We start from the raw sequence: 461,373 nt of genomic DNA, 5'->3' as shown, positions 1-461,373 counted from the left end.
ATTCGCCCATTGCGCAACCCGCATACGGTGCCAGGTATTGCAGTGCAGCGGATTCAGACGCGGTTGCTACCACAACGATGGTGTTAGCCAGTGCGCCGTGCTCTTCCAGTTTACGTACCACGTTAGAAATGGTGGACGCTTTCTGACCGATAGCAACATAGATACATTTGATACCGGAATCGCGCTGGTTGATGATGGCATCGATAGCCAGTGCGGTTTTACCGGTCTGACGGTCACCGATGATCAATTCACGCTGACCACGACCGATTGGGATCATGGAGTCAACAGCTTTATAACCAGTCTGTACCGGCTGATCTACGGACTGACGTTCGATAACGCCCGGAGCGATAGCTTCTACAGCAGAGAAGCCGTCGTGATCCAGCGGACCTTTACCGTCGATTGGCGCACCCAGAGTGTTAACCACACGGCCCAGCAGGCCACGGCCAACCGGAACTTCCAGGATACGGCCAGTACACTTAACTTTCATGCCTTCGGCAAGGTCAGCGTACGGGCCCATAACAACCGCACCTACAGAGTCGTGCTCGAGGTTCAGTGCGATAGCGTAACGGTTACCCGGCAGGGAGATCATTTCACCCTGCATACAATCGGCCAGGCCGTGGATGCGGATAACACCGTCACTTACAGAAACAATAGTACCTTCGTTGTGAGCTTCACTCACAACATTGAACTGAGCAATGCGCTGCTTGATCAGTTCGCTGATTTCGGTGGAATTCAGTTGCATGCTCCAGTCCCCTTAAGACTGCAAGACGTCTGCAAGGCGCTCAAGACGACCGCGTACGCTGCCATCAATGACCATATCACCCGCTCGGATGATAACGCCTGCCATTACAGACTTATCGATTTTGCAATTCAGCTTAACTTTGCGTGACAGACGTTTTTCCATCGCAGCAGAAATTTTCGCGAGCTGTTGTTCACTCAGCGCGGCAGCGGAAATGACGTCTACCTCAGCGGTAGCCTCACTCACAGCACGCAGGTGAATAAACTGCTCCAGAACATCCGGGAGCGCGTTAAGACGACCATTTTCAGCCATAACCCGAATCAGGTTCTGACCGTTTTCGTCCAGTTGCTCACCACAAACTGCGATAAACGACCCGGCGAGCGTTTCTGGTGCCAGTGCACCAGACAGAAGCTCTGCCATCTGTTCGTTTTTGGTTACCTCGGCGGCAAACGCCAGCATGTCCTGCCAGCGTTCTACACTTTGGTGTTCGACGGCAAAGTCAAAAGCTGCTTTGGCGTAGGGGCGAGCTACCGTAATAAATTCAGACATCAGCCCCTCCCTCCTTACAGTTCAGCGACAAGTTTATCCACGATGTCGCTGTTAGCAGCTTCATCCACGGAACGTTCGATGATCTTCTCGGCGCCAGCAACAGCCAGGATAGCAACTTGCTTACGCAGCTCTTCACGGGCACGTTTACGCTCGGCTTCAATTTCCGCCTGCGCCTGAGCCACGATTTTAGTACGTTCCTGTTCTGCCTCAGCTTTAGCTTCGTCCAGAATCTGAGAGCGACGTTTGTTCGCCTGCTCGATGATTACCTGGGCTTCCGCTTTCGCTTTTTTCAGCTGGTCGGTCGCGCTGGCCTTTGCAAGGTCAAGGTCCTTGTGTGCTCGTTCTGCGGAAGCAAGACCGTCAGCAATTTCTTTTTGACGTTTTTCGATGGCAGCCATTAATGGCGGCCATACGTACTTCATGCAGAACAGAACGAACAGGACAAACGCGATGGCCTGGCCGAGGATTGTTGCGTTAAGATTCACAGCACAATGCCTCTATTTAGTTAACGTTCTGATATTGCTCTTTAAATAAAAGCAACGCTTACTACGCGACAGCGAACATCACGTACAGACCCAGACCTACAGCGATCATCGGGATAGCATCCACCAGACCCATAACGATAAAGAACTGAGTACGCAGCAGTGGAATCAGATCCGGTTGACGCGCTGCGCCTTCCAGGAATTTACCCCCGAGGATGCCGATACCGATCGCAGCACCGATTGCCGCCAGACCCATCATCACAGCGGCAGCCATGTACAGCAGATCCATATTCAGGTTTTCCATGACAGTCTCCAGTTTGTTTCAGTTAAAACGTAATAGTGTTGGTAAATTAATGTTCTTCAGACGCCATCGACAGATAGACGATCGTCAGAACCATGAAGATGAAGGCTTGCAGCGTAATAATCAGGATGTGGAAAATGGCCCACGGCACATTCAGGAACCACTGTGACCACCACGGCAACAGACCAGCAATCAGAATGAAAATCAGCTCACCCGCGTACATGTTACCGAACAGTCGCAAACCGAGTGAAACAGGTTTGGACAGCAGGCTTACCCCTTCAAGGATTAAGTTGACAGGAATGAACGCCCAGTGATTGAACGGCTGCAGCGTCAACTCTTTCGTGAAGCCGCCGATGCCTTTCATTTTGATGCTGTAGAACAGAATCAGGATAAATACGCCCAGTGCCATAGACAGCGTTACGTTCACGTCAGCAGACGGAACCACACGCAGAGCAGGCAGCCCCAGTACATGTTCAGCAATGTACGGCAGCAGATCGATAGGCAGTAAGTCCATCAGGTTCATCAGGAACACCCAGACAAAAATCGTCAGGGCCAGCGGAGCAATCAGCTTACTTTTGCCATGGTACATGTCTTTCACGCTACCATTAACAAAGCCGATTACCAGCTCAATCGCGGTCTGAAACTTACCTGGTACGCCGCTGGTTGCCTTTTTGGCTACGCTACGGAATAAAACCAGGAACAACAGACCCAGCACCACCGAGAAGAACATGGAGTCAATATTAATTGTCCAGAAGGTGGCTGGGGGGTTATGCGGATCCACCAGCGAGAATGTACGCAGGTCCAGCTGAAGGTTATTCAGGTGGTGTCCTATGTAATCCTGCGGCGTCATATTTTCTGAAGCCATGATGCCTTTTACCCTTTGTTGTTAATTACAGCCGGCGCCAGTATCTGAACCACCAGCACCAAAACCCACGTAACGATCAGCGGCAAGAATACCGCCTTTAAAACCGCCAACGCCACCACCAGTAACACCAACATTGCCAGAACTTTGAAAGCTTCGCCTAAAGCGAATGTCCAGGCTACCCGGCCTTTCGCTGGTGTATGCGCCTGGTGACGCCAGGCAAATATCATAAACAAAACGTTAGGCAGAAAGACTGCCAGGCCCCCGCTTAACGCAGAGACGCCCCAGAAGGGGTCTTTGAGGCTGAACAGCAATCCACTTGCTATCACCACCAGTAACTGAACGAGCAGAAGCTTCCGAGCAACGTTTCGACTCAAGAGCGACACAGACATCACGTTTTTCACTCCTGCTCCCTTCGAGGTATGCCGCGTGTCGTATAAAACTTTCTTTAAGGCTTAGAGTCAAGCATCAAAAAGCGGTCAAATTATACGGTGCGCCCCCGTGATTTCAAACAATAAGTAGCCAAAAGGTGAATAAATGTTTAAATATTTTTCCAGTGCATACAATTGCGACTTTTCTGCTAACCATGTCAGATCATGAAAAACTGTAAATAACGCGTAAACACTGGTGATAAAGCGTGCTTCAGATCACATATCGCGCATGTTCGCGCACAGCATATTTATTTACTTGGCAAATGATGCCATTGCAAGCTTCTGATATTTCAGTCTAAAAACAGATACTGTTTTCATAAATGACATTTACATAACAAAAACCAGCCATTGACATTCTTAATAATATTTTAACAGCAAGTTATGCTTCTTAGCGCCAATTTTTAGCCGGCTGATATTTTCACTAATGACTTATTTTCTGCTTATCAAAAAAAGCCACGTTACAGTATTGAATCAAAATCGTGAACGTGGCGTTAAATGTAACCAGTTATATCAGTAAAAAACCCGGTTGTTGTTAACAGTCAAACCGATTAATTTTTTATGATTTTTTTGATAAAAATTAAATTTTATTTGCTTTAATCACCACCAGATGACGTTCGCCATCCAGAGCCGGAACCTGAAGTTTAACCACTGATTCAACCTGATATTCTGCTGGTAGCAGGGCCATTTCATCTTCTGGCATTTGGCCTTTCAGCGCATAAAAACGACCTTGTTCACCAGGAAGATGATGGCACCAGCTCACCATATCGTTCAGAGAGGCAAAAGCACGGCTAATCACACCATCAAACGGTGGCTCTGACGGAAACTCTTCTACCCTACTCTGTACTGGCTCAATGTTCTCCAGTTTTAACTCATGTTGCACCTGACGAAGGAAGCGCACGCGTTTACCGAGGCTATCCAGCAACGTGAAGTGGGCCTCAGGACGCACAATAGAGAGTGGAATACCTGGCAGACCCGGTCCTGTACCGACATCGATAAAACGTTCACCTTGCAGATACGGTGCCACGACAATGCTGTCGAGAATATGGCGTACCAGCATCTCATTAGGATCGCGGACCGAAGTCAGGTTGTACGCCTTATTCCATTTATGCAGCATATTTACGTAGGCAATAAGCTGATTTTTCTGGTGATCGGTAAGCGAAATTCCTGCGTCTTTCAGCAGTGAAGAGAGTTTGTTGAGCACGGTGATTACCTGTTCTTGATGCGTTGCCCGGTAAGCGGGTGCTTACCAGGCATTTTTAATGCGTTATGCGCTACGACGCAGCATACCTTGTTTTTTCAGCCACACCAGCAGAATGGAGATGGCCGCAGGCGTGACGCCAGAAATACGCGAAGCCTGACCAATAGAGGCCGGTTTGTGATCGTTGAGTTTAGCGATCACTTCGTTAGACAGACCGGATACCTGGCGGTAATCCAGTGTCGCAGGCAGCAGTGTGTTCTCGTTACGCTGCTGTTTTTCGATCTCATCCTGTTGGCGCGCAATATAACCCTCATATTTAACCTGAATCTCAACCTGTTCCGCCGCCTGCTCGTCTGTCAACGCAGGGGCAAACGGCGTCAGCGAGGTTAATTTTTCATAGGTCATTTCCGGACGACGCAACAGATCTTCACCACTGGCTTCACGGGAAAGCGGCGCAGTCAGGTGAGCATTCACTTCGGCAGCAGCTTCCGCCGACGGGGTTACCCAAGTGGATTTCAGACGCTGACGCTCACGCTCGATATTTTCGAGTTTCTCGTTAAAGCGCGCCCAACGTTCATCGTCAACCAGCCCCAGCTCACGTCCGATTTCAGTCAGACGCAGGTCGGCGTTATCTTCGCGCAGCATCAGACGATATTCCGCACGAGAGGTAAACATACGATACGGTTCTTTAGTACCCAGTGTGCAGAGGTCATCTACCAGTACGCCGAGGTACGCCTGGGAGCGCGCCGGTGCCCAGCCTTCTTTGTCTGCAGACAGGCGAGCGGCGTTAAGACCGGCCAGCAAACCTTGCGCCGCCGCTTCTTCGTAACCTGTAGTGCCATTAATTTGACCGGCAAAGAACAGCCCCTGGATAAACTTGCTCTCCAGCGTAGGTTTCAGGTCACGCGGATCGAAGAAGTCATATTCAATGGCATAACCCGGACGCACGATCTTCGCGTTTTCCATCCCCTGCATGGAGCGGACGATTTGCATCTGCACATCGAACGGCAGGCTGGTGGAGATACCGTTCGGATAAATTTCGTTAGACGTTAACCCTTCTGGCTCAAGGAAGATCTGATGCTGGTTTCTGTCAGCAAAGCGCATGACTTTGTCTTCGATCGACGGACAGTAGCGTGGGCCGACACCTTCGATCACTCCGGCATACATCGGACTGCGATCGAGGTTACTGCGGATCACGTCATGCGTTTTTTCGTTGGTATGGGTGATGTAGCACGGCACCTGCTGTGGATGCTGGGCCGCATTGCCCATAAACGAGAACACCGGCATCGGGTTATCGCCATGCTGTTGTGCAAGGACGCTAAAGTCGATGGTACGCGCATCAATACGCGGCGGTGTCCCGGTTTTCAGACGACCAACACGCAGCGGAAGTTCACGTAAACGGCGCGAGAGCGGAATGGATGGAGGATCGCCAGCACGACCACCGCTGTAATTATCCAGACCGATATGAATCTTACCGTCAAGGAAAGTCCCGACAGTAAGAACGACAGCTTTGGCACGGAATTTCAGGCCCATTTGGGTAACAGCGCCGACCACGCGATCGTTTTCGACAATAAGATCTTCAACCGCCTGCTGGAAGATCATCAGGTTCGGTTGATTCTCCAAAGCAGTACGTACCGCTTGACGATAGAGCACGCGATCCGCCTGTGCCCGGGTAGCCCGAACCGCTGGCCCCTTGCTGGCGTTTAGTATCCTAAACTGAATACCTGCATGGTCGATCGCTTTTGCCATCAGACCGCCGAGTGCATCCACTTCTTTTACCAGATGTCCCTTCCCAATACCGCCGATCGCCGGGTTGCAGCTCATCTGCCCCAGAGTGTCGATATTGTGTGTCAAAAGCAGAGTCTGTTGACCCATACGCGCCGCGGCCATCGCTGCCTCGGTGCCTGCATGACCCCCGCCAATGATGATGACGTCAAAAGGATCCGGATAAAACATGGTGATTGCCTCGCATAACGCGGTATGAAAATGGATTGAAGCCCGGGCCGTGGATTCTACTCAACTTTGACGGCTTGAGAAAGACCTGGGAGCCTGAGTATTAAAAAGAAGATCTTTTTATTTAGAGATCTGTTCTATTGTGATCTCTTATTAGGATCGACCTGGTCTGTGGATAACAAGGATCTAGCTTTTTAGATCAATGACCTGCTGAGGATCATTAGCTGTGAATGATCGGTGATCCTGGTCAGTATAAGCTGGGATCAGAATGAGGAGTTATACACAACTCAAAAACTGAACAACAGTTGTTCTTTGGATAACTACCGGTTGATCCAAGCTTCCTACCAGAGTTATCCACAGTAGATCGCACGATCTGTATAGTTATTTGAGTAAATTAACCCACGATCCCAGCCATTCTTCTGCCGGATCTTCCGGAATGTCATGATCAAGGATGTTGATCTTCAGTGTTTCGCCAATCTGTTTCGCACCGGAATTTTTGAGTTCAGCATCGAGTTTATCGATAGCACCACAAAAAGTGTCGTATTCACGACTACCAATGCCGATTGCGCCAAAGCGTACCGCAGAAAGATCGGTTTTTTGTTCCAGCAATGCTTCATAGAAAGGAGAGAGGTTGTCCGGAATGTCTCCGGCACCGTGGGTAGAACTGATAACCAGCCAGATCCCAGAGGTAGATAACTCTTCTAACAACGGGCCGTGCAGCGTTTCGGTGGTAAAACCTGCCTCTTCCAGCTTTTCAGCCAGGTGTTCTGCCACATATTCGGCACCACCGAGGGTGCTGCCGCTGATAAGAGTAATATCTGCCATAAACCGCCACCTTTTTTAAGAGTGGCGTATTGTATGCTGTGAACGCTTTGGGATCTACCTGTGGAAAAGTATGGGATTAAAAAAGTCGATCATGGCTTGATAGTACGCATGATCGGGTTCTGCAGTACGATCAGAGTTTCAGTGGACTGAATTTCATCAATTGTTTGGATCTTGTTGATAAGTACATGCTGGAGAGCGTCGATCGAGCGGCACATTACCTTAATAAAGATGCTGTAGTGGCCGGTGGTGTAATAGGCTTCAGTTACTTCATCAAGGCTTTCCAGTTTTGCCAGCGCGGAAGGATAGTCTTTGGCGCTCTTCAATATAATGCCGATAAAGCAGCCTACGTCATAACCGAGCTGTTTCGGGCTAACATCAATCCGAGCACCAGTAATAATCCCTGCCTGCTTCATTTTCTCTACGCGAACGTGGATCGTTCCCGGACTGACGCCAAATTGTTTCGCCAGTTCGGCGTAAGCGGTACGCGCATTGCCCATTAATGCTTCCAGAATGCCGCGGTCCAGATTGTCGATTTGATAATTTTCCATAGATTTTTCTTATGAATATTAATGATTCAGTCTATTTTAGCCTTAATTTTTAATGAATCAAAAGTAAGCAAGGCTTTTTATTGAATGATTATTGCATGTGTGCCGGTTTTTGTTGCTTAATCATAAGCAACAGGACGCAGGAGTATAAAAAATGAAAACCGCTTACATTGCCAAACAACGTCAAATTAGCTTCGTGAAATCTCACTTTTCTCGTCAACTGGAAGAACGCTTAGGGCTGATTGAAGTCCAGGCGCCAATCCTTAGCCGTGTGGGGGATGGCACGCAGGATAACTTGTCGGGCTGTGAAAAAGCGGTGCAGGTAAAAGTGAAAGCGCTGCCTGACGCCCAGTTCGAAGTGGTTCATTCACTGGCGAAGTGGAAACGTCAGACATTAGGGCAACACGACTTCAGTGTGGGCGAAGGGCTTTACACGCACATGAAAGCCCTTCGCCCCGATGAAGACCGTCTTTCCCCGTTGCACTCGGTCTATGTTGATCAGTGGGATTGGGAACGCGTAATGGGCGACGGTGAGCGCCAATTCTCCACTCTGAAAAGCACGGTAGAGGCGATCTGGGCGGGAATTAAAGCGACCGAAGCCGCAGTTAGCAAAGAGTTTGGCTTGGCACCGTTCCTGCCGGATCAGATCCACTTTGTACATAGTCAGGAATTACTGTCCCGTTATCCGGATCTTGATGCCAAAGGGCGTGAGCGGGCGATTGCGAAAGATCTTGGCGCGGTATTCCTCGTCGGAATTGGCGGCAAGTTAAGCGATGGCCACCGCCACGACGTGCGCGCACCGGATTATGATGACTGGAGTACTCCTTCAGAGCTTGGATATGCGGGGTTGAACGGCGATATTCTGGTGTGGAACCCCGTACTGGAAGATGCGTTTGAGCTTTCTTCAATGGGTATCCGTGTGGATGCCGAGACGTTGAAACATCAACTGGCGCTGACCGGTGATGAAGATCGTCTGCAACTGGAGTGGCATCAGGCGCTGCTGCGCGGCGAAATGCCACAGACTATCGGCGGCGGTATCGGTCAGTCTCGTTTAACCATGTTGTTGCTGCAACTGCCACATATTGGGCAGGTTCAGTGCGGCGTATGGCCTGCGGCCGTTCGCGAGAGCGTCTCTTCTCTGTTGTAATGACTTATCGCCGCCAGCGTCTGAGCAGGCGGCTACGCATCCCGGTATCAAAGCGCCAGATATGATCGAAAATGCGCATGATGCCGGGTTTGCCGTGCGCCGACATCGCCACGGCATGAAAGCGATGCTGATGTACCCGCTGCAACTCTTTTACTTTACTCGTCACGTCGTCAGGCAACCGTTGGGCGATAAAATCAGAAATCACCACCGCATCGGCGTCAAACCATTCCCGGCTTTGCAAGCGCTCCATAATGGCGCGAAAACAACTGGCAAGATCGGTGCCGCCACGAAACTGCTGGCTTAAAAAACGGATCGCTTGCTCGATGCCTTGTGGGCCTGAAAGCTCATAACGGACGATCTCGGTGGAAAATAACATAATAAAGCAGCGCCTATTTTCAGCGAGGGCAATGCGCATCAAGGCCAGACAGAACGCTTTCGCGCACTGTTCATTAAAGCCGCCCATTGAGCCAGATGTATCTACGCAGACAATAAACGGCCCGTGCGGCTGTTCGTCATAATCTTTATGGACGACCGGACGTTCGATAACTTTTTCACGCCATGATTCACCGTGCAGGCGATAAGTGAGCAACTGTTTTTCCACCAGCCGACGGTAAAATTCATACTCCAGTTCAGTAATGCCCAGAGTCGCCAGTTCCGGCGGCAGAAGGCGTAAAATATCATCGCTTTGCTGCAAGCCATCAACCTGCTCAGGAACGGTCGCTGGTTCGCGTACCATTGTGCGGAAGGTTTCCATCTGCGCATCGTTGCGGGGGATCGATTTTGCTTCCCGTGAACGCCCTAACTGTTCTGCCAGACGTTTCAGCTCCGGCTGCTCGTTAAGAAATTCACCATATTTCACAATTAACTGATAGTCGCCGCGTTTGAGCTGACCGGCGCTCATATCCCACAGGCGACCGGCTGCGGTGTTGTTTTCCGCCAGAACCGGTTCAAGTTGACCGCTTAACGTCATGCGTTCCTGAACCTCGCTCAACAGTTGTTCACGTTCTTCTTCTAATAATTGTTGATTTAACGTCGTCGCTTGCACGATCAGACTTAAGCGCCAACGTTGGAGAAAAAGCGTGTGTAATGCTGGGGTGATCGTGCTGTTGGCATCAACCAACTGCCGGGCTTGTTCGGCCCATGGGGAATTTAGTCGATGCAGTAAGTCCAGGATCTGCGGTAACTGCACAATAAATTGCGGTGTGGAGAGAAGTTGGCTTTGCTGATAGCACATGACCTCTTCAGTGAGTTCCTGTGGGACGCGTGCATCTTTCAGCCGACTGCGCAGCGCCTCACGCCAGCGGGGAATATCATCAGTGATTGCCGCCTTCAGGCGTGGGAATTTTTCAAAGAAAACAGCCAGTTGTGGCGAGGCCAACAGCGTGATGATCATCTCTTCGATCAATCCCTCTTCGCTGACGGCCAGCATTACATTAAGCGTATCCAGTGTTAGCATTGTTGCGCCTGGCGAATCTGGGCACCGACATCCTGTAGGCTGGCTTCAATGCGACCTAACCAGTCGCTATGGATAAACAGACATTTTTGCTGTTCGCTGAATAAAACTTGTTGTTTACGCCAGTCACTTTCAAGCTCTTCCAGTTGTTGTTTTATTTCGCCAGGCAGGCCTTCTGCAGATGTGCCGGGGAGAGCCAGTGTCGTACCCTGCAAACTGACATCACGGACAACAAGATGTTGGGCGCTATCAACTTCCATATTCAGCTTCTGGGCAAAACCAATACCATTTAATTTGCCGCGAATTTCACCGCCTTTGTTCAGCCACTGTTCCAGTGCGCTACGCTCAAAAGCGATATGAACCACTTCCATATCATGCAGTTTTAATGGTTTTTGCAGCAGCAGGGTCAACGTGGAAGCGGTAACGTCGGCTGGAAGTTGATATTGTGGGCGACGGCTGAACATACCGCCCTGACGAATCACGGTAAAAGCCGTTTTATCGCTTTGTTGTTGCTGAAGTTGCAGGCGACGCTGCACAATCGCGCCCAGGCGAGTCAACATCCCTTGCTGTTGCCATGCGTGACCGGTCATCAATACATCAATTTGTTGTTGAATCAAATTCAGGCTTTGCGCGTCATACCACAGGCAATCTTTCAGCAAGATCAGATCAATCGGGGCAACCGCATTGCGACCGCTAAAAAAGGCGCTGGCCTGCAGTAAACGGATCGCTTTTTTCCAGCGGCGATCGGAAATATAGGGGGCATCCGGCAATTTATCCAGTTGTTGGCGCAGCATAAAAATCAGCTCAAATACATGATCGGGCAGCGTAATTTCACTAATCTCTTTCTGCCAGCGTTCATATTCCTCATCTGTAACCTGTAGAGAGGGAGGAACGGGATTGTCATTTTCATCCTGTTGGCTAGTCAACATGGAGCGGAAATTCGCTTTATCCTGCACTTTATCTAACCACAGACGAATCAGCATACGGTCATATAACGCTTCCAGGCTACTGTCTGCTTCCGGCAGTTCGTTGGAGGCCGCCACCAGCAAGCGCATAGGAATTTTTTCGACATGTGCACCGTTGCGGAAGTGGCGTTCATTAATAGCGGTCAGTAGGGTATTAAGAATCGCTGGCCCGGCTTTCCAGATCTCATCAAGAAAGACGATTTCTGCTTCCGGCAGGTAACCGGTGGTTAAACGCTCATAGCGGCCTTCATCTTTTAGCGCCTGAATGGAAAGCGGGCCAAAAACTTCTTCCGGGGTGGAGAAGCGGGTCATCAGATATTCAAACGCGCGAGCATTCTGAAAGGCGAATTTTAAACGCCGGGCAATCAGACTTTTGGCAATACCTGGCGGGCCGAGCAGGAATACGCTTTCGCCGCTTAATGCCGCTAACAAACACAAGCGGATGGCGTGGCTACGTTCATAAAGCCCCTTTTCCAGCGAACTGCTCAGGCGGGAAATTCTTTCCGCTAATAAATGAGGGTGAGCCATAATGAAGTGGCGTCCTTTCGTCAAAAGTTCTGCGTAAACTGCGAGTATAGACGTTTCTTGATGGTGGCAAAAATAGTCTCAAAGGAGGGCTATTTTTCTTTGAGCCAGGTTAATGTGACCGCATTTAGGAGTACGATTTTGCCGTTAATCGTGCATACTGAACGCTTTTTTGTGGGCCAAGGGACTACGCACACATTTCATATTTCAACGAAAGACTAGTCTATGAGCACTGATAATAAGCAATCGTTGCCCGCGATTACCCTCGCGGCGATTGGAGTTGTCTACGGCGATATTGGTACCAGCCCGTTATATACGCTTCGTGAATGTTTGTCCGGCCAGTTTGGTTTTGGCGTTGAACGCGATGCCGTGTTTGGCTTTTTATCGCTGATCTTCTGGCTGCTAATCTTTGTGGTTTCCATAAAATATCTCACCTTCGTGATGCGTGCAGATAACGCCGGTGAAGGGGGAATTCTGACGCTGATGTCGCTTGCCGGGCGCAATACGTCGGCGCGAACGACCTCAATTCTGGTGATTATGGGGCTAATAGGCGGCAGCTTTTTCTATGGTGAAGTTGTCATAACACCCGCCATTTCGGTAATGTCTGCCATCGAAGGTCTGGAAATCGTCGCCCCACAACTGGACACCTGGATTGTTCCCCTCTCAATCATCGTTCTCACGTTACTGTTTATGATTCAAAAACATGGCACTGCTATGGTCGGTAAGCTTTTTGCGCCGATTATGCTGACCTGGTTTTTGATTCTGGCAGCTCTTGGGTTACGTAGCATTATTGCCAATCCAGAAGTGTTGCATGCCTTAAACCCAATGTGGGCGGTGCATTTCTTCCTTGAATATAAAACCGTTTCCTTTATTGCGTTAGGCGCGGTGGTTCTGTCGATTACCGGTGTTGAGGCGCTGTACGCTGATATGGGGCACTTTGGTAAGTTCCCGATTCGCCTGGCATGGTTTACCGTCGTACTGCCTTCTTTAACCCTTAACTACTTCGGTCAGGGGGCGCTGCTGTTAAAGAACCCGGAAGCGATTAAAAACCCGTTTTTTCTGTTGGCACCGGACTGGGCGCTGATCCCGCTGCTGATCATCGCCGCACTGGCAACGGTCATTGCCTCGCAGGCGGTTATCTCTGGTGTCTTCTCATTGACGCGCCAGGCGGTACGTCTGGGCTATTTGTCTCCGATGCGCATTATTCACACTTCTGAAATGGAATCGGGGCAAATCTACATTCCATTTGTGAACTGGATGCTTTATGTCGCAGTCGTGATTGTGATAGTCAGCTTTGAGCACTCCAGTAACCTGGCGGCGGCATATGGGATTGCAGTTACCGGAACTATGGTACTGACGTCTATTCTTTCAACTACCGTGGCGCGCCAGAACTGGCACTGGAATAAGTATTTTGTTACGCTGATTCTGATTGCCTTCTTGTGTGTTGATATCCCACTGTTTACCGCTAACCTCGATAAACTGCTCTCCGGTGGCTGGTTGCCATTGAGCCTCGGTACGGTGATGTTTATCGTGATGACCACCTGGAAGAGTGAGCGTTTCCGCCTGCTGCGGCGGATGCATGAACATGGTAACTCTCTGGAGGCGATGATTGCTTCGCTGGAGAAATCACCGCCTGTTCGTGTGCCCGGAACTGCGGTGTATATGTCGCGCGCAATCAATGTCATTCCCTTTGCTCTAATGCATAACCTCAAACATAACAAGGTATTGCACGAGCGGGTTATTCTGTTAACTCTGCGTACTGAAGACGCGCCATATGTCCATAACGTCCGTCGGGTACAGATTGAACAACTGTCGCCTACTTTCTGGCGCGTGGTGGCAAGTTACGGCTGGCGGGAAACGCCAAACGTAGAAGAAGTTTTCCACCGCTGTGGTCTGGAAGGGTTAAGTTGTCGAATGATGGAAACGTCCTTCTTTATGTCACATGAATCACTGATCCTCGGCAAACGTCCGTGGTACTTACGTTTGCGCGGCAAGCTGTATTTGCTGTTGCAACGTAATGCGTTGCGCGCTCCGGATCAGTTTGAAATCCCACCAAACCGGGTTATCGAGTTGGGTACACAGGTCGAGATCTAACCCCAGACGCCTCCTTTCTCCATAAGGGGGCGTTTTTATTTTCATTGTTTGCTCTCGATATAAAACGTTTCGATGTTGATCACATTTCTGCAACGTCGCGATGGTTTTCCTTAATTAGACGGGATTAAACTGCGGGTCAGCGAAACGTTTCGCTGATGGAGAAAAAAATGAAAAAAGGCGCCGTTCTTAATTCAGGTATTTCGTCGGTGATCTCCCGCCTGGGGCATACCGATACGCTGGTGGTGTGTGATGCTGGTTTACCTATCCCCAAAAGTACAACGCGTATCGATATGGCATTAACCCAGGGCGTACCTTCTTTTATGCAGGTGCTGGGCGTCGTCACAAGTGAAATGCAGGTCGAGGCTGCCATTATCGCGGAAGAGATCAAACAACATAATCCGCAACTCCACGAAACGTTGCTCTCACATCTTGAGACGCTGCAAAAACACCAGGAAAATTTCATTGAAATTCGTTACATCACGCATGAACAATTCAAACAACAAACCGCAAACAGTCAGGCGGTAATTCGCAGCGGGGAGTGTTCCCCGTATGCGAATATCATTCTCTGTGCTGGCGTGACGTTCTGAGGCCGCCATGGAAGCATTACTACAGCTTAAAGGTATCGATAAAGCCTTCCCGGGCGTAAAAGCGCTTTCGGGAGCCGCGCTAAATGTCTATCCGGGTCGCGTGATGGCGCTGGTAGGTGAAAATGGCGCGGGTAAATCCACCATGATGAAAGTGCTTACCGGTATCTATACCCGTGATGCCGGTACGCTTTTATGGCTGGGCAAAGAAACGACGTTTACCGGGCCGAAATCTTCTCAGGAAGCTGGAATTGGCATTATCCACCAGGAACTGAATCTGATCCCGCAACTGACCATTGCGGAAAATATTTTCCTCGGCCGAGAGTTTGTGAATCGTTTTGGCAAAATTGACTGGAAAACCATGTATGCCGAAGCGGATAAATTGCTGGCTAAACTTAATCTGCGGTTTAAAAGCGACAAGCTGGTGGGCGATCTTTCCATCGGTGACCAGCAGATGGTTGAAATCGCGAAGGTATTAAGCTTTGAGTCGAAAGTTATCATTATGGATGAACCGACCGATGCGCTGACCGATACCGAAACCGAATCCCTGTTCCGCGTCATTCGCGAGCTGAAATTGCAAGGGCGCGGCGTTGTCTATATTTCCCACCGTATGAAAGAAATCTTCGAGATTTGTGATGACGTTACGGTTTTTCGTGACGGGCAATTTATTGCCGAGCGTGAAGTGGCATCACTAACCGAAGATTCGCTGATTGAGATGATGGTGGGCCGCAAACTGGAAGAACAATATCCACACCTGGAAAAAGCGCCGGGAGATATCCGTCTGAAAGTTGATAATCTCTGCGGACCTGGCGTTAACGATGTCTCTTTTACCCTACGTAAAGGTGAAATTCTCGGCGTCTCTGGTTTGATGGGCGCCGGCCGCACCGAACTGATGAAAGTGCTCTACGGCGCACTGCCGCGCACCAGCGGTTACGTCACTCTGGATGGGCATGAAGTTGTTACCCGTTCACCGCAGGATGGCCTGGCAAATGGCATTGTGTATATCTCCGAAGACCGCAAACGCGACGGTTTAGTGCTGGGCATGTCAGTAAAAGAGAACATGTCGCTAACTGCCCTGCGTTACTTCAGCCGTGCTGATGGCAGTCTGAAGCATGCCGATGAGCAACAGGCGGTGAGTGATTTTATTCGTCTGTTCAATGTGAAAACGCCGTCGATGGAACAGGCAATTGGTCTGCTTTCCGGTGGCAATCAGCAAAAAGTGGCGATTGCCCGCGGTCTGATGACGCGCCCGAAAGTGCTTATCCTTGATGAACCCACCCGTGGCGTGGATGTCGGTGCGAAAAAAGAGATTTATCAACTGATCAACCAGTTCAAAGCCGATGGTTTGAGCATCATTCTGGTGTCATCGGAAATGCCAGAAGTATTAGGCATGAGCGATCGCATCATCGTTATGCATGAAGGGCATCTCAGCGGGGAATTTACTCGTGAGCAGGCCACCCAGGAAGTGTTAATGGCTGCCGCTGTGGGCAAGCTTAATCGCGTGAATCAGGAGTAAAAAAATGACAACCCAGACTGTCTCTGGTCGCCGTTATTTCACGAAAGCGTGGCTGATGGAGCAGAAATCGCTTATCGCTCTGCTGGTGCTGATCGCGATTGTCTCGACGTTAAGTCCGAACTTTTTCACCGTTAATAACTTATTCAATATTCTCCAGCAAACCTCGGTTAACGCCATTATGGCGGTCGGCATGACGCTGGTGATCCTGACGTCGGGTATCGACCTGTCCGTCGGTTCTCTGCTGGCGCTAACTGGCGCAGTTGCTGCCTCCATCGTTGGCATTGAAGTTAACGCGTTGGTGGCTGTTGCTGCCGCACTGGCATTAGGAGCTGCAATTGGCGCGGTAACCGGGGTGATTGTAGCGAAAGGCCGCGTCCAGGCGTTTATCGCTACCCTGGTGATGATGCTTTTACTGCGTGGCGTGACGATGGTTTACACCAACGGTAGCCCGGTGAATACCGGCTTTACCGAGAACGCCGACCTGTTTGGCTGGTTTGGTATTGGTCGTCCGCTGGGCGTACCGACGCCTGTGTGGATCATGGGTATTGTCTTCCTCGCGGCCTGGTACATGCTGCATCACACGCGTCTGGGGCGTTACATCTACGCGCTGGGTGGCAACGAAGCGGCAACGCGTCTTTCTGGTATCAATGTCAATAGAATCAAAATCATCGTCTACTCTCTTTGTGGATTGCTGGCATCGCTGGCTGGGATCATTGAAGTAGCGCGTCTTTCCTCTGCGCAACCGACGGCGGGGACTGGCTACGAGCTGGATGCCATTGCCGCGGTGGTTCTGGGTGGTACGAGTCTGGCAGGCGGAAAAGGTCGCATTGTTGGGACATTGATCGGCGCATTAATTCTTGGCTTCCTTAATAATGGTTTGAATTTGTTAGGTGTTTCCTCCTATTACCAGATGATCGTCAAAGCGGTGGTGATTTTGCTGGCGGTGCTGGTAGACAACAAAAAGCAGTAATAACGACTACAGGACATCTTGAATATGAACATGAAAAAACTGGCTACCCTGGTTTCTGCTGTTGCGTTAAGCGCCACCGTCAGTGCGAATGCAATGGCAAAAGATACCATTGCGCTGGTGGTTTCCACGCTCAATAACCCGTTCTTTGTATCGCTGAAAGATGGCGCGCAGAAAGAGGCGGATAAACTCGGCTATAACCTGGTGGTGCTGGACTCCCAGAACAACCCGGCAAAAGAACTGGCGAATGTGCAGGACTTAACTGTTCGCGGCACCAAAATTCTGCTGATTAACCCGACCGACTCCGACGCGGTAGGTAACGCCGTGAAGATGGCCAACCAGGCGAACATCCCGGTAATCACTCTTGACCGCCAGGCAACGAAAGGCGACGTTGTTAGCCACATTGCTTCCGATAACGTACTGGGCGGCAAAATTGCCGGTGATTACATCGCGAAGAAAGCAGGTGAAGGGGCGAAAGTTATCGAATTGCAGGGCATCGCCGGTACATCCGCTGCTCGCGAACGTGGCGAAGGCTTCCAGCAGGCCGTTGCAGCTCACAAATTTAACGTTCTCGCCAGCCAGCCAGCAGACTTCGACCGTACCAAAGGTCTGAACGTGATGCAGAACTTGCTGACGGCGCACCCGGATGTGCAGGCTGTATTCGCGCAGAACGATGAAATGGCGCTGGGCGCACTGCGCGCTCTGCAAACTGCCGGTAAATCGGATGTGATGGTTGTCGGATTTGACGGTACGCCGGATGGCGAAAAAGCGGTTAATGATGGCAAACTAGCAGCGACTATCGCTCAGTTACCCGATCAGATTGGCGCGAAAGGCGTCGAAACCGCCGATAAAGTGCTGAAAGGCGAGAAAGTTCAGGCTAAGTATCCGGTTGATCTGAAACTGGTTGTTAAGCAGTAGTCTTTAATCAGGTTTTATAACCTGATGGTGGCATAAATACGGCATCGACAGATGAACGTGTAATATAAAGAAAAGCAGGGCACGCGCTACCCTAACCCGGTGGCGCATTTTATGGACATCCCGAATATGCAAAATGCAGGCAGCCTCGTTGTTCTTGGCAGCATTAATGCTGACCATATCCTTAATCTTCAATCTTTTCCTACTCCAGGCGAAACCGTAACCGGTAACCACTATCAGGTCGCATTCGGCGGTAAAGGCGCGAATCAGGCTGTGGCCGCAGGGCGTAGTGGCGCGAATATTGCGTTCATTGCCTGCACAGGGGATGACAGCATTGGTGAGAGTGTTCGTCAGCAACTCGCCACTGATAATATTGATATTTCTCCGGTCAGCGTGATCAAGGGCGAATCGACAGGCGTAGCGCTGATTTTTGTTAATGCCGAAGGCGAGAACGTTATCGGCATTCATGCCGGGGCTAACGCAGCCCTTTCCCCAACGCTGGTGGAAGCGCAACGTGAGCGTATTGCCAACGCGTCGGCATTATTAATGCAGTTGGAATCACCACTCGAAAGTGTGATGGCAGCGGCGAAAATCGCCCATCAAAATAAAACTATCGTTGCACTTAACCCGGCTCCGGCTCGTGAACTTCCTGACGAATTGCTGGCGCTGGTGGACATCATCACGCCAAACGAAACGGAAGCAGAAAAGCTCACCGGTATTCGTGTTGAAAATGATGAAGATGCGGCGAAAGCTGCGCAGATACTACATGAGAAAGGTATTCGTACTGTACTGATTACCTTAGGGAGCCGTGGCGTGTGGGCCAGTGTGAATGGCGAAGGTCAGCGCGTACCTGGATTCCGGGTTCAGGCTGTTGATACTATTGCTGCCGGAGATACTTTTAATGGCGCGTTAATCACGGCGTTGCTGGAAGAAAAAACATTGCCTGAGGCGATTCGTTTTGCCCATGCTGCCGCTGCGATTGCTGTGACACGTAAAGGTGCACAACCTTCCGTTCCCTGGCGTGAAGAGATCGATACCTTCTTAGACAGGCAGAGGTGACGCTTGGCTACAATGAAAGATGTTGCCCGTCTGGCGGGCGTTTCTACATCGACAGTTTCTCACGTCATCAATAAAGATCGCTTCGTCAGCGAAGCGATTACCGCCAAAGTTGAAGCGGCGATTAAAGAACTCAATTACGCGCCATCAGCTCTGGCACGTAGTCTCAAGCTTAATCAAACACATACTATTGGCATGTTGATCACTGCCAGTACCAATCCTTTCTATTCTGAACTGGTGCGTGGCGTTGAACGCAGTTGCTTTGAACGCGGTTATAGCCTTGTTCTCTGCAATACCGAAGGCGATGAGCAGCGAATGAATCGCAATCTGGAAACGTTGATGCAAAAACGTGTCGATGGTTTGCTATTACTCTGTACTGAAACACACCAGCCTTCGCGTGAGATCATGCAACGCTATCCAACAATTCCTACCGTGATGATGGACTGGGCGCCGTTCGATGGCGACAGCGATCTCATTCAGGATAACTCGTTTCTGGGGGGGGATTTAGCGACGCAATATCTGATCGACAAAGGCTATACCCGTATTGCCTGTATTACCGGCCCGCTGGATAAAACGCCTGCACGTTTGCGGCTGGAAGGTTACCGGGCGGCAATGGATCGTGCTGGACTGGAAGTTCCTGATGGCTATGAAGTGACAGGCGATTTTGAATTTAACGGCGGGTTTGACGCGATGCAGCAGTTATTATCGCATCCGTTACGTCCCCAGGCTGTGTTTACTGGAAATGACGCGATGGCGGTCGGTGTGTACCAGGCGTTATACCAGGCTGGGTTACATGTTCCGCAGGACATCGCGGTGATTGGTTATGACGATATTGAACTGGCACGTTATATGACGCCACCGCTCACCACAATTCATCAACCGAAAGATGAACTGGGAGAGCTGGCAATTGATGTACTTATCCACCGGATGGCTCAACCAACCTTACAGCAACAACGATTACAACTCACCCCGATTCTGATGGAGCGCGGTTCTGCTTAGATTTCAAGCAAAATATTGCCGCCGTTAACGTATAATTGATAATGGCCGATTGCATGGCAAGGGGTGAGCGATTGAGGCTATGAGCGATAGCGGGGAAGGAAGTATTCAGAATGGCGGCATCGAGAGTCTGCATAAAGAAGGTCATTGCCGCAATCCACAATAAACTCGCCATACCACGCTTTTTATCGCTCATTCAGTGTTTCGTTAGGCTGTCTCACTTCTCGAGGGGAAGTAGCAGTGCCTGACAAGCTTTGAAAGCTGCGTTGCCATCACTATGGATTATCGCATCAACGATCGCCTGGTGCTGATCCAGTTTTATTACAGTGTTGCTGGTTATCGATGTAAAGTAGGTGTGATAAACCGAATGAAATAACGAGGCGAAAGAGGTCAAAAACGGGTTAGCACTCATTTTATAAATGTGTTCATGCCAGGCCATATCAACCTCAACCCAACGTTCCCGGCGGAAATTTTCTTTTAATGCCACCATTTCGGCCATCAGCGTATTAAGATGTGCCTTCTGTTCTGCGGTGCCCATCGTTGCTGCCAGTAAGCAGGCTTGCGGTTCCAGACAGATACGCATAACCAGAAAATGATCAATAACTTGATGAAAGTTATCTTCCGTCATCCACCAGGTAAGCAACTCTTGATCAAGAAAGTTCCAGTTGGATTGCGGCATGACACGCGTACCAATTCGTGGACGTGGCAAAACCATTCCTTTTGCCGTTAACGTCTTGACCGCTTCGCGTACCGCAGTACGGCTCACTCCAAATTGCTCACCCAGCTCAATTTCACCAGGCAGAATGGTGCCGGGTGCGTATTCACCTTTTAAGATCCGTTGCGCCAGCTTCTCAGCTAGAACATACGAAAGGTTTTTCTGTGCAGCTAACTGTTGTGCGCTTAATGGCATACTCATCTTCCTTATTCTTTTTTTCATCCTTAGTATGCCACCAGGAAGTGTGATTGCGGTTGCAAAAACGGCAAATTGCTTGTTTTATGGCGCATTAACAGGTGTTTTGATGAAAAAACACGCATTCGGAAAATTATTTTAAATTTCCTCTTGTCAGGCCGGAATAACTCCCTATAATGCGCCACCACTGACACGGAACAACGGCAAACAAGCCGCCGGGTCAGCGGGGTTCTCCTGAGAACTTCGACAGAGAAAAGCGAAAAAATGCTTGACTCTGTAGCGGGAAAGCGTATTATGCACACCCCGCGCCGCTGAGAAAAAGCGAAGCGGCACTGCTCTTTAACAATTTATCAGACAATCTGTGTGGGCACTCGAAGATACGGATTCTTAACGTCGCAAGACGCTAAATGAATACCAAGTCTCAAGAGTGAACACGTAATTCATTACGAAGTTTAATTCTTTGAGCATCAAACTTTTAAATTGAAGAGTTTGATCATGGCTCAGATTGAACGCTGGCGGCAGGCCTAACACATGCAAGTCGAACGGTAACAGAAAGAAGCTTGCTTCTTTGCTGACGAGTGGCGGACGGGTGAGTAATGTCTGGGAAACTGCCCGATGGAGGGGGATAACTACTGGAAACGGTAGCTAATACCGCATAACGTCGCAAGACCAAAGAGGGGGACCTTCGGGCCTCTTGCCATCGGATGTGCCCAGATGGGATTAGCTAGTAGGCGGGGTAACGGCCCACCTAGGCGACGATCTCTAGCTGGTCTGAGAGGATGACCAGCCACACTGGAACTGAGACACGGTCCAGACTCCTACGGGAGGCAGCAGTGGGGAATATTGCACAATGGGCGCAAGCCTGATGCAGCCATGCCGCGTGTATGAAGAAGGCCTTCGGGTTGTAAAGTACTTTCAGCTGGGAGGAAGGGAGTAAAGTTAATACCTTTGCTCATTGACGTTACCCGCAGAAGAAGCACCGGCTAACTCCGTGCCAGCAGCCGCGGTAATACGGAGGGTGCAAGCGTTAATCGGAATTACTGGGCGTAAAGCGCACGCAGGCGGTTTGTTAAGTCAGATGTGAAATCCCCGGGCTCAACCTGGGAACTGCATCTGATACTGGCAAGCTTGAGTCTCGTAGAGGGGGGTAGAATTCCAGGTGTAGCGGTGAAATGCGTAGAGATCTGGAGGAATACCGGTGGCGAAGGCGGCCCCCTGGACGAAGACTGACGCTCAGGTGCGAAAGCGTGGGGAGCAAACAGGATTAGATACCCTGGTAGTCCACGCCGTAAACGATGTCGACTTGGAGGTTGTGCCCTTGAGGCGTGGCTTCCGGAGCTAACGCGTTAAGTCGACCGCCTGGGGAGTACGGCCGCAAGGTTAAAACTCAAATGAATTGACGGGGGCCCGCACAAGCGGTGGAGCATGTGGTTTAATTCGATGCAACGCGAAGAACCTTACCTGGTCTTGACATCCACAGAACATTCCAGAGATGGGATGGTGCCTTCGGGAACTGTGAGACAGGTGCTGCATGGCTGTCGTCAGCTCGTGTTGTGAAATGTTGGGTTAAGTCCCGCAACGAGCGCAACCCTTATCCTTTGTTGCCAGCGGTCCGGCCGGGAACTCAAAGGAGACTGCCAGTGATAAACTGGAGGAAGGTGGGGATGACGTCAAGTCATCATGGCCCTTACGACCAGGGCTACACACGTGCTACAATGGCGCATACAAAGAGAAGCGACCTCGCGAGAGCAAGCGGACCTCATAAAGTGCGTCGTAGTCCGGATTGGAGTCTGCAACTCGACTCCATGAAGTCGGAATCGCTAGTAATCGTGGATCAGAATGCCACGGTGAATACGTTCCCGGGCCTTGTACACACCGCCCGTCACACCATGGGAGTGGGTTGCAAAAGAAGTAGGTAGCTTAACCTTCGGGAGGGCGCTTACCACTTTGTGATTCATGACTGGGGTGAAGTCGTAACAAGGTAACCGTAGGGGAACCTGCGGTTGGATCACCTCCTTACCTTAAAGAAGCGTTCTTTGAAGTGCTCACACAGATTGTCTGATAGAAAGTGAAAAGCAAGGCGTCTTGCGAAGCAGACTGATACGTCCCCTTCGTCTAGAGGCCCAGGACACCGCCCTTTCACGGCGGTAACAGGGGTTCGAATCCCCTAGGGGACGCCACTTGCTGGTTTGTGAGTGAAAGTCGCCGGCCACTGTATCTCAAAACTCACTTACGAGTGATGTTTGAGATATTTGCTCTTTAAAAATCTGGATCAAGCTGAAAATTGAAACACTGAATAGTCGAAAGATTATTCGTGAGTCTCTCAAATTTTCGCAACACGATGATGGTTCGAAAGAAACATCTTCGGGTTGTGAGGTTAAGCGACTAAGCGTACACGGTGGATGCCCTGGCAGTCAGAGGCGATGAAGGACGTGCTAATCTGCGATAAGCGTCGGTAAGGTGATATGAACCGTTATAACCGGCGATTTCCGAATGGGGAAACCCAGTGTGATTCGTCACACTATCATTAACTGAATCCATAGGTTAATGAGGCGAACCGGGGGAACTGAAACATCTAAGTACCCCGAGGAAAAGAAATCAACCGAGATTCCCCCAGTAGCGGCGAGCGAACGGGGAGGAGCCCAGAGCCTGAATCAGTGTGTGTGTTAGTGGAAGCGTCTGGAAAGGCGTGCGATACAGGGTGACAGCCCCGTACACAAAAATGCACATGCTGTGAGCTCGATGAGTAGGGCGGGACACGTGGTATCCTGTCTGAATATGGGGGGACCATCCTCCAAGGCTAAATACTCCTGACTGACCGATAGTGAACCAGTACCGTGAGGGAAAGGCGAAAAGAACCCCGGCGAGGGGAGTGAAAAAGAACCTGAAACCGTGTACGTACAAGCAGTGGGAGCCTCTTTAATGGGGTGACTGCGTACCTTTTGTATAATGGGTCAGCGACTTATATTCTGTAGCAAGGTTAACCGAATAGGGGAGCCGAAGGGAAACCGAGTCTTAACTGGGCGTTAAGTTGCAGGGTATAGACCCGAAACCCGGTGATCTAGCCATGGGCAGGTTGAAGGTTGGGTAACACTAACTGGAGGACCGAACCGACTAATGTTGAAAAATTAGCGGATGACTTGTGGCTGGGGGTGAAAGGCCAATCAAACCGGGAGATAGCTGGTTCTCCCCGAAAGCTATTTAGGTAGCGCCTCGTGAATTCATCTCCGGGGGTAGAGCACTGTTTCGGCAAGGGGGTCATCCCGACTTACCAACCCGATGCAAACTGCGAATACCGGAGAATGTTATCACGGGAGACACACGGCGGGTGCTAACGTCCGTCGTGAAGAGGGAAACAACCCAGACCGCCAGCTAAGGTCCCAAAGTCATGGTTAAGTGGGAAACGATGTGGGAAGGCCCAGACAGCCAGGATGTTGGCTTAGAAGCAGCCATCATTTAAAGAAAGCGTAATAGCTCACTGGTCGAGTCGGCCTGCGCGGAAGATGTAACGGGGCTAAACCATGCACCGAAGCTGCGGCAGCGACACTATGTGTTGTTGGGTAGGGGAGCGTTCTGTAAGCCGTTGAAGGTGTGCTGTGAGGCATGCTGGAGGTATCAGAAGTGCGAATGCTGACATAAGTAACGATAAAGCGGGTGAAAAGCCCGCTCGCCGGAAGACCAAGGGTTCCTGTCCAACGTTAATCGGGGCAGGGTGAGTCGACCCCTAAGGCGAGGCCGAAAGGCGTAGTCGATGGGAAACAGGTTAATATTCCTGTACTTGGTGTTACTGCGAAGGGGGGACGGAGAAGGCTATGTTGGCCGGGCGACGGTTGTCCCGGTTTAAGCGTGTAGGCTGATTTTCCAGGCAAATCCGGAGAATCAAGGCTGAGGCGTGATGACGAGGCACTACGGTGCTGAAGCAACAAATGCCCTGCTTCCAGGAAAAGCCTCTAAGCATCAGGTAACATCAAATCGTACCCCAAACCGACACAGGTGGTCAGGTAGAGAATACCAAGGCGCTTGAGAGAACTCGGGTGAAGGAACTAGGCAAAATGGTGCCGTAACTTCGGGAGAAGGCACGCTGATATGTAGGTGAAGCGACTTGCTCGTGGAGCTGAAATCAGTCGAAGATACCAGCTGGCTGCAACTGTTTATTAAAAACACAGCACTGTGCAAACACGAAAGTGGACGTATACGGTGTGACGCCTGCCCGGTGCCGGAAGGTTAATTGATGGGGTCAGCCGCAAGGCGAAGCTCTTGATCGAAGCCCCGGTAAACGGCGGCCGTAACTATAACGGTCCTAAGGTAGCGAAATTCCTTGTCGGGTAAGTTCCGACCTGCACGAATGGCGTAATGATGGCCAGGCTGTCTCCACCCGAGACTCAGTGAAATTGAACTCGCTGTGAAGATGCAGTGTACCCGCGGCAAGACGGAAAGACCCCGTGAACCTTTACTATAGCTTGACACTGAACATTGAGCCTTGATGTGTAGGATAGGTGGGAGGCTTTGAAGTGTGGACGCCAGTCTGCATGGAGCCGACCTTGAAATACCACCCTTTAATGTTTGATGTTCTAACGTTGACCCGTGATCCGGGTTGCGGACAGTGTCTGGTGGGTAGTTTGACTGGGGCGGTCTCCTCCTAAAGAGTAACGGAGGAGCACGAAGGTTGGCTAATCCTGGTCGGACATCAGGAGGTTAGTGCAATGGCATAAGCCAGCTTGACTGCGAGCGTGACGGCGCGAGCAGGTGCGAAAGCAGGTCATAGTGATCCGGTGGTTCTGAATGGAAGGGCCATCGCTCAACGGATAAAAGGTACTCCGGGGATAACAGGCTGATACCGCCCAAGAGTTCATATCGACGGCGGTGTTTGGCACCTCGATGTCGGCTCATCACATCCTGGGGCTGAAGTAGGTCCCAAGGGTATGGCTGTTCGCCATTTAAAGTGGTACGCGAGCTGGGTTTAGAACGTCGTGAGACAGTTCGGTCCCTATCTGCCGTGGGCGCTGGAGAACTGAGGGGGGCTGCTCCTAGTACGAGAGGACCGGAGTGGACGCATCACTGGTGTTCGGGTTGTCATGCCAATGGCACTGCCCGGTAGCTAAATGCGGAAGAGATAAGTGCTGAAAGCATCTAAGCACGAAACTTGCCCCGAGATGAGTTCTCCCTGAGACTTTAAGTCTCCTGAAGGAACGTTGAAGACGACGACGTTGATAGGCCGGGTGTGTAAGCGCAGCGATGCGTTGAGCTAACCGGTACTAATGAACCGTGAGGCTTAACCTTACAACGCCGAAGATGTTTTGGCGGATGAGAGAAGATTTTCAGCCTGATACAGATTAGATTAGCCGGCGAAAGCGGGTTAATAAACAGAATTTGCCTGGCGGAGATAGCGCGGTGGTCCCACCTGACCCCATGCCGAACTCAGAAGTGAAACGCCGTAGCGCCGATGGTAGTGTGGGGTCTCCCCATGCGAGAGTAGGGAACTGCCAGGCATCAAATTTAGCAGTAAGCCGGTCATAAAACTGGTGGTTGTAAAAGAATTCGGTGGAGCGGTAGTTCAGTCGGTTAGAATACCTGCCTGTCACGCAGGGGGTCGCGGGTTCGAGTCCCGTCCGTTCCGCCACCCTAATTAGGGGCGTAGTTCAATTGGTAGAGCACCGGTCTCCAAAACCGGGTGTTGGGAGTTCGAGTCTCTCCGCCCCTGCCAGAAATCATCCTTAGCGAAAGCTAAGGATTTTTTTTTATCTGTAATAAACTCATCCAAAGTAAAACCTTCTTCCGGCATCCTTGCCAGCTATTTTAATTAATACACATCATCCAGAACGTTAATTTTCAATAGATCGCGAATCAACGCGTGTTTATCACTATTTTGCAGCCATATAGCATAGAGAGGACGTGAAAGCGTTGTGCTGTCGACAACAGTATGCAATCCGCCTTTTTTGCGAGCCCAACTTACTGGTAGCCAGGTACAACAATTAAGCATTGCAATCTGTTGCTGTGCCAGTTCGGCAGAACTGGTTGTCAGGATTGGAACTTCATCAGCACCGATTAAACCGGCCTCATGTTGTTGAAAATCTGGCCCCCATTCCAGTCGCAGATAGTTAAGATCTCCTTTTAATTTAGAAGGGGTGCTGGCATAAAGTGCCAAAGTAAAATGCCCCAGCAACTGGCTACTAAACTCGTCCATTTTGGGTGCTTCAGTGGTAATAAGAAGATCAAGCTGACGTTCATGCAGTTGTTTTACCAGTGACTGCCGTTGGGCGATCCGCGCTTCGAACTGCAACCCTGTGTGGGCATCCTGATTTTGATACAAACGTCCCAGCCACTGATTAAGCATACATTCCCACAACGAGGCGCTGGCACCGATGGAGAACTCATTATGTCGTGAGGTATGTGCCACTTCCTTACGGGCGGCCTGCCAGGTACTCATGAGCGTTTCTGCATAAGGCAGGAGCTTTTCTCCTGCAGCGGTCAAACGGATATTATTCCTGTGGCGGGTGAAAAGGTTCACACCCAGTTGATTTTCCAGTTGCCTGATCCGAAAACTCACAGCTGATTGGGTCAGATAGAGCGATTCAGCCGCTCGACCAAAGTGACGTGTTCGGCTAACTTCCAGGAAAGTTTTTAACAATTCCGTATCCACAGTGCTCTCCGCAAAATTATTTGTCGTTATGATTTAAATGTTTTGTTTTACACTCTGTCAAGCGTAACTAATACTCCGCGCCATAACTAGCTCGGTCAAAGAATTAGGAGCGTGCAGGATGGCGGAAAGCTTTACGACGACTAATCGATATTTCGACAATAAACATTATCCACGTGGGTTCTCTCGTCATGGTGATTTCACCATCAAAGAGGCACAACTGCTTGAACGTCATGGTTATGCCTTCAATGAGCTGGATCTCGGTAAACGCGAGCCGGTGACCGAAGAAGAGAAACTCTTCGTAGCAGTATGCCGTAGCGAACGTGAGCCAGTGACAGAAGCAGAACGCGTGTGGTCTAAATATATGACGCGTATCAAGCGTCCAAAACGTTTTCACACTCTTTCCGGCGGTAAACCGCAGGTCGAAGGTGCTGAAGACTACACCGATTCCGACGATTAATAAAAAAGGGCGAAATGCCCTTTTTTTATGCCAGTAGTTTTTGCAAATGGATTAACAAGCGGTCGATAGCTAACCGCCTCCTGCAGATGCGGGCGTGTGATGGTCTCAGACTGATCAATATCCGCAATGGTTCTTGATACTTTCAGTAACCGCTGCCAGGCACGAATAGATAATCCCAGATGGATCAGCGTTTCTTCCAGCCACTGTGCGTCTTCACTCTCAAGCTTGCAGAATTGTCGTATTTCTGGGCTATCCAGCCAGGCATTCAGTTTATTCTGCCGCTTAAATTGGCGCTCTCTGGCAGCTATTACGCGTTGTTTAACGGTGGCGCTGTTTTCCCCCAGAACTACCGCTTTACTCAGAATACCGGGCGGTGGGAGAGGGATCTCCAGTGAGAGATCAAAGCGGTCGAGAAAGGGACCTGAGAGTCGGTTGAGATAACGTAATGTTTGTTCTGGCGTACAGCGGTTATGGTTCCCCTGATAATGTCCGGTAGGGCTGGGATTCATCGCCGCGACAAGCTGGAAACGTGCCGGATAGGTTATTTTCGCTCGCGTGCGTGAAAGATGGATCTGGCCTGACTCTATGGGCTCCCACAAGGCATCCAATGTACGCCGTTCAAATTCAGGTAGCTCATCAAGAAAAAGCACGCCGTTATGCGCCAGCGAAATTTCACCAGGCCCGGGAATTGCACCACCGCCAACCATCGCAGTTAACGACGCACTGTGATGTGGTGAACGGAACGGGCGTTGCCGCCACTGTTTTTGTACCGATTCGGCATTTACCAGACTTAATATCGCAGCACTCTCCAGTGCCTCTTCATTACTTAAATCTGGCAACAGACCATTAATACGGCTGGCGAGCATTGTTTTACCCGTTCCCGGCGGCCCAATCAGTAAAAGGTTGTGCCCGCCAGCGGCGGTAATTTCCAGCCCTCGCTTTCCTTGCTCCTGACCGACAACATCACTGAGATCATGTTGTAATACCCAGGATTCCGCATCTGTTGGTTTTGGGCGTTCGAGAGCATGTTTACCTTCCAGAAATGCACAGACCGTTTGTAGATGATCGGCTATCAGGCATCCTTCACCGTTAATTAGCCCTACTTCCGCTTCATTGTCTTTCGCGACGATAATCTTTCTGCCCGACTTAATAGCTTCAGTTGCACTGGAGATTGCGCCGGGAACGCCACGCAAAGCGCCTGTAAGCGCCAGTTCCCCAACTAATTCATATTCATCCAACTTATTGGCTGTAAGCTGTTCAGAGGCAGCCAGCAACGCAATGGCGATAGGTAAATCATATCTTCCACCTTCTTTCGGTAGATCGGCAGGCGCAAGATTTATGGTGATTTTTTTCGACGGATATTCATATCCGCTATTGATAATGGCGCTACGCACGCGATCGCGTGCTTCTTTTACCGTTGTTTCTGGTAAGCCCACCATCGTTAATCCGGGTAGACCTTTACTGATATGTACCTCAACAGTGATCGGCGGAGCGTTTACTCCCAGCGCGGCACGGGTATGAACAATTGACAGTGACATAAGTCCTCCTTAAGTCACCATTATGAACATAAGAGATCGCTGCTGTAGCCTGCTAAATTGTGTTATTTAGCGGTAGATTCCTGTTTATTTATGCAAAGTGATTTGAGTTGTATTAGCGATGGATTAACGCTCGCAAAAATGAGGCGTGCAAGAATTAGTCTTTAAGAAAGGGCAAGAATTATACGGAAATTGAATTTTTTTCATTCACTATTTTTTATATAAAAAACAATGGTTTTTATATAAATTATTATATTTGTCATAAAAAGCGACCAAAAAATATCTTGTGCCATTCGCAAAATCTATGGTAACTCTTTAGGTATTCCTTCGAACAAGATGCAAGAAAAGACAAAATGACAGCCCTTCTACGAGTGATTAGCCTGGTCGTGATTAGCGTGGTGGTGATTATTATCCCACCGTGCGGGGCTGCACTTGGACGAGGAAAGGCTTAGAGATCAAGCCTTAACGAACTAAGACCCCCGCACCGAAAGGTCCGGGGGTTTTTTTTGACCTTAAAAACATAACCGAGAAGCAGACAATGAATAACAGCACAAAATTCTGTTTCTCAAGAGTCAGGACGGGGAACTAACTATGAATGGCGCACAGTGGGTGGTACATGCGTTGCGGGCACAGGGGGTGAATACCGTTTTTGGTTATCCGGGTGGCGCAATTATGCCGGTTTATGATGCATTGTATGACGGCGGCGTGGAGCACTTGTTGTGCCGACATGAGCAAGGGGCGGCAATGGCAGCTATCGGCTATGCTCGTGCTACCGGCAAAACCGGTGTATGCATTGCCACGTCTGGCCCTGGTGCAACCAATCTGATCACCGGACTGGCGGATGCGCTGTTAGATTCTGTTCCGGTTGTTGCCATCACCGGTCAGGTGTCCGCACCGTTTATCGGCACCGACGCATTTCAGGAAGTGGATGTACTGGGATTGTCGTTAGCCTGTACCAAACACAGCTTCCTGGTGCAGTCGCTGGAAGAATTACCGCGCATCATGGCGGAAGCGTTTGATGTCGCCAGCTCAGGTCGTCCCGGCCCGGTTCTGGTTGATATCCCAAAAGATATTCAGTTAGCCAGCGGCGATCTGGAACCGTGGTTCACCACCGTTGAAAACGAAGTGACTTTTCCACATGCAGAAGTTGAGCAAGCGCGACAGATGCTGACTAAAGCGCAAAAGCCGATGTTGTATGTCGGCGGCGGTGTCGGTATGGCGCAGGCTGTTCCTGCTCTGCGTGAGTTTCTCACGACCACAAAAATGCCTGTCACCTGTACGTTGAAAGGGCTGGGCGCAGTCGAGACGGATTATCCGTACTATCTGGGAATGTTGGGGATGCACGGCACCAAAGCGGCGAACTTCGCGGTACAGGAGTGTGATCTGCTGATCGCCGTGGGTGCACGTTTTGATGACCGGGTTACCGGCAAACTGAATACCTTCGCACCACATGCCTGCGTGATCCATATGGATATCGACCCAGCAGAAATGAACAAACTGCGTCAGGCGCATGTGGCATTACAGGGCGATTTGAATGCTTTGTTACCGGCATTACAGCAGTCGTTAAATATCAATGGCTGGCAGCAATATTGCGCACAACTGCGTGATGAACATGCTTGGCGCTACGATCACCCCGGAGAGGCTATCTACGCGCCGTTGTTGTTAAAACAACTGTCGGATCGTAAGGCTGCGGATTGTGTTGTGACCACGGATGTGGGACAGCATCAGATGTGGGCCGCGCAGCACATTGCCCATACTCGTCCGGAAAATTTCATCACATCCAGTGGGTTAGGCACCATGGGTTTCGGTTTACCAGCGGCGGTTGGCGCGCAAGTCGCGCGACCGAACGATACCGTTGTTTGTATCTCCGGTGACGGCTCTTTCATGATGAATGTGCAAGAGTTGGGCACCGTAAAACGCAAGCAATTACCGTTGAAAATCGTCTTACTCGATAACCAACGGTTAGGGATGGTTCGACAATGGCAGCAACTGTTTTTCCAGGAAAGATACAGCGAAACCACCCTTACCGATAACCCCGATTTCCTCATGTTAGCCAGAGCCTTCGGTATCCCTGGCCAACACATCACCCGTAAAGACCAGGTTGAAGCGGCACTCGACACCATGCTGAACAGTGATGGGCCATACCTGCTTCATGTCTCAATCGACGAACTTGAGAACGTCTGGCCACTGGTGCCGCCTGGTGCCAGTAATTCAGAAATGTTGGAGAAATTATCATGATGCAACATCAGGTTAATGTATCGGCTCGCTTCAATCCGGAAACCTTAGAACGTGTTTTACGCGTGGTGCGCCATCGTGGTTTCCATGTTTGCTCAATGAATATGGCTGCCGCCAGTGATGCACAAAATATAAATATCGAATTGACCGTTGCCAGCCCACGGTCGGTCGACTTACTGTTTAGTCAGTTAAATAAACTGGTGGACGTCGCACACGTTGCCATCTGCCAGAGCACAACAACATCACAACAAATCCGCGCCTGAGCGCAAAAGGAATATAAAAATGACCACGAAGAAAGCTGATTACATTTGGTTCAATGGGGAGATGGTTCGCTGGGAAGACGCGAAGGTGCATGTAATGTCGCACGCGCTGCACTATGGCACCTCGGTTTTTGAAGGTATCCGTTGCTACGACTCACATAAAGGACCGGTTGTATTCCGTCATCGTGAGCATATGCAGCGTCTGCATGACTCCGCAAAAATCTATCGCTTCCCGGTTTCACAGAGTATTGATGAGCTGATGGAAGCCTGCCGCGACGTAATCCGCAAAAATAATCTCACCAGTGCCTATATCCGTCCGCTGATTTTTGTCGGTGACGTTGGCATGGGCGTAAACCCGCCAGCGGGATACTCCACCGACGTGATTATCGCCGCTTTCCCGTGGGGAGCGTATCTGGGCGCAGAAGCGCTGGAGCAGGGGATTGATGCGATGGTTTCCTCCTGGAACCGCGCAGCACCAAACACCATCCCAACTGCGGCGAAAGCGGGTGGTAATTACCTCTCTTCCCTGCTGGTGGGTAGCGAAGCGCGCCGCCATGGCTATCAGGAAGGTATCGCGCTGGATGTGAATGGTTACATCTCTGAAGGTGCAGGCGAAAACCTGTTTGAAGTGAAAGATGGCGTGCTGTTCACCCCGCCGTTTACCTCATCCGCATTACCGGGCATTACCCGTGACGCCATCATCAAACTGGCGAAAGAGCTGGGAATTGAAGTGCGTGAGCAAGTTCTGTCGCGCGAATCACTCTATCTGGCAGATGAAGTCTTTATGTCCGGTACTGCGGCTGAAATCACGCCAGTGCGCAGTGTAGACGGTATTCAGGTAGGCGAAGGTCGTTGTGGCCCGGTTACCAAACGTATTCAGCAAGCCTTCTTTGGCCTCTTCACCGGCGAAACCGAAGATAAATGGGGCTGGTTGGATCAAGTTAATCAATAAATACAAAAATGGGATGGCACGCACCGTCCCATTTACGAGACAGACACTGGGAGTAAATAAAGTATGCCTAAGTACCGTTCCGCCACCACCACTCATGGCCGTAATATGGCGGGGGCTCGTGCGCTGTGGCGCGCCACCGGAATGACCGACGCCGATTTTGGCAAACCGATTATCGCGGTTGTGAACTCGTTCACCCAATTTGTACCGGGCCACGTCCATCTGCGCGATCTCGGTAAACTGGTCGCTGAACAAATTGAAGCGGCTGGCGGTGTTGCCAAAGAGTTCAACACCATTGCGGTGGATGATGGGATCGCCATGGGCCACGGGGGCATGCTTTATTCACTGCCATCTCGCGAACTGATCGCTGATTCCATTGAGTATATGGTGAACGCCCACTGCGCCGACGCGATGGTCTGTATCTCCAACTGCGACAAAATCACCCCAGGGATGCTGATGGCCTCCCTACGCCTGAATATTCCGGTGATCTTTGTTTCCGGTGGTCCGATGGAGGCCGGAAAAACCAAACTGTCCGATCAGATCATCAAACTTGATCTGGTTGATGCGATGATCCAGGGGGCAGATCCGAAAGTCTCTGACTCCCAGAGCGATCAGGTTGAGCGTTCAGCCTGCCCAACTTGCGGCTCCTGCTCCGGGATGTTCACCGCCAACTCGATGAACTGCCTGACCGAAGCGCTGGGCTTGTCGCAGCCGGGTAACGGCTCACTGCTGGCAACCCACGCTGACCGTAAGCAATTGTTCCTTAACGCCGGTAAACGCATTGTCGAGCTGACCAAACGTTACTACGAGCAAAACGATGAAAGCGCCCTGCCGCGTAATATTGCCAGCAAAGCGGCATTTGAAAACGCCATGACGCTGGATATCGCGATGGGCGGTTCCACTAACACCGTTCTCCATCTGCTGGCAGCGGCGCAGGAAGCAGAAATCGATTTCACGATGAGTGATATCGATAAACTTTCACGCAAAGTCCCGCAGTTGTGCAAAGTTGCGCCGAGCACTCAGAAATACCATATGGAAGATGTTCACCGTGCTGGTGGCGTTATCGGTATCCTCGGGGAACTGGATCGCGCGGGATTACTGAATCGCAATGTGAAAAACGTGCTCGGTCTGACGTTGCCGCAAACGCTGGAACACTACGACGTCATGTTGACCCAGGATGATGCGGTAAAAAATATGTTTCGTGCAGGTCCGGCGGGTATCCGTACCACCCAGGCGTTCTCGCAGGATTGCCGTTGGGACTCCCTCGATGACGACCGTGCTAACGGTTGTATCCGCTCACTGGAACACGCCTACAGCCAGGACGGTGGTCTGGCTGTACTTTACGGTAACTTCGCGGAAAACGGCTGTATTGTTAAAACAGCGGGCGTCGATGACAGCATCCTGAAATTTACCGGTCCGGCGAAAGTGTATGAAAGTCAGGACGACGCGGTAGAAGCGATCCTCGGTGGCAAAGTTGTGGCAGGCGACGTAGTCGTGATCCGCTACGAAGGGCCGAAAGGCGGTCCGGGGATGCAAGAAATGCTCTACCCAACCAGCTTCCTGAAATCGATGGGCCTCGGTAAAGCCTGTGCACTGATCACCGACGGTCGCTTCTCTGGCGGCACCTCTGGCCTTTCCATCGGTCACGTCTCACCGGAAGCGGCAAGTGGCGGCAGCATTGGCCTGATTGAAGACGGTGACCTGATCGCCATCGACATTCCGAACCGCAGCATTCAGTTACAAGTAAGTGATGCAGAACTGGCGGCACGTCGTGAAGCGCAGGAAGCCCGTGGTGATAAAGCCTGGACGCCGAAAAACCGTGAACGTCAGGTCTCCTTTGCTCTGCGCGCTTACGCCAGCCTGGCGACCAGTGCCGACAAAGGTGCGGTACGCGATAAATCGAAACTGGGGGGTTAATAATGGCAGACTCACTACCCCTGTCTGGCGCACCGGAAGGCGCTGAGTATTTACGGGCGGTGCTACGCGCGCCGGTCTATGAAGCGGCGCAGGTCACGCCGCTGCAGAAAATGGAAAAACTCTCGTCGCGTCTTGATAACGTCATTCTGGTAAAGCGCGAAGACCGCCAGCCAGTGCACAGCTTTAAGCTGCGCGGCGCATACGCCATGATGGCGGGCCTGACGGAAGAACAGAAAGCGCACGGCGTGATCACTGCTTCTGCGGGTAACCACGCGCAGGGCGTTGCGTTCTCCTCCGCACGATTAGGCGTGAAGGCGCTAATCGTCATGCCAACCGCCACCGCTGATATCAAAGTTGATGCGGTACGCGGCTTCGGCGGCGAAGTGTTGCTTCACGGTGCGAACTTTGATGAAGCAAAAGCCAAAGCGATTGAACTGTCGCAGCAGCAGGGCTTCACCTGGGTTCCGCCATTTGATCATCCGATGGTGATTGCCGGACAGGGCACGCTGGCGCTGGAATTGCTCCAGCAGGACGCCCATCTTGATCGCGTATTTGTGCCGGTCGGCGGCGGCGGTCTGGCGGCGGGGGTGGCGGTGCTGATCAAACAACTGATGCCGCAAATCAAAGTGATAGCCGTGGAAGCGGAAGATTCAGCCTGCCTGAAAGCGGCGCTGGATGCAGGTCATCCTGTTGACCTGCCGCGCGTAGGTTTGTTTGCTGAGGGGGTCGCGGTCAAGCGCATTGGTGACGAAACGTTCCGTCTGTGTCAGGAGTATCTCGACGACATCATCACCGTTGATAGCGATGCCATCTGTGCGGCGATGAAAGACCTGTTCGAAGATGTGCGCGCGGTGGCGGAGCCGTCTGGCGCGTTGGCGCTGGCGGGAATGAAAAAATATATCGCCCAGCACAACATTCGCGGTGAGCGCCTGGCGCATGTGCTCTCGGGAGCTAACGTCAATTTCCACGGCCTGCGCTACGTCTCGGAACGTTGCGAACTGGGTGAACAGCGCGAAGCATTGCTGGCGGTGACCATTCCGGAAGAAAAAGGCAGTTTCCTTAAATTTTGCCAGCTACTCGGTGGGCGCTCGGTCACAGAGTTCAACTATCGCTTTGCAGATGCCAAAAATGCCTGCATTTTTGTCGGCGTGCGCTTAAGCCGCGGCCTTGAGGAGCGCAAAGAAATTTTGCAGATGCTCAACGAAGGCGGCTACAGCGTGGTTGATCTCTCCGATGACGAAATGGCGAAGCTACATGTGCGCTATATGGTCGGCGGGCGTCCATCGCATCCGTTGCAGGAACGCCTCTACAGCTTCGAATTCCCGGAATCACCGGGCGCGCTGCTGCGCTTTCTTAACACGCTGGGTACGCACTGGAATATCTCTTTGTTCCACTATCGCAGTCATGGCACCGACTACGGGCGTGTACTGGCGGCGTTCGAACTTGGCGACCATGAACCGGATTTCGAAACCCGGCTGAATGAGCTGGGCTACGATTGTCACGACGAAACCAATAACCCGGCGTTCAGGTTCTTTTTGGCGGGTTAGGGAAAAATGCCTGATGGCGCTTCGCTTATCAGGCCTACCCACGCGTCAACGTTATTTGTGGTTGGGTAAAATCTTCCAGAACGCCTCAATCAGCGGCTCATGTAGCCGCTTTTTTTGTGCGCAAACGCCCAGTTCAAATGGTGTTTTCTCATCGCTGCGATCAAGAATCATCACACGGTTGCGTACAGGTTCAGGACTATTATCCAACACAACTTCCGGTAACAATGCCACGCCACAGCCTAGCGCCACCATCGATACCATCGCTTCATGCCCGCCGACCGTGGCGTAAATCATCGGGTTGCTGATTTTATTGCGTCGGAACCACAGTTCAATGCGGCGGCGCACTGGTCCCTGATCGGCCATGATAAACGGCACCGTCGACCAGTCCGGCTTCTCTACAGATACCTGATTACGAACCGGGCAGGGCAGCGCAGGTGCGATCAGCACTACCGCCAGATTCTCCAGCATCGAAAATGCCACTGCACCGGGTAACGTCTCTGGCTTACCGGCAATCGCCAAATCCGCTTCGTCGGTGACAACTTTTTCCATCGCATCCGCCGCATCACCGGTGGTGAGCTTGATCTCCACCGACGGGTGTTCCGCGCGGAAGCGATCAAGAATCGGCGGAAGATGGCTGTAAGCAGCGGTCACCGAGCAGAAAATATGTAACTCGCCAGAGAGCGACGGCCCTTGCTGGTCGATGGTGTGGCGCAGTTGCTGATATTGCAACAGCGTTTGCTGGGCGAAAACACGCAGCTCTTCGCCCGCTTCGGTCAGCGTTACCGTCCGGTTATCGCGTATAAATAGCGGTTGGCCGAGATCTTCTTCCAGGCGCTGAATCTGCCGTGAAAGTGTCGATGGGCTGACGTGCATCGCCCGCGCGCTGCGCCCAAAATGACGGCTTTCCGCCAGATGTAGAAACATTTTCAGATCGCGTAAATCCACAGGCACAGCCCTCGATTTTGACGTTGCAGAAATTGCAATGTGACGTTGTGAATATATCAATTTCCGCAATAAGTTTCCTGACATATAGTGAATTTAATCTCGCAAACGCGAACCGAACAATAAGAAGCACAACATCATGAGGAATCACCATGGCTAACTACTTCAATACACTGAATCTGCGCCAGCAACTGGCGCAGTTGGGTAAATGTCGCTTTATGGGCCGCGAAGAATTCGCTGACGGCGCGAGCTACCTTCAGGGTAAAAAAGTGGTCATCGTCGGTTGTGGTGCACAGGGCCTGAACCAGGGCCTGAACATGCGTGATTCTGGTCTGGACATCTCTTATGCCCTGCGTAAAGAGGCGATCGCTGAGAAACGCGCTTCCTGGCGTAAAGCGACCGAAAACGGTTTTAAAGTCGGCACTTACGAAGAGCTGATCCCGCAGGCGGATCTGGTGGTTAACCTGACGCCGGATAAGCAGCACTCCGACGTAGTGCGTTCTGTTCAGCCGCTGATGAAAGACGGTGCGGCGCTGGGTTACTCCCATGGCTTCAACATCGTAGAAGTGGGTGAGCAGATCCGTAAAGACATCACTGTGGTGATGGTTGCACCAAAATGCCCGGGCACTGAAGTGCGTGAAGAGTACAAACGTGGGTTTGGCGTACCGACGCTGATTGCCGTTCACCCGGAAAACGATCCGAAAGGCGAAGGTATGGCGATTGCCAAAGCCTGGGCTGCGGCTACCGGTGGTCACCGTGCGGGCGTGCTGGAATCCTCCTTCGTTGCGGAAGTGAAATCTGACCTGATGGGCGAACAAACCATACTGTGCGGTATGTTGCAGGCTGGTTCTCTGCTGTGCTTCGACAAGCTGGTGGAAGAAGGCACCGACCCGGCATATGCAGAAAAACTGATTCAGTTCGGTTGGGAAACCATCACCGAAGCTCTGAAGCAGGGTGGCATCACCCTGATGATGGACAGGCTCTCTAACCCGGCAAAACTGCGTGCTTATGCGCTCTCTGAACAACTGAAAGAGATCATGGCACCGCTGTTCCAGAAACATATGGACGACATCATCTCCGGCGAATTCTCCTCCGGCATGATGGCTGACTGGGCCAATGATGATAAGAAACTGCTGACCTGGCGTGAAGAGACCGGCAAAACCGCGTTCGAAACCGCGCCGCAGTTTGAAGGCAAAATCGGTGAGCAGGAGTACTTCGATAAAGGCGTACTGATGATCGCGATGGTAAAAGCAGGCGTTGAACTGGCGTTCGAAACCATGGTTGATTCCGGCATCATTGAAGAGTCGGCTTACTACGAATCACTGCACGAACTGCCGCTGATTGCCAACACCATCGCCCGTAAGCGTCTGTACGAAATGAACGTCGTTATCTCTGATACCGCCGAGTATGGTAACTACTTGTTCTCTTACGCCTGCGTGCCGCTGCTGAAACCGTTTATGGCAGAGCTGCAACCGGGCGATCTGGGTAAAGCTATTCCGGAAGGTGCCGTTGATAACGCGCAACTGCGTGATGTGAATGAAGCCATTCGCAGCCATGCTATCGAGCAGGTAGGTAAGAAACTGCGTGGCTATATGACGGATATGAAACGTATTGCGGTTGCAGGCTAAGCGGCTACATACGGTGCCGGATGGCGGCGTAAACGCCTTATCCGGCCTACAAAAAGTGCACGTTCTGTAGGCCTGATAAGCGCAGCGCCATCAGGCAAAAACCCGGTGTTCAAATGCACCGGGTTTTTTTGTTAGTTACGGTACAGCACCTTAATGATGTGATAGCCGAACTGGGTGTGCAGCGGGCCGGTTGGCTCCAGTACCGGACAAGAGAAAACCACTTTATCGAATGCCGGAACCATCTGACCCTGGCGGAACTCACCTAAATCACCGCCGCGTTTGCCTGACGGGCAAATGGAGTGCTTCTTCGCCAGCTTGCCGAAATCAGCGCCGTTCTTAATCTGTTCCAGAAGTTCCAGAGCCAGTTTCTCTTCTTTTACAAGGATATGCAGTGCTGCTGCCGTTTTTGCCATGATCGTGCCTTGAGTGGTATGGATGAGGCTGGCTATACTACCACGCTGTTATTTTCCCCTCCCGACTTTCATTGAGCGATTTTTCTATGCGTCTAAACCCCGGCCAACAACAAGCTGTCGAATTCGTTACCGGCCCCTGCCTGGTGCTGGCGGGCGCGGGTTCCGGTAAAACTCGTGTTATCACCAATAAAATCGCCCATCTGATCCGCGGTTGCGGTTACCAGACGCGACATATTGCAGCGGTGACCTTTACCAATAAGGCGGCACGCGAGATGAAAGAGCGTGTTGGGCAGACGCTGGGGCGCAAAGAGGCGCGTGGGTTGATGATCTCCACCTTCCATACATTAGGGCTGGATATCATCAAGCGCGAATATGCGGCGCTGGGAATGAAAGCGAACTTTTCGCTGTTTGACGATACCGATCAGATGGCGTTGCTCAAAGAGCTGACCGAGGGTCTGATTGAAGATGACAAAGTTCTCCTGCAACAGTTGATTTCGACCATCTCTAACTGGAAGAACGATCTGAAAACTCCGGCGCAGGCGGCGGCAGAGGCAAAGGGCGAGCGGGATCGTATTTTTGCCCATTGTTATGGACTGTATGATGCGCACCTGAAAGCGTGCAACGTTCTCGACTTCGATGACCTGATTTTGCTGCCAACGTTGTTGTTGCAACGCAATGAAGAAGTACGCGAACGCTGGCAGAACAAAATTCGCTACCTGCTGGTGGATGAGTATCAGGACACCAACACCAGCCAGTATGAACTGGTGAAACTGCTGGTGGGTAGCCGCGCGCGCTTTACCGTGGTGGGCGATGACGATCAGTCAATCTACTCATGGCGTGGTGCCCGTCCGCAAAATCTGGTGCTGTTGAGCCAGGATTTCCCGGCGTTGAAGGTGATTAAGCTGGAGCAGAACTACCGCTCTTCCGGACGTATTCTGAAAGCGGCCAACATCCTTATCGCTAATAACCCGCACGTCTTTGAAAAGCGCCTGTTCTCCGAACTGGGCTACGGCGCGGAGCTAAAAGTATTAAGCGCGAATAATGAAGAACATGAAGCCGAGCGCGTTACTGGCGAGCTGATTGCGCATCACTTCGTCAATAAAACACAGTACAAAGATTACGCCATTCTCTATCGCGGTAATCATCAGTCGCGAGTGTTTGAAAAATTCCTGATGCAAAACCGCATCCCGTACAAAATTTCCGGCGGTACTTCATTCTTCTCCCGCCCGGAAATCAAGGATTTGCTGGCTTATCTGCGTGTGCTGACTAACCTGGACGATGACAGTGCGTTCCTGCGTATCGTCAACACGCCGAAACGAGAGATTGGCCCGGCAACGCTGAAAAAGCTGGGCGAGTGGGCGATGACCCGCAATAAAAGTATGTTTACCGCCAGTTTTGATATGGGATTGAGTCAAACACTGAGTGGGCGTGGTTATGAAGCGTTGACTCGCTTTACTCATTGGCTGGCGGAAATCCAGCGTCTGGCGGAGCGGGAGCCGATTGCTGCGGTGCGCGATCTGATCCACGGCATGGATTATGAATCCTGGCTGTACGAAACATCGCCCAGCCCGAAAGCCGCCGAAATGCGCATGAAGAACGTCAACCAACTGTTTAGCTGGATGACGGAGATGCTGGAAGGCAGCGAACTGGATGAGCCGATGACGTTAACCCAGGTGGTGACGCGCTTTACTCTGCGCGACATGATGGAGCGAGGTGAAAGCGAGGAAGAACTGGATCAGGTGCAACTGATGACTCTCCACGCATCGAAAGGGCTGGAGTTTCCCTATGTTTTCATGGTCGGTATGGAAGAAGGATTTTTACCGCACCAGAGCAGCATCGATGAAGACAATATTGATGAGGAGCGGCGGCTGGCCTATGTAGGGATCACCCGCGCCCAGAAGGAATTGACCTTTACGCTGTGTAAAGAGCGTCGTCAGTACGGTGAACTGGTGCGCCCGGAGCCGAGTCGCTTCCTGTTAGAGTTACCGCAGGATGATCTGATTTGGGAGCAGGAGCGCAAAGTGGTCAGCGCGGAAGAACGGATGCAGAAAGGGCAAAGCCATCTGGCAAATCTGAAAGCGATGATGGCAGCAAAACGAGGGAAATAGTTAAGGGGCACGGAATTATCGCCGGACAGGATGCGTTAGCATCGCATCCGGCACATTACTCGTTAATATACTTCCAGCGGCCAATGAACATAACTCTGCCATTGGCTTTCTTGCTCGATAATCTCTTTACCCAGCGGATGTTGGGCTAACCACCCTTGCGGCAGCGTCAAGGTCAACTGTTCATGGCTGGCCTGTAATTGAATCTTCGGCACTAAATCGTCACGGCGACGGCTGGCAAAAATGATGGCCAGGCGCAGTAAACGACAGAGTTGTTCCGCAACGCGCGGAGGGACGGCATTTTGTTGATGCAGCGATGAGAGATCGACCGGATTAGTTTGGTTGAGCAACAGCGTCGCCAGCAGTTTTTTCTGCGCGGGAGTAAAACCGGGAAGATCCAGGTTTCGCACCAGATAAGCAGCATGTTGCGGCGCTTGTTTGAAATCAACGCTCAGGCCAATTTCATGAAGTTGACAGGCACTGATTAGCAAATCGCGGCTAATTGCTTCAAGATGCCATGCATTTTCCACCTGATCGAAGAAGTTAGCCGCAACGCTGGCTACGCGCTGTGCCTGATCGATATCGATCATAAAGCGGCGCTGAATATTACGCAGCGTACGGCTGCGAATATCCTGCTCGACGGCCAGATGTAACATGCCGTAAACCAGGCCTTCACGCAGTGCGCCGCCAGCCAGCGTCATACACTGAATATTCAGTTCGGTAAAAATAGCTATCAGGATCGCCAGACCACTCGGGAATACTAACGCGCGTTCCAGCGTCAGCCCGTCGATCTCCAGCTCCTCCAGCCGACCGCAATGAATGGCGCGCTGTTTCAGTTGTTGCAACTTTTCCAGGGTAATGCGTTCATCCATTCCCTGCGCCATCATGATTTCTTGCAAGGCCTGCACGGTGCCGGAAGCGCCAACGCACACTTTCCAGCCGTGATAACGCAATTCATCGGCAACCGGACGTAACACTTCGCGTGCCGCTTTTTCTGCGGCATCAAAATTTTCCTGCCCCAGATTACGATCGGCAAAATAGCGTTCCAGCCAGGTGACGCAGCCCATCGACAGACTGAACAGAGAGGTGGTTTGTGCACCCGTGCCGGTTACCAGTTCAGTACTGGCTCCCCCGATATCCACCACCAGGCGCTGATCGGCTCCACCGGTAGTGTGAGCAACGCCCTGATAAATCAGACGAGCTTCCTCTTCACCGCTGATCACCTGCACCGGACAACCAAGTATTTCCTGCGCTTTGGCAATAAAATCACCAGCGTTGACAGCAAGACGTAACGTCGCCGTAGCAACAACGCGAATTTGCGAAGGAGGGATATCTTGCAGACGTTCAGCAAACAGGCGCAGGCATTGCCAGCCGCGCTCCATTGCTTCATTAGACAGGGCATTTTCGCTGTTCAGACCAGCAGCCAGACGTACTTTGCGTTTAATTCGCGTCAGCGTCTGGATACTACCAGCCACCTCGCGCACAACCAGCATATGAAAACTATTCGAACCGAGATCAATGGCTGCATAAAGCGACGAGGTGGAACTCATACTCTTCATCCTTCAATCTGTCTCTGCGTTGGCTGTGTTCTTTCACCCGAATCACTTACTACAGTAAGCTCATCGGGATTCATTCTCTTGCCATCTTGATGCAGTTTGAATGATTTTGAGTATGACATTATTTATTTAACCTGAACGACGACGATTACGTGGAGCGCCTGTACGACGCGGACCGTTGCCTGTGCGTGGGCGCGTCAAGCGTAGCGGTTTTGGCAGATCGGTCATCAATGCGTCCGGATTGTATTTGCTTACCGGAATAGAATGACCAATATAGGTCTCAATGGCAGGCAAATTCAATGCATACTCTTCACACGCCAGGCTGATGGAATGACCACTTGCACCAGCGCGGCCAGTACGGCCGATACGGTGAACGTAATCTTCACAGTCATCGGGTAAATCGTAGTTAAAGACGTGGGTTACGGCCGGAATATGCAAACCACGTGCGGCTACGTCGGTGGCAACCAGAATATCCAGATCGCCACGGGTAAATTCATCAAGAATACGCAGACGTTTTTTCTGCGCCACATCGCCCGTCAACAGCCCGACACGATGACCATCTGCCGCCAGGTGACCCCAGATCTCTTCGCAACGATGTTTGGTGTTGGCGAAAATAATCGCTCTGTCTGGCCACTCTTCTTCGATCAGCGTTTGCAGCAAACGCATTTTTTCTTCGTTAGAAGGGTAGAAAAGCTCTTCTTTAATGCGGTGGCCCGTTTTCTGTTCCGGTTCCACTTCGATGTATTCGGCGTTATTCATCTGCTCGAACGCCAGTTCACGTACCCGGTACGAAAGCGTGGCGGAGAACAGCATGTTGAGGCGCTGATTTGCTGGCGGCATACGGCGAAACAGCCAGCGAATATCTTTAATAAAGCCCAGATCGTACATACGATCGGCTTCGTCCAGCACCACGACCTGAATAGCGCCAAGGTTAATGTGATTCTGTTTGGCGTAGTCGATTAAACGACCCGTGGTGCCAATCAGGATGTCAACGCCGCTTTCCAGCACTTTTAGCTGTTTGTCGTAGCCGTCGCCGCCATAAGCCAGGCCCAGCTTCAGACCGGTAGCTTGCGCCAGCGGCTCCGCGTCGGCGTGGATCTGCACGGCAAGTTCACGCGTCGGTGCCATAATTAAGGCACGTGGCTGGTTCACCTTGCGATCGGCAATGGTGGGATGAGAGAGAAGGTAATGAAACGTTGACGTCAGGAACGCCATCGTTTTCCCAGTACCGGTTTGCGCCTGCCCGGCTACGTCACGACCTTCCAGCGTTAGCGGAAGGGCCAGTGCCTGAATGGGCGTACAGTTATGAAACCCTTTTTTTTCAAGGGCTTCTACAACTTTCGGATGCAGGGCGAAGTCGGAAAACTTCTGTTCTGTTAAATGTGTTTTGCTCATAGTGTGATAGAATATCAGCTTACTATTGCTTTACGAAAGCGTATCCGGTGAAATAAAGTCAACCTTTAGTTGGTTAATGTTACACCAACAACGAAACCAACACGCCAGGCTTATTCCTGTGGAGTTATATATGAGCGATAAAATTATTCACCTGACTGACGACAGTTTTGATACGGATGTACTCAAAGCGGACGGGGCGATCCTCGTCGATTTCTGGGCAGAGTGGTGCGGTCCGTGCAAAATGATCGCCCCGATTCTGGATGAAATCGCTGACGAATATCAGGGTAAACTGACCGTTGCAAAACTGAACATCGATCAAAACCCTGGCACTGCGCCGAAATATGGCATCCGTGGTATCCCGACTCTGTTGCTGTTCAAAAACGGTGAAGTCGCGGCAACCAAAGTGGGTGCACTGTCCAAAGGTCAGTTGAAAGAGTTCCTCGACGCCAACCTGGCATAAGGGAACGTCATGTTCGGGTGCCCCGTCGCTAAAAACTGGACGCCCGGCGTGAGCCATGCTAACTTAATGTTGACTTCGTATTAAACTTACCTTATTAAGTTTGAATCTTGTAATATCCAACGCTTCCCGTTTTTATCTAATGCGAAGTGAACAGATTTCTAATCCGTCTTGTCGTTTCAGTTCTGCGTACTCTCCTGTGACCAGACAGCGAAAAGACATGAGTCGATGACCGTAAACAGGCATGGATGATCCTGCCATACCATTCACAACATTAAGTTCGAGATTTACCCCAAGTTTAAGAACTCACACCACTATGAATCTTACCGAATTAAAGAATACGCCGGTTTCTGAGCTGATCACTCTCGGCGAAAATATGGGGCTGGAAAATCTGGCCCGTATGCGTAAGCAGGACATTATTTTTGCCATCCTGAAGCAGCACGCAAAGAGTGGCGAAGATATCTTTGGTGATGGCGTACTGGAGATATTGCAGGATGGATTTGGTTTCCTCCGTTCCGCAGACAGCTCCTACCTCGCCGGTCCTGATGACATCTACGTTTCTCCCAGCCAAATCCGCCGTTTCAACCTCCGCACTGGTGATACCATCTCTGGTAAGATTCGCCCGCCGAAAGAAGGTGAACGCTATTTTGCGCTGCTGAAAGTTAATGAAGTTAACTTCGACAAACCTGAAAACGCTCGCAACAAAATCCTCTTTGAGAACTTAACCCCGCTGCACGCAAACTCTCGTCTGCGTATGGAACGTGGTAACGGTTCTACTGAAGATTTGACCGCACGCGTGCTGGATCTGGCTTCACCAATCGGGCGTGGCCAACGTGGTCTGATTGTGGCACCGCCTAAAGCGGGTAAAACCATGCTGCTGCAGAACATCGCCCAGAGCATTGCTTACAACCACCCAGACTGTGTGCTGATGGTTCTGCTGATCGACGAACGTCCGGAAGAAGTAACCGAGATGCAGCGTCTGGTTAAAGGTGAAGTTGTCGCTTCTACCTTCGACGAACCGGCATCTCGCCACGTTCAGGTTGCGGAAATGGTGATCGAGAAGGCAAAACGCCTGGTTGAGCACAAGAAAGACGTTATCATTCTGCTCGACTCCATCACCCGTCTGGCGCGCGCCTACAACACTGTTGTTCCTGCGTCTGGTAAAGTGCTGACCGGTGGTGTGGATGCTAACGCACTGCACCGTCCGAAACGATTCTTCGGTGCGGCGCGTAACGTAGAAGAGGGCGGCAGCCTGACCATCATCGCGACGGCGTTGATCGACACCGGTTCCAAAATGGACGAAGTTATCTACGAAGAGTTTAAAGGTACAGGTAACATGGAACTGCACCTTTCTCGTAAGATCGCAGAAAAACGCGTCTTCCCGGCTATCGACTACAACCGTTCCGGTACGCGTAAAGAAGAGTTGCTCACCACTCAGGAAGAGCTACAGAAAATGTGGATCCTGCGCAAAATCATTCACCCGATGGGCGAAATCGATGCAATGGAATTCCTCATTAATAAACTGGCAATGACCAAGACCAATGACGATTTCTTCGATATGATGAAACGTTCATAAATTTGTCTTATGCCAAAAACGCCACGTGTTTACGTGGCGTTTTGCTTTTATATCTGTAATCTTAGCGGCATGCCTGTGATAGTGGGAAAATTCCTGGTTATTGCGGGTATTTTATACAATTTTTATGGTGAATGATTAATTTTTGCACAGGGCTGATAGGTTCAGAAAGGAGTTTCCCTTCTGAATAAAGGTCTTCGTGGGTATACTTCTGCTAATAATTTTCTCTGAGAGCATGCATTGTGAATTTACTGACAGTGAGTACTGATCTCATCAGTATTTTTTTATTCACGACACTGTTTCTGTTTTTTGCCCGTAAGGTGGCAAAAAAAGTCGGTTTAGTGGATAAACCTAACTTCCGCAAACGTCACCAGGGATTGATACCGCTCGTTGGGGGGATTTCAGTTTTCGCAGGGATTTGCTTTACGTTCGGAATTGTTGATTACTACATTCCGCATGCAGCTCTCTACCTCGCCTGTGCGGGCGTCCTGGTGTTCATCGGCGCACTGGATGACCGTTTCGATATTAGTGTAAAAATCCGTGCCACCATACAGGCTGCTGTTGGCATCGTTATGATGGTGTTTGGCAAACTTTATCTCAGTAGCCTGGGCTATATTTTTGGCTCCTGGGAGATGGTGCTTGGGCCGTTTGGTTATTTCCTGACGCTGTTTGCCGTCTGGGCGGCAATTAATGCTTTCAACATGGTTGATGGCATTGATGGTCTGCTGGGTGGGTTGTCCTGCGTCTCGTTTGCGGCAATTGGCATGATTTTGTGGTTCGACGGGCAAACCAGCCTCGCTATCTGGTGCTTTGCGATGATCGCCGCCATCCTGCCATACATCATGCTCAACCTCGGTATTCTGGGGCGTCGCTACAAAGTGTTTATGGGCGATGCGGGCAGTACATTGATTGGTTTTACCGTAATCTGGATCCTGCTTGAAACTACTCAGGGCAAAACACATCCGATTAGCCCGGTGACTGCATTATGGATTATCGCTATTCCGCTGATGGATATGGTGGCGATTATGTATCGTCGCCTGCGTAAAGGCATGAGTCCATTCTCGCCTGATCGCCAGCATATTCATCATTTGATCATGCGTGCCGGTTTTACTTCTCGTCAGGCATTTGTGCTGATTACCCTTGCTGCTGCACTGCTTGCTTCCATTGGCGTACTGGCAGAATATTCTCATTTTGTCCCTGAATGGGTCATGCTGGTGCTCTTTTTGCTAGCATTCTTCCTCTATGGCTATTGCATTAAGCGCGCCTGGAAGGTTGCTCGCTTTATTAAGCGTGTGAAACGCCGACTGCGCAGAAATCGTGGTGGCAGCCCCAACTTAACCAAATAAACGAGGATGTAATGACGCAACCAATGCCTGGGAAACCAGCCGAAAATGCTGAAAATGAACTGGATATTCGTGGGTTGTTTCGTACCTTGTGGGCTGGGAAGCTGTGGATTGTTGGCATGGGGCTGGCGTTTGCGTTAATTGCGCTGGCGTATACATTTTTCGCCCGTCAGGAGTGGAGCGCGACGGCGATTACCGATCGTCCAACGGTCAATATGCTGGGCGGATACTACTCGCAGCAGCAGTTTCTACGTAACCTGGATGTTCGTTCGAACATGGCTTCTGCCGATCAACCATCGGTCATGGACGAAGCCTATAAAGAGTTTGTTATGCAACTGGCGTCGTGGGACACCCGCCGCGATTTCTGGTTGCAGACCGACTATTACAAACAGCGGATGGTTGGCAACAGCAAAGCAGATGCGGCTCTGCTGGATGAAATGATCAACAACATCCAGTTTATTCCCGGTGATTTCACCCGAGCGATCAACGATAACGTTAAATTGATTGCTGAAACTGCCCCCGATGCCAATAATCTGCTGCGTCAATATGTCGCATTCGCCAGTCAGCGCGCGGCCAGCCATCTGAATGATGAGCTGAAAGGTGCATGGGCAGCGCGCACTATCCAAATGAAAGCCCAGGTGAAGCGTCAGGAAGAAGTCGCGAAAGCGATCTACGACCGCCGGGTAAACAGCATTGAGCAGGCACTCAAAATCGCTGAGCAACATAATATCTCTCGCAGCGCGACAGATGTCCCGGCGGATGAATTGCCTGATTCAGAAATGTTTTTGTTGGGTCGCCCGATGCTGCAGGCGCGATTAGAAAATTTACAGGCCGTCGGCCCGGCCTTTGATCTCGACTATGATCAGAATCGGGCCATGTTAAACACCCTTAATGTTGGTCCAACCCTGGATCCGCGTTTTCAGACCTATCGCTATTTGCGTACACCGGAAGAACCGGTAAAACGCGATAGCCCACGCCGTGCCTTCCTGATGATTATGTGGGGCATTGTCGGGGGGCTGATCGGGGCTGGTGTCGCATTAACCCGCCGTTGCTCGAAATAGCAACACAGTTGCGGTGAGCACAAAGGCGCTCGCCGCTTATTCAAAGAGAATCGATGTGAAAGTACTGACTGTATTTGGTACGCGCCCGGAAGCCATCAAGATGGCGCCGTTGGTGCATGCGTTGGCAAAAGATCCTTTTTTTGAGGCTAAAGTTTGCGTCACTGCGCAGCATCGGGAGATGCTCGATCAGGTGCTGAAACTCTTTTCCATTGTACCTGACTACGATCTCAACATAATGCAGCCAGGACAGGGACTGACAGAGATAACCTGTCGAATTCTTGAGGGATTAAAACCTATTCTTGCCGAGTTCAAACCAGACGTTGTACTGGTACACGGCGATACCACCACGACGCTGGCCACCAGTCTGGCGGCGTTTTATCAGCGCATTCCTGTTGGTCACGTTGAGGCCGGGCTACGCACGGGCGATCTTTACTCGCCGTGGCCGGAAGAGGCTAACCGCACGCTGACCGGTCATCTGGCAATGTACCATTTCTCCCCAACTGAGACCTCACGGCAAAACCTGCTACGTGAAAACGTCGTTGATAGCCGAATCTTCATTACCGGCAATACAGTTATCGACGCTTTGTTGTGGGTGCGCGATCAAGTGATGAGCAGCGAGATGCTGCGTTCAGAACTGGCGGCAAATTACCCGTTTATCGACCCTGATAAGAAGATGATTCTGGTGACCGGTCACAGGCGTGAAAGCTTCGGTCGTGGCTTTGAGGAGATTTGCCATGCGCTGGCAGAAATAGCCACCACTCATCAGGACATCCAGATTGTTTATCCGGTACATCTCAACCCGAATGTCAGAGAACCGGTTAGTCGCATTCTGGGGCACGTAAAAAACGTCATTCTGATCGATCCCCAGGAGTATTTACCGTTTGTCTGGCTGATGAATCACGCATGGTTGATTTTGACCGACTCTGGCGGTATTCAGGAGGAAGCACCTTCGCTGGGTAAACCGGTGCTGGTGATGCGTGACACCACCGAGCGCCCGGAAGCTGTTACCGCTGGAACGGTGCGTCTGGTGGGGACGGATAAACAACGGATCGTTGAGGAAGTGACACGTCTTCTCAACGACGACAACGAATATCAAATGATGAGCCGCGCCCATAACCCCTATGGTGATGGTCAGGCATGCTCTCGCATTCTGGAAGCGTTAAAAAATAATCGGATATCACTATGAGTTTTGCGACCATTTCTGTCATCGGACTGGGTTACATTGGGCTGCCGACAGCCGCTGCGTTTGCCTCACGGCAAAAACAGGTGATTGGTGTCGATATCAACCAACAAACGGTTGATACTATCAATCGTGGCGAAATCCATATCGTCGAGCCTGATTTGGCGAGTGTAGTAAAAACTGCCGTAGAAGGTGGCTTTTTGCGAGCGAGCACAACGCCCGTTGAGGCTGATGCCTGGCTGATTGCTGTACCAACGCCGTTTAAAGGCGATCATGAGCCGGATATGGCTTACGTCGAATCGGCTGCCCGCTCCATTGCGCCAGTGCTGAAAAAAGGTGCGCTGGTGATCCTTGAGTCCACCTCTCCGGTGGGTTCAACCGAGAAAATGGCAGAATGGTTAGCAGAAATGCGTCCGGACCTGACTTTCCCGCAGCAGGTGGGCGAACAGGCCGACGTGAATATTGCCTATTGCCCGGAACGCGTGTTACCGGGGCAGGTGATGGTCGAGCTGATTAAAAATGACCGTGTAATAGGTGGCATGACACCGGTTTGCTCGGCGCGCGCCAGTGAACTGTACAAAATTTTCCTCGAAGGTGAGTGTGTTGTCACTAACTCCCGGACGGCGGAAATGTGTAAGCTCACCGAAAATAGCTTCCGCGATGTGAATATCGCGTTTGCTAACGAACTGTCGCTGATTTGCGCCGGGCAGGAAATTAACGTCTGGGAGCTGATTCGTCTGGCGAATCGCCACCCTCGCGTCAATATTCTTCAGCCAGGCCCGGGCGTGGGCGGCCACTGTATTGCCGTTGACCCGTGGTTTATCGTAGCGCAGAACCCGCAGCAGGCGCGGCTTATCCGTACTGCCAGGGAAGTGAACGATCACAAACCTTTTTGGGTAATTGATCAGGTGAAAGCGGCGGTTGCCGATTGCCTGGCCGCTACCGATAAACGCGCCAGCGAAGTGAAAATTGCCTGCTTTGGGCTGGCATTTAAACCGAATATTGATGACCTGCGCGAAAGCCCGGCGATGGAAATCGCTGAACTGATCGCCCAGTGGCATAACGGCGAGACGCTGGTCGTTGAACCGAACATTCACCAGTTGCCGAAAAAACTGGCCGGGCTTTGCACGCTGGCGCAGCTTGACGAAGCGCTGGCGACGGCAGACGTGCTGGTGATGTTGGTCGATCACAGTCAGTTCAAAGCCATCAGCGGCGATCATATTAAGCAGCAGTATGTCGTCGATACCAAAGGGGTCTGGCGCTGATGAGAAAGATTCTGGTGACAGGCGGTGCCGGATTTATTGGCTCGGCGCTGGTGCGTTATATCATCAACGAAACAAGTGATGCGGTGGTGGTGGTCGATAAATTGACCTACGCCGGAAACCTGATGTCGCTGGCATCGGTCACGCAGAGCGATCGCTTTGCCTTTGAGAAAGTTGATATCTGCGATCGGGCAGCGTTGGAACGCGTTTTTATCGAACATCAGCCCGACTGTGTGATGCATCTGGCGGCAGAAAGCCATGTTGACCGTTCTATCGATGGTCCGGCGGCGTTTATCGAAACCAACATTGTGGGGACTTACACACTGCTTGAAGCGGCGCGGGCTTACTGGAATACGCTGGTGGAAGATAAAAAATTGGCCTTTCGTTTCCATCATATCTCCACCGACGAAGTGTACGGCGACCTGCACTCTACGGATGATTTCTTCACCGAAACTACGCCGTATGCGCCGAGCAGCCCTTATTCCGCGTCGAAAGCCAGCAGCGACCATCTGGTGCGCGCTTGGCTGCGTACCTACGGTCTGCCGACACTTATCACCAACTGCTCGAATAACTACGGCCCTTACCATTTTCCGGAAAAACTGATCCCGTTGATGATACTCAACGCGCTGGCGGGTAAACCGCTGCCGGTATATGGCAACGGGCAGCAAATCCGTGACTGGTTGTATGTTGAAGATCATGCCCGCGCGCTGTACTGCGTGGTGACCACCGGTAAAGTCGGTGAAACGTATAATATTGGTGGCCATAACGAGCGCAAGAATCTCGATGTCGTGGAAACCATTTGTGAACTGTTGGAAGAACTGGCTCCGGATAAACCGCACGGCGTGGCGCACTATCGTGACCTGATCACCTTTGTCGCTGACCGCCCGGGGCATGATTTACGTTATGCCATTGATGCCACGAAAATTGCTCGTGAACTTGGCTGGCTGCCGCAGGAAACCTTTGAAAGCGGGATGCGCAAAACGGTGCGGTGGTATTTGGCTAATGAAAGCTGGTGGAAGCGGGTGCAGGACGGCAGTTATCAGGGTGAGCGTTTAGGTCTGAAAGGCTAATTTTCAGCGGAGGAAAACATGAAAGGTATTATCCTGGCGGGCGGTTCCGGTACACGATTGCATCCGATTACGCGCGGCGTGTCGAAGCAACTGTTGCCGATCTACGATAAGCCAATGATTTACTACCCGCTGTCGGTGCTGATGCTGGCCGGTATCCGCGAAATTCTCATCATCACCACGCCGGAAGATAAAGGTTATTTCCAACGCCTGCTGGGCGATGGTAGCGAATTCGGTATCCATCTGGAATATGCCGAACAGCCCAGCCCGGACGGTCTGGCGCAGGCATTTATCATCGGTGAAACTTTCCTCAACGGCGAGCCTTCTTGTCTGGTGCTGGGAGATAATATTTTCTTCGGCCAGGGCTTCAGTCCGAAGCTGCGCCATGTTGCGGCGCGCACTGAAGGGGCCACGATTTTTGGCTATCAGGTGATGGACCCGGAACGCTTTGGTGTGGTGGAGTTTGACGACAATTTCCGTGCTATCTCGCTGGAAGAAAAGCCAAAACAGCCGAAATCAAACTGGGCGGTGACCGGACTTTATTTCTACGACAGCAAAGTGGTGGAGTACGCCAAACAAGTTAAACCTTCGGAGCGTGGCGAGCTGGAGATTACCTCCATCAACCAGATGTATCTGGAGGCAGGTAACCTGACCGTTGAACTTCTCGGGCGCGGGTTTGCCTGGTTGGACACTGGTACTCACGATAGCCTGATTGAAGCCAGCACTTTTGTGCAGACGGTGGAAAAACGCCAGGGTTTTAAGATTGCCTGCCTGGAAGAGATTGCCTGGCGCAACGGCTGGCTCGATGACGAAGGTGTGAAGCGTGCAGCCAGTTCATTAACGAAAACTGGCTACGGTCAATATCTGCTGGAGTTACTCCGTGCCCGTCCGCGCCAGTATTGAGCCACTCACCTGGGAAAATGCCTTCTTTGGTGTTAATAGCGCCATCGTGTGTATTAACCCTGACGCGCCACTCCTGACACCAGACGCTTTAGCGCCGTGGTCACGGGTGCAGGCCAAAATAGTCGCATCAAATATCGGTGAACTGGATGCCCTGCAACAGTTGGGATTCTCACTGGTAGAAGGTGAAGTTGATTTGGCGCTACCCGTGACCAGAGCCAGTGATAGCGGCGCAGAAGTGGCACAAGAGACAGATATTCCAGTACTACGCCAGTTAGCGAGTGAGGCATTTGCGCAAAGCCGTTTTCGTGCACCGTGGTATGCGCCTGAAGCCAGTGGGCGCTTTTATGCGCAGTGGATTGAAAACGCCGTTCACGGCACCTTTGATCATCAATGTCTGATCTTACGCACGCCATCCGGCGATATTCGTGGCTATGTCTCTTTACGTGAGCTCAATGCGACAGACGTGCGTATTGGCCTGCTGGCAGGACGCGGTGCAGGTGCAGAGCTGATGCAAACGGCGCTAAACTGGGCGTATGCTCGCGGTAAAACAACATTGCGGGTGGCGACCCAGATGGGCAACACCGCCGCGCTTAAACGATACATAAAAAGTGGTGCAAATGTAGAAAGCACCGCGTACTGGTTATACAGGTGATCACATGATTCCATTTAACGCACCGCCGGTGGTGGGAACCGAACTCGATTATATGCAGTCGGCAATGGGTAGCGGCAAACTGTGTGGCGATGGTGGTTTTACCCGTCGCTGCCAGCAGTGGCTGGAGCAACGTTTTGGCAGCGCCAAAGCGCTGTTGACGCCGTCCTGCACCGCTTCTCTGGAGATGGCGGCGCTGTTGTTGGATATCCAGCCTAGCGATGAAGTGATCATGCCGAGTTATACCTTTGTCTCCACCGCCAACGCCTTCGTGCTGCGTGGAGCGAAAATCGTTTTTGTGGATGTTCGCCCGGACACTATGAACATCGACGAAACGCTGATTGAAGCGGCGATCACCGACAAAACGCGCGTTATCGTGCCGGTGCATTACGCGGGCGTGGCCTGTGAAATGGACACCATTATGGCGTTGGCGAAAAAACATAACCTGTTTGTGGTGGAAGATGCCGCTCAGGGTGTGATGTCCACTTACAAAGGGCGTGCGCTGGGAACCATTGGTCATATTGGCTGCTTTAGCTTCCATGAAACCAAAAACTACACCGCGGGTGGTGAAGGCGGCGCTACGTTGATTAATGATAAAAAATTGATTGAACGCGCCGAGATCATCCGTGAAAAAGGCACTAATCGTAGCCAGTTCTTCCGTGGTCAGGTGGATAAATACACCTGGCGCGATATCGGCTCCAGCTATTTGATGTCCGATCTGCAAGCCGCATATCTGTGGGCGCAACTGGAAGCAGCGGATCGTATCAACCAGCAGCGTCTGGCGCTGTGGCAAAACTATTACGATGCACTGGCACCACTGGCGAAAGCCGGGCGTATCGAACTGCCGTCGATTCCGGATAGCTGCGTGCAGAACGCGCATATGTTCTACATTAAGCTGCGTGATATTGATGACCGGAATGCGTTGATTAACTTCCTGAAAAAAGCAGAAATCATGGCGGTGTTCCATTACATTCCGCTGCACGCAAGCCCGGCGGGTGAACGGTTTGGTGAGTTCCACGGTGAAGATCGCTACACCACCAAAGAGAGCGAGCGCCTGCTGCGTCTGCCGCTGTTCTACAATCTGTCGCCCGTCAATCAACGCACGGTAATTGCGACCTTGCTGAACTACTTCTCCTGATATGTCGCTGGCGAAAGCGTCCTTATGGACGGCGGCCAGTACGCTGGTCAAGATTGGTGCCGGGTTACTGGTCGGTAAGCTGCTGGCGGTATCATTTGGTCCGGCAGGGCTGGGGCTGGCGGCTAACTTCCGTCAGTTGATTACCGTACTCGGCGTGCTTGCCGGGGCGGGCATTTTTAACGGCGTAACCAAATACGTTGCCCAGTATCATGATAATCCGCAGCAGCTACGTCGTGTGGTGGGTACATCATCAGCGATGGTGCTTGGTTTCTCCACGCTGATGGCGCTGATTTTTGTGCTGGCAGCCGCTCCGATCAGCCAGGGATTGTTCGGGAATACTGACTACCAGGGGCTGGTACGTTTAGTGGCGCTGGTGCAAATGGGTATCGCCTGGGGCAACCTGTTGCTGGCGCTGATGAAAGGCTTTCGCGATGCCGCGGGTAATGCGTTATCGCTGATTGTTGGCAGCCTGATTGGTGTTATCGCTTACTACGTCAGTTACCGTTTTGGTGGCTATGAAGGCGCGTTGCTTGGGCTGGCGCTGATTCCTGCGTTGGTGGTGATTCCGGCTGCCATCATGTTGATCAAACGTGGCGCTATCCCGTTAAGCTATCTGAAACCCAGTTGGGATAGCGGTCTGGCGGGGCAGTTGAGTAAGTTCACGTTAATGGCGCTGATTACTTCGGTGACCTTGCCCGTTGCTTACATCATGATGCGTAAGTTGCTGGCGGCGCAGTATAGCTGGGATGAGGTGGGGATCTGGCAAGGCGTAAGTAGTATTTCCGACGCCTACCTGCAATTCATTACCGCCTCTTTTAGCGTGTATTTACTGCCCACTCTGTCGCGGCTAACAGAAAAGCGCGATATCACCCGCGAAGTGGTGAAGTCGCTGAAATTCGTTCTACCGGCGGTGGCAGCGGCGAGTTTTACAGTCTGGTTGCTGCGTGACTTTGCCATCTGGCTACTTTTATCGAACAAATTTACCGCCATGCGCGATCTCTTTGCCTGGCAGTTGGTTGGCGATGTGTTAAAAGTGGGCGCTTATGTCTTTGGTTATCTGGTGATCGCCAAAGCGTCGCTCCGGTTTTATATTCTGGCGGAAGTCAGTCAGTTCACGTTGTTGATGGTATTTGCCCACTGGTTGATCCCCGCGCATGGCGCGCTGGGCGCGGCGCAGGCATATATGGCAACCTATATCGTCTATTTTTCTCTTTGTTGTGGCGTGTTTTTACTCTGGCGTAGGCGGGCATGACTGTACTGATTCACGTTTTGGGATCGGATATCCCTCACCATAACCAAACCGTTTTGCGGTTTTTCAACGACGCGCTGGCTGCGACAAGCGAGCACGCGCGTGAGTTTATGGTTGCAGGCAAGGACGACGGCTTAAGTGATAGCTGTCCGGCGCTCACTATCCGCTTTTTTGCAGACAAAAAATCACTGGCTGAAGCGGTTATCGCGAAAGCGAAAGCTAACCGTCAACAGCGGTTTTTCTTCCATGGCCAGTTCAATCCAAAACTATGGCTGGCGCTGCTTAGCGGCGGAATCAAGCCCAGCCAGTTTTACTGGCATATATGGGGCGCTGATTTGTATGAACTTTCCAGTGGCTTGAGATATAAGCTCTTTTATCCGCTGCGCCGCCTGGCACAAAAGCGAGTGGGCTGTGTATTTGCCACTCGGGGAGACTTGAGCTTTTTTGCCAGAACGCATCCAAAGGTGCGAGGCGAACTGATTTACTTCCCAACCCGGATGGATCCTTCTCTCAATACGATGGCTAACGATCGGCAACGTGAAGGGAAAATGACTATTCTGGTGGGGAACTCCGGCGATCGCAGTAATGAACACATCGCTGCCTTACGCGCTGTGCATCGGCAGTTTGGCGATACGGTGAAAGTGGTGGTGCCGATGGGATATCCGGCCAACAACGATGCGTATATCAACGAAGTTCGTCAGGCGGGGCTGGAATTATTCAGCGAAGAAAATCTGCAAATTCTGAGCGAAAAAATGGATTTTGACGCTTATCTGGCACTACTTCGCCAGTGCGATCTCGGCTACTTTATTTTTGCCCGTCAGCAAGGTATCGGTACGCTGTGCTTGTTGATTCAGGCTGGCATCCCCTGCGTACTTAATCGGGAAAACCCGTTCTGGCAGGATATGACGGAGCAACATTTGCCGGTGCTGTTTACCACTGACGATCTCAATGAGGATATTGTGCGTGAAGCGCAGCGCCAGTTGGCGTCGGTAGATAAAAACCACATTGCCTTCTTTAGTCCAAACTATCTGCAAGGCTGGCATCGGGCGCTGGCAATTGCCGCTGGGGAGGTCGCATGAGCCTGCTGCAATTCAGCGGCCTGTTTGTTGTCTGGCTGCTCTGTACGCTGTTTATCGCCACGCTGACCTGGTTTGAGTTTCGCCGCGTGCGGTTTAACTTCAATATCTTCTTTTCATTGCTTTTTTTGCTGACGTTTTTCTTCGGATTTCCGCTGACCAGCGTACTGGTATTCCGCTTTGATGTTGGTGTCGCGCCGCCAGAAATCTTGTTGCAGGCGTTGCTTTCTGCGGGCTGCTTTTACGCGGTTTATTACGTCACCTACAAAACCCGCTTACGCAAAAGTGTTGCCGATGCACCGCGCCGTCCAGTGTTTACCATGAATCGCGTGGAAACCAATCTTACCTGGTTTCTCCTGATGGGCATCGCGTTGGTCAGTGTCGGCATCTTCTTCATGCACAACGGCTTTTTGTTGTTCCGACTTAACTCCTACAGTCAGATCTTTTCCAGTGAAGTCTCCGGCGTGGCGTTAAAGCGCTTCTTTTACTTTTTTATCCCGGCGATGCTGGTGGTCTATTTTCTGCGCCAGGACAGCAAAGCATGGCTGTTTTTCCTCGTCAGTACCGTTGCCTTTGGATTGCTGACCTACATGATTGTCGGTGGCACTCGCGCCAATATCATTATCGCGTTCGCTATCTTCCTGTTTATCGGCATTATTCGCGGTTGGATTTCACTGTGGATGCTGGCAGCGGCAGGCGTGCTGGGGATTGTCGGTATGTTCTGGCTGGCGCTAAAACGCTACGGAATGAACGTGAGCGGTGATGAAGCTTTCTACACGTTTCTCTATCTCACCCGCGACACTTTCTCGCCGTGGGAGAATCTGGCGTTGCTATTGCAGAACTACGACAACATCGACTTCCAGGGGCTGGCACCGATTGTCCGTGATTTCTATGTCTTTATTCCTTCCTGGCTGTGGCCGGGTCGGCCCAGTATGGTGCTGAACTCCGCCAACTATTTCACCTGGGAAGTGCTGAATAATCACTCCGGGCTGGCTATCTCACCTACGCTTATCGGCTCACTGGTGGTGATGGGCGGTGTGTTGTTTATTCCGCTTGGGGCGATTGTGGTTGGCCTGATTATAAAATGGTTCGACTGGCTGTATGAGCTGGGCAACCGCGAAACCAATCGCTATAAGGCAGCGATTTTGCACAGTTTCTGCTTTGGGGCGATCTTCAATATGATCGTGCTGGCGCGCGAAGGACTGGATTCATTTGTCTCGCGGGTGGTCTTTTTTATCGTGGTCTTCGGTGCAAGCCTGATGATTGCAAAACTACTGTACTGGCTTTTTGATAGCGCCGGACTCATTCATAAACGAATAAAATCATCGCTCCGGACGCAGATTGAAGGATAACAATGAATAACAACACCACAGCACCGACCTATACGCTGCGTGGCTTACAGTTGATCGGTTGGCGTGATATGCAGCATGCCCTCGATTATCTGTTCGCTGATGGGCAGCTTAAGCAGGGAACGCTGGTTGCCATTAATGCCGAAAAAATGCTGACCATTGAAGATAACGCCGAGGTCAGGGCGTTAATTAACGCTGCCGAATTTAAATATGCCGATGGCATTAGCGTCGTGCGTTCGGTACGTAAAAAATATCCTCAGTCACAGGTTTCCCGCGTAGCTGGAGCCGATCTCTGGGAAGAGCTGATGGCTCGCGCAGGAAAAGAAGGGACGCCCGTTTTTCTTGTTGGCGGCAAACCTGAAGTACTGGCGCAGACCGAAACTAAACTGCGCGGCCAGTGGAATGTGAATATCGTTGGCAGCCAGGATGGTTATTTCAAACCCGAGCAGCGTCAGGCGCTGTTTGAGCGTATCCATGCCAGTGGCGCGCAAATCGTCACTGTCGCAATGGGATCGCCAAAACAGGAAATCTTCATGCGCGACTGCCGTCAGGTGCATCCTGATGCGCTTTATATGGGCATTGGCGGAACGTACGATGTTTTTACTGGCCATGTGAAACGCGCGCCGAAAATCTGGCAAAAACTGGGGTTGGAGTGGCTCTATCGCCTGCTTTCGCAGCCGAGTCGCATTAAGCGTCAGCTCCGTTTACTGCGCTATTTACGCTGGCATTACACCGGCAACCTCTGATTTTCCCTCTCTCGCTGGCGGCATAAGTGTTCACAATGTCGCCTGTTCTTCACCTTCCTGCTGTTTTATTACACAAAGCATTCAAATTTTTAATGCTTCATTTGCCATTTCTCCTGAATTACGAAAACATTCGCAACACTCGATGTACCCATAACGATAACCGGTAACACCGGAAAAACATGCAAACACAACACGAGGATTTATGGCAGATAACAAACCAGAGCTACAGCGTGGGCTGGAAGCTCGACATATCGAACTCATCGCCCTGGGGGGCACCATTGGCGTTGGTCTGTTTATGGGGGCCGCCAGCACCCTAAAATGGGCTGGGCCATCTGTATTGTTGGCCTATATCATCGCCGGGCTGTTCGTCTTTTTCATCATGCGCTCAATGGGCGAAATGTTATTCCTTGAGCCGGTTACCGGTTCGTTCGCCGTCTACGCACATCGTTATATGAGCCCGTTTTTTGGCTATCTCACTGCCTGGTCTTACTGGTTCATGTGGATGGCGGTGGGGATCTCGGAAATCACTGCCATTGGCGTCTACGTCCAGTTCTGGTTCCCGGAGATGGCACAGTGGATACCTGCATTGATCGCGGTGGCGCTGGTGGCGCTGGCGAATCTGGCGGCGGTCAGACTGTATGGTGAAATCGAGTTTTGGTTCGCGATGATCAAAGTCACCACGATCATCGTTATGATAGTCATTGGCCTGGGCGTGATTTTCTTTGGCTTTGGCAATGGCGGGCAGTCGATTGGTTTTGGCAATCTCACTGAGCACGGCGGTTTCTTTGCGGGTGGCTGGAAAGGGTTCCTGACGGCGCTGTGTATCGTGGTGGCGTCCTACCAGGGTGTGGAGCTGATTGGCATTACTGCCGGTGAAGCGAAAAATCCGCAGGTGACGTTGCGCAGTGCGGTAGGCAAAGTGCTGTGGCGAATCCTTATTTTCTACGTAGGCGCGATCTTCGTTATCGTCACCATCTTCCCGTGGAATGAAATTGGCAGCAATGGCAGCCCGTTTGTACTGACTTTCGCCAAAATTGGCATTACCGCAGCCGCGGGTATTATCAACTTTGTGGTACTGACGGCGGCGCTTTCTGGCTGTAACAGCGGTATGTACAGTTGCGGACGTATGCTTTATGCACTGGCGAAAAACCGTCAGTTACCGGCGGCGATGGCAAAAGTTTCTCGTCACGGCGTGCCGGTTGCGGGAGTAGCGGTATCCATTGCCATCCTGTTAATTGGCTCGTGCCTGAACTACATCATTCCCAATCCGCAGCGTGTGTTTGTTTACGTCTACAGCGCCAGCGTGCTGCCGGGGATGGTGCCGTGGTTTGTGATCCTGATAAGCCAACTGCGTTTTCGTCGTGCGCACAAAGCGGCGATTGCCAGCCATCCGTTCCGCTCCATTCTGTTCCCGTGGGCAAATTATGTGACAATGGCGTTCCTTATTTGCGTTTTGATCGGCATGTACTTTAATGAAGATACTCGTATGTCGCTGTTTGTCGGCATCATCTTCATGCTGGCGGTGACGGCGATTTACAAAGTTTTTGGGCTTAATCGCCACGGTAAAGCGCATAAACTGGAGGAATAAGCAGCAAAATGCGCAAAGCGTAACCAAACGCGCATTTTATTTAAAAAGGGACTAGACAGAGGGGTGGGAAGTCCGTATTATCCACTCCCGCAACGGCGCTAAGCGCCCGTAGCTCAGCTGGATAGAGCGCTGCCCTCCGGAGGCAGAGGTCTCAGGTTCGAATCCTGTCGGGCGCGCCATTTAGTCCCGGCGCTTGAGCTGCGGTGGTAGTAATACCGCGTAACAAGATTTGTAGTGGTGGCTATAGCTCAGTTGGTAGAGCCCTGGATTGTGATTCCAGTTGTCGTGGGTTCGAATCCCATTAGCCACCCCATTATTAGAAGTTGTGAAAATGCGAAGGTGGCGGAATTGGTAGACGCGCTAGCTTCAGGTGTTAGTGTCCTTACGGACGTGGGGGTTCAAGTCCCCCCCCTCGCACCACGACTTTAAAGAATTGAACTAAAAATTCAAAAAGCAGTATTTCGGCGAGTAGCGCAGCTTGGTAGCGCAACTGGTTTGGGACCAGTGGGTCGGAGGTTCGAATCCTCTCTCGCCGACCAATTTTGAACCCCGCTTCGGCGGGGTTTTTTGTTTTCTGTGTATTCCATCACTCTCCCTTCGCAATAAACGCCCGTAGTAACTCATTGCCACACGGTATGATTTCGCCCTTAACTTATTGAAGGACGATTTCAGGCAAGGAGCGACTATGCTGCAACAGGTTCCAACGCGTGCTTTTCATGTGATGGCGAAACCGAGCGGTTCCGATTGTAATCTGAACTGTGACTACTGTTTTTATCTCGAAAAACACTCTCTCTACCGCGAACATCCTGTCACACATATGGACGATGACACGCTGGAAGCGTATGTCCGCCACTATATCGCTGCCAGTGAACCACAAAACGAAGTTGCTTTTACCTGGCAAGGCGGAGAGCCAACACTGCCGGGGTTGGAATTTTACCGCCGCGCTGTGGCACTACAGGCAAAATATGGTGCAGGCAGGCGGGTAAGTAACAGCTTCCAGACTAACGGCGTGCTGCTGGATGACGAATGGTGTGCGTTTCTGGCAGAAAATCATTTTCTGGTTGGCTTATCGCTGGACGGCCCGGCAGAGATCCATAATCAATACCGCGTTACCAAAGGCGGCAGACCAACGCATAAACTGGTGATGCGCGCGCTTAAACTACTGCAAAAATATCACGTTGATTATAACGTTCTGGCGTGCGTCAATCGCACCAGCGTGCTGCAACCGTTGCAGGTCTATGAATTTTTGCGTGATGCGGGCGTTGAGTTCATCCAGTTTATTCCGGTGGTGGAACGTCTGGCAGATGAAACAGCAGCCCACGACGGACTGAAATTACGAGCGCCTGGCGATATTCAGGGGGAACTGACGGAATGGTCGGTGCGCCCGCAAGAGTTCGGTGAATTTCTGGTGACGATTTTCGATCACTGGATCAAACGCGACGTCGGTAAGATTTTCGTGATGAATATCGAATGGGCATTTGCCAATTTTGTCGGCGCGCCTGGCGCGGTTTGCCATCATCAGCCAACCTGCGGGCGTTCGGTGATTGTTGAGCACAACGGCGATGTTTACACCTGTGATCACTTTGTCTATCCGCAATATCGACTGGGGAATATGCTTCAGCAGACGATTGCAGAAATGGTAGATTCCCCGCAACAGCAGGCGTTTGGTGAAGATAAATTTAAGCAGTTACCGGCGCAGTGTCGCAGTTGCAACGTGTTAAAAGCGTGCTGGGGAGGTTGCCCGAAACACCGCTTTATGCTCGATGCCAGCGGCAAACCGGGGCTGAATTATTTGTGCATTGGTTATCAGTGTTATTTCCGCCATCTACCGCCATATCTTAAAGCAATGGCTGATTTGCTGGCGCACGGCCGCCCGGCCAGCGACATTATGCAGGCGCATTTGATGGTGGTGAATAAGTAAAAAGTGATTGATTGCCGGATGCGATGCTGACGCATCTTATCCGGCTTACAGAACGATGCAATATATTGAATTTTCAAGATTTTGTAGGCCGGATAAGGCGTTCGCGCCTCATCCGGCATGGGCAGCGCAACCCGATGTAGCGATAGCGCTGAATTAATCAGATTTAATCTGCGCGCGTGGCGGATATTTTTTCAGGATATCCATATACGCGTGCATTTCGGTCTGTAGAGGTACACCCATCGGAATATGCCGCACGCCGATGGAGTCGCTTTCCTGCGGATCGGTGTACAGGTTAAACACCGACGACCCCGCCGTTTGCATTACTGTGCCGGTGAATCCACCCTGATATCCGCTCTGGGTATAAGCGTAAGGTTGCTGAATCAGTACGTGATACTTGAACTCATCCATACGCACAGCAGAAAGTTTGCCGTTGAGGAAGTAGTGCTCGGCCTTACGGTTAGACTGACCATTTGTTCCGAGGAAGAAAGAGGTCTGGTCAACACCATCGATAAAGGTCGTTTTCGGCACTAAATTCGCCACTTTAGCCCCAGGATGCCCCGCCAGATCCAGCGCGGTTGGGAAGAGATCGGCCAGATCGACAATACCGTCGGATTTACGCGGTTGGATCATGCCTTTCCAGTACACGAAGGTGGGTACGCGAACGCCGCCCTCCCAGGTAGAACCTTTCGCGCCACGGAACGGTGTGCGACCGTGCGGTGGCACTTCGGCTTCCGGACCGTTATCGGAGGTAAAGACAATCAGCGTGTTATCAAGCTGACCATTTTTCTCCAGTGCTTTATAGAGATTAGCGAACACATCGTTCATTTCTACCATGCAGTCGCCGTAAGAGGTGCGTGCCGGAGAACTACCGGCATATTTGGCATTCGGGTAGTTATCGAAGTGGCAGCCGCGCGTACCGTAATACAAGAAGAATGGTTTATCGCTCTTCGCCATTTTGTCGAGGAACTTAACGCCATATTCCATCCAGCGTTGATCAAGATCTTCCATATACTTCGGCGTAATATCGGCAATGGCTTGCTGCTCACCGCCGCGCACCGCATGAACGTCATCTTTGCTGAACGGTAATTGCTTGATGTACTCAGAACGGTCCGGACTCAGGGCGACTTCCGGATTGACGTGAACATCGCGCCATTCGGTATACATATCAGACACCGAGTTAAAGCCACGGAAATCATCAAAGCCAACGTTTTGCGGCTGCGACTCTTTGTTTTCCCCCATGTGCCATTTACCGATGGCCTGGGTGACATAGCCTTGATCGTGCAGCAGTTGCGGTAGTGTCGTTAACCCTTGCAGACCGCCAGGTTGTCCGTACATCGGCGGCATCAAAATGCCGTGGTGGATGGAATACTGTCCAGTGAGGATCGTTGCGCGGGTTGGTGAAGAACTGGGTTGTGAATAAGCAGACGTCAAAATCAGCCCCTGGCTGGCAACGGCGTCAATATCTGGCGTTGGGTTACCCACCGCCACGCCGCCGCCGTTAAAGCCAACGTCCATCCAGCCCACATCGTCCAGCAAGAAAACAACCACGTTCGGTTTCTTACCGGTTTTTTTCTCAAGTTCTGCCAGTTTCTGCTGGGTTTCTTTATCCTGCGCCGGGTGCTGCATTACCGGCATCATATTATCGGCAATTTGGGTTGCCGGTTTAACCAGATATTGATTTGGGTGATCGTAACCAGAAAAACCTTCGCGCGCGGTAGCGGTTGACGGGGTATCTGCAGCGCTGGCCATTAATGGAAGAGCGGCGGCGACTGCGACCGCCAGTAGTTTGGGTGAAAACGAAATTTCCATGCAAAATGCTCCGGTTTCATGTCATCAAAATGATGGCGTAGTTAAGCATTGATAATTGAGGTCCCTCTCCCTGACAGGATGATTTCATAAATAATGATGATGAAAATAAATTATCTATTTATCTTAAGAATAAATTGAAATATCAGGAGAGCGTTTTCAATCCTACCCCCCGTGCATGCGATATGTAAGGCGTGTTTATTATATCGCGTTGATTATTGATGCTGTTTTTAGTTTTGTCTGTAATTAATATGCGTATCATTAATTGATTATATTTAATCATTCATATCACATATAAAAAAGCATCAGGCTAAGGGAAGGATTTACTCGGTAATTTATTAAATATGAAGAAAAAAGGGTTACAGATTTTTCTCATAACAAGTATTAGGGGATGTTATTACCCCATCCTCTGTGGCATAATAACTGAGTAGATGCTCATTCCATCTCTTATGTTCGCCTTAGTGCCTCATAAACTCAGGAATGACGCAGAGCCGTTTACGGTGCTTATCGTCCACTGACAGATGTCGCTTTTGCCTCATCAGACACCATGGACACAACGTTGAGTGAAGCACCCACTTGTTGTCATACAGACCTGTTTTAACGCCTGCTCCGTAATAAGAGCAGGCGTTTTTTTATCTATTCAGGAAAGGCCCGGAGGCTCTGCGCCTCCAGGTGAGAAAGGATTACTGCGGTGGGTTGTTCTGTAACGTCAGCATCAAACCGTCGCGGCGCATTGCAGCGGCTTCTTCCGGCTTGTGCAGTCTGTCCAGCACGTCAGCAAGCCATGCATAATCGTAGGCATCCGGGCGTTGTTTCAGCGCCGCGCGGAAGGCGAGAGATGCTTCCTGCCATTCGCCATGCTTCATCAGCGACTGACCCAATGTGCTCCACAACAGCGGGCGATCGCCCACGTTTTTAATCTGCTGGCGCAGCACCTTTTCCAGTTGTTCTGGATTATTGGTTTTCAGGCGTGGGATTGGTAGCAGCAGGCGATCGTCATACTGGCGTTTCAGGCCGTCGATGATAATTTGCTGGGCGGTGTCATGATCGTCACACTCAATAAGATGTTCTGCCATTGCCACCTGCAACGCCACCTGATGACGCGTTTTCCGGCTTTGATTTTTCCACCAGTTTCGCAAACCTTCACTACCGTCATCAGCACGAGCCTGATCCATCAGGCCAATCCATGCCTGTTGTTCCAGCATTGCGCGATGTTCTTCATCACCAACGTGAGCTTTTGCCATTGACGGGATGATGTCCAGCAGCGAACTCCACGCACCGGTGCGGATATAAGCTTGTTCCGCCAGACGCAGCACTTCAGGATGGCGTGGCGTGACTTCCAGCAACTTATCTACGCCGTGGCGTGCAGCATGATTTTCATTGCGTGCCAGTTGCAGGCGCACGCGGGCAATTTCTACCGGAATGGTGTCATTGCCTGCAAGTTCTGCTGCGCGTTCCAGATGCTGATTGGCGCGCGCTTCATCGCCGCGTTGTTGTGCGGCTTCAGCAGCCAGCAGGTAGTTCACTACCGGTTGTTCAGCGTGATCGGCATTTTTCGCCATCAGCTTTTCAACCTGCTGGTAATCACCTTCCGCCAGTTTCAGCAGCGCCTGTTCGGTCTGCTTACGTGCGCGGCGGCGTTTACGCCCGACAAACCAACCGCGGGTGTGCGCGCCGGTGCGGAAAATCCGTCGCAGTAGCCACTCGATAGCAAACAGCACCACCATTGCCAGTATAAAAATGATCGCCAGACCCGTGACGCTGGTTTCGATATTGTAGTTGTCGGTTTGAATCAGTACGTAACCCTGATGCCCGGCAATCATCGGACCAACCACGATCCCCGCAATAAGCAGAACAAAGAGTAACAACACTTTTAGCATGGTTATTCTCCTTGCGGCGCGGCTGCCGGAGTATCAGCTTGCGGTGCAGGTGCAGGTGCAGGTGCAGGTGCAGGTGCAGATTTAGCTTCCGTTGCTGGTGCTACAGGCTGTGCCAACAGATTACGCACGCGGGTTTGCATCAGCTTTTCCAGCATTGCCTGGCTTTGCAGGGTTTCCGGGAGATCCATCGAAATATTCTGCTGACTTAGCTGATCCACTTCGTCGAGAAACGCTTTGGTAGTGGCATCGTCAGTGTCGTAATAAGCACGTACCCAGGTAGAGACGTTTTCCAGCGCCTGGCGGTAGGTTTCTTCCTGATGACGCGGTACAGCTTGTGCTGCGACCAGCAGACGGGAACGAATATTTTCGCGCAGGTAGATATCTTGATTCGGCGCTAACAGGGGTACGGCGGTGTCATCACGACGCCGAATCGTAATGAAGTTATCCATAAAGTTCTGCCAGCTCTTTTGCAGATTGATACGCCATTCGCTGATGGAGCTGGAAAGCTCTTCACCATTGGAATCCATTGGTGAACCGTCACTGTCATTGTCGGCCAGACGCAGGTTATCTACCTGATTAGAAAGTTGATTCAACTTGAGGATGATACCGTCATAATCGACCTGTGATACCGCAGAAAGGCTGGCGATGTCATCGGTAATTGCCCGGCGAACGGTAATAAGACTTGGGTCATTCATATCGGCCAGGCTGGTATCTGCGCTTTTCAGTAGCGCAGCGGCGGTGGTGACGTCCTGATCGCTCCACAGCTTACGTCCGGCGAGCTTCACCAGAAAATCTGCCTGCGCCAGCAGCCAGGTTTTAGCATCGCTTCCGGAAATGGTGGCGACCTTTTGTTGAACTTCATCCAGTTGTTTTGCTAACGCTTCTTGCTGACGGTTTGCCTGCTCTAACTGCGTAGCCTGTTGTTTGATGATACCTTCCAGTTCTGCTTTTTGGCTCTCCTGGGCTTTTTGTAGCGCAGTGAGCTGGTTAGCGAGGACATCGCTGGTGGCCGTCTGATTGACGGCCTGTTGTTTACCCCAGCCATACAAACCGACACCTGCAGCCAGAGCAATAGCGATAGCCACCGCACTTAAAATCAGAGCAGTACTGTTATTACTCTTTTTTTCTACTGTGACAGATTGTGGCGTGGTGTCCACGGCCTCCCTGGTCTCTTCAACCACGGCGGAGGTTTTTTCTTGTTCCGTCATTATGGCTTCCTGTTATGAGAGTTATTGTAATGCCCGTAAAAGCGCATCGTTGTCAGCGTTATCAGCGACCTGAATGTCTTGCCAACCCAGTTCCCGGGCGAGTTTCGCCAGACGCTCGCTGACGACCAGTAGTCGACAGCGTAGTAACCAGTGCTCACGATACCATCGTGGAATCAGCGACCAGAGCTGTTGCAACATTTCACCGCTGGTAACAACGACCGTTGTCACTTCGCGGGACTGCCAGCGCATCGCTTCTTCTGCACCATCGTAATGAATGGCGCATCGTTGATAACATTCGCAAAAAGTAACTTCAGCCTCGCGTGCCGTCAGGGTTTCCCCAATCAGCTCACGACCGCCGTTGCCACGTAAAATTAGCGCACGTTTTCCCGCAATATTTTGTAATTCAGGTAATTGTAGCAAGACTTCGCTGATTTCCCGATCATGCGGATAACGAACTTCATGTCCGCTCACGGTATGCAGCGCCAGCGCCGTGGTACGGCCAATAGCGAAATAAGTGGGTAGGGTGGGCCACTTAAGACCTTGCTGATGTAGCTGTGACTGGGCAAAAGCAACGGCATGTTGCGAAAGGGCAAACAACAGATCGCTTTCGCTCAGCTCCGCCAGCCGGTCGGCAAGTTGTGGCAATTGCCGACCAGGGGAAAACTCAATCAGCGGAAAATGCCAGGCCACCTGCCCCAGTGTGCGCAGACGGCTCACTAACTCTTCTCCAGCGGGAGACGGGCGGGTGACCAGGATCCTCATGCCGGAGCGTCTCCGTTATAGACTTCAGCAAGGATTTCACGTGCGCCGTTATTCAATAGCTCTTCTGCCAGCGAAATGCCCATTTGCCCGGCATCTTGCGGCGCACCACGGCGTTCACCGCGAATAATCTGCGAACCGTCCGGTGCGCCGACCAGTGCACGCAGCCAGATTTCGCCATCAATAAGTTCGGCGTAGCTACCAATCGGCACCTGGCAACCGCCTTCAAGACGGGTATTCATGGCGCGTTCGGCGGTGACGCGCAGTGCAGTTTCGTGGTGATTGAGCGCGGCAAGAAGCTCGCGGGTGCGCGTATCATCAAGGCGGCATTCAATGCCCACCGCACCTTGTCCTACAGCCGGAAGAGAAACTTCTGGCGGCAGCGCGGCGCGAATGCGTGACTCCAGCCCTAAACGTTTTAAGCCAGCCACGGCAAGAATAATGGCATCGTATTCGCCATTATCCAGTTTACTCAGACGAGTACCGACATTGCCGCGCAGAGAACGGATAATGAGATCCGGACGGCGTTCAGCCAGTTGGCACTGACGGCGTAAGCTGGAAGTTCCGACGATGCTGCCCGCAGGTAACGCATCCAGACTGTCATAGTTATTGGAGACAAAGGCATCGCGAGGATCTTCACGCTCGCAAATGGTGACCAGCCCCAGACCTTGCGGAAATTCAACCGGCACATCTTTCATTGAATGTACGGCGATATCGGCACGGTTTTCCAGGAGCGCGACTTCCAGCTCTTTCACAAATAAGCCTTTCCCGCCTACCTTCGCCAGCGGCGTATCAAGAATCACATCGCCGCGCGTCACCATCGGCACCAGTTCAACCACCAGCCCTGGATGGCTCGCCATCAACTTGTCTTTGACATAATGTGCCTGCCAGAGTGCAAGTGGGCTTTGGCGTGTGGCAATTCTTAAAACATTGTCTAACATGCTTGTTACCGTCATTATCATCCATGGTCCATCCTAACATCCTTGCCGGAGCGATGTCAGTGTTGTGGTGAAACGTAGATGCCTGAGCAAAACGTAAAATATAGCCAGGCGGTGGATCCTGACAGGCGCTTCAAGCCGTCGTAATAAGGAATTTACAGAGAATAAACAGTGCTACACTTGTATGTAGCGCATCTTTCTTTACGGTCAACCAGCAAGGTGTTAAATTGATCACGTTTTAGACCATTTTTTCGTCGTGAAACTAAAAAAACCAGGCGCGGAAAGTGGTACGGTTACCTTTGACATACGAAATATCCCGAATGTCGCGTGTTTCCGTTGATGTTGCCGGAATCACAGACATGACGGGTAGCAAATCAGGCGATACGTCTTGTACCTCTATATTGAGACTCTGAAACAGAGACTGGATGCCATAAATCAATTGCGCGTGGATCGCGCGCTTGCTGCTATGGGGCCTGCATTCCAACAGGTCTACAGTCTGCTGCCGACATTGTTGCACTATCACCATCCGCTAATGCCGGGTTACCTTGATGGTAACGTTCCCAAGGGCATTTGCCTTTATACGCCTGATGAAACCCAACGCCACTACCTGAACGAACTGGAACTGTATCGTGGAATGTCAGTACAGGACCCGCCAAAAGGCGAGCTTCCAATTACTGGCGTATACACAATGGGCAGCACCTCGTCCATAGGGCAAAGTTGTTCCTCTGATCTGGATATCTGGGTCTGCCATCAATCGTGGCTGGATAGCGAAGAGCGTCAGTTACTGCAACGTAAATGCAGCTTGCTGGAAAGCTGGGCCGCCTCATTGGGGGTGGAAGTTAGCTTCTTCCTGATTGATGAAAACCGTTTCCGCCACAACGAAAGTGGCAGTCTGGGGGGCGAAGATTGTGGCTCCACCCAGCATATACTGCTACTTGATGAATTTTACCGTACCGCCGTGCGTCTCGCCGGTAAGCGTATTCTGTGGAATATGGTGCCGTGCGACGAAGAAGAGCATTACGATGATTATGTAATGACGCTTTACGCGCAGGGCGTACTGACGCCAAATGAATGGCTGGATCTCGGTGGTTTAAGCTCGCTTTCTGCTGAAGAGTACTTCGGTGCCAGCCTTTGGCAGCTCTACAAAAGTATCGACTCCCCGTACAAAGCGGTGCTGAAAACACTGCTGCTGGAAGCCTATTCCTGGGAATACCCTAATCCACGCCTGCTGGCGAAAGATATCAAACAGCGTTTGCACGACGGCGAGATAGTGTCATTTGGCCTCGATCCGTACTGCATGATGCTGGAGCGCGTTACCGAATATTTGACGGCGATTGAAGATTTCACCCGTCTGGATTTGGTGCGCCGCTGCTTTTATTTAAAAGTGTGCGAAAAATTAAGCCGCGAACGCACCTGCGTGGGCTGGCGTCGTGAAGTGTTAAGCCAACTGGTGAAAGAGTGGAGTTGGGACGAATCTCGCCTGACGATGCTGGATAACCGCGCTAACTGGAAGATTGATCAGGTGCGTGAAGCGCACAACGAACTGCTCGATGCGATGATGCAGAGTTACCGTAATCTGATCCGCTTTGCGCGTCGCAATAACCTTAGCGTTTCTGCCAGCCCGCAGGATATCGGTGTGCTGACGCGTAAACTGTACGCTGCGTTTGAAGCATTACCGGGGAAAGTGACGCTGGTAAACCCGCAGATTTCACCGGATCTTTCCGAGCCAAATCTGACCTTTATTTATGTACCGCCGGGGCGTGCTAATCGCTCTGGCTGGTATTTGTATAACCGTGCGCCGACAATTGAGTCGATCATCAGCCATCAACCGCTGGAATATAACCGTTACCTGAACAAATTGGTGGCGTGGGCATGGTTTAACGGACTGCTGACCTCGCGCACCCGTTTGTACATTAAAGGCAACGGCATTGTCGATCTGCCTAAGCTGCAAGAGATGGTGGCTGATGTGTCGCACCATTTCCCGTTGCGCTTACCTGCGCCGACACCGAAAGCGCTCTACAGTCCTTGTGAGATCCGCCATCTGGCGATTATCGTCAACCTGGAATATGACCCGACGACAGCGTTTCGTAATCAGGTAGTACATTTCGATTTCCGTAAGCTGGACGTCTTCAGCTTTGGCGAAGAGCAAAAATGTCTGGTGGGTAGTGTTGACCTGCTGTATCGCAACTCATGGAATGAAGTGCGCACGCTGCATTTCAACGGCGAGCAGTCGATGATTGAAGCCCTGAAAACCATCCTCGGCAAAATGCATCAGGACGCTGCCCCCCCTGATAGCGTGGAAGTGTTCTGTTATAGCCAGCATTTGCGCGGATTAATCCGTACTCGCGTGCAGCAACTGGTTTCTGAGTGCATTGAACTGCGTCTTTCCAGCACCCGCCAGGAAACCGGGCGCTTTAAAGCGTTGCGCGTTTCTGGCCAGACCTGGGGTTTGTTCTTCGAACGCCTGAATGTATCGGTACAGAAACTGGAAAATGCCATCGAGTTTTATGGCGCGATCTCGCATAACAAACTGCATGGTTTGTCAGTGCAGGTTGAGACTAATCACGTTAAATTACCGGCGGTGGTGGACGGCTTCGCCAGCGAAGGGATCATCCAGTTCTTCTTCGAAGAAACACACGATGAGAACGGCTTTAATATCTACATTCTCGACGAAAGTAACCGCGTTGAGGTGTATCACCACTGCGAGGGTAGCAAAGAGGAGTTGGTGCGTGATGTCAGTCGCTTCTACTCGTCATCGCACGATCGTTTCACTTACGGCTCCAGTTTCATCAACTTTAACCTGCCGCAGTTTTACCAGATTGTGAAGGTCGATGGTCGCGAACAGGTCATTCCGTTCCGTACCAAATCTATCGGTAACATGCCGCCTGCCAATCAGGACAACGACACGCCGCTGTTACAGCAATATTTTTCGTGATGGATGTGCCGGAAAGCGAGGCTTATCCGGCATGCCATCTTAATGGAAGCTTACCGCCTCTCCCGCCTGCTGCGTTGCAGCCTGCTCCAGCAAATCCCAGAAGGTTTCGCCGCTACGATCGCAAACCCACTCGTCGCCTTTCAGGTCAAAATGGTAGCCGCCCTGTTTGGTCGCCAGCCACACCTGGTGCAGCGGTTCCTGACGGTTGATAATGATTTTGCTGCCGTTTTCAAAGGTAATGGTCAGCACGCCGCCGTTGATTTCGCAGTCGATATCGCTGTCACCATCCCAGTCGTCCAGACGCTCTTCAATGGTCAGCCACAGTTGATCAGCCAGGCGATGAAATTCACTGTCGTTCATTGTTGTATCCTGTTTTTAAGTGATGGCGGCAGTATAGCGGCATGGTGTCAGGGCTTCAAAGTTTGCCCAATGTCTGGTGTTTTGCGACACTCTTTCTCTGTCTTCAAGATGATGATGTCATCATTGGATGAAAACATGTTCTGATTCAAATTACGTGTCTTTGCCGGACAGGGCGATGCGGTTCGATAAAGTTGGTTGCCGTTCCAGGTATAAACATAGCGATTGTCATAAGCGAAGCGTTCGGTGGTCTTCAATGATCCATCAATGGCAAAAATTTGAATATCGTCGCGTAAACGGGAAGAGCGCATAAAGTAGCCATGGTCTTCCCCGGCGTTAATTCGTTGGTTCAGGAAAGGTGCAGAAGAATCGAGCGTTAGGATTTCCAGTGTGTCCTCACCGAAAGGCGATAATTTCGCAACGTACAGATTATTTTTGTACTGCGCGATACGCTTGGTGATTGGATGAAATTCTTTTGGGTCAATATCGGGGAGTTTTTCCCATTGACTCCATTGCTGGTCTGTAGAGCGAAGCTTACGCCAGAGAATACCGGTTTCGTTGATGAGAAAAGAGCTTTCGCCATTGGAATATTGCGCAAGGTTAACGGATGAGTTATAGGAAATTCCCGTTGGAATAAACACGCCGTTCTCAAGAAGTCTGCCGTCAAGATTACCACTGCGGTAGTTTGCCCAATAGCCATATCCTGAATCTTCGGTTTTCCATTTCACCCGCACGGCTTTGGTATTGGGCGTTGGGTAGCGCCAGAGCTGTGAGCCATCGAATGTGTAAATATAACGATCGTTGTGCGCGTACCATTTCTTGTAGTGGGGGCTATCGCCAAGGTGAGCCTCACGTTCATCGGGAACACGATAATCCATCAGGATAAGCGGCCCGGAAGACTCGAATACCTGGAGTCCATCTTCTTCTTCACCATCAATTTGTAATTTGGTCAGTAAATAGCCGTGGGTTCTCCCTGCGTTAAAGCGTTTATCTATCACCAAATTAGGGTTATCCAGCGTGACGATATCCAGCCTGTTTTCACCAAATTCCGTTTTTTTGATGACGTACAGCTTGTCCTGATATTGCGCGACGGTTTTACTAAGAGGGTGAAATTGTTCTGGATCGAGACCGGGTAGTATTTCTTGCTGGCATTTTGGCCCTTTACGCCATGAAACGTTGTGTTCCTGTAAATTGAACGCTGCACAGTTCTTTGCCATATCTTTATCCAGATTACCCTGATTCAGTACATTCCGCTGCAGCCCGTTTTTATCACGCCAGGTCAAGAGTGAGCCGGGCATCCAGCGCACGACAGTGAATGTTTCCGGGTCGGCATCAAGCTGTTCACCATTGATTATAATTTTCGTGTGTGTACGGGCCAGCGTATCCCAGGGGCCGAACGGCACAGCAACGCAGGGGTTAAAAGCGGTGGAAAACTTTCCTCGCTGATCCCAGGTCTTTTGCGCCAGTACGCGGAAACTATCGGGATCTGCAAGGCGATGCCCATCGACATATAAGAAATTAGCGTCACGTAATATCAGCCCCAGAAAGTCAGGTTTCCAGGGGAAACGGAATTTCACCTGATGCAGCGTTTTAATATCTAAACTATTTTCTCCGCCATTGTCATCGGTGCGCTTGCCTTCGAAATAGAGACTGTTTTTATCTGCGGCAAAATCTCCCCATGCCTTGAATGAGGCGACATCAACGGGTGGTTTGTCTGGAGGGTTTTTCACAACTTCACCCGCGTAGAGAATATAGCGACCATCGCTATGCCAGGCGTAATGAGGATACCAGGCCTGTGCGCCCTCATAGAGGTAGTCAGTTGTTAGATCAGTCAGAGGTGGTTCTTTATTCCATTCGTCTTGTGTTGTTGGGTTTATTAATAAATTGGGTAAACGACGTAATCTTTTGTAATTTACGCTAGGAAGAGAAAGATTTGTTTCTTCATAAGGGCGCAAGTACACCACGCCTTTTTCCTGTTGCTGGTAAATATTATGTTCAGGCTCATCAAGCCGACATCCCCATGCTGACGATAAGAACAGCGAACAAGACAACAAACAAACCACATTGCGATAGTGCATAAAGCCATCCTGGCGCGAGGTGTCGATCACGAAACCACCAGCAAAACATAAATCCCTGCGTGTAAGCGTTATACTCGCAGCAATTCCTCACTTTTCAGACTTCATAAAGAGTCGCTAAACGCTTGCTTTTACGTCTTCTCCTGCGATGATAGAAAGCAGAAAGCGATGAACTTTACAGGCAATCCATAATGAAAAACGTGTTTAAGGCACTCACTGTATTACTGACTCTTTTCAGCCTGACGGGCTGCGGTCTGAAAGGTCCGCTCTATTTCCCGCCCGCAGATAAAAACGCGCCACCGCCGACCAAACCGGTAGATACGCAAACGCAATCCACGTTGCCGGATAAAAACGACCGCGCCACTGGCGATGGCCCATCTCAGGTGAATTACTAAAAGTCAGTTTCTGTACCCGCGTGAATGGAGTAGATAATGCAGTTCTCGAAAATGCATGGCCTTGGCAACGATTTTATGGTCGTCGACGCGGTAACGCAGAATGTCTTTTTTTCACCGGATCTGATTCGTCGTCTGGCGGATCGGCACCTGGGTGTGGGTTTTGATCAGCTATTGGTGGTCGAGCCGCCTTACGATCCAGAACTCGATTTCCACTATCGTATTTTTAATGCTGACGGTAGTGAAGTGGCGCAGTGCGGCAACGGCGCACGCTGCTTTGCCCGCTTTGTACGCCTGAAAGGGCTGACCAATAAGCGCGATATTCGCGTTAGCACCGCCAATGGTCGGATGGTGCTGACCGTCACCGATGATGATCTGGTGCGGGTAAATATGGGCGAACCAAATTTCGAACCTTCCGCCGTGCCGTTTCGCGCCAACAAAGCGGAAAAGACCTATATTATGCGCGCCGCCGAGCAGACAATCTTATGCGGTGTGGTGTCAATGGGTAATCCACACTGCGTGATTCAGGTCGATGATGTCGATACTGCGGCGGTAGAAACACTAGGCCCTGTTCTGGAAAACCACGAACGCTTCCCGGAACGTGCCAATATCGGTTTTATGCAAGTGGTTAAGCGCGAGCATATTCGTTTACGAGTCTATGAACGTGGGGCAGGAGAAACTCAGGCCTGTGGCAGCGGCGCGTGTGCGGCAGTAGCGGTAGGGATTCAGCAAGGTTTGCTGGCCGAAGAAGTACGTGTGGAACTCCCTGGCGGTCGCCTTGATATCGCCTGGAAAGGTCCGGGTCATCCGTTATATATGACGGGTCCGGCAGTACATGTTTACGACGGATTTATTCATCTATGAAGCAACCAGGGGAAGAACTACAGGAAACACTCACGGAGCTTGATGACCGAGCGGTTGTCGATTATCTGATTAAAAATCCTGAGTTTTTTATCCGCAATGCGCACGCAGTAGAGGCAATTCGGGTGCCGCATCCGGTACGTGGCACCGTTTCACTCGTCGAATGGCATATGGCCCGCGCGCGTAACCATATTCATGTTCTGGAAGAGAATATGGCGCTGTTGATGGAACAGGCTACCGCCAACGAAGGCCTGTTTTATCGCTTACTTTATCTGCAGCGCACTCTCACTGCTGCCAGCAGTCTCGACGATATGCTAATGCGCTTTCACCGTTGGGCACGCGATCTCGGTCTGGCGGGCGCGAGTCTGCGTCTGTTCCCGGATCGCTGGCGTTTAGGCGCGCCGTCGAACTATACCTATCTGGCATTGAGTCGTCAGGCTTTTGAACCACTGCGTATTCAGCGTCTGGGGCAGGAACAGCATTATCTGGGGCCGCTTAACGGGCCTGAACTGCTGGTGGTGCTGCCGGAAGCGAAAGCGGTGGGATCAGTAGCGATGTCGATGTTGGGAAGTGATGCTGATTTAGGTGTCGTACTGTTCACCAGCCGGGATGCCAGTCACTATCAACAAGGGCAAGGAACGCAGTTACTCCATGAAATTGCGCTGATGATGCCGGAGCTTCTGGAGCGTTGGATTGAACGCGTATGATCGATTTACATACCGATGTGGAACGCTATCTACGCTATCTGAGCGTGGAGCGTCAACTTAGCCCGATAACTCTGCTTAACTACCGACGCCAGCTTGAGGCGATCATCAATTTTGCCAGTGAAAACGACCTGCAAAGCTGGCAACAATGTGATGTGACGATGGTGCGTAATTTTGCTGTACGCAGTCGTCGTAAAGGGCTGGGAGCAGCAAGCCTCGCATTACGCCTCTCTGCGCTACGTAGCTTTTTTGACTGGCTGGTCAGCCAGAATGAACTCAAAGCCAACCCGGCGAAAGGTGTTTCGGCACCGAAAGCGGCACGCCATCTGCCAAAAAATATCGATGTCGATGATATGAATCGGCTGCTGGATATCGATATCAATGATCCCCTCGCCGTGCGCGACCGGGCAATGCTGGAAGTGATGTACGGTGCAGGTCTGCGTCTTTCCGAACTGGTGGGGCTGGACATCAAACACCTCGACCTGGAGTCCGGTGAAGTATGGGTGATGGGTAAAGGCAGCAAAGAACGTCGTTTGCCGATTGGTCGCAACGCGGTGGCGTGGATTGAGCACTGGCTTGATTTGCGTGACCTGTTTGGTTGCGAAGACGATGCGCTTTTCCTGTCGAAACAGGGGAAACGCATATCCGCGCGTAATGTGCAAAAACGCTTTGCCGAATGGGGCATAAAACAAGGGCTGAATAATCACGTTCACCCGCATAAATTACGTCACTCGTTCGCCACGCATATGCTGGAGTCGAGCGGCGATCTTCGTGGTGTGCAGGAGCTGCTGGGCCATGCCAACCTCTCCACCACGCAAATCTATACTCATCTTGATTTTCAACACCTTGCCTCGGTGTACGATGCGGCGCATCCACGCGCCAAACGGGGGAAATAATGCGTTTTTACCGGCCTTTGGGGCGCATCTCGGCGCTCACTTTTGACCTGGATGATACCCTTTACGATAACCGTCCGGTGATCCAACGTACCGAGCAAGAAGCACTTATCTTTGTGCAAAATTATCATCCGGCGCTGCGTAGCTTCCAGAATGAAGATCTGCAACGTCTGCGCCAGGCGGTACGGGAAGCGGAACCAGAGATTTATCATGATGTGACGCGCTGGCGTTTTCGTTCTATCGAACAAGCCATGCTCGACGCCGGGCTGAGTGCCGAAGAGGCCAGTGCAGGCGCACACGCGGCGATGATCAACTTTGCTAAATGGCGCAGCCGTATTGATGTGCCGCAGCAAACTCACGACACCTTAAAACAACTGGCGAAGAAATGGCCGCTGGTGGCGATCACCAACGGTAACGCCCAGCCTGAATTGTTTGGCCTGGGCGATTACTTTGAGTTCGTGCTGCGTGCTGGCCCGCACGGGCGCTCGAAACCGTTCAGCGATATGTACTTTCTGGCGGCAGAAAAACTCAATGTGCCGATCGGTGAGATCCTGCATGTTGGCGATGATCTCACCACCGACGTTGGTGGGGCAATTCGCAGCGGAATGCAGGCGTGCTGGATCAAACCGGAAAATGGCGATCTGATGCAAACCTGGGACAGCCGTTTACTGCCGCATCTGGAAATTTCCCGGTTGGCATCTCTGACCTCGCTGATATAATCAGCAACTCTGTATATATACCCAGCTTTTTGGCGGAGGGCGTTGCGCTTCTCCGCCCCAACATTTTTACGCGGCGGTGCCAATGGACGTTTCTTACCTGCTCGAAAGCCTTAATGACAAACAGCGCGAAGCGGTGGCCGCGCCACGCAGCAATCTTCTGGTGCTGGCGGGCGCGGGCAGTGGTAAGACGCGCGTTCTGGTGCATCGTATTGCGTGGCTGATGAGCGTGGAAAACTGCTCGCCGTACTCGATTATGGCGGTGACGTTTACCAACAAAGCGGCGGCGGAAATGCGCCATCGCATCGGGCAATTGATGGGCACCAGCCAGGGCGGCATGTGGGTTGGCACCTTCCACGGGCTGGCGCACCGCCTGCTGCGTGCGCACCATATGGACGCTAACCTACCGCAGGATTTCCAGATCCTCGATAGCGAAGACCAACTGCGCCTGCTCAAGCGTTTGATCAAAGCGATGAACCTCGACGAGAAGCAGTGGCCGCCGCGCCAGGCAATGTGGTACATCAACAGCCAGAAAGACGAAGGCCTGCGGGCGCATCATATTCAGAGCTACGGTAACCCGGTAGAGCAAACCTGGCAGAAGGTTTATCAGGCGTATCAGGAAGCGTGTGACCGCGCGGGCCTGGTGGACTTCGCTGAACTGCTGCTGCGCGCCCACGAACTGTGGCTTAACAAGCCGCATATCCTGCAACACTACCGCGAACGTTTTACCAATATCCTTGTGGACGAATTCCAGGATACCAACAACATTCAGTACGCGTGGATCCGCCTGCTGGCGGGGGATACCGGCAAAGTGATGATCGTCGGTGATGATGACCAGTCAATTTATGGCTGGCGCGGCGCGCAGGTCGAGAATATTCAGCGTTTCCTCAATGATTTCCCAGGTGCCGAAACTATTCGTCTGGAGCAGAACTATCGCTCCACCAGTAACATTCTGAGCGCCGCCAACGCCCTGATTGAAAACAACAATGGACGCTTAGGTAAAAAATTGTGGACCGATGGCGCGGACGGTGAGCCGATTTCCCTTTATTGTGCCTTTAACGAACTCGACGAAGCGCGTTTTGTGGTTAACCGCATCAAAACCTGGCAGGACAATGGCGGGGCGCTCGCTGAGTGCGCCATTCTCTACCGTAGCAACGCCCAGTCGCGTGTGCTGGAAGAGGCCTTATTGCAGGCCAGTATGCCGTACCGTATTTATGGCGGTATGCGCTTCTTCGAACGCCAGGAAATCAAAGATGCGCTCTCGTATCTGCGCCTGATTGCCAACCGTAACGATGACGCGGCATTTGAGCGCGTGGTGAATACGCCAACGCGGGGTATTGGTGATCGGACGCTGGACGTAGTTCGCCAGACATCGCGCGATCGCCAGCTAACTCTCTGGCAGGCGTGTCGTGAACTGTTACAGGAAAAAGCCCTCGCTGGGCGCGCTGCCAGCGCCTTGCAACGGTTTATGGAACTGATTGACGCCTTAGCGCAAGAAACTGCCGATATGCCGCTGCATGTACAGACTGACCGGGTAATTAAAGACTCTGGCCTGCGTACCATGTATGAACAGGAGAAAGGCGAAAAAGGCCAGACGCGTATTGAAAACTTAGAGGAACTGGTGACAGCAACGCGCCAGTTCAGCTACAACGAAGAAGATGAAGATTTAATGCCGCTGCAGGCTTTCCTCTCGCATGCGGCACTGGAAGCGGGTGAAGGGCAGGCGGATACCTGGCAGGATGCGGTGCAGTTGATGACTTTGCACTCAGCGAAAGGGCTGGAGTTCCCGCAGGTATTTATCGTCGGTATGGAAGAGGGAATGTTCCCCAGCCAGATGTCGCTGGATGAAGGTGGGCGTCTGGAAGAAGAACGTCGTCTGGCCTACGTTGGGGTAACCCGTGCGATGCAGAAACTGACGCTGACCTATGCGGAAACTCGCCGTCTGTATGGCAAAGAGGTTTACCATCGCCCGTCGCGCTTTATTGGTGAGCTGCCGGAAGAATGTGTGGAAGAGGTGCGATTACGCGCTACGGTGAGTCGTCCGGTCAGTCATCAGCGTATGGGTACGCCACTGGCTGATAACGACAGCGGTTACAAACTCGGCCAGCGTGTGCGCCATGCCAAGTTTGGTGAAGGGACTATCGTCAATATGGAAGGCAGCGGCGAGCATAGCCGCCTGCAGGTGGCGTTCCAGGGCCAGGGTATTAAATGGCTGGTGGCGGCTTACGCCCGGCTGGAGACGGTGTAATTTACGATTCCGTTGCCGGATGCGGTGCTGCGCACCTTATCCGGCCTACAAAATCATGCAGATTCAATAAATTGCAACGTCATGTAGGCCGGATAAGGCGTTTACGCCGCATCCGGCATCTGCACCATATTCAGTATCTGACATAAAACTATCCTTCTAACTTTTCCGCTCGACGGAAATCATGGTGACGAAGGGATAACGTTGCCAGGGGATCGCGCCGCCTTTCACATACATATGTGAGATAGTGCCATCAAGATAAAGCAACTGCCCGACATCCAGTTTCGCTTTGGCATAGCAGGCAAAATCATAAAAGTTTGTCGCCTGCTGACTGAGCAAAAATACTGCGTTACCTTGTTTATTAATCCCTACACCGTTACGGATTTTGCGCGACGCGACGTTGGGGTGAATACGCGAATTTATCACGCCATTCTCCAGCAACATCGGCCCTGACTGCACCGCAAACTGAATATCTTTACTGGCTTTAAATGCCTGCAGCGGAACGATAGCGGCTTTATCTCCCGCAACATAAAACACGCCGCCAGGACGAATAAAGAAATTACCTTCCCCCGAGGTGAGATTTAACGCTACCTTCTGTTGACCGTTTTCGATGTACAAACCGAGAGGCGCATAACCTTCATCATAAATACCTCCGTTCATCACCATCTGCACTTGCCCCAGGCTGTCAACATCAGCCAGCAGCGCATGAAATGTTCCCCACGCTTCGCCATTAGTTTTTTGCCAGTACATTTTCACCCGTTCTGTCTGGGGATTGACGGTATACGCTTGTACGGTCAGCGTCGGATCGGAGAGCGTGCAGTCATCAGCGGCAACAGCAAACAAGGGGAGTAAGGTGAGAGTGAGAAAAATCCGTTTGAGATTCAAGGTGATCATTCCTTTACCAATGAGTAGTCAATGCGCCATTATAGGTTCTGGATGTGGGATTTTTTTATCCTGTTAATGACCTTGACGAGTACCGAAAAGCGCGAAGTTCAACTATTGTTCTGTGGTGTTCCGTTGCGTGTTGACGGCAAAATTTTGCTGGCGTAACATGCGCGCACGATCACTCTAAGAGGACATTCGCCTTGGACACACCCAGTAGATACTGGCTCACTATCCTGTCATCCAGGATCAACTCCTAAGGCTATCCCCTTTTGCTGATAGCCTTAGCGGTTGTCAGCGACCTCAATTTTTCCCGTCGCGCTGAGTCAGGCTGTTTAATGGTCTGAAACCCAATATGTTTCTGTGTGCCCACCGAACTGTCCGATATTTTAAGCATTGGGAGTCCCGGTCATGCTGAGCGCATTTCAACTGGAAAATAACCGACTGACCCGGCTGGAAGTCGAAGAGTCACAACCCCTTGTCAATGCAGTATGGATTGATCTTGTCGAACCGGATGACGACGAGCGACTGCGCGTACAATCTGAACTTGGCCAGAGCCTGGCAACTCGCCCGGAACTGGAAGACATCGAAGCATCGGCACGTTTCTTTGAAGACGATGACGGCCTGCATATTCACTCCTTCTTCTTCTTTGAAGATGCGGAAGATCACGCCGGTAACTCCACCGTGGCATTTACCATCCGTGATGGCCGCCTGTTTACCCTGCGTGAGCGTGAGTTGCCTGCATTCCGTCTGTATCGTATGCGCGCCCGTAGCCAGTCGATGGTTGACGGTAACGCCTACGAGTTACTGCTGGATTTGTTCGAAACCAAAATTGAACAGTTGGCAGATGAAATTGAAAACATCTACAGCGATCTGGAGCAACTGAGCCGGGTGATTATGGAAGGGCGTCAGGGCGATGAGTACGACGAGGCGCTCTCCACGTTGGCAGAACTGGAAGATATCGGTTGGAAAGTTCGCCTGTGTCTGATGGATACCCAGCGTGCGCTCAACTTCCTGGTGCGCAAAGCGCGCTTACCGGGTGGGCAACTGGAGCAGGCGCGCGAGATCCTGCGAGATATCGAATCCCTGTTGCCACATAACGAGTCTCTGTTCCAGAAGGTGAACTTCCTGATGCAGGCGGCGATGGGCTTTATCAACATCGAGCAGAACCGCATCATCAAGATCTTCTCGGTGGTATCCGTTGTGTTCCTGCCGCCGACGCTGGTCGCTTCCAGCTACGGGATGAACTTCGAGTTTATGCCGGAACTGAAGTGGACTTTCGGCTACCCGGGCGCAATTATCTTTATGATCCTCGCGGGCCTGGCGCCGTATCTGTACTTTAAGCGGAAGAACTGGTTGTAAAAAACGAGAATGGTGGTTTAGCCAGGCTAAGCCACCGGTCATTCAAAGGCTCCAGGTATTTAATCCTTTTACCTCTTTCTCATAGAACCATTTATTCGTGTTAACAGCAACATAGGCTACTACAACAATTCCCAGAATGTTAACGCCAATTAATGCACCGACAAATAGAGATAAAATGCCAAGTAATAGAACTATAATCGCTTTTTTCCATAACCCGAGAACAAATAAATATATCCAGGAAAAGAAGAAAGCAATAAAATTCATTTGAATAGTTAATCGTTGTCTTATTTTTAATTCTTTATATGCTGTTTTATATTCAGGTGTTGCTCCCCAGAATCCAGGAAAACCATGTTTTTCATAAAAATTAAATCGAAATTTCCATTTTTCAGTTAATGAACCATCGTTCATATATTCCTTACTCATAAATACTCCCTTAACTATTGTTTTGATGAATCAGTAGGTGCAAGCATTAGCATACTGAAAGTGGAAAAGTAGCAAATTAAGAAAATCATCGAACCAGTGCCTGAACAGTCAAAATGTTCGGCAATCATTGTGATGAAAGAGACGATATAGACTGCTAATGTACCAAAAATATAAGTTTTTATATACGTGAACCCACTATCACGGAGTCGTTGGCAACTCATGTTGATGACGAGATAATGGAGTAAGAGAGTAGAGGCTATAACAAGAAAATTTGCTTCCACATTTGCAAAGAAGACAATAAGGAAGGTGCAAATTAGGTTTGTCAAAGTAAATGACAATATATAATGGCGTCTTGAAATCCTACCATCAGATGTTGGAATAAATACACGTAACATTAATTTTACATCCTTGTCTTAATCTCCTGCCAGCATGACAATATGCCCACTCTCGTGCAAGAGCAGGCATATTTTTTCAGAATATATTTATTTTTTATTTGGTCGTTCTACGCTGCGTATAAATCGCATCCATCACAAAAATCGCCAGCGCCACCCAAATAAAGGCAAATGTCACCATTTTATCGGCACCCGGTTTTTCACCATAAAACGTTACTGCCAGCAGGAACATTAGCGTCGGGCCAATATACTGGAAAAAGCCCAGAGTGGAGAGACGCAGGCGCGTGGCGGCGGCGGTAAAGCACAACAGCGGAACGGTGGTGACAACTCCAGCAGCGATCAGCAGTAAATTCAGCGACATTGGGTTTTGCCCCATATGGCTGGTAGAACTGTCAGCAATAGCAAACAGATAAATCGCCGCCACGGGCAGCAGCCACATGGTTTCGATTAACATGCCAGTTTGTGCTTCTACCGCTATCTTCTTACGCACCAGACCATAGAAGGCAAAGCTAAATGCCAGACCCAGCGCGATGATTGGCAGCGAACCAAAAGTCCAGAGCTGGACCAGCACACCACACACCGCCAGAATTACCGCCAGCCACTGCATCCGGCGGAACCGCTCACCGAGGAAAATCATTCCCAGCACAATGTTCACCAACGGGTTAATAAAGTAACCGAGACTCGCCTCCAGCATATGGTGATTGTTCACTGCCCAGATAAACAGTAGCCAGTTGCCACCAATCAGCACAGCAGAGACTGCCAGCATAAAGATTTTCTGTGGCGTCTGAATCAGGGTTTTTAAATAGGACCACTGGCGGCTGATGCTCATCAGCACCACCATAAAGAAAAACGACCAGATTACACGATGCGTCAGGATCTCATCAGCAGGTACGTAATAAATCAGCTTGAAGTACGCAGGAGCAATACCCCAAATAAAATAAGCGGCAAGAGCGAGTAATACGCCCTGCCGCGTTTGTTTGGTATCCATTGGAAAAACTCATTTTTAATTGTTAACGGCAGCTTACCTGCTCAGATTGCTGACAAAGTGCGCTTTGCCCATGCTGGATGCGGTGTTAACGCCTTATCTGGCCTACAAAATCATGCAAACTCAATATATTGCATTTCTCTGGTAGGCCTGATAAGCGTAGCGCATCAGGCAATTTGCGTTTGTTATCAGTCTCAGCAGTTTACCTGCTTTTAGATTTTCAACCCACCATATAGGTGGCGGTAGCACTGGCAATATAAAGTTGTTCTTCATTGTGCAGTTCAACGCGGGCGACGGCGACTTTATTACCCGCACGTAACAGGCTGCTGGTGGCTGTAAAACGCTCGCCTCTGCCTGGGCGCAGATAATCGACGCGAAGATCAATGGTTCCCATCCGCGATAACCGCTGGCGCAGTTCATCTTCACTGATGGTTTCGTGGCGGGTTAAGGTACTACCTACACATACCAGGCCAGCGGCGACATCCAGCGCCGACGCAATCACCCCGCCGTGCAAAATGCTTTGTGCCCAGTTACCAACCATCATTGGCTGATTGTTAAAGGCCAGTTGCGCAAATTCTTTCTCGTAACGCTCCAGTTCCATCCCCAATGCCCGATTAAACGGCATGTGATAAACAAACATCTCACCCACTAATTTCAGGGCTTTTTCGGCAGTCAGTACGGCAGACATATCATCCTTACACTTCAGTGGTTAATGAAATGTTGATTTTATGCTTCTTTGTTGTTGGTTTCTACTTTAGGAAGGGATAACTAACGGCAATTGAGTTAAGTATGTAAAATAGCCCGCAGAAAAAATATTCATCTAATCAATAATTCGTTACGGAGAACACGATCGATGCGGACTCTACTGGGCTGCTTGTTGCCGGTGTGTATGCTGCCGATAGTGGCAAATGCGCAAGAGGCAACGGTGAAAGATGTGCATGATGCGCCTGCAGTACGTGGCAGCATTATCGCCAATATGTTGCAGGAGCATGATAATCCTTTCACCCTTTATCCTTATGACACCAACTACATCATCTATACCCAGACCAGCGATCTGAATAAAGAAGCGATTGCCAGCTACGACTGGGCAGAAAACGCGCGTAAGGATGAAGTGAAATTCCAGTTGAGTCTGGCGTTTCCGCTGTGGCGGGGGATTTTGGGGCCAAACTCTGTACTGGGCGCTTCCTACACCCAGAAATCCTGGTGGCAGCTTTCTAATAGCGAAGAGTCATCGCCGTTTCGTGAAACCAACTATGAACCGCAATTGTTCCTCGGTTTTGCTACCGATTACCGTTTTGCAGGCTGGACACTGCGCGATGTGGAGATGGGCTACAACCATGACTCGAACGGGCGTTCTGACCCGACGTCCCGTAGCTGGAACCGCCTTTATACCCGCCTGATGGCAGAAAACGGTAACTGGCTGGTAGAAGTGAAGCCGTGGTATGTGGTGGGTAATACGGACGATAACCCGGATATCACCAAATATATGGGTTACTACCAGCTTAAAATCGGCTATCACCTCGGTGATGCGGTATTGAGCGCGAAAGGGCAGTATAACTGGAACACCGGTTACGGCGGCGCAGAGTTAGGCTTAAGTTACCCAATCACCAAACATGTGCGTCTTTATACTCAGGTCTACAGCGGTTACGGCGAATCACTTATCGACTATAACTTTAACCAGACCCGCGTCGGTGTGGGGGTTATGCTAAACGACCTGTTCTAATGCGAGTTGAGCGGCAGGCAAAACTGGAATCTTACTTCCAACGTTATCCATCCTGGCGCTAAAAGCATTGCAGTTTCTCGCTCAGGCGCTGAAAATAGCGCCTGTTTTTATTTCAGGCAATCGGGGTGAATGTGGCGCAGGCGGAAGTGTTGAATCTGGAGTCCGGAGCTAAACAGGTTTTACAAGAAACCTTTGGCTACCAACAGTTTCGCCCAGGCCAGGAAGAAATTATCGACACCGTACTTTCCGGTCGCGATTGCCTCGTCGTTATGCCAACCGGCGGCGGCAAATCTCTGTGTTATCAAATTCCTGCGTTGTTATTGAACGGCCTGACCGTTGTTGTTTCACCACTGATTTCGTTGATGAAAGACCAGGTGGATCAACTGCAAGCCAACGGTGTGGCGGCGGCGTGCCTTAACTCAACGCAAACCCGCGAGCAGCAGCTTGAAGTGATGACTGGCTGCCGTACCGGGCAAATTCGCCTGCTGTATATCGCACCAGAACGCCTGATGCTGGATAACTTCCTTGAGCATCTGGCGCACTGGAATCCTGTCTTATTAGCCGTTGATGAAGCGCACTGTATTTCCCAATGGGGACACGATTTCCGCCCGGAATATGCCGCGCTTGGTCAACTGCGCCAGCGTTTCCCGATGCTGCCATTTATGGCGCTGACAGCCACCGCCGACGACACCACGCGACAAGATATTGTGCGCCTGCTCGGGTTGAACGATCCGCTGATTCAAATCAGCAGTTTTGACCGCCCGAATATTCGCTACATGTTGATGGAGAAGTTCAAACCACTCGATCAACTGATGCGTTACGTGCAGGAACAGCGGGGTAAGTCCGGCATTATTTACTGTAACAGTCGGGCGAAAGTGGAAGACACCGCCGCGCGTCTGCAAAGCAAGGGGATTAGCGCAGCAGCGTATCACGCCGGACTGGAAAACGATGTCCGCGCCGATGTGCAGGAGAAATTCCAGCGCGATGATCTGCAAATTGTCGTGGCGACCGTGGCGTTTGGCATGGGCATCAACAAGCCTAACGTTCGCTTCGTGGTGCATTTTGATATTCCGCGCAACATTGAATCCTATTATCAGGAAACCGGTCGCGCCGGGCGTGATGGCCTGCCAGCGGAAGCGATGCTGTTTTACGATCCGGCCGATATGGCGTGGCTGCGTCGTTGTCTGGAAGAAAAGCCACAAGGGCAGTTGCAGGATATCGAGCGCCATAAACTCAATGCGATGGGCGCATTTGCCGAAGCGCAAACCTGTCGCCGTCTGGTGTTGCTGAACTATTTTGGCGAAGGTCGTCAGGAGCCGTGCGGTAACTGCGATATCTGCCTCGATCCGCCGAAACAATACGACGGTTCAACCGATGCGCAGATTGCGCTTTCCACCATTGGCCGGGTGAATCAGCGTTTTGGTATGGGCTATGTGGTGGAAGTGATTCGCGGTGCCAATAACCAGCGTATCCGCGACTACGGTCACGACAAACTGAAAGTCTATGGCATGGGGCGTGAGAAAAGCCATGAGCACTGGGTGAGCGTAATTCGCCAACTGATTCACCTCGGTCTGGTGACACAAAACATCGCCCAGCATTCTGCCCTACAACTGACAGAAGCCGCGCGCCCGGTGCTGCGTGGCGAATCCCCTCTGCAACTCGCCGTGCCGCGTATTGTGGCGCTTAAACCGAAGGTGATGCAGAAATCATTCGGCGGCAATTATGACCGCAAGCTGTTCGCTAAATTACGCAAACTGCGGAAGTCTATTGCTGATGAAAGCAATGTTCCGCCATATGTCGTGTTTAACGATGCAACGCTGATTGAGATGGCAGAGCAGATGCCGATCACCGCCAGCGAAATGTTGAGCGTTAACGGTGTCGGGATGCGTAAGCTGGAACGCTTTGGCAAACCGTTTATGACGCTGATCCGCGCGCATGTCGACGGTGACGACGAAGAGTAGTCATCGGCATAAAAAAGTGCCAGGATGAATATTCCGTAAACGTTTTCCCCACGAGTCAAATGTATGTTGATGTTATTCCTCACCGTTGCCATGGTGCATATTGTGGCGCTTATGAGTCCCGGTCCCGATTTCTTTTTTGTCTCTCAGACTGCCGTTAGTCGTTCCCGTAAAGAAGCGATGATGGGCGTGTTGGGTATTACCTGTGGTGTAATGGTTTGGGCAGGGATCGCGCTGCTTGGCTTGCATCTGATTATCGAAAAAATGGCCTGGCTGCATACGCTGATTATGGTTGGCGGTGGGCTGTATCTCTGCTGGATGGGTTACCAGATGCTGCGCGGCGCACTGAAAAAAGAGACGGTTTCCGCGCCTGCACCACAGGTGGAACTGGCGAAAAGTGGACGCAGTTTCCTGAAGGTTTGCTGACGAATCTCGCCAATCCTAAAGCGATTATCTACTTTGGTTCGGTGTTCTCGCTGTTTGTCGGTGATAACGTCGGCACCACCGCTCGTTGGGGCATTTTCGCGCTGATCATTATCGAAACGCTGGCGTGGTTTACCGTCGTTGCCAGCCTGTTTGCTTTGCCGAAGATGCGCCGTGGTTATCAGCGCCTGTCGAAGTGGATCGATGGTTTTGCCGGAGCGTTATTTGCCGGATTTGGCATACATTTGATTATTTCGCGTTGATACCTGACGCGTCATCAGAGTAAGTCGGATAAGGCGTTTCGCCGTATCCGACATGATTTTCAGGCATGTCTGGCCGATGCCAACAGTGCTCCCACCAGCATAAACAACGAGCCGAAAATCTTATTCAACGCCTTCATTTGTTTTGGCCCTTTAATCCAGAGTGCAATCCGTTGGGCGAGGGTGGCGTAACCGATCATCACAATAATATCGACCACAATGGTGGTGACGCCGAGCACGATATACTGCATCAGTTGTGGCTGCTGGGGCATGATGAATTGTGGAAATAGCGCCGCCAGAAACACAATACTTTTGGGATTAGTAAGATTCACAAACACGGCTCGCTGAAACAGATGACGGCGAGATTGGGTTGGGGACAGCGACTTGAGGTCGATAGCTCCGGCGGCGCGCCATTGCTGAATTCCCAGCCAAATCAGGTAGGCGGCACCTGCCCATTTTAATATTTCAAAAGCAATAACCGAGCGTGAAAATAGCGTACCCAAACCCACACCAACCAATACAATATGAATCGCCAGTCCGGTTTGCAGTCCAGCGATAGACGCTAACGCACCGCGATAACCGTGGTTAAGTGAGGTCGTCATGGTGTTGATTGCGCCAGAGCCTGGCGAGAGGCTTAAAATGATCGATGTCAGCAAGTAGGCGAACCACCATTCAAAGGTCATGGGAATCTCCCGGATAGTCTATTTTTGTGCCACAATACGCTACTGTCGCGGCGTTGTGTCAGACACGCTTAAAAAAACGATTTTACGTGGTTTAAGAGGCAGATTACCCGATGTTTCAGCAGCAAAAAGACTGGGAAACAAGAGAAAAAGCGTTTGCTGCTTTTACGATGGGGCCACTGACTGACTTCTGGCGTCAGCGGGACGAGGCAGAGTTTATTGGCGTGGATGATATTCCGGTGCGCTTTGTCCGTTTTTGCGCTCCGCAACATGACCGGGTAGTCGTCGTTTGTCCGGGGCGCATTGAGAGCTATGTAAAGTATGCCGAACTAGCCTATGACCTGTTCCATCTGGGGTTTGATGTGTTAATCATCGACCATCGAGGGCAGGGACGCTCCGGTCGTCTGTTAGCCGATCCGCATCTCGGACACGTGAACCAGTTTAATGATTATGTCGATGACCTGGCGGCATTCTGGCAACAAGAGATCCAGCCAGGCCCGTGGCGTAAACGCTATATACTGGCACATTCGATGGGCGGCGCGATCTCCACATTATTTCTGCAACGCCATCCAGGTGTATGTGACGCCATTGCGCTAACTGCACCAATGTTCGGTATTGTGATTCGTATGCCGTCATTTATGGCGCGGAAAATCCTTAACTGGGCTGAAGCGCACCCACGTTTTCGTGATGGCTATGCAATAGGCACCGGTCGCTGGCGCGCGCTGCCGTTTGCCATCAATGTACTGACCCACAGCAGACAGCGATATCGACGTAATTTACGTTTCTATGCTGATGACCCAACGATTCGCGTCGGTGGGCCGACCTACCATTGGGTACGCGAAAGTATTCTGGCTGGCGAACAGGTGTTAGCCGGTGCGGGTGATGACGCCACGCCAACGCTTCTCTTACAAGCTGAAGAGGAACGCGTGGTGGATAACCGCATGCACGACCGTTTTTGTGAACTCCGCGCCGCAGCGGGTCATCCTGTCGAAGGAGGACGGCCGTTGGTAATTAAAGGTGCGTACCACGAGATCCTTTTTGAAAAGGACGCAATGCGCTCAGTCGCGCTCCACGCTATCGTTGATTTTTTCAACAGGCATAACTCACCCAGCGGAAACCGCTCTACAGAGGTTTAAATTTCTTATGTATCAGGTTGTTGCGTCTGATTTAGATGGTACGTTACTTTCCCCCGACCATACGTTGTCCCCTTACGCCAAAGAAACGCTGAAATTGCTCACTGCGCGCGGTATCAACTTTGTGTTTGCGACCGGTCGCCACCACGTCGATGTGGGGCAAATTCGCGATAATCTGGAGATTAAGTCGTACATGATCACCTCCAATGGCGCGCGCGTTCACGACCTCGATGGCAATCTGATTTTTGCTCATAACCTGGATCATGACATTGCCAGCGATCTGTTTGGCGTGGTCAACGACAACCCGGACATCATTACTAACGTTTATCGTGATGATGAATGGTTTATGAACCGCCACCGCCCGGAAGAGATGCGCTTTTTTAAAGAAGCGGTATTCAAATATGCTCTGTATGAGCCGGGATTGCTGGAGCCGGAAGGCGTCAGCAAAGTATTCTTCACCTGCGATTCTCATGAAAAATTGTTACCACTTGAGCAAGCAATCAATGCTCGCTGGGGCGATCGCGTCAACGTCAGCTTCTCTACCTTAACCTGTCTGGAAGTGATGGCTGGCGGTGTTTCTAAAGGCCATGCGCTGGAAGCGGTGGCGAAGAAACTGGGTTACAGTCTGAAGGATTGCATTGCCTTTGGCGACGGGATGAACGACGCCGAAATGCTGTCGATGGCGGGGAAAGGTTGCATTATGGGCAGCGCGCACCAGCGTCTGAAAGATCTGCATCCGGAACTGGAAGTGATTGGTACTAACGCCGAAGACGCAGTGCCGCATTATCTGCGTAAACTCTATTTATCGTAATCGTTCTTTATTTGGTCAGTTGTCAACCTGATACTTCGCTACAATGGATACTCGTTAATCAAAGAGTTTTCCATTGTGGCGCTACTTATCATCACCACGATTCTGTGGGCCTTCTCCTTTAGCTTTTATGGCGAGTACCTTGCGGGGCACGTCGATAGCTATTTTGCGGTGCTGGTGCGCGTTGGCCTGGCGGCACTCGTTTTTCTGCCGTTCCTGCGTACCCGAGGCAATAGCCTGAAAACCATTGGCCTGTATATGCTGGTGGGCGCGATGCAGCTTGGCATTATGTATATGCTTAGTTTCCGTGCCTATCTTTACCTGACTGTCTCTGAACTGCTGTTATTTACCGTCCTGACGCCGCTCTACATCACGCTGATTTATGACATCATGAGTAAGCGCCGTCTGCGCTGGGGCTACGCTTTTAGCGCCTTGCTGGCAGTTATTGGTGCCGGGATTATTCGTTACGATCAGGTCACTGACCATTTCTGGACTGGCCTGCTGCTGGTGCAACTCTCCAATATCACTTTCGCGATTGGTATGGTGGGCTATAAACGCCTGATGGAAACCCGCCCGATGCCGCAGCATAACGCCTTTGCGTGGTTCTATCTCGGCGCGTTCCTGGTGGCGGTGATTGCATGGTTCTTGCTGGGCAATACGCAGAAAATGCCGGAAACTACGCTGCAATGGAGCATTCTGGTGTTTCTTGGCGTGGTGGCCTCCGGGATTGGTTACTTTATGTGGAACTACGGCGCGACTCAGGTGGACGCCGGAACGCTGGGTATTATGAATAATATTCATGTTCCGGCAGGGCTGCTGGTTAACCTGGCAATCTGGCACCAACAGCCGCACTGGCCAACGTTTATTACAGGCGCGCTGGTGATCCTGGCCTCACTGTGGGTGCATCGTAAGTGGGTCGCTCCGCGCTCTTCACAAACGGCAGATGATCGCAGGCGTGATTGCGCGTTGAGCGAATAAACGCTTCCGTAACCGGCTGACGCTGCTCGCCATCGCGAACGGCGGCGTACAGTCGGCTCCACAATCCTTCGCCAAGGGTTTTAGTCACTACCAAACCCTGGCGTTCAAAGCTCTCCACCACCCAATGCGGCAGGGCGGCAATACCCATCCGCGCGGCAACCATCTGAATCAACAATAAGGTGTTATCGACGCTTTTCAGTGACGGACTGACGCCTGCGGGCTGAAGAAAATGCCGCCAGACATCCAGTCGGCTACGCTGCACCGGATAAATTAACAGCGTCTCGCTGGCGAGATCTTCCGGCGTGATCCGCGTTTTCGCAGCCAGTGGATGGTCAGGTGCTAACACCAGACGCACTTCATAATCGAACATTGGCGAGTAATGCAGGCCACTGCGCGGCAGAATATCGGATGTCATCACCAGATCCAGCTCGCCCTGTTGCAACGCGGGCTGCGGGTCAAAGGTTACGCCCGATTTAAAATCCGTCTCGACCTGCGGCCAGTTCTTATGAAAGTTTTCTAACGCGGGCGTCAGCCACTGAATACAGCTATGACATTCGATGGCGATACGCAGGCGAGTCTGCTGCGGTTCATTGCAGGCTTGCAGTGCCTGACTGATTTGCGGCAGTACCTGGTTTGCCAGTTGTAACAGGATTTCTCCCTGCGGCGTAAAGCGTAGCGGCTGGCTTTTACGCACAAATAGCCGGAAGCCAAGACGTTGTTCCAGATCGCTAAACTGGTGAGACAGGGCGGATTGCGTCTGATGCAACGTCGCCGCAGCGGCTGCGAGCGAGCCGCAGTTCCGCAACGCTTGTAGCGTTTTCAGGTGTTTTACTTCGATCATGAAAGTCCTTCACTTCGGCATGAATAATTTGCGCTTGAGGAATATACAGTAACCGCCAATTATGGATGTGTAAACATCTGGACGTCTAAATACTAAAAATTCCATAAGGGGCATATAATGACAATTCTTAATCACACCCTCGGTTTTCCTCGCGTTGGCCTGCGTCGCGAGCTGAAAAAAGCACAAGAAAGTTATTGGGCGGGGAACTCCACGCGTGAAGAATTACTGGCGGTGGGGCGTGAATTGCGTGCCCGTCACTGGGATCAACAAAAGCAGGCCGGTATCGACTTGCTGCCGGTGGGCGACTTTGCCTGGTACGATCATGTTCTGACCACCAGCCTGTTGCTGGGTAACGTTCCGGCGCGTCATCAGAACAAAGATGGTTCTGTAGATATCGACACCCTTTTCCGTATTGGTCGTGGACGTGCGCCAACTGGCGAACCTGCGGCGGCGGCGGAAATGACCAAATGGTTTAACACCAACTATCACTACATGGTGCCGGAGTTCGTTAAAGGGCAGCAATTCAAACTGACCTGGACGCAGTTGCTGGATGAAGTGGATGAGGCGCAGGCGCGGGGCCACAAGGTGAAGCCTGTGCTACTGGGACCGGTCACCTACCTGTGGCTGGGCAAAGTGAAAGGTGAACAGTTTGATCGCCTGAGTCTGCTGAATGACATTCTGCCGGTTTATCAGCAAGTTCTGGCGGAACTGGCAAAACGTGGCATTGAGTGGGTACAGATCGACGAACCGGCGCTGGTACTGGAACTGCCGCAGGCGTGGCTGGACGCGTATAAACCTGCTTACGATGCACTGCAGGGGCAGGTGAAACTGCTGTTGACCACCTATTTTGAAGGCGTAACACCGAACCTCGACACGATTACTGCGCTGCCTGTTCAGGGTCTGCATGTCGACCTCGTACATGGCAAAGATGATGTAGCAGAACTACACAAGCGCCTGCCTTCTGACTGGCTGCTGTCTGCCGGACTGGTCAATGGTCGTAACGTCTGGCGCGCCGATCTCACCGAGAAATATGCGCAAATTAAGGACATTGTCGGTAAACGTGATTTATGGGTGGCATCTTCCTGCTCACTGCTTCATAGCCCTATCGACCTGAGCGTGGAAACGCGCCTTGATGCAGAAGTGAAAAGCTGGTTTGCCTTCGCCCTGCAAAAATGTCATGAACTGGCACTGCTACGCGATGCGTTGAACAGTGGTGACACGGCAGCTCTGGCAGAGTGGAGCGCACCGATTCAGGCGCGCCGTCACTCAACCCGCGTACATAATCCGGCGGTAGAAAAACGTCTGGCAGCCATTACCGCCCAGGACAGTCAGCGTGCGAATGTCTATGAAGTGCGTGCTGAAGCCCAGCGTGCGCGTTTTAAACTGCCCGCATGGCCGACCACCACGATTGGTTCCTTCCCGCAAACCACGGAAATTCGTACCCTGCGTCTGGATTTCAAAAAGGGCAATCTTGACGCCAACAACTACCGCACGGGTATTGCGGAACATATCAAGCAGACCATTGTTGAGCAGGAACGTTTGGGATTGGATGTGCTGGTGCACGGCGAAGCTGAACGTAACGACATGGTGGAATACTTTGGCGAGCATCTCGACGGTTTTGTCTTCACACAAAACGGTTGGGTACAGAGCTACGGTTCCCGCTGCGTTAAGCCGCCGATTGTCATTGGTGACGTTAGCCGTCCGGCGCCGATTACCGTTGAGTGGGCAAAGTATGCGCAATCGCTGACTGACAAACCGGTGAAAGGGATGCTGACGGGGCCGGTGACGATTCTCTGCTGGTCGTTCCCGCGTGAAGATGTCAGCCGTGAAACCATCGCTAAACAGATCGCTTTGGCGCTGCGTGATGAAGTGGCGGATCTGGAAGCCGCTGGAATTGGCATCATCCAGATTGACGAACCGGCACTGCGCGAAGGTTTACCGCTGCGTCGCAGCGACTGGGATGCCTATCTCCAGTGGGGCGTAGAGGCCTTCCGTATCAACGCCGCCGTGGCGAAGGATGAAACGCAAATTCACACCCACATGTGTTATTGCGAGTTCAACGACATCATGGATTCGATTGCGGCGCTGGACGCAGACGTCATTACCATTGAAACCTCGCGTTCCGACATGGAGTTGCTGGAGTCGTTTGAAGAGTTTGATTATCCGAATGAAATCGGTCCTGGCGTCTATGACATTCACTCGCCAAACGTACCGAGCGTGGAATGGATTGAATCCCTGCTGAAGAAAGCGGCACAACGTATTCCGGCAGAGCGCCTGTGGGTTAACCCGGACTGCGGCCTGAAAACGCGTGGTTGGCCAGAAACCCGCGCGGCACTGGCGAACATGGTGCAGGCGGCGCAGAACTTGCGTCGGGGGTGATGAGTATTAACGAGTCACTGTAAATTGCAGTACGATGATGGCTTCCAGCACTGGAAGCCATTTTGCTATATGTGCCTGGTATTAAGTGGATCTTCAGGAGCAGAAAATTAATTGCGGATTTCTTAAATACTCAATGCACCACTGACAGGCTTTGCCCATACCATCGGAACGAGCGGCAAGAAATAACTTGATGGCGTGTTTATGTTCGCGCATCGGCTTTTTCAGTAATTTATCGCTATTTAATAACGGCAATGCCAGATGATGTGGAATATAACCAATACCGACGTTTTGTTCTATTAAGGCGATTGCCGTAGTGAAGTCAGGAACAAAAATGGGTTTTTGTCCTTCCAGTAGCCAGGCTTGCATCGGGGGGAAATTAACGGAGGTATCGCGGATACAAACCGCCGGATAATGACGCAATTCACTGTTTTCTAATGGATGCCGCTTCGCTGCCAGTGGGTGGAGTGGGCTGACGACAAAATCCCATTCCATTTGTCCGACCGGTTCGCTAATGATGCCTTCACTGCTTGGCACTGCATGAGGAGCACCGTAGACCAGATCGGCACGCTTACTGTACAGCGCATCCCAGCAGCCGTTGTATACCTCAAGATCTACCGTCAGTGTTGTTGATGTGAATTGCCGTTCAAAATCTCGAATGAATGCCACCAGCAAATCACCAGGAATAATATTGTTCACCGCAATTGTCAGTTCACGTTCAATACCATCGTGAATCAGCACTGTGTTGCGCTTTAATGCTTCCAGGTCGCCCAGAATAGTTTTGCTATGTTCGATGAAGTAACTCCCGGCCGGAGATAATTCAATATAGCGTCCCTTACGAATGAACAGTTCAACGCTCAGACTCTCTTCCGCTTTCTTAATGGTGTAGCTGATGGCGGAAGGAACTTTATTTAACTGCTCGGCTGCGGTGGTAATGCTCTGGTGTCTGGCGACCAGATGAATAACACGAAGCGTTTCGTCTGAGATGAACATAAGGCTCCCTGGTCAGTGGTAAAGTGGCTGAATCACTCCAGATTCAGCCGTAATCATTGCTTGAGTATACCCAGGAATTAGCGGTGTTGACTTACCCGACTGAGAATCGCATACGCGATGCATGCCACCAGAATAGAGTCCACCGAAGGGATCGTCGTCAGGGTGAATAAGCCTTTTACCGTCATAAAGCCAACCGCAGCGCCTATGATCCAGGCTGCGAATGTCAGCACTTTAATCTGTGACTCCTGGGCTAATACTGACTCTTGATAGCCATTACGGCGATAAAGGAAAAAGTCAGCGATATAAATTCCGGCAACGGGTGGCGTGGCGATACCGAGGAACAGCAGAAACGGAATAAACCACGCCATAATATCCAGACTGCCTACGATGGCGGAAAGGATACCCAGCGCCACGGTAATCTGCCATTTTGGAAAGCGGGTAAGCAGCGTGGAAACCACCAGCGTGCCCTGGAACATATTGCCCGCGTTACCGGTGACGCAGGCGAAAATCAATAACAGCGCCGCGGGCAGAACCGCACCGAATACCGCCATTGCACCCAGTAAAGATCCCTGACCGCTAATGGCGCTCGGCGTTGCACCCGCCCAGTAGAGCAGAGGGTAGGCAACCAGAAACGTCACGCCTGAGGCAATCAGCGCATGTTTGCGGTTATGCACAAAGCTACCGAAATCAGGCAGTGTGGCAACCAGTACAATAATCGTACCAACAACGGTGGAAACGGCGACACCCGTATTCATCTCCACTATCGCTGCTGGTGCTGCTACTTCGGTATGGGTTGCCACATAGAGGATGTAACACAGCACCAGCGCGATAACTGGCACGGCAATCTGGGCAATTTTTCCCAGAACGGCAAAACCAAATGCCGTAGAGGCGACAAAAATGACACAACCAAGCGCCACTAACAGTGCCAGTGGAACTTCCAGCCCATGCTGGGCCAGTAAGTCATGTACCGAATGACCAAACATATTGGCGGTAACGGCAATCCAGCCGAACAGACTTATCGCCATCAAAATGTTAATGGCAATGGCCCCTTTTTCGCCAAACGAATATTTCACAATGCCATACGTTGGCAGGCGGGCTTTTTCTCCAACGCTAATGGTGATGGTAGAAAGTAAGGTCAGAATGACGCCGCCTAACAATACGACGCTAATTAAACTGCCGCTGGAAAGTTGATTGCCGAGGCTTGAGGATGACAACAGCACAGGTGTGACGGCAATACCCAGCAAAATCATGGCAATACGCAATCCTGATGCCGTATTCAGATTCTCTTCTTTTTTACGCATAGTATGTTCCCTTTATAAATGCGCGTTACACAGTATGAAAATGCCCGGTGTATTTGCGCCAGCTACCCAGTTCTGTAATTTCCCGTTGGCCTTCCGTCAGCCAGTTTTCTGCCAGTACGCCCAGCACTTCGCTACCATCGGCAAGTTTGATTTTGCCAATTGCCAGTCCAGCAGGTTCGCTCATTAATAGAGCGGCAAAACTGGCCAGTGGCAGTTGCCAAATTTCTACGTCGACGTGTGTTCCCCCTTCATTCACGCGAATCATTCCCGGATGGCGATCGTTAATACTCCACAACCGGTAATGGGCGTCAGTTCGGTCTTCACGGACAAAAATGCCGCCTGCTTTTTGCATATTTGGGTTGAGTTCCAGGCCGCGCATCAGCGTTCCGTTAACGGCTAAAAGTGTTGTAGTCATTGAGTTCTCCAGAGAATTAAAGGGTTATCCATGTGCCGCTCTGATGCGAAAGGGCTGCTTTTATGGTTTGCGGTGAAGTAATCAGGCCGCTGGCCTGTTTGCCTTGTTGCAGGCTGGTATTGATGAAATCAACAATGGCTTCCACTTTTGGTTGCATACTGCCGATACCAAATTGACCTTCCCGCAACAGCGTTTGTGCTTCGGCAACGCTGATAGCATCGAGCCACTGTTGTTGTGGTGTACCAAAGTTAATCGCCACTTTTTCTACACCGGTGGGGATCACCAGTAGATCCGCGGCCAACTGACTGGCGAGCAGCGCGGAGGCCAGATCTTTATCGATCACAGCTTCCACACCTTTCAGTTGTTGCCCGTCTCGCACCACCGGAATACCACCACCGCCGCAGGCAATGACCAGATATCCCTGGCGCACCAGATGAGCGATGGTGCCATGTTCAATAATTTCCAGTGGCGCAGGAGAGGGAACCGTACGCCGCCATCCGCGCCCGGCATCCTCCATCAGAGTCCAGCCGAGTTGTTGTTGGCGTTGTTGAGCCGTTACTTCATCGAGAAATGCGCCAATCGGTTTACTGGGGCTGGTGAAAGCATCGTCATGTGGGTTGACTCGCGTTTGTGTCACCAGCGCAATTACCGGTTTGTTTATGCCACGGCGAGCCAGTTCGTTATGCAGTGCCTTCTGGAACATGTAGCCAATAGCACCTTGTGTATCACCCACGGCGTAATCAAGCGGAACCGGAGAAACTTCGTTACTGGCAAGTTCTGAGCGGCGCAGAATAAAGCCCACCTGCGGCCCATTACCGTGGGTTAGCACCAGATCCCATCCGGCTTCAACCATATCAACGATATGCTGCACGCTTTCCATCACTGCAACATATTGATCGGGGATACTATTGTGCTGATCGTCTTGGATGAGCGCATTGCCGCCAACCGCGACAACAGCCAGAGGCTTAACCATGATGATTCTCCTTTGCGACGATCTCAGCCAGTGCACGTACAGCGGCGACAAAACAGGCCATTGGCGCAGTGGTGATCCCGGCACCAATTTGCCCGACCCCCGCTTGTTTGTGGGCGATACCCGTATTGATGACCGGTAAAATGCCGCGGTCGGTCACTTTACGCGCATCAATCCCTGCTGCGGTGGGGGCAAAATTGAGAGCCGGAAGTGTAAATGCGGGATTGCCGCCGAGGGTGATTGCCTGCATCCGGCGGCTGTTATTGGTGGCATCGGCAGGGGTGCCTCCCACAAATTTGACGATCGCCGGAGATGACGCCATCGCGAAGCCACCCACACCTGCGGTTTCGGTAATTGCGCTATCGCCCAGGTCAGCAGCGGCGTCGTCAACGCCAAATCCGGGGAAGAACAGACCTTCAACTGCATTGGCGGGAGCCTGGAACCAGCGATCGCCAGTACCGGAAAGCCGAATACCAAAATTCACCCCGTTACGCGCCATTACCGTAACCATTGAACTGAACGGTACATTGGCGGCGGCATCCATCATCGCTTTGCAGGCAGCCATCGACAGATTAAGGAAGAAGTGATCGTTACTGGTGATAAATGCCACGGCGCGCTGGATATGTTCTTGTGGAAGAGAGCTGGCCAGCAATGCCGGAAGAAGACGCTTAATCAGCAAACCGGTAGCAGCGGCATTGCGATTATGAACTTCATCCCCCATATGCAGCGCCTGCGCCATTAATGGCTTGAGTTCCAGCTCGCCGTGTTGTGCGATTGCTGCTTTCATTGCCGGAGCCAGCTCATCGCGCATCCAGGCCAGACGATTGAGAACTTCGTCGTTATTGGCACCAAAACGGAGAACCTTACCCAGACCTTCATTGAAATTGCTAAAAGTACGGTGGCCGTTGGTTTTGTTTTCTACCACCCATAACGGCATTGACGGGCTGATGATGCCTGCCATTGGGCCAACCGCGTGATAATGATGACAAGGGGCAAGGTCGATATCGCCTGCGGTTATCTGGTTTTCTGCATCTTGCTGGTTGGTGGCCCAACCTTCGTACAGCATGGCACCAATAATCGCTCCTTTTACCGGACCACACATCTCTTCCCAGGCAATCGGCGGACCAGAGTGCAAAATACGTTTTTGTTCAGCCATTGCTGGAATGGCCTCTTTAGCGAGCATGACATCCACCAGCACGGGTTGTGCTTCGAGATAACGTGTCATGGCGATTTGGTTGGCATTTTCTACCAGTGGATGACGTAGCAACGATGCCAGATCCAATCCAGCGTCAATATCGCCTTGTGCTGGTGGCTGCCAGTTGAGGGCAATTGCGCTTCCCCCGGCGTGTTGAATATTGTCAGCAAAACTGTGTAGTCCCGCGTTCACGACCTTCAAAGGCTGATTAAATAAGGTGTTCATGCGTTTAGCCCCTTTTTCTGCAACTGAGTCTGCGCAACGGTGCTGGCCCATAGCGCCGCCTGTGCATTACTGCCGGCGATGATGACGCCTGCGTTTTGTAGCGCACTTATCTGTTGGCTGCGTACTTGTGGATCAGCTTCTGTTCCGCAAACGTGCGCAATCAGCAACGGTGCGTTATTCATGTTGATGTGTGAAAGTTGCTCCAGTAATTCGCTGGCAGGCATAGCGGAAGCGCCATAACCAAGTACCAGGTCGAATAACACGACGGCAGTGTGTGAGTCGTTGAGTTCGTTGAGCAGACGTTGATTGCGCAGAGTCGGGTCGATCATTGGATGCGGTTTGCCACGGGTGAAATCATCGTCGCCCATATCGATCAGCGTGTGATCTTCGCTTTGCCAGATATTTGCCAGTGTGCGATTACCCGCAACTGGCGTATTGGAGGCTGCGCTGAATCCCTTTTGTTGGCAGATAAGTTGCGCTTCGTAACAGAAGGTTCCTCCGGCGAAAACTCCGCGTATCGCCTGGCGATGGGCTGACAGATGTTGGCTGGCGTGTTCTAACATTGCGAGATCGGCAGAGGAAACCTCTGTCTCAACAGCCGGAAGAGGCTGAGCATTTAGCAACGCCACGGCGATATCCGCAGCGCTGGCCAGCGTGGTGGCAGCGGTGATATTGGGGCGTGCCAGATCGTGCGGATTTGCACCGAGGAAATTCACTACCACGGGTTTTCCACAAGCCTCGGCACGCTCCAGAATATTTTGGGCAACGATGGGTGACGGCGGTTTTGAAATCAGCACAATCACGCGCGTTTCATCATCTTGCGCCAGTGCATCTAAAGCAAAGAGCATCGATATTCCACCAATCTCTTCATGGAGATCATGCCCACCTGTTCCCAGAGCCTGAGAAATGCCTGCTCCGAGCCGGTCGATTCGGCAAGTCACTTCCTGTAACCCGGTGCCGGATGCACCGATAACACCAATTGCTCCGCGTTTCACCACATTGGCGAAGCCTAACGGAATTCCGTTAACAATGGCGGTTCCACAGTCCGGCCCCATTACGATGCGCTGACGTTCCCGGGCTAGAGTTTTGATGGATTTTTCCTGCTTGATACTGACGTTATCGCTGAACATCATCACGTTCATTCCGAGGTTTAACGCTTTAATCGCTTCGGCGGCGGCGTAGTCTCCCGGTACAGAAATGAGTGCCAGGTTGGCTTCGGGTTCGGCTTCCAGTGCCATTTCCAGACTGACCTTTTCCGGTGTTTTAATGCCACTATCCGTTTCATCATCAGGCTTGCTGGTCAGACGTTGTTGGGCCAGCACCAGTGCTTCATTGCAAATCTCTTCTTCACCCATAACCGCGATCACTAAATCATTGGGGCTGGCGTTGATTTCGTCGCCCAGACCCGCATCGCGCAATTGTTCGAGATTATTGGGCGTTCCCATGACGACCGAGGCCTGTTGAATACCGGGCAACTTGCTGATTTGCGCGGAAATCTGCATCAGAGACACTGAGTCCTGATAAAGATTGCTGAAAACTTTATATTTAACTTTCATGCTGTTATGCCTGTTTCATTCCGCCCGATAGCAAAATTCGGGCAAAGCATCCCCGTGTAGCGCCATAAACGGGCTACGGGAGAAAAGGTTAAAATCAATTCATGGTGTTCAGGGTTCGAAAGCCATGCAGCATTCCTGCAAGGCAGTCCACTCCTGACGTTGCGCCAAATTGCATGACCCGTTCAGCATAAGATGTGATGGTCATTGCCGATGCGCCCCCAACCAGTTGTGCGAGTAACTGGCAAATCGGTTCTGAAAAATGTCCCTGAAGTGCACGCTCCAGATAATGACGACTAATATCCGTGGTGTTGTGTGCATGTTGGTTAATTGCCTGCTGCAACCGGTATTGATGATCGGCAAGTGGTGCAGGTAGTTGCCATAACCAGAGCGCCGCCAGATAGCCCAGCAAATAGTCATCACCATCGGGCGTTAAGCCTTTGCCAAAGCCGATCAGTTGTGGCACCTGGCGTTCCAGCGCATCTGGATGTTCCATAATCTCTAATCCATCGTGCATGAGGCTATCCGGCAGGTGCAATGTGCTTTGAACGTTATGCTCCAGACAAAATAAAAGCCGTTGCGATGCCATTGTTGGGTAGTGCTGTAAAACCAAAGGGAACGCCTCAAGTGTCAACATTCCCCCCACAAATGGCGGCTGCCAGAGTGTTGTGTTATGAAGCACCACGTAAAAGCGAGGTGTTTGTAGCAAGCCAGGGGTTAACTGAACAGGATCTGAACGGGCGATCTCTCTTCGCCAGTCCCAACGCTCAGGCAGGATGACTCTGGCGGCATCAGGGAGATTCAGATACGTTTGCGCACACAGCAGGGTGATGAATGTTCCCGCTTCTGAAGACAGTTTTACCGCATGCTTAAAAGCACTATGCAGACGTAAATTTTGCGTTTCATTCCGCGGAAAAAGATACCCCAACGACGATGCGCAAAGCGTAACCTGTACCATCGGTGTTAGCCTTCCAGACCTGCAATAATGGCTTTGGAATCAGTTACCCAACCGAAAATGGCACCTTGTGCTTTGATCATTTCCAGGGCGTATTTCTGGAATTCCGGGAAATAGGAGCCAACACAATCTTCCGGGATGATGCATTCATAGCCACGGTCATTTGCTTCGCGCACGGTGGTGGTTACGCAAACTTCGGTAGTCACACCACAAACAATCAGCGTCTTGATACCGTGGTTTTGCAAAATCAGATGTAAGTCGGTTTGATAAAAAGCGCCTTTGCCAGGTTTATCAATCACCGGTTCGCCTGCTACCGGGTACAGTTCAGGAATGATGTCATGACCTGCTTCACCTCTGACCAGAATGCGTCCCATCGGTCCTGGTTCACCAATAAAGGTTTTACCACCGCGTGTCAGTTTGGCTGGTGGGCAGTCGCTTAAGTCAGCGCGATGGCCTTCACGGGTATGAATAACCATAATTCCTTTCTGACGTGCGGCTGCCAGCACCTCTGTACATGGCGCGATAGCCGTGCGAACCAGTGAAACATCATTACCCAATGCCTCACCGAAGCCTCCTGCCTCGACAAAGTCACGCTGCATGTCGATCATGACCAGTGCAGTCGTACACGGATCAAAAGGTAATTCAAAGGGTTGGGCCTGAAAAATGGATTGCGTCATGGTAAATCTCCTGTCTGATGTTTAAACGATCCGGTTGTTCTGAGAGCGAGTATTCAGGAGAAAAGCGGTATAAAACAGGAAAAAAGTTTGCCGCACAGCAACGAAATTTTTGCATTCAGCAGGTGGTGTGATGACGAATGTGAAGGGGGTCAAATAGTGGCATACAGCAACAAATTTTTTGATGCTGTATGTTTTTGAGATTAAAAAAATCGTTGAAGTTGTGTGAGCTTAATCATCAGATTTAGCGGCAATGGCGTTACTTTTTAACACCATACTGCGTAAACCATTCCAGCATTCGCTGCCAGCCGTCTTGCGCAGACTCGGCATGATAGCTCGGGCGATAATCGGCGTTGAATGCATGTCCGGCATCCGGGTAAACGATAATCTCCGCTTTCGCGTTCGCTGCCCGCAGCGCCTGGCGCATGGTTTCAACGCTCTCCTGCGGAATGCTGTTATCCTGACCGCCGTACAACCCGAGAACCGGGGCATTAAGGTCAGTCGCGATATCAACAGGCTGTTTCGGTGAATTTAATGTTTTGTCGCCCGTCAGTTTGCCATACCACGCTACTGCCGCTTTCAGTTGCGGGTTATGCGCGGCATACAGCCAGGCGATTCGCCCACCCCAGCAAAATCCAGTGATCATTAAGCGATGCACATCACCGCCATTGCGTGACGCCCAACTGGCGACGTGATCGAGATCGGCAAGCACCTGTGAGTCAGGTACTTTTGCTACCAGACCACTTAATAGCGTCGGGATGTCGGTGAAATCATTCGGATCGCCTTCGCGGAAGTAAAGCTCTGGTGCGATAGCCAGATACCCCTCCAGCGCCAGACGGCGACAAATGTCGCGGATATGTTCATGCACACCAAAAATTTCCTGCACTACAATGACCACAGGTAGTGGGCCATCGCTCTGCTTTGGACGAGCATGATAAGCAGGCATGTTATCCCCTTGTGAAGGGATAGAGGTGAACCCTGCCACAATCGTATCGTCCGGGGTATGAACAATTGTTGAGGCGAGGGGTGATGCAGCAGGTGCAAATCCGGATTGTTGTGTTGTTGTCATGGGATTCTCCGTACCCTTATGAAAATTTTGCGCAATGTTAACTATAGTCAGCGTGCAACAATTCACATTGCCTCAAATGGCTCATCTTTTAAGCAGCCTTACTGACTTAAGAGTAAATTATGTGATTTAAGTCACCTTTGATGAGTAAATGTATGCAACACATTTGCATCATAGTGATGATTATCACGAAAAAATGTTAATCCCTTCGGTAAAGTATCTTTTTGCTTCTTCTGACTAAACCGATTCACAGAGGAGTTGTATATGTCCAAGTCTGATGTTTTTCATCTCGGCCTCACTAAAAACGATTTACAAGGGGCTACGCTAGCCATCGTTCCTGGCGACCCGGATCGTGTGGAAAAGATCGCCGCGCTAATGGATAAGCCGGTTAAACTGGCATCTCACCGCGAATTCACCACCTGGCGTGCAGAGCTGGATGGTAAACCTGTTATCGTTTGTTCTACCGGTATCGGTGGTCCGTCGACTTCTATTGCCGTTGAAGAACTGGCACAGCTTGGCATTCGCACTTTCCTGCGTATCGGTACGACTGGCGCTATTCAGCCGCATATTAATGTTGGTGATGTACTGGTTACTACGGCGTCTGTTCGTCTGGATGGCGCGAGCCTGCATTTCGCACCGCTGGAATTCCCGGCAGTGGCTGATTTCGAATGTACTACCGCGCTGGTTGAAGCAGCGAAGTCTATTGGTGCAACCACTCACGTGGGTGTGACTGCCTCTTCTGACACTTTCTACCCGGGCCAGGAACGTTACGACACTTATTCTGGCCGTGTAGTCCGTCACTTTAAAGGCTCTATGGAAGAGTGGCAGGCGATGGGCGTAATGAACTATGAGATGGAATCTGCAACTCTGCTGACCATGTGTGCAAGCCAGGGCCTGCGTGCCGGTATGGTAGCTGGCGTTATTGTTAACCGCACCCAGCAAGAGATCCCGAATGCTGAGACGATGAAACAAACCGAAAGCCATGTGGTGAAAATCGTGGTGGAAGCGGCGCGTCGTCTGCTGTAATTCTCTTCTCCTGTCTGAAGGCCGATACGTTCGGCCTTTTGTATTTTTGCGTAGCGCCTCGCAGGAAATGCCTTTCCAACTGGACGTTTGTACAGCACAATTCTATTTTGTGCGGGTAAGTTGTTGCGTCAGGAGGCTTTGTGGATTTCTCAATCATTGTTTATGCCATTATTGCACTGGTCAGTGTGGCCATCGGCTGGCTGTTTGCCAGTTATCAACATGCACAGCAAAAAGCCGAGCAACTAGCCGAACGTGAAGAGATGGTTGCGGAGTTAAGTGCGGCAAAACAACAAATTACCCAAAGTGAGCACTGGCGTGAAGAGTGTGAACTACTCAATAACGAAGTGCGCAGCCTGCAAAGTATTAACACCTCGCTGGAGGCCGATCTGCGTGAAGTGACCACGCGGATGGAGGCCGCACAGCAACATGCTGACGATAAAATTCGCCAGATGATCAACAGCGAACAGCGTTTAAGCGAGCAGTTTGAAAACCTCGCTAACCGTATTTTTGAACACAGCAATCGCCGGGTTGATGAACAAAATCGCCAGAGTCTGAACAGCCTTTTGTCGCCGCTGCGTGAACAACTGGATGGTTTTCGCCGTCAGGTTCAGGACAGTTTTGGTAAAGAAGCACAAGAACGCCATACCCTGACCCACGAAATTCGCAATCTCCAACAACTCAACGCCCAAATGGCCCAGGAAGCAATCAACCTGACACGGGCGCTAAAAGGCGACAATAAAACCCAGGGTAACTGGGGCGAAGTGGTATTAACGCGAGTACTGGAGGCTTCCGGGTTGCGTGAGGGGTATGAATATGAAACCCAGGTCAGCATCGAGAATGATGCCCGCTCGCGGATGCAACCAGATGTCATCGTGCGCTTACCACAGGGGAAAGATGTGGTTATCGACGCCAAAATGACGCTGGTCGCTTATGAACGCTACTTCAATGCGGAAGACGACTACACCCGCGAAAGCGCATTGCAGGAACATATCGCGTCGGTGCGTAACCATATCCGCTTGTTGGGGCGTAAAGATTATCAGCAGCTTCCGGGGTTAAGAACCCTGGATTACGTGCTGATGTTTATCCCCGTCGAACCGGCATTCTTACTGGCGCTGGACAGGCAGCCGGAGCTAATCACCGAAGCGTTGAAAAACAATATTATGCTGGTTAGCCCCACCACGCTGCTGGTGGCGTTGCGTACTATCGCCAACCTGTGGCGTTATGAGCATCAAAGCCGTAACGCCCAGCAAATCGCTGATCGTGCCAGCAAGCTGTACGACAAAATGCGCCTGTTTGTTGATGATATGTCTGCGATTGGTCAAAGTCTGGATAAAGCGCAGGATAACTATCGCCAGGCGATGAAAAAACTTTCTTCAGGTCGCGGAAATGTGCTGGCGCAGGCAGAAGCGTTTCGTGGTTTAGGGGTAGAAATTAAACGCGAGATTAATCCGGATTTGGCCGATCAGGCGGTAAGCCAGGACGAAGAGTACCGATTGCGGTCGGTTCCGGAGCAGCCGAATGGTGAAGCTTATCAACGTGATGATGAATATAATCAGCAATCGCGTTAGCCCATTAGGGGTAGCTAAGCCGGGTAGAAATCTAGGGCAACGACGCCCAATCTGTTACACTTCTGGAACAATTTTTTGATGAGCAGGCATTGAGATGGTGGATAAGTCACAAGAAACGACGCACTTTGGTTTTCAGACCGTCGCGAAGGAACAAAAAGCGGACATGGTCGCCCACGTTTTCCATTCCGTGGCATCGAAATACGATGTCATGAACGATTTGATGTCCTTTGGTATTCATCGTTTGTGGAAGCGATTCACGATCGATTGTAGCGGCGTACGCCGTGGGCAGACCGTGCTGGATCTGGCTGGCGGCACTGGCGATCTGACGGCGAAATTCTCCCGCCTGGTCGGTGAAACTGGCAAAGTGGTCCTCGCTGATATCAATGAATCCATGCTCAAAATGGGGCGCGAGAAGCTGCGTAATATCGGCGTGATTGGCAACGTTGAGTATGTTCAGGCAAATGCCGAGGCTCTACCGTTCCCGGATAACACCTTTGATTGCATCACCATTTCGTTTGGTCTGCGTAACGTCACTGACAAAGATAAAGCGCTGCGTTCGATGTATCGCGTGCTGAAACCCGGCGGTCGTCTGCTGGTGCTTGAGTTCTCGAAGCCGATTATCGAGCCGCTAAGCAAAGCTTATGACGCTTACTCCTTCCATGTGTTGCCGCGTATTGGCTCGCTGGTGGCGAATGACGCCGACAGCTACCGTTATCTGGCAGAATCCATCCGTATGCATCCCGATCAGGATACCCTGAAAGCCATGATGCAAGATGCCGGATTCGAAAGTGTCGATTATTACAACCTGACGGCTGGCGTTGTGGCGCTGCACCGTGGTTATAAGTTCTGACAGGAGTACGACTATGCCTTTTAAACCTTTAGTGACGGCAGGAATAGAAAGTCTGCTCAACACCTTCCTGTATCGCTCACCCGCGCTGAAAACTGCCCGCTCGCGTCTGTTGGGCAAAGTATTGCGCATAGAGGTAAAAGGCTTTTCGACCTCGCTGATTTTGGTATTTAGCGAACGTCAGGTCGATGTTCTGGGAGAATGGGCGGGTGATGCTGATTGCACCGTCATTGCTTATGCCAGCGTGTTACCGAAACTCCGCGATCGCCAGCAGCTTGCCGCGTTAATCCGCAGCGGCGAGCTGGAAGTGCAGGGCGATATTCAGGTAGTACAGAACTTCGTTGCGCTGGCAGATCTCGCGGAGTTTGACCCAGCGGAGCTGCTGGCTCCTTATACTGGTGATATCGCTGCCGAAGGCATCAGCAAAGCCCTGCGTGGTGGCGCGAAGTTCCTGCATCACGGTATTAAACGCCAGCAACGTTATGTGGCTGAAGCAATTACCGAAGAGTGGCGTATGGCGCCAGGTCCGCTTGAAGTGGCCTGGTTTGCGGAAGAGACAGCCGCCGTTGAACGTGCCGTTGATGCGCTAACCAAACGGCTGGAAAAACTGGAGGCAGTTTAATGACGCCAGGTGAAGTACGGCGCCTGTATTTCATCATTCGCACTTTTTTAAGCTACGGACTTGATGAACTGATTCCTAAAATGCGTATCACTTTGCCGCTGCGGTTATGGCGATACTCATTGTTCTGGATGCCGAATCGGCATAAAGATAAACCATTAGGCGAGCGGCTACGACTGGCGCTGCAAGAACTGGGTCCTGTATGGATCAAGTTTGGGCAGATGTTATCGACCCGCCGCGATCTTTTCCCGCCGAATATTGCCGACCAACTGGCGTTATTGCAGGACAAAGTCGCACCGTTTGATGGCAAACTGGCGAAAGCACAAATTGAAGCGGCGATGGGCGGCTTGCCGGTGGAAGCGTGGTTTGATGATTTTGACATTACGCCCCTGGCATCGGCTTCCGTTGCGCAGGTACATACTGCGCGGCTGAAATCGAATGGCAAAGAGGTGGTGATTAAAGTTATCCGCCCGGATATTTTGCCGGTTATTAAAGCGGACCTGAAACTTATTTATCGTCTCGCCCGCTGGGTGCCGCGCTTACTGCCGGATGGACGTCGTCTGCGCCCAACTGAAGTGGTTCGCGAGTACGAGAAAACGTTGATCGACGAACTGAATTTGTTGCGGGAATCCGCTAACGCAATCCAGTTGCGGCGCAATTTTGAAAACAGCCCGATGCTCTACATTCCGGAAGTTTACCCTGACTATTGCAGCGAAGGGATGATGGTGATGGAGCGCATCTACGGCATTCCGGTTTCTGATGTCGCGGCGCTGGAGAAAAACGGCACCAACATGAAATTGCTGGCGGAACGCGGCGTGCAGGTGTTTTTTACTCAGGTCTTCCGTGACAGTTTTTTCCATGCCGACATGCACCCAGGCAACATCTTCGTAAGCTTCGAACACCCGGAAAACCCGAAGTATATCGGTATTGATTGCGGGATTGTTGGCTCGCTAAACAAAGAAGATAAACGCTATCTGGCGGAAAACTTTATCGCCTTCTTTAACCGTGACTATCGCAAAGTGGCGGAGTTGCACGTTGATTCAGGCTGGGTGCCGCCAGATACCAACGTGGAAGATTTTGAATTTGCCATTCGTACCGTGTGCGAGCCTATCTTTGAAAAACCGCTGGCGGAAATTTCGTTTGGACATGTGCTGTTAAATCTGTTTAATACGGCGCGTCGATTCAACATGGAAGTGCAGCCGCAACTGGTGTTACTTCAGAAAACGTTGCTCTATATCGAAGGCGTTGGACGGCAACTTTATCCACAGCTCGATTTATGGAAAACTGCAAAACCCTTCCTTGAATCGTGGATTAAAGATCAGGTTGGTATTCCTGCGCTGGTGAGAGCCTTTAAGGAAAAAGCGCCGTTCTGGATCGAAAAAATGCCAGAACTGCCTGAATTGGTTTATGACAGTTTGCGCCAGGGCAAGTATTTACAGCACAGTGTTGATAAGATTGCGCGCGAGTTACAGTCGAATCATGTGCGTCAGGGACAATCCCGTTATTTTCTCGGAATTGGTGCGACATTAGTATTAAGTGGCACATTCTTGTTGGTCAGTCGACCTGAATTTGGGTTGATGCCCGCCTGGTTAATGGCGGGGGGGCTGAGCGCCTGGTTTGTCGGTTGGCGCAAAACACGCTGATTTTTTCATCGCTCAAGGCGGGCCGTGTAACGTATAATGCGGCCTTGTTTAATCATCATCTACCACAGAGGAACATGTATGGGTGGTATCAGTATTTGGCAGTTATTGATTATTGCCGTCATCGTTGTACTGCTTTTTGGCACCAAAAAGCTCGGCTCCATCGGTTCCGATCTTGGTGCGTCGATCAAAGGCTTTAAAAAAGCAATGAGCGATGATGAACCAAAGCAGGATAAAACCAGTCAGGATGCTGATTTTACTGCGAAAACTATCGTCGATAAGCAGGCGGATACGAACCAGGAACAGGCTAAAACAGAAGACGCGAAGCGCCACGATAAAGAGCAGGTGTAATCCGTGTTTGATATCGGTTTTAGCGAACTGCTATTGGTATTCATCATCGGCCTCGTCGTTCTGGGGCCGCAACGATTGCCTGTGGCGGTAAAAACGGTAGCGGGCTGGATTCGTGCGTTGCGTTCACTGGCGACAACGGTGCAGAACGAACTGACCCAGGAGTTAAAACTCCAGGAGTTTCAGGACAGCCTGAAAAAGGTTGAAAAGGCGAGTCTCACTAACCTGACGCCCGAACTGAAAGCGTCGATGGATGAACTGCGCCAGGCCGCGGAGTCGATGAAACGTTCCTACGTCGCAAACGATCCTGAAAAGGTGAGTGATGAAGCGCACACCATCCATAACCCGGTGGTGAAAGACAATGAGGCTGCGCATGAAGGCGTCACGCCTGCCGCTGCGGAAACTCAGGCCAGCTCGCCGGAACAGAAGCCAGAAGCCACGCCGGAGCCGGTGGTAAAACCTGCTGCGGATGCTGAACCGAAAACCGCTGCATCTTCCCCTTCATCGAGTGATAAACCGTAAACATGTCTGTAGAAGATACTCAACCGCTTATCACGCATCTGATTGAGCTGCGTAAGCGTCTGCTGAACTGCATTATCGCGGTGATCGTGATATTTCTGTGCCTGGTCTATTTCGCCAATGATATCTATCACCTGGTATCCGCGCCGTTGATCAAGCAGTTGCCGCAAGGTTCAACGATGATCGCCACCGACGTGGCCTCGCCGTTCTTTACGCCGATCAAGTTGACCTTTATGGTGTCGCTGATTCTGTCAGCGCCGGTGATTCTCTATCAGGTGTGGGCGTTTATCGCTCCCGCGCTGTATAAGCACGAACGTCGTCTGGTGGTGCCGTTGCTGGTTTCCAGCTCTTTGCTGTTTTATATCGGTATGGCGTTTGCCTATTTTGTGGTCTTCCCGCTGGCATTTGGCTTCCTTGCCAATACCGCGCCAGAAGGGGTACAGGTGTCCACCGACATCGCCAGCTACTTAAGCTTCGTTATGGCGTTGTTTATGGCGTTTGGCGTCTCCTTCGAAGTACCGGTGGCAATTGTGCTGCTGTGCTGGATGGGGATTACCTCTCCAGAAGACTTACGCAAAAAACGCCCGTATGTGCTGGTTGGCGCATTTGTTGTCGGGATGCTACTGACGCCGCCGGATGTCTTCTCGCAAACGCTGCTGGCGATCCCGATGTACTGCCTGTTTGAAATCGGTGTCTTCTTCTCACGCTTTTACGTTGGTAAAGGTCGAAACCGGGAAGAAGAAAACGACGCTGAAGCAGAAAGCGAAAAAACTGAAGAATAAATTCAACCGCCCGTCAGGGCGGTTGTCATATGGAGAGCAGGATGTTTGATATCGGCGTTAATTTGACCAGTTCGCAATTTGCGAAAGACCGCGATGATGTTGTGGCACGCGCTTTTGCCGCGGGTGTTGATGGGCTACTCATCACCGGCACTAACCTGCACGAAAGCCAACAGGCGCAAAAACTGGCGCGTCAGTATCTGCACTGTTGGTCAACGGCAGGCGTGCATCCTCACGACAGCAGCCAGTGGCAAGATGCAACAGAAGAAGTGCTTGTGGAGCTGGCCTCGCAGCCAGAAGTGGTGGCGATGGGTGAGTGTGGCCTCGACTTTAACCGCAACTTTTCTACGCCAGAAGAACAGGAACGTGCCTTTGTTGCCCAGTTGCGTATTGCCGCAGAATTAAACATGCCGGTGTTTATGCACTGTCGCGATGCCCATGAGCGGTTTATTACATTGCTGGAGCCGTGGCTGGATAAACTACCTGGCGCGGTGTTGCACTGTTTTACTGGCACACGCGAAGAGATGCAGGCATGTGTGGCGCGAGGCATTTATATTGGCATTACTGGTTGGGTTTGCGATGAACGACGCGGACTGGAACTGCGAGAACTGTTGCCGTTGATTCCGGCAGATAAACTACTGATTGAAACTGATGCACCGTATTTGCTCCCGCGCGATCTCACGCCGAAGCCATCCTCCCGGCGCAACGAGCCAGCCTGTTTGCCCCATATTTTGCAACGTATTGCGCACTGGCGTGGGGAAGATGCCGCATGGCTGGCTGCCACCACGGATGCCAATGTCAAAAAGTTATTTGGGATTGCGTTCTAGAGTTTGCGGAACTCGGTGTTCTTCACACTGTGCTTAATCTCTTTATTGATAAGATTAAGCAAGAGCATAGAGCGTGCCTCACCGTCGGGTTCGGTGAAAATGGCCTGAAAACCTTCGAAAGCACCTTCGGTAATAATCACCTTATCACCTGGATATGGCGTTGCCGGATCGACAATGTCTTTCGGTTTATACACCGATAACTGATGAATCACCGCCGATGGGACTATCGCTGGCGATGCGCCAAAACGGACAAAGTGGCTGACACCCCGAGTGGCGTTGATGGTGGTGGTATGAATCACTTCTGGATCAAATTCCACAAACAGGTAGTTGGGGAACAATGGCTCACTGACTGCAGTACGTTTGCCTCGTACGATTTTTTCCAGGGTGATCATCGGCGCCAGGCAATTAACCGCCTGTCTTTCGAGGTGTTCCTGGGCACGTTGGAGTTGCCCGCGCTTGCAGTACAGTAAATACCAGGATTGCATAATGACTCTTATCCGTTTAATCGGGGCGCAAGAATAGCAAAAGCGATGCGTTAAGTTAATTATATTCCCGGGTTTGCGTTATACCGCCTGAGTTCACGCTAATTTAACAAATTTACAGCATCGTAAAGATGAACGCCGTATAATGTGCGCAGATTAAGAGGCTACAATGGACGCCATGAAATATAACGATTTACGCGACTTCCTGACCTTGCTTGAACAGCAGGGTGAGCTAAAACGTATCACGCTCCCGGTGGATCCGCATCTGGAAATGACTGAAATAGCCGACCGCACATTGCGTGCCGGTGGACCTGCGCTGTTGTTTGAAAATCCTAAAGGTTATTCAATGCCGGTGCTGTGCAACCTGTTTGGTACGCCGAAACGTGTCGCTATGGGTATGGGGCAAGAGGATGTTTCGGCGTTGCGAGAAGTCGGTAAATTATTAGCGTTTCTGAAAGAACCGGAGCCGCCAAAAGGCTTTCGCGATCTGTTTGATAAGCTGCCGCAGTTTAAGCAGGTGTTGAACATGCCGACGAAACGGTTACGTGGTGCGCCCTGTCAGCAAAAAATTGTTTCTGGTGATGATGTCGATCTCAACCGCATTCCCATTATGACCTGCTGGCCGGAAGATGCTGCTCCGTTGATTACCTGGGGGTTGACGGTGACGCGGGGGCCGCACAAAGAGCGGCAAAATCTTGGCATTTATCGCCAGCAGTTGATTGGTAAAAACAAGCTGATTATGCGCTGGCTGTCGCACCGCGGCGGTGCGCTGGATTATCAGGAGTGGTGCGCGGCGCATCCGGGTGAACGTTTTCCGATCTCTGTTGCTCTGGGGGCTGATCCTGCGACGATTCTCGGCGCGGTGACGCCAGTGCCGGATACGTTGTCGGAATACGCCTTTGCCGGATTGTTACGTGGCACCAAAACCGAAGTGGTGAAGTGCATTTCTAATGACCTCGAAGTACCTGCCAGTGCAGAAATCGTGCTGGAAGGGTATATCGACCCGGGTGAGATGGCTGCAGAAGGCCCATATGGTGACCACACGGGTTACTATAATGAAGTTGATAGCTTCCCTGTCTTTACCGTAACGCACATTACCCAGCGTGAAGATGCGATTTACCACTCCACCTATACCGGTCGTCCGCCAGATGAACCTGCGGTGTTGGGCGTGGCGTTGAACGAAGTGTTCGTGCCGATTCTGCAAAAACAGTTCCCGGAAATTGTTGATTTTTATCTGCCGCCGGAAGGCTGCTCTTATCGACTGGCGGTAGTGACGATCAAAAAACAGTACGCTGGACACGCAAAGCGCGTCATGATGGGCGTCTGGTCGTTCTTACGTCAGTTTATGTACACTAAATTTGTGATCGTCTGCGATGATGATGTCAACGCACGCGACTGGAACGATGTGATTTGGGCGATTACTACCCGCATGGACCCGGCGCGGGATACGGTGCTGGTTGAAAATACGCCTATTGATTATCTGGACTTTGCCTCGCCTGTTTCCGGGCTGGGTTCAAAAATGGGGCTGGATGCCACGAATAAATGGCCAGGGGAAACCCAGCGTGAGTGGGGGCGTCCTATCAAAAAAGATCCGGATGTTGTCGCGCATATTGACGCAATCTGGGATGAACTGGCCATCTTTAACAACGGTAAAAGCGCCTGATGCGCGTTTGTTTTGCCCTATTTATTGATCCGACAGAGAAAGCGCATGACAACCTTAAGCTGTAAAGTGACCTCGGTAGAAGCTATCACGGATACCGTATACCGTGTTCGAATCGTGCCAGATGCGGCCTTTTCATTCCGTGCAGGTCAGTATTTGATGGTAGTGATGGACGAGCGCGATAAACGCCCATTTTCAATGGCCTCAACGCCTGATGAAAAAGGATTTATCGAGTTGCATATCGGTGCTTCTGAAATCAATCTTTACGCGAAAGCTGTCATGGACCGCATCCTTAAAGATCATCAAATCGTAGTCGATATCCCCCACGGTGAAGCCTGGCTGCGCGATGATGAAGAGCGTCCAATGATTCTTATTGCCGGCGGCACGGGCTTCTCTTATGTCCGTTCTATTTTGCTGACGGCGCTGGCGCGTAATCCCAATCGTAATATCACTATTTACTGGGGCGGGCGTGAGCAGCAACATCTGTACGATCTTTCTGAGCTTGAGGCGCTTTCGCTTAAGCATCCTGGTTTACAAGTGGTGCCGGTGGTTGAACAGCCGGAAGCGGGTTGGCGAGGGCGTACCGGTACGGTATTAACGGCGGTGTTGCAGGATCACGGTACGTTAGCAGAGCATGATATCTATATCGCTGGACGTTTTGAGATGGCGAAAATCGCCCGAGACCTGTTCTGCAATGAGCGTAATGCGCGGGAAGATCGCCTGTTTGGCGATGCGTTTGCGTTTATCTAAGGGTTAAAAAAACCCGCCCCTGACAGGCGGGAAAAACGGCAACTAAAGCTTTATTCAGTGGCATTACTCTATGTCGCGTCTTATCCGGCCTACAAAGAGTCCTGAACCGTAGGCCGGATAAGGCGTTCACGCCGCATCCGGCAAGTGTTTAAACCCGCTCAAACACCGTCGCAATGCCCTGACCCAGACCGATACACATCGTCGTCAGACCAAACTGGGCATCTTTGCGTTCCATCAGATTCAGCAGCGTGGTGCTGATACGCGCACCGGAACAGCCCAGCGGATGACCCAGTGCGATCGCGCCACCGTTGAGGTTGATCTTCTCGTCAATCTGCTCCATCAGCCCCAGATCTTTAATACACGGCAGGATCTGCGCGGCAAAGGCTTCATTCATTTCAAACACGCCGATATCGCTGGCAGAAAGCCCCGCTTTTTTCAGCGCCAGCTTCGAGGCCGGAACCGGGCCGTAACCCATAATCGACGGGTCACAACCGACAACCGCCATCGAACGCACGCGGGCGCGTGGCTTAAGACCTAATTCACGGGCGCGGCTTTCACTCATCACCAGCATGGCTGCAGCACCATCGGAAAGCGCAGAAGACGTGCCCGCCGTTACCGTACCGCTGACCGGATCGAACGCCGGACGTAGCGTGGCGAGGGCTTCCACGGTGGTTTCCGGGCGAATCACTTCGTCGTAATTAAACTGCTTCAGTACACCGTCGGCATCGTGACCACCTGTCGGGATGATTTCATTTTTAAATGCGCCCGACTGCGTGGCGGCCCAGGCACGAGCGTGTGACCGTGCGGCAAAGGCATCCTGCATTTCACGGCTGATACCGTGCATACGCGCCAGCATTTCTGCCGTTAAGCCCATCAGGCCCGCCGCTTTGGCAACATTGCGGCTAAGACCTGGGTGAAAATCGACACCGTGGCTCATTGGTACATGACCCATATGTTCCACACCGCCGACCAGACATGCCTGCGCATCGCCAGTCATGATCATTCGTGCCGCGTCGTGCAATGCCTGCATGGATGAACCACACAAGCGATTGACGGTAACCGCCGGGACGGAATGCGGCACTTCTGCCAACAGCGCCGCGTTACGGGCGATGTTGAAACCCTGCTCCAGCGTTTGCTGCACACAACCCCAGTAAATATCGTCGAGAGCCGCTGCTTCCAGCGCCGGATTACGCGCCAGTAGACTACGCATTAAATGAGCGGAGAGGTCTTCCGCGCGCACGTGACGAAAAGCACCGCCCTTCGAACGGCCCATCGGGGTGCGAATTGCATCGACAATGACAACCTGTTCCATTGTGACTCCTTAAGCCGTTTTCAGGTCGCCAACCGGACGGGCTGGCTCAACCGGGGGATAGTATGGTTCGTTATGGCGCGCTTTATTACGCAGACCTTCCGGCACTTCATACAGTGGGCCGAGGTGCTGATATTGCTGCGCCATATCGAGATATTTCGCGCTGCCGAGGGTGTCCAGCCAGCGGAACGCGCCGCCGTGGAACGGAGGGAAGCCCAGGCCGTAGACCAGCGCCATATCCGCTTCTGCCGGAGTGGCGATAATGCCTTCTTCCAGGCAGCGCACCACTTCGTTGACCATCGGGATCATCATGCGGGCGATAATCTCTTCCTCGCTGAAATCACGCTTTGGCTGGCTGACTTCTGCCAGCAGGCCGTCAACGGCGGAATCTTCTTCTTTCTTCGGCTTGCCTTTGCTGTCTTCTTTATAGCGCCAGAAACCGAGACAATTCTTCTGACCAAAGCGGTTGGCATCAAACAATGAATCGATGGCGTCGCGATAATCTTTTTGCATCCGCTGCGGGAAGCCCGCTGCCATCACTGCCTGGGCGTGATGCGCGGTATCAATCCCCACGACATCCAGCAGGTATGCCGGACCCATCGGCCAGCCAAACTGTTTTTCCATCACCTTGTCGATCTTGCGGAAATCCGCGCCGTCACGTAGTAACTGGCTGAAACCAGCGAAGTACGGGAACAGCACGCGGTTAACGAAGAAGCCCGGGCAGTCGTTAACTACGATCGGCGTCTTGCCCATCTTGCTTGCCCAGGCGACAACTTTTGCGATGGTTTCGTCGGAGCTTTTCTCACCGCGAATAATTTCTACCAACGGCATCCGGTGCACCGGGTTAAAGAAGTGCATCCCGCAGAAATTTTCCGGGCGTTCCAGCGCGTTGGCCAGTTCGCTGATAGGAATGGTTGAAGTGTTAGAAGCCAGCACGGTATCCGGACGTACTTTCTGCTCAGTTTCTGCCAGCACGGCTTTTTTCACTTTCGGGTTTTCAACAACCGCTTCTACCACAATATCCACGCGGTCAAACCCGGCGTAGTCGAGCGTTGGGTGAATCGTGGAGATCACGCCAGCCAGTTTCAGACCATCGATCTTGCCGCGCTCAAGCTGCTTGTTCAGCAGTTTCGCGGCTTCGGTCATGCCGAGGGTTAACGACTTGTCGTTGATATCTTTCATGACAACCGGCACGCCTTTCCACGCGGACTGGTAAGCAATGCCTCCCCCCATAATGCCCGCGCCCAGTACAGCGGCCTGTTTCGGTGTTTCAACGTCTTGGGTAAGTTTTTTCGCTTTGCCTTTTACATATTGATCGTTAAGGAAAATGCCGACCAGTGCGCGGGCTTCGTTGGTGTGCGCCAGCGGAACAAAGCTTTTGTTTTCTAGGTTTAAGGCTTCTTCACGACCAAAACGGGCGGCGGCTTCAATGGTTTTTACTGCGGTGATGGGGGCCGGGTAATGTTTCCCCGCTGTTTGTGCGACCATCCCTTTAGCGATGGTGAAGCTCATGGTGGCTTCAATCTTGCTAAGTTTCAGCGGTTCCAGCTTCGGCTGACGTTTCGCTTTCCAGTCGAGGTCGCCGTTAATGGCCTGGCGTAAAATTGCCATCGCGCCTTCAAGTAGTTTTTCTGCTTTGACTACGCCATCAACCAGACCGATTTTCAGCGCCTGTTCGGCCCCGACATCTTTACCGGCGGCAATGATTTCCAGCGCACTGTCAGCGCCCAGCATTCGTGGCATACGCACGGAGCCGCCAAAGCCCGGCATGATGCCAAGTTTGGTTTCCGGCAACCCGATACGCAGATCCGGCGTCGCCAGACGATAATCGGTCGCCAGCACGCATTCGCAGCCACCGCCCAGCGCGTAGCCGTTGACCGCGGCAATGGTCGGCACCGGCAGATCTTCCAGTCGATTAAACACGCTATTGGCAAAATGCAGCCACTGGCTTAACTGTTCTTCCGGAACGAGAAACAGCGATAAAAATTCGGTGATATCAGCACCGACGATAAAGGTTGCTTTGTTCGAACGCAGCAGCAGCCCTTTTAAATCTGATTGTTGTTCCAGCACGCCGATGGCCTCACCGAGGCTGGCGACGGTTGCAGTGTCGAGTTTATTAACTGAGCCTGGGGCATCGAACACCAGTTCGGCAATGCCATCTTCCAGCCAGTCAAGGTACAGGGTGTCGCCTTTGTAAAGCATGTCAGTCTCCTGAATCCGCAAGGTGATCTGGTCGTACCAGATGGCTTGAAGTGTGTGTTTTATGTTAAAAATATGCAAATAAAAGATTAAAGAAATGCCGTTCTGATCACGCTCGGCAGAAATCACGCTCTGTATGAACGTTGTGCTAAGATGCGGAGACTTAAGGTCAAAAAACAGAAGGGTAAAAAATGGAATCACTGGCCTCGCTTTATAAAAATCATATAGCTACCTTGCAAGAACGGACTCGCGATGCGCTGGCGCGCTTCAAGCTGGATGCATTACTTATTCACTCTGGCGAGCTGTTCAACGTTTTTCTCGACGATCATCCCTATCCGTTTAAAGTGAACCCGCAATTCAAAGCATGGGTGCCGGTAACTCAGGTGCCAAACTGCTGGTTGCTGGTGGATGGCGTGAACAAACCGAAACTGTGGTTTTATCTGCCGGTTGATTACTGGCACAACGTCGAACCGCTGCCGACCTCCTTCTGGACTGAAGATGTGGAAGTGATCGCGCTGCCGAAAGCTGATGGTATTGGTAGCCAACTGCCTGCCGCGCGCGGCAATATCGGTTATATTGGTCCGGTGCCGGAACGTGCGCTGCAACTGGGCATTGAGGCCAGCAACATCAACCCGAAAGGGGTCATTGACTACCTGCATTACTACCGTTCTTTCAAAACCGAGTACGAACTGACCTGTATGCGTGAAGCGCAGAAAATGGCGGTCAATGGTCATCGCGCGGCAGAAGAAGCCTTCCGTTCCGGTATGAGCGAGTTCGATATCAACATCGCCTACCTGACCGCGACCGGCCATCGTGATACCGACGTACCTTACAGCAACATTGTGGCGCTTAACGAACATGCTGCGGTGTTGCATTACACCAAACTGGATCATCAGGCGCCGGAAGAGATGCGCAGCTTCCTGCTGGACGCCGGGGCCGAATATAACGGCTATGCGGCTGACCTGACTCGTACCTGGTCGGCAAAAAGCGACAATGACTATGCGCAACTGGTGAAAGACGTTAATGATGAACAACTGGCGCTGATCGCCACCATGAAGGCGGGTGTCAGCTATGTGGATTACCACATCCAGTTCCATCAGCGCATCGCTAAACTGTTGCGTAAACACCAAATCATCACTGATATGAGTGAAGAAGCGATGGTCGAAAACGATCTTACCGGGCCGTTTATGCCGCACGGTATCGGGCATCCGCTTGGCCTGCAGGTGCATGACGTAGCCGGTTTTATGCAGGATGATAGTGGTACGCATCTCGCGGCACCGGCAAAATATCCGTACCTGCGCTGCACTCGTATTCTCCAGCCGGGGATGGTGTTAACCATTGAACCGGGTATCTACTTCATCGAATCGCTGCTGGCTCCGTGGCGTGAAGGGCAGTTCAGCAAACACTTCAACTGGCAGAAAATTGAAGCACTGAAACCGTTCGGCGGCATTCGTATCGAAGACAACGTGGTGATCCACGAAAATAACGTGGAAAACATGACCCGGGATTTGAAGCTGGCGTGATGGAAAGCTGGTTAATTCCTGTGGCACCGGTCACGGTCGTTGAAGAGATCAAAAAAAGCCGCTTCATTACGCTGTTGGCACATACCGATGGCGTCGAGGCGGCGAAAGCGTTTGTTGAATCAGTACGGGCAGAACACCCCGATGCTCGCCACCATTGCGTGGCGTGGGTGGCGGGGGCGCCTGACGATTCACAACAACTGGGCTTCTCCGATGACGGTGAACCGGCGGGAACGGCAGGTAAACCGATGCTCGCCCAACTGATGGGCAGCGGCGTCGGGGAAATTACCGCCGTGGTGGTGCGCTACTACGGCGGCATATTGCTGGGCACCGGTGGGTTAGTGAAAGCTTATGGCGGCGGAGTGAGTCAGGCACTGCGCCAGCTAACGACCCAACGCAAGACGCCATTAACCGAATATACTTTGCAATGTGAATATAGTCAGTTAACCGGTATTGAAGCGTTGCTGGGGCAGTGTGACGGCAAAGTTATTACCAGCGATTATCAGGCATTCGTTCTGCTGCGGGTGGCGCTTCCGGCGGCGAAAGTGGCTGAATTTTCCGCAAAGCTGGCGGATTTTAGCCGTGGTTCATTGCAATTGTTAGCGATTGAAGAATAATCCCCACTTCATTTTGCAGAACTAAGGAAGCGGCAGAGATGCATTTTCGCGCCATAACCCGAATCGTTGGACTACTGGTCATCTTATTTTCAGGGACCATGATTATCCCTGGGCTGGTAGCGCTCATCTACCGGGATGGGGCGGGCCGCGCATTTACCCAGACCTTTTTTGTCGCCCTCGCGATTGGCTCCATGCTGTGGTGGCCGAACCGTAAAGAGAAGGGCGAGCTGAAATCCCGCGAAGGGTTTCTGATTGTGGTGCTGTTCTGGACCGTGCTGGGTAGTGTCGGTGCGCTCCCTTTTATCTTCTCGGAAAGCCCGAACCTCACCATTACAGATGCGTTTTTTGAATCCTTCTCCGGTCTGACCACCACAGGCGCAACGACGCTGGTGGGGTTGGACTCACTCCCTCATGCCATCCTCTTTTATCGCCAGATGCTGCAATGGTTTGGCGGGATGGGGATCATCGTGTTAGCAGTCGCGATACTGCCTATTCTCGGTGTAGGTGGAATGCAGCTCTATCGCGCGGAAATGCCCGGCCCGCTGAAAGATAACAAAATGCGCCCGCGTATTGCGGAAACGGCAAAAACTTTGTGGTTGATTTATGTTCTGTTGACCGTCGCCTGTGCGCTGGCGCTGTGGTTTGCTGGAATGGATGCCTTTGATGCCATCGGTCATAGCTTTGCGACAATCGCTATTGGTGGTTTCTCGACACATGATGCTAGTGTTGGCTATTTCGATAGCCCGACCATTAACACTATTATTGCTATTTTCTTGCTGATCTCCGGCTGTAACTACGGTCTGCACTTCTCGCTGTTAAGTGGGCGTAGTCTGAAGGTTTACTGGCGCGATCCGGAATTTCGCATGTTTATCGGCGTACAGTTTACGCTGGTGGTTATTTGTACACTCGTACTGTGGTTTCATAATGTCTACAGTTCGGCGCTGATGACGATTAACCAGGCATTTTTCCAGGTGGTGTCGATGGCGACGACCGCCGGGTTTACGACCGACAGCATTGCCCGCTGGCCGCTCTTTTTGCCGGTACTGCTGTTGTGCTCTGCATTTATCGGTGGTTGCGCCGGGTCAACGGGCGGTGGCCTGAAAGTGATCCGCATTCTGCTGTTGTTCAAACAGGGGAACCGTGAGCTGAAACGTCTGGTGCATCCGAATGCTGTTTATAGCATTAAGCTAGGGAACCGCGCATTGCCGGAACGCATCCTTGAAGCCGTGTGGGGATTCTTCTCTGCTTATGCGTTAGTTTTTATTGTCAGTATGCTGGCGATTATCGCCACTGGTGTGGATGACTTTTCTGCCTTTGCGTCGGTTGTTGCGACATTGAATAACCTGGGGCCAGGGCTTGGTGTGGTTGCTGATAACTTTACCAGCATGAATCCGGTGGCTAAATGGATCCTGATTGCCAATATGCTATTTGGTCGTCTCGAGGTCTTTACATTGCTGGTGCTCTTTACCCCGACTTTCTGGCGTGAATGATGGAGTAATACGTGAAAACATTAATTCTTTTCTCAACAAGGGATGGACAAACGCGCGAGATTGCCTCGTATCTGGCTTCGGAATTGAAAGAACTGGGGAGCCAGGCGGATGTTGTCAACTTGCATCGCACCGAAGAACCAGAATGGGAAAACTACGACTGCGTGGTAATTGGTGCATCTATTCGCTACGGTCATTACCATTCTGCGTTCCAGGAGTTTGTCAAAACGCATGCCACACGCTTGAACTCCATGCCGAGCGCCTTTTACTCGGTGAACCTGGTGGCGCGCAAACCGGAGAAGCGTACTGTGCAGACCAACAGCTACGCGCGGAAGTTTTTGATGAATTCACAATGGCGTCCCGATCGCTGCGCGGTTATCGCTGGGGCGCTGCGTTATCCACGCTACCGTTGGTACGACCGCTTTATGATCAAGCTGATTATGAAGATGTCTGGCGGAGAAACGGATACGCGCAAAGAAGTTGTCTATACCGATTGGGAACAGGTAGCGAATTTTGCCCGAGAAATCGCCCATTTAACCAACAAACCGATGATGAAATAAGCACAAAGAATAAAAAACACGCATTCGGAAAATTATTTTAAATTTCCTCTTGTCAGGCCGGAATAACTCCCTATAATGCGCCACCACTGACACGGAACAACGGCAAATAAGCCGCCGGGTCAGCGGGGTTCTCCTGAGAACTTCGACAGAGAAAAGCGAAAAAATGCTTGACTCTGTAGCGGGAAAGCGTATTATGCACACCCCGCGCCGCTGAGAAAAAGCGAAGCGGCACTGCTCTTTAACAATTTATCAGACAATCTGTGTGGGCACTCGAAGATACGGATTCTTAACGTCGCAAGACGCTAAATGAATACCAAGTCTCAAGAGTGAACACGTAATTCATTACGAAGTTTAATTCTTTGAGCATCAAACTTTTAAATTGAAGAGTTTGATCATGGCTCAGATTGAACGCTGGCGGCAGGCCTAACACATGCAAGTCGAACGGTAACAGAAAGAAGCTTGCTTCTTTGCTGACGAGTGGCGGACGGGTGAGTAATGTCTGGGAAACTGCCCGATGGAGGGGGATAACTACTGGAAACGGTAGCTAATACCGCATAACGTCGCAAGACCAAAGAGGGGGACCTTCGGGCCTCTTGCCATCGGATGTGCCCAGATGGGATTAGCTAGTAGGCGGGGTAACGGCCCACCTAGGCGACGATCTCTAGCTGGTCTGAGAGGATGACCAGCCACACTGGAACTGAGACACGGTCCAGACTCCTACGGGAGGCAGCAGTGGGGAATATTGCACAATGGGCGCAAGCCTGATGCAGCCATGCCGCGTGTATGAAGAAGGCCTTCGGGTTGTAAAGTACTTTCAGCTGGGAGGAAGGGAGTAAAGTTAATACCTTTGCTCATTGACGTTACCCGCAGAAGAAGCACCGGCTAACTCCGTGCCAGCAGCCGCGGTAATACGGAGGGTGCAAGCGTTAATCGGAATTACTGGGCGTAAAGCGCACGCAGGCGGTTTGTTAAGTCAGATGTGAAATCCCCGGGCTCAACCTGGGAACTGCATCTGATACTGGCAAGCTTGAGTCTCGTAGAGGGGGGTAGAATTCCAGGTGTAGCGGTGAAATGCGTAGAGATCTGGAGGAATACCGGTGGCGAAGGCGGCCCCCTGGACGAAGACTGACGCTCAGGTGCGAAAGCGTGGGGAGCAAACAGGATTAGATACCCTGGTAGTCCACGCCGTAAACGATGTCGACTTGGAGGTTGTGCCCTTGAGGCGTGGCTTCCGGAGCTAACGCGTTAAGTCGACCGCCTGGGGAGTACGGCCGCAAGGTTAAAACTCAAATGAATTGACGGGGGCCCGCACAAGCGGTGGAGCATGTGGTTTAATTCGATGCAACGCGAAGAACCTTACCTGGTCTTGACATCCACAGAACATTCCAGAGATGGGATGGTGCCTTCGGGAACTGTGAGACAGGTGCTGCATGGCTGTCGTCAGCTCGTGTTGTGAAATGTTGGGTTAAGTCCCGCAACGAGCGCAACCCTTATCCTTTGTTGCCAGCGGTCCGGCCGGGAACTCAAAGGAGACTGCCAGTGATAAACTGGAGGAAGGTGGGGATGACGTCAAGTCATCATGGCCCTTACGACCAGGGCTACACACGTGCTACAATGGCGCATACAAAGAGAAGCGACCTCGCGAGAGCAAGCGGACCTCATAAAGTGCGTCGTAGTCCGGATTGGAGTCTGCAACTCGACTCCATGAAGTCGGAATCGCTAGTAATCGTGGATCAGAATGCCACGGTGAATACGTTCCCGGGCCTTGTACACACCGCCCGTCACACCATGGGAGTGGGTTGCAAAAGAAGTAGGTAGCTTAACCTTCGGGAGGGCGCTTACCACTTTGTGATTCATGACTGGGGTGAAGTCGTAACAAGGTAACCGTAGGGGAACCTGCGGTTGGATCACCTCCTTACCTTAAAGAAGCGTTCTTTGAAGTGCTCACACAGATTGTCTGATAGAAAGTGAAAAGCAAGGCGTCTTGCGAAGCAGACTGATACGTCCCCTTCGTCTAGAGGCCCAGGACACCGCCCTTTCACGGCGGTAACAGGGGTTCGAATCCCCTAGGGGACGCCACTTGCTGGTTTGTGAGTGAAAGTCGCCGGCCACTGTATCTCAAAACTCACTTACGAGTGATGTTTGAGATATTTGCTCTTTAAAAATCTGGATCAAGCTGAAAATTGAAACACTGAATAGTCGAAAGATTATTCGTGAGTCTCTCAAATTTTCGCAACACGATGATGGTTCGAAAGAAACATCTTCGGGTTGTGAGGTTAAGCGACTAAGCGTACACGGTGGATGCCCTGGCAGTCAGAGGCGATGAAGGACGTGCTAATCTGCGATAAGCGTCGGTAAGGTGATATGAACCGTTATAACCGGCGATTTCCGAATGGGGAAACCCAGTGTGATTCGTCACACTATCATTAACTGAATCCATAGGTTAATGAGGCGAACCGGGGGAACTGAAACATCTAAGTACCCCGAGGAAAAGAAATCAACCGAGATTCCCCCAGTAGCGGCGAGCGAACGGGGAGGAGCCCAGAGCCTGAATCAGTGTGTGTGTTAGTGGAAGCGTCTGGAAAGGCGTGCGATACAGGGTGACAGCCCCGTACACAAAAATGCACATGCTGTGAGCTCGATGAGTAGGGCGGGACACGTGGTATCCTGTCTGAATATGGGGGGACCATCCTCCAAGGCTAAATACTCCTGACTGACCGATAGTGAACCAGTACCGTGAGGGAAAGGCGAAAAGAACCCCGGCGAGGGGAGTGAAAAAGAACCTGAAACCGTGTACGTACAAGCAGTGGGAGCCTCTTTAATGGGGTGACTGCGTACCTTTTGTATAATGGGTCAGCGACTTATATTCTGTAGCAAGGTTAACCGAATAGGGGAGCCGAAGGGAAACCGAGTCTTAACTGGGCGTTAAGTTGCAGGGTATAGACCCGAAACCCGGTGATCTAGCCATGGGCAGGTTGAAGGTTGGGTAACACTAACTGGAGGACCGAACCGACTAATGTTGAAAAATTAGCGGATGACTTGTGGCTGGGGGTGAAAGGCCAATCAAACCGGGAGATAGCTGGTTCTCCCCGAAAGCTATTTAGGTAGCGCCTCGTGAATTCATCTCCGGGGGTAGAGCACTGTTTCGGCAAGGGGGTCATCCCGACTTACCAACCCGATGCAAACTGCGAATACCGGAGAATGTTATCACGGGAGACACACGGCGGGTGCTAACGTCCGTCGTGAAGAGGGAAACAACCCAGACCGCCAGCTAAGGTCCCAAAGTCATGGTTAAGTGGGAAACGATGTGGGAAGGCCCAGACAGCCAGGATGTTGGCTTAGAAGCAGCCATCATTTAAAGAAAGCGTAATAGCTCACTGGTCGAGTCGGCCTGCGCGGAAGATGTAACGGGGCTAAACCATGCACCGAAGCTGCGGCAGCGACACTATGTGTTGTTGGGTAGGGGAGCGTTCTGTAAGCCGTTGAAGGTGTGCTGTGAGGCATGCTGGAGGTATCAGAAGTGCGAATGCTGACATAAGTAACGATAAAGCGGGTGAAAAGCCCGCTCGCCGGAAGACCAAGGGTTCCTGTCCAACGTTAATCGGGGCAGGGTGAGTCGACCCCTAAGGCGAGGCCGAAAGGCGTAGTCGATGGGAAACAGGTTAATATTCCTGTACTTGGTGTTACTGCGAAGGGGGGACGGAGAAGGCTATGTTGGCCGGGCGACGGTTGTCCCGGTTTAAGCGTGTAGGCTGATTTTCCAGGCAAATCCGGAGAATCAAGGCTGAGGCGTGATGACGAGGCACTACGGTGCTGAAGCAACAAATGCCCTGCTTCCAGGAAAAGCCTCTAAGCATCAGGTAACATCAAATCGTACCCCAAACCGACACAGGTGGTCAGGTAGAGAATACCAAGGCGCTTGAGAGAACTCGGGTGAAGGAACTAGGCAAAATGGTGCCGTAACTTCGGGAGAAGGCACGCTGATATGTAGGTGAAGCGACTTGCTCGTGGAGCTGAAATCAGTCGAAGATACCAGCTGGCTGCAACTGTTTATTAAAAACACAGCACTGTGCAAACACGAAAGTGGACGTATACGGTGTGACGCCTGCCCGGTGCCGGAAGGTTAATTGATGGGGTCAGCCGCAAGGCGAAGCTCTTGATCGAAGCCCCGGTAAACGGCGGCCGTAACTATAACGGTCCTAAGGTAGCGAAATTCCTTGTCGGGTAAGTTCCGACCTGCACGAATGGCGTAATGATGGCCAGGCTGTCTCCACCCGAGACTCAGTGAAATTGAACTCGCTGTGAAGATGCAGTGTACCCGCGGCAAGACGGAAAGACCCCGTGAACCTTTACTATAGCTTGACACTGAACATTGAGCCTTGATGTGTAGGATAGGTGGGAGGCTTTGAAGTGTGGACGCCAGTCTGCATGGAGCCGACCTTGAAATACCACCCTTTAATGTTTGATGTTCTAACGTTGACCCGTGATCCGGGTTGCGGACAGTGTCTGGTGGGTAGTTTGACTGGGGCGGTCTCCTCCTAAAGAGTAACGGAGGAGCACGAAGGTTGGCTAATCCTGGTCGGACATCAGGAGGTTAGTGCAATGGCATAAGCCAGCTTGACTGCGAGCGTGACGGCGCGAGCAGGTGCGAAAGCAGGTCATAGTGATCCGGTGGTTCTGAATGGAAGGGCCATCGCTCAACGGATAAAAGGTACTCCGGGGATAACAGGCTGATACCGCCCAAGAGTTCATATCGACGGCGGTGTTTGGCACCTCGATGTCGGCTCATCACATCCTGGGGCTGAAGTAGGTCCCAAGGGTATGGCTGTTCGCCATTTAAAGTGGTACGCGAGCTGGGTTTAGAACGTCGTGAGACAGTTCGGTCCCTATCTGCCGTGGGCGCTGGAGAACTGAGGGGGGCTGCTCCTAGTACGAGAGGACCGGAGTGGACGCATCACTGGTGTTCGGGTTGTCATGCCAATGGCACTGCCCGGTAGCTAAATGCGGAAGAGATAAGTGCTGAAAGCATCTAAGCACGAAACTTGCCCCGAGATGAGTTCTCCCTGAGACTTTAAGTCTCCTGAAGGAACGTTGAAGACGACGACGTTGATAGGCCGGGTGTGTAAGCGCAGCGATGCGTTGAGCTAACCGGTACTAATGAACCGTGAGGCTTAACCTTACAACGCCGAAGATGTTTTGGCGGATGAGAGAAGATTTTCAGCCTGATACAGATTAGATTAGCCGGCGAAAGCGGGTTAATAAACAGAATTTGCCTGGCGGAGATAGCGCGGTGGTCCCACCTGACCCCATGCCGAACTCAGAAGTGAAACGCCGTAGCGCCGATGGTAGTGTGGGGTCTCCCCATGCGAGAGTAGGGAACTGCCAGGCATCAAATAAAGCGAAAGGCCATCCGTAAGGATGGCCTTTTTGCGCTGGTGCGGAAAAAGGCCGGATGCAACGTTTGCCACGTCTTATCCGACCTACTCCTGCTTATTCAGCCTGCTGACTCATCCACCCAACAACAAAATCAGCCAGCCCCTCAATATCATTAATGTCCAGTAACGCGACATCAACATTAAGCGGTATATCGCTGGCCACAGCAATGACATGCCTGTCTATCACCAACTCTTCCGGTCGATGTCCGGCCCCATCGCGAAACAGCACAATCTTCGCGATCTCTTCATGTTTGAACCCTTCAACCAGAATCAAATCCAGCTTTGAGTCATCCATCCGGCTTGCGAGAAAATGCAAATCCAGTTCTTCTGCGTCTGGGGTTTCTGTCATCAAAGCCCAACGCTGCTGGCTGGCAACGATGGTTTGTGCCGCTCCGGCCTTGCGTAGCTCATAGCTATCTTTGCCCGGCTTATCAACATCCATATCATGATGCGTATGCTTAATAAGACCCGGACGGATCCCTCGTGCGCACAATGCCGGAATAAGTTTTTTTAACAGTGTGGTTTTGCCGGTGCCACTCCATGCGGCAAAGGCGAGTAAAGGGATTATTGTCTTTCCTGCCATCGGGCAAGCTCCTCTGGCGTATTCACGTTAACAAATGCCTCTTTACGATCGCTGAAATCAACAGCATGACCGCCAGCAAGATTCATAAAGGCCATCACCCGGCGCTCTCCGGAATGCAGATATTCCTGCAATAATGGCTCAATAGTGCGATTTACCAGGGCAATAGTTGGATGATCCCGCTCGCCGTCATGGACCCACACTACAGATGCATCTTTTCGCTGATGATAAAGTCGGGAGGCTAAATCCTGGGGGATATAAGGCGTATCACACGGACAAAACAGAAACCACTCATCAGCTTCTTGCTGCATTACTGAAAGCATTCCCGCCAGAGGGCCTGGGTAATCTGCCAGTGAATCCTCAATTACTTTCAGACCGCTTAATCGGTAGATTTCCTGATGGCGATTGGCATTAACCACAACGTGAGATAACTGCGTCATTAGCGCGTCAGCGACATGCCGCCACAGCGGTTTGCCGTTTAATTCAAGTAATCCTTTATCTACGCCGCCCATGCGTCGGGCTTTACCGCCTGCCAGCACCACGCCTGTTATCGTCGTCATCAGATTCACCGATATCGCCTCTTTTATTGTGGGATTGACCCTGCTAACGTGTCTGTCTCAAGAGTAAGGAGCATCACTATGAAATGTAAACGTCTGAATGAAGTTATTGAACTCCTCCAGCCAGCCTGGCAAAAAGAGCCAGACCTTAACCTGCTGCAATTTTTGCAGAAATTGGCGAAAGAGTCAGGTTTTGACGGCGAACTGGCGGATTTGACGGATGATATTCTAATCTACCACCTGAAAATGCGCGATTCCGCAAAAGATGCGGTGATCCCGGGTTTGCAGAAAGATTATGAAGAAGATTTCAAAACGGCGCTGTTACGCGCACGTGGCGTAATTAAAGAGTAAAAGCTTGTAAGCGGCACCAACAAAATCATCGTGAAATGATATCTTTCATCATTCGTAATGTTTTCCGGATGATGGGATGAACAACAGCGCTTTTACTTTCCAGACACTACACCCGGACACCATCATGGACGCTCTGTTTGAGCAAGGGATCCGGGTGGATTCAGGTCTTACCCCACTTAACAGCTATGAAAACCGAGTCTATCAATTTCAGGACGAAGAGCGTCGACGCTTCGTCGTTAAATTTTATCGTCCTGAACGTTGGACAGCCGACCAAATCCTCGAAGAACATCAATTTGCGTTACAACTGGTAAACGACGAAGTTCCAGTCGCCGCGCCGTTAGCCTATAACGGTCAAACTTTATTGAATCATCAGGGATTTTATTACGCTGTTTTTCCAAGCGTCGGTGGTCGTCAATTCGAAGCCGACAATATTGATCAGATGGAAGCGGTGGGGCGCTATCTGGGGCGGATGCACCAGACGGGACATAAACAGCTTTTTATCCATCGTCCGACTATTGGCCTGAATGAATATCTTACTGAGCCACGTAAGCTGTTTGAGGACGCCACACTAATACCTTCCGGGTTGAAGACCGCATTCCTGAAAGCGACAGATCAACTGATTGCCGCTGTTACAGCGCATTGGCGGGAAGATTTCACCGTTCTGCGGCTACATGGAGACTGCCACGCTGGAAATATTCTTTGGCGCGATGGTCCGATGTTTGTCGATCTGGATGATGCGCGCAATGGCCCAGCGGTACAGGATCTGTGGATGTTACTCAATGGAGATAAAGCCGAGCAGCGGATGCAATTGGAAACTATTATTGAAGCTTATGAAGAATTTAGCGAGTTCGACACCGCTGAAATCGGACTGATTGAACCTTTACGCGCCATGCGTTTGGTTTATTATCTTGCCTGGCTGATGCGGCGTTGGGCTGATCCCGCGTTCCCGAAAAATTTCCCGTGGTTAACCGGGGAAGATTACTGGCTGCGACAGACGGCGACTTTTATAGAACAGGTAAAAGTTCTACAAGAACCCCCTTTACAATTAACACCTATGTATTAATCGGAGAGAGTAGACAATGAAAAAGATTTGGCTGGCGCTGGCTGGTTTGGTTTTAGCGTTTAGCGCATCGGCGGCGCAGTATGAAGATGGTAAACAGTACACCACCCTGGAAAAACCGGTTGCTGGCGCGCCGCAAGTGCTGGAGTTTTTCTCTTTCTTCTGCCCGCACTGCTATCAGTTTGAAGAAGTTCTGCATATTTCTGATAACGTGAAGAAAAAACTGCCGGAAGGCGTGAAGATGACCAAATACCACGTCAACTTCATGGGTGGAGACCTGGGCAAAGATCTGACTCAGGCTTGGGCAGTGGCGATGGCGCTGGGTGTAGAAGACAAAGTTACTGTTCCGCTGTTTGAAGGCGTACAGAAAACTCAGACTATTCGCTCTGCATCTGATATCCGCGATGTATTTATCAACGCAGGTATTAAAGGTGAAGAGTACGACGCGGCGTGGAACAGTTTTGTCGTTAAATCTCTGGTCGCACAGCAAGAAAAAGCGGCTGCAGATGTGCAATTGCGTGGCGTTCCGGCGATGTTTGTTAACGGTAAATATCAGTTGAACCCGCAGGGTATGGATACCAGCAATATGGATGTTTTTGTTCAGCAATATGCTGACACAGTGAAATATCTGTCTGAGAAAAAATAATTCATTGTGAATTACATAAGGCCCGTGAATACTCGCGGGCTTTTTTATTTTTAAATAAATATAAATACTTTCTGATAATGCGTCCAGTTGCTGGACATTATTTCATCATAAGTGGATATTCAAACTTTTGCTGTTTTATCAGGGAATATCTATATGATACGTAAGTCAGCTACGGGTGTAATTATTGCGTTAGCCGTTATCTGGAGTGGTGGTACATGGTACACTGGCACGCAAATTCAGCCGGGTGTCGAAAAATTTATTAAAGATTTTAACGATGGGAAAAAGAAAGGTAAACATGCCTACGAGATGACGGCAAGCTATGAAAACTTTGGAAAAGGTTTTTTTAATTCCCATTTTCAAATGCTAATTACATTTGATAACGGAGCTCCAGATCTCAATATCAAACCAGGCCAGAAAGTTGCATTTGATGTGGATGTTGAGCACGGCCCGTTGCCTATCACGATGTTAATGCATGGTAATGTCATCCCTGCTCTGGCGGCTGCAAAAGTGAAATTAGTGAATAATGAACTGACACAGTCGCTATTTATCGCTGCGAAAGATAAATCGCCCGTCGAAGCATCATTGCGATTCGCATTTGGTGGCTCATTCTCTACGATATTAGATGTTGCTCCTGCAGAGTATGGTCAGGTATCCTTTGGTGAAGGCCAGTTTACTTTTAGCGGCGATAATAGTTCATTGTCTAACCTGAATATTGAAGGAAAAGTCGAAGATATCACTCTGAACTTATCGCCGATGAATAAAGTAATAGCAAAAACCTTTACTGTGAACTCCCTGACAAGACTGGAAGGAAATAAATTTCCGATTGGTGAAAATGAGTCAAAATTTAATCAGGTCAGCATTATCAATCGTGGTGAAGAGGTTGCCAAAATTGATGCATTCATAGCCAGGACAACGCTTGAGCGTGTTAAAGATAAAGACTTTATCAATGCTAATCTGACTTATGGTATTGAGAAATTAACCAAAGGAAATCAGGCGCTAGGTAGTGGTCAATGGTCGCTGATTGCTGAATCTATCGACCCAACGGCAGTTCGTCAATTTATCATTCAGTACAATATTGCGATGAAGAAGCAGTATGCAGCACACCCTGAGTTAGCTAACGATCAAAATGCGCAAGAAGAAGTGAATGCTGCGTTGTTCAAAGAGTCTTTACCGCTATTACAAAAAAGTGAACCGGTTATTAAATTACCGATTAGTTGGAAAAATACAGTCGGAGAACTTAACGCTAATCTGGATATCAGTATTGCTGATCCTGCTAAATCATCATCGGCCACAAATAAAGATATTAAATCACTCAATTTTGACGTGACTTTACCGCTTAATGTCGTCACTGAAATATCAAAGCAAATTAATTTATCTGAAGGAATGGATGCTGAAAAAGCCCAGAGGCGGGCTGATAAACAAATTAGCGGAATGATGGCGTTAGGTAAGATGTTTCAGTTAATCACCATTGATAACAATATCGCCTCACTGCAACTGCGTTATATGCCAGGTAAAGTTGTTTTCAATGGGCAGGAGATGAGTGAAGAAGAATTTATGTCTCGTGCAGGGCGTTTTATTCATTAAAATGATGCCTCGCCTCTGCTAATTCAGAGGCGAGTAAAACTTACTTATTCTGATGCTGTGATGACATCAGAGATGTCAGAAGCCGGTCTTTTTCCTGCCACAGTGAGTTCAGCCACTGCTGAAAATGGCGTTTAAAACCTTTGTCATTGATATAGTCGCCATGCAACTCTTCAGCAATGGGCTGTAAATCCACATGCACGACAATTCGTGTCAGTTTGCCACTTAACATATCGAAGAATGGTTGGCGATTATTGTCCGGATAACACAGCGTAACGTTGAGTAATTTATCGAATTGTTTACCCAGCACATTCAGTGCCATCGCAATACCGGCAGCTTTTGGCGGCAGAAGATTTTGAAATGCCGAATGGGTTTTTTGATGTTTCTCTTGCGTGAAACGAGAGCCTTCAACAAAATTCACAATAGTGGTGGGATGCCGACGAAACTTCTCGCATGAGCGCCGAGTGGTTTCAACATCTTTACCACGCCGCTCCGGATGACGTAATAAATAAGCGCGGGAATAACGCTTCATAAACGGCATATCCAGTGCCCAACACGCCAGGCCAAGAAAAGGCACCCAGGCAAGTTGCTGTTTGAGGAAATATTTATTCATCGGAATGTGCTTACGAAACAGCACGCACAGTACGACAATATCTGCCCAGCTACGATGATTACAAATAAGTAGATACCAGTTCTTTTTACTTAACCCCTCCAGCCCGTGAACTTCCCATTGCAGGTGTGGGTTAAGGTGCAGCAAACACGCCAATCCTTCACACCAGCAATACATCATAAAATCACAAAAGCGTGAAACCTTTCGCCAAATTACTGGTACAGGTAACAACAGTTTTACGATCCCGGCAATGATGATCGGGACAGAACAAAAAATGGTGACCAAAATGGTCAATACGATACTCAGCAAAAGGGTTATCGTAGCGAGTATTCTCGTCATAATTAATTTATTCAAAAAGTTAGCCATAGACAGTGCGCGAAAGAAGCGCAAGGCGCAGATTTTAGCAGAAAACGATCCAAATAACGGATGATCCTTAAATAGAAAAATAAATCATATCTATCCACATTATAAAAAATCCCTTTTTCTCAATTGTTCGTTGAGGGGATATTTTTAACTTCATGAAAGTAAACGATAAATATTATGCTGTAAAAAGCATGAGAATAAATTAAAAGCGATGTAAATAATTTATGCACAAAGTTATCCACATGGGGATTAGCGAGCGATCCAGAAGATCTACAAAAGATTTTCACGAAAAGCGGTGAAAAACTCATGTTTTTATCCCGTCTGTGGCATCCTTTACCCATAATCTGATAAACAGGCACGGACATTATGGTTCAGATCCCCCAAAACCCACTTATCCTTGTAGATGGTTCATCTTATCTTTATCGCGCATATCACGCGTTTCCGCCGCTGACCAACAGCGCAGGCGAGCCGACCGGTGCGATGTATGGTGTCCTCAACATGCTGCGCAGTCTGATCTTGCAATATAAACCGACGCATGCAGCGGTGGTCTTTGACGCCAAGGGAAAAACCTTTCGTGATGAACTGTTTGAACATTACAAATCACATCGCCCGCCAATGCCGGATGATCTACGAGTGCAAATCGAGCCTCTGCATGCGATGGTTAAAGCGATGGGCTTGCCGCTGCTGGCCGTTTCTGGCGTAGAAGCAGACGATGTTATCGGCACTCTGGCACGCGAAGCAGAAAAAGCCGGTCGCCCGGTACTGATCAGCACCGGTGATAAAGATATGGCGCAACTGGTAACGCCAAATATCACTCTCATCAATACCATGACGAATACGATCCTTGGCCCGGAAGAGGTCGTGAATAAGTACGGTGTACCGCCGGAACTGATTATCGACTTCCTCGCGCTGATGGGCGACTCTTCAGATAACATCCCTGGCGTACCGGGCGTGGGTGAAAAAACCGCGCAGGCACTGCTGCAAGGTCTTGGTGGGCTGGATACGCTGTATGCTGAGCCGGAAAAAATTGCTGGCCTAAGCTTCCGCGGTGCGAAAACAATGGCGGCGAAGCTCGAGCAAAATAAAGAGGTAGCATATCTTTCTTACCAGTTAGCGACGATTAAAACTGATGTTGAGCTGGAGCTGACCTGTGAACAACTGGAAGTGCAGCAACCGGCGGCTGAAGAGTTGTTAGGGCTGTTTAAAAAGTATGAATTCAAACGCTGGGTTGCCGATGTTGAAGCAGGCAAGTGGTTACAGGCCAAAGGGGCGAAACCGGCCACAAAGTCGCAGGAAACCATTGTTGTCGACGAAATGCCGGAAGTGACTGCGACGGTGATTTCTTACGACAATTACGTCACCATCCTTGATGAAAATACGCTGAAAGAATGGATTACGAAGCTGGAAAAAGCGCCGGTATTTGCTTTTGACACCGAAACCGACAGCCTCGATAACGTCTCTGCCAACCTGGTGGGGCTATCTTTCGCCATCGAGCTAGGTGTGGCGGCGTATGTACCGGTTGCTCATGATTATCTCGATGCTCCCGACCAGATCTCTCGCGAGCGCGCCCTCGAACTGCTGAAACCACTGCTGGAAGATGAGAAGGCGCTGAAGGTTGGGCAAAATCTGAAATACGATCGCGGCATTCTGGCGAACTACGGTATTGAGCTGCGTGGAATTGCCTTTGATACCATGCTGGAGTCCTACATTCTCAACAGTGTTGCCGGGCGTCACGACATGGACAGCCTCGCGGACCGTTGGCTGAAGCACAAAACCATTACTTTTGAAGAGATTGCCGGTAAAGGTAAAAATCAACTGACTTTTAACCAGATTGCCCTGGAAGAGGCCGGACGCTATGCCGCCGAAGATGCGGATGTCACCTTGCAGTTGCATCTGAAAATGTGGCCGGATCTGCAAAAACAAAAAGGACCGTTGAACGTCTTTGAAAACATCGAAATGCCTTTGGTGCCGGTGCTTTCGCGCATTGAACGTAACGGTGTGAAGATCGATCCGAAAGTTCTGCACAATCATTCAGAAGAACTCACTCTGCGTCTCGCGGAGCTGGAAAAGAAAGCGCATGAAATTGCTGGTGAAGAATTTAATCTTTCTTCCACCAAGCAGTTACAAACCATTCTGTTTGAAAAACAGGGGATTAAACCGCTGAAGAAAACACCGGGTGGTGCGCCGTCAACGTCGGAAGAGGTGCTGGAAGAGCTGGCACTGGACTATCCATTGCCGAAAGTGATTCTGGAGTACCGCGGTCTGGCGAAGTTGAAATCGACTTACACCGACAAGCTGCCGCTGATGATCAACCCGAAAACCGGGCGCGTGCATACTTCTTATCACCAGGCGGTGACTGCGACAGGGCGCTTGTCGTCAACCGATCCTAACTTGCAAAACATTCCGGTGCGTAACGAGGAAGGTCGCCGTATCCGTCAGGCGTTTATTGCGCCAGAGGATTACGTGATTGTTTCTGCGGACTACTCGCAGATTGAACTGCGCATTATGGCGCATCTCTCACGTGATAAAGGCTTGCTGACCGCCTTCGCAGAAGGAAAAGATATCCACCGGGCAACGGCTGCAGAAGTGTTTGGTTTGTCACTGGAAACCGTCACCAGCGAACAACGTCGTAGCGCGAAAGCGATCAACTTTGGCCTGATTTACGGCATGAGTGCTTTCGGTCTGGCGCGCCAGTTGAACATTCCGCGTAAAGAAGCGCAGAAGTACATGGATCTCTACTTTGAACGCTATCCAGGCGTGTTGGAGTATATGGAACGCACCCGCGCCCAGGCGAAAGAACAGGGTTACGTTGAAACGCTGGACGGACGCCGCCTCTATTTGCCGGATATTAAGTCCAGCAATGGTGCGCGCCGTGCCGCGGCAGAACGTGCAGCAATTAACGCGCCAATGCAGGGCACCGCGGCCGATATCATCAAGCGGGCGATGATTGCCGTTGATGCGTGGCTCCAGGCCGAGCAACCGCGTGTGCGTATGATTATGCAGGTACACGATGAACTGGTGTTTGAAGTTCATAAAGATGATCTCGATGTGGTAGCGAAGAAAATCCATCAGTTGATGGAAAACTGTACCCGTCTGGATGTGCCGTTGCTGGTGGAAGTGGGAAGTGGCGAAAACTGGGATCAGGCGCACTAAGATTCGCCTGAGCAAGCCTTTTTTTCGTAAGTAAGCAACATAACTCGCCACATTTTGTGATGACTATTAGAAATTCCTATGCAACAACTGAAAAAAAATTACAAAAAGTGCTTTCTGAACTGAACAAAAAAGAGTAAAGTTACTCGCGTAGGGTACAGAGGTAAGATGTTCTATCTTTCAGACCTTTTACTTCACGTAATCGGATTTGGCTGAATTTTTTAGCCGCCCCAGTCAGTAATGACTGGGGCGTTTTTTATTGCACGAAAGAAAATATCTGTATTGTCTGATTCGCTACGCTTATCAGGTTTATTGTGAATAACAACTTATTGAATTTTCTTCACTTTAAAGGCCGGATAAGGCGTTTATACCGCATCCGGCACCAGCACAAGGGCAAGAAAATTATTCGCCGCTCTGCGCCTCTTCGACAGGCTGCATCTCGCTAAACCAGGTATCCAGCTTCTGACGCAGCTTATCCACACCTTGCTTCTTCAGAGAAGAGAATGTCTCTACCTGCACATCACCGTTAAACGCCAGCACCGCTTCACGCACCATATTCAATTGCGCTTTACGTGCACCGCTTGCCAGTTTGTCCGCTTTGGTCAGTAGCACCAACACGGCGATATTGCTGTCTACCGCCCACTCAATCATCTGCTGATCCAGATCTTTCAGCGGATGGCGAATATCCATCAGTACCACCAGGCCTTGCAGGCTCTGACGTTTTTCCAGGTATTCCCCTAATGCGCGCTGCCATTTACGCTTCATCTCTTCCGGAACTTCTGCGTAGCCATAGCCCGGCAAATCGACCAGACGTTTGCCGTCAGCCACTTCAAACAGGTTGATAAGCTGGGTGCGTCCTGGCGTTTTCGAGGTACGCGCCAGGCTTTTCTGGTTAGTCAGCGTGTTCAGCGCGCTGGATTTCCCTGCGTTGGAACGGCCTGCAAAAGCCACTTCGATTCCGGTATCGGAAGGTAAGTGGCGAATATCAGGCGCACTCATCACAAAATGCGTCTGTTGGTAATTCAAATTAGTCAAAGCGGTCGTCTCCATCAGTCAAAGCGTTGCGGCGATTATACCTGAACCACAATAAAAGACGGATTTTTCGGGGGAGTGGTGTAAGTAAAAACCATATGCTTTGTGAGACATTGCCGATCATTTTTATGCGAAATCGTAGAGAAAATTCTGCGATGCATGTCAAATAGGTCAAAGAAATCAGGTGATTAGTTTTATACAATAATCTGAAAATGAGTAAATACTGATGATAGTTTATTGTTTGTTTGGTGCAGAAGCGTAAAGTAGCACCCATAGAGCGAGGACGCTAACAGGAAGATGACTCAGGATGAGGGTCAGGAGCGCCAGGAGGCGAAGACAGAGGATTGTCAGGAAGACAAACGTCCGGAGACGTAATTAAACGGAAATGGAATCAACACGGAATGTTCTGGCTAATGGAAAAACAGGGTGTGTTGGCGGCCTGCAAGGATTGTAAGACCCGTTAAGGGTTATGAGTCAGGAAAAAAGGCGACAGAGTAATCTGTCGCCTTTTTTCTTTGCTTGCTTTCTGTTAGATTCCGCCGCAAATCTATACTGAATAAAACGGCTAAAAGACGAACTATTATGAAACCATCATCTTCAAACTCACGCAGCAAAGGTCACGCAAAAGCGCGTCGAAAAACACGCGAAGAGCTGGATCAGGAAGCTCGTGACCGCAAGCGTCAGAAAAAACGTCGTGGTCATGCGCCCGGCAGTCGTGCAGCGGGCGGTAGCGCTACATCGGGCAGTAAAGGCCAGAACGCACCGAAAGATCCACGCATTGGCAGTAAAACCCCTATTCCATTGGGTGTGACTGAAAAAGTCACCAAACAGCACAAACCGAAGAGTGAGAAACCTATGCTTTCACCGCAGGCGGAGTTGGAGTTACTGGAAACGGATGAGCGTCTGGATGCGCTGCTGGAACGTCTGGAAGCGGGCGAAACCCTGAGTGCCGAAGAGCAATCCTGGGTTGATGCTAAACTGGATCGAATTGATGAGCTGATGCAGAAACTCGGCCTCTCTTATGACGACGATGAAGAAGAGGAAGAAGACGAGAAGCAAGAAGACATGATGCGTCTGTTGCGAGGCAACTAACGGGTTGCCACTGTGGGCCTTCCCGTTCTGCTGATAACCCTTCCGGTTATATGTTATCTGGTGTGGTTATTCGTTAAACTACAGCGGTTGTCGCGGCGACAAAAGTGGCTGCGCAACCGGTTGATGACCCAAAACGGACATCAGCCGGTACGCCGTAGCCGCCAGAGACGCCATCGGAAGGAGTGAGCATGTCTGTACAGCAAATCGACTGGGACCTGGCCCTGATCCAGAAATATAACTATTCCGGGCCACGATACACCTCGTACCCGACCGCGCTGGAGTTTTCAGAAGACTTCGGTGAACAGGCGTTTTTACAAGCCGTGGCGCGCTACCCTGAGCGTCCCTTATCTCTCTACGTGCATATCCCGTTCTGCCACAAGCTTTGCTATTTCTGTGGCTGCAATAAAATTGTGACTCGCCAGCAGCATAAAGCCGACCAATACCTGGACGCGCTGGAGCAAGAAATCGTTCATCGTGCGCCACTGTTTGCCGGACGTAAAGTCAGCCAGTTGCACTGGGGTGGCGGTACGCCGACGTACCTGAACAAAGCGCAAATTAGCCGTCTGATGAATCTGTTGCGGGAAAACTTCCAGTTTAATACTGATGCGGAAATCTCGATCGAAGTTGATCCGCGTGAAATTGAACTGGATGTCCTCGATCATTTACGTGCCGAAGGCTTTAACCGCCTGAGCATGGGTGTGCAGGACTTCAACAAAGAAGTGCAACGTCTGGTCAACCGTGAGCAGGATGAAGAGTTCATCTTTGCTCTGCTTAACCATGCGCGTGAGATCGGCTTTACCTCCACCAACATTGACCTCATTTACGGCCTGCCGAAACAGACGCCGGAGAGTTTCGCTTTTACCCTGAAACGCGTGGCGGAACTGAACCCTGATCGTCTGAGCGTCTTTAACTACGCGCATCTGCCGACCATTTTTGCTGCTCAACGTAAAATCAAAGATGCTGACCTGCCGAGTCCGCAGCAAAAACTGGATATCCTGCAGGAAACCATCGCCTTCCTGACGCAATCGGGCTATCAGTTCATTGGTATGGATCACTTTGCCCGCCCGGATGATGAGCTGGCGGAGGCCCAGCGTGAAGGCGTGCTGCATCGCAACTTCCAGGGTTACACCACCCAGGGCGATACCGATCTGCTGGGAATGGGCGTCTCTGCCATCAGTATGATTGGCGATTGCTATGCGCAGAACCAGAAAGAGCTGAAGCGTTACTATCAGCAGGTAGATGAGCAAGGCAATGCGCTGTGGCGCGGTATTGCGTTAACGCGCGATGACTGTATTCGCCGTGATGTAATTAAGTCGCTGATCTGCAACTTCCGTCTGGATTACGCCCCCGTTGAACAGCAGTGGGATTTAAACTTCGCTGATTATTTTGCGGAAGACCTCAAGCTGCTCGCCCCATTAGCAAAAGACGGGCTGGTGGATGTCGATGAGAAGGGAATTCAGGTGACAGCGAAAGGTCGTTTGCTGATCCGCAACATTTGCATGTGCTTTGATACTTATTTGCGCCAGAAAGCGCGAATGCAGCAGTTCTCGCGGGTGATTTAGTTGAATGGCGCTTCGTTTACAACGGTGATAAACGAAAGCGCCATCAATTGACTGAGAACAAAACTGCCTGATGCGCTACGCTTATCAGGCCAACAAAACCTGTTTTTGTATGCTGGATAAAGCGTTCACGCCGCATCCGGCATGAACAACGAGTTTCAGCTAAACAGCCCAATCATCGCGGCACACAGCACGGCAGCAACGGCAGTTTGCGGCGCGTGGCTGCTAACTGCGCCACTCGATAGCAGATTAATTATTGATTCTAACATAATGACTCTCCCCGTTTTCCGGGCAAGATCATACTGAACTTATCGGAACAGTAAAGCGCAAAATAACAGCAATTTGCGCTCAATAATCAATCTTTACACAGCAAGCCTGAGTCACTCCATTCCCAACTCTTTTAACTTACGTGTCAGTGTGTTACGTCCCCAACCAAGCAGTCTCGCCGCTTCTTGTTTATGCCCCTGCGTATGTCGCAACGCGGTGGTCAGCAATGTCCGCTCCAGCTCAGGTTGCGCTTCAGAAAGTAAGTTTTGATGACCGGAACGCAGCGCCCGATCAGCCCATTGCGCTAACAGCGTTGCCCAACTGTCCGGCTGCATTGTGGAAGGGCTTTCCGCTACGGTTGATTCAAACAGTTCGCCAGGCAAATCCTGAATCAACACTTCCTGTCCGGCGGCCATCACCGTTAGCCAGCGGCAGGTATTTTCTAGCTGACGCACGTTCCCCGGCCATGCAAGACGCGTCAGGGCGGCTTCTGTCTCCGGGTGCAGTAACTTCGCTTCTACACCCAGCTCACGCGCGGCAACTTGCAGAAAATGACGTGCCAGACGGGGAATATCCTCCCGACGCTCGCGCAGTGGCGGCAGATGAACACGGATAACGTTCAGGCGGTGGAACAGATCCTCACGGAACTTGCCTTCCTGCACACGCAGTTCCAGGTTCTGGTGAGTCGCAGCGATAATACGCACATCCACTTTCACCGGTGCATAGCCGCCAACGCGGTAAAACTGACCGTCTGCCAGCACGCGCAGTAACCGTGTCTGCACATCCAGCGGCATATCGCCAATTTCATCAAGGAATAACGTGCCCCCATCGGCCTGTTCAAAACGGCCCTGACGAACGGTATTGGCACCGGTAAACGCGCCTTTCTCGTGACCAAACAGTTCTGATTCGATCAAATCTTTCGGGATAGCCGCCATATTCAGCGCGATAAACGGCGCTTTGGCGCGCGGGCTATGGCGATGCAGGGCATGAGCGACCAGCTCTTTACCTGTGCCGGATTCGCCATTGATCAACACGCTAATAGAAGAACGTGAGAGACGGCCAATAATACGGAACACATCCTGCATGGCAGGCGCTTCGCCAATAATATCGGTTGTTGGTCCGTTAAGCTGAATATTGCGCGGTTGCTGCTGTTCCTGGTAATGGCTGATGGCTCGCTCAACCAGCGCCACGGCTTCGTCGATATCAAACGGTTTGGGCAGATAATCAAACGCCCCTTGTTGATAGGCGCTAACGGCGGCATCCAGATCGGAATGTGCGGTCATAATGATGACCGGAAGCATCGGATGACGCTGTTTAATTTGCTTGAGCAACGCCAGCCCGTCCATTCCGGGCATACGGATATCTGAAAGCAGTACATCCGGCGTTTTGCTTGCCAGCGCCTCCAGCACTTCGGCACCGTTCTCAAATGCCGTGCAGGTTAAACCCGCTCCAGCGAGCGCACGTTCAAGCACCCAACGGATGGAACTATCGTCATCGACTACCCAGACTATCCCTCGTTGCATAAACGTCACCTTTATTTCCTGATAGGCAGGTAAACCGAGAACTCGGTATGACCCGGCCAACTGGTAAATTCAATTTTGCCTGAATGCTGATCAATCAAGTTACGGGCGATGGATAAACCAAGCCCGGTGCCGCCTTCGCGACCGCTGACCATCGGATAAAACAGCGTATCCTGCAAATGGGGCGGAATACCAGGCCCGTTATCTTCCACATCAATTCGTGCTGCCAGCCGATAGCGTTCGCCATGCAAGGTCAGTTGAAACGCGGTGCGGGTACGCAGAATAATTTCACCGCCCTCCGGCCCCAGCGCTTGTAACGCATTGCGCACAATATTCAGCAGTACTTGCTCAATCTGATCCGGATCGTGCGCCAGTTCTGGCAGGCTGGGGTCGTAATCACGAATCAACCGTACATTGTTCGGTAATTCCATCGACACCAGCGTCACCACGCGCTCTGCCACTTTGTGAATGCTTTCGGTGACGTGTGTGCCTGGTAGTTGCGGCCCCAACAGACGGTCGACCAGATTTCGCAGTCTGTCCGCCTGCTCGATAATCACTTTGGTATATTCCAGCAGAGACGGATCGGGCAACGCTTTGCTGAGTAACTGCGCCGCACCTCGTAAGCCGCCAAGTGGATTTTTGATCTCATGTGCCAGGCCGCGGACCAAATCGCGGGCAGCAACTTGCTGGGCGTGCTGTAGCTGTTCCTGGCTTAAGCGACGCTGGTTATCCATCGGTGTCATCTCCAGCAGGATCATGCCGTCCGGCATACGCTGGGCCGTCACAGAAAGAATATGCGAGCGCCCGTCAATCACCAGCGTCACTTCGTTATCGGTAAAACCTTGCCCCGCCTCCAGACTTTCTTGCATCAGACCGATATTTAGCGAGAAGTAGCTCAACAGTTCCGGTAACGGCGTACCAAACAATTTACGGGAACTTTGGGCGAGCAGTTGTTGCGCGGCGGGGTTGGCGTAATGGATCGCCAGGTTGTCGTCAATTAACAAAATACTGTTAATCAGAGAGTTGAGGATCTGCCCAGCATCGGGCTGCGTGCCTGTTGCCATAAAGCAGTCTCCTGAACAGGTTGCACCATTTTAGTGCATTATAGCTTTTTACGGATAAAAAGCGCGAAGCATCAGAGAAGTTACGGAGAAAAAAGCCCATGCAGAGATGGGCTGAAATTTCCACGGCAACTAAAACCCCGGCGTTTGTGCGCCGGGTATGACTACTTCAACTATTAGACGCTGTAATACAGCTCAAACTCTACCGGGTGCGGAGTCATACGTACGCGGTCATCTTCTTCGCGACGCAGAGCGATGTACGCATCGATCGCTTCATCAGTGAACACGCCACCGGCTTTCAGGAATTCGCGGTCCAGATCCAGCTCGTTCAGTGCTTCTTCCAGAGAGCCTGCAACCTGCGGGATCTCTTTCGCTTCTTCTGGCGGCAGGTCATACAGGTTTTTGTCCATTGCTTCGCCCGGGTGGATCTTGTTCTTGATGCCATCCAGACCCGCCATCAGCAGGGCAGCAAAGCACAGGTACGGGTTAGCTGCCGGGTCCGGGAAACGCACTTCGATACGACGCGCTTTCGGAGAAGATACCACCGGAATACGGATAGATGCAGACCGGTTACGCGCAGAGTAAGCCAGCATTACCGGTGCTTCGTAGCCCGGAACCAGTCGCTTGTAAGAGTTGGTGGTCGGGTTTGCCAGCGCGTTAATCGCTTTCGCGTGTTTGATTACACCGCCAATGTAGTACAACGCCTGCTCAGACAGACCAGCGTATTTGTCGCCCGCGAACAGGTTGACGCCGTTTTTAGACAGTGACATGTGGCAGTGCATACCGGAGCCGTTATCACCGAACATCGGTTTCGGCATAAAGGTCGCCGTTTTACCGAAACGATGCGCCACGTTGTGGACGACATATTTGTAGATCTGAATTTCGTCGGCTTTTTTGGTCATGGTATTGAAGCGGGTTGCCACTTCGTTCTGACCTGCGGTTGCCACTTCGTGGTGATGTGCTTCAACCACCAGGCCCATCTGTTCCATTACCAGACACATTTCAGAACGGATGTCCTGAGCAGAGTCTACCGGCGGAACCGGGAAGTAACCGCCTTTCACTGCAGGACGGTGACCTTTGTTACCACCTTCATATTGGGTGGAAGAGTTCCATGCGCCTTCGATATCGTCGATAGCGACGTGAGAACCGGAGATAGAAGAGCCGAAACGAATATCATCGAACAGGAAGAATTCTGGCTCTGGCCCGAACAGTACAGTGTCGGCAATGCCAGTGGAACGCAGGTAATCTTCAGCGCGCTTAGCAATAGAGCGAGGGTCACGGTCATAGCCTTGCAGAGTGCCTGGTTCGAGGATATCGCAACGGATAATCAGGGTAGAGTCCGCGAAGAACGGGTCAATCACTGCGGTGGATGCGTCTGGCATCAGCACCATGTCGGATTCGTTAATGCCTTTCCAGCCGCCAATCGAGGAGCCGTCAAACATTTTGCCTTCTTCGAAGAATTCAGCATTCACCTGATGAGCAGGGATAGTGACGTGCTGTTCTTTACCTTTGGTGTCGGTGAAGCGCAAATCAACAAACTTCACTTCGTGCTCGTTCAGCATCGTCAGTACGTGTTCAGCGGACATACTTTAACTCTCCTGGATTGGTCATTGTCGTCGTGGTAACGAAATCTGCAATTAATTGGGCCGTGTCGCCGTAAAAAAGATAAAGCGAAATCTGTGCCAACTTTTAAATTGCCCCTAAAAGGCGTTATCATGCTTACCTTCGTGCAAAAGGGCTGCACCATGATGCGAATGTTGCACCAATATAGTGCTTCAATGGAAACATTAAGCACCATGTTGGTGCAATGACCTTTGGATAACCCTTTTTATGCTCCGTGAAAGCGATCACAAAGGGACTCTGCAATACTTGTTTGCGGAGGATGTTTGTGATCCTGTTTTGTAGTGCGATTAATCCGTGTACAATAACGCGCTATTTCTAATGCCTGAGGCAAAGTTGTGATCGAAAAATTGCGTAACATCGCCATCATCGCGCACGTCGACCATGGTAAAACCACCCTGGTAGATAAGCTGCTCCAACAATCCGGTACGTTCGACTCTCGTGCCGAAACCCAAGAGCGCGTGATGGACTCCAACGATTTGGAGAAAGAGCGTGGGATTACCATCCTCGCGAAAAACACCGCTATCAAATGGAATGATTACCGTATCAACATCGTTGATACCCCGGGGCACGCCGACTTCGGTGGTGAAGTTGAACGTGTAATGTCCATGGTAGATTCAGTGCTGCTGGTGGTTGACGCATTTGACGGCCCGATGCCGCAAACGCGCTTCGTAACCAAAAAAGCGTTTGCTTACGGCCTGAAGCCGATTGTGGTAATCAACAAAGTTGACCGCCCTGGCGCGCGTCCTGACTGGGTTGTTGATCAGGTATTCGACCTGTTCGTTAACCTCGATGCGACCGACGAGCAACTGGACTTCCCGATCGTTTATGCTTCTGCGCTGAACGGTATCGCGGGTCTGGACCACGAAAATATGGCGGAAGACATGACCCCGCTGTATCAGGCGATTATCGACCACGTTCCTGCACCGGACGTAGACCTTGACGGTCCGTTCCAGATGCAGATTTCTCAGCTCGATTACAACAGCTATGTTGGTGTTATCGGCATTGGTCGCATCAAGCGCGGTAAAGTGAAGCCGAACCAGCAGGTTACTATCATCGATAGTGAAGGCAAAACCCGTAACGCGAAAGTTGGTAAAGTGCTGGGCCACCTTGGTCTGGAACGTATCGAAACCGATCTGGCGGAAGCTGGCGATATCGTGGCAATCACTGGCCTTGGTGAACTGAACATTTCTGACACCGTTTGCGACACGCAAAACGTTGAAGCGCTGCCGGCACTCTCCGTTGATGAGCCGACCGTTTCTATGTTCTTCTGCGTTAACACCTCTCCGTTCTGCGGTAAAGAAGGTAAGTTCGTAACGTCTCGTCAGATTCTGGATCGTCTGAACAAAGAACTGGTACACAACGTTGCGCTGCGCGTAGAAGAAACCGAAGACGCCGATGCGTTCCGCGTTTCTGGTCGTGGCGAACTGCACCTGTCTGTTCTTATCGAAAACATGCGTCGTGAAGGTTTCGAACTGGCGGTATCCCGTCCGAAAGTCATCTTCCGTGAAATCGACGGTCGTAAACAAGAGCCGTTCGAAAACGTGACTCTGGACGTTGAAGAACAGCATCAGGGTTCTGTAATGCAGGCGCTGGGCGAACGTAAAGGCGAGCTGAAAAACATGAATCCAGACGGTAAAGGCCGCGTACGTCTCGACTACGTGATCCCAAGCCGTGGTCTGATTGGCTTCCGTTCAGAGTTCATGACCATGACTTCCGGTACTGGTCTGCTGTACTCCACCTTCAGCCACTACGACGATGTGCGTCCGGGTGAAGTGGGTCAGCGTCAGAACGGCGTACTGATCTCTAACGGTCAGGGTAAAGCGGTAGCGTTCGCGCTGTTCGGTCTGCAGGATCGCGGTAAGCTGTTCCTCGGTCACGGTGCAGAAGTTTATGAAGGTCAGATTATCGGTATTCACAGCCGCTCTAACGACCTGACTGTAAACTGCCTGACCGGTAAGAAACTGACCAACATGCGTGCTTCCGGTACTGATGAAGCCGTTGTTCTGGTTCCGCCTATCCGCATGACTCTGGAACAAGCACTGGAGTTCATCGATGATGACGAACTGGTAGAAGTCACTCCGACCTCTATCCGTATTCGTAAACGTCACCTGACGGAAAACGATCGTCGCCGCGCTAACCGTGGTCCGAAAGAAGATTAATTTCTCTTTTTAGTCGTGAAAAACCTGCCAGCGATGGCAGGTTTTTTTGCTTTTGTAGGCCTGATAAGATGCGCCAGCATCGCATCAGGCATTATCTGAACCCCTGTGCATAAAGAAAATCCGCAATCGCGTCGGTGTTGTTGTGACCAATAACGCGACTGGCGCTGGCTTTTGTCAGCGAACTGCCATTGCCCATTGCGATACCTTTCCCAGCCATCTTCAACATCCCTGCATCATTATCGTTATCGCCAAACGCCATAATGTCCTCCAGAGCGATATTTTGCTGCTGTGCATACCAGGCCAGACTTTTGCTTTTATCGCACCCCGCCTGGGTAATATCCAGTTGATGATGCCAGGACCAACTACAGTTCAGCGATAATTCTTGCCGGGCAAATTCCTCTGCCTGGCGCAATAACGAGGCCTTGCGGTGTATCAGGCTAATCAGCAAAACAAAATCATCATACGTATAAATATGTGGCTGCAATGCCTGTTGTGAAAACCAGAGTCGTAGCTGTTCCACCTTGTGGATATCCAGCACCAGCGGATGCAATATTTGCCGCAGGTGCGGATGATAAAGATAACTGCCGTTACAGCAGATCATCGGCTCGGTTAATTGCAATTGTTGGTAATAAGGCAAGGCTTCGCTGTGCGAACGCCCGGTGGCGAGAATAATCTTCACGCCTGCCTGTTGCGCACTTTGCAGTGCCGAAACAGACGCTGGGAATATCATCTTCTTGCTGTTAAGCAATGTGCCATCTAAATCGAGCGCGATTAAACGGCAGATCATAAAGGGAAGATCCGAAAACAGCGTTCAGCGCCTAATTGTGAGAGGGCCGGAATATCGTGACGCAGATGATAAGCCAGATAACAGTGGCACTGTCGGGCCATACAGGCTGGAGATGAACATTGCTGCTGATATAAATTGCCGATTTTAATTTTGCTGATATTACAGGCGAAGAGATCACCATCAGCATTCATGAACACGCTCTTTTTGCCGCCCAGACAAAACTCGACATTAGCAGGCCAGAGGCTGGTTTCCAGATTATAAAGCGGGTCCAGCAACTGAAATTGTGCATTTATTTCGTCACTGGTGGGCTTTTTATCGCGCTCATTGGCGTTTAACCAGAAATAGATATCGGGAGGAAGATGCGTGCGTAACCACTGTAATGTGTCATAGTCGGTTACGCTGGCGACGGCACCTACGGAACAAACTATCCCCGCATCCTTAATTGCCAGTACCTGGTTACGGAAAACCTCTTTACTAACCTGGGAAGGGTGAAACGAACACCACAGCCGCAGTTTTTCCAAATTGCCCTGATGGTGCTGAAAAGTCGCAATTAACGTGGATAAGTTAAAAGAGGCGTTGGTCTGAATACCCACTGCCTGAACATGGGAATAACGGCTAATTTCTGCCATCGCCGCCATATAATAACGATAACGCAATGCTTCGCCGTAAGGCGTAATCAAAACAGTTAACGGCGAACCCAGAGCCGGTAAATGTTCAACCATGTGCCATAATGCCGCTGCATCCTGTTCTTTATCATTGCGGTCTTGTTTATGAAACGGACAATAGCCGCAGCGATAATTACACGATTTCATTTCGCCGCGATAAATCAGCGTCTGGATCTGCTTTAGCATCATCGTTTATGCATCTCCAGTCGGCGAACTTCCGGAGAAATAAACAGCGGGCCAAGCTTGTCTGAAAGCGCCAAACCCTGCGCGGTGAGTTGAATCCGATTATCCCGCTGGTGGCAGTAATTTTGTTTGATGAAATCTCCCAGCAAGGGAAAATCGCTTAATACCTGCGAAGAGAACTGGCGCTGATAATCACTTAACGAAAGTCCTTTATAGAAAAAGAGATTCTTGATAATAAAACGCCGCTTCATCTCTGCTTGTAAAAGCACATAGCCGTGGTTAATTTGGGTCTTATCTTGTCGGCCGATAAAATCCGCCACAATCTGCCGCGATGCAGGCTGGTTTTGTGACCACGGTGTGCAGTAATGTAAATTGCCAAGATAACTTCGCCCCCCCGCACCAAGCGCCAGCGAATTTTCAAAGCCACAACTTTCAGCCGTCGAATCATCACTGGATCGCACAAAACGGCGCATTGACGTTTGCGTATATCCCTCATGCAATAAGCGATCACGGGCCTCAATATAGAGGCTATACATATCCTGCTGGCGCGGCATGTTATACAGCGGGTACAGAAACAGTTCGTCAGGCTGATAATCTAATGCCTGATTAAGCGAAGCTATTAGACTTGCTGCCGTTTGACCAGGAATGCCGTAAATAATATCAATATTAATTATCGGGAAATTACCTGTACGCAGTAGCTTCAGCGCCCGATGGGCATTTTCAGCGCTATGGCGGCGGTGTAATGTGGCGAGTTCCAGATCGTTAAAACTCTGAATACCAATACTGACACGGTTTACCGCAAGCTGGCGCAACAACGCGACTTTTTCGGCGGTGGTATCGGAGGGTGATGTTTCTATCGCCTTAAAAATCTGCGCATCGACCTGTAATTCTTCAAACACCCTGCTAAACAACCACGACAGTTGCCCGACATTAAGCAACAGTGGAGTACCGCCGCCAATGGTAAAACTGGCCCAGTCTACAGGCGCAAGTTGCATTTGCCGGGCCTGGATAATAATCGCCTCAATGTAGTTGTCGATAAAGGCATTGTCTGCCCCCGTGCAGGTAAAAAGATTACAAAAACCGCAGCGGCTCTGGCAAAAAGGCATATGAATATAGAGATGTGTTTTATGCTCGTAAATACGCGACTTCACATCCGCAAAAGCAATATTGTTTAATTCCCGATAAGCGGTTTTATGCGGGTAACTGTACATATATTGCTGATAAATCGATTCATTATTCATGAGCTTTGACATCTAACACAAAGTGAAAATAGGGTACGGTATTCACAATCGGATGGTTAAAACTGTGAAAGTATTTACCGTCTTCTCCGTAGCAGGTGCCATGATCGGAACAGATAATAACTAACGTCTCCCGCCCGGTTTGCCGGAAGATGTCAAAAAGTTTTTCGATTCTCGCATCAATATAATGCAGGGCAGCGGCGTGAGTTTCTACCGTATCGCCAGGTTTGGCATTTTCAATATAAAAATGATTTGGATAATGAATGGTGTCGATATTGATATACATCATCAGCGGATGTTCAGCATTCACCTTTTTATTAATTAAAGTTAGCTGATTATCCATGCTCTCTTTTACCGTGCAGGAGAAATTCGGATACCAGTAACTCTCCTTAAACATCGCTGGGAAAACTTTCCCCATCCCTGAGCGGTTATTAAAAAAGGAGACGCCACCAACGCAGATAGTGCGGTAATCTTTGTTTTCCAGCCCTTTAATCCACGTCTCTTCGCTGAATGCGAACGCATTTTTTGGCCCTAAACGTCCTAAACCAATATCTTTGGGGAAAAAGAGCATTGAATGACCCGGTACAGCTTCCAACGGCTTAGGCATAAAACCAGAGAACATCGAATGATGTGAAGGCCAGGTAAAATTGCCAGAGGCTTCACACTTTATCCAGCGACCATAACGGTTAATGTTCGGCGTATTGCCTGCTTCTTGTTCCTGATAAGCGATATCAAAACGCAGAGAATCAAGCACCACAAACAGGACATTGGCTTCCCTGGCAATCAAATCATTCATATTGATTTCGCCATCGCAGGAATGGATTGCCGCGCGGGTATTTTCCGGTACTTCGTCAGTTACGTTATACTGATCCTACCCACGTAATGTGGACACGGCCCTAAGCGAGATTATGGTTTTCAAATTGTTCCGGGCTGAGACCGCCACAGGCACTGTGACGACGCCAGCGATTGTAATCACACTCGATATAATTAAACACCGTTGCCCGCATTATTTCCCGGCTGCTAAAGCGTTCCCCGTGGATACATTCCACCTTCAGCGAATGAAAGAAGCTTTCCACACAGGCATTGTCATAACAGTTGCCTTTCGCACTCATACTGCCACGCAGGTTGTGTCGCTTCAGCAGCGCCTGATAATCCCCTGAACAGTATTGACCACCACGGTCCGTATGAACAATGACGCTTTCCGGGCGTCTTCTCCGCCACAACGCCATTTGCAGTGCATCACAGGCCAGTTGTGCTGTCATTCGCGGTGACATCGACCAGCCAATAACGGCGCGTGACCACAGGTCGATGACTACTGCGAGATACAACCAGCCCTCATCGGTACGCAAGTACGTGATGTCACCCGCCCACTTCTGGTTCGGGCCGCTGGCGCTGAAGTCCTGCTCCAGCAGATTCTCCAATACGGGCAGGCCATGTGCACGGTAGCTGACCGGGCTGAACTTCCGGCCGGCTTTCGCCCGCAGCCCCTGACGACGCAGGCTGGCGGCAATGGTTTTAATATTGAACTCCGGCAGTTCGTCAGCAAGGCGGGGAGCACCGTATCGCTGCTTTGCCTCAAAGAATGCCTTATGAACAGCGGTATCGCAGGTGAGCCGAAACTGTTGGCGCAGGCTCATCTGGTGACGACGCCTGAGCCAGACATACCAGCCGCTGCGGGCAACCCGAAGTACACGACACATCGCTTTGATGCTGAACTCTGCCCGATGATTTTCGATGAAGACATACTTCATTTCAGGCGCTTCGCGAAGTATGTCGCGGCCTTTTGGAGGATGGCCAGTTCCTCAGCCTGCTCCGCCAGTTGTCGTTTAAGGCGGACATTTTCAGCGGCCAGTTCGCTTTCGCGCTCTGACGAACTCATTTGTTGCTGCTGTTTACTGCGCCAGGCATAAAGCTGAGATTCATACAGGCTGAGTTCACGGGCTGCGGCGGCCACACCGATGCGTTCAGCGAGTTTCAGGGCTTCGTTACGAAATTCAGGCGTATGTTGTTTACGGGGCTTCTTGCTGATTGATACTGGTTTTGTCATGAGTCACCTCTGGTTGAGAGTTTACTCACTTAGTCCTGTGTCCACTATTGGTGGGTAAGATCAATACATGGTGTTTTCTCATTACCTGAATCTGGCGTTGATAAATCATATTTTGTTCGCAGGTGTCCTGATAAATAAGATCGCCCTGTCCATTAATTTCGATAATATAGGGGGTTAAATTTTGTGTGAGTAATACGTCAAGCCCGGCAATGTGTATGTCCGGGTAGAGTTTCATGGCGTTGAGACAAAGCGAGTCAATTTCAGCCACTTTTTCTGCGGGTAAATTAAGATCGGCAAAACGGATAGCTTCATTTTGCAGATGCAAATTGGTGATCGGCTGTGATGATTTTCTGATAACCCGCCAGATGATTTCGCCATTAACATACACGATGCGTAAATCGTAGCTTTTATTGCCCACTCGGGCTTTTGCCAGCCAGCGTTCGATAATATTTTCTTGTTGTAAAATAGCATTCACAATCAACGTAATATCATCGCTGTTTTCATAGCGGATAATGTGTTTACTGTTCACCAGCGTGTTACCTGTAATCTGGATCGCACAATAAAGTACCTGACGGTTATCGCCGGGATGTAAACTTAGAGCCAGTACCCCGGCGGCACCTGATCCGAGATTCGGCTTAATAAACACGCGATAAATCTTCTCGCTGCGCATACAGGCGATCAGTTGATCGTAACTATGGACATTATCCGCTAATATCGGCGGTGTCGGGATCGCGTGTTCGATTAATCGTTGTTTACAGTGGCGCTTATCCAGAAAATGAATAATACTTTCTGGCGAGTTAATAAAACGTATTTCCTTTCTGGTAGCCATTTTTTGTAAAAAACTAATATAGTTTTGGCTAACCGTATTAATTAAGCCAATATCTGTTTCCTGATGTAAGGGGGGATCAATTTTTACCATGCCTTTATTTAAGGGCAGGGTAAGTGCTTGATCATGGCTCACTACGTTGATATGTTCCTGTAAGCGTGACGCTGCCTGGCAAAAATAAAATGTGCGTTTGCTTTCAGGATGACCAATTAGCGTAATCACGAAGAATTCCTTTTCTGTGATAAATAATGGGAGAGATGACTCTCTCCCAATAAATTTCATTTACTCGGTAAACATCGCATGCATATAAACTTCGTCATCATAGACTTCAGACGTTAGCGCTTCTGATAATTCGAGAGTACATGTCAGTGTTTTTTGCAGTTTTTTCTGCATATCTTCTGTCATGTAATGATGGTGCAAATCCAGCAGTTTCAGATGGCTAAGGCGATCGGCATGTTTGAGAAGATACTCCGCGCCTTCATTGGTGAGTGTGCCACAAGAGAGTGCCAGCACTTCCAGTTGCGGCAGAATGTCGCTCTCCAGCACGCGGCGGGTGATTTCGTTTTGTTCTTCGCTGTTCATCAGGCCAAGATGCATCAGGCTTGGGAAGAGGGATTTAGACGCCAGCTTCATCACGATATCTATCGACGCATCAAAACCATAATTTTCAATGCCAATATAAACGATAAGTGTTTTTAATGCGGGTAGGTGGGCGTTTTGCAATGACGCGAACACGCCGCACGGCGTACCGCCAGAGATAATTTCCAGGTGCTCCAGTTTATCGTGGGCGATTTCTCCCAGTTCCAGGCCCTGGGCACCTTTAATCGTCAACTTTTTCAGGTTCGGCAGCGCTGCATACAGACGAGAATAATCCCCTTGTTTTATCCACGAAATTTCACACTCTTCGCTTTCCATATCGCCAACAAACAGGGATTCAAGATGAGCAAAGCGTTCAGCATGTTCAACAAACATGTCGATTATCGGTTGGCAACTTTCCTCGTCCCAGCACTCCCCCCAACGTCCAATGACCAAAGAGCGAATTTTTGCCAGGTCTTCATCGGCTAAAATATTATTGATAAATTCTTCTTGTAGGATTTCATTATCCCAATCCATATAAAATTTCTTTTCCATTTTGCATTCCTGGTAGGTATATGAGGGAATGAAAAGTGTACTCTATTACTGAATGCTTTTAATAGTGGATAATATGAAAATAATTCAATCACGAAACCTATATATCATATTTAAATATTGGTGATATCAATGTTTAAATATATCGATTGGTTTTTCAATGGTTCGTTTTAGTAAAAAATAAGTATTTAACAATGAGTGATTGCCCGAATGGCTTTCGCCATTGGGCATTAATGGTAGTTTATATTTCAGGATACTTCTTGCTCGGCAACCACCAGTTCGACATTCTCTTCGCTTAATAACTGGCAGAAAGAATTGGGCGGTGGAGCATCAGTAAAAAATGCTCTGACATTTCGTGCATTGCCAATTGAAACGGCAGCAGACGCGGCAAACTTAGTATGATCTGCCACTAGCAATGTATTCCGCGCATGTTTAATCATCGTTCTCGCGACTAACGCTTCATTGACATCAAATTCCAGCAGGGTGCCATCATGCTCAATGGCACCAATACTGGTGATTAAATAGTCTGCGCGGAAACCTTCAATAAAATCCACAGCTCCGGGGCCGATGATCCCGCCGTTATGGGCGCGTAAAGTGCCTCCCGGCACCATCACTTCAATATCCTGATTCTTATAAAGAATCTGTGCCACACGTAGGCTGTTAGTGATAATGCGTAAATCACGGCGGTTGAGTAATGCCCTGGCAACGGCTTCGACCGTAGTACCGATGGTGATAAAGACGGTACAGCGTTCGGGAAGGTAATCAGCGACCGCCTCAGCGATCGCCCGTTTCTCGGCGGTGAGCGAAAGTTCCCGTTGCTCAAAAGCGGTATTCATGACGCTGGAGACGCGCCCAGCCCCTCCATGATGACGGGTGATCAACCCCTGCTCGCTTAGTTTTCGGATATCCCGGCGCACGGTTTGCGTTGAAACATCCAGCAGTTGTGCCAGTTCTTCAATATTCATATAACCGCGTTCTGCGATTAGATGAACGAGTTGGTCATGGCGTGGATTACCTGTCACTTCGATGATACTCATGAATACTCCCTTGCCCCTCCTCGGTAGATGTTTACCATTTTACGCATAAAGTGACAAAAATGATTCGGTTTGCTCACGATTAGGAATGCCAGCCCGACCGCCAGCCTGGGTACATTTCATCGCGGCAACCGCACTGGCAAAACGAATAGCCTCTTTTGTGGGCATTTTTTCTGCTAACGCTACCGCGAGTGCGCCGTGAAAAACATCGCCTGCTCCAGTGGTATCAACCACATTGACAGAAAATGCCTCCTGTTGACACAAATGATCATCTTCAATCCACAACGATCCTTCAGAACCCAGCGTGACATACACTTTACCTGCTGTTTGTGTGGCTGCCTGGTACAAGCCTTCTTCAGGTGACTGAAGGCCGGTCATGCGTTTCAGCCCTGGCGTTGAGAACACGGCGTGATCGGCAAGCGCGACAAGTGGAGAAATATCCTGCGGTGTCATATCGGCGTCTAAAAGCGTTGTCACGCCCGCAAGGCGCGCTTGCGAGAATGCTTTTTCAGTGCCGCTATGCCAGCGAACATCGGCCAGAACCAGATCATAACGAGAGAAATCGATCGCTTCTAACCATTCGGCATCTGTATCGAGATCGGGGCTTGGATAATTAACGATAATCCGTTCGCCATGCTGATCAACGAGGATCGCTGATTGCGACGAACGGGCATTAAGATATCGGCGGCAAAATGCCGTATTGACGCCCCAACTCTCAAGTTCTGCAAGTAAGGTATTTCCACAACTGTCATCGCCGACGCGACCAATGAAATCAACCTCCACGCCGAGTTTTGCTATTGCAACAGCGGCTGTTGCCGCCGGGCCACCACCAATCTCAAGATAATGATTTGCCTGATATTTCCCGCCGCCCTCTGGCAGACAGGGCAAAGAATAAATTCTGTCCTGAACAGTGATACCCACACATGCAATTCTGGTCATATTTGTCTTGTCCTGTTTAATTTTGTCGTCTTTGGTCAATTTAAATGACACAAATGATCAAATTAGTGATGCGTGTCGTGTTTTTGAACATAAATTACAAATATGCTCAAAAACAGACGAAAACGAATTTTCAATTGTCATTATTTTGTCAATGTCAGACAGGAGAGCGTTCATGGCAACCATTGCATTTCTCGGGCTGGGGCAGATGGGTAGCCCAATGGCTAACAATCTATTGCAAAAAGGGCATTTATTGCAGGTATTTGATGTCAATACACAGGCTGTCGATGCGCTAGTCACGCAGGGGGCCACTGCGGCACAAACCCCAGCGGAAGCGGCAGTAGGTGCTGAATTTATCATCACTATGCTTCCCAATGGTGACATTGTTCGGCAGGTGTTGTTGGGGGAAAAAGGTGTCTGTGAAACTGTTTCATCTGACGCGTTAGTGATTGATATGTCGACTATTCATCCCTTACAGACCGATGCATTAATACGGGAATTACAAGAAAAAGGCATCAGTATGATGGACGCCCCCGTGGGCAGAACGTCTGTGAATGCGATTGATGGCACATTGCTGATTTTAGCGGGTGGCACTGATGAGCAGATTGTGCGCGCACGCCCGATTCTCATGTGCATGGGTAATGAGCTGGTCGAAGCTGGCGGCCCGGGAATGGGGATCCGCGTGAAGCTAATTAACAACTATATGAGCATTGCGCTTAATGCGCTGTCCTCCGAAGCCGCTGTGTTATGTGAGTCACTGGGATTAAATCTTGATATCGCAATTAAGGTGATGAGTGGTACGGCAGCAGGGAAAGGGCATTTTACGACCACCTGGCCTGGCAAAGTGCTGAAAGGCGATCTTTCTCCCGCCTTCATGGTGGATCTGGCGTTGAAAGATCTGCGTATTGCTGTTGATGTCGCTCAGGAGACGGGGGTGCCGCTCAATATGGGGATTGCAGCAGAAAGTTATTACGCCGCAGCAAGTCAAGACGGTAAAGGGCGGCAGGACTGGAGCGCCCTGCTAAATCAGGTTCGTCAGCAGGCTGGTCTTTAATTTTATCTATTAACAGGAGTTTCTATGTCATCCCACTTCACCCCATTTACGCTGAAAGATATCTCCCGCCCAGGTGGTGGATTTGCCATGTTAGCTGTCGATCAGCGTGAAGCTATGCGTCTGATGTTTGCGGCAGCAGGACAGCCAAAACCCGTCTCCGACAGTGTACTCACCGATTTTAAAGTCGCCGCGACCCGCATCCTTTCTCCTTATGCTTCTGCCGTTCTGGCGGATAAACAATTCTGTCTTGATCAAATTGTCGAGCAGGGCGCTGTTGCTAATTCTTGCGGTCTGATTGTCGCTGCCGATCTTTTTATCCCAGGTAATGGCATCCCGGTTGATAGCGTTGAAATAGATATGTCCGTCGACCCGCATAAAGCCCGTGAAATGGGGGCGAAGGCGATGAAATTACTTGTGCTCTGGTGTGAAGATGAACCTGCAGAGGAACGTCTGGCAATGGTCGATAAGTTTGTTCGTCGCTGCCGTAGTGCCGGGCTGGTCAGCATTATTGAGCCTGTGGTGCGTCCACCTCGTCGTGGTTGGGACTTTGATCGTGAAAGCGCCATTGTTGCCGCCGCCGCAGAGCTTGGTGGAACAGAGGCTGATCTTTACAAAGCCGAGATGCCATTAGGAGGCAAAGGCGATGAAAAAACCTTACTTTCCGCCTGCCAGAAACTTAACGATCAGATGAAGATGCCGTGGGTAATTCTTTCTTCTGGCGTCGATGCCGATATTTTTGGACGCGCGGTAAGTATTGCGATGAAAAGCGGCGCGTCTGGCTTCCTGGCAGGACGAGCGGTTTGGGCGTCGGTTGTTGGTGCACAAGATCCACAAACTATGCTGCGCGATGTCTCCGTTCCACGCTTACAACGATTGGCTGAAATTGTCGATGAAGGTATCGCGCAACGCTAATTCCCTATGGATAACGATTCTGGAGAATAATGATGGATAAAATTACCCAGGTTTTATTTTCAGATATTGGGAAAGTCACCACTCAATATGTTGAAGCACCACACCAGCAACTTAAACCGCACGAAGTACGGATTGCGCCTGTGTTCTACGGGATATGCGGATCGGATCTGCATGTTTTGAAAGGCGGTCATCCGTTTGCCAAACCGCCAGTCGTTCCCGGTCATGAAATTGCAGCGCGTGTTACGGAAGTGGGTAGCGACGTCAAACATGTACAGCCGGGCGATCATGTGGTTGTCGATCCCATCATGGCTTGCATGGAATGCCGGGCCTGCAAAGCAGGGCGTTTTAATCTTTGTGAACCACCGCAGGTTGCCGGTTTTCGCGCGCCGGGCCTTGCTCGCTCACAACACATTGTTCCTGCGCGTAATTGCCATGTCGCACCAGCCTCTTTACCGCTAAAAGTGTTGGCCTTTGCCGAACCGGCAGCGTGTGCTCGTCACTGTGTTAACCGAATGCCGAAGGCTTCTCTGGAGAGCGTACTGGTGATTGGTGCTGGAACAATTGGCTTATCCATTGTGCAGGCACTGCGCATTATGGGGGCAGGAAAGATTACCGTGATTGAACCTGACGTGGCCAAACGTGCACTGGCGTTAAAATTGGGTGCTGCAGAGGTTTGGGCACCGGGAGAACTGGCCGCAGATGTGCGATTTACGGGAGCGATTGATGTCGTTGCAGCGCAGGCCACGCTTAATGATGCCTGTACCCGTGTGTATGCCGGAGGCACCGTTGTGTGTATGGGCGTACCGAGTGGGCCGCGTGAAATACCACTACCGATGATGCAACGTTTCGAGCGTGACTTGCTCAACTCTGGCATGTACATCCCTGAAGATTTCGATGCCGTTATCGAATGGCTGGCGGATGGGCGGTTTGATACCAGTGAGCTGGTTACCGATTTATTTGCCATTGATGACGCAGCGGCAGCATTCGAACGCGCGCAGCAAAATGACTCCATAAAAGTCATGCTGCAATTTGCGCCGGAATGATTTTCTAAATCTCTGTCTGGCGCTGCGCTATGTCAGCGCCACCCTACAACAATTAAAAAGGACACTGCGATGAGTCAAATCACCAGTCCTGCAATTTATTCAATTAGTCGTCCACAGGACGTAATTGATATTGTTAATAAGAACTCTGCGATCAACACCAGTATCGGCGTTATTTTTATTGCTTTGGGCGGCATATTGATTGATGCCTATCAGGCGGCGATGGTGGGGTTTGGTAATAAATATATTGCCGCTCAATTTGGTATTTCTCTTGGGCTTGCCGCAACCGTTAATGCTTCAGTATTAATCGCCGCATTAATAGGTGGTTTATTAGCGAATCGGGTCATCAACCGCTTTGGGCAAAAGCGAGCATTTATTATTGGCATGGGGTTATGCACCATCGGTGCTGCTGCGGTGGCTATTGCGCCCAGTATCTGGTGGGTGCTGGTGTGTCGCGTCATCATGGGCTTTGGCTTAGGCATCGACTTCCCTTTGGCAACCAATGCCGTGGCAGAGCTTCGTGGTTCAACGTCGAAGAAAACCGGAACGTCGGTCAATCTCTGGCAAATGGCCTGGTATGTTTCAACTACCGTTGTCTATCTGGTGCTTTTGCCTCTGCTTCTGTCTGGTATTGCTGAAGAACAGTTGTGGCGTTACGGAATATTCATCGGGGCTATTTTCGCAGTCATCTTCATGATTTTGCGTTACGTCTTTATCGGTGAATCCGCAATGTGGGCCGCACGCGTCGGGCGTTACCAGGAAGCGTGCGACATCCTGGGAAAACGTTACGGTGTTCAGGCTCGCGTTGCGACACCGGGTACAGCAGAAGCCAGATCCGCGGAAAAGGTAGAGAATAAATACAGAGGTGGATATGGCATCTTATTTAATGATCGTTACCGCAAACGCACCATCCTCGGCTGTGTCGTGGCAACCATGCAGGCGTGGCAATATAACGCTGTAGGTGTTTATCTTCCTCTTACCCTGGCGGGAATAATAAGTGGCGGGCTTACTGGCGCGTTGACGGGTTCTGCCGTCGTGAATGCCCTTTGTGGGGTAACCGGCGGGATGATCGGCTCGTTTATTCTCCAACGATTAGGCACCCGCCGACAGTCCATGTATGGATTTGCCGTTGTGACCTTAGCATTGCTGTCGTTAGGCGCACTGGCGACGACTAATCCCTGGCTGTCTTTAGGGTTGTTGGGATCAATTATTTTCTTCCATTCAGCGGGGCCTGGTGGGTTGGGCATGACCATTGCCACACTCTCATATCCTCCTGCTATTCGCCCTACTGGGGTGGGATTTGCCCGTGCGATTGCCGGGCTTATTTTCTGGCCGATGCTGTGGGGTGCGTTGAAAACTGAAGCGTTTTACTGGTTGGCAATTGTGCCATTCCTGGGATTCCTGACCTGCGTATTGATTAATTGGGAACCGTTGGGGGCGAATGTGGATGCCGAAGACGCGGAAGTTCTGGCGGAATTGAACAAATAAACATAACGCGTATCGGCATCAGGTCGATGCGCGTATTTATCAGACTGCCCACTTTGTAGTGGGTTATTTCCCAATTTCTCGCCGACCAGGAGAGGAAAATGATGTCTGAAACGTTACCTACACCGCAAGAAGGACTTTCCGGTAAAGCCATGAGACGTGTCGTAATGGGCAGTTTCGCGGGCGCGTTGATGGAATGGTATGACTTCTTTATTTTTGGCACGGCAGCAGGGCTGGTATTTGCTCCGCTTTTTTTCCCGAACAGCGATCCTTTTATAGGTCTTATAGCCGCCTTTGCTACCTTTGGTGTCGGTTTTTTGACTCGTCCCTTAGGTGGCATCGTCTTTGGCCATTTTGGCGATAAAATTGGGCGAAAAATAACGCTTATCTGGACACTGGCTATTGTCGGTTGCTCCACATTTTTGATTGGTTTTATTCCGACGTATCAGGAAATTGGGATCTGGGCACCGCTCATATTAATGGCGCTGCGCTTAATTCAGGGCTTTGGTCTTGGTGGCGAGTATGGCGGAGCGGCATTGATGACCATTGAATCTGCGCCCGAATCCCGGCGCGGTTTTTTAGGTTCGCTCCCACAAACGGCTGCATCAGTGGGGATTATGCTGGCAACCGGTATTTTTGCGCTCTGTAACCATTTACTGACTCAGGAACAGTTTCTCTCCTGGGGATGGCGTATTCCGTTCTGGCTTTCTGCGGTGATGTTGATCGTTGGGTTATTTATCCGCCTGCATACTGAGGAGACACTGGATTTTCAAAAGCAAAAAACGACGAATAATAAAGAAAAGTCCGTTCCTCCGTTGATTGAATTATTCAAAAAACATCCGCGAAATATTTTATTAGCGCTGGGCGCGAGGCTGGCAGAGAGTGTCTCCTCCAATATTATTAACGCCTTTGGTATCGTTTATATTTCCAGCCAATTAGCATTATCGCGAGATATTCCTCTGACGGGCATGTTGATTGCCTCGGCGATCGGTATTTTCAGTTGTCCGTTGGTCGGGTGGTTATCAGACCGTATAGGTCAAAAATGTCTGTATTTGTCAGGTGCGGGATTTTGTGTCCTGTTCGCGTTTCCTTTCTTCTTATTACTGGATAGTAAAAGTACGCTCATCATCTGGTGCAGTATGATCCTCGGCTATAACTTAGGCCCGACGATGATGTTTGCCGTGCAGCCGACACTTTTCACCCGCATGTTCGGCACCAAAGTACGATATACCGGTCTTTCTTTTGCCTATCAATTTTCCGCAATACTTGGCGGACTAAGCCCCCTTATCGCCTCAAGTTTGCTGGCGCTGGGAGGGGGAAAACCGTGGTATGTCGCTCTGTTTTTATTTGCTGTCTCAGTTCTTTCCTTTGTTTGCGTCTGGCTGATTGAGCCGACCGATGAACAAGAAACCGCTTCTTACCGCTACATCAGGGAACAATCTCATGAAAACTGAACGGAATAACGAGCATTATCTGGCGCTACAACAGGCGTTTGACGCGCCCTGGCCTGGGCCTGTGGGAGAGTCTGTGACGCTGGAAAAAGGCAGTATTCGCCTGCAGATTTATCCGCATGATGGTGCCAGGATCACCTCATTACAGGCATTTGGTTGTGAAGTATTACGCCAATGGCAGCCGCAACGCAGAGCTTTTCAGTACGGCTGTTTCCCAATGGTGCCGTGGGCAGGGCGATTGGGGAACGCGACGCTGAATGCTGGTGGGCAATGTTATTCTTTACCCGCCAATAAACCACCACATGCGTTACATGGTATGGCGTGCTATTCAACATGGGAAATTATCGCCAAAACAACAGATTCCCTGACTTTACGTATGCCTCTGGCTTCACCGTGGCCATGGCAAGGGGAAGTGATTCAGACTTTTTTGCTGGAGAACGATGCGCTGGTTTTACAACTGGAAATCCATTCACATGCCGATACATTCCCGGCCTCTGCGGGCTGGCATCCGTGGTTTGCGAAAAAGCTGGCTCCGCAAAGTACAGCGTCGTTGCAGGTGCTTTTTGATGCGGACTGGCAAGAAGAAGCGGGTAGTGATGAACTGCCAACAGGAAATCGCATCTCTCCTCAAGGCGGCCCCTGGGATGACTGTTTTGGTTTTTATGACGGGTTAAAGGTTAAGTTACTGTGGCCAGGTAAACTCGCGATGACCATGACTTCTTCAGCAAACAGTCTGGTTGTATTTGATAAACAGCCTGATGCCACCTGTGTTAACCCGCTTACTCAGGCACCTAACGCAATAAATCTAACGCCGGAATTTGTGACACCAGATAAGCCGCTGGTCATCGAAACCCGTTGGCAATTTACGCCTGAATCTTAACCATTCATCTAATGCGAAAAAGTCAGTGAAATTACTCTGCTTTTTCGCAATCAGCGTCACAAGATTACCCTTATTGCCACATAGCCAAACCCATCCTTTCCCGCTACAGTTAATTTCCTGTGGTGTGAAAGGAGGCAAAAATGCTCTATATCTTTGATTTAGGTAATGTGATTGTCGATATCGACTTTAACCGTGTGCTGGGAACCTGGAGCGATTTAACGCGTATTCCGCTGGCGTCGCTTAAGAAGAGTTTTCATATGGGTGAGGCGTTTCATCAGCATGAGCGTGGGGAAATTAGTGATGAAGAGTTCGCTGAGGCGCTGTGTCATGAGATGGCCTTACCGTTAAGTTACGAACAGTTCTCCCACGGCTGGCAGGCGGTGTTTGTCGCGCTACGCCCGGAAGTGATCGCCATTATGCATAAACTGCGTGAGCAGGGGCATCGCGTGGTGGTGCTTTCCAATACTAACCGCCTGCATACTACCTTTTGGCCAGAGGAATACCCGGAAATCCGTAGCGCTGCCGACCATATCTACTTGTCGCAAGATTTAGGTATGCGCAAACCGGAAGCGCGAATTTACCAGCATGTTTTGCGGGCAGAAGGTTTTTCACCAGACGAGACGGTCTTTTTCGACGATAACGCCGATAATATAGAAGGAGCTAATCAGCTAGGTATTACCAGCATTCTGGTGAAAGATAAAACCACCATCCCGGACTATTTCGCGAAGGTGTTATGCTAAAAACCATCCATGAAAAAGCCAGGCATCGTACCCGTCCGCTATGGGCCTGGCTGAAACTACTCTGGCAACGCATTAATGAGGACAACATGACAACCCTGGCAGGTAACCTTGCCTACGTGTCATTGCTCTCATTAGTGCCGCTGGTTGCCGTTGTTTTTGCACTTTTCGCCGCGTTTCCCATGTTTTCTGACGTCAGCATTCAGTTGCGTCATTTTATCTTCGCCAACTTTCTTCCTGCCACAGGCGATGTTATCCAGCAATATATCGAACAGTTTGTTGCCAACTCCAACAAGATGACCGCCGTCGGGGCGTGTGGTCTGATCGTCACGGCATTATTGTTGATGTACTCCATCGATAGCGCGCTGAATGCCATCTGGCGCAGTAAACGGGTTCGCCCCAAAATTTATTCGTTTGCTGTGTACTGGATGATCCTGACGCTGGGGCCGCTGCTGGCGGGGGCCAGTCTGGCGATCAGCTCCTATCTACTCTCCCTGCGCTGGGCGAGCGATCTCAATACTGTCATCGACAATGTGCTGCGTATTTTTCCGCTGTTGTTGTCGTGGATCTCCTTCTGGCTGCTGTACAGCATTGTTCCTACCATTCGCGTACCTAACCGCGACGCGATTGTCGGCGCGTTTGTCGCCGCACTCCTGTTCGAAGCAGGAAAGAAAGGTTTCGCGCTTTATATCACCATGTTCCCGTCATATCAGCTCATTTACGGTGTGCTGGCGGTGATCCCCATCCTCTTTGTCTGGGTCTACTGGACATGGTGTATCGTCTTGCTTGGTGCAGAAATTACTGTCACTCTCGGGGAATACCGCAAACTTAAACAAGCTGCTGAACAAGAAGAAGACGACGAACCATGATTGCATTAATTCAACGCGTAACCCGAGCCAGCGTCACCGTGGAGGGAGAAGTGACGGGCGAAATTGGCGCGGGACTTTTGGTGTTATTGGGTGTCGAAAAGGATGATGACGAACAGAAAGCAAACCGTCTGTGTGAGCGTGTGCTCGGCTATCGCATCTTTAGCGATGCTGAAGGCAAGATGAATCTCAACGTGCAACAGGCGGGCGGCAGTGTGCTGGTGGTTTCCCAGTTTACCCTTGCCGCAGATACCGAACGGGGGATGCGCCCCAGCTTCTCCAAAGGCGCTTCACCGGATCGCGCAGAGGCGTTATATGACTATTTCGTCGAACGCTGCCGTCAGCAGGAAATGAACACGCAAACAGGACGCTTCGCTGCCGATATGCAGGTATCGCTGGTCAATGATGGTCCCGTGACATTCTGGTTGCAGGTATGAGCCAGCTTCCAGGTGTGTCACGGGAAACAAGAGAGAGTATCGCTATGTATCACCTTCGGGTTCCACAAACAGAAGAAGAATTAGAGCGCTACTATCAATTCCGCTGGGAGATGTTGCGTAAACCCCTGCATCAACCGAAAGGTTCTGAACGCGACGCCTGGGATGCGATGGCGCATCACCAGATGGTCGTCGACGAGCAGGGTAATCTGGTGGCAGTAGGGCGGCTGTATATCAATGCCGATAACGAAGCCTCCATTCGCTTTATGGCCGTTCATCCCGACGTGCAGGACAAAGGCCTGGGCACGCTGATGGCGATGACCCTGGAGTCGGTAGCGCGTCAGGAAGGCGTTAAGCGCGTGACCTGTAGCGCCCGTGAAGACGCGGTGGAGTTTTTCGCTAAGCTGGGGTTTGTGAATCAGGGGGAGATCACCACCCCAACCACCACGCCGATTCGCCATTTTCTGATGATTAAACCCGTCGCTACTCTGGATGACATTTTGCATCGCGGCGACTGGTGCGCCCAGCTCCAGCAGGCGTGGTATGAACACATCCCGTTAAGCGAAAAAATGGGCGTGCGCATTCAGCAATATACCGGGCAAAAATTTATCACCACCATGCCGGAAACCGGCAATCAGAATCCGCACCACACGTTGTTTGCCGGGAGTTTATTCTCTCTGGCAACGCTCACCGGTTGGGGGCTTATCTGGCTGATGCTGCGCGAACGCCACCTCGGCGGAACGATTATTCTTGCCGATGCGCATATCCGCTACAGCAAGCCGATTAGCGGCAAACCTCATGCGGTGGCCGACCTCGGTGCGTTAAGCGGCGATCTCGACCGTCTGGCGCGCGGGCGTAAAGCGCGGGTGCAAATGCAGGTCGAAATCTTTGGCGACGATACGCCAGGCGCGGTGTTTGAAGGCACATATATCGTTCTGCCCGCGAAGCCATTTGGCCCGTATGAAGAGGGCGGGAACGAAGAAGAGTAGGGCGGCCGTTTTAATTAAATACCGGTTGGTGGCGGCACTGACCGGTCTGCGATGGGCGATAAATTTTATCTTAAGCCTGATGCGGTAAATACGCTGACTTTTTCGGGTACACTATCCTGATGATGTAAATGAAGACCCAGTCAAAAAACAAATATCCTTGAATATAATATATTCATAGCACCATAACTCGTCCTTATTATTTGTTGTCGCTTTTCTGTGGATGCGATCCGACCTAATTAAGAGTAATAAACAATCATGGGCGATGCTAAACGTAACCGGCTCATTTAAACCGTCTGGTCTGTTTCCTCCGGCTCTACAAAAATAATGTCCATCATTTTTAATGGACACTATCGTATGAAACACCGGACCTGGATCACTGAAGCTTTACGTCTTCACTTTGAAGAACATTTACCCCGGGTTGTGGCCGGGCGTCGCCTGGGTGTACCAAAATCAACAGTTTGTAGTATGTTCGTGCGCTTTCGGAGAGCTGGCCTTTCGTGGCCTTTGCCCGCAGGCATGTCGGAGCAGGAACTTGATGCCTGCCTTTACGGACAATTTTCCACGGTACCAGTCGTACGTCCTGAAAGCACCGTTATATCCGAAGCCCCCGTGGTAAAAAAACGTCCCCGGCGGCCCAACTTCCCTTATGAGTTTAAAATCGCCTTAGTGGAGCAGTCACTGCAGCCCGGAGCCTGTGTGGCGCAGATCGCCCGGGAAAACGGAATCAACGATAACCTGCTCTTCAACTGGCGCCATCAATACCGGAAAGGTGGCCTGCTGCCTTCCGGAAAAAATATGCCGGCACTGCTTCCCGTGACGTTAACGCCGGAGCCGGATAATAAAATCCCGGCCCCCGCACAGGAACCAGAGCAGATAAATACACCGTCCGACAGTCTGTGTTGTGAGCTGGTTCTGCCGGCCGGAACTCTCAGGCTTAAAGGTAAACTGACGCCGGCGTTATTACAGACACTTATCCGCGAAATAAAAGGGAGCAGCCACTGATGATATCTCTCCCTGCCGGTTCGCGTATCTGGCTGGTTGCAGGTATCACCGACATGCGGAATGGCTTTAACGGCCTGGCATCAAAAGTTCAGAACGTCCTGAAGGATGACCCGTTCTCCGGACACCTGTTCATCTTCCGCGGACGCCGGGGTGACCAGATAAAAGTGTTGTGGGCTGACAGTGACGGACTGTGCCTCTTCACCAAACGCCTGGAGCGGGGCCGCTTCGTCTGGCCAGTCACCCGTGACGGCAAGGTGCACCTTACTCCGGCTCAGTTATCCATGCTTCCTGAAGGTATCAACTGGAAGCACCCGAAACGAACGGAACGCGCTGGAATCCGCATATAACCCGTTGTAAAGTGAGGATATGGACACCTCACTTGCTCATGAGAACGCCCGCCTGCGGGCACTGTTGCAGACGCAACAGGACACCATCCGCCAGATGGCTGAATACAACCGCCTGCTCTCACAGCGGGTGGCGGCTTATGCTTCCGAAATCAACCGGCTGAAGGCGCTGGTTGCGAAACTGCAACGTATGCAGTTCGGTAAAAGCTCAGAAAAACTTCGTGCAAAAACCGAACGGCAGATACAGGAAGCTCAGGAGCGAATCAGCGCACTTCAGGAAGAAATGGCGGAAACGCTGGGTGAGCAATATGACCCGGTACTGCCATCCGCCCTGCGCCAGTCTTCAGCCCGTAAACCGTTACCGGCCTCACTTCCCCGTGAAACCCGGGTTATCCGGCCGGAAGAGGAATGCTGTCCTGCCTGTGGTGGTGAACTCAGTTCTCTGGGATGTGATGTGTCAGAGCAACTGGAGCTTATCAGCAGCGCCTTTAAGGTTATCGAAACACAACGTCCGAAACTGGCCTGTTGCCGGTGCGACCATATCGTGCAGGCACCAGTACCTTCAAAACCCATTGCACGCAGTTATGCCGGAGCGGGGCTTCTGGCCCATGTTGTCACCGGGAAATATGCAGACCATCTGCCGTTATACCGCCAGTCAGAAATATACCGTCGTCAGGGAGTGGAGCTGAGCCGTGCCACACTGGGGCGCTGGACCGGTGCCGTTGCTGAACTGCTGGAGCCGCTGTATGACGTCCTGCGCCAGTATGTGCTGATGCCCGGTAAAGTCCATGCCGATGATATCCCCGTCCCGGTCCAGGAGCCGGGCAGCGGTAAAACCCGGACAGCCCGGCTGTGGGTCTACGTCCGTGATGACCGCAACGCCGGTTCACAGATGCCCCCGGCGGTCTGGTTCGCGTACAGTCCGGACCGGAAAGGTATCCATCCACAAAATCACCTGGCCGGTTACAGCGGTGTGCTTCAGGCCGATGCTTACGGTGGTTACCGGGTGTTATACGAATCCGGCAGAATAACGGAAGCCGCGTGTATGGCTCATGCCCGGAGAAAAATCCACGATGTGCATGCAAGAGCGCCCACCGACATCACCACGGAAGCCCTGCAGCGTATCGGTGAACTGTATGCTATCGAGGCAGAGGTCCGGGGCTGTTCAGCAGAACAGCGTCTGGCGGCAAGAAAAGCCAGAGCCGCGCCACTGATGCAGTCACTGTATGACTGGATACAGCAACAGACGAAAACACTGTCGCGTCACTCAGATACGGCAAAAGCGTTCGCATACCTGCTGAAACAGTGGGATGCACTGAACGTGTACTGCAGTAATGGCTGGGTGGAAATCGACAACAACATCGCAGAGAACGCCTTACGGGGAGTGGCCGTAGGCCGGAAAAACTGGATGTTCGCGGGTTCCGACAGCGGTGGTGAACATGCGGCGGTGTTGTACTCGCTGATCGGCACATGCCGTCTGAACAATGTGGAGCCAGAAAAGTGGCTGCGTTACGTCATTGAACATATCCAGGACTGGCCGGCAAACCGGGTACGCGATCTGTTGCCCTGGAAAGTTGATCTGAGCTCTCAGTAAATATCAATACGGTTCTGACGAGCCGCTTACTGCTAAACGATTTTTTAATAATAATTAAAATAACTGTAACTGTTGCATTGTTTCTGGAAAGTGTCTCGCAAAAACAAAACCACATGCGGAAACCAGCTTTCGTTAATTAATTTTCCAGTGTAAGTTTCATACATTAATTAACAGTATATGTTAGGTGGTAACGATGGCGATGAATACGGTTTTTCTTCATTTGTCAGAAGAGGCAATTAAAAGACTGAACAAACTCAGGGGCTGGCGTAAAGTTTCACGATCTGCAATTTTACGCGAAGCGGTGGAGCAATATCTGGAGCGGCAGCAATTTCCGGTACGTAAGGCAAAGGGAGGCAGGCAAAAGGGGGAGGCGCCAGGTGTTGAAGAATCCGTGTAAGGTGCATGAGGAATGACAAAAAGACTTTTTCATTCTTGAATATAAAATCAAAAAGCCAGATGCCATTATTCTGGCAACGGCACAGATTTATGGCTGCGAACTGGTAACGCGAAATACGAGAGATTTTGCGGGAATAGCAGGTGTTGTCACACCCAATGAACTGTAATCCGGGCGACCTGTGCCCCCCGGAAAACGTCAGAGATTACTCCCCTTCACCCGGGAACAGGAACGGGTTGATGGAGCTGCGGGCGTAGCCTTCTTGCTCCATTCGCGCGTCCAGTACCAGAGAGGCGAGGTCATCCGCCACAGCTTCAACTTTTGGATCTTTTTCCTGATAAAGAATCTTCAGGTAAGTGCCGCAGTCATCACAGCTTTCGGCTTTAATTGCAGCCTGTTCGTCATCCAGCGACCAGTAGTGCAGTTTGCCGCTCTGTTCGCAGTTGCTGCATTTTACGCGCACCACGTGCCATTCGGTTTCGCACAGGTTGCAGTGCAGATAACGCAGGCCCTGAGTCGTGCCGATTTGCACCATGCTGGAAACCGGCATCGAACCACAAACCGGGCAGTACTGACGTTGTTCGCCATATTCTGCACGGGCTTTGCCAGGGATCAGATTAGCCATCTGTGCCCAATAGAGCGACAACGCGGCCCAGATAAACGGCGCTTTATCACTGCTGACTGACGAGAAATCAGAGGTAAACAGCGCGTTGGCCATATCTTCCAGTTCCTGGGTCGATGCCTTCTCCAGATTCTCAATCACAGCCAGCGCCGGACCGCTCATTTCAGGTTTCAGTTCAGCAATCAGCGCCATCAGCAGTTTTTGCCAGTGCTTATCACGCGGCAGTACGTGAATATCCAGCGGTGGCTTGCCCTGTGCGCTTGCTTCTTTAATGCGTGTGGTCAGATCCATCTCCAGCGGATGGTCGTACAGCACCACTTCCTGGGCGTGGGCGATAAGCGCAGCAAAGCGCAGGTAATCACCCAGCGGATTATTTTCTGCCAGCTCGCGCAGACGCTCGGCGCGGCGGTTGTATAAATTTTTGAGCCGAGGGAACAATAACGGCGGAATCATATCCGCCGTACGTTTCTCGCTCGAACCCAGCTCATCTTGCGGGATTATGCGAATACTCATTCAGCTTTCTTTTCCGTTGTCTTGCGGACTTCACGATACCAGCGTGGATGGTGTTTCTTCGCCCATGCGCTGGTAACCCATCCTTCCACCATGGCGGTAATCGTGCCTTTCACCCAAAGGGCGGCGTAGATATGCACCATGATAACCACAATTAACGCCACTGCGGCAAATGAATGCAGCATTAACGCGAATCGGATCACCGGGATTGAGAAAGCAGGCGCAAAATAAGGACGCCAGATAATCACACCGCTCACCAGCAGCAGGACCAGGAAAATAATTGCCGCCCAGAAAACGCATTTCTGACCGAAGTTATAACGCCCGGTGTCACCTACTTCCTCGTTGACGACGATCTTACGAATATTCTTCGCCCAAAAGATATCATCCCGATTGATTAGGTTGTGATGCCAGTAACGGAAAAACATGATGATGAACGAGGCAAACATAACCACGCCAACAAACGGGTGCAGAATTCGCGCCAGTTGCGGCGTGCCCATGATTTGCATCAACCAGTTGAAAGAGGGGAACAAAAATCCCATCCCGCTTACCGCCGCCAGGATGAAGCAGAAGGCGGTGATCCAGTGGTTGATACGTTCCGGTGCGGTGTAGCGCACGATGGTGTCACGTCGTTTCATTTGCGCTCCTCGTCTTTCTCTTCGTGCAGATTATTCTCTTCCTCATCCGCACGGTTCGGACCGACACCCACGTAGTGGAAGATACTGGCCGCAAAGGTAGCCGCAAAGCCAACAGCCGCGAGCGGTTTCCAGATGCCTTTCCAGAATTTTACGGTTTGGCTGATTTCCGGATTTTCCGGCAAGCCATGATACAGATTCGGCTTGTCAGCATGGTGCAACACATACATCACGTGTGTACCACCGACGCCAGCCGGATCGTACAGACCCGCATTGTCGTAACCGCGGGTTTTCAGCTCAGCCACGCGCTCGCTCGCCAGCGTTTTCATCGACTCTTTCGTACCGAAGTGAATCGCGCCTGTCGGGCAGGTCTTCACGCAGGCCGGTTCTTGCCCAACCACTACACGGTCTACGCACAGCGTGCATTTGTAGACGCGGTTGTCTTCCGGATTGAGGCGAGGAATATCGAATGGACAGCCCGCGATACAATAACCGCAGCCAATGCACTGCTCGGACTGGAAGTCGACGATACCGTTGGCATACTGAATAATTGCCCCTTCCGCCGGGCACGCTTTCAGGCAGCCTGGATCGGAACAGTGCATACAGCCGTCTTTGCGGATCAGCCATTCCAGTTTGTCGTTTTGCTCCACTTCCGAGAAGCGCATCACCGTCCACGATTTGGCACTTAAATCATTAGGGTTGTCATACACCCCAATGTTATTGCCGACGGTATCGCGAATGTCGTTCCACTCTGAACACGCCACCTGACAGGCTTTACAGCCGATACAGGTGGTGACGTCGATGAGTTTCGCCACTTCTTCCTGGAAATCCCGCGCCTGAGGGGCGGGGGTCAGACCGTTAGTCGCGGAACGACGAATGATATCTTGAGATTGGTAAGCCATATTTCGTCTCCGTACCCTTCATCTTTCAGCTTGCAGGTTCGCTGGCTTCCTTATTCATCCCGGTCACATAGTGTTTCTGCTCCCGGTCTTCATGGCGTTGCCAGCTCCCTGCAATCTGAAATCTATTAGGTATCCACCTTTTCCACATTCACGAGGAAGGATTTAAACTCCGGCGTCTGCGTGTTCGCATCACCGACGAATGGCGTCAACGTATTGGCAATAAAGCCTTTTTTCGCTACGCCTTCATAGCCCCAGTGAATCGGAATACCGATGGTATCGATATCTTTGCCGTTCGCTTTCAGCGTGCGAATACGTTTGGTCACCACTGCTTTGGCTTTGATATAGCCGCGGTTGGAGGAGACTTTCACGGTATCGCCCTGGGCAATGCCAAGTTTGTTCGCCAGCGACTCACCGATTTCCACAAACTGCTCTGGCTGCAAAATCGCGTTCAACAGCGCGTGTTTAGTCCAGTAGTGGAAATGCTCGGTCAGACGATAGGTGGTTCCGACATACGGGAACTTATCGGCTTTACCTAATGCTTCAGCGTCATATTTAAAGATACGCGCAGCCGGGTTTGAGATAACGTTTGGATGCAGCGGGTTAGTCCCCAGCGGCGTTTCAAACGGCTCGTAGTGTTCCGGGAACGGACCCTCCGCCATTTTATCGAGGGCAAACAGACGACCCATGCCTTCCTGCTGCATGATAAACGGCCCGACGCCGCTGCCCGGAGGCGCTGCGCTGTAGTCTGGAATATCCCAGCCGGTCCACTTGGTGCCGTCCCATTTCAGCAACTGACGCTTCGGATCCCACGGGTTACCCTGCGGGTCTGCGGAGGCGCGGTTATACAGAATGCGGCGGTTAAGCGGCCATGCCCATGCCCAGCCCAACGTGTTACCGAGGCCAGACGGATCGGCGTTATCACGACGCGCCATCTGGTTGCCTTCCGGCGTCCAGCTACCGGCGAAAATCCAGCAGCCACAGGAGGTTGTTCCGTCATCACGCAGTTGGGCAAACGAGCTAAGTTGTTGGCCTTTTTTAACAATGACCGCTCCGGTTGCCGGGTCGGTAATATCGGCCAGCGCCTTACCGTTGCTCTCCATCGCCACTTCTTCTGAAGATGGCTCATGCGGAATGGCGTAGTTCCAGGTCATGTTCAGCACCTGATCCGGATTTGCGCCGCCCTGTTCGGCATACATCTTGCGCAAGCGCAGGAAGATACCGGAAAGGATTTCGCCATCAGTCAGCGCAATCCCCGGGGCGTCCGCGCCTTTCCAGTGCCACTGCAACCAGCGACCGGAGTTAACGATAGAACCGTTTTCTTCCGCGAAGCAGGTCGATGGCAGACGGAACACTTCGGTCTGGATCTTCGAAGAATCGACTTCGTTCAGCTCACCGTGGTTCTGCCAGAAGTTAGAGGTTTCAGTGTTCAGCGGGTCGATGGTCACGAGGAACTTCAGTTTCGACAGACAACCGATCACTTTGTTTTTGTTCGGGAATGAGGCAACCGGGTTAAAGCCCTGGCAGATATAGCCATTGACCTTGCCCTCTTTCATCATCTCGAAGTATTGCAGGACGTCGTAGCCTTTATCCCACTTCGGCAACCAGTCAAAGCCCCAGCTATTTTCCGCCGTTGCTTTATCGCCAAAGAATGCTTTCATCATCGAGACGAAGAATTTCGGGTAGTTGCTCCAGTAGTTGACCTGACCTTCCAGCAGCGGTTTCGGCGTGCTGGCGGCGAGGTAGGTTTGCAAATCGGTTTGCTTCTCGCTCGGTAGCGTCATGTAACCCGGCAGGCTCTGCGACAGCAGCCCCAGATCCGTCAGTCCCTGAATGTTGGAGTGACCGCGCAGGGCGTTAACGCCACCGCCTGCCATCCCCATATTGCCGAGCAGCAACTGGATCATCGCCATCGTGCGGATGTTCTGTGCACCAACGGAGTGTTGCGTCCAGCCGAGCGCGTAGAGGAACGAGGCGGTTTTATCGTGAGCACTGGTTTCTGCGATGTATTCGCAGACTTTCAGGAACGCGTCTTTTGGCGTACCACAAATGTTTTCAACCACATCTGGCGTATAACGGGAAACGTGCTGTTTCAGCAGGTTCCATACGCAACGTGGGTGTTGCAACGTGGTATCGCGTTTGGCAAAGCCGTTTTCGTCCAGTTCATAAGTCCAGCTAGACTTATCGTACTTGCGTTTTTCCGCGTCGTAGCCGGTGAACAGGCCATCTTCAAAGCCGTAATCCTCACGCACGATCAGGCTGGCGTTGGTATAGGCTTCGGTGTATTCGCGGTTGAATTTTTCATTGTTCAGCAGGTACAGCAATACGCCTGACAGGAAAGCAATGTCAGTACCGGAACGAATAGGGGCATAGTAGTCAGCCACCGCTGCCGTACGCGTAAAGCGAGGATCGATCACAATCAGCTTCGCGCCGTTGTGAATTTTGGCTTCCATCGCCCAGCGGAATCCGACCGGGTGAGCTTCAGCGGCATTACCGCCCATCACCACAACAAGGTTGGCGTTCTTGATGTCGACCCAGTGGTTGGTCATCGCACCGCGACCAAATGTTGGAGCAAGACTTGCTACCGTTGGTCCGTGTCAGACACGCGCCTGGTTGTCGACCGCGAGCATACCCAGCGCGCGCGAGAATTTTTGCGTTAAATAGCCGGTTTCGTTACTCGACGCGGAAGCACACAGCATCCCGGTGGAGAGCCAGCGGTTAACAGTCACGCCTTCGGCGTTTTGCGCAATGTAGTTAGCATCGCGGTCTTCTTTCATCAGTTTGGCGATGCGATCAAACGCCTCTTCCCAACTGATTTGCTGCCATTTATCAGAACCAGGTGCACGGTATTCCGGGAACTTCAGACGGCTTTCGGAGTGGATGAAATCCACCAGGCCAGCGCCTTTCGGACAAAGCGCACCGCGGTTGACCGGGTGATCCGGGTCACCTTCGATATGGAAGATAGATGCTTTGGCGTTTTTTGCTCCGTCACCGAGGCTGTACATCAGTAGCCCACAACCAACAGAACAATAGGTGCAGGTATTACGGGTTTCGCGGGTGCGCAGCAGTTTATACTGCCTTGTCTCCGCGAGTGCTACGCTGGGTGCAAAACCCAGTGCCGCTGCCGTGGTGCCTGCCATACCGCCAGCGCAGATCTTAAAGAACTGCCTTCTGCTGACCTGCATGGATTGCTCCTTGTTTCGACATTGTCACGTCCCATTTACATTCGCTTGCTGCGCGTGCAGGGAGTGGGAGTTATTTTTCTTTGCGGAAGAGGCCGCAAAGGTCCAGAATTGGCTCAATTTCCCTCCATCCAGGAAGGGGTTGTAACAGAATACCATAATCTTGGTGTGTGTGTTCTTATCTGGTTAAGAGAAAGTGAAAAAAACACAGCAAAAAGAAATCAAAAATGTGACAAATATCACAGGGATGCGTCAAATTGAGTTATGGCGGCGTGATGATTTACAACATTCCCGGCTTGATGAAGTCGCGGAAGAAGTTCCCGTTGCGTTGGTCTACAACGGTATTTCGCATGTGGTGATGATGGCCTCGCCAAAAGACCTTGAGCTCTTTGCGCTCGGTTTTTCGCTTTCAGAAGGAATTATCGAAAACCCGCGTGATATCTTCGGTATGGACGTTGTTCCTTCCTGTAACGGTCTTGAAGTGCAAATCGAGCTTTCCAGCCGCCGCTTTATGGGGCTGAAAGAGTGCCGCCGGGCGCTGGCCGGGCGCACGGGCTGTGGTGTCTGTGGCGTAGAGCAACTTAATGACATTGGTAAACCGGTGCAGCCACTGCCGTTCACCCAGACCTTTGATCTCAACAAACTGGATGACGCATTACGTCATCTCAATGACTTCCAGCCCGTGGGGCAATTGACCGGTTGTACGCACGCCGCCGCCTGGATGCTGCCTTCTGGTGAACTGGTGGGCGGACATGAAGACGTGGGTCGCCATGTAGCGTTGGATAAACTGCTGGGTCGCCGGGCGCGGGAAGGCGAAAGCTGGCTGCAAGGTGCGGTGCTGGTTTCCAGTCGTGCCAGTTATGAAATGGTACAAAAGTCAGCGATGTGCGGCGTAGAGATTTTGTTTGCGGTGTCTGCCGCGACAACGCTGGCGGTGGAAGTTGCTGAGCGTTGTAACCTGACATTAGTGGGCTTTTGTAAGCCAGGCAGGGCAACGGTTTATACCCATCCTCAGCGTTTAATTCATCATTAAAAAATACCGCAATTCTGATTACGGGTTGCGGTTTTATTTTTTTATTAAATAATCCTCAACATATTATTCAGCATTTAAATATAATTACTATTTATTTGTAGTAAATATACTCGTTAACTCCGGCGGTTAAAGATATACTTCTTTCACGTTACGCGATGAATTAATGATATTATTTATATGGACGTTTTGAACTAATCATCGTATCAATAAATAAAGACGTGTAACTAATGAGTAAAGGGAAACAACAATTTTATTCCAGCATTAAAAACAGCAATAAGTATTACTGACAAAATGCAAAATATTTTTGTCGGATGCGGCGTAAACGCCTCATCCGACCTGTAAATCGTACAGATTTAATGAATTCCGTAGGCCTGATAAGCGCAGTGCATCAGGCAATTTCGTGTTTGTTGTCAACCTCAATGTATTTTCAATAGTGGGTGATGGATTATGAGTATTGAAAAATGAGTACATTACAGTTACCAGGCAGTTCATATTCAACAGAAGTTAATTTAAACGGCTTAATTGAGGTGCTCAGCAAGCATCTTTACTCCACACCTGTGGTTGCCGTGCGCGAACTGGTGCAGAACGGGCATGATGCAATTGTGCGTCGCAGGATTGAGCAACCTGATGCACCAAAGGACAATCTGATCCGTGTGGTAGCTGACGTGGCGAAGTCCACCATCACCATTAGCGATACCGGCGCAGGCCTGACGGAAAGTGAAATTCATGGCTTTCTGGCAACGGTTGGTGTGGGTTATACCCGAATGTTGCGCCAGCAGGATGACGATACGGGGCTCATTGGCATGTTCGGCCTCGGCTTTTTGTCGGCCTTTGTGCTGGCAAAAGAGGTCACGGTGTTGACCACATCCTGGCAAACGCCGGATCAGAGCTGGAAATACCACTCTACCGACGGGCAAAAATACACCGTTACCCCGCATCAAAACTCGGCTCCGGGTACGCAGGTCATTCTGACGCTCAAAGAAGAGTACAGCCATCTGGCGAGTAACAATTTGCTGAACCGCGTTCTTTCCCGCTACTGCATATTGCTGCACGAGCCGGTCTATGTGGGCGATACCAGCGAGCCGGTGAATAAACTCCAGCCGCCGTGGCGTGAAGTTGCCCCCGAAGGCGTAACCATGCACCGCGCGTTGGTGCAGCGTAAAAATCTCGCCTTTGCCGCCCAGTTTGAATCCTCCTTCGAACCGATTTGTACCATTCCGGTAGTACCGGCGGGGATGAGCGATGCCGTCGGGATTTTATGGATTCAGGATGGTGCAACTTATGGCACCAGCGATAACCGCAACCTGTCGTTGTTTTTGCGCGGCATGTTACTCGATGACGAAGCGCGTGAGCTGTTACCGCCCTGGGCCGGTTTTATTGGCGGTGTGATTGAATCATCGAAACTGACGCCGACGGCGAGCCGGGAAGATCTTCAGCGAGATGAAACCTGGGTTGCGGTGCAGGAGGCGTTAAAAGAGTCGCTGATCTCTGGTTTGTCCGATCTCGCACAAAACCAGCCAGAAATATGGCGACGGGTATTAATGCGCCATAACGAGGCGTTACTGGGTGCGGCATTGTGTGATGATCGTCTGTTTGATTTGCTGAAAGACCGTTTGCAGGTGCCAACCTCAAAAGGAGCGTTGCTGGCGAAAGATTTACGCATCAATAACAGCATTCATATTCTGTTAAGCCGCGACGGCGGTTTTGAAGAGATGTTGTTCCACATTCTGCAACGACCCGTTGCGCGTGGCGATCGCTATGCCGTGGTGCCATTTTTACGCCGTTGGGCGCTGTTATATCACTGCCGGATTATCGAAGTCGGTACGCAAACGGGTAATGAGCAGTTGTTCAGCCTGGCGGAGTTGCCCGAAGAGCAGGTTGCGTATCTGGAAGAGCAGCTCTGCGATGGTGAGCAATTAATTATTTCCCGCTTCGAACCGGCCGTTTTACCGTTAGTCGTCACGCCAGACCGGGAAGCGGAATTAAAACAAATTCTTGAGCAGGATGATGCCGATAAGCGCATCAGCACCGCGGCGTTAATGCTGGCGCGGCAATTTACCTCGCAAATCCAAAAGACCAAAACATCAAGTCTGTATATCAACCTTAATAATCCCTGCGTCATGCAACTGGTGACGGCATTACAACATCAACAGCAACCAGAGGCGGCATTACGATTATTAAAATCGCTAAAAGTGATTTTGTGTTCCAGCGGTAATAAAGAGCAGCAGTGGGATTTACACCAGGCACTGGAAGATTTTACTCAGGTTATTCCTGTTTTAATTAATCAAGGAAAATAAAATGGATACATGGGAGTGGTACAATAAATATAGTTAGGAGTTGCGCGATGCCGGGCAAGAATATATTCCGCAACTTATTGATGATTTTTCAGAAGGTGTTTTGCATCTGCAAATGGAAAAGTGCGATTCATTATTACCGGAAATGAAAGCACTTAATCAGGTGGCAAAAAATCCGTGGCTGGAAATATTTATCGGACACTGGGAAATGCGCCATCGTCTGACTAACCACGAAGAAGGCGAAAAAGTGCTGCCTGATGTGGTGGCGCTGTTTGAAAAAGCACATCGGGAAGAGGCGAAAGATTGCCCGCAATCTATCTGCGTTACGCAGGATTTATCCGCCTGCTACGAGAATATAGATGCCCCAGGCTGGGCTAATGAACGCATGGCGGTATGTGAAGAGACCATCGCGCGCATTGATCCGACCTGGAGCTGTTTTATGTGTTTATCCTGCGAATATGCCAGCGCACTGATGGATTCCAACAAAACAGAAGAGGCGTTGGTTTATATCGACAGGCAAATCGACGCGGTAAACGCAGCGGGGAGTGAATATTTAGAAGCGCTGCTGGCGACCCGTGCCGATATTTTGGTTGCCCTTCAGCGTTACGATGAAGCACGCAAATTGATTGATGAACTGGCAGAAGAAAATGATTACTGGGGACGCGACCGTATCAGTTATCAGTTGAAAAAACTGTACATCATGGCGTTATGCGGACAGGACGAAGAAGTCTGGAAGGAATTGCCGCGTTGGTCAGATCTGACTCCCTATTCATGGGGCATGTGGGTAAAGATTATTACCGTACTGCTTCCTCGCCATCCGCAGAGAAACCATTGGCAACTGGCGCGCATTATCCAACAAATGCTGGAGCATCGTTCGCAGGCTGGGGCGCACCGCAAAGTGGTTGATCTGGCAAAACTGCAAATCACCCTCGCGCTGGAACGTGAATCTGTCTGGGTTGCTAAAATGGCGATGAAACTGGCCCAGCGGCACATGCCGAAATTACGCGCGTTATTGGGTGTCGATCGTGAATTTCTCGAACTCAGCGAAAAAATCGCCGCCAAAGAGGCGGAGTTGCTTGCTCGCCCGATAGTGGAAGCATCTGAAAATAGCGATGAAGAAACGCAGCCAGACCCAGAAAAAGACGTAGAGGTATTCCGCCGTGCTTACCTGAACACGCCAGATGATACTGAATTGCTGGGCAAACTGGTCAATGCATTAAACGCCTGTAATGCGATCAATGAGTCGATCGAACTTTTGCAATGTTACGTTGAAAGTCATATTGAGGAAGATAACGGTCTCTGTTTCGACCTGCTGGATTTGTTGCTTAACCGTGGCGATCAGCAAACCATTGAGCACCTGGCGAAGCTGTATGAACAGGCGGGGCTGCTACATATGGCGCTGTGGTTCCGCGCGCGAGTGATCAACCAACAGGAAGACTGGAGTGAACTGGAGACAATTGGTCAACAATTGCTGGAAAACGCAAAAGGGCGCGAGTGGCCAGGCGTTTATCGTATGTGCTCCTGGGCGGCGCAAAAACAGGATGCCTGGGATCGGCAACTGGATTATTTACAGCAATTACAGCAGCTTTTGATTAGCCGTGAAGAAGATATTCGCAATCTCCAGTGGGATATCATGGCGACCGCCAGCATCTTACAACAATGGGATCTGGTGCGTGCTATTGCAGCCGAGCTGGAAATAGAACTTACGGAAGGCGAAGGTTTTATCGACGAAAAATGGGGGTTATTGAACATCCGTTTCCGGGAAAACTTCGAATACCGCTATTACTATGCCCAGCGGATTGGGCCGGTAACGGCAAGGATTATAGAGCCGACTTACCGGACCGATTTCCCGCAACATGTTGATGAAATTGTCGTTTTCGATGCGGAAATGTTGAATACCCGACCAGAAGACGAAGAAGAGCAGAAGAATTTCACTCCGCTCTATGGGTGCCTGCAAACCATTATCCCGACCGGGTACGGCGAGTCCTGGTTCTGCGAAGGTGTTATGCCTGGTGAAGAACAGTTTAATACCTTCCGTGAGGCGCTCCGTGAACGAAACTGGTACTACTGGAGCAACAGTAATGATGACTATACGTTAACGGACAGTCATCAGGGAGAAGATGCACAGCCGCTGTCTGCGTTCTACTTTGTCATCAGTGCACCGCGTTCAGTTTCTAAAGGTGATATCGATAAGAGCCTGAGTGAATTGACCGCTGACTGGGAACATCCGTTGTGCTGGTGGCGTCTTGCCAAAGAAGCCGGTGCGAATGAAGAGAAGCATGCTGCTATTTCTGAACGTTATGGGATGTAATCGGGGCTTAAATAATGGGGAGCAGGAAACTCCCCCTCCGCAACGGCTGAACTGTTAATTAAATTAAGTTCTGCGATTTATATATTAAATTGCAGAGCTTATTCATTCTGTGAATTATATGTGTTTATTTATAAACAAAACGCGTGTAGTGACATTTTATTTTTTTTATTTATTATATTTACTCTCTTATTTATCTATTTATAAGGCAATTAAATGAAAAGGAATTTATTATCTTCCGCTATTATAGTCGCTATAATGGCTCTCGGTATCACTGGCTGTGATGATAAAAAAGCCGAAACAGAAACTCCCCCGCCCGCCAATAGTCAACCTGCCACACCAGCTCCTGAAGCGAAACCTACAGAAGCCCCCGTTGCAAAAGCAGAAGCTAAACCTGAAACACCTGCGCAACCGGTGGTCGATGAACAAGCGGTTTTTAACGAAAAAATGGATATCTATATCAAGTGCTACAACAAGTTACAGCTCCCTGTGCAGAACAGTCTGGCACGTTACGCTGACTGGCTGAAAGATTTTAAACAGGGGCCTACCAGTAAAGAGAGAACTGTTTATGGCATCTACGGCATCAGTGAATCCAATCTCTCTGAGTGTGAAAAAGGCGTAAAAAGTGCTGTGGCGTTAACGCCTGCGCTGCAACCTATTGATGGCGTGGCGGTGGGTTATATCGATGCTGCCGTGGCGTTGGGTAATACTATTAACGAAATGGATAAATATTACACCCAGGAAAATTATAAAGACGATGCGTTTGCCAAAGGGAAAACGCTGCACCAGACATTCTTAAAAAATATTGAAGCCTTTGAGCCTGTAGCAGAATCTTATCATGCGGCAATTCAGGAAATTAATGATAAGCGCCAGCTTGCGGAACTGAAAAATATTGAACAAAGAGAAGGGAAAACATTCAACTACTACTCTCTGGCGGTCATGATTTCAGCGAAACAAATTAATAACCTGATATCGCAAGATAAGTTTGATGCCGAAGCGACAATGAAGAAAGTGACTGAACTTGAAACGCTGGTGGCGCAGGCCAAAGAAGCGGATAAAGGCGGCATGAATTTCTCGTTCATTAATTCGGCAGATCAATATCAGCTCGAGGCTAAAAAATATGTTCGCCGCGTCAGAGATAAAGTCCCGTACTCTGACTGGGATAAAGAGCAACTTCAGGATGCAAACTCAAGTTGGATGGTCGAAGACTCTTTCCCGAGAGCATTACGCGAGTACAACGAAATGGTTGATGACTATAATCGCCTGCGCTAAACATTTTTGATTTTGCTGATCAATGTAATGTCGGATACGGCAGTGGACATCAGCCTGACTGAGCCAGCGCAACAGACGAGTTGCTAATCGAAGTGGCGGTGTTGTGCGGATACGGAAGCATATCAATTCATCGTTCCGGGGCGATGAAGCCCCGGCGTGAGAGATTACTGCCCGTAATAAGCATTCGCCCCATGCTTACGCAGGTAGTGTTTATTCAGCAGTTCGTTTTGCATGGCAGGAAGCTGCGGCGCGAGCTGGCGTGAGAACAGTCCCATATAGGCGCATTCTTCCAGTACTACGGCATTATGCACCGCATCGGCGGCATTTTTTCCCCAGGCGAACGGGCCGTGAGAATGCACCAGCACCGCCGGAATTTGCGCTGGACTCCTGCCGCGTTCTTCGAAAGTTTCAATGATCACTTCGCCGGTCTGGTATTCATACTCGCCGTTGATCTCCTTTGCGGTCATCAGGCGCGTGCAGGGGATGGCACCATAGAAGTAATCGGCGTGCGTGGTGCCCCAGGCGGGGAGATCCAGCCCGGCCTGCGACCAGATAGTGGCGTGGCGCGAGTGGGTATGCACAATACCGCTGATTTCTGCATAGCGACGGTAGAGTGCCAGATGCGTTGGCGTGTCGGAAGAGGGCTTTTTGCTGCCTTCCACCACCTTACCGCTGGCTATTTCAATCACCACCATATCATCGGCGGTCATCACGTCGTACTCGACACCGGAAGGCTTGATCACCATCCATTGTCGCGTTTCGTCTACCGCGCTGACATTGCCCCAGGTGAACGTCACCAGATGATGAGCGGGAAGCGCCAGGTTCGCCGCCAGCACTTCGGCTTTTAGTTGCTCTAACATATAAATCCGGCCTCCTGCATACGTGCTTCAATCCAGCGCCGCGCCTGAATAATTTCCAGCACCGGCTCATTGGCTTTTTCTGTCCACATCTCAATCAGGAATGAACCGCGATAATTCAGTTCATGCAGCGTTTTAAAGATGCCAACGAAATCAACGCAGCCTTCGCCAAACGGCACATCACGAAACTGACCAGGGCTTTGCTCTGTGACTGGTTGAGTGTCTTTCAGGTGAATAGCCGCGATACGGTCAATCCCCAATTTCAGTTCAGCGGGAACATCATTGCCCCAGGCGCTAAGGTTGCCGACGTCCGGGTAGACGGTGAACCACGGCGAGGCGAGCATTTCATCCCATTTTTTCCACTTGCTGATGGAGTTCATAAACGCGGTGTCCATAATCTCCACCGCCAGCATCACTTGCGATGCCGCCGCCTGTTCAACCGCCCACGCCAGCCCTTCAGCAAACCGTTGCTGTGTGCCTTCGTCATGGTCTTCGTAATAGACGTCGTAGCCCGCCAGTTGAATGGTACGAATACCGAGATCGCGTGCCAGACGAATCGCTTTGCTCATGATCTCCCGTGCTCGCTGGCGTACCGCCTCGTCACGGCTGCCAAAAGGAAAACGGCGATGGGCAGAAAGGCACATTGATGGAATGGCAACGCCTGTTTCGATCATCGCGGTGACCAGCGAAGCCCTTTGTGCGGCGCTCCAGTCAAGGCGCGCCAGACGCTCATCAGTTTCATCCACCGACATTTCGACAAAATCAAAACCGCAGCTTTTTGTCAGCACCAACCGCTCTGGCCAGGAGAGATTTTTTGCCAGTGCTTTTTCATAAATACCTAACGGATGATTACGCACGCGCGCCTCCCCAGATAGTATCGATTTGCGCATGGAAATCGGCAGCAACCTGTGTCGGATTTGCTGCGCCCGTCAGCGCTCGCCCGGCAATAAACGCCTTCACGCGGATATCTTTAAATAGCGGCAGGTCGGCAGGGGTAATTCCGCCGGTAATAGAAAGTTCGAGGCCGATATCAGAAAGTGCCTTCATACGTGCCAGATCGGTCTCGCCCCACTGCTGCCCGCTGGCCTGCGCGTCGCGACCACGATGATAAATCGCTTGTCGCACGCCAATTCGATACCAGTCGCAGGCGTCGTCCAGCGTCCAGTTGCCGAATAGTTCAATCTGAATTTCACCGCCGTAGCGTTGCGCCATCGCATGGCCTTTTTCTACCGTGGCGAGCGGTGCGGCGCAGATAATGGTCATCCAGTTGGCTCCCGCGCTAAACGCCTGTTGAGCGAGCGTTTCACCGGCGTCGGCAACTTTCCAGTCAGCGACGATGATTTTGTTCGGGCACTGTTCACGCAAGGCTCTCACCGCGCCAAGCCCTTCGTTTAAGCAGAGAATGGTGCCCGCTTCGACGATATCGACGCTGTCTTTTAACAGCGTCACGTCGCGCTGTGCGGCTTCAAGCGATGAGTGGTCGAGGGCCAGTTGTAGAAAAGGTTGGCTCATAAATGATGCTCCTTGATATGGACGTGATAGCCCTGAATTGCGGCAATTAAATGTTGATAGCGTTGATATTTTTGTTGGTAATGCTGATGTGCGGTCATGTCCGGTAGCAGTGTGCGTACCGGATGCTGCAAGCTGCGCTGGGCTTCATTGAAATTGCGATAAACCCCCGTACCGACGCGGGCGGCAAGCGCCGCGCCAAAACATCCGGTTTCTTCTACCTGCGGCAGTTCAATGCGTAAGCCGCTGACATCTGCCAGCATTTGCATCCAGACATCAGAATGCGCAGGGCCACCAGTGACGCGAAGGGTATGCACATCGGTAAAACGTTCACGCATCCGGTTGAGATGCGTCATGTGACTGAACACCACACCTTCATAAATGGCCTGCAACAGATGTGCGCGGGTGTGTATCGCCTGCATACCGTAGAAACCGCTGGTCATCTCGAGTCCGGCGTTGCTGCCGTACAGGAATGGCAGAAAAAAGAGAGTGCCATTGGCTTTTGGCAAGCTGGCAACGGCCTGGTTGATTTCATCAAATGAGATTCCTCCCCACTGCGCGGTAAACCATTCGAGATTGCCGGAGGAGGTCGGGCTGGCTTCGTGAACGATGAACTCACCGTCGTTGACGTAGCGGCCATAGACATACGGATGCGCTTCGCCGTCACGCAGACCTGATGTAATACCGCTGGTCACCGCCCAGGTGCCCATCACTGCGTTGAGGGTAAATTCGTCGTCGATCCCGGCGCAGAGCGCGGTGGAAACCACATCAAACAGACCGCCGACAACGGGCGTACCCGCTTCCAGACCGGTCAATTCGGCTGTCTGAGCGGTGATTTCCCCGCAAATTTCGGCTGAACCGACAACAGGCGGCAGGGCGTGATTGATTTCACTGATCCCCAGCCAGTCGGTGAGGCGTGGGTCATATTGCCCGCTGCTCATGTTGTAGAGATTGGACTCCGAAATATTGCTCTCTTCGCAGCCTTTTACGCCGGTTAAACACCAGCGCAGGTAGTCATGTGTCATCATCACGCAGCCAATTTGTGCATAGCGTTCTGGTTCGTGCTCTTTCAGCCAACGTAGCAGCGACACAGGATGCCCGGTCCACAGCGTTTGTCGGGTCAGTGGGTAGAGCTTTTCCGGTACGTCTTCTTCCTGCCAGCGACGAACGATTGCCATCGCCCGGCGGTCAGAGGATAAAATGGCGTTACCGAGCGGGTTGTTATTTTTATCTAGTAGAAACAATCCCTTACCTTGTGCTGAAATGCCGATGCCGACAATTTGAGCACCACTGACACCGGTATTTGCAAGCAGATCGCGAATGACGGAAGTGCAGCATTGCCACAGTTCTGCCATATCGCGCTCTACCCAACCTGGCTGCGGGCTTAATGCGCACAGCGGCAGGCGCTGCACGCCCGCCTCCCGGCCTTCGCGGTCATACAGTCCGGCTTTTAGCCAGCTACCGCCACAATCTAACCCCAGCCAGTATTGCGTCATGGTTTATTGCACCTCATCCACGGCTTTCAGCAGATCAGCACCCTGCGGAACATCTTTAACAAACATGTCGCGGATCTGAGTACCCAGGGCGTCGCTAAAGGCTTTGCGGTCAAGATCGGTGATGACTTCTACACCGGCGTCTTTCATACCGTCGATGATTTTTTGCTGATCTTCAGCAACCAGTTTGCGCTGGTAGCTACCCGCTTCTTGCGCGGAGGAGACCAGAGCTTCCTGCATCTGCGGGCTTAAGCCATCAAACTTCGCTTTGTTGATCACCACCAGAAGCGGTGAATAAGCGTGATGTGTCAGAGAAAGGTGCTTTTGTACTTCGTAAAATTTTGCTGACCAGACGACGTTGATCGGATGCTCTTGCGCGTCGATGGTGCGAGTTTCCAGGCCGGTATAGACTTCAGCAAATGGCATCGGGATTGGGTTGGCACCGAACACTTTAAATGCGGCGATATTCATCGGGCTGTTGTTGGTGCGAATCTTCAGTCCTTTCAGGTCTGCAGGGGTTTTTACCGGCGCGCGAGAGTTAGTCACATCACGCCAGCCGTTTTCCCAGTACGCCAGTACTTTCAGTCCTTTGCCTTCGAGGGAGGCTTTCAACTCGTCGCCCACTTTGCCATCGAGGGTTTTATGCGCGTGGGCGGTATCGCGGAACAGGAAAGGTACATCCAGCAGGTTTATCACGGGTGAGAGTCCCGCAAAGTTATTCGAGCCGGACATCTCCATATCAATGGTGCCACCGCGCACACCACTGATCATCGCCTGTGCATTGCCGAGGGTACTGTCCGGGAACAGTTTTAATTTCAGCTCACCTTTGGTTTTCTCTTGCAATAATTCATTGAATTTTTTTGCCGCAATATGTTGCGAATCGGTTTGTGATGTTTCATAACCGAAACGTAATGATTGTGCCGCCAGAGAAGATGTACTGAATGTAGCCACTCCGGCAATTAATAAAGCGTAGGTTACAGAACGTAATTTCATAATATTTTCCTTTTAGCTCATCCATTTTAGTGGGGCGGTAATTAATTCTGGGATAAAAATAAATAATGCTAACAACATGAATAAAACCATGACGTAAGGCGCAACGCCTTTTACAGCATCGTCAAATTTAAGCTTCGCAACACCGCATATGACGTTAAGTACGTTACCAACCGGGGGCGTAATTAGCGAAATTGAGCAGTTAATAATAAACATAATGCCAAAATAGACAGGATCTATTCCCGCTTCTTTTACTAATGGCATTAATACCGGCGTAAGAATTAATACGGTAGGAGTTAAATCCATGACTGTACTGATCACCATAATGGCGAGCATAATTACGATGAATAATAAGCGAGGCGAGTCAACCAACGGTTGTAATAACTCCGATACCATCATCGGCAGTTCAGCAATGGTGATTAGCCATGCGGATACCGCTGCGGAAGCCACCAGGAACATCACCACGGAAGTGGTTTTCGCCGCGTTAACCAAAACATGGTAAAGCGTGGCGAACGTCATTTCGCGATAGACCACCACCGAGACAAACAAGGCGTAGAATGCCGCAACCGCGCCAGCTTCTGTTGGTGTGAATAATCCCGAACGGAAACCGCCAATAATAATTATTGGCAAAAAGAGTGCCCAAATACCGGAAACTAAAGATTGCCAGACTTCCCGCAGCGAGGCTTTCGGCTGGCAAGGCAGGTTTAGCCGTTTTGCCTGCCACCACCAGGTAATCATCAGCGTGATGCCCATCATGATGCCCGGCGCAATGCCAGCCATAAACAGTTTGCTGATGGATAACCCACTGGAGACACCGAAGATAATGAGTGGAATAGATGGCGGAATAATGGCCGCGATAATACCGCCCGATCCGATAAGCCCGGCGGCGCGGTTTACCGGATAGTTGGCCTGACGCATCATCGGTACCAACAGTGCCGCGACGGCAGCGGTATCGGCAACCGCAGAACCAGAAAGGCTTGCCATGATCATCGCAGCAAGAACGCCGACGTAACCCAGACCTCCCGGTCTGTGGCCTACCAGTTTCATCGGCAAGTCGACAATACGTTGCGACAGGCCGCCCGCGTTCATGATCTCACCCGCCAGTACAAAGAAGGGGATGGCTAACAGGGAGAAGCTGTCTGCACCATTGACCAGTGTTTGCGCCAGAATTTGCACATCAAAGATATCCATCCAGAACATCAATGAAATGCCACACAGTAATAATGCCCAGGCGATGGGAATACCAATGGCGATAGCCCCTAACAAACTGACAATAAATATAAGGATTGTCATCGTCAGGCTCCTTGTTGGTTTCGGCTGGGGGCACTTGTTAACTGCCGGTATAAATGGCGCAATTCCAGCAATGCGATAATCAGGCTAGTGGGGATTGCGGCGGCATACATTAAGCCAACAGGTACGCCGAGAATGGGCGATAAGTTACTCCAGTCTTGCGCTGTTTTTTCTATTGCCCCCCAGGCCAGGCCCAGGCAAAGCAATAAAATAAGCGTATGGGTTAGCAGCGAAACACGTTGTTGATTAGTGGGTGAGAGTTTTTCGACTAAGAAAGTAACCTGTACATGGCTGTTGTCCATAAACGCCACGATAGCGCCAATAAATGTTAACCAGACAAATAAAAGTCGGGATAATTCATCAATCGATAATATGCTTGTGTGAAATCCATATCGAAGAATTATATTAATAAAAATAATACAAGACAGTATTGCGATGATGACCGCAAGAATGCCTTCGAGCATCCGTTTCATAACGAGTCCTTCTTGTTATGTCATATGTTTTCATTAATTAATGTTGTAGGTATTCGTAATAATTATTGGAAACGACTAATTAGAGATTTAATGCGATATATGAGTGAAACGATTTAACGACATTCATTCATAGAGTGAATGCCGTTACGTAATATTTCGATACGGTGATGAACATCAGCAGTAGCATGGATTTCTAATAACTTGATGCCAGAAAATTGCAATGTTGATGGTTCTGCCACATTAAATAACTCGCTAACATGTTTTGTGGTCATCAGGCTTTGCGGGCAGAAAGGAGCGAATGGCGCGTGTAAGTCTTGCCATTCACCATATTCTCCGTTGAGTGTTGTTCCTGAGAACATCAGCGCACCGAGTTTCCCGGCCTGTTTTGCCATCAGGGCATGGGTAAGCGGTAATGTGGTATTGCGTCCTTCAATGGCCGAACGTGCCCAGTTGATACAGACGCTGATGTCATAATCAGCAATGACATCCAGAACATTTTCTAACGGCAAAAAACCTTTACGCGGAGCGGGGGAGGTCATGGCGTCGCAGTGTTCCAGCACCAGTTTGCACGGCCAGTCCCAGTTGGCGATTTCTTTCAACGAGCGGGCAAAAGCGTCTGTCGCTTGCATAACATTGGGATTGGTTGCTAATGGTGCAGCCTGGATCTCAAGTGCGAGCACTTTATTAGCCGGTAATGAGTTGATTTTATTGAACAGGTGGCGGTAGTACGCCACGCACGCCTTGCGTTGTTCTTCGTCGCTGGAGGCGAGACCAAAACCGTTGTTTTCGCTGCGGCGACGCATGGTTTCCATTACTGCGGTGACGACAAATTGCCAACTCTCTGGCGTATGACGGAGTAACCATTGATCGCCAAGAGGATGGAAATTTTCCAGGCAGGGTTGTTCCAGACCGCGAATATCAGGGGTCTCTGATAATTGTCGCCAGAATTCCTTCTCTTCCTCTTCACTTCTTTGGTGAAAAGAAGGTGCACAGGGATACGCGCCGATAATATAACCGGCATTATTCGCTTTCATTTTGTGCTCCAGTAATAACTTTTTTATAAAGCAGAGAGGGCTACTTTAACCACGATTTTCCGTATTGCCGCTGGGGCATTTTTATTACATGCCGGGCGGTGAACATCCTGCGGGAAGAAAATAGCGTAACTACCCGGTATCATTTCGATAAATGACTCATGCTCACTGTCGTGATAAAAAATAATATCGCGCTGTTCTAATAGATATTCGCTGACTTTATTATTTCCGGTATCAATGGCTACACCTATTTTCTCTTCGCCCCGCGCCAGGAACTGAATGTCCAAATAGCGACGATGAACTTCAGGGCGGTTTTCTACTGCTTCGCGAGTGGTTAAATCGATAATCTGCGCATAAATATTTTTACCGTCGATTTCAACAACGCCCGGTTCCAGAGCATTGAAATTGGTGGTGCGCAGAAAACCGAGTGCCTTTTCGATGGCAGCGGGTAAAAGGCACGGATTAGGCTGCGTGATATGTCCAAATATCATGGTCTGTCTCCTTATAACGCCTGGATTTTTGCCCACACGCTGTCATCAACCGTGATGCCGTTACGGCGGTTTTCTGCCAGCAGGGTGGTAAATTCGTGGCCTGGTAAACGAATTGCCTGGTTTTCGTCAGCACGCTCGGCGGTGGTAACGTAATCCATGATGCGTTGCAATTTGGCGTCGCGGGTGGTGCCGTCGATCAGTTTGTCCACTTCGATGGCGATGAAGATTTGTGAGATACCGTATTCGTCGCTGTTATCTTCGGTTACTTCGGCAACGGAGGCACCGTCGGAAAGCAGAGTGGCGATCATATCCAGCACAATCGACATACCGGACCCTTTCCAGTAACCCATCGGTAAAATGCGGCGATTTTTCTCGATTATGCCAGGTTCTTTAGTCAGATTGCCTTCATCGTCAAAGCCACCATCAACCGGTAACTGACGACCCGCCAGACGGTTAACCTCTAACATGCCGTAGGAGAACATCGACATATCGACCATGGTGATCGGCGTGGAAGGAATGGCGACGATTAATGGGTTGGTGCCAATACGACACTCTTTCGCACCCCACGGTGGCATCACCGCGATAGAGTTGGTCCAGCAGATGCCGATATAGCCTTTTTCCGCTGCCTGCCAGCCGTAGCTGCCTCCGCGCATCCAGTGGTTGGCATTGCGTAACGCTACCAGACCAATCCCATGATGTGCAGCCAGTTCAATGGCGCGATCCATCATCTTTTTCGCCGTCAGGTTACCGATTGAGCGCTGGGCATCCCACTGCTCAATTGCCCCAAGGCTGGTGATACGTTTGGCCCCGGCGTCAGGGATGATATCGCCATTATCCAGTTGTTGGATAAAACGCGGGAAACGGTTAACGCCGTGAGAATAAACGCCGGATTCGGTGGTACGGGCAAACATTTCTGCACAGGCATCGGCGGTTTCGCTGTCAACGCCGCGTGAAACTAATACCCGGTTAAAGGCTGCTTTTAACTGCTCAAATGTCACTTTCATCCCTGGTTTCCTTGTTTTTTTGAACGCTTTTTTAGCTTAAAATTCCACTATGCGAAATTTGATTTCAAATATATCGATCACTTTTTAACAAAGCAATCTGATTGATGATTTTCAAAAATCATAAAAATCAAAAAGTTATAATTTATCTGTTGAGATCGTGAACTGCGACACACTTTGCGCTACCATCAGGGCGCGCCAAAAAGGGGAGGTAAGCGATGGGAAAAAAAGAGCACGAGATAGCGCAGGATAAAGAGCGGCCTGCCGGAAGTCAGAGCTTGTTTCGGGGGTTGATGTTGATTGAGATCCTGAGCAACTACCCAAACGGTTGTCCGCTGGCGCATCTCTCGGAACTGGCTGGACTGAATAAAAGCACCGTCCATCGCTTATTGCAGGGGTTACAGTCCTGTGGCTATGTGACCACCGCGCCCGCAGCAGGCAGCTATCGCCTGACGACCAAATTTATTGCTGTCGGGCAAAAGGCGCTGTCATCGCTAAATATCATTCATATTGCTGCGCCGCATCTTGAGACGCTGAACATCGCCACCGGTGAAACGATTAACTTCTCCAGCCGCGAAGATGATCACGCGATCTTGATTTATAAACTCGAACCTACCACCGGTATGCTGCGAACCCGCGCCTATATCGGTCAGCATATGCCGCTCTACTGCTCTGCGATGGGTAAGATCTATATGGCATTTGGTCACCAGGATTACGTGAAATCGTATTGGGAAAGCCATCTGAATGAGATCCAGCCGCTAACCCGCAATACCATTATCGATTTGCCCGCGATGTTTGACGAACTGGCGCAGATTCGTGAAAGTGGAGTGGCGATGGACAGAGAAGAGAATGAACTCGGTGTTTCCTGTGTTGCTGCACCAGTATTTGATATTCACGGACGGGTGCCGTATGCCGTATCTATCTCTCTTTCTACGTCGCGTCTGAAACAGGTGGGGGAGAAGAATCTCCTGAAACCACTGCGTGAAACTGCCCAGGCTATCTCCAATGAGCTGGGATTTACCGTCCGGGAGCAGGGCGTGATCACATAATATCCGGGATAAGTGACAAAACTGTAACAATCCCTTTGTTGGATCAAAGCAATAATGGCGCGCTTTCTGGCACGCTGCGGTTTTAGTGCAAAGGAGTGATCATGAACCGGTTTATTATTGCGGATGCGACGAAATGTATCGGTTGCCGTACCTGTGAAGTGGCCTGCGCAGTGTCGCATCAGGAGAATCAGGATTGTGCTGCGTTGTCACCAGGCGAGTTTATTTCGCGTATTCGTGTCATCAAAGACCATACCTGTACCACGGCAGTAGCCTGTCATCAGTGTGAAGATGCGCCGTGCGCGAATGTCTGCCCTGTGGACGCGATTCGCCGCGAACATGGACATATCTTCGTGGAACAATCACGTTGTATTGGCTGTAAAAGCTGTATGCTGGCATGTCCGTTTGGTGCGATGGAAGTCGTTTCATCGCGCGCAAAGGCGAGGGCGATTAAGTGCGATCTCTGCTGGCATCGGGCGACGGGACCGGCTTGTGTTGAAGCCTGCCCGACACAGGCGTTGCAATGTATGGATGTCGAGAAAATCCAGCGTCAACGACTACAGCAGCAACCTGTTTGAGACGTTATTCCGGCGCTTCTCAACGCCGGAATAACGTATTAATCAGAGGGTTGGCAAAGCGCGCTTTGTTTATGCCGGATACAGCCTGAACACCTTACTCGGCCTACAAAATCACACAAATTCAATATGTTGTATAATTCGTGTGGGCCTGATAAGCGTAGCGAATCAGGCTATTTTGCGTTTGCCATCAGTCTCATTAATGGCTTTCAACCCAGGCGCGTTCAATCTCTTCCGCCAGAATCTTCACACCCGCCTCAATTTTTTCCGGTTCCGGCACGTAATTCATGCGCATACATTGATGCGTGTGTGGCCACGGTTTATCCAGCCCGGGGAAGAAATTATGCCCCGGCACCATCAGTACACCGCGCGCTTTCAGGCGCTGATAAAGCTGCTCGGTGGTAATCGGCAAATCCTTAAACCATAGCCAGAGGAAGATTGCCCCTTCAGGTTTATGAATCAGGCAGCGATCTTCCGGTAAATAGCGGCGAATGATGGCGATAGTTTCCTGAACACGCTGGTAGTAAAACGGTTTAATCACCGTTTCTGACAGGCGCAGCAGGTCGTTACGCTTAATCATTTCACACATCATTGCCGGGCCAATACCGCCAGGTGCGAGGCTGATAATGCCGTTCATATTGGTGATGGCGGTAATGATTTTTTCATTGGCGATGATAATGCCGCAGCGCGAACCCGGCAGACCCAGCTTGGAAAGGCTCATGCACAGCACGATATTCGGATTCTACAGCGGGCGCGCTTCGCTGAAGATGATGCCAGGGAACGGGACGCCATAAGCGTTATCAATCACCAGCGGAATGCCGTGCTGATTTGCCAGCGCATCTAGTTTCAGCAACTCTTCATCGGTTATTACATTGCCTGTTGGGTTCGTCGGTCGGGAGACGCAAATCATCCCCGTTTCTTCGCCAATGTGCAGATGCTCAAAATCGACGTGATATTTAAACTGACCTTCTGGCAGCAGTTCAATATTTGGGCGCGCAGAAACGAACAGATCTTCTTCCAGTCCGGCGTCCGCGTAGCCAATGTATTCCGGAGCCAGCGGGAACAGCACTTTTTTGATCCGTCCATCGGCACGGCGTCCGGCAAACAGATTAAATAAGTAGAAAAACGCGCTCTGGCTGCCATTTGTTAGTGCAATATTCTGTGGTTCGATATCCCAACTTAGTTTCTCACGTAGCATCCCGGCAAGTAGCGACAGTAGCTCCGTCTTTCCTTGTGGGCCGTCGTAATTGCACAGCGCATCCGTTGCTTTACCGCTTTCCAGCATGTCGGACAGCAGTGTCTGGAAGTAGTCCTGCATTTCCGGGATCTGCGCCGGGTTTCCGCCGCCGAGCATAATTGCGCCGGGTGTGCGTAAACCGTCGTTTAGATCTTCCATCAGCAGTGTAATGCCGGAGTGGCGGGTAAATTTGTCACCAAAAAGGGAGAATGTCATAGCGGGATATCATTCGAACTCTGAAGCAAGGAAAGTAACAATAACGCTACATTTGCCAGGGTGCAAATCGGGCTTCTGCAAGAGGTTGGCGTGTTATGCTGAGTTTTTTATTTATGCTGGCATTTTATACTAAAAGGTGGCTTCCCGGCATACTGCAAGCGGGAAGCCGGAAAAGTTACGGTTGCCCCGCCCAGACGACCATCACTTTATCGTCGCCGTATTCACGGACGAATCCATAACCTTGTTTCAGTGACAATGCGGTGTGTTTACCCGCACCAATGGCTGGATGCTGTGCGCGGAACTGGCCGATGCGTTGCCAGTGCGCAACGCTGGTGGCAGATTTACCGCTAACATCCTGCCTGTTCATATCCGAACGTGTGCCTTGCAGCGGATCAGAACCAGTGGCACCGAATGGACGCGAGGACTCATCGCCATAAAAGATTTGTACCGCACCTGGCGCCAGTAACAATAACTCTGCGGCTTTATCGCCCCCTTCGCGGAACAAGCGGGTATCGTGTGAGGAGAGGTAGCTCAGCACGTTGAAATCCTGTAGTTTCTCTGCCATTTGCTGCCAGGTCGTATCCATCTGCGCCAGGCAACCGACCGCTTTCGCTGCCTGCTCCTGATAATCGAAATTGATCATCGCGTCGAAGCCGTGGTGATAGTAGTCACTTTTCATCACGCCGTGACCCCAGGCTTCGCCAGTCATCCAGAAAGGATTGTCATCTAACGCTTTTCCAGGGTTAGCGCTCTTCCACTCTTTCAGGGCGGCGCTGGCCTGGGTTTTCAGTTGCTGCCAGGCTGGCAACTCAACATGTTTGGCGGTATCGACCCGAAAACCATCAATACCGTAGTCGTGAACCCATTGGCTTAACCAGTGGGTTAAATAATCGCGAGGGGTAAAGCCGTCGACAGATTTTGCGTGAGTATCCGGTTTGTTTTTATAGAACACCGGCAGACCAGAAGCAGTGGTAGATTCTGTTTTGATATCCGGCAAAAAGGCCAACGACATGGTGAGATCGTCGAATCCTGGATTGTCGTAATCACCGATATCCGTTCTGATCCAGTTTTTTCCCCACCATTTATCCCAGCCAGCTTTGTCGCTGAAATTAATGTAATCGTTGAAGCTATGCCAGGTTTGCCCGGCTGCGGGTTTCCAGTCGCTCCAGCGGTTGCCCAGCGTTTTTTGTAACTCGTCGCCGGAAAGATACAATGCGCCAAACTGATACTCCTGCATATCCGCCAGCGTGGCATAGCCGGTATGGTTCATCACCACATCAAAGAGAATACGGATACCTCGCTGGTGCGCGCCATCAACCAATGCTTGCAGATCGGCTTCGTTGCCCATATTGGCATCAAGATTCGTCCAGTCCTGGGTGTAGTAACCGTGGTAGGCATAATGTGGGAAATCGCCTTTTGTACCGCCGCCAACCCAGCCATGAATTTGCTCAAAGGGGGCGCTGATCCACAGGGCATTGACGCCCAGTTGCTGGAGATAATCCAGTCTGTTGGTCAGGCCACGTAAATCTCCGCCGTGAAAAGTACCAATTTCCTCCATGCCATCTTTATGACGACCATAGCTCTGGTCGTTGCTGGGATCACCGTTTTCGAAACGGTCTGTCAGCACAAAGTAAACCGTGGCGTTATGCCAGTTGAAGGGGGCGGACGTGTCGGTTTCTGCCCGTTCCAGCAGCAGCAAGCCATTACTGGTGGCGGCAGGTTGTAACGTTATTTGACCGTTCTTCACCGTCGCGATTTGTTGGCTGTAATAATCACGGATTACCGTACCTTCCGGGAAGGTAGCGCTGACATTAAGCGTCAATGGCTGTCCATCCCATTTTGGGCATTCATGGATCTGGTTTGCTATTGGTTCGGCAGTGTTTTGGATCGAAATCATCAATGTTGGCGTGCCGGAGCGGGTGTCTATTTGCAGCTTATATTCACCATCTCTGAACAATCGCCATTGTGGCGGTGTGTTGTTACAAGGTTGCAGAGAAAGCATCTGATTGAGTTTTATTGCATTCGCAGGCTGCCAGCATTGTTGATTAAAATTCAGCGTCAACGAACGCGTACCTTTGGTCAGCGGTGCGTGGCTGACAAATGTTCCTGTGCTCTCTTCAGTAAAGGTGGGAAATCCCTGAGAAGTCCAGCCAGCGGCAACGGCAAAGCCGGGAATGAGTGTCAGAAAACAGACGGCAAGTTTCATAACGGATGAGTCCTTGTTGCTGCGAATTTCACCAGTTTGCCAGTGATAATACTGGTAAAACTCCTCCCTGATGAGGATTGCGCCAGGATGAGACGAAAGGGGGAGTATTTCACCTGAGATTTAAGCTTATTTTTTGCGATAACCCCCACATTTTCTGCGATTTAGCACCAATCTGAACCATTACCGCGTGACATAGTTTCAGATTTGGACTATTCCTTGGGGTGCTCTTGGCCGCTATTTTTGATATGATTTGAGATTCAACTCTCAAATTTGGGAAAAATATTGCTCTAAATAATTCGAGTTGCAGGACAAAACACCGAGGGTGTTTTGAACAGCGTTTGCGCAGTACATGCAACTTGAACTATGACGAGTATAAGGTGTTTGAATGATTAAATCCGATCAGGAGACCTGATGATTTTGACTCCCATACGACGATATGGGGCGATGATTCTTATGTTACTCACTCTGGTGTTTTCGAGTGAGGTGTTAGCGAAGACGCATACAACAACAGCGAGTCAGAAGTCCCATTTAACTAAAGCTAGTAATAAACAGGTAAGCAGTAAACAAGAGTATTCTCGCAATAGTGCAAAGAGCAGTTCACTTCCTGATTTGCGAAAATACCCTTCCGGAACACCAAGAAAAAAAGCGTTTCTCCGGACCGTGATGCCCTATATTACCAGCCAAAATGCTGCCATTACGGCGGAACGTAACTGGCTGATTTCAAAACAATACCAGGGACAATGGTCACCTGCAGAGCGTGCGCGTTTGCAAGATATCGCCAAACGCTACAAGGTGAAGTGGTCTGGTAATACGCGAAAAATCCCGTGGAATACGCTGCTTGAACGTGTAGATATTATTCCTACCAGCATGGTGGCGACGATGGCTGCGGCAGAAAGCGGTTGGGGTACGTCAAAACTGGCGCGTAGCAACAACAACCTGTTCGGCATGAAATGCATGAAAGGGCGTTGCACCAATGCACCGGGTAAAGTGAAGGGATACTCACAATTTAGTTCTGTCAAAGAATCGGTGAGCGCCTATGTCACTAACCTGAATACGCACCCGGCTTACGCTTCGTTCCGTAAATCGCGCGCGCAATTGCGTAAAGCGGATCAGGAAGTTACCGCTACAGCGATGATTCATAAGCTGAAAGGTTATTCAACGAAAGGGCAGAGTTATAACAACTACCTGTTCGCGATGTACCAGGATAACCAGCGGTTAATCGCCGCACATATGTAATTGCATTCCTTTCAGCCTTATCCGACTTGTTGGTCGGATAAGGCTTTTGCTCTGCGTCAGGTGGCTGTGCAACATTGCCTGATGCGACGTTAACGCTTCTCATGATGCCTGACCGCTTTTTCACTCTCGCTACAGCATTACCTCGCTATTTACATCGCGATACTCTTTAGGCGTCGTGTCATACGCTTTTTTAAATACAGAGTAGAAATATTGCAGCGATGGATAACCGCACATTTGCGATATCTCGTTGATCGACAAGGTAGTAGAAATCAGCAGGCTGCGCGCTTTCTCCAGCTTCTCGGCATGAATCATGGCGTGAATGGTTTCACCCACCTCTTCTTTAAAACGCTTCTCAAGATTGGAGCGCGATATGCCAACTGCATCGAGTACCTGATCCACTTTTATGCCTTTGCAGGCGTGATTGCGGATGTAATGCATGGCCTGAATAACAGCGGGGTCGGTCAGCGAACGGTAATCCGTAGAGCGCCGTTCAATAACGCGTACAGGCGGAACCAGAATCCGCTGCAACGGCATCTTTTCTTTATCTAATAACCGATGCAGAAGTTTTGCCGCCTGATAGCCCATTTGCCGCGCGCCCTGGGCGACAGAAGAGAGGGCGACACGCGAAAGATAACGGGTCAGTTCTTCGTTATCGATGCCAATCACGCATAATTTTTCCGGTACGGGAATATGCAAATGCTCGCATACTTGCAGAATATGCCGCGCTCTGGCGTCAGTGACGGCAATAATCCCTGTTTGCGGTGGTAGCGTTTGTAGCCAGTCGGCCAGTCGGTTTTGCGCGTGCTGCCAGTTCTCTGGCGCGGTTTCCAGCCCCTGATAAACGACTCCGCGGTACTTTTCCTCAGCAACAAGCTGGCGAAACGCATATTCGCGTTCGGCTGCCCAACGTTTGCCGCTAGATTCCGGCAAACCGTAAAAAGCAAAGCGGTTAACGCCTTTCTCTTTTAAATGCAAAAATGCGCTTTCAACCAGCGCATAGTTATCGGTGGCAATGTAATGTACGGGTGGGTAACTTTCTGCCAGGTGATACGAACCACCAACTCCGACAATAGGGACGTCGACATCAGCCAGCGCCTGCTCGATTTGTGTATCATCGAAGTCGGCTATGACGCCATCTCCTAACCAGTCCTTGATTTTGTCAATGCGGGCGCGGAAATCTTCTTCAATGAAAATATCCCATTCCGATTGTGACGCCTGTAAATATTCCCCTACGCCTTCTACTACCTGACGATCATAGGCTTTATTAGCATTGAACAGTAATGTGATGCGGTGACGTTTAGTAAACATGGTTCTTTTCCTGCTGAATCATGCAAAAAACTCAAAACCGGCAATAAGTTACCGGCTTTGAGAAAATTTTTATCAAAATCAGGAACGGCGTTTGGTTGCGGAGTCCATCCATACTGCCAGCAACAGAATCGCACCTTTGACGATATACTGCCAGAAGGTTGGTACATCCATCATACTCATACCGTTATCCAGTGAAGCCATGATGAATGCCCCCATTACTGCTCCGGCAACACTCCCCACACCACCTGCCAGACTAGTACCGCCAATCACGCAGGCTGCAATCGCGTCCAGCTCAGCGATATTACCCGCAGAAGGTGAACCAGCGCCAAGCCGCGAACTAAGAATTAACCCGGCGATGGCCACCATCAAACCGTTGATAGCAAATACGGCAAGTTTGGTGCGTTCAACGTTAATTCCAGAGAGTCGCGCGGCTTCCAGATTGCCACCGATAGCGTAAATGCGTCTCCCAAAAGCTGTTCGTGTTGCCATAAACATTCCTCCGAGCAACAGCAACGTCAGCAGCAGAACAGGTGTGGGAACGCCACGGTAATCATTCAGCAGCCAGATTGCACCTAAAACGATAATGGCGGTTAATGCCTGGCGACCGACTACTGCTGTAGATGCCGGGGACTGCAAACCCAAAGCCTGACGGCGCATTCTTCCGCGCCACTGCCAGCCGACAAAAGCCATTAAGCCAAGCGCGCCGATGATGAAACCGGTGCTGGCTGGTAGATAGCTTTGCCCAATTTGTGACATCGCGGCGCTGGTGGGTGAAACGGTCGTACCATTGGTGATGCCAATAAGGATGCCGCGAAATGTCAACATGCCCGCCAGGGTGACAATAAAAGAAGGTACTTTGCGATAAGCTACCCACCAACCATTCCAGGCACCGAGAAGCAGCCCCAGTACTAACGTAACAATGATGGTGAGTGGCAGCGGCCAGCCTAACCAGACGTCACAGATAGCGGCGACGCCACCTAGCAACCCCATCATGGAACCGACCGAGAGGTCGATTTCAGCGGAAATAATGACGAACACCATCCCTACTGCGAGGATGCCAGTAATCGCGGTCTGACGGAGCAAGTTGGATACGTTACGGGCGCTTAAATAGGCACCGTCAGTAGTCCAGGTAAAGAACAGCATGATGGCGATGATTGCAGCAATCATCACGAAGACTTGTAAATTCAGTGATTTCAGCACAGAGAAGCCACCGGATGTCGGTACGGCTAATTTCACTTCAGACGGATTGCTTTTCGACATGATGTTCGCTCCTCAATGCGGCTTCCATCACCTGCTCCTGAGTCAGGTTATGATTTATCAGGTTGGCTTTTAATTTTCCTTCATGCATCACCAGTACACGATCGCTAAGACCAAGCACTTCAGGTAATTCAGAAGAGATGACAATAACGGCGATGCCTTGCTGGACGAGTTGGTTAATTAATTTGTAGATCTCGTATTTCGCGCCAATATCGATACCCCTGGTGGGTTCATCAAGAATGAGAATACGCGGGTTGAGCAACAGACAGCGTGCGAGGATCGCTTTTTGTTGATTGCCGCCGCTCAAACGTCCAATAGCAAGTTCCGGTGACGACGTTTTCACTTTGAGTTGCTGGATTGATTCCAGAATGCATTTTTGTTCTGCAGCATCATCAAGTTGGCTAATACCACTGGTAAATTTGTTGAGTGCGGCGAGGGTAATATTTTTGCCAACTGCCATTACCGGAACGATGCCATCGCGCTTTCTGTCTTCCGGCACCATCGCAATACCCTGAGCGATGGCTTGTTGGCAATTACGAATATCTACCTGTTCACCATCGATAAATATTTTCCCTTCCCACTGTCCGGGCCAGACGCCAAACAGACATTGGATGGTCTCGGTGCGCCCGGCGCCGACTAACCCTGTAATACCCAGTATTTCACCGCGTTTCAGAGAAAAAGAAACATCGTTAACCCGTTTAATATGACGATTAACCGGATGCCATGCCGTCAAGTGCTCAATGCGTAATATTTCATCACCAGTGGTATGTGGTTCGTTAGGGTAAAGTGCTGTTAATTCTCGCCCTACCATCATAGTGATAATATCGTCTTCGCTCATTCCGGTTGCATCGCGGGTTCCTATATGCAGACCATCGCGAATAACGCAAATCGTGTCGGAAATTGCTTTGACTTCGTTGAGTTTGTGCGAGATATAGATGCAGGCTATGCCGTGTTGTTGCAGATCGCGAATAATATCCAGTAAAACCGTAGTTTCCAGCTCGGTTAATGAGGCTGTCGGTTCATCGAGAATTAACAAACGTACCTGTTTATTTAGCGCCTTGGCAATTTCAACCAGTTGTTGTTGCCCAAGCCCTAAGTCGCCAACGCGGGTATCTGGTGAAATGGATAAACTGACTTGTGCTAATAGCTTCTGGCAGCGTAGCGTCATCAGGTCATAATCCATAATACCATTATGGGTTATTTCATTGCCCAGAAAGATATTTTCCAGCACGGTCAATTCTTTCACCAGCGCTAATTCCTGGTGAATGATGGCGATACCTTTTTGTTCGGTATCGCGAATATGGCTCGCCTGGATTACTTCACCTGCAAAAATAATTTCACCTTCATAACTACCAAAAGGATAAATTCCGCACAGCACTTTCATTAATGTTGATTTACCCGAACCGTTCTCACCACAGAGTGAGACGATTTCGCCAACGCTCAACCGCAAACTGACGTTATCAATTGCCTTCACCGTGCCAAAGGTTTTGGTAATGTTCTTCATTTCAAGTAGATAAGACATAACGACTCCACCTAAACCAATCAATTCACGCGGCATGGAGAGAAATCACACCCCCGGCCAGCGCCGGGGAGGTAACGCTTAAAGCTCGCTCTCTTTGTGGAATCCGTCTTTAATTACCGTATCCTTGATGTTGTTTTTATTCACATCGATAGGTGTCAGCAGGCGGGATGGAACATCTTTCAAGCCATTATTTAACGTAGTATCTGCTTTCGGTTCCTGACCATTGCCCAACTCAACGGCAATTTCTGCCGCGATATTTGCCAACAAAGTAATAGGTTTATACACCGTCATGGTTTGCGTTCCCGCGGCAATACGTTTAACTCCCGCGAGATCCGCATCCTGGCCGGAAATAGCCACTTTCCCTGATAAACCTTGCGCGCTTAATGCCTGAATTGCCCCACCGGCGGTAGCATCGTTTGAAGCGACAACTGCATCAATTTTGTTATTGTTAGCTGTCAGCGCGTTTTCCATAATTTTTAGCGCATTTTCTGGTAACCAGCCATCAACCCATTGGTCGCCAACGACTTTAATTTTTCCTGAATCAACATAGGGTTTTAATACTTTCATTTGCCCGGCGCGGAACAGTTTGGCGTTGTTATCGACCGGGGAGCCGCCCATTAGGAAATAATTTCCTTGCGGGACGATATCGACCAGGGCTTTTGCTTGCAGTTCACCGACTTTTTCGTTATCGAAAGAAATATAAAAATCGATATCCGCGTCGTTAATCATGCGATCGTAAGCTAATACTTTAATACCCTCTTGTTTGGCTTCTTTTACAACGTTACTTAATACCTGACCGTTATATGGAATAATGACGAGAACATCGACGCCCCGGTTAATCATGTTTTCAATCTGCGACATTTGGGTTTCTTCATTGCCATTTGCAGATTGCACGAATACTTTCGCACCGAGAGATTCCGCTTTTTTCACAAAGATATCACGATCTTTTTGCCAGCGCTCAAGACGGAGATCATCAATTGCCATTCCTATTTTGACTTCTTTGGCGTGCGCCGCGACGTTTGTAAGCAGGAGTGAGGTGCAAAGGGTGAGTAAAATATTCTTTATTTTCATGGTGTAGAGGCCTTCTTTTGTTAGAGGACAGCTTTAATAAGTAACAATCACCGCGATAAACGTAATCAATTTTTAGCAACTAAACAGGGGAAAACAATTACAGATTTTTATCTTTCGATTACGATTTTTGGTTTATTTCTTGATTTATGACAGAGATCTTACTTTTGTTGCTTAATTGTACTTGTTGCATTTTTCTCTTCGAGGAATTACCCAGTTTCATAATTCCATATTATTTTGCGAGCTAGCGCACACTTGTGAATTATCTCAATAGCAGTGTGAAATAACATAATTGAGCAACTGAAAGGGAGTGCCCAATATTACGACATCAACCATCACACGCGGCATTACCTGATTATGGAGTTCATTATGCAAGCCTATTTTGACCAGCTCGATCGCGTTCGTTACGAAGGTCCAAAATCCTCTAACCCGTTAGCATTCCGTCATTACAACCCCGACGAACTGGTGCTGGGCAAGCGTATGGAAGACCACTTGCGTTTTGCCGCCTGCTACTGGCATACCTTCTGCTGGAACGGAGCGGATATGTTTGGTGTAGGCGCGTTTAACCGTCCGTGGCAGCAACCTGGCGAGGCATTGGCACTGGCGAAGCATAAAGCTGATGTCGCATTCGAGTTCTTCCACAAATTACATGTGCCATTTTATTGCTTCCATGACGTGGATGTTTCTCCGGAAGGCGCGTCGTTAAAAGAGTACATCAATAACTTTGCGCAAATGGTTGATGTGCTGGCTGGCAAACAAGAAGAGAGCGGTGTGAAATTGTTGTGGGGAACCGCTAACTGCTTTACTCATCCTCGCTATGGCGCGGGCGCGGCGACGAATCCAGATCCCGAAGTCTTTAGCTGGGCGGCAACTCAGGTTGTTACCGCGATGGAAGCGACGCATAAGTTGGGCGGTGAAAACTATGTATTGTGGGGCGGTCGTGAAGGTTATGAAACTTTACTGAATACTGACCTGCGTCAGGAACGTGAACAGCTTGGTCGCTTTATGCAGATGGTTGTTGAACATAAACATAAAATAGGCTTCCAGGGCACATTACTTATCGAACCGAAACCGCAAGAGCCGACTAAACATCAATATGACTACGATGCCGCGACGGTCTATGGCTTCCTGAAACAGTTTGGTCTCGAAAAAGAAATTAAACTGAATATTGAAGCTAACCACGCGACGCTGGCGGGTCACTCTTTCCACCATGAAATTGCCACCGCCATTGCGCTTGGTCTGTTCGGCTCAGTCGATGCTAACCGCGGCGAAGCGCAGCTTGGCTGGGATACTGACCAGTTCCCGAACAGTGTGGAAGAGAACGCGCTGGTAATGTATGAAATCCTTAAAGCAGGCGGTTTCACGACCGGCGGTCTGAACTTTGATGCCAAAGTACGTCGTCAGAGTACTGATAAGTATGATCTGTTCTACGGTCATATTGGGGCGATGGATACGATGGCGTTGGCATTGAAAATTGCAGCACGCATGATTGAAGACGGCGAATTGGATAAACGCGTAGCGCAACGTTATTCCGGTTGGAATAGCGAACTGGGTCAGCAAATCCTGAAAGGCCAAATGTCACTGGTGGATTTAGCAAAATATGCTCAGGAACATAATCTGGCTCCGGTGCATCAGAGTGGACGCCAGGAGCAGTTGGAAAACCTGGTAAATCATTATCTGTTCGACAGATAACGGCTAATTGCGCAGTCTCAAGCCCGGTTATCGGTAGCGATACCGGGCATTTTTTTAAGGAACGATCGCTATGTATATCGGGATAGATCTTGGCACATCGGGCGTAAAAGTTATTTTGCTCAACGAGCAAGGTGAGGTGGTCGCTTCGCAAACGGAAAAACTGACCGTTTCGCGTCCGCATCCACTCTGGTCGGAGCAAGATCCGGAACAGTGGTGGCAGGTGACTGATCGCGCGATGAGAACCCTGGGTGAGCAGCATTCTCTGCGAGACGTTAAAGCATTGGGTATTGCCGGGCAAATGCACGGTGCAACTTTACTTGATGCTCAACAGCGGGTGCTACGTCCTGCCATTTTGTGGAACGACGGGCGCTGTGCAGAGGAGTGCGTTTTGCTGGAATCGCGAGTTCCGCAATCGCGGACGATTACCGGCAACCTTATGATGCCCGGATTTACTGCGCCTAAATTGCTGTGGGTTCAGCGGCATGAGCCGGAGATATTCCATCAAATCGACAAAGTATTATTACCGAAAGATTATTTGCGTCTGCGTATGACGGGGGAGTTTGTTAGTGATATGTCTGATGCGGCTGGCACCATGTGGTTGGATGTCGCAAAGCGAGATTGGAGTGATGTCATGCTGGAGGCTTGCCAGCTATCTCGTGATCAGATGCCAGCATTATACGAAGGCAGCGATATTACTGGCACTTTGCTACCCGAGGTTGCAAAAGCGTGGGGAATGGCGGCGGTGCCAGTTGTCGCGGGCGGCGGTGATAATGCGGCAGGTGCGATTGGTGTGGGTATGGTGGATGCCAACCAGGCAATGTTGTCGTTGGGAACTTCGGGGGTTTATTTTGCAGTAAGCGAAGGGTTCTTAAGCAAGCCGGAAAGTGCTGTACACAGCTTTTGTCATGCTTTACCGGAGCGTTGGCATTTAATGTCTGTAATGTTGAGTGCGGCATCGTGTCTGGACTGGGCGGTGAAATTAACCGGCATGGGTGATGTTCCCGCTTTAATTACTGCAGCGCAGCAGGCTAATGAGAGTGTCGATCCTGTCTGGTTTTTACCTTATCTTTCCGGCGAGCGTACGCCGCACAATAACCCACAGGCAAAGGGCGTTTTCTTCGGTCTGACCCATCAGCACGGCCCCGCGGAACTGGCGCGTGCCGTATTGGAAGGCGTGGGGTATGCGTTAGCCGATGGTATGGATGTCGTACATGCCTGCGGCATTCAACCGCAAAGTATTACATTGATTGGTGGTGGCGCACGTAGCGAGTACTGGCGCCAGATGCTGGCGGATATCAGTGGTCAGCAACTAGATTACCGCACAGGCGGCGATGTGGGGCCTGCATTGGGCGCAGCGAGGCTGGCTCAGATTGCGATGAATCCAGATAAATCACTCGCTGAACTGTTACCACAACTGCCGTTGGAACAGTCGCATCAGCCGGATGCACAACATTATGCTGCTTATCAGCCACGACGAGAAACTTTCCGTCGTCTCTATCAGCAACTTCTGCCGATGATGACATAATATTTTCCCCTGTCTTATGTGACGGGGGATAATTCACAACTATGTATATTTATAATTTATTAATTTTTTATATGAATTTATTCTGAAAATCATTTGTTAATGGTGTTTTTCAGTTTTGTCTTTTGTTGGTTACTCGTAATGTATCGCAGGTAGATATGGAGATCGTTATGAAAACCTCAAAGACTGTGGCAAAACTATTATTTGTTATCGGGGCGCTGGTTTATCTGATTGGACTATGGATCTCATGCCCATTGTTAAGCGGCAAAGGCTATTTTCTTGGCGTGTTAATGACGGGGACTTTTGGCAACTATGCCTATCTGCGCGCAGAAAAACTTGGGCAACTGGATGAATTCTTTATTCGTGTCTGCCAGTTAGTTGCGTTAATCACTATCGGTCTTTTGTTTATCGGTGTTTTAAATGCGCCCATTAACGCGTATGAGATGGTGATCTATCCGCTCGCCTTTTTCGTCTGCTTGTTTGGTCAAATGCGCTTGTTCCGCACGGTATGATCGACATAAAGCTCTTAATGATTCAGGAATGAAAGGAAATCTGTGATGGAAAACAAAATATCAACCTATTCTCCAGCATTCGGTATTGTGTCATGGATAGCTCTCGCAGGCGGTATCGTTACCTATCTGTTAGGGCTATGGAATGCAGAGATGCAGTTAAATGAAAAAGGGTATTATTTTGCCGTGTTGGTGTTAGGGCTGTTTTCGGCAGCTTCCTATCAAAAGACCGTTCGGGATAAATATGAAGGCATTCCTACTACGTCTATTTATTATATGACCTGCCTGGTGGTCTTTATCATCTCTGTCGCTTTACTGATGGTAGGTCTGTGGAATGCAACGTTATTACTTAGTGAAAAAGGTTTTTATGGATTGGCCTTCTTTTTAAGCTTGTTTGGTACGGTAGCGGTGCAGAAGAATATCCGTGATGCCGGAATCAACGCATCAAAAGAAACGATGACTGTGCAGGAAGAATATAGCGAATAACCCACGTAAGCCCGGTCACACTGACCGGGTTTTTACTTAACTCACTAATCTGTTTTTGTCGATTCGTTGCACCAGCACAGAAAGTAACAAACTTGCTGCCAGCGTCGCGCAAAAGATCCAAATAATATCCAGTATTGGCCAGTTTTTAAGCTCAATACCACCGGTACGCAGCGCATGGATAATCAACGCGTGGAATCCGTATATACCTAAAGAATGGCGGGATATCAGCCCAAGCCCGCGAATAGTGTGCGTATCCAGAGTATTTTTTACCAGAGTCAGTAACGCGATTGCGCAGATAAAAACCATCGGTCCACAGTAAAGATACCAGGTATCGGCAAAGTTTCCGCGCCACTGTAATTCATATAATGTCCCACGAGAGATAATAAATACTCCCGCTATAAACAGTGCGGCACTCATCCACGATAGAGATTTATGTTGTGTGTTCATCATCCCAATGGCGCGGCCCAGCATGCCATACAGGATGTAGTAAAAAGTATCGCCATTGATATATAAGTTAATTGGTAACCATTCAAAACCGTCGATCTTCTGGGGCACTGTGTTTGGGTTGGCGATGATGCCAATCACCACCATTAGCACCAGCAACATTTTACCGCTGATGTTTTTTACCTGAACCAGTGGCGAAACCAGATAAATCACCGCAATCGCGAAGAAAAACCATAAGTGATAAAACACCGGTTTTTGCAGCAGTTTTTTCAGCGATAACTCCACATTGATGGAGGTAAACAGCGCAATGTAGAGCAGTGCGACGACGCTATAAAACAGCAGACACAAGCCGATACGCAAGAAATGACGCGGTTGGGCGCTACGTTCGCCAAAAAAGAGATAGCCGGAAATCATGAAAAATAGCGGCACGCTGACACGAGAGGCCGAATTTAGAACATTCGCGATATCCCAGGTTACAGGGCTAACATTATGGGCATTGGTCACATACCAGGTAGTGGTATGAATCATCACCACCATTAAACAAGCTATCCCTCGCAGGTTATCAATCCAATAAATTTTGGGCTGCATCTGTGTCTCTGTATCTGGTTAAAAAAAGTCTGACCGATAAATCATTCGGCTGATGCACTGGAATAATCTGAGTTTGATCACTACATCTTAGAGATGCTTGAGAAAATTTATAAGATCCAGCCACTATACCGATATTAATAATAAGACTCACCTGCAAACCAGACGGTAATTTAACGATGATGAACTATTTCTTTCCGGCAATGACGCTCATTGTGTTAGTGGGATGTTCGGCACCACCACCCGAACAGAAAGCGCAACGGGTAAAGGTTGAACCGCTGCGTTCGTTGAATATGGAAATCTTGTGCAAGGATCAGGTGGCAAAACGTTATAACACTGGCGAGCAAAAAAACGACATCATCGCGTTTGAACAGTTCCAGGGGAGCTATGAAATGCGCGGTTATACCTTCAGGAAAGAACAGTTTGTCTGTTCTTTTGACGTGGATGGCCATTTTTTGCATCTTTCCATGCGTTAAGCGCAGCCTTTTTCCCGTTTCGTACTGTATATCTTCCATCCAGCGGGTATACTGATCCCTTCCTTTAAATCCACACGTATCCAGCACGAAATAATATGCAAAAGTTTGATACCAGGACCTTCCAGGGCTTGATCCTGACCTTACAGGATTACTGGGCTCGCCAGGGCTGCACCATTGTTCAACCATTGGACATGGAAGTCGGCGCGGGAACCTCTCACCCAATGACCTGTCTGCGCGCGCTGGGGCCAGAACCGATGGCGGCTGCTTATGTTCAGCCTTCTCGTCGCCCGACCGATGGTCGTTACGGCGAAAACCCCAACCGTTTACAGCACTACTATCAGTTCCAGGTGGTGATTAAGCCATCACCGGACAATATCCAGGAGCTGTACCTCGGTTCTCTGAAAGAGCTGGGCATGGATCCGACTATCCACGATATCCGTTTCGTGGAAGACAACTGGGAAAACCCGACGCTGGGTGCCTGGGGACTGGGCTGGGAAGTGTGGCTGAACGGCATGGAAGTAACGCAGTTCACTTACTTCCAGCAGGTTGGTGGTCTGGAGTGTAAACCGGTTACCGGTGAGGTCACCTACGGTCTGGAACGTCTGGCGATGTATATTCAGGGCGTAGATAGCGTTTATGACCTGGTCTGGTGCGACGGCCCGCTGGGTAAAACCACCTACGGTGACGTCTTCCATCAGAACGAAGTGGAGCAATCCACCTACAACTTCGAATACGCGGATGTGGACTTCCTGTTCACCTGCTTCGAGCAGTACGAGAAAGAAGCACAGCAATTGCTGGCGCTGGAAAATCCGCTGCCGTTGCCAGCCTACGAACGTATTCTGAAAGCCGCCCACAGCTTCAACCTGCTGGATGCGCGTAAAGCCATCTCTGTCACCGAGCGTCAGCGTTACATTCTGCGCATTCGCACCCTGACCAAAGCAGTGGCAGAAGCATACTATGCTTCCCGTGAAGCCCTCGGCTTCCCGATGTGCAACAAAGACAAGTAAGAGGCGGCCATGTCTGAGAAAACTTTTCTGGTGGAAATTGGCACTGAAGAGCTGCCACCAAAAGCACTGCGCAGCCTGGCAGAGTCCTTTGCTGCGAACTTTACTGCGGAGCTGGATAACGCCGGTCTCGCACACGGTACTGTTGAATGGTTTGCTGCTCCGCGTCGTCTGGCGCTGAAAGTGGCTAACCTTGCGGAAGCACAGCCTGATCGTGAAATCGAAAAACGTGGCCCGGCAATTGCCCAGGCATTTGACGCCGAAGGCAAACCGAGCAAAGCTGCAGAAGGTTGGGCGCGTGGTTGCGGGATCTCCGTTGACCAGGCTGAGCGTCTGACTACTGACAAAGGTGAATGGTTGCTGTATCGCGCTCACGTGAAGGGCGAAAGCACCGAAGCGCTGATACCGAACATGGTAGCTACTTCGCTTGCGAAATTGCCGATTCCGAAACTGATGCGCTGGGGCGCAAGCGACGTACACTTCGTGCGTCCAGTTCATACTGTGACTTTGCTGCTGGGCGATAAAGTCATTCCGGCAACCATTCTGGGTATTCAGTCCGATCGCGTGATTCGCGGCCACCGCTTTATGGGCGAGCCGGAAATTACTATCGATAATGCCGATCAATATCCGGAAATTCTGCGTGAGCGCGGTAAAGTCATCGCTGATTACGAAGAACGTAAGGCGAAGATTAAAGCCGATGCCGAAGAAGCCGCGCGTAAGATTGGCGGTAACGCTGACTTAAGCGAAAGCCTGCTGGAAGAAGTGGCTTCGCTGGTGGAATGGCCTGTCGTTCTGACTGCGAAATTTGAAGAGAAATTCCTCGCGGTGCCGTCTGAAGCACTGGTTTACACCATGAAAGGTGACCAGAAATACTTCCCGGTGTATGCGAATGACGGCAAATTGCTGCCGAACTTTATCTTCGTTGCCAACATCGAATCAAAAGATCCGCAGCAAATTATCTCCGGTAATGAAAAAGTCGTTCGCCCGCGTCTGGCGGATGCGGAGTTCTTCTTTAATACCGACCGTAAAAAACGTCTGGAAGATAACCTGCCGCGTCTGCAAACCGTGCTGTTCCAGCAACAATTAGGTACGCTGCGCGACAAGACTGACCGCATTCAGGCGCTGGCTGGCTGGATTGCTGAACAGATTGGTGCTGACGTCAACCACGCGACCCGTGCGGGGCTGCTGTCCAAGTGTGACCTGATGACCAATATGGTCTTCGAGTTCACTGACACTCAGGGCGTGATGGGTATGCACTACGCGCGCCACGATGGCGAAGCGGAAGATGTGGCTGTCGCGCTGAACGAGCAGTATCAGCCGCGCTTTGCTGGTGATTCTCTGCCGTCTAACCCGGTGGCCTGTGCGCTGGCGATCGCTGACAAGATGGATACTCTGGCTGGTATCTTCGGTATTGGTCAGCATCCGAAAGGCGATAAAGACCCGTTTGCGCTGCGTCGTGCGGCACTCGGCGTGTTGCGTATTATCGTCGAGAAGAACCTGAACCTCGATCTGCAAACGCTAACCGAAGAAGCGGTGCGTCTGTACGGCGATAAGCTGACCAACGCTAATGTGGTCGATGACGTTATCGACTTTATGCTTGGCCGTTTCCGTGCCTGGTATCAGGACGAAGGTTATACCGTCGACACCATCCAGGCCGTTCTGGCGCGCCGCCCAACTCGTCCGGCAGATTTCGATGCCCGTATGAAGGCCGTATCGCACTTCCGTACTCTGGAAGCAGCGGCAGCACTGGCGGCAGCGAATAAGCGTGTATCCAACATTCTGGCGAAATCTGACGAAGTCCTGAGCGATCGTGTGAACGCATCTACCCTGAAAGAGCCGGAAGAAATTAAGCTGGCGATGCAGGTGGTTGTACTGCGCGACAAGCTGGAGCCATACTTCGCTGAAGGTCGTTACCAGGATGCGCTGGTCGAACTGGCTGAACTGCGTGAACCGGTTGACGCCTTCTTCGATAAAGTGATGGTTATGGTTGATGATAAAGATCTGCGTATCAACCGTCTGACCATGCTGGAAAAACTGCGCGAATTGTTCCTGCGCGTTGCGGATATTTCGTTGTTGCAGTAATAACTCCTTTAATAAGAAGCCTGCCAGATTGGACTGCACCCCAAAAGTTGGACACCCAACTGATTAAGGTGCAGTTTTTTATGGCAAAGCCAAAATATTCTCTCGAAACCAGATTAGCTGTCGTTAATCATTATCTTGCCGGACACGATGGCGCACGTCGTACCGCTGAACGTTTTGGTGTTGAAGAAACACTTGTGCGACGCTGGGTAAGAGCCTGGCAACTCCACGGTATTGATGATATTACATGGAAAAATGACCGCCACTCTCCTGAGTTTCGACTGACGGTTGTTCTGAAGGCTCTGAGTGAAGAACTTACCATGCGCGAGGCCGCCGCACGGTTTAATATCTCAAATGAATCCGTGGTCCGGCACTGGGTGAAGGTTTACAAAGACACCGGTGAAGAAGGACTTCTGAACATAAAACCAGGTCGGAGCAAGGACATGACAAAACCTCAAAAAACACCTCCAATTACCGATGCAGAACTGGAAAAGTTATCTCCCGAAGAACTGCGGGCGGAACTCCGTTACCTTCGCGCAGAGAATGCCTATCTAAAAAAGCTGAAGGCCTTAGTTCAAAGCGAGAAAAACGGCAGAAAGCCCGGATAATCAGTGAGCTAAGGCTTAAGCATGCGCTCGGTGATCTTCTGCGTGCAGCGGGTATGTCCCGCAGTACGTGGTATCACAATATGAATGCCCTGAAGCGAGTGGACAGGCATGCCGGACTGAATGAACTGAGGAAGGCGATAGAGGACTATATCCATTATTATAACAACGAGCGGATCAGCCTGAAATTAAAAGGCCTGAGTCCGGTAGAATACCGAACCCAGACCCTGAAAGCCGCTTAACATGAACTGTCCAACTTTATGGGGTCAGTCCAAGACAAATAAAAAAATCCCCGCCAATTGGCAGTAATGCCGATCAGTTAAGGATCAGTTGACCGATCCAGTGGCTGTGTAAAGAATCCGGAAACGCTCACTCGTTTCCGGATTTTTTTATGCTCATTGGACAGGCCCTTGATTTGGTATCCCGTTACGATTCTCTGCGTAACCCACTGACTTCTCTGGGGGATTACCTCGACCCCGAACTCATCTCTCGTTGCCTTGCCGAATCAGGTACTGTAACGCTACGCAAGCGCCGTCTTCCCCTCGAAATGATGGTCTGGTGTATTGTTGGCATGGCGCTTGAGCGTAAAGAACCTCTTCACCAGATTGTGAATCGCCTGGACATCATGCTGCCGGGCAATCGCCCCTTCGTTGCCCCCAGTGCCGTTATTCAGGCCCGCCAGCGTCTGGGAAGTGAGGCTGTCCGCCGCGTGTTCACGAAAACAGCGCAGCTCTGGCATAACACCACGCCGCATCCGCACTGGTGCGGCCTGACCCTGCTGGCCATCGATGGTGTGTTCTGGCGCACACCGGATACACCAGAGAACGATGCAGCCTTCCCCCGCCAGACACATGCCGGGAACCCGGCGCTCTACCCGCAGGTCAAAATGGTCTGCCAGATGGAACTGACCAGCCATCTGCTGACGGCTGCAGCCTTCGGCACGATGAAGAACAGCGAAAATGAGCTTGCTGAGCAACTTATAGAACAAACCGGCGATAACACCCTGACGTTAATGGATAAAGGTTATTACTCACTGGGACTGTTAAATGCCTGGAGCCAGGCGGGAGAACACCGCCACTGGATGATCCCTCTCAGAAAGGGAGCGCAATATGAAGAGATCAGAAAACTGGGTAAAGGCGATCATCTGGTGAAGCTGAAAACCAGCCCGCAGGCACGAAAAAAGTGGCCGGGGCTGGGAAATGAGGTGACAGCCCGCCTGCTGACCGTGACGCGCAAAGGAAAAGTCTGCCATCTGCTGACGTCGATGACGGACGCCATGCGCTTCCCCGGAGGAGAAATGGCGGATCTGTACAGTCATCGCTGGGAAATCGAACTGGGATACAGGGAGATAAAACAGACGATGCAACTGAGCAGGCTGACGCTGAGAAGTAAAAAGCCGGAGCTTGTGGAGCAAGAGCTGTGGGGTGTCTTACTGGCTTATAATCTGGTGAAGATATCAGATGATTAAAATGGCAGAACATCTGAAAGGTTACTGGCCGAATCAACTGAGTTTCTCAGAATCATGCGGAATGGTGATGAGAATGCTGATGACATTGCAGGGCGCTTCACCGGGACGTATACCGGAGCTGATGCGCGATCTTGCAAGTATGGGACAACTTGTGAAATTACCGACAAGAAGGGAAAGAGCCTTCCCGAGAGTGGTAAAGGAGAGGCCCTGGAAATACCCCACAGCCCCGAAAAAGAGCCAGTCAGTTGCTTAACTGACTGGCATTACGCCAATTGGCAGGGATCTTAGATTCTGTGCTTTTAAGCAGAGATTACAGGCTGATTACGTTACCAGCTGCCGGGCCTTTAGCGCCGCTTTCGATGGTGAAGGACACTTTCTGACCTTCGTCCAGAGATTTGTAACCATCGTTCTGGATAGCAGAGAAGTGTACGAACACATCTTTAGAGCCATCGTCAGGAGTGATGAAGCCGAAGCCTTTGTCAGCGTTGAACCATTTTACGATACCAGTCATTTTACCGGACATAGTGTATTACCTTTAATAATTAATTGTGCCTTTCGGCGTTATGGCGTGCTTTACAGATTTTTGAAGCGTTAAAGGAAATGTGCACTACGAGGGGTATCAACGATAACTCTTGAAGGGACTTGCCTTACTACACTGCTTTAATGGTCTGTACGTCAAACCGTTGAGTGCATTAAGCCACGCATTGGGTGGTGATGCAACATTTATTTTTCAAATTTATGATTAATCGTTCAGAAAGCGGCCCTGTCAGCAGGACCGTCATCATCAAAAAAGGGAATAAAAACCTATTCCATCAACTGCTTACTTAATGCCGGGTTGGCTTGAATCAGGCGCATAAGTTTTAGTTCGGCACTGGAAGGCTTCACGCGTCTGGATTCCCATTCCTTTACCATGGCAACAGATACGCCCAAAACCCGGGCGAAATCATCAATTTTTAACCCTGTCCCTTTGCGTAATTGCTCAATTTCGGTACAAGGTGTTGGTCTGTGTGTCAGGGTAATTTTCTGTGTTTCATCTTTAAAAACAATCTGTTCCAGGCTACTCAACAACTCATGCATTGGATCTTTATATTCCATTGAAAACTCCTCAAATCACACTGCGGGATCGTGAATTTCATCGAAGCTTATTAAGAATAGTCGGGAAAACAGGCATAGCGGGGAGAAGTTAGACATGCTTTGAGTGTGATTCGATTCAGCCCGTCAGTCACCGTGACTTATAGTCACCTAACGATCTGATATATGCAGATATATCTCGTACTGGCCGTGATTTGTAAAGATTTCGAAAATCTGGCCTCCCAACGAGAAGGAAAGTCCTGGCAACAAAAACACAATGGCAATATCAATTTTTAACAATGAAACAACAAATTAACCTTACTTCATTTTCTCCATCATTTTCCCAGGAAGATTATACATAAAGGGTATCCTGTAGGCCTGTCCTGGACTATCCTTGTCTGCGTCAGACACGCGTGTGTCGTTGTGCGCTTTTTTTGGGTGAAAGGAGTAAGAAAATGGCGACAGGAAAGTCCTGCTCTCGCTGGTTTGCGCCTCTTGCGGCGTTATTAATGGTAGTTAGCCTGAGTGGGTGTTTTGATAAAGAAGGCGATCAGCGTAAAGCGTTTATCGACTTCCTGCAGAATACTGTGATGCGTAGCGGTGAACGTCTACCAACCCTGACTGCCGATCAGAAAAAACAATTTGGTCCTTTTGTCTCTGATTACGCGATCCTGTATGGCTATTCCCAACAGGTTAATCAGGCGATGGATTCCGGTCTGCGTCCGGTTGTAGACAGCGTTAACGCGATTCGTGTACCGCAGGATTACGTCACGCAAAGTGGTCCACTGCGTGAAATGAACGGTTCTCTGGGCGTACTGGCGCAACAATTGCAAAATGCGAAGTTGCAGGCAGATGCCGCGCACTCTGCGCTAAAACAAGCTGACGATCTGAAACCGGTCTTTGATCAGGCATTCACTAAAGTGGTGACTACTCCGGCCGATGCCTTGCAACCGCTGATTCCAGCGGCACAAACCTTCACGCAACAACTGGTGATGGTTGGAGACTACATTGCTCAGCAAGGTACTCAGGTGAGCTTTGTATCGAACGGCATTCAGTTCCCGACTTCCCAGCAGGCAAGTGAATATAACAAACTGATCGCGCCATTACCGGCACAGCATCAGGCGTTTAATCAGGCCTGGACCGCAGCAGTAACTGCAACCCAATAAACGGTAAAAGCCCGAGAAGTTATCGGGCTTTTATCTACGCAGTCGCGGCTTAGCCCGCGACGTGCGGATTCACACAGTTCTTCTCAACCTTCCCCAGCAACGCATTAATCAAATTATCCACGGCACAGGCAGCCATGCCATAACGCGTCTCATGAGTGGCCGAACCAATATGCGGTACTGCAACGACATTGGTCATTGATAGCAACGGTGAATCTACGGGCAATGGCTCTTGTTCGAAGACATCCAGCCCGGCGGCGTGAATTTCCCCTTTCTGTAATGCGGCAATCAGTGCATTTTCGTCAACTACCGGCCCACGCCCTGCATTAATGAAGATGGCGGAAGATTTCATTTTGGCGAATTGTTCAGCGCCAAACAGGTGATGAGTTTCTTCAGTTAGCGGCAGGATCAGGCAAACGAAATCTGATTCTTGTAACAATGTATCCAGATCACAGTAGCGGGCGTTAAAGCGTTCTTCAGCTTCTTTATGATGGCGACGAGCGTTATAAAGAATTGGCATGTTGAAGCCAAAGTGCGCACGTTGCGCCAGCGCCATTCCGATCCGTCCCATTCCGACAATCCCCAGTGTTTTATGGTGAACATCAGTGCCGTACCAGTCCGGGCCGATATTGGCGGTCCATTCGCCCGCTTTTACGCGCTCCGCGACTTCCACAACCCGACGCGCGGTACACAGCACCAGCGCCATCAGCGTATCGGCTACTGTTTCCGTTAATACGGTTGGCGTATGCATCAGCAGGATTTTCCGGGCATTAAGCGCATCGACATCGAAATTGTCATAGCCGACAGAGATAGTTGAAGTGGCACGCAGTTTCGGCATCTTTTCCAGCAACGTGGCATCAACATTCTCATTTGAACCCAGTAGACCTTCAGCTTCGGCAAAAATCGCCGCGTTTTGTTCGATGGTCTGTGGATTGAGATTTGCCACCTGGTGAACGATGAAATGCTCTTGCAGGCGTTGCAGTAAATCATCAGGTAAGGCTTTGTAGAGGATAACGGACGGCTTCATTCTTCTCTCCATTCACTGATAAGGCGATCACCTTAGCCTGAAAAATGAAGCAGGAAAACCGAAGAATGCCAGGTGATTTCTTCGTCACCTGGCATGACAGTGATTACAGCGGGCTTAACGTAATTTCTACGCGACGGTTTTGGGCTTTGCCTTCTGCGGTGCTGTTGCTGGCGATTGGGTTAGCCGGGCCAAGACCTTGGGTACGAATACGGCTGGCGTCCACGCCCTGGGTGATCAATGCGCTGGCAACGGAATCAGCACGCTGCTGGGACAGACGCATATTCAGGTCGTGACCACCAGTGCTGTCGGTGTAGCCAATCACGTTAACCGCCGTTTTTGGATACTCTTTCAGCACCATTGCAACGCCGGTCAGGGTGTTAGCACCTGCTGGTTTCAGGGTGGCGCTGCTGCTGTCAAAGGTCACGTTGTTCGGCATGTTGAGGATAATGTTATCTCCGCTGCGGGTTACGCTAACACCGGTGCCGCGCATTTTGTCACGCAGTTTCGCTTCCTGCACATCCATGTAATAACCAACACCGCCGCCCAGTGCCGCACCTGCCGCTGCGCCAATCAGCGCACCTTTACCGCGATCTTTCTTCGAAGAAGAGAGAGCGCCAATACCCGCACCAACGAGAGAGCCCAGACCTGCACCGATAGCAGATTTACCTGCTTCGCGTTCGCCGGTGTAAGGGTTAGTTGTACAACCAGATACCGCCAGAGCGCCGCTGACTACGGCAGCAATAAGATAAACACGTTTCTTCATTGTTAATCCTTAATAACCTTTTTATTCTTGGTCACGGGTTTCGTGGCGGGAGATTATGCCGTGTGAACATGAAGATTATTCCTGGGAATACTCGGAAATTTGTAAGTAATATTTAACTGCTCAATACATCTAACCTTTCAGGAGCCTTCGGTTTGGCCATCTCATCCTCACGTTATTCCGTTCTTACTGCCGCCCACTGGGGGCCCATGTTGGTTGAAACCGACGGTGAAACAGTCTTCAGCTCGCGTGGTGCGTTAGCCACAGAAATGGAAAATTCCTTGCAGAGCGCGGTTCGTGACCAGGTTCATAGCAACACGCGAGTGCAATTTCCGATGGTGCGCAAAGGTTTCCTCGCATCGCCAGAAAAACCACAAGGCGTTCGCGGGCAGGATGAATTTGTTCGTGTGAGTTGGGATGAGGCGCTGGATCTCATCCACCATCAGCATAAACGCATTCGTGAGGCTTATGGTCCGGCATCGATTTTTGCCGGTTCCTACGGTTGGCGTTCAAACGGTGTGCTGCATAAAGCGTCAACCTTGTTACAACGCTATATGGCGCTGGCAGGCGGTTATACCGGCCATCTGGGCGATTATTCAACCGGCGCGGCACAGGCGATCATGCCGTATGTCGTGGGTGGCAGCGAAGTCTATCAGCAGCAGACTAGCTGGCCGCTGGTGCTGGAAAATAGCGACGTGGTGGTGCTGTGGAGTGCTAACCCATTAAACACGCTGAAAATTGCGTGGAATGCGTCCGATGAGCAGGGACTTTCTTACTTTGCCGCACTGCGTGACAGCGGGAAAAAGCTGATCTGCATTGATCCAATGCGATCGGAAACCGTCGATTTCTTTGGCGATAAAATGGAATGGGTCTCTCCGCATATGGGGACTGATGTGGCGCTGATGCTGGGGATAGCTCACACGCTGGTGGAAAACGGCTGGCACGACGAGGCATTTCTGGCGCGTTGCACCACAGGTTATGACGTCTTCGCCTCTTATTTGTTGGGCGAGAGTGATGGCATTGCAAAAAATGCCGAATGGGCCGCGGAGATTTGCGGTGTTGGCGCAGAGAAAATCCGCGAGCTGGCAACTATTTTCCACCAAAATACCACTATGCTGATGGCTGGATGGGGAATGCAGCGCCAGCAGTTTGGTGAGCAAAAACACTGGATGATAGTCACGCTGGCGGCAATGTTAGGGCAAATCGGCACGCCCGGTGGCGGTTTTGGTCTTTCTTACCATTTTGCTAATGGCGGCAACCCGACCCGCCGCGCTGCGGTGCTGCCTTCCATGCAGGGCAGTTTGCCGGGTGGCACTGATGCGGTAGATAAAATCCCCGTAGCCCGCATTGTCGAAGCATTAGAAAACCCTGGCGGCGCTAACTTCACCCATCATCAGGATACTCATCGTCTGATTCGCGCCTGGCAAAAACCGGAGCTGGTGGTGATATCGGAATGTTTCTGGACGGCGGCGGCGAAACATGCCGATATCGTCCTCCCTGCGACTACGTCGTTTGAGCGTAACGATCTCACTATGACCGGCGATTACAGCAATCAACATCTGGTGCCGATGAAGCAAGTGGTGCCACCGCGTGGTGAAGCGCGTAATGATTTTGATGTTTTTGCTGAGTTAAGTGAGCGCTGGGAGAAGGGCGGCTATGCCCGGTTTACGGAAGGGAAGAGTGAGCTGCAATGGCTGGAAACGTTCTATAACGTTGCGCGGCAGCGTGGAGAAAATCAGCAGGTTGAAATACCGCCGTTTGACGAGTTCTGGGAAGCCAATCAGTTAATTGAGATGCCAGAAAATCCAGACAGCAAGCGGTTTATCCGTTTCGCGGATTTTCGCCGCGACCCGCAGGCACACCCATTAAAGACGACCAGTGGTAAGATTGAGATCTTCTCGCAGCGCATTGCGGATTACGGTTATCGGGATTGTCCAGGCCATCCGATGTGGCTGGAACCCAATGAGTGGTGGGGCAACGCCGAAGCAGAGCAGTTGCAGGTACTTTCAGCCCATCCGGCGCATCGCCTGCACAGTCAGTTGAATTACAGTTCACTTCGCGAATTGTATGCGGTGGCAAACCGTGAGCCTGTCACCATTCATCCTGACGATGCAAAGGCACGCGGCATACAAAATGGCGATACTGTTCGGTTGTGGAACTCGCGCGGGCAAATTCTTGCCGGAGCGGTGATTAGTGAAGGCATCAGGCCTGGTGTGATTTGCATTCACGAAGGGGCATGGCCAGATCTGGATTTTACTGCTGGCGGCATTTGTAAAAATGGCGCGGTGAATGTGCTGACCAAAGACTTCCCAAGCTCGCGGCTGGGTAATGGTTGTGCGGGTAACACGGCGCTGGCGTGGCTGGAAAAATACACGGGGCCTGAACTTAAACTTACGGCGTTTGATCCGCCTGCCAGTCCATAATCCAGGTAGGGAGTTGGGTTTCCTCCTGCCATGCGCAGTCGACAATTTGAAAACCCTGCGCATGGTAAAAACTTATTGCTGGCTGGTTTTTCTGGTAAACCTCCAGCAATAAATGAGGATGGCGCTGTTGCATATGTTGCATCAAAGCCTTACCGATACCGCGTCTGACAGCCTTCGGTGCGACAAACATTGCTGCCAGAAACCGCCCTTCCATAATGCTGGCAAAACCGAGAAATTCACCGTTTTCTTCCCATACCCAGTTTTGCGCGTTGGCAAGATATGCATCACGCACCAGCGGAATGCAGTCACGCCAGTAACTTTCTTCTATAAAGGGATGTCCCCAGGTTGTACTTTCCAGCCACAGTTCAAGGATTGCGGGCAGTTCCGAACGTTGTGCTTGTCTAATCATGCTTTATTCCCCGGATGGCAACAGCAGCCAACCACATGATCATTCACCAGCCCACATGCCTGCATAAAGGAGTAACAAATCGTTGATCCAACGAATTTAAAACCGCGTTTTTTCAATGCTTTAGAAAGCGCGTCGGAGGCGGGCGTTGATGTGGGGATTTCACTCAACGTTGTGGCTTGTGTCACCTGCGGCTGATGATTTACGAACGACCAGACAAAGTCGGCAAATGGTTCGCCGTTCTGTTCCATTTGCAGGTATGCGCGCGCATTGCCAATAATGGCCTGGATTTTCCCGCGATGGCGGATAATTCCGGCGTCCTGCACCAGCCTTTCAACATCCTCTTCCTGCATTGCAGCGACCTTCACGGGATCGAATTGATGAAAACAGGCGCGATAATTTTCACGTTTTTTGAGGACGGTAATCCAGGACAGCCCAGCTTGTTGCCCTTCAAGGCAGATCATTTCGAACAGTTTTTTACTGTCAGTTTCAGGCACGCCCCACTCTTCATCGTGGTAGGCAATATAAAGCGGGTCCTGACTCACCCAGCCGCAACGTTCCATACTTTCCCTCTCTATGCACCTGTTCGTAAAAATTTCACCTGCTTTTCTTGACGCACCGGCGAAAAAGTCAATATTTAATACAGGACTAATATGCCCGATATCCTTCATACAATGACAATAATAATGCCGAATTCGGCTCTTCCCTGGAGTCGTGTTAATGATCATAAAAAAATGCGGTGGTCGCTGGCCCCTAAGTCTGCTGGCGAGCGTGGTAATCAGTTCTTTTTTTCTCAACACCGCTTACGCCTGGCAACAAGAATATATCGTTGATACGCAGCCAGGACATACCACAGAGCGTTATACCTGGGATAGTGATCACCAACCTGATTACAACGATATTTTGTCGCAACGTATTCAAAGTAGCCAAAGGGCGCTGGGACTGGAAGTTAATCTGGCGGAAGAAACTCCCGCGGATGTAACCAGCAGCATGAGTATGGGCTGGAACTTCCCTTTATATGAACACGTTACAACAGGCCCGGTCGCCGCATTGCATTACGACGGAACGACCACTTCGATGTATAACGAGTTTGGCGACAGCACTGCAACACTGACCGATCCGTTATGGCATGCCAGCGTCAGTACGTTGGGTTGGCGTGTTGATTCCCGGCTTGGTGATTTCCGCCCTTGGGCGCAAATCAGCTATAACCAGCAATTTGGCGAGAATCTCTGGAAGGCTCAATCAGGTTTGAGCCGCATGACGGCGACAAATCAGAACGGCAACTGGCTTGATGTGACGGTGGGAGCCGATATGCTGCTTAACCAAAATATTGCCGCTTATGCTGCGTTATCCCAGGCAGAGAATAGCGCCAATGATAGTGATTATTTGTATACCATGGGGGTTAGTGCCAGGTTTTAACTTGTTTTTTACAATGCGGGATCGGTTATAACAATCATTGTATTGATAGTGGGTGCTAACTGACTTAATAATTATTGTTGTGAATGTTTGTCACGTCATTCATTCCTGAACTGAGGCATTTCATTCCGTTCTGATGGCATTTCATGCCGTTTTCCCCCTGGCATAAAATGCACTTCGTTATGGTTGTCAGCAGAGAATTTTCCTTTTTATTAATGCAGGAATACTGCCATGACACCTTCAAACTATCAGCGTACCCGCTGGCTGACACTCATTGGTACTATCATTACCCAGTTTGCATTGGGTTCGGTTTATACCTGGAGCCTGTTTAACGGCGCGCTTTCCGCCAAGCTGGATGCGCCGATAAGTCAGGTCGCTTTCTCCTTTGGCCTGTTGAGTCTGGGACTGGCTATCTCATCTTCTGTGGCTGGTAAGTTGCAGGAACGTTTTGGCGTAAAACGCGTCACTATGGCGTCCGGCATTTTACTGGGGCTGGGTTTCTTCCTTACCGCGCATTCCAACAGTCTGATGATGCTGTGGTTGAGCGCTGGTGTGCTGGTCGGTCTGGCAGATGGCGCGGGTTACCTGCTGACGCTCTCTAACTGCGTGAAGTGGTTCCCGGAGCGTAAAGGTTTGATCTCCGCGTTCGCCATTGGTTCCTATGGTTTGGGTAGCCTGGGATTCAAATTTATCGACTCGCATCTGCTGGAGACGGTCGGTCTGGAAAAAACCTTTCTGATTTGGGGCGCGATTGTGCTGGTGATGATTGTCTTTGGCGCAACCTTAATGAAAGACGCGCCGAAGCAGGAAGTCAAAACCCATAATGGCGTGGTGGAAAATGATTTCACTCTGGCAGAGTCGATGCGTAAACCGCAATACTGGATGCTGGCGGTGATGTTCCTGACTGCCTGTATGAGCGGTTTGTATGTCATTGGTGTGGCGAAAGATATCGCCCAGAGCCTGGCGCATCTTGATGCAGTATCAGCAGCTAACGCAGTGACGGTTATTTCTATTGCTAACCTTTCTGGTCGTCTGGTGCTGGGCATTCTGTCTGACAAAATTGCCCGTATTCGTGTCATCACCATTGGTCAGGTGATTTCGCTGGTGGGTATGGCAGCGCTGTTGTTTGCTCCACTCAATGCGCTGACATTCTTTGCGGCGATTGCCTGTGTGGCCTTTAACTTCGGTGGCACCATTACCGTCTTCCCGTCACTGGTTAGTGAGTTCTTCGGGCTTAATAACCTGGCGAAAAACTACGGTGTGATTTACCTCGGGTTTGGTATCGGTAGTATTTGCGGCTCGATTATCGCCTCACTGTTTGGCGGCTTCTATGTAACCTTCTACGTCATTTTCGCCTTGCTGATTCTTTCGCTGGCGCTTTCAACGACCATTCGCCAGCCTGAATTCAGAACGTTTCGTGAGGTACATGGTTAAGTTTAACGACGGGTTTCAGACTCGTCCTGAGATAGCGTGGCGTATTTTTTCATTGTGTATGAATCAAATGTATCGGCACAATTCAGGATGAGTCATTGATAAAATCGAGGGCCAGCTAGCTGGTCCTTTTAAGCGTTCAATTTACAAAAAGTATCCTTTCATACTTGTATTTTTGTAAATTTGTGCTTCATGTACACTCTTTCCCCACACTTTTTCCTTTTGCTGTGGTTTACTTGTCTGCGTGTGCAGATTTTCTTTATCTGACAACCTCCGCACTTTTCCCCTGCCTGGCCTGAAAAGCTATTATGCAGGGTGTTATCACCTGTTTTTCCAGGGTTTGTTTGCATGAGATATATCAAAACGATAACGCAGCAAAAGCTAAGCTTTTTGCTCGCTGTCTATATCGGTCTGTTTATGAATTGCGCAGTCTATTTCCGTCGGTTCGATGGTTATGCGCACAATTTTACTTTTCTTAATGGTGTATCGGCGGTTATCGAACTGGCCGGTACTGTCCTGGCTACCTTCTTCTTTTTACGCTTAATTTCACTCTTCGGCAGAACAGTCTGGAAAGTGTTGGCCTCGTTGCTGGTGCTGGTCTCTGCCGGAGCCAGCTACTACATGACATTTATGAACGTCATGATTGGCTATGGGATTGTCGCTTCGGTGATGACTACCGATATCGATTTGTCGAAAGAAGTAGTTGGCTGGTCGCTTATCGCATGGATTGTACTGGTGAGTATTATCCCGTTGATACTTATCTGGATGAACCGCTCACAAGACACCTTCTGGCGTCAGCTTTGTACACCGAAAACACGTTGGCGTAGTGCGCTTACCGTGCTGCTGGCGGGTCTACTGGTATGGGGACCTATCCGTCTGATGGACGTCGCTCAAAAGCGTGCAGACCGCATGGCTGGGGTGGATATGCCAAGTTATGGTGGGGTGCTGGCGAACTCGTATTTACCTTCGAACTGGCTTTCTGCGTTGGGACTGTACGCCTGGGCACAGGTGGATGAATCTTCAGATAATCGTTCGCTGATGAATCCGGCGAAAAAATTCACTTATACCCCGACGCAAAATCTCGACGACACCTATGTAATTTTTATTATTGGTGAAACCACGCGTTGGGATCATATGGGGATGCTGGGCTACGAGCGTGATACCACGCCGAAGCTGGCAAAAGAGAAAAATCTGGTGATGTACCGTGGTTATTCTTGTGATACCGCGACTAAATTATCACTACGCTGTATGTTTGTCCGCGAAGGCGGAACGGAAGATAACCCACAACGTACGCTCAAAGAGCAGAACGTATTCGCAGTTCTCAAGCAGTTAGGCTTTAGCTCGGATTTGTACGCCATGCAGAGCGAGATGTGGTTCTACAGCAATACCATGGCCGACAACATTGCCTATCGTGAGCAAATTGCGGCTGAGCCACGTAACCGCGGGAAAGCGGTGGACGATATGTTGCTGGTCAATGAAATCGAGCGTTCTCTGGAGAAAAAGCCAGAAGGCAAGCATCTGATTGTGCTGCATACCAAAGGGTCGCACTACAACTATACTCAGCGTTATCCCCGTCAGTTTGCCCAGTGGAAACCAGAGTGCTATGCAGTTGATCGTAAATGTCCACGAGCACCGATGATTAACTCATACGATAACTCTATAACCTACGTTGATCATTTTATCGACACAGTGATTGACAAATTCCGCGATAAGAAAGCTATTATTTTCTACGCGGCGGATCACGGTGAGTCGATTAACGAGCGCGAACACTTGCATGGTACACCACGCGAATATGCACCGCCGGAACAGTTCCGTGTACCGATGATGGTCTGGATGTCGGATAAATATCTGGAAAATCCGGCCAACGCGCAGGCATTTGCACAGTTGAAAAAAGAAGCGGAAATGAAAGTACCGCGCCGCCATGTAGAGCTGTACGATACCATCATGGGCTGTCTTGGTTATACTTCACCGGACGGTGGCATTAACGAAAACAACAACTGGTGTCATATCCCGCAGGCGAAGGACGTTGCGGCCAACTAAATGGTCTGCCGACTTTCTCACCGATCAAAAGGCATTTTGCTATTAAGGGATTGACGAGGGCGTATCTGCGCAGTAAGATGCGCCCCGCAATCGGTGATTGGCGCAGCCTGGTAGCGCACTTCGTTCGGGACGAAGGGGTCGGAGGTTCGAATCCTCTATCACCGACCAATTTAGAAAAACCAGCCTACGGGCTGGTTTTTTGCTTTCTGCGGTTTGAAGAGGATGAGAACCTCCGGGGGCAGAGAGGTTCGACTCAAGCGAAGCGAGAGAACGTTGCGCCAGCAACGACCCGCAGGGCAAGCCACGAAGTGGCGAGTAATCCTCTATCACCGACCAAATTCGAAAAGCCTGCTCAACGAGCAGGCTTTTTTGCATTTGTGCCCGCTCGAACTCAGGCCAGATAAGCCGCGCCAGCGTCGCATCAGGCAAATGTGTCAGCCCATTGTCGGATGCGGCGTAAACGCTTTATCCAATCTACACACCACGCATTTCACTGCCAAATTTGCGCCCCATATCTCACTATCCATTAACGGATTTGTGACATATTCCATTGTCTTTTTTTATATTTGCTTAAATCTTTTCTTGCGTTACTTATGGCTGGCGCTGGCATTTTCCGCTGTGCGCTTTAACGTTCGCGGTATTAATCGCTCAGATAACCACCATTCCATCAGATTTTTTTCATTATCTGCCTAAAACTTAATCACCAGTTGTTGCGAAATATTAAGGTGATTGTTCTGGTTATGTTGGCATAGCACAAATTTCTCTGCTGCAAATAGCCTTGCGAAGTTTTTTTAATCTTTGTTTGTGGAATCTCACCGTTGTTGTAAATCCCGGTTGGCTGTATTGACGTTTTCACATTCTGTTGACAGATTGTAGGTCATGAGGGGCATTTTATGGAGGATCCGCACTGTTACACTGATGTAAATAAGTACGGCATCCCCACCTCTTTACGTTGACCCGACCGGGCAAAAAACAAAAAAGGTCAGGCAGCGACAACCCACTGCAAAGGGTTAAAACAACAAACATCACAATTGGAGCAGAATAATGCGTATTTCCTTGAAAAAGTCAGGGATGCTGAAGCTTGGTCTCAGCCTGGTGGCTATGACCGTTGCAGCAAGTGTTCAGGCTAAAACTCTGGTTTATTGTTCAGAAGGTTCTCCGGAAGGGTTTAACCCGCAACTGTTTACCTCTGGCACCACCTATGACGCCTCTTCTGTACCGCTTTATAACCGCCTGGTTGAATTTAAAATCGGCACCACCGAAGTGATCCCCGGCCTCGCTGAAAAGTGGGAAGTCAGCGACGACGGTAAAACCTATACTTTCCATCTGCGTAAAGGTGTGAAGTGGCACGACAACAAAGAATTTAAACCGACGCGTGAACTGAACGCCGATGACGTGGTGTTCTCGTTCGATCGTCAGAAAAATGCGCAAAACCCGTACCATAAAGTTTCTGGCGGCAGCTACGAATACTTCGAAGGCATGGGCTTGCCGGAGCTGATCAGCGAAGTGAAAAAGGTGGATGACAACACCGTTCAGTTCGTGCTGACTCGCCCGGAAGCGCCGTTCCTGGCTGACCTGGCAATGGACTTCGCCTCTATTCTGTCAAAAGAATATGCTGACGCGATGATGAAAGCCGGTACGCCGGAAAAACTGGACCTCAACCCAATCGGCACCGGCCCGTTCCAGTTACAGCAGTATCAAAAAGATTCCCGTATTCGTTACAAAGCGTTTGATGGCTACTGGGGCACCAAACCGCAGATCGACACGCTGGTCTTCTCTATTACCCCTGACGCTTCCGTGCGTTACGCTAAGTTGCAGAAGAACGAATGCCAGGTGATGCCGTACCCGAACCCGGCAGATATCGCCCGCATGAAGCAGGATAAATCCATCAACCTGATGGAGATGCCGGGGCTGAACGTTGGCTACCTCTCGTATAACGTGCAGAAAAAACCACTGGATGACGTGAAAGTTCGCCAGGCATTGACCTACGCGGTGAACAAAGACGCGATCATCAAAGCGGTTTATCAGGGCGCTGGCGTGGCAGCAAAAAACCTGATCCCACCAACTATGTGGGGCTATAACGACGACGTTCAGGACTACACCTACGATCCAGAAAAGGCGAAAGCTTTGCTGAAAGAAGCGGGTCTGGAAAAAGGCTTCTCCATCGATCTGTGGGCAATGCCAGTACAACGTCCGTATAACCCGAATGCTCGTCGCATGGCAGAGATGATTCAGGCTGACTGGGCGAAAGTGGGCGTACAGGCCAAAATCGTCACTTACGAATGGGGTGAGTACCTCAAGCGTGCAAAAGATGGCGAGCACCAGACAGTAATGATGGGCTGGACTGGCGACAATGGGGACCCGGATAACTTCTTCGCCACCCTGTTTAGCTGCGCTGCTTCTGAACAAGGCTCTAACTACTCAAAATGGTGCTACAAACCGTTTGAAGATCTGATTCAACCGGCGCGTGCTACCGACGACCACAACAAACGTGTTGAACTGTATAAACAAGCGCAGGTGGTCATGCACGATCAGGCTCCGGCACTGATCATCGCTCACTCCACCGTGTTTGAACCGGTACGTAAAGAAGTTAAAGGCTATGTGGTTGATCCATTAGGCAAACATCACTTCGAAAACGTCTCTATTGAATAATTAAAAGCCATACGAGACTGATGACAAACGCAAAACTGCCTGATGCGCTCCGCTCATCAGGCCTACGAGAATTTTGCAATGCATTGAGTTTGCAAGATTTTGTAGGCCGGATAAGGCGTTAACGGCGCATCCGGCATGAACAAAGCGCACTTTGTCAACAATCTGTATACCCGGTGGCGCTGGCCTCTGCGCACAGCGCCATCCGGTAGCAATACTTCATTCCCTGTCCGATAAGGACAGGAATTGATTGGTGAGCAATGCAGACACGCAGTTCCAGGCTGTGCGTCACTACAGAGAATCCGGGTTATGTTGCAGTTTATTCTCCGACGTTTGGGACTCGTCATCCCCACGTTTATCGGTATTACCCTTCTCACTTTTGCTTTTGTCCACATGATCCCCGGCGATCCGGTGATGATCATGGCGGGCGAACGTGGGATCTCCCCAGAACGTCATGCACAACTGCTGGCTGAACTCGGCTTAGATAAACCGATGTGGCAGCAGTACCTCCACTACATTTGGGGCGTTATGCATGGCGATTTAGGCATTTCGATGAAAAGTCGCATCCCGGTGTGGGAAGAGTTCGTGCCGCGCTTCCAGGCCACGCTGGAACTTGGCGTCTGCGCGATGATTTTTGCGACCGCGGTCGGCATTCCGGTTGGTGTGCTGGCGGCAGTTAAACGGGGTTCCATTTTCGATCACACGGCGGTTGGTCTGGCGCTGACCGGCTATTCAATGCCGATCTTCTGGTGGGGCATGATGCTGATCATGCTGGTGTCAGTGCACTGGAACCTGACGCCGGTCTCCGGTCGCGTGAGCGACATGGTGTTCCTCGATGACGCTAATCCATTAACCGGTTTTATGTTGATCGACACCGCCATCTGGGGTGAAGACGGTAACTTTATCGACGCCGTCGCACATATGATCTTACCTGCGATGGTGCTGGGTACGATTCCGCTGGCGGTTATCGTTCGTATGACGCGCTCCTCGATGCTGGAAGTGCTGGGCGAAGACTATATCCGCACCGCTCGCGCCAAAGGCCTGACCCGCCTTAGGGTGATTATCGTCCATGCGCTGCGCAACGCCATGCTGCCGGTGGTGACCGTGATCGGCCTGCAGGTGGGCACGCTGCTGGCGGGGGCGATTCTGACCGAAACCATTTTCTCCTGGCCGGGTCTGGGGCGCTGGTTGATTGACGCGCTGCAACGCCGCGATTATCCGGTAGTGCAGGGGGGCGTATTGCTGGTGGCGACGATGATTATCCTCGTCAATCTGCTGGTCGATCTGCTGTACGGCGTGGTGAACCCGCGTATTCGTCATAAGAAGTAAGGGAACATCATGTCACAGGTTACTGAAAATAAAGTGATTACTGCACCGGTGCCGATGACCCCGTTACAGGAGTTCTGGCACTATTTTAAACGCAACAAAGGCGCAGTCGTCGGGCTTGTTTACGTGGTCATCGTGCTGTTTATCGCGATTTTTGCCAACTGGATTGCGCCGTATAACCCGGCGGAGCAGTTCCGCGATGCGCTGCTCGCCCCGCCAGCCTGGCAGGAAGGCGGCAGCATGGCGCATTTGCTCGGCACCGATGACGTCGGTCGCGATGTGATGTCGCGCCTGATGTATGGTGCCCGGCTGTCACTGCTGGTCGGTTGTCTGGTGGTGGTATTGTCGCTGATTATGGGCGTTATTCTCGGCTTGATCGCTGGTTACTTTGGCGGTCTGGTCGATAACATCATCATGCGCGTGGTCGATATCATGCTGGCGCTGCCAAGCCTGCTGCTGGCGCTGGTGCTGGTGGCTATCTTCGGCCCATCTATCGGCAACGCCGCGCTGGCATTAACCTTTGTCGCCCTGCCGCATTACGTCCGTTTGACGCGCGCTGCCGTGCTGGTGGAAGTGAACCGCGACTATGTGACGGCTTCCCGCGTGGCGGGGGCTGGGGCGCTGCGCCAGATGTTCGTCAATATTCTCCCTAACTGCCTTGCACCACTGATTGTTCAGGCGTCGCTCGGCTTCTCTAACGCCATTCTCGATATGGCTGCCCTCGGCTTCCTTGGCATGGGCGCGCAACCGCCAACGCCGGAATGGGGCACCATGCTCTCCGATGTATTGCAGTTCGCGCAAAGTGCCTGGTGGGTCGTGACCTTCCCGGGGCTGGCGATCCTGCTGACGGTGCTGGCATTTAACCTGATGGGTGACGGTCTGCGTGACGCGCTCGATCCCAAACTGAAGCAGTAAGAGGTTCGAGATGGCGTTATTAAATATAGATAAATTATCGGTGCATTTCGGTGATGAAAGCGCACCATTCCGCGCCGTAGACCGCATCAGCTACAGCGTGAAACAGGGCGAAGTGGTTGGCATTGTTGGCGAGTCTGGTTCTGGCAAATCGGTTAGTTCGCTGGCGATTATGGGGCTGATTGATTATCCCGGTCGCGTGATGGCAGAAAAGCTGGAATTTAACGGTCAGGATTTGCAGCGTATTTCGGAAAAAGAGCGCCGCAACCTGGTCGGTGCCGAAGTCGCGATGATCTTCCAGGACCCGATGACCAGTCTCAACCCGTGTTACACCGTTGGTTTCCAGATTATGGAAGCGATTAAGGTGCATCAGGGGGGTAACAAAAGCACCCGCCGTCAGCGAGCGATTGACCTGTTGAATCTGGTCGGCATCCCCGATCCGGCATCGCGTCTGGACGTTTACCCGCATCAACTTTCCGGCGGGATGAGCCAGCGTGTAATGATCGCGATGGCAATTGCCTGTCGGCCAAAACTGCTGATTGCCGATGAACCGACCACCGCGCTGGACGTGACCATTCAGGCGCAAATCATCGAACTGCTGCTGGAGTTACAGCAGAAAGAGAACATGGCGCTGGTATTGATTACGCATGACCTGGCGCTGGTGGCGGAAGCGGCGCATAAAATCATCGTGATGTATGCCGGTCAGGTGGTGGAAACGGGTGATGCCCACGCTATCTTCCGTGCGCCACGTCATCCATATACCCAGGCATTGTTGCGTGCGTTGCCGGAATTTGCCCAGGACAAAGAACGTCTGGCGTCGTTACCTGGTGTGGTTCCCGGAAAATACGACCGCCCGAACGGCTGCCTGCTTAATCCGCGCTGCCCCTATGCCACTGACAAATGCCGCGCTGAAGAGCCGGCGCTGAATATGCTCGCTGACGGGCGTCAGTCCAAATGCCATTACCCACTTGATGATGCCGGGAGGCCCACACTATGAGTACGCAAGAGGCCACCTCGCAACAGCCATTGTTGCAGGCTATCGACCTGAAAAAGCATTATCCGGTGAAGAAAGGTATGTTCGCGCCGGAACGTCTGGTGAAGGCGCTGGACGGCGTTTCGTTTACCCTTGAACGCGGCAAAACGCTGGCGGTGGTGGGAGAATCTGGCTGCGGTAAATCGACCCTCGGTCGGTTGCTGACGATGATCGAAACGCCGACCGGCGGCGAACTGTATTACCAGGGGCAGGATCTGCTCAAGCACGATCCGCAGGCGCAGAAACTGCGTCGGCAGAAAATCCAGATCGTCTTCCAGAACCCCTACGGTTCGCTGAATCCGCGTAAAAAAGTCGGGCAAATTCTCGAAGAGCCGCTGCTGATTAACACCAACTTAAGCAAAGAACAGCGTCGGGAAAAAGCCCTGTCGATGATGGCGAAAGTCGGCCTGAAAACCGAGCATTACGACCGCTATCCGCATATGTTCTCCGGCGGACAGCGTCAGCGCATCGCCATCGCCCGTGGGTTGATGCTTGACCCGGACGTGGTGATTGCCGACGAACCGGTTTCCGCGCTGGACGTCTCGGTGCGTGCGCAGGTGCTCAACCTGATGATGGACCTACAGCAAGAGCTGGGGCTTTCTTATGTCTTTATCTCGCACGACCTGTCGGTGGTGGAGCACATTGCCGATGAAGTGATGGTGATGTACCTGGGGCGCTGCGTGGAGAAGGGAACGAAGGAGCAAATCTTCAATAACCCGCGTCATCCGTACACTCAGGCGCTGCTCTCTGCGACGCCGCGCCTGAACCCGGACGATCGTCGCGAACGCATCAAGCTCACCGGTGAACTGCCAAGCCCACTGAATCCACCGCCGGGTTGCGCCTTCAACGCTCGCTGTCGTAGACGTTTCGGCCTCTGCACACAGTTGCAGCCGCAGCTAAAAGACTATGGCGGTCAACTGGTGGCCTGCTTTGCTGTTGATCAGGATGAAAATCCGCAGAAGCCAGTTGTATAACCCACCCGATGAGACCGGTTTTCATGCCGGTCTCATATCAAAAATAATCTTTTAGTGTTTTACATATCGAATACATGTCTTTTTTGACCCTTTTTGTGACTCAGGAGCATATCCAGGCTGTACTGCAATGCTATCGACATCGTCTGGGGCTGCTGTGAGCAGCCCCGTTGCTTTTACTCAATCAACTTCAACAGTGGCGACAAGCACAGCAAAATACCGTACAGCAGAATCAGCCAGGTTTTAAACCCGCGAAGTTTTTCCAGTTGTGCGACTTTATAGATCAGGAAAAACGGAATGAGGCACGACACAATGCCATATAACGGACTTCCTAACTGAAAGAACACCAGCACCGATACCCGAAATGAAACCCAAATGGTCAACGTAATGACGATAAAAGCGCAAATTGCCAGTGTCAGCATGCGTGAGTTAATTTTCTGGGTATCAATAATTCGGCTTAACAGATTGATAATAATGCCTTTAATGGCCTCGTGGAATCCAAGGTAAATGCCAAAGAAAGCGGTAAGTACAGCAAAGATATTCAACACCGTAGAGGTGATATGGATGATATGCCCGGGGATCACCTGAGCGGCCAACGCCAGTGCTGAGATATTTTGCTCAAACGCGGAAACCGCCTCTTCATGGCTAATCGAAAAGGTAAACGAAAAGGCAAAAAACAGAATTACTGCGATGAGCGTGATATAGCTAATCCGGTGAGTACGCAGTGCGAGTCGTGTTGCCAGTATTTTATTTGCTTCCCGTTTACGGTAGGCAATATTCATCGGGTTAAGCACCTGAATAAATACCGCAGAAAAGAAGCAAAAAGGAATCGTGAGCAGGACATCGCGGAAGAAGACAGAAGCCTCCGGAAAAGCGGTTATATTGGCGAAATTCCAGTGGGGGATCATTGCAAAACCGAACACCACAATAATGCCCACTTTGACCACTACCATTGGCCCGGAAATCTTAAACAACAACCGTTCTCCACCGGAAGCGATAGCGACCAGTATGGCGAAAATAGCCACTTTATAGACTAAAGATTGTGAAAGATCGGTATCAGTCAACCCGAAGGTTTTCAGATATGAAGCACTGTCGAAAACCACAGATAAGGAATAGATAAAAATTCCGTGGATAATCATCAAAAAGTAAATGACGCCGAGGAATATTCCCCAGTTCTTCCCCAGGTAATGACTGATAATATCGGTGTAGTCATTACAGGAGTCACTTTCAGAAAGTGTTTTTAAATAAATATCCTGTACTACCCAGGTTGCCGGATAAGCAATAATGGCTGCGGTGATAAATACCCAAATTCCCTTCAGCCCAATTTGTACTGGCATCAGCACCGTTCCGGCACCAATTGCCATTCCTATGCATAATAAAACCCAGCCGAAGTCGTATCGCGTAAATGGCAATTTCTGATCGCGTAGTTGTAATGTGTTGTCCTGCATAAAGTCCTGTCCAGAAAGAAGTCAGCCCCGCAAAGATGGTTATCCCCCGTTTCTCTTGCGCAACAGGCGGAGAAGTCGAATACGCAGTGTGCTAAGAATGAGGCAACAGATTCACCGGGGAGAATCGCGAGGAGGCGCAATTCTACAAAATTGCGCATTTCACTACCAGCCTGGTGTCAGATCGCGGGTAATGCGGACAGTGAAAATTCTGCAAACATGAAAATAAGCTGGAATGCATCGCGCAAAGTGAAAAACAGGCAGATGCCAGGGGCAGAAAGCGTCAGTAGAATCAGCGGCAAGCCGGAGGGTTCCGGTGAGGCGCAATGTTGCGGGGCTTTATCCCTGGTGGCATTGGTTGCTGGAAAGAGAAAACCCCCGCACGTTGCAGATATATACCTGACAACATCACGGGGGCCATTCTTGAACCCAAACAACTCAAGAATAGCCGCGAAACGTTGTCATTACAACACAGGCGGCTATATGACGCTCGCGCAGTTAGGCATGGCCTTCTGGCACGATTTAGCGGCTCCGGTCATTGCTGGCATTCTCGCCAGCCTGATCGTGAGCTGGCTGAATAAGCGGAAGTAACATGCCATGCGGGCGTCGGCTGCCGTAATGGCAATTTGCGCCCGGGCCAGGCCGCAGGGATAAAACTCTGCGGCCTTTTTCGTGAGAAAAATGCAACGGCTGCAAGCCGATAATATTCTGCGGAATGCGCAGCACAGAGTGAAAAATTGAGAGATTTCAGGACAGATACGCTGCCGTAGAATCAGCGGCAAGCCGGAGGGTTCCGGTGAGGCGCAATGTTGCGGGGGCTTTATCCCTGGTGGCATTGGTTGCTGGAAAGAGAAAACCCCCGCACGTTGTAGGTATATACCTGACAATATGACGGGGGCCATTCTTGACTCTAGCCCATTCAAGAATAGCCGCGAAACGTTGTCATTACAACACAGGCGGCTATATGACGCTCGCGCAGTTAGGCATGGCCTTCTGGCACGATTTAGCGGCTCCGGTCATTGCTGGCATTCTCGCCAGCCTGATCGTGAGCTGGCTGAATAAGCGGAAGTAACATGCCATGCGGGCGTCGGCTGCCGTAATGGCAATTTGCGCCCGGACCAGGCCGCAGGGATAAAACTCTGCGGCCTTTTTCGAGTTTACTGCGGGTATGGCACCCAATCACCACCGTTCAACCGAACATAAGGTTTGTTCTGGTATTGAATCACCACCGCGTTTGAATTCTCAGATACCGGCGCTGTTTGTGGCAATCCGCTGGTGAGTTTTTTCCAGTCAACATTGTCTTCGGTGAAAATTTTACCGTCGAGAACACGAACCACCAGGTCAGAAATTGCCAGGAAGCTGCTGGGTTGGTCGATAACAATCGGTGCGCCTTTATGCGGTGCCTTCATGCCGAAGAATTTTACGCCAACGGGGACATCAGTGATTGATGGGCTAGGGATATCACGCAGACCTGATACCTGCATTCTGTCACCTTTCAGCGCGCCGCCGTGCTCTGGCACGACGACGACCATCACTTTACGGTCCGATTTCTCCAGCTCGGTAAAGAAGGCGTCCAGTTCATCAAAGAACTTCTGCGCCCGCGCTTTGTAGTCTGCTGTTTTACTGACGCCCGGATAATGGTTGCCATCATGCAGTGGAAGCGTGTTGTAGAACGTGGCACTGCGGGTGTTTTTATCTTTTTCGGTTACGTCCAGCCAGCGGTTAAGCACGGCGGTATCGTCATAAACTGGCGAACCATCAAAGCCCAGTAAAATAACCGGCAGGTTCGTTTGATCCATCAATTCTGTCTGCATACCGCCATTTTCGCGCACTTCTTTCAGGAAGCCGCCGAACTGGCCGTTATGCCCCATCATCAAGTGCTGGGTGAAGCCCAGTTTTGACAAGTTATCGAACAGATAGCAGTCATTATTGGCTGGTTGATACAGATTGGTGTGCGAAGTCTGCCCACAACTGGTGCGCAGCAGACGAATTGCCGCCGGACCGCTGTATGAGGTGGCGGAGTTGAAGTTCTTGAACTCAATGTCAAAATGCGACCATAACGGATGCGACATTAACCCGGCAGCTTCAATGTCCGACCAGGAGAGTGAGCAGATGTTGATGACCAGCAATTCAAATGGCTGTGCATCAGCCGGAAGAGCAGATGGGAAGGTTGACTTACGTTTCGCTTCGGCGTTATAGAAATTACTCAGCCAGGCATTAAGGTTTGCGGTTGTCGGCGGCGCGGTTTGCGCAGGCATATCACCAACCACTGGCGTACCGCCTGCGGCAGCGACAGTTGCTGCTGCGTTGCCACCTGTCGTTGTCACCGTCGTGGTCGGTTGACCGGCTGGCCAGAGGGAGAAACTTGGACCCGCCAGGGTAAGTACGTTCAACCACACCAGAATGGCGACGACAAAAATGGTGACGCGAATCCATTGCGACAGGAATAACCAGGCCACTAACAATACAAAAATGGCTCCGATCATCTGCCAGTTAATAAAGCGAGTGACGAGGTCGATTAAATAATCGGTACTGAAACCGGCGACCTGCGAACCCTGACTCATGATGCTTTCCGGGCCAGGCAACCAGGTGTCGTGCCAGAACAATGCAAAACCGATTGGCAGGGCTATCCAGTGACGTAGACGGTGCAGGCTGTAGCGTGGAATCGGCATCAGCAGGAACGCGGCAAATACCAGGTTTAGTAGCGGATGGAAGTTAAGATAGCCCGCCCACAGCAGGCCGAACTTAACCAGAAAATAGAAGTTCCAGCCAGAAAGGCCGCGCCAGTATTGCCAGAGGGAAGAAGGCATAGCAGTGTTTTGGGTAAATTGAGTCATTTTTTGGTTGCCCTGGCTTTTTCCGCACGGCGTAATGTACCGGCCGGTTTTACATAACGAGGTTTAGCGAATAACAAACGCAAAGTGTCACGAATACGCCGCAGAGAATGTCGAGCCAGATAGCCCAGCGGGAAAAATATCAGTGCACAAACGATAATAATTTCAATGATATCGCTGATGGTCATCATGATGAACGCTCCACAGCATCATCCAGCAATCTCAGTGGTTCAGGTATGCGTCGCCAGTTGCGACCATCGTGTTCGGCATTAATGACTGGCGTGGAGCCTTGCGTTAAAGGCAGCGGCATACCCCATTGTTCCGGCGCTAACAGGCGCATTTGCACCAGCTCGGCGCTGATTTGGTCATCTTCAAACCAGACCATGCGGTTGGAGAAAATATCGCCAGTAGGCAGTGGGAAAATATGGTTCAACGCGGTATCCAGATCATTAATCCGGCAGAAAGAGAGAAACAGCACCAGTCGATTGCCACCAATCGTCATAATATCTCCGGTACGATTAGGGCGGCACAGCGTCAGTGCTTGCTCGACACGGATGCCAGGCACCGGGCGCAGAGCCACCAGAACGCCTTTACCGTGAGCAGGTAACAAGGTGTTATTCATCATGTTATTAACCGCATCACAGAACACATCCCACTTCTGAAACCCCCGCAGTTTAATCGGCTGAGTCATCGACAGCAGTGTGGTGATATCTTCCGGTACATAGCGACTGAACTTCTGCCCCTGCACGCTTTCAATCATCGTCAGACAGCGAGAGAGTGGAGCGTTCCATGGAATAACCATATTTGCGCCGCAGGCCAACAATAAACGCTCGTCGGTGGCGCGCAGGCTGGCGATATTTTCCCGCACGAGGATTTTCAATGCGCTGCCACGCTGGCGGCGCAGAGTATGAATACTGCGGGCCAGAGGTTCAATTTGTCCATTTTGCTGTAAAGAGAAAACGACCGTTGCTGCCTGAGCGGTACGGGCTTCATTGAACAAGGCTTCGTTATTGTCGAATAGCTTCCAGTGTTCCGATAGCGGTGGCGCGCCTTCCAGTACAGCAATATTACTGAGAATACGTTTTTCATCGCTGCGTGGTTGGATTTCTGCCTCTTCACGCTGAACTAACGCCCAGATGCCATTTTGATGCTGGACGGTCAGTTGCTGACGGGCGCTGACGCCTTTTTCGTTACACCAAAAGGCGATATCCAGCAGATGCTGATCACCCTGAAAACGTAAACTGGCGAGTCCAAAAAGCGAACGGTACTCCTCCAACAACAATGAAAATTGTTTATCGTTATTATTTCCAGGATTAATTACCAGCAGTGAACAATGGTTTAATCTACTCCACTTGTTCATTTTCTCCAGCCATAAGCGAAGCCGCTCGGCAGGAATGTTTTGCCATGCGTTATTTGCGCAAACAAGAATGAAAAGGTAATTTTGAGGATCAATAGAACACTGTAAATCACGTGGCAAATAGTATAGGCCCTTTTCATGATTTAGCATCGAAAATAATTTTATTTTTTCTGGTCCTTGAGAATCATCTAATTTGAAGTATTTGTCAGGATCGTTGTCCATGCTAATGACCGCGACTTTCGCGGTTTCGGCCTGAGATGCAATGGTTTGATTCACCAGACTGATAGCATCTTCATAGCGATCGACGTTAAACCACCAGGTGCCGCCTGCTGGCATATGTCGCAGCTCATCCCATAAGGATGAGATACCGATAGAGAATACAGGGTCCACAGTGTCCCTCAAGTCGCCATTTTGTCTGATTATCAGTTTACTAGCGAAAGCTAAGAAATAAACCTACCATTGAAATTAAAACTTATCAGATTTAGCATGTGAATCAATTTAGCAGGTCAGAAGCCTTGTGATATCAGCCTTTTCGTTTTTTAGTTTTTCTGTTGCGTAACGGAAAGCCAAAAAATGAGCGAACTTCTGTGCCACCGTTAGCAATAAAGCGGTGAAAGTGTCTTACTGTGTAATATGTTTATTTCATAGGGATCATCCATAATGAATAACAATGAACCCGATATTCTGCCTGATCCCGCGATAGGCTATATCTTCCAGAATGATATTTTGGCGCTAAAACAGGCTTTTTCACTGCCTGATATTAATTATGCCGATATTTCTCAACGCGAACAGTTGGCTGCAGCATTAAAACGCTGGCCGCTGTTGGCTGAGTTTGCGCAGCAGAAGTAGGGGAGTGGTAAATGGCCGTACTGGGATTGCAGGGGGTGCGGGGTGGCGTGGGTACTACAACCATCACTGCCGCGTTAGGCTGGTCATTGCAAATGTTAGGAGAAAATGTCCTGGTGGTCGATGCCTGCCCGGACAATTTGCTGCGCCTGTCATTTAACGTTGATTTTTCTCACCGTCAGGGCTGGGCAAGAGCCATGCTGGATGGTCAGGACTGGCGTGATGCCGGGCTACGTTATACCTCGCAGCTCGATCTGCTGCCCTTTGGTCAACTGACTCTCGAAGAACATGAAAATCCCCAACACTGGCAAACGCGATTGGGCGAGATTTGCACCGGTATTCAGCAACTGAAAGCTAGCGGGCGTTATCAATGGATTTTGATCGATTTACCACGCGACGCCTCGCAGATAACGCATCAGTTGCTGAGTCTGTGCGATCACACCCTGGCAATCGTTAAAGTGGATGCCAACTGTCATATTCGGCTGCATCAGCAGGTACTACCTGCTGGCGCGCATATTTTAATTAATGATTTTCGCGTAGGTAGCCAGGTTCAGGATGATATTTACCAACTATGGTTGCAAAGCCAGCGGCGCTTGTTGCCGATGTTGATCCATCGTGATGAAGCGATGGCTGAATGTCTGGCGGCAAAACAACCGTTGGGCGAATACCGTAGCGATGCGTTGGCGGCAGAAGAGATTCTAACGCTGGCGAACTGGTGTCTGTTGAACTATTCCGGGCTGAAAGCGTTAGCCGGGAGCGAATCATGAGTATTCTGACCCGGTGGTTGCTTATCCCGCCGGTCAACGCACGTCTTATCGGGCGTTATCGGGAATATCGTCGTCACGGCGCGTCGCCTTTTAGCGCGACGCTCGGCTGTTTTTGGCTGATTCTCGCCTGGGTATTTATTCCGCTGGAACATCCGCGCTGGCAGCGTATTCGAGCAGAACATAAAAACCTTTATCCGCATATCAACGCCGCGCGCCCGCGTCCGCTGGATCCGGTCCGCTATGTAATCCAGACCTGCTGGTTGTTAATCAGTGCTTCACGCAGAGAAACGGCGAAACCGCGCTGGCGTTCGTTTTCACGCTTGCAGAATATTCGTGGTCGTTATCATCAATGGATGGATGAGCTTCCGGCTCGCTTCAGTCATAACACGCAACATCTTGATGAGAAAAAAGAGCTGGGCCATATAAGCGCCGGAGCACGGCGCTTTATTCTTGGCATCATCGTGACGTTCTCGCTGATTCTGGCGCTGATTTGCGTCACCCAGCCGTTTAACCCACTGTCACAGTTTATCTTCCTGATGTTGCTGTGGGGTGTAGCGCTAATGGTGCGGCGTTTACCGGGACGCTTCTCTGCACTGATGCTGATTGTGCTGTCGCTCACCGTTTCGTGCCGTTATATCTGGTGGCGCTACACTTCCACGCTGAACTGGGACGATCCGATTAGCCTGGTGTGTGGCTTAATTCTGCTGTTCGCGGAAACTTACGCGTGGATTGTGCTGGTGCTTGGCTACTTCCAGGTGGTATGGCCGCTGAACCGTCAGCCAGTACCGCTGCCAAAAGATATGTCGCAATGGCCATCGGTGGATATTTTTGTGCCGACATACAACGAAGATCTTAGCGTGGTGAAAAATACGATTTACGCCTCGCTGGGTATCGACTGGCCGAAAGATAAACTCAATATCTGGATCCTCGACGATGGCGGCAGGGAAGAGTTTCGTCAGTTTGCACAAAATGTTGGGGTGAAATATATCGCCCGAACAACTCATGAACACGCTAAAGCCGGAAATATCAACAACGCACTGAAATATGCCAAAGGCGAGTTCGTGTCGATTTTTGACTGCGACCACGTACCGACGCGCTCGTTCCTGCAAATGACGATGGGCTGGTTCCTGAAAGAGAAGCAGTTGGCGATGATGCAGACACCGCACCATTTCTTCTCACCAGACCCATTTGAACGCAACCTGGGGCGTTTTCGTAAAACGCCGAATGAAGGCACGCTGTTCTACGGTCTGGTACAGGACGGTAACGATATGTGGGATGCCACCTTCTTCTGCGGTTCTTGTGCGGTGATTCGCCGTAAGCCGTTAGATGAGATCGGCGGCATTGCTGTCGAAACCGTGACTGAAGATGCGCATACATCTCTGCGTTTGCACCGTCGTGGCTACACCTCTGCGTATATGCGTATTCCGCAAGCGGCGGGGTTGGCGACCGAAAGCCTGTCGGCACATATCGGTCAGCGTATTCGCTGGGCGCGTGGGATGGTGCAAATCTTCCGTCTTGATAACCCGCTTACCGGTAAAGGGTTGAAGTTCGCGCAACGGCTGTGTTACGTCAACGCCATGTTCCACTTCTTGTCGGGCATTCCACGGCTGATCTTCCTGACCGCGCCGCTGGCGTTCCTGCTGCTTCATGCTTACATCATCTACGCACCCGCGTTGATGATCGCGTTGTTTGTGCTGCCGCACATGATCCATGCCAGCCTGACCAACTCGAAGATTCAGGGTAAATATCGCCACTCGTTCTGGAGTGAAATCTACGAAACAGTGCTGGCGTGGTATATCGCGCCGCCGACGCTGGTGGCGTTAATTAACCCGCATAAAGGCAAATTTAACGTCACCGCCAAAGGCGGCCTGGTGGAGGAAGAATATGTTGATTGGGTGATCTCGCGACCGTACATCTTCCTCGTCCTGCTCAACCTGTTTGGTGTCGCTGTTGGCATCTGGCGTTACTTCTACGGCCCGCCAACTGAAATGCTCACCGTGGTTGTCAGTATGGTGTGGGTGTTCTACAACCTGATTATTCTCGGCGGCGCGGTAGCGGTATCGGTTGAAAGTAAACAGGTACGGCGTTCGCATCGTGTAGAAATGACGATGCCAGCGGCCATTGCTCGCGAAGACGGCCACCTTTTCTCCTGCACTGTTCAGGACTTCTCTGACGGCGGTCTGGGGATCAAGATCAACGGTCAGGCGCAGATTCTGGAAGGACAGAAGGTGAACTTACTGCTCAAACGCGGTCAGCAGGAATATGTCTTCCCGACTCAGGTGGCGCGCGTGATGGGTAACGAAGTTGGGCTGCAATTGATGCCGCTTACTACCCAGCAACATATCGATTTTGTGCAGTGTACGTTTGCCCGTGCGGATACATGGGCGCTCTGGCAGGACAGCTACCCGGAAGATAAGCCGCTGGAAAGTCTGCGGGATATTCTGAAGCTCGGCTTCCGTGGCTACCGCCATCTGGCGGAGTTTGCGCCTTCTTCAGTGAAGGGCATTTTCCGCGCGCTGACTTCTCTGGTTTCCTGGGTTGTTTCGTTCATTCCGCGCCGCCCGGAGCGGAGCGAAACGGTACAACCATCGGATCAGGTTTTGGCTCAACAATGATGATAACGCGATGAAAAGAAAACTATTCTGGATTTGTGCAGTGGCAATGGGGATGAGTGCATTCCCTTCTTACATGACGCATGCGACGCCTGCAACGCAACCACTGATCAATGCTGAGCCAGCCGTACCTACTCAGGCGGAGCAGAGCCCGCAGGTGGGGCAGGTGATGCCGGGCGTGCAGGGAGCGGATGCGCCAGTCGTCGCGCAGAACGGCCCTTCACGGGATGTGAAGCTGACTTTTGCGCAAATCGCGCCGCCGCCGGGCAGCATGGTGCTGCGTGGCATCAACCCGAACGGCAGTATTGAGTTTGGTATGCGCAGCGACGAAGTGGTAACGAAGGCGATGCTTAACCTTGAATATACGCCGTCGCCGTCATTGCTGCCTGTCCAGTCGCAGTTAAAGGTTTATCTGAATGATGAACTGATGGGTGTGCTGCCAGTGACCAAAGAACAGTTGGGTAAAAAGACACTGGCGCAAATGCCGATTAATCCGCTGTTTATTACCGACTTCAACCGCGTGCGGCTGGAGTTTGTCGGTCATTATCAGGATGTGTGCGAAAACCCGGCCAGCACCACACTTTGGCTGGATGTCGGACGCAGTAGTGGGCTGGATCTGACGTATCAATCACTGAATGTGAAAAATGACCTGTCGCACTTCCCGATACCGTTCTTCGACCCACGCGATAACCGTACTAATACGCTCCCGATGGTCTTTGCCGGTGCGCCGGATGTGGGGCTGCAACAGGCTTCCGCCATTGTTGCCTCGTGGTTTGGTTCCCGTTCCGGCTGGCGTGGGCAGAACTTCCCGGTACTCTATAATCAACTTCCTGAGCGCAATGCCATTGTTTTTGCCACTAACGACAAACGCCCGGACTTCCTGCGCGATCATCCGGCAGTAAAAGCCCCGGTGATTGAGATGATCAACCATCCGGAAAATCCTTACGTCAAGCTGTTGGTGGTTTTTGGTCGTGACGACAAAGACCTGTTGCAGGCAGCGAAAGGTATCGCCCAGGGCAATATTCTGTTCCGCGGCGACAGCGTAGAAGTGAAAGAAGTCAAACCGCTGCTGCCACGTAAGCCGTACGATGCGCCGAACTGGGTGCGTACCGATCGTCCGGTCACCTTTGGCGAGCTGAAAACCTATGAAGAACAGTTACAGTCCAGCGGTCTGGAACCGGCAGCGATTAACGTCTCGCTAAACCTGCCGCCGGATCTCTATCTGATGCGTAGTACCGGTATCGATATGGATATCAACTATCGCTACACCACGCCGCCGGTGAAAGACAGTTCACGGATGGATATCAGCCTGAACAACCAGTTCCTGCAATCCTTCAATCTGAGTAGCAAACAGGAGGCAAATCGCCTGCTGCTGCGTATACCTGTGTTACAAGGCTTGTTGGATGGTAAAACCGATGTCTCGATTCCGGCGCTGAAACTGGGAGCCACCAACCAGTTACGCTTTGACTTTGAATACATGAACCCGATGCCGGGCGGTTCGGTGAATAACTGTATTACCTTCCAGCCGGTGCAGAATCACGCGGTGATTGGCGATGACTCCACCATCGACTTCTCGAAGTATTACCACTTTATACCGATGCCGGATTTGCGCGCGTTTGCTAACGCGGGCTTCCCGTTCAGCCGGATGGCGGATCTGTCGCAAACCATCACCGTGATGCCAAAAACGCCAAATGAAGCGCAGATGGAAACGCTGCTCAATACCGTTGGCTTTATTGGCGCACAGACGGGCTTCCCGGCGATTAACCTGACGGTGACCGATGACGGCAGCGCCATTCAGGGGAAAGACGCCGATATCATGATCATCGGCGGTATCCCTGAAAAACTGAAAGACGATAAGCAGATCGATATGTTGGTACAGGCCACAGAAAGCTGGGTGAAAACGCCGATGCGTCAGACGCCATTCCCGGGGATTGTGCCGGACGAAAACGACCGCGCGGCAGAAACCCAGTCAACGCTGACGTCTTCCGGCGCGATGGCGGCGGTGATTGGCTTCCAGTCACCGTATAACGACCAGCGCAGTGTGATTGCGCTGCTGGCGGACAGCCCTCGCGGTTATGAAATGCTTAACGATGCGGTGAACGACAGCGGCAAACGCGCCACCATGTTTGGCTCGGTAGCGGTGATCCGTGAATCTGGCGTAAACAGTTTGCGTGTCGGTGATATCTATTACGTCGGACATCTGCCGTGGTTCGAACGCTTGTGGTATGCACTGGCGAATCACCCGATTCTGCTGGCGGTGCTGGCGGCAATCAGCGTGGTGTTGCTGGCCTGGGTACTGTGGCGTCTGCTGCGTATCATCAGCCGTCGTCGTCTTAACCCGGATAATGAGTAATTGATGATGAATGTTTTGCGTAGTGGAATCGTGACGATGCTGCTGCTGGCTGCCTTTAGTGTTCAGGCTGCCTGCAGTTGGCCTGCCTGGGAGCAGTTCAAAAAGGATTACATCAGTCAGGAGGGGCGCGTCATTGACCCCAGTGATGCGCGCAAAATTACCACCTCCGAAGGGCAAAGTTACGGCATGTTCTTTGCCCTGGCGGCTAACGACCGTGCGGCTTTCGACAACCTTCTCGACTGGACGCAGAACAATCTCGCCCAGGGGTCATTAAAAGAACATTTGCCCGCCTGGCTATGGGGCAAGAAAGAGAACACGAAGTGGGAAGTGCTGGACAGTAACTCAGCCTCTGACGGCGATATCTGGATGGCCTGGTCACTGCTGGAAGCAGGACGATTGTGGAAAGAGCAACGCTATACCGACATCGGTAGCGCGTTGTTAAAACGCATTGCGCAAGAAGAAGTGGTGACGGTGCCAGGGTTGGGTTCCATGCTGTTACCGGGCAAAGTGGGCTTTGCTGAGGATAACACCTGGCGCTTTAACCCGAGTTACCTGCCTCCAACGCTGGCGCAGTATTTCACCCGCTTTGGCGCGCCGTGGACTACGCTGCGCGAAACCAATCAGCGCTTACTGCTGGAAACTGCACCGAAAGGTTTTTCACCAGACTGGGTACGCTATGAGAAAGACAAAGGTTGGCAGTTAAAGCCGGAGAAAACGTTGATCAGCAGTTACGACGCTATTCGCGTCTATATGTGGGTCGGCATGATGCCGGATAGCGATCCGCAAAAAGCGCGGATGCTCAACCGTTTTAAACCGATGGCAACATTTACCGAGAAAAATGGTTATCCACCGGAGAAAGTTGATGTCGCGACGGGGAAAGCGCAGGGTAAAGGGCCAGTCGGTTTTTCTGCGGCTATGTTGCCGTTTCTTCAGAACCGTGATGCGCAGGCTGTACAGCGCCAGCGCGTAGCCGATAACTTTCCTGGTAGCGATGCCTATTACAACTATGTGTTGACCCTGTTTGGACAAGGCTGGGATCAACACCGTTTTCGCTTCTCGACAAAGGGGGAGTTATTACCTGACTGGGGCCTGGAATGCGCAAATTCACACTAAATATCCTTACGCTTTCCCTCGGTCTGGCTATGATGCCGATGGTCGAGGCGGCACCAACCGCCCAGCAACAGTTGCTGGAGCAGGTTCGGGTGGGCGAAGCTACCCATCGTGAAGACCTGGTGCAGCAGTCGCTGTATCGTCTGGAGCTTATCGATCCGAATAACCCGGATGTGGTTGCTGCTCGTTTTCGTTCATTATTACGTCAGGGAGACACTGACGGGGCGCAAAAACAGCTCGACCGACTGTCGCAATTAGCGCCGAGTTCAAATGCGTATAAATCGTCGCGTACCATCATGCTGCTTTCCACGGCAGATGGCCGTCAGGCACTGCAACAGGCGCGTTTACAGGCCACCACGGGGCACGCAGAAGAAGCCGTGGCAGGTTACAACAAACTGTTTAACGGAGCGCCGCCGGAAGGTGATATTGCCGTCGAGTACTGGAGTACAGTGGCGAAAATTCCGGCGCGTCGTGGCGAAGCGATTAATCAGCTAAAACGCATCAATGCGGATACACCGGGCAATACGGGGTTGCAAAACAATTTGGCGTTATTGCTGTTTAGCAGCGATCGCCGTGACGAAGGTTTTGCCGTACTGGAACAGATGGCGAAATCCAACGCCGGGCGAGAGGGTGCCGCTAAAATCTGGTACGCACAGATAAAAGACATGCCTGTCAGTGATGCCAGCGTGCAGGCGCTGAAAAAATATCTCTCAATCTTTAGCGATGGCGATAGTGTGGCACTGGCGCAATCGCAACTGGCAGAACAACAAAAACAACTGGCCGATCCTAATTTCCGCGCTCGTGCGCAAGGTTTAGCCGCGGTGGATTCAGGCATGGCGGGTAAAGCTATTCCCGAACTGCAACAGGCGGTGCGCGCTAACCCGAAAGACAGTGAAGCTTTGGGTGCGCTGGGCCAGGCGTATTCCCAGAAAGGCGATCGCGCGAATGCGGTGGTGAATCTGGAAAAAGCCCTCGCGCTGGACCCGCACAGCAGCAACAATGACAAGTGGAACAGCCTGTTGAAAGTGAACCGCTACTGGCTGGCGATCCAGCAGGGTGATGCTGCGCTGAAAGCCAATAATCCAGAGCAGGCCGAACGGTTGTTCCGGCAGGCGCGCAGTGTTGATAACGCCGACAGCTATGCAGTGCTGGGACTGGGTGATGTGGCAATGGCGCGCAAAGATTACCCCGCCGCGGAACGTTATTATCAGCAGACGCTGCGCATGGACAGCAGCAACACCAACGCCGTGCGCGGACTGGCGAATATTTATCGCCAGCAGTCACCGGAAAAAGCCGAAGCGTTTATTGCCTCGCTCCCGGCCAGCCAGCGGCGCAGCGTTGATGACATCGAACGCAGCCTGCAAAACGATCGTCTGGCACAGCAGGCGGAGGCACTGGAAAATCAGGGCAAATGGGCGCAGGCGGCAGCGCTTCAGCGGCAACGGCTGGCGCTGGATCCCGGCAGTGTATGGATTACTTACCGGCTGTCGCAGGATCTCTGGCAGGCCGGGCAACGTAGCCAGGCCGATACCCTGATGCGCAATCTGGCACAGCAGAAACCAGACGATCCGGAGCAGGTTTACGCTTACGGGCTGTATCTCTCCGGTCACGATCAGGAGCGGGCGGCGCTGGCGCATATCAACAGCCTGCCGCGCGCGCAGTGGAACAGCAATATTCAGGAGCTGGTTAATCGGCTGCAAAGCGATCAGGTGCTGGAAACCGCTAACCGTCTGCGGGAAAGCGGCAAAGAGGCCGAAGCGGAAGCGATGCTGCGCCAGCAACCACCTTCCACGCGCATTGACCTCACGCTGGCCGACTGGGCGCAGCAACGGCGTGATTACACCGCCGCCCGCGCTGCGTATCAGAATGTCCTGACGCGCGAGCCGAATAACATCGATGCCATTCTTGGCCTGACGGAAGTGGATATTGCTGCAGGCGACAAAGCGGCAGCGCGCAGCCAACTGGCGAAACTGCCCGCCACCGATAACGCGTCGCTGAACACGCAACGGCGTGTGGCGCTGGTGCAGGCACAGCTTGGCGATACCGCGGCGGCGCAGCAGACGTTTAACAGGCTGATCCCACAGGCAAAATCTCAACCACCGTCGATGGAAAGCGCGATGGTTCTGCGCGATGGCGCGAGTTTTGAAGCGCAGGCAGGGGAACCGCAGCAGGCGCTGGAAACCTACAAAGACGCAATGGTCGCATCCGGTGTGGCGACAACGCGTCCGCAGGATAACGACACCTTTACCCGTCTGACCCGCAATGACGAGAAGGACGACTGGCTGAAACGCGGCGTGCGCAGCGATGCGGCGGACCTCTATCGTCAGCAGGATCTCAACGTCACCCTCGAACATGATTACTGGGGTTCGAGCGGTACTGGTGGCTATTCTGATCTGAAAGCGCACACCACCATGTTGCAGGTGGATGCGCCGTATTCCGACGGGCGAATGTTCTTCCGCAGTGATTTCGTCAATATGAACGTTGGCAGTTTCTCCGCCGACGCTGAGGGTAAATGGGATAACAACTGGGGCACCTGTACGTTACAGGATTGTAGCGGCAATCGCAGTCAGTCGGATTCCGGTGCCAGCGTTGCTGTCGGCTGGCGCAATGACGTCTGGAGCTGGGATATCGGCACCACGCCGATGGGCTTCAACGTGGTGGATGTCGTTGGTGGCATCAGTTACAGCGACGACGTGGGGCCGCTTGGTTACACCATTAACGCCCATCGTCGCCCCATCTCCAGTTCCTTGCTGGCCTTTGGCGGGCAAAAAGACTCCCCGGGCAACACCGGGAAAAAATGGGGCGGCGTGCGTGCTGATGGCGTGGGGCTAAGCCTGAGCTACGATAAAGGTGAAGCGAACGGCGTCTGGGCATCGCTTAGCGGCGACCAGTTAACCGGTAAAAATGTTGAAGATAACTGGCGCGTGCGCTGGATGACGGGCTATTACTATAAAGTTATCAACCAGAACAATCGCCGCGTCACCATTGGTCTGAACAATATGATCTGGCATTACGACAAAGACCTGAGTGGGTACTCACTCGGTCAGGGCGGTTACTACAGCCCGCAGGAATACCTGTCGTTTGCCGTACCGGTGATGTGGCGTGAGCGGACGGAAAACTGGTCGTGGGAGCTGGGGGCGTCTGGCTCGTGGTCGCATTCACGAACCAAAACCATGCCGCGTTATCCGCTGATGAACCTGATCCCGACTGACTGGAAAGACGATGCAGCCGGCCAGACCAACGACGGTGGCAGCAGTCAGGGCTTTGGCTACACGGCGCGGGCATTACTTGAACGCCGCGTCACATCCAACTGGTTTGTCGGTACGGCAATCGATATCCAGCAGGCGAAAGATTATGCGCCCAGCCATTTCCTGCTCTATGTACGGTATTCCGCCGCCGGATGGCAGGGCGACATGGATTTACCGCCGCAGCCGCTGATACCTTACGCCGACTGGTAAGTTTTCAGATAGCGCCTCTCTTAATGCCGCTGCGATCGGGTATACTCGGGCGGCAATCTGGGATTTCCGGGGGGAGACAATTTGCGCGTTAGTCGCTCGTTAACAATTAAGCAGATGGCAATGGTGGCGGCCGTTGTCATGGTATTCGTTTTTGTTTTTTGCACTGTTTTGCTGTTTCATCTGGTACAGCAGAACCGCTATAACACGGCTACGCAACTGGAAAGCATTGCTCGCTCTGTCCGCGAACCCTTATCTTCCGCCATTTTGAAAGGTGATATTCCGCAGGCGGAAGCTATTCTTGCCAGCATAAAACCGGCGGGTGTGGTCAGCCGCGCCGATGTTGTATTACCTAACCAGTTCCAGGCGCTACGTAAAAGTTTTATTCCAGAGCGCCCGGTGCCAGTGATGTTCACCCGATTGTTTGAGTTACCGGTACAAATCTCGCTGGGCGTCTACTCGCTGGAGCGTCCGGCCACCCCGCAGCCGATTGCCTATCTGGTGTTACAGGCAGATTCCTTCCGCATGTACAAGTTCGTGATGAGCACCGTCTCTACGTTAGTGACCATTTACTTACTTTTGTCACTCATCCTGACGGTGGCGATTAGCTGGTGCATTAACCGACTGATATTACATCCTTTACGTAATATTGCTCGCGAACTAAACGCCATTCCACCGCAAGAGATTGTTGGTCATCAACTGGCCTTGCCGCGTCTGCATCAGGACGACGAAATCGGTATGCTGGTGCGCAGTTACAACCTTAATCAGCAATTGTTGCAGCGCCATTATGAAGAACAGTGCGAAAACGCGATGCGCTTCCCGGTGTCGGATTTGCCAAACAAAGCCTTGCTGATGGAGATGCTGGAGCAGGTGGTTGCACGTAAACAAACCACCGCACTGATGATCATCACTTGTGAAACGCTGCGTGATACCGCAGGCGTGCTGAAAGAGGCGCAGCGGGAAATCCTGCTACTGACGCTGGTGGAGAAAATCAAATCTGTGCTGTCGCCACGCATGATCCTCGCACAGGTCAGCGGCTATGACTTCGCTGTTATCGCTAACGGCGTACAGGAGCCGTGGCACGCTATCACATTAGGTCAGCAAGTGCTTACTATCATGAGCGAGCGTTTGCCAATTGAACGTATTCAACTGCGTCCACACTGTAGCATTGGTGTGGCGATGTTCTATGGCGATCTTACTGCCGAACAACTTTATGGTCGTGCTATTTCAGCGGCGTTTACTGCTCGTCATAAAGGGAAGAATCAAATTCAGTTCTATGATCCGCAGCAGATGGAAGAAGCTCAACAGCGGCTGACGGAAGAGAGCGATATCCTTAATGCACTGGAAAATCATCAGTTTGCTATTTGGTTGCAGCCACAGGTGGAGATGACCAGTGGCAAATTAGTCAGTGCGGAAGTGTTGTTGCGTATCCAGCAACCGGATGGTAGTTGGGAATTGCCGGATGGGCTAATCGATCGAATTGAGTCCTGTGGACTGATGGTTACCGTTGGTCATTGGGTGCTGGAGGAGTCCTGTCGGCTGCTTGCCGCCTGGCAAGAGCGCGGCATTATGCTGCCGTTGTCGGTGAACCTCTCGGCGCTACAGCTTATGCACCCGAATATGGTGCCGGATATGCTGGAGTTGTTAACCCGCTATCGCATTCAGCCGGGAACGCTGATTCTGGAAGTGACAGAGAGTCGACGTATTGATGACCCGCAAGCGGCGGTGGCGATCCTCCGTCCGCTGCGAAATGCCGGAGTACAGGTGGCACTGGATGATTTCGGCATGGGTTACGCAGGGCTACGTCAGTTGCAGCATATGAAATCGTTGCCAATAGACGTGCTGAAAATCGACAAAATGTTCGTTGAAGGCTTGCCAGAAGATAGCAGCATGATTACCGCAATTATCATGCTGGCGCAAAGTCTGAACCTACAAATGATTGCCGAAGGCGTGGAGACTGAAGCGCAACGCGACTGGCTGGCAAAAGCGGGCGTGGGTATTGCCCAGGGCTTCCTTTTTGCACGGCCACTCCCCATTGAAATCTTCGAAGAGAGTTACCTGGAAGATAAATAACTACCCCAAACTGATTACAAAACTTTAAAAAGTGCTGGTTTGTGCGAGCCAGCTCAAACTTTTTAACCTTTTTGTTTCAATTATGATCCAGGTACATTTCTGTGATGTTGTCTGGGTGTTATTTGAAGGCCGCAGGTACACCATAACCTTACAAGACCTGTGGTTTTACTAAAGGACACCCTATGAAGACCTCTCTGTTTAAAAGCCTTTACTTTCAGGTCCTGACAGCGATAGCCATTGGTATTCTCCTTGGCCATTTCTATCCTGAAATAGGCGAGCAAATGAAACCGCTTGGCGACGGATTCGTTAAGCTCATTAAGATGATCATCGCTCCCGTCATCTTTTGTACTGTCGTAACTGGCATTGCGGGCATGGAAAGCATGAAGGCGGTCGGTCGTACCGGCGCTGTCGCACTGCTTTACTTTGAAGTTGTCAGTACCATCGCGCTGATTATTGGTCTTATCATCGTTAACGTCGTGCAGCCTGGTGCCGGAATGAACGTCGATCCGGCAAGTCTTGATGCGAAAGCGGTCGCGGTTTACGCCGCGCAGGCGAAAGATCAGGGCATTGTCGCCTTCATTATGGATGTCATCCCGGCGAGTGTTATTGGCGCATTTGCCAGCGGTAACATCCTGCAGGTGCTGTTGTTTGCCGTCCTGTTTGGTTTTGCGCTCCATCGTTTGGGTAGCAAAGGCCAACTGATTTTTAACGTTATCGAAAGTTTCTCGCAGGTCATCTTCGGCATTATCAATATGATCATGCGCCTGGCACCCATTGGTGCGTTTGGGGCGATGGCGTTTACTATCGGTAAATACGGCGTCGGCACACTGGTGCAACTGGGGCAGCTCATTATCTGCTTCTACATCACCTGTATCCTGTTTGTGGTGCTGGTACTGGGTTCAATCGCTAAAGCGACCGGTTTCAGTATCTTCAAATTTATCCGTTATATCCGTGAAGAATTGCTGATTGTTTTGGGGACGTCTTCTTCCGAGTCAGCGCTGCCGCGTATGCTCGACAAGATGGAGAAACTCGGTTGCCGGAAATCGGTGGTGTTTATCGCCCAGGCCACCAACAGTGAGATGGATATCGTCCACCAAATCACGCTGTTAGTTGTGTTGCTGCTTTCTTCCAAAGGGGCTGCAGGGGTAACGGGCAGTGGCTTTATCGTGCTGGCGGCGACGCTTTCAGCCGTGGGTCATTTACCGGTGGCTGGTCTGGCGCTGATCCTCGGCATCGACCGCTTTATGTCGGAAGCTCGTGCGCTGACTAATCTTGTCGGTAATGGTGTCGCAACTATCGTGGTAGCGAAGTGGGTTAAAGAACTGGACCACAAAAAACTGGATGATGTGCTGAATAATCGTGCGCCGGATGGCAAAACGCACGAATTATCCTCTTAATCTCACTACTTATGCCCGCACTCCCTTCCCCGAGTGCGGGTGTTTGCGCATAATTGACCCCTGTGCCCGAACTGACCCCCTGGGTGAGTTCGGGTTTATTTCACTTCCTCCGTGACATTTTCATGTTCTTGCGGTCTAACACGAAGTGTTTTTAACGTCATTCAGACTGACCGACAACGGGCAGTCTTTTATTACCAGGATAGTTGATCAGGGGTTCACATGCAGGGCACAAAAATTCGACTTTTAGCGGGCGGTTTGCTGGTGATGGCCACTGCTGGCTATGTGCAGGCAGATGCGCTCCAGCCTGATCCAGCATGGCAACAGGGGACGCTCTCCAACGGTTTACAGTGGCAAGTGCTGACCACGCCTCAGCGTCCCAGCGATCGTGTTGAAATTCGCCTGCTGGTTAATACCGGTTCGCTCGCTGAAAGTACACAACAGAGCGGTTACAGCCACGCTATTCCTCGTATTGCGCTAACGCAAAGCGGTGGCCTGGAAGCAGCACAGGCACGTTCATTGTGGCAACAGGGGATCGACCCTAAGCGTCCAATGCCGCCGGTGATCGTCTCTTATGACACCACGCTGTTTAATCTTAGTTTGCCAAATAACCGTAACGACCTGCTGAAAGAAGCGCTCTCTTATCTGGCGAATACGACCGGCAAGCTGACCATCACGCCAGAAACGGTAAACCATGCGTTGCAAAGCCAGGACATGGTGGCAACCTGGCCAGCCGACACCAAAGAAGGCTGGTGGCGCTATCGTTTGAAAGGATCTACCTTGCTAGGTCACGATCCTGCTGATTCGCTGAAACAACCCGTTGAGGCGGCGAAAATTAAAGATTTCTACCAGAAATGGTACACCCCAGATGCTATGACGCTGCTGGTGGTGGGTAATGTTGATGCGCGCTCGGTTGTCGACCAAATCAACAAAACCTTTGGCGAATTGAAAGGCAAACGTGAAACACCGGCACCAGTGCCGACGCTTTCTCCGCTGCACGCCGAAGCGGTAAGCATTATGACTGACGCAGTGCGTCAGGACCGGTTATCCATTATGTGGGATACGCCGTGGCAGCCGATTCGTGAGTCAGCGGCGCTCCTGCGCTACTGGCGTGCTGATCTGGCCCGTGAGGCGCTGTTCTGGCATGTTCAGCAAGCACTAAGCGCCAATAACAGCAAAGATATCGGCCTCGGTTTTGACTGCCGTGTGCTGTATCAGCGTGCGCAATGTGCCATCAACATCGAGTCGCCAAACGACAAACTGAACAGCAACCTGAATCTGGTTGCGCGTGAACTGGCGAAAGTTCGTGATAAAGGCCTGCCAGAAGAAGAGTTCAACGCTCTGGTTGCGCAAAAGAAACTGGAGTTACAGAAACTGTTTGCTGCTTATGCGCGAGCTGATACCGATATTCTGATGGGGCAGCGGATGCGTTCACTGCAAAATCAGGTCGTCGATATCGCGCCAGAGCAATATCAGAAACTGCGTCAGGATTTTCTTAACAGCCTGACGGTAGAAATGTTAAATCAGGATCTGCGTCAGCAGTTGTCGAACGACATGGCATTAATTCTGCTGCAGCCGAAAGGTGAGCCGGAATTTAACATGAAAGGATTGCAGGCCGCCTGGGATCAAATCATGGCACCATCTACTGCGGCTGCCGCCACATCTGTAGCCGCAGATGATGTGCATCCTGAAGTGACGGATATTCCACCCGCACAGTGATAAATAACCCGGCAGCCTTTCTTCTGGCTGCCGGGATTAACGGTGACGAATAAGTTACCGTGATATACCCGCAGATATTTTTCCTGGCACGGTGGTAGCGTGCGGATAATCATTGACGGCTGTGGTTTATGTAAAAGTAAGCAACCACACGTTTGTGAACGTAACGTGCTAAAGGGATATAAATGCGCTACAAAGCCACACTATTCTTGCTGATAATGATTCTCAGCTTAACGGGTCTCTATTCCTGCAACAAAAACTTCCTCTTGCTATGGGATGCGAATAATATTTATGTCAGTACAAGAGATAATATCGATAAAGACAAGATAAAAATAGAATTCGGTATCAGCGTCAACACGATCAACCGAGAAACGGATGCTGAATTATTTGCTGACAGAGCGAAGTATACAATTCTCTTCGGCGGTAACCTGAAAAACAGGATGATAAACGAGTACGGCGAAAATGATTTTCTAATTACCTTCGATGACCGCTGCTATTTATCATTTCGGCAATTTAAAACCAACCGTAGACATCAGCATGATTATTATTTTGACTTCTTTAACAATAATGGGAATGCCTTCGTCACGGTCGAAATTAAAGGCGAAAATCCACTTAAATTTACGCGTAGCATGAATGATATGCGTCAGCAGTTTTCGCTAACCTATAAAGATAGTACTTCTCATCTCTGCAAGGTTATTTCTTCAGTTCCTTCCTGAATACCGGTTCTGGGCAATCACGACCAAAATGTGCCGCCCAGTCAAAAGCTTTACCATTTTTCACGTAGCGTTGATAAATTAATGCTTCAGTTTCTGGATCAAGATATCTGACCCAACTTGCAGCATGGCATAACACGGCGGCCCATGCTTGGGTTTTGGGGTGAAGTAACCTGGCAGATTGTCCGGCCCATTCCGCAGCTTGCCAGCGGTAATGCAAAAAGTGATTATTTTTGTCAGGCACTGCATTAGCAACACGACGGTTTTCTTTCTCGCCTATCCAACTGCCATTATTAGTGTAGGTATAGGGTGTTGAATATGCGCCACTGGTAATAGCATAGTCGGGATACATTTCGTAGGCGATAAGTTCGATGCCATTATATCGTAATAATCTTGCAGCCTCGTATTGCGCCTGCGCGCGTTGCTTATCAGGGATATTTTTATTTTTTGCTATTGCCATTAAATCAGCCAGTTTTTGTGCGCCCTGGCGATGATCAGGAATATCAAACCAATTGATGGCCTTCTGATATTGACCATGACGTATTAATCGTCTACCTAATAGCGCACGTACTTTAACGTCCGTTGGAATAATATCTGGCGAAAGATAATAATCGTAACGGCTATTATTTAAATCTACAGGCTTTAAAGGGTGCCGAGGTGCTGGTACGTTTTTTTCAACAAACGTCTGTAACTCCGGCAAGGTTAAAACGTTTTCTGCAACCCAGGCTAAATCGGCCCAATAGAGATCTTTAGCCTGGTAAAACAATGCGGTGGCCTGAAGATAATCATCGCGTTTCAATGCCACAATCGCTTGCTCACTGGCAATACGGCAAGATGGGATGGTAACTTTATCACCATGATAATAAGGGCTTTCCGGGTTCATACTTCCCCAGACTTCATCGGTAGTGAACAGCGGGGCTGCGCGAGCATAGTGACGCGTTGCCAGTGGAATATCTCCGGCTCGTAATGCCAGTTTTGCTTTTAACCATTCGCTTAAGCCACTTTCTGGTGCATCCTGCAACAGCGTTTGTGCTAACGAATAATTTCCTGCCCGATACGCCAGTGCTGCCAGTCGATCGCTATAACTAAATCCTTTAACCCTGTGTTGACTTAGCAACTTAATTAAACGGTCGCGATGCGTCGGACAGGTATAATCTACAAGGTCTTTAGTACAGGCTTCACTGACATATCCCCAGTCTTGACGAATAAATAGCTCTGCGATTACCAGTTGCTGAACCAGTGGAGCATCAATAACCGACTCCAGCAGTGATAAATTTTTCTCCCTGGTTATATACAGCGAAATCATCCGTAGCGAAGTTTTCCCGGAGGGCGAACCCTGAGCCGCTTGTTGGGCATAAATTTTTACTGCCGCAGCTATATTGCCTTTTCTCAGATAATAATGCCCAAGCTGACCGAGACTGGCGAGAGAGAGCAGTTCAGGATCGGCTGCTCCACTACGGACTTCTTCAATGATTTGCAGATAACGCTGTACGGCCTGCTCAGCAATCTGCTGATTAAAACCACCTTTATTGATTATAAGATCGAGATCGTCGCCAGCGGCATCAAATCCCCCTCTTGCCAGACTATATAACGTAGCAAGCCGCCATTCCCCTTGCTCTGTTTTCGGCAAGGCCAATAGTTGCTGAAAGTATGGGCTATCGTATTTTCCCTGATGAAAATCCTGAGCTCCTGAATAATAAAGTCTCTGCGCATCAGATAATGGCGTCTGCAATTTTTGTGCGATTTCCAGTGTCCGATTTTGCGCAGGAGGCTCAGCATCATTATCTGAATCTGTCTTCATTGCCTCAACGGGCTGCCATATTGGTAAACCAGGATCGCGTTTAACCAATTGTTGTACTTCAAAGACAAAACTGCCATTTGGCATTTCCAGCAGTGCGTTATTGCGGTCAGTTAACAGATGATTGGGAATAAATGGTCCACAGGCATTAACGTTTGTGCTAATTAGTGAGAGCAATACAACAACGGAAAGCTGCGATATTTTAGGGGATAACATTAAACTCTCCTTGTAGTCTTTGATTGCAGCGCGCCCATCCCAGCGGGCTGCTTTCTCCGGCGCGCAGTTGCCTGGCGCTTATCCTTACAAAATGCAGGCTGGATGAGTGAGGTTGCACCTGATAGTGGCTGGCTCCATCAACGAATGGGCAATCGGCATTGGGCAGAATTACTTGTTTCGGCAACGGCGCATCAATTTTTCCGCTGTTTTTAATAGCCAGATCAAAAAGTTGCTCGTCTGCATGTTGAGTAATTATTAACGACCAGCGTGGCGTCAGTGGTTTATGCCGAATCACGGCTTCCAGCGTCGTTAGTGACCAGGCGCGACGATCGCCTGCTAACGGTAGCCGAAACCATACCAGGCCCTGTAATCCACGTGGCGGTTGCTGTTTTAAATATTGAATGAAATCGGCAAGTGTCTGCGGCGACACACTGAGTTCACGCATCTCCCCAGCAACATATAACGGAGCTTCGCTCTCAACGCGATTATCACTGGTGAGCGCGGAACCGTAAGCGGGCAATGCAATGAAAAAAGGATGCGTAGTTTGCCTGGCATATTGCTTTACCCAACGTTGCGCCAGGCTGGCATCGAACAAGCCTTTTTCGGGCGACAGCACGTTATGTACCTGCAAAACCGAAGTATCCGCAATGCGCAATAATCGTGCGAGATGTGGTGATTCAAGCCAGGTGGGCAGGGCGGTTACGCTAAGTTTTATATTTGTGGGAAGCGTCTGATGTAACGCACTAAGTAGTATCAGATAGTCCGGCAATTTTGCTGTTGGCGCGTCATAATCAATTTCCACGCCTGCCAGCGTAATTCCTGCCTTTTGCCACTCACGTTGGGTTTGTTGAATATGCTGGATAATTTGCTGGTTATTAAGCTGTGTAAGCTGACCGTCGAGTCTCGCAACCAGCCAGACCGGGCGACCATCTTGCTGAATAAGCGAAGTATTCACCGCAAAATGTCGGATTCCTTCCTGCGGATGAAATTGCATCCCGAGTATGCGCAGCGTAGAGAAAAGTGGGTGGCTTCGTTTTAATGCCTCGTTATGTTCTGCCGTCCAGATGCGTTGCCAGATATAGACTTGCTGATCAAAGCGAAGCGGCTGTGAGGGGGGAAATAAAATATGCAGCCCGTAACCCAGGCAGATCAGAAGAAGTGAAGCTGCAAAAATCCTTTTGCAAAATGGCATATTGTCACGGCATAAAGATTACCAACAGGACGATAGTGTACTGCCGAAACTATTAACGGAGAACGAATATCTGCCCGTTCTCCGCCAAAAACCATTACGCTGGCATCGCCTCACGCGGGATAATCGCGCCGCGATACTGAATCACGGTGCTGGCAGTCAAATGCCCGCGTTTTGCCGCTTCTTCTGCACTGCCGCCGGTAAGGCGTACCGCCAAATAACCGGCGCTGAAAGAGTCGCCCGCAGCGGTGGTATCGATCACTTTTTCTTTCGGCAGTTTTACTGCCGGAACGTCCACTAACCCTTCGCCCACAATGGACACCAGGCAAGAATCTGCGCCGCGTTTCACCACCACTTCTTTCACGCCCGCGTTATGGGTACGCGCAATGACGTCTTCCACCGGCTGTTGACCCCACAGCGCATCTTCATCATCCAGCGTCAGGAAAGCGATGTCCGTGCATTCCAGCATTTGCTGGTAGACCTGCTGCGTCTCTTCTTTGCTGGCCCACAGGCGTGGACGGTAGTTATTGTCGAAAATTACTTTCCCGCCATTGGCGCGGCATTCGCGCAGCAGAGAAAGCAGTTTTTCGCGACTGGTGGGGCTTAAGATCGCCAGGCTAATGCCGCTCAGATAGAGATAATCAAAATTCGCCAGTTCTGCACAAATCGCCGCCGATTGCTCGCTCTCCAGCCAGAATTTGGCCGCGGCTTCGTTACGCCAGTAGTAGAAAGTCCGTTCGCCGGTGCTGTCGGTTTCAATGTAATAAAGACCCGGCAGACGGTTTTCCATCCGTTGGGTCAGGGAAGTATCGACGTTCTCTCCGTGCCAGGCGTCCAGCATCTGCTGACTAAAACTGTCCGTTCCCAGCGCCGTTACGTAATGAACGGTTAATGCCGCAGGATCGACCTGACGAGCGATGTAGACGGAAGTGTTCAGGGTATCGCCGCCGAAACCGCGCTTAACGTCTGCGCCTTTCTCGGAAAGCTCAATCATGCATTCGCCAATCACGGCAATCTTTTTGGACATAGTCGTGAACCTGATCTGTAAAAAATTAGCGTTAGTTTGCGCTGCGGTGGTTTGTTGGTCAACTATATTAAAACACTGTTCCATTATTTTTTTGAGCCAGAACGTATTCCTGAGAAATTCCGTCGTTGCGCGGGCAAATTAACTCCTCTCTGGCGGTAAAGTTCTGCCGTAGCGCGCCGATAATATTTGTCGAGTCCGGCCAGTATCACTTTTAAACACAGGACATCTTCGATGATAAGGCAGGTTATCCAGCGAATAAGCAACCCTGAAGCAAGCATCGAGAGCTTGCAGGAACGGCGTTTTTGGTTGCAATGTGAGCGAGCTTACACCTGGCAGCCGATTTACCAGACTTCCGGGCGATTGATGGCCGTGGAGCTTTTAACGGTTGTCACGCATCCCGATAATCCTTTGCAACGACTGCCGCCAGATCGTTATTTTGCCGAAATCACCGTCAGGCATCGGATGGATGTGGTGAAAGAACAGATTGATTTACTAGCGAAAAAAGCCGCGTTCTTTGCTGAGCACGGTCTGCTGGCATCGGTTAATATTGATGGTCCTACACTTCTCGCCCTGCGTCAGCGGCCGGAGATTTTACGCCAGATTGACCGTCTTCCCTGGCTGCGTTTTGAACTGGTGGAACACATCCGCCTGCCGAAAGATTCAACGTTTGCCTCAATGTGCGAATTTGGCCCGCTGTGGCTGGATGATTTTGGCACCGGGATGGCAAACTTTTCTGCGCTAAGTGAAGTGCGTTATGACTACATCAAAATCGCTCGCGAGTTGTTTGTGATGCTGCGCCAGTCGCCGGAAGGGCGCACGCTCTTTTCCCAGCTTTTGCATTTGATGAACCGCTACTGCCGCGGCGTGATTGTCGAAGGTGTCGAGACTGAGGAAGAATGGGGCGATGTGCAAAATTCTCCCGCATTCGCTGCACAAGGCTGGTTTCTTTCGCGCCCTGCGCCGATAGAAACGCTGGATTCAGTGGCGCTGGCTCTGTAAGCCGCCTCATTTTTCGCCTGGCTGGACTATCTTTAGGACTGGCACAGGAAGAACATGAGGAAGCGAACTATGAGCAAGGTAGGCAAAATAACCGCTGCGATTTCAGGGGCTTTCTTGTTGTTGGTCGTCGTGGCGATCATTTTGATTGCGACTTTTGACTGGAATCGTCTCAAACCGACCATCAACCAGAAAGTCTCTGCGGAATTGAATCGCCCCTTCGCTATTCGTGGCGATCTGGGCGTGGTGTGGGAGCGGCAAAAACAAGAAACCGGCTGGCGTAGCTGGGTGCCGTGGCCTCATGTGCACGCAGAAGACATCATTCTCGGCAACCCGCCGGATATTCCCGAAGTAACGATGGTGCATTTGCCGCGCGTAGAAGCAACGCTGGCTCCGCTGGCGCTGCTGACCAAAACGGTCTGGTTGCCGTGGATCAAGCTGGAAAAGCCTGATGCGCGCCTGATTCGCCTCTCTGAAAAGAACAACAACTGGACGTTCAACCTCGGCAACGATGACAACAAAGACGCGAATGCAAAACCGTCGGCGTGGTCGTTTCGGCTGGATAATATTCTGTTCGATCAAGGGCGGATCGCTATTGATGACAAAGTAAGCAAAGCGGATCTGGAGATTTTTGTTGATCCGTTAGGCAAGCCGTTGCCGTTCAGCGAAGTGACCGGATCGAAAGGTAAAACGGATCAAGAAAAGGTGGGCGATTACGTTTTTGGCCTGAAAGCACAAGGGCGCTATAACGGCGAACCACTCATGGGGACGGGTAAAATTGGCGGTATGCTAGCGCTGCGTGGTGAAGGGACACCGTTTCCGGTACAGGCTGATTTTCGCTCCGGTAACACCCGTGTCGCTTTTGATGGCGTGGTGAATGACCCAATGAAAATGGGCGGCGTCGATTTACGGCTTAAATTTTCTGGCGATTCGCTGGGTGATCTCTACGAACTGACCGGCGTTCTGTTGCCCGATACGCCGCCGTTTGAAACCGATGGCCGACTGGTAGCGAAAATCGACACTGAAAAATCGTCGGTCTTTGATTATCGCGGCTTTAACGGGCGCATTGGTGATAGCGATATTCACGGTTCTCTGGTCTACACCACCGGCAAACCACGACCAAAACTGGAAGGTGACGTCGAGTCGCGGCAGTTACGGCTGGCAGATCTGGGGCCGTTGATTGGCGTTGATTCCGGGAAAGGTGCGGAAAAGTCGAAACGGTCTGAACAGAAGAAGGGCGAAAAGAATGTTCAGCCTGCGGGCAAAGTGCTGCCATATGACCGCTTCGAAACCGATAAATGGGATGCGATGGATGCCGATGTCCGTTTTAAAGGTCGGCGCATTGAGCATGGCAGCAGTCTGCCGATTAGCGATCTTTCTACCCATATCATCCTCAAAAACGCCGACCTGCGCCTGCAACCGCTGAAATTTGGCATGGCGGGCGGCAGTATTGCGGCGAACATTCATCTGGAAGGGGATAAAAAACCGATGCAGGGTCGGGCGGATATTCAGGCTCGTCGGATGAAACTGAAAGCGTTGATGCCGGATGTGGCGCTGATGCAGAAAACACTGGGTGAAATGAACGGCGATGCTGAACTGCGCGGTAGCGGCAACTCGGTGGCGGCGCTGCTGGGAAATAGTAATGGCAACCTGAAACTGTTGATGAATGACGGGCTGGTGAGCCGTAACCTGATGGAGATTGTCGGCTTGAACGTCGGTAACTACATTGTCGGTGCGATTTTTGGTGATGACGAGGTGCGGGTGAACTGCGCGGCGGCGAATCTGGATATTGCCAACGGCGTGGCGCGTCCGCAGATTTTTGCTTTCGATACTGAGAATGCGTTGATTAATGTTACCGGCACGGCAAGTTTTGCTTCGGAGCAACTGGATTTAACTGTCGATCCAGAGAGCAAAGGTATTCGGATTATCACGCTGCGTTCGCCGCTGTATGTCCGCGGAACGTTCAAAAATCCGCAGGCAGGGGTGAAAGCAGGGCCGTTGATTGCCCGTGGTGCTGTTGCGGCAGCACTGGCAACGCTGGTGACACCTGCGGCGGCATTACTGGCGTTGATATCACCTTCAGAAGATGAAGCTAATCAGTGCCGGATGATTTTGTCGCAGATGAAGAAGTGATGATAATTGCCGGATGTCTGGCATCCGGCAATTAAACAGATTTAGATTGTTGGCAAAGTGTGCTTTGTTCATGCCGGATGCGGCGTGAACGCCTTATCCGGCCTACTAATCCTTGCGAATTCAATACATTGTATGGAAATTCAGGCCTGATAAGCGTAGCGCATCAGGCTTTTCACTCTTATTACAACGACTGATGTCGCGTCTCATGCGTCAGCAGCAGAGCGATTAGCGTCAAGCCGGCCATCGCCGCCAGATATAACCCTACCGCACCTAACCCGTAGTGAGTCTGCAGCCAGGCCGCGATATACGGTGCAACGGAAGCCCCGAGAATCGACGATACGTTGTAAGAGAATGATGCTCCGGTGTAACGCACTTCCGTTGGGAACAGCTCTGGCAACAGCGCGCCCATTGGCCCGAAGGTCAGCCCCATCAGACTTAACCCCAGCAGCAGGAAGGCAAAAACCAGAATCGGGTTGCCAGAACCGAGCAGTGGGTTAAAGGCGAACAGTGCGAACAGGATGATCAGTGTGGTGATGATTACCATGCTTTTACGACGACCAAAGGCATCAGCCAGCAATCCGGCTACCGGCACCATCACGCCAAAACCGATTACTGCCATCATCAGCATCCACAGCACTTCATTGCGCGGCAGGCCAAGCCCGACTGGCGCGGCGGCGGTACTGAAGGTCATTGAATAGACGGTCATGATGTAAAACAGCGTATAGGTCGCCAGCATGATAAAGGTGCCGAGTACCGTAACGCGTACGTGTTTGGTCAGCAGCGTACCCAGCGGGATCTTCACCTGCTTTTTCGCTTTAGCGACTTTCTCAAACACCGGCGACTCATGCAGCGACACGCGAACATACAGGCCGATAATCACCAGCACCGCCGAGAAGATAAACGGCACGCGCCAGCCCCAGCTCATAAACTGCTCGTCGGTTAGCAGCCAGGAAAGCAGCAGGAAAGTGCCGTTGGCAAAGAAGAAGCCAATCGGTGCGCCCAACTGCGGGAAGGAGCCATACAGCGCACGTTTACGCGGCGGCGCATTTTCGGTCGCCAGCAGCGCTGCGCCGCCCCATTCACCGCCTAATCCCAGGCCCTGACCAAATCGAGCCAGCGCCAGCAGCAGCGGGGCGAAAATACCAATCGTTGCGTAGCCAGGCAGCAGGCCGATGACTACCGTCGAAATTCCCATCGTTAGCAAAGAGGCGACCAGCGTCGCTTTACGCCCAACGCGATCGCCAAAATGACCAAACACGGCAGAGCCGATGGGGCGCGCGACGAAAGCGATAGCGAAGGTCGCGAGCGACTGTAGTGTCGCCGCCGCCGGATCGCCCTGCGGGAAGAAGATATGCGGGAATACAATAACGGCCGCAGTGGCGTAAATGTAGAAGTCGAAAAACTCAATGGCCGTGCCAGTGAGGGAGGCGACAAGGACTTTATTACGCGAGTTGATCGGCGTGTATTCTTGCTCGTTGTCGAGTGTTGTGGCTGTTGCTTGCATAATCTTTTCTTATTTTTTGTCTAACGAATAGCCATATTACGCACAGCAAAAGTGATATTTCAATGTGTAACAAACCACGAAAACGACTAAAAACCAGGCAAAAAGGGGATAATGTTTAGGCTGGTGATTTTTCTTCTATGAAATTCTTCACATAATTTCATAAATAGTCGATAAAACTGGTTTTAGGTTAAATAAAAGTTACCAACTGGATTTATATGCTGAGCTTATGAGTTGGCATGAAATTGTTTGCTCCTGAAGCGATACTGAAGAGGCGCAGGGGGAAGAGTTTCAGGAGGTTATGTGCGCGTTATAGCCGGATGCGATGCTGGAGCATCTTACCCGGCCAGGGGGGAACCAGACCGAATAAATTCGTAGGTCGGATAAAGCGTTTGCGCCGCATCCGGCATATTTTAATGTTGTGTTTTACCCGGCATTCGCGGGTCATCTTTGTACTCGGCGGTGGCAATCCACGCCGCGCAAAACAGCGTCAGACGGGCGAAGAAGTAGAAAAATGCCATCAGCCCCAGCACGGAACCAAAGGCTGCGCCGGAGGGGGATTTCATCAGCGATGGCAGGGTGTAGGTCATCACAATTTTAATCACTTCAAAACCAATAGCTGCGATGAATGTCCCGCGAATTAGCGCCTTTTTCCGTGGGCGGTGACGCGGCAGCCGCCAGAAGATCCAGAAGAAAAGCAGATAGTTGGCGAAGATGGAAATCGCCAGGCCAATCAATCGCCACGTCGGTTTCAGCCACTCAATGCTATTAAGGTGTAATGCGCTAATAATCATTTGCTGCGCAGAACCGGCAACGGAGGTGATTGAGAGCGTCACAATCAGCGCAATCAACAAGCCAATCAGCGAAATAAAATCACGCAGATATTTAACCCAGAATTTTTCTTGATCTTGCGGCGAACGTTCCCAGACATCACGCGACTGGGCGCGAATCGCTTCACGTAAATTGCCCATCCAGTTGATGCCGGAATAAAGTGCCACCGCCAGGCCAACAAGACCTACGGTAGTACGCTGCTGAACAGCGGTGTTGATGGTGTTTTTCAACGTGGCGGCAAGCGTTGGATCGCTGATGTTTTGCAGAATTTTGTCGAAGATATCCTGTAACAGCATCGGATGCGAAGCCAGCACAAAACCCCCAGCAGCAAACGACACCATCAAAATCGGGATCATCGACAAAAACGAGAAATAGGTGATCGCTGCGCCAAACTGATTACCCAGTCGATCGTTAAAGCGTTCAGTCGCGCGAATCAGGTGCGCGATGATCGGTTGGCGTTGGACTTTTTCGGCGGTGGTGGTGACAGTTTCCAGCACCTGGCTGACTTTGCCGCCTTTATCGCTATTATCCAGATGCTTAATCGGCTCATGCTCCAGATCTTGGGTGGGACGTTTGATCTCGTTTTCCTGCGTCATCCGCTCTTTAGTCCTTCAGTCGTTGTCTGTCTTAAAAAGTATAGTCGGTCAGTCCAGGTGCTCTTTCATTACGCCTGCAACCCACTGCATAAACAGGTTTACACGGCGGGAAAGCTCCCGACGCTGAGGGTAAACCAGGGAAATGGAGAGTGGAGCGGCGCGATAGCTGGGCAACACTTCAATAAGCCGTCCGGCGCGCAGGGCTTCGCGCACGGCGATACGGGGGATCTGAATAATCCCCAGCCCCGCCAGACCGGCGGCGAGATAGGTTTCGCTACTGTTTACCGTCAACATGCCGCCGGACTTAAACCACTGGACGCCATGACCACTGGCAACCTCAAAACCCAATGGGTGCACGCCCAGATGTGGCGTGTAATGCACTACCGCGTGTGAAGTCAGATCGTCGGGATTTTGCGGATAACCAAAGCGCGTCAGATAGTGCGGACTGGCACAGTTGACCATCGTCAGTTTGCCGAGTGGACGGGTGATGAGTCCATCGTCGGGTAACGTACCTGTGCGAACCACACAATCAAAGCCATCATGAAGAATATCTACCTGACGGTCGCTGCTGCTTAATTCGAGTTCAATACCCGGATACTGATACAGAAAATCGGGTAACCGCGGCAGCAACAAATTTTTCGCCATTCCGACCGGGATATCGACGCGCAATTTACCGCTGATGCTGGTGGTATCCTGCAAAAACAGGCCGTCCAGTTCGTTGAGATTACTCAACACATCTTTCGCCCGTTGATAATAGGTCATACCATCCGGCGTCAGTTGTACCCGCCGCGTGGTACGCTGGAGGAGCTGGGTGCCAAGCTGGTTTTCCAGTGCCTGGATTTGACGCGAGACGCTACCTTTCGGCAGAGCAAAGAAATCTGCCGCGCGGGAAAAACTTTCCAGCTCCGCGACTTTGATGAACAACTGCATTGCGTGAATTTTATCCATTTCTTTGACCGATTGTTGTTCACAGCGAAACAGTAACGCGCATATCGCATTATTTATTGTTTTTTCTAACATCTAATGCATGATTTCACAACGGTGCAACGCAGAAAGTGAGGATATTTTAGAGAATAAAGGGTGGATTAGCGTTCCCTGAATAGAGAAATAACCAGCAGAAGGTCATAATTTTGACTCATTTCATAAAATGCACAAACAGCGTATTGCGGATTAGTGCGCAATCTAATCATTTTCTTTAACCGTAGACGTTATTAAAACGAGCGATAAATCTACTTTACTTGCCTGAATGCGGTGCAAAATATAAGGAATTCCTTAAGAATTTTTTAAATAGTGCCCTCGACATGTAATTTCGGGCATTTAGCTGTAACTATTTATATCGGTAACTATTTTCTACGTTTCATCTCTGTAGAATGGCCACCGCCAAATGGCGAATTCTTATTTTGTCTCTCGGGTAATACCCTTCCACTACTTAAGTCTTTTTAACGTATTCAGGTGGAGATTCAGTAATGCAAATAATCATGTTTGACAGGCAGTCAATATTTATTCATGGAATGAAAATCAGTTTACAACAGCGTATTCCGGGGGTAGGTATTCAGGGCGTCAGTCAGGCAGATGAGCTATGGCAAAAACTTGAAAGCTATCCCGAAGCCTTAGTGATGTTGGATGGCGATCAAGACGGTGAATTTTGCCAGTGGTTATTGCAAAAAACCGTGGTGCAATTTCCTGATATTAAAGTGTTAATCACGGCGACGGATTGCAACAAACGATGGTTGCAGGAGGTTATCCACTTTAATGTGATGGCCATTGTGCCGCGTGATTCAACCGTTGAGACGTTCGTATTGGCGGTAAATAGTGCGGTGATGGGCATGATGTTCCTGCCCGGCGACTGGCGAACAGCGCCGGAAAAAGAGTCGAAAGATCTCGCATCATTAAGCGCCCGCCAGCGGGAAATTTTAACCATGCTGGCGGCAGGCGAATCGAATAAAGAGATTGGCCGGGCGTTAAATATCAGCACCGGAACGGTAAAGGCGCATCTGGAATCGCTTTATCGACGTCTGGAAGTGAAAAACCGAACCCAGGCGGCAATGATGTTAAATATCTCCTCCTGAAGTAATGCCGATCAGTTAAGGATCAGTTGACCGATCCAGTGGCTGTGTAAGAATCCGGAAACGCTCACTCGTTTCCGGATTTTTTTATGCTCATTGGACAGGCCCTTGATTTGGTATCCCGTTACGATTCTCTGCGTAACCCACTGACTTCTCTGGGGGATTACCTCGACCCCGAACTCATCTCTCGTTGCCTTGCCGAATCAGGTACTGTAACGCTACGCAAGCGCCGTCTTCCCCTCGAAATGATGGTCTGGTGTATTGTTGGCATGGCGCTTGAGCGTAAAGAACCTCTTCACCAGATTGTGAATCGCCTGGACATCATACTACCGGGCAATCGCCCCTTCGTTGCCCCCAGTGCCGTTATTCAGGCCCGCCAGCGTCTGGGAAGTGAGGCTGTCCGCCGCGTGTTCACGAAAACAGCGCAGCTCTGGCATAACACCACGCCGCATCCGCACTGGTGCGGCCTGACCCTGCTGGCCATCGATGGTGTGTTCTGGCGCACACCGGATACACCAGAGAACGATGCAGCCTTCCCCCGCCAGACACATGCCGGGAACCCGGCGCTCTACCCGCAGGTCAAAATGGTCTGCCAGATGGAACTGACCAGCCATCTGCTGACGGCTGCAGCCTTCGGCACGATGAAGAACAGCGAAAATGAGCTTGCTGAGCAACTTATAGAACAAACCGGCGATAACACCCTGACGTTAATGGATAAAGGTTATTACTCACTGGGACTGTTAAATGCCTGGAGCCAGGCGGGAGAACACCGCCACTGGATGATCCCTCTCAGAAAGGGAGCGCAATATGAAGAGATCAGAAAACTGGGTAAAGGCGATCATCTGGTGAAGCTGAAAACCAGCCCGCAGGCACGAAAAAAGTGGCCGGGGCTGGGAAATGAGGTGACAGCCCGCCTGCTGACCGTGACGCGCAAAGGAAAAGTCTGCCATCTGCTGACGTCGATGACGGACGCCATGCGCTTCCCCGGAGGAGAAATGGCGGATCTGTACAGTCATCGCTGGGAAATCGAACTGGGATACAGGGAGATAAAACAGACGATGCAACTGAGCAGGCTGACGCTGAGAAGTAAAAAGCCGGAGCTTGTGGAGCAAGAGCTGTGGGGTGTCTTACTGGCTTATAATCTGGTGAGATATCAGATGATTAAAATGGCAGAACATCTGAAAGGTTACTGGCCGAATCAACTGAGTTTCTCAGAATCATGCGGAATGGTGATGAGAATGCTGATGACATTGCAGGGCGCTTCACCGGGACGTATACCGGAGCTGATGCGCGATCTTGCAAGTATGGGACAACTTGTGAAATTACCGACAAGAAGGGAAAGAGCCTTCCCGAGAGTGGTAAAGGAGAGGCCCTGGAAATCCCCCACAGCCCCGAAAAAGAGCCAGTCAGTTGCTTAACTGACTGGCATTACTCCTCCTGAAGAGGATAATTTTACAGCCAGCAGGATATTAGCGGCTGGCTGTAAAAAATATTACGGTTCGCCGTATAAACCAATTAAACGGCGTGCCACACCGTTGGTCCAGCCAAACCCGTCCTGTAACGGATATTCACCGCCGCCGCCTTCGCGGGAGATACCATCGGCAATATGGTATTTCTCGATCAGTTTGTGGTGTTCCTGGTAGAACTGATTTACCGTCTTCAGCCAGCTACGAGCGATCTCATCACCCAGATGGTCATCTCCGTACATTTTAAATCCCTGAATCGTCATCCATTGTAACGGTGCCCAGCCGTTGGGTTTATCCCACTGCTCACCGGTTTCATACTCGCTTGCCAGAATCCCGCCTGGTGTCAGTAAACGGCTTCGCACGGCATTTGCCAGACGATCGGCCTGTTCGTGGTTTGCCATGCCGACATATAACGGCACGATGGCCGCAGCGGAAAAGAGAGCCTGTTGTTCGCGCCGCCAGTCGTAATCGCGGTAGATTCCGTTTTCATCATCCCAGAGATAACGGTTTACCGCATCGCGGCGGGCGCTGGCTTTTTGGCGAAACAGCGCTTCTGTCTCTCTATCACCTTTCAGCGCCGAGATGTTGGCGATGGTACTCTCCAGTTTAAACAGGAAAGCGTTCAGGTCGATGGGGATGAACTGGGTGGTGCGAATACTCGCCAGACGACCCGCGTCACGCAGCCAGCGGGAGGAGTAATCCCAGCCAGAAGCCGCGCCCGCACGTAAATCGCGATACACTTCGTTGGGGGGGCGACCGGAATGTTTTGCGGTTTCTACGTCCTCAAGCCAGGATTCGTCGCGCGGTGTGTCACGGTCATCCCAGTAGCGGTTAAGCAGCGAACCGTCCGGCATCCTAACGACATGGCGATAGGCCTGATTGGGGATCAGCGATTCTGCACCGTCCATCCAGAAGGCATATTCCATTTTCAGATGATCAAGATAACGGCGTGCGCCGCGTACCCCATCTTCTTCAAACAGCTCCACCATCAGAGCGAAAACCGGTGGCTGTGAGCGGCTCAAATAGTAGGTGCGGTTGCCGTTGGGGATGTGGCCGTAGTTTTCGATCATCCAGGCGAAGTTATCGGCCATGCATTTCAGTAAATCTTCGCGTCCGCTTTCCGCCAGCCCCAGCATGGTGAAATAGGAATCCCAGTAGTAGGTTTCGCTAAAACGGCCTCCGGGGACAATGTACGACTGCGGCAGCGCCAGCAGAGAAGACCACGGGATGTGATCTTGCGGTTCGCGGGTTAACACTGGCCATAGCTGGTCGATATGCTCTTTTAGTGAGTTTTGTGGGTCCGATACATACTCGCTGGAGTAGACTTCCGGTAACCAGAAGTGATTTTCAACGAATCGGCGCAAGTCAAAATCACGGTGGCGGCGAACCTTACGGTAGCGGATTAATATATCCAGCGGGTCCATTTTCGGCGCACAATCGGGAAAGGTTTTACTGTCGGGGAAAATTTTTGCCGACTGAACATGTTCGAACAGTTCGAGATAGCGGTCAGCAGGCGTTAGCGCGTCAGAGGCAGGCAATCCCTCAATCATTTCGGGTTCTGGCTCTGCCTCGAGCATCTCATCCAGTTTTAATTCATACGGATCCAGCTCATAACAGAGATCGACTTCGATCGTCAGTTCGTCTGGATTAGGGGTTTGAATTTTCTGATTGAGCATAAGGATCCGACCTCCGAAATTCGTCGCTAATTATCGGGCTTTCCTTTAAGGGTAGTCATTCGTTCCGCCTGGTGGGCGACAAAGCGTGCGGTAGATCACGTTTATTAATGGAGAAAAAATATAACTCACTAATATTCAAAGAGAATATTATATATGTTGTTTCCCGTCATTCTTCACTTTCGGAATATTCATGTAATCTGTTGAGAAATCAGGATATGTCATTGTTGTTACGAATAAGAGTAGCGGCTACCTGTGTAACAATGCAGAAGGTCACCAACTTTTTTGTAATTAAAATAAAAATTAATAAAGAAATGCCAAAATATACATTTGTTTTAATAAGCTATAAATATAATATTATTAGCGATAACTGATTATATAAATAACGTTATTTCACTCTTAGGATTTTGTTATTTAAATTACACCGGCAACTCCTTGCGTCTATTACAGATAAATCCTACTTTTTTATTGCCTTCAAATAAATTTAAGGAGTTCGAAATGGATCAGAAGTTGTTAACGGATTTCCGCTCAGAACTACTAGATTCACGTTTTGGCGCAAAGGCAATTTCCACTATCGCGGAATCGAAACGTTTTCCGCTGCATGAAATACGCGATGACATCGCATTCCAGATTATCAATGATGAATTATTTCTCGACGGTAACGCCCGTCAGAATCTGGCGACTTTCTGCCAGACCTGGGACGATGAAAATGTCCATAAATTGATGGATTTGTCGATAAATAAAAACTGGATCGACAAAGAAGAATACCCGCAATCTGCAGCAATTGACCTGCGTTGCGTAAACATGGTTGCTGATCTGTGGCACGCGCCTGCGCCGAAAAACGGTCAGGCCGTTGGCACCAACACCATTGGTTCTTCCGAGGCCTGTATGCTCGGCGGGATGGCGATGAAATGGCGTTGGCGCAAGCGTATGGAAGCCGCAGGTAAACCGACCGATAAACCAAACCTGGTGTGCGGTCCGGTGCAAATCTGCTGGCATAAATTCGCCCGCTACTGGGATGTGGAATTGCGCGAGATCCCTATGCGCCCCAGTCAGTTGTTTATGGATCCGAAACGGATGATTGAGGCCTGCGACGAAAACACCATCGGCGTGGTGCCGACTTTCGGCGTGACCTACACCGGTAACTATGAGTTTCCGCAACCGCTGCACGATGCGCTGGATAAGTTCCAGGCCGACACCGGTATCGACATCGATATGCATATCGACGCTGCCAGCGGTGGCTTCCTGGCACCGTTCGTCGCCCCGGATATCGTCTGGGACTTCCGCCTGCCACGCGTGAAATCGATCAGTGCTTCTGGTCATAAATTTGGTCTGGCTCCGCTGGGCTGCGGCTGGGTTATCTGGCGTGACGAAGAAGCACTGCCGAAAGAGCTGGTGTTTAACGTTGACTATCTCGGTGGGCAAATCGGGACTTTTGCCATCAACTTCTCGCGTCCGGCGGGTCAGGTGATTGCCCAGTACTATGAATTCCTGCGCCTCGGTCGTGAAGGCTACACCAAAGTGCAGAACGCCTCTTATCAGGTCGCCACTTACCTGGCGGATGAAATCGCTAAACTGGGACCGTATGAGTTCATCTGCACCGGTCGCCCGGACGAAGGTATCCCGGCGGTTTGCTTCAAACTGAAAGACGGGGAAGATCCGGGATACACCCTGTATGACCTCTCTGAACGTCTGCGCCTGTGCGGCTGGCAGGTTCCAGCCTTCACCCTTGGCGGTGAAGCCACTGACATCGTGGTGATGCGTATTATGTGTCGTCGTGGCTTCGAAATGGACTTCGCTGAACTGTTGCTGGAAGACTACAAGGCCTCCCTGAAATACCTCAGCGATCACCCGAAACTGCAGGGTATTGCTCATCAAAACAGCTTTAAACATACCTGATAACAGGGCGTTATAATAATCTTTGCCCCGGTTTGAAAACCGGGGCATACGTTCATTAGCGCAATATTAATATTATATTGATTTTGTATTCATGGCGTTGTTAAGTTGTATCTAATATAAATCTTTCTAAAATCAAACAAAATGACGCCAGTAGATCATTTGTTTTGTATTAATCTCCTTACGTTGGTACTTTCGATTTTTTATTATAAATTCAATGCTCTTACACAATTTTCCTTCACATTTAATCAATTCCCCTGTCAAAATTGTTTAAATTTATTTACCAATAAATTTGACTTAAGATAGCGGTGTGCTACATTAATAATCAGTAATATATTTATGTTATATTAAGTCAACTATGCAATCACAATATGGGAATTGTTTAATTGCGTACGCAAAACATAAATTTATTCTCACTATGTTGAATGGTGAATATCGCTGCTTTAATGGTGGTGATGTGGTTTTTGCGGATGCAAGCCAGATCTTGATTGATAAGTGTGTAGGTAACGTCGTATTAGTCACGAAGGACACACTTTCACTATTTCTCCCGATGCTCAAGGAGGAGACGCTAAATCTTTATACCTATAAAAAAGCTCCTTCGTTAGTTGTTCATCATTGTTCCAGAGAGATCCCTGTTTTTCAGGAAGTTGTACATCTTTCGCAAAATAAAGATCTCCGCTATGGTGAGATATTACGTAAAAGAGCATTAACATTTGCGTTATTGTCTATTTTTCTTGAAGATAAACAGTTTATACCACTGCTTATGAATATTTTGCGACCGAATATGCGAACGCGGGTTTGCACGGTCATCAATAATAATATTGCTCATGAATGGTCATTAGCACAGATTGCCAGTGAGTTATTGGTGAGTCCGAGTTTGTTAAAGAAAAAATTGCGTGAAGAAGAGACATCGTATTCACAGTTACTGACTGAATGTAGAATGCAGCGGGCGTTGCAACTGATTGTTGTTCATGGTTTTCCAATAAAACGAGTAGCCGTATCCTGCGGTTATAACAGTGCGTCGTATTTTATTTATGTCTTTCGAAACTATTATGGTATGACGCCGACAGAGTATCAGGAGCGAATAGCGCAGGGAATACTGAATGGTGACCCGATAGCAAGTTTTGTTGGGCAGGGAAATTTTTACAGTTCTGAACACCATGCTGAAGGGATAAGACTCTGATTCTTTACTCAGACATAAAAAAAACCCGGCATAGGGGACCGGGAAGAGGATAGTCTGCCGTCTCCAGACTAATAAACCGTTATAACGCTCCTTGTTGACACGGGAAACTTTGTGCTCTCAGTAAATAAAATATAACTTTAATTGTCGATAATATCAGCCATTTTTTTATAAACATAAGCTATACGCTTTCTTAAAATATATTGCTGACGCATTTACTTATTAGTAATTAGCTGTTATGTACACTGCGCTATGGCTGGCTTTTGGTCCTACCAATTTTGGCAGTTTTGGCTCACGGAGTGAATCATTCATCATTTCATTTGTATACTGAAATTGTAATGTTCGTGGTAATGGAATATAAGGGCTTGTCATGGCACATGTTTGTTCGGTGATCCTCACCTGTCGCTCATTTGATATATACCATGAGCAGCAAAAACTATCTTTGTATAAAGATAGTATTCTACTGATAGAAAAAAATATGGCGGAGAGTTTTGACTTTAATGAATCAAATGTCCGCAGGCTGGATATTGATGAACGAATAATTACTCATTACTTACACAATGTCCGTCCACCGTTCCGGTGTTTAGGATTGCACAATAAAAAAAAGCTGTTAGTTAACATGACCCCACCGATGCCGTTGGTTACAGCAATATTCGATAGTTTTACTAAAGAGGACATTGCTTCAACGACATTAAATAATATGCTCTATTTCTCCTGCCTTTCGATGTTTTCACGAAATAAAGAGCTGATTCCATTCCTTTTTAATAGCATTAGTACCATTGCAGGAAAAGTTGAACGCATTATTAGCTTTGATATTGCCAGACGCTGGTACCTGCGTGATATCGCAGAAAAGATGTATACCAGTGAAAGCCTAATCAAAAAGAAGCTACAGGATGAAAACACCTGCTTTAGTAAAATATTACTGGCCTCGCGAATGTCGATGGCCAGACAATTGCTCGAGTTACGACAATTCCCGCTACCGATGATCGCAGAAAAATGTGGCTATAGCAGTACGTCGTACTTTATTAACACTTTCCGCCAGTATTATGGCGTAACACCACACCAGTTTGCGCAACAGTCAACAGGGACTTTTTCCTGACTTCATCTATCATTCGAAAGTCGGTCAGGATCTGCTTTACGCTTCATGTAAAAATCTTTTCCCATCCATATTTGCCGGGGGCACCGGCAAGTTCTCTTTGGCAGTTCGCAAACGGATATTAGTATTTTCAGGAGGAAAAGGTGCAGCATGTTTGGAGTTATTAAGCTGATTATTCATATAATTACGGGAATGCTGGTTTGTGTCGTACTGTTCAAGTTGATGACCAATGGCTGGAGTGGTTTCTACTTTCAATGCTGTTTGCTAAGTCTGGTATTCCTGATGGTTAGCTGGTTGTTGAGTAGTGAATGGTTGTCAGGAAAGAGTAAGGCAGAACATTCACGTTCAGCCTTACTCTCATTCATACGTTACGCTTTTTTAAAGCGGGCAAAGAGATGTTCCACAACGACGAAAAAGACGGGAACGAAGTAAATCGCCAGCACGGTTGCTGCAAACATCCCCCCCATAACGCCTGTACCGACCGCATTTTGTGCGCCGGAACCTGCGCCATGACTGATAACCAGTGGCAGTACGCCAAGAATAAAGGCCAGAGAGGTCATCAGGATCGGGCGTAAACGCATCCGCGCCGCTTCGATAATCGCCTCTACCGGTGTCTTCCCTTCTTTCTGCATCATCTCAACCGCAAATTCGACGATCAGGATGGCGTTCTTGGCTGAAAGCCCGATGGTGGTCAGCAAACCGACCTGGAAGTAGACGTCATTGCTCAGGCCGCGCAGGTCAGTTGCCAGTAATGCGCCAATAACGCCCAACGGAACAACCAACATCACCGAGAATGGAATTGACCAGCTTTCATACAACGCGGCGAGGGCGAGGAACACCACGACCAGTGAAATGGCATACAGCGCGGGTGCCTGGTTGGACGATAACGCTTCCTGATACGACAGCCCAGTCCAGGAGTAGCCGACGCCCGCCGGAAGTTTAGCCACCAGTTCTGCCATAAACTTCATCGCGTCACCGGTACTTTTTCCAGCAGCGGCCTCCCCTAAAATCTCCATCGACGGAATGCCGTTGTAGCGTTCCAGTCGCGGCGAACCGTAGGTCCATTCTGTTGAAGAATAAGCGGAAAGCGGTGCCATCGTGCCGGAGGCGTTGCGTACATACCACTGGTTGATGTTGTCCGGCAGCATACGGAACGGTGTTCCTGCCTGGACATACACTTTTTTCACACGCCCCTGGTTGAGGAAGTCGTTCACGTAGCTACTGCCGAAGGCGGTAGAGAGGGTCTGGTTGATATCAGACAGCTCCACGCCCATCGCTTCGGCTTTCGCGGCGTTGACGTTCACTTTGAACATTGGCGTATCTTCCAGGCCGTTCGGGCGAACCGCCGTTACCTGGTCAGGCGATTGTGCTGCCAGTGACAGCAGCTCGTTTCTCGCCTGGGTCAGCTTTTCGTGCCCCAGGTTGCCGTTGTCCAGTAGTTCCATATCAAAACCTGATGCTGTACCCAGCTCCGCTACCGCAGGTAAGTTGAACGGGAAAATCACCGCTTTATTGATACTGCTCAGAGCCACCATCGCCCGCTGAATGATTGCGGTCACCGAGTTTTCCTCACCGACGCGTTCAGACCACGGTTTCAGGCTGATAAATGCCAGACCGTTGTTTTGCCCCTGGCCGCTAAAGCCGAAGCCGCCAACGGTAAACACCGACTGGACATTATTTTTCTCTTTTGTCAGATAGTAATCGGTTACTTGTTGCAGCACTTTAGTGGTGTTAACCATTGTGGAACCTGACGGTAACTGCGCCGTGGTCATAAATACCCCCTGATCCTCTTCCGGTAAGAAAGAGGTCGGTGTACGCAGGAACAGCACCGCCATCCCGGCACAAATCAGCAGGTATACCACCATATAGCGACCAGTGCAGCGCAACAGTGAGCGGGTACTGTCGGTATAGTGCTGAGTCGATTTCTCAAACAGATGGTTGAAGCGTTCGAACAAGGCGTTCGGTTTGTGACCGCCTTCCGGTATGGCTTTCAAAATGGTGGCGCAAAGGGCTGGGGTCAGACTCATTGCCACAAACACCGAAAGCAACATAGAGGAGATCAGCGTAATGGAGAACTGGCGATAAATTTCCCCGGTTGCGCCGCTCATAAAGGCCATCGGCATAAATACCGCAGAAAGAACAACGGCAATCCCGACCAGCGCACGCTGGATTTGCTCCATCGATTTATGCGTCGCTTCTTTCGGTGGCAGTTTATCTTCCGCTATCACGCGTTCAACGTTTTCTACCACCACGATGGCATCATCCACCAAAAGCCCTATAGCTAACACCATCCCAAACATGGTGAGGGTGTTGATGGTAAAACCGACCGCCGACAAAATCGCAAATGTGCCGAGAATAACGACCGGCACGGCGATAGTTGGGATAATCGTAGCGCGAATATTTTGTAAAAACAGATACATGACCAGGAAGACGAGGATGATAGCTTCAACCAGCGTTTTGAAAACTTCCTGAATTGAAATTTTGATAAATGGTGTGGTGTCGTAAGGGTAAACCGTTTTCAGGCTGGCGGGGAAATAGGCTGATAATCGGTTTAACTCCGCTTTTACCGCCCGCGAGGTATCAAGGGCATTCGCTCCGGCAGCCAGCTTGATAGCAATCCCGGCAGCAGGTTTGCCGTTATAACGCGCCACAGTGGAATAATCTTCTGCTCCCAACTCGATGCGGGCAACGTCGCGCAGCAATACTTGCGAACCATCTTGCTGCACTTTCAGCAGGATTTTGCCAAATTCTTCCGGCGTTTGTAGACGCGTCTGCACAATGATTGAGGCGTTCAGTTGCTGGTCTGCCGCCTGTGGCATCCCCCCCAGTTGACCACCGGAAATCTGGTTGTTCTGTACCTTGATTTGGGAAATAACATCAGAAGGAACGAGACTGTATTTATTGAGTTTTTGTGGGTCCAGCCAGATACGCATGGCGTACTCTGACCCAAAGAGCTGCACGCTACCGACGCCCGCGGTACGGCTTAGTGGATCCTGGAGGTTAGAAGCCACATAGTCCGCGATATCGTATTGGTTGAGACTACCGTTATCAGAAATAAACGCCGCTACCATCAGGATGTTGCTGCTCGACTTATTAACGCTGATCCCTTGTTGCTGCACCGCTTCTGGTAACGAAGGCATCGCGAGTTGCAGTTTATTCTGCACCTGAACCTGCGCAATATCGGGCGATGTTCCCGTTTCAAAGGTCAGGGTGATGGAAGCATTGCCTGCCGCATCGCTGGTTGATGACATATACATCAGGCCATCCAGCCCATTCATATTTTGTTCGATCACTTGAGTGACCGAGTCTTCTACCGTTTGCGCATCAGCCCCCGGATAGGTAGCGCTGATGGTGATGGTCGGCGGCGCAATCTGCGGATACTGTGCAACCGGTAGGTTCATGATCGCCAGCCCACCCGCGAGCATCATAATAATGGCAAGTACCCAGGCAAAAACCGGGCGATCAATAAAATAGTTAGCCATGAAAGTCCCCTTAAGCCTGCAACGTTACTGTTTCGATTCGGTGCTGGCGTTTTCCTGGCTGGAGGAAATTGCGCGTGCTTTGATACCTGGATGAATGCGTTGCAAACCGGAAACGATCACCCGATCGCCAGCTTGCAAACCAGAGGTAACAACCCACTGATTTCCGATGGCTTTGGTTGCGTCAATTTCGCGTAACTGTACAACATCGTCTTTATCCAGAATGAGCGCCGTTGCTTTGCCCTGGGAGTTATGGGTAACGCCTTCTTGCGGTACTAACAACACATTCTGCCGACTACCTTCATCCACCAAAGCCGTGACGTACATACCAGGCAGCAAGTCACCATTCGGGTTGGGGAAAATTGCACGCAACGTGACGGAGCCGGTGGTTTCATCCACTGTCGGGTCGGAGAATTTCAGCGTGCCGGTCTGGCTGTAACGTTTGCCATTTTCCAGGTTAAGCTGCACTGGCGTACTGCCCTGAACCTGTTTGATTTGCCCACTGGCGACTTCCTCTTTCATGCGCAAAAAATCCTGCACTGATTGGGTGAGGTCGACATAAATCGGGTCCAGACGCTGCACGGTTACCAGAGAGTCTCCCTGATTAGCGGTGACTAATGCGCCGACGGTCACCGACGATTTTCCGCTGACGCCAGTAATGGGCGAGGTGACATTAGCGTATTGCAGATTGATGGTTGCCTGCTCAACAGCCGCTTTGGCGACGGCGACATTGGCTTCCGCTTCATTCAGTTGGGTGCGCGCGGTGTCGTAATCCTGGCGGCTGACATAGTTGGTTTTCAGCAACGATGCCTGGCGATTGAAGGTGATGCGGGCATTGCTGGCGGTGGAGAGGGCTTTCGCCAGCGAACCTTTCGCGGAGTTCAGCTCTGCCTGCAATGGAGCAGGGTCAATCTGATAAAGTGAATCCCCCTGGTTGACCTTATCACCCTCGATAAAGTTGCGTTTAATGATAATGCCACCCACCTGGGGGCGTATCTCGGCAACTTCATAAGGAACGGTTCTGCCGGGCAGTTCGCTCATCACATTGACCGAACCGGGGGAGAGCGTCACTACCCCCACTTCAGGCGTCATAGCGGCGGCATTTTCCGCCGATTTGTCATCGCAGGCGGTGAGCATCGCGCTGCAGAATAACAACGGTATTAACAGTTTTCTTTTTCTGTTCATTTTAGTCCCTGAAAATTCGTGAGAAATAACGGTTCTTTGAATTACGCGCGGGGAGAGGTATGAGGGATTTACAGACCAGCGGCATAATGCAAGCCATGGGGTTGTAAGCCAGCGAGGGAGCATGTAGGCAGAGCGACCAATATAGTGACGCGAATGGCAAAAAAAATGTTGCCGTTCTGCCGACAGTCTCTGCCTGCATCCGGGCAACGAAGGTTTCTACTGGTGGATACACATACCAGGGGAATAAGCTCGTTTTTGCTTCTCCTTTGGTTATCACCGGGAGTAATGGAGTCAGCATTTGCATCCCTCGTCATGCCAGCCATTAATTTCAGGCAATTATCGCTGGGCCACATCGACTCCTTATTTAGAAATAAGAAGAGATCCCCAGAGTCACGATGTCGCTCATACGTCTAAGTTTCAGCTTGTACATGATATTGAATTTCTGGATCTTTAATGTTTGTTGAGAAATATTCAGTGTTGACGTGATATTACTTTCATTTTTATTTTTCAGAATCAGTTGCATGATTTTGAATTGATTATGCGAGAAACATAATTGAGAATTCTTATGGGGCAAGTGTTTTCCATAGGTAATATCAAGCAGAGTGTTAATGCTTTCTTTGCGGCTGATAAAATAAATAGGTGACTGACTTTTAAGTTTACTGATGTGATAAGGTGCCAGAACAATGATTCTTTCGGCATCTAATTTCTCAAGAAACTTAATCGCTTCTTCATCAAGGATATGATTATGATAGGTATCAATGATCACCTTGAATGGTTTGTTGCCTATGTTTTTTATCTCTGACAGGGAGTTGATTTTTATCATTTCGTGATTATCTTTCAACTGCAAAAAGCCCTGTAAAAGAAAAGAATCCTTCGTCATGAGAAAAATCATAACTTGCTCCTTAGCCGTTATCGTTTCGAACATGTTGTCCTTTTCATTATTTATATCCATGTCCGAATATGGTGTTCAATATAGTAAACGCCTATAAGAACTTTGCCCTTCGTGAACTAATACGTCTATTAACACTAATCAAAACTTCAGATTTATCCATTACGTACTCCATATATTGATCCTAGGTAATATTCCTGGTTGTTATCAATTTGTGATTAGTAAACAGAATATTAACAGTTTGCAGGAATCTACCCAAGAATAAGTTATAATTTATCCGTTTGTGATCTCTGAAGAATATTACTAAAGTTAAAGCGTAATCCGATTTAAATATTGAGTCTCCTTGTTTCTATTTAAGCTGGCAATTGGATTGCCAGCTTTCTTTTAGTGCATTGATAGTGCAAAAACAAACCCCAGACTGTACCCATAGTATCGATGTTTATGGAACCTTCAGTTCACTTTCTCACAGCACTTCTAAAACATTAAACCTGACAACGAAAAATATCAGCCATGATAATGTTTGAAATGGCTAATTTGCTGCAAAATAAAGAAAAATATAAAATTTTCAAATGGTTGGTTTAATCGTTGTGTGATAGTTATTTCAACAATAGTACGTAATTTATCAAAGGATTAATACGGTGATGTGAATATTGCCAGGATCATAGTTATCATACGTAACTATGATCCTGGCTAAAAAATGGAGCAGAGATAGGTCTGCTAGTTATTATTTTTTACGAACAAACTAGCAAAGCTGAACAGGCTGGCAGCGCTAAATATCAGTTCGATCCCTACCAGGGTTGACACCAATGTCACAGAAACCATTGGCGTTGCGCCAAGGAAGATCCAGGCAATGACGATATCCAGCACGCCAATAACGAGTTGTAACCAACTGCCTTTCATTGAGCGCTGGCGATACCAACTCATCAGGCGAATAACCCCTGCGACACAGAACAATCCTGCAATAAACGCCGCAATGGCGAAAATCCCCAATTCTGGTGCACGGATGAAGAAATAGCCGATCAATAAATAGGCTATCGCCACGAGGAAACCCGATAATACAGGCCAGAAATTATGACTGCGGTTGCTGAATAATCCAACAATAAGCGCAATACCCGAACAGATTAATAATACGCCAACGACTGTGCTTAGAATGTCGCCAGAAACAAACGGGAAACTGATACATAACAAACCGACGATAAACAGCAGCACGGCAATAAACTGGATCGCTCTGCGGTGCTTTTTAAGCATCTCCAGATCAAATTTTAAAATTGTTGCCTTATCTATATATAACATAGAACCACCCTATAAATTTAAGAAGGAAAACCCCTGCTATCAATCTATGCCAAAAATGCATCAGAGAATGCAGTTGATTTAATAAAAATTTCCTAATTACTGTGCTTGATGACTATGTAACCTATTGTATTATAATAAAAATATCTGATTTTGATATTTTGTCTCAACATGACATACCCAGAAAACCAGGTTATAACCTCAATGTCGAAATTGATTCGTGACGGCTCTTTCACTTTATAGTTGAGGATATTACGATGAAAAAAGTATTAGGCGTTATTCTAGGTGGTCTGCTTCTTCTGCCTGTAGTGAGCAATGCAGCCGATGCGCAAAAAGCAGCCGACAATAAAAAACCGGTCAACTCCTGGACCTGTGAAGATTTCCTGGCTGTAGACGAATCCTTCCAGCCGACTGCAGTCGGTTTTGCTGAGGCTCTGAATAATAAAGACAAACCAGAAGATGCGGTTTTAGATGTTCAGGGTATTGCAACCGTAACGCCTGCTATCGTTCAGGCTTGTACCCAGGATAAAAAAGCCAGCTTTAAAGATAAAGTTAAAGGCGAATGGGACAAAATCAAGAAAGATATGTAATTAAGGGAATGCGTTACATCGTATTTCCTTAAATATTGAACAGGCCGGAATACCTTGCGTTAAAAGCAGGTGATCCTCCTGTTCATATGTAAATTATTTATTGAATGGGTTGTAAAATGAATATTTCATCTCTATGTAAAGCCATTGTTTTCGTTGGCGCTGTAGCAGCTCTGTCACTGGTGAATGCGCAATCTGCACTGGCTGCTAATGAATCTGCTAAAGATATGACTTGTCAGGAATTTATTGACCTGAATCCAAAAGCAATGACACCTGTTGCATGGTGGATGCTGCATGAAGAAACAGTTTATAAAGGCGGTGATACTGTAACCTTAAACGAAACTGACCTGACTCAGATCCCTAAAGTGATTGAATACTGTAAGAAAAATCCGCAGAAAAATTTGTATACCTTCAAAGATAAATTGGCAAATGTCCTGCCGAATTAACAGGAATAAAGCAAAAAGGAGTAGCAAGTTGAGCCATCTTGCTGCTCCTTTTTGCGTTTTTATATGACTAGCGAATTCATTATTCGTTTGATCCTGGCCGCAATTGTTTGTGGTGCTATTGGCATAGAAAGGCAAATACGCGGCAAAGGTGCTGGTTTACGTACCCATGTCTTGATTGGTATGGGCAGTGCGCTGTTTATGATTGTGTCGAAATATGGTTTTGCTGATGTGCTGGCGTTCGACCATGTCGGGCTTGATCCCAGCCGTATTGCCGCTCAGGTCGTCACTGGCGTCGGGTTTATCGGCGCGGGGAACATCCTCGTTCGTAATCAAAATATTGTCGGTTTAACTACCGCTGCGGATATTTGGGTAACAGCAGCGATCGGTATGGTGATTGGCAGCGGCATGTATGAACTGGGGATTTACGGTTCTGTAATGACCTTATTGGTGCTGGAAGTCTTCCATCAATTAACCTTCCGCCTGATGAGCAAAAATTATCATTTGCAGCTTACGTTGGTGAACGGTAATACAGTGTCGATGCTCGACTGGTTTAAGCAGAAAAAAATAAAAACAGATTTAGTTTCGTTGCAGGAAAATGAAGATCATGAGGTGGTTGCTATTGATATCCAGCTTCATGCTACGACGCCGATAGAAGACCTGTTGCGATTACTAAAAGGAATGGCAGGGGTGAAAGGTGTTTCAATTAGCTGATGTTCATAATAGTTAATTCGACAGGAGTACCAGACTGGCACTCCCGTCGTATTTAATGATCGAGGACGATCAGTGGCGAATGATTAGCGGGATCGCTTAATACTGTAATATCCGCGCCGTAGAGCGTAGTTAGCGTCTGCTGCGTCAACACATCTTGCGGTTTGCCATTTGCGACAACTCTGCCTTTTTGCATTAATACGACACGGTCAGCATAACGGGCAGCAAGATTAAGATCGTGCAATACGCAGCAGACGTTAAATTGCCGTTCTCGAACTAACTGACGTAATAAACGAAATAGATGTTGTTGATGGTGAATATCCAACGCCGAAGTTGGTTCATCAAGAAATAACCATTTTGGCGAGGGTATTGCTTCCCAGAGTTGCACCAGCAGGCGAGCCAATTGCACACGCTGTTGTTCGCCGCCGGATAATTGCCGGTAGTCGCGGTTAGCTAACGACTGACAGTCACATAACGCCAGTATTTGTGCCGTTTCATCACCCTGATTACCGGTACGATAAGGATGTCGCCCCATCTGGATCACTTCTTGTACGCTGAATGGAAACGCCATATGGCTATTCTGACGCATCACGGCCCGGTGTTTCGCCAGTTCGGTAATTGACCATTCATTTAATGGCTTATTAAACAACCGGCATTCGCCGCTATCAGGTTGAAGATAGCCGGTTAGCTGGCGAAGCAGCGTGGATTTTCCCGCACCGTTAGGGCCGAGAATGGCAACAATTTCTCCGCCGGGAAAAGTCAGCGAGACATTGTCAGTCAGACGTCGCCCATGAAGGCTATAAACCAGGTTTTTGGCGCTGATCATGCGATCCTCCGGTTACGCAGAATCAACCACATAAAATAAGGCCCACCAAGCAGACTGGTTAATAATCCTACGGGCATTTCTGCTGGCTGTACCAGCGTGCGGGCAAGTGTGTCTGCCATCAGTAACAAACAGGCTCCGGCGAGGGCAGAGCAAGGGATTAGCCAGCGGTGATTCGCCCCGGTCGTCATGCGAATCAGATGCGGGATCACCAGGCCAATAAAACCGATAATGCCGCTTACCGATACCGCAGCACCAACCAGCAGCGAGCTAATCAACAGTAATTGTTGGCGTTTACGCTTTACGTTCACGCCGAGGTAATGGGCTTCTTCATCACCAAGTTGCAGCAAATTCAGCGTCCCGGCGAGACAGGTTGTTGCCATAATGGCTGGCAGAATGAATGAACTGGCGACCAATAATGTCGGCCATTGCGCCTGACCGAGATTGCCCATCATCCACAACGTGAGTTGTCGTAGCTGCTGCTCATCGCCTATATAGCTCAGTATGCCGATCGCCGCACCGCACAGGGCGTTGATGGCGATCCCGGCGAGTAACAATTGCATCATGCTGCCATCGCGATGGCGCTGTGTGATGAGAAAAATGACGGTGCAGACCACTAAACTTCCGGCGATGGCAAACACCATTTGCTCATAGAGCACCAGCACCACAGGGAAGGAAAAGGGCAGGACAATTGCCACGCCAACCATTAATGCTGAACCGCTACTGACGCCGAGCAATCCTGGGTCAGCCATGGGGTTGCGAAAAAGCCCCTGCATAATTACCCCAGCGGTTGCCAACGCTGCGCCTACCAGCACTGCCAGTAAAACGCGTGGCAGGCGAATATTCAGCCAGATATCGCGGTATTCCTCATCAAGAAGGGCGCTAAAGCTGATTTTTAACGCTCCCTGACTGGCACCGAACAGCACCAGGGCAAGCAATAATAGTGATAGCCCCATAAAGACACTGGCGGAAGAAAATGAATCCTTGAGCACGTAAAACTCCGTTATGACGTTGCGGCGCGGAGAGCCTGCGCCGCATGGGATTACGCCGGTTTCAGGCCCGGTTCAATCAGACTGTAGATCTGCTTATTGAGTGCTGGCGCGTTTGCCAGTTCATGAATGTGTGCGGCAACATCGGCACGGTGGACAAAACCATGACACTCCTGATTTTGTATCCGTTGTGCTTTGCCTGTTGCTGCGCCGTCAAGCAGTCCGCCAGGGCGGAGAATGGCGTAGTCAAGCCGGCTGGTTTGTAGCCAGCTTTCCGCCAGTGTTTTTTCCCGTACCGCCTGACCAAACGCGGCTTTTGCCCGCTCCGATAAGAACGGCCAGCTATCGCCGCATCCCAAAGAAGTCACCAGAATCATGCGTCTGATGTCTGCTTTTTCGGCTTCATCAATCACTGTTCTGTGCGCCAGATAATCCTGTGCGCCACCCATTGATGAGATGACAAGCGCATCCGGACCCGCAGCGCGACAGGCGGCTGCGACTATGCTGGCGTCACAAGCGTCACCAGTAAAAACCTGTACGCCTTGTTGCGCCAGCCTCGTGGCGGCATCGGCATGACGAACGACAGCGACGACCGGACGTTGTTCCGCCAGTGCCAGTTCGAGCGTTCTGGCTCCAACCCCCTTTCCGCCTGCGCCAAAGAGTAGCCAGGGCGTCATCAGGCGTGTTCCTTCAGAGATGCCGCCAGAGTATGGAAGGCGCTGACTTGTTCACTCAGGAGCTGACGATGCTCATCCCGACCGAGGAAAATTTTCAGCATGGCGTTGCCTTCTTTATTGAAAAAGAGAATAGAGGCGGTATCCATGCCCATAAATTTACGTTCGATCAAGGCAATATGCGTGCAGTTTTCTGCTTTGATATGCCCGGACATGCCCTGTTTTCCGCGCAGGTTGAAATAGCCGTGGCGATGGAAACCGGAAGGTAGTTCGCCGCTAAATTCGAGGATCACATCAGCGGTATGCACCAGCGTGGTGACCTTGCCCCATTCGCAGACGGTATCCCAGACAGTATCGAATTTATCGCCTGGCACGATTGTCGGGGAGGGGAGGTTTTTCACCACTTCCAGCAGTGAGGTATTGTATTGTTCGGCAATGGCCTCCAGCGTACCGTCTGGCTCCGTTTTCAAAAATTCCTGTAACGAGACATGGCTCATAAGTCACTCCTGTTATGGTTTTTCAAGCGCAATCGCTGGCGCATTAAGTATCTGAATTAGCTCATTAAGAGACTGCAAAATGTTGCTTGCCCAGAAACGACCTTCATTGGTCAACCGCAGGCAAGTTGAAGCATCGCGGCTTAAGCCTTTTTGGTGCCACTGAGCCAGTAACGGTGCGAGTTTTTCGGCATGTGGCGTAAGTTCGTCCAGCGGTACACGCGCCGTTTCAATACCCGACTGCAAGGTATGACGCCACTGCGCGTTACGTTCGGCGTTACGCATGAGCATCATCAACGGTTTTTTGCCTGCCGCGACGGATTCATGCCAGGTCTGAAGATTGCGTTCGTTCATCCAGGAGTAACCATTAATCGAACCGCCTGCGCCGGAACCAAAGGCCAGACAATCGGCACCTTGCTTAATCAGCAAGTTATAGAGATTGCGTTCGCGTGTGGTGCGGCCCCAGTGGCTGTTACTGATGCAGCGCCAGCCCACGTCTTCCATAAAATCACATCCTTGCAGGTAAAGATCGCGACGTTCTGCCGGAGAGGGCACGGTAGTGCGCCCGTTTTCCACGGCTTTGCCCAGCGGCGTGTTGGGAAGGACGTTGAGCGCATAGAGATCGACGCCGTCGAGGCCGATATCACGGGCAATAGCCAGATCTTCTCCCCAGGTTTGTGCATCCTGACCAGGCAGGCCAAACAGCAGGTCGCAGACCACCGCAGCACGGTCGCGTTTGACCAGGCTTTCCATAAACGCAATGGCAGTTGGGCCATCTGAGGTGCGTGCCATCTTCTTGCGGATTTTGCTGTTAAATGACTGAATGCCAATCGAGAAGCGGTTTACTCCCGCATCAAGGCAAGCGTCGATTCGGTCAGCGTCAAAATTCAGCACCCGGCCTTCAATCGTGATTTCGCAATCAGGTGCCAATGGCAGCTTTTCTCGTAATGTGGTGATGATTCTGGCCAAATCGCGTGCCGAAAGCGCGGAAGGCGTACCGCCACCGAAATAGACCGCATGGATGGGCGCGGACTGATGCAATACGTTGTCTGACTCCAGTTCGATTTCTCGAATCAGGGCGTCGGTATAATGAGCACACGCATCTTCATTAAAACGATTCTGATAAAAACCGCAAAACGTGCAGTGTGTCGCACAAAATGGAATGTGCAGATAAACCAGTCGTTTACGTGGTGTTGCTGTTTGGTTGATCATCGCTTGCCAGGTTTGCGCCAGTTGCTCTTTGGCGACCGGAATAGCCCCGCGAAATGGCATCATGGCGCGTCTGTCTTTAAATGGCTGCGCACCGTCTAAAGCAAAATGTGGCTTGAGATCTAACGTAGTATTCGTATTCATATGTCTGATTCAAATCCATTTATTGCGGCCAAAGTTGCTGGTGTAACGACTCAACGACATCAGCAATACGCGGGCCCATTCCCAGAATCAGGTTTTGATCAACGGTGATAATACGCTGGTTCTTCCAGGCGGCAGTGTGGGTAATTCCGGCAATAGAACGCAGACGATTAATATCGCCATCGACCATTTGTGAGGTTACGACAATCACTTCAGGGTTAGCCGCAATCAGCGATTCCGCGCTGTAGCTTTTGTATTGCTGGTGGGTAGCGACGTTTTCTGCTCCGGCAAGCGACAAAATGGCGTCTGCGACGCTGCCTTTACCGGCAACCTGTGGCGCACTGCCGCCAGCAGAGAGAATAAACATCGCTTTAACCGGGGCTTTTTTTGCTGCCACGCTTTGCTGTACTCGCTCCAGGCGTTGATTGATTTGTGTCACCAGCGCGTCACCTTGTTCAGGAACCTGTAACGTTTTTGCCAGTTGATGAATGTTGGCGTACATCTGCTCAAGGGGGGCGGGTACACGCGGCAGAGTGACGACATTGACCTTTTGCGCCCGTAGCTGGTCGAGCACAATTTGCGGTCCTGCATCCTGCCAGGTAATTACGCTATCCGGGCGAAGTGACAAAATGCCTTCGCTGCTTAGCTGTTTCCAGTAGCCAATATGCGGCAGTTTGGCGGTTTCTGGTGGATAAGATGTCGTTTCATCGACACCAACCACGCGGTCGCCAGCGCCCATCGCGTAGATCAGCTCCGTCAGTGATCCTCCTGCGACCACAATGCGTTCGGCAGCCGTTGCACTAAAGGCCCAGCTAAGTGCCAACACTGCCGTAAACAGTTTTTTCATGGGGATACGTTTTACAGTGGTCTTCGCGGTGGAGGCCATAACTGAAATACATAACGTTAGTGGGGAAAAAAGAAACAGCCTGTTGGTGATCCTTGGCAGCATATGAGAACTAGTATCAAATTGAGAATGATCATGATTATCATTTGAGTTATATATGAAACACAACCATCGATTCAATACACAAGGTGTTACAAGCGTATTTATTTTTGATTTTTATCAAGATGCTTCGTCAGCTAACGTTATTGTTGCCGACTAAATTTCAGGGCGGGAAAAAGCGAAGATCTCAGGGATATTGCGGCTTACAGAGCGAAGATATGGGGAAATTATTGCCGTTAACGACAAAGCTTCGTGATGACGCCGTGAGGAATTACCACAAGAACAGGATGGTTTCCAGGAGACAAGATAGATTTCATAACCCCCTGTTTATTGTGCTAATAGCGGTTAAAAAAAAGCTTGATCATAAAAAATTGATAGATAATAATTCTCATTATCACGCTTGGCTTTAACAAAATATGACTATATGGATAACAAAACCATAGCTTTTGCGAAGGATAACGCACAGCACTCTTCACTTCAGACGTGGTGTACCACTTTGCCTGACAAAGAGGGCGTGCTTTTGCGCAATGGTCAGAAATACCAGGTAATTTCACGGGATATAAACGCCAATTAACTCACCCGGCTAATACTATCGCGTTGAATCACAAATAAATTTATTTTTCGCCAGCCCCCCCGGTTTTTACCCAGGCAGCCAGCATTTTTTATTTTCCTCATGGAGAATCGCTATGTCACGTCCGCAATTTACCTCGTTGCGCTTGAGTTTGTTGGCTTTGGCTGTTTCTGCCAGCTTGCCGACGATTGCTTTTGCTACTGAAACCATGACCGTTACGGCAACAGGGAATGCACGCAGTTCCTTCGAAGCGCCAATGATGGTCAGTGTTATCGACACTTCCGCCCCTGAAAACCAAACGGCTACGTCAGCCACCGATCTACTGCGTCATGTTCCAGGGATTACCCTTGATGGTACTGGGCGTACAAATGGACAGGATGTGAATATGCGTGGCTATGACCATCGCGGTGTGTTGATCCTTGTTGATGGTGTTCGTCAGGGAACTGATACCGGGCACCTGAATGGGACTTTCCTCGATCCGGCGCTGATCAAACGTGTTGAGATTGTCCGTGGACCTTCGGCATTACTGTATGGCAGTGGCGCATTGGGAGGGGTTATCTCCTACGATACGGTCGATGCAAAAGATTTATTGCAGGAAGGACAAAGCAGCGGTTTTCGTGTCTTTGGCACTGGCGGCACGGGAGATCATAGCCTGGGGTTAGGCGCGAGTGCTTTTGGGCGAACGGAAAATCTGGATGGTATTGTGGCCTGGTCCAGCCGCGATCGTGGTGATTTACGCCAGAGCAATGGCGAAACCGCGCCGAATGATGAGGCCATTAATAACATGTTGGCGAAAGGGACCTGGCAAATTGATTCTGCCCAGGCTCTGAGTGGATTAGTGCGTTATTACAATAACGACGCGCGCGAACCAAAAAATCCGCAGACCGTTGAAGCTTCTGACAGCAGTAATCCGATGGTTGATCGTTCAACGATTCAACGTGATGCGCAACTTGCTTATAAACTCGCGCCAGTGGGCAACGACTGGTTAAATGCCGATGCAAAAGTTTACTGGTCGGAAGTCCGTATTAATGCCCAGAACACGGGGAGTTCCGGCGAATATCGTGAACAGACAACAAAAGGTGCCAAACTGGAGAACCGCTCCACGCTGTTTGCCGATAGTTTTGCTTCTCACCTGCTGACATATGGCGGTGAGTATTATCGTCAGGAACAGCATCCGGGCGGTGCGACAACGGGCTTCCCGCAAGCGAAAATCGATTTCAGCTCCGGCTGGCTACAGGATGAGATCACCTTACGCGATCTGCCGATTACCCTGCTCGGCGGAACCCGCTATGACAGCTATCGCGGCAGCAGTGATGGTTACAAAGATGTTGATGCCGACAAATGGTCGTCTCGCGCGGGGATGACTATCAACCCGACCAACTGGCTAATGTTATTTGGTTCGTATGCCCAGGCATTCCGCGCGCCGACGATGGGTGAAATGTACAACGATTCTAAGCACTTCTCGATTGGTCGCTTCTATACCAACTATTGGGTGCCGAACCCGAACTTACGTCCGGAAACCAACGAAACTCAGGAATACGGCTTTGGGCTGCGTTTTGATGACCTGATGTTGTCCAATGATGCCCTGGAATTTAAAGCCAGCTACTTTGATACCAAAGCGAAGGATTACATCTCCACAACCGTCGATTTCGCGGCGGCGACAACCATGTCTTATAACGTCCCGAACGCCAAAATCTGGGGGTGGGATGTAATGACGAAATATACCACTGACCTGTTTAGCCTTGATGTGGCCTATAACCGTACCCGCGGCAAAGACACCGATACCGGAGAATATATCTCCAGCATTAACCCGGATACCGTTACCAGCACCCTGAATATTCCGATCGCCCACAGTGGCTTCTCTGTCGGCTGGGTTGGTACGTTTGCCGATCGCTCAACACATGTCAGCAGCAGTTACAGCAAACAACCAGGCTACGGCGTGAATGATTTCTACGTTAGTTATCAAGGACAGCAGGCGCTCAAAGGCATGACCACCACTCTGGTACTGGGCAACGCCTTCGATAAAGAGTACTGGTCACCGCAGGGTATCCCGCAGGATGGTCGTAACGGAAAAATTTTCGTGAGTTATCAATGGTAATCATCAGCCCCGATATTTCGGGGCATTTATCTGGAAGGAAGAGAGACAATGAACCACTACACACGCTGGCTTGAGTTAAAAGAACAAAATCCCGGAAAGTACGCGCGTGACATCGCAGGTTTAATGAATATCAGCGAAGCAGAACTGGCATTTGCCCGTGTCACGCACGATGCGTGGCGGATGCGCGGCGATATTCGTGAAATTCTCGCGGCGCTGGAAAGCGTTGGCGAAACCAAATGTATCTGTCGTAATGAATATGCTGTTCATGAGCAAGTTGGGGCATTTACCAACCAGCATTTGAACGGCCATGCCGGATTAATACTCAATCCGCGCGCGCTGGATCTGCGTCTGTTTCTCAACCAGTGGGCCAGTGTTTTCCATATAAAAGAAACCACGGCTCGCGGCGAACGTCAGAGTGTTCAGTTCTTTGATCATCAGGGCGATGCGTTACTGAAAGTTTATGCCACCGACAATACCGATATGGCGGCATGGAGCGAGCTTCTGGCGCGTTTTATTGTCGAGGAAAATACGCCGCTTGAGTTAACAACGGTTGATGCACCTGCTGCGCATAGCAACGTCGATGCCAGTGCTGTAGAGCAAGAGTGGCGTGCGATGACGGATGTTCATCAGTTTTTTACGCTGCTCAAGCGGCATAACCTGACGCGCCAACAGGCGTTTAAACTGGTGGCAGACGATCTGGCCTGCAAAGTCGCCAATAGTGCGCTGGCGCAGATTCTGGAATCCGCCCAGCGAGATGGCAATGAGATCATGGTGTTTGTTGGCAACCGTGGCTGCGTACAAATTTTCACGGGTGTGGTAGAAAAAGTGGTGCCAATGAAAGGCTGGCTGAATATTTTCAACCCAACATTTACTCTTCATCTATTAGAAGAGAGCATCGCTGAAACCTGGGTTACCCGTAAACCGACCAGCGATGGCTACGTGACCAGCCTGGAATTGTTTGCCCATGATGGTACGCAGATTGCGCAACTTTATGGTCAACGTACAGAAGGCGAACAAGAGCAAGCGCAATGGCGTAAACAGATTGCGGCACTGACGCAAGAAGGCGTTGCTGCGTAACGTGTCATTGTCCGGAGGTCTGGCTGTCGCCGGGCCTCTTTATAAATATCGGCTGGAGAATTCAGACCAGATAATCAATATGTTGATGCCGTACCAGTTCGTTGATCCGCCTGAGGTTGAGGATCATCATAATATTGTGTTTATGGCAGTAGAATGTTTTTAATGAGATTTTTAGTTTTCCCAGAATATCTTCTGTCGTCATTTGATTTGCAATGCAGGTCAGAACCTGATGCTGTTTGCGCGAGAGTGACACATCCGCTTCTGGCGCAGAACAGTAACTGCCATTGAGCAGCGCGACAAAGTCAATAATCGTAATATTTCTCTGAACAAAAGTTACCGGGACTTTCCCCAGACAGCGTTTAATATTAAACGGCGAGAAAACAATGACATGGACAGGTTGCAGACGTTCAATTTTGTTGAGCATTGATGAGTGGAATACATTATTCATTAACGTATCAATAATCACCAAAGCACTCTGATGTAACGTTAAGTCAATCTCTTCTTCGTTCTGTATATGAACGACATTACCCTTACTCAAAATATTTTTCATTGCGGTGAAAAATATGATGTCTTTGGTAATTATAAGAAACATAACCGACTCCTGTTGCGAGCATTAACTTCATAATCAGGTTGCCAAAGGTAATAAACAGGGCAGGACTTATAATTATAGTTGTATATTAATATTCATATTAAAGATGCAGATATTTGGGAAATATCTGCATCTTTAAACTAAATTATTTCACCAGTTCTGGCGTTACCTGGCTAACCGCATTGGTGTAATAAGGTGCGCCCCAGCCGGGTTCTGGCCAGAATGCGCCGTAGCCGTAATCCCACAGGTTGTAGGTGGTGTTGACCACTTCTCTCAAATGCCACACCTGAATCCCCTGTACATTCACGTCAACGAAGTTATACGGGACTTTATTGATAAAACCTGGCTGTTCGCCCTGAATCGTGCCGAGAACGGTGACAAAGTGGTTACGGTAGTTCACTGGGTCAAGGAAGCCATTTTGTCTGGCGAGCAGGCGACCCTGATAGTTGGCTTCAATTTCAGGTTTGGCATAGCTATCCAGCGGTAATACGGCGATTTCTAACAACGTATCTGTTTTGCCGTTAATAACGTTGATAACCTTACCGCCAAAGCGTGCCTGTTGACCAACATACAAATTTGGTTGGTTATGAACAGCAACAAAACTTTTTTGAATATCAGGTTGGTTATTGCCTTTGATATTTTGCGGAATCGAACTACATGCGGCAAGAAAAAATGAAAGGCTGAAGATGAGTGCACCTTTTGTCTTGTTCATGTTACTATCCTTATCAACAAATGTTAAAACCATAATAGATATTTCTTTATGGTTTTCATCCAATTCTCAGGTGATATGCCTGATAGTAATGTAAACCTGTCTGATATTTATATCTTGAACATTAGTCCCAGAGAGAGCATTGCTGTGTGATGTTATTACCCGTCTATTTATAATACTAGTCCTTTATTTAACTATTTTAATTAAATTGTTTTTTCTCTTATGGAACATAGAGTGCTAATTATTATCATTATGGTGATAACTGTTTATTAAAAGGGAAACTATTTATCTGTGAGGGCAGGAAGCGCAATTTACTGAAATTGCACGATCTCGCATCCGCTAAGAAATGATACGCGCTGCGTCAACGATTAGGGGCACAGTCGCCCCCTTTGTTTATTTTAATCGTTTACCTGAATCATCAACCACTTTCTCACCGTCTTCTTTGGTGAACGCCCCTTTCTGAGCATCCGGCAGGATCTCCAGCACTACTTCCGAAGGGCGGCACAGCCGGGTTCCCAACTGTGTTACCACAATTGGACGGTTAATCAGAATCGGGTGTTGCAACATAAAGTCGATTAACTGATCGTCAGTAAATTTATCGTCTGCAAGACTCAGTTCCTCATATGGTTCAACGTTTTTACGCAGCAGCGCGCGTACCGAAATTCCCATATCGGCAATGAGTTTGACCAGCTCGTCACGAGCCGGTGGGGTTTCCAGATAGTGGATAATAGTCGGTTCTGTACCGCTGTTGCGGATCATCTCCAGTGTATTACGCGACGTGCCGCAGGCCGGGTTGTGATAAATGGTAATGTTGCTCATATCAGTATCTCATTACAAAGTGAAAGAGAGACGTAGCGCCAGCGTGACCAGCGTTACAAACAGCACCGGCAGGGTCATAATAATTCCTGTACGGAAGTAATCCCCCCAGCTAATCGTCATATTCTTCTGCGAAAGTACGTGCAACCAGAGCAGTGTTGCCAGGCTACCAATTGGCGTAATTTTCGGCCCCAGATCGCAGCCAATAACGTTGGCGTAAACCATCGCTTCTTTGATCACGCCAGACGCCGTGCTGCCATCAATAGACAACGCACCAACCAGTACCGTAGGCATATTGTTCATAATAGAAGAGAGGAAGGCGGTCAGAAATCCGGTGCCCAGCGTCGCGGCCCACAGACCGTTATCTGCCAATACATTAAGTACGCCAGAAAGGTATTCTGTTAGCCCCGCATTGCGCAGGCCATAAACCACCAGATACATGCCGAGTGAGAAGATGACAATCTGCCAGGGTGCGCCGCGTAGCACTTTACCCGTATTGATAGCATGGCCGCGTTTAGCGATTACAAACAAAATTAGCGCGCCCACTGCCGCAATGGCGCTTACCGGGATACCGAGCGGTTCCAGAACGAAAAATCCCGCCAGCAAAAGCAATAAAACAACCCAGCCCGTTTTGAAGGTGGCAGGATCTTTAATTGCTTCGGCGGGAGGTTTCAGCAATGCCATATCGTAGTTCTGTGGAATATCTTTGCGAAAGTAGAGATGCAACATCACCAGCGTGGCCAGTATTGCGGCGATGTCCACCGGCACCATGACCGAGGCATATTCGCTAAAGCCGAGGCCAAAGAAATCTGCCGAAACGATATTTACCAGGTTGGATACGATAAGCGGCAGGCTGGCGGTATCGGCAATGAATCCAGCCGCCATGACGAATGCAAGCGTTGTGCCTTTACTGAAACCTAAAGCCAGCAACATGGCGATAACGATCGGCGTCAAAATAAGTGCCGCGCCATCATTGGCAAACAGAGCCGCAACGGTCGCACCGAGCAGGACTATCCAGGTAAACAGCAAGCGGCCACGCCCATGACCCCAACGTGAAACATGCAGCGCCGCCCATTCGAAAAAACCGGATTCGTCCAGCAGCAGGCTGATGATAATAACGGCAATAAATGCAGTAGTCGCATTCCAGACAATATTCCACACCACAGGAATATCGCCCGGATGTACCACACCCGTAACTAACGCCAGTCCCGCGCCCAACGCCGCACTCCAGCCGATGCCTAAACCTTTCGGCTGCCAGATAACCAATATGATGGTCAGGACAAAAATAGCGCCTGCCAGTAACATAATGCCTCCCTGAAATAACATATGCGAAAATTCATATATGTGTGGGTGAATTTTTTAGCTGCAAATGGTCTTACTGTCTGCGGAACAATTTTGTCGGGCCAGGTTACGGACAATTGCCTGAACATTTTCCTGTTCACATCTCCTGGTCTGCTCAATAATTTTCGCAGCCCAGGAAGGAATATGCGGCGATAAACGGTAATGAACCCACTTACCTTGTTTGCGATCCAGCAATAAGCCGCTTTCACGCAGCAATGCCAGGTGGCGTGAGATCTTGGGCTGCGACTGATTCAGGGCAGTACAGAGATCACAGACGCATAACTCACCCATCTCGCTGAGCAGTAAAACGATACTCAAACGCGTTTCATCGGCAAGAATTTTGAACAGTTGGATGGGTAACAGAATTGACATATTGCGCTCCTGATTGTTGCAGGTAGTGTCTATCTTCGAAATGAATAAGTCAAAAACATATATGATTTAACGGATGTATAGGTGCAAAGGAAGGTAATGGGTGTGAATTAAGAGTTGGGTATTTATTTGAAAAGGGGTCTGAATCAGGACGTAAAAAAACCGACTTTGCGTCGGTTTTTTACTTTCCAGCCCAGAGTTGGTGGCCCTGGTCGGAGTGAGTTCTTATCTAACAGTTCAATACTATTAGGCAGAGGCTAACATTGCAAGGCAAGCGTTAGCGATTTCTTCAACTGGCGGGGGAGCGCTTCGGTATATACCGAGGTGAAAGACGATTGATATACTTTCACTTGATCGCCGCCGTACTAAGGCTTGTCTGAATCAGGACGTAAAAAAACCGACTTGTCGTCGGTTTTTTACTTTCCAGCCCAGAGTTGGAGGCTCTGGCTGGAGTGAGATAGTCATCATCTAACGCATCAATGCTAATACCATACTGAAACTATTGCAAGGACATGCTGGTTTTATAACCTATAAGTGCTGTATAATTATCCAGTTAGCTCTGAGGCATTTTCACTCTGGCAATGCGCATAAACGCTTTCAAAGTCCTGATCAGTGGTACGGGTGGTGCCGTTAATTGATGCTCTGGTCGGAGTGAGTTCTTATCTAACAATGAGACATGCGCCGTGACAGGCAATGGATGAGTAAGCGGATGCATTCTCACTCCATAGCATGGAGAAAACGGGTGATTGATAAAGCAATCATTGTTCTTGGGGCGTTAATTGCGTTGCTGGAACTGATCCGCTTCCTGCTTCAGCTTCTGAACTGATAGCGGAAACGTAGCTAAGGGCAAAGAGCACACCACTCTTTGCCCTTTAACATTTAACGCATAGTAACGAACTCTTCTGCCGCCGTCGGGTGAATAGCGACGGTGTTGTCGAAGTCTTTCTTGGTTGCGCCCATCTTCAGCGCTACCGCGAAGCCCTGCAACATTTCATCCATACCAAAACCAATACCATGAATACCGACAATCTTCTCTTCTGGCCCAACGCATACCAGCTTCATGCGGCACGGCTGGCGGTGAGTGGTGACAGCGGTATACATGGCGGTGAAAGAGGATTTATACACTTTCACCTGATCGTCGCCGTACTGCTCACGCGCCTGCGGTTCTGTTAAACCAACAGTACCAATCGGCGGATGGCTGAAAACGACGGTCGGAATATTGCTGTAATCCAGATGTTCATCCGGCTTGTTATTAAACAGGCGTTCAGAGAGACGACGACCCGCTGCTACTGCAACCGGCGTCAGTTCCACCGCGCCAGTGTTATCGCCCACCGCGTAAATACCTTCAACGTTAGTATTTTGATATTTATCGACGACGATATAACCTTTTTCGTTGGTTTTAACGCCAGCAGCTTCGAGGTTGATATTGTTATTGGCAGGTTCACGCCCAATCGCCCAAATCAGGCAATCCACCGTTTCACTGCGACCATCTTCCAGCTCCAGCGTCAGGCTGCCATCGGCATTTTTCACCACCGCTTTCGGGATTGCATTGGTGTGCAGTTGTGGGCCTTCGGCGTTCATCACCTCGACCAGTGTTTCAGTGATCATCGGATCAAAGCTGCGCAGTGGTGCGTGTTTACGCACAAACAGATGCGTTTTCGCGCCGAGGCCGTTAATCACGCCAGCCAGTTCAACGGCGATGTAACCTGCGCCAACAACCGCCACGCGCTCTGGTAAAGCGGGAAGGGCGAAGAAACCATCGGAATCAATGCCGTATTCCACGCCCGGAATATCCGGATGGCTCGGACGGCCACCGGTGGCGATCAGAATATGATCAGCAGTGATGGTTTCACCGTTAACTTCCAGCGTTTTGGCATCAACGAAGCGAGCAAAACCTTTGATTACATCAACGTTATTTTTACCGAGTACGTTTTCATAGGAGGTATGGATACGGTCGATATAGGCGGTACGGCTGGCGATCAATGTATCCCAGTTGAACTTATTAATGGTGGTATCAAAGCCATAATCCGGGCCGTACATGTGGATGGCTTCACGGATTTGCGCCGCGTGCCACATCACTTTTTTCGGCACGCAGCCGACGTTCACGCAGGTGCCGCCCAGTTCTTTGGCTTCAATCAGCGCGCATTTCTGGCCGTACATAGCCGCGCGGTTGATGGAGGCGATACCGCCGCTGCCGCCGCCGATGGCGATGTAATCATAGTGTTTAGTCATGACAGAGTGTCCTTATCGTTGATTACCGCGATTGTAGCGCGAGACGTAAAAGGTGCCAGCAATGGCTGCAATTACTCCGGTACGATCCAGTTTACGGTAGCGTGCCCGGTGCCTGCCGGAACCAGTTTGCTGTGTAGCCACGGCAGCACGTTATTCATTTGCTGTTCCAGCTTCCACGGAGGGTTAATGACAATCATGCCAGAAGCAGTCATGCCACGGCGATCGCTGTCTGGCAGCACCGCCAGTTCAATTTGCAGAATTTTGCGAATACCGGTCGCTTCCAGATCGTGGATCATGCGCTTAATTTGCTGACGCAGCACTACCGGATACCACAATGCGTAAGTGCCAGTGGCGAAACGTTTGTAGCCTTCTGCTATCCCACTGACCACCGCCTGATAGTCTGTTTTCATTTCATACGGCGGGTCGATAAGGATCAGGCCACGGCGGGAGACCGGCGGCAGTTTAGCTTTAAGCTGCAGGAAGCCGTCGGCTTTTTCTACGCGCGCACGGCTGTCTTTCTGAAATTCAGAACGCAGTAACGGATAATCGCTGGGGTGCAACTCGGTCAGTTGCAGGCTGTCTTGTTCACGCAGTAACTGACGGGCAATCAACGGCGAACCAGGGTAATAACGTAGCTGCCCACTACGGTTGAAGTGTTTTACCACATTGATGTACGACTCCAATTCTGCGGGCAGGTCATCCTGCTGCCAGATACGGGCGATGCCTTCGAGATATTCGCCTGTACGCTCGGCATGTTCGCTACTTAACTGATAACGCCCCGCACCCGCGTGGGTATCGAGATAGAGAAACGGTTTATCTTTCTCTTTCAGCGACTCGATGATCAGGCTCTGAACGGTATGTTTAAGGACGTCGGCGTGGTTGCCAGCGTGAAAGCTGTGGCGATAACTGAGCATGGGTAAAGGTGTTCCGGTAAGTAAAAATCGGCCCGTATTCGGGGCGCACAAAAGCGTATCAGAACAGTATACCGAAAAGAGGCCGCCGCCGCGAAAGCGTAACGTTTCTCATTGAAATTCACTACACTTAACCCCATGCTATTACCCATTACGCGTCGGATGGCATCGGCCTACCAAAGTAGGTCGGATAAGACGCCTGCGTCGCATCCGGCGAAAGCGCCTGCGAGCGTTTCGTTCCCCCTATTTAACCAGGACTGTACCTATGACGAATCCGTTACTGACTCCCTTTGAACTCCCGCCGTTTTCAAAAATCCTCCCGGAACATGTGGTTCCAGCCGTCACTAAGGCGTTGAACGACTGCCGCGAAAATGTAGAGCGCGTGGTAGCGCAAGGGGCACCGTACACCTGGGAAAATCTCTGCCAGCCGCTTGCAGAAGTCGATGATGTACTGGGACGTATTTTCTCCCCGGTTAGCCACCTGAACTCGGTGAAAAATAGCCCGGAACTGCGTGAAGCTTACGAACAAACGCTGCCGCTGCTGTCGGAATACAGCACCTGGGTAGGGCAACATGAAGGGCTATATAAAGCGTACCGTGACCTGCGCGATGGCGATTACTACGCCACGCTGAACACAGCGCAGAAAAAAGCGGTTGATAACGCACTGCGTGATTTTGAACTTTCTGGCATCGGCCTGCCGAAAGAAAAACAGCAGCGTTACGGTGAGATTGCTACCCGTCTTTCCGAACTGGGCAACCAGTACAGCAACAACGTCCTCGATGCGACGATGGGCTGGACTAAACTCGTCACCGACGAAGCGGAACTGGCGGGTATGCCAGAAAGTGCATTGGCTGCGGCAAAAGCTCAGGCCGAAGCGAAAGAACTGGAAGGTTACCTGCTGACGTTGGATATCCCAAGCTATCTGCCGGTAATGACCTACTGCGACAACCAGGCCCTGCGTGAAGAGATGTATCGCGCTTACAGCACCCGCGCCTCCGATCAAGGCCCGAACGCTGGTAAGTGGGACAACAGTAAAGTGATGGAAGAGATCCTCACCTTGCGTCATGAACTGGCGCAATTGCTGGGTTTTGAAAACTACGCCTTTAAATCACTCGCCACTAAAATGGCAGAAAATCCGCAGCAGGTGCTTGATTTCTTAACCGATCTGGCAAAACGCGCACGTCCACAAGGTGAAAAAGAACTGGCGCAACTGCGCGCCTTCGCCAAAGCCGAATTTGGCGTCGATGAGTTGCAGCCGTGGGATATTGCGTACTACAGCGAAAAACAAAAACAGCATCTTTATAGCATCAGCGACGAACAACTGCGTCCGTACTTTCCGGAAAACAAAGCGGTTAACGGCCTGTTTGAAGTGGTTAAACGTATTTACGGCATCACCGCCAAAGAGCGTAAGGATGTCGATGTCTGGCATCCGGATGTACGTTTCTTCGAACTCTATGACGAGAACAACGAACTGCGCGGCAGCTTCTACCTCGATCTGTATGCCCGTGAAAACAAGCGCGGCGGGGCGTGGATGGATGACTGCGTAGGCCAGATGCGTAAAGCCGACGGTTCGCTGCAAAAACCGGTCGCTTACCTGACCTGTAACTTCAACCGTCCGGTGAATGGTAAACCGGCGCTGTTTACCCACGACGAAGTGATCACCCTGTTCCATGAGTTCGGTCACGGCCTGCATCATATGCTGACCCGCATCGAGACCGCAGGCGTTTCCGGTATCAACGGGGTGCCGTGGGATGCAGTCGAACTGCCGAGTCAGTTTATGGAAAACTGGTGCTGGGAGCCGGAGGCGCTGGCGTTTATCTCTGGTCATTATGAAACCGGCGAACCGCTGCCGAAAGAGCTGCTGGATAAAATGCTGGCGGCGAAAAACTACCAGGCAGCGCTGTTTATTCTGCGTCAACTGGAGTTCGGCCTGTTCGATTTCCGTCTGCACGCGGAGTTCCGTCCTGAACAAGGCGCGAAGATCCTCGAAACGCTGGCAGAAATCAAAAAACTGGTTGCCGTGGTGCCGTCTCCATCCTGGGGGCGTTTCCCACATGCTTTCAGCCACATTTTTGCCGGAGGTTATGCAGCAGGTTACTACAGCTACCTGTGGGCCGACGTGCTGGCGGCGGATGCCTTCTCACGCTTTGAAGAAGAGGGGATTTTCAACCGTGAAACCGGACAGTCATTCCTCGACAATATTCTGAGCCGTGGCGGTTCAGAAGAGCCGATGGAGCTGTTCAAACGCTTCCGTGGTCGTGAACCGCAACTGGATGCGATGCTGGAGCATTACGGCATTAAGGGCTGATCAGTCAGTGAAAATCTGCTTAATTGATGAATCGGGCACCGGAGACGGTGCCTTATCTGTTCTGGCGACCCGCTGGGGGCTGGAGCACGATGAAGACAACCTGATGGCCTTAGTGTTAACGCCGGAGCATCTGGAACTGCGCAAGCGCGATGAGCCGAAACTTGGCGGTATTTTTGTTGATTTTGTTGGTGGAGCGATGGCACACCGACGCAGATTCGGCGGCGGACGCGGTGAGGCGGTAGCAAAAGCGGTGGGCATTAAGGGTGATTATCTGCCGGATGTAGTCGATGCCACTGCAGGTTTGGGGCGCGATGCCTTTGTGCTGGCTTCGGTGGGCTGCCGCGTGCGGATGCTGGAGCGTAATCCGGTGGTTGCCGCGCTGCTCGATGATGGCCTGGCGCGTGGCTATGCCGATGCGGAAATCGGCGGCTGGTTACAGGAACGTTTGCAGTTAATTCACGCCTCCAGCCTGACGGCGCTGACCGATATTACCCCGCGCCCACAGGTGGTCTATCTCGACCCGATGTTCCCGCATAAGCAGAAAAGTGCGTTAGTGAAAAAAGAGATGCGCGTGTTTCAGTCGCTGGTTGGGCCGGATCTCGATGCGGATGGGTTGCTGGAGCCTGCTCGCCAGTTAGCGACAAAACGCGTGGTGGTCAAACGGCCGGACTACGCCCCGCCGCTGGCGAATGTCGCCACGCCTAACGCGGTCGTTACCAAAGGGCATCGCTTTGATATTTATGCCGGGACACCAGCGTAAAAGTAAACCGGGTAGCGTTACTGCTACCCGGTTTGCTGCAGGAAAAATTAATTGCTTTCTGGCGTCTCAATCATCCGTTTCAGCCACGGCACCATCAGCAGCATTACCACCGCAACGCCCAGCGTGACCAGACCAATTTTGCTAAACACATCGATGTAGACCGGTAATGTCTGTAGCGGATCGGTAATGTTGTCCGGCACGGCGGTAAATGTCGCTACATAGCCGCCCAGCAAGAATGCGGCTGCCTGCGTCAGGAACCACATCCCGAGAATAAATCCCATCAAATGCTGCGGCACCAGCGCAGCAATCATCGCCAGACCCAGGGCGCTAATAAACAGTTCACCCAGGCTCTGGAACAAGTAAACCAGGACGATAAACCACGGCGATGTCAGTCCCTGGGCATCAGCAAACCACATCCCCGCAGCGGCGGCAGTCAGAAAACCCAATGAACACATAAACATGCCAAGGGTGAATTTCATCGGCATCGAGAGATCTTTGCCTTTGCTGCCCAGACGGGTATAGATAGTCGCCAGTACCGGGCTGGCAATGACCACCCAGAACGGATTGAGCGCCTGGAAGCTGACCGGGTTGATGGAAAAGCCGAGGATTTCATGATGCACGTTGTTGATGGCAAAGAAGTTCAGTGATGTTGGCATCTGGGCGTAGAGGATGTAAAACACCACCGCTTCGAGCATCAGCACAAAGGCGACAAACATCTTGTTGCGCCCGGTTTTATCCAGCTTGAATGCCTGACGGAAGAAAATAATGGTGACGACGATGGAGAGGACTATCAGCACCAGGTTGGCAACTTCCACGTTGTGCATCAGCCATGCGCAGACGAAGATCATCACCACGCTGCCAATCAACACGTACAACAGTTTGCTGAAGCTCATTGATCGAAAGTCTGGCGCAGAACCAATATCTTTTACCATTCCACGACAGGCGATGTAGACCAGTAACGCGACAATTAACCCCGCACCGCACAGATTATAGGTGACGGAATAACCAAATCTGTCAGCGATAACTGGTGCCAGCGATAATGCTATCAACGAGCCGATGTTGATTGACATGTAAAACAGGGTGAAAGCGCCATCGAGCCGCGGATCTTTTGGCGGATAGCACTTAGAAAGCAAGCTGGCAGGGTTGGCTTTAAACAAGCCGTTGCCGACGGCGATAGTCCCCAGCGCGATGAAGATCAGGTCAGGTTTGAGTAACGACATCCCGGTCATAAAGTAGCCAATCGCCAGCACAATTGCCCCGAGAACAATGGTGCGTTTGGTTCCCAATAGATGGTCGCCAACATAACCGCCGATCGAGATAAGGCCATAGACCAGCGCCGCAAAGGCACCAAAGGTGACAAAGGCTTGCTCTTGTGAAAATCCGAGCTGTTTAACGAAGAAAACCGCCAGCACGCCTTGCACGCCGTAGTAGCCGAATCGTTCCCATAATTCGACAAAAAAGATCATAAAAAATGGGCGAGGTTGCTGCAGCATCCCAGTGGGTGTTGTTGTATTCATATTTATTAACCTTCCAATACCGTCCTGAAAAGTATGAACGCGTAAGTGATTGCGCGCGAAAGATTTTACACGCGTCTAAAATTCTTAATATTGATGTAATGAATGCATTAATGCACTATCACAGCAAAAATAATCAGCCAATCATGCTGATGTTTTTATGTGTAATGGCGTTACATGCTTTTTTATGGGGTGTAAATTTGAATTGCTCGCTACGCAGTGAGCTTTCTGACTGCAGATTAACATCGGCTCAAAACAAAAAGCAGAACGCCCGCATGAGCGGGCGTTCAGGAGCAAGTAGAGGGGAATGATTATTCTTCTTCGTCACGCAGTGGAACAATCAGCATATCAACGTGAACGGTGTTGATTAGCTGGCGTGCGGAAGACATCAGTTTGCTCCAGAAGTCCTGGTGATGACCACAAACCACCAGATCCATATCGTATTTCTTGATCGCATCAACCAGAACCTGACCCAGATCGCCGCTGCCGCTCAGAGTTTCAGTAATTGGGTAGCCTGCGTTAGTGGAAAGCTCAGTCAGCGCGTGATGAGTCTCTTCGGAAATGCGTTTCTGCATATCACCCAGATTTACATCAATAAGTCCGGTGTATAGGTCAGAGTAGTTTACATCTACGTGGATCAGAGAAACCTTCGCATTGTAGGGGCGGGCCATAGAGACCGCTTTCTCTACCAGAACTTTGCTTTCAGGGGAGAGATCGACCGCGATGAGAATGTGTTTATAAGCCATAGTGTTACTCCTTCCATAAAGTTGTCGATGACTGGCCAGCTAGCGTTTCTTGTGCCGTTACGTCACCCGCGTCCTGCGAACTACGTGCGCGGGGCTAACCCAGCCGTAAAGATTCAGTGTTAAGACCATCCTTACCTTATAGCGACCTGGATGATCCGTCAATCCGCCTTGCTTACCAATCAGATAATCAAATTTTCGACATGAATATATTGATAGTGGTTAACCTTATGGAAAAAAAACAACCTGATCTCCTACACTATCTATAGAGCCGCTCGGATGTTCGTTACGACAAAAGCGGTTTCTCCAGGACCTGGTGTTAACTGATTGGCAGCGTATCGGGAGCGGTAGCCCCGGGGTGGAACTCCGTGGGCAGGTCGCCGGGGAGGAGGTATGATAAGCACCGTCGCATTATTTTGGGCTTTATGTGTCGTTTGCATTGTTAACATGGCGCGCTATTTCTCATCACTACGCGCGTTGTTAGTGGTACTGCGTAATTGCGATCCATTGCTCTATCAATATGTTGATGGAGGGGGCTTTTTTACCTCACATGGCCAACCCAACAAACAGGTTCGTCTCGTTTGGTATATCTATGCTCAGAGGTATCGTGATCATCACGATGATGAGTTTATTCGTCGCTGCGAGCGTGTGCGTCGGCAGTTTATCCTGACCAGCGCATTGTGTGGTCTGGTGGTGATAAGCCTGATTGCATTGATGATTTGGCATTAAGTACCACGGCAATAAGGCATAAAAAAAGCGGGCCAGAAAACTGACCCGCTCGTTTTTATGCGTGCGATTACAGGAACTGCAAAGAGATCCAGTACAACCCGCCGGAGAGCAGCACTGCAGCCGGGAGGGTAAACACCCAGGCCATCAGAATGCTGGTTACCGTTTTACGCTGCAAGCCACCGCCATCAACGACCATCGTCCCCGCTACGGAAGAGGAGAGTACGTGAGTGGTGGAAACAGGCATCCCGGTATAACTCGCCAGACCGATAGACACCGCCGCCGTCATCTGGGCAGACATCCCCTGAGCGTAGGTCATGCCTTTCTTACCGATTTTCTCACCGATAGTCGTCGCCACACGACGCCAGCCAATCATCGTCCCGATACCTAACGCCAGCGCGACCGCCATGATGATCCATACCGGAGCATACTCGATGGTGCTAAGCATATCGGACTTCAATTTCTTCAACAGACGCTGATCATCCGCAGTGACGCCAGGCATTTTCACCACTTTGTCGATAGTGTCAGAAACGCACAGCATAATGCGGCGCATCTGGCTACGCTGGTCAAGCGACAGCTTGTCGTAGCTTTCCACATCGGCGGTCAACATGCCCTTCAGGCGGTTGAGCGCGTTAATGGTATTCGACGGATGGCAATGGAACTCCGCAGGCTGTGTTGCGCCTGCTTCCGGAGTCGGCACTAACTGATCAGCACCGGTCGCCTGTTTGAGCAGCGCAGGGTGTTGCTCAAAGTAAGCTTCCACGTTGTTGATAGCATCGCGGGTACGAGTGATTTCGTAACCTGTGGCATTCATATTAACCACGAAGCCTGCTGGTGCGACGCCAATCAGTACCAGCATAACCAGACCAATGCCTTTCTGACCATCGTTCGCTCCGTGAGAAAACGCCACGCCGACAGCAGAAAGGATCAGTGCGATACGTGTCCAGAACGGCGGCTTTTTCTTACCGTCTTTCTTTTCACGCTCCGCTGGGGTTAGGTGGATACGGGCGCGTTTCTTGGTGCCGCTCCAGTAGCGACGCAGCAAGAAAATCAGACCACCAGCAAACACCAGGCCGACAATAGGGGAAACGATCAGAGATGCGAAAATACTTAATACTTTCGGGATATTGAGTGCATCCACCACTGACGTACCGGTCATCAACGCATTGGTTAAACCAATACCGATAATCGCGCCAATCAGCGTATGGGAGCTGGATGCAGGCAAACCAAAGTACCACGTACCAAGGTTCCAGATAATCGCCGCCAGCAACATAGAGAACACCATAGCAAGGCCATGAGACGATCCCATATTAAGCAGCAGATCTGTCGGCAGCATATGCACAATGGCATAGGCAACACTAAGACCACCCAGCAAAACACCCAGGAAGTTGAACACTGCCGCCATAACCACTGCGAGCTGAGAACGCATCGCGCGGGTATAGATGACAGTTGCCACGGCGTTGGCGGTGTCATGGAAACCATTGATGGCTTCGTAGAACAGCACAAAAGCCAGTGCAAGCAATAATAACAGCCCGGTATGCAAATCCAGGCCAGCAAACAAATGTAGCATAGGACGTTACGCCATTTTGAGGACATGAACGCGGCGCATTATCAGTGACTTTCGCGGTGCGGGCAAAGTGAAATATAGATTTTTTTGATTTGCCTCCTGTATGAATTTCACTCAAAAAATAATTATCTTATATAATTCATATAAATACTTCCCCTAAGTAATATTGATGCTGGTGCGGCCACTGAGGAATCTTTACAATTCACGCCCATTTTTTCTAAGAGGAGCGCAACGTGGAAAGGTTTGATGCCATTATTATAGGCGCTGGTGCGGCTGGTATGTTCTGTTCTGCGCTGGCAGGTCAGGCAGGGCGCAGAGTTTTGCTGATCGATAATGGTAAAAAACCGGGGCGCAAAATCCTCATGTCTGGTGGTGGGCGCTGCAACTTTACCAACCTTTATGTCGAGCCTGGTGCCTATCTGAGCCAGAATCCGCATTTTTGTAAGTCTGCCCTCGCCCGATTTACGCAGTGGGATTTTATTGATCTGGTCAATAAACACGGCATCGCCTGGCACGAGAAAACGTTAGGGCAACTCTTTTGCGATGACTCCGCACAGCAGATTGTTGACATGCTGGTGGCAGAGTGTGAGAAGGGTAATGTGACCTTCAGATTGCGTAGCGAAGTGCTGAGTGTGGCAAAGGATGAAACGGGTTTTACGCTTGAACTGAATGGTATGACCGTCGGCTGCGATAAACTGGTCATTGCGACTGGAGGCCTCTCGATGCCGGGTCTGGGCGCGTCGCCGTTCGGTTATAAGATTGCCGAACAATTTGGCCTCAACGTGTTGCCGACGCGCGCTGGTCTGGTGCCATTCACACTGCATAAACCGTTGCTGGAAGAGTTACAGGTGCTGGCAGGCGTTGCAGTACCTTCAGTGATCACCGCTGAAAACGGCACGGTGTTCCGTGAAAATTTACTCTTCACGCATCGTGGCTTATCAGGTCCGGCGGTGTTGCAGATATCCAGCTACTGGCAACCGGGTGAATTTGTCAGCATCAATCTGCTACCGGATGTCGACCTGGAAGCCTTCCTTAACGAGCAGCGCAGTGCACATCCGAATCAGAGCCTGAAGAACACGTTGGCGGTTCATCTGCCGAAACGGTTGGTTGAACGGTTGCAACAACTTGGGCAAATCCCGGACGTCCCGCTAAAACAGCTCAACGTGCGTGACCAACAGGCGCTGATTACCACATTGACCGAGTGGCGCGTACAACCCAACGGCACCGAAGGCTATCGCACCGCCGAAGTGACTCTCGGCGGCGTGGACACCAATGAACTCTCATCACGGACGATGGAAGCGCGCAAAGTGTCTGGGCTGTACTTTATTGGTGAAGTGATGGACGTCACAGGCTGGCTGGGAGGCTATAACTTCCAGTGGGCGTGGTCCAGCGCGTGGGCTTGTGCGCAGGATTTGGCGGCAGAATAAGACGTAAAGTACCCCCTCGTTTTCGCAGTGAAATCAGGGGGAATCAACCTGAATAAAGCCCAGATAAGACGCTCAGCGTCTTATCTGAAGTCTTTTCTATTATTTTTTTGCAGACCCTGCTTCTAATATAGAAACGATTGAAAATAGCGTAAAACACACTGCACCTAAGCCAACCAGAACCCGCGAGGGAATAAAGTAAACCATATCGGTTTGCGCAATCTCTGCAAGGAATGCCGCGAGGAACAGGCAAAACAGACAGGTAAATACGGGTATCATGGGTATTCTGTTGGTTAACGAACAGGCGCGTCTCCAGACCAGCGCCAGCAACCACACTTTGGAGAAAATACTGTAGCAGATCATCCCCAGACAAATGAGAATAATACCCGGAGCCAGACGGGCATTTTCATCTGAACTGATTAATACGTAGATGCCCTGAATAACGGTAAGTGAACCGAGTAAAATAACCTAATAACACCAGAGCCAATGTTCTTTCGCTGAGAACGTATTCCGCGTTTGATGGATGATGGTAGCAACCAGACCAATAAGACAAGCGCAAATTGCTGTTAGCCCCAGGAGCACATGGCCTGCAACATAATGTGGTGTGATATTTGCGCTGCGTAACAGCACTATTGACCAAATAAAACCGAAGAGAGTGAGCAGAACGGGGATAGCAATTAAGTAATTACCGATAGTTGAAGAATACGCCTGCAATGGTGTTCCATCACTCTTACTACCCGCTGCGTTTTTCGGGATCAGCAGAAAATGCCCGGAAGAGGCCGCCACGGTTGATACGCAGGCGGCAATCATGCCAACACCGAAAATCACATGCCCGGCGACAAATTCATCTGCCATCACATTATCGCTGGCCAGAAATGACCATCCCCAAATCATAGTTGCAATGGAGCCAGCATAACCAATAACAGGGAATAATGTGTTGTAGAGTTTATTCACGCCATGATTTAACTGAGAGATAATAATAAATGCGGTAGTGAACAATGCCAGACATATTGCAGAGAGAGAAATCAGAACATGCCCTGCAACGAAGTATTCACTTTGTCCAGAACCTGCTAATACAAACTCACCTAATGCGATGCATATTACCCCCATTAGCAAAGGGATTAATTTAAATAACCATCCAATATAGATATTCATCTCTATCTCCATATGTTTTTCTGCTAATATCAGAAAACGTATAAGTAGTATTTTCAGCTAGTTAAATATAACAATGAGATACCACTAATTGTAAAAAGTGACTTTACTATAGCTGGATTTATTGTTGTAAGTATCGGCTTTTAGAGATGGATTAAAGCTGGTAATTAAATATTTATCCTACGATGAATTCTGAATTAATATATTTTTCTTATTTTCATCGTTGCGTAAGGTGCAGTCTTTTCTCATTCATCACCTTTTCGTAAAAAACGTATTCACATTCGGGAAATATTCGTACTCAAGGGGATAATAACTCTGTGTGATAGTTACGTTATTTCCTGTTGTGAAAATTTATGTCGCACAACCTGAGAACCTGTAAAAAGGATTTTTGGTTAAGAACGTAATCGAAATGTAGAACATCGTGGTGTATCACAAGCTGATAATAATCAAATAGACAACATGAATATAACTGTTAGTATTTAATTGATTTCAATTATGAGTATGCGTGTTTCATTTACGGCCAGGAATGCTGATGATGACAACATTACTACCCGTTTTCACTAAGCCTTCCCCGTTGGTGCTCATCTTGCAGCGCCCTGGCCGCATATGCCGTTTCCTTCTTATCCCGGATGGAAGAATCCGCTGAACGTCGTTCAGTGGCAGTTGTAACACGTTTCGTTTGCTTACAGGGATTATGGCGGATCGATTATGGATAAGAGTAAACGCCATCTGGCGTGGTGGGTTGTCGGGGTTCTGGCGGTTGCTACCGTCGTGGCATGGTGGTTGTTGCGCCCGACGGGTGTGCCGGAAGGTTTTGCCGTCAGTAATGGGCGCATTGAAGCGACGGAAGTGGATATCGCCAGCAAAATCGCCGGGCGTATCGACACTATTCTGGTGAAAGAAGGCCAGTTTGTCCGCGAAGGTGAAGTGCTGGCGAAAATGGATACCCGCGTGTTGCAGGAGCAGCGGCTGGAAGCCATCGCACAAATCAAAGAAGCACAAAGCGCCGTTGCTGCCGCCCGGGCCTTGCTGGAGCAGAGGCAAAGTGAAACTCGCGCCGCGCAGTCGCTGGTCAATCAACGCCAGGCTGAACTGGACTCCGTTGCCAAACGTCATACCCGTTCCCGCTCGCTCGCCCATAGTGGGGCTATTTCTGCGCAACAACTGGATGATGACCGCGCCGCTGCCGAAAGCGCCCGTGCTGCGCTGGAATCGGCAAAAGCCCAGGTTTCTGCCTCTAAAGCCGCTATAGAAGCGGCACGCACCAATATCATTCAGGCGCAAACGCGTGTCGAAGCCGCACAAGCCACTGAACGGCGTATCGCGGCAGATATCGACGATAGTGAACTGAAAGCCCCGCGCGACGGACGTGTGCAGTATCGGGTTGCTGAGCCTGGTGAAGTGTTGGCGGCAGGCGGTCGGGTGCTGAATATGGTCGACCTGAGCGATGTCTATATGACCTTCTTCCTGCCAACCGAACAGGCTGGCACGCTGAAACTGGGCGGGGAAGCGCGTCTGATCCTTGATGCCGCGCCAGATCTGCGTATTCCGGCGACCATCAGCTTTGTCGCCAGCGTTGCCCAGTTCACGCCAAAAACCGTCGAAACCAGCGATGAACGGCTGAAACTGATGTTCCGCGTCAAAGCGCGTATCCCACCGGAATTACTCCAGCAGCATCTGGAATATGTCAAAACTGGCTTGCCGGGCGTGGCGTGGGTGCGGGTGAATGAAGAACTTCCGTGGCCTGAAGACCTGGCGGTGAGGTTGCCGCAATGACGCATCTGGAACTGGTTCCCGTCCCGCCTGTCGCGCAACTGGCGGGCGTGAGCCAGCATTATGGAAAAACCGTTGCGCTGAACAATATCACTCTCGATATTCCGGCCCGCTGTATGGTCGGGCTGATTGGCCCTGACGGTGTCGGGAAGTCGAGTTTGTTGTCGTTGATTTCTGGTGCCCGCGTCATTGAGCAGGGCAGCGTGATGGTATTGGGCGGCGATATGCGCGACCCGAAGCATCGCCGCGACGTCTGCCCGCGCATCGCCTGGATGCCACAAGGACTGGGCAAAAACCTCTACCACACCTTGTCGGTGTATGAAAACGTCGATTTTTTCGCCCGCTTGTTCGGTCACGACAAAGCGGAGCGGGAAGTGCGAATTAATGAACTACTGACCAGTACCGGGTTAGCACCTTTTCGCGATCGTCCGGCGGGTAAACTCTCCGGCGGCATGAAGCAAAAACTTGGGTTGTGTTGTGCGTTAATCCACGATCCGGAATTGTTGATTCTTGATGAGCCTACGACGGGGGTTGACCCGCTCTCCCGCGCCCAGTTCTGGGATCTGATCGACAGCATCCGCCAGCGGCAGAGTAATATGAGCGTGCTGGTTGCCACCGCCTATATGGAAGAGGCCGAACGCTTCGACTGGCTGGTAGCGATGAATGCCGGAGAAGTGCTGGCAACCGGAAGTGCCGAAGAGCTGCGGCAGCAAACGCAAAGCGCCACGCTGGAAGAAGCATTTATAAATCTGTTGCCGCAAGCGCAACGCCAGGCGCATCAGGCGGTAGTCATCCCACCGTATCAACCTGAAAACGCAGAGATTGCCATCGAAGCGCGCGATCTGACCATGCGTTTTGGTTCCTTTGTCGCTGTTGATCACGTTAATTTTCGCATTCCACGCGGGGAGATTTTTGGGTTTCTCGGTTCGAACGGCTGCGGTAAATCCACCACCATGAAAATGCTCACCGGGCTGCTGCCTGCCAGCGAAGGTGAAGCGTGGTTGTTTGGGCAACCAGTCGATCCAAAAGATATCGATACCCGCCGGCGGGTGGGTTATATGTCGCAGGCGTTTTCGCTTTATAACGAACTCACCGTGCGGCAAAACCTTGAGTTACATGCCCGCTTGTTTCACATTCCGGAAGCGGACATTCCTGCGCGAGTTGCTGAGATGAGCGAGCGTTTTAAGCTCAATGATGTTGAAGATGCACTGCCGGAATCCCTGCCGCTCGGTATTCGTCAGCGACTTTCGCTGGCTGTGGCGGTGATTCATCGCCCGGAGATGTTAATCCTCGATGAGCCGACTTCTGGCGTCGATCCAGTGGCGAGGGATATGTTCTGGCAGTTGATGGTGGATCTCTCGCGCCAGGACAAAGTGACCATTTTCATCTCCACCCACTTTATGAATGAAGCGGAACGCTGTGACCGCATCTCGCTGATGCACGCCGGAAAAGTACTCGCCAGCGGCACGCCGCAGGAGCTGGTTGAGAAACGCAGGGCTGCCAGCCTGGAAGAGGCATTTATCGCCTATTTGCAGGAAGCGGCAGGGCAGAGCAACGAAGTTGAAGCACCGCCCGTGGGACATGACACCACTCACGCGCCACGTCAGGGATTTAGCCTGCGTCGTCTGTTTAGCTACAGCCGCCGCGAAGCACTGGAACTGCGACGCGATCCGGTACGTTCAACGCTGGCGCTGATGGGGACGGTGATCCTGATGCTGATAATGGGTTACGGCATCAGTATGGATGTGGAAAACCTGCGCTTTGCGGTGCTTGACCGCGACCAGACTGTCAGCAGCCAGGCGTGGACACTCAATCTCTCCGGTTCCCGTTACTTTATCGAACAGCCGCCGCTCACCAGTTACGATGAGCTTGAGCGCCGGATGCGTGCAGGAGATGTGACGGTAGCGATTGAGATCCCACCCAATTTTGGCCGCGATATCGCACGCGGTACGCCGGTGGAAATCGGCGTCTGGATCGACGGCGCGATGCCCAGCCGCGCTGAAACGGTAAAAGGTTACGTGCAGGCGATGCATCAGAACTGGCTACAGAACGAGGCAAGCCAACAATCGACACCAGCCAGTCAAAGCGGTCTGATGAACATTGAGACGCGCTATCGCTATAACCCGGACGTAAAAAGTCTGCCAGCGATTGTTCCGGCGGTGATCCCGCTTCTGTTGATGATGATTCCCTCAATGCTAAGCGCCCTTAGCGTGGTACGGGAAAAAGAGTTGGGGTCGATTATCAATCTCTACGTTACGCCTACTACCCGCAGCGAATTTTTGCTCGGTAAACAGCTACCGTACATCGCGCTGGGAATGCTGAACTTTTTCCTGCTCTGCGGCCTGTCGGTGTTTGTGTTTGGCGTGCCGCATAAAGGCAGTTTCCTGACGCTCACCCTGGCGGCACTGCTGTATATCATCATCGCCACCGGAATGGGGCTGCTGATCTCCACCTTTATGAAAAGCCAGATAGCCGCCATTTTCGGTACTGCCATAATCACGTTGATTCCGGCGACGCAGTTTTCCGGGATGATCGATCCGGTAGCTTCACTGGAAGGGCCGGGACGTTGGATTGGCGAGGTTTATCCGACCAGCCATTTTCTGACTATCGCCCGTGGGACATTCTCGAAGGCGCTGGATCTGACTGATTTGTGGCAACTTTTCATCCCGTTGCTGATAGCCATACCGCTGGTGATGGGCTTAAGCATCCTGCTACTGAAAAAACAGGAGGGATGATGCGCCATTTACGCAATATTTTTAATCTGGGTATCAAAGAGTTGCGCAGTCTGCTCGGTGATAAAGCGATGCTGACGCTGATTGTCTTCTCGTTTACGGTGTCGGTGTACTCGTCGGCAACCGTTACGCCAGGATCGTTGAACCTCGCGCCGATCGCTATTGCCGATATGGATCAATCGCAATTGTCGAACCGGATCGTTAACAGCTTCTATCGCCCGTGGTTTTTGCCACCGGAGATGATCACCGCCGATGAGATGGATGCCGGACTGGACGCCGGACGCTATACCTTCGCGATAAATATTCCGCCAAATTTTCAGCGTGATGTCCTCGCCGGACGCCAGCCAGATATTCAGGTGAACGTCGATGCCACGCGAATGAGCCAGGCATTCACTGGCAACGGTTATATCCAGAATATTATCAACGGTGAAGTGAATAGCTTTGTCGCGCGCTACCGTGATAACAGCGAACCGTTGGTATCGCTGGAAACCCGCATGCGCTTTAACCCGAACCTCGACCCCGCGTGGTTTGGCGGGGTGATGGCGATCATCAACAACATTACCATGCTGGCGATTGTGCTCACCGGATCGGCACTGATCCGTGAGCGTGAACACGGCACGGTGGAACACTTGTTGGTGATGCCGATAACGCCGTTTGAGATCATGATGGCGAAGGTCTGGTCGATGGGGCTGGTGGTGTTGGTGGTGTCGGGATTATCGCTGGTGCTGATGGTGAAAGGTGTGCTGGGCGTACCGATTGAAGGCTCGATCCCGCTGTTTATGCTGGGTGTAGCGCTCAGTTTGTTTGCCACCACGTCAATCGGCATTTTTATGGGGACGATAGCACGTTCGATGCCACAGCTTGGGCTGCTGGTGATTCTGGTGTTGCTACCGTTACAAATGCTTTCCGGTGGCTCTACCCCGCGCGAAAGTATGCCGCAGATGGTGCAGGATATTATGCTGACCATGCCGACGACACACTTTGTTAGCCTCGCGCAAGCCATTCTCTACCGTGGTGCCGGATTCGAAATCGTCTGGCCGCAGTTCCTGACGCTGATGGCAATTGGCGGCGTGTTTTTCACCATCGCGCTACTGCGATTCAGGAAGACGATTGGGACAATGGCGTAAGGAAGGGAAACCTGGCTTCATATTGTGATGTCATAAAGCGAAGTCATAAATTTTAGCTGCGTTCATTACGCAGAACATCTGCCTTTACAGGATCTATCTATGCAACTGAACTTAATTTTATAAATTAAGTTCAGTTAATATCTTTTCTTTCCTCGTTTCAGAAATAAATCAATCTTCCTTCGGCAAGCACTGCAAATGCCCGTGCCGCACGCCGCGCTGGGCGATAACATCATCGGCAAAATGCTGTATATCGCCCATGTCACCTTTCAGCACGGCGATTTCCAGGCAGTCGTCGTGATTAATGTGCACATGCAGCGTGGCGACCGAAAGGTCGTGGTGGTGATGCTGCGTGGAGACAATACGGCTGGCTAAGTCGCGTTTTTCGTGTTCATACACATACGACAGCACCGCGAAACCTTGTGTGCCGTGCTGCTGGGTAGCCTCCTGTGCCAGAGCGCTACGCAGAATATCGCGGATAGCTTCGGAACGGTTGTTATAGCCGCGACGCTGGCTCAGGCTGTCCAGCGTCTCCAGTAAATCGTCATCAAGCGTGATGGTGACTCGTTGCATTTGCGTTAAACCTTTTCTGTGGCGCGACGGCGCAAGGGGAATGCGGGTAATACCGCGTTTTGTAGCACACGTCCGGCGTCAGAGGAAAAGGTTAATTTCTCTCCCACCACCTGGGTTTCGACGATTTGCCCGTTGTCCATCACCATTACCCGCTGGCAAAAACGTTCTACCAGGCGTAAGTCGTGGGTGATGAACAGGCAGGCGGTGCCAAACTGCTGTTGCAGCTTTTTCAGCAGGCGAATCACTCCCGCCTGCAGTACCAGGTCAAGGTTAGAAACGGCTTCATCCAGAATCAGCAATTTCGGTTCGACTGCCAGCGCGCGCGCCAGGCAGACGCGCTGGAGTTGACCGCCGCTTAGCTGCGGTGGGCGCTTGTCGAGCACGCTGTCGTCGAGATCTACCGCATTCAGCATTTCGCTGGCGCGCGCCAGTTGCTCCGATTTTTTCAGCGATAACAGGTGACGCATCGGCTCACGCAGGATCTCGCGCACGGTTTTGCGTGGGTTAACGGCGCTGATGGAGTCCTGAAACACCATCTGAATATCACGGCGGAACGCTTTACGCTGGGCGCGATTGAGCTTCGCCAGCGGTTCACCGCGCCAGCTAATCGTGCCCTGCGACGGCGACTCTAAACCCACCAGCAGCCGTGCGAGAGTACTTTTCCCACAGCCGCTGCGCCCCAGCAAGGCGACAGTTTCACCGCTTTTCAGGGTCAGAGAAACGTTATTCAGTACCGCCTGATGCTGGTGCTTACCGCTAAATCCACCGTGCGCATAGTGATGTGAAAGGCCGGAAACGTTAAGTAAAGTCATGATGCCAGCTCCATACCGTAAAGCGCGAGATGAGCGGAAACCAGGCTGCGCGTCACCGGATGTTGCGGTGCGTTAAACAGCGTTTCGACATCGCCCTGTTCGACAATCTTACCGTGTGACATCACTGCTACATCGTCCGCCAGACGCGCCACTACGCCCATATCATGAGTGACCAGCAACATTCCCGGAGCCTGCTTTTGCATAATGCTTTCCAGCAGATCAAGGATGCGCGCCTGCGCCACCACATCAAGGTCGGTAGTCGGTTCATCAGCGATGATAAACGGTGATTCACACAGCACTGCCATCGCAATCATCATGCGCTGCAACATGCCGCCGCTCATCTCGAACGGGTACAGTTTCAGCACGCGCGCAGCGTTTTCCAACCCCACTGCTTCTATGGCTGCGATAAGCGTGGCGTCATCGGCGGGTTTCCCTAACGCCAGGCAGGTTTCTCGCGCGTGGGTGTGCATGGTGTGCAGCGGATTAAAGGCGCTGCGTGGGTTTTGCATGATGGTAGCAATTTTGACACCGCGTAGGGCGCAGGGAGAAACCGGTTTGCCATCGGCTAAAATTTCCCCAGCCGTCTGGCGAACGCCTGCGGGTAGAATGCCCAGCGTCGCGGCGCAGGTTAATGATTTCCCGCTGCCGCTACCGCCAACTAACGCCAGCACGCGCCCGCGTTGCAGGGTTAACGATACACCGTGCACCAGCGGCTTTGCGGCCTGTAGCGCGATATCGCGCAGTTCAATCTGTTGCGGCATTAGTGTGCGTGCTCCGTCACCAGATGAGGATCCAGATGATCGCGCAGTGCGTCACCCACCAGGTTAAAGGCCATCACGCTGATAAACAGCGCCAGCCCCGGCCAGAACATTTGTAGCGGCTGAGTCCAGATATACTGGCGCGCGTCGTTAATCATCACGCCCCATTCGGCGGTCGGCGCGGTCACGCCGAGGCCGAGGAAGGACATTCCCGCCACGTGCAGCATCATATGGCCGATATCCAGCGTTGCCAGTACCAGCAGCGAAGGGATCACCGCGCCTGCCAGATGGTCGACAAACACCCGCACATGGCCAGCGCCAGAAAGCCGTGACGCCAGCACAAACTCGCGTTGGCGCAGTGAAATCACCAAGCTGCGCACCATACGTGCATACCACGCCCAGTGCGACAGGGCGATGGCGATAATCACGTTGGTTAGCCCGGTGCCGAGTACGCCGACCATAAAGAACGACAGAATCGAGGTCGGGAAGGTCATAAACATATCCGCAACGCGCATGGTGGCCTGATCGACGCGCCCGCCAATCAGCCCGGCACTACCGCCAATAATCAACCCTAACGTCAGTACCAGCAGCAGGCAGGCCATTACTGAGCCGAGCGACACGCGAGTCGCCGCCATCAGCCGCGAGAAAATATCGCGGCCTAAATGATCAGTGCCCAACCAGTGCTGCGCATCTGGCGAAAGCAGGCGAGAAGGCAGATCAATCGCCTGTGGATCATACGGTAGCCACCACTGGCTGGTGAGCGCAATCAGCGCCAGCAGGGCGATAATGATCAGCGCCAGGCGTACCGACCAGCGGGAAGAGAGGAAAAAGTTCACGCGTGCGCTCCTTCATGACGACGAATACGCGGGTCCAGCGCAGCATTGATCAAATCAACAATCAAATTACAGACCACAAAAACCACCACCATCATCAGCGTAAAACACTGAATGACCGGATAGTCACGGTTAAAAATTGCCGACACGGCGTAACGGCCGACGCCCGGCCAGGCAAAGATATTTTCGATAATCATTGTCCCGCCGATCAGTTCGCCAATGTGCATCCCCACGGCGGTGATCATCGGCAGCGAGGCATTGCGCAGGATGTGACGGCGTTCGGTCTGTTTGTCGTTCAGACCGCGTAGCCGCGCCCAGGTCACGTGACGCTGACCGGCGACGTCCAGCATACTGGCGCGCAGCAGACGTGCGTTTATCGCCAGCGACATAAAGGCGATGGATACCGCAGGTAAAATGAGGTGCTGCCAGCCGCCGTAGCCCATCGCGGGCAGCCATTGCAGATACACCGAAAACCCCATCACCAGCAAAAATGCCAGCCAGAAGTTAGGCATCGACACGCCGAGAAACGCGATAAAACGCACGGCGAAATCGGGCAGGCGATCGCGATGGCGCGCCGCCCAGATACCGAGCGGCACGGAAGTGAGCAGAATTAACACCAGCGCCGCGCCTGCCAGTTCCAGCGTGGCGGGCAGGAAATTCAGCATATCGTCCAGCACCGGGCGTTGGCTGGCGAATGAGACACCAAAATCAAGATGTAGCGCCTTCCACAGCCAGGTGCCGTATTGCACGTACAGCGGCTGATCCAGACCGAGCATTGTGCGGGTAGAAGCCAGCATTTCCGGCGTCGGCGGCAGGTTGGACAGACGCAGATAATCGAGTGCTGGATCGCCGGTGCCGAGGCGTAGCATCAGAAAAATGATCACCGAGGCGGCAAGCACCATCGGGATCAGCAGCAGAAAGCGGCGCAATACATAACGCAACATTAAGGTTTCACCGGTTTAATCTGTTCGAACGGAATTTCAGTGGCAATCGGCGCGTAGGGGATGTTGCCCAGTTCCGGTTTTGCCACCACCATCATCGAGATATAGCTGATTGGCAGATAAACCGCCTCGTCGTGCAGACGGGTCAGAATGTCGCGATATAGTGCCTGACGTTGTGTTTCGTCATGGGTCGCCAGCACTTCGCCAATCTCTTTATCAATCAGCTGTTTGTCGGCTAATCCTTGCTGTGCCTGGAAGTCAGCGTGCGACGGTACGCGCATCGAACTCAGGAAAGCGTGTGGATCGTATGGCGCGCCCCAGGTGCGGTGGAAAATCATTCCAAATCGACCGTCACGCTGGCGGGCGTAGATACTGCTCTCTTCTTCTCCAATTAATGTGACATCAGCGCCAATCTGGTGCATATCGGCCTGAATGATTTCTGCCATTGATTTGCTTAACGCATCGGTGCCGATGAACGACAGTTCAATGCGCAGCGGCTGACCGTTTTTCTCGCGGATATCTTTGCCCGCAGGCAGCGTCCAGCCTGCTTTTTCCAGCAAATCTTTCGCTTTCTGTGGATCGTACTGACGCGGCTTCAGGCCGAGATTAGCGTAAGGCACAGAAGGGGCAAACAGAGTGTCGGCAACCTGCTGGGTGCCATACAATGCGTTATCAATCAGCGATTTTTTGTTTACGGCGTAATTGAGCGCTTCCCGCACTGCCAGCTCGTTGGTAGGGGCTTTGGCGGTATTAAGCGCCAGCATCACAGTTTCGATCGGTTGTGACAGTTGAGTGTGGTAAGCCGGGTTCTGGCTAAAGCGGGCGAAGGTATCGAGTGGCAGCAGCCCTTCATTACCGTACAGCAGGTCGATATCACCGGTTTCGAAAGCTACCGCGCGAGTAGTCGGGTCGGGGATCACGTTGAAGGTGATCTTTTTAATTGCCGGTTTTTCACCCCAGTAGTTTTCGTTACGGACGAAGACATCGTATTGATTCAGTTTCGATTCCTGCAAAACCCACGGCCCGGTGCCAATCGGGGCTTTAATCCCGTTCATGGTTTCGTGGTTTTTAAATTGTGACGGAGCGATAAAGCGGAAAGGGCGCGGCAGAGCCAGTTCTTGCAGGAAAGGATAGTAGGCGCTTTTCAGGGTGATTTGTAGCTCGGTTTTGCTGAGTGCTTTGACACCAACAATCTGATTTGCCAGCTCCAGCCAGGCGTGACGTTGACGGTTATCGAGCACTGCGCGGAAGTTTTCTGCTGCGGCCTCTGCATCGAACGGTTCACCATTAGAGAATTTCACGTCATCACGCAGGGTGAAGGTCCAGGTTTTGCCATCTTCCGAATGGGTCCAGCTTTTTGCCAGCCACGGGGTCACCGAACCGTCTGCCTGATATTTCACCAATGGTTCATAAACCATGCTCTGGGCGAACATCTGATTAGGCGTGTAAAGGTGCGGGTTTAGTGGCCCGACGTTCACCGGCCAGGCGGTGGTGATTTCATCTGGCGCGGCGGCATGGACGATAAAAGACGCACAAGCCAGCAGCGCAAACAGAGTGCGGCGGAGTGTGGAGAACATGGTAACCCCAATGGATTAAAATAGATGGCGGAAATAAGTATGACGATTTTAAGTATTCGTCATACTGATAACCTGTTCTGGATCAAGAGATAGGCAGTCGGACGGGCGGATCAGTTAAGTGAATCGATCCATTGCACACTGTCGGCGGTGAGCGTAAAGGGAGTAGGGGTGCAGATTGCCAGGCTTAAATTGTCGAGCTGGCAATGGCTGACTGACAGCGATGACTGGTAGGTGCTGTCTACGCTGACGATTTGCCAGGCGCTGCCGCCACGCTGTTTAACGATGGCTTCTTTGCGTGTCCAGATACGCCAGAACACTTCCAGTTGTTGGTCAGGATGCACAGCGTCCATTTCGGCATGTTCTCCGAGGCTGAACACCGTGTTCGCCAGCCAACGCCAGTTGGCGCGCGGGCGAATCACTTCGATATCACAGCCGACTTCACCTTCATCGCTCAACAGCAGGGCGATATCGTCACCGCTATGACTTAAGTTGAACCAGAGCGGCGTTTCCGGGGGGAAGGCGGGTTTCCCTTGTTCACCGTAGATGATGTCCGGTAGTGGAGAAAGCGTGTGCGAAAGCAATGCACGCCCCGCCAGCCAGCGTTCTCGCCGTGGGCCTTGCGGTGCTTGATCGCGCAAAGCCGGTGGCAGTGGAGCTGCGCTTAAGGTCGAAACTTTCCCCAGAACTATCCGATACATATCAGGGCCAACGTTTAATTATGATGGAAAGTGCGTATCGTATCACTTGTCGCCTCATCCCGGTAACCGACTTTTCGGTCTGCCTGGTCCCAGTAAAATCGCCAGTTTGCTGCCGCCTTCCGTGGTTTCCATCCAGATTTTACACACGCTGGTTAGTGGTACTGAAAGTAGCATGCCAATCGGGCCGAGCAGCCATCCCCAGACTAACAATGAAAGAAACACCACCATGGTGGACATTCCAAGGCGATGGCCCATCATCCGTGGTTCTAAAATATTGCCGATGATCATATGGACGATTAAAAACAGTGCGCCGACCAGGATGCATTCGTAAACGCCATTAAACAGCAGCACTTGAATCATCGGCGGCACGGCGGAGATCACCGCGCCGATATTGGGCACGTAGTTGAGCAAAAACGCCAGAACTGCCCACATCAGTGCAAACTGTACGTCCAGCAGCGCCAGCCCTAACCAGACGATCACGCCCGTCCATAAACTTAACAGCGTCTTCAAGGCCAGATAATGCGAAACGCCTTTAAGTGCGCGGTGTAATCCCGCGATGTGAATCTGTGGGTTATTCAGCGCAAAGCGCATTTTGTAAGGCACGTGGCGCACTTCAAACAGCATGAAAACCACGGTCATCACCAGCAAAAGCACGCTCGCCATTGCCCCGGAAAGTCCGGTCATTAGCGCAGTGGTGAATGTTACGAGTTTTTCTGAGTCCATCCGCTGAAGCATCCGTTCCGGCGACATATGCAGATTAAGAAATGGCAACATTTCTTGTAATTTAAAGAGTTTACGCGTCAGTTCCTTGTTAAATTTCGGCAACATGGAGATAAATTCGTTAAACGATGCCGCCAGCACGCCGACCAGCGCGGTAAGTGCGATCAGCATTACTACCACCACAATCGTAATGGCAACGGGACGCTGGACTCCGCGACGAATAAACCAGGTGACCAGCGGGTTGAGGACAATGGCGAAAAACAGCGCCAGCAACAGTTGCACTATGATATCTGCTGCTGCGTGAATACCCGCGAGGATCACCACCAGTGAGGCCAGCTTCAGCAGGATGTGCATACCCGTTTTATCGGGTTGAGGGGTTTCCATTGGGGCTTCCTTGTGACTTTTTGTATTAAGTGTAGCGGGAGTCACGCCAGCAATATTCTGATTCTTACTGCTGATTTCCACGTCAGCACGTGGTAAAAATGAAACACTGTTGTAAAAACGTGGTGATCCTCATGCCCGAACCCGTTGCCGAACCGGCATTTAACGGATTGCGCCTGAATTTGCGCATTGTCTCCATTGTCATGTTTAACTTCGCCAGCTACCTTACCATCGGGTTGCCGCTCGCTGTATTGCCGGGCTATGTCCATGATGTGATGGGTTTTAGCGCCTTCTGGGCGGGGCTGGTTATCAGCCTGCAATATTTCGCCACCTTGCTGAGTCGTCCTCATGCCGGCCGTTACGCCGATTTGCTGGGGCCAAAAAAGATAGTCATCTTTGGTCTGTGCGGCTGCTTTTTGAGTGGTCTGGGGTATCTGACGGCAGGATTAACCGCCAGTCTGCCCGTCATCAGCCTGTTATTACTGTGTCTGGGGCGTGTAATTCTCGGCATTGGACAAAGTTTTGCCGGAACCGGCTCGACACTGTGGGGCGTTGGCGTGGTTGGTTCGCTGCATATCGGGCGAGTCATTTCCTGGAACGGCATTGTCACTTACGGGGCGATGGCTATGGGCGCGCCGTTGGGCGTGCTGTTTTATCACTGGGGCGGTTTGCAGGCGCTGGCGTTAATCATTATGGGCGTGGCACTGGTGGCAATTCTGTTGGCGATCCCGCGTCCTTCAGTGAAAGCCAACAAAGGCAAGCCGCTGCCGTTTCGCGCGGTGCTTGGGCGCGTCTGGCTATACGGCATGGCACTGGCGTTAGCTTCCGCCGGATTTGGTGTCATCGCCACTTTTATCACACTGTTTTATGACGCTAAAGGTTGGGACGGCGCAGCTTTCGCGCTGACGCTGTTTAGCTGTGCATTTGTCGGTACGCGGCTGTTATTCCCTAACGGTATTAATCGTATTGGCGGCTTAAACGTGGCGATGATCTGCTTTAGCGTTGAGATTATCGGCCTGCTATTGGTTGGCGTGGCGACCATGCCGTGGATGGCGAAAATCGGCGTCCTACTGGCGGGGGCGGGATTTTCGCTGGTGTTCCCGGCGTTGGGCGTGGTGGTGGTAAAAGCGGTGCCTCAGCAGAATCAGGGGGCGGCGCTGGCAACCTATACTGTGTTTATGGATTTATCGCTGGGCGTGACCGGGCCGCTGGCTGGGCTGGTGATGAGTTGGGCAGGTGTGCCAGTGATTTATCTGGCGGCGGCGGGATTGGTAGCAATCGCGTTATTGCTGACGTGGCGATTAAAAAAACGGCCTCCGGAGCAAGTACCGGAGGCCGTTTCATCATCTTAAAATTACTGAATCACCAGTGTATTAATGATGTTTTCTGCGGTGGTCTGCGCTTTTTGCTGATCGTCAGCAGGCAGCGTGATTTGCATCGTCAGCATTTGATTTCCCACGTTACCCAGAATGACGGAAGAGTATGCCGTCTGGCCTTTAGCGGAGATGATGCTGTCTAACTGCTGCATTTTGTGACCTTTCAGCTCAATGGCTTTGTTAGTCACCACTTGCAGTTGTGGATCGCGGCTACGTTGCTGATCTTCCAGACGCTTCGCCAGCACAGCCAGGTCTTCTTTCGGATCATCGCCCATAATAATAATCACTGCTTTCTGCCCAGTGGCGTCGGACCAGACGTGCATGTTATTGGCCTGTGTTCCCAGCTTACCGCTCTGGTCGGTCATATCTGCTGGCAGCGAGAAGCTTAGCTTGCCATCAAGCAGGTTGACGGTATTCGCGGTAGCGTTACTTTCCGCGACTGTGCTTTCCGCTGTAGCGTTAGTGTCTTTATCATCACAGGCCGCAAGCCCCATAACCAGCAGGCCAATTCCGACATATTTAACCAGATTGCGCATTGACATCTTCCTTTTGATAAACGGCCATAACGGCTCATTCATCCATCTTATCACAAGTCTGATAACGAACCTTTAACTGGCCTGCAAAGCGTTGATTTCGGATTTATCTGCCAGTCTTTTCAATAGCATATTGAGTAATACGCCATACATTGGCAGGAAGAAAACGATGCTAATTAACACTTTGAAACAGTAATCAACCAGCGCGATTTCCATCCAGTGTTCGGCCATAAAGGCATCCGGACTGCGCCAGAAAGCAATAAAGAAGAAGGCCAATGTGTCGCTGACGTTACCGAAAAGTGTGGAAGCCGTCGGTGCCAGCCACCAACGACGACTCTGACGCAGACGGTTAAAGACGTGTACGTCGAGGATCTGTCCCAGCGCGTAGGCCATAAAGCTGGCGGTAGCGATACGGGCGACAAACAGGTTGAAGTGGGCGAGAGCGCCGAATCCCTGCCATGAACCCATATAAAACAGCGACGAGATGACGTAGGAGATCAGCAACGCGGGGATCATCACCGCAAAGATGATACGACGAGCCAGCGGCGCGCCAAAAATACGCACGGTCAGGTCGGTAGCAAGAAAAATAAACGGAAAGCTAAACGCACCCCAGGTGGTATGAAAACCGAAAATAGAGACCGGAAGCTGTACCAGATAGTTACTGGAGGTGATCACCAGTAGATGAAATAACGATAACCAGAACAACGCCTTATAGCGTTGAGTTTGCGAGAAAGCGTTCATATTGTACCTTTTTGATTAACCATTGGGGTGAGGGAACCCAATACGTACGGCACGTTATTTTATAGTGAGATAATAACGTGCTTACCCTTTTTTCGAGCCGCCGCATGATACTGCTTTGTGTTAACAATGCAATGGTTAATTTTCACGCAATCGTTAACCTGGTTTGCTTACGGACTCGCAGGGCGTAAACTAGCGCCGTTTTTTTATGTGACGAGAAGAAAATGACCGCTCTCTTTTCCAGCCCTGACCACACACTTGACGCACTAGGCCTGCGCTGCCCGGAACCGGTGATGATGGTGCGTAAAACCGTGCGTAATATGCAGCCTGGCGAAACGTTGCTGATTATTGCCGATGATCCGGCCACGACCCGCGATATTCCTGGGTTTTGTACCTTTATGGAACACGAACTGGTGGCCAAAGAGACGGACGGACTGCCTTATCGTTATTTGATTCGCAAAGGTGGCTGATGGGGGCAGATTGGCTTCGATGCCGCCTTTTCCTCTCACCTTAACCCTCACCCCAGAGGGGCGAGGGGGTCGATCGCGCTCAATTTTGCGGCTTGCAACCGGCTTGTAGAACGAATAAAGCGTTTAAGCTGCATCTGGCGATATGGTGCACAATGCCTGATGCGACGCTGTCGCGTCTTATCATGCCTACGAGTTCGATGCTCTGTGTAGGCCGGATAAGGCGTTTACGCCGCATCCGGCAAGCAAGTGTAATGGAATGCACAAATGGATTATTTAATTCCAGTTTGTCTGGTATTGCTGGGATTACTCGCGATATTCACCCCCAATTGGCTGCTCCCTGTTTTTATCCTCATGGGAGGATGGCTGGGGGTACTTGTCTGTGGTTGGCTCTGGCTAATGATATTTTTACCTTTACTCAACGGCGTCGGGCTTGCTTATGCCCTGTGGTTGATGTTCAAAAGGCCATCATTAGCATCCCGCCTGGTTGCTGCATTCAGTGTTATCTCCGTCATTCTGATGTTAGCGCTATATTACGCTTTCCTGACCATGCCGCCGTTCCCACCTCAGCACTAAGCCTGATAGCCAGAGGCTATCAGGCAACACCTTTACTTCCTGCGCAACAACCTTAACGCATTTGCCGTCACCAGCACCGTCGCACCTGTATCTGCCAGCACCGCAAGCCACAGGCCGGTCATACCCAAGAGTGTAGTGACGAGGAAGATCCCTTTCAGCCCTAGCGCAATAGTGATGTTCTGGCGGATATTGGCGTGAGTCGCGCGTGCCAGTTCAATCATCTGCACCAGACCACGCAGATGGTTATGCGTTAACGCTGCATCGGCGGTTTCCAGCGCCACGTCTGTGCCGCTACCCATTGCAATCCCAATGGCTGCGGCTTTCATAGCTGGTGCGTCGTTAATACCGTCGCCCACCATCGCCAGTGGCGCATGTTGATTCAACTCGGTCACGGCTTTGACTTTATCTTCCGGCAGTAATCCAGCTTTAAACTCCAGCCCCAGTTCACCGGCAATGGCTGCCGCTGCACGCGGATTATCGCCGGTGAGGATCACCCCTTTAACGCCCAGTGCGTTTAGTTCACTGATGGCAGTTGCGGCGTCGGCGCGTAGCGTATCCTGCAACGCAATCACACCAAGCACGTCATCGTTACGCACCACCAGCACTACCGTTTGTCCGGCGCTTTCCAGTTCGTTAATCAAACCGGCGAATGCTTCGGCAGGATGTTTCCCTGCGGCGCATATCAGCACCCGATCGCCGTTGACCAGCGCTTCAATGCCAGAGCCGACCAGCGCTCGCTGTGACTCTGCGCCAGGAATGCTGAGTGCGACAACTTGCGCTTCACGAACTATGGCCTGCGCCAGTGGATGTGTTGCCCCTTGCTCCACCGCTGCCGCCAGCGCCAGGAGTTCAGATTCGCTAACACCGGTTGCCGGATGCATCGCGGTAACGCGCGGTTTACCGACGGTTAGCGTACCGGTTTTATCAAACGCCACCTGGGTAACACGACCTAACTGCTCCAGCGCCGCGCCGCCTTTAATTAACGCCCCACGACGCGCCGCTGCTGCCAGCCCGGAGGTAATCGCCGCAGGCGTGGAGATAACTAACGCACACGGGCAGCCAATCAGTAACAACGTCAGCCCTTTATAAATCCACTCCTGCCAGCTTGCAGCAAACAGCAGCGGTGGCACCAGCGTCACCAGCAGGGCGACGGCCATAATCGCAGGCGTGTAAATACGGCTGAAACGGTCGATAAATCGCTCAATCGGTGCGCGGCGCTCTTCGGCCTCTTCGATCAGTTTCAGAATGCGGTCAATGGCGCTGGCACCCGGTTCTGATAGCACTTCCAGTGTAACCAGTCGGTCGACGCTGGTGGCACCTGCAGGGACTTTATCGCCTGTTGTGCGTTCCACAGGGATGGATTCGCCGGTAAGGGCGCTTTCATCAAAACTGGCAAATGGTGAGAGTAGTTTACCGTCGGCAGGTAAACGCCCGCCCGCAGCAACTTCAATCACGTCGCCAGGGCGCAGGCTGTTAATCGCCACTTCTTCACGTTCGCCGTTACGCAGGCGCGTGGCGGTTTCTGGTTTCAACGCCATTAATGCGCTGACGCCCTGACGTGCGCGGCTGGCGGCCCAACCTTCCAGCCGTTCACCAATCAAAAACAGCAGCAATACCATCGCGGCTTCTGCCGTTGCGCCAATAAACAGCGCGCCGATGGCGGCTACGCTCATTAACGTTTCAATAGCAAAATAGCTGCCGGATTTAATTAAGCGCAACGCCTGGCGAGCAATCGGGTACAGCCCAACCAACGTGGTGGCGATAAACGCCAGTTGGCCGAACGGATGATTAAATTGCTCCAGTCCCCAACTGATCGCCATCATCACAATGAGCGTAATCAGCGGTAGATTCTCTTTCAGGCGTGATTCTTTTGGCTCTTCGGCGGCCTGTTCATCGCGCAGGGAATAGCCCGCTTTTTGCACCGTCGATTCAACTTGCGCACGGATGTCATTGTCGGCATCAACCACCAGTTTTTCGGTAGCGAATAACACCTGTACCTGATTCACGCCAGAAAGCTGGCGCACGGCATTTTCTACTTTGCGCGCACAGGCGGCACAGTCCATGCCGCTGACTTTCCAGCTATAGCGAGTGCCGGAGACTTTTTCAGAGAGTGTTGGCGTGCTGGAACATGCACCGTCGCAGCAACAGTCGTTGGCGTTCTGTGCCGTGGTTAGCGGTTTGAACGCGGCAAATTGAGGGGCTTTTTTGCCGTGATTGTCAGGAGTCGACATGGCATCCTCCGGTTAAGTTTTTTCTCATTAACCGAAGGATACACTCTGGAGTCGACTCCAGAGTCAAGTTTTATCAGAGATACAGTGAGCGGACGATGAGGAAGTGACCGGCAAAATAGCAAGCCGCTGCAATGGCGTTATCCGCACGGAAGCGGCGGCGATAGTGACTACCCAGCCAGACAAAGTTACTGATGAACAGCAGTGCAGCGCCCATAAAAGCAGAGAGTGCGGGAGCGGTCGGGCGGAAGAACCACAGCTCACCTGCCAGCCACACCATTACCAGCGTCATACCGACAAAAGTACAGACAGGCCAACGGAACTCTTCCAGACGCGTCCAGATAATAGCCAGTAATAGCGCGCCCAGCACCAGCAGTACCAGCGGCAACGGCCAGAAGAAGGAGAGCGTCATCTGGCTGGCGAAATAGATGGTGTACAGCAGGTGTGAGAGGAAAAACGCGCCGATGGCGTACATCAGACGCTGGCGTGGTAACAGGGTTAACGCATCACCCAGCAGTGACGCACACAGCCCCGCCAGCACCAGATAACTAATCGCGTCGAACATTGGTGCCTGCCAGGCCAGCAATAGCAGGAGAAGAAGGGTTAACGGTTTAAATAGCCAGCGTTGCCAGGTTGGCCCACGGTACGATGCATCCACAGATAGCCATGCGGAAAGACAGACAGCGATAAACGACCAAAGCATCTTAGTTCCTTGAATTCGTTATTTTTTCGTAAGCGGAATGCCTACAGTCTTGCTTCCAGTTTAGTGGCGAGGGTGGACGGATGACAACACCATAACTGGCAGGGTATGCTTATTTCCGCATTTTCCGATGAGGGATAAAGATGAGCAAGGCACCTCTTTTCTTTATTGTTATCATTGGCTTAATCATTGTCGCCGCATCGTTTCGCTTTATGCAGCAGCGACGGGAAAAAGCTGATAATGATATGGCACCGCTCCAGCAACAACTGGTGGTGGTGAGCAATAAGCGAGAAACACCGATTAACGATCGTCGTTCGCGTCAGCAGGAAGTGATACCGGCTGGCACCAGTCTGCGTTATGAGGCGAGTTTCAAACCGCAAAGCGGCGGACTGGAGCAGACGTTCCGTCTTGACGCTCAACAGTACCATGCCCTGACGGTGGGTGATAAAGGTACGTTGAGCTTTAAAGGAACGCGTTTTGTCAGCTTTGTTGGCGAGCAATAAGGTTATTTTTTAACTTTAAATTTCTTCTGCCAGACCAGCAGTTCAAACACGCCGAAAAGGAAAATACGCACCTTTTCGGCAGTGGTCATCTGTGGGCCATCTTTCGGTAAGGTCGATTTCAACAGCGCCAGTTGCATACCATGCATCAGAACCGTAAAAATCAGCGCGACATTAACGAAAATATTCAGCGGGCGTGGGAATGGTTGAAAAAGATTGAGGATTAAAAATCCCCAAACGCAGAGCATTAACAAACGTCCAATATTAATCAGCATCACTTTCTCCTTGTGTTTCACGCTGATACAACCGATAAGCGACCTGACCCGCCACTTTTTCGCGATACAACGACCAGTTTGCCGGAACGGTGGGCAGGCCATTTTCTACTTCACTTTCAACATAAACCCAGGCTTCATCAGCCAGCCAGCCGTTGTTTTCCAGTAAATTAATGGTTTCTTCCAACAAGCCACGGCGGAACGGTGGGTCAACAAACACAATATTATGCGGCGTTCCTTTTTGCATCAGAAAAGACATCGCATTGGTGTTCACGACTCGCGCATTGCCTGCTTTCAGCGTCGCCAGATTCTTGATTAACTGCTGAGATACTGCACGATCCATCTCAACCAGCGTAGCTCCCGCAGCGTAGCGTGACAAGGCTTCCAGCCCCAGAGCCCCGCTACCTGCGAAGCAATCCAGACATTGCGCATCAACAATTATCGGCGCTAGCCAGTTAAACAAGGTTTCACGTACGCGATCAGTGGTGGGGCGTAGACCTGGGCTATCAGGAACCGGGAGTTTACGGCCTCGCCACTGCCCGCCAATAATGCGGATTTGACCGCTGCCGGAATGATTCGGTTTTTTCATGATAAAGTGCTCAATCCGCCAGATAACACATAATTGCAGGCGGTGATGTGGAATAAGTTAAGTGATAGACTATTTCATCATTTTTTTAGCTGCTATGTACATAGCGTGAACGCTGTGCCATGAAGCAACAGCGAGGAGTATAGTCGCAGATGGCGAAAGAAAAAAAACGTGGCTTTTTTTCCTGGCTGGGCTTTGGTCAAAAAGAGCAGACCCCGGAAAAAGAGACAGAAGTCCAAAATGAACAACAGGTTGTAGAAGAAATCGTTCAGGCAGAAGAGCCTGCGAAAGTAGCTGAACAAGCTGTTGAAGAGCAGCCGCAGGTTCATACTGAAGCCGGGGCGGAAACTTTTGCTGCCGAAGTGGTGGAAGTAAGCGAACAGGTTGTCGAAAGTGAGAAAGTGCAGCCTGAAGCTGTTAGCGAACCGGAAGTTATTGCAGAGCCGGAATCTATAGTTGAAGAAGCGCCAGCGCCGGTAGTTGAACCTGAAGTCACGCCGGAACCGGTGGCTATTGAGCGTGAAGAACTGCCGCTGCCGGAAGAAGTCAAAGCCCAGGAAGTTTCGCCAGAAGAATGGCAGGCAGAAGCGGAAACCGTGGAGATTGTCGACGCGGCGGAAGAACAAGCGGCGCAAGAAGAAATCACTGACGAAGAGCTGGAAGCGCAGGCACTGGCCGCCGAAGCGGTAGAAGAGGCGGTGATGGTGGTTACTCCGGCAGAAGAAGATCAGCCGGTTAAAGAAATCGCTCAGGAACAGGAAAAACCAACCAAAGAAGGTTTCTTCGCGCGCCTGAAGCGCAGCCTGTTAAAAACGAAAGAAAACCTCGGTTCCGGATTTATCAGCCTGTTCCGTGGGAAAAAAATCGACGATGATCTGTTTGAAGAGCTGGAAGAACAGCTTTTGATTGCCGATGTGGGCGTGGAAACCACACGCAAAATCATCACCAATCTGACAGAAGGCGCATCACGCAAGCAGCTTCGCGATGCTGAGGCGCTCTACGGCCTGCTGAAAGAAGAGATGGGTGAGATTCTGGCGAAGGTTGATGAGCCTCTGAATGTCGAAGGCAAAACACCATTCGTGATCCTGATGGTCGGCGTCAACGGTGTGGGTAAAACCACGACCATCGGCAAGCTGGCGCGTCAGTTTGAGCAGCAGGGCAAGTCGGTAATGCTGGCGGCAGGCGATACTTTCCGTGCGGCAGCGGTTGAGCAGCTTCAGGTCTGGGGACAGCGCAACAATATTCCGGTGATTGCCCAGCATACCGGTGCGGACTCCGCCTCTGTTATCTTCGATGCCATTCAGGCCGCTAAGGCGCGTAATGTTGATGTCCTGATTGCCGATACCGCCGGACGTTTGCAGAACAAATCGCACCTGATGGAAGAGCTGAAGAAAATCGTTCGCGTGATGAAGAAACTCGACGTTGAAGCTCCGCATGAAGTTATGCTGACTATCGACGCCAGCACCGGGCAGAATGCGGTAAGCCAGGCCAAACTGTTCCACGAAGCGGTTGGCTTAACCGGTATCACGCTGACGAAACTGGACGGCACGGCGAAAGGCGGGGTAATTTTCTCGGTGGCTGACCAGTTTGGTATTCCTATCCGCTATATTGGTGTAGGCGAACGTATTGAGGATTTGCGTCCGTTTAAAGCGGACGACTTTATTGAGGCACTTTTTGCCCGAGAGGACTAAAAATGATTCGCTTTGAACATGTCAGCAAGGCTTATCTCGGTGGGAGGCAGGCGCTGCAGGGCGTGACGTTCCATATGCAGCCGGGTGAGATGGCGTTTCTGACCGGTCATTCCGGCGCAGGGAAAAGTACCCTCCTGAAGCTGATCTGTGGGATTGAGCGGCCCAGCGCCGGGAAAATCTGGTTTAGCGGCCATGACATCACGCGTCTGAAAAACCGTGAAGTTCCGTTTCTGCGCCGCCAGATCGGTATGATTTTCCAGGATCACCATCTGCTGATGGATCGTACTGTCTACGATAACGTGGCGATCCCGCTGATTATCGCCGGTGCCAGTGGTGACGATATCCGTCGCCGTGTATCGGCGGCGCTGGATAAAGTCGGGCTACTGGACAAAGCGAAGAACTTTCCTATTCAGCTTTCTGGCGGTGAACAACAACGTGTTGGCATTGCCCGTGCGGTGGTTAACAAACCTGCGGTACTGCTGGCGGATGAACCGACCGGTAACCTGGACGACGCGCTGTCAGAAGGGATTTTACGTTTGTTTGAAGAGTTTAACCGCGTTGGAGTAACAGTATTAATGGCAACGCACGATATTAACCTGATTTCGCGGCGTTCCTATCGCATGCTCACTCTGAGCGATGGTCACTTGCATGGAGGCGTGACCCATGAATAAGCGCGATGCAATTAATAATATTCGCCAGTTCGGTGGACGTCGGGATCGCTTCCGTAAATCGGTCGGCGGCTCTGGCGACGGTGGTCGTAACGCGCCGAAACGAGCGAAGTCATCACCGAAACCGGCGAATCGCAAAACCAATGTTTTCAACGAACAGGTGCGCTATGCGTTCCACGGTGCTTTGCAGGATCTAAAAAGCAAACCGTTCGCCACGTTTTTAACGGTGATGGTGATCGCCATCTCCCTGACGCTGCCCAGCGTTTGTTATATGGTGTACAAAAACGTCAACCATGCGGCGACGCAATATTATCCGTCACCGCAAATCACCGTTTATCTGCAAAAAACGCTGGACGATGATGCCGCAGCGGGGGTGGTTGCGCAGCTACAGGCCGAGCAGGGCGTGGAGAAAGTGAATTATCTTTCTCGTGAAGACGCGCTGGGCGAGTTCCGTAATTGGTCTGGTTTTGGCGGTGCGTTGGATATGCTGGAGGAAAACCCGCTTCCGGCAGTAGCGGTGGTGATCCCGAAACTCGATTTTCAGGGTACGGAGTCACTGAATACGCTACGTGACCGTATTACCCAGATTAACGGCATTGATGAAGTGCGAATGGACGATAGCTGGTTTGCCCGTCTGACCGCGCTGACTGGGCTGGTTGGGCGTGTTTCGGCAATGATCGGCGTGCTGATGGTGGCGGCAGTGTTCCTTGTTATCGGCAACAGTGTGCGTCTGAGCATTTTTGCCCGTCGTGATTCTATTAACGTGCAGAAACTGATTGGCGCGACGGATGGTTTCATCCTTCGCCCGTTCCTGTACGGTGGTGCGCTGCTGGGATTTTCTGGCGCATTGCTGTCATTAATTTTGTCAGAAATCCTGGTGCTACGTTTGTCATCGGCGGTTGCAGAAGTGGCACAGGTATTCGGAACGAAGTTTGATATCAATGGGTTATCTTTCGATGAATGCCTGTTGTTGTTGCTGGTGTGTTCGATGATTGGCTGGGTGGCAGCGTGGCTTGCCACGGTACAGCATTTACGCCACTTTACGCCGGAATAATAAAAGCGTGCTATACTCTTTCCCTGCAATGGGTTCCGTAGCAGGGAAAGAGACCCCGTTGTCTCTTCCCGGTATTTCATCTCTATGTCACATTTTGTGCGTAATTTATTCACAAGCCAGCATTGAACTTGTGGATAAAATCACGGTCTGATAAAACTGTGAATGATAATCTCGTTGCTCTTAAGCTCTGGCACAGTTGTTGCTACCACTGAGGCGCCAGAAGATATCGATTGAGAGGATTTGAATGACTGACAAAATGCAAAGTTTAGCTTTAGCCCCTGTTGGCAACCTGGATTCCTACATCCGGGCAGCTAACGCGTGGCCGATGTTGTCGGCTGACGAGGAGCGGGCGCTGGCTGAAAAGCTGCATTACCATGGCGATCTGGAAGCAGCTAAAACGCTGATCCTGTCTCACCTGCGGTTTGTTGTTCATATTGCTCGTAATTATGCGGGCTATGGCCTGCCACAGGCGGATTTGATTCAGGAAGGTAACATCGGCCTGATGAAAGCAGTGCGCCGTTTCAACCCGGAAGTGGGTGTGCGCCTGGTCTCCTTCGCCGTCCACTGGATCAAAGCAGAGATCCACGAATACGTTCTGCGTAACTGGCGTATCGTTAAAGTTGCGACGACCAAAGCACAGCGCAAACTGTTCTTTAACCTGCGTAAAACCAAGCAGCGTCTGGGTTGGTTTAATCAGGATGAAGTCGAAATGGTGGCTCGCGAACTGGGCGTTACCAGCAAAGACGTGCGTGAGATGGAATCGCGTATGGCGGCACAAGACATGACATTCGATATGTCTTCCGACGACGATTCCGATAGCCAACCGATGGCTCCGGTGCTCTATCTGCAGGATAAATCATCTAACTTTGCCGACGGCATTGAAGATGATAACTGGGAAGAGCAGGCGGCAAACCGTCTGACCGACGCGATGCAAGGTCTGGACGAACGTAGCCAGGACATCATCCGCGCGCGCTGGCTTGACGAAGACAACAAATCTACGTTGCAGGAACTGGCTGACCGTTACGGCGTTTCCGCCGAGCGTGTGCGTCAGCTTGAAAAGAACGCGATGAAAAAACTTCGCGCTGCTATTGAAGCGTAACTGCACAACGCGTTGAGCTGTACCTGATAATCCCTGGAAGCGAGTCCGGGGGTTTTTGTTTCTGCTGTCTTGCCGGATAAGGTGCATCCGGCATTTATCATTTACAGGAATTTATAGCCTTTTAGCATTTCCTTGATGTCTTCGACGATCGCGTCGTTTGGCATATGAATTGGTCTACGGGTAATACCGGCTTTCACGCCCATCAGGTTTAGTGCTTCCTTCATTACCGCAGGCGCAGTCATTTTTTTAATGGTCATGCGTAGCGAATCCATCTTGTTGCGCTCTTCCTGTGCTTTATCCAGTTCACCGGCCATGAAGTAGTTATATAAATCGACTTCAATAGTAGGCAGAACATTCGACGTTGCAGCAACAGCAGCCACAGAACCTTCTTTAAATGCATCCAGCATTAAGGAGTCTGAGCCATTTAACACCTTAAAGTTTTTATGTTTAGATATTTCCAGATATTGTTTCTGAACTTCAAATTTACCACTGCTATCTTTTATCGCTACGATATTTTCAATATCGGCTAAACGGTTTGCCGTTTCATATTCAATACTCAACCCGGTCTGACCCGGCAAGTTATAAAGAATAATGGGGGCTGTTGTGCTTAAGGCAATATCATAATAGTGGCGGTATAAATCTTCCTGGTTAGGCACCAGGTAGTATGGTGTCACAACGGAAATGTAATCGGCACCTGCATCTACTAAGCGTCTTGTTAATTCAATAGTTTGTTTTGTGCTACAGCAACCCGCGCCTGCACAAATAGTCACTTCATTGCCAACTTCTTCAACTACGGCTTTTGTTAGTTCAACTTTTTCGTCATCGGAGAGCAAATGAAACTCACCGTTCGTTCCGCAAATAAACAAGCCGTGTACGCCTTTATCGACTAACCAACGTGCCATTTTTTTTGCTGCTGAAATGTCCATTTTTTCCATTTCATCGAAAGGCGTTACCATTGCGGTAATAATCCCTTTAAGCTCTTTCATTATTCTTTCTCCAGTTCCTGTAGGACATTTTTAATAGAAATTTGCATGGTGTTATGCTCGGCCTCATTGGTGAATGAAGCAGCATGAGGTGTAATAGAATAATTTTTTAGTTCTTTAATTTTTGCTGAACGTTCCTTCAACTCAATATCTTCGCTGGCAAAGGCTATTTTCTGATTAATAAGTGCGCTATATAAAGATTCTTCATCAACCAATCCCCCCCTTGCTGTGTTAATTAAAATGGCCGAGGGTTTTATTTTATCGAATACCGTCTCGTTGATCAGATTACGAGTATTATCCAGTAACGGCAAATGTAGAGAAAGGATGTTGCTATGATGATAAATATCATCCAGTGATTTAAGCTCTATATAAGATGGAACTTTATTTTTATCGAGATAGGGATCATAGGCGGTGATAATCATTCCAAGAGAATGAGCAATATGGGCAACATGCTGACCAATTGCACCAAGCCCAATTAATCCCAGCGTTTTTTGATATAGCTCATGACCGACAAGCCTGACATCCTGACCATTTCTGGCTTGATTCTCGGTTTCGACATATTTTCGGCAACTGGAGAGCATCATCAGGATGGCCATCTCTGCAACGGAAATAGAATTGGCATTGAGAGCTTTGTGCACTACGATGCCTTTTCTATTCGCGTAATCGACATCTATATTGTCTAACCCTACACCATATTTCGATATAACCTTCAAGTTTTTGGCCTGATCAATCACTTCTCTGTCTAAAGGATCGTTGCCGGTAATAATGGCATCTGCATATTTAATTTTCTCGATGAGTTCTTCCTTGCTATATCGACCTCCACTGGTATTACATTCAACGTCATAACCTGCAGATTGTAGTTTTTCAATATAGACTTTGCCTTTATCAATAAAAGGTCTTGGCGTGATAGTTATCTTTTTCATTTTATAAAACTCCAAAGAAAGAAAACGCCAGGCTTAAAAACAGAATAGTTACCAGAATGCGCAAGAAATGTGGGCCACACTTTTGTATGTAAAAATAAATACCCAACACGGCAATAAGCGGCAACATGTTAGGTACAATTTTATCCAGCATATCCTGCAAGACGATGGTATTACCGCCACCGGTTGTAATGTGCAATGGCGTCTTAATTTTTACATATGTTGCTGAAAGCGCCCCCATCATCAACAACCCGAACATTCCTGCGCCTTCAATGATTCGATGAATGCTACCAGAATGCAGGATTTCCAGGATTGATTCTTTCCCTTTTTTATAGCCGATATTGAGTGCAAATCGACTGGCGAAAAACATGTAAACAACCTGGTAAATCAGGGGGAGAAGTGCGGCAATAACGTATCCCTGAATAACAAACGGGATACAGACACCAATAACAATGGGGCGCAATGTACCAAAGTCTAACGTGTCACCAATACCTGATACAGGCCCCATAAGACCCGTTTTTAAACCCGTAACGAGCTGCGTTGTTGCTTCACGTTGTTCTTCTGGTTCCTGAGCTGCTTTTTCCTCCAGCGCAATACTAATACCAGCGATAACCGATCCCCAGTTCGCCTGAGTGTTGAACATGGTTAAATGGCGTTGTAGGGCTTTAGCGAGATCTTTTTCATCGGGATATAATTTCGCTAATACCCCTGTCATTGCGTTACAAAATGCCAGCGCTTGCAAGCGTTCGAAATTCAAAGATGTTTCAGAGAATGCGTGCCATTTTAGCCAAACAATCTGAACATCTCTTTGCGTAATTGGTGAGGATGCTGAGTATCCTGACTCAATTGTATTATCCATTTTGCGTTCCTTTTGCATTTTGTGACTGCATATATAAGAGGACGGCACAGAGTCCAAAAATAGAGATGCCAATAGTATTCAAACCTGAATAGGTCACGAGGAAAAAGCCGATAATGAACAGAGGGATATATTGTTTTTTACCGATGACAATGATGGTTATTGCGAAACCGAGTGCAGGCAGAATATTACCGGCAATCGCCAGTCCATTCGTCGACCAGGCGGGAAGCAGGTTTACAAAAGAGGCAATGGCATCCGGGCCGTACAAACAGGCGATGAATACCGGTACAAAACGCATCGGAAAGGCTAACAGGAGAGGATATATTGTGGCTGCGCGTTGTATGCCTTTGATATCCCCTTTTTCTGCATAGCGGTCAGCCATGTGGACAAACGTAGTGTTCAGTGTTTTGCGCACGTTTTCCAGAACCACGCCCAGCAATCCCAGAGGAATAGCTAAAGAGATAGCAATTTCTGGTTTAATACCTGCGGTAAGTGCAATTGGGATTGCGATACATGAGGCTAAACCTTCATCGGCAGGAGGGTTTCCACCCGGGGCAATACTCCCGATATAGATCATCTGTAAGGTGGCCCCAACAGATAAAGCGGTTGGCATATCATTAAAGATTAGTCCCATAATAGGCGCTATCGATAATGGCATACGCATAATAGAAAAACCGTACCATACTTTTGCCTGGGATATCCAATATACCAGGGCAATAATTGCTGCGGTAAAAATAGACATAAGTTCCTCTCCTTAATTAAGGTAACTTATTTTTGATTTTTTGTAGGCTGGCAGGATCTTCTTCAGGAATAGTTTGGAAATAAACTTTTATATTCTTATCTTCGATGATTTGAAGTTTGTTGGCATCTTCATGATTGAGTGATATTTGATTGAAAACTATTTTCCTTCCTGGAGTGTTTTCAACGCCGCCGACCTGTAATTCCTCTAGCATTAAACCACCTTGTATGGTTTGTAATGCAGAATCGATCGATTTGAAAAGTATTAATAGCTTTCCTTCATAGAAGTTATTGCTATTCCAGCGCTGTAATACATCTTCAATAGATGTCATTATTACTTCGACGCCACTTGGCGCTGCCATCTTATAGACTTCGGCAAGAAAAGGATCGCGTGATAAAGGGTCATCAATGACAATTATTTTATTAGCATCACTTCTTTTTAACCATTTTGTTATAACTTGTCCATGAATTAAACGGTAATCAATACGGGCATGTACTATACTCATAGTTTATCATCCTTTATTAAAGTAATAAGTTTGAACCATTTCTTTACCCGCATCATGTACATGTTGAACATATTCTTCAAAGGTAAGTATTTCGTCAGAATCCTGTAACATGTTGGCTTCGATTAACATAGCCAAATTGACACCGCTGATACAGCGAATGGGAAAATCTTTAGAAAGAAGGAGGGCAATATTTGATGGCGTTCCGCCATAGATATCTGTGAATATGATCGTATCAATACCAGGCCTGAGTACCGCTTTTACTTGTAGCATAAGTGTTTCAGGTGACATTCCAGGCTGCAGAGAAAGCGACGTGGAATTTTTTGTTTTACCTACAATCATTTCGCTGCTGGATAATAAATAATTCCCAGCTTCACCGTGTGTCAGAATTATAATATCGAACTGATTCAAATGATAAGTTCCTTTTATAGTTATGGCGCGGCTGATAAGAAATAAATATTCATAATTCGAATGCTATGTTTCTTATCATATTAAGGATGAATCCTTGGTCTAAGATTTTATATTAATTCGAATAAATTAAAATGTTAACAGGATCACAGATGGTAGCGTTGGCTAAAATTGCTAATAAACTTTTTGTAATAAATAAGAGGAAGGGGAGGTTATATTTTATTATTTTAGATGATGATTAATATTTTATTTATTCTTGAGCTGAATATCTTATTTAAGATATGCCATAAATATAGCAAATAATATATTAATATACATTTCATGTATTTATAAATATTTAAGCGAAGATATGGTTCTCAATGATGGTAATTTTTGTTATGAATTTGTGGTGTTTCGTCTAAATTTCTCGTTCCAAAATCATAAAAATCGGGTATGTTTTAGCAGAGTATGCTGCTAAGGCACGGGTAGTCATACACAAAACGAAATAAAGTGCTGCACAACAACATCACAATACACGTAATAACCAGAAGAATGGGGATTCTCAGGATGAATATAAAGGGTAAAGCGTTACTGGCAGGATGTATCGCGCTGGCATTCAGCAATATGGCTCTGGCGGAAGATATCAAAGTCGCGGTTGTCGGAGCGATGTCTGGCCCGGTAGCCCAGTATGGTGACCAGGAATTTACTGGCGCAGAGCAGGCAGTTGCGGATATTAACGCCAAAGGCGGCGTTAAAGGCAACAAACTGCAAATCGTAAAATATGACGATGCCTGTGACCCGAAACAGGCGGTAGCGGTGGCGAACAAAGTTGTTAACGACGGCATAAAATATGTGATTGGCCACCTCTGTTCTTCATCAACGCAGCCAGCGTCTGACATCTATGAAGATGAAGGTATTTTAATGATCACCCCAGCGGCAACCGCGCCAGAACTGACCGCGCGTGGCTATAAGTTGATCATGCGCACCACTGGCCTGGACTCTGACCAGGGACCAACAGCGGCGAAATATATTCTTGAGAAAGTGAAACCGCAGCGTATTGCTATCGTTCATGACAAACAGCAGTACGGTGAAGGTCTGGCGCGTGCGGTGCAGGACGGCCTGAAGAAAGGTAACGCTAACGTGGTGTTCTTTGACGGCATCACCGCCGGAGAAAAAGACTTCTCAACCCTGGTGGCGCGTCTGAAGAAAGAGAATATCGACTTCGTTTACTACGGCGGTTACCACCCGGAAATGGGGCAGATCCTGCGTCAGGCACGTGCGGCGGGGTTGAAAACCCAGTTTATGGGGCCGGAAGGTGTGGCTAACGTCTCGCTGTCTAATATCGCGGGCGAGTCAGCGGAAGGTCTGCTGGTGACCAAGCCGAAGAACTACGATCAGGTTCCGGCGAACAAACCAATTGTTGACGCGATCAAAGCGAAAAAACAGGATCCAAGCGGCGCATTCGTGTGGACCACCTACGCGGCACTGCAATCTTTACAGGCGGGTCTGAACCAGTCCGACGATCCGGCTGAGATCGCCAAATACCTGAAAGCGAACCCGGTTGATACGGTGATGGGGCCGCTGACCTGGGATGAGAAAGGCGATCTGAAAGGCTTCGAGTTCGGCGTGTTTGACTGGCACGCTAATGGCACGGCGACCGATGCGAAGTAATCATTAATCGGCAACCCAGGGTTGCCGTCAAATTGCTGATATCAAGTTCATTGCTTCATGCCGGATGCGGCGTAAACGCCTTATCCGGCCTACAAGATCTACAGAAATCAGTAAATTGAAATACACATTGTAGGCCTGATAAGCGTAGCGCATCAGGCAATCCCTCGTTTGTCATCACACCTGAATATTAATGCTTTTCCCAGCCGCCCGGTTGTTCCTTAAATCCCAACGCCTGCATAAACGCCGCCATCACGCTGCGATCTTCCACACCGGCATCCGCCATCCACCAGCATGAAACGCCAGGATTGTTACGTAACACCTCTTCCAGCAGATATTGCCCCACACCGCGTCGGCGGGTGACTTCCCGCACGCGTAGGGAATCCAGTGCCCCCTGAGTGCCGCTTAAGGTTACTCGCACGGCAGCAAGCAGGCGCTCGTTAAAACGCGCGGCGTAGATACGGTGGTTATCGTCAACCTGTAAAGACGCAGGGGAATACTCCGGCCAGATCTTTTGCAGGTCAATCCGGTCCTGGTCGCTAAAATTTTCTAATCGAATGATGGTCAGCTTCATAGGTAACCCGTACAAATTACAAAAGTGGAACCAGTGTAGCGAAATAATTTAATCGGAGGCTTTCTCTTTTTTATTTCTTTTGGCAGGTGATTAATTTTTTTTCAGCAATAATTACAAATTAAAAACATTAGAGAATGAAAATTGTCCAGCATAATCCCCTGAATGGTAGTGAATTATTCCGCCCTTTGTGTCGTTATTTTATGCTGACAACGGCGCTTTTTTCTGTTTATCTATCAATAAATTCAGAATATTATCTGTTCTTAATCGACTGAAAAATAGGGGTTTTAATCGCTATTATCACAAAATACTGCGCTAAACCCTTAATCAGACAGGCAAAACAGCGCAGTATAAAAAAAGAACAGCCAGATTTTTTAATACATAAAAACAAAGCAACACAACATTACGAGTGGGGATTTTGAATAATGAAACGGAATGCGAAAACTATCATCGCAGGGATGATTGCACTGGCAATATCACACACCGCGTTGGCCGACGATATTAAAGTTGCCGTTGTCGGCGCGATGTCTGGCCCGGTTGCCCAGTGGGGCGATATGGAATTTAACGGTGCTCGCCAGGCAATCAAAGACATTAACGCGAAAGGAGGAATTAAAGGCGATAAGCTGGTTGGCGTGGAATATGACGACGCCTGCGATCCGAAACAAGCCGTTGCGGTCGCCAACAAAATCGTTAACGACGGCATTAAATACGTTATTGGTCATCTCTGTTCCTCCTCTACCCAGCCGGCGTCGGACATCTATGAAGACGAAGGTATTCTGATGATCTCGCCGGGGGCGACCAACCCGGAACTGACTCAACGCGGTTATCAACACATCATGCGCACTGCCGGGCTGGGCTCCTCCCAGGGGCCGACTGCCGCGAAATACATTGTTGAGACGGTGAAACCCGAGCGCATCGCCATTATTCACGACAAACAACAGTATGGCGAAGGGCTGGCGCGTTCGGTGCAGGACGCGTTGAAAGCGGCTAATGCCAATATCGTCTTCTTCGACGGCATTACTGCTGGCGAGAAAGATTTCTCCGCGCTGGTTGCCCGCCTGAAAAAAGAAAACATCGACTTCGTTTACTACGGCGGTTACTACCCGGAAATGGGGCAGATGCTGCGCCAGGCTCGTTCCGTCGGCCTGAAAACCCAGTTTATGGGGCCGGAAGGTGTCGGTAACGCGTCGCTGTCGAACATTGCCGGTGATGCTGCCGAAGGTATGTTGGTCACCATGCCAAAACGCTATGACCAGGACCCGGCAAACCAGGGCATTGTTGATGCGCTGAAAGCCGACAAGAAAGATCCAACCGGTCCCTATGTCTGGATTACCTACGCAGCGGTGCAATCTCTGGCGACTGCCCTTGAGCGTACCGGCAGCGATGAACCGCTGGCGTTGGTGAAAGATTTAAAAGCTAACGGTGCTAATACCGTGATTGGGCCGCTGAACTGGGATGAAAAAGGCGATCTGAAGGGATTTGATTTTGGTGTCTTCCAGTGGCACGCCGACGGTTCTTCCACGGCAGCCAAGTAATCATCCCACTGCCCGTGAAAAGCGGGCAGGTTTAGAAAGGTTACCTTATGTCTGAGCAGTTTTTGTATTTCTTGCAGCAGATGTTTAACGGCGTCACGCTGGGCAGTACTTACGCGCTGATTGCCATCGGCTACACCATGGTTTACGGCATTATCGGCATGATCAACTTCGCCCACGGCGAGGTTTATATGATCGGCAGCTACGTCTCGTTTATGATCATCGCTGCGCTGATGATGATGGGCATTGATACCGGCTGGCTGCTGGTGGCGGCGGGATTCGTCGGTGCAATAGTCATTGCCAGCGCTTACGGCTGGAGTATCGAACGGGTAGCGTATCGCCCGGTGCGTAACTCTAAACGTCTGATTGCCCTTATTTCCGCGATTGGCATGTCTATCTTCCTGCAAAACTACGTCAGCCTGACCGAAGGTTCGCGCGACGTGGCGCTGCCCAGCCTGTTTAACGGTCAGTGGATAGTGGGTCATAGCGAAAACTTCTCTGCGTCTATTACCACCATGCAGGCGGTGATCTGGATTGTCACCTTCCTCGCCATGCTGGCGCTGACGATTTTCATTCGCTATTCCCGTATGGGACGCGCGTGTCGTGCCTGCGCGGAAGATCTGAAAATGTCGAGTCTGCTTGGCATTAACACTGACCGGGTGATTGCGCTGACCTTTGTGATTGGCGCAGCGATGGCGGCGGTGGCAGGCGTTCTGCTCGGTCAGTTCTACGGCGTGATTAACCCCTATATTGGCTTTATGGCCGGGATGAAAGCCTTTACTGCTGCGGTACTCGGCGGGATTGGTAGCATTCCGGGGGCGATGATTGGCGGGCTGATCCTGGGGATTGCGGAGGCGCTCTCTTCTGCCTATCTGAGTACGGAATATAAAGATGTGGTTTCATTCGCTTTGCTGATTCTGGTGTTGCTGGTGATGCCGACCGGTATTCTGGGGCGTCCGGAGGTAGAGAAAGTATGAAACCGATGCATATTGCAATGGCGCTGCTCTCTGCCGCCATGTTCTTTGTCCTGGCGGGCGTCTTTATGGGCGTGCAACTGGAGCTGAACGGCACCAAACTGGTGGTCGACACGGCTTCGGATGTCCGTTGGGAATGGGTGTTTATCGGCACGGCGGTGGTCTTTTTCTTTCAGCTTGTGCGACCTGCTTTCCAGAAAGGGTTGAAAAGCGTTTCCGGGCCGAAGTTCATCCTGCCAGCGATTGATGGTTCCACGGTGAAACAGAAGCTGTTCCTCGTGGCGCTGCTGGTGATTGCGGTGGCGTGGCCGTTTATGGTGTCGCGAGGGACGGTGGATATCGCCACTCTGACCATGATCTATATTATCCTCGGCCTCGGGTTGAACGTGGTGGTAGGGCTTTCCGGCCTGCTGGTGCTCGGTTATGGCGGATTTTACGCCATTGGTGCTTACACCTTTGCGCTGCTCAATCACTATTATGGTCTTGGCTTCTGGACCTGTCTGCCGATTGCCGGTCTGATGGCAGCGGCGGCGGGCTTCCTGCTCGGTTTCCCGGTGTTGCGTCTGCGCGGTGATTATCTGGCGATCGTTACTCTCGGCTTCGGTGAAATTGTGCGTATTTTGCTGCTCAATAATACTGAAGTTACCGGCGGTCCGAACGGCATCAGCCAGATCCCTAAACCGACCTTTTTTGGCCTCGAGTTCAGTCGTACTGCCCGTGAAGGCGGCTGGGATACCTTCAGTAATTTCTTTGGCCTGAAATACGATCCGTCCGATCGCGTCATCTTTCTCTACCTGGTGGCCTTGTTGCTGGTGGTGTTTTCCTTATTCGTCATTAATCGCCTGCTGCGGATGCCGCTGGGTCGCGCATGGGAAGCGTTGCGTGAAGATGAAATCGCCTGTCGTTCGCTGGGTTTAAGCCCGCGCCGTATCAAGCTGACAGCCTTTACCATCAGCGCCGCGTTTGCGGGTTTCGCCGGAACGCTGTTTGCTGCGCGCCAGGGCTTTGTCAGCCCGGAATCCTTCACCTTTGCCGAATCGGCATTTGTGCTGGCAATTGTGGTGCTCGGTGGCATGGGGTCACAGTTTGCGGTGATTCTGGCGGCAGTTCTGCTGGTGGTGTCGCGCGAGTTGATGCGTGATTTCAACGAATACAGCATGTTGATGCTCGGTGGCCTGATGGTGCTGATGATGATCTGGCGTCCACAGGGCTTGCTGCCCATGACACGCCCGCAACTGAAGCTGAAGAACGGCGAAGCGAAAGGAGAGCAGGCATGAGTCAGCCATTATTATCTGTTAACGGCCTGATGATGCGCTTCGGCGGCCTGTTGGCGGTGAACAACGTCAATCTCGAGCTGTACCCGCAGGAAATCGTCTCGTTAATCGGCCCTAACGGTGCCGGAAAAACCACGGTCTTCAATTGCCTGACCGGATTCTACAAACCCACCGGCGGCACCATTTTACTGCGCGATCAGCATCTGGAAGGTTTGCCCGGCCAGCAAATTGCCCGCATGGGCGTGGTGCGCACCTTCCAGCATGTGCGTCTGTTCCGTGAAATGACAGTGATTGAAAACCTGCTGGTGGCGCAGCATCAGCAACTAAAAACCGGGCTGTTTTCCGGCCTGTTGAAAACGCCTTCTTTCCGTCGCGCCCAGAGTGAAGCGCTCGACCGCGCCGCAACCTGGCTTGAGCGCATTGGTTTGCTGGAACACGCCAACCGCCAGGCGAGCAACCTGGCCTATGGCGACCAGCGTCGTCTGGAGATTGCCCGCTGCATGGTGACGCAGCCGGAGATTTTAATGCTCGACGAACCGGCGGCAGGTCTTAACCCGAAAGAGACCAAAGAACTGGATGAGCTGATTGCCGAGCTGCGTAATCATCACAACACCACTATCTTGTTGATTGAGCACGATATGAAGCTGGTGATGGGGATTTCAGACAGAATCTACGTGGTTAATCAGGGGACGCCACTGGCAAATGGTACGCCGGAGCAGATCCGTAATAACCCGGACGTGATCCGTGCCTATTTAGGTGAGGCATAAGATGGAAAAAGTCATGTTGTCCTTTGACAAAGTCAGCGCCCACTACGGCAAAATCCAGGCGCTGCATGAGGTGAGCCTGCATATTAATCAGGGAGAGATTGTTACCTTGATTGGTGCGAACGGCGCAGGGAAAACCACCTTGCTCGGTACGTTATGCGGCGACCCGCGCGCCACCAGCGGACGAATTGTGTTTGATGATAAAGACATTACCGACTGGCAGACGGCGAAAATCATGCGTGAAGCAGTGGCGATTGTCCCGGAAGGGCGTCGTGTCTTCTCGCGGATGACGGTGGAAGAGAACCTGGCAATGGGCGGTTTCTTTGCCGAAAGAGATCAGTTTCAGGAGCGCATAAAGTGGGTCTATGAGCTGTTCCCGCGTCTGCATGAGCGCCGTATTCAGCGGGCGGGCACCATGTCCGGCGGTGAACAGCAGATGCTGGCGATTGGTCGTGCACTGATGAGCAATCCGCGTTTGCTGCTGCTTGATGAGCCATCGCTCGGACTGGCACCGATTATCATCCAACAAATCTTCGACACCATCGAGCAGTTGCGCGAGCAGGGAATGACCATCTTCCTCGTCGAACAGAATGCCAATCAGGCGCTGAAGCTGGCAGATCGCGGCTACGTGCTGGAAAACGGTCATGTGGTGCTCTCCGATACCGGCGACGCACTACTGGCGAACGAAGCGGTGAGAAGCGCGTATTTAGGCGGGTAATAACGCGTTGATTGATAAGGAGTCAAAAGACTCCTTTGAGACAGGTGACAAATGTAAAATTGCCTGATGCGCTGCACTTATCAGGCCTATTGGGTGAGTTGCAATATATTGAATTTGCACGATCTTGTAGGCCGTATAAGGCGTTCACGCCGCATCCGGCATGAAACGATAAGCACATTAGCTACAATCTGTAGAGTTTGACTCAGACCTTCTATTTTCCCGCTTATCCGTGCCCCATCTCCCATTTTCCCTCACCCGTACCGTCACCGCCTTGTCATCTTTCTGACACCTTACTATCTTAAAAATGTAACAAAAGAGTTATTTTTCTGTAATTCGAGCATGTCATGTTACCCCGCGAGCATAAAACGCGTGAATTCGCGCATCCGGTACAACAAGAGAGATAATCAATGAAACCGTTACATTATACAGCTTCAGCACTGGCGCTCGGATTGGCGTTAATGGGGAATGCACAGGCCGTGACGACTATTCCGTTCTGGCATTCGATGGAAGGGGAACTGGGTAAAGAGGTGGATTCTCTGGCTCAACGTTTTAACGCCGAAAACCCGGATTACAAAATTGTACCGACCTACAAAGGCAACTACGAACAGAATTTAAGCGCGGGTATCGCAGCATTTCGTACCGGTAACGCGCCGGCTATTTTGCAGGTTTATGAAGTTGGCACCGCCACCATGATGGCGTCGAAAGCGATTAAACCGGTGTATGAAGTATTTAAAGATGCGGGGATTAACTTCGATGAGTCGCAGTTTGTGCCGACGGTTTCAGGCTACTACTCCGACAGCAAAACCGGACATTTACTCTCCCAACCGTTCAACAGCTCGACTCCCGTTCTCTATTACAACAAAGATGCTTTCAAAAAAGCAGGGTTAGACCCGGAGCAGCCGCCGAAAACCTGGCAGGATTTGGCTGACTATGCCGCAAAACTGAAAGCCTCCGGTATGAAGTGCGGCTACGCCAGCGGCTGGCAGGGCTGGATCCAACTGGAAAACTTTAGCGCCTGGAATGGCCTGCCATTTGCCAGCAAAAACAACGGGTTTGACGGCACAGATGCGGTGCTGGAGTTCAACAAGCCGGAGCAGGTGAAACATATCGCCATGCTGGAAGAGATGAACAAGAAGGGCGATTTTAGCTACGTCGGGCGTAAGGATGAATCCACCGAGAAGTTCTATAACGGTGATTGCGCGATGACGACCGCCTCTTCCGGTTCGCTTGCCAACATTCGAGAGTATGCCAAATTCAACTATGGCGTAGGCATGATGCCTTACGACGCCGATGCGAAAGATGCGCCACAAAACGCCATTATCGGCGGAGCCAGCCTGTGGGTGATGCAGGGCAAAGATAAGGATACTTACACCGGTGTGGCGAAGTTCCTCGACTTCCTCGCGAAGCCAGAAAACGCTGCTGAGTGGCATCAGAAAACCGGTTATCTGCCGATCACTAAAGCGGCTTATGACCTGACCCGTGAGCAGGGCTTTTACGAGAAAAACCCAGGAGCGGATACTGCGACGCGTCAGATGCTGAACAAGCCGCCGTTGCCGTATACCAAAGGACTACGTCTGGGCAATATGCCGCAGATCCGCGTAATTGTGGATGAAGAGCTGGAGAGCGTGTGGACCGGTAAGAAGACGCCACAGCAGGCGCTGGATACCGCCGTTGAGCGTGGGAATCAGTTGCTGCGCCGCTTTGAGAAATCGACGAAGTCTTAATCAGTGTAATGTCGGATGCGTTTCGCTTATCTGACCTGGCATCGCGTGTAGGCCGGATAAGCGAAGCGCATCCGGCACAGTTCAGGAATTAACCGTAATGTCATCATCCCGTCCGGTGTTCCGCTCGCGCTGGCTGCCTTATTTGCTGGTCGCGCCGCAGCTCATCATCACCGTTATCTTTTTTATCTGGCCTGCGGGCGAAGCGTTGTGGTACTCGCTACAAAGCGTCGATCCGTTTGGTTTCTCCAGCCAGTTTGTCGGGCTGGATAACTTCGTCACGCTGTTCCATGACAGTTACTATCTCGACTCCTTCTGGACGACGATAAAATTTAGCACCTTTGTCACCGTCAGCGGTTTGCTGGTGTCGCTGTTCTTTGCGGCGCTGGTGGAGTACATCGTGCGCGGCAGCCGTTTCTATCAAACTTTAATGTTGTTGCCGTATGCCGTGGCTCCCGCCGTTGCCGCCGTATTGTGGATCTTCCTGTTTAACCCCGGTCGCGGGCTGATCACTCATTTTCTTGCTGAGTTCGGCTATGACTGGAACCACGCGCAAAACAGCGGCCAGGCGATGTTTCTGGTGGTGTTCGCCTCGGTGTGGAAGCAAATCAGCTACAACTTTCTGTTCTTCTATGCCGCGCTGCAATCCATTCCCCGTTCACTGATCGAAGCGGCGGCCATTGACGGCGCAGGCCCGATTCGCCGCTTCTTTAAGATCGCGTTACCGCTTATCGCTCCGGTGAGTTTCTTTCTGCTGGTGGTTAATCTGGTGTACGCCTTCTTCGACACCTTCCCGGTGATTGATGCCGCTACGTCCGGTGGGCCAGTACAGGCCACTACCACGCTGATTTATAAGATCTACCGCGAAGGCTTTACCGGACTGGATCTGGCTTCGTCTGCCGCGCAGTCGGTGGTGTTGATGTTCCTCGTCATCGTGTTGACGGTGGTGCAGTTCCGCTATGTTGAAAGCAAGGTGCGTTACCAATGATTGAGAACCGTCCGTGGCTGACGATATTCAGCCATACCATGCTGATCCTTGGGATTGCGGTGATCCTCTTCCCGCTGTACGTGGCGTTTGTCGCAGCGACGCTGGATAAACAGGAAGTCTACGCCGCGCCGATGACGCTGATCCCCGGCACGCATCTGCTGGAGAATATCCATAACATTTGGGTAAACGGAGTAGGCACGAATAGCGCGCCATTCTGGCGGATGTTGCTTAACAGTTTCGTGATGGCGTTCAGCATTACGCTGGGCAAAATTACCGTTTCGATGCTCTCGGCATTCGCCATCGTCTGGTTTCGTTTTCCGCTGCGTAACCTCTTCTTCTGGATGATTTTTATTACTCTGATGCTGCCGGTTGAAGTGCGTATTTTCCCGACGGTAGAAGTGATCGCCAATCTGAAGATGCTCGACAGCTACGCAGGTTTAACGCTGCCGCTGATGGCCTCAGCGACCGCTACGTTCCTGTTCCGGCAGTTCTTTATGACGCTGCCGGATGAGCTGGTGGAAGCGGCTCGTATCGACGGTGCGTCACCGATGCGCTTCTTTTGCGACATTGTCTTTCCGCTGTCAAAAACCAATCTGGCGGCGCTGTTTGTGATCACCTTTATCTACGGCTGGAACCAGTATCTGTGGCCGCTGCTGATTATTACCGATGTTGATCTCGGCACCACCGTGGCGGGGATTAAAGGGATGATCGCCACTGGCGAAGGCACGACAGAATGGAACTCGGTGATGGCTGCGATGTTGTTAACCCTGATCCCACCAGTATTGATTGTTTTAGTGATGCAGCGTGCCTTTGTGCGCGGCCTGGTCGATAGTGAGAAATAAGATGGCAGGACTGAAATTACAGGCAGTAACCAAAAGCTGGGATGGCAAAACCCAGGTCATTAAACCGCTGACGCTTGATGTGGCAGACGGTGAATTTATTGTGATGGTTGGGCCGTCTGGCTGCGGAAAATCCACGCTACTGCGCATGGTTGCCGGGCTGGAGCAGGTGACTGAGGGCGATATCTGGATCAACGAGCAGCGCGTAACCGAAATGGAGCCGAAAGATCGCGGGATTGCGATGGTGTTCCAGAACTACGCGCTTTATCCGCATATGAGCGTAGAGGAGAATATGGCGTGGGGGCTGAAAATTCGCGGTATGGGCAAGCAGCAAATTGCTGAACGTGTCAAAGAAGCAGCACGCATTCTCGAACTTGACGGTTTGCTTAAGCGCCGTCCACGCGAGCTTTCTGGCGGTCAGCGTCAGCGTGTGGCGATGGGGCGCGCGATTGTGCGCGATCCGGCGGTGTTCTTGTTTGATGAGCCGCTCTCTAACCTCGATGCCAAGCTGCGCGTACAGATGCGTCTTGAGTTGCAACAGTTACACCGTCGTCTGAAAACGACATCACTCTACGTCACCCACGATCAGGTTGAAGCGATGACCCTCGCCCAGCGAGTGATGGTAATGAACGGCGGCGTTGCCGAACAGATTGGCACGCCGGTTGAAGTGTACGAAAAACCCGCCAGCCTGTTTGTGGCGAGTTTTATCGGCAGTCCGGCGATGAACCTGCTGACAGGTCGCGTGAATAACGAAGGTACGCACTTCGAGCTGGACGGCGGCATCGTACTACCGTTGAACGGTTATTATCGGCAGTATGCCGGGCGTAAAATGACCCTCGGTATCCGCCCGGAACATATTGCGTTAAGCTCGCAGGCAGAAGGCGGCGTGCCGCTGGTGATGGACACGCTGGAGATCCTCGGCGCTGATAATCTGGCGCACGGACGCTGGGGCGATCAGAAGCTGGTGGTACGACTGGCGCATCAGGAACGCCCGACGGCAGGCAGCATGTTGTGGCTGCATTTGCCGGAAAATCAGCTACATCTTTTTGATGGTGAAACAGGACAACGAGTATGAGTAACTGGCCTTATCCCCGCATCGTCGCCCACCGTGGCGGCGGTAAACTTGCCCCGGAAAACACCCTGGCGGCAATCGACGTGGGGGCAAAATACGGTCATAAGATGATCGAATTTGATGCGAAGTTATCGAAAGATGGTGAGATCTTCTTGCTCCATGATGACAACCTCGAACGTACCAGCAACGGCTGGGGCGTCGCGGGCGAACTGAACTGGCAGGATTTACTGCGCGTGGATGCAGGCAGTTGGTACAGCAAAGCGTTTAAAGGTGAGCCGCTGCCGTTGCTTTCGCAGGTGGCGGAACGCTGTCGCGAACACGGGATGATGGCGAATATCGAAATCAAACCCACCACCGGCACCGGGTCGTCGACGGGTAAAATGGTGGCACTGGCGGCACGCGAACTTTGGGCGGAGATGACCCCACCGCTGCTGTCATCGTTTGAGATTGATGCTTTAGAAGCCGCACAATTGGCAGCACCGGAACTGCCGCGCGGTTTGTTGCTTGATGAGTGGCGCGACGACTGGCGCGAACTGACTACGCGGCTGGGCTGCGTCTCTATTCATCTCAATCATAAGTTGCTCGATAAAGCGCGAGTGATGCAGTTGAAAGACGCTGGGTTGCGGATTCTGGTTTATACCGTCAACAGACCCCAGCGAGCGGCAGAGTTGCTGCGCTGGGGCGTGGATTGCATCTGTACTGATGCGATTGACGTGATCGGGCCAAATTTTACGGCCCAATAGTTTTCAACGGAAGGTCAGGCTGCGATGTGCTGGGTGGATTCAGCATGTCGCCGTTTCTCCTCTCTTGCAGCATATGCTGCTGATTCAACGAACTATCCGGATTACGGTTGCCGTTTAACATCCCGCCGTTGTTGTTGGGCAGCATTTGCTGCCGGGCGGGATTTAGCTCCCCCGGCTGTGACTGCAATACCCGCTGCGAGTTGCTGTTAATCTGATTTTCTAAATGCTGCTGTTGTAGTTGCGTCTGAGTTTTCAGTTGCTGATTCAGCATCCCTTTTTGTTGGATTTGCTGAGTCTGCATCTGGGTTTGCATCCGTTGCTGGCTGGGGATTTGATATCCCGGCTGGTTAGGATTATTCAGAGTATTAATGGGCTGTGCAAAGCCGACAAACGGCAGGAGTGCCGTCAAAAGCAGAAGTCGTTTCATCGCGTATCCTCCTCTGAAGATATCCTTTAAGTTTACTCGCTTCCCGGCAAAACGATGATTATTTCAGAGTTATACACCAGGCTTAAGTGGGGAAGGCCCCTCATACAACTGGAGAATAACGATGATAAAACCGACGTTTTTACGCCGGGCGGCGATTGCTACTTTACTTTCAGGATGTTGTTTTAGTGCGGCAGCCGCGCCACCTGCGCCGCCGCCCGTCTCGTATGGCGTGGAGGAGGATGTCTTCCATCCGGTGCGCGCGAAGCAGGGAATGGTGGCTTCTGTCGATGCCACTGCCACTCAGGTGGGAGTAGATATCCTCAAGGAGGGTGGGAATGCCGTGGATGCTGCCGTGGCGGTGGGATATGCGCTGGCGGTAACGCATCCGCAGGCGGGGAATCTGGGGGGCGGTGGTTTTATGCTGATCCGCACTAAAAATGGCAACACCACCGCTATCGACTTCCGCGAAATGGCACCTGCCAAAGCGACCCGCGATATGTTCCTCGATGACCAGGGCAACCCGGACAGTAAAAAATCACTCACTTCGCATCTGGCCTCCGGCACGCCGGGCACGGTAGCAGGTTTCTCGCTGGCGCTGGATAAATACGGCACCATGCCGCTGAACAAAGTGGTTCAGCCCGCGTTTAAACTGGCGCGTGATGGTTTTATCGTTAACGATGCGTTGGCTGACGATCTCAAAACCTATGGTAGCGAAGTGCTGCCGAATCACGAAAACAGCAAGGCTATCTTCTGGAAAGAGGGGGAGCCGCTGAAAAAGGGCGACAAGTTGGTGCAGGCGAACCTGGCAAAGAGCCTGGAGATGATTGCCGAAAATGGCCCGGACGCGTTTTACAAAGGCACAATAGCTGAGCAGATTGCCCAGGAGATGCAGAAAAACGGTGGTTTGATTACCAAAGAGGATTTGGCTGCGTATAAAGCGGTCGAACGCACACCGATTAGTGGCGATTATCGCGGGTATCAGGTTTACTCCATGCCACCGCCATCTTCTGGTGGGATTCATATCGTGCAGATCCTCAATATTCTGGAAAACTTCGATATGAAGAAATATGGCTTTGGTAGCGCTGATGCGATGCAAATCATGGCCGAAGCCGAGAAACATGCCTATGCCGATCGCTCGGAATACCTTGGCGATCCGGATTTTGTCAAAGTACCGTGGCAGGCGCTGACGAATAAGGCCTATGCCAAATCTATTGCCGATCAAATTGATATCAATAAAGCGAAGCCGTCCAGCGAAATTCGCCCCGGCAAGCTTGCGCCTTATGAGAGTAATCAAACCACCCATTATTCAGTGGTGGATAAAGACGGTAACGCGGTGGCGGTGACCTATACGCTGAACACCACCTTCGGTACGGGTATTGTCGCGGGCGAGAGCGGTATTTTGCTTAATAACCAAATGGATGATTTCTCGGCCAAACCGGGCGTACCGAACGTGTACGGGCTGGTAGGCGGTGATGCCAATGCTGTAGGGCCGAACAAGCGCCCGCTGTCATCGATGTCACCAACCATTGTGGTGAAAGATGGCAAAACCTGGCTGGTCACTGGCAGCCCTGGCGGTAGCCGAATTATCACCACCGTGCTGCAAATGGTAGTGAACAGTATCGATTATGGAATGAACGTCGCTGAAGCGACTAATGCGCCGCGTTTCCACCATCAGTGGTTGCCGGACGAGTTGCGAGTGGAGAAAGGATTTAGCCCGGATACGCTCAAGCTACTGGAAGCAAAAGGCCAGAAAGTGGCGCTGAAAGAAGCGATGGGCAGCACGCAAAGCATTATGGTTGCTCCGGACGGTGAGTTGTACGGCGCATCTGATCCACGTTCGGTAGATGATTTAACGGCGGGGTATTAATATGTTAAGCCCTCTCCCGGTAGGTGAGGGCTTAAATGACAAACTTAGATTGCAAATTTTCTATTTCACCCGCGCCATATAATACACATCAATATATTCACCGTTTCGCAATGCGTACTTCTTGCCAGTTCCTTCAATCTCAAAGCCGTATTTTTTATAGACCTTAATTGCCGGGGCGTTGTCGACAAACACCGTTAGCTCAATGCGATCTACCCGCAACCAGTTGTCGCACATTTCAATCATCTCTTGCATCAGGGCACTGGCGACGCCGCGATTCTTCCAGCGGGAGTCGACGCAGATACCAAAATCGGCAACATGACTGCGACGCGGGCGTTGCTGTACGTCAATGGTAAGATGACCTACGACGTTTCCATCAATACAGGCGACGAGTTGCTTGATGCCGGGATGCCCGACGAGTCGCTCCTGCCACATATGAGCGGAAGGATGAGGCACCTGTAGCGTGTTGTAATACACCTCCGGCTGGGCGTGAATCTGCCGAATAGCCTCGTAATCGCGCGTTTCAGCGTGGCGTATCACTATCTCATTCATTCCTCTGTCCTCTTTGGTGTAAATGTCCCTTTCAACATCATTGACTTTCAAAAGCGAGTCAAATGCATTTTTTTGCAAAAAGTGTTGGACAAGCGCGAATGAGAATGATTATTATTGTCTCGCGATCAGGAAGACCCTCGCGGAGAACCTGAAAGCACGACATTGCTCACATTGCTTCCAGTATTACTTAGCCAGCCGGGTGCTGGCTTTTTTTTGCTTTCGTTTCAGCCAGGCTGACTTGCTATTTTGCCCACGGGAAGTGCTCGTGTTGAGACAAATGCAAAATTGCCTGATGCGCTACGCTTATCAGGCCTACAAACCGATGCCATTTTGTGTAGGCCGGATAAGGCGTTCACGCCGCATCCGGCATGATCAAAGTGCACTTTGCCAACAATCTGACGTACTGAAACACAGGCATAGGAACCACGTCCGCTTTGCGCTAAGGTGTCACTAACCACCTTAAAAAGGACGAAACTATGGTCATTAACTGCGCCTTCATTGGCTTCGGTAAAAGCACCACCCGTTACCATCTGCCGTATGTACTTAACCGCAAGGATAGCTGGCATGTCGCGCATATTTTTCGCCGCCATGCCAGGCCGGAAGAACAGGCTCCCATCTATTCCCATATTCATTTCACCAGCGATCTCGACGAAGTATTAAATGATCCCGACGTTAAGCTGGTTGTCGTCTGCACCCATGCTGACAGCCACTTCGAGTATGCGAAGCGCGCGCTGGAGGCCGGAAAAAATGTGCTGGTCGAAAAACCGTTCACCCCTACGCTTGCGCAAGCGAAAGAGCTGTTTGCGCTGGCAAAAAGTAAAGGGCTGACCGTCACGCCGTATCAGAATCGTCGCTTTGACTCCTGCTTCCTGACGGCGAAAAAAGCGATTGAAAGCGGCAAGCTGGGAGAGATTGTCGAAGTGGAAAGCCATTTTGACTACTACCGCCCGGTGGCAGAAACTAAATCCGGACTACCGCAAGATGGCGCGTTCTATGGTCTTGGCGTGCATACCCTCGACCAGATTATTTCACTGTTTGGTCGCCCGGATCATGTGGCTTACGATATTCGCAGCCTGCGTAATAAAGCCAATCCGGACGACACTTTCGAAGCGCAGTTGTTTTATGGTGATTTGAAAGCCATCGTCAAAACCAGCCATTTGGTGAAAATCGATTATCCGAAATTTATCGTTCACGGTAAGAAAGGTACATTTATTAAATACGGTATTGACCAGCAGGAAACCAGCCTGAAGGCTAATATTATGCCGGGCGAAGCGGGATTCGCGGCGGATGATTCGGTCGGTGTGCTGGAGTATGTCAATGACGAGGGCGTTACGGTAAGAGAGGAAATGAAGCCGGAAGTGGGAGATTACGGACGCGTCTACGATGCGCTGTATCAAACCATTACTACCGGTGCGCCAAATTACGTCAAGGAATCTGAAGTTCTTACTAATCTGGAAATCCTTGAGCGCGGTTTTGAGCAAGCTTCACCCTCCACGGTAACTCTCGCGAAGTAAGTTTTATGCCCCCTCAAATAGTTCAATTTTTTTGAACAGAGGGGTCAATTTTCACCCTCTATCATCCCGGACGGATCGGGTCCACACTAAGCCCATCAAATCATTCAGGGGGCGAATACAAATGATCTACTTACGCAAAGCAAATGAACGTGGCCATGCGAATCATGGCTGGCTGGACTCCTGGCACACTTTCTCTTTTGCCAACTATTACGATCCGAACTTTATGGGCTTCTCCGCGCTGCGTGTGATTAACGACGACGTGATTGAAGCAGGGCAGGGCTTCGGCACTCACCCACATAAAGATATGGAAATTTTGACCTATGTGCTGGAAGGTGCGGTTGAGCATCAGGACAGCATGGGGAACAAAGAACAGGTTCCGGCGGGCGAGTTTCAGATTATGAGTGCGGGTACGGGTATTCGTCACTCAGAGTACAACCCAAGTAGCACCGAGCGTCTGCATCTGTATCAGATCTGGATCATGCCGGAAGAAAACGGCATTACGCCGCGTTATGAACAGCGTCGCTTCGATGCCGTACAGGGCAAACAACTGGTGCTCTCGCCGGATGCGCGTGACGGTTCGTTGAAAGTGCATCAGGATATGGAGCTGTACCGCTGGGCGCTGGTGAAAGATGAACAGTCAATACATCAGATTGCCGCTGAACGCCGCGTCTGGATCCAGGTGGTGAAAGGCAACGTCACCATTAACGGCGTAAAAGCCTCGACCAGCGATGGCCTGGCAATTTGGGATGAGCAGGCGATATCCATCCACGCCGATAGCGACAGTGAAATTCTGCTGTTCGATTTACCGCCAGTCTAAATTTATCTCACAAACCTTCCCGAGGAATCGGGAAGGTTCTGATGCGTCCGTGGTAAACTAAAGGAATCTATCCCTTTTGTACCTTTCAGGACGATGAAAAAGAAAAGACCCGTACTTCAGGATGTGGCTGATCGTGTAGGCGTGACTAAAATGACGGTCAGTCGTTTTTTACGCAACCCGGAGCAAGTCTCCGTCGCCCTGCGCGGCAAGATCGCTGCCGCTCTTGATGAACTGGGTTATATTCCCAATCGCGCACCCGATATCCTCTCAAACGCCACCAGTCGGGCGATTGGCGTCCTGCTACCTTCTCTGACTAACCAGGTTTTTGCCGAAGTGTTACGCGGAATTGAAAGCGTTACCGACGCACACGGTTATCAAACCATGTTGGCTCACTACGGTTATAAACCGGAAATGGAGCAAGAACGCCTCGAATCGATGCTCTCGTGGAATATCGACGGGCTGATCCTCACCGAACGTACCCACACGCCGCGCACATTAAAGATGATTGAAGTGGCAGGTATTCCGGTGGTGGAACTGATGGACAGCCAGTCGCCGTGTCTCGATATCGCCGTCGGATTTAATAACTTTGAAGCGGCACGGCAGATGACCGCCGCTATCATTGCCCGTGGGCATCGTCATGTGGCTTATCTTGGTGCGCGCCTCGATGAACGTACTATCATCAAACAGAAGGGATATGAGCAGGCGATGCTGGATGCCGGCTTGGTGCCGTATAGCGTGATGGTCGAGCAATCCTCTTCTTACTCTTCTGGTATTGAACTGATTCGCCAGGCGCGGCGGGAATATCCGCAGTTAGATGGCGTGTTCTGTACCAACGATGACCTGGCCGTTGGCGCGGCATTTGAATGTCAGCGCCTGGGGCTGAAAATCCCTGATGATATGGCGATCGCCGGTTTCCACGGTCACGATATTGGTCAGGTGATGGAGCCACGGTTGGCGAGCGTGCTGACGCCGCGTGAGCGGATGGGCAGCATTGGCGCTGAGCGCCTGCTGGCGCGTATTCGTGGCGAAGCGGTGACACCGAAAATGTTAGATTTAGGTTTCACCTTGTCACCGGGCGGATCTATTTAAGCTCACAAATTTGAAGTAGCTCACACTTATACACTTAAGGCACGGATGGATATTGCTTCTGTTTTTGTCCGGTCGGATAATGTTACCGATAACAGTTACCCGTAACATTTTTAATTCTTGTACTGTGGGGGCACCACTTTGAGCACGACTAACCATGATCACCACATTTACGTTCTGATGGGCGTATCGGGCAGCGGCAAATCTGCGGTCGCCAGTGAAGTGGCGCATCAACTTCATGCCGCGTTTCTTGATGGCGATTTCCTCCATCCGCGTCGCAATATCGAAAAAATGGCGTCCGGTGAACCGTTGAATGATGATGATCGTAAACCGTGGTTACAGGCGCTGAACGACGCCGCGTTTGCCATGCAGCGTACCAATAAAGTGTCGCTGATCGTCTGTTCTGCACTGAAAAAGCACTATCGCGACCTGCTGCGTGAAGGTAATCCAAATCTCTCTTTCATCTACCTGAAAGGCGATTTTGATGTGATTGAAAGCCGCCTGAAAGCGCGCAAAGGCCATTTCTTTAAAACCCAAATGCTGGTGACGCAGTTTGAAACGCTGCAGGAACCGGGTGCGGACGAAACCGATGTACTGGTGGTAGATATCGATCAGCCGCTGGAAGGTGTTGTGGCAAGCACCATTGAGGTTATTAAAAAAGGCAAATAAGTAGTGACTACATTAACGCTTGTTTTAACAGCAGTAGGGTCTGTTTTACTGCTGCTGTTTTTAGTCATGAAGGCGCGTATGCATGCTTTCCTGGCTTTGATGGTGGTGTCTATGGGGGCTGGCCTTTTTTCCGGTATGCCGCTCGATAAAATCGCAGCGACGATGGAAAAAGGGATGGGAGGTACCCTTGGTTTCCTGGCGGTGGTTGTCGCCCTGGGAGCCATGTTTGGCAAGATCTTACATGAAACCGGCGCAGTCGATCAGATTGCCGTCAAAATGCTCAAATCCTTCGGTCACAGCCGCGCGCATTATGCCATTGGCCTTGCGGGTCTGGTCTGTGCGTTACCATTGTTCTTTGAAGTGGCGATTGTTCTGCTGATTAGCGTTGCATTCTCAATGGCGCGCCACACGGGCACAAACCTGGTAAAGCTGGTTATCCCGCTGTTTGCAGGCGTAGCAGCGGCAGCGGCGTTCTTGCTGCCGGGGCCAGCGCCAATGCTGCTGGCATCGCAGATGAATGCCGACTTTGGCTGGATGATCCTGATTGGCCTGTGTGCGGCAATTCCGGGGATGATTATTGCCGGTCCGCTGTGGGGTAATTTCATCAGCCGTTACGTTGAGCTGCATATTCCTGACGACATCAGTGAACCGTATCTTGGCGAAGGCAAAATGCCGTCCTTCGGATTCAGTTTGTCGCTGATCCTGCTGCCGTTAGTACTGGTTGGGCTGAAAACCATTGCTGCACGTTTTGTGCCAGAAGGGTCAACGGCTTATGAATGGTTTGAGTTTGTTGGCCATCCATTTACCGCGATTCTGGTTGCTTGTCTGGTGGCGATTTATGGTCTGGCGATGCGTCAGGGTATGCCGAAAGACAAAGTGATGGAGATTTGCGGTCACGCGCTGCAACCTGCGGGGATTATTCTGCTGGTGATTGGTGCGGGCGGTGTGTTCAAACAGGTGCTGGTTGACTCTGGCGTAGGTCCGGCGCTGGGCGAAGCGTTAACCGGGATGGGCCTGCCGATTGCGATCACCTGCTTCGTGCTGGCAGCGGCGGTGCGCATCATTCAGGGATCTGCAACCGTTGCCTGTTTAACGGCGGTGGGGCTGGTGATGCCGGTTATTGAACAACTGAATTACTCCGGTGCGCAAATGGCGGCGCTGTCGATTTGTATCGCTGGTGGTTCGATTGTAGTCAGCCATGTTAACGACGCCGGTTTCTGGTTGTTCGGTAAATTTACCGGCGCGACCGAAGCCGAAACGCTGAAAACCTGGACCATGATGGAAACCATTCTTGGTACTGTCGGTGCCATCGTCGGGATGATTGCGTTTCAGTTGTTGAGTTAATTACCGCGACAAATTACTGCGAGCTTGCTCGCAGTAATTCATTTCTCTTTTCCCCTCTCTTCATCTTTTTGATCTCTCTCGCAAAAACACTGGCTCATTATCCATTCTAATCACTGCGTTAACGGACGCAGGAGAAGATGATGGAGAAACACGGAGCTGAATTGCTGTTACAACGGATGTTAAGTAACGCCACCGCTACCTTCAGGGAAGGGCAATGGGAAGCTATAGATGCTGTGGTTAATCAGCGGCGAAAAATGCTGGTTGTGCGCAGCACCTGTTTGAACATTACCCCTTCATCCACATCCGAATACCGTCGAGGAACATCTGGGTTGCCATCATTACCAGAATCAACCCCATCAGGCGTTCCAGTGCGTTTACCCCTTTCTCGCCCAGCAGGCGCAAAAAGAGCGATGACTGTAGCAGGATGATAAATGTGCCGCCCCAGGCCAGCAGCAGGGCAATCACCAGATGGCCCATCTGATTCGGGTACTGGTGTGACAGCAGCATCAGCGTGGCGAGGATAGTCGGCCCCGCCACCAGTGGAATTGCCAGCGGCACGATAAACGGCTCTTCACCTGCCGGAAGTCCACTACTGTTACCCGAGGCGCTGGGGAAAATCATCTTAATGGCAATCAGAAAAAGAATGATGCCGCCAGAAATAGAGACGGTTTCTGCCCGCAGGTTAAGAAATGCCAGAATTTTCTCGCCCGCAAACAGGAACACTAACATCAGCAATAGCGCGATGAGCAATTCTCGCACCATGATTGCCCGGCGTCTTTTCGGTTCAGTATGTTTTAGTACGGACATAAAAATAGGTAGGTTTCCGAGCGGATCCATAATCAGGATCAATAAAACTGCTGCAGAAATGATTTCATTCATAACTCAAGTTCCCTGATAATTGCGGTGGACTTTCTGCGTGCTGTTAAAGCAGGATAAGTCGCATTACTGATGGCTTCGCTATCATTGATTAATTTCACTTGCGACTTTGGCTGCTTTTTGTATGGTGAAAGATGTGCCATGAGGACACAGGCACATTTATACAGCACACATCTTTGCAGGAAAAAAACGCTTATGAAAAATGTTGGTTTTATCGGCTGGCGCGGTATGGTCGGCTCCGTTCTCATGCAACGCATGGTTGAAGAGCGCGATTTCGACGCCATTCGCCCTGTCTTCTTTTCGACTTCCCAGTCTGGCCAGGCTGCGCCGTCCTTTGGCGGCACCTCCGGCACACTTCAGGATGCTTTTGATCTGGAAGCGCTGAAGGCTCTCGATATCATCGTGACCTGTCAGGGCGGCGATTATACCAACGAAATCTATCCAAAGCTTCGTGAAAGCGGATGGCAAGGTTACTGGATTGACGCAGCATCGTCTCTGCGCATGAAAGATGACGCCATCATCATCCTTGACCCTGTTAATCAGGGCGTCATTACCGACGGATTAAATAAAGGCATCAGGACTTTTGTTGGCGGTAACTGTACTGTCAGCCTGATGTTGATGTCGTTGGGCGGTTTATTCGCTAATAATCTTGTTGATTGGGTTTCCGTTGCGACCTACCAGGCGGCTTCCGGCGGTGGTGCGCGACATATGCGTGAGTTATTAACCCAGATGGGTCAGTTGTATGGCCATGTGGCGGATGAACTTGCGACCCCCTCCTCTGCTATTCTCGAGATCGAACGCAAAGTTACGACGCTAACCCGCAGCGGCGAACTGCCAGTTGATAACTTTGGCGTGCCGCTGGCTGGTAGCCTGATTCCGTGGATCGACAAACAGCTCGATAATGGTCAGAGCCGCGAAGAGTGGAAAGGGCTGGCGGAAACTAACAAGATCCTCAACACATCTTCCGTGATCCCGGTAGATGGCTTATGTGTGCGTGTCGGGGCACTACGCTGCCACAGCCAGGCATTCACCATTAAATTGAAAAAGGATGTATCCATTCCGACCGTGGAAGAACTGCTGGCTGCGCACAATCCGTGGGCGAAAGTAGTACCAAACGATCGTGAAATCACGATGCGTGAGCTAACCCCAGCAGCCGTTACCGGCACGCTGACCACGCCTGTAGGCCGCCTGCGTAAACTGAATATGGGACCAGAATTCCTGTCAGCCTTTACCGTGGGTGATCAGTTGCTGTGGGGGGCCGCGGAGCCGCTGCGTCGGATGCTTCGTCAACTGGCGTAATCTTTATTCATTAAATTTGGGGCGCGATGCCGCCCCTTTTAGTGCGTAATACAGGAGTAAGCGCAGATGTTTCATGATTTACCGGAAGTTAGATAAAGCATTGGCTATTCTTTAAGGGTGGCAGAATACTTGGGTATTCACTGCCTTACCTGAAGGGAGGACGACGCAGAGAGGATGCACAGAGTGCTGCGTCGTTCAGGTCAAAAAAATGTCACAACCAGATGTCAAAAATCAGTTGGATGGGGTGACACAATAAAACAGGAAGACAAGCATGTCCGTTCGTATCGATAGAGACGTGATAAACGCGCTAATTGCAGGCCATTTTGCAGACCCATTTTCCGTACTGGGAATGCATAAAACTACAGCGGGACTGGAAGTCCGTGCCCTTTTACCTGATGCCACCGATATGTGGGTGATTGAACCAAAAACCGGACGCAAAGTCGCTAAACTGGAGTGTCTCGACTCTCGTGGATTCTTTAGCGGCGTCATACCGCGGCGTAAGAATTTTTTCCGTTATCAGTTGGCTGTTGTCTGGCATGGTCAGCAGAACCTGATTGATGATCCTTACCGTTTTGGTCCTTTAATCCAGGAAATGGATGCCTGGCTGTTATCTGAAGGTACTCACCTGCGCCCATATGAAACCTTAGGCGCGCACGCTGATACTATGGATGGCGTTACCGGCACGCGTTTTTCTGTCTGGGCACCAAATGCCCGACGAGTCTCGGTCGTTGGGCAATTCAACTACTGGGATGGCCGCCGTCACCCAATGCGTCTGCGTAAAGAAAGCGGTATCTGGGAACTGTTTATCCCTGGCGCGCATAACGGTCAGCTCTATAAATACGAGATGATTGATGCTAACGGTAATCTCCGTCTGAAGTCTGATCCCTATGCTTTCGAAGCGCAGATGCGCCCGGAAACCGCTTCCCTTATTTGCGGACTGCCTGAAAAAGTCGTACAGACTGAAGAGCGCAAAAAAGCGAATCAGTTTGATGCGCCAATCTCTATCTATGAAGTTCACCTGGGCTCCTGGCGTCGTCACGCCGATAACAACTTCTGGCTAAGCTATCGCGAACTGGCTGATCAACTGGTGCCTTACGCCAAGTGGATGGGCTTTACCCACCTCGAACTGTTGCCGATTAATGAACATCCGTTCGATGGCAGTTGGGGCTATCAGCCGACGGGTCTGTATGCGCCAACTCGTCGTTTTGGTACTCGTGATGACTTCCGTTATTTCATTGATGCCGCACACGCAGCCGGTTTGAACGTTATTCTCGACTGGGTGCCGGGGCACTTCCCGACTGATGACTTTGCGCTTGCCGAATTTGACGGTACGAACCTGTATGAGCACAGCGATCCGCGTGAAGGCTACCACCAGGACTGGAATACCCTGATCTACAACTATGGACGTCGTGAAGTCAGCAATTTCCTCGTCGGTAACGCGCTGTACTGGGTTGAACGTTTTGGTATTGATGCGCTGCGTGTCGATGCAGTAGCGTCGATGATTTATCGTGATTACAGCCGTAAAGAGGGTGAGTGGATCCCCAACGAGTTTGGTGGACGCGAGAATCTGGAAGCGATTGAGTTCCTGCGCAATACCAACCGTATTATCGGTGAGCAAGTTCCTGGCGCGGTAACGATGGCGGAGGAGTCTACCGACTTCCCGAACGTTTCTCGTCCTCAGGATATTGGCGGCCTGGGCTTCTGGTACAAATGGAACCTGGGCTGGATGCACGACACCCTGGATTACATGAAGCTCGACCCGATTTATCGTCAATACCATCACGATAAACTCACCTTCGGGATGCTCTACAACTACACTGAAAACTTCGTCCTGCCGTTGTCGCACGACGAAGTGGTGCACGGCAAAAAATCGATTCTCGACAGAATGCCGGGTGATGCATGGCAGAAGTTTGCCAATTTGCGCGCCTACTATGCCTGGATGTGGGCGTTTCCGGGCAAAAAACTGCTGTTCATGGGTAATGAATTTGCCCAAGGGCGAGAGTGGAACCACGATGCCAGCCTCGACTGGCATCTGCTGGAAGGCGGTGACAACTGGCATCACGGTGTCCAGCGTCTGGTACGCGATCTGAACCACACTTATCGTCATCATAAAGCACTGCATGAGCTGGATTTCGACGCGTATGGCTTTGAATGGCTGGTGGTGGATGACCATGAACGCTCGGTGCTGATTTTTGTTCGCCGCGATAAAGAGGGGAATGAAATTATCGTTGCCAGTAACTTTACGCCGGTGCCGCGCTATGACTATCGCTTTGGCATTAATCAGCCGGGTAAATGGCGTGAAATCCTCAACACTGATTCCATGCACTACCACGGTAGTAATGCCGGCAATGGCGGCGCGGTACACAGCGATGAGATTGCCAGCCACGGTCGTCAGCATTCATTAAGCCTTACACTACCGCCGCTGGCCACTATCTGGCTGGTTCGGGAGGGAGAATGACACAACTTGCCATTGGCAAACCCGCTCCCCTTGGCGCGCATTACGACGGCCAGGGCGTCAACTTCACGCTCTTCTCCGCTCATGCCGAGCGGGTAGAGCTGTGTGTGTTTGACGCCCAGGACGTAGAACATCGGTATGACTTGCCAGGACGAAGTGGCGATATCTGGCACGGTTATCTGCCGGATGCGCGCCCGGGTTTGCGTTATGGTTATCGCGTTCATGGCCCATGGCAACCCGCCATGGGGCATCGCTTTAACCCGGCGAAGTTGTTGATTGATCCTTGCGCGCGGCAGATTGTCGGGGAATTTAAAGATAACCCGCTGCTGCACGCTGGCCATAGTGAACCTGACTATCGCGATAATGCTGCCATTGCGCCGAAATGCGTCGTGGTAGTGGATCACTATGATTGGGAAGATGATGCCCCGCCGTGCACGTCGTGGGGCAGCACTATCATTTATGAAGCCCATGTCAAAGGATTAACCTACTTGCACCCGGAGATCCCGGTAGAGATCCGCGGCACTTATAAAGCCCTGGGGCATCCGGTGATGATCAACTATTTAAAACAGTTGGGCATTACCGCACTGGAGCTGCTGCCGGTGGCGCAATTTGCCAGTGAGCCGCGTTTGCAACGCATGGGGCTAAGCAACTACTGGGGTTACAACCCGGTGGCGCTGTTTGCGCTGCATCCGGCGTATGCCTGCTCGCCAGAAACGGCGCTGGATGAGTTTCGTGATGCAGTCAAAGCCCTGCATAAAGCGGGCATTGAGGTCATTCTCGACATCGTGCTCAACCACAGTGCGGAACTGGATCTCGACGGTCCGGTATTCTCACTGCGCGGGATCGATAACCGTAGCTATTATTGGATAAGAGAAGACGGTGATTATCACAACTGGACCGGCTGTGGCAACACACTCAACTTGAGCCATCCGGCAGTGGTGGAATACGCCAGCGCCTGTCTACGCTATTGGGTGGAAACCTGTCACGTTGATGGCTTCCGTTTCGATCTCGCAACAGTCATGGGGCGAACGCCGGAGTTTCGTCAGGATGCGCCGCTGTTTATCGCTATCCAGAATTGCCCGGTGCTTTCGCAAGTGAAGCTGATTGCTGAACCGTGGGATATCGCACCCGGTGGCTATCAGGTGGGGAATTTCCCTCCGCTGTTTGCCGAGTGGAACGATCATTTCCGCGATGCCGCCCGCCGTTTCTGGCTGCATTATGATTTGTCTCTGGGAGAGTTTGCCGGACGCTTTGCCGCATCCAGTGATGTTTTTAAACGTAATGGCCGTCTGCCGAGTGCTGCGATTAATCTGGTCACAGCACATGACGGTTTTACGCTTCGCGACTGCGTTTGTTTCAACCATAAGCACAATGAAGCAAATGGAGAAGAAAATCGCGACGGAACCAACAACAATTACAGTAACAATCATGGTAAAGAAGGATTAGGCGGTACTCTTGATCTGGTTGAACGGCGGCGCGACAGCATTCACGCCCTGCTAACAACGTTGTTGCTCTCCCAGGGTACGCCGATGTTACTGGCCGGTGACGAACATGGTCACAGCCAGCATGGCAATAACAATGCTTACTGTCAGGATAACCAACTAACGTGGTTGGACTGGTCGCAAGCAAGCAGTGGTTTAATCGCGTTTACCGCCGCGTTAATCCATCTGCGCAAGCGCATTCCTGCTTTGGTAGAGGATCGCTGGTGGGAAGAAGGCGACGGCAATGTCCGTTGGCTAAATCGATATGCTCAATCTTTAAGCTCGGATGAGTGGCAGAACGGGCCGAAGCAACTGCAAATTTTGCTTTCGGATCGTTTCTTGATCGCAATAAACGCCACGCTTGAGGTAACAGAGATTGTTTTACCTGCAGGGGAGTGGCATGCCATTCCCCCATTCGCTGGAGAGGATAACCCAGTGATTACGGCTGTCTGGCCGGGACCTGCACACGGATTGTGTGTGTTCCAGAGATGATAAAAAAGGAGTTAGTCATGATTAGTTTAGAGAAGAACGATCACTTAATGTTGGCACGCCAGCTGCCATTGAAGTCTGTTGCCTTGATTCTGGCGGGGGGACGCGGTACTCGCCTGAAGGATTTAACCAATAAGAGAGCAAAGCCTGCCGTACACTTCGGCGGCAAGTTCCGCATTATCGACTTTGCTCTGTCCAACTGCATCAACTCCGGTATCCGCCGTATGGGCGTGATCACCCAGTACCAGTCTCACACCCTGGTGCAGCACATTCAGCGCGGCTGGTCGTTCTTCAATGAAGAAATGAACGAGTTTGTCGATCTGCTGCCAGCGCAGCAGAGAATGAAAGGGGAAAACTGGTATCGCGGTACGGCAGATGCAGTTACCCAAAACCTCGACATTATTCGCCGTTATAAAGCGGAGTATGTAGTGATCCTGGCGGGTGACCATATCTACAAGCAGGACTATTCGCGAATGCTTATCGACCACGTCGAAAAAGGTGCGCGTTGTACCGTTGCTTGTATGCCAGTCCCAATTGAAGAAGCCTCTGCATTTGGTGTTATGGCTGTCGATGAAAACGATAAAATTATCGAATTTGTTGAGAAACCGGCTAACCCGCCGTCAATGCCAAACGATCCGAGCAAATCTTTGGCGAGTATGGGGATCTACGTCTTTGACGCAGACTACTTGTATGAACTGCTGGAAGAAGACGATCGCGATGAAAACTCCAGCCACGACTTTGGTAAAGATTTGATTCCAAAAATTACCGAAGAAGGCCTCGCCTATGCGCATCCATTCCCGCTCTCTTGTGTACAGTCCGACCCGGACGCCGAGCCGTACTGGCGCGATGTGGGGACGCTGGAAGCTTATTGGAAAGCGAACCTCGATCTGGCCTCTGTCGTGCCGGAACTGGATATGTACGATCGCAACTGGCCGATTCGTACCTACAATGAATCATTGCCGCCAGCGAAATTCGTTCAGGATCGCTCCGGTAGCCACGGGATGACCCTTAACTCCCTGGTTTCTGGCGGTTGTGTGATCTCTGGTTCGGTGGTGGTGCAGTCCGTTCTGTTCTCACGCGTTCGCGTGAATTCATTCTGCAACATTGATTCCGCCGTATTGCTACCAGAAGTATGGGTAGGTCGCTCGTGCCGTCTGCGTCGCTGTGTCATTGACCGCGCTTGTGTTATTCCGGAAGGCATGGTGATTGGTGAGGATGCAGAAGAGGATGCACGTCGTTTCTATCGTTCAGAAGAAGGCATCGTGCTGGTTACGCGCGAAATGCTACGGAAGTTAGGGTATAAACAGGAGCGATAATGCAGGTTTTACATGTATGTTCAGAGATGTTCCCGCTGCTTAAAACCGGCGGTCTGGCTGATGTTATTGGGGCATTACCCGCAGCACAAATCGCAGACGGCGTTGACGCTCGCGTACTGTTGCCTGCATTTCCCGATATTCGCCGCGGCGTGACCGATGCAAAGGTGGTATCTCGTCGTGATACCTTTGCCGGGCATTTCACGCTGCTGTTCGGGCATTACAACGGGGTTGGCATTTACCTGATTGATGCGCCACATCTCTACGATCGTCCCGGAAGCCCGTATCACGATACCAACTTATTTGCCTACACCGACAACGTATTGCGTTTTGCACTGCTGGGGTGGGTTGGGGCAGAGATGGCAAGCGGGCTTGACCCATTCTGGCGTCCCGATGTGGTGCATGCGCACGACTGGCATGCAGGCCTTGCGCCTGCGTATCTGGCGGCAAGTGGGCGTCCGGCGAAGTCGGTGTTTACTGTGCACAATCTGGCCTATCAAGGCATGTTTTATGCACATCACATGAATGACATCCAATTGCCATGGTCATTCTTTAATGTTCACGGACTGGAGTTCAACGGGCAAATCTCTTTCCTGAAAGCCGGATTGTATTACGCTGACCACATTACCGCGGTTAGTCCGACCTACGCTCGTGAGATTACTGAACCTCAGTTTGCCTACGGTATGGAAGGTCTGCTCCAGCAACGTCATCGTGAAGGGCGGCTTTCCGGCATACTGAACGGCGTGGACGAGAAAATATGGAGTCCAGAGACGGACTTACTTTTAGCCTCGCGTTACACCCGCGATTCATTGGAGGATAAAGCGGAGAATAAGCGCCAGTTGCAAATCGCAATGGGGCTTAAGGTTGACGATAAAGTGCCGCTTTTTGCAGTGGTGAGCCGTCTGACCAGCCAGAAAGGTCTTGACCTGGTGCTGGAGGCCTTACCGGGCCTTCTGGAACAGGGGGGACAACTGGCGTTACTTGGCGCGGGCGATCCGGTGTTGCAGGAAGGTTTTCTTGCCGCAGCGGCGGAACATCCCGGGCAGGTTGGTGTACAGATTGGTTATCACGAAGCATTTTCGCATCGCATTATGGGCGGCGCGGACGTCATTCTGGTGCCCAGTCGTTTTGAACCGTGCGGCTTAACGCAACTTTATGGATTGAAGTACGGCACGCTGCCATTGGTGCGGCGTACCGGTGGGCTTGCTGATACGGTTTCTGACTGTTCTCTTGAGAACCTTGCAGATGGCGTCGCCAGTGGGTTTGTCTTTGAAGATAGTAATGCCTGGTCGTTGTTACGGGCTATTCGGCGCGCTTTTGTTCTGTGGTCCCGCCCTTCGCTGTGGCGGTTTGTGCAACGTCAGGCTATGGCAATGGATTTTAGCTGGCAGGTCGCGGCGAAGTCGTACCGTGAGCTTTACTATCGCTTGAAATAGTTTTCAGGAAACGCCTATATGAATGCTCTGTTTACATATTCATCGCCCACGCTTAGCGTAGAAGCTCTTAAGCACTCTATCGCTTATAAGCTGATGTTTACGATTGGAAAGGATCCGGTCGTAGCCAATAAACATGAATGGCTGAACGCAACGTTATTTGCTGTGCGCGATCGTCTCGTGGAGCGCTGGTTACGCTCGAATCGTGCCCAGCTATCGCAAGAAACTCGACAGGTTTACTACCTGTCGATGGAGTTTTTGATTGGCCGAACTCTCTCCAATGCCATGCTGTCGTTAGGTATTTATGACGATGTCCAGGGTGCGCTGGAGTCGATGGGATTAAATCTCGAAGAGTTGATTGATGAGGAAAATGACCCGGGCCTCGGTAACGGCGGCCTGGGGCGTCTGGCGGCCTGCTTCCTGGATTCACTGGCGACTTTAGGGTTGCCGGGACGCGGTTACGGAATCCGTTATGACTACGGTATGTTCAAACAGAACATCGTTAACGGCAGTCAGAAAGAGTCTCCGGACTACTGGCTGGAGTACGGCAATCCGTGGGAATTTAAACGCCACAATACGCGCTACAAAGTGCGTTTTGGCGGTCGTATTCAGCAAGAAGGCAAGAAAACGCGCTGGATTGAAACCGAAGAAATTTTGGCCGTGGCTTACGACCAAATCATCCCAGGTTATGATACTGACGCGACAAACACCTTGCGTCTGTGGAGCGCACAAGCCAGTAGCGAAATTAATCTCGGTAAATTTAACCAGGGCGATTACTTCGCGGCGGTGGAGGACAAAAACCACTCCGAGAACGTTTCCCGCGTGCTTTACCCGGATGATTCCACCTATTCCGGGCGTGAACTGCGTTTGCGTCAGGAGTATTTCCTGGTCTCCTCAACCATTCAGGACATTTTAAGTCGCCATTATCAGTTGCATAAAACCTACGATAATCTGGCGGATAAAATCGCGATTCATCTCAACGACACCCATCCGGTGCTGTCGATTCCTGAGCTGATGCGCCTGCTGATTGATGAGCACAAATTTAGCTGGGACGACGCTTTTGAAGTGTGCTGTGAGGTCTTCTCATACACCAACCACACGCTGATGAGCGAGGCGCTGGAAACCTGGCCGGTCGATATGCTGGGTAAAATTCTGCCGCGTCATTTGCAGATTATCTTTGAGATCAACGACTATTTCCTGAAAACCTTGCAGGAGCAGTATCCGAACGATACCGACTTGTTGGGACGGGCGTCGATCATTGATGAATCTAATGGGCGTCGTGTGCGGATGGCCTGGCTGGCTGTTGTGGTCAGTCACAAAGTTAACGGTGTGTCGGAGTTGCACTCTAATCTGATGGTGCAATCGCTGTTTGCCGACTTTGCGAAAATCTTCCCAGGACGTTTCACCAACGTCACCAACGGTGTGACGCCGCGTCGCTGGCTGGCGGTGGCGAACCCGTCGCTTTCAGCCGTACTGGACGAACACCTGGGGCGTAACTGGCGTACCGACCTGAGCCAATTAAACGAGCTACAACAGCACTGTGATTTCCCGATGGTCAATCATGCTGTTCATCAGGCGAAGCTGGATAACAAAAAGCGTCTGGCGGAGTACATCGCACAACAACTGAATGTGGTGGTGAATCCGAAAGCGCTGTTTGATGTGCAAATCAAACGTATTCACGAATACAAACGTCAATTGATGAATGTGTTACACGTTATCACCCGCTATAACCGTATCAAGGCCGATCCTGATGCGAAATGGGTTCCGCGTGTGAATATTTTTGCCGGTAAGGCAGCATCGGCCTATTACATGGCGAAGCACATTATCCATTTGATCAACGATGTAGCGACGGTGATCAACAACGATCCGCAGATTGGCGACAAGTTGAAAGTGGTGTTTATCCCGAACTACAGCGTCAGCCTGGCGCAGTTGATCATCCCGGCGGCCGATCTTTCCGAACAGATCTCACTGGCAGGGACAGAAGCTTCTGGCACCAGCAACATGAAGTTTGCACTTAACGGTGCGCTGACTATCGGTACGCTGGACGGCGCGAATGTTGAGATGCTGGATCATGTCGGTGCGGACAACATCTTTATCTTTGGTAACACAGCGGAAGAAGTGGAAGAACTGCGTCGTCAGGGCTACAAACCGCGTGAATACTACGAGAAAGATGAAGAACTGCATCAGGTGCTGACGCAAATCGGCAGCGGCGTGTTCAGTCCGGAAGATCCGGGCCGCTATCGCGATCTGGTTGATTCGCTGATTAACTTTGGCGATCACTACCAGGTACTGGCGGATTATCGCAGCTATGTCGATTGCCAGGATAAGGTTGACGAACTTTACGAGCGTCCGGAAGAGTGGACAGCCAAAGCGATGCTGAACATCGCCAATATGGGCTACTTCTCTTCTGACCGGACCATCAAAGAGTACGCCGATCTTATCTGGCATATTGATCCAGTGAGATTGTAATTTCGCAAAGTGATAACTGCCGTGTGTTCCATTTAAAACTATCGTTAATGGGCATACGGCATTTTTATATCAGATAAATAATATGTCATGACGATTTACACACAGCATCTATTAATAATAAATTATTAATAAAAAATTTCATCTGAGTACGCATCATATAATAAACACCATAAATAAATAACCAATAAATCATTCGTTATATTTATATATTTCACCACTCCTCAGCTATTCTATTTAAAATAAAACCCTTTATTTTCAATCTACTGTATGTTTATATAAAGTCACTCATTGCGAGTATGGGATTTTTTAGTTACATTGCTAAACAACACATATAATATTTTTAAGTCAATCTATCCCTTAATATAATCCCCCTGGGATTCACCAACGCCAGCTTTGCTCATCTTAATAATGTGACTTGTTAAAGCTGAATGTAATAATAATCGCCAATATTGCTTGGATTTTTTAACAAAAGGAAAGGTATAAATGAAATTCAATCTATCTAATTTATCCGTAAGCGGCTCGTCAGAACCGTATTGATATTTACTGAGAGCTCAGATCAACTTTCCAGGGCAACAGATCGCGTACCCGGTTTGCCGGCCAGTCCTGGATATGTTCAATGACGTAACGCAGCCACTTTTCTGGCTCCACATTGTTCAGACGGCATGTGCCGATCAGCGAGTACAACACCGCCGCATGTTCACCACCGCTGTCGGAACCCGCGAACATCCAGTTTTTCCGGCCTACGGCCACTCCCCGTAAGGCGTTCTCTGCGATGTTGTTGTCGATTTCCACCCAGCCATTACTGCAGTACACGTTCAGTGCATCCCACTGTTTCAGCAGGTATGCGAACGCTTTTGCCGTATCTGAGTGACGCGACAGTGTTTTCATCTGTTGCTGTATCCAGTCATACAGTGACTGCATCAGTGGCGCGGCTCTGGCTTTTCTTGCCGCCAGACGCTGTTCTGCTGAACAGCCCCGGACCTCTGCCTCGATAGCATACAGTTCACCGATACGCTGCAGGGCTTCCGTGGTGATGTCGGTGGGCGCTCTTGCATGCACATCGTGGATTTTTCTCCGGGCATGAGCCATACACGCGGCTTCCGTTATTCTGCCGGATTCGTATAACACCCGGTAACCACCGTAAGCATCGGCCTGAAGCACACCGCTGTAACCGGCCAGGTGATTTTGTGGATGGATACCTTTCCGGTCCGGACTGTACGCGAACCAGACCGCCGGGGGCATCTGTGAACCGGCGTTGCGGTCATCACGGACGTAGACCCACAGCCGGGCTGTCCGGGTTTTACCGCTGCCCGGCTCCTGGACCGGGACGGGGATATCATCGGCATGGACTTTACCGGGCATCAGCACATACTGGCGCAGTACGTCATACAGCGGCTCCAGCAGTTCAGCAACGGCACCGGTCCAGCGCCCCAGTGTGGCACGGCTCAGCTCCACTCCCTGACGACGGTATATTTCTGACTGGCGGTATAACGGCAGATGGTCTGCATATTTCCCGGTGACAACATGGGCCAGAAGCCCCGCTCCGGCATAACTGCGTGCAATGGGTTTTGACGGTACTGGTGCCTGCACGATATGGTCGCACCGGCAACAGGCCAGTTTCGGACGTTGTGTTTCGATAACCTTAAAGGCGCTGCTGATAAGCTCCAGTTGCTCTGACACATCACATCCCAGAGAACTGAGTTCACCACCACAGGCAGGACAGCATTCCTCTTCCGGCCGGATAACCCGGGTTTCACGGGGAAGTGAGGCCGGTAACGGTTTACGGGCTGAAGACTGGCGCAGGGCGGATGGCAGTACCGGGTCATATTGCTCACCCAGCGTTTCCGCCATTTCTTCCTGAAGTGCGCTGATTCGCTCCTGAGCTTCCTGTATCTGCCGTTCGGTTTTTGCACGAAGTTTTTCTGAGCTTTTACCGAACTGCATACGTTGCAGTTTCGCAACCAGCGCCTTCAGCCGGTTGATTTCGGAAGCATAAGCCGCCACCCGCTGTGAGAGCAGGCGGTTGTATTCAGCCATCTGGCGGATGGTGTCCTGTTGCGTCTGCAACAGTGCCCGCAGGCGGGCGTTCTCATGAGCAAGTGAGGTGTCCATATCCTCACTTTACAACGGGTTATATGCGGATTCCAGCGCGTTCCGTTCGTTTCGGGTGCTTCCAGTTGATACCTTCAGGAAGCATGGATAACTGAGCCGGAGTAAGGTGCACCTTGCCGTCACGGGTGACTGGCCAGACGAAGCGGCCCCGCTCCAGGCGTTTGGTGAAGAGGCACAGTCCGTCACTGTCAGCCCACAACACTTTTATCTGGTCACCCCGGCGTCCGCGGAAGATGAACAGGTGTCCGGAGAACGGGTCATCCTTCAGGACGTTCTGAACTTTTGATGCCAGGCCGTTAAAGCCATTCCGCATGTCGGTGATACCGGCAACCAGCCAGATACGCGAACCGGCAGGGAGAGATATCATCAGTGGCTGCTCCCTTTTATTTCGCGGATAAGTGTCTGTAATAACGCCGGCGTCAGTTTACCTTTAAGCCTGAGAGTTCCGGCCGGCAGAACCAGCTCACAACACAGACTGTCGGACGGTGTATTTATCTGCTCTGGTTCCTGTGCGGGGGCCGGGATTTTATTATCCGGCTCCGGCGTTAACGTCACGGGAAGCAGTGCCGGCATATTTTTTCCGGAAGGCAGCAGGCCACCTTTCCGGTATTGATGGCGCCAGTTGAAGAGCAGGTTATCGTTGATTCCGTTTTCCCGGGCGATCTGCGCCACACAGGCTCCGGGCTGCAGTGACTGCTCCACTAAGGCGATTTTAAACTCATAAGGGAAGTTGGGCCGCCGGCTTCGGATATAACGGTGCTTTCAGGACGTACGACTGGTACCGTGGAAAATTGTCCGTAAAGGCAGGCATCAAGTTCCTGCTCCGACATGCCTGCGGGCAAAGGCCACGAAAGGCCAGCTCTCCGAAAGCGCACGAACATACTACAAACTGTTGATTTTGTTACACCCAGGCGACGCCCGGCCACAACCCGGGGTAAATGTTCTTCAAAGTGAAGACGTAAAGCTTCAGTGATCCAGGTCCGGTGTTTCATACGATAGTGTCCATTAAAAATGATGGACATTATTTTTGTAGAGCCGGAGGAAACAGACCAGACGGTTTAAATGAGCCGGTTACATTTATCCGTAGTTTTACTCGCATCAGGTATGCTGATGTCAACTGCGGTAACCGCTGCGCCAGGCGATGCATCACAATTTGGTGGTGCCGATACAGACTGGAGCACCGTTGATTATCCGAAACTTACCGATATGGATGACAACACCGATGCGATGGGCGGAAACATTCGTTTTACTGGTCGCGTGGTTAAAGCGACGTGTAAGATTGCAACAGAATCGAAACAGATTGAAGTGGTACTGCCAGTCGTACCTTCTAACGCTTTCACGGGCATCGATACTGAAGCAACGGGTGCCAGTAACCAGACTAACTTCAACATTAAACTAACCGATTGTAGCAATACGACCAGTCAAAATATTGAATTCCGTTTTACTGGTGCAGCGGACGGTGCCAACCAGACGCTTGCCAATGAAGTGGAAGGGGCTGCTGATGCTGATGGTACTGGCGAAGCGGGAGCAACTGGAGTAGGGATTCGTATTTATTCTAAAAACACGACAACTGATGGCTTGGTTAAACTGAATACACAATCTCCTCAGGGGAGTAGTTCTTCGGCGGCTTACGTGATTCCTGGCGATGCAACCGCCCATGATTTTATCACTGCATTTACCGCGGGCTATGCTCAGAACGGTAGTACCGTTGCACCAGGTCTGGTGAAATCTACGGCAAGTTTCGTCGTGCTGTACGAATAATTACAACAATATAATTTCAGGTTACAGTTATTTGTAGCCTGAAATTAATACTACGTGTTTATTTATAATAAATATACACGAGTTAATAATTGCAGTTAATTTTCATCTACAAGGATGCAGTATGAGATGGATTTCAAAAAATAAATTTTTTGCAAATAGAAACATTAAACCATCGCTGAAGACTCAATATGCCATAAGGGTCGGTGCTCTATTTTTACTGTCCGCCATATCTATCAACGCTATTGCAGCGGGTGGTTTCGGTCTTGGTTCTACGCGTCTGGTTTATCCATCTGACAGTCAGCAAATTACGTTAAGTGTGCAGAATGGTGGGTCCAATACCAGCTATTTAATTCAGTCATGGGTGGATGACAATCAAAGCGGTAAGAAAAGTCCAAACTTTGTGGTTACGCCTCCATTATTTATGTTACCAACCCGAAAAGAAGCATCACTGCGGATAATGTTTATTGGTAAAACACAGTTACCGACTGACCGTGAAACACTATTCTGGATGAACGTGAAAGCGATTCCGCCGACGGATGAGAAGAATACCCAGAAAAACACATTACAACTGGCGTTACAAAACAGGATTAAATTATTTTACCGTCCGACTAACTTACCCGTTCAGGCTGGTAAAGCACGGGATATGTTGCGATTTAAATACGAAGGTAAACAACTGAAAATCATTAATCCTTCTCCCTATTATCTGACGGTGACAGGAATCAGGGTGCAAGGGGCAAAATTACCCAATACGTTTGTTCCCCCAAAAAGCGACATCACAGTATCTTCTCCGGTGACGTTAGCGGGCGAAATTACTTATCAAACTATCAATGATTACGGTGCCACAACGGCCAGGCAAAAGGGAACGATGCAATAAACCTGGAAGATTAAAACGTTAAAGCAACTCAGGTCAGGGATATGAACCTAAAGCTCAAAAAACTCGAACACTGGATGGCAAGGAACAAGCAGATGGGGCAGTGTATACCGCTTCTACTGACACTTTTGCCTGCGTATTCAGCGGCGGGTATGCGCTTTAACCCTGCCTTTCTGTCGGGTGATACTGAAGCTGTTGCTGATTTATCTCGTTTTGAGAAAGGGATGACTTATCTACCTGGTAGTTATGAGGTTGAAATATGGGTCAATGATTCGCCTTTGACATCACGTAAGGTCACTTTCAAAGCTGATGAGCAGAATCAGTTGATTCCCTGTTTTTCGCTCGATGAATTAGTCATTTTAGGAATCAACAAAAGTGCATTGCCGGAGCAGGCGCAAGATGAGGGGAATCATTGTCTCGATTTGCGTATATGGTTTGCAGAAGTTCAATATACACCTGAACTTGATGCGCAACGACTCAAACTGACTTTCCCGCAGGCAATATTAAAGCATGAGGCACGTGGCTATATTCCACCTGAAGAATGGGATAATGGTATCCCGGCAGTTCTTATTAATTATGATTTTTCTGGCAATAGTGATCGTGGCGACTACGTGTCTGATGGCTATTATTTAAATCTGCGTTCAGGTTTAAATTTAGGGGCGTGGCGTTTTCGTGATTACTCTACATGGAGTCGTTCAGGTAATTCACCGGGGAAAATTGCACATGTGAGTAGTACATTACAACGGGTAATTATTCCTTTCAAAAGTGAATTAACACTGGGTGATACCTGGTCTTCATCAGATGTTTTCGACAGCGTGAGTATTCGTGGTGCTAAACTTGAGTCCGACGAAAACATGCTGCCCGATAGCCAAAGTGGTTTTGCCCCTACTGTGCGCGGCATTGCTAAAAGCAATGCTCAGGTAACGATTAAACAAAATGGCTATGTTATTTATCAGACTTATATTCCTCCCGGACCTTTTGAAATCAACGATCTGAACCCTACGTCTTCCGCAGGGGATTTGGAAGTTACGATCAAAGAGTCTGATAATTCTGAAACTATCTATACCATTCCTTACGCCGCTGTTCCCATCCTTCAACGCGAAGGCCATATAAAATATTCTGCGACGGTCGGTAAATATCGTACTAATAGCTACAATCAAAATAATCCATATATCTTTCAGGGCGATTTGATTTGGGGATTACCCTGGGATATTACTGCATATGGAGGAATACAATATTCTGATAATTATCGGGCAATAGCTCTCGGGCTGGGGTTCAACCTTGGTATGTTTGGAGCGACGTCATTCGACTTGACGCAAGCCAATAGCACGCTTGCCGATGGCAGTAAACATCAAGGGAAATCGTACCGTTTTCTATACTCAAAATCATTAGTGCAAACAGGTACGGCTTTTCAGATTATTGGTTATCGTTACTCGACGGAAGGATTTTATTCGTTGAGTGATACCACATATAAACAAATGTCGGGGACAGTTATCGATCCAGATACTCTTAATGAAAAAGACTATGTTTATAACTGGAATGATTTTTACAATTTGCGTTATAACAAAAGAGGAAAGTTTCAGGCAAATATATCGCAACCATTAGGTAAATATGGTTCTATGTATTTGGCGGCAAGTCAGCAAAGTTACTGGAATACGAATAATAAAGATACCTTATATCAGGTCGGCTATAATACGAGCGTGCATGGGGTTTATTTAAATGTTGCTTATAATTATAGCAAATCACCGGGTTCTGATGCTGACAGAATCTTATCCGTCAATGTCTCATTGCCGATCAGCAATTGGCTATCACCAGCCGTTGATGGGCGTAATGCATCAAATTCTATGACTGCGACTTATGGTTACAGTCAGGATAATAGCGGCCATGTGAATCAGTATGCTGGAGTATCAGGCTCACTGCTGGAGCAACATAATCTTAACTATAACATTCAACAAAATTTCGCCAATCAGAATAATGGTGGGAATGGATCGGTAGGTTTAAACTACCGTGGTGCTTATGGTTCACTAAATTCAGGATACAGCTACGATAATAATGGTAACCAGCAATTTAACTATGGTTTAAGTGGTGCCTTGGTTGTTCATGAAAATGGTCTCACGCTAAGCCAGCCGTTAGGTGAAACAAATATACTGATAAAAGCACCTGGGGCAAACAATGTAAATGTGGAACGTGGAACGGGAGTGAAGACAGACTGGCGTGGCTATGCTGTCGTACCTTATGCCACGGAATACCGGCGTAATAATATCTCTTTAGACCCTATGTCTATGAGTATGCATACAGAATTAGATGCTACCAGCATGGAAGTGATACCCAGTAAAGGCGCTTTAGTTCGCGCTGAGTTTAATGCCCATGTCGGTATTCGTGGTTTATTTAATGTTCGCTATCGTAATAAACCTGTTCCATTTGGTGCGACAGCCAGTGTCCCCACTGAGGGGACGGCTCAGATTACAGGAATAGTTGGTGACAGTGGTCAGGTTTATCTCTCCGGTTTGCCTTTACAAGGCATAATAAATATACAGTGGGGAGACGGTTCTTATCAGCAATGTCAGGCAAGCTATCAATTACCGAAAAGCGAGATAGATAATGCTATTAGCTATGCAAATCTGGAGTGCCGCTAATGAATATATTACAGAAATTTATTTTATTAATTTTTACTTCATTATTCATGGTGGTTTCATGTAATGCACTTGCTAACGATACCGTCGTGGTCACATTTACAGGTCAGTTATTAGCAAAAACATGTGATATTACAACTGGAAGTAAAGACCAGCCAGTAAACATGGGAACTTATGACGTTAATGATTTTTTAAATGTGGGGGATGTTTCTGGTAGTCATACATTTACGATAAATCTGGAAGGATGTCCAACGGCAACCAGTACTATTTATAGTTCAGGAGTCAGTGCTAATGTGCGGTTTAGCGGAGATACAGACACCATCAATACCACCTTATTACGCCTTACTTCCAGTGCAGATAGTGCAACTGGAGTGGGCGTCGAAATTTTAGATAACGATGATAAAGTTATTGCAATTAATGATGAGTCAGGTTTCAAAGAATTAGTTTTAGATAATAATGGCGATGCCAGTTTAGACTTTAAACTCCGCTATAAGTCAACTCAGCAAAACGTACATGCGGGGCAGGCAAATGCACTGTTGTACTTTGATATAGACTATCAGTGAGGATAATATGACGCGCTATTGTAATTTAATTGCTTTGTTATTCTCTGTGATATCAATATCATCCATTGCTGATGATACAACGCATACAGGTGTTGTACGTATAGAAGGAATAATAACGGCAAAGACTTGCATTGTTGCCGATGAGTCTAAAAATTTCACGGTCAACATGCCAGATGTACCCAGTTATAGGGTTAGAAATTCAGGGGATGTCACTGAAAAAATTGACTTCTCTATAAAATTAACCCGCTGTGGCAGTGATGTCAGTAATGCCAATATCAAATTTGATGGAACATCAGTAAGTGAAGATACCACCCTGTATAAACTGGATGAGGGATCTGTTGAGGGGTTAGCGCTGGCTATTTTTGATAACAACAGACAAAGTATTAGTAATGGTATAATAAGCACCAGTTATGCTCTTACGCCATTGGTAGATAACACATTGCATTTCTTTGCGGCTTATAAAGCCATAAAAAATGATGTACAACCAGGAGATGCGAATGCATCAGTTTCCTTTATCGTCACTTATGATTAATGTGCTGATATTCTTTTTAATATGTTGCACAAATGCGCAAGCAGGGGTTGTCGTTGGCAGTACCCGTTTTGTTTACCCAGAAAAGCAGTCATCAATATCGGTCGAGCTTAAAAATACTGCCAGTAAAGATATGTTGGTTAAAATTTCCGTGACACCTGATGATGGACGTCAGTTAAAAGGGACAGTGGAATCCCAGCCTTTACTTCCAGATAAAATATTTATTGCGACGCCACCATTATTAGTACTTAAACAAGATAAACATACCAAAATAAGAATTAATCACGTGGGTGGCCAGTTACCTGCAGATCGTGAGAGTTTATTTATACTGAATATTGCAGCGTTACCTGCTCAGGAACCAAACTCACAGCTTAAGAACGAAAATCAACTCCAGGTAGCCGTACGCAATAGGATGAAAATATTTTATCGCCCGGAGACATTATCAGGTAATCCACTTGACGCTTATAAACAGTTACGTTGGTCGCGAAACAATGAAACTGTCACCATTTTTAACCCTACCCCCTGGTATGTGACACTCTATAATTTATCTATTGATGGTAAAAGCATAAATGGTGGCATGGTCGCACCATTTAGCCATCGTCAACAGAATTGGTGTTTGCGGCAAGGATATTGTGAGGTTAACTGGCAAACGTTGGATCTTTATAATAATGCCTTACCTGTATGTAACGTGAAATTAAATGTTTTGCAAAATAATGTTATGGGTGCAGTAGCGATACATGGATAACTGGAGAAGCAGAATGTTAACTTATTCCTGGGGAAATATAAAAGTAATTTGTATATTGTTTTTTCTTTTAATCAGTAGTTGCTATAACATCGTGTATGCAGAAGATATGGGACGGGGTCGCGCTTTTTGTTATCCTGGAAAGCCAAGGAATAATACTACTCCTGCGACATTTTCTTATAATTTTGGTACTGTTACTGTCTCAGATGCTAATAATAATTCTCCCGGAAAAATATTACCAGTGCAGAACTGGAATATAGGGACTTATAAAGCGTATTGCAATTCCCTGGATGATTACGAGGTTTATTTTACAGCCACATCTGGCATAGATCCATCAGGTGCGTCTGGTGATCATCAGGGAAGCGATATATTTATCCCCTTGACTCATGAGATATCGGTTTCAACACATATAAAACTCTATAAGAGAAATGAAACAATGACAGATAAGACAGTTCCTTTTGAAAACTATAGCACCAATTATCCAGCAGACAGAAGTAAACCATCGAGTTGGTCATCCGGAACAGAAGGCTATATAAAAATCAGACTTGATAAAAAAATAATATCCGACATCTCAATAAATAACGTGCTGCTGGTTTCTTTGTATGTCAGCCAGTTCCCAACGGAGCACGGACCAGTTCCTGTATTTAATGCTTATATTGGTAACTTAAATATTGAGGTTCCACAAGGTTGCACAATTAATGAGGGCACCAGTTTTACCGTTAATATGCCGGATGTCTGGGCCAGTGAGCTAAGTCGGGCTGGTGCTGGAGTGAAGCCAACAGGCGTTTCCCCGGTTGCAACCACTATTCCGATAAACTGTACAAATAAAGATATTGATGCCGTAATGACGCTGGTTTTTGATGGCAATATTTCATCAACGAGAGATGTTAATGGTCGGCAAAGCATTATTCAGGCGGAGGATAACCCAGACGTTGGCATTATGATTATGGATAGCCAACAGGAGTCCGTAGACTTGAATGAGCTGGCTGCGCATGTTGGCGTGCCATTTAAGTTAGTTGAAAACCGGGCTGAGTCAGCTCAGACGGCAGACGTGACTTTTCTGTCTCTCCCCGTCAGTACCACAGGGCGACTACCTGCTGCGGGTCGTTATAACGCCCTGGCTATTTTGCGGGTGGAATATCAGTAATGTGTGTGAGTACAGAATCGGATTAGCCTGCTTTTAGCCATCGGTGCAAAATAAAGCGCAGTAACAGCAAGGATGAATAATATGCAAAACGGAAAATGGATTTTGACCTCGCTGGTAATGACTTTTTTCGGCATCCCCATACTGACGCAATTTTTGGCAGCGGTTGTTGCCATGCTGGGGAGCGGGCTTACCGCCATTCTTGAGGTTTGCAATTTACTCTTCACGCCAACAATTTACCTTCTGCTTAACATTTTTATGTTGGCGCTGGGCGCGATAATGCTATTTTTCTCGGGGCGAGTATGGGCGGGCGATAGCGCTCCAGAAAAAAGAGAAATAGCCGCCTGGCGACAATGCTTTTTTCTGTTACCGGCACTATTAATCCTGGTTGGCTGGATAATCACGCTACATCTGGCAGATTATCAATTTCGCCAGATGGGAGCAGATTGGTTGGCAAACCTTATGCTTCCCTGGCTGGGCGTTTTGTTAGTCTCATTAGTTGGTGGTGAGTACTGGTGGATAGTCATAATTCCCGTTGGGGCGCATATCAGTTTTTCGCTGGGATACGCCTGGCCGACAAGACATTTTTTAATCGGCACATCCGGGCTACGTTGCCGTAATTCTCTCCTGTTTATCCTTCTCATGCTTGGTTTTGTCGCTGGTTATCAGGCTTATTTATATAAACAGCTCAATCCCGGCGTTGGTGTACGCGAAAATATTGATACCTGGGCCTGGCAACCCGATAAACTCAATAATCAATTGACGCCACTGCGTGGTAAACCACAAATCCAGTTTACGCAAAACTGGCCGCGACTCGATGGCGCTACGGCAGCGTACCCAATTTATGCCTCTGCATTTTATGCGTTAAGCGTAATACCGGAAGATTTACACACCCGGGAATATTTGGCGAACTCTCGCACGCCGGAGGCGTATAACAAAATCGTTAAGGGAGATGCTGATATTATTTTTGTGGCACAACCTTCCGGTGGGCAGAAAAAACGTGCAGAGGAATCAGGTGTTACTTTGATGTACACACCTTTTGCTCGCGAAGCATTTGTTTTCATCGTCAATGCGGATAACCCGGTTAATTCCCTGACTGAACAACAAGTGCGTGACATCTTCAGTGGCGCAATTACCAACTGGCGCACGGTTGGCGGTAATGATCAGGAGATCCAGACCTGGCAACGCCCGGAAGACTCGGGTAGTCAGACGGTGATGCAATCACAGGTCATGAAAAATATCCGCATGATCTCTCCGCAGGAAACAGAAGTGGCAAGTGTGATGGAAGGAATGATTAAAGTCGTTGCCGAATACCGTAATACAAACAACGCAATTGGTTACACCTTCCGCTATTACGCCACGCAAATGAATGCTGATAAGAATATAAAATTATTAGCGATTAACGGCATTGCGCCGACTGCGGAAAACATTCGCAACGGCAAATATCCGTACATCGTCGATGCGTTCATGGTGACGCGGGAAAATACAACGTCAGAAACACAAAAACTGGTGGAGTGGTTTTTAACGCCACAAGGGCAGAGCCTGGTAGAAGATGTTGGTTATGTGCCGCTGTATAAAACGTTATCAGATATTAAATAATAAAGTAAACAGGGGGCAGATATGGATATGAAGATTTTATTACCTATCAGCAGTTGCTTACTCTTTCTTCCTGAGAGTAATGCTGCACACCAGAGTATTTCACCGCCTTTCCTGCATTACACATTAGCTTGTGAAAGAGAGCAAATTAACCCCGGAATTAATTTGTCTGAGTATTATTCAGAAAATGAATTTGACTTGTACCAATATTATGCTTTTCGTTGCCCGGATATAGAGAATCAAGTCAGAGGACCATCAGTTTCTGTTTTATTGAGAGTGAGCGCGAAAAGTCCGTTTGAGGACAGGTTAAATATTTCAACATCATATGCAGTTTACCCTGATTATAATATCGATAAATTAATTTACTGGAGTGATGATGGCAACAGGGAGAAATCAACGCTAAACGACTCTGTTAATGTTACTCAATAAAATATGAAACAAAAAATAGAAAAAGCTTTAACAGTTTTGCTTATGATTTACGCCGGATCCGCAGTTGCCGAAGGCAAAGTGAACGATTTATGCCACATAGGTAATCGCGTAGATAAACTAGAGATTACAAATTATCCGCAGGGATACACTTCGCCAGTTTCAATTGATGAGGGACGGCTGAATGAAATTTATAAATACAAGGTTGAAATCACTGAGCTTGATGATAAAGAAAGTAAAAAAATTGTTGAGCTATTACAGATGGATTATGCTGAACAAGAGGAAAATGTTACTAATCTGAGGTGGCGCGTGAATATCACTTCATATCAAAATAAAAAATGTGATATCTATTTTGATGGTTTTGGTTTATGTGGAAAAATTAACGGTGAGAATGTCTGCTTCAGGCATAATGAAATGATACGATGGATAGAGTCCCATATTTCTGTGTTTCTACATAGCGTTAATGAATGAGCGTTATGAAATAATGGATTTATCAACAAACCCCTGACATTCTCAATAGCCTTGCACAGTTTTTTATTGCACGGATTTTGAATAGATATCATCTAGAGGATAGGTTTATCCTGACAGTTTAAACTGTCCGTTAATAATAAAGGACAACCAAATGGAATTAGTGCGCTTTGTTCATGCCGGATGCGGCGTGAACGCCTTATCCGGCCTACAAAACCATGCAAATTCAATATATTGCATAAACCACGTAGGCCTGATAAGCGTAGCGCATCAGGCCGCTTTTGCGTTTGTCATCAGTCTCAGGTCAGATTGAAATCTGACCTGGCCTGCTTACGTTAAATCATGACGCTAGCGATAACCTCTGCTGCGTATACTCCACCAACCACTGACTCATGCGAGATTGTTGTTCTGCATTCAGCCACATGCCTTGTTTCGTGCGACGCCACAGGGCGTCATCGGTGCGGCGGACCCATTCGTGGTCAACCAGATATTTAAGCTCCGCTTCGTAAAACTCATGACCGAAATCTTCCCCGAGATCGTTTATCGTCTCCGCATTGCCGAGCAGCAGTTCGCTGTTGCTGCCGTAAGTACGTGCGTAATGACGTGCCAGCGATTCAGTCAGGAACGGATAGCGGCGGCGCAGGCGGGCTGCGTAGTCGTCGCGGTCGCCTTCGATGGCTCCACCAGGTAATACGCTCTCTTTCGTCCACGCCGGGCCAATACCCTGATAATACGGCGTCAGTTTTTCCAGCGCGTGTTCCGCCAGTTTACGATAGGTCGTCAGCTTGCCGCCAAATACCGACAGCAGCGGTGCTTTGCCGTTTTCATCATGGATATCGAGCGTGTAATCACGAGTGATTGCCTGCGGTGAGTCGGATTCATCATCACACAGCGGACGCACGCCGGAGTAAGTCCAGACGATATCGTCACGGCTTAACTGTTTTTTAAAGTGCGCGTTATACACCTTCAGCAGGTAATTTATTTCGCTCTCTTCAATCTTCACTGCTTTCGGATCGCCTTTGTATTCCACATCGGTGGTGCCGATGATGGAAAACTCATCCATCCACGGGATCACGAACACAATACGTTTATCTTCGTTTTGCAGAATGTACGCTTGTTTCTGGGTATGCACACGCGGCACCACAATATGGCTGCCTTTGATCAGGCGAATGCCATAAGGTGAAGGCAGATGCATTCCTTCGTCGAAGAACTGTTTCACCCACGGACCGGTGGCGTTAACCAGGCCGCGAGCCTGCCATGTATATTTTTTGCCGGTATCGATATCTTCCGCTTCCACAATCCACAAACCGTTTTCGCGGCGGGCAGACGTGGCACGAGTACGGGTAAGCACTTCGCCGCCTTTACGCACGACCATCTGGGCGTTGGCTAATACCAGACGGGCGTCGTCGACCCAACAGTCGGAATATTCGAATCCGCGCGTAATTTCCGGTTTTAATACTGAATTTGCGCCAAAACGCAAACCGGTTGATCCCGGCAGGCTGGTTCGTTTACCCAAATGATCGTACATAAACAGACCAATGCGAATCATCCACGCGGGACGCAGATGCGGGCGATGCGGCAGGCGAAAACGCATTGGGAAAGCGATATGCGGGGCCATTTTCAGCAACACTTCACGTTCTGCCAGCGCCTCGCTGACCAGACGGAATTCATAGTGTTCAAGGTAACGCAGGCCACCGTGAATGAGTTTTGAACTGGCGGAAGATGTCGCACAAGCGAGATCCTGCGCTTCCAGCATTAGCACGGATAAACCGCGTCCAGCGGCGTCTGCCGCGATACCAGCACCATTGATGCCGCCACCTATCACAATCAGATCTTTGGTTTCCATGCTGCCCTCATTCACTTTCGTTAAAGCTCATAAATGTTCGTTATCGAACATAATAGCAAACAAACGCGCTTTGAGTAACATTGAAAAAACATTTTAGAGTGATATGCATAACATTATGGCGTTTATCTGCCGCTCCGACGTAAACTGTGCGATAAATTTGCCCACTTGTTTGTAAAGAAAGAGAGACGCATGGAGCAGTTCGAATGTATTAACGTTGCCGACGCGCACCAGAAGTTGCAGGAAAAAGAGGCGGTGCTGGTCGATATTCGCGATCCACAAAGTTTCGCAATGGGGCATGCGGCGCAGGCTTTCCATCTAACCAATGACACGCTGGGTGCGTTCATGCGCGAAAATGACTTCGATACCCCGGTAATGGTGATGTGTTACCACGGTAATAGCAGCAAAGGCGCGGCGCAGTATCTGCTGCAACAGGGTTATGATGTGGTTTACAGTATCGATGGTGGCTTTGAAGCCTGGCAGCGTCAGTTTCCCGCAGAGGTGGCTTACGGCGCGTAACGCTTTATACTGTCCCCTTTTGTGTGGAATAAGCGACAGCAACGATGTTGATGATTACCTCTTTTGCTAACCCCCGCGTGGCGCAGGCATTTGTTGATTACATGGCGACACAGGGCGTTATCCTCACGATTCAACAACATAACCAAAGCGATGTCTGGTTGGCGGATGAATCCCAGGCCGAACGCGTGCGGGCAGAGCTGGCGCGTTTTCTCGAAAACCCGGCAGATCCGCGTTATCTCGCCGCCAGTTGGCAGTCAGGTCATACCGGTAGTGGCCTGCACTATCGCCGTTTTCCTTTCTTTGCCACTTTGCGTGAACGTGCAGGCCCGGTCACCTGGGTAGTGATGATTGCCTGCGTGCTGGTGTTTATCGCCATGCAAATTCTTGGCGATCAGGAAGTGATGTTATGGCTGGCCTGGCCATTCGATCCGACGCTGAAATTTGAGTTCTGGCGCTACTTCACGCATGCGTTAATGCACTTCTCGCTGATGCATATCCTCTTTAACCTGCTCTGGTGGTGGTATCTCGGTGGCGCAGTGGAAAAACGCCTCGGTAGCGGTAAGCTGATAGTCATTACTCTCATCAGCGCCCTGCTAAGCGGCTATGTGCAGCAAAAGTTCAGTGGGCCGTGGTTTGGCGGGCTTTCCGGCGTGGTTTATGCACTGATGGGCTACGTCTGGCTACGCGGCGAGCGCGATCCGCAAAGCGGTATTTACCTGCAACGTGGGTTAATCATCTTTGCGCTGATCTGGATTGTTGCCGGATGGTTTGATTTGTTTGGGATGTCGATGGCGAATGGAGCACACATCGCCGGGTTAGCCGTGGGTTTAGCGATGGCTTTTGTTGATTCGCTCAATGCGCGAAAACGAAAATAATTCCAGGGATTTATAAATGAAACAAACACAACGACACAACGGTATTATCGAACTGGTTAAGCAGCAGGGCTATGTCAGCACCGAAGAGCTGGTAGAGCATTTTTCCGTCAGCCCGCAGACTATTCGCCGTGACCTCAATGAACTGGCGGAACAGAACCTGATCCTGCGCCATCATGGCGGCGCGGCGCTGCCTTCCAGTTCGGTTAACACGCCATGGCATGATCGCAAAGCTACCCAGACCGAAGAAAAAGAGCGTATCGCCCGTAAAGTGGCCGAGCAGATCCCCAACGGTTCGACGCTGTTTATTGATATCGGCACCACGCCGGAAGCGGTGGCGCACGCGCTGCTCAATCACAGCAATTTGCGCATTGTCACCAACAATCTCAATGTCGCTAATACGCTGATGGTGAAAGAAGATTTCCGCATTATTCTCGCCGGTGGTGAATTGCGTAGCCGCGATGGCGGGATCATTGGCGAAGCGACGCTGGATTTTATCTCTCAGTTCCGCCTCGATTTCGGCATTCTTGGGATCAGCGGCATTGACAGCGACGGCTCGTTACTGGAGTTCGATTACCATGAAGTTCGCACCAAACGCGCCATTATTGAGAACTCGCGCCACGTTATGCTGGTTGTCGATCACTCAAAATTTGGCCGTAATGCGATGGTAAACATGGGCAGCATCAGCATGGTCGATGCCGTTTACACCGACACCATGCCGCCTGCGGGGGTGATGCAGGTGCTGACGGACCATCATATTCAACTGGAACTGTGCTGAGTCAGTACCGATTCCCACGTCAGACCAAAACGCGCCAGGTATTTGCGTAGCCGATCCGCGTCATTAACGCTGGCTCTGCCCTGGCGCGAAACGTCAAAAAGTTCACGTCCGGCGGCGGAAAGCGATTTTGCCTGGCGACAAATGGCAATCACGTTTTCCAGTTGCATTCGGTCGAAGAGATCGATGTTCTCCACCTCTGCGCCCAGCAACGTCGTAAGTGCCGAAGGGCGACTCTCCTGCCAGTTATAGCGCAGACGGCGAATCTCATCTTCCACAGCTTCCAGAGTGATGCGTCCGCTATTGGCAAACGTCGCCATACGCGTAACACTGGCAGAAAGTTCGCGAAAATTACCGCGCCATGTTGCCTGGGGGGATGTCGCAAAAGCCAGCCATGCGCGCCGCGCTTCGGTGTTAAAACGCACGCTATCGCCGGTGAGTGAGGCGTGGCGCTCCACTTCATAATCCAGGTTAGGCTCAATATCCTCCTGACGCTGGCGTAGTCCTGGCAGAGTGAAGGTCCAGAGATTTATCCGCGCATACAGGTCTTCACGAAATCTCCCTTCAGCGACCAACTGGCGCAAATCGCGCACCGTTCCGGCGATAAGCTGAAAATCGCTACTCACCTGGCGATCGCTGCCAAACGGATAAAAAGTTTTCTCTTCAATGGCTTTCAGCAACATGGCTTGTTCATCTGCGCCCAGTTCGCCAATTTCATCAAGAAACAACATGCCGCCGTTGGCGCTACGTAATAACCCTTCCCGCGCGTCTCTCGCGCCGGTGAACGCACCTTTCACATGACCAAACAGCGCCGACATGGCGGTATCACCGCGCAGCGTGGCGCAGTTCACTTCAACAAACGCGCCGCTAAACTGATGCCGTGCCTGTTTTAATTCGAAGATGCGTCGTGCCAGAAACGACTTGCCCGCGCCGGTCGGGCCATTAAGCAGGATTGGCGCGCGGGATTTAATCGCTACTTTTTCGATCTGTTCAATCATGCGGTTGAAGTGTGGGTTACGCGTGGCGATGCCTGACTTAAGAAAATCGAGCGTTTGCTGGCGTTCTTCGGCAAAGCGGCTGGCGATAGCGTTATAACGGCTTAAATCGAGATCGATAATCGTCACTGCGCCTGCGCTATCCGGCTGTTCTTTCTTGCGCGGCGGGGAAGTTTGCGCCAGTCGGGCGGGCAGGTAACGCGCTTCTGCCAGCAAAAACCAGCAAATTTGCGCTACGTGGGTGCCAGTGGTGATGTGAATTAAATAGTCTTCTTTATCAGGTTGAAAAGCGTAACCACGGGCGAAATCATGCAGGCAGGCGTAGACCTCTTCGAAATCCCACGGATTATGGAGTTCCACTTCTACACCTACAACCTGCGTTTCTGGTGAAATGCTGGCGATATCGCGTTTAAGCGTTTCAAACAGCGAGCGTGAGCGGGCGTCGTGTAATAATTCCAGTCGATCAATCACCAATGATTCTTGCTGGCATAAACAGAGTGTCGGCCGCCATTTCGACCAGCGTTGGCTACCGCGCCCGGCATAATCCAGTACGGTTCCGACAAAACCAAAAGCCACTGTTTTACGCATCTTAGATATCCTTATAAAAGACGATATTTCATTATCGGTTAAGTGGCTTTATAGAAAATCTCCGTATACGGACTTTGTACTTTTAATTAAATAAAAACAATTAATTATAGATTTAATCTGCTGATTTAATTTTCTGGCACGACGGTTGCAATTATCAGGACAGCAAACAACGAAACGAGAAAAAGAAAATGAATTACGAATTACTGACCACTGAAAATGCCCCGGTAAAAATGTGGACCAAAGGCGTGCCGGTAGAAGACGATGCGCGCCAGCAACTGATAAATACGGCGAAGATGCCGTTTATTTTCAAGCATATTGCGGTGATGCCCGATGTGCACCTGGGGAAAGGTTCCACCATTGGTAGCGTGATCCCGACCAAAGGGGCGATTATTCCGGCGGCGGTGGGCGTGGATATCGGCTGTGGAATGAACGCACTGCGTACCGCGTTAACGGCGGCAGACTTGCCTGAAAACCTGGCGGAGCTGCGTCAGGCAATTGAAACTGCCGTGCCACACGGGCGTACTACCGGGCGTTGTAAACGTGATAAAGGCGCATGGGAAAATCCGCCTGTCAACGTCGATGCTAAATGGGCCGAGTTGGAAGCCGGTTATCAGTGGTTAACGCAAAAATACTCGCGTTTCTTGAATACCAATAACTATAAACACCTAGGAACGCTGGGAACGGGTAACCACTTTATTGAAATCTGCCTTGATGAGGCGGATCGGGTGTGGATTATGCTGCACTCCGGTTCACGCGGAATTGGTAACGCCATCGGAACTTACTTTATCGACCTGGCGCAAAAAGAGATGCAGGAACAGCTTGAAACGTTGCCGTCACGTGATCTCGCGTACTTCCTTGAAGGAACGGAATATTTTGACGATTACCTGAAAGCAGTGGCCTGGGCGCAGCTTTTTGCCAGCCTCAACCGTGATGCGATGATGGAAAACGTGGTATCGGCGTTGCAGAGCATTACGCATAAAACGGTGAGACAGCCGCAAACGCTGGCAATGGAAGAGATCAACTGCCACCACAACTATGTGCAAAAAGAGCTGCACTTTGGCGAAGAGATCTATGTGACGCGGAAAGGCGCGGTGTCTGCGCGTGCCGGGCAGTACGGAATTATTCCTGGGTCGATGGGGGCGAAAAGCTTTATCGTGCGTGGGCTGGGAAATGAAGAGTCTTTCTGCTCATGCAGCCACGGTGCAGGTCGCGTGATGAGCCGTACCAAAGCGAAAAAACTGTTTAGTGTGGAAGATCAGATCCGTGCTACAGCGCATGTGGAATGCCGTAAAGATGCCGAGGTGATCGACGAAATCCCAATGGCGTATAAGGACATTGATGCAGTAATGGCAGCACAAAGCGATCTGGTGGAAGTCGTCTACACCCTGCGTCAGGTGGTGTGCGTAAAAGGATAAATGATGAAAAGGATGATTGCGCTGGATGGTGCACAGGGCGAAGGCGGCGGGCAGATCCTGCGCTCGGCGTTAAGTCTGTCGATGATAACCGGTAAGCCGTTTACCATCACAGGCATTCGTGCCGGACGGGCGAAACCGGGGCTGTTGCGCCAGCATCTGACCGCGGTAAAGGCGGCGACGGAAATTTGCGGAGCTATAGTAGACGGCGCGGAACTGGGTTCGCAGCGCCTGGTCTTCCGGCCCGGTAATGTGCGTGGCGGCGATTATCGCTTTGCTATCGGTAGTGCCGGAAGCTGCATGTTGGTGCTGCAAACGGTGTTGCCTGCGCTGTGGTTTGCCGATGGACCTTCTCGCGTAGAAGTCAGCGGTGGCACCGAAAACCCGTCGGCGCCGCCCGCGGGTTTTATCTGCCGCGTGCTGGAACCTCTGCTGGCACAAATGGGGATTCATCAGCAAACCACGCTGTTACGCCACGGTTTTTACCCTGCCGGAGGCGGTGTGGTGGTAGCGGAAGTCACGCCCGTGGCATCACTAAACGCGTTACAACTGGGCGAGCGGGGCACCGTTATGCGATTACGCGGCGAAGTATTATTAGCTGGTGTGCCGCGGCATGTCGGAGAACGTGAACTCGTTGCGCTGGCAGCCAGTTTTTCGCTGTATGAGCAGAATATCCATCTCTTGCCGCGTGAGCAGGGACCGGGAAATACCGTCTCGCTAGAAGTGGAAAGCGAAAATATTACCGAACGCTTTTTTGCCGTCGGTGAAAAGCGCGTCAGTGCCGAAGTGGTAGCAGCGCAGTTGGTTAAAGAAGTGAAACGTTACCTGGCAAGTCCGGCGGCAGTAGGTGAATATCTCGCAGATCAACTGGTGTTGCCCATGGCGTTGGCGGGTGCGGGGGCGTTTACGGTCGCGCATCCCTCATGCCATCTGCTGACCAATATCGCGGTGGTGGAACGGTTCTTACCTGTGCGGTTTACTCTGACTGAAACAGACGATGTAACGCGAGTTAGCGTTGAATAATGCAGGGATGTAAGTCGGAGCAGGAATGTTATCTGACCAAACTTACACCCCATATCCCATCATCTTCAGCAGTTTCTGTGCGTGCTGTACCGCAGCCTGACGGTGGGCAACGCCGAGTTTCTGATACAGATTGCGGATATGCGTTTTGATGGTGGTCGCTGCCACTTCCAGTTCGCCCGCAATTTGTTCATTGCTGTAACCGGAGTAAATCAGCCCCAGCACCTGCCATTCGCGTTGGGTCAGCGGGCTGGTACGGATAAGTTCCGGCACTTCCGGGTGATTTAGCAGACGTTCGACAAAGGTCTCGTCAAAGTGAGCGAACTTATGCCGGTGATGTTGGTTTATTTCCCGCAAAATACGCTGCGCGCGGTGCTGTTCCAGTTCCGGCAGCGTATTGAGTTGAATCAGTTGGCGTAACTGCTGCGCCATGGCTTCGCCTTCGATGACAAAGTGACTGATAAATCCTGTGCGATTCGCCAGTTTTAATGCGTCCAGCAATACGCGCTGGGCGTCACTTTTCCGCCCTGCCTGCCAGTACAACTGATTGAGTAAAAGCAGGTTGCGGTTCAGGTCGCTCATCAACCGCAGACTGCGGGCGTTTTCGTTGAGTTCCTCGAGGACAATTTCCGCAGGTTCAAACTCGCCCAGCAAGATTTGTGCACGGGCAATGTTGCGCCATTGACCTTGCAGGAAGTGGTTATTGGCAAACTCCGGCTTCGCAGTATGGCGCAACCAGTTTGCTGCGGCGGCTTTATCGCCGGTCATCTGCCAGTAAATAACGCGAACTTTGTTGGCGTTAGAGATCCAGTCGCTGTGATATTTGCCATTCCCCAGCAGGTTTTCCAGGCGGTTAAGTTGGCTACGGGCGTTATCCAGATCGCCACGAGCCAGCGAACATTGAATTAACATTGCCAGACACTGGAGCTGTTGCTGTGGCTGATAAGACGATAAGACTTCAATTCCACTACGCGCCGAGGCTTCGGCTTCATCCAGCCGTGCCCATGCCCATAACAGTTGCGCGCGGATACGTACTAAAAATTCATGCATCGGCAACTGTTCCAGATGCTGTTCGTTAATCAACTGGAACGCTTTTTCCTGCGTTTCCCACGCAGTTTGCAGGAATCCTTGAGCAAACAGAATTTCGCTTTGCTGAATCAGACTCCACAAGGCGTAGTGCCAGACATCGTGCTGACGCGCCATCTGCTCAGTTTGTTGCATTAATGCCAGCGAGCGGGTCAGCTCACCTTTACAGTGCAACACTTCGCCAAGCACAGAGGTCGCAACAATGCGGCTATAGAACCAACCCGGAGGCAGATCTTCCAGAGCCAGTTTTGCCAGTCGTTCGGCTTCTTCCGGATTACCGTCGTTAATGGCCACCTGGGCGCGCAGGGCGTTGAACTCTGCATGCATGGTGCCTTCTCTGATGTCCTGGAGCTCGTGTTCGGCTCGCGCCAGCAGGGTGTTCACTTCGCCGTAGCGATGTTGGCTTTGCATCAACCAGGCCTGCAATAACACCAACTGTGGATTTTCCAGCAGACTGTCCCACGGCAGGGCTTTGAGTGACTCTTCCAGCAGCGACAGTTCACTATGGTTGAACAGGCTCCAGGCGTGATTAAGCAAAATATCGCGCAACATCAAAGCATCGCCTGCCGCCAGCGCATGATGAATAGCTTCGCTGGGAAAGCCTTGTGCCATCCAGCTTTCTGCGGCGGCACGGTGGATTTCTGGCAGCTCCGCCGCCAGCTCCCACTGGCAGCGTTGGCGCAGGAAGTTACCAAACAGCGGGTGATAGCAGAACCATTCGCCAGTATCATCCATCCGTTGCAAAAACAGCCCCTGGCGCTCAATCTCTTCAAGACGCATTTGCCCGTTTTCTTCGCCGGTCACGCGGGTGATTAGCGCATCATTCATTGAGCGCAAAATGGCGCTTTTTAGCAGGAAATGGCGTGTCGCCAGATCAACGTTATCTAGCACTTCATCGACCAGATAATCAGAAAGATGGCTGGCATTGATGCCCGCCAGACGGCGCGCTGATTTATGGGCCGAGTGGGTATTTTGCCGCGCAGAGAGCGCGATTAGCTGCAACGCCGTCGCCCAACCGGACACATCATCGCAAATCCGACCGCTTTCGGTCGCTTCAATCGGTGATGACAGACGACAATCAAAAAACTGCTTGGCTTCCTGATGGGTAAACGCCAGTTGCTGGCTGCCAATTTCTAATAGTTGTTCACGTACGCGCAGATTGGCAATGCCCAATTGCGGAAGATTGCGTGACAGCACCACCAGGGTGAGATTTTCTGGTTGATGGCGAATGAAGAAGCGCATGGATTCGTGGATAACCGGATTGGTGATCAGATGGTAATCGTCAATCACCAGGAAAAGTGGGCTATGCCATTCCGCCAGCTCAATGAAAAGCTGGGCAAACAGTGACGTCAGGCTGGCATACTGCCGTTTTTGCGTCATTGTTTCACTGATGACGCAGTGCCCGCTGGTTGCCTGTTGCACAGCGGCAATCAGATAGCTGGCGAAACGTTCTTGCTGGTTATCGCCGTCATCAAGCGAGTACCAGCCCAAATCGTTTTTTCCTGCCGCCCATTGGGATATGAGTGTTGTCTTTCCGTAACCAGCAGGACTTGTGATCAGCACCAGCCTGAAGTTGTTCGCGCCGGAAAGTTTAGCCAGCAGGCGCTCACGAACCACAGTATGGTCGAGTCGAACCGGACGACTTAATTTTGACGGAATCAGCATAGTTAATCACTTCACTGTGGAAATTGAGGAAATATTATTTTTTTTGCGCTTCGTAATTAATAGTTATAAGTTCGGCCAGAAACCTGTGCAATGCAAGCGATGACAATTTTTTATGTGTCTGAATTTGCACTCTGTCACAATTCCAAACGTTTATTAATGCCTCATCTTAAAACAACGCAAATGCAGTGTGGATATTGGATCTTAGGGTGTTTTCCCTTAATCCAAAAGGTTCATTAAAGCAATGAAACCTCCTTAATTCCTGATGAAAGGTCTCTCTGGAAAGATGATCTTAATAAATCTATTAAGAATGAGATGCCCTTTGATGGATATTTCATTGTTGAAACTATTTCGCCGCTTTACTTAATTTATAGAGTTACTTTCCGCTTTTTGATAATACGCAACGGCCATTTCTGACTGTTAATAACAGGTTTTCTGCGCTCTCTGGCACTGAGCTGATACTTTTGCAGTTGATTGCACTACCTTTAAGTGGGCGCGCTCACATTTTCTTGCTCATCCCCGTCACTCCTCCCCGCCTAATCCCCCGTAGGATGAGGAAGGTCAACATGGAGCCTGGCAAACTAACGATAACGTTGTGTTTAATATCTAAGAAAACTGGAACTCCTATGTCACAACCCATTTTTAATGAAAAGCAATTTCAGGAAGCCCTGTCACGCCAGTGGCAGCGTTATGGTTTAACTTCAGCGGCTGAGATGACCCCTCACCAATGGTGGCTGGCTGTGAGTGAAGCGTTGGCGGAAATGCTGCGGGCCCAGCCTTTTGCCAAACCGGCGGCGAATCAGCGTCATGTTAACTACATCTCAATGGAGTTTTTGATTGGTCGTCTGACAGGCAACAATCTGTTAAACCTCGGCTGGTATCAGGCTGTTCAGGATTCATTGAAGTCTTATGACATCAACCTGACAGACCTGCTGGAAGAAGAGATCGACCCGGCGTTGGGGAACGGTGGCCTGGGGCGTCTGGCTGCGTGTTTCCTCGACTCAATGGCAACCGTTGGGCAGTCAGCTACTGGCTATGGTCTTAACTACCAGTATGGTCTGTTCCGTCAGTCCTTTGTCGGTGGCAAACAGTCTGAAGCGCCAGACGACTGGCATCGTGGCAACTATCCGTGGTTTAGCCATAACGAAGCGCTGGATGTGCAGGTGGGCATTGGCGGCAAAGTGACGAAAGATGGACGCTGGGAACCGGAATTTACCATTACCGGGCAAGCGTGGGATCTTCCGGTGTTGGGCTACCGTAACGGCGTAGCACAGCCGCTACGTTTGTGGCAGGCGACTCATGCTCATCCGTTCAATCTTACCAAATTTAATGACGGTGATTTCCTGCGTGCTGAACAACAGGGCATCAACGCGGAAAAACTGACTAAAGTTCTCTATCCAAACGACAACCATACCGCCGGTAAAAAATTGCGCCTGATGCAGCAATACTTCCAGTGCGCCTGTTCGATTGCTGACATTCTTCGTCGCCATCATCTGGCGGGGCGTAAACTGCACGAGCTGGCGGATTACGAAGTCATTCAACTTAACGACACACACCCGACTATTGCCATTCCTGAACTGCTGCGTGTGCTGATAGATGAGCACCAAATGAGCTGGGATGACGCCTGGGCAATCACCAGTAAAACCTTCGCTTATACCAACCATACCCTGATGCCAGAAGCACTGGAGTGCTGGGATGAGAAGCTGATTAAAGCGCTGTTGCCACGCCATATGCAGGTAATCAACGAAATCAATAACCGCTTTAAGAAGCTGGTGGAACAAACCTGGCCGGGCGACAAGGCGGTATGGGCGAAACTGGCGGTGGTACATGACAAACAAGTTCGTATGGCCAATATGTGTGTGGTTAGCGGCTTTGCGGTGAATGGCGTGGCGGCGCTGCACTCGGATCTGGTGGTGAAAGATTTGTTCCCGGAATACCACCAGTTGTGGCCGAACAAATTCCATAACGTCACTAATGGTATTACTCCGCGTCGCTGGATCAAACAGTGCAACCCGGCACTGGCGGCGCTGCTGGATAAATCGCTGAAAAAAGAGTGGGCTAACGATCTCGATCAGTTGATTAATCTGGAAAAATTCGCTGATGACGCGAAATTCCGCCAGCAATATCGCGAAATCAAACAGGCGAATAAAGTTCGTCTGGCAGAGTTTGTAAAAGCGCGTACTGGTATTGAAATCAACCCGCAGGCAATTTTCGACGTCCAAATTAAACGTCTGCACGAGTACAAACGGCAACACCTGAATCTGCTGCATATTCTGGCGTTGTACAAAGAGATTCGCGAAAACCCGCAAGCTGACCGCGTACCGCGCGTGTTCCTGTTCGGGGCGAAAGCCGCGCCGGGCTACTATCTGGCGAAGAACATTATTTTTGCGATCAATAAAGTGGCTGAAGTGATCAACAACGATCCAAAAGTGGGTGACAAGCTGAAAGTGGTGTTCCTGCCGGATTACTGTGTCTCGGCGGCGGAAATGCTGATCCCGGCGGCGGATATCTCTGAGCAGATCTCGACTGCTGGGAAAGAGGCTTCTGGCACGGGCAATATGAAACTGGCTCTTAATGGTGCGCTCACTGTCGGTACGCTGGATGGCGCAAATGTCGAAATTGCTGAAAAAGTCGGTGAAGAAAATATCTTTATCTTCGGTCATACCGTGGAGCAGGTTAAGGCATTGAAAGCGAAGGGCTACGATCCGCTCAAATGGCGTAAGAAAGACAAGCAGCTCGATGCAGTATTGAAAGAGCTGGAAAGCGGTAAATACAGCGACGGCGATAAACATGCGTTTGACCAGATGCTGCACAGTATCGGTAAGCAGGGCGGCGATCCATATCTGGTGATGGCGGATTTCGCAGCCTATGTAGAGGCACAAAAGCAGGTGGATGTGCTGTACCGCGACCAGGAAGCCTGGACACGCGCGGCGATCCTCAATACCGCCCGCTGCGGTATGTTTAGCTCGGATCGCTCTATTCGCGATTATCAGGCTCGTATCTGGCAGGCAAAACGCTAAGGAAGCTCGATGGAAAGCAAACGTCTGGATAATGCCGCGCTGGCGGCGGGGATCAGCCCCAATTACATCAATGCCCACGGTAAACCGCAGTCGATTGGCGCCGAAACCAAACGGCGTTTGCTTGACGCGATGCATCGGAGTACCGCCACGAAAGTGGCGGTAACGCCAGTACCCAACGTCATGGTGTATACCTTCGGTAAAAAAATGCCAATGGCGGTGGAGGGCAGCGGCGAATTTAGCTGGCTGCTGACTACCGAAGAAGGAACACAGTACAAAGGCCACGTGAGTGGTGGCAAAGCCTTCAATCTTCCGGCGAAGCTGCCGGAAGGTTATCACACGCTGACGCTTACCCAGGACGAACAGCGCGCCCATTGTCGGGTGATTGTCGCACCGAAACGCTGCTACGAACCGCAGGCATTGTTGAATAAACAAAAACTGTGGGGCGCTTGCGTTCAGCTTTATACCCTGCGATCGGAAAAAAACTGGGGCATCGGTGATTTTGGCGATCTCAAAGCCATGTTGGTGGATGTGGCGAAACGCGGCGGGTCGTTCATTGGCCTGAACCCGATTCATGCGCTCTATCCGGCAAACCCGGAAAGTGCCAGCCCGTATAGCCCGTCTTCTCGCCGCTGGCTGAACGTGATTTATATTGATGTTAACGCCGTTGAAGATTTCCATCTTAGCGAGGAGGCGCAGGCCTGGTGGCACATGCCGACTACGCAACAGGCGCTGCAACAGGCGCGGGATACTGACTGGGTCGATTACTCTACCGTCACCGCACTGAAAATGACCGCACTGCGGATGGCGTGGAAAGTATTCGCACAACGTGATGATGGACAAATGGTAGCGTTTCGCCAGTTTGTTGCTGAACAGGGCGACAGCCTGTTCTGGCAGGCGGCGTTTGATGCGCTACATGCACAACAAGTAAAAGAAGACGAAATGCGCTGGGGCTGGCCAGCATGGCCCGAGATGTATCAGAACGTAGACTCGCCAGAAGTGCGTCAGTTCTGTGAAGAACATCGTGATGACGTCGATTTTTATCTCTGGCTGCAGTGGCTGGCCTACAGCCAGTTTGCCGCCTGCTGGGAGATAAGCCAGGGCTATGAAATGCCGATTGGCTTGTATCGTGACCTGGCGGTTGGCGTAGCGGAAGGTGGGGCAGAAACCTGGTGTGACCGTGAGTTGTATTGCCTGAAAGCATCGGTTGGCGCACCGCCAGATATCCTTGGCCCGTTAGGGCAAAACTGGGGTTTGCCGCCGATGGACCCGCATATCATCACCGCGCGCGCCTATGAACCGTTTATCGAACTGCTGCGCGCGAACATGCAAAATTGCGGCGCATTGCGAATTGACCATGTGATGTCGATGCTGCGTTTGTGGTGGATACCGTATGGCGAAACGGCGGATCAGGGAGCGTATGTTCACTATCCGGTGGATGATCTGCTCGCTATTCTGGCGCTGGAAAGCAAACGCCATCGCTGCATGGTGATTGGCGAAGATCTCGGCACTGTACCGGTAGAGATTGTCGGTAAGCTGCGCAGTAGCGGGGTTTACTCCTACAAAGTGCTCTATTTCGAAAGTGACCATGAGAAGACGTTCCGCGCACCGAAAGCGTATCCGGAACAGTCGATGGCAGTAGCAGCAACGCACGACCTGCCAACGCTGCGTGGTTACTGGGAGAGCGGGGATTTAACGCTGGGCAAAACGCTGGGGCTGTACCCGGATGAAGTAGTGCTGCGCGGTTTGTATCAGGATCGCGAGCTGGCGAAGCAAGGGCTACTGGATGCGCTGCATAAATATGGTTGTCTGCCAAAACGTGCCGGACATAAGGCATCGCTGATGTCGATGACGCCGATGCTTAATCGTGGTTTGCAGCGGTACATTGCCGACAGTAACAGCGCTCTGTTAGGGCTACAGCCGGAAGACTGGCTGGATATGGCGGAACCGGTGAATATTCCTGGCACCAGTTACCAGTACAAAAACTGGCGGCGCAAGCTGTCTACAACCCTTGAGACGATGTTTTCCGATGATGGCGTGAACAAGTTACTGAAGGATTTGGACAGACGGCGCAGGGCGGCAGGGAAGAAGACGTAGAGTGCGGTTAATGCCGGATGCGACGCTTGATGCGTCTTATCCGGCCTACTCATTAGAGCCGCCGGATAAGACATTCACGCCATATCCGGCAGTCAGTGTTATCAAATCACCATATTCAGCAGCAGGCAGCCTACCAGACCGCACACCGAGATAATGGTTTCCAGCATCGACCAGGACTTGATGGTCTCACCGATAGTCAGGTTAAAGTACTCTTTGAACAGCCAGAAGCCCGGATCGTTCACGTGAGAGAAAATCACACTACCGGAACCAACCGCGATAACCATCAACTCTGGGCTGACGCCAGTTGTTGCAATCAGCGGCGCAGCGATACCGCCCGCAGTAATTGCCGCAACGGTTGCGGAACCCAGCGCGATACGCAGTACGGCGGCAATAGACCAGGCCATCAGCAGCGGGGAAATATTGGTTTCGTGCATCATGGAGGCGATATATTTGTCCACGCCACTGTCTACCAACACCTGCTTGAACGCACCGCCACCACCGATGATTAGCAGCATCATGGCGATGATTTTGATCGAAGAAACCAGCGTGTCGTTAATTTGATCCATTGAGCGACCACGGTTCAGACCAAAGGTGAACATCGCGATTAGTACGGCAATCAGCGTTGCCATTACCGGGTCACCTAAGAACTCTGCTACCGGCAGGAAAGCGTGACCTTTCGGCAGGATCATTTCAGCGATGGCACGCATTGCCATCAGTACAACCGGAACCAGAGAAGTCCAGACGCTGACGCCAAAGCTCGGCATCTCTTCTTCACTAAAGGTTTTCGCGCTGTACAGGCCTTCCGGGATCGGCTTATCAATGCCTTTCAGCACGCGAGCGTAAACCGGACCCGCGAGAATAACGGTCGGGATTGCCAGAATAGTACCGTACAGCAGGGTTTTACCCATATCGGCATTGAAAATGGTTGCAATCGCAGTCGGGCCAGGATGCGGTGGCAGGAAGCCGTGGGTTACGGAAAGCGCAGCGGCCATCGGTACACCAACATACAGCAGCGGGATATTTGTAGCAGCGGCGATGGTAAACACCAGCGGCAGCATCAGTACGAAGCCCACTTCATAGAACAGGGCAAAACCGACGGTAAAACCGGTCAGTACCACTGCCCACTGAATGTGCTTTTTACCAAATTTGGCGATCAGCGTGGTGGCGATACGTTGTGCGCCGCCGCAGTCTGCCAGCATTTTGCCCAGCATTGCGCCAAAACCCATGATCAGGGCAAGGCTACCGAGCGTTCCGCCGACACCGGCTTTGATAGAGCCAATAACTTTATCCAGCGGCATCCCTTGCATTAATCCAACAGCAAGCGCCACCAGGACGAGAGCGATGAAGCCGTTCATTTTGAAGCGGATCATCAGGAGTAATAACAAGATTACACCGATAGCAACAATGACTAATGGCATGATTTACCTGGCCTTTAATTTGTTATGGGTAACGTCAGGTTTCTGACGACAAATCCTGGTTGTCCCAACTGGGAACAGAGATATAACGGCACCACGGCTGATGACTCCTAAAACGAATTAGTGTCGTCAAATGGTATGAGTGTGTTTGGTGTCCATGAGAATGATACGGGTAACATTATGCGCTTGAGAATCACCAGAGCGGGGTAAATTTAAATTATGAGAGGTTGGTCATATTATCATGGGGAAATGAAGGGATTAGATTTACTGAGGTAATGCCGTGCCAACGTCTGGCACATGTTCAACGTAGCCCGATAAGACGCTTTAGCGTCGCATCGGGCAATCTACAAAAGAGGGGGATAACTTAGTAGTAAGAGTGTTCGCCGCGCTGGTGTTCGGTGAGGTCACGTACACCTTTCAGTTCCGGGAATTCGTTCAGCAACTGCTTTTCGATCCCTTCTTTCAGCGTCACGTCGACCATGGAACAACCGTTACAGCCGCCGCCAAATTGCAGAATGGCATAACCGTCTTCGGTGATTTCCATCAGCGAGACACGACCACCGTGACCGGCAAGCTGCGGGTTAATCTGCGATTGCAGCATATACTCCACGCGCTCCATCAGCGGCGCATCGTCAGCCACTTTACGCATTTTGGCGTTCGGGGCTTTCAGCGTTAGCTGAGAACCCAGTTGGTCGGTAACAAAATCAATCTCTGCATCTTCCAGGTAAGGTGCGCTTAGTTCATCAACATACGCGGTCAGCAGGTCAAATTTCAGGGCAGTATCGGTGGCTTCTACGGCGTCTGGCGGACAATAAGATACGCCACATTCAGCGTTAGGCGTGCCAGGGTTAATCACAAATACGCGGATTTGTGTCCCTTCTTCCTGGTTTGCCAGCAGTTTGGCAAAGTGCGCTTGTGCAGCATCGGAAATACGGATCATAGTAATGGCCTAATAGTTGACTATTTTAGTTGGTTATAATACGCCCATCATCGAGGCTCTACAAGGTTCGACAAAGGCACCAGACCTGGACTGTCGCCGCACCATTGCGTAAAAGCAACTGCGCAATCTCTGCGACGGTACTTCCGGTGGTAACGACATCATCCACAATCACCATATGGCGACCTTGCACGGGCAATTCAAGGCGAAAGGCATTTTTCAGGTTGCGCTTGCGCAGCCGGGCACTGAGGAAATGCTGGGTCGCAGTGGCTCTTATACGCGTGACGGCGTCGCTATCCCATTGGCAGTGCAGCCAGCGCGATAAAGGCTGGCACAGCAAATCGCTTTGATTGAATCCCCGACGCCAGTGGCGGCGCTGCCATAACGGAACACTGACGATACGATCCGGCAGTTGTAATCCGGTAGTCCGATGGGCGTGTAAGACTTCTAATAGTAACAGACGTGACAGGCCGCTGGCGATTTCACTACGTCGCAAAAACTTAAGCTGGTGAATGAGCGGGCTTAATGGAGGTGCATAGTTGGCAACAGTGATCAGTCTTTGCTACGGTGGCGGTTTTTTCAGGCAGCGACCGCAGGGAAGATGTGAGTGTGAAGCCGGTAATCCACACTGCGGGCATAACGTTTTATGTGTACGTGCGGCGCGGGAGCAGACAGAACAGATTCCCCAATGACCTAACGCCAGCGGCATTCGGCATAGCCAGCATAATCCCGGTACTGTTAGCATATATTCATCCTTGTGAGTCAAAAGAGAACAATAGCGGATGAATAACATCTGGTGGCAGACCAAAGGTCAGGGGAATGTTCATCTTGTGCTGTTGCACGGATGGGGACTGAATGCCGAAGTGTGGCGTTGCATCGATGAGGAACTCAGCTCGCATTTTACGCTGCATCTTGTTGATCTGCCTGGCTTCGGGCGCAGCCAGGGATATGGCGCGATGTCGCTTTCTGACATGGCGGAATGCGTGCTGCAACGGGCACCGAATAAAGCCATCTGGTTGGGCTGGAGTCTGGGGGGGCTGGTGGCAAGTCAGATTGCGTTAACCCATCCCGAGCGTGTTCAGGCGCTGGTTACCGTAGCTTCGTCACCGTGTTTCAGTGCTCGTGACGAGTGGCCGGGGATAAAACCGGACGTGCTGGCGGGTTTTCAGCAGCAGCTAAGTGAAGATTTTCAGCGTACAGTGGAACGGTTCCTTGCACTACAAACGATGGGCACGGAAACGGCGCGTCAGGATGCGCGAGCGCTGAAGAAAACCGTTCTGGCGTTACCGATGCCGGAGGTTGACGTGCTTAATGGTGGGCTGGAAATTCTGAAAACGGTCGATCTCCGTCAGCCGTTGCAAAGCGTACAAATGCCGTTTTTGCGCTTATATGGCTATCTTGACGGTCTGGTGCCGCGCAAAGTAGTGCCAATGCTGGATGAACTATGGCCTCACAGCAAATCATATATCTTCGCCAAAGCGGCTCATGCGCCGTTTATTTCGCATCCGGATGAGTTTTGTCACCTGCTGGTGGCGTTGAAGCAGAGGGTGTAGGTGGTAAGTAAGGGCAAATTATTGTGAGTCGATTAAATTTACCAGTTTACCGAGTACCTTACTAATCAATGTTTCATCGGCAACGGTATGAAATTTAGCGCCACGGGCAATAAGATCGACAGCTTTTAGCTGGTGACAAAGCACAACGCCATGCAGGTTACCGGTTTGCGTATCATGGGGGAGGACGTTCACCGTCACCCCTGTGGAACGTGTTGCATTTGCCTCTGTTGAAATCGGACAGCACATAGCAACTTTTAAGACATTGTTGAGTTCTTTGTCTGTTACCACAATGCAATAATGTGGACCCCGAAGTTCATGCCCGGCAACCGGAGCAGGGTTAAAATACCAGATCTCACCACTATGTGGCGTCCGTGCCTTTACCATGCTTCATTACCTTTTTTCCCTTCTGCCCATCCTTCTGTCGACTGATTTAGCTCCGTAATTTCGCTTTCATCGATCTGGCTCAACAATTGCGCGACGGTAAGACGCCCACGCGGCTTGTGCTCTGTGGCGCGCAAATTAACGCTATCGCCTTTTTTCTCCACGGTAATCTCTGTGCCCGGTGACCAGCCAGGATCGGTGGCAAGATCTCGTGGGATAGTAACGATCATGGCTCCTCCTTGTTGCCGTAATCTTTCTGCAATAGTCATTAAACTCTCCTTTGTTTTATCAATGGATAATTTCTTTAAGCTCCTCCATCGTCAGGCTGGTAAATAAGATTATGTCTTCGTGGGGGATACCCGCTTTCAGCATCGTTTGGGCAATATCCAGGGCTTCCAGGCGTCGTCCTTGCTGTACACCTTGTTGTACCCCTTGACGATGTCCCTCCTGCCGCAATCTTTCCGCAATAGTCATTAAACTCTCCTTGTGTTTCGGTGAACGTTTGGCCACATCATCGATAAAATCGTTAAAACGTACCGCATCGCCTGTTTGTAGTATGTAATTAAACAGCCCTTTGATTTGTCTGTCATTAGCGTATCCACTACTTAATAAGCAGGCCATTTGCTCTACCAGTCCCATCAGGTCGCGTTGACGAATATGTTTTTGAATTAACTCCAGCAGCGCCATGCGTCGGTGTTGCATGATTTCATCATCAGGCATGACGGTGACATCAATCAGCGGAAATGCAGAGGCGTAAAGCTGCCTGGCCAGGTTGGGATCCAGCCAACACAGCGAATAGGGATAGGGGCTTTCAATACCATGGTAAAACAACAACGGCACCACCATCGGCAACGTTTTGTATCCGGCATCCAGGTGATTTTGCATTGCGGCAATGGCGTAACGCATCATGCGAAATGCGATCAGTTTGTTTGAGGTGCTTTGATGTTCAATCAGGCAATAGATGTATCCTGGTCCTTGCTCGGTTTTCACCGACCACAGCACGTCGGAGTAGCTTTCACGCAGATCGTCATCAATAAAACTGCTCGACTCCAGCTTGAGGGTTTTCATATCACAGAGCGCGTGAATGGGGGCCGGTAAATGGAACGCAAGAAAATCGCGCGCCGTGTCCGGTTGGCGTAAAAAGAGTTTGAACAGCGCATCGTGTGGGGTGGAACTCTGCTTTTTGCTCATGGCGTTCCTTCACCTGTTGTTTGAATGCCGCGACTCTACGCGCCACTCCACACCTGTGCATTAGCCAGTTTTCATCCCTGCGAGACTCTTTCAGAGGAATTTACGTCGTGCTGCAAGAGTTGCATTTTTATGGAAAGTGGCACGCAAAAAAGCCCGGTAGCAAACGCATACCGGGCTTTTCAAAACAGGTGGTGGAACAATGTTGTGGAACAATGTTAACGCAACGCCCACCACTCACGCAGACAGGCTTTTCCTTCCGGGCAGCTTTTGCAACTGCCGGAGAGGCAGCCGTCAGGTTCTTCCTGAATCCGCACGGCTTTGCCCATACTTTCCAGTTGTTGCAGCATTGCGTTAATCATCGGTTGTGGAGTGTTCAGCGTCTGGCTGATTTGGGCCGCTTCCATACGGCCCCGTAACGCCAGCAAATCACGCACCTGGATGAGCGAAGCCATTGCCGTATCCTTAGTGGCAATCGCCAGAGGTGCTGGCTGCGCAGCAACTGCTTACCGATTTGCGCGTTGCCAGCAGTTCGATATCAACCCGGCTACGCGCGCGACGCAGCAGGCCAATGACCACGATGTTAAACAGGATCACCGCCAGAATGCACACCAGACTGTAGGTTGGGTGCTGGCTGTAGCTGGCAACCTGATAGAACAAGGTGGCGAGCGAGTAAGCGATATTCAGCCCCCACAGGATGGAGAAGCCCATCCAGCCACGGCTTGATTCACGAGCGATGGCGCCCATTACCGAGATGCACGGTACATACAGCAGGACAAAAATCAGATAGCTGTAAGCTGCTGCCGCGCTACCGAATTTTTGATCCATCACGCCCATCGCCCCGGTGCCCATTTCACCGTCGCCTTTGCTGGCTTCAATTGGGTTCATCAGTACGCTAAGGCTAAAGGTGTCTTTCAGACTCTGCCAGGTTTCATCTACCGCGCTGAACAGCTCTTCACCAAGGTTGAATTCCGCCGGATTGAACTCTTCGTCCTGAATATTTTCTGCGGTGTAGAGGGTGTTGAGCGTACCCACCACCACTTCTTTCGCCATGGCACCCGTGAACAGGCCAACCGTTGCCTGCCAGTTATCTTCATGTACACCAATCGGCTTGAAGACCGGGGTGATCACACGGCTGACAGAAGCCAGCGCTGAGTCGTTGATGTTGTCGACGATTTTCCCGCTTAGCGAGAAGCTGTTGAAGGCACTCAGGAAAATACTGACGATGATAATCACTTTACCGGCGCGCAGAACGAAACCTTTCAGACGCTGCCAGGTCTGGATAATCAGGCTCTTAACGTGTGGTACGTGGTATACCGGCAACTCCATGACAAACGGCGTCGCTTCACCGCGCATGATGGTGTATTTGAGCATCAGGCCAGTCAGCACAGCCATCACGATACCCAGCATATACAGTGAGAACACAGCCAGCGCGCCGTTCTGCCCAAAGAACGCAGCCGCAAATACCGCGAAGATTGCCAGACGTGCGCCGCAGGACATAAATGGAGCCATCATGATGGTCATCAGGCGTTCACGCGGTGCATCAAGGGTTCGCGCGCCCATCACCGACGGCACGTTACAACCGAAGCCAACAATCAATGGCACAAAAGATTTACCCGGTAATCCCAACGCCTGCATCAGACGGTCCATCACAAACGCCGCACGCGCCATATATCCGGAGTCTTCCAGGAAGGAGAGGAACAGGTACATCATGCCAATTTGCGGCACCAGTGGCAGAACGGTGTTAATGCCACCACCCAGGCCCTGGGCGAGGAAGATAGTCAGCCAGTCCGGGAAGTGGAGTGTGTAACCAATCCACTGAATACCATGTACAAACAGCGCCACGGAACCGACGTCAAACAGCGGTTGTAGCGCCCCGCCGATATTGATAGCCAGCAGGAACATCAGGTACATCACAAAGAGGAAAATCGGCAGACCAAGGAATCGGTTAAGCACGATTTTATCTACGGCAGTGGTGAAACGGCTGGGTTCTGCCGTCAGGGTGTTGCTCACCACATCACAGATGGCGGCAATACACTGGTAACGCGCATCGGCAATGTGTAGCGCCGGATCGTCCATCTCATTACGCAGACGGGCGAGAGCAGCATCCAGATGCTGCGATGCTTCACCAGCGTAGGCGCGGCTGTAAATATCGCCTTCCAACATTTGCAGACCCAGCCAGCGGCGATGTTTCAGCGGGATGTCGGACGGCATCACTTTCGCCAGTGCGTCGGCTTCATTGATTAGCGGTTGGGCGTAATGCACCAGTTCTACATTCTCGTTGGCTTTGTAGCGGTCAATTGCCAGTTTCAGCGCTTCAATACCACGACCACGAGTGGAGACCAGTGGAACCACCGGGCAGCCAAGACGCGCCGCCAGGGCATCAATTTCAATGCGAATATTTTGCTTCTCGGCAATGTCGAGCATGTTCAGCGCCACGATGCACGGAATACCCAGCTCCAGTAGTTGCAGCGTCAGGTAAAGGTTACGTTCAAGGTTAGACGCATCCACCACGTTAATCAGCAGATCGGCATCGCCGCTTAAAATGTAGTGACAGGCGATTTGCTCATCCAGCGAAGTCTGCGAAGAGATGGTGGTCAGAGAATAAGTGCCGGGCAGATCCACCAGGGTGACCTGATGATCGGTAGTGGTGAACTGACCCTCTTTACGTTCGACGGTAACACCAGCCCAGTTTCCTACACGCTGACGAGCCCCGGTGAGCTGGTTAAATAAAGTTGTCTTGCCAGAATTTGGATTACCAATTAAGCCAATGGTTAATTTTTTCATTGTTATTCTCACCGTATTAACAGGAAACCGCTTCCACTTCTAATAAGGCCAGATCTTTTTTCCGTAATACCAGGCTTACACGACGGGTTTCGATATGAATAGGATCACCGAGTGGAGCGACGCGCACCACATTAAAAGAGGAGCCAGGTAACATGCCAAGAGAAAGCAGCTTCTGACGATATGCCGGGCTAATTTCACGGGAAAAGCCAGTGATTTTCCACGCAGTATCTGGGGTGTATTGCATAGGTGCCTACTTGTTTCTCGCTATACTCGTCATAATTCAAATTGCATGTGCTGCGGCTTCGGTCGCTCACCCCAGTTACTTACTGGAGTAAGTACCTGGGGACTCTCTCACTTGCCGCCTTCCTGCAACTCGAATTATTTAGAGTAAAACTGGTTAACTACCTCATGGGGCGTTTGACAGCGACATGAGACCAGATGATTCGCCAACGAAGGAGAGATTAAATAATCAACAGCACAATGATAATGAGAATGGTTTCTATCAGCAATACTTAAAATGTGTGCGAATGTTGGTTTAGATAATAATTTGCGCCAATGTTGATGTGGCTCAAGGTTATATCTGGGTCAAAATAAAATTCGAGTGACGAATTATTAGGGCGGCTTGATGTTTAATTAAGGTTTCAGTTGTTAATGATGTGATAAATATTAGCGGAATATATTGTGGTTTTGGCTGTGGAATAAAAATACCGGAGCCAGGCAAGTGCACGGACGGTCCCCTCGCCCCATCGGGGAGAGGGCTAGGGAGAGGGGGGAAAGTTGTGCCTGTTTTGACCCGTAAGCGAGTTTGTCAGCAATCTCAAATGCCGGAGATGTTCTCCGGCACTTTTATGTCAGTTAAGGCGTTTATTGCCAGATGCGGCGTGAACGCCTTATCTGGCCTACGAACCCGTGCAAAGCTGAACCGTAGGCCAGTCATAGTGTTTAACGCTTTTTACCCATTGCTGCTGCCAGCGCATCCATCATCGCGCTGTTACCGGCAGGCTGCGTTTCACGGCCACGCGGTTTTGCTGCCGGGCGGTTGTTTTGCGGACGATCGTTACCGCCGCCACGACGGACATTGGTTTCACCAGGCTGTTCGTCCAGGCGCATGGTCAGGGCGATACGTTTACGCTGGAGATCCACTTCCAGCACTTTCACCTTCACAATGTCACCCGCTTTCACCACGGTGTGCGGATCTTCCACAAACTTATTCGACAGGGAAGAGATGTGAACCAGACCGTCCTGATGTACGCCGATATCGACAAACGCGCCAAAGTTGGTGACGTTGGTGACTGCACCTTCGAGGATCATACCCGGTTGCAGGTCGTTCATTGTCTCGACGCCATCGGCAAACTGAGCGGTTTTAAATTCCGGACGCGGGTCGCGACCCGGTTTTTCCAGCTCTTTGATAATGTCGGTTACCGTCGGCACACCGAATTTCTCATCGGTAAAGTCAGAGGCTTTCAGGTTACGCAGTTCGCTGCTGTTACCCATCAGATCTTTCAGTGCCTGTTGCGTTGCCGCCAGAATGCGTTCGACCACCGGATAGGCTTCCGGGTGAACGGTAGACGCGTCCAGCGGGTTATCGCCGTGGTTAATACGCAGGAAGCCCGCACACTGCTCGAAGGCTTTAGGCCCTAAACGGCTAACTTTTAACAATTGCTGACGGTTTTTGAATTGCCCATTCTCATCGCGCCAGGCAACGATGTTTTGTGCCATCATGCGCGTCAGACCCGCCACGCGAGTTAACAGCGGAACAGAAGCGGTGTTGAGATCGACGCCAACGGCGTTTACGCAGTCTTCCACCACTGCATCCAGTTTGCGAGCCAGTTGTGTCTGGCTGACGTCATGCTGATACTGACCCACGCCGATGGATTTCGGATCGATTTTCACCAGCTCCGCCAGCGGATCTTGCAAACGACGGGCGATAGATACCGCGCCACGCAGAGAAACATCGAGATCCGGGAACTCCTGTGCTGCCAGTTCGGAAGCAGAGTAAACCGATGCGCCTGCTTCGCTGACGATCACTTTTTGCGCCGTCACTTTCGGGAACTGCTTCTGAACGTCGAGATAGAAACGCTCGGTTTCGCGGGAAGCCGTACCGTTACCAATCGCCACCAGTTCAACGTTATGTTTTTCGCACAGAGCAGCAACGGTCATCGCTGCTTTTGCGGCCTGCCCGGTGTGCGGATAAATGGTGTCGGTTGCCACCAGTTTACCGGTCGCATCGACTACCGCTACTTTTACCCCGGTACGCAGACCCGGATCGAGGCCCATCGTCGCACGCAGCCCGGCAGGAGCCGCCATCAGCAGATCATGCAGGTTACGGGCAAAAACGTTGATTGCTTCATCTTCTGCGCGTTCGCGCACGGTGCCCATCAGTTCGGTTTCCAGATGCATCAGCACCTTGATGCGCCAGGTCCAGCTCACCACGCCCTTGCGCCAGCTATCCGCCGGAGCATTGTTCAGGCGCAGGCCGAGGTGATCCATAATGATTTGTTCGCAATAGCTCTCTTTCGGTGGCTCGTCGAACTGCGGATCGGCATTCAGCGAAAGCTGGAGTACGCCTTCATTACGCCCACGGAACATCGCCAGCGCGCGGTGAGAGGGCACCGTTGACAGCGGTTCGTGATGATCGAAATAGTCGCGAAATTTTGCCCCTTCCTCTTCTTTACCGCTCACTACGGTTGAGACCAGATGTGCGTTCTTCCACAGATAATCACGCACTTTCGCCAACAGGGCGGCATCTTCGGCAAAACGTTCCATCAGTATATAGCGCGCGCCGTCCAGCGCGGCTTTGGTATCCGCTACGCCTTTATCAGCATCAACAAATTGCGCAGCGGCAATTTCCGGCGTTTGCGATGGATCGTTCCACAACAGGTCAGCTAACGGCTCAAGACCTGCTTCAATGGCGATTTGCCCACGGGTGCGGCGTTTAGGTTTGTAGGGCAGATAGAGGTCTTCGAGTTCGGTTTTGCTCAAAGTGGCGTTGATGGCATTCGCCAGCTCATCGGTGAGTTTACCTTGCTCAGAAATGGACTTGAGGATCGCCTGACGTCTCTCTTCCAGCTCGCGCAAATATCCCAGACGCGTTTCCAGATTACGCAACTGCGTGTCATCCAGACCGCCGGTGATTTCCTTACGATAACGTGCGATAAACGGCACGGTATTCCCTTCGTCAAGCAGGCGAACGGCGGCTTCAACCTGTTCCGGGCGCGCCTGAATTTCACCCGCAATAATGCGGCAGAACGAATCATTCATCATGGTTTGAGTTCATCTTTTCGGATCAAAAATCAGGGGATAGTTATACGGACTGGCTGGCAAAAATGCCAGCCATCGGCAGGAGGTTAAGACTCTTCCTTACGGTTTCACGTACTCGATGGCATTAACATACCAGCTCGCTTCCCCGGCAGGGGTATTCACCACCGCCAGATCGCCAACCTCTTTTTTCAGCAATGCGCGGGCCATTGGGGAATCAATAGAGATGTAATCTTTACGGCCAAAAATTTCATCGTAGCCGACGATACGAAAACGGTGGGTAACACCATCGTCGTTTTCAATCTCCACCCACGCGCCAAAGAACACTTTGCCTTCCTGCTGCGGGGAATAATCGACGATTTTGAGATTTTCCATGCATTTAGTGAGGTAGCGCACGCGGCGGTCGATTTCACGCAGGCGCTTTTTATTATACTGATAGTCAGCATTTTCGCTGCGGTCGCCCAGACTTGCAGCCCAGGTCACCTTTTTTGTGACCTCGGGGCGTTCTTCACGCCAGAGATAATTGAGCTCTTGTTTGAGTTTTTCATACCCTTCCCGGGTAATCAGGGGCGTTTTCATCTCGTTGATTCCCTTTGTCTGTTTGATAATGCGCACATTGGGTATAACGTGATCATATCAACAGAATCAATAATGTTCCGCCGAATAAATTGTATACTTAAACTGCTGTTTAATATGCTTTGTAACAATTTAGGCTGAAATTTATACCAGATTTAGCTGGTGACGAACGTAAGCTTTTTTAAGAATACACGCTTACAAATTGTTGCGAACCTTTGGGAGTATAAACAATGCAAGAGAACTACAAGATTCTGGTGGTCGATGACGACATGCGCCTGCGCGCGCTGCTGGAGCGTTATCTCACCGAACAAGGCTTCCAGGTTCGAAGCGTCGCTAATGCAGAACAGATGGATCGCCTGCTCACCCGTGAATCTTTCCATCTTATGGTACTGGATTTGATGTTACCTGGTGAAGATGGCTTGTCGATTTGCCGACGTCTTCGTAGCCAGAGTAACCCGATGCCGATCATTATGGTGACGGCGAAAGGGGAAGAAGTTGACCGTATCGTTGGCCTGGAGATTGGCGCTGACGATTACATTCCGAAACCGTTTAACCCACGTGAACTGCTGGCTCGTATTCGTGCGGTACTGCGTCGTCAGGCGAACGAGTTGCCGGGCGCGCCGTCGCAGGAAGAAGCGGTAATTGCTTTCGGTAAGTTCAAACTTAACCTCGGTACGCGCGAAATGTTCCGTGAAGATGAGCCGATGCCGCTCACCAGCGGTGAATTTGCGGTACTGAAGGCGCTGGTCAGTCATCCGCGTGAGCCGCTCTCCCGCGATAAATTGATGAACCTTGCCCGTGGACGTGAATATTCCGCAATGGAACGCTCCATCGACGTGCAGATCTCGCGTCTGCGCCGCATGGTGGAAGAAGATCCGGCGCACCCACGTTACATTCAGACCGTCTGGGGTCTGGGCTACGTCTTCGTGCCGGACGGTTCTAAAGCATGAGGCGATTGCGCTTCTCGCCACGAAGTTCATTTGCCCGCACGTTATTGCTCATCGTCACCTTGCTGTTCGTCAGCCTGGTGACGACTTACCTGGTGGTACTGAACTTCGCGATTTTGCCGAGCCTTCAGCAGTTTAATAAAGTCCTCGCATACGAAGTACGTATGTTGATGACCGACAAACTGCAACTGGAGGACGGCACGCAGTTGGTTGTGCCTCCCGCTTTTCGTCGGGAGATCTACCGTGAGCTGGGGATCTCTCTCTATTCCAACGAAGCTGCCGAAGAGGCCGGGCTGCGTTGGGCGCAACACTATGAATTCTTAAGCCATCAGATGGCGCAGCAACTGGGCGGTCCGACGGAAGTTCGCGTCGAGGTCAACAAAAGCTCGCCTGTCGTCTGGCTGAAAACCTGGCTGTCGCCCAATATCTGGGTGCGTGTGCCGCTGACCGAAATTCATCAGGGTGATTTCTCCCCGCTGTTCCGCTATACGCTGGCGATAATGCTGTTGGCGATAGGCGGCGCGTGGCTGTTTATTCGTATTCAGAACCGACCGTTAGTCGATCTCGAACATGCGGCTTTGCAGGTGGGTAAGGGGATTATTCCTCCGCCGCTGCGTGAATATGGTGCTTCGGAGGTGCGTTCGGTTACCCGTGCCTTCAACCATATGGCGGCTGGCGTCAAGCAACTGGCGGATGACCGCACGTTGTTGATGGCAGGGGTGAGTCATGACCTGTGCACGCCGCTGACGCGTATTCGCCTGGCAACGGAGATGATGAGTGAGCAGGATGGCTACCTGGCGGAATCGATCAACAAGGATATCGAAGAGTGCAATGCCATCATTGAGCAATTTATCGACTATCTACGCACCGGGCAGGAGATGCCGATGGAGTTGGCCGATCTTAATGCCGTGCTTGGTGAGGTGATTGCTGCGGAAAGTGGCTATGAGCGGGAAATTGAAACCGCGCTTGAGCCGGGCAGCATTGAAGTAAAAATGCATCCGCTCTCCATCAAACGCGCAGTGGCAAATATGGTGGTGAACGCCGCCCGTTACGGCAATGGCTGGATTAAAGTCAGTAGCGGTACGGAGCCGAATCGCGCCTGGTTCCAGGTGGAAGATGATGGTCCTGGTATTGAACCAGAGCAGCGTAAGCACTTATTCCAGCCGTTTGTTCGCGGCGACAGCGCGCGCACCATTAGCGGAACGGGGTTAGGGCTGGCAATTGTGCAGCGTATCATCGATAACCATAACGGGATGCTGGAGCTCGGCACCAGCGAGCGAGGCGGGCTTTCCATTCGCGCCTGGTTGCCTGTACCGGTCACGCGAGCGCAGGGCACGACAAAAGAAGGGTAAAAAAATGGGAGGCGATGAGCCTCCCGTTTTTTTCGCTTCTAATACATTATGCTCACAACACGAGAATATAGACTCATCGTGTTGATAAGATTATTCAACTTCCATATTGCTACTTACATTGCAAAAACCAACTTGATGAAGGTGAGCTATTTCACGAACTTTTTTCAATGCGTCATCTGCTACAGACCAGCTAAATGCCATATAGATAATATTTTTTCCAATTGAATAGTCGGTCAAATAAACATCTAATCCTGACTCATCCAGCTTATCGAACTGTTCGTCATCGGGGGCATCCGACCCATTTAAATTAGGGAAGGTTTGAATCAGAGTTGAGTAAAAATTTCTAAGGGCGGGGCTGCTTATTTCTGAATTATTGTAGTCGTGTTGTTCACTCCACGAAGTTTGCTTCTCATACCATTCCATAAAAACAGCCGGATCTTGTGGGGCTGCACTACGTTCAAACACCATTAAATCGTAGCTCATTGATGCTTCCTTTCTACTATAAAAAATCCCCCGTATCTTGCGAAACGGGGGCTTTTGTCTCTTAACTTAACTGATTACAGCTTCGGGCCAGCAGCGACCAGCGCGGCACCCGCAGGGGTGTCGGTGTATTTATCGAAGTTGTCGATAAACAGTTTCGCCAGCGTTTCAGCTTTTTCCTGCCACTGTTCCGGGGAAGCGTAGGTGTTACGCGGATCGAGGATCTTCGTATCTACGCCCGGCAGCTCGGTTGGGATCGCCAGGTTAAACATCGGCAGGGTGAAGGTTTCTGCGTTATCCAGCGAACCGTTCAGGATGGCATCGATAATGGCGCGGGTATCTTTAATGGAGATACGTTTGCCAGTGCCGTTCCAGCCGGTGTTAACGAGATATGCCTGCGCACCCGCCGCCTGCATACGTTTCACCAGCACTTCTGCGTACTGAGTCGGGTGCAGCGACAGGAATGCCGCGCCGAAACAGGCAGAGAAGGTTGGCGTCGGTTCGGTGATGCCACGCTCAGTACCGGCCAGTTTGGCGGTGAAGCCTGAGAGGAAGTGGTACTGGGTTTGATCGGCAGTCAGGCGAGAAACCGGCGGCAGTACGCCAAAAGCATCTGCGGTCAGGAAGATCACTTTAGTCGCGTGGCCCGCTTTGGAGACTGGCTTAACGATGTTTTCGATATGATAGATCGGATAAGAAACGCGGGTATTCTCGGTTTTTGAACCATCATCAAAGTCGATAGTGCCATCTTCACGCACGGTGACGTTTTCCAGCAGCGCATCGCGACGGATGGCGTTGTAGATTTCGGGTTCTGCTTCTTTCGACAGCTTGATGGTTTTCGCGTAGCAGCCGCCTTCGAAGTTAAATACGCCGTCATCATCCCAGCCGTGCTCGTCATCGCCAATCAGGCGACGTTTCGGGTCGGTGGAAAGGGTGGTTTTACCGGTGCCGGAAAGGCCGAAGAACACCGCAACATCGCCTTTCTCGCCAACGTTGGCGGAGCAGTGCATGGAGGCAATGCCTTTCAGCGGCAGCAGGTAGTTCATCATTGAGAACATCCCTTTCTTCATCTCACCGCCGTACCAGGTGCCACCAATCAACTGCATGCGCTCAGTCAGGTTAAACGCAACGAAGTTTTCAGAGTTCAGACCCTGTTCTTTCCACTGCGGGTTGGTGCACTTCGCGCCGTTCATGACGATAAAGTCTGGTTTGAAATCTTCCAGCTCTTCATCACTCGGGCGAATAAACATGTTCTTGACGAAATGCGCCTGCCAGGCCACTTCGGTGATGAAACGCACGGAAAGGCGAGTGTCCGGGTTAGCGCCACAGAAAGCGTCAACGACAAACAGGCGTTTGCCGGAAAGCTGTTTGGTCACCAGGCCTTTCAGATGCTGCCAGGTTTCCGGAGAGAGAGGTTTGTTGTCGTTCTTACCTTTGCCTTTGTCGGCCCACCAGAAGGTATCGCGGGTAGTATCGTCACGGACGATATACTTATCTTTTGGTGAGCGGCCGGTGAAGATCCCGGTATCGACGGCAACAGCACCCAGGTTAGTTAACACCCCGCGCTCATAACCGGTCAGGTTTGGATCAAGCTCTTCCTGATACAACAGATCATAGCTTGGGTTGTAAACGATATCATGTACGTCACTGATACCATAAGCCTCGAGTTCTTGCGGGGTCAAACCATTGTTAACGCGCATTTCACTGCTCCTTAGCCAATATGTATTGCCTGAATAGTAAAGTCTTTTTGGGGGTGTTAACCGCGACAAGGCTCATAGATTTACGTATCTGGAGAAATTCATATTTGACAAAAAACTCCGTGATTCCTGTCACGAAACGGTTGCTATTATCGCAGAAATAGCATTCCCGGTGTGGAAAATGTTCTTAAAAGGTTAAAAATTGGTTTATATGGCAGGGATATTGTGAGCGTAATCGCATTCATTTATGAAACTGATGAAAATTCAATAGATAAAGTATCGATTCACCACGCTAACTTTTTTTGATTATTTTCTGAAAAAAGCAAATTAGTCCTGCCTGGATGCGATAATTAACTCTCCTTTCGAATCTGGATACCAACATGGACAACGTTGAACTTTCACCCGTAACACGCTGGGGAATGGTTGCTACCGGATTACTCCAGGGGCTGGTTTGCTACTTGCTGATAACCTGGCTTGCCGGAAAAAATAACAGTTGGATTGTCTATGGCGTGCCTGCGACCCTGGCGTTTTCATCTGTTTTACTCTTCACCGTGGTGTCCTTCAAACAGAAGCGACTTTGGGGATGGTTGGCGATAGTGTTGATTGCCACTCTCGGGATGAGCGGCTGGCTGAAGTGGCAAATTGATGGCATGAGTCCCTGGAGAGCGGAAAAGGCGCTTTGGGATTTTGGTTGTTATCTGCTGTTGATGGGAGTGATGTTGCTGCCGTGGATACAACAGAGCCTGCGTGTGCACAATGACATTACCCGCTATAGCTATTTTTACCAGTCGGTATGGCATAACGTACTTGTATTATTAGTGATTTTTATCACCAATGGCCTGACGTGGCTGGTGCTTTTACTGTGGAGTGAGTTATTTAAACTTGTTGGCATCACGTTTTTCAAAACGCTCTTTTTTTCAACCGACTGGTTTATTTATCTTACGCTGGGGCTGGTTACTGCGCTGGCGGTGATCCTGGCGCGGACACAGTCACGTTTAATTGACTCAATTCAAAAGTTGTTCACGTTAATTGCCACGGGTTTACTGCCGTTGGTGTCATTGCTGACGCTGCTGTTTATTATCACCCTGCCGTTTGCGGGCCTGAATGCGATTTCTCGCCATATCTCTGCCGCTGGGTTGCTTTTGACGCTGGCCTTTTTGCAACTGCTTTTAATGGCCGTTGTCCGCGATCCGCAAAAAGCATCAATTCCCTGGGCTGGCCCGTTGCGTTACCTGATTAAAACCGCTCTGCTGGTTACGCCGCTGTATGTGCTGATCGCCGCCTGGGCGTTATGGTTGCGGGTTGCTCAGTACGGCTGGACTGCCGAACGCTTGCATGGTGCGCTGGCTGTGGTGGTGTTACTGGTTTGGTCGCTGGGATATTTTGTCAGTATTGTCTGGCGTAAAGGGCAAAATCCCCTTGTTCTTCAGGGTAAAGTTAATCTTGCGGTTTCGTTGCTGGTGCTGGTGATACTGGTATTGCTTAATTCTCCAGTGCTGGACAGTATGCGCATTAGCGTGAACAGTCATATGGCGCGTTATCAGAGCGGCAAAAACACGCCAGACCAGGTGAGTATCTACATGCTCGAACAGAGCGGTCGCTATGGACGTGCGGCGCTCGAGTCGCTGGAAAGCGATGTCGAGTATATGAAAGACCCGAAACGCAGACGGAGTCTGCTTATGGCGTTTGATGGAGTCCAGCGTCTTCAGCAGCGGATATCGGAAAAAGCATTAGCCGATAATGTATTAATTGCCCCAGGTTCTGGCAAACCGGATGCGACATTCTGGTCGGCAGTGATGAAAAATCTCTATAACGCGATGATATGTATTGAAAAAGACGCCTGTGTACTGGTTGAGCAAGATCTGAATAGTGATGGCAGGGCAGAGTGGATTCTTTTCGCTTTTAATAGTGAAAGATATATTGTTTATGGCTTTGATCCTGACAAGAAAGAATGGCAAGAGCTTACGATGAGTTTACTTCCGCGCGAAATAACGAAAGAAAAATTACTCACTGCTGCGAAGGAGGGAAAACTGGGGACGAAGCCTAAAGCGTGGCGCGATCTTACGGTGGATGGTGAAACGCTGGATTTGAATCTGAATGAGTGACAATGCGCATCTGATTTTTGCCGGATTCGGTGCGAACGCCTTATCTGACCTACAATAACTTGCGATTTATACCGTAGGCCTGATAAGCGCAGCGCATCAGGCTATTAAGACAAAAAATCCGGCAGAGTTGTCTCTGCCGGATTTACTAATTAATGAACCTGCGGGTCTGCCGGAGATGCGTTGTTGCGGATCCCGGCAATATCCATCGCATTGAACACATAGTGGTTACCACAGTAATCACAATGCATGTCAATTTCGCCTTCTTCCGCCAGGATGCTATCTACTTCTTCATCCGGCAGCGTTTTCAGCGCGTCGGCGCAACGTTCACGCGAGCAGGTGCATTTGAACTCAACATCCTGCGGATCGTAAACCGTCACTTCTTCTTCGTGATACAAACGCCACAAAACCTCGTTTGCCGGTAAGGTCAGCAGTTCTTCGGTTTTGATGGTTTCGGTCAATGTCGCCAGGTGATTGAAGTCATCCTGCTGGGCATTTTGCGCAGGCATCACCTGCAACAGCATGCCGCCAGCGGCAGGCTTACCATCTACTTCGCCGGTGCGAATAAACAGGCGCGTCGGCAACTGTTCAGAACGCATAAAGTAATCTTCCAGGCAAGCTGCCAGGGTATCACCTTCCAGACCAACGACGCCCTGATAGCGTTCGCCTTCGCTCGGCGTAATGGTAATTACCACATAACCGTTACCGACCAGCGTTTTCAGATCGGCATTTTCTGGAATTTCGCCCTGCACGCGTGCGACGCCGCGCATCTGCTGTTTGTTGTTTCCGTTGATGACCGCCAGATTCATCGGGCCGTCGCCTTGTAGTTGCACGGTGATATCACCATCAAACTTCAGTGTAGCGGTCAGCAGGCTGGTTGCGACCAGCAGTTCTGCCAGCACGTTTTTCACCGGCTGCGGATAATCGTGATTCTCAAGGATCTGTTGCAGGGTTTCCGAAACGGTTACCAGTTCGCCGCGCACGGCAAAGTTTTCAAACAGATAGCGATGTAATTGGTCATGTTGCGGCATAATCATCTCTCTTGCAGGTGACAGTTATTCACTGTCGCCGTGTTTAAATCGTAACAGGTCGCGGCGCTCTTTTTTGTCCGGGCGTCGGTCCGGGTGCGGCATGGTTAAGGCATTAAGTTTACGTGCCAGCGCCATTTTTTCGCGTTTCTCTACACTTTCCGCAGTCTCTTCATACAGCAAGACCGCCTCGCTGGCGGGGCGACGCTGCTCAGTAATCGCCTTCACAATTACTGTTCGCTCGTCATTTCCCTGGCGCAGTGTGAGCGTGGCATTCAGTTCGACGACTTTACTCGGCTTGCTGCGCTGCCCGTTGTAATGCACCTTACCGCCTTCAATCATTTCGCGGGCCAGCGCGCGGGTTTTATAAAAACGGGCGGCCCATAGCCATTTATCCAGTCGAACCTCAACAGCAGGTTTTTCTTTCATGGCGTCTCCTTCACATTAGCGAGGGGATCAGGCGGCGGTAGTCATTCAGTGACGGATGGCGCTCATACTGTTTTTCAGCAATCCCTGAGTCGGGATTAGTAACGCCGAGGCAGTAACGAATACCAAATTGCGCGGCAGCGTCGAGAATCGCTTCGCTGTCATCAATAAACAGCGTTCTTTCAGCTTTCAGACCCGTAGCTTCGGCCACCGCATGCCATAACCGCTGATCCTCTTTCGGATAACCAAATGTGTGGGTGGAAAGTAATAAATCAAGGTGTGCGTCCAGACCGGTATGCTCGAGTTTTACCGCCAGATTGTGCGGATGGGCGTTAGTGAGCAAAATTCGCCGCTTGCCGCTGGCTTTCAGAGCTTCAAGAAACGGAATGGTATCTTCACGCAGCACGGCGCGTGGCCCCATTTCGGTGGTCATCGCGCAAATATCCAGGCCCAGTTGCTCACTCCAGTAATCAAGACAGTACCAGTTTAGCGTATGCTGCACGTCGTGATATTGCTGGCGCATATATTCCATCGCTTCTTGTGGCGTGACACCGTTCTGCGCGCCCCAGGTTTCGGGCACCAGCTTTTGCCAGAAATAGTTATCGAAAGCGAGGTCGAGCAGTGTGCCGTCCATATCCAGCAGAACGGTGTCTACGTCCTGCCAGGCAATGTTGATATGCATGGGGGAATCTCCAGAGTGAAGCAATTTGCGCGACAGGGTAGCATAACCAGCCGCGCAAACGTGTTATTCGATGAGGCTTTCTGAAGATGTCAGCAGTTTCGAATTCAGGCAGTTTTCGTAGTATTCCTGAATTTTTAGCATACGGGTACGGTGACGCTGGCATCGCCGCCAGGCCTGCACGCCATTATAGATGGCGCTGCCCAGCATCGTTAGCAACAGCAATGTCGTGCCCAGATAGCGCCACAGTCCGGAGCGATCCGGGATGGGGTGCAGGCCGATATGCTGCGTGCCGTTGGCGTCGGTGAAAATTTTGGTGACGATCCCCTCGGCGTTAAAAGGCGTATGCATCAACATTTGTGCCAGCTTCTGGAAGGCGTTCCACTGCTCTTGTGGCGGATAATCATAAAGCGAAACCGCAGGCCACGGTTGATCGACTAAATCACTGCCTTCGTCGCTGACAATCAGGAATCCTCCCGGTGCCGGGCTATTCAGTGATTGCGCCGCTCGCGCCGTTTCATGAGTGATGAATGGTGCTGTAGAGGTTTCCACCAGGTTATCGAGTGATTCTGCACTCACCGGGCGGAGTAACACATTGACACCGTCGAGTTTTCCGGCGTTGGCGCGTTTTACCAGTGCGTCCCAGTCCTTACTGTTGCCGAGATTTACCAGCGCATTTTTCAACCGTACACAATCATCTTTGGCAGCACAGAGATCAGCCGTCTTCAGCACAATGTCGCCAAAGTCATCAAGCAGTACCATGCCGGATTTCTGAATTGCTGAACGCAATGAGGCGCTGACGCGAGATTCATCATCCGGTTTCGGGTGCAACTGGCGGTTTACTGCCTCGGTCAGTGCCGTGGCCTTGTTGACCAGTTCAGACTCTGGTAATGGCAATGAACGGGCGTCATTCCAGATGATCTGCGAGCAGTCAAATGGCAAAAACGGTGAATTAGTTTTCGCGCTCCAGGTTCCGGAAGTGCGGATATTACACATCCCTGTACCGCTAAGACGTAAGGTATCGCCTACACGTACTCCGGCATCTGCCAGTTGTTTAACGCTGGTGGCCTCAATGGTCTGCGCGCCTTTCATCCAGGAGAGGGTGAATTTCAGCGGCATATCCAGCGGGATCCAGAACAGCAGCATAAACAGCACCAGCAGCGATCCGGCAGCGATAACCGTACTGCGTAGCCAGTGTTGCAGCGGGAAGTTTTTCACTTCGTCATGCAGCGAAAGATAGCGTCCCTGGCGTACCACATGCCGATCAAGGTAGATATCGATATCCGTTTGCTGCCCCAGATCCTGGGCAATATAAGGCTGCCAGTGCGCGGGATAGACCAGGTCGATAATACCGAGCGAGATATTGTTGATTTGTTCCTGATCGTTTTCGCCAAATAATCCCCAACGACGCGGCGTACCACGCAGACAGTGGATCTCCCGCAGGGATGATTTTGCCGGCGGTGCAAATAGCCCCCACAGGCCTGCTCCCAGCAGCAGTAATGCGCCACCAGCCAGCCACGGAACAAAGACATCCGGGGTAATCAGGCAGAAAAAGAACATCAGGAAGGAGGCGACAATCAGTAACGCTTCACGCAGCCCACGCGGGCGACTAAGCGCATACTCTTCGTGCGTTTCTTTGCGAATATTGAGTAATTCAATTTGTTCGCTTTCTTCTCCGCGAATCGACGCCTGCGTTGACGGGACTGGCTGTAACGCATAGCCGCGAGTTTCCTGCATGTACTCTTGCAGCGTATGACCGTTGAGTGAAATAACCAGCGGCAGCGAATCGGTATGGATCAGTTCAACGGTATTTTCATCGTTGATGTACTGCTCCCAGAACGGGGGCAGGTGGACTTCCACCGAATCGAGATAGTAACGCCATTTGTTTGGATCGTCGGTAGAAATGCCATAACGCGTGATGGCGTGTGTCAACATCATGACGTTGTTGCTTTCGGCGTTCAGGGTCAGAGAAACAGGAGCCGTGCTGGCACCCGTTGGGCCGGGAACCTGCAAAACCTGCGTCAGACTGTCGAGATAATTTTCAACGGCGCTACGTTCTTCAGAAGTGAGTTTGCGCGTTTGCGCATCAGCGAAGGCGTTAGCCCAGGACAGTGGTCGTCGCCTGGAGCGTACTTTTATCAGCCATCCTGCAAGTAGTGAGCAGGCCAGCAAAGCAGCTAAAAAAATCACAATGGTGCTCATGCTTTCCCCATCTTACTTAATTTGTCAGGTGTGGTTAGTCGCATCCTGGACACAATATAGGATTCTGCGGTTGGCTATCGGCAAGCGTGGAGTTGAACTTGAGCATCATTAAGCGCATCCCAGTAACCGCTGATCATAGCAAACCCTCTGAGGGCGGAATATCAGCAAATTCCTGGACTTATTTCAACCTATTGACTTTTTATTTGATTTGAGAATGATTATTTATTAGGTTACGTAAATGTAAATAACATGCAATTCACATTGCCGAAAGCGTGTCCGATATCGCACAATAACTGCTGATTTCACAGCATAGATTCTACGATGAGCAAATCATTACAAAAACCCACCATTCTGAATGTTGAAACTGTAGCCCGTTCCCGATTGTTTACCGTCGAAAGCGTGGATCTGGAGTTCAGCAACGGCGTGCGGCGTGTTTATGAACGAATGCGTCCAACCAACCGGGAAGCCGTGATGATTGTGCCGATTGTGGACGATCACCTGATTTTGATCCGCGAATACGCAGTGGGAACTGAATCCTACGAGTTAGGATTTTCGAAAGGGTTAATTGACCCCGGTGAAAGTGTCTATGAAGCCGCTAACCGCGAGCTAAAAGAAGAAGTGGGATTTGGTGCGAACGATCTGACTTTCTTGAAGAAGCTCAGCATGGCACCGTCTTACTTTTCCAGCAAAATGAATATCGTAGTGGCGCAGGATCTCTACCCTGAATCGCTGGAAGGCGATGAGCCAGAGCCGCTGCCGCAAGTGCGCTGGCCGCTGGCGCATATGATGGATTTGCTCGAAGACCCTGATTTCAACGAAGCGCGCAATGTCAGTGCGCTGTTCCTGGTACGTGAGTGGTTGAAGGGGCAGGGACGGTTGTAAATACGTGAGGCTTGCCTGATGCGCTACGTTTATCAGGCCTACGCGGTTCCTGCAATATATTGAGTGTTCACGATTTTGTAGACCAGATAAGGCACTTGTGCCGCATCCGGCAAAAAAAAGCCCGACAACATTAACGTTGCCGGGCGTCGTTTTTAGAACAATTCCTGTGCCTCACCATTATCGATAATGGTCGTTCCCACCTCGCGCACCGCCTGCTGTGTAGGCTGCGTACCTTCGATGAAATACTCTTCGCGGCTGTTGCCACCATTAGCCAGTTGCCCGGTGCTGCGATCGATATTCACCGTCACAATGCCTGGTGGCGGTGTCAACGGTTGTTCCGGCACGCCTTCCAGCACGGCTTTCATATAAGCATCCCATGCTGGCTGCGCGCTCTTCGCTCCACCTTCATAACCCGAGATCTGATCTTTAATCGCGCCGGAAGCCGTGGTGTGGCCGAGATTGCGGCGGTGATCGTCAAAGCCAATCCATACCGAGGTCACAACGCCTGGACCGTAACCCGAAAACCACGCATCTTTCGAGCTGTTGGTTGTCCCGGTTTTCCCGCCAATATCATGACGTTGTAAATCACGGCCTGCGCGCCAGCCGGTGCCCTGCCAACCTGGTTCACCAAAGATATTGGTGTTCAGGGCGCTCTTAATCAGGAATGCCAGCGGTGTGCTGATGACGTGCGGTGCGTACTCTGGCGCGCCAGTCTTCGCCACTAATGTCTGATTAGCCTGCTCCAGTTGCGGCATTGGAACGGAAACATTCTGCTGCGAGCGAGAGGTAGCAACATCTTCAACGTCGCTATTTTCCAGCACGTTCGATTTTTGCGTATCACCGTAAATCACCGGAATATCACATTCCGGGCAGGCTACTTTCGGTTTAGCTTCGAAAATCACGCCACCCTGGTCGTTTTCAATTTTGCTGATAAACCAGGGGTCAACCAGGAAGCCACCATTAGCCATCACTGCGTACCCACGCGCCACCTGTAGCGGCGTGAAGGAAGCAGAACCCAGCGCCAGCGATTCAGTGTGGACAATGTTTTGTGCCGGGAAGCCGAAGCGTTGCAAATACTCTGCGGCATAGTCCACGCCCATCGCACGCATCGCTCGTACCATTACCACGTTTTTCGACTGGCCCAGCCCCTGGCGTAAACGGATTGGACCGGCATACTGCGGTGGTGAGTTTTTCGGCTGCCAGTCTGAACCCGCGCCTGCATCCCAGCGGGAAATCGGCACATCGTTCAACATACTTGCCAGCGTCAGACCTTTATCCATCGCTGCGGTGTAGAGGAAAGGCTTGATATTCGAACCAACCTGACGCAGCGCTTGGGTGGCGCGGTTAAATTTGCTCTGGTTGAAGTCAAAGCCACCGACCAGCGCCATAACCGCGCCGTTTTGTGGATTGATAGATACCAGCGCAGAGTTCACTTCCGGCACCTGTGCCAGCCACCAGGCATCGCCCATCTGGCGAACCCAGATTTGCTGACCTGTTTGCACAACATCGCTCACTTTACGCGGCGTCGGTCCCTGCTGAGTATCTGAACGATAAGGCCGCGCCCAGCGCACTCCTTCCATTCGCAGCGTTACAGATGTTCCGTCCGCCAGCATTGCTGTCGCTTCCTGCGGGTTGGCGCGGGTGACCGCGGCAGGCAGCAGCGGACCATAGGTCGGCAGCGCCTTCAGCGTATCGGTAATCTTTTTGTCATCCCACGCTGACTCACCTGCTTTCCACAGCACATTGGCTGGGCCGCGATAGCCATGACGCATGTCGTAGTCCAGAACGTTATTACGTACTGCTTGCTGTGCGGCCTGCTGCACTTTGTGGGTAATGGTAGTGTAAATGCGATAACCGTCTTCATAAGCGCTTTCGCCGTAACGGTTATACATCTCCTGGCGTACCATTTCGGTGAGATACGGCGCTGAGAAGGCGATCTCCGGTGCGTGATAGTTGGCGTTAACCGGCTCAGTGCGTGTCTGAGCGTACTGCTGTTGAGTGATATACCCTTCGTCCAACATTCGCGACAGCACGACGTTCCGTCGCGCAACGGCACGATCCATAGAGTAGAGCGGGTTGAAGGTGGAGGGGGCTTTCGGTAGCCCGGCAATCACCGCCATTTCGTTCAGCGTCAATTGATCGACCGTTTTACCGAAATAGACTTGTGCCGCAGCACCGACACCATAGGCGCGGTAACCGAGGTAAATCTTGTTCAGATAAAGCTCGAGGATTTCGTCTTTCGTCAGCAACTGTTCAATACGAATCGCAAGGAAGACTTCCTTAATTTTACGCATCAACGTGCGTTCTGGACTCAGGAAGAAGTTTCTCGCCAGTTGTTGGGTGATGGTGCTCGCCCCTTGTGATGCGTGGCCGGAGAACAGCGCCACGCTTGCCGCACGGAAGATCCCCACCGGGTCAACACCGTGATGCTCGTAGAAGCGGCTGTCTTCCGTCGCAATAAAGGCTTTCACCATTTCCGGCGGGATTTGATCCAACGTAACCGGAATACGACGTTTTTCACCGTATTGAGCAATTAGCTCGCCATCGGCACTGTAAATCTGCATCGGAATTTGCAGGCGTACATCTTTTAATGTCGCCACATCCGGCAGTTGTGGCTCGATGTAGCGGTAGAGGCCATAAATCGAGCCTGCTCCCAGCAGAATGCAACAGACTGCAAGGATCAATAAATACTTTACGAACTTCACTGGAAATTTCCCATTTAGTTTCATTTGGGCAGTTTATAAACAAACGCGCGGTAGTATAAAGGCAAGCCAGACGCATTGATATACCCGTCAGAGTGACGGGGGATAAGGAGATCATCACAATGGCATTTAAGATCTGGCAAATTGGTTTGCATTTACAACAGCAAGAAGCGGTGGCGGTTGCTATCGTGCGTGGCGCTAAAGAATGCTTTTTACAACGCTGGTGGCGCTTGCCGCTGGCAACAGACATTATCAAAGATGGGCGCATTATTGACGCGGAACGGCTGGCCAAAACGTTGTTACCGTGGAGTCGTGAACTGCCGCGCCGTCATCACATTATGTTGGCATTTCCTGCCAGCCGCACGTTACAGAGGGCAATACCGCGTCCGGCGATGTCCCTCGGTGAACGGGAGCAAACGGCCTGGCTGACAGGTACGATGGCCCGCGAGCTGGATATGGAACCGGACTCCCTGCGCTTTGATTACAGCGAAGATTCGCTAAGCCCTGCTTATAACGTGACCGCTGCGCAAAGCAAAGAGCTGGCGACGCTGCTTACCCTGGCAGAAAGATTGCGTGTTCACGTTAGTGCGATTACCCCAGACGCCTGCGCTTTGCAGCGATTCCTGCCTTTTTTACCCTCTCATCAGCGGTGCCTGGCCTGGCGTGATAACGAACAGTGGCTATGGGCGACGCGTTATAGCTGGGGGCGCAAACTGGCGGTAGGGATGACAAGCGCGAATGAGCTGGCGGCGGCGTTAGCTGTTGACCCCGAAAGTGTCGCGATATGTGGTGAAGGTGGATTTGACCCCTGGGACGCGGTTTCTGTTCGTCAGCCGCCGCTACCGCCGCCTGGTGGAGACTTCGCTATTGCGCTGGGTCTGGCGCTTGGGGAGACGCGCTGATGAATCCGCCAATCAATTTTTTGCCCTGGCGACAGCAACGCCGGACAACCTTTTTTCGCTTCTGGTTGCTGATGTTCGTTGCTCCTTTGCTGTTGGCTGTTGTGATAACGCAAATGCTGCGTCTGACAAGCAACGCCGAAGCTCGCGTAGATGCTGTTTTACTTCAGGCAGAACAGCAACTTGCCCGTGGCTTACAGGTTACTAAGCCGCGTTTGCTGGAGCGCCAACAATTTCGTGAACAGCGTTTGCAACGTCAGCGCCAGCGACAATTTACCCGCGACTGGCAATCTGCACTGGAGTCACTGGCGACGCTTTTACCGGAGCACGCCTGGCTGACCACGATAAGCTGGCAGCAGGGAACGCTGGAGGTAAAGGGACTTACGGCGAACATTACCGCGTTAAATACGCTGGAAACGTCACTTCGTCAGGATGCTACTTTTCAGCTCAACCAGCGTGGGGCCACGCAGCAGGATGCACAAGGACGCTGGCAATTTGAGTATCGGTTAACAAGGAAAGTTAGCGATGAACACGTTCTTTGACTGGTGGTATGCCACATCACCCCGTATCCGCCTGTTTGGGTGGACACTCTGGTTGCTGGTGTTATTCACGCTCCTCTTTCTTTCATTGGCACGCCAGGAAGAGAGCGATGCATTAACCCGACTGCGAGCAACGAATCACCAGCAATCCGTCGCACTGTATCGCCTGGTAGATACCACTCTCATCAGCGAAGAAAAGACATTGCCATTTTCGCCGCTGGATTTTCAGTTGCCCGGCGCGCAACTGGTTTACTGGCACCCGTCCGCCCAGGGAGGCGAGTTGGCGTTGAAAACGCTTTGGGAAGCGGTGCCGTCTGCATTTACACGCCTGGCAGAACGCAATGTCAGCGTGAGCCGTTTTTCGTTAAGCGTGGAAGGTGATGAACTTTTGTTCACGCTACAACTGGAGACGCCACATGAGGGGTAAACGCTGGTTGTTGGCGGGTATTGCATTATGCCTTTTAACGGGGATGCGTGACCCTTTTAAACCGCCGGAGGATATATGCCGGATTAGCGAACTCAGCCAGTGGCGTTATCAGGGAATAATAGGGCGAGGCGATCGCGTTATTGGCGTAATAAAAGATGGCCAAAAGAAATGGCGACGGGTACAGCAAAACGATGTGCTGGAGAATGGCTGGACGATTTTTCAACTGACGCCAGAAACATTAACGCTGAGAACCGGAAAAAACTGCGAACCGCCACAGTGGTTGTGGCAACGGCAAGGAGATAAAAATGAAGCAATGGATAGCCGCGCTACTGCTGATAATCATGATACCCATCGTACAGGCGGCAAAGCCGCAAAAAGTCACGCTGATGGTGGATGATGTTCCGGTAGCTCAGGTTTTACAGGCACTGGCTGAACAGGAAAAGTTAAACCTGGTGGTCTCGCCTGACGTCAACGGTACGGTGTCATTACATCTCACTGACGTTCCCTGGAAGCAGGCACTACAAACCGTAGTGAAAAGCGCCGGGCTGATAACGCGCCAGGAAGGCAACATTCTCTCGGTGCATTCTGTTGCCTGGCAGAATGACAATATCGCCCGTCAGGAGGCTGAACAGGCGCGGGCGCAGGCGAATCTTCCGCTGGAAAATCGCAATATTACTCTGCAATACGCAGATGCCGGAGAGCTGGCGAAAGCAGGGGAGAAGTTGCTTAGCGCCAAAGGCAGTATGACCGTCGATAAACGCACCAATCGCCTTTTGCTACGTGATAACAAAGCTGCGTTAACTGCGCTGGAACAGTGGGTTGCGCAAATGGATTTGCCGGTCGGGCAAGTTGAACTGTCGGCGCACATTGTCACTATTAATGAAAAAAGTTTGCGGGAATTGGGGGTGAAATGGACGCTGGCAGATGCGCAACAAGCTGGCGGCGTTGGGCAAGTGACCGCACTTGGAAGCGATCTTTCCGTGGCGACGGCGACGACGCATATCGGGTTTAACATTGGGCGCATCAACGGGCGTTTACTGGATTTGGAGCTTTCCGCACTCGAACAAAAACAGCAACTGGATATTATCGCCAGCCCGCGTCTGCTGGCCTCGCATCTCCAGCCTGCCAGCATTAAACAAGGAAGCGAGATCCCGTATCAGGTTTCCAGCGGTGAAAGCGGCGCGACGTCGGTGGAATTTAAAGAGGCCGTACTGGGAATGGAGGTCACGCCTACAGTGTTACAAAAAGGCCGCATCCGGTTGAAATTACACATCAGCCAGAACGTGCCGGGGCAAGTACTACAACAGGCCGATGGCGAAGTGCTGGCGATTGATAAACAGGAGATCGAAACGCAGGTTGAAGTCAAAAGCGGAGAAACGCTGGCACTGGGCGGCATCTTTACCCGTAAAAATAAATCGGGACAGGATAGCGTACCGCTGCTGGGCGATATCCCCTGGTTCGGGCAATTATTTCGTCATGACGGAAAAGAAGATGAACGACGTGAGTTAGTGGTGTTTATCACGCCACGGTTGGTTTCCAGTGAGTAAATCACCGCAAAAACGGCGATGTTTTTATGCTGAACATGTTTCATCTATTTGACGTGCGCAGGTATTTAGCATACAAGGAGTACCGATTTGAGAGTCGGTGTTCCTTGCTGCCTGCGTTATATGATGGTGATTTATCTTTCACGCGGCATTTTGCTGTCTTTTTTACGCTAATCTTACCCGGTGATTTATCGCCAGAGCGGTGATAGCAAGGCAGTGCACCTGCAACGACCAGATATGCAGAGGGAGGGGCGATTTATTCAGTTGCCAAACCCGCTGGAGTATTGAGATAATTTTCAGTCTGACTCTCGCAATATCTTATGAGGTTTCAGTTCATGTCCTGCGGCGCTCTCTGAGCGAAGCGGGTTTATCATTAACGAATAGTCTTAGTAGTACCGAAAAAATGGCAGAGAAACGCAATATCTTTCTGGTTGGGCCTATGGGTGCCGGAAAAAGCACTATTGGGCGCCAGTTAGCTCAACAACTCAATATGGAATTTTACGATTCCGATCAAGAGATTGAGAAACGAACCGGAGCTGATGTGGGCTGGGTTTTCGATTTAGAAGGCGAAGAAGGCTTCCGCGAACGCGAAGAAAAGGTCATCAATGAGTTGACCGAGAAGCAGGGTATTGTGCTGGCTACTGGCGGCGGCTCTGTGAAATCCCGCGAAACGCGTAACCGTCTTTCCGCACGTGGTGTTGTCGTTTATCTTGAAACGACCATCGAAAAGCAACTTGCGCGCACGCAGCGTGATAAAAAACGCCCGTTGCTGCACGTTGAAACGCCGCCGCGTGAAGTTCTGGAAGCGTTGGCTAATGAACGCAATCCGCTGTATGAAGAGATTGCCGACGTGACCATTCGTACTGATGATCAAAGCGCCAAAGTGGTCGCAAACCAGATTATTCACATGCTGGAAAGCAACTAATTCTGGCTTTATATACACTCGTCTGCGGGTACAGTAATTAAGGTGGATGTCGCGTTATGGAGAGGATAGTCGTTACTCTCGGGGAACGTAGTTACCCAATTACCATCGCATCTGGTTTGTTTAACGAACCAGCTTCATTCTTACCGCTGAAATCGGGCGAGCAGGTGATGTTGGTCACCAACGAAACCCTGGCTCCCTTGTATCTCGATAAGGTTCGCGGCGTACTTGAACAGGCGGGTGTTAACGTTGATAGCGTTATCCTTCCTGACGGCGAGCAGTATAAAAGCCTGGCAGTGCTCGACACTGTTTTTACGGCGTTGTTGCAAAAGCCGCACGGTCGCGATACGACGCTGGTAGCGCTTGGCGGCGGTGTAGTGGGCGATCTTACCGGTTTTGCAGCGGCGAGCTATCAGCGCGGTGTTCGCTTCATTCAAGTCCCGACGACACTGCTGTCGCAGGTGGACTCTTCCGTCGGCGGCAAAACCGCAGTCAACCATCCCCTCGGTAAAAATATGATTGGCGCTTTTTATCAGCCAGCATCCGTGGTGGTGGATCTCGACTGTCTGAAAACGCTTCCCCCGCGAGAGTTAGCTTCGGGGCTGGCGGAAGTCATCAAATACGGCATTATTCTTGACGGTGAGTTTTTCAACTGGCTGGAAGATAATCTGGATGCATTGCTCGGTCTGGATGGTTCGGCAATGGCGTACTGTATTCGTCGTTGTTGCGAGCTGAAAGCAGAAGTTGTTGCTGCCGACGAGCGCGAATCCGGCTTACGTGCTTTACTGAATCTGGGACATACCTTTGGTCATGCCATTGAAGCTGAAATGGGCTATGGCAATTGGTTACACGGCGAAGCGGTTGCTGCAGGTATGGTGATGGCGGCGCGGACGTCGGAACGTCTTGGGCAGTTCAGTTCTGCCGAAACGCAGCGTATTATTACTCTGCTCACGCGGGCTGGGTTACCGGTTAATGGGCCGCGCGAAATGTCCGCGCAGGCATATTTACCGCATATGCTGCGTGACAAGAAAGTCCTTGCGGGAGAAATGCGCTTAATTCTTCCGTTGGCAATTGGTAAGAGCGAAGTTCGCGGCGGCGTATCGCACGAGCTTGTTCTTAATGCTATTGCCGATTGTCAATCAGCGTAACAACAAGAAAGGTCAGGCCGCTTATTAAGTGGTCTATTAGCTTCAGGTTAATTGCAACGTGGTAAGCATTAACCTTTTAGTGGGGTGTTAAATGGATGAATTCAAACCAGAAGACGAGCTGAAATCCGATCCCAGCGATCGTCGTACTGGTCGTTCTCGTCAATCTTCTGAGCGTTCAGAACGTACTGAACGTGGCGAACCGCAGATCAATTTTGATGATATTGAACTTGATGACACTGACGATCGCCGTCCGACTCGTGCGCAAAAAGAGCGCAATGAGGAACCGGAAATCGAAGAAGAAATTGATGATTCGGAAGATGAAGCTGTGGATGAAGAGCGCGTAGAGCGTCGTCCGCGTAAGCGTAAAAAAGCAGCCAGCAAACCGGCTTCTCGTCAGTATATGATGATGGGCGTCGGCATTCTGGTTCTGTTGTTGTTGATCATCGGTATCGGTTTTGCGCTAAAAGCCCCCTCGACCTCTTCCAGCGATCAAACTGCGTCTGGTGAGAAGAGTATTGATCTTTCTGGTAATGCGGTCGATCAGGCGAATGGTGTGCAGCCAGCGCCGGGAACCACGTCTGCGCAAAATACCCAGCAGGATGTTTCTCTGCCACCGATCTCTTCTACGCCGACCCAGGGGCAATCCCCGGCGGCAATGGATGGGCAGCAACGTGTTGAAGTGCAGGGCGATCTGAATAACGCGCTGACACAACCACAAAATCAGCAGCAGTTGAATAATGTGGCGGTCAACTCCACGCTGCCGACCGAACCTGCGACTGTAGCCCCAGTTCGCAATGGCAATGCATCGCGTGATACGGCGAAAACGCAAACTGCTGAACGTCCGACCACCACGCGTCCGGCACGTCAGCAGACGGTGATTGAACCGAAGAAACCGCAAGCAACTGTGAAAACGGAACCGAAGCCAGTAGCACAACAGCCGAAGCATACTGAACCGGCTGCGCCAGTGGTGAGCACCAGGGCACCTGCTGCGACTTCTACGCCAGTAGCAACGCCTGCGCCAAAAGCGACCGCCAGCACGGAGCCTGCACAAACGGCATCTCCGGCGCAAACCACGGCAACACCAGCCGCTGGGGCGAAGATCACAGGCAATGTCGGCTCGTTGAAATCGGCACCGTCCAGCCATTACACTCTGCAGCTAAGCAGTTCTTCTAACTACGACAACCTGAACGGTTGGGCGAAGAAAGAGAATCTGAAAAACTACGTTGTCTATGAAACGACGCGTAACGGTCAGCCGTGGTATGTCCTGGTTTCTGGCGTGTACGCTTCGAAAGAAGAAGCGAAAAAAGCGGTATCTACATTGCCAGCCGATGTTCAGGCCAAAAACCCGTGGGCGAAACCGCTGCGTCAGGTACAGGCCGATTTGAAGTAATCAAGGCTATTTCCCGCAATGGTTTACCGTTGCGGGAACTGCCTGAAGCGCTGGATGCTGTCGGAGCTTTCTCCACAGCCGGAGAAGGTGTAATTAGTTAGTCAGCATGAAGAAAAATCGCGCTTTTTTGAAGTGGGCAGGGGGCAAATATCCCCTGCTTGATGATATTAAACGACATTTGCCTAAGGGCGAATGTTTGGTTGAGCCTTTTGTGGGTGCCGGGTCGGTGTTTCTCAACACCGACTTTTCTCGTTATGTCCTTGCTGATATCAATAGCGACCTGATCAGTCTCTACAACATTGTGAAGACGCGTACCGATGAGTACGTACAGGCTGCTCACGAGCTGTTTGTTCCTGAGACAAATTGCGCTGAGGTCTACTATCAGTTCCGCGAAGAGTTCAACAAAAGTCAGGATCCCTTCCGCCGGGCGGTACTGTTTTTATATCTGAATCGCTACGGGTACAACGGTCTGTGCCGTTACAATCTGCGCGGTGAATTTAATGTGCCATTCGGCCGTTACAAAAAACCCTATTTCCCGGAAGCAGAGTTGTATCACTTTGCCGAAAAAGCGCAGAATGCCTTTTTCTATTGTGAGTCTTACGCCGACAGCATGGCGCGCGCGGATGATGCATCCGTCGTTTATTGCGATCCGCCTTATGCACCACTTTCTGCAACCGCCAACTTTACGGCGTATCACACAAATAGTTTTACTCTTGAACAACAAGCGCATCTGGCGGAGATTGCTGAAGGTCTGGTTGATCGCCAGATCCCGGTATTGATTTCCAATCATGATACTGCGCTAACGCGCGAGTGGTATCAGCGCGCAAAATTGCATGTCGTCAAAGTTCGACGCAGTATAAGCAGCAACGGCGGCACACGTAAAAAGGTGGACGAACTGCTGGCTTTGTACAAACCAGGAGTCGTTTCACCCGCGAAAAAATAATTCTCAAGGAGAAGCGGATGAAACAGTATTTGATTGCCCCCTCAATTCTGTCGGCTGATTTTGCCCGCCTGGGTGAAGATACCGCAAAAGCCCTGGCAGCCGGCGCTGATGTCGTGCATTTTGATGTCATGGATAACCACTACGTTCCCAACCTGACGATTGGACCTATGGTGCTGAAATCCTTGCGTAACTACGGCATTACCGCCCCTATTGATGTACATTTGATGGTGAAACCGGTTGATCGCATTGTGCCGGATTTCGCTGCCGCAGGTGCCAGCATCATTACCTTTCATCCTGAAGCCTCAGAGCACGTTGATCGCACGCTGCAACTGATTAAAGAAAATGGCTGTAAAGCGGGTCTGGTGTTCAACCCGGCCACGCCGTTGAGTTATCTGGACTATGTGATGGATAAGCTGGATGTGATCCTGCTGATGTCAGTTAACCCCGGTTTTGGCGGTCAGTCTTTCATTCCGCAAACGTTAGATAAACTACGCGAAGTGCGTCGCCGCATCGACGAGTCTGGTTTCGATATCCGCCTGGAAGTGGATGGCGGAGTGAAGGTTAATAACATTGGCGAAATCGCTGCGGCGGGTGCGGATATGTTCGTCGCTGGTTCGGCCATTTTCGACCAGCCAGACTACAAAAAAGTCATTGATGAAATGCGCAGTGAACTGGCAAAGGTAAGTCATGAATAAGTTTGAAGATATTCGGGGCGTTGCCTTCGATCTCGATGGCACGCTGGTTGACAGTGCTCCCGGTCTTGCTGCCGCGGTAGATATGGCGCTGTACGCGCTGGAGTTACCTGTCGCAGGCGAAGAAAGAGTTATTACCTGGATTGGTAACGGCGCAGATGTTCTGATGGAACGAGCACTGACTTGGGCGCGTCAGGAACGTGCGACCCTGCGTAAAACGATGGGTAAGCCGCCTGTTGATGACGACATCCCATTGCAAGAACAGGTGCGTATTATGCGTAAGCTGTTTGACCGCTACTATGGCGAGGTTGCTGAAGAAGGGACGTTTTTGTTTCCACACGTTGCCGATACGCTCGGTGCGTTGCAGGCCAAAGGCTTGCCGTTAGGTCTGGTCACGAACAAACCGACGCCGTTTGTTGCGCCATTGCTTGAAGCTTTAGATATCGCCAAATACTTTAGCGTGGTCATCGGTGGCGATGACGTACAAAACAAAAAGCCGCATCCGGATCCGCTGTTACTGGTGGCTGAACGTATGGGCATTGCTCCACAACAAATGCTGTTTGTTGGTGACTCTCGTAATGATATTCAGGCGGCAAAAGCGGCCGGTTGTCCTTCTGTTGGCTTAACCTATGGATATAACTACGGCGAGGCTATCGAACTTAGCCAGCCTGATGTAATTTATCAGTCTCTCAATGACCTTCTGCCCGCATTAGGGCTTCCGCAAAGCGAAAATCAGGAATCGAAAAATGACTAAGCCCATCGTTTTTAGTGGCGCACAGCCTTCAGGTGAATTGACCATTGGTAACTACATGGGTGCTCTGCGTCAGTGGGTAAACATGCAGGATGACTACCATTGCATTTACTGTATCGTTGACCAACACGCTATTACCGTGCGCCAGGATGCACAGAAGCTGCGTAAAGCGACGCTGGATACGTTGGCACTGTATCTGGCTTGTGGCATCGATCCTGAGAAAAGCACCATCTTTGTTCAGTCCCACGTACCGGAACACGCACAGTTAGGTTGGGCGCTGAACTGCTATACCTATTTCGGTGAGCTGAGCCGCATGACTCAGTTCAAAGATAAATCTGCACGTTACGCTGAGAATATCAACGCTGGTCTGTTTGACTATCCGGTGCTGATGGCAGCAGATATCCTGCTGTATCAAACCAACCTGGTGCCGGTCGGTGAGGATCAGAAACAGCACCTGGAACTGAGCCGTGATATCGCCCAGCGTTTCAACGCGCTGTATGGCGATATCTTTAAAGTGCCAGAGCCGTATATTCCGAAATCTGGCGCGCGCGTAATGTCTTTGCTGGAGCCGACCAAAAAGATGTCCAAGTCTGACGATAACCGCAATAACGTTATCGGCCTGCTGGAAGATCCGAAATCGGTAGTGAAGAAAATCAAGCGTGCGGTCACTGATTCCGACGAGCCGCCAGTAGTTCGCTACGACGTGCAGAACAAAGCGGGGGTTTCTAACCTGCTGGATATCCTTTCTGCAGTGACTGGCCAGAGCATCCCGGAGCTGGAAAAACAGTTCGAAGGCAAAATGTATGGTCATCTGAAAGGCGAAGTGGCAGAAGCGGTTTCCGGAATGTTGACTGAATTGCAGGAGCGTTATCACCGTTTCCGCAATGACGAAGCCTTCCTGCAACAGGTGATGAAAGACGGCGCAGAAAAAGCCAGCGCACACGCTTCCCGCACGCTGAAAGCGGTTTACGAAGCAATTGGTTTTGTAGCGAAGCCGTAATTCAACATTGTTGGCAAAGTGCGCTTTGTTTATGCCAGATGCGACGTGAACGCCTTATCTGGCCTACAAAATGTTGTAAATTCAACATGTTGAAGGAAAGCGTAGCGCATCATGCAGTTTTGCTTTTATCATCACTCTGAAACCGGGGAAACCCGGTTTTTTTGTCCCTTTTTCGCAGTAATCCGGAAAAATGTGAAGCATCTCGCCGTTTCCATCTCTCGTGGTTGCCACTTATCTTCATTTTAATGAATATATAAATATTCACTTTATTGAAAATTTACTATGCGCCGAACGTTTATCAAAAAAGAAGGTGTCGTCATCACGACGCTGGCCCGTTATTTGTTGGGTGAAAAATGCGGTAATCGCCTGAAAACGATTGATGAGCTGGCAACTGAATGCCGCTCGTCCGTTGGCCTGACGCAGGCCGCGCTAAAAACGCTGGAATCAAGCGGCGCGATACGCATTGAACGTCGCGGGCGTAATGGCAGTTTCCTGGCGGAGATGGATAACAAAGCGCTGTTGAGCCATGTCGATATCAACAATGTAGTCTGTGCGATGCCTCTGCCTTATACCCGTCTGTACGAAGGGTTGGCTAGCGGGTTAAAAGCCCAGTTTGATGGCATTCCTTTTTACTATGCGCATATGCGCGGCGCGGATATTCGCGTGGAGTGTTTGCTTAACGGTGTGTATGACATGGCAGTGGTTTCCCGGCTGGCGGCAGAAAGTTATCTCACACAAAAAGGTTTATGCCTCGCACTGGAGTTGGGGCCGCACACCTACGTTGGTGAGCACCAGTTGATTTGTCGCAAAGGTGAATCCGGTAATGTGCAGCGTGTTGGGCTGGATAGTCGCTCGGCGGATCAGAAAATCATGACCGATGTCTTTTTTGGTGATCGCAGTGTGGAGCGCGTCGATCTCTCCTATCACGAGAGTTTGCAGCGCATTGTCAAAGGTGATGTCGATGCGGTGATCTGGAATGTGGTGGCAGAAAGCGAACTGGCCATGCTTGGATTAGAAGCGACGCCGCTCACAGACGATCCGCGATTTTTGCAGGCCACCGAAGCCGTGATCCTGACGCGAGCTGATGATTACCCAATGCAACAATTACTGCGTGCGGTTGTTGATAAACACGCCCTGCTTGCCCATCAACAGCGGGTGGTCAGCGGGGAACAGGAACCCAGTTATTAAATAAAAGGCATCTAAAATGGAAACCAGACTCAACCTGCTTTGCGATGCAGGGGTCATAGATAAGGACATCTGTAAAGGCATGATGCAGGTTGTCAAGATTCTGGAAACAGAATGTCATCTGCCCATACGTAGCGAGCAGGGAACGATGGCGATGACGCATATGGCGAGTGCGCTGATGCGCAGCCGTCGCGGTGAACAGATACTGCCGCTGGATGACGAATTACTGACGGAACTGGCGCAATCCAGCCACTGGCCAGCGATCATGCAGTTGCATCGGGTGTTATTGCAGGGATTCGCGTTGGAAGTTAACCCGTGTGAAGAAGGATATCTGCTGGCCAACCTTTATGGATTATGGATGGCCGCTAACGAAGACCTTTGAAGCACATGGCAAATCCACGTCGTACATCTTAAATATTCAAAAAAATGAATATTTGAATTAAGGAACAGAAACGAGGCAACAAGATGTTTGTAGAAGCATTGAAACGCCAGAACCCGGCGCTGATTTCTGCCGCATTAAGCCTGTGGCAGCAGGGCAAGATCGCCCCGGACTGTTGGGTGATCGACGTGGATCAGGTACTGGAAAACGGTAAGCGGCTCATTGAGACAGCACGGCTTTACGGTATTGAACTGTATCTGATGACTAAGCAGTTCGGTCGTAACCCGTGGCTGGCGGAAAAGCTGCTGGCGCTGGGCTACAGCGGCATTGTGGCGGTGGACTACAAAGAGGCACGAGTGATGCGTCGCGCCGGTTTGCCGGTGGCGCATCAGGGGCATCTGGTACAAATCCCTTGTCACCAGGTATCTGACACCGTTGAACAGGGAACCGGTGTTATCACTGTGTTTACCCTCGATAAAGCACGGGAAATTTCTGCGGCAGCGGTGAAGGCTGGATGCGTACAGTCTGTGCTGCTCAAAGTTTATAGCGACGATGATTTCCTTTATCCAGGGCAGGAGAGCGGTTTTACCCAAAATACGCTGCATGACATTGTCGCTGAAATCCAAAAACTACCAGGACTACATTTAGCGGGACTTACCCATTTCCCTTGCCTGCTTTGGGATGAAACAAGCGGGAAAGTTTTACCCACGCCGAATCTTCACACGCTGGTACAGGCGCGGGATCAACTGGCTAAATCTGGCACTGCCCTTGAGCAACTAAACGCGCCTTCAGCGACCAGTTGCACTTCGTTGCCGGTGTTAGCGCAATATGGTGTTACCCATGCCGAACCTGGTCATGCGCTGACCGGCACTATTCCGGCAAACCAGCAGGGCGATCAACCCGAACGTATCGCCATGCTTTGGTTAAGTGAAATTTCCCACCACTTCCGTGGCGACAGTTATTGCTATGGCGGTGGTTACTATCGCCGTGGTCATGCACATCACGCTCTTATTTTTACTCCAGAAAATCAAAGCATCACAGAAACACTTCTCAAAACAGTGGATGACAATAGTATCGACTATTACCTGCCGTTGGCTGGTGAGTTTCCGGTAAGTAGCGCGGTGGTGCTCTGTTTTCGTACGCAGATTTTTGTCACCCGTAGCGATGTGGTGTTGGTGTCCGGTATTCAGCGCGGCGCGGCGGAAATTGTTGGTCGCTATGACAGCCTCGGCAACCTTCTGGAGGCGTAAATGGCGCGATTTGTGGTGTTAGTGATCGATAGTTTTGGCGTAGGCGCAATGAAAGATGTTGCGCGGGTACGCCCACAGGATGCCGGGGCGAATACCTGTGGTCACATTCTTAGCCAGTTGCCGCATTTACAGTTGCCGACTCTTGAGAAGCTGGGGCTAATCAATGCATTGGGTTATGCGCCGGGTGATATGCAGCCATCGGATTGCGCAGTCTGGGGCGTAGCAGAACTGCAACATGAAGGTGGCGATACCTTTATGGGGCATCAGGAAATTTTAGGTACGCGCCCCTTGCCGCCGCTGCGGATGCCCTTTCGCGACGTTATTGATCGTGTTGAACGAGCCTTAATGGCTGCGGGCTGGCAGGTCGAACGCCGTGGCGATGCGTTGCAATTTCTGTGGGTAAACCAGGCCGTGGCAGTTGGCGACAATCTCGAAGCGGATTTAGGCCAGGTCTATAACGTTACCGCCAATCTCTCTGCGATACCGTTCGATGAAGTTGTCAAGATTGGTCGTGTGGTGCGTGAGCAGGTACAGGTTGGCAGGGTTATTACTTTTGGCGGCCTGTTGCAGGACAGCCAGCGCATTCTTGATGCCGCAGAAAGCAAGGAAGGGCGTTTTATTGGCATAAATGCACCGCGTTCCGGCGCTTATGACAGCGGTTTCCAGGTTGTACATATGGGCTACGGTGTCGATGAAAAAGTGCAGGTGCCGCAACAACTGCATCAGGTAGGCGTACCTACGGTGCTGGTGGGTAAGGTGGCGGATATCGTCAGCAATCCTCATGGAATGAGCTGGCAAAATTTGGTGGATAGCCAACGGATTATGGATATCACTCTCGACGAATTTAACGCCCATCCGACAGCCTTTATTTGCACCAATATTCAGGAAACCGACCTCGCCGGCCACGCAGAAGACGTCGCACGTTATGCCGAACGTTTGCAGGTCGTTGACCGTAATCTTGCCCGGCTTGTTGAGGCGATGCAGCCGGATGATTGCCTGATCGTCATGGCTGATCACGGTAACGACCCGACTATCGGCCACAGCCACCATACCCGCGAAGTAGTGCCTGTGCTGGTTTATCAGCGTGGATTGGCTGCCACTCGTCTGGGTGTGTATCCCACGCTCTCTGATGTTGGAGCCACGGTATGTGAATTTTTCCGTGCTTCGCCGCCACAAAACGGCAGCTCTTTTTTATCTTCCCTTCGCTTTCAGGGTGACTCTTTATGACCATCGATTCGACCGGCTACACCCTTGCTCATGAGCATCTGCATATTGATCTCTCCGGCTTTAAAAACAACGTGGATTGCCGCCTTGATCAATATGCGTTCATTTGCCAGGAGATGAACGACCTGATGGCGCAGGGCGTTCGTAATGTGATTGAGATGACCAATCGTTACATGGGCCGCAATGCGCAATTTATGCTCGATGTGATGCGTGAGACGGGAATCAACGTGGTGCCTTGTACTGGTTATTACCAGGATGCCTTTTTCCCGGAGCATGTGGCGACCCGCAGCGTGCAGGAGCTGGCGCAAGAGATGGTCGATGAAATTGAACAGGGTATCGATGGCACGGAACTGAAAGCCGGGGTCATCGCGGAGATTGGCTCCAGTGAGGGCAAAATCACGCCGCTGGAAGAGAAAGTTTTCATTGCCGCCGCGTTGGCGCATAACCAGACCGGACGGCCCATTTCCACTCATACATCTTTTAGCACTATGGGGTTGGAACAACTGGCTCTACTGCAATCCCACGGTGTCGATCTTTCGCGGGTCACCCTCGGGCACTGCGATCTTAAAGACAACCTCGACAACATTTTAAAGATGATCGATCTCGGCGCGTATGTGCAGTTCGACACCATTGGCAAGAACAGTTACTACCCGGATGAGAAGCGTATTGCGATGCTTCACGCGCTCCGCGACCGTGGATTGCTTAACCGCGTCATGCTGTCGATGGATATTACTCGTCGTTCCCATTTAAAAGCCAACGGTGGTTATGGCTATGACTTTTTATTTACCACCTTTATTCCGCAGTTGCGCCAGTCAGGATTCAGTCAGGCCGATGTGGATGTGATGTTACGTGAAACTCCCTCTCAATTTTTCCAATAAGGACAGACTCATGAAAAAGATTGGCGTTGCAGGCTTACAGCGTGAGCAGATTAAAAAAACCATTGAAACGACGGCTCCTGGCTGTTTTGAAGTTTTCATTTATAACGACATGGAAGCGGCAATGAAAGTGAAATCCGGGCAACTGGATTACTACATCGGCGCGTGTAATACCGGCGCAGGTGCGGCATTGTCGATTGCTATCGCGGTGATTGGTTATAACAAAAGTTGCACCATTGCCAGGCCTGGTATTAAAGCGAAAGACGAGCATATCGCCAAAATGATCGCTGAAGGAAAGGTGGCGTTTGGGCTTTCCGTTGAGCACGTTGAACACGCGATTCCGATGCTGATTAACCATCTGAAATAAAAGGCACGACTATGGATCTGTATATTCAGATTATCGTGGTGGCGTGCCTGACCGGTATGACATCACTTCTGGCACATCGCTCGGCGGCCGTATTTCATGATGGTATTCGCCCGATCCTGCCACAATTGATTGAAGGCTATATGAACCGTCGCGAGGCGGGGAGTATCGCTTTCGGTTTGAGTATTGGTTTTGTGGCATCGGTGGGGATCTCCTTTACCCTGAAAACCGGCCTGCTCAACGCATGGTTACTTTTTCTTCCTACCGATATCCTCGGCGTACTGGCGATAAACAGCCTGATGGCGTTTGGCCTTGGCGCAATCTGGGGGATACTGATCCTCACCTGCCTGCTGCCGGTAAACCAGTTGCTGACTGCGCTGCCGGTTGATGTTTTAGGTAGTCTGGGGGAATTAAGCTCTCCGGTAGTTTCTGCTTTTGCACTCTTCCCGCTGGTGGCGATTTTCTACCAGTTTGGCTGGAAGCAAAGCCTGATCGCTGCCGCCGTCGTGTTGATGACTCGCGTCGTGGTGGTGCGTTATTTCCCGCATCTTAATCCGGAATCCATCGAAATCTTTATTGGCATGGTAATGCTGCTGGGGATCGCGATAACTCACGACCTGCGTCATCGTGATGAAAATGATATCGATGCCAGCGGATTTTCGGTCTTTGAAGAGCGCACGTCGCGGATTATCAAAAATCTTCCGTATATCGCCATTGTCGGAGCGCTGATCGCTGCTGTTGCCAGTATGAAAATTTTTGCTGGTAGCGAAGTGTCGATCTTCACCCTTGAGAAAGCGTACTCCGCAGGCGTCACGCCGGAGCAATCGCAAACGCTGATCAATCAGGCGGCGCTGGCAGAATTTATGCGCGGGCTGGGTTTTGTGCCGTTGATTGCCACCACTGCGTTAGCCACGGGGGTGTATGCGGTTGCTGGCTTTACCTTTGTCTATGCGGTGGGCTATCTCTCGCCTAATCCGATGGTTGCGGCGGTATTGGGCGCAGTGGTTATTTCGGCGGAAGTTTTGTTGTTACGGTCGATAGGTAAATGGCTGGGGCGCTACCCGTCAGTGCGTAATGCGTCGGATAACATTCGTAACGCCATGAATATGCTGATGGAAGTGGCTCTGTTGGTCGGTTCGATTTTCGCGGCAATCAAAATGGCGGGTTATACCGGATTCTCTATTGCGGTCGCCATTTACTTCCTCAACGAATCTCTGGGGCGTCCGGTACAGAAAATGGCGGCACCTGTGGTGGCAGTGATGATCACCGGCATTCTGCTGAATGTTCTTTACTGGCTTGGCTTGTTTGTTCCGGCTTAAGGAATGCACTTATGAAGACGTTTCCCTTGCAAAGCCTGACTCTTGCAGAAGCACAGCAAAAGCAGTTTGCGCTGGTGGACACGATTTGCCGCTATTTCCCTGGCGGTGAGTTCCTTACCTGTGGTGATTTGGGATTAACGCCGGGGTTGAATCAACCGCGCATTACTCAACGTGTGGAACAGGTACTGGCGGGTGTGTTTCATGCGCAAGCGGCGGCGCTGGTGCAAGGCGCTGGCACTGGGGCGATCCGTGCCGGGCTGGCAGCTTTGCTCAAGCCCGGGCAGCGTCTTCTGGTACATGATGCGCCTGTTTATCCGACTACGCGGGTCATTATTGAGCAGATGGGGCTGACGCTTATTACCGCTGATTTCAATGACCTGTCGGCACTTAAGCAAATCGTCGAAGAGCAACAACCAGATGCAGCACTGGTGCAACATACACGCCAGCAGCCGCAGGATCGCTACATTCTGGCAGATGTGCTGGCAACGTTGCGCCTGGCGGGTGTTCCAGCGTTAACTGATGACAACTATGCGGTGATGAAGGTGGCGCGGATTGGCTGCGAATGCGGGGCGAATGTCTCAACTTTTTCCTGCTTCAAGCTGTTTGGGCCGGAGGGTGTTGGTGCGGTGGTAGGCGATGCTGATGCCATCAACCGTATTCGTGCCACGCTTTACTCCGGAGGCAGCCAGATTCAGGGCGCTCAGGCGCTGGAAGTCTTGCGCGGACTGGTTTTTGCGCCAGTGATGCATGCAGTACAGGCGAGAGTATCTGAAAGGTTGCTGACCTTGCTCAACGGTGGCGCAGTGCCACAAGTTAAAAGCGCCGTCATTGCCAATGCGCAGTCGAAGGTGTTGATTGTGGAGTTCCATCAGCCGATTGCTGCAAGGGTACTGGAAGAAGCGCAGAAACGCGGTGCATTGCCATATCCAGTTGGTGCGGAGTCGAAATATGAAATTCCGCCGCTCTTTTATCGTCTTTCCGGGACATTTCGTCAGGTGAATCCACAATTAGAACATTGTGCGATTCGTATTAATCCTAATCGTAGTGGTGAGGAGACAGTGCTGCGTATTTTGCGCGAGAGTATTGCCTGTATTTAACTGCTGTGAACGATATTTTTAAAGGCAAGGTAAAAACAAATACGCCCTCTGGTAAAAATAGAGGGCGTCAGGTAATTAAAACAGCATTAACCGATCTCTGTTAAGAGATTACTGTGCAGTCGGACCGCAGCCGCCAATGATTTTAGAAATAGAAATTGCCGGATGCAGAAGGTAATCATAAGAGCAGTTTTTGTCACGGTTTTCAATATGACCAGTACATGCAGTTAACGTTGCCAGTACCGCACCTACCAATGCTACTTTAATAAACTTGTTCATTCTCATTCCCTATGTAAAATATATCGAGTAATATTCATTAATTATGTGAATATAAGCAAACAGCTCGTTAGAGACAATACAGGAATATCTATGACACGTCAGTGAGTGGACTATTAATAATTCAATTATATTTGTAAGCCACTGTAACTGTGGGGAGTTGTTAAAAAACAAATTAGTTAAAAAGTTGTTTTATGTCTGATGAAAATAAAAATTAATATGGTGATTATTGTAAATAAAAAGGCCAGAAATATCCGGCCTTAGATAATTTTTTTAAAATTAATGGTTAGAGAACCAGTTTAATTTATCGCGCAGGCCAACGACCCGACCAATAATAATCAAAGACGGGCTGTTCATTTGCTGCGCAAGTTCACCGAGTTGCGCGAGCGTACCGTCAATCACGCGTTGCGTAACCGCCGTACCGTTTTCGACAATCGCCACCGGCATTTCACCTGGCATTCCGTATTCAATCAGCTTTTGCTGAATGGTCGCGGCCTGATTCAGCCCCATATAGAACACCAGCGTCTGTTTTTCTGCCGCCAGATTCTCCCAGTCCAGCTCGCCACCCGTTTTTAAGTGCCCGGTGATTAAGCGCACGCTCTGGGCGTAATCGCGATGTGTTAGCGGAATACCCGAATAGGCAGAGCAACCAGAAGCTGCGGTAATGCCCGGAACCACCGAGAACGGAATGCCTGCATTGCACAGCGTTTCCAGCTCTTCGCCGCCACGCCCGAAAATAAACGGATCGCCGCCTTTCAGACGCACCACGCGTTTGCCTTTTTGCGCTTCCCGCAACAGGATCTGGTTAATCTCTTCCTGCGGTACGCAGTGGTATCCCGCGCGTTTACCGACGAAAACGCGGTCAGCATCGCGGCGTACCAGATTCATAATATCGTCAGAAACCAGACGGTCGTAGACCACCACATCAGCCTGCTGAATTTGTTGCAGGCCTTTCAGCGTCAGTAGCCCGGCATCGCCTGGACCTGCGCCAACCAGCACCACTTCACCACGATGATCGAGCGGCTCATTGATTAACTGTTCGGTAGTTTCAGTAATGGCTTTCTGATCGTTGTTCGCCAGCGACTGCGCCAGACGGTCATTGACGAACAGTTTTTCCCAGAAACGGCGACGCTCACCCATTGTGGCGAACTGCTGTTTCACCCGACCGCGTAACTGTCCGGCATATTTTGCCACCTGACCCAGATGGAGAGGCAGTAGTGATTCGAGTTTTTCGCGCAGCAGGCGCGCCAGGACTGGAGATGTGCCGCCGGAGGAGACCGCTACCATTAGCGGTGAGCGGTCGATAATGGACGGCATAATGAAACTGGCGGCTTTCGGTGCATCTACCACGTTACAGAAGATACGACGAGATTCAGCGGCTTCGCTGACGCGCTGGTTAAGCGCATCATCATCAGTAGCCGCAATCGCCAGCCAACAGGTATCGAGAAGGCTTTCATCAAATGGCCCCTCGACGAGGGTTAACATGCCAGCATCTGCCCATGCGGTAAACTGCGGAATAAACGCTAATGCATTCACCGTTAAGCGAGCGCCTGCGTCCAACAGCAACCTGGCTTTGCGTTCCGCGACATCACCGCCGCCGACAATCAGACAGTCGCGATCGCGTAATTGGCAAAATATAGGCAAATGATCCACGTAAAACCCCTTACTGATTAACCTGCAGCCGTTTCAGTTTGATTAAATTTGTCCGCAATCGGACGATTAGCTTTCGGCGTAGCATACCAATAACCCAATCCCATGAATACGGCGCCAGATAAAGTATTACCCAGCGTCACCCACAGCAGGTTATGACCAATGCCCGCCAGAGTGTAGGCTTCGCTATGGTTGCCGAACCAGGAGAGAGCGAACAGCGTCATGTTGGCAACGGAGTGCTCATAGCCGGAGGCGATAAACGCCAGCAGACACCACCAGATAGCGATAAATTTCGCCGCGCCTTCGGTGCGCAGCGCCATCCAGATTGCCAGGCAAACCAGCCAGTTACACAATGCGCCTTTGAAGAACAGTACCATTGCTGGTGCGGTGGTTTTGGCCAGCGCGACAGAATGGACGATGCTGGTATCCACCGGTAGCAGGCTACCGCCGCCCCAGCTATAGAGCATCGCTACGAAGATGGAACCGACCAGATTACCCAGCCAGGTTTGCGGCAGAATTGCCCACATTTGCCCGTGGCTGATGGTGCCTGCTTTCACCCCAAAGGTGAGGAACATGGTGTGTCCGGTGAACAGTTCAGAACCGGCGATAATCACCAGCGTTAAGGCGATACCAAAAGTTGCCCCCATCACCAGCGGACGCACGGACGGATCGAGCAAATTGCCGAGCGTGAAAATCAGGATGATCCCAAGACCCACATAAGCTCCCGCCATTGCGGAGCTGACCCAAAAGCCAAGCGGGTTATTTGCCGACAGGCGTGCGATGCGCGCAGCGTTCGCCGCACACTTATTGATAGTGTCTGTAAACATTTGATTATCCTTAAAAAATAAAAACAAAAATAAAACAAAGAGTTTAAAAAATGTCCTGCAATATACCGAAGGTTATTACAGGACAATGCAAAAAGGGGAGGCATTGCGCCTCCCGTTAAAACATTAACCGCGCAGTTGTACTACGCCGTCTTTCACTCGTGCTTCGTAATGCTTGACGGAGAACTGTTCGTCCTCCATGCACAAGCCGTCGCTTAAGCGAAAACGCTGTTTTTTCAGCGGGCTGGCTACCCACAGCTCACCCTGATGTTCCGCAATCAGCCCGCGTGACAGTACGCTGGATTCGAAGAACGGATCGATATTGCTGATAGCAAACACCTGGTCGCTGTGATACGGACGGAAAATCGCCACCTGCTCGTCACCTAACAGCGCGCAGACGCCGGTTTCAGGCAGGATGTCATCGATTTTGCAGATGTCTTTCCACTGGCTCATGCGTTGTCCTCCACCAGAGTTACCGGAATACGTTCATACGGCGTTGCCGGACGGTGCTGTTCGCGCTCAGGCACCATCTGCACATTCGGGTCACGCTTGTCGCTGTTGATGAAGTGCTTGAAGCGAGTCTGTGCAGACGGCGTATTGACCGTTTCAGTCCACTCACACACTACAGCTTCACGCAGGCGCGCCATCTCTTCTTCCAGATGTGCGTTCAGACCCAGTTTGTCATCAATGATCACCGCTTTCAGGTAATCGATGCCGCCTTCGAGGTTTTCTAACCACGGTGCGGTACGGGTCAGTTTGTCGGCAGTACGGATGTAGAACATCATGAAGCGGTCGAGATATTTGAGCAGCGTTTCGCGATCGATATCCGCTGCCAGCAGATCCGCATGACGCGGTTTCATGCCGCCGTTACCGCAAACGTACAGGTTCCAGCCTTTTTCAGTGGCGATGATACCTACGTCTTTGCCCTGCGCTTCTGAACATTCACGGGTACAACCAGAGACACCGAACTTGATTTTGTGCGGTGCGCGGATGCCTTTGTAGCGGTTTTCCAGTTCTACGCCGAGGCCGACGCTGTCGCCAACACCGTAGCGGCACCAGGTGCTACCCACGCAGGTTTTCGCCATACGCAGCGCTTTCGCATAGGCATGACCGGTTTCGAATCCCGCTTCAATCAGTTGACGCCAGATCTCCGGCAGATCGTCTTTCTGTGCACCAAACATCGCAATACGTTGGGAGCCGGTGATTTTGGTGTAGAGATTAAATTCACGTGCGATACGACCTACAGCCATCAAACCTTCCGGGGTAATTTCACCGCCCGGAGAACGCGGGATCACCGAATAGGTGCCGTCTTTCTGGATATTAGCGAGGAAGTTATCGTTAGAATCCTGCAACGGAGTATGCTGCGGTTTCAGAATGTATTCGTTCCAGCAGGACGCCAGCAGCGAACCGATGGTGGGTTTACACACTTCACAACCGTAGCCTTTGCCGTGTTTTGCCAGCAGTTCTTCGAAGGTTTTAATGCCTTCAACGCGAATCAAATGGAACAGTTCCTGGCGCGAATATGGGAAGTGTTCGCACAGGTTGTTGTTGACTTCGATGCCCTGTTTCGCCAGTTCGGCGTTCAGCACCTGAGTAACCAACGGAATGCAACCACCGCAGCCTGTACCCGCTTTGGTTTCGGCTTTCAGCGCTGCAACGGTGTGGCAGCCTTTGTTGATGGCAGCAATCAGATCGCCTTTGGTGACGTCGAAGCAGGAGCAGATTTGCGCGCTGTCCGGCAGTTTATCAACACCGATAGACGGTTTACCGCTGCCAGAGTAGGCAGGCAGGATCAGCGAGTCCGGGTTTTCCGGCAGTTCAATGGCGTTCAGTACCAGTTGCAGCAGGTTGCCATAGTCGCTGGTATCGCCCACCAGTACCGCACCGAGCAACGTTTTGTTGTCTTCGCTGACAACCAGACGTTTGTAAATCTCTTTGCTTTCGTCGAGGTAAACATAGCTACGCGCGCCTGGTGTACGACCATGCGCATCGCCAATACCGCCCACGTCTACGCCCAGCAGTTTCAGCTTGGCGCTAAGATCTGCACCTTCAAATGCGTTTTCGCTACCAAGAATGTGGTCAACAGCCACCTGAGCCATTTTGTAGCCCGGTGCTACCAGACCAAACACACGGTTGTTCCAGCTTGCGCATTCACCGATGGCGTAGATATCCGGATCGGAAGTCTGGCAGGAATCGTTAATAACGATACCCCCACGCGGAGCCACGTCCAGGCCACACTGAGTCGCCAGCTTATCGCGCGGACGGATACCGGTAGAGAAGACAATAAAGTCAACTTCCAGCTCGCTACCGTCGGCAAAACGCATGGTTTTACGTGCTTCGACACCTTCCTGCACAATTTCGAGGGTGTTTTTGCTGGTGTGAACGCGCACGCCCATGCTTTCGATTTTGCGACGAAGCTGTTCGCCGCCCATCTGATCAAGCTGTTCCGCCATCAGCATAGGGGCAAATTCGATAACGTGGGTTTCAATGCCTAAGTTTTTCAGCGCGCCAGCGGCTTCCAGACCTAACAGGCCGCCACCAACAACGGCACCGCGCTTGCTGCGACGGGCGCAGGATTCAATGGCGTTGAGGTCTTCAATGGTGCGATAGACAAAACAGTCCTGGGTATCAGAACCTTTGATCGGCGGGATCCACGGGTAGGAACCGGTCGCCATGATCAGCTTGTCATAATAAACGGTACGTCCGGCGCTGGAGTGGATCACCTTCTCCTGACGGTTGATGGTAATCGCGCGCTCACCGACCAGAACTTTAATGCCGTGTTTCTCATAAAAGCCTTCGCGCACCAGCGACAGCTCTTCGGCAGTGTGGTGAGAGAAGTAAGACGAGAGGTGTACGCGGTCATAAGCGATGCGCGGTTCTTCACAGAAAACGGTAATATCAAAGTTGGCCGCATCAGATTTATCAAGAAGATCTTCGATAAAGCGATGGCCGACCATACCGTTACCGATAATTGCGAGTCTGACTTTGCTCATTTTTGCCTCGATTTCTTTTCTATTACCGCCTACCTTAACGATTCAGCAACCCCACTTATTGATGCAAATCAAATTCACCTTTATATACCTCTTAAGGAGTATATTACTGATTTGTATAAATATTCTTAAGTTACGGAATTGTCTGACATTTCGTGTGTGTGCAAAAAATAGACAAAATAAGAGAGTTTAAAGATATGAGGATAGGTTGAGGGGAAGAGAGGAAAAAACCGGACGACGAAAGCGCCGCCCGATATTGGCAATTAATGAGAGGTCAGGGTGTTATGCTGACGGTGACGGCTGACAAAACCCAGCAGGAAGCACATCACGAATACCACAGCGTACAGACCATTTGCAGTGAGCAGCGCCGCCTGTGGACCGCTATGCTCTACAATCGGGCCAGTAACCACAAAGGTCAGCATGGTGCCGATGGTTCCGCAGGTGAGGACGAAGTTAACCAGTTTTGGGGACGGCACTTTGGTTTGCTGTGAACCCAGGGTGATGATGGTGGTATAGATCGCGCTGGAGAAGAAGCCCAGAGCGAGAATAGACCACGCCATATGTGCCGGTGTTCCAGTGTTAAAGACATACATCAGAATCGCGGCCAGTCCTGCCAGCACGGTCAGAATACGTTGCAGGTCAAAGAAACGCAGAATAAAGCTGAAGGCCCACATGCCGACCATGTACGACATCCAGAAGTTGCTTACCAGCGTTCCTGCGTCGTTCAGGCTCATGCCCAGACCTTTGGCGTACTCCGGCACCCAGGAGATAAAACCTAACTGACCGAGGATGTAGCACAGCGCCGCAATGGAGAGAAACAGCACGCCAATCCCCCATTTTTCTTTCACTACCGGAACGTCATTTTTTGGCGCATGTTTGCCCAGTGCCGGGAACTCACAGCCGAAGGTCAGAATAAAAATAGCGACGTACACCAGCCCGATGCAGGCATAAACCCAGTACCACTCAATGCTACGTGCCAGCAAAAATGCCGCGATCATCGGGAAAATCATCCCGGCCATACTGAAGAAGGAGTCGGTAAACAGCAAGCGAGAACCGCGCTGACGCCCTTCATACATTTGTGTAACCAGGAACGTACCAATCGACATGGTGATACCACTGACCACCCCGAGGATGAACATCGCCGCCGAGAACAACGCCAGACTGTGGCTGAACATCAAACCAGCAACCGCCAGCACCATCAGGAGAAAGCCAAAACGTAACTGCGTTTTCAGCGGGACGATTTCCATCAGCCAGGCGTTGAGGAAGATAGAGATTAAAATTCCGGCATTGAGGAAGGTGAAGGTGTTACTCATACTGGAAACGGGCAGATGGAAATAATCTGCAATATTCCCCATCACCATCCCGGTGACAATAACCAACGCACCGGTGAGTGCGTAGGAAAGAAAGCTAATCCATGTGAGCTTAATGCGATTGCTGTTAGTCATGATTGGCCTGCGTTGAAAGAGAAAATGGCATAGTGGGTATGCCGCGAGCGGGCGATTTTAGGTGATTTTGTGATCTGATTAAATATCTAATTGCAAACGGTTGCTAATTTGCAATATTTAAAGTGATTCTGATCACGGAATATAAGTGATCATCAGGTTACATATATTTCAAGTACGTAAAATTAGGTAAAGGAATGGCCTTGTCATTGAAGGCTATTTAGAATCTCTTCACTTGCTTTTTTTCTGCTCTGTTAAGGAAATCTCATGTTCAAATCGACCCTGGCAGCTTTTGTAGCTGTTTTCGCTCTTTCTGCTCTCTCACCTGTAGCAATGGCAGCGAAAGGGGACCCGCACGTATTGTTAACAACCTCTGCTGGTAATATCGAACTGGAGCTGGATAGCCAGAAAGCACCGGTATCAGTGCAAAACTTTGTCGATTATGTGAACAGCGGTTTTTATAACAACACCACTTTTCACCGGGTGATCCCGGGCTTTATGATTCAGGGCGGCGGTTTCACCGAGCAGATGCAGCAGAAAAAACCGAATCCGCCGATCAAAAATGAAGCTGATAACGGTCTGCGCAACACGCGCGGCACGATTGCTATGGCGCGTACTGCTGATAAAGACAGCGCAACCAGCCAGTTTTTTATTAACGTTGCCGATAACGCCTTCCTCGACCACGGCCAGCGTGATTTCGGCTACGCCGTCTTTGGTAAAGTGGTAAAAGGGATGGATGTCGCAGACAAGATTTCCCAGGTGCCGACTCATGATGTTGGTCCATACCAGAATGTGCCGTCAAAGCCGGTCGTTATCCTTTCCGCTAAAGTCCTGCCGTAACGATTTCTCGCGCGGGCAATATTGTCCGCGCATCTGCTCTCCCGGCGTAACCTGCATTTGCCGCTTATACTTGTGGCAAACGGACACGTTCAGGGAGGCATCAAGTGAAGAAACTCACCGATAAGCAAAAGTCCCGTCTTTGGGAACTTCAGCGTAATCGTAATTTCCAGGCCAGCCGCCGTCTCGAAGGTGTCGAGAGCCCCTTGGTGACGCTTACTGCCGCTGAGGCTTTGGTGCGCCTTGAAGAGCTAAGGAGACACTATGAGCGATAAGTTCGGAGAAGGGCGCGACCCGTATCTTTATCCTGGCCTCGACATCATGCGTAACCGACTGGATATCCGCCAACAGCAGAGACTGGAGCAGGCCGCTTACGAAATGACGGCGCTGCGCGCCGCGACCATTGAGCTTGGTCCGCTGATGCGCGGTTTACCCCATTTGCGTGCTATTCATCGCCAGCTTTATCAGGATATTTTCGACTGGGCGGGCCAATTACGCGAAGTTGACATTTATCAAGGAGATACACCATTCTGCCACTTTGCCTATATCGAAAAAGAGGGCAATGCCCTATGCAGGATCTGGAGGAAGAAGGTTATCTGGTCGGCCTTGAGAAAGAGAAGTTCGTTGAGCGGCTGGCACACTACTATTGTGAAATCAACGTCCTGCACCCATTCCGCGCGGGAAGTGGCCTTGCGCAGCGTATCTTCTTCGAACAACTGGCGATTCATGCTGGCTATCAATTGAGCTGGCAGGGCATCGAAAAAGAGGTGTGGAATCAGGCTAATCAGAGCGGGGCAATGGGCGATCTCTCTGCGCTGAAGACGATATTTAGCAAAGTGGTAAGCGAAGCCGGGGAATCTGAGTAAAATAGCGCGGTTCTTTCGTACCGGAGCCGCCATGATCCTGCTTATTGATAACTACGATTCTTTCACCTGGAACCTCTACCAGTATTTTTGTGAACTGGGGACGGATGTGCTGGTTAAGCGCAACGATGCGTTGACGCTGACGGATATTGACGCCCTTAAACCGCAGAAAATTGTCATATCGCCTGGACCCTGTACGCCAGATGAAGCCGGGATTTCCCTTGAGGTTATTCGTCACTATGCCGGACGGTTGCCGATTCTTGGCGTTTGCCTGGGGCATCAGGCGATGGCGCAGGTTTTCGGCGCTAAAGTGGTACGCGCCGCAAAGGTAATGCACGGCAAAACCTCACCCATTACGCATAACGGCGAAGGCGTATTTCAGGGGCTGGCAAATACATTAACCGTGACGCGCTACCATTCACTGGTGGTGGACCCCGACTCGCTGCCGGAGTGTTTTGAAGTGACCGCCTGGAGCGAGACCCACGAGATTATGGGGATTCGCCATCGCCAGTGGGATCTCGAAGGGGTGCAATTTCATCCGGAAAGTATTCTTAGCGAACAGGGGCATCAGTTGCTGGCTAATTTCCTGCATCGCTGATTTCTGGTTGCCATTTAATGATTTTTTATGCATATTTTGTGATTATAATTTCATAATGATTTATGCGTAACAGGGTGATCATGAGATGGCAACTGAACAAACAGCAATTACACGCGCGACTTTCGATGAAGTGATTCTGCCGATTTATGCACCGGCAGAGTTTATTCCGGTAAAAGGCCAGGGTAGCCGAATCTGGGATCAACAGGGTAAGGAGTATGTCGATTTCGCGGGGGGGATTGCGGTTACGGCGTTAGGTCATTGCCATCCGGCGCTGGTGGAAGCGTTAAAAACCCAGGGCGAAACCTTGTGGCATATCAGCAACGTTTTCACCAATGAACCAGCATTACGTCTTGGGCGTAAACTGATTGAGGCGACCTTTGCCGAACGAGTGGTGTTTATGAACTCCGGGACGGAAGCCAACGAAACTGCCTTTAAACTGGCACGTCATTACGCTTGTGTGCGCCATAGCCCGTTCAAAACCAAAATTATTGCCTTCCATAACGCCTTTCATGGCCGATCATTGTTTACCGTCTCGGTGGGCGGCCAGCCGAAATATTCTGACGGCTTTGGGCCAAAACCGGCAGACATTATTCATGTTCCCTTTAACGATCTCCACGCGGTGAAAGCAGTGATGGATGATCATACCTGCGCAGTGGTTGTTGAGCCGATTCAGGGCGAGGGCGGCGTGACGGCTGCGACGCCGGAGTTTCTGCAGGGCTTGCGTGAACTGTGCGATCAACATCAGGCATTGCTGGTATTTGATGAAGTGCAGTGCGGGATGGGGCGGACAGGCGATTTATTTGCCTATATGCACTACGGCGTGACGCCGGATATCCTGACCTCCGCCAAAGCGTTAGGCGGTGGTTTCCCGATTAGCACCATGCTGACCACGGCGGAGATTGCGTCTGCGTTTCATCCTGGCTCGCACGGTTCCACCTACGGTGGTAATCCACTAGCCTGTGCGGTCGCTGGGGCGGCGTTTGATATCATCAATACGCCGGTCGTGCTGGAAGGCATTCAGGCGAAACGTCAGCGTTTTGTTGAGCATTTGCAGAAGATTGATCAGCAGTACGATGTGTTTAGCGATATTCGCGGCATGGGGCTGTTGATTGGTGCGGAGTTGAAACCACAATACAAAGGTAAGGCGCGTGATTTCCTTTATGCGGGTGCGGATGCAGGTGTAATGGTGCTGAACGCCGGACCAGATGTGGTGCGTTTTGCGCCGTCGCTGGTGGTGGAAGATGCGGATATCGACGAAGGGATGCAGCGTTTTGCCCGCGCAGTGGCGAAGGTGATTGCGGCGTAAAACGGGAGTAAGCCTGATAAGACGCGGTAAGCGTCGCACCAGGCAAAGGGCGTCGGATACGGCGTATGTGCCTTATCTGACCCTCGATTTTGTTCTGGCGATGAATAAATTACGCCTTCGAATCCCGCAACTTGCGACTCAACCAAATCCCGTGGTGTGGTCGCTGCCGCCAGGCCATTGCTGAAATGGTGTGCATCGTATTCAGATGGCCAATAACGCGTTGTAAATGCTGCTCCAGCGTGCCGGACGCACCTTCGTGTGGCAGCATCTCTGGCGAGTCGATGATATTGGCGTCACCAGAACTACCCGGTTCATCATATTCCAGTCGTTGCTGACAACGCTGAATGGCGATTTCACAAGACTGCAAGTACTCCTGCGCCAGTTCCGGCGGCAATGACCGGTGTTCCCGCGCCAGTGTGGTCATGGCATTGATATGTTCAACAATAAACTGACTATGTGTTACCCACAGTTTCATGTCTGCCAGATAATGGCTGTTAAACGCCGGTTCCTGCATCGCCTGATTCAGCGAGTTATACAGGGTGTTATGCGCCTGATTCACCCGCATTCGCTGCCAGGCAAGTGGCGTGGGTTGCGGATCTTTACTGAGGATCAGACGAATAGCCTCCTGGTAAGTTTCTAAGGCGTCATGGGCGTTCTTGCGCAGTAAACCACTCTGCCACTGCGGCCACAGCCATACCGTGCCACCGAAGGCAATCAGACAGCCGATGATGGTATCAATGAGGCGTGGGATGATGTATTGCTCACCATTCAGCCACAGCAGTTGCAGGGTATACACAGCGGTAATGGTAAAACCGACCGTCGCCCAGCCGTAGTTCTTACGCAATATCAGATAGCTGGCGAGCGTGGTAATCAGCATCAACGTCAGGGTGTAACCTTCGGGAATTTTAAAGTGCAGCGCAACACCCGCAATGATTAACCCGACCACGGTTCCCACAGAACGATTCACAATCCGCAGGCGAGTAGCGCCATAACCATTTTGCGTCACCAATAATACCGTCATTAATATCCAATAGGATTTCGGCAAATGCAGCGCGGTGCCCATCAGGCTGGCAACACTTAGCATCACACTCAATCGTCCGGCATTACGCAGCGCTGGCGATTTCAGGGAAAGATAGCTTTTCAGCGCCGGGAGTAACGGCATTCGCCGCTGTTTATCTGCCAGCAGATCGCGGGCATAAAGTGGTTTTTGCGTTCGTAGCACGCGGGCGATGCGACTAAAGTGCCAGTAGCAAAATTGTCCCACGGGGTTATCCGGATGCTGGCGGGCGATTTTTTCCAGCGCGCCAATTTGCTTATCCATCGTAAAACGTGTCGGCAGGCGATGATAAAGAATGTCATCAGCCAGCACGCGCAGGCGGGCGGCGACAGTTTGTGCATTCCAGCGGATAACTTCCTCCGCATGGCTCCGCTCGACCAGCTTTTGCACCTCTTCCGGCTGATGCAAACTGACCGAGATATGTTCCTGTAAGTCCAGCGCCTCCTGGAAAATACGCAGCATCCGCTTGTAGTCCGTATTATTTTGCGCGGAAAGCATATGCATTTGCTGATAACACTGGGTAATTAAATCGACCGCTTTTTGCTGACGCACCAACAATGGTGGCAGAGCATTTTCGGGATCGGTGTGCTGAGTAAGCAGGCTGTATTTGGCTTCACAGTAATCCGCCAGTTCACGGTACAGCAGGCTAAGCGACTCGCGTAACGGTTGCTCACGCCAGAGCCAGAACCAGAACCAGTTAAACAGTCCATACCAGAGCGTGCCTAACGCGTAGATGAGCAACGGTTCCCAGACCGGCATATATCCCGCCAGACTGAGGGTAAAAATGGCGGCGAGTAGCGATGCGGGAAGTAATTTTGCATGCAATGGCCCTAACTCAGCAGTGACGCCAAGTATCAACGTTAACCCCGTCAGCAGAAAGGGTAGGGGGATATCTTTTTCCAGCAGCAGTTGCGTTAGCAAGCTACAAGTGGCAAACAGCGACGCACCAATGATTAAGTGTTTGAAAAAACGCTTATGAGGAGTATCAAGCCCCGCAATATTGCAACAGGCGGGGACGAGAGAAAAGAGCAGCCCGAGTCTTAATTCGCCAAGCAATAGACCAACGGCCACGGGCAAACATAGCACCAGTGTTTGTCGTAGTGCGTAGTTGATGTCGGGATGATAAATCAGTCTGCGCCACATCGGCTTAAACAAAACGGCGCGCTACCAGGTAACGCGGCACTCCGATGGGATCAACGGGTGCCGTAAACGACGATGGTTTTTCCGTGTGCAGAGATCAGGTTCTGATCTTCCAGCATCTTCAGAATACGTCCCACGGTTTCACGAGAACAGCCAACAATCTGACCGATTTCCTGACGGGTAATTTTGATTTGCATACCGTCCGGGTGAGTCATGGCATCGGGTTGTTTCGCCAGATTCAGCAGTGTCTGTGCAATACGACCTGTAACGTCGAGGAATGCCAGGTTGCCCACTTTCTCTGAAGTGACTTGCAGACGACGCGCCATCTGTGCGGAGAGACGCATCAGAATATCCGGGTTCACCTGAATTAATTGACGGAATTTTTTGTAGGAAATCTCAGCTACTTCACAGGCGGTTTTCGCACGTACCCATGCGCTACGTTCCTGGCCTTCTTCAAACAGGCCCAATTCGCCAATAAAATCACCCTGATTCAGATAGGAGAGGATCATTTCTTTACCCTCCTCGTCTTTAATCAGCACTGCCACAGAGCCTTTAACGATGTAATACAGCGTTTCCGCTTTTTCACCCTGGTGAATAAGCGTGCTCTTGGATGGGTACTTATGAATGTGGCAATGAGACAAGAACCATTCGAGAGTCGGGTCTGTTTGCGGTTTGCCAAGCACCATGCGCGGTTATCCTCTGTTATAAGCTTTCTCCAGAGCCAGAAAACGCCGCTGTCTCTGGATTGCCGAAATGTGCTTCCCGCTACCTGGGAAGGGGCTATCAACTGAACTGCACGGTAATGTGACGTCTTTTACATACATGCAGTACATCAATGTATTACTGTAGCATCCTGACTGTTTTAGCATAGCTTTCGCGTTGTGTCTCCTGGTGTCTCGCTTCAGCATGACCCAGGTCGCCTTCCGTTGCGCGATTTGGTCAGTACGCGTACTCTGTCAGGAAAATTGACGCAATGGAGTTCCGATTATGCAAGCGCGTGTGAAGTGGGTCGAAGGGTTAACTTTTTTGGGCGAGTCAGCCTCGGGTCACCAGATTTTAATGGACGGTAATTCTGGCGATAAAGCGCCAAGTCCGATGGAAATGGTGTTGATGGCGGCAGGCGGTTGCAGCGCCATTGATGTGGTTTCTATCCTGCAAAAAGGGCGTCAGGATGTGGTCGATTGTGAAGTAAAATTGACCTCTGAACGTCGCGAAGAGGCACCGCGCCTGTTTACGCACATCAATTTGCATTTTATCGTCACAGGTCACGACCTGAAGGACGCGGCGGTTT

397 protein-coding genes, 9 tRNA genes, 6 rRNA genes, 1 other RNA gene and 13 pseudogenes (2 of these 426 running past the window's edge) are annotated in these 461,373 nt (G+C 50.7%); 247 read left to right on the top strand and 179 right to left on the bottom strand.

The window, feature by feature from the left end; translation table 11 throughout:
• The 10 genes from atpA to asnC all read right to left on the bottom strand — a co-directional run.
• On the bottom strand, window positions 1-742 hold the start of the coding sequence (gene atpA / locus C1192_RS16890; protein ID WP_038355416.1) for a F0F1 ATP synthase subunit alpha. The gene continues 800 nt to the left of window position 1, outside the view; the window shows 742 of its 1,542 coding nt (coding positions 1-742); the start codon lies at window positions 740-742; its stop codon lies off the left edge, out of view.
• A 12-nt stretch (window positions 743-754) separates the two neighbouring features.
• On the bottom strand, window positions 755-1,288 hold the full coding sequence (atpH, locus tag C1192_RS16885) for a F0F1 ATP synthase subunit delta (protein ID WP_001288591.1): 534 nt from the start codon (window positions 1,286-1,288) through the stop codon (window positions 755-757).
• A 14-nt stretch (window positions 1,289-1,302) separates the two neighbouring features.
• On the bottom strand, window positions 1,303-1,773 hold the full coding sequence (atpF, locus tag C1192_RS16880; protein WP_001052219.1) for a F0F1 ATP synthase subunit B: 471 nt from the start codon (window positions 1,771-1,773) through the stop codon (window positions 1,303-1,305).
• Window positions 1,774-1,834: 61 nt separating this feature from the next.
• A complete protein-coding gene (gene atpE / locus C1192_RS16875; RefSeq protein WP_000429386.1) occupies window positions 1,835-2,074 on the bottom strand; it encodes a F0F1 ATP synthase subunit C in 240 nt (79 codons plus the stop codon).
• Window positions 2,075-2,120: 46 nt separating this feature from the next.
• Window positions 2,121-2,936 carry a F0F1 ATP synthase subunit A gene (gene atpB / locus C1192_RS16870; RefSeq protein ID WP_038355417.1) on the bottom strand — a complete coding sequence of 272 codons (816 nt, stop codon included), beginning with the start codon at window positions 2,934-2,936 and terminating at the stop codon, window positions 2,121-2,123.
• Window positions 2,937-2,944: 8 nt separating this feature from the next.
• Window positions 2,945-3,325: a F0F1 ATP synthase subunit I gene (gene atpI, locus C1192_RS16865; protein ID WP_000116664.1), complete on the bottom strand. Its 381-nt coding sequence runs from the start codon at window positions 3,323-3,325 to the stop codon at window positions 2,945-2,947.
• A 616-nt stretch (window positions 3,326-3,941) separates the two neighbouring features.
• Window positions 3,942-4,565, bottom strand: coding sequence for a 16S rRNA (guanine(527)-N(7))-methyltransferase RsmG (gene rsmG / locus C1192_RS16860; RefSeq protein ID WP_000932858.1), 624 nt, complete (start codon window positions 4,563-4,565; stop codon window positions 3,942-3,944).
• 63 nt (window positions 4,566-4,628) lie between these two features.
• Window positions 4,629-6,518, bottom strand: coding sequence for a tRNA uridine-5-carboxymethylaminomethyl(34) synthesis enzyme MnmG (mnmG, locus tag C1192_RS16855; protein WP_001517417.1), 1,890 nt, complete (start codon window positions 6,516-6,518; stop codon window positions 4,629-4,631).
• 378 nt (window positions 6,519-6,896) lie between these two features.
• Window positions 6,897-7,340, bottom strand: coding sequence for an FMN-binding protein MioC (mioC, locus tag C1192_RS16850; RefSeq protein ID WP_000763754.1), 444 nt, complete (start codon window positions 7,338-7,340; stop codon window positions 6,897-6,899).
• Window positions 7,341-7,429: 89 nt separating this feature from the next.
• Complete coding sequence (gene asnC / locus C1192_RS16845) at window positions 7,430-7,888, bottom strand: transcriptional regulator AsnC (protein WP_000433019.1); 459 nt, start codon at window positions 7,886-7,888, stop codon at window positions 7,430-7,432.
• Between the two features lie 151 nt (window positions 7,889-8,039).
• Here asnC and asnA point away from each other — a divergent pair, with 151 nt between their 5' ends.
• Window positions 8,040-9,032: an aspartate--ammonia ligase gene (gene asnA, locus C1192_RS16840; RefSeq protein ID WP_000845139.1), complete on the top strand. Its 993-nt coding sequence runs from the start codon at window positions 8,040-8,042 to the stop codon at window positions 9,030-9,032.
• A 4-nt stretch (window positions 9,033-9,036) separates the two neighbouring features.
• Here the strand turns inward: asnA and viaA are convergent, their stop codons facing one another.
• Together viaA and ravA are read right to left on the bottom strand one after the other, a co-directional pair.
• Entirely contained in the window at window positions 9,037-10,488 is a 1,452-nt protein-coding gene (gene viaA / locus C1192_RS16835) for an ATPase RavA stimulator ViaA (RefSeq protein ID WP_038355418.1), read from the bottom strand.
• Entirely contained in the window at window positions 10,482-11,978 is a 1,497-nt protein-coding gene (gene ravA / locus C1192_RS16830; protein WP_010377977.1) for an ATPase RavA, read from the bottom strand. The genes viaA and ravA overlap by 7 nt, the downstream gene beginning before the upstream one ends.
• 222 nt (window positions 11,979-12,200) lie before the next feature.
• On the opposite strand from ravA, the gene kup reads away from it, so the two are divergent.
• The 7 genes from kup to rbsR all read left to right on the top strand — a co-directional run bounded on the left by kup (window position 12,201) and on the right by rbsR (window position 20,106).
• A complete protein-coding gene (kup, locus tag C1192_RS16825) occupies window positions 12,201-14,069 on the top strand; it encodes a low affinity potassium transporter Kup (protein ID WP_038355419.1) in 1,869 nt (622 codons plus the stop codon).
• A 167-nt stretch (window positions 14,070-14,236) separates the two neighbouring features.
• Window positions 14,237-14,656 carry a D-ribose pyranase gene (rbsD, locus tag C1192_RS16820; protein ID WP_038355420.1) on the top strand — a complete coding sequence of 140 codons (420 nt, stop codon included), beginning with the start codon at window positions 14,237-14,239 and terminating at the stop codon, window positions 14,654-14,656.
• Between the two features lie 7 nt (window positions 14,657-14,663).
• Entirely contained in the window at window positions 14,664-16,169 is a 1,506-nt protein-coding gene (gene rbsA / locus C1192_RS16815) for a ribose ABC transporter ATP-binding protein RbsA (RefSeq protein WP_000387763.1), read from the top strand.
• Window positions 16,170-16,173: 4 nt separating this feature from the next.
• On the top strand, window positions 16,174-17,139 hold the full coding sequence (gene rbsC, locus C1192_RS16810; RefSeq protein WP_000211871.1) for a ribose ABC transporter permease: 966 nt from the start codon (window positions 16,174-16,176) through the stop codon (window positions 17,137-17,139).
• Window positions 17,140-17,163: 24 nt separating this feature from the next.
• Window positions 17,164-18,054, top strand: coding sequence for a ribose ABC transporter substrate-binding protein RbsB (rbsB, locus tag C1192_RS16805; protein ID WP_001056270.1), 891 nt, complete (start codon window positions 17,164-17,166; stop codon window positions 18,052-18,054).
• A 126-nt stretch (window positions 18,055-18,180) separates the two neighbouring features.
• The gene (gene rbsK / locus C1192_RS16800) at window positions 18,181-19,110 is read left to right on the top strand and encodes a ribokinase (RefSeq protein ID WP_001517412.1); all 930 of its coding nucleotides are present in this window, start codon (window positions 18,181-18,183) and stop codon (window positions 19,108-19,110) included.
• 3 nt (window positions 19,111-19,113) lie between these two features.
• On the top strand, window positions 19,114-20,106 hold the full coding sequence (gene rbsR / locus C1192_RS16795) for a ribose operon transcriptional repressor RbsR (RefSeq protein ID WP_000224458.1): 993 nt from the start codon (window positions 19,114-19,116) through the stop codon (window positions 20,104-20,106).
• Between the two features lie 13 nt (window positions 20,107-20,119).
• On the opposite strand, the pseudogene C1192_RS16790 reads toward rbsR, so the two are convergent.
• Window positions 20,120-20,299: pseudogene (locus tag C1192_RS16790) on the bottom strand (MFS transporter); the annotation flags it as partial.
• A 21-nt stretch (window positions 20,300-20,320) separates the two neighbouring features.
• Window positions 20,321-21,013: a FadR/GntR family transcriptional regulator gene (locus C1192_RS16785; protein ID WP_001131156.1), complete on the bottom strand. Its 693-nt coding sequence runs from the start codon at window positions 21,011-21,013 to the stop codon at window positions 20,321-20,323.
• A gap of 477 nt (window positions 21,014-21,490) precedes the next feature.
• Here C1192_RS16785 and C1192_RS16780 point away from each other — a divergent pair.
• From C1192_RS16780 to C1192_RS16755, 6 genes are all read left to right on the top strand, one after another.
• Window positions 21,491-23,032: ribosomal RNA gene (locus tag C1192_RS16780) — 16S ribosomal RNA — on the top strand.
• A gap of 85 nt (window positions 23,033-23,117) precedes the next feature.
• Window positions 23,118-23,193: transfer RNA gene (locus tag C1192_RS16775), tRNA-Glu, on the top strand.
• 195 nt (window positions 23,194-23,388) lie between these two features.
• A 23S ribosomal RNA gene (locus C1192_RS16770) occupies window positions 23,389-26,293 on the top strand.
• Window positions 26,294-26,386: 93 nt separating this feature from the next.
• A 5S ribosomal RNA gene (rrf, locus tag C1192_RS16765) occupies window positions 26,387-26,502 on the top strand.
• The 16S, 23S and 5S rRNA genes sit together here with 3 tRNA genes alongside, the layout of an rRNA operon.
• 54 nt (window positions 26,503-26,556) lie before the next feature.
• A tRNA-Asp gene (locus tag C1192_RS16760) sits at window positions 26,557-26,633 on the top strand.
• Window positions 26,634-26,641: 8 nt separating this feature from the next.
• Window positions 26,642-26,717 (top strand) — tRNA-Trp (locus C1192_RS16755).
• A gap of 96 nt (window positions 26,718-26,813) precedes the next feature.
• On the opposite strand, the gene hdfR is transcribed toward C1192_RS16755, so the two are convergent.
• Window positions 26,814-27,653 carry an HTH-type transcriptional regulator HdfR gene (hdfR, locus tag C1192_RS16750; protein WP_000379233.1) on the bottom strand — a complete coding sequence of 280 codons (840 nt, stop codon included), beginning with the start codon at window positions 27,651-27,653 and terminating at the stop codon, window positions 26,814-26,816.
• Window positions 27,654-27,771: 118 nt separating this feature from the next.
• On the opposite strand from hdfR, the gene maoP reads away from it, so the two are divergent.
• Complete coding sequence (gene maoP, locus C1192_RS16745; protein ID WP_038355361.1) at window positions 27,772-28,110, top strand: macrodomain Ori organization protein MaoP; 339 nt, start codon at window positions 27,772-27,774, stop codon at window positions 28,108-28,110.
• A gap of 25 nt (window positions 28,111-28,135) precedes the next feature.
• On the opposite strand, the pseudogene C1192_RS16740 reads toward maoP, so the two are convergent.
• Window positions 28,136-29,648, bottom strand: a pseudogene (locus C1192_RS16740) (YifB family Mg chelatase-like AAA ATPase).
• A 350-nt stretch (window positions 29,649-29,998) separates the two neighbouring features.
• Between C1192_RS16740 and ilvL the strand changes: the two are divergent.
• From ilvL to ilvA, 7 genes are all read left to right on the top strand, one after another.
• The gene (gene ilvL / locus C1192_RS16735) at window positions 29,999-30,097 is read left to right on the top strand and encodes an ilv operon leader peptide (RefSeq protein WP_001311244.1); all 99 of its coding nucleotides are present in this window, start codon (window positions 29,999-30,001) and stop codon (window positions 30,095-30,097) included.
• Window positions 30,098-30,183: 86 nt separating this feature from the next.
• Window positions 30,184-30,234, top strand: a complete 51-nt coding sequence (gene ilvX, locus C1192_RS16730; protein ID WP_101958050.1) for a peptide IlvX — start codon at window positions 30,184-30,186, stop codon at window positions 30,232-30,234.
• A gap of 2 nt (window positions 30,235-30,236) precedes the next feature.
• Window positions 30,237-31,883: an acetolactate synthase 2 catalytic subunit gene (gene ilvG, locus C1192_RS16725; RefSeq protein ID WP_001012639.1), complete on the top strand. Its 1,647-nt coding sequence runs from the start codon at window positions 30,237-30,239 to the stop codon at window positions 31,881-31,883.
• Complete coding sequence (gene ilvM / locus C1192_RS16720; RefSeq protein ID WP_000983255.1) at window positions 31,880-32,143, top strand: acetolactate synthase 2 small subunit; 264 nt, start codon at window positions 31,880-31,882, stop codon at window positions 32,141-32,143. Before ilvG ends, ilvM begins: the two co-directional genes overlap by 4 nt.
• A gap of 19 nt (window positions 32,144-32,162) precedes the next feature.
• Window positions 32,163-33,092, top strand: a complete 930-nt coding sequence (ilvE, locus tag C1192_RS16715) for a branched-chain-amino-acid transaminase (protein WP_000208520.1) — start codon at window positions 32,163-32,165, stop codon at window positions 33,090-33,092.
• Window positions 33,093-33,155: 63 nt separating this feature from the next.
• Window positions 33,156-35,006: a dihydroxy-acid dehydratase gene (ilvD, locus tag C1192_RS16710; protein ID WP_038355362.1), complete on the top strand. Its 1,851-nt coding sequence runs from the start codon at window positions 33,156-33,158 to the stop codon at window positions 35,004-35,006.
• 2 nt (window positions 35,007-35,008) lie between these two features.
• On the top strand, window positions 35,009-36,553 hold the full coding sequence (ilvA, locus tag C1192_RS16705) for a threonine ammonia-lyase, biosynthetic (RefSeq protein ID WP_000785507.1): 1,545 nt from the start codon (window positions 35,009-35,011) through the stop codon (window positions 36,551-36,553).
• A 51-nt stretch (window positions 36,554-36,604) separates the two neighbouring features.
• Here the strand turns inward: ilvA and ilvY are convergent, their stop codons facing one another.
• Window positions 36,605-37,498 (bottom strand): HTH-type transcriptional activator IlvY, encoded by an 894-nt coding sequence (gene ilvY, locus C1192_RS16700; protein ID WP_038355363.1) that lies wholly within the window; start codon window positions 37,496-37,498, stop codon window positions 36,605-36,607.
• A 149-nt stretch (window positions 37,499-37,647) separates the two neighbouring features.
• On the opposite strand from ilvY, the gene ilvC reads away from it, so the two are divergent.
• Window positions 37,648-39,123, top strand: coding sequence for a ketol-acid reductoisomerase (gene ilvC, locus C1192_RS16695; protein WP_001517409.1), 1,476 nt, complete (start codon window positions 37,648-37,650; stop codon window positions 39,121-39,123).
• A gap of 131 nt (window positions 39,124-39,254) precedes the next feature.
• On the opposite strand, the gene ppiC is transcribed toward ilvC, so the two are convergent.
• Window positions 39,255-39,536: a peptidylprolyl isomerase PpiC gene (ppiC, locus tag C1192_RS16690; protein WP_001140258.1), complete on the bottom strand. Its 282-nt coding sequence runs from the start codon at window positions 39,534-39,536 to the stop codon at window positions 39,255-39,257.
• A gap of 86 nt (window positions 39,537-39,622) precedes the next feature.
• Here ppiC and rep point away from each other — a divergent pair, with 86 nt between their 5' ends.
• Window positions 39,623-41,644, top strand: a complete 2,022-nt coding sequence (gene rep, locus C1192_RS16685) for a DNA helicase Rep (RefSeq protein ID WP_038355364.1) — start codon at window positions 39,623-39,625, stop codon at window positions 41,642-41,644.
• Window positions 41,645-41,706: 62 nt separating this feature from the next.
• On the opposite strand, the gene gppA is transcribed toward rep, so the two are convergent.
• Together gppA and rhlB are read right to left on the bottom strand one after the other, a co-directional pair.
• Window positions 41,707-43,191 (bottom strand): guanosine-5'-triphosphate,3'-diphosphate diphosphatase, encoded by a 1,485-nt coding sequence (gene gppA, locus C1192_RS16680; protein WP_001517408.1) that lies wholly within the window; start codon window positions 43,189-43,191, stop codon window positions 41,707-41,709.
• 135 nt (window positions 43,192-43,326) lie between these two features.
• The gene (rhlB, locus tag C1192_RS16670; RefSeq protein ID WP_000047512.1) at window positions 43,327-44,592 is read right to left on the bottom strand and encodes an ATP-dependent RNA helicase RhlB; all 1,266 of its coding nucleotides are present in this window, start codon (window positions 44,590-44,592) and stop codon (window positions 43,327-43,329) included.
• 130 nt (window positions 44,593-44,722) lie between these two features.
• Here rhlB and trxA point away from each other — a divergent pair, with 130 nt between their 5' ends.
• From trxA to C1192_RS16560, 21 genes are all read left to right on the top strand, one after another.
• Window positions 44,723-45,052, top strand: a complete 330-nt coding sequence (gene trxA / locus C1192_RS16665) for a thioredoxin TrxA (RefSeq protein WP_001280776.1) — start codon at window positions 44,723-44,725, stop codon at window positions 45,050-45,052.
• 139 nt (window positions 45,053-45,191) lie between these two features.
• Entirely contained in the window at window positions 45,192-45,281 is a 90-nt protein-coding gene (locus C1192_RS16660) for a rho operon leader peptide (RefSeq protein WP_052463051.1), read from the top strand.
• An 84-nt stretch (window positions 45,282-45,365) separates the two neighbouring features.
• A complete protein-coding gene (gene rho, locus C1192_RS16655) occupies window positions 45,366-46,625 on the top strand; it encodes a transcription termination factor Rho (RefSeq protein ID WP_001517407.1) in 1,260 nt (419 codons plus the stop codon).
• A 239-nt stretch (window positions 46,626-46,864) separates the two neighbouring features.
• On the top strand, window positions 46,865-47,968 hold the full coding sequence (gene wecA / locus C1192_RS16645; RefSeq protein ID WP_001050950.1) for a UDP-N-acetylglucosamine--undecaprenyl-phosphate N-acetylglucosaminephosphotransferase: 1,104 nt from the start codon (window positions 46,865-46,867) through the stop codon (window positions 47,966-47,968).
• Window positions 47,969-47,979: 11 nt separating this feature from the next.
• Window positions 47,980-49,026, top strand: coding sequence for an ECA polysaccharide chain length modulation protein (gene wzzE, locus C1192_RS16640; RefSeq protein ID WP_000193465.1), 1,047 nt, complete (start codon window positions 47,980-47,982; stop codon window positions 49,024-49,026).
• A gap of 55 nt (window positions 49,027-49,081) precedes the next feature.
• Window positions 49,082-50,212, top strand: a complete 1,131-nt coding sequence (gene wecB / locus C1192_RS16635) for a non-hydrolyzing UDP-N-acetylglucosamine 2-epimerase (protein WP_038355365.1) — start codon at window positions 49,082-49,084, stop codon at window positions 50,210-50,212.
• A complete protein-coding gene (gene wecC / locus C1192_RS16630; RefSeq protein WP_038355366.1) occupies window positions 50,209-51,471 on the top strand; it encodes a UDP-N-acetyl-D-mannosamine dehydrogenase in 1,263 nt (420 codons plus the stop codon). Before wecB ends, wecC begins: the two co-directional genes overlap by 4 nt.
• Window positions 51,471-52,538 carry a dTDP-glucose 4,6-dehydratase gene (gene rffG, locus C1192_RS16625; protein WP_001517403.1) on the top strand — a complete coding sequence of 356 codons (1,068 nt, stop codon included), beginning with the start codon at window positions 51,471-51,473 and terminating at the stop codon, window positions 52,536-52,538. The genes wecC and rffG overlap by 1 nt, the downstream gene beginning before the upstream one ends.
• 18 nt (window positions 52,539-52,556) lie before the next feature.
• Window positions 52,557-53,438, top strand: coding sequence for a glucose-1-phosphate thymidylyltransferase RfbA (rfbA, locus tag C1192_RS16620; RefSeq protein WP_001517402.1), 882 nt, complete (start codon window positions 52,557-52,559; stop codon window positions 53,436-53,438).
• Window positions 53,416-54,090: a dTDP-4-amino-4,6-dideoxy-D-galactose acyltransferase gene (gene rffC / locus C1192_RS16615; protein ID WP_038355367.1), complete on the top strand. Its 675-nt coding sequence runs from the start codon at window positions 53,416-53,418 to the stop codon at window positions 54,088-54,090. Before rfbA ends, rffC begins: the two co-directional genes overlap by 23 nt.
• Before the next feature lie 4 nt (window positions 54,091-54,094).
• A complete protein-coding gene (gene rffA / locus C1192_RS16610) occupies window positions 54,095-55,225 on the top strand; it encodes a dTDP-4-amino-4,6-dideoxygalactose transaminase (RefSeq protein ID WP_038355368.1) in 1,131 nt (376 codons plus the stop codon).
• A gap of 1 nt (window position 55,226) precedes the next feature.
• Entirely contained in the window at window positions 55,227-56,477 is a 1,251-nt protein-coding gene (gene wzxE, locus C1192_RS16605; RefSeq protein ID WP_016262699.1) for a lipid III flippase WzxE, read from the top strand.
• Window positions 56,474-57,553 carry a TDP-N-acetylfucosamine:lipid II N-acetylfucosaminyltransferase gene (gene rffT, locus C1192_RS16600; protein ID WP_001517399.1) on the top strand — a complete coding sequence of 360 codons (1,080 nt, stop codon included), beginning with the start codon at window positions 56,474-56,476 and terminating at the stop codon, window positions 57,551-57,553. Before wzxE ends, rffT begins: the two co-directional genes overlap by 4 nt.
• On the top strand, window positions 57,550-58,902 hold the full coding sequence (gene wzyE / locus C1192_RS16595; protein ID WP_000055110.1) for an ECA oligosaccharide polymerase: 1,353 nt from the start codon (window positions 57,550-57,552) through the stop codon (window positions 58,900-58,902). The genes rffT and wzyE overlap by 4 nt, the downstream gene beginning before the upstream one ends.
• A 2-nt stretch (window positions 58,903-58,904) precedes the next feature.
• Window positions 58,905-59,645, top strand: coding sequence for a lipopolysaccharide N-acetylmannosaminouronosyltransferase (gene wecG, locus C1192_RS16590; RefSeq protein ID WP_001064030.1), 741 nt, complete (start codon window positions 58,905-58,907; stop codon window positions 59,643-59,645).
• A 202-nt stretch (window positions 59,646-59,847) separates the two neighbouring features.
• Complete coding sequence (gene thrP / locus C1192_RS16585; RefSeq protein WP_000774725.1) at window positions 59,848-61,233, top strand: bifunctional threonine/serine APC transporter ThrP; 1,386 nt, start codon at window positions 59,848-59,850, stop codon at window positions 61,231-61,233.
• 102 nt (window positions 61,234-61,335) lie between these two features.
• Window positions 61,336-61,412: transfer RNA gene (locus C1192_RS16580), tRNA-Arg, on the top strand.
• 58 nt (window positions 61,413-61,470) lie between these two features.
• Window positions 61,471-61,546: transfer RNA gene (locus C1192_RS16575), tRNA-His, on the top strand.
• A gap of 20 nt (window positions 61,547-61,566) precedes the next feature.
• A tRNA-Leu gene (locus tag C1192_RS16570) sits at window positions 61,567-61,653 on the top strand.
• A 42-nt stretch (window positions 61,654-61,695) separates the two neighbouring features.
• Window positions 61,696-61,772: transfer RNA gene (locus C1192_RS16565), tRNA-Pro, on the top strand.
• Window positions 61,773-61,918: 146 nt separating this feature from the next.
• The gene (locus C1192_RS16560) at window positions 61,919-63,154 is read left to right on the top strand and encodes an anaerobic sulfatase maturase (protein WP_038355369.1); all 1,236 of its coding nucleotides are present in this window, start codon (window positions 61,919-61,921) and stop codon (window positions 63,152-63,154) included.
• A gap of 153 nt (window positions 63,155-63,307) precedes the next feature.
• On the opposite strand, the gene aslA is transcribed toward C1192_RS16560, so the two are convergent.
• From aslA to hemC, 5 genes are all read right to left on the bottom strand, one after another.
• Window positions 63,308-64,963, bottom strand: coding sequence for an arylsulfatase AslA (gene aslA, locus C1192_RS16550; RefSeq protein ID WP_038355370.1), 1,656 nt, complete (start codon window positions 64,961-64,963; stop codon window positions 63,308-63,310).
• 680 nt (window positions 64,964-65,643) lie between these two features.
• Entirely contained in the window at window positions 65,644-66,840 is a 1,197-nt protein-coding gene (hemY, locus tag C1192_RS16545; RefSeq protein ID WP_000921776.1) for a protoheme IX biogenesis protein HemY, read from the bottom strand.
• A gap of 2 nt (window positions 66,841-66,842) precedes the next feature.
• Window positions 66,843-68,048: a uroporphyrinogen-III C-methyltransferase gene (gene hemX / locus C1192_RS16540; RefSeq protein ID WP_038355371.1), complete on the bottom strand. Its 1,206-nt coding sequence runs from the start codon at window positions 68,046-68,048 to the stop codon at window positions 66,843-66,845.
• Window positions 68,049-68,069: 21 nt separating this feature from the next.
• Window positions 68,070-68,810, bottom strand: coding sequence for a uroporphyrinogen-III synthase (gene hemD, locus C1192_RS16535; protein WP_038355372.1), 741 nt, complete (start codon window positions 68,808-68,810; stop codon window positions 68,070-68,072).
• On the bottom strand, window positions 68,807-69,748 hold the full coding sequence (gene hemC, locus C1192_RS16530; RefSeq protein WP_010377386.1) for a hydroxymethylbilane synthase: 942 nt from the start codon (window positions 69,746-69,748) through the stop codon (window positions 68,807-68,809). Before hemC ends, hemD begins: the two co-directional genes overlap by 4 nt.
• Window positions 69,749-70,133: 385 nt before the next feature.
• Here hemC and cyaA point away from each other — a divergent pair, with 385 nt between their 5' ends.
• Window positions 70,134-72,680 (top strand): class I adenylate cyclase, encoded by a 2,547-nt coding sequence (gene cyaA / locus C1192_RS16520; protein ID WP_038355373.1) that lies wholly within the window; start codon window positions 70,134-70,136, stop codon window positions 72,678-72,680.
• A gap of 39 nt (window positions 72,681-72,719) precedes the next feature.
• Here cyaA and cyaY read toward each other — a convergent pair whose 3' ends face one another.
• Together cyaY and C1192_RS16505 are read right to left on the bottom strand one after the other, a co-directional pair.
• Window positions 72,720-73,040: an iron donor protein CyaY gene (gene cyaY / locus C1192_RS16515; RefSeq protein ID WP_000999948.1), complete on the bottom strand. Its 321-nt coding sequence runs from the start codon at window positions 73,038-73,040 to the stop codon at window positions 72,720-72,722.
• A 47-nt stretch (window positions 73,041-73,087) separates the two neighbouring features.
• Window positions 73,088-75,115 (bottom strand): hypothetical protein, encoded by a 2,028-nt coding sequence (locus tag C1192_RS16505; protein ID WP_038355374.1) that lies wholly within the window; start codon window positions 75,113-75,115, stop codon window positions 73,088-73,090.
• Between the two features lie 188 nt (window positions 75,116-75,303).
• Between C1192_RS16505 and lptM the strand changes: the two genes are divergently transcribed.
• The 6 genes from lptM (at window position 75,304) to uvrD (ending at window position 80,926) form a co-directional block, all read left to right on the top strand.
• Window positions 75,304-75,507: an LPS translocon maturation chaperone LptM gene (gene lptM, locus C1192_RS16500; RefSeq protein ID WP_000799886.1), complete on the top strand. Its 204-nt coding sequence runs from the start codon at window positions 75,304-75,306 to the stop codon at window positions 75,505-75,507.
• Window positions 75,508-75,543: 36 nt separating this feature from the next.
• Complete coding sequence (gene dapF / locus C1192_RS16495; RefSeq protein WP_001160644.1) at window positions 75,544-76,368, top strand: diaminopimelate epimerase; 825 nt, start codon at window positions 75,544-75,546, stop codon at window positions 76,366-76,368.
• Window positions 76,365-77,072, top strand: coding sequence for a DUF484 domain-containing protein (locus C1192_RS16490; protein ID WP_001517383.1), 708 nt, complete (start codon window positions 76,365-76,367; stop codon window positions 77,070-77,072). The genes dapF and C1192_RS16490 overlap by 4 nt, the downstream gene beginning before the upstream one ends.
• Entirely contained in the window at window positions 77,069-77,965 is an 897-nt protein-coding gene (gene xerC / locus C1192_RS16485; RefSeq protein WP_000566225.1) for a tyrosine recombinase XerC, read from the top strand. The genes C1192_RS16490 and xerC overlap by 4 nt, the downstream gene beginning before the upstream one ends.
• Complete coding sequence (yigB, locus tag C1192_RS16480) at window positions 77,965-78,681, top strand: 5-amino-6-(5-phospho-D-ribitylamino)uracil phosphatase YigB (RefSeq protein ID WP_001213593.1); 717 nt, start codon at window positions 77,965-77,967, stop codon at window positions 78,679-78,681. The genes xerC and yigB overlap by 1 nt, the downstream gene beginning before the upstream one ends.
• Before the next feature lie 82 nt (window positions 78,682-78,763).
• Window positions 78,764-80,926 (top strand): DNA helicase II, encoded by a 2,163-nt coding sequence (uvrD, locus tag C1192_RS16475; RefSeq protein ID WP_038355375.1) that lies wholly within the window; start codon window positions 78,764-78,766, stop codon window positions 80,924-80,926.
• A 156-nt stretch (window positions 80,927-81,082) separates the two neighbouring features.
• Here uvrD and C1192_RS16470 read toward each other — a convergent pair whose 3' ends face one another.
• Entirely contained in the window at window positions 81,083-81,817 is a 735-nt protein-coding gene (locus C1192_RS16470; RefSeq protein ID WP_241482964.1) for a phosphodiester glycosidase family protein, read from the bottom strand.
• Window positions 81,818-82,008: 191 nt separating this feature from the next.
• Here C1192_RS16470 and ysgD point away from each other — a divergent pair, with 191 nt between their 5' ends.
• Together ysgD and corA are read left to right on the top strand one after the other, a co-directional pair.
• Window positions 82,009-82,065, top strand: coding sequence for a protein YsgD (ysgD, locus tag C1192_RS25510; RefSeq protein ID WP_211180520.1), 57 nt, complete (start codon window positions 82,009-82,011; stop codon window positions 82,063-82,065).
• Window positions 82,066-82,216: 151 nt separating this feature from the next.
• Window positions 82,217-83,167 (top strand): magnesium/cobalt transporter CorA, encoded by a 951-nt coding sequence (gene corA / locus C1192_RS16465; protein WP_000947160.1) that lies wholly within the window; start codon window positions 82,217-82,219, stop codon window positions 83,165-83,167.
• A 42-nt stretch (window positions 83,168-83,209) separates the two neighbouring features.
• Here the strand turns inward: corA and C1192_RS16460 are convergent, their stop codons facing one another.
• The 4 genes from C1192_RS16460 to yigI all read right to left on the bottom strand — a co-directional run bounded on the left by C1192_RS16460 (window position 83,210) and on the right by yigI (window position 85,655).
• Complete coding sequence (locus C1192_RS16460; protein WP_000032592.1) at window positions 83,210-83,590, bottom strand: DUF2628 domain-containing protein; 381 nt, start codon at window positions 83,588-83,590, stop codon at window positions 83,210-83,212.
• Between the two features lie 14 nt (window positions 83,591-83,604).
• Window positions 83,605-83,985 (bottom strand): hypothetical protein, encoded by a 381-nt coding sequence (locus C1192_RS16455; RefSeq protein ID WP_001517380.1) that lies wholly within the window; start codon window positions 83,983-83,985, stop codon window positions 83,605-83,607.
• A gap of 94 nt (window positions 83,986-84,079) precedes the next feature.
• Complete coding sequence (rarD, locus tag C1192_RS16450; RefSeq protein ID WP_000380004.1) at window positions 84,080-84,970, bottom strand: EamA family transporter RarD; 891 nt, start codon at window positions 84,968-84,970, stop codon at window positions 84,080-84,082.
• A 217-nt stretch (window positions 84,971-85,187) separates the two neighbouring features.
• Complete coding sequence (gene yigI, locus C1192_RS16445; RefSeq protein WP_001277134.1) at window positions 85,188-85,655, bottom strand: acyl-CoA thioesterase YigI; 468 nt, start codon at window positions 85,653-85,655, stop codon at window positions 85,188-85,190.
• A gap of 165 nt (window positions 85,656-85,820) precedes the next feature.
• On the opposite strand from yigI, the gene pldA reads away from it, so the two are divergent.
• The 3 genes and pseudogenes from pldA to rhtC all read left to right on the top strand — a co-directional run bounded on the left by pldA (window position 85,821) and on the right by rhtC (window position 89,334).
• A complete protein-coding gene (gene pldA, locus C1192_RS16440) occupies window positions 85,821-86,690 on the top strand; it encodes a phospholipase A (protein ID WP_001259597.1) in 870 nt (289 codons plus the stop codon).
• A gap of 131 nt (window positions 86,691-86,821) precedes the next feature.
• Complete coding sequence (gene recQ / locus C1192_RS16435; RefSeq protein WP_024191924.1) at window positions 86,822-88,651, top strand: ATP-dependent DNA helicase RecQ; 1,830 nt, start codon at window positions 86,822-86,824, stop codon at window positions 88,649-88,651.
• Window positions 88,652-88,714: 63 nt separating this feature from the next.
• Window positions 88,715-89,334: pseudogene (rhtC, locus tag C1192_RS16430) on the top strand (threonine export protein RhtC).
• 59 nt (window positions 89,335-89,393) lie between these two features.
• Here the strand turns inward: rhtC and rhtB are convergent.
• A complete protein-coding gene (gene rhtB / locus C1192_RS16425; protein ID WP_000142511.1) occupies window positions 89,394-90,014 on the bottom strand; it encodes a homoserine/homoserine lactone efflux protein in 621 nt (206 codons plus the stop codon).
• 110 nt (window positions 90,015-90,124) lie between these two features.
• Between rhtB and pldB the strand changes: the two genes are divergently transcribed.
• From pldB to bioP, 3 genes are all read left to right on the top strand, one after another.
• On the top strand, window positions 90,125-91,147 hold the full coding sequence (pldB, locus tag C1192_RS16420; RefSeq protein WP_038355377.1) for a lysophospholipase L2: 1,023 nt from the start codon (window positions 90,125-90,127) through the stop codon (window positions 91,145-91,147).
• Window positions 91,148-91,154: 7 nt separating this feature from the next.
• Entirely contained in the window at window positions 91,155-91,955 is an 801-nt protein-coding gene (yigL, locus tag C1192_RS16415) for a sugar/pyridoxal phosphate phosphatase YigL (RefSeq protein WP_000285344.1), read from the top strand.
• 75 nt (window positions 91,956-92,030) lie between these two features.
• Window positions 92,031-92,930, top strand: a complete 900-nt coding sequence (gene bioP, locus C1192_RS16410) for a biotin transporter (RefSeq protein ID WP_038355378.1) — start codon at window positions 92,031-92,033, stop codon at window positions 92,928-92,930.
• Here the strand turns inward: bioP and metR are convergent.
• On the bottom strand, window positions 92,818-93,771 hold the full coding sequence (gene metR, locus C1192_RS16405; protein WP_000573631.1) for an HTH-type transcriptional regulator MetR: 954 nt from the start codon (window positions 93,769-93,771) through the stop codon (window positions 92,818-92,820). The two genes, bioP and metR, sit on opposite strands and share 113 nt — an antisense overlap.
• A gap of 117 nt (window positions 93,772-93,888) precedes the next feature.
• On the opposite strand from metR, the gene metE reads away from it, so the two are divergent.
• Window positions 93,889-96,150: a 5-methyltetrahydropteroyltriglutamate--homocysteine S-methyltransferase gene (metE, locus tag C1192_RS16400; protein WP_038355379.1), complete on the top strand. Its 2,262-nt coding sequence runs from the start codon at window positions 93,889-93,891 to the stop codon at window positions 96,148-96,150.
• Between the two features lie 93 nt (window positions 96,151-96,243).
• On the opposite strand, the gene C1192_RS16395 is transcribed toward metE, so the two are convergent.
• The 9 genes from C1192_RS16395 to C1192_RS16355 form a co-directional block, all read right to left on the bottom strand.
• Complete coding sequence (locus C1192_RS16395) at window positions 96,244-97,140, bottom strand: LysR substrate-binding domain-containing protein (protein WP_038355380.1); 897 nt, start codon at window positions 97,138-97,140, stop codon at window positions 96,244-96,246.
• A gap of 77 nt (window positions 97,141-97,217) precedes the next feature.
• A complete protein-coding gene (locus C1192_RS16390; RefSeq protein ID WP_038355381.1) occupies window positions 97,218-98,441 on the bottom strand; it encodes a cytosine permease in 1,224 nt (407 codons plus the stop codon).
• Between the two features lie 25 nt (window positions 98,442-98,466).
• Window positions 98,467-98,856 carry an allophanate hydrolase-related protein gene (locus tag C1192_RS16385; protein ID WP_000214035.1) on the bottom strand — a complete coding sequence of 130 codons (390 nt, stop codon included), beginning with the start codon at window positions 98,854-98,856 and terminating at the stop codon, window positions 98,467-98,469.
• 16 nt (window positions 98,857-98,872) lie between these two features.
• A complete protein-coding gene (arcC, locus tag C1192_RS16380) occupies window positions 98,873-99,829 on the bottom strand; it encodes a carbamate kinase (protein ID WP_000240541.1) in 957 nt (318 codons plus the stop codon).
• A complete protein-coding gene (locus C1192_RS16375; protein WP_024193619.1) occupies window positions 99,822-101,246 on the bottom strand; it encodes a YlbE family protein in 1,425 nt (474 codons plus the stop codon). Before C1192_RS16375 ends, arcC begins: the two co-directional genes overlap by 8 nt.
• Window positions 101,243-102,802 carry an acyl-CoA synthetase FdrA gene (gene fdrA, locus C1192_RS16370; RefSeq protein WP_038355382.1) on the bottom strand — a complete coding sequence of 520 codons (1,560 nt, stop codon included), beginning with the start codon at window positions 102,800-102,802 and terminating at the stop codon, window positions 101,243-101,245. Before fdrA ends, C1192_RS16375 begins: the two co-directional genes overlap by 4 nt.
• A gap of 94 nt (window positions 102,803-102,896) precedes the next feature.
• Complete coding sequence (locus C1192_RS16365; protein WP_038355383.1) at window positions 102,897-103,757, bottom strand: oxamate carbamoyltransferase subunit AllH family protein; 861 nt, start codon at window positions 103,755-103,757, stop codon at window positions 102,897-102,899.
• Window positions 103,758-103,762: 5 nt separating this feature from the next.
• Window positions 103,763-104,431 carry a cysteine hydrolase family protein gene (locus tag C1192_RS16360; protein ID WP_001517370.1) on the bottom strand — a complete coding sequence of 223 codons (669 nt, stop codon included), beginning with the start codon at window positions 104,429-104,431 and terminating at the stop codon, window positions 103,763-103,765.
• A gap of 256 nt (window positions 104,432-104,687) precedes the next feature.
• Window positions 104,688-105,497: a dienelactone hydrolase family protein gene (locus C1192_RS16355; protein ID WP_038355384.1), complete on the bottom strand. Its 810-nt coding sequence runs from the start codon at window positions 105,495-105,497 to the stop codon at window positions 104,688-104,690.
• A 261-nt stretch (window positions 105,498-105,758) separates the two neighbouring features.
• Here C1192_RS16355 and udp point away from each other — a divergent pair, with 261 nt between their 5' ends.
• The 9 genes from udp (at window position 105,759) to tatD (ending at window position 113,667) form a co-directional block, all read left to right on the top strand.
• A complete protein-coding gene (gene udp, locus C1192_RS16350; RefSeq protein ID WP_038355385.1) occupies window positions 105,759-106,520 on the top strand; it encodes a uridine phosphorylase in 762 nt (253 codons plus the stop codon).
• A gap of 140 nt (window positions 106,521-106,660) precedes the next feature.
• Entirely contained in the window at window positions 106,661-108,088 is a 1,428-nt protein-coding gene (gene rmuC, locus C1192_RS16345; RefSeq protein WP_000347690.1) for a DNA recombination protein RmuC, read from the top strand.
• A gap of 94 nt (window positions 108,089-108,182) precedes the next feature.
• Window positions 108,183-108,938 carry a bifunctional demethylmenaquinone methyltransferase/2-methoxy-6-polyprenyl-1,4-benzoquinol methylase UbiE gene (ubiE, locus tag C1192_RS16340; protein WP_000227958.1) on the top strand — a complete coding sequence of 252 codons (756 nt, stop codon included), beginning with the start codon at window positions 108,183-108,185 and terminating at the stop codon, window positions 108,936-108,938.
• A 13-nt stretch (window positions 108,939-108,951) separates the two neighbouring features.
• The gene (ubiJ, locus tag C1192_RS16335; RefSeq protein WP_001116105.1) at window positions 108,952-109,557 is read left to right on the top strand and encodes a ubiquinone biosynthesis protein UbiJ; all 606 of its coding nucleotides are present in this window, start codon (window positions 108,952-108,954) and stop codon (window positions 109,555-109,557) included.
• Window positions 109,557-111,197 (top strand): ubiquinone biosynthesis regulatory protein kinase UbiB, encoded by a 1,641-nt coding sequence (gene ubiB, locus C1192_RS16330; RefSeq protein WP_000187550.1) that lies wholly within the window; start codon window positions 109,557-109,559, stop codon window positions 111,195-111,197. Before ubiJ ends, ubiB begins: the two co-directional genes overlap by 1 nt.
• A 78-nt stretch (window positions 111,198-111,275) precedes the next feature.
• Window positions 111,276-111,545 (top strand): Sec-independent protein translocase subunit TatA, encoded by a 270-nt coding sequence (gene tatA, locus C1192_RS16325; protein WP_001517367.1) that lies wholly within the window; start codon window positions 111,276-111,278, stop codon window positions 111,543-111,545.
• A gap of 3 nt (window positions 111,546-111,548) precedes the next feature.
• Window positions 111,549-112,064 carry a Sec-independent protein translocase protein TatB gene (tatB, locus tag C1192_RS16320; protein WP_000459603.1) on the top strand — a complete coding sequence of 172 codons (516 nt, stop codon included), beginning with the start codon at window positions 111,549-111,551 and terminating at the stop codon, window positions 112,062-112,064.
• A 2-nt stretch (window positions 112,065-112,066) separates the two neighbouring features.
• Window positions 112,067-112,843 (top strand): Sec-independent protein translocase subunit TatC, encoded by a 777-nt coding sequence (gene tatC, locus C1192_RS16315; RefSeq protein ID WP_000109943.1) that lies wholly within the window; start codon window positions 112,067-112,069, stop codon window positions 112,841-112,843.
• A gap of 41 nt (window positions 112,844-112,884) precedes the next feature.
• Complete coding sequence (gene tatD / locus C1192_RS16310) at window positions 112,885-113,667, top strand: 3'-5' ssDNA/RNA exonuclease TatD (protein ID WP_010377432.1); 783 nt, start codon at window positions 112,885-112,887, stop codon at window positions 113,665-113,667.
• Here tatD and rfaH read toward each other — a convergent pair.
• Complete coding sequence (gene rfaH, locus C1192_RS16305) at window positions 113,664-114,152, bottom strand: transcription/translation regulatory transformer protein RfaH (RefSeq protein ID WP_001192396.1); 489 nt, start codon at window positions 114,150-114,152, stop codon at window positions 113,664-113,666. The genes tatD and rfaH overlap by 4 nt on opposite strands.
• Before the next feature lie 166 nt (window positions 114,153-114,318).
• Between rfaH and ubiD the strand changes: the two genes are divergently transcribed.
• Window positions 114,319-115,812, top strand: a complete 1,494-nt coding sequence (gene ubiD / locus C1192_RS16300; protein WP_000339824.1) for a 4-hydroxy-3-polyprenylbenzoate decarboxylase — start codon at window positions 114,319-114,321, stop codon at window positions 115,810-115,812.
• 45 nt (window positions 115,813-115,857) lie between these two features.
• Window positions 115,858-116,559 (top strand): NAD(P)H-flavin reductase, encoded by a 702-nt coding sequence (gene fre, locus C1192_RS16295; RefSeq protein ID WP_038355386.1) that lies wholly within the window; start codon window positions 115,858-115,860, stop codon window positions 116,557-116,559.
• Between the two features lie 148 nt (window positions 116,560-116,707).
• On the opposite strand, the gene fadA is transcribed toward fre, so the two are convergent.
• Complete coding sequence (gene fadA, locus C1192_RS16290; RefSeq protein WP_038355387.1) at window positions 116,708-117,871, bottom strand: acetyl-CoA C-acyltransferase FadA; 1,164 nt, start codon at window positions 117,869-117,871, stop codon at window positions 116,708-116,710.
• A 9-nt stretch (window positions 117,872-117,880) separates the two neighbouring features.
• Window positions 117,881-120,070, bottom strand: coding sequence for a fatty acid oxidation complex subunit alpha FadB (gene fadB / locus C1192_RS16285; RefSeq protein WP_038355388.1), 2,190 nt, complete (start codon window positions 120,068-120,070; stop codon window positions 117,881-117,883).
• 188 nt (window positions 120,071-120,258) lie between these two features.
• Between fadB and pepQ the strand changes: the two genes are divergently transcribed.
• From pepQ to rrf (C1192_RS16245), 8 genes are all read left to right on the top strand, one after another.
• Window positions 120,259-121,590, top strand: a complete 1,332-nt coding sequence (pepQ, locus tag C1192_RS16280; RefSeq protein ID WP_001517361.1) for a Xaa-Pro dipeptidase — start codon at window positions 120,259-120,261, stop codon at window positions 121,588-121,590.
• A complete protein-coding gene (locus C1192_RS16275) occupies window positions 121,590-122,204 on the top strand; it encodes an IMPACT family protein (RefSeq protein WP_038355389.1) in 615 nt (204 codons plus the stop codon). The genes pepQ and C1192_RS16275 overlap by 1 nt, the downstream gene beginning before the upstream one ends.
• 38 nt (window positions 122,205-122,242) lie before the next feature.
• Window positions 122,243-123,694, top strand: a complete 1,452-nt coding sequence (trkH, locus tag C1192_RS16270) for a Trk system potassium transporter TrkH (RefSeq protein ID WP_000545680.1) — start codon at window positions 122,243-122,245, stop codon at window positions 123,692-123,694.
• Window positions 123,695-123,705: 11 nt separating this feature from the next.
• Complete coding sequence (gene hemG / locus C1192_RS16265) at window positions 123,706-124,251, top strand: menaquinone-dependent protoporphyrinogen IX dehydrogenase (RefSeq protein ID WP_000853977.1); 546 nt, start codon at window positions 123,706-123,708, stop codon at window positions 124,249-124,251.
• Window positions 124,252-124,627: 376 nt separating this feature from the next.
• Window positions 124,628-126,169: ribosomal RNA gene (locus C1192_RS16260) — 16S ribosomal RNA — on the top strand.
• An 85-nt stretch (window positions 126,170-126,254) separates the two neighbouring features.
• A tRNA-Glu gene (locus C1192_RS16255) sits at window positions 126,255-126,330 on the top strand.
• Window positions 126,331-126,525: 195 nt separating this feature from the next.
• Window positions 126,526-129,430 (top strand): 23S ribosomal RNA (locus tag C1192_RS16250).
• 93 nt (window positions 129,431-129,523) lie between these two features.
• Window positions 129,524-129,639: ribosomal RNA gene (gene rrf / locus C1192_RS16245) — 5S ribosomal RNA — on the top strand.
• Window positions 129,640-129,741: 102 nt separating this feature from the next.
• Here rrf (C1192_RS16245) and mobB read toward each other — a convergent pair.
• The gene (mobB, locus tag C1192_RS16240) at window positions 129,742-130,269 is read right to left on the bottom strand and encodes a molybdopterin-guanine dinucleotide biosynthesis protein MobB (protein WP_038354721.1); all 528 of its coding nucleotides are present in this window, start codon (window positions 130,267-130,269) and stop codon (window positions 129,742-129,744) included.
• Window positions 130,251-130,835: a molybdenum cofactor guanylyltransferase MobA gene (gene mobA, locus C1192_RS16235; RefSeq protein ID WP_016262679.1), complete on the bottom strand. Its 585-nt coding sequence runs from the start codon at window positions 130,833-130,835 to the stop codon at window positions 130,251-130,253. Before mobA ends, mobB begins: the two co-directional genes overlap by 19 nt.
• Before the next feature lie 69 nt (window positions 130,836-130,904).
• Here mobA and C1192_RS16230 point away from each other — a divergent pair, with 69 nt between their 5' ends.
• The 4 genes from C1192_RS16230 (at window position 130,905) to C1192_RS16215 (ending at window position 134,464) form a co-directional block, all read left to right on the top strand.
• Window positions 130,905-131,174, top strand: coding sequence for a YihD family protein (locus tag C1192_RS16230; RefSeq protein WP_001295263.1), 270 nt, complete (start codon window positions 130,905-130,907; stop codon window positions 131,172-131,174).
• Between the two features lie 76 nt (window positions 131,175-131,250).
• Complete coding sequence (gene srkA / locus C1192_RS16225) at window positions 131,251-132,237, top strand: stress response kinase SrkA (protein WP_001065532.1); 987 nt, start codon at window positions 131,251-131,253, stop codon at window positions 132,235-132,237.
• 16 nt (window positions 132,238-132,253) lie between these two features.
• A complete protein-coding gene (gene dsbA / locus C1192_RS16220) occupies window positions 132,254-132,880 on the top strand; it encodes a thiol:disulfide interchange protein DsbA (protein WP_000725337.1) in 627 nt (208 codons plus the stop codon).
• Window positions 132,881-133,033: 153 nt separating this feature from the next.
• Window positions 133,034-134,464 (top strand): DUF945 family protein, encoded by a 1,431-nt coding sequence (locus C1192_RS16215; RefSeq protein WP_038354722.1) that lies wholly within the window; start codon window positions 133,034-133,036, stop codon window positions 134,462-134,464.
• 40 nt (window positions 134,465-134,504) lie between these two features.
• Here C1192_RS16215 and yihG read toward each other — a convergent pair whose 3' ends face one another.
• Entirely contained in the window at window positions 134,505-135,437 is a 933-nt protein-coding gene (gene yihG, locus C1192_RS16210; RefSeq protein WP_016249356.1) for a 1-acylglycerol-3-phosphate O-acyltransferase YihG, read from the bottom strand.
• Window positions 135,438-135,800: 363 nt separating this feature from the next.
• On the opposite strand from yihG, the gene polA reads away from it, so the two are divergent.
• Window positions 135,801-138,587: a DNA polymerase I gene (polA, locus tag C1192_RS16200; RefSeq protein ID WP_038354723.1), complete on the top strand. Its 2,787-nt coding sequence runs from the start codon at window positions 135,801-135,803 to the stop codon at window positions 138,585-138,587.
• A 165-nt stretch (window positions 138,588-138,752) separates the two neighbouring features.
• Window positions 138,753-138,800 carry a small protein SpfP gene (gene spfP / locus C1192_RS26205; RefSeq protein WP_071892919.1) on the top strand — a complete coding sequence of 16 codons (48 nt, stop codon included), beginning with the start codon at window positions 138,753-138,755 and terminating at the stop codon, window positions 138,798-138,800.
• A 186-nt stretch (window positions 138,801-138,986) separates the two neighbouring features.
• Here spfP and yihA read toward each other — a convergent pair whose 3' ends face one another.
• Window positions 138,987-139,619, bottom strand: coding sequence for a ribosome biogenesis GTP-binding protein YihA/YsxC (gene yihA / locus C1192_RS16195; RefSeq protein ID WP_001517354.1), 633 nt, complete (start codon window positions 139,617-139,619; stop codon window positions 138,987-138,989).
• Window positions 139,620-139,852: 233 nt separating this feature from the next.
• Here yihA and C1192_RS16185 point away from each other — a divergent pair.
• The 3 genes and pseudogenes from C1192_RS16185 (at window position 139,853) to hemN (ending at window position 142,270) form a co-directional block, all read left to right on the top strand.
• Window positions 139,853-140,080 (top strand): annotated as a pseudogene (locus C1192_RS16185) (hypothetical protein).
• 118 nt (window positions 140,081-140,198) lie between these two features.
• Window positions 140,199-140,708 (top strand): Der GTPase-activating protein YihI, encoded by a 510-nt coding sequence (gene yihI / locus C1192_RS16180; RefSeq protein ID WP_001517353.1) that lies wholly within the window; start codon window positions 140,199-140,201, stop codon window positions 140,706-140,708.
• A gap of 188 nt (window positions 140,709-140,896) precedes the next feature.
• On the top strand, window positions 140,897-142,270 hold the full coding sequence (hemN, locus tag C1192_RS16175) for an oxygen-independent coproporphyrinogen III oxidase (protein WP_001517352.1): 1,374 nt from the start codon (window positions 140,897-140,899) through the stop codon (window positions 142,268-142,270).
• Between the two features lie 155 nt (window positions 142,271-142,425).
• On the opposite strand, the gene C1192_RS16170 is transcribed toward hemN, so the two are convergent.
• The 4 genes from C1192_RS16170 to glnA all read right to left on the bottom strand — a co-directional run bounded on the left by C1192_RS16170 (window position 142,426) and on the right by glnA (window position 146,701).
• Window positions 142,426-142,536: a YshB family small membrane protein gene (locus C1192_RS16170; protein ID WP_001517351.1), complete on the bottom strand. Its 111-nt coding sequence runs from the start codon at window positions 142,534-142,536 to the stop codon at window positions 142,426-142,428.
• Window positions 142,537-142,647: 111 nt separating this feature from the next.
• Complete coding sequence (gene glnG, locus C1192_RS16165) at window positions 142,648-144,057, bottom strand: nitrogen regulation protein NR(I) (protein WP_001517350.1); 1,410 nt, start codon at window positions 144,055-144,057, stop codon at window positions 142,648-142,650.
• A gap of 11 nt (window positions 144,058-144,068) precedes the next feature.
• Window positions 144,069-145,118: a nitrogen regulation protein NR(II) gene (gene glnL, locus C1192_RS16160; RefSeq protein WP_001517349.1), complete on the bottom strand. Its 1,050-nt coding sequence runs from the start codon at window positions 145,116-145,118 to the stop codon at window positions 144,069-144,071.
• A gap of 173 nt (window positions 145,119-145,291) precedes the next feature.
• The gene (glnA, locus tag C1192_RS16155) at window positions 145,292-146,701 is read right to left on the bottom strand and encodes a glutamate--ammonia ligase (protein WP_001271717.1); all 1,410 of its coding nucleotides are present in this window, start codon (window positions 146,699-146,701) and stop codon (window positions 145,292-145,294) included.
• Window positions 146,702-147,073: 372 nt separating this feature from the next.
• On the opposite strand from glnA, the gene typA reads away from it, so the two are divergent.
• Complete coding sequence (gene typA, locus C1192_RS16145) at window positions 147,074-148,897, top strand: ribosome-dependent GTPase TypA (RefSeq protein ID WP_000570678.1); 1,824 nt, start codon at window positions 147,074-147,076, stop codon at window positions 148,895-148,897.
• A gap of 91 nt (window positions 148,898-148,988) precedes the next feature.
• Here the strand turns inward: typA and C1192_RS16140 are convergent, their stop codons facing one another.
• The 9 genes from C1192_RS16140 to C1192_RS16100 all read right to left on the bottom strand — a co-directional run bounded on the left by C1192_RS16140 (window position 148,989) and on the right by C1192_RS16100 (window position 157,744).
• Window positions 148,989-149,684 (bottom strand): Cof-type HAD-IIB family hydrolase, encoded by a 696-nt coding sequence (locus C1192_RS16140; RefSeq protein WP_038354724.1) that lies wholly within the window; start codon window positions 149,682-149,684, stop codon window positions 148,989-148,991.
• Entirely contained in the window at window positions 149,681-150,538 is an 858-nt protein-coding gene (locus C1192_RS16135; RefSeq protein WP_038354725.1) for an STM4011 family radical SAM protein, read from the bottom strand. The genes C1192_RS16140 and C1192_RS16135 overlap by 4 nt, the downstream gene beginning before the upstream one ends.
• Entirely contained in the window at window positions 150,535-151,773 is a 1,239-nt protein-coding gene (locus C1192_RS16130; RefSeq protein ID WP_038354726.1) for an STM4012 family radical SAM protein, read from the bottom strand. Before C1192_RS16130 ends, C1192_RS16135 begins: the two co-directional genes overlap by 4 nt.
• Window positions 151,766-152,566, bottom strand: coding sequence for an STM4013/SEN3800 family hydrolase (locus C1192_RS16125; RefSeq protein ID WP_241482943.1), 801 nt, complete (start codon window positions 152,564-152,566; stop codon window positions 151,766-151,768). Before C1192_RS16125 ends, C1192_RS16130 begins: the two co-directional genes overlap by 8 nt.
• A gap of 100 nt (window positions 152,567-152,666) precedes the next feature.
• Window positions 152,667-153,817, bottom strand: a protein-coding gene (locus C1192_RS16120) for an IS3-like element ISEc16 family transposase (RefSeq protein ID WP_103194781.1) whose coding sequence is annotated in 2 segments (ribosomal slippage) — window positions 152,667-153,556 and window positions 153,556-153,817 — 1,152 coding nt in all. Because the reading frame shifts where the segments join, the coding sequence is not laid out codon by codon here.
• A gap of 25 nt (window positions 153,818-153,842) precedes the next feature.
• The gene (locus C1192_RS25390; protein ID WP_052463007.1) at window positions 153,843-154,865 is read right to left on the bottom strand and encodes an STM4014 family protein; all 1,023 of its coding nucleotides are present in this window, start codon (window positions 154,863-154,865) and stop codon (window positions 153,843-153,845) included.
• Between the two features lie 60 nt (window positions 154,866-154,925).
• A complete protein-coding gene (locus C1192_RS16110; protein WP_038354793.1) occupies window positions 154,926-155,774 on the bottom strand; it encodes an STM4015 family protein in 849 nt (282 codons plus the stop codon).
• A gap of 245 nt (window positions 155,775-156,019) precedes the next feature.
• Complete coding sequence (locus C1192_RS16105) at window positions 156,020-156,808, bottom strand: DeoR/GlpR family DNA-binding transcription regulator (RefSeq protein WP_000022286.1); 789 nt, start codon at window positions 156,806-156,808, stop codon at window positions 156,020-156,022.
• 39 nt (window positions 156,809-156,847) lie between these two features.
• Window positions 156,848-157,744: a sugar kinase gene (locus C1192_RS16100; protein WP_001517346.1), complete on the bottom strand. Its 897-nt coding sequence runs from the start codon at window positions 157,742-157,744 to the stop codon at window positions 156,848-156,850.
• Between the two features lie 172 nt (window positions 157,745-157,916).
• Here C1192_RS16100 and yihU point away from each other — a divergent pair, with 172 nt between their 5' ends.
• The 15 genes and pseudogenes from yihU to C1192_RS16020 all read left to right on the top strand — a co-directional run.
• Window positions 157,917-158,795, top strand: a complete 879-nt coding sequence (yihU, locus tag C1192_RS16095) for a sulfolactaldehyde 3-reductase (protein WP_038354792.1) — start codon at window positions 157,917-157,919, stop codon at window positions 158,793-158,795.
• 24 nt (window positions 158,796-158,819) lie between these two features.
• Complete coding sequence (locus C1192_RS16090) at window positions 158,820-159,707, top strand: aldolase (RefSeq protein ID WP_038354791.1); 888 nt, start codon at window positions 158,820-158,822, stop codon at window positions 159,705-159,707.
• 32 nt (window positions 159,708-159,739) lie between these two features.
• A complete protein-coding gene (locus C1192_RS16085; RefSeq protein ID WP_038354790.1) occupies window positions 159,740-160,750 on the top strand; it encodes a (R,R)-butanediol dehydrogenase in 1,011 nt (336 codons plus the stop codon).
• A gap of 69 nt (window positions 160,751-160,819) precedes the next feature.
• Entirely contained in the window at window positions 160,820-162,235 is a 1,416-nt protein-coding gene (locus C1192_RS16080) for an MFS transporter (protein WP_038354789.1), read from the top strand.
• Window positions 162,236-162,336: 101 nt separating this feature from the next.
• Window positions 162,337-163,686, top strand: coding sequence for an MFS transporter (locus C1192_RS16075; RefSeq protein ID WP_010376781.1), 1,350 nt, complete (start codon window positions 162,337-162,339; stop codon window positions 163,684-163,686).
• Window positions 163,676-164,563, top strand: coding sequence for an aldose 1-epimerase (locus C1192_RS16070; RefSeq protein ID WP_038354788.1), 888 nt, complete (start codon window positions 163,676-163,678; stop codon window positions 164,561-164,563). The genes C1192_RS16075 and C1192_RS16070 overlap by 11 nt, the downstream gene beginning before the upstream one ends.
• Before the next feature lie 140 nt (window positions 164,564-164,703).
• Window positions 164,704-165,303: a glucose-1-phosphatase gene (yihX, locus tag C1192_RS16065; protein ID WP_000965690.1), complete on the top strand. Its 600-nt coding sequence runs from the start codon at window positions 164,704-164,706 to the stop codon at window positions 165,301-165,303.
• Complete coding sequence (locus tag C1192_RS16060) at window positions 165,297-166,169, top strand: virulence factor BrkB family protein (RefSeq protein WP_000920721.1); 873 nt, start codon at window positions 165,297-165,299, stop codon at window positions 166,167-166,169. Before yihX ends, C1192_RS16060 begins: the two co-directional genes overlap by 7 nt.
• A complete protein-coding gene (gene dtd / locus C1192_RS16055; protein ID WP_000560983.1) occupies window positions 166,166-166,603 on the top strand; it encodes a D-aminoacyl-tRNA deacylase in 438 nt (145 codons plus the stop codon). The genes C1192_RS16060 and dtd overlap by 4 nt, the downstream gene beginning before the upstream one ends.
• 44 nt (window positions 166,604-166,647) lie before the next feature.
• On the top strand, window positions 166,648-167,589 hold the full coding sequence (gene fabY / locus C1192_RS16050) for a fatty acid biosynthesis protein FabY (RefSeq protein ID WP_001517342.1): 942 nt from the start codon (window positions 166,648-166,650) through the stop codon (window positions 167,587-167,589).
• A gap of 324 nt (window positions 167,590-167,913) precedes the next feature.
• On the top strand, window positions 167,914-168,591 hold the full coding sequence (gene tnpA, locus C1192_RS16040; RefSeq protein ID WP_001339397.1) for an IS66-like element accessory protein TnpA: 678 nt from the start codon (window positions 167,914-167,916) through the stop codon (window positions 168,589-168,591).
• Window positions 168,591-168,938 (top strand): IS66 family insertion sequence element accessory protein TnpB, encoded by a 348-nt coding sequence (gene tnpB, locus C1192_RS16035; RefSeq protein WP_069906977.1) that lies wholly within the window; start codon window positions 168,591-168,593, stop codon window positions 168,936-168,938. Before tnpA (C1192_RS16040) ends, tnpB (C1192_RS16035) begins: the two co-directional genes overlap by 1 nt.
• 19 nt (window positions 168,939-168,957) lie before the next feature.
• Window positions 168,958-170,529 carry an IS66-like element ISCro1 family transposase gene (locus C1192_RS16030; RefSeq protein WP_103194797.1) on the top strand — a complete coding sequence of 524 codons (1,572 nt, stop codon included), beginning with the start codon at window positions 168,958-168,960 and terminating at the stop codon, window positions 170,527-170,529.
• Window positions 170,530-170,722: 193 nt separating this feature from the next.
• Window positions 170,723-170,942: pseudogene (locus C1192_RS16025) on the top strand (ribbon-helix-helix domain-containing protein).
• 21 nt (window positions 170,943-170,963) lie between these two features.
• Window positions 170,964-171,092: pseudogene (locus C1192_RS16020) on the top strand (PIN domain-containing protein); the annotation flags it as partial.
• Window positions 171,093-171,128: 36 nt separating this feature from the next.
• Here C1192_RS16020 and fdhE read toward each other — a convergent pair.
• The 4 genes from fdhE to fdnG all read right to left on the bottom strand — a co-directional run bounded on the left by fdhE (window position 171,129) and on the right by fdnG (window position 176,771).
• Complete coding sequence (gene fdhE, locus C1192_RS16015; protein WP_000027717.1) at window positions 171,129-172,058, bottom strand: formate dehydrogenase accessory protein FdhE; 930 nt, start codon at window positions 172,056-172,058, stop codon at window positions 171,129-171,131.
• Window positions 172,055-172,690: a formate dehydrogenase cytochrome b556 subunit gene (fdoI, locus tag C1192_RS16010; protein WP_000829020.1), complete on the bottom strand. Its 636-nt coding sequence runs from the start codon at window positions 172,688-172,690 to the stop codon at window positions 172,055-172,057. The genes fdhE and fdoI overlap by 4 nt, the downstream gene beginning before the upstream one ends.
• Entirely contained in the window at window positions 172,687-173,589 is a 903-nt protein-coding gene (gene fdoH / locus C1192_RS16005) for a formate dehydrogenase O subunit beta (RefSeq protein WP_000331381.1), read from the bottom strand. The genes fdoI and fdoH overlap by 4 nt, the downstream gene beginning before the upstream one ends.
• Window positions 173,590-173,714: 125 nt before the next feature.
• Window positions 173,715-176,771 (bottom strand): formate dehydrogenase-N subunit alpha, encoded by a 3,057-nt coding sequence (gene fdnG / locus C1192_RS16000; protein WP_158650417.1) that lies wholly within the window; start codon window positions 176,769-176,771, stop codon window positions 173,715-173,717.
• Window positions 176,772-176,964: 193 nt separating this feature from the next.
• Here fdnG and fdhD point away from each other — a divergent pair, with 193 nt between their 5' ends.
• The 4 genes from fdhD to C1192_RS15970 all read left to right on the top strand — a co-directional run bounded on the left by fdhD (window position 176,965) and on the right by C1192_RS15970 (window position 183,675).
• Window positions 176,965-177,801 carry a formate dehydrogenase accessory sulfurtransferase FdhD gene (fdhD, locus tag C1192_RS15985; RefSeq protein ID WP_038355706.1) on the top strand — a complete coding sequence of 279 codons (837 nt, stop codon included), beginning with the start codon at window positions 176,965-176,967 and terminating at the stop codon, window positions 177,799-177,801.
• Between the two features lie 461 nt (window positions 177,802-178,262).
• Entirely contained in the window at window positions 178,263-180,098 is a 1,836-nt protein-coding gene (locus C1192_RS15980; RefSeq protein ID WP_038355707.1) for an ATP-binding protein, read from the top strand.
• Window positions 180,099-180,240: 142 nt separating this feature from the next.
• Window positions 180,241-182,406 carry a hypothetical protein gene (locus tag C1192_RS15975; RefSeq protein WP_441006749.1) on the top strand — a complete coding sequence of 722 codons (2,166 nt, stop codon included), beginning with the start codon at window positions 180,241-180,243 and terminating at the stop codon, window positions 182,404-182,406.
• A 213-nt stretch (window positions 182,407-182,619) separates the two neighbouring features.
• Window positions 182,620-183,675 (top strand): YiiG family protein, encoded by a 1,056-nt coding sequence (locus C1192_RS15970; RefSeq protein ID WP_038355708.1) that lies wholly within the window; start codon window positions 182,620-182,622, stop codon window positions 183,673-183,675.
• Window positions 183,676-183,839: 164 nt separating this feature from the next.
• On the opposite strand, the gene araD is transcribed toward C1192_RS15970, so the two are convergent.
• The 10 genes from araD to yiaK form a co-directional block, all read right to left on the bottom strand.
• Entirely contained in the window at window positions 183,840-184,535 is a 696-nt protein-coding gene (gene araD, locus C1192_RS15965) for an L-ribulose-5-phosphate 4-epimerase (protein ID WP_038355709.1), read from the bottom strand.
• The gene (locus tag C1192_RS15960; protein ID WP_010376764.1) at window positions 184,529-185,389 is read right to left on the bottom strand and encodes an L-ribulose-5-phosphate 3-epimerase; all 861 of its coding nucleotides are present in this window, start codon (window positions 185,387-185,389) and stop codon (window positions 184,529-184,531) included. The genes araD and C1192_RS15960 overlap by 7 nt, the downstream gene beginning before the upstream one ends.
• A complete protein-coding gene (gene ulaD, locus C1192_RS15955; RefSeq protein WP_001517334.1) occupies window positions 185,382-186,044 on the bottom strand; it encodes a 3-keto-L-gulonate-6-phosphate decarboxylase UlaD in 663 nt (220 codons plus the stop codon). Before ulaD ends, C1192_RS15960 begins: the two co-directional genes overlap by 8 nt.
• Entirely contained in the window at window positions 186,041-187,537 is a 1,497-nt protein-coding gene (locus tag C1192_RS15950; protein ID WP_038355710.1) for an FGGY-family carbohydrate kinase, read from the bottom strand. Before C1192_RS15950 ends, ulaD begins: the two co-directional genes overlap by 4 nt.
• 3 nt (window positions 187,538-187,540) lie before the next feature.
• Window positions 187,541-188,527 (bottom strand): 2,3-diketo-L-gulonate TRAP transporter substrate-binding protein YiaO, encoded by a 987-nt coding sequence (gene yiaO, locus C1192_RS15945; protein ID WP_000776924.1) that lies wholly within the window; start codon window positions 188,525-188,527, stop codon window positions 187,541-187,543.
• A 12-nt stretch (window positions 188,528-188,539) separates the two neighbouring features.
• Window positions 188,540-189,817, bottom strand: a complete 1,278-nt coding sequence (gene yiaN / locus C1192_RS15940) for a 2,3-diketo-L-gulonate TRAP transporter large permease YiaN (RefSeq protein ID WP_000153834.1) — start codon at window positions 189,815-189,817, stop codon at window positions 188,540-188,542.
• Window positions 189,818-189,819: 2 nt separating this feature from the next.
• Window positions 189,820-190,287: a 2,3-diketo-L-gulonate TRAP transporter small permease YiaM gene (gene yiaM, locus C1192_RS15935; protein ID WP_000827290.1), complete on the bottom strand. Its 468-nt coding sequence runs from the start codon at window positions 190,285-190,287 to the stop codon at window positions 189,820-189,822.
• Window positions 190,288-190,400: 113 nt separating this feature from the next.
• Window positions 190,401-191,321, bottom strand: coding sequence for a DUF4862 family protein (locus C1192_RS15930; protein WP_001517332.1), 921 nt, complete (start codon window positions 191,319-191,321; stop codon window positions 190,401-190,403).
• Between the two features lie 23 nt (window positions 191,322-191,344).
• Window positions 191,345-191,809 (bottom strand): NanQ anomerase/TabA/YiaL family protein, encoded by a 465-nt coding sequence (locus C1192_RS15925; protein WP_000576113.1) that lies wholly within the window; start codon window positions 191,807-191,809, stop codon window positions 191,345-191,347.
• A gap of 11 nt (window positions 191,810-191,820) precedes the next feature.
• Window positions 191,821-192,813 carry a 3-dehydro-L-gulonate 2-dehydrogenase gene (gene yiaK, locus C1192_RS15920; protein WP_038355711.1) on the bottom strand — a complete coding sequence of 331 codons (993 nt, stop codon included), beginning with the start codon at window positions 192,811-192,813 and terminating at the stop codon, window positions 191,821-191,823.
• 215 nt (window positions 192,814-193,028) lie between these two features.
• Here yiaK and yiaJ point away from each other — a divergent pair, with 215 nt between their 5' ends.
• Both yiaJ and C1192_RS15910 read left to right on the top strand, forming a co-directional pair.
• Complete coding sequence (yiaJ, locus tag C1192_RS15915) at window positions 193,029-193,859, top strand: IclR family transcriptional regulator YiaJ (RefSeq protein ID WP_038355712.1); 831 nt, start codon at window positions 193,029-193,031, stop codon at window positions 193,857-193,859.
• A gap of 101 nt (window positions 193,860-193,960) precedes the next feature.
• The gene (locus C1192_RS15910; RefSeq protein ID WP_001517331.1) at window positions 193,961-194,434 is read left to right on the top strand and encodes a 4Fe-4S dicluster domain-containing protein; all 474 of its coding nucleotides are present in this window, start codon (window positions 193,961-193,963) and stop codon (window positions 194,432-194,434) included.
• Between the two features lie 196 nt (window positions 194,435-194,630).
• Here the strand turns inward: C1192_RS15910 and avtA are convergent.
• Window positions 194,631-195,884: pseudogene (avtA, locus tag C1192_RS15905) on the bottom strand (valine--pyruvate transaminase).
• Between the two features lie 175 nt (window positions 195,885-196,059).
• Window positions 196,060-198,090: an alpha-amylase gene (malS, locus tag C1192_RS15900; protein WP_038355713.1), complete on the bottom strand. Its 2,031-nt coding sequence runs from the start codon at window positions 198,088-198,090 to the stop codon at window positions 196,060-196,062.
• Window positions 198,091-198,501: 411 nt separating this feature from the next.
• On the opposite strand from malS, the gene C1192_RS15890 reads away from it, so the two are divergent.
• Window positions 198,502-199,326 (top strand): protein bax, encoded by an 825-nt coding sequence (locus C1192_RS15890; RefSeq protein ID WP_001517329.1) that lies wholly within the window; start codon window positions 198,502-198,504, stop codon window positions 199,324-199,326.
• A 129-nt stretch (window positions 199,327-199,455) separates the two neighbouring features.
• Here the strand turns inward: C1192_RS15890 and xylR are convergent, their stop codons facing one another.
• The 4 genes from xylR to xylF all read right to left on the bottom strand — a co-directional run bounded on the left by xylR (window position 199,456) and on the right by xylF (window position 204,484).
• A complete protein-coding gene (gene xylR / locus C1192_RS15885; protein WP_001517328.1) occupies window positions 199,456-200,634 on the bottom strand; it encodes a D-xylose utilization transcriptional activator XylR in 1,179 nt (392 codons plus the stop codon).
• A gap of 78 nt (window positions 200,635-200,712) precedes the next feature.
• Window positions 200,713-201,894 carry a xylose ABC transporter permease XylH gene (gene xylH / locus C1192_RS15880; protein ID WP_038355714.1) on the bottom strand — a complete coding sequence of 394 codons (1,182 nt, stop codon included), beginning with the start codon at window positions 201,892-201,894 and terminating at the stop codon, window positions 200,713-200,715.
• Window positions 201,872-203,413 (bottom strand): D-xylose ABC transporter ATP-binding protein, encoded by a 1,542-nt coding sequence (locus tag C1192_RS15875; protein WP_038355715.1) that lies wholly within the window; start codon window positions 203,411-203,413, stop codon window positions 201,872-201,874. Before C1192_RS15875 ends, xylH begins: the two co-directional genes overlap by 23 nt.
• Before the next feature lie 78 nt (window positions 203,414-203,491).
• Entirely contained in the window at window positions 203,492-204,484 is a 993-nt protein-coding gene (gene xylF, locus C1192_RS15870; RefSeq protein WP_038355716.1) for a D-xylose ABC transporter substrate-binding protein, read from the bottom strand.
• A 366-nt stretch (window positions 204,485-204,850) separates the two neighbouring features.
• On the opposite strand from xylF, the gene xylA reads away from it, so the two are divergent.
• The 4 genes from xylA to yiaA all read left to right on the top strand — a co-directional run bounded on the left by xylA (window position 204,851) and on the right by yiaA (window position 208,690).
• Window positions 204,851-206,173 (top strand): xylose isomerase, encoded by a 1,323-nt coding sequence (gene xylA, locus C1192_RS15865; RefSeq protein WP_038355717.1) that lies wholly within the window; start codon window positions 204,851-204,853, stop codon window positions 206,171-206,173.
• Between the two features lie 70 nt (window positions 206,174-206,243).
• Window positions 206,244-207,698 carry a xylulokinase gene (gene xylB, locus C1192_RS15860; protein ID WP_001517326.1) on the top strand — a complete coding sequence of 485 codons (1,455 nt, stop codon included), beginning with the start codon at window positions 206,244-206,246 and terminating at the stop codon, window positions 207,696-207,698.
• 167 nt (window positions 207,699-207,865) lie between these two features.
• Window positions 207,866-208,207 carry an inner membrane protein YiaB gene (yiaB, locus tag C1192_RS15855; RefSeq protein ID WP_001517325.1) on the top strand — a complete coding sequence of 114 codons (342 nt, stop codon included), beginning with the start codon at window positions 207,866-207,868 and terminating at the stop codon, window positions 208,205-208,207.
• A gap of 45 nt (window positions 208,208-208,252) precedes the next feature.
• Window positions 208,253-208,690, top strand: a complete 438-nt coding sequence (gene yiaA, locus C1192_RS15850; RefSeq protein ID WP_001517324.1) for an inner membrane protein YiaA — start codon at window positions 208,253-208,255, stop codon at window positions 208,688-208,690.
• 36 nt (window positions 208,691-208,726) lie between these two features.
• On the opposite strand, the gene C1192_RS15845 is transcribed toward yiaA, so the two are convergent.
• Window positions 208,727-209,722, bottom strand: coding sequence for an acyltransferase (locus C1192_RS15845; protein WP_001182628.1), 996 nt, complete (start codon window positions 209,720-209,722; stop codon window positions 208,727-208,729).
• Between the two features lie 176 nt (window positions 209,723-209,898).
• Here C1192_RS15845 and C1192_RS15840 point away from each other — a divergent pair, with 176 nt between their 5' ends.
• The 6 genes and pseudogenes from C1192_RS15840 to C1192_RS15815 all read left to right on the top strand — a co-directional run bounded on the left by C1192_RS15840 (window position 209,899) and on the right by C1192_RS15815 (window position 215,604).
• Window positions 209,899-210,195: a YsaB family lipoprotein gene (locus C1192_RS15840; RefSeq protein WP_038355718.1), complete on the top strand. Its 297-nt coding sequence runs from the start codon at window positions 209,899-209,901 to the stop codon at window positions 210,193-210,195.
• Between the two features lie 95 nt (window positions 210,196-210,290).
• Window positions 210,291-211,202, top strand: coding sequence for a glycine--tRNA ligase subunit alpha (gene glyQ, locus C1192_RS15835; protein ID WP_038355719.1), 912 nt, complete (start codon window positions 210,291-210,293; stop codon window positions 211,200-211,202).
• 9 nt (window positions 211,203-211,211) lie between these two features.
• The gene (gene glyS, locus C1192_RS15830; protein ID WP_001291753.1) at window positions 211,212-213,281 is read left to right on the top strand and encodes a glycine--tRNA ligase subunit beta; all 2,070 of its coding nucleotides are present in this window, start codon (window positions 211,212-211,214) and stop codon (window positions 213,279-213,281) included.
• 80 nt (window positions 213,282-213,361) lie between these two features.
• Complete coding sequence (locus tag C1192_RS15825) at window positions 213,362-213,886, top strand: IS3 family transposase (protein WP_038355720.1); 525 nt, start codon at window positions 213,362-213,364, stop codon at window positions 213,884-213,886.
• Between the two features lie 137 nt (window positions 213,887-214,023).
• Window positions 214,024-214,125: pseudogene (locus C1192_RS15820) on the top strand (IS3 family transposase); the annotation flags it as partial.
• 149 nt (window positions 214,126-214,274) lie between these two features.
• Window positions 214,275-215,604: pseudogene (locus tag C1192_RS15815) on the top strand (IS4-like element IS4 family transposase).
• 57 nt (window positions 215,605-215,661) lie between these two features.
• Here the strand turns inward: C1192_RS15815 and cspE are convergent.
• Window positions 215,662-215,874 (bottom strand): transcription antiterminator/RNA stability regulator CspE, encoded by a 213-nt coding sequence (gene cspE, locus C1192_RS15810; RefSeq protein ID WP_038354760.1) that lies wholly within the window; start codon window positions 215,872-215,874, stop codon window positions 215,662-215,664.
• Window positions 215,875-216,155: 281 nt separating this feature from the next.
• Window positions 216,156-216,446, bottom strand: coding sequence for an HTH-type transcriptional regulator (locus tag C1192_RS15805; RefSeq protein WP_001517320.1), 291 nt, complete (start codon window positions 216,444-216,446; stop codon window positions 216,156-216,158).
• A 431-nt stretch (window positions 216,447-216,877) separates the two neighbouring features.
• Here C1192_RS15805 and C1192_RS15800 point away from each other — a divergent pair, with 431 nt between their 5' ends.
• The gene (locus C1192_RS15800) at window positions 216,878-217,588 is read left to right on the top strand and encodes a DUF3053 domain-containing protein (protein WP_000190515.1); all 711 of its coding nucleotides are present in this window, start codon (window positions 216,878-216,880) and stop codon (window positions 217,586-217,588) included.
• 49 nt (window positions 217,589-217,637) lie between these two features.
• Here the strand turns inward: C1192_RS15800 and ghrB are convergent, their stop codons facing one another.
• Together ghrB and C1192_RS15790 are read right to left on the bottom strand one after the other, a co-directional pair.
• The gene (gene ghrB, locus C1192_RS15795) at window positions 217,638-218,612 is read right to left on the bottom strand and encodes a glyoxylate/hydroxypyruvate reductase GhrB (RefSeq protein ID WP_001517319.1); all 975 of its coding nucleotides are present in this window, start codon (window positions 218,610-218,612) and stop codon (window positions 217,638-217,640) included.
• 103 nt (window positions 218,613-218,715) lie between these two features.
• On the bottom strand, window positions 218,716-219,375 hold the full coding sequence (locus C1192_RS15790; protein WP_000747625.1) for an OmpA family lipoprotein: 660 nt from the start codon (window positions 219,373-219,375) through the stop codon (window positions 218,716-218,718).
• A gap of 152 nt (window positions 219,376-219,527) precedes the next feature.
• Between C1192_RS15790 and C1192_RS15785 the strand changes: the two genes are divergently transcribed.
• Window positions 219,528-221,795 (top strand): molybdopterin-dependent oxidoreductase, encoded by a 2,268-nt coding sequence (locus tag C1192_RS15785; protein ID WP_038354759.1) that lies wholly within the window; start codon window positions 219,528-219,530, stop codon window positions 221,793-221,795.
• Here C1192_RS15785 and C1192_RS15780 read toward each other — a convergent pair.
• Window positions 221,764-222,204 carry an N-acetyltransferase gene (locus C1192_RS15780; protein WP_001517317.1) on the bottom strand — a complete coding sequence of 147 codons (441 nt, stop codon included), beginning with the start codon at window positions 222,202-222,204 and terminating at the stop codon, window positions 221,764-221,766. The genes C1192_RS15785 and C1192_RS15780 overlap by 32 nt on opposite strands.
• The gene (tag, locus tag C1192_RS15775) at window positions 222,201-222,764 is read right to left on the bottom strand and encodes a DNA-3-methyladenine glycosylase I (RefSeq protein ID WP_000438929.1); all 564 of its coding nucleotides are present in this window, start codon (window positions 222,762-222,764) and stop codon (window positions 222,201-222,203) included. The genes C1192_RS15780 and tag overlap by 4 nt, the downstream gene beginning before the upstream one ends.
• 157 nt (window positions 222,765-222,921) lie before the next feature.
• Here tag and C1192_RS15770 point away from each other — a divergent pair, with 157 nt between their 5' ends.
• From C1192_RS15770 to dppF, 10 genes are all read left to right on the top strand, one after another.
• Window positions 222,922-223,620 carry an autotransporter outer membrane beta-barrel domain-containing protein gene (locus C1192_RS15770; protein WP_038354758.1) on the top strand — a complete coding sequence of 233 codons (699 nt, stop codon included), beginning with the start codon at window positions 222,922-222,924 and terminating at the stop codon, window positions 223,618-223,620.
• A gap of 228 nt (window positions 223,621-223,848) precedes the next feature.
• Window positions 223,849-225,051, top strand: a complete 1,203-nt coding sequence (locus C1192_RS15765; protein ID WP_001517314.1) for an L-lactate MFS transporter — start codon at window positions 223,849-223,851, stop codon at window positions 225,049-225,051.
• 345 nt (window positions 225,052-225,396) lie between these two features.
• Entirely contained in the window at window positions 225,397-227,088 is a 1,692-nt protein-coding gene (gene eptB, locus C1192_RS15755; RefSeq protein WP_001269273.1) for a kdo(2)-lipid A phosphoethanolamine 7''-transferase, read from the top strand.
• Window positions 227,089-227,179: 91 nt separating this feature from the next.
• Window positions 227,180-227,256, top strand: a tRNA-Pro gene (locus C1192_RS15750).
• Window positions 227,257-227,289: 33 nt separating this feature from the next.
• Window positions 227,290-227,424: non-coding RNA, RtT sRNA (locus tag C1192_RS15745), on the top strand.
• A gap of 708 nt (window positions 227,425-228,132) precedes the next feature.
• A complete protein-coding gene (gene dppA, locus C1192_RS15735; RefSeq protein ID WP_016262652.1) occupies window positions 228,133-229,740 on the top strand; it encodes a dipeptide ABC transporter substrate-binding protein DppA in 1,608 nt (535 codons plus the stop codon).
• A 306-nt stretch (window positions 229,741-230,046) separates the two neighbouring features.
• Window positions 230,047-231,066: a dipeptide ABC transporter permease DppB gene (gene dppB / locus C1192_RS15730; protein ID WP_000938852.1), complete on the top strand. Its 1,020-nt coding sequence runs from the start codon at window positions 230,047-230,049 to the stop codon at window positions 231,064-231,066.
• 9 nt (window positions 231,067-231,075) lie between these two features.
• Complete coding sequence (gene dppC, locus C1192_RS15725; protein ID WP_000084684.1) at window positions 231,076-231,978, top strand: dipeptide ABC transporter permease DppC; 903 nt, start codon at window positions 231,076-231,078, stop codon at window positions 231,976-231,978.
• Between the two features lie 10 nt (window positions 231,979-231,988).
• Window positions 231,989-232,972 (top strand): dipeptide ABC transporter ATP-binding protein, encoded by a 984-nt coding sequence (gene dppD, locus C1192_RS15720; RefSeq protein ID WP_001196443.1) that lies wholly within the window; start codon window positions 231,989-231,991, stop codon window positions 232,970-232,972.
• Entirely contained in the window at window positions 232,969-233,982 is a 1,014-nt protein-coding gene (gene dppF, locus C1192_RS15715; RefSeq protein WP_000107039.1) for a dipeptide ABC transporter ATP-binding subunit DppF, read from the top strand. The genes dppD and dppF overlap by 4 nt, the downstream gene beginning before the upstream one ends.
• Before the next feature lie 173 nt (window positions 233,983-234,155).
• Here dppF and C1192_RS15710 read toward each other — a convergent pair whose 3' ends face one another.
• Complete coding sequence (locus tag C1192_RS15710; RefSeq protein WP_001153786.1) at window positions 234,156-235,427, bottom strand: SLC5/6 family protein; 1,272 nt, start codon at window positions 235,425-235,427, stop codon at window positions 234,156-234,158.
• Between the two features lie 480 nt (window positions 235,428-235,907).
• Between C1192_RS15710 and C1192_RS25175 the strand changes: the two genes are divergently transcribed.
• Both C1192_RS25175 and C1192_RS15695 read left to right on the top strand, forming a co-directional pair.
• Complete coding sequence (locus C1192_RS25175; protein WP_000170974.1) at window positions 235,908-236,015, top strand: type I toxin-antitoxin system toxin Ldr family protein; 108 nt, start codon at window positions 235,908-235,910, stop codon at window positions 236,013-236,015.
• Between the two features lie 373 nt (window positions 236,016-236,388).
• The gene (locus tag C1192_RS15695; RefSeq protein ID WP_000170974.1) at window positions 236,389-236,496 is read left to right on the top strand and encodes a type I toxin-antitoxin system toxin Ldr family protein; all 108 of its coding nucleotides are present in this window, start codon (window positions 236,389-236,391) and stop codon (window positions 236,494-236,496) included.
• 85 nt (window positions 236,497-236,581) lie between these two features.
• Here C1192_RS15695 and bcsG read toward each other — a convergent pair whose 3' ends face one another.
• The 3 genes from bcsG to bcsE are packed head-to-tail and all read right to left on the bottom strand — an operon-like array spanning window position 236,582 to window position 240,017.
• Window positions 236,582-238,261, bottom strand: a complete 1,680-nt coding sequence (gene bcsG, locus C1192_RS15690; protein WP_038354814.1) for a cellulose biosynthesis protein BcsG — start codon at window positions 238,259-238,261, stop codon at window positions 236,582-236,584.
• Window positions 238,258-238,449: a cellulose biosynthesis protein BcsF gene (bcsF, locus tag C1192_RS15685; protein ID WP_000988302.1), complete on the bottom strand. Its 192-nt coding sequence runs from the start codon at window positions 238,447-238,449 to the stop codon at window positions 238,258-238,260. Before bcsF ends, bcsG begins: the two co-directional genes overlap by 4 nt.
• Complete coding sequence (gene bcsE, locus C1192_RS15680) at window positions 238,446-240,017, bottom strand: cellulose biosynthesis c-di-GMP-binding protein BcsE (RefSeq protein WP_001205751.1); 1,572 nt, start codon at window positions 240,015-240,017, stop codon at window positions 238,446-238,448. Before bcsE ends, bcsF begins: the two co-directional genes overlap by 4 nt.
• A 258-nt stretch (window positions 240,018-240,275) precedes the next feature.
• On the opposite strand from bcsE, the gene bcsR reads away from it, so the two are divergent.
• The 10 genes from bcsR (at window position 240,276) to C1192_RS15615 (ending at window position 256,657) form a co-directional block, all read left to right on the top strand.
• Complete coding sequence (gene bcsR, locus C1192_RS15675; RefSeq protein ID WP_038354813.1) at window positions 240,276-240,464, top strand: cellulose biosynthesis protein BcsR; 189 nt, start codon at window positions 240,276-240,278, stop codon at window positions 240,462-240,464.
• Window positions 240,465-240,475: 11 nt separating this feature from the next.
• On the top strand, window positions 240,476-241,228 hold the full coding sequence (gene bcsQ / locus C1192_RS15670; protein ID WP_038354812.1) for a cellulose biosynthesis protein BcsQ: 753 nt from the start codon (window positions 240,476-240,478) through the stop codon (window positions 241,226-241,228).
• Complete coding sequence (bcsA, locus tag C1192_RS15665; RefSeq protein ID WP_038354811.1) at window positions 241,225-243,843, top strand: UDP-forming cellulose synthase catalytic subunit; 2,619 nt, start codon at window positions 241,225-241,227, stop codon at window positions 243,841-243,843. The genes bcsQ and bcsA overlap by 4 nt, the downstream gene beginning before the upstream one ends.
• A 10-nt stretch (window positions 243,844-243,853) precedes the next feature.
• Window positions 243,854-246,193: a cellulose biosynthesis cyclic di-GMP-binding regulatory protein BcsB gene (gene bcsB, locus C1192_RS15660; protein ID WP_038354810.1), complete on the top strand. Its 2,340-nt coding sequence runs from the start codon at window positions 243,854-243,856 to the stop codon at window positions 246,191-246,193.
• Between the two features lie 6 nt (window positions 246,194-246,199).
• The gene (bcsZ, locus tag C1192_RS15655) at window positions 246,200-247,306 is read left to right on the top strand and encodes a cellulose synthase complex periplasmic endoglucanase BcsZ (RefSeq protein ID WP_001517308.1); all 1,107 of its coding nucleotides are present in this window, start codon (window positions 246,200-246,202) and stop codon (window positions 247,304-247,306) included.
• A complete protein-coding gene (gene bcsC, locus C1192_RS15650) occupies window positions 247,288-250,761 on the top strand; it encodes a cellulose synthase complex outer membrane protein BcsC (RefSeq protein WP_016262649.1) in 3,474 nt (1,157 codons plus the stop codon). Before bcsZ ends, bcsC begins: the two co-directional genes overlap by 19 nt.
• Before the next feature lie 81 nt (window positions 250,762-250,842).
• On the top strand, window positions 250,843-252,831 hold the full coding sequence (gene hmsP / locus C1192_RS15645; RefSeq protein WP_001266370.1) for a biofilm formation regulator HmsP: 1,989 nt from the start codon (window positions 250,843-250,845) through the stop codon (window positions 252,829-252,831).
• Window positions 252,832-253,013: 182 nt separating this feature from the next.
• Window positions 253,014-254,228 (top strand): dicarboxylate/amino acid:cation symporter, encoded by a 1,215-nt coding sequence (locus C1192_RS15630; protein ID WP_038354761.1) that lies wholly within the window; start codon window positions 253,014-253,016, stop codon window positions 254,226-254,228.
• A gap of 219 nt (window positions 254,229-254,447) precedes the next feature.
• Window positions 254,448-255,944, top strand: a complete 1,497-nt coding sequence (locus C1192_RS15620) for a M16 family metallopeptidase (RefSeq protein ID WP_038354762.1) — start codon at window positions 254,448-254,450, stop codon at window positions 255,942-255,944.
• 182 nt (window positions 255,945-256,126) lie between these two features.
• A complete protein-coding gene (locus tag C1192_RS15615) occupies window positions 256,127-256,657 on the top strand; it encodes a hypothetical protein (RefSeq protein ID WP_016262648.1) in 531 nt (176 codons plus the stop codon).
• On the opposite strand, the gene C1192_RS15610 is transcribed toward C1192_RS15615, so the two are convergent.
• From C1192_RS15610 to kdgK, 3 genes are all read right to left on the bottom strand, one after another.
• Window positions 256,635-258,668, bottom strand: a complete 2,034-nt coding sequence (locus C1192_RS15610) for a hypothetical protein (protein WP_038354763.1) — start codon at window positions 258,666-258,668, stop codon at window positions 256,635-256,637. The genes C1192_RS15615 and C1192_RS15610 overlap by 23 nt on opposite strands.
• Window positions 258,655-259,860 (bottom strand): DUF3142 domain-containing protein, encoded by a 1,206-nt coding sequence (locus C1192_RS15605; RefSeq protein WP_001115604.1) that lies wholly within the window; start codon window positions 259,858-259,860, stop codon window positions 258,655-258,657. Before C1192_RS15605 ends, C1192_RS15610 begins: the two co-directional genes overlap by 14 nt.
• A gap of 94 nt (window positions 259,861-259,954) precedes the next feature.
• Window positions 259,955-260,884, bottom strand: coding sequence for a 2-dehydro-3-deoxygluconokinase (gene kdgK, locus C1192_RS15600; protein WP_001517301.1), 930 nt, complete (start codon window positions 260,882-260,884; stop codon window positions 259,955-259,957).
• 231 nt (window positions 260,885-261,115) lie between these two features.
• Between kdgK and pdeH the strand changes: the two genes are divergently transcribed.
• Window positions 261,116-261,883, top strand: a complete 768-nt coding sequence (pdeH, locus tag C1192_RS15590) for a cyclic-guanylate-specific phosphodiesterase (protein WP_000621117.1) — start codon at window positions 261,116-261,118, stop codon at window positions 261,881-261,883.
• Window positions 261,884-261,952: 69 nt separating this feature from the next.
• Complete coding sequence (locus tag C1192_RS15585) at window positions 261,953-264,013, top strand: AsmA family protein (protein WP_038354764.1); 2,061 nt, start codon at window positions 261,953-261,955, stop codon at window positions 264,011-264,013.
• Between the two features lie 181 nt (window positions 264,014-264,194).
• Here C1192_RS15585 and C1192_RS15580 read toward each other — a convergent pair whose 3' ends face one another.
• The 3 genes from C1192_RS15580 to C1192_RS15570 form a co-directional block, all read right to left on the bottom strand.
• Window positions 264,195-265,517 carry an MFS transporter gene (locus tag C1192_RS15580; RefSeq protein WP_038354765.1) on the bottom strand — a complete coding sequence of 441 codons (1,323 nt, stop codon included), beginning with the start codon at window positions 265,515-265,517 and terminating at the stop codon, window positions 264,195-264,197.
• A gap of 410 nt (window positions 265,518-265,927) precedes the next feature.
• A complete protein-coding gene (gene yhjD / locus C1192_RS15575; protein WP_000191245.1) occupies window positions 265,928-266,941 on the bottom strand; it encodes an inner membrane protein YhjD in 1,014 nt (337 codons plus the stop codon).
• A gap of 48 nt (window positions 266,942-266,989) precedes the next feature.
• Entirely contained in the window at window positions 266,990-267,889 is a 900-nt protein-coding gene (locus C1192_RS15570; protein WP_032159445.1) for a LysR family transcriptional regulator, read from the bottom strand.
• A 518-nt stretch (window positions 267,890-268,407) separates the two neighbouring features.
• Here C1192_RS15570 and C1192_RS15565 point away from each other — a divergent pair.
• Together C1192_RS15565 and C1192_RS15560 are read left to right on the top strand one after the other, a co-directional pair.
• Window positions 268,408-269,010: a helix-turn-helix transcriptional regulator gene (locus C1192_RS15565; RefSeq protein WP_038354766.1), complete on the top strand. Its 603-nt coding sequence runs from the start codon at window positions 268,408-268,410 to the stop codon at window positions 269,008-269,010.
• A gap of 86 nt (window positions 269,011-269,096) precedes the next feature.
• Window positions 269,097-270,425: an IS4-like element IS4 family transposase gene (locus C1192_RS15560; RefSeq protein WP_103194809.1), complete on the top strand. Its 1,329-nt coding sequence runs from the start codon at window positions 269,097-269,099 to the stop codon at window positions 270,423-270,425.
• A 74-nt stretch (window positions 270,426-270,499) separates the two neighbouring features.
• Here the strand turns inward: C1192_RS15560 and C1192_RS15555 are convergent, their stop codons facing one another.
• Window positions 270,500-272,149, bottom strand: coding sequence for an alpha,alpha-trehalase (locus tag C1192_RS15555; protein ID WP_038354864.1), 1,650 nt, complete (start codon window positions 272,147-272,149; stop codon window positions 270,500-270,502).
• Window positions 272,150-272,644: 495 nt separating this feature from the next.
• Between C1192_RS15555 and gad the strand changes: the two genes are divergently transcribed.
• The 3 genes from gad (at window position 272,645) to gadW (ending at window position 276,321) form a co-directional block, all read left to right on the top strand.
• Window positions 272,645-274,045 (top strand): glutamate decarboxylase, encoded by a 1,401-nt coding sequence (gene gad / locus C1192_RS15550; protein ID WP_103194808.1) that lies wholly within the window; start codon window positions 272,645-272,647, stop codon window positions 274,043-274,045.
• Between the two features lie 355 nt (window positions 274,046-274,400).
• Window positions 274,401-275,225, top strand: coding sequence for a DNA-binding transcriptional regulator GadX (gene gadX / locus C1192_RS15545; RefSeq protein WP_038354371.1), 825 nt, complete (start codon window positions 274,401-274,403; stop codon window positions 275,223-275,225).
• Between the two features lie 367 nt (window positions 275,226-275,592).
• The gene (gene gadW / locus C1192_RS15540) at window positions 275,593-276,321 is read left to right on the top strand and encodes an acid resistance transcriptional activator GadW (protein WP_000951549.1); all 729 of its coding nucleotides are present in this window, start codon (window positions 275,593-275,595) and stop codon (window positions 276,319-276,321) included.
• Window positions 276,322-276,357: 36 nt separating this feature from the next.
• Here gadW and C1192_RS25170 read toward each other — a convergent pair whose 3' ends face one another.
• The 5 genes from C1192_RS25170 to hdeD all read right to left on the bottom strand — a co-directional run bounded on the left by C1192_RS25170 (window position 276,358) and on the right by hdeD (window position 283,164).
• Window positions 276,358-276,573: a hypothetical protein gene (locus C1192_RS25170; RefSeq protein ID WP_032141470.1), complete on the bottom strand. Its 216-nt coding sequence runs from the start codon at window positions 276,571-276,573 to the stop codon at window positions 276,358-276,360.
• Between the two features lie 113 nt (window positions 276,574-276,686).
• The gene (gene mdtF / locus C1192_RS15530) at window positions 276,687-279,800 is read right to left on the bottom strand and encodes a multidrug efflux pump RND permease MdtF (protein ID WP_038354370.1); all 3,114 of its coding nucleotides are present in this window, start codon (window positions 279,798-279,800) and stop codon (window positions 276,687-276,689) included.
• Between the two features lie 24 nt (window positions 279,801-279,824).
• The gene (gene mdtE / locus C1192_RS15525) at window positions 279,825-280,934 is read right to left on the bottom strand and encodes a multidrug transporter subunit MdtE (RefSeq protein ID WP_306173773.1); all 1,110 of its coding nucleotides are present in this window, start codon (window positions 280,932-280,934) and stop codon (window positions 279,825-279,827) included.
• A 412-nt stretch (window positions 280,935-281,346) separates the two neighbouring features.
• Entirely contained in the window at window positions 281,347-281,874 is a 528-nt protein-coding gene (gene gadE / locus C1192_RS15515; protein WP_038354368.1) for an acid resistance transcriptional activator GadE, read from the bottom strand.
• A gap of 714 nt (window positions 281,875-282,588) precedes the next feature.
• Window positions 282,589-283,164: an acid-resistance protein HdeD gene (hdeD, locus tag C1192_RS15510; protein ID WP_000965682.1), complete on the bottom strand. Its 576-nt coding sequence runs from the start codon at window positions 283,162-283,164 to the stop codon at window positions 282,589-282,591.
• A gap of 254 nt (window positions 283,165-283,418) precedes the next feature.
• On the opposite strand from hdeD, the gene hdeA reads away from it, so the two are divergent.
• From hdeA to C1192_RS15495, 3 genes are all read left to right on the top strand, one after another.
• The gene (gene hdeA / locus C1192_RS15505; RefSeq protein WP_000756548.1) at window positions 283,419-283,751 is read left to right on the top strand and encodes an acid-activated periplasmic chaperone HdeA; all 333 of its coding nucleotides are present in this window, start codon (window positions 283,419-283,421) and stop codon (window positions 283,749-283,751) included.
• A 116-nt stretch (window positions 283,752-283,867) separates the two neighbouring features.
• Window positions 283,868-284,194 carry an acid-activated periplasmic chaperone HdeB gene (hdeB, locus tag C1192_RS15500; protein WP_077784511.1) on the top strand — a complete coding sequence of 109 codons (327 nt, stop codon included), beginning with the start codon at window positions 283,868-283,870 and terminating at the stop codon, window positions 284,192-284,194.
• 63 nt (window positions 284,195-284,257) lie between these two features.
• Window positions 284,258-284,905, top strand: coding sequence for an MgtC/SapB family protein (locus C1192_RS15495; protein WP_010381017.1), 648 nt, complete (start codon window positions 284,258-284,260; stop codon window positions 284,903-284,905).
• 52 nt (window positions 284,906-284,957) lie between these two features.
• On the opposite strand, the gene C1192_RS15490 is transcribed toward C1192_RS15495, so the two are convergent.
• From C1192_RS15490 to shuT, 6 genes are read right to left on the bottom strand one after another with little or no spacing between them, the layout of a single operon-like run.
• Entirely contained in the window at window positions 284,958-285,728 is a 771-nt protein-coding gene (locus C1192_RS15490; protein ID WP_038354366.1) for a heme ABC transporter ATP-binding protein, read from the bottom strand.
• The gene (gene shuU, locus C1192_RS15485; protein ID WP_000910396.1) at window positions 285,725-286,717 is read right to left on the bottom strand and encodes a heme ABC transporter permease ShuU/ChuU; all 993 of its coding nucleotides are present in this window, start codon (window positions 286,715-286,717) and stop codon (window positions 285,725-285,727) included. The genes C1192_RS15490 and shuU overlap by 4 nt, the downstream gene beginning before the upstream one ends.
• Before the next feature lie 50 nt (window positions 286,718-286,767).
• On the bottom strand, window positions 286,768-287,391 hold the full coding sequence (chuY, locus tag C1192_RS15480; RefSeq protein WP_038354365.1) for an anaerobilin reductase: 624 nt from the start codon (window positions 287,389-287,391) through the stop codon (window positions 286,768-286,770).
• Window positions 287,391-287,885, bottom strand: a complete 495-nt coding sequence (gene hutX / locus C1192_RS15475) for a heme utilization cystosolic carrier protein HutX (RefSeq protein WP_001517292.1) — start codon at window positions 287,883-287,885, stop codon at window positions 287,391-287,393. Before hutX ends, chuY begins: the two co-directional genes overlap by 1 nt.
• A 12-nt stretch (window positions 287,886-287,897) precedes the next feature.
• Complete coding sequence (gene hutW / locus C1192_RS15470; RefSeq protein WP_038354364.1) at window positions 287,898-289,235, bottom strand: heme anaerobic degradation radical SAM methyltransferase ChuW/HutW; 1,338 nt, start codon at window positions 289,233-289,235, stop codon at window positions 287,898-287,900.
• 19 nt (window positions 289,236-289,254) lie between these two features.
• The gene (gene shuT / locus C1192_RS15465) at window positions 289,255-290,178 is read right to left on the bottom strand and encodes a heme ABC transporter substrate-binding protein ShuT (RefSeq protein ID WP_038354373.1); all 924 of its coding nucleotides are present in this window, start codon (window positions 290,176-290,178) and stop codon (window positions 289,255-289,257) included.
• A 776-nt stretch (window positions 290,179-290,954) separates the two neighbouring features.
• Between shuT and chuA the strand changes: the two genes are divergently transcribed.
• Together chuA and chuS are read left to right on the top strand one after the other, a co-directional pair.
• Window positions 290,955-292,844, top strand: a complete 1,890-nt coding sequence (gene chuA, locus C1192_RS15455) for a TonB-dependent heme/hemoglobin receptor ChuA/ShuA (RefSeq protein ID WP_306173772.1) — start codon at window positions 290,955-290,957, stop codon at window positions 292,842-292,844.
• 48 nt (window positions 292,845-292,892) lie between these two features.
• Window positions 292,893-293,921 carry a hematinate-forming heme oxygenase ChuS gene (chuS, locus tag C1192_RS15450; RefSeq protein WP_001017197.1) on the top strand — a complete coding sequence of 343 codons (1,029 nt, stop codon included), beginning with the start codon at window positions 292,893-292,895 and terminating at the stop codon, window positions 293,919-293,921.
• Between the two features lie 61 nt (window positions 293,922-293,982).
• Here the strand turns inward: chuS and C1192_RS15445 are convergent, their stop codons facing one another.
• The 5 genes from C1192_RS15445 to arsR all read right to left on the bottom strand — a co-directional run bounded on the left by C1192_RS15445 (window position 293,983) and on the right by arsR (window position 297,748).
• Window positions 293,983-294,513: a helix-turn-helix domain-containing protein gene (locus C1192_RS15445; protein WP_038354363.1), complete on the bottom strand. Its 531-nt coding sequence runs from the start codon at window positions 294,511-294,513 to the stop codon at window positions 293,983-293,985.
• Window positions 294,514-294,655: 142 nt separating this feature from the next.
• Window positions 294,656-295,222, bottom strand: a complete 567-nt coding sequence (gene slp, locus C1192_RS15435; RefSeq protein WP_001044202.1) for an outer membrane lipoprotein Slp — start codon at window positions 295,220-295,222, stop codon at window positions 294,656-294,658.
• A gap of 390 nt (window positions 295,223-295,612) precedes the next feature.
• A complete protein-coding gene (gene arsC / locus C1192_RS15430; protein WP_000065763.1) occupies window positions 295,613-296,038 on the bottom strand; it encodes a glutaredoxin-dependent arsenate reductase in 426 nt (141 codons plus the stop codon).
• Between the two features lie 12 nt (window positions 296,039-296,050).
• Window positions 296,051-297,340: an arsenite/antimonite:H(+) antiporter ArsB gene (gene arsB / locus C1192_RS15425; RefSeq protein WP_016249316.1), complete on the bottom strand. Its 1,290-nt coding sequence runs from the start codon at window positions 297,338-297,340 to the stop codon at window positions 296,051-296,053.
• A 54-nt stretch (window positions 297,341-297,394) separates the two neighbouring features.
• Window positions 297,395-297,748, bottom strand: coding sequence for an As(III)-sensing metalloregulatory transcriptional repressor ArsR (gene arsR, locus C1192_RS15420; RefSeq protein ID WP_038354362.1), 354 nt, complete (start codon window positions 297,746-297,748; stop codon window positions 297,395-297,397).
• A gap of 739 nt (window positions 297,749-298,487) precedes the next feature.
• Between arsR and dinQ the strand changes: the two genes are divergently transcribed.
• Complete coding sequence (gene dinQ / locus C1192_RS15415) at window positions 298,488-298,571, top strand: damage-inducible type I toxin DinQ (RefSeq protein WP_001295215.1); 84 nt, start codon at window positions 298,488-298,490, stop codon at window positions 298,569-298,571.
• 53 nt (window positions 298,572-298,624) lie between these two features.
• Here dinQ and gorA read toward each other — a convergent pair whose 3' ends face one another.
• Window positions 298,625-299,977 (bottom strand): glutathione-disulfide reductase, encoded by a 1,353-nt coding sequence (gene gorA / locus C1192_RS15410; RefSeq protein WP_038354361.1) that lies wholly within the window; start codon window positions 299,975-299,977, stop codon window positions 298,625-298,627.
• A 71-nt stretch (window positions 299,978-300,048) separates the two neighbouring features.
• Complete coding sequence (gene rlmJ / locus C1192_RS15405; RefSeq protein ID WP_001517285.1) at window positions 300,049-300,891, bottom strand: 23S rRNA (adenine(2030)-N(6))-methyltransferase; 843 nt, start codon at window positions 300,889-300,891, stop codon at window positions 300,049-300,051.
• A gap of 262 nt (window positions 300,892-301,153) precedes the next feature.
• On the opposite strand from rlmJ, the gene prlC reads away from it, so the two are divergent.
• A complete protein-coding gene (prlC, locus tag C1192_RS15400; protein ID WP_000184159.1) occupies window positions 301,154-303,196 on the top strand; it encodes an oligopeptidase A in 2,043 nt (680 codons plus the stop codon).
• A gap of 7 nt (window positions 303,197-303,203) precedes the next feature.
• Window positions 303,204-303,956: a 16S rRNA (guanine(1516)-N(2))-methyltransferase RsmJ gene (gene rsmJ / locus C1192_RS15395; protein WP_001517284.1), complete on the top strand. Its 753-nt coding sequence runs from the start codon at window positions 303,204-303,206 to the stop codon at window positions 303,954-303,956.
• 47 nt (window positions 303,957-304,003) lie between these two features.
• On the opposite strand, the gene dtpB is transcribed toward rsmJ, so the two are convergent.
• Entirely contained in the window at window positions 304,004-305,473 is a 1,470-nt protein-coding gene (dtpB, locus tag C1192_RS15390; protein ID WP_038354359.1) for a dipeptide/tripeptide permease DtpB, read from the bottom strand.
• On the opposite strand from dtpB, the gene C1192_RS25330 reads away from it, so the two are divergent.
• Window positions 305,428-305,781, top strand: a complete 354-nt coding sequence (locus tag C1192_RS25330) for a hypothetical protein (RefSeq protein ID WP_071985614.1) — start codon at window positions 305,428-305,430, stop codon at window positions 305,779-305,781. The genes dtpB and C1192_RS25330 overlap by 46 nt on opposite strands.
• On the opposite strand, the gene uspA is transcribed toward C1192_RS25330, so the two are convergent.
• A complete protein-coding gene (gene uspA, locus C1192_RS15380) occupies window positions 305,782-306,216 on the bottom strand; it encodes a universal stress protein UspA (protein WP_000323571.1) in 435 nt (144 codons plus the stop codon).
• A gap of 390 nt (window positions 306,217-306,606) precedes the next feature.
• Here uspA and uspB point away from each other — a divergent pair, with 390 nt between their 5' ends.
• Window positions 306,607-306,942 (top strand): universal stress protein UspB, encoded by a 336-nt coding sequence (gene uspB, locus C1192_RS15375; RefSeq protein WP_000626185.1) that lies wholly within the window; start codon window positions 306,607-306,609, stop codon window positions 306,940-306,942.
• Between the two features lie 67 nt (window positions 306,943-307,009).
• Here uspB and pitA read toward each other — a convergent pair whose 3' ends face one another.
• Entirely contained in the window at window positions 307,010-308,509 is a 1,500-nt protein-coding gene (pitA, locus tag C1192_RS15370; RefSeq protein ID WP_000902773.1) for an inorganic phosphate transporter PitA, read from the bottom strand.
• A gap of 230 nt (window positions 308,510-308,739) precedes the next feature.
• On the opposite strand from pitA, the gene C1192_RS15365 reads away from it, so the two are divergent.
• Complete coding sequence (locus tag C1192_RS15365) at window positions 308,740-309,933, top strand: BaiN/RdsA family NAD(P)/FAD-dependent oxidoreductase (RefSeq protein ID WP_000439152.1); 1,194 nt, start codon at window positions 308,740-308,742, stop codon at window positions 309,931-309,933.
• A 99-nt stretch (window positions 309,934-310,032) separates the two neighbouring features.
• Here C1192_RS15365 and C1192_RS15360 read toward each other — a convergent pair.
• Window positions 310,033-311,085 (bottom strand): annotated as a pseudogene (locus C1192_RS15360) (DUF2776 family protein).
• Between the two features lie 529 nt (window positions 311,086-311,614).
• On the opposite strand from C1192_RS15360, the gene C1192_RS25505 reads away from it, so the two are divergent.
• The 4 genes from C1192_RS25505 (at window position 311,615) to C1192_RS15345 (ending at window position 316,714) form a co-directional block, all read left to right on the top strand.
• Window positions 311,615-311,728: a hypothetical protein gene (locus tag C1192_RS25505; protein WP_214678606.1), complete on the top strand. Its 114-nt coding sequence runs from the start codon at window positions 311,615-311,617 to the stop codon at window positions 311,726-311,728.
• Between the two features lie 62 nt (window positions 311,729-311,790).
• Entirely contained in the window at window positions 311,791-312,858 is a 1,068-nt protein-coding gene (locus tag C1192_RS15355; protein WP_000361522.1) for an HlyD family secretion protein, read from the top strand.
• Window positions 312,855-315,590, top strand: a complete 2,736-nt coding sequence (rbbA, locus tag C1192_RS15350) for a ribosome-associated ATPase/putative transporter RbbA (protein ID WP_001517282.1) — start codon at window positions 312,855-312,857, stop codon at window positions 315,588-315,590. Before C1192_RS15355 ends, rbbA begins: the two co-directional genes overlap by 4 nt.
• Window positions 315,590-316,714 carry an ABC transporter permease gene (locus C1192_RS15345; RefSeq protein ID WP_016262635.1) on the top strand — a complete coding sequence of 375 codons (1,125 nt, stop codon included), beginning with the start codon at window positions 315,590-315,592 and terminating at the stop codon, window positions 316,712-316,714. The genes rbbA and C1192_RS15345 overlap by 1 nt, the downstream gene beginning before the upstream one ends.
• A 168-nt stretch (window positions 316,715-316,882) precedes the next feature.
• Here C1192_RS15345 and nikR read toward each other — a convergent pair whose 3' ends face one another.
• The 8 genes from nikR to C1192_RS15305 form a co-directional block, all read right to left on the bottom strand.
• Window positions 316,883-317,284, bottom strand: a complete 402-nt coding sequence (nikR, locus tag C1192_RS15340) for a nickel-responsive transcriptional regulator NikR (protein ID WP_001190061.1) — start codon at window positions 317,282-317,284, stop codon at window positions 316,883-316,885.
• 5 nt (window positions 317,285-317,289) lie between these two features.
• Window positions 317,290-318,096 carry a nickel import ATP-binding protein NikE gene (nikE, locus tag C1192_RS15335; protein WP_038354358.1) on the bottom strand — a complete coding sequence of 269 codons (807 nt, stop codon included), beginning with the start codon at window positions 318,094-318,096 and terminating at the stop codon, window positions 317,290-317,292.
• The gene (nikD, locus tag C1192_RS15330) at window positions 318,093-318,857 is read right to left on the bottom strand and encodes a nickel import ATP-binding protein NikD (protein ID WP_038354357.1); all 765 of its coding nucleotides are present in this window, start codon (window positions 318,855-318,857) and stop codon (window positions 318,093-318,095) included. Before nikD ends, nikE begins: the two co-directional genes overlap by 4 nt.
• A complete protein-coding gene (nikC, locus tag C1192_RS15325; RefSeq protein ID WP_001008957.1) occupies window positions 318,857-319,690 on the bottom strand; it encodes a nickel ABC transporter permease subunit NikC in 834 nt (277 codons plus the stop codon). The genes nikD and nikC overlap by 1 nt, the downstream gene beginning before the upstream one ends.
• A complete protein-coding gene (gene nikB / locus C1192_RS15320; RefSeq protein WP_000947086.1) occupies window positions 319,687-320,631 on the bottom strand; it encodes a nickel ABC transporter permease subunit NikB in 945 nt (314 codons plus the stop codon). Before nikB ends, nikC begins: the two co-directional genes overlap by 4 nt.
• The gene (nikA, locus tag C1192_RS15315) at window positions 320,631-322,205 is read right to left on the bottom strand and encodes a nickel ABC transporter substrate-binding protein (protein ID WP_038354356.1); all 1,575 of its coding nucleotides are present in this window, start codon (window positions 322,203-322,205) and stop codon (window positions 320,631-320,633) included. Before nikA ends, nikB begins: the two co-directional genes overlap by 1 nt.
• Window positions 322,206-322,315: 110 nt before the next feature.
• A complete protein-coding gene (gene acpT, locus C1192_RS15310) occupies window positions 322,316-322,903 on the bottom strand; it encodes a 4'-phosphopantetheinyl transferase AcpT (protein WP_038354355.1) in 588 nt (195 codons plus the stop codon).
• A 54-nt stretch (window positions 322,904-322,957) separates the two neighbouring features.
• On the bottom strand, window positions 322,958-324,007 hold the full coding sequence (locus tag C1192_RS15305; protein WP_010381063.1) for an AI-2E family transporter: 1,050 nt from the start codon (window positions 324,005-324,007) through the stop codon (window positions 322,958-322,960).
• 98 nt (window positions 324,008-324,105) lie between these two features.
• Between C1192_RS15305 and C1192_RS15300 the strand changes: the two genes are divergently transcribed.
• Window positions 324,106-325,356, top strand: coding sequence for an MFS transporter (locus C1192_RS15300; RefSeq protein WP_154663951.1), 1,251 nt, complete (start codon window positions 324,106-324,108; stop codon window positions 325,354-325,356).
• 2 nt (window positions 325,357-325,358) lie between these two features.
• Here C1192_RS15300 and dcrB read toward each other — a convergent pair whose 3' ends face one another.
• Both dcrB and C1192_RS15290 read right to left on the bottom strand, forming a co-directional pair.
• A complete protein-coding gene (gene dcrB / locus C1192_RS15295) occupies window positions 325,359-325,916 on the bottom strand; it encodes a phage sensitivity protein DcrB (protein WP_001245289.1) in 558 nt (185 codons plus the stop codon).
• Window positions 325,917-325,988: 72 nt separating this feature from the next.
• Window positions 325,989-326,654: a 7-cyano-7-deazaguanine/7-aminomethyl-7-deazaguanine transporter gene (locus tag C1192_RS15290; RefSeq protein WP_000991081.1), complete on the bottom strand. Its 666-nt coding sequence runs from the start codon at window positions 326,652-326,654 to the stop codon at window positions 325,989-325,991.
• A gap of 221 nt (window positions 326,655-326,875) precedes the next feature.
• On the opposite strand from C1192_RS15290, the gene tusA reads away from it, so the two are divergent.
• Window positions 326,876-327,121: a sulfurtransferase TusA gene (tusA, locus tag C1192_RS15285; protein ID WP_000125717.1), complete on the top strand. Its 246-nt coding sequence runs from the start codon at window positions 326,876-326,878 to the stop codon at window positions 327,119-327,121.
• Window positions 327,122-327,385: 264 nt separating this feature from the next.
• On the top strand, window positions 327,386-327,694 hold the full coding sequence (locus tag C1192_RS15280) for a hypothetical protein (RefSeq protein ID WP_001517274.1): 309 nt from the start codon (window positions 327,386-327,388) through the stop codon (window positions 327,692-327,694).
• Window positions 327,695-327,726: 32 nt separating this feature from the next.
• Here C1192_RS15280 and zntA read toward each other — a convergent pair whose 3' ends face one another.
• On the bottom strand, window positions 327,727-329,925 hold the full coding sequence (gene zntA / locus C1192_RS15275; protein WP_038354353.1) for a Zn(II)/Cd(II)/Pb(II) translocating P-type ATPase ZntA: 2,199 nt from the start codon (window positions 329,923-329,925) through the stop codon (window positions 327,727-327,729).
• 73 nt (window positions 329,926-329,998) lie between these two features.
• Window positions 329,999-330,625 (bottom strand): lysoplasmalogenase, encoded by a 627-nt coding sequence (locus C1192_RS15270; protein WP_000964706.1) that lies wholly within the window; start codon window positions 330,623-330,625, stop codon window positions 329,999-330,001.
• 140 nt (window positions 330,626-330,765) lie between these two features.
• Between C1192_RS15270 and C1192_RS15265 the strand changes: the two genes are divergently transcribed.
• Window positions 330,766-331,125: a DUF2500 domain-containing protein gene (locus C1192_RS15265; RefSeq protein WP_000030471.1), complete on the top strand. Its 360-nt coding sequence runs from the start codon at window positions 330,766-330,768 to the stop codon at window positions 331,123-331,125.
• 2 nt (window positions 331,126-331,127) lie between these two features.
• Here C1192_RS15265 and C1192_RS15260 read toward each other — a convergent pair whose 3' ends face one another.
• Complete coding sequence (locus C1192_RS15260) at window positions 331,128-331,397, bottom strand: DUF1145 family protein (protein ID WP_001517271.1); 270 nt, start codon at window positions 331,395-331,397, stop codon at window positions 331,128-331,130.
• On the bottom strand, window positions 331,387-331,983 hold the full coding sequence (rsmD, locus tag C1192_RS15255) for a 16S rRNA (guanine(966)-N(2))-methyltransferase (RefSeq protein ID WP_000743180.1): 597 nt from the start codon (window positions 331,981-331,983) through the stop codon (window positions 331,387-331,389). Before rsmD ends, C1192_RS15260 begins: the two co-directional genes overlap by 11 nt.
• 149 nt (window positions 331,984-332,132) lie before the next feature.
• On the opposite strand from rsmD, the gene ftsY reads away from it, so the two are divergent.
• The 4 genes from ftsY to rpoH all read left to right on the top strand — a co-directional run bounded on the left by ftsY (window position 332,133) and on the right by rpoH (window position 336,492).
• Complete coding sequence (ftsY, locus tag C1192_RS15250; RefSeq protein ID WP_001040682.1) at window positions 332,133-333,671, top strand: signal recognition particle-docking protein FtsY; 1,539 nt, start codon at window positions 332,133-332,135, stop codon at window positions 333,669-333,671.
• Between the two features lie 2 nt (window positions 333,672-333,673).
• Window positions 333,674-334,342 (top strand): cell division ATP-binding protein FtsE, encoded by a 669-nt coding sequence (gene ftsE / locus C1192_RS15245; protein ID WP_000617724.1) that lies wholly within the window; start codon window positions 333,674-333,676, stop codon window positions 334,340-334,342.
• Window positions 334,335-335,393, top strand: a complete 1,059-nt coding sequence (gene ftsX / locus C1192_RS15240) for a permease-like cell division protein FtsX (protein WP_038354352.1) — start codon at window positions 334,335-334,337, stop codon at window positions 335,391-335,393. Before ftsE ends, ftsX begins: the two co-directional genes overlap by 8 nt.
• Window positions 335,394-335,637: 244 nt before the next feature.
• Entirely contained in the window at window positions 335,638-336,492 is an 855-nt protein-coding gene (gene rpoH, locus C1192_RS15235; protein ID WP_000130220.1) for an RNA polymerase sigma factor RpoH, read from the top strand.
• Window positions 336,493-336,593: 101 nt separating this feature from the next.
• Here the strand turns inward: rpoH and dapA are convergent, their stop codons facing one another.
• The 6 genes from dapA to C1192_RS15205 are packed head-to-tail and all read right to left on the bottom strand — an operon-like array spanning window position 336,594 to window position 340,903.
• Window positions 336,594-337,478, bottom strand: a complete 885-nt coding sequence (gene dapA, locus C1192_RS15230) for a 4-hydroxy-tetrahydrodipicolinate synthase (protein WP_001517269.1) — start codon at window positions 337,476-337,478, stop codon at window positions 336,594-336,596.
• The gene (locus C1192_RS15225) at window positions 337,478-338,398 is read right to left on the bottom strand and encodes a phosphoglycerate dehydrogenase (protein WP_038354351.1); all 921 of its coding nucleotides are present in this window, start codon (window positions 338,396-338,398) and stop codon (window positions 337,478-337,480) included. The genes dapA and C1192_RS15225 overlap by 1 nt, the downstream gene beginning before the upstream one ends.
• Before the next feature lies 1 nt (window position 338,399).
• Window positions 338,400-339,254, bottom strand: a complete 855-nt coding sequence (locus C1192_RS15220; RefSeq protein WP_000370586.1) for a PTS system mannose/fructose/sorbose family transporter subunit IID — start codon at window positions 339,252-339,254, stop codon at window positions 338,400-338,402.
• The gene (locus C1192_RS15215) at window positions 339,247-339,993 is read right to left on the bottom strand and encodes a PTS mannose/fructose/sorbose/N-acetylgalactosamine transporter subunit IIC (protein ID WP_000021881.1); all 747 of its coding nucleotides are present in this window, start codon (window positions 339,991-339,993) and stop codon (window positions 339,247-339,249) included. The genes C1192_RS15220 and C1192_RS15215 overlap by 8 nt, the downstream gene beginning before the upstream one ends.
• A gap of 16 nt (window positions 339,994-340,009) precedes the next feature.
• A complete protein-coding gene (locus tag C1192_RS15210) occupies window positions 340,010-340,495 on the bottom strand; it encodes a PTS sugar transporter subunit IIB (protein ID WP_038354350.1) in 486 nt (161 codons plus the stop codon).
• Between the two features lie 6 nt (window positions 340,496-340,501).
• Window positions 340,502-340,903, bottom strand: coding sequence for a PTS sugar transporter subunit IIA (locus tag C1192_RS15205; RefSeq protein ID WP_038354349.1), 402 nt, complete (start codon window positions 340,901-340,903; stop codon window positions 340,502-340,504).
• A gap of 543 nt (window positions 340,904-341,446) precedes the next feature.
• Between C1192_RS15205 and livJ the strand changes: the two genes are divergently transcribed.
• The gene (gene livJ / locus C1192_RS15200) at window positions 341,447-342,550 is read left to right on the top strand and encodes a branched chain amino acid ABC transporter substrate-binding protein LivJ (protein WP_010381090.1); all 1,104 of its coding nucleotides are present in this window, start codon (window positions 341,447-341,449) and stop codon (window positions 342,548-342,550) included.
• 187 nt (window positions 342,551-342,737) lie between these two features.
• Here the strand turns inward: livJ and panM are convergent, their stop codons facing one another.
• Window positions 342,738-343,121 carry an aspartate 1-decarboxylase autocleavage activator PanM gene (gene panM / locus C1192_RS15195; protein ID WP_000778773.1) on the bottom strand — a complete coding sequence of 128 codons (384 nt, stop codon included), beginning with the start codon at window positions 343,119-343,121 and terminating at the stop codon, window positions 342,738-342,740.
• Between the two features lie 422 nt (window positions 343,122-343,543).
• Here panM and livK point away from each other — a divergent pair, with 422 nt between their 5' ends.
• The 10 genes from livK to ugpQ all read left to right on the top strand — a co-directional run bounded on the left by livK (window position 343,544) and on the right by ugpQ (window position 353,743).
• Window positions 343,544-344,653 carry a high-affinity branched-chain amino acid ABC transporter substrate-binding protein LivK gene (gene livK, locus C1192_RS15190; protein ID WP_038354348.1) on the top strand — a complete coding sequence of 370 codons (1,110 nt, stop codon included), beginning with the start codon at window positions 343,544-343,546 and terminating at the stop codon, window positions 344,651-344,653.
• A 47-nt stretch (window positions 344,654-344,700) separates the two neighbouring features.
• The gene (gene livH, locus C1192_RS15185; protein ID WP_038354347.1) at window positions 344,701-345,627 is read left to right on the top strand and encodes a high-affinity branched-chain amino acid ABC transporter permease LivH; all 927 of its coding nucleotides are present in this window, start codon (window positions 344,701-344,703) and stop codon (window positions 345,625-345,627) included.
• Window positions 345,624-346,901, top strand: coding sequence for a branched chain amino acid ABC transporter permease LivM (livM, locus tag C1192_RS15180; RefSeq protein WP_038354346.1), 1,278 nt, complete (start codon window positions 345,624-345,626; stop codon window positions 346,899-346,901). Before livH ends, livM begins: the two co-directional genes overlap by 4 nt.
• Window positions 346,898-347,665, top strand: a complete 768-nt coding sequence (livG, locus tag C1192_RS15175; RefSeq protein ID WP_000082101.1) for a high-affinity branched-chain amino acid ABC transporter ATP-binding protein LivG — start codon at window positions 346,898-346,900, stop codon at window positions 347,663-347,665. The genes livM and livG overlap by 4 nt, the downstream gene beginning before the upstream one ends.
• Before the next feature lies 1 nt (window position 347,666).
• Complete coding sequence (gene livF / locus C1192_RS15170; RefSeq protein WP_000416891.1) at window positions 347,667-348,380, top strand: high-affinity branched-chain amino acid ABC transporter ATP-binding protein LivF; 714 nt, start codon at window positions 347,667-347,669, stop codon at window positions 348,378-348,380.
• Between the two features lie 407 nt (window positions 348,381-348,787).
• The gene (ugpB, locus tag C1192_RS15165) at window positions 348,788-350,104 is read left to right on the top strand and encodes a sn-glycerol-3-phosphate ABC transporter substrate-binding protein UgpB (protein WP_000803211.1); all 1,317 of its coding nucleotides are present in this window, start codon (window positions 348,788-348,790) and stop codon (window positions 350,102-350,104) included.
• Window positions 350,105-350,201: 97 nt separating this feature from the next.
• Window positions 350,202-351,089 carry a sn-glycerol-3-phosphate ABC transporter permease UgpA gene (gene ugpA / locus C1192_RS15160; RefSeq protein WP_000099289.1) on the top strand — a complete coding sequence of 296 codons (888 nt, stop codon included), beginning with the start codon at window positions 350,202-350,204 and terminating at the stop codon, window positions 351,087-351,089.
• Window positions 351,086-351,931, top strand: coding sequence for a sn-glycerol-3-phosphate ABC transporter permease UgpE (ugpE, locus tag C1192_RS15155; RefSeq protein ID WP_000572182.1), 846 nt, complete (start codon window positions 351,086-351,088; stop codon window positions 351,929-351,931). The genes ugpA and ugpE overlap by 4 nt, the downstream gene beginning before the upstream one ends.
• A gap of 1 nt (window position 351,932) precedes the next feature.
• Window positions 351,933-353,003: a sn-glycerol 3-phosphate ABC transporter ATP binding protein UgpC gene (gene ugpC, locus C1192_RS15150; protein ID WP_000907767.1), complete on the top strand. Its 1,071-nt coding sequence runs from the start codon at window positions 351,933-351,935 to the stop codon at window positions 353,001-353,003.
• Window positions 353,000-353,743, top strand: a complete 744-nt coding sequence (ugpQ, locus tag C1192_RS15145; protein ID WP_001517261.1) for a glycerophosphodiester phosphodiesterase — start codon at window positions 353,000-353,002, stop codon at window positions 353,741-353,743. The genes ugpC and ugpQ overlap by 4 nt, the downstream gene beginning before the upstream one ends.
• Here the strand turns inward: ugpQ and C1192_RS15140 are convergent.
• On the bottom strand, window positions 353,730-354,170 hold the full coding sequence (locus C1192_RS15140; protein WP_000826135.1) for a DUF2756 family protein: 441 nt from the start codon (window positions 354,168-354,170) through the stop codon (window positions 353,730-353,732). The two genes, ugpQ and C1192_RS15140, sit on opposite strands and share 14 nt — an antisense overlap.
• 121 nt (window positions 354,171-354,291) lie before the next feature.
• Here C1192_RS15140 and ggt point away from each other — a divergent pair, with 121 nt between their 5' ends.
• A complete protein-coding gene (ggt, locus tag C1192_RS15135) occupies window positions 354,292-356,037 on the top strand; it encodes a gamma-glutamyltransferase (RefSeq protein WP_000595054.1) in 1,746 nt (581 codons plus the stop codon).
• Window positions 356,038-356,097: 60 nt separating this feature from the next.
• On the opposite strand, the gene yhhY is transcribed toward ggt, so the two are convergent.
• Window positions 356,098-356,586, bottom strand: coding sequence for an N-acetyltransferase (gene yhhY / locus C1192_RS15130; RefSeq protein WP_038354345.1), 489 nt, complete (start codon window positions 356,584-356,586; stop codon window positions 356,098-356,100).
• 476 nt (window positions 356,587-357,062) lie between these two features.
• Here yhhY and C1192_RS15125 point away from each other — a divergent pair, with 476 nt between their 5' ends.
• The 5 genes from C1192_RS15125 (at window position 357,063) to gntU (ending at window position 362,016) form a co-directional block, all read left to right on the top strand.
• Window positions 357,063-358,100 carry an oxidoreductase gene (locus tag C1192_RS15125; protein WP_016262629.1) on the top strand — a complete coding sequence of 346 codons (1,038 nt, stop codon included), beginning with the start codon at window positions 357,063-357,065 and terminating at the stop codon, window positions 358,098-358,100.
• 121 nt (window positions 358,101-358,221) lie between these two features.
• Window positions 358,222-358,917, top strand: coding sequence for a quercetin 2,3-dioxygenase (gene yhhW, locus C1192_RS15120; RefSeq protein ID WP_016249303.1), 696 nt, complete (start codon window positions 358,222-358,224; stop codon window positions 358,915-358,917).
• A 93-nt stretch (window positions 358,918-359,010) separates the two neighbouring features.
• Complete coding sequence (gntR, locus tag C1192_RS15115; protein WP_000730265.1) at window positions 359,011-360,006, top strand: gluconate operon transcriptional repressor GntR; 996 nt, start codon at window positions 359,011-359,013, stop codon at window positions 360,004-360,006.
• 138 nt (window positions 360,007-360,144) lie between these two features.
• Complete coding sequence (gene gntK, locus C1192_RS15110; protein ID WP_000108330.1) at window positions 360,145-360,672, top strand: gluconokinase; 528 nt, start codon at window positions 360,145-360,147, stop codon at window positions 360,670-360,672.
• A gap of 3 nt (window positions 360,673-360,675) precedes the next feature.
• The gene (gntU, locus tag C1192_RS15105; protein ID WP_038354344.1) at window positions 360,676-362,016 is read left to right on the top strand and encodes a gluconate transporter; all 1,341 of its coding nucleotides are present in this window, start codon (window positions 360,676-360,678) and stop codon (window positions 362,014-362,016) included.
• A 285-nt stretch (window positions 362,017-362,301) separates the two neighbouring features.
• Here the strand turns inward: gntU and yhgN are convergent, their stop codons facing one another.
• Window positions 362,302-362,895: an NAAT family transporter YhgN gene (yhgN, locus tag C1192_RS15100; RefSeq protein WP_016262628.1), complete on the bottom strand. Its 594-nt coding sequence runs from the start codon at window positions 362,893-362,895 to the stop codon at window positions 362,302-362,304.
• A 192-nt stretch (window positions 362,896-363,087) separates the two neighbouring features.
• Between yhgN and asd the strand changes: the two genes are divergently transcribed.
• The 6 genes from asd (at window position 363,088) to glgP (ending at window position 373,831) form a co-directional block, all read left to right on the top strand.
• Window positions 363,088-364,191, top strand: a complete 1,104-nt coding sequence (gene asd / locus C1192_RS15095) for an aspartate-semialdehyde dehydrogenase (protein WP_038354343.1) — start codon at window positions 363,088-363,090, stop codon at window positions 364,189-364,191.
• A gap of 271 nt (window positions 364,192-364,462) precedes the next feature.
• Window positions 364,463-366,649 (top strand): 1,4-alpha-glucan branching enzyme, encoded by a 2,187-nt coding sequence (gene glgB / locus C1192_RS15090; protein WP_038354342.1) that lies wholly within the window; start codon window positions 364,463-364,465, stop codon window positions 366,647-366,649.
• Window positions 366,646-368,619 (top strand): glycogen debranching protein GlgX, encoded by a 1,974-nt coding sequence (gene glgX, locus C1192_RS15085; RefSeq protein ID WP_038354341.1) that lies wholly within the window; start codon window positions 366,646-366,648, stop codon window positions 368,617-368,619. The genes glgB and glgX overlap by 4 nt, the downstream gene beginning before the upstream one ends.
• 17 nt (window positions 368,620-368,636) lie before the next feature.
• The gene (gene glgC / locus C1192_RS15080) at window positions 368,637-369,932 is read left to right on the top strand and encodes a glucose-1-phosphate adenylyltransferase (protein WP_000624233.1); all 1,296 of its coding nucleotides are present in this window, start codon (window positions 368,637-368,639) and stop codon (window positions 369,930-369,932) included.
• Window positions 369,932-371,365 (top strand): glycogen synthase GlgA, encoded by a 1,434-nt coding sequence (gene glgA, locus C1192_RS15075; RefSeq protein ID WP_001197632.1) that lies wholly within the window; start codon window positions 369,932-369,934, stop codon window positions 371,363-371,365. The genes glgC and glgA overlap by 1 nt, the downstream gene beginning before the upstream one ends.
• A gap of 18 nt (window positions 371,366-371,383) precedes the next feature.
• Window positions 371,384-373,831, top strand: a complete 2,448-nt coding sequence (glgP, locus tag C1192_RS15070) for a glycogen phosphorylase (RefSeq protein ID WP_038354340.1) — start codon at window positions 371,384-371,386, stop codon at window positions 373,829-373,831.
• Between the two features lie 540 nt (window positions 373,832-374,371).
• Here glgP and C1192_RS15065 read toward each other — a convergent pair.
• The 3 genes and pseudogenes from C1192_RS15065 to tnpA (C1192_RS15055) all read right to left on the bottom strand — a co-directional run bounded on the left by C1192_RS15065 (window position 374,372) and on the right by tnpA (C1192_RS15055) (window position 376,965).
• Window positions 374,372-375,943, bottom strand: coding sequence for an IS66-like element ISCro1 family transposase (locus C1192_RS15065; RefSeq protein WP_103194767.1), 1,572 nt, complete (start codon window positions 375,941-375,943; stop codon window positions 374,372-374,374).
• Between the two features lie 19 nt (window positions 375,944-375,962).
• On the bottom strand, window positions 375,963-376,310 hold the full coding sequence (tnpB, locus tag C1192_RS15060) for an IS66 family insertion sequence element accessory protein TnpB (protein WP_069906977.1): 348 nt from the start codon (window positions 376,308-376,310) through the stop codon (window positions 375,963-375,965).
• Window positions 376,310-376,965, bottom strand: a pseudogene (gene tnpA, locus C1192_RS15055) (IS66-like element accessory protein TnpA). Before tnpA (C1192_RS15055) ends, tnpB (C1192_RS15060) begins: the two are co-directional and overlap by 1 nt.
• 82 nt (window positions 376,966-377,047) lie before the next feature.
• Between tnpA (C1192_RS15055) and C1192_RS15050 the strand changes: the two are divergent.
• The 10 genes from C1192_RS15050 to C1192_RS15005 all read left to right on the top strand — a co-directional run bounded on the left by C1192_RS15050 (window position 377,048) and on the right by C1192_RS15005 (window position 386,679).
• Window positions 377,048-377,704: a fimbrial protein gene (locus C1192_RS15050; RefSeq protein WP_038355360.1), complete on the top strand. Its 657-nt coding sequence runs from the start codon at window positions 377,048-377,050 to the stop codon at window positions 377,702-377,704.
• A 121-nt stretch (window positions 377,705-377,825) separates the two neighbouring features.
• Complete coding sequence (locus C1192_RS15045; RefSeq protein WP_052463048.1) at window positions 377,826-378,578, top strand: fimbria/pilus periplasmic chaperone; 753 nt, start codon at window positions 377,826-377,828, stop codon at window positions 378,576-378,578.
• 41 nt (window positions 378,579-378,619) lie between these two features.
• Complete coding sequence (locus C1192_RS15040) at window positions 378,620-381,211, top strand: fimbrial biogenesis usher protein (RefSeq protein ID WP_038355336.1); 2,592 nt, start codon at window positions 378,620-378,622, stop codon at window positions 381,209-381,211.
• Window positions 381,211-381,771 (top strand): fimbrial protein, encoded by a 561-nt coding sequence (locus tag C1192_RS15035; protein ID WP_038355337.1) that lies wholly within the window; start codon window positions 381,211-381,213, stop codon window positions 381,769-381,771. The genes C1192_RS15040 and C1192_RS15035 overlap by 1 nt, the downstream gene beginning before the upstream one ends.
• Before the next feature lie 7 nt (window positions 381,772-381,778).
• Window positions 381,779-382,303: a fimbrial protein gene (locus C1192_RS15030; protein WP_000199134.1), complete on the top strand. Its 525-nt coding sequence runs from the start codon at window positions 381,779-381,781 to the stop codon at window positions 382,301-382,303.
• Complete coding sequence (locus C1192_RS15025) at window positions 382,269-383,045, top strand: fimbrial biogenesis chaperone (RefSeq protein ID WP_016249295.1); 777 nt, start codon at window positions 382,269-382,271, stop codon at window positions 383,043-383,045. The genes C1192_RS15030 and C1192_RS15025 overlap by 35 nt, the downstream gene beginning before the upstream one ends.
• A gap of 13 nt (window positions 383,046-383,058) precedes the next feature.
• Window positions 383,059-384,189 carry a fimbrial protein gene (locus C1192_RS15020; protein WP_038355338.1) on the top strand — a complete coding sequence of 377 codons (1,131 nt, stop codon included), beginning with the start codon at window positions 383,059-383,061 and terminating at the stop codon, window positions 384,187-384,189.
• 81 nt (window positions 384,190-384,270) lie between these two features.
• Window positions 384,271-385,785, top strand: a complete 1,515-nt coding sequence (locus tag C1192_RS15015) for a PstS family phosphate ABC transporter substrate-binding protein (protein ID WP_038355339.1) — start codon at window positions 384,271-384,273, stop codon at window positions 385,783-385,785.
• A 21-nt stretch (window positions 385,786-385,806) separates the two neighbouring features.
• Window positions 385,807-386,211 carry a hypothetical protein gene (locus C1192_RS15010; protein WP_038355340.1) on the top strand — a complete coding sequence of 135 codons (405 nt, stop codon included), beginning with the start codon at window positions 385,807-385,809 and terminating at the stop codon, window positions 386,209-386,211.
• A 3-nt stretch (window positions 386,212-386,214) separates the two neighbouring features.
• A complete protein-coding gene (locus tag C1192_RS15005; protein WP_001517245.1) occupies window positions 386,215-386,679 on the top strand; it encodes a hypothetical protein in 465 nt (154 codons plus the stop codon).
• 337 nt (window positions 386,680-387,016) lie between these two features.
• Here C1192_RS15005 and glpD read toward each other — a convergent pair whose 3' ends face one another.
• Window positions 387,017-388,522 carry a glycerol-3-phosphate dehydrogenase gene (gene glpD / locus C1192_RS15000; RefSeq protein WP_038355341.1) on the bottom strand — a complete coding sequence of 502 codons (1,506 nt, stop codon included), beginning with the start codon at window positions 388,520-388,522 and terminating at the stop codon, window positions 387,017-387,019.
• Window positions 388,523-388,711: 189 nt separating this feature from the next.
• On the opposite strand from glpD, the gene glpE reads away from it, so the two are divergent.
• The 3 genes from glpE to C1192_RS14985 are packed head-to-tail and all read left to right on the top strand — an operon-like array spanning window position 388,712 to window position 390,688.
• A complete protein-coding gene (gene glpE, locus C1192_RS14995) occupies window positions 388,712-389,038 on the top strand; it encodes a thiosulfate sulfurtransferase GlpE (RefSeq protein ID WP_000434520.1) in 327 nt (108 codons plus the stop codon).
• 44 nt (window positions 389,039-389,082) lie between these two features.
• Window positions 389,083-389,913 (top strand): rhomboid family intramembrane serine protease GlpG, encoded by an 831-nt coding sequence (gene glpG / locus C1192_RS14990; RefSeq protein WP_001517241.1) that lies wholly within the window; start codon window positions 389,083-389,085, stop codon window positions 389,911-389,913.
• A gap of 16 nt (window positions 389,914-389,929) precedes the next feature.
• Window positions 389,930-390,688 (top strand): DeoR/GlpR family transcriptional regulator, encoded by a 759-nt coding sequence (locus C1192_RS14985; RefSeq protein WP_000815101.1) that lies wholly within the window; start codon window positions 389,930-389,932, stop codon window positions 390,686-390,688.
• Here C1192_RS14985 and rtcR read toward each other — a convergent pair.
• Complete coding sequence (rtcR, locus tag C1192_RS14980) at window positions 390,670-392,268, bottom strand: DNA-binding transcriptional regulator RtcR (RefSeq protein WP_001232910.1); 1,599 nt, start codon at window positions 392,266-392,268, stop codon at window positions 390,670-390,672. The genes C1192_RS14985 and rtcR overlap by 19 nt on opposite strands.
• A gap of 188 nt (window positions 392,269-392,456) precedes the next feature.
• Here rtcR and rtcB point away from each other — a divergent pair, with 188 nt between their 5' ends.
• Both rtcB and rtcA read left to right on the top strand, forming a co-directional pair.
• Entirely contained in the window at window positions 392,457-393,683 is a 1,227-nt protein-coding gene (rtcB, locus tag C1192_RS14975; RefSeq protein ID WP_001517240.1) for an RNA-splicing ligase RtcB, read from the top strand.
• Window positions 393,684-393,686: 3 nt separating this feature from the next.
• A complete protein-coding gene (gene rtcA / locus C1192_RS14970) occupies window positions 393,687-394,703 on the top strand; it encodes an RNA 3'-terminal phosphate cyclase (RefSeq protein ID WP_001517239.1) in 1,017 nt (338 codons plus the stop codon).
• A 42-nt stretch (window positions 394,704-394,745) separates the two neighbouring features.
• Here rtcA and malT read toward each other — a convergent pair whose 3' ends face one another.
• Window positions 394,746-397,451: an HTH-type transcriptional regulator MalT gene (gene malT / locus C1192_RS14965; RefSeq protein WP_000907051.1), complete on the bottom strand. Its 2,706-nt coding sequence runs from the start codon at window positions 397,449-397,451 to the stop codon at window positions 394,746-394,748.
• A 623-nt stretch (window positions 397,452-398,074) separates the two neighbouring features.
• Between malT and malP the strand changes: the two genes are divergently transcribed.
• Window positions 398,075-400,468 carry a maltodextrin phosphorylase gene (gene malP, locus C1192_RS14960; protein WP_000081932.1) on the top strand — a complete coding sequence of 798 codons (2,394 nt, stop codon included), beginning with the start codon at window positions 398,075-398,077 and terminating at the stop codon, window positions 400,466-400,468.
• A 9-nt stretch (window positions 400,469-400,477) separates the two neighbouring features.
• Window positions 400,478-402,562, top strand: a complete 2,085-nt coding sequence (malQ, locus tag C1192_RS14955; protein WP_000444296.1) for a 4-alpha-glucanotransferase — start codon at window positions 400,478-400,480, stop codon at window positions 402,560-402,562.
• Window positions 402,563-402,663: 101 nt separating this feature from the next.
• On the opposite strand, the gene gntT is transcribed toward malQ, so the two are convergent.
• From gntT to gntX, 3 genes and pseudogenes are all read right to left on the bottom strand, one after another.
• Complete coding sequence (gene gntT / locus C1192_RS14950; RefSeq protein WP_038355342.1) at window positions 402,664-403,980, bottom strand: gluconate transporter; 1,317 nt, start codon at window positions 403,978-403,980, stop codon at window positions 402,664-402,666.
• Between the two features lie 361 nt (window positions 403,981-404,341).
• Window positions 404,342-404,917, bottom strand: a complete 576-nt coding sequence (gene nfuA, locus C1192_RS14945; protein ID WP_000619389.1) for a Fe-S biogenesis protein NfuA — start codon at window positions 404,915-404,917, stop codon at window positions 404,342-404,344.
• Window positions 404,918-404,975: 58 nt separating this feature from the next.
• A pseudogene (gntX, locus tag C1192_RS14940) lies at window positions 404,976-405,659 on the bottom strand (DNA utilization protein GntX).
• A 37-nt stretch (window positions 405,660-405,696) separates the two neighbouring features.
• Here gntX and bioH point away from each other — a divergent pair.
• Complete coding sequence (gene bioH, locus C1192_RS14935; RefSeq protein WP_001060066.1) at window positions 405,697-406,467, top strand: pimeloyl-ACP methyl ester esterase BioH; 771 nt, start codon at window positions 405,697-405,699, stop codon at window positions 406,465-406,467.
• An 18-nt stretch (window positions 406,468-406,485) separates the two neighbouring features.
• Here the strand turns inward: bioH and C1192_RS14930 are convergent, their stop codons facing one another.
• The 8 genes from C1192_RS14930 to greB all read right to left on the bottom strand — a co-directional run bounded on the left by C1192_RS14930 (window position 406,486) and on the right by greB (window position 414,660).
• A complete protein-coding gene (locus tag C1192_RS14930; RefSeq protein ID WP_038355343.1) occupies window positions 406,486-406,851 on the bottom strand; it encodes a type II toxin-antitoxin system PemK/MazF family toxin in 366 nt (121 codons plus the stop codon).
• Complete coding sequence (locus C1192_RS14925; protein WP_032141466.1) at window positions 406,845-407,117, bottom strand: AbrB/MazE/SpoVT family DNA-binding domain-containing protein; 273 nt, start codon at window positions 407,115-407,117, stop codon at window positions 406,845-406,847. The genes C1192_RS14930 and C1192_RS14925 overlap by 7 nt, the downstream gene beginning before the upstream one ends.
• 19 nt (window positions 407,118-407,136) lie before the next feature.
• Window positions 407,137-408,039, bottom strand: coding sequence for a recombination-promoting nuclease RpnA (gene rpnA, locus C1192_RS14920; RefSeq protein WP_038355344.1), 903 nt, complete (start codon window positions 408,037-408,039; stop codon window positions 407,137-407,139).
• Window positions 408,040-408,254: 215 nt separating this feature from the next.
• Window positions 408,255-408,491 carry a [Fe-S]-dependent transcriptional repressor FeoC gene (gene feoC, locus C1192_RS14910; protein ID WP_000157586.1) on the bottom strand — a complete coding sequence of 79 codons (237 nt, stop codon included), beginning with the start codon at window positions 408,489-408,491 and terminating at the stop codon, window positions 408,255-408,257.
• A 10-nt stretch (window positions 408,492-408,501) separates the two neighbouring features.
• Window positions 408,502-410,823, bottom strand: coding sequence for a Fe(2+) transporter permease subunit FeoB (feoB, locus tag C1192_RS14905; RefSeq protein ID WP_000737036.1), 2,322 nt, complete (start codon window positions 410,821-410,823; stop codon window positions 408,502-408,504).
• A 16-nt stretch (window positions 410,824-410,839) separates the two neighbouring features.
• A complete protein-coding gene (gene feoA / locus C1192_RS14900; protein ID WP_001200455.1) occupies window positions 410,840-411,067 on the bottom strand; it encodes a ferrous iron transporter A in 228 nt (75 codons plus the stop codon).
• A 698-nt stretch (window positions 411,068-411,765) separates the two neighbouring features.
• The gene (locus C1192_RS14890) at window positions 411,766-414,087 is read right to left on the bottom strand and encodes a Tex family protein (RefSeq protein WP_000980770.1); all 2,322 of its coding nucleotides are present in this window, start codon (window positions 414,085-414,087) and stop codon (window positions 411,766-411,768) included.
• Window positions 414,088-414,183: 96 nt separating this feature from the next.
• Window positions 414,184-414,660: a transcription elongation factor GreB gene (greB, locus tag C1192_RS14885; RefSeq protein WP_001517234.1), complete on the bottom strand. Its 477-nt coding sequence runs from the start codon at window positions 414,658-414,660 to the stop codon at window positions 414,184-414,186.
• Window positions 414,661-414,887: 227 nt separating this feature from the next.
• Between greB and ompR the strand changes: the two genes are divergently transcribed.
• Together ompR and envZ are read left to right on the top strand one after the other, a co-directional pair.
• On the top strand, window positions 414,888-415,607 hold the full coding sequence (ompR, locus tag C1192_RS14875) for an osmolarity response regulator transcription factor OmpR (RefSeq protein WP_001157751.1): 720 nt from the start codon (window positions 414,888-414,890) through the stop codon (window positions 415,605-415,607).
• Window positions 415,604-416,956 (top strand): two-component system sensor histidine kinase EnvZ, encoded by a 1,353-nt coding sequence (gene envZ, locus C1192_RS14870; protein WP_038355345.1) that lies wholly within the window; start codon window positions 415,604-415,606, stop codon window positions 416,954-416,956. Before ompR ends, envZ begins: the two co-directional genes overlap by 4 nt.
• 90 nt (window positions 416,957-417,046) lie before the next feature.
• Here envZ and C1192_RS14865 read toward each other — a convergent pair whose 3' ends face one another.
• Window positions 417,047-417,439 carry a hypothetical protein gene (locus C1192_RS14865; RefSeq protein ID WP_038355346.1) on the bottom strand — a complete coding sequence of 131 codons (393 nt, stop codon included), beginning with the start codon at window positions 417,437-417,439 and terminating at the stop codon, window positions 417,047-417,049.
• Between the two features lie 74 nt (window positions 417,440-417,513).
• Window positions 417,514-419,136, bottom strand: coding sequence for a phosphoenolpyruvate carboxykinase (ATP) (gene pckA, locus C1192_RS14860; protein WP_001517232.1), 1,623 nt, complete (start codon window positions 419,134-419,136; stop codon window positions 417,514-417,516).
• 377 nt (window positions 419,137-419,513) lie between these two features.
• Here pckA and C1192_RS14855 point away from each other — a divergent pair, with 377 nt between their 5' ends.
• On the top strand, window positions 419,514-421,238 hold the full coding sequence (locus C1192_RS14855) for a DUF4153 domain-containing protein (protein ID WP_038355347.1): 1,725 nt from the start codon (window positions 419,514-419,516) through the stop codon (window positions 421,236-421,238).
• Window positions 421,239-421,387: 149 nt separating this feature from the next.
• Here the strand turns inward: C1192_RS14855 and hslO are convergent, their stop codons facing one another.
• The 4 genes from hslO to igaA all read right to left on the bottom strand — a co-directional run bounded on the left by hslO (window position 421,388) and on the right by igaA (window position 425,570).
• Window positions 421,388-422,266 (bottom strand): Hsp33 family molecular chaperone HslO, encoded by an 879-nt coding sequence (hslO, locus tag C1192_RS14850; RefSeq protein WP_001517230.1) that lies wholly within the window; start codon window positions 422,264-422,266, stop codon window positions 421,388-421,390.
• Window positions 422,267-422,290: 24 nt separating this feature from the next.
• Entirely contained in the window at window positions 422,291-422,692 is a 402-nt protein-coding gene (hslR, locus tag C1192_RS14845) for a ribosome-associated heat shock protein Hsp15 (protein WP_000660493.1), read from the bottom strand.
• 10 nt (window positions 422,693-422,702) lie between these two features.
• On the bottom strand, window positions 422,703-423,371 hold the full coding sequence (gene yrfG / locus C1192_RS14840; RefSeq protein WP_000547898.1) for a GMP/IMP nucleotidase: 669 nt from the start codon (window positions 423,369-423,371) through the stop codon (window positions 422,703-422,705).
• A gap of 63 nt (window positions 423,372-423,434) precedes the next feature.
• Window positions 423,435-425,570 carry an intracellular growth attenuator protein IgaA gene (igaA, locus tag C1192_RS14835; protein WP_038355348.1) on the bottom strand — a complete coding sequence of 712 codons (2,136 nt, stop codon included), beginning with the start codon at window positions 425,568-425,570 and terminating at the stop codon, window positions 423,435-423,437.
• Between the two features lie 321 nt (window positions 425,571-425,891).
• On the opposite strand from igaA, the gene nudE reads away from it, so the two are divergent.
• Window positions 425,892-426,452: an ADP compounds hydrolase NudE gene (gene nudE, locus C1192_RS14830; protein ID WP_000045743.1), complete on the top strand. Its 561-nt coding sequence runs from the start codon at window positions 425,892-425,894 to the stop codon at window positions 426,450-426,452.
• A gap of 152 nt (window positions 426,453-426,604) precedes the next feature.
• On the opposite strand, the gene mrcA is transcribed toward nudE, so the two are convergent.
• On the bottom strand, window positions 426,605-429,157 hold the full coding sequence (gene mrcA / locus C1192_RS14825) for a peptidoglycan glycosyltransferase/peptidoglycan DD-transpeptidase MrcA (protein ID WP_038355349.1): 2,553 nt from the start codon (window positions 429,155-429,157) through the stop codon (window positions 426,605-426,607).
• Between the two features lie 119 nt (window positions 429,158-429,276).
• On the opposite strand from mrcA, the gene hofM reads away from it, so the two are divergent.
• The 20 genes from hofM to C1192_RS14720 all read left to right on the top strand — a co-directional run bounded on the left by hofM (window position 429,277) and on the right by C1192_RS14720 (window position 447,102).
• Window positions 429,277-430,056 (top strand): DNA utilization protein HofM, encoded by a 780-nt coding sequence (gene hofM, locus C1192_RS14820; protein WP_000874538.1) that lies wholly within the window; start codon window positions 429,277-429,279, stop codon window positions 430,054-430,056.
• Window positions 430,056-430,595 carry a PilN domain-containing protein gene (locus C1192_RS14815; RefSeq protein WP_038355350.1) on the top strand — a complete coding sequence of 180 codons (540 nt, stop codon included), beginning with the start codon at window positions 430,056-430,058 and terminating at the stop codon, window positions 430,593-430,595. The genes hofM and C1192_RS14815 overlap by 1 nt, the downstream gene beginning before the upstream one ends.
• The gene (locus C1192_RS14810; protein WP_001517223.1) at window positions 430,579-431,019 is read left to right on the top strand and encodes a HofO family protein; all 441 of its coding nucleotides are present in this window, start codon (window positions 430,579-430,581) and stop codon (window positions 431,017-431,019) included. The genes C1192_RS14815 and C1192_RS14810 overlap by 17 nt, the downstream gene beginning before the upstream one ends.
• Window positions 431,009-431,416, top strand: a complete 408-nt coding sequence (locus C1192_RS14805; protein WP_038355351.1) for a DUF2531 family protein — start codon at window positions 431,009-431,011, stop codon at window positions 431,414-431,416. The genes C1192_RS14810 and C1192_RS14805 overlap by 11 nt, the downstream gene beginning before the upstream one ends.
• Entirely contained in the window at window positions 431,325-432,566 is a 1,242-nt protein-coding gene (gene hofQ, locus C1192_RS14800) for a DNA uptake porin HofQ (RefSeq protein ID WP_071990327.1), read from the top strand. The genes C1192_RS14805 and hofQ overlap by 92 nt, the downstream gene beginning before the upstream one ends.
• A 400-nt stretch (window positions 432,567-432,966) precedes the next feature.
• The gene (aroK, locus tag C1192_RS14795) at window positions 432,967-433,488 is read left to right on the top strand and encodes a shikimate kinase AroK (protein WP_000818619.1); all 522 of its coding nucleotides are present in this window, start codon (window positions 432,967-432,969) and stop codon (window positions 433,486-433,488) included.
• Window positions 433,489-433,544: 56 nt separating this feature from the next.
• Window positions 433,545-434,633 carry a 3-dehydroquinate synthase gene (aroB, locus tag C1192_RS14790; RefSeq protein ID WP_000439860.1) on the top strand — a complete coding sequence of 363 codons (1,089 nt, stop codon included), beginning with the start codon at window positions 433,545-433,547 and terminating at the stop codon, window positions 434,631-434,633.
• Between the two features lie 91 nt (window positions 434,634-434,724).
• A complete protein-coding gene (damX, locus tag C1192_RS14785; RefSeq protein ID WP_038355352.1) occupies window positions 434,725-436,023 on the top strand; it encodes a cell division protein DamX in 1,299 nt (432 codons plus the stop codon).
• A 106-nt stretch (window positions 436,024-436,129) separates the two neighbouring features.
• The gene (dam, locus tag C1192_RS14780) at window positions 436,130-436,966 is read left to right on the top strand and encodes an adenine-specific DNA-methyltransferase (RefSeq protein WP_000742158.1); all 837 of its coding nucleotides are present in this window, start codon (window positions 436,130-436,132) and stop codon (window positions 436,964-436,966) included.
• 17 nt (window positions 436,967-436,983) lie between these two features.
• Window positions 436,984-437,661, top strand: a complete 678-nt coding sequence (rpe, locus tag C1192_RS14775) for a ribulose-phosphate 3-epimerase (protein ID WP_000816280.1) — start codon at window positions 436,984-436,986, stop codon at window positions 437,659-437,661.
• On the top strand, window positions 437,654-438,412 hold the full coding sequence (gene gph, locus C1192_RS14770; RefSeq protein ID WP_001517219.1) for a phosphoglycolate phosphatase: 759 nt from the start codon (window positions 437,654-437,656) through the stop codon (window positions 438,410-438,412). The genes rpe and gph overlap by 8 nt, the downstream gene beginning before the upstream one ends.
• Entirely contained in the window at window positions 438,405-439,409 is a 1,005-nt protein-coding gene (gene trpS / locus C1192_RS14765) for a tryptophan--tRNA ligase (protein ID WP_000165548.1), read from the top strand. Before gph ends, trpS begins: the two co-directional genes overlap by 8 nt.
• Window positions 439,410-439,691: 282 nt before the next feature.
• The gene (gene yhfZ / locus C1192_RS14755; protein ID WP_001254804.1) at window positions 439,692-440,597 is read left to right on the top strand and encodes a GntR family transcriptional regulator YhfZ; all 906 of its coding nucleotides are present in this window, start codon (window positions 439,692-439,694) and stop codon (window positions 440,595-440,597) included.
• 16 nt (window positions 440,598-440,613) lie between these two features.
• Complete coding sequence (locus C1192_RS14750; RefSeq protein ID WP_000450044.1) at window positions 440,614-440,976, top strand: hypothetical protein; 363 nt, start codon at window positions 440,614-440,616, stop codon at window positions 440,974-440,976.
• Window positions 440,977-441,059: 83 nt separating this feature from the next.
• Window positions 441,060-442,223, top strand: a complete 1,164-nt coding sequence (locus tag C1192_RS14745) for a YhfX family PLP-dependent enzyme (protein WP_001517217.1) — start codon at window positions 441,060-441,062, stop codon at window positions 442,221-442,223.
• Window positions 442,224-443,450, top strand: coding sequence for a phosphopentomutase (locus tag C1192_RS14740; protein ID WP_001517216.1), 1,227 nt, complete (start codon window positions 442,224-442,226; stop codon window positions 443,448-443,450).
• Window positions 443,447-444,325, top strand: a complete 879-nt coding sequence (locus C1192_RS14735; RefSeq protein ID WP_016249275.1) for a phosphotriesterase-related protein — start codon at window positions 443,447-443,449, stop codon at window positions 444,323-444,325. The genes C1192_RS14740 and C1192_RS14735 overlap by 4 nt, the downstream gene beginning before the upstream one ends.
• 10 nt (window positions 444,326-444,335) lie before the next feature.
• Window positions 444,336-444,689, top strand: coding sequence for a DUF2620 domain-containing protein (locus C1192_RS14730; RefSeq protein ID WP_001517214.1), 354 nt, complete (start codon window positions 444,336-444,338; stop codon window positions 444,687-444,689).
• A gap of 11 nt (window positions 444,690-444,700) precedes the next feature.
• A complete protein-coding gene (locus tag C1192_RS14725; protein ID WP_000366842.1) occupies window positions 444,701-446,005 on the top strand; it encodes a YhfT family protein in 1,305 nt (434 codons plus the stop codon).
• A gap of 11 nt (window positions 446,006-446,016) precedes the next feature.
• A complete protein-coding gene (locus tag C1192_RS14720; RefSeq protein ID WP_038355353.1) occupies window positions 446,017-447,102 on the top strand; it encodes an aminotransferase class I/II-fold pyridoxal phosphate-dependent enzyme in 1,086 nt (361 codons plus the stop codon).
• Between the two features lie 108 nt (window positions 447,103-447,210).
• Here the strand turns inward: C1192_RS14720 and C1192_RS14715 are convergent, their stop codons facing one another.
• From C1192_RS14715 to tsgA, 6 genes are all read right to left on the bottom strand, one after another.
• Window positions 447,211-447,378, bottom strand: coding sequence for a YhfL family protein (locus tag C1192_RS14715; protein ID WP_001031834.1), 168 nt, complete (start codon window positions 447,376-447,378; stop codon window positions 447,211-447,213).
• Window positions 447,379-447,654: 276 nt separating this feature from the next.
• A complete protein-coding gene (gene cysG, locus C1192_RS14710) occupies window positions 447,655-449,028 on the bottom strand; it encodes a siroheme synthase CysG (protein ID WP_000349875.1) in 1,374 nt (457 codons plus the stop codon).
• A 17-nt stretch (window positions 449,029-449,045) separates the two neighbouring features.
• A complete protein-coding gene (gene nirC, locus C1192_RS14705; RefSeq protein WP_000493561.1) occupies window positions 449,046-449,852 on the bottom strand; it encodes a nitrite transporter NirC in 807 nt (268 codons plus the stop codon).
• Window positions 449,853-449,975: 123 nt separating this feature from the next.
• Entirely contained in the window at window positions 449,976-450,302 is a 327-nt protein-coding gene (gene nirD / locus C1192_RS14700) for a nitrite reductase small subunit NirD (RefSeq protein WP_000084764.1), read from the bottom strand.
• Window positions 450,299-452,842, bottom strand: a complete 2,544-nt coding sequence (nirB, locus tag C1192_RS14695) for an NADPH-nitrite reductase large subunit (protein WP_038355354.1) — start codon at window positions 452,840-452,842, stop codon at window positions 450,299-450,301. The genes nirD and nirB overlap by 4 nt, the downstream gene beginning before the upstream one ends.
• A 260-nt stretch (window positions 452,843-453,102) precedes the next feature.
• Window positions 453,103-454,284 carry an MFS transporter TsgA gene (tsgA, locus tag C1192_RS14685; RefSeq protein WP_000185221.1) on the bottom strand — a complete coding sequence of 394 codons (1,182 nt, stop codon included), beginning with the start codon at window positions 454,282-454,284 and terminating at the stop codon, window positions 453,103-453,105.
• 264 nt (window positions 454,285-454,548) lie between these two features.
• Here tsgA and ppiA point away from each other — a divergent pair, with 264 nt between their 5' ends.
• The 5 genes and pseudogenes from ppiA (at window position 454,549) to argD (ending at window position 457,885) form a co-directional block, all read left to right on the top strand.
• Window positions 454,549-455,121, top strand: a complete 573-nt coding sequence (ppiA, locus tag C1192_RS14680) for a peptidylprolyl isomerase A (protein WP_000477213.1) — start codon at window positions 454,549-454,551, stop codon at window positions 455,119-455,121.
• 104 nt (window positions 455,122-455,225) lie between these two features.
• Window positions 455,226-455,393, top strand: a complete 168-nt coding sequence (gene ficA, locus C1192_RS14675; RefSeq protein ID WP_000736867.1) for a FicA/YhfG family antitoxin — start codon at window positions 455,226-455,228, stop codon at window positions 455,391-455,393.
• Window positions 455,383-455,921, top strand: a pseudogene (locus tag C1192_RS14670) (putative adenosine monophosphate-protein transferase Fic); the annotation flags it as partial. The gene ficA and the pseudogene C1192_RS14670, both read left to right, overlap by 11 nt.
• A 94-nt stretch (window positions 455,922-456,015) precedes the next feature.
• Window positions 456,016-456,579 (top strand): aminodeoxychorismate synthase component 2, encoded by a 564-nt coding sequence (gene pabA, locus C1192_RS14665; RefSeq protein WP_038355355.1) that lies wholly within the window; start codon window positions 456,016-456,018, stop codon window positions 456,577-456,579.
• Between the two features lie 85 nt (window positions 456,580-456,664).
• Window positions 456,665-457,885, top strand: a complete 1,221-nt coding sequence (gene argD, locus C1192_RS14660; protein WP_000190011.1) for a bifunctional acetylornithine/succinyldiaminopimelate transaminase — start codon at window positions 456,665-456,667, stop codon at window positions 457,883-457,885.
• A 109-nt stretch (window positions 457,886-457,994) separates the two neighbouring features.
• Here the strand turns inward: argD and C1192_RS14655 are convergent, their stop codons facing one another.
• Together C1192_RS14655 and crp are read right to left on the bottom strand one after the other, a co-directional pair.
• Window positions 457,995-460,085: a YccS/YhfK family putative transporter gene (locus C1192_RS14655; protein ID WP_038355356.1), complete on the bottom strand. Its 2,091-nt coding sequence runs from the start codon at window positions 460,083-460,085 to the stop codon at window positions 457,995-457,997.
• Window positions 460,086-460,135: 50 nt separating this feature from the next.
• Window positions 460,136-460,768: a cAMP-activated global transcriptional regulator CRP gene (gene crp / locus C1192_RS14650; protein ID WP_000242755.1), complete on the bottom strand. Its 633-nt coding sequence runs from the start codon at window positions 460,766-460,768 to the stop codon at window positions 460,136-460,138.
• A gap of 301 nt (window positions 460,769-461,069) precedes the next feature.
• On the opposite strand from crp, the gene C1192_RS14640 reads away from it, so the two are divergent.
• On the top strand, window positions 461,070-461,373 hold the 5' portion of the coding sequence (locus tag C1192_RS14640) for an OsmC family protein (RefSeq protein WP_001148907.1). It continues 101 nt past the right edge of the window; 304 of the gene's 405 nt are visible here — the first part of the coding sequence; the start codon lies at window positions 461,070-461,072; its stop codon lies off the right edge, out of view.

Source organism: Escherichia marmotae, assembly GCF_002900365.1.
GTDB classification, from domain to species: domain Bacteria; phylum Pseudomonadota; class Gammaproteobacteria; order Enterobacterales; family Enterobacteriaceae; genus Escherichia; species Escherichia marmotae.
The sequence above is the reverse complement of the archived record's forward strand: the minus strand, read 5'-3'. Positions and strand labels throughout refer to the sequence as shown.

Bases quoted from the DNA above. Each gene is read 5' to 3' on its own strand.
- C1192_RS16375 (WP_024193619.1), bottom strand. From the start codon at position 101,246: ATGAACACCTTATTTAATCAGCCTTTGAAGGTCGTGAACGCGGGACTA.
- arsC (WP_000065763.1), bottom strand. From the start codon at position 296,038: ATGAGCAACATTACCATTTATCACAACCCGGCCTGCGGCACGTCGCGT.
- yigI (WP_001277134.1), bottom strand. From the start codon at position 85,655: ATGTCTGCCGTACTGACTGCCGAAAAAGCCCTGAAATTAGTGGGTGAG.
- bcsQ (WP_038354812.1), top strand. From the start codon at position 240,476: ATGGCCGTACTGGGATTGCAGGGGGTGCGGGGTGGCGTGGGTACTACA.
- rbsK (WP_001517412.1), top strand. From the start codon at position 18,181: ATGCAAAATGCAGGCAGCCTCGTTGTTCTTGGCAGCATTAATGCTGAC.
- hdeA (WP_000756548.1), top strand. From the start codon at position 283,419: ATGAAAAAAGTATTAGGCGTTATTCTAGGTGGTCTGCTTCTTCTGCCT.
- C1192_RS16355 (WP_038355384.1), bottom strand. From the start codon at position 105,497: ATGACAACAACACAACAATCCGGATTTGCACCTGCTGCATCACCCCTC.
- mnmG (WP_001517417.1), bottom strand. From the start codon at position 6,518: ATGTTTTATCCGGATCCTTTTGACGTCATCATCATTGGCGGGGGTCAT.
- asnC (WP_000433019.1), bottom strand. From the start codon at position 7,888: ATGGAAAATTATCAAATCGACAATCTGGACCGCGGCATTCTGGAAGCA.
- yiaB (WP_001517325.1), top strand. From the start codon at position 207,866: ATGAAAACCTCAAAGACTGTGGCAAAACTATTATTTGTTATCGGGGCG.
- glpD (WP_038355341.1), bottom strand. From the start codon at position 388,522: ATGGAAACCAAAGATCTGATTGTGATAGGTGGCGGCATCAATGGTGCT.
- ppiA (WP_000477213.1), top strand. From the start codon at position 454,549: ATGTTCAAATCGACCCTGGCAGCTTTTGTAGCTGTTTTCGCTCTTTCT.
- yigL (WP_000285344.1), top strand. From the start codon at position 91,155: ATGTATCAGGTTGTTGCGTCTGATTTAGATGGTACGTTACTTTCCCCC.
- glpG (WP_001517241.1), top strand. From the start codon at position 389,083: ATGTTGATGATTACCTCTTTTGCTAACCCCCGCGTGGCGCAGGCATTT.
- araD (WP_038355709.1), bottom strand. From the start codon at position 184,535: ATGTTAGAGCAACTAAAAGCCGAAGTGCTGGCGGCGAACCTGGCGCTT.
- C1192_RS16075 (WP_010376781.1), top strand. From the start codon at position 162,337: ATGTCTGAAACGTTACCTACACCGCAAGAAGGACTTTCCGGTAAAGCC.
- hofQ (WP_071990327.1), top strand. From the start codon at position 431,325: ATGAAGCAATGGATAGCCGCGCTACTGCTGATAATCATGATACCCATC.
- livJ (WP_010381090.1), top strand. From the start codon at position 341,447: ATGAATATAAAGGGTAAAGCGTTACTGGCAGGATGTATCGCGCTGGCA.
- ilvA (WP_000785507.1), top strand. From the start codon at position 35,009: ATGGCAGACTCACTACCCCTGTCTGGCGCACCGGAAGGCGCTGAGTAT.
- yhhW (WP_016249303.1), top strand. From the start codon at position 358,222: ATGATCTACTTACGCAAAGCAAATGAACGTGGCCATGCGAATCATGGC.
- glpE (WP_000434520.1), top strand. From the start codon at position 388,712: ATGGAGCAGTTCGAATGTATTAACGTTGCCGACGCGCACCAGAAGTTG.
- damX (WP_038355352.1), top strand. From the start codon at position 434,725: ATGGATGAATTCAAACCAGAAGACGAGCTGAAATCCGATCCCAGCGAT.
- livK (WP_038354348.1), top strand. From the start codon at position 343,544: ATGAAACGGAATGCGAAAACTATCATCGCAGGGATGATTGCACTGGCA.
- ubiE (WP_000227958.1), top strand. From the start codon at position 108,183: ATGGTGGATAAGTCACAAGAAACGACGCACTTTGGTTTTCAGACCGTC.
- feoA (WP_001200455.1), bottom strand. From the start codon at position 411,067: ATGCAATACACCCCAGATACTGCGTGGAAAATCACTGGCTTTTCCCGT.
- rtcB (WP_001517240.1), top strand. From the start codon at position 392,457: ATGAATTACGAATTACTGACCACTGAAAATGCCCCGGTAAAAATGTGG.
- C1192_RS15565 (WP_038354766.1), top strand. From the start codon at position 268,408: ATGCAAATAATCATGTTTGACAGGCAGTCAATATTTATTCATGGAATG.
- C1192_RS15780 (WP_001517317.1), bottom strand. From the start codon at position 222,204: ATGATTAGACAAGCACAACGTTCGGAACTGCCCGCAATCCTTGAACTG.
- nirD (WP_000084764.1), bottom strand. From the start codon at position 450,302: ATGAGCCAGTGGAAAGACATCTGCAAAATCGATGACATCCTGCCTGAA.
- C1192_RS15910 (WP_001517331.1), top strand. From the start codon at position 193,961: ATGAACCGGTTTATTATTGCGGATGCGACGAAATGTATCGGTTGCCGT.
- C1192_RS14730 (WP_001517214.1), top strand. From the start codon at position 444,336: ATGAAAAAGATTGGCGTTGCAGGCTTACAGCGTGAGCAGATTAAAAAA.
- atpH (WP_001288591.1), bottom strand. From the start codon at position 1,288: ATGTCTGAATTTATTACGGTAGCTCGCCCCTACGCCAAAGCAGCTTTT.
- ftsY (WP_001040682.1), top strand. From the start codon at position 332,133: ATGGCGAAAGAAAAAAAACGTGGCTTTTTTTCCTGGCTGGGCTTTGGT.
- ubiD (WP_000339824.1), top strand. From the start codon at position 114,319: ATGGACGCCATGAAATATAACGATTTACGCGACTTCCTGACCTTGCTT.
- C1192_RS15875 (WP_038355715.1), bottom strand. From the start codon at position 203,413: ATGTCTTATCTACTTGAAATGAAGAACATTACCAAAACCTTTGGCACG.
- C1192_RS16470 (WP_241482964.1), bottom strand. From the start codon at position 81,817: ATGATCACCTTGAATCTCAAACGGATTTTTCTCACTCTCACCTTACTC.
- C1192_RS14735 (WP_016249275.1), top strand. From the start codon at position 443,447: ATGACCATCGATTCGACCGGCTACACCCTTGCTCATGAGCATCTGCAT.
- ravA (WP_010377977.1), bottom strand. From the start codon at position 11,978: ATGGCTCACCCTCATTTATTAGCGGAAAGAATTTCCCGCCTGAGCAGT.
- ugpQ (WP_001517261.1), top strand. From the start codon at position 353,000: ATGAGTAACTGGCCTTATCCCCGCATCGTCGCCCACCGTGGCGGCGGT.
- C1192_RS15270 (WP_000964706.1), bottom strand. From the start codon at position 330,625: ATGCTTTGGTCGTTTATCGCTGTCTGTCTTTCCGCATGGCTATCTGTG.
- rsmD (WP_000743180.1), bottom strand. From the start codon at position 331,983: ATGAAAAAACCGAATCATTCCGGCAGCGGTCAAATCCGCATTATTGGC.
- yigB (WP_001213593.1), top strand. From the start codon at position 77,965: ATGCGTTTTTACCGGCCTTTGGGGCGCATCTCGGCGCTCACTTTTGAC.
- C1192_RS15265 (WP_000030471.1), top strand. From the start codon at position 330,766: ATGAGCAAGGCACCTCTTTTCTTTATTGTTATCATTGGCTTAATCATT.
- C1192_RS15790 (WP_000747625.1), bottom strand. From the start codon at position 219,375: ATGAAGAAACGTGTTTATCTTATTGCTGCCGTAGTCAGCGGCGCTCTG.
- C1192_RS14930 (WP_038355343.1), bottom strand. From the start codon at position 406,851: ATGGTAAAGGCACGGACGCCACATAGTGGTGAGATCTGGTATTTTAAC.
- glgX (WP_038354341.1), top strand. From the start codon at position 366,646: ATGACACAACTTGCCATTGGCAAACCCGCTCCCCTTGGCGCGCATTAC.
- C1192_RS25505 (WP_214678606.1), top strand. From the start codon at position 311,615: ATGATGACAACATTACTACCCGTTTTCACTAAGCCTTCCCCGTTGGTG.
- glgP (WP_038354340.1), top strand. From the start codon at position 371,384: ATGAATGCTCTGTTTACATATTCATCGCCCACGCTTAGCGTAGAAGCT.
- yrfG (WP_000547898.1), bottom strand. From the start codon at position 423,371: ATGCATATCAACATTGCCTGGCAGGACGTAGACACCGTTCTGCTGGAT.
- C1192_RS15605 (WP_001115604.1), bottom strand. From the start codon at position 259,860: ATGCCATTTTGCAAAAGGATTTTTGCAGCTTCACTTCTTCTGATCTGC.
- C1192_RS15925 (WP_000576113.1), bottom strand. From the start codon at position 191,809: ATGATATTTGGACATATCACGCAGCCTAATCCGTGCCTTTTACCCGCT.
- tusA (WP_000125717.1), top strand. From the start codon at position 326,876: ATGACCGCTCTCTTTTCCAGCCCTGACCACACACTTGACGCACTAGGC.
- C1192_RS14805 (WP_038355351.1), top strand. From the start codon at position 431,009: ATGAGGGGTAAACGCTGGTTGTTGGCGGGTATTGCATTATGCCTTTTA.
- pitA (WP_000902773.1), bottom strand. From the start codon at position 308,509: ATGCTACATTTGTTTGCTGGCCTGGATTTGCATACCGGGCTGTTATTA.
- glgC (WP_000624233.1), top strand. From the start codon at position 368,637: ATGATTAGTTTAGAGAAGAACGATCACTTAATGTTGGCACGCCAGCTG.
- C1192_RS16455 (WP_001517380.1), bottom strand. From the start codon at position 83,985: ATGTTACGTGTATTTATTCCAACATCTGATGGTAGGATTTCAAGACGC.
- C1192_RS15140 (WP_000826135.1), bottom strand. From the start codon at position 354,170: ATGAAACGACTTCTGCTTTTGACGGCACTCCTGCCGTTTGTCGGCTTT.
- arsR (WP_038354362.1), bottom strand. From the start codon at position 297,748: ATGTCAATTCTGTTACCCATCCAACTGTTCAAAATTCTTGCCGATGAA.
- C1192_RS25330 (WP_071985614.1), top strand. From the start codon at position 305,428: ATGGGCGAGGTTGCTGCAGCATCCCAGTGGGTGTTGTTGTATTCATAT.
- rbsB (WP_001056270.1), top strand. From the start codon at position 17,164: ATGAACATGAAAAAACTGGCTACCCTGGTTTCTGCTGTTGCGTTAAGC.
- arcC (WP_000240541.1), bottom strand. From the start codon at position 99,829: ATGGTTAAGCCTCTGGCTGTTGTCGCGGTTGGCGGCAATGCGCTCATC.
- C1192_RS15030 (WP_000199134.1), top strand. From the start codon at position 381,779: ATGACGCGCTATTGTAATTTAATTGCTTTGTTATTCTCTGTGATATCA.
- asd (WP_038354343.1), top strand. From the start codon at position 363,088: ATGAAAAATGTTGGTTTTATCGGCTGGCGCGGTATGGTCGGCTCCGTT.
- rhtB (WP_000142511.1), bottom strand. From the start codon at position 90,014: ATGACCTTTGAATGGTGGTTCGCCTACTTGCTGACATCGATCATTTTA.
- tatA (WP_001517367.1), top strand. From the start codon at position 111,276: ATGGGTGGTATCAGTATTTGGCAGTTATTGATTATTGCCGTCATCGTT.
- rtcA (WP_001517239.1), top strand. From the start codon at position 393,687: ATGAAAAGGATGATTGCGCTGGATGGTGCACAGGGCGAAGGCGGCGGG.
- C1192_RS16365 (WP_038355383.1), bottom strand. From the start codon at position 103,757: ATGGTACAGGTTACGCTTTGCGCATCGTCGTTGGGGTATCTTTTTCCG.
- cspE (WP_038354760.1), bottom strand. From the start codon at position 215,874: ATGTCCGGTAAAATGACTGGTATCGTAAAATGGTTCAACGCTGACAAA.
- C1192_RS14725 (WP_000366842.1), top strand. From the start codon at position 444,701: ATGGATCTGTATATTCAGATTATCGTGGTGGCGTGCCTGACCGGTATG.
- yiaO (WP_000776924.1), bottom strand. From the start codon at position 188,527: ATGAAATTACGTTCTGTAACCTACGCTTTATTAATTGCCGGAGTGGCT.
- nirC (WP_000493561.1), bottom strand. From the start codon at position 449,852: ATGTTTACAGACACTATCAATAAGTGTGCGGCGAACGCTGCGCGCATC.
- ubiJ (WP_001116105.1), top strand. From the start codon at position 108,952: ATGCCTTTTAAACCTTTAGTGACGGCAGGAATAGAAAGTCTGCTCAAC.
- C1192_RS16060 (WP_000920721.1), top strand. From the start codon at position 165,297: ATGCTAAAAACCATCCATGAAAAAGCCAGGCATCGTACCCGTCCGCTA.
- C1192_RS15770 (WP_038354758.1), top strand. From the start codon at position 222,922: ATGATCATAAAAAAATGCGGTGGTCGCTGGCCCCTAAGTCTGCTGGCG.
- yhgN (WP_016262628.1), bottom strand. From the start codon at position 362,895: ATGAATGAAATCATTTCTGCAGCAGTTTTATTGATCCTGATTATGGAT.
- C1192_RS16125 (WP_241482943.1), bottom strand. From the start codon at position 152,566: ATGAATGATTTGATTGCCAGGGAAGCCAATGTCCTGTTTGTGGTGCTT.
- nikB (WP_000947086.1), bottom strand. From the start codon at position 320,631: ATGTTGCGTTATGTATTGCGCCGCTTTCTGCTGCTGATCCCGATGGTG.
- C1192_RS15220 (WP_000370586.1), bottom strand. From the start codon at position 339,254: ATGGATAATACAATTGAGTCAGGATACTCAGCATCCTCACCAATTACG.
- chuY (WP_038354365.1), bottom strand. From the start codon at position 287,391: ATGACGCCCTGGCTACTCTTTGGCGCAGGCGGAAAGGGGGTTGGAGCC.
- hslO (WP_001517230.1), bottom strand. From the start codon at position 422,266: ATGCCGCAACATGACCAATTACATCGCTATCTGTTTGAAAACTTTGCC.
- yihX (WP_000965690.1), top strand. From the start codon at position 164,704: ATGCTCTATATCTTTGATTTAGGTAATGTGATTGTCGATATCGACTTT.
- C1192_RS15300 (WP_154663951.1), top strand. From the start codon at position 324,106: ATGAAACACTGTTGTAAAAACGTGGTGATCCTCATGCCCGAACCCGTT.
- gntT (WP_038355342.1), bottom strand. From the start codon at position 403,980: ATGCCATTAGTCATTGTTGCTATCGGTGTAATCTTGTTATTACTCCTG.
- C1192_RS15980 (WP_038355707.1), top strand. From the start codon at position 178,263: ATGAGTACATTACAGTTACCAGGCAGTTCATATTCAACAGAAGTTAAT.
- hemN (WP_001517352.1), top strand. From the start codon at position 140,897: ATGTCTGTACAGCAAATCGACTGGGACCTGGCCCTGATCCAGAAATAT.
- tnpB (WP_069906977.1), bottom strand. From the start codon at position 376,310: ATGATATCTCTCCCTGCCGGTTCGCGTATCTGGCTGGTTGCCGGTATC.
- livG (WP_000082101.1), top strand. From the start codon at position 346,898: ATGAGTCAGCCATTATTATCTGTTAACGGCCTGATGATGCGCTTCGGC.
- dppA (WP_016262652.1), top strand. From the start codon at position 228,133: ATGCGTATTTCCTTGAAAAAGTCAGGGATGCTGAAGCTTGGTCTCAGC.
- aroK (WP_000818619.1), top strand. From the start codon at position 432,967: ATGGCAGAGAAACGCAATATCTTTCTGGTTGGGCCTATGGGTGCCGGA.
- gntR (WP_000730265.1), top strand. From the start codon at position 359,011: ATGAAAAAGAAAAGACCCGTACTTCAGGATGTGGCTGATCGTGTAGGC.
- hemY (WP_000921776.1), bottom strand. From the start codon at position 66,840: ATGCTAAAAGTGTTGTTACTCTTTGTTCTGCTTATTGCGGGGATCGTG.
- ugpC (WP_000907767.1), top strand. From the start codon at position 351,933: ATGGCAGGACTGAAATTACAGGCAGTAACCAAAAGCTGGGATGGCAAA.
- C1192_RS15015 (WP_038355339.1), top strand. From the start codon at position 384,271: ATGCAAAACGGAAAATGGATTTTGACCTCGCTGGTAATGACTTTTTTC.
- bcsB (WP_038354810.1), top strand. From the start codon at position 243,854: ATGAAAAGAAAACTATTCTGGATTTGTGCAGTGGCAATGGGGATGAGT.
- wzzE (WP_000193465.1), top strand. From the start codon at position 47,980: ATGACGCAACCAATGCCTGGGAAACCAGCCGAAAATGCTGAAAATGAA.
- nfuA (WP_000619389.1), bottom strand. From the start codon at position 404,917: ATGATCCGTATTTCCGATGCTGCACAAGCGCACTTTGCCAAACTGCTG.
- C1192_RS16215 (WP_038354722.1), top strand. From the start codon at position 133,034: ATGATACGTAAGTCAGCTACGGGTGTAATTATTGCGTTAGCCGTTATC.
- C1192_RS15040 (WP_038355336.1), top strand. From the start codon at position 378,620: ATGAACCTAAAGCTCAAAAAACTCGAACACTGGATGGCAAGGAACAAG.
- hemD (WP_038355372.1), bottom strand. From the start codon at position 68,810: ATGAGGATCCTGGTCACCCGCCCGTCTCCCGCTGGAGAAGAGTTAGTG.
- xylA (WP_038355717.1), top strand. From the start codon at position 204,851: ATGCAAGCCTATTTTGACCAGCTCGATCGCGTTCGTTACGAAGGTCCA.
- polA (WP_038354723.1), top strand. From the start codon at position 135,801: ATGGTTCAGATCCCCCAAAACCCACTTATCCTTGTAGATGGTTCATCT.
- C1192_RS15495 (WP_010381017.1), top strand. From the start codon at position 284,258: ATGACTAGCGAATTCATTATTCGTTTGATCCTGGCCGCAATTGTTTGT.
- rlmJ (WP_001517285.1), bottom strand. From the start codon at position 300,891: ATGCTCAGTTATCGCCACAGCTTTCACGCTGGCAACCACGCCGACGTC.
- yiaN (WP_000153834.1), bottom strand. From the start codon at position 189,817: ATGACAATCCTTATATTTATTGTCAGTTTGTTAGGGGCTATCGCCATT.
- atpI (WP_000116664.1), bottom strand. From the start codon at position 3,325: ATGTCTGTGTCGCTCTTGAGTCGAAACGTTGCTCGGAAGCTTCTGCTC.
- trkH (WP_000545680.1), top strand. From the start codon at position 122,243: ATGCATTTTCGCGCCATAACCCGAATCGTTGGACTACTGGTCATCTTA.
- hemX (WP_038355371.1), bottom strand. From the start codon at position 68,048: ATGACGGAACAAGAAAAAACCTCCGCCGTGGTTGAAGAGACCAGGGAG.
- hslR (WP_000660493.1), bottom strand. From the start codon at position 422,692: ATGAAAGAAAAACCTGCTGTTGAGGTTCGACTGGATAAATGGCTATGG.
- rpe (WP_000816280.1), top strand. From the start codon at position 436,984: ATGAAACAGTATTTGATTGCCCCCTCAATTCTGTCGGCTGATTTTGCC.
- yiaJ (WP_038355712.1), top strand. From the start codon at position 193,029: ATGGGAAAAAAAGAGCACGAGATAGCGCAGGATAAAGAGCGGCCTGCC.
- C1192_RS16460 (WP_000032592.1), bottom strand. From the start codon at position 83,590: ATGAGTAAGGAATATATGAACGATGGTTCATTAACTGAAAAATGGAAA.
- xylF (WP_038355716.1), bottom strand. From the start codon at position 204,484: ATGAAAATAAAGAATATTTTACTCACCCTTTGCACCTCACTCCTGCTT.
- ghrB (WP_001517319.1), bottom strand. From the start codon at position 218,612: ATGAAGCCGTCCGTTATCCTCTACAAAGCCTTACCTGATGATTTACTG.
- tsgA (WP_000185221.1), bottom strand. From the start codon at position 454,284: ATGACTAACAGCAATCGCATTAAGCTCACATGGATTAGCTTTCTTTCC.
- rtcR (WP_001232910.1), bottom strand. From the start codon at position 392,268: ATGCGTAAAACAGTGGCTTTTGGTTTTGTCGGAACCGTACTGGATTAT.
- C1192_RS16505 (WP_038355374.1), bottom strand. From the start codon at position 75,115: ATGCACTATCGCAATGTGGTTTGTTTGTTGTCTTGTTCGCTGTTCTTA.
- yhjD (WP_000191245.1), bottom strand. From the start codon at position 266,941: ATGACGCAGGAAAACGAGATCAAACGTCCCACCCAAGATCTGGAGCAT.
- panM (WP_000778773.1), bottom strand. From the start codon at position 343,121: ATGAAGCTGACCATCATTCGATTAGAAAATTTTAGCGACCAGGACCGG.
- C1192_RS16170 (WP_001517351.1), bottom strand. From the start codon at position 142,536: ATGTTAGAATCAATAATTAATCTGCTATCGAGTGGCGCAGTTAGCAGC.
- tatD (WP_010377432.1), top strand. From the start codon at position 112,885: ATGTTTGATATCGGCGTTAATTTGACCAGTTCGCAATTTGCGAAAGAC.
- eptB (WP_001269273.1), top strand. From the start codon at position 225,397: ATGAGATATATCAAAACGATAACGCAGCAAAAGCTAAGCTTTTTGCTC.
- rbsC (WP_000211871.1), top strand. From the start codon at position 16,174: ATGACAACCCAGACTGTCTCTGGTCGCCGTTATTTCACGAAAGCGTGG.
- aroB (WP_000439860.1), top strand. From the start codon at position 433,545: ATGGAGAGGATAGTCGTTACTCTCGGGGAACGTAGTTACCCAATTACC.
- chuA (WP_306173772.1), top strand. From the start codon at position 290,955: ATGACCGTTACGGCAACAGGGAATGCACGCAGTTCCTTCGAAGCGCCA.
- dsbA (WP_000725337.1), top strand. From the start codon at position 132,254: ATGAAAAAGATTTGGCTGGCGCTGGCTGGTTTGGTTTTAGCGTTTAGC.
- C1192_RS15020 (WP_038355338.1), top strand. From the start codon at position 383,059: ATGTTAACTTATTCCTGGGGAAATATAAAAGTAATTTGTATATTGTTT.
- C1192_RS15570 (WP_032159445.1), bottom strand. From the start codon at position 267,889: ATGGATAAAATTCACGCAATGCAGTTGTTCATCAAAGTCGCGGAGCTG.
- xylH (WP_038355714.1), bottom strand. From the start codon at position 201,894: ATGTCGAAAAGCAATCCGTCTGAAGTGAAATTAGCCGTACCGACATCC.
- fdhE (WP_000027717.1), bottom strand. From the start codon at position 172,058: ATGAGTATTCGCATAATCCCGCAAGATGAGCTGGGTTCGAGCGAGAAA.
- C1192_RS16070 (WP_038354788.1), top strand. From the start codon at position 163,676: ATGAAAACTGAACGGAATAACGAGCATTATCTGGCGCTACAACAGGCG.
- viaA (WP_038355418.1), bottom strand. From the start codon at position 10,488: ATGCTAACACTGGATACGCTTAATGTAATGCTGGCCGTCAGCGAAGAG.
- prlC (WP_000184159.1), top strand. From the start codon at position 301,154: ATGACGAATCCGTTACTGACTCCCTTTGAACTCCCGCCGTTTTCAAAA.
- C1192_RS14815 (WP_038355350.1), top strand. From the start codon at position 430,056: ATGAATCCGCCAATCAATTTTTTGCCCTGGCGACAGCAACGCCGGACA.
- hutX (WP_001517292.1), bottom strand. From the start codon at position 287,885: ATGAGCCATGTCTCGTTACAGGAATTTTTGAAAACGGAGCCAGACGGT.
- ugpB (WP_000803211.1), top strand. From the start codon at position 348,788: ATGAAACCGTTACATTATACAGCTTCAGCACTGGCGCTCGGATTGGCG.
- dam (WP_000742158.1), top strand. From the start codon at position 436,130: ATGAAGAAAAATCGCGCTTTTTTGAAGTGGGCAGGGGGCAAATATCCC.
- pepQ (WP_001517361.1), top strand. From the start codon at position 120,259: ATGGAATCACTGGCCTCGCTTTATAAAAATCATATAGCTACCTTGCAA.
- uspA (WP_000323571.1), bottom strand. From the start codon at position 306,216: ATGGCTTATAAACACATTCTCATCGCGGTCGATCTCTCCCCTGAAAGC.
- yihU (WP_038354792.1), top strand. From the start codon at position 157,917: ATGGCAACCATTGCATTTCTCGGGCTGGGGCAGATGGGTAGCCCAATG.
- C1192_RS15260 (WP_001517271.1), bottom strand. From the start codon at position 331,397: ATGCTGATTAATATTGGACGTTTGTTAATGCTCTGCGTTTGGGGATTT.
- C1192_RS16785 (WP_001131156.1), bottom strand. From the start codon at position 21,013: ATGCCATTAAGCGCACAACAGTTAGCTGCACAGAAAAACCTTTCGTAT.
- pabA (WP_038355355.1), top strand. From the start codon at position 456,016: ATGATCCTGCTTATTGATAACTACGATTCTTTCACCTGGAACCTCTAC.
- C1192_RS15215 (WP_000021881.1), bottom strand. From the start codon at position 339,993: ATGTCTATTTTTACCGCAGCAATTATTGCCCTGGTATATTGGATATCC.
- livM (WP_038354346.1), top strand. From the start codon at position 345,624: ATGAAACCGATGCATATTGCAATGGCGCTGCTCTCTGCCGCCATGTTC.
- C1192_RS15840 (WP_038355718.1), top strand. From the start codon at position 209,899: ATGATGAACTATTTCTTTCCGGCAATGACGCTCATTGTGTTAGTGGGA.
- C1192_RS16230 (WP_001295263.1), top strand. From the start codon at position 130,905: ATGAAATGTAAACGTCTGAATGAAGTTATTGAACTCCTCCAGCCAGCC.
- acpT (WP_038354355.1), bottom strand. From the start codon at position 322,903: ATGTATCGGATAGTTCTGGGGAAAGTTTCGACCTTAAGCGCAGCTCCA.
- ppiC (WP_001140258.1), bottom strand. From the start codon at position 39,536: ATGGCAAAAACGGCAGCAGCACTGCATATCCTTGTAAAAGAAGAGAAA.
- nikD (WP_038354357.1), bottom strand. From the start codon at position 318,857: ATGCCGCAACAGATTGAACTGCGCGATATCGCGCTACAGGCCGCAAAG.
- asnA (WP_000845139.1), top strand. From the start codon at position 8,040: ATGAAAACCGCTTACATTGCCAAACAACGTCAAATTAGCTTCGTGAAA.
- C1192_RS15805 (WP_001517320.1), bottom strand. From the start codon at position 216,446: ATGGAATATAAAGATCCAATGCATGAGTTGTTGAGTAGCCTGGAACAG.
- C1192_RS15065 (WP_103194767.1), bottom strand. From the start codon at position 375,943: ATGGACACCTCACTTGCTCATGAGAACGCCCGCCTGCGGGCACTGTTG.
- dapF (WP_001160644.1), top strand. From the start codon at position 75,544: ATGCAGTTCTCGAAAATGCATGGCCTTGGCAACGATTTTATGGTCGTC.
- envZ (WP_038355345.1), top strand. From the start codon at position 415,604: ATGAGGCGATTGCGCTTCTCGCCACGAAGTTCATTTGCCCGCACGTTA.
- wecG (WP_001064030.1), top strand. From the start codon at position 58,905: ATGAATAACAACACCACAGCACCGACCTATACGCTGCGTGGCTTACAG.
- dtd (WP_000560983.1), top strand. From the start codon at position 166,166: ATGATTGCATTAATTCAACGCGTAACCCGAGCCAGCGTCACCGTGGAG.
- tatC (WP_000109943.1), top strand. From the start codon at position 112,067: ATGTCTGTAGAAGATACTCAACCGCTTATCACGCATCTGATTGAGCTG.
- glyS (WP_001291753.1), top strand. From the start codon at position 211,212: ATGTCTGAGAAAACTTTTCTGGTGGAAATTGGCACTGAAGAGCTGCCA.
- yhfZ (WP_001254804.1), top strand. From the start codon at position 439,692: ATGCGCCGAACGTTTATCAAAAAAGAAGGTGTCGTCATCACGACGCTG.
- ilvC (WP_001517409.1), top strand. From the start codon at position 37,648: ATGGCTAACTACTTCAATACACTGAATCTGCGCCAGCAACTGGCGCAG.
- udp (WP_038355385.1), top strand. From the start codon at position 105,759: ATGTCCAAGTCTGATGTTTTTCATCTCGGCCTCACTAAAAACGATTTA.
- gad (WP_103194808.1), top strand. From the start codon at position 272,645: ATGGATCAGAAGTTGTTAACGGATTTCCGCTCAGAACTACTAGATTCA.
- igaA (WP_038355348.1), bottom strand. From the start codon at position 425,570: ATGAGCACCATTGTGATTTTTTTAGCTGCTTTGCTGGCCTGCTCACTA.
- C1192_RS14810 (WP_001517223.1), top strand. From the start codon at position 430,579: ATGAACACGTTCTTTGACTGGTGGTATGCCACATCACCCCGTATCCGC.
- ftsX (WP_038354352.1), top strand. From the start codon at position 334,335: ATGAATAAGCGCGATGCAATTAATAATATTCGCCAGTTCGGTGGACGT.
- pdeH (WP_000621117.1), top strand. From the start codon at position 261,116: ATGATAAGGCAGGTTATCCAGCGAATAAGCAACCCTGAAGCAAGCATC.
- glnA (WP_001271717.1), bottom strand. From the start codon at position 146,701: ATGTCCGCTGAACACGTACTGACGATGCTGAACGAGCACGAAGTGAAG.
- tnpB (WP_069906977.1), top strand. From the start codon at position 168,591: ATGATATCTCTCCCTGCCGGTTCGCGTATCTGGCTGGTTGCAGGTATC.
- nudE (WP_000045743.1), top strand. From the start codon at position 425,892: ATGAGCAAATCATTACAAAAACCCACCATTCTGAATGTTGAAACTGTA.
- pldB (WP_038355377.1), top strand. From the start codon at position 90,125: ATGTTTCAGCAGCAAAAAGACTGGGAAACAAGAGAAAAAGCGTTTGCT.
- C1192_RS15490 (WP_038354366.1), bottom strand. From the start codon at position 285,728: ATGATCAGCGCCAAAAACCTGGTTTATAGCCTTCATGGGCGACGTCTG.
- arsB (WP_016249316.1), bottom strand. From the start codon at position 297,340: ATGTTACTGGCAGGCGCTATTTTTGTCCTGACCATCATATTGGTTATC.
- C1192_RS15970 (WP_038355708.1), top strand. From the start codon at position 182,620: ATGAAAAGGAATTTATTATCTTCCGCTATTATAGTCGCTATAATGGCT.
- thrP (WP_000774725.1), top strand. From the start codon at position 59,848: ATGGCAGATAACAAACCAGAGCTACAGCGTGGGCTGGAAGCTCGACAT.
- C1192_RS14855 (WP_038355347.1), top strand. From the start codon at position 419,514: ATGGACAACGTTGAACTTTCACCCGTAACACGCTGGGGAATGGTTGCT.
- C1192_RS14715 (WP_001031834.1), bottom strand. From the start codon at position 447,378: ATGAACAAGTTTATTAAAGTAGCATTGGTAGGTGCGGTACTGGCAACG.
- malS (WP_038355713.1), bottom strand. From the start codon at position 198,090: ATGAAACTTGCCGTCTGTTTTCTGACACTCATTCCCGGCTTTGCCGTT.
- C1192_RS14865 (WP_038355346.1), bottom strand. From the start codon at position 417,439: ATGAGCTACGATTTAATGGTGTTTGAACGTAGTGCAGCCCCACAAGAT.
- nikR (WP_001190061.1), bottom strand. From the start codon at position 317,284: ATGCAACGAGTCACCATCACGCTTGATGACGATTTACTGGAGACGCTG.
- fadB (WP_038355388.1), bottom strand. From the start codon at position 120,070: ATGCTTTACAAAGGCGACACCCTGTACCTTGACTGGCTGGAAGATGGC.
- C1192_RS15025 (WP_016249295.1), top strand. From the start codon at position 382,269: ATGCATCAGTTTCCTTTATCGTCACTTATGATTAATGTGCTGATATTC.
- C1192_RS15555 (WP_038354864.1), bottom strand. From the start codon at position 272,149: ATGCTCAATCAGAAAATTCAAACCCCTAATCCAGACGAACTGACGATC.
- ilvD (WP_038355362.1), top strand. From the start codon at position 33,156: ATGCCTAAGTACCGTTCCGCCACCACCACTCATGGCCGTAATATGGCG.
- fdoH (WP_000331381.1), bottom strand. From the start codon at position 173,589: ATGGCTTACCAATCTCAAGATATCATTCGTCGTTCCGCGACTAACGGT.
- feoB (WP_000737036.1), bottom strand. From the start codon at position 410,823: ATGAAAAAATTAACCATTGGCTTAATTGGTAATCCAAATTCTGGCAAG.
- C1192_RS16660 (WP_052463051.1), top strand. From the start codon at position 45,192: ATGCGAAGTGAACAGATTTCTAATCCGTCTTGTCGTTTCAGTTCTGCG.
- nikA (WP_038354356.1), bottom strand. From the start codon at position 322,205: ATGTTCTCCACACTCCGCCGCACTCTGTTTGCGCTGCTGGCTTGTGCG.
- C1192_RS16390 (WP_038355381.1), bottom strand. From the start codon at position 98,441: ATGCGTAAAAAAGAAGAGAATCTGAATACGGCATCAGGATTGCGTATT.
- dppC (WP_000084684.1), top strand. From the start codon at position 231,076: ATGTCACAGGTTACTGAAAATAAAGTGATTACTGCACCGGTGCCGATG.
- bcsZ (WP_001517308.1), top strand. From the start codon at position 246,200: ATGAATGTTTTGCGTAGTGGAATCGTGACGATGCTGCTGCTGGCTGCC.
- tnpA (WP_001339397.1), top strand. From the start codon at position 167,914: ATGTCCATCATTTTTAATGGACACTATCGTATGAAACACCGGACCTGG.
- rhlB (WP_000047512.1), bottom strand. From the start codon at position 44,592: ATGAGCAAAACACATTTAACAGAACAGAAGTTTTCCGACTTCGCCCTG.
- C1192_RS15800 (WP_000190515.1), top strand. From the start codon at position 216,878: ATGGCGACAGGAAAGTCCTGCTCTCGCTGGTTTGCGCCTCTTGCGGCG.
- gadX (WP_038354371.1), top strand. From the start codon at position 274,401: ATGCAATCACAATATGGGAATTGTTTAATTGCGTACGCAAAACATAAA.
- yihI (WP_001517353.1), top strand. From the start codon at position 140,199: ATGAAACCATCATCTTCAAACTCACGCAGCAAAGGTCACGCAAAAGCG.
- glgB (WP_038354342.1), top strand. From the start codon at position 364,463: ATGTCCGTTCGTATCGATAGAGACGTGATAAACGCGCTAATTGCAGGC.
- fadA (WP_038355387.1), bottom strand. From the start codon at position 117,871: ATGGAACAGGTTGTCATTGTCGATGCAATTCGCACCCCGATGGGCCGT.
- C1192_RS16490 (WP_001517383.1), top strand. From the start codon at position 76,365: ATGAAGCAACCAGGGGAAGAACTACAGGAAACACTCACGGAGCTTGAT.
- glyQ (WP_038355719.1), top strand. From the start codon at position 210,291: ATGCAAAAGTTTGATACCAGGACCTTCCAGGGCTTGATCCTGACCTTA.
- rfbA (WP_001517402.1), top strand. From the start codon at position 52,557: ATGAAAGGTATTATCCTGGCGGGCGGTTCCGGTACACGATTGCATCCG.
- metR (WP_000573631.1), bottom strand. From the start codon at position 93,771: ATGATCGAAGTAAAACACCTGAAAACGCTACAAGCGTTGCGGAACTGC.
- trpS (WP_000165548.1), top strand. From the start codon at position 438,405: ATGACTAAGCCCATCGTTTTTAGTGGCGCACAGCCTTCAGGTGAATTG.
- nikE (WP_038354358.1), bottom strand. From the start codon at position 318,096: ATGACTTTACTTAACGTTTCCGGCCTTTCACATCACTATGCGCACGGT.
- C1192_RS25175 (WP_000170974.1), top strand. From the start codon at position 235,908: ATGACGCTCGCGCAGTTAGGCATGGCCTTCTGGCACGATTTAGCGGCT.
- rpnA (WP_038355344.1), bottom strand. From the start codon at position 408,039: ATGAGCAAAAAGCAGAGTTCCACCCCACACGATGCGCTGTTCAAACTC.
- ompR (WP_001157751.1), top strand. From the start codon at position 414,888: ATGCAAGAGAACTACAAGATTCTGGTGGTCGATGACGACATGCGCCTG.
- xylB (WP_001517326.1), top strand. From the start codon at position 206,244: ATGTATATCGGGATAGATCTTGGCACATCGGGCGTAAAAGTTATTTTG.
- livH (WP_038354347.1), top strand. From the start codon at position 344,701: ATGTCTGAGCAGTTTTTGTATTTCTTGCAGCAGATGTTTAACGGCGTC.
- rffA (WP_038355368.1), top strand. From the start codon at position 54,095: ATGATTCCATTTAACGCACCGCCGGTGGTGGGAACCGAACTCGATTAT.
- chuS (WP_001017197.1), top strand. From the start codon at position 292,893: ATGAACCACTACACACGCTGGCTTGAGTTAAAAGAACAAAATCCCGGA.
- yhhY (WP_038354345.1), bottom strand. From the start codon at position 356,586: ATGAATGAGATAGTGATACGCCACGCTGAAACGCGCGATTACGAGGCT.
- atpB (WP_038355417.1), bottom strand. From the start codon at position 2,936: ATGGCTTCAGAAAATATGACGCCGCAGGATTACATAGGACACCACCTG.
- bcsR (WP_038354813.1), top strand. From the start codon at position 240,276: ATGAATAACAATGAACCCGATATTCTGCCTGATCCCGCGATAGGCTAT.
- C1192_RS14890 (WP_000980770.1), bottom strand. From the start codon at position 414,087: ATGATGAATGATTCGTTCTGCCGCATTATTGCGGGTGAAATTCAGGCG.
- glgA (WP_001197632.1), top strand. From the start codon at position 369,932: ATGCAGGTTTTACATGTATGTTCAGAGATGTTCCCGCTGCTTAAAACC.
- gadW (WP_000951549.1), top strand. From the start codon at position 275,593: ATGGCACATGTTTGTTCGGTGATCCTCACCTGTCGCTCATTTGATATA.
- aslA (WP_038355370.1), bottom strand. From the start codon at position 64,963: ATGGAAATTTCGTTTTCACCCAAACTACTGGCGGTCGCAGTCGCCGCC.
- ftsE (WP_000617724.1), top strand. From the start codon at position 333,674: ATGATTCGCTTTGAACATGTCAGCAAGGCTTATCTCGGTGGGAGGCAG.
- C1192_RS15610 (WP_038354763.1), bottom strand. From the start codon at position 258,668: ATGTTATCCCCTAAAATATCGCAGCTTTCCGTTGTTGTATTGCTCTCA.
- C1192_RS14655 (WP_038355356.1), bottom strand. From the start codon at position 460,085: ATGTGGCGCAGACTGATTTATCATCCCGACATCAACTACGCACTACGA.
- C1192_RS15975 (WP_441006749.1), top strand. From the start codon at position 180,241: ATGAAAGCACTTAATCAGGTGGCAAAAAATCCGTGGCTGGAAATATTT.
- uvrD (WP_038355375.1), top strand. From the start codon at position 78,764: ATGGACGTTTCTTACCTGCTCGAAAGCCTTAATGACAAACAGCGCGAA.
- bcsC (WP_016262649.1), top strand. From the start codon at position 247,288: ATGCGCAAATTCACACTAAATATCCTTACGCTTTCCCTCGGTCTGGCT.
- mdtE (WP_306173773.1), bottom strand. From the start codon at position 280,934: ATGCTCACCGCCTGCGATGACAAATCGGCGGAAAATGCCGCCGCTATG.
- bcsF (WP_000988302.1), bottom strand. From the start codon at position 238,449: ATGATGACCATCAGCGATATCATTGAAATTATTATCGTTTGTGCACTG.
- C1192_RS15125 (WP_016262629.1), top strand. From the start codon at position 357,063: ATGGTCATTAACTGCGCCTTCATTGGCTTCGGTAAAAGCACCACCCGT.
- argD (WP_000190011.1), top strand. From the start codon at position 456,665: ATGGCAACTGAACAAACAGCAATTACACGCGCGACTTTCGATGAAGTG.
- ubiB (WP_000187550.1), top strand. From the start codon at position 109,557: ATGACGCCAGGTGAAGTACGGCGCCTGTATTTCATCATTCGCACTTTT.
- C1192_RS16275 (WP_038355389.1), top strand. From the start codon at position 121,590: ATGGAAAGCTGGTTAATTCCTGTGGCACCGGTCACGGTCGTTGAAGAG.
- gph (WP_001517219.1), top strand. From the start codon at position 437,654: ATGAATAAGTTTGAAGATATTCGGGGCGTTGCCTTCGATCTCGATGGC.
- slp (WP_001044202.1), bottom strand. From the start codon at position 295,222: ATGAACAAGACAAAAGGTGCACTCATCTTCAGCCTTTCATTTTTTCTT.
- C1192_RS15305 (WP_010381063.1), bottom strand. From the start codon at position 324,007: ATGGAAACCCCTCAACCCGATAAAACGGGTATGCACATCCTGCTGAAG.
- C1192_RS14740 (WP_001517216.1), top strand. From the start codon at position 442,224: ATGGCGCGATTTGTGGTGTTAGTGATCGATAGTTTTGGCGTAGGCGCA.
- C1192_RS14925 (WP_032141466.1), bottom strand. From the start codon at position 407,117: ATGACTATTGCAGAAAGATTACGGCAACAAGGAGGAGCCATGATCGTT.
- C1192_RS15930 (WP_001517332.1), bottom strand. From the start codon at position 191,321: ATGAAAGCGAATAATGCCGGTTATATTATCGGCGCGTATCCCTGTGCA.
- wzxE (WP_016262699.1), top strand. From the start codon at position 55,227: ATGTCGCTGGCGAAAGCGTCCTTATGGACGGCGGCCAGTACGCTGGTC.
- gppA (WP_001517408.1), bottom strand. From the start codon at position 43,191: ATGAGTTCCACCTCGTCGCTTTATGCAGCCATTGATCTCGGTTCGAAT.
- kdgK (WP_001517301.1), bottom strand. From the start codon at position 260,884: ATGTCCAAAAAGATTGCCGTGATTGGCGAATGCATGATTGAGCTTTCC.
- fdrA (WP_038355382.1), bottom strand. From the start codon at position 102,802: ATGAAAGTTAAATATAAAGTTTTCAGCAATCTTTATCAGGACTCAGTG.
- rep (WP_038355364.1), top strand. From the start codon at position 39,623: ATGCGTCTAAACCCCGGCCAACAACAAGCTGTCGAATTCGTTACCGGC.
- yiaA (WP_001517324.1), top strand. From the start codon at position 208,253: ATGGAAAACAAAATATCAACCTATTCTCCAGCATTCGGTATTGTGTCA.
- rbsD (WP_038355420.1), top strand. From the start codon at position 14,237: ATGAAAAAAGGCGCCGTTCTTAATTCAGGTATTTCGTCGGTGATCTCC.
- gorA (WP_038354361.1), bottom strand. From the start codon at position 299,977: ATGACTAAACACTATGATTACATCGCCATCGGCGGCGGCAGCGGCGGT.
- zntA (WP_038354353.1), bottom strand. From the start codon at position 329,925: ATGTCGACTCCTGACAATCACGGCAAAAAAGCCCCTCAATTTGCCGCG.
- fre (WP_038355386.1), top strand. From the start codon at position 115,858: ATGACAACCTTAAGCTGTAAAGTGACCTCGGTAGAAGCTATCACGGAT.
- uspB (WP_000626185.1), top strand. From the start codon at position 306,607: ATGATAAGCACCGTCGCATTATTTTGGGCTTTATGTGTCGTTTGCATT.
- yiaM (WP_000827290.1), bottom strand. From the start codon at position 190,287: ATGAAACGGATGCTCGAAGGCATTCTTGCGGTCATCATCGCAATACTG.
- C1192_RS15280 (WP_001517274.1), top strand. From the start codon at position 327,386: ATGGATTATTTAATTCCAGTTTGTCTGGTATTGCTGGGATTACTCGCG.
- feoC (WP_000157586.1), bottom strand. From the start codon at position 408,491: ATGGCTTCGCTCATCCAGGTGCGTGATTTGCTGGCGTTACGGGGCCGT.
- C1192_RS15560 (WP_103194809.1), top strand. From the start codon at position 269,097: ATGCTCATTGGACAGGCCCTTGATTTGGTATCCCGTTACGATTCTCTG.
- C1192_RS15050 (WP_038355360.1), top strand. From the start codon at position 377,048: ATGCTGATGTCAACTGCGGTAACCGCTGCGCCAGGCGATGCATCACAA.
- ilvG (WP_001012639.1), top strand. From the start codon at position 30,237: ATGAATGGCGCACAGTGGGTGGTACATGCGTTGCGGGCACAGGGGGTG.
- C1192_RS16105 (WP_000022286.1), bottom strand. From the start codon at position 156,808: ATGAGTATCATCGAAGTGACAGGTAATCCACGCCATGACCAACTCGTT.
- wzyE (WP_000055110.1), top strand. From the start codon at position 57,550: ATGAGCCTGCTGCAATTCAGCGGCCTGTTTGTTGTCTGGCTGCTCTGT.
- trxA (WP_001280776.1), top strand. From the start codon at position 44,723: ATGAGCGATAAAATTATTCACCTGACTGACGACAGTTTTGATACGGAT.
- C1192_RS15345 (WP_016262635.1), top strand. From the start codon at position 315,590: ATGCGCCATTTACGCAATATTTTTAATCTGGGTATCAAAGAGTTGCGC.
- hemC (WP_010377386.1), bottom strand. From the start codon at position 69,748: ATGTTAGACAATGTTTTAAGAATTGCCACACGCCAAAGCCCACTTGCA.
- srkA (WP_001065532.1), top strand. From the start codon at position 131,251: ATGAACAACAGCGCTTTTACTTTCCAGACACTACACCCGGACACCATC.
- C1192_RS16085 (WP_038354790.1), top strand. From the start codon at position 159,740: ATGGATAAAATTACCCAGGTTTTATTTTCAGATATTGGGAAAGTCACC.
- gadE (WP_038354368.1), bottom strand. From the start codon at position 281,874: ATGATTTTTCTCATGACGAAGGATTCTTTTCTTTTACAGGGCTTTTTG.
- rbbA (WP_001517282.1), top strand. From the start codon at position 312,855: ATGACGCATCTGGAACTGGTTCCCGTCCCGCCTGTCGCGCAACTGGCG.
- C1192_RS15710 (WP_001153786.1), bottom strand. From the start codon at position 235,427: ATGCAGGACAACACATTACAACTACGCGATCAGAAATTGCCATTTACG.
- C1192_RS16140 (WP_038354724.1), bottom strand. From the start codon at position 149,684: ATGATCTGCCGTTTAATCGCGCTCGATTTAGATGGCACATTGCTTAAC.
- C1192_RS15210 (WP_038354350.1), bottom strand. From the start codon at position 340,495: ATGAGTATAGTACATGCCCGTATTGATTACCGTTTAATTCATGGACAA.
- yihG (WP_016249356.1), bottom strand. From the start codon at position 135,437: ATGGCTAACTTTTTGAATAAATTAATTATGACGAGAATACTCGCTACG.
- livF (WP_000416891.1), top strand. From the start codon at position 347,667: ATGGAAAAAGTCATGTTGTCCTTTGACAAAGTCAGCGCCCACTACGGC.
- C1192_RS15225 (WP_038354351.1), bottom strand. From the start codon at position 338,398: ATGAAAAAGATAACTATCACGCCAAGACCTTTTATTGATAAAGGCAAA.
- C1192_RS16110 (WP_038354793.1), bottom strand. From the start codon at position 155,774: ATGGAAAAGAAATTTTATATGGATTGGGATAATGAAATCCTACAAGAA.
- dtpB (WP_038354359.1), bottom strand. From the start codon at position 305,473: ATGAATACAACAACACCCACTGGGATGCTGCAGCAACCTCGCCCATTT.
- xerC (WP_000566225.1), top strand. From the start codon at position 77,069: ATGATCGATTTACATACCGATGTGGAACGCTATCTACGCTATCTGAGC.
- C1192_RS15620 (WP_038354762.1), top strand. From the start codon at position 254,448: ATGCAGGGCACAAAAATTCGACTTTTAGCGGGCGGTTTGCTGGTGATG.
- cyaY (WP_000999948.1), bottom strand. From the start codon at position 73,040: ATGAACGACAGTGAATTTCATCGCCTGGCTGATCAACTGTGGCTGACC.
- C1192_RS15045 (WP_052463048.1), top strand. From the start codon at position 377,826: ATGAGATGGATTTCAAAAAATAAATTTTTTGCAAATAGAAACATTAAA.
- malT (WP_000907051.1), bottom strand. From the start codon at position 397,451: ATGCTGATTCCGTCAAAATTAAGTCGTCCGGTTCGACTCGACCATACT.
- malQ (WP_000444296.1), top strand. From the start codon at position 400,478: ATGGAAAGCAAACGTCTGGATAATGCCGCGCTGGCGGCGGGGATCAGC.
- greB (WP_001517234.1), bottom strand. From the start codon at position 414,660: ATGAAAACGCCCCTGATTACCCGGGAAGGGTATGAAAAACTCAAACAA.
- C1192_RS15825 (WP_038355720.1), top strand. From the start codon at position 213,362: ATGGCAAAGCCAAAATATTCTCTCGAAACCAGATTAGCTGTCGTTAAT.
- ugpE (WP_000572182.1), top strand. From the start codon at position 351,086: ATGATTGAGAACCGTCCGTGGCTGACGATATTCAGCCATACCATGCTG.
- C1192_RS15005 (WP_001517245.1), top strand. From the start codon at position 386,215: ATGAAACAAAAAATAGAAAAAGCTTTAACAGTTTTGCTTATGATTTAC.
- rffT (WP_001517399.1), top strand. From the start codon at position 56,474: ATGACTGTACTGATTCACGTTTTGGGATCGGATATCCCTCACCATAAC.
- C1192_RS15035 (WP_038355337.1), top strand. From the start codon at position 381,211: ATGAATATATTACAGAAATTTATTTTATTAATTTTTACTTCATTATTC.
- hofM (WP_000874538.1), top strand. From the start codon at position 429,277: ATGGCATTTAAGATCTGGCAAATTGGTTTGCATTTACAACAGCAAGAA.
- fdoI (WP_000829020.1), bottom strand. From the start codon at position 172,690: ATGAAACGACGTGACACCATCGTGCGCTACACCGCACCGGAACGTATC.
- C1192_RS15695 (WP_000170974.1), top strand. From the start codon at position 236,389: ATGACGCTCGCGCAGTTAGGCATGGCCTTCTGGCACGATTTAGCGGCT.
- dppD (WP_001196443.1), top strand. From the start codon at position 231,989: ATGGCGTTATTAAATATAGATAAATTATCGGTGCATTTCGGTGATGAA.
- C1192_RS15765 (WP_001517314.1), top strand. From the start codon at position 223,849: ATGACACCTTCAAACTATCAGCGTACCCGCTGGCTGACACTCATTGGT.
- C1192_RS15585 (WP_038354764.1), top strand. From the start codon at position 261,953: ATGAGCAAGGTAGGCAAAATAACCGCTGCGATTTCAGGGGCTTTCTTG.
- C1192_RS15290 (WP_000991081.1), bottom strand. From the start codon at position 326,654: ATGAACGCTTTCTCGCAAACTCAACGCTATAAGGCGTTGTTCTGGTTA.
- C1192_RS16360 (WP_001517370.1), bottom strand. From the start codon at position 104,431: ATGACGCAATCCATTTTTCAGGCCCAACCCTTTGAATTACCTTTTGAT.
- maoP (WP_038355361.1), top strand. From the start codon at position 27,772: ATGGCGGAAAGCTTTACGACGACTAATCGATATTTCGACAATAAACAT.
- ulaD (WP_001517334.1), bottom strand. From the start codon at position 186,044: ATGAGCCAACCTTTTCTACAACTGGCCCTCGACCACTCATCGCTTGAA.
- C1192_RS15615 (WP_016262648.1), top strand. From the start codon at position 256,127: ATGCGCTACAAAGCCACACTATTCTTGCTGATAATGATTCTCAGCTTA.
- C1192_RS15630 (WP_038354761.1), top strand. From the start codon at position 253,014: ATGAAGACCTCTCTGTTTAAAAGCCTTTACTTTCAGGTCCTGACAGCG.
- mdtF (WP_038354370.1), bottom strand. From the start codon at position 279,800: ATGGCTAACTATTTTATTGATCGCCCGGTTTTTGCCTGGGTACTTGCC.
- atpE (WP_000429386.1), bottom strand. From the start codon at position 2,074: ATGGAAAACCTGAATATGGATCTGCTGTACATGGCTGCCGCTGTGATG.
- malP (WP_000081932.1), top strand. From the start codon at position 398,075: ATGTCACAACCCATTTTTAATGAAAAGCAATTTCAGGAAGCCCTGTCA.
- C1192_RS16080 (WP_038354789.1), top strand. From the start codon at position 160,820: ATGAGTCAAATCACCAGTCCTGCAATTTATTCAATTAGTCGTCCACAG.
- pckA (WP_001517232.1), bottom strand. From the start codon at position 419,136: ATGCGCGTTAACAATGGTTTGACCCCGCAAGAACTCGAGGCTTATGGT.
- ilvE (WP_000208520.1), top strand. From the start codon at position 32,163: ATGACCACGAAGAAAGCTGATTACATTTGGTTCAATGGGGAGATGGTT.
- nirB (WP_038355354.1), bottom strand. From the start codon at position 452,842: ATGAGCAAAGTCAGACTCGCAATTATCGGTAACGGTATGGTCGGCCAT.
- ilvM (WP_000983255.1), top strand. From the start codon at position 31,880: ATGATGCAACATCAGGTTAATGTATCGGCTCGCTTCAATCCGGAAACC.
- C1192_RS16100 (WP_001517346.1), bottom strand. From the start codon at position 157,744: ATGACCAGAATTGCATGTGTGGGTATCACTGTTCAGGACAGAATTTAT.
- hdeD (WP_000965682.1), bottom strand. From the start codon at position 283,164: ATGTTATATATAGATAAGGCAACAATTTTAAAATTTGATCTGGAGATG.
- ilvL (WP_001311244.1), top strand. From the start codon at position 29,999: ATGACAGCCCTTCTACGAGTGATTAGCCTGGTCGTGATTAGCGTGGTG.
- mobB (WP_038354721.1), bottom strand. From the start codon at position 130,269: ATGGCAGGAAAGACAATAATCCCTTTACTCGCCTTTGCCGCATGGAGT.
- mioC (WP_000763754.1), bottom strand. From the start codon at position 7,340: ATGGCAGATATTACTCTTATCAGCGGCAGCACCCTCGGTGGTGCCGAA.
- rfaH (WP_001192396.1), bottom strand. From the start codon at position 114,152: ATGCAATCCTGGTATTTACTGTACTGCAAGCGCGGGCAACTCCAACGT.
- rbsA (WP_000387763.1), top strand. From the start codon at position 14,664: ATGGAAGCATTACTACAGCTTAAAGGTATCGATAAAGCCTTCCCGGGC.
- lptM (WP_000799886.1), top strand. From the start codon at position 75,304: ATGAAAAACGTGTTTAAGGCACTCACTGTATTACTGACTCTTTTCAGC.
- glnG (WP_001517350.1), bottom strand. From the start codon at position 144,057: ATGCAACGAGGGATAGTCTGGGTAGTCGATGACGATAGTTCCATCCGT.
- pldA (WP_001259597.1), top strand. From the start codon at position 85,821: ATGCGGACTCTACTGGGCTGCTTGTTGCCGGTGTGTATGCTGCCGATA.
- C1192_RS15890 (WP_001517329.1), top strand. From the start codon at position 198,502: ATGATTTTGACTCCCATACGACGATATGGGGCGATGATTCTTATGTTA.
- C1192_RS15445 (WP_038354363.1), bottom strand. From the start codon at position 294,513: ATGTTTCTTATAATTACCAAAGACATCATATTTTTCACCGCAATGAAA.
- C1192_RS15845 (WP_001182628.1), bottom strand. From the start codon at position 209,722: ATGCAGCCCAAAATTTATTGGATTGATAACCTGCGAGGGATAGCTTGT.
- C1192_RS14750 (WP_000450044.1), top strand. From the start codon at position 440,614: ATGGAAACCAGACTCAACCTGCTTTGCGATGCAGGGGTCATAGATAAG.
- C1192_RS14745 (WP_001517217.1), top strand. From the start codon at position 441,060: ATGTTTGTAGAAGCATTGAAACGCCAGAACCCGGCGCTGATTTCTGCC.
- C1192_RS15355 (WP_000361522.1), top strand. From the start codon at position 311,791: ATGGATAAGAGTAAACGCCATCTGGCGTGGTGGGTTGTCGGGGTTCTG.
- wecC (WP_038355366.1), top strand. From the start codon at position 50,209: ATGAGTTTTGCGACCATTTCTGTCATCGGACTGGGTTACATTGGGCTG.
- C1192_RS14985 (WP_000815101.1), top strand. From the start codon at position 389,930: ATGAAACAAACACAACGACACAACGGTATTATCGAACTGGTTAAGCAG.
- xylR (WP_001517328.1), bottom strand. From the start codon at position 200,634: ATGTTTACTAAACGTCACCGCATCACATTACTGTTCAATGCTAATAAA.
- rho (WP_001517407.1), top strand. From the start codon at position 45,366: ATGAATCTTACCGAATTAAAGAATACGCCGGTTTCTGAGCTGATCACT.
- C1192_RS16135 (WP_038354725.1), bottom strand. From the start codon at position 150,538: ATGATGCTAAAGCAGATCCAGACGCTGATTTATCGCGGCGAAATGAAA.
- glnL (WP_001517349.1), bottom strand. From the start codon at position 145,118: ATGGCAACAGGCACGCAGCCCGATGCTGGGCAGATCCTCAACTCTCTG.
- metE (WP_038355379.1), top strand. From the start codon at position 93,889: ATGACAATTCTTAATCACACCCTCGGTTTTCCTCGCGTTGGCCTGCGT.
- dppF (WP_000107039.1), top strand. From the start codon at position 232,969: ATGAGTACGCAAGAGGCCACCTCGCAACAGCCATTGTTGCAGGCTATC.
- yiaK (WP_038355711.1), bottom strand. From the start codon at position 192,813: ATGAAAGTGACATTTGAGCAGTTAAAAGCAGCCTTTAACCGGGTATTA.
- C1192_RS14720 (WP_038355353.1), top strand. From the start codon at position 446,017: ATGAAGACGTTTCCCTTGCAAAGCCTGACTCTTGCAGAAGCACAGCAA.
- hdeB (WP_077784511.1), top strand. From the start codon at position 283,868: ATGAATATTTCATCTCTATGTAAAGCCATTGTTTTCGTTGGCGCTGTA.
- dppB (WP_000938852.1), top strand. From the start codon at position 230,047: ATGTTGCAGTTTATTCTCCGACGTTTGGGACTCGTCATCCCCACGTTT.
- tag (WP_000438929.1), bottom strand. From the start codon at position 222,764: ATGGAACGTTGCGGCTGGGTGAGTCAGGACCCGCTTTATATTGCCTAC.
- dapA (WP_001517269.1), bottom strand. From the start codon at position 337,478: ATGAAAGAGCTTAAAGGGATTATTACCGCAATGGTAACGCCTTTCGAT.
- ggt (WP_000595054.1), top strand. From the start codon at position 354,292: ATGATAAAACCGACGTTTTTACGCCGGGCGGCGATTGCTACTTTACTT.
- bioH (WP_001060066.1), top strand. From the start codon at position 405,697: ATGAATAACATCTGGTGGCAGACCAAAGGTCAGGGGAATGTTCATCTT.
- rarD (WP_000380004.1), bottom strand. From the start codon at position 84,970: ATGGATACCAAACAAACGCGGCAGGGCGTATTACTCGCTCTTGCCGCT.
- bcsG (WP_038354814.1), bottom strand. From the start codon at position 238,261: ATGACTCAATTTACCCAAAACACTGCTATGCCTTCTTCCCTCTGGCAA.
- C1192_RS15950 (WP_038355710.1), bottom strand. From the start codon at position 187,537: ATGACGCAATACTGGCTGGGGTTAGATTGTGGCGGTAGCTGGCTAAAA.
- C1192_RS15010 (WP_038355340.1), top strand. From the start codon at position 385,807: ATGGATATGAAGATTTTATTACCTATCAGCAGTTGCTTACTCTTTCTT.
- C1192_RS16030 (WP_103194797.1), top strand. From the start codon at position 168,958: ATGGACACCTCACTTGCTCATGAGAACGCCCGCCTGCGGGCACTGTTG.
- crp (WP_000242755.1), bottom strand. From the start codon at position 460,768: ATGGTGCTTGGCAAACCGCAAACAGACCCGACTCTCGAATGGTTCTTG.
- C1192_RS16395 (WP_038355380.1), bottom strand. From the start codon at position 97,140: ATGTTCATCTCAGACGAAACGCTTCGTGTTATTCATCTGGTCGCCAGA.
- bcsA (WP_038354811.1), top strand. From the start codon at position 241,225: ATGAGTATTCTGACCCGGTGGTTGCTTATCCCGCCGGTCAACGCACGT.
- C1192_RS16090 (WP_038354791.1), top strand. From the start codon at position 158,820: ATGTCATCCCACTTCACCCCATTTACGCTGAAAGATATCTCCCGCCCA.
- kup (WP_038355419.1), top strand. From the start codon at position 12,201: ATGAGCACTGATAATAAGCAATCGTTGCCCGCGATTACCCTCGCGGCG.
- fabY (WP_001517342.1), top strand. From the start codon at position 166,648: ATGTATCACCTTCGGGTTCCACAAACAGAAGAAGAATTAGAGCGCTAC.
- C1192_RS16560 (WP_038355369.1), top strand. From the start codon at position 61,919: ATGCTGCAACAGGTTCCAACGCGTGCTTTTCATGTGATGGCGAAACCG.
- hutW (WP_038354364.1), bottom strand. From the start codon at position 289,235: ATGAATACGAATACTACGTTAGATCTCAAGCCACATTTTGCTTTAGAC.
- C1192_RS15580 (WP_038354765.1), bottom strand. From the start codon at position 265,517: ATGCAAGCAACAGCCACAACACTCGACAACGAGCAAGAATACACGCCG.
- dcrB (WP_001245289.1), bottom strand. From the start codon at position 325,916: ATGCGCAATCTGGTTAAATATGTCGGAATTGGCCTGCTGGTTATGGGG.
- corA (WP_000947160.1), top strand. From the start codon at position 82,217: ATGCTGAGCGCATTTCAACTGGAAAATAACCGACTGACCCGGCTGGAA.
- rffG (WP_001517403.1), top strand. From the start codon at position 51,471: ATGAGAAAGATTCTGGTGACAGGCGGTGCCGGATTTATTGGCTCGGCG.
- C1192_RS16130 (WP_038354726.1), bottom strand. From the start codon at position 151,773: ATGAATAATGAATCGATTTATCAGCAATATATGTACAGTTACCCGCAT.
- C1192_RS16385 (WP_000214035.1), bottom strand. From the start codon at position 98,856: ATGACTACAACACTTTTAGCCGTTAACGGAACGCTGATGCGCGGCCTG.
- ugpA (WP_000099289.1), top strand. From the start codon at position 350,202: ATGTCATCATCCCGTCCGGTGTTCCGCTCGCGCTGGCTGCCTTATTTG.
- rpoH (WP_000130220.1), top strand. From the start codon at position 335,638: ATGACTGACAAAATGCAAAGTTTAGCTTTAGCCCCTGTTGGCAACCTG.